The 449,923-nt window shown below is 66.9% G+C and carries 409 protein-coding genes, 7 tRNA genes, 1 pseudogene and 1 riboswitch (2 of these 418 cut by a window edge); of the genes and pseudogenes, 205 read left to right on the top strand and 212 right to left on the bottom strand.

The annotated features are described in order from the left end of the window. From AC3RCE_RS07430 to AC3RCE_RS07410, 5 genes are all read right to left on the bottom strand, one after another. Positions 1–869 carry the 5' portion of a vWA domain-containing protein gene (locus tag AC3RCE_RS07430; RefSeq protein WP_492254832.1) on the bottom strand. The gene continues 346 nt to the left of window position 1, outside the view, so 869 of the gene's 1,215 nt are visible here — the first part of the coding sequence; it begins with the start codon at positions 867–869; the stop codon falls past the left edge of the window. Between the two features lie 11 nt (positions 870–880). Beyond that, on the bottom strand, positions 881–1,819 hold the full coding sequence (locus AC3RCE_RS07425) for an AAA family ATPase (RefSeq protein WP_369641849.1): 939 nt from the start codon (positions 1,817–1,819) through the stop codon (positions 881–883). A gap of 111 nt (positions 1,820–1,930) precedes the next feature. Continuing rightward, positions 1,931–2,722 (bottom strand): FAD binding domain-containing protein, encoded by a 792-nt coding sequence (locus tag AC3RCE_RS07420; protein WP_218293801.1) that lies wholly within the window; start codon positions 2,720–2,722, stop codon positions 1,931–1,933. Between the two features lie 11 nt (positions 2,723–2,733). Then, the gene (locus AC3RCE_RS07415; RefSeq protein ID WP_492254831.1) at positions 2,734–5,121 is read right to left on the bottom strand and encodes a xanthine dehydrogenase family protein molybdopterin-binding subunit; all 2,388 of its coding nucleotides are present in this window, start codon (positions 5,119–5,121) and stop codon (positions 2,734–2,736) included. 14 nt (positions 5,122–5,135) lie between these two features. Beyond that, entirely contained in the window at positions 5,136–5,606 is a 471-nt protein-coding gene (locus AC3RCE_RS07410) for a (2Fe-2S)-binding protein (RefSeq protein WP_218293798.1), read from the bottom strand. Between the two features lie 205 nt (positions 5,607–5,811). Here AC3RCE_RS07410 and AC3RCE_RS07405 point away from each other — a divergent pair, with 205 nt between their 5' ends. Further along, positions 5,812–6,993, top strand: a complete 1,182-nt coding sequence (locus AC3RCE_RS07405; protein ID WP_492245769.1) for a helix-turn-helix domain-containing protein — start codon at positions 5,812–5,814, stop codon at positions 6,991–6,993. A gap of 170 nt (positions 6,994–7,163) precedes the next feature. Here the strand turns inward: AC3RCE_RS07405 and AC3RCE_RS07400 are convergent, their stop codons facing one another. After that, positions 7,164–7,979: a TOBE domain-containing protein gene (locus AC3RCE_RS07400; RefSeq protein WP_492254830.1), complete on the bottom strand. Its 816-nt coding sequence runs from the start codon at positions 7,977–7,979 to the stop codon at positions 7,164–7,166. Between the two features lie 309 nt (positions 7,980–8,288). Between AC3RCE_RS07400 and modA the strand changes: the two genes are divergently transcribed. From modA to AC3RCE_RS07360, 8 genes are all read left to right on the top strand, one after another. Then, entirely contained in the window at positions 8,289–8,996 is a 708-nt protein-coding gene (gene modA, locus AC3RCE_RS07395) for a molybdate ABC transporter substrate-binding protein (RefSeq protein ID WP_255594618.1), read from the top strand. Between the two features lie 75 nt (positions 8,997–9,071). Beyond that, entirely contained in the window at positions 9,072–9,755 is a 684-nt protein-coding gene (gene modB, locus AC3RCE_RS07390) for a molybdate ABC transporter permease subunit (protein WP_218293791.1), read from the top strand. Positions 9,756–9,766: 11 nt separating this feature from the next. Continuing rightward, complete coding sequence (gene modC, locus AC3RCE_RS07385; RefSeq protein ID WP_218341668.1) at positions 9,767–10,870, top strand: molybdenum ABC transporter ATP-binding protein; 1,104 nt, start codon at positions 9,767–9,769, stop codon at positions 10,868–10,870. A gap of 95 nt (positions 10,871–10,965) precedes the next feature. Continuing rightward, positions 10,966–12,672 carry an EAL domain-containing protein gene (locus AC3RCE_RS07380; protein ID WP_492254829.1) on the top strand — a complete coding sequence of 569 codons (1,707 nt, stop codon included), beginning with the start codon at positions 10,966–10,968 and terminating at the stop codon, positions 12,670–12,672. A gap of 169 nt (positions 12,673–12,841) precedes the next feature. After that, positions 12,842–13,978: a saccharopine dehydrogenase family protein gene (locus AC3RCE_RS07375; RefSeq protein ID WP_492254828.1), complete on the top strand. Its 1,137-nt coding sequence runs from the start codon at positions 12,842–12,844 to the stop codon at positions 13,976–13,978. Next, entirely contained in the window at positions 13,978–14,376 is a 399-nt protein-coding gene (locus AC3RCE_RS07370; RefSeq protein ID WP_218294431.1) for a DoxX-like family protein, read from the top strand. The genes AC3RCE_RS07375 and AC3RCE_RS07370 overlap by 1 nt, the downstream gene beginning before the upstream one ends. Further along, complete coding sequence (locus AC3RCE_RS07365; protein WP_492254827.1) at positions 14,373–14,849, top strand: DUF2269 family protein; 477 nt, start codon at positions 14,373–14,375, stop codon at positions 14,847–14,849. Before AC3RCE_RS07370 ends, AC3RCE_RS07365 begins: the two co-directional genes overlap by 4 nt. A 13-nt stretch (positions 14,850–14,862) precedes the next feature. Next, positions 14,863–16,560 (top strand): ABC1 kinase family protein, encoded by a 1,698-nt coding sequence (locus AC3RCE_RS07360; RefSeq protein ID WP_218293784.1) that lies wholly within the window; start codon positions 14,863–14,865, stop codon positions 16,558–16,560. Positions 16,561–16,675: 115 nt separating this feature from the next. Here the strand turns inward: AC3RCE_RS07360 and AC3RCE_RS07355 are convergent, their stop codons facing one another. The 4 genes from AC3RCE_RS07355 to AC3RCE_RS07340 are packed head-to-tail and all read right to left on the bottom strand — an operon-like array spanning position 16,676 to position 19,811. After that, on the bottom strand, positions 16,676–17,515 hold the full coding sequence (locus tag AC3RCE_RS07355; RefSeq protein WP_218293782.1) for a molybdate ABC transporter substrate-binding protein: 840 nt from the start codon (positions 17,513–17,515) through the stop codon (positions 16,676–16,678). A gap of 9 nt (positions 17,516–17,524) precedes the next feature. Further along, the gene (locus tag AC3RCE_RS07350) at positions 17,525–18,352 is read right to left on the bottom strand and encodes an ABC transporter substrate-binding protein (protein ID WP_492254826.1); all 828 of its coding nucleotides are present in this window, start codon (positions 18,350–18,352) and stop codon (positions 17,525–17,527) included. After that, entirely contained in the window at positions 18,349–19,077 is a 729-nt protein-coding gene (locus tag AC3RCE_RS07345; RefSeq protein WP_218341672.1) for an ABC transporter ATP-binding protein, read from the bottom strand. The genes AC3RCE_RS07350 and AC3RCE_RS07345 overlap by 4 nt, the downstream gene beginning before the upstream one ends. Beyond that, on the bottom strand, positions 19,074–19,811 hold the full coding sequence (locus AC3RCE_RS07340; protein WP_218293776.1) for an ABC transporter permease: 738 nt from the start codon (positions 19,809–19,811) through the stop codon (positions 19,074–19,076). The genes AC3RCE_RS07345 and AC3RCE_RS07340 overlap by 4 nt, the downstream gene beginning before the upstream one ends. A gap of 50 nt (positions 19,812–19,861) precedes the next feature. Between AC3RCE_RS07340 and AC3RCE_RS07335 the strand changes: the two genes are divergently transcribed. The 4 genes from AC3RCE_RS07335 (at position 19,862) to AC3RCE_RS07320 (ending at position 23,982) form a co-directional block, all read left to right on the top strand. Continuing rightward, positions 19,862–20,983: a substrate-binding domain-containing protein gene (locus AC3RCE_RS07335; RefSeq protein ID WP_218293774.1), complete on the top strand. Its 1,122-nt coding sequence runs from the start codon at positions 19,862–19,864 to the stop codon at positions 20,981–20,983. A gap of 318 nt (positions 20,984–21,301) precedes the next feature. Further along, positions 21,302–21,841, top strand: coding sequence for a TRAP transporter small permease subunit (locus AC3RCE_RS07330; protein ID WP_218293772.1), 540 nt, complete (start codon positions 21,302–21,304; stop codon positions 21,839–21,841). Positions 21,842–21,938: 97 nt separating this feature from the next. Further along, a complete protein-coding gene (locus AC3RCE_RS07325; protein WP_218293771.1) occupies positions 21,939–23,459 on the top strand; it encodes a TRAP transporter large permease in 1,521 nt (506 codons plus the stop codon). A 34-nt stretch (positions 23,460–23,493) separates the two neighbouring features. Continuing rightward, complete coding sequence (locus AC3RCE_RS07320) at positions 23,494–23,982, top strand: hypothetical protein (RefSeq protein WP_218293769.1); 489 nt, start codon at positions 23,494–23,496, stop codon at positions 23,980–23,982. A gap of 407 nt (positions 23,983–24,389) precedes the next feature. Here the strand turns inward: AC3RCE_RS07320 and AC3RCE_RS07315 are convergent, their stop codons facing one another. The 5 genes from AC3RCE_RS07315 to xseB form a co-directional block, all read right to left on the bottom strand. Next, on the bottom strand, positions 24,390–25,472 hold the full coding sequence (locus AC3RCE_RS07315) for a TRAP transporter substrate-binding protein (RefSeq protein WP_218293768.1): 1,083 nt from the start codon (positions 25,470–25,472) through the stop codon (positions 24,390–24,392). A 224-nt stretch (positions 25,473–25,696) separates the two neighbouring features. Continuing rightward, the gene (locus AC3RCE_RS07310; protein WP_218293766.1) at positions 25,697–26,779 is read right to left on the bottom strand and encodes a TRAP transporter substrate-binding protein; all 1,083 of its coding nucleotides are present in this window, start codon (positions 26,777–26,779) and stop codon (positions 25,697–25,699) included. Positions 26,780–27,062: 283 nt separating this feature from the next. Then, entirely contained in the window at positions 27,063–28,943 is a 1,881-nt protein-coding gene (gene dxs / locus AC3RCE_RS07305) for a 1-deoxy-D-xylulose-5-phosphate synthase (protein ID WP_492254825.1), read from the bottom strand. Positions 28,944–29,041: 98 nt separating this feature from the next. Further along, on the bottom strand, positions 29,042–29,980 hold the full coding sequence (locus AC3RCE_RS07300; protein WP_218294430.1) for a polyprenyl synthetase family protein: 939 nt from the start codon (positions 29,978–29,980) through the stop codon (positions 29,042–29,044). Beyond that, positions 29,977–30,219, bottom strand: a complete 243-nt coding sequence (gene xseB, locus AC3RCE_RS07295) for an exodeoxyribonuclease VII small subunit (RefSeq protein WP_218293763.1) — start codon at positions 30,217–30,219, stop codon at positions 29,977–29,979. Before xseB ends, AC3RCE_RS07300 begins: the two co-directional genes overlap by 4 nt. A 309-nt stretch (positions 30,220–30,528) precedes the next feature. Here xseB and AC3RCE_RS07290 point away from each other — a divergent pair, with 309 nt between their 5' ends. From AC3RCE_RS07290 to flhC, 5 genes are all read left to right on the top strand, one after another. Continuing rightward, a complete protein-coding gene (locus AC3RCE_RS07290; RefSeq protein ID WP_218293762.1) occupies positions 30,529–31,683 on the top strand; it encodes an aromatic ring-hydroxylating oxygenase subunit alpha in 1,155 nt (384 codons plus the stop codon). Between the two features lie 140 nt (positions 31,684–31,823). Then, a complete protein-coding gene (locus tag AC3RCE_RS07285) occupies positions 31,824–32,735 on the top strand; it encodes a DMT family transporter (protein ID WP_218293761.1) in 912 nt (303 codons plus the stop codon). A 77-nt stretch (positions 32,736–32,812) separates the two neighbouring features. Continuing rightward, complete coding sequence (locus tag AC3RCE_RS07280; RefSeq protein WP_492245777.1) at positions 32,813–33,712, top strand: sulfurtransferase; 900 nt, start codon at positions 32,813–32,815, stop codon at positions 33,710–33,712. Between the two features lie 319 nt (positions 33,713–34,031). Further along, the gene (gene flhD, locus AC3RCE_RS07275) at positions 34,032–34,358 is read left to right on the top strand and encodes a flagellar transcriptional regulator FlhD (protein ID WP_008902803.1); all 327 of its coding nucleotides are present in this window, start codon (positions 34,032–34,034) and stop codon (positions 34,356–34,358) included. A 57-nt stretch (positions 34,359–34,415) separates the two neighbouring features. Next, positions 34,416–34,973 carry a flagellar transcriptional regulator FlhC gene (gene flhC / locus AC3RCE_RS07270; RefSeq protein WP_218293757.1) on the top strand — a complete coding sequence of 186 codons (558 nt, stop codon included), beginning with the start codon at positions 34,416–34,418 and terminating at the stop codon, positions 34,971–34,973. 261 nt (positions 34,974–35,234) lie between these two features. On the opposite strand, the gene AC3RCE_RS07265 is transcribed toward flhC, so the two are convergent. After that, entirely contained in the window at positions 35,235–35,831 is a 597-nt protein-coding gene (locus AC3RCE_RS07265) for a FlgO family outer membrane protein (protein ID WP_304505111.1), read from the bottom strand. Then, a complete protein-coding gene (locus AC3RCE_RS07260) occupies positions 35,828–36,565 on the bottom strand; it encodes a hypothetical protein (RefSeq protein ID WP_228899943.1) in 738 nt (245 codons plus the stop codon). The genes AC3RCE_RS07265 and AC3RCE_RS07260 overlap by 4 nt, the downstream gene beginning before the upstream one ends. Before the next feature lie 142 nt (positions 36,566–36,707). Here AC3RCE_RS07260 and AC3RCE_RS07255 point away from each other — a divergent pair, with 142 nt between their 5' ends. Then, positions 36,708–37,943, top strand: a complete 1,236-nt coding sequence (locus AC3RCE_RS07255; protein ID WP_492254824.1) for a spherulation-specific family 4 protein — start codon at positions 36,708–36,710, stop codon at positions 37,941–37,943. A gap of 162 nt (positions 37,944–38,105) precedes the next feature. Then, positions 38,106–39,452: an AI-2E family transporter gene (locus AC3RCE_RS07250; protein ID WP_492254823.1), complete on the top strand. Its 1,347-nt coding sequence runs from the start codon at positions 38,106–38,108 to the stop codon at positions 39,450–39,452. Here the strand turns inward: AC3RCE_RS07250 and AC3RCE_RS07245 are convergent. Together AC3RCE_RS07245 and ppc are read right to left on the bottom strand one after the other, a co-directional pair. Next, positions 39,391–41,442: an EAL domain-containing protein gene (locus AC3RCE_RS07245; protein ID WP_492255363.1), complete on the bottom strand. Its 2,052-nt coding sequence runs from the start codon at positions 41,440–41,442 to the stop codon at positions 39,391–39,393. The genes AC3RCE_RS07250 and AC3RCE_RS07245 overlap by 62 nt on opposite strands. Positions 41,443–41,706: 264 nt before the next feature. Next, positions 41,707–44,496 (bottom strand): phosphoenolpyruvate carboxylase, encoded by a 2,790-nt coding sequence (gene ppc / locus AC3RCE_RS07240; protein WP_492254822.1) that lies wholly within the window; start codon positions 44,494–44,496, stop codon positions 41,707–41,709. Positions 44,497–44,634: 138 nt separating this feature from the next. Here ppc and hemC point away from each other — a divergent pair, with 138 nt between their 5' ends. The 7 genes from hemC to AC3RCE_RS07205 all read left to right on the top strand — a co-directional run bounded on the left by hemC (position 44,635) and on the right by AC3RCE_RS07205 (position 51,450). Beyond that, positions 44,635–45,579 (top strand): hydroxymethylbilane synthase, encoded by a 945-nt coding sequence (hemC, locus tag AC3RCE_RS07235; protein WP_218293751.1) that lies wholly within the window; start codon positions 44,635–44,637, stop codon positions 45,577–45,579. Positions 45,580–45,586: 7 nt separating this feature from the next. Then, positions 45,587–46,399 (top strand): uroporphyrinogen-III synthase, encoded by an 813-nt coding sequence (locus AC3RCE_RS07230; RefSeq protein ID WP_492254821.1) that lies wholly within the window; start codon positions 45,587–45,589, stop codon positions 46,397–46,399. 61 nt (positions 46,400–46,460) lie between these two features. Further along, the gene (locus AC3RCE_RS07225; RefSeq protein ID WP_492254820.1) at positions 46,461–47,531 is read left to right on the top strand and encodes a uroporphyrinogen-III C-methyltransferase; all 1,071 of its coding nucleotides are present in this window, start codon (positions 46,461–46,463) and stop codon (positions 47,529–47,531) included. 163 nt (positions 47,532–47,694) lie between these two features. Next, on the top strand, positions 47,695–48,972 hold the full coding sequence (locus tag AC3RCE_RS07220) for a heme biosynthesis HemY N-terminal domain-containing protein (protein WP_218293748.1): 1,278 nt from the start codon (positions 47,695–47,697) through the stop codon (positions 48,970–48,972). Between the two features lie 360 nt (positions 48,973–49,332). Next, positions 49,333–49,914, top strand: a complete 582-nt coding sequence (locus tag AC3RCE_RS07215) for a cytochrome b (RefSeq protein WP_369641832.1) — start codon at positions 49,333–49,335, stop codon at positions 49,912–49,914. Between the two features lie 167 nt (positions 49,915–50,081). Next, the gene (locus AC3RCE_RS07210; RefSeq protein ID WP_369641831.1) at positions 50,082–50,660 is read left to right on the top strand and encodes a YceI family protein; all 579 of its coding nucleotides are present in this window, start codon (positions 50,082–50,084) and stop codon (positions 50,658–50,660) included. 211 nt (positions 50,661–50,871) lie between these two features. After that, entirely contained in the window at positions 50,872–51,450 is a 579-nt protein-coding gene (locus AC3RCE_RS07205; protein ID WP_218293746.1) for a YceI family protein, read from the top strand. A gap of 134 nt (positions 51,451–51,584) precedes the next feature. On the opposite strand, the gene AC3RCE_RS07200 is transcribed toward AC3RCE_RS07205, so the two are convergent. Then, a complete protein-coding gene (locus AC3RCE_RS07200; protein ID WP_492254819.1) occupies positions 51,585–53,354 on the bottom strand; it encodes an ABC-F family ATP-binding cassette domain-containing protein in 1,770 nt (589 codons plus the stop codon). 212 nt (positions 53,355–53,566) lie between these two features. Here AC3RCE_RS07200 and AC3RCE_RS07195 point away from each other — a divergent pair, with 212 nt between their 5' ends. Then, positions 53,567–54,187, top strand: coding sequence for a VOC family protein (locus AC3RCE_RS07195; protein WP_218293743.1), 621 nt, complete (start codon positions 53,567–53,569; stop codon positions 54,185–54,187). Positions 54,188–54,260: 73 nt separating this feature from the next. Here AC3RCE_RS07195 and AC3RCE_RS07190 read toward each other — a convergent pair whose 3' ends face one another. Together AC3RCE_RS07190 and AC3RCE_RS07185 are read right to left on the bottom strand one after the other, a co-directional pair. After that, complete coding sequence (locus AC3RCE_RS07190; protein ID WP_369641829.1) at positions 54,261–55,589, bottom strand: IPTL-CTERM sorting domain-containing protein; 1,329 nt, start codon at positions 55,587–55,589, stop codon at positions 54,261–54,263. A 113-nt stretch (positions 55,590–55,702) separates the two neighbouring features. Next, positions 55,703–56,674 (bottom strand): helix-turn-helix transcriptional regulator, encoded by a 972-nt coding sequence (locus tag AC3RCE_RS07185; RefSeq protein ID WP_218293740.1) that lies wholly within the window; start codon positions 56,672–56,674, stop codon positions 55,703–55,705. Between the two features lie 192 nt (positions 56,675–56,866). Between AC3RCE_RS07185 and AC3RCE_RS07180 the strand changes: the two genes are divergently transcribed. Together AC3RCE_RS07180 and galU are read left to right on the top strand one after the other, a co-directional pair. Further along, positions 56,867–59,764, top strand: coding sequence for a valine--tRNA ligase (locus AC3RCE_RS07180; protein ID WP_492254818.1), 2,898 nt, complete (start codon positions 56,867–56,869; stop codon positions 59,762–59,764). Between the two features lie 89 nt (positions 59,765–59,853). Beyond that, positions 59,854–60,741: a UTP--glucose-1-phosphate uridylyltransferase GalU gene (galU, locus tag AC3RCE_RS07175; protein ID WP_218293738.1), complete on the top strand. Its 888-nt coding sequence runs from the start codon at positions 59,854–59,856 to the stop codon at positions 60,739–60,741. 259 nt (positions 60,742–61,000) lie between these two features. Here the strand turns inward: galU and AC3RCE_RS07170 are convergent, their stop codons facing one another. The 3 genes from AC3RCE_RS07170 to cysM all read right to left on the bottom strand — a co-directional run bounded on the left by AC3RCE_RS07170 (position 61,001) and on the right by cysM (position 62,807). After that, positions 61,001–61,228 (bottom strand): sulfurtransferase TusA family protein, encoded by a 228-nt coding sequence (locus tag AC3RCE_RS07170; protein ID WP_218293737.1) that lies wholly within the window; start codon positions 61,226–61,228, stop codon positions 61,001–61,003. A gap of 8 nt (positions 61,229–61,236) precedes the next feature. Beyond that, positions 61,237–61,803, bottom strand: a complete 567-nt coding sequence (locus AC3RCE_RS07165) for an NUDIX domain-containing protein (RefSeq protein ID WP_218293736.1) — start codon at positions 61,801–61,803, stop codon at positions 61,237–61,239. 101 nt (positions 61,804–61,904) lie between these two features. Next, positions 61,905–62,807 carry a cysteine synthase CysM gene (cysM, locus tag AC3RCE_RS07160; RefSeq protein ID WP_218293734.1) on the bottom strand — a complete coding sequence of 301 codons (903 nt, stop codon included), beginning with the start codon at positions 62,805–62,807 and terminating at the stop codon, positions 61,905–61,907. A 40-nt stretch (positions 62,808–62,847) separates the two neighbouring features. Here cysM and AC3RCE_RS07155 point away from each other — a divergent pair. From AC3RCE_RS07155 to AC3RCE_RS07110, 10 genes are all read left to right on the top strand, one after another. Continuing rightward, positions 62,848–62,932: transfer RNA gene (locus AC3RCE_RS07155), tRNA-Leu, on the top strand. Positions 62,933–63,110: 178 nt separating this feature from the next. Then, positions 63,111–64,328 carry a tyrosine-type recombinase/integrase gene (locus tag AC3RCE_RS07150; protein ID WP_492254817.1) on the top strand — a complete coding sequence of 406 codons (1,218 nt, stop codon included), beginning with the start codon at positions 63,111–63,113 and terminating at the stop codon, positions 64,326–64,328. Positions 64,329–64,465: 137 nt separating this feature from the next. Further along, complete coding sequence (locus tag AC3RCE_RS07145; RefSeq protein ID WP_492254816.1) at positions 64,466–65,269, top strand: hypothetical protein; 804 nt, start codon at positions 64,466–64,468, stop codon at positions 65,267–65,269. Positions 65,270–65,322: 53 nt separating this feature from the next. Continuing rightward, entirely contained in the window at positions 65,323–65,577 is a 255-nt protein-coding gene (locus AC3RCE_RS07140) for a helix-turn-helix transcriptional regulator (RefSeq protein WP_492254815.1), read from the top strand. Positions 65,578–65,676: 99 nt separating this feature from the next. Further along, the gene (locus AC3RCE_RS07135) at positions 65,677–66,108 is read left to right on the top strand and encodes an HD domain-containing protein (RefSeq protein WP_492254814.1); all 432 of its coding nucleotides are present in this window, start codon (positions 65,677–65,679) and stop codon (positions 66,106–66,108) included. Positions 66,109–66,146: 38 nt separating this feature from the next. After that, complete coding sequence (locus AC3RCE_RS07130) at positions 66,147–66,548, top strand: hypothetical protein (RefSeq protein WP_492254813.1); 402 nt, start codon at positions 66,147–66,149, stop codon at positions 66,546–66,548. A gap of 39 nt (positions 66,549–66,587) precedes the next feature. Next, a complete protein-coding gene (locus AC3RCE_RS07125) occupies positions 66,588–67,523 on the top strand; it encodes a WYL domain-containing protein (RefSeq protein ID WP_492254812.1) in 936 nt (311 codons plus the stop codon). Positions 67,524–67,576: 53 nt separating this feature from the next. Beyond that, positions 67,577–67,867: a hypothetical protein gene (locus AC3RCE_RS07120; protein ID WP_492254811.1), complete on the top strand. Its 291-nt coding sequence runs from the start codon at positions 67,577–67,579 to the stop codon at positions 67,865–67,867. A 7-nt stretch (positions 67,868–67,874) separates the two neighbouring features. After that, entirely contained in the window at positions 67,875–72,803 is a 4,929-nt protein-coding gene (locus tag AC3RCE_RS07115) for a DEAD/DEAH box helicase (RefSeq protein ID WP_492254810.1), read from the top strand. A gap of 115 nt (positions 72,804–72,918) precedes the next feature. Beyond that, positions 72,919–73,446 (top strand): hypothetical protein, encoded by a 528-nt coding sequence (locus AC3RCE_RS07110; protein WP_492254809.1) that lies wholly within the window; start codon positions 72,919–72,921, stop codon positions 73,444–73,446. A 1,008-nt stretch (positions 73,447–74,454) separates the two neighbouring features. Here the strand turns inward: AC3RCE_RS07110 and AC3RCE_RS07105 are convergent. Together AC3RCE_RS07105 and AC3RCE_RS07100 are read right to left on the bottom strand one after the other, a co-directional pair. Then, complete coding sequence (locus AC3RCE_RS07105; RefSeq protein ID WP_492254808.1) at positions 74,455–76,239, bottom strand: fibronectin type III domain-containing protein; 1,785 nt, start codon at positions 76,237–76,239, stop codon at positions 74,455–74,457. A gap of 498 nt (positions 76,240–76,737) precedes the next feature. After that, positions 76,738–78,093 (bottom strand): MATE family efflux transporter, encoded by a 1,356-nt coding sequence (locus AC3RCE_RS07100; RefSeq protein WP_492254807.1) that lies wholly within the window; start codon positions 78,091–78,093, stop codon positions 76,738–76,740. Positions 78,094–78,198: 105 nt separating this feature from the next. On the opposite strand from AC3RCE_RS07100, the gene AC3RCE_RS07095 reads away from it, so the two are divergent. Beyond that, positions 78,199–78,486, top strand: a complete 288-nt coding sequence (locus AC3RCE_RS07095) for a GNAT family N-acetyltransferase (RefSeq protein WP_492254806.1) — start codon at positions 78,199–78,201, stop codon at positions 78,484–78,486. Between the two features lie 24 nt (positions 78,487–78,510). Here AC3RCE_RS07095 and AC3RCE_RS07090 read toward each other — a convergent pair whose 3' ends face one another. Beyond that, on the bottom strand, positions 78,511–79,200 hold the full coding sequence (locus tag AC3RCE_RS07090) for a GntR family transcriptional regulator (protein ID WP_492254805.1): 690 nt from the start codon (positions 79,198–79,200) through the stop codon (positions 78,511–78,513). A gap of 193 nt (positions 79,201–79,393) precedes the next feature. Here AC3RCE_RS07090 and AC3RCE_RS07085 point away from each other — a divergent pair, with 193 nt between their 5' ends. From AC3RCE_RS07085 to AC3RCE_RS07075, 3 genes are all read left to right on the top strand, one after another. Beyond that, complete coding sequence (locus AC3RCE_RS07085; RefSeq protein WP_218293731.1) at positions 79,394–79,792, top strand: carboxymuconolactone decarboxylase family protein; 399 nt, start codon at positions 79,394–79,396, stop codon at positions 79,790–79,792. 14 nt (positions 79,793–79,806) lie between these two features. Then, positions 79,807–80,670, top strand: a complete 864-nt coding sequence (locus AC3RCE_RS07080; RefSeq protein WP_492254804.1) for an NAD(P)-dependent oxidoreductase — start codon at positions 79,807–79,809, stop codon at positions 80,668–80,670. Between the two features lie 115 nt (positions 80,671–80,785). After that, positions 80,786–81,754, top strand: coding sequence for a tripartite tricarboxylate transporter substrate-binding protein (locus AC3RCE_RS07075; protein ID WP_492254803.1), 969 nt, complete (start codon positions 80,786–80,788; stop codon positions 81,752–81,754). Between the two features lie 151 nt (positions 81,755–81,905). On the opposite strand, the gene AC3RCE_RS07070 is transcribed toward AC3RCE_RS07075, so the two are convergent. Further along, the gene (locus AC3RCE_RS07070; protein WP_218293727.1) at positions 81,906–82,127 is read right to left on the bottom strand and encodes a hypothetical protein; all 222 of its coding nucleotides are present in this window, start codon (positions 82,125–82,127) and stop codon (positions 81,906–81,908) included. Between the two features lie 174 nt (positions 82,128–82,301). Beyond that, positions 82,302–83,234 (bottom strand): LysR family transcriptional regulator, encoded by a 933-nt coding sequence (locus tag AC3RCE_RS07065; protein ID WP_492254802.1) that lies wholly within the window; start codon positions 83,232–83,234, stop codon positions 82,302–82,304. A gap of 181 nt (positions 83,235–83,415) precedes the next feature. Here AC3RCE_RS07065 and AC3RCE_RS07060 point away from each other — a divergent pair, with 181 nt between their 5' ends. Both AC3RCE_RS07060 and AC3RCE_RS07055 read left to right on the top strand, forming a co-directional pair. Next, entirely contained in the window at positions 83,416–84,621 is a 1,206-nt protein-coding gene (locus AC3RCE_RS07060) for an acyl-CoA dehydrogenase (protein WP_492254801.1), read from the top strand. A gap of 177 nt (positions 84,622–84,798) precedes the next feature. Next, complete coding sequence (locus tag AC3RCE_RS07055) at positions 84,799–86,067, top strand: CaiB/BaiF CoA transferase family protein (protein ID WP_218341694.1); 1,269 nt, start codon at positions 84,799–84,801, stop codon at positions 86,065–86,067. 77 nt (positions 86,068–86,144) lie between these two features. Here AC3RCE_RS07055 and AC3RCE_RS07050 read toward each other — a convergent pair whose 3' ends face one another. Beyond that, on the bottom strand, positions 86,145–87,812 hold the full coding sequence (locus AC3RCE_RS07050; RefSeq protein WP_492254800.1) for an ankyrin repeat domain-containing protein: 1,668 nt from the start codon (positions 87,810–87,812) through the stop codon (positions 86,145–86,147). 352 nt (positions 87,813–88,164) lie between these two features. Here AC3RCE_RS07050 and AC3RCE_RS07045 point away from each other — a divergent pair, with 352 nt between their 5' ends. Then, positions 88,165–89,742, top strand: a complete 1,578-nt coding sequence (locus AC3RCE_RS07045; RefSeq protein WP_218293721.1) for a methyl-accepting chemotaxis protein — start codon at positions 88,165–88,167, stop codon at positions 89,740–89,742. Positions 89,743–89,901: 159 nt separating this feature from the next. Here the strand turns inward: AC3RCE_RS07045 and AC3RCE_RS07040 are convergent, their stop codons facing one another. From AC3RCE_RS07040 to AC3RCE_RS07030, 3 genes are all read right to left on the bottom strand, one after another. After that, the gene (locus AC3RCE_RS07040) at positions 89,902–90,432 is read right to left on the bottom strand and encodes a 6,7-dimethyl-8-ribityllumazine synthase (protein ID WP_492254799.1); all 531 of its coding nucleotides are present in this window, start codon (positions 90,430–90,432) and stop codon (positions 89,902–89,904) included. A gap of 201 nt (positions 90,433–90,633) precedes the next feature. After that, positions 90,634–90,814: riboswitch (FMN riboswitch) on the bottom strand. Positions 90,815–90,901: 87 nt separating this feature from the next. Further along, positions 90,902–91,384, bottom strand: a complete 483-nt coding sequence (locus AC3RCE_RS07035) for a hypothetical protein (RefSeq protein ID WP_492254798.1) — start codon at positions 91,382–91,384, stop codon at positions 90,902–90,904. A 123-nt stretch (positions 91,385–91,507) separates the two neighbouring features. Then, positions 91,508–92,440 (bottom strand): LysR family transcriptional regulator, encoded by a 933-nt coding sequence (locus AC3RCE_RS07030; RefSeq protein ID WP_218294425.1) that lies wholly within the window; start codon positions 92,438–92,440, stop codon positions 91,508–91,510. Between the two features lie 214 nt (positions 92,441–92,654). On the opposite strand from AC3RCE_RS07030, the gene AC3RCE_RS07025 reads away from it, so the two are divergent. From AC3RCE_RS07025 to AC3RCE_RS06995, 7 genes are all read left to right on the top strand, one after another. Continuing rightward, positions 92,655–93,662: a TRAP transporter substrate-binding protein gene (locus AC3RCE_RS07025; RefSeq protein WP_218293717.1), complete on the top strand. Its 1,008-nt coding sequence runs from the start codon at positions 92,655–92,657 to the stop codon at positions 93,660–93,662. 148 nt (positions 93,663–93,810) lie between these two features. Continuing rightward, on the top strand, positions 93,811–95,592 hold the full coding sequence (locus AC3RCE_RS07020; RefSeq protein ID WP_492254797.1) for an IlvD/Edd family dehydratase: 1,782 nt from the start codon (positions 93,811–93,813) through the stop codon (positions 95,590–95,592). 57 nt (positions 95,593–95,649) lie between these two features. Further along, the gene (locus tag AC3RCE_RS07015; RefSeq protein ID WP_492254796.1) at positions 95,650–96,873 is read left to right on the top strand and encodes a fumarylacetoacetate hydrolase family protein; all 1,224 of its coding nucleotides are present in this window, start codon (positions 95,650–95,652) and stop codon (positions 96,871–96,873) included. Positions 96,874–96,922: 49 nt separating this feature from the next. After that, complete coding sequence (locus tag AC3RCE_RS07010) at positions 96,923–97,522, top strand: TRAP transporter small permease (protein WP_492254795.1); 600 nt, start codon at positions 96,923–96,925, stop codon at positions 97,520–97,522. A gap of 68 nt (positions 97,523–97,590) precedes the next feature. Continuing rightward, a complete protein-coding gene (locus AC3RCE_RS07005) occupies positions 97,591–98,871 on the top strand; it encodes a TRAP transporter large permease (protein WP_218293712.1) in 1,281 nt (426 codons plus the stop codon). Positions 98,872–98,926: 55 nt separating this feature from the next. Next, entirely contained in the window at positions 98,927–99,682 is a 756-nt protein-coding gene (locus AC3RCE_RS07000; protein ID WP_492254794.1) for an SDR family oxidoreductase, read from the top strand. A gap of 59 nt (positions 99,683–99,741) precedes the next feature. Continuing rightward, on the top strand, positions 99,742–100,605 hold the full coding sequence (locus tag AC3RCE_RS06995) for a fumarylacetoacetate hydrolase family protein (RefSeq protein ID WP_492254793.1): 864 nt from the start codon (positions 99,742–99,744) through the stop codon (positions 100,603–100,605). 159 nt (positions 100,606–100,764) lie between these two features. Here the strand turns inward: AC3RCE_RS06995 and AC3RCE_RS06990 are convergent, their stop codons facing one another. Together AC3RCE_RS06990 and AC3RCE_RS06985 are read right to left on the bottom strand one after the other, a co-directional pair. Continuing rightward, positions 100,765–101,304 carry an acyloxyacyl hydrolase gene (locus AC3RCE_RS06990; protein ID WP_218293709.1) on the bottom strand — a complete coding sequence of 180 codons (540 nt, stop codon included), beginning with the start codon at positions 101,302–101,304 and terminating at the stop codon, positions 100,765–100,767. A gap of 383 nt (positions 101,305–101,687) precedes the next feature. Beyond that, the gene (locus tag AC3RCE_RS06985) at positions 101,688–102,329 is read right to left on the bottom strand and encodes an NAD(P)-dependent oxidoreductase (RefSeq protein ID WP_218293707.1); all 642 of its coding nucleotides are present in this window, start codon (positions 102,327–102,329) and stop codon (positions 101,688–101,690) included. 120 nt (positions 102,330–102,449) lie between these two features. On the opposite strand from AC3RCE_RS06985, the gene AC3RCE_RS06980 reads away from it, so the two are divergent. The 7 genes from AC3RCE_RS06980 to AC3RCE_RS06950 all read left to right on the top strand — a co-directional run bounded on the left by AC3RCE_RS06980 (position 102,450) and on the right by AC3RCE_RS06950 (position 108,088). Beyond that, positions 102,450–103,352 (top strand): LysR family transcriptional regulator, encoded by a 903-nt coding sequence (locus AC3RCE_RS06980; protein ID WP_218293705.1) that lies wholly within the window; start codon positions 102,450–102,452, stop codon positions 103,350–103,352. Positions 103,353–103,653: 301 nt separating this feature from the next. Beyond that, on the top strand, positions 103,654–104,058 hold the full coding sequence (locus tag AC3RCE_RS06975) for a nuclear transport factor 2-like protein (RefSeq protein ID WP_369641813.1): 405 nt from the start codon (positions 103,654–103,656) through the stop codon (positions 104,056–104,058). Positions 104,059–104,084: 26 nt separating this feature from the next. Continuing rightward, on the top strand, positions 104,085–104,951 hold the full coding sequence (locus AC3RCE_RS06970; RefSeq protein ID WP_218293703.1) for a LysR family transcriptional regulator: 867 nt from the start codon (positions 104,085–104,087) through the stop codon (positions 104,949–104,951). A 73-nt stretch (positions 104,952–105,024) separates the two neighbouring features. Continuing rightward, on the top strand, positions 105,025–105,330 hold the full coding sequence (locus AC3RCE_RS06965) for an antibiotic biosynthesis monooxygenase family protein (RefSeq protein WP_369641812.1): 306 nt from the start codon (positions 105,025–105,027) through the stop codon (positions 105,328–105,330). 156 nt (positions 105,331–105,486) lie between these two features. After that, entirely contained in the window at positions 105,487–106,446 is a 960-nt protein-coding gene (locus AC3RCE_RS06960) for a chemotaxis protein (RefSeq protein ID WP_218293700.1), read from the top strand. A gap of 326 nt (positions 106,447–106,772) precedes the next feature. Then, positions 106,773–107,309 (top strand): hypothetical protein, encoded by a 537-nt coding sequence (locus tag AC3RCE_RS06955; protein ID WP_255594515.1) that lies wholly within the window; start codon positions 106,773–106,775, stop codon positions 107,307–107,309. A gap of 53 nt (positions 107,310–107,362) precedes the next feature. Further along, entirely contained in the window at positions 107,363–108,088 is a 726-nt protein-coding gene (locus AC3RCE_RS06950) for a DUF4124 domain-containing protein (protein WP_492245833.1), read from the top strand. Positions 108,089–108,128: 40 nt separating this feature from the next. Here the strand turns inward: AC3RCE_RS06950 and AC3RCE_RS06945 are convergent, their stop codons facing one another. Beyond that, positions 108,129–109,088 carry an SDR family oxidoreductase gene (locus AC3RCE_RS06945; protein WP_492254792.1) on the bottom strand — a complete coding sequence of 320 codons (960 nt, stop codon included), beginning with the start codon at positions 109,086–109,088 and terminating at the stop codon, positions 108,129–108,131. Positions 109,089–109,189: 101 nt separating this feature from the next. Between AC3RCE_RS06945 and AC3RCE_RS06940 the strand changes: the two genes are divergently transcribed. From AC3RCE_RS06940 to AC3RCE_RS06925, 4 genes are all read left to right on the top strand, one after another. Further along, the gene (locus AC3RCE_RS06940; RefSeq protein ID WP_218293698.1) at positions 109,190–110,254 is read left to right on the top strand and encodes a CDP-6-deoxy-delta-3,4-glucoseen reductase; all 1,065 of its coding nucleotides are present in this window, start codon (positions 109,190–109,192) and stop codon (positions 110,252–110,254) included. Between the two features lie 121 nt (positions 110,255–110,375). Beyond that, entirely contained in the window at positions 110,376–112,496 is a 2,121-nt protein-coding gene (locus tag AC3RCE_RS06935; RefSeq protein WP_492255362.1) for an ATP-binding protein, read from the top strand. Further along, a complete protein-coding gene (locus AC3RCE_RS06930) occupies positions 112,493–113,176 on the top strand; it encodes a response regulator transcription factor (protein ID WP_369641808.1) in 684 nt (227 codons plus the stop codon). The genes AC3RCE_RS06935 and AC3RCE_RS06930 overlap by 4 nt, the downstream gene beginning before the upstream one ends. A gap of 58 nt (positions 113,177–113,234) precedes the next feature. Beyond that, on the top strand, positions 113,235–114,212 hold the full coding sequence (locus AC3RCE_RS06925) for a Bug family tripartite tricarboxylate transporter substrate binding protein (RefSeq protein WP_369641807.1): 978 nt from the start codon (positions 113,235–113,237) through the stop codon (positions 114,210–114,212). 155 nt (positions 114,213–114,367) lie between these two features. Here the strand turns inward: AC3RCE_RS06925 and AC3RCE_RS06920 are convergent, their stop codons facing one another. Together AC3RCE_RS06920 and AC3RCE_RS06915 are read right to left on the bottom strand one after the other, a co-directional pair. Continuing rightward, positions 114,368–115,513, bottom strand: coding sequence for a hypothetical protein (locus AC3RCE_RS06920; protein WP_492245807.1), 1,146 nt, complete (start codon positions 115,511–115,513; stop codon positions 114,368–114,370). A 40-nt stretch (positions 115,514–115,553) separates the two neighbouring features. Then, positions 115,554–116,936: a hypothetical protein gene (locus AC3RCE_RS06915; protein WP_492245834.1), complete on the bottom strand. Its 1,383-nt coding sequence runs from the start codon at positions 116,934–116,936 to the stop codon at positions 115,554–115,556. A 314-nt stretch (positions 116,937–117,250) separates the two neighbouring features. Here AC3RCE_RS06915 and AC3RCE_RS06910 point away from each other — a divergent pair, with 314 nt between their 5' ends. Further along, on the top strand, positions 117,251–118,072 hold the full coding sequence (locus AC3RCE_RS06910) for an ankyrin repeat domain-containing protein (RefSeq protein ID WP_492245808.1): 822 nt from the start codon (positions 117,251–117,253) through the stop codon (positions 118,070–118,072). A gap of 130 nt (positions 118,073–118,202) precedes the next feature. On the opposite strand, the gene AC3RCE_RS06905 is transcribed toward AC3RCE_RS06910, so the two are convergent. Then, positions 118,203–119,204: a GlxA family transcriptional regulator gene (locus tag AC3RCE_RS06905; RefSeq protein WP_492254791.1), complete on the bottom strand. Its 1,002-nt coding sequence runs from the start codon at positions 119,202–119,204 to the stop codon at positions 118,203–118,205. Positions 119,205–119,326: 122 nt separating this feature from the next. Between AC3RCE_RS06905 and AC3RCE_RS06900 the strand changes: the two genes are divergently transcribed. Next, the gene (locus tag AC3RCE_RS06900; protein WP_492254790.1) at positions 119,327–119,965 is read left to right on the top strand and encodes a cysteine hydrolase family protein; all 639 of its coding nucleotides are present in this window, start codon (positions 119,327–119,329) and stop codon (positions 119,963–119,965) included. A 111-nt stretch (positions 119,966–120,076) separates the two neighbouring features. Here AC3RCE_RS06900 and folK read toward each other — a convergent pair whose 3' ends face one another. From folK to hda, 4 genes are all read right to left on the bottom strand, one after another. After that, on the bottom strand, positions 120,077–120,607 hold the full coding sequence (gene folK / locus AC3RCE_RS06895; protein ID WP_492254789.1) for a 2-amino-4-hydroxy-6-hydroxymethyldihydropteridine diphosphokinase: 531 nt from the start codon (positions 120,605–120,607) through the stop codon (positions 120,077–120,079). A 75-nt stretch (positions 120,608–120,682) separates the two neighbouring features. Then, positions 120,683–122,290 (bottom strand): polynucleotide adenylyltransferase PcnB, encoded by a 1,608-nt coding sequence (gene pcnB / locus AC3RCE_RS06890; RefSeq protein WP_218293692.1) that lies wholly within the window; start codon positions 122,288–122,290, stop codon positions 120,683–120,685. 42 nt (positions 122,291–122,332) lie between these two features. Continuing rightward, complete coding sequence (locus AC3RCE_RS06885; protein WP_492245812.1) at positions 122,333–123,043, bottom strand: histidinol-phosphatase; 711 nt, start codon at positions 123,041–123,043, stop codon at positions 122,333–122,335. Positions 123,044–123,080: 37 nt separating this feature from the next. Beyond that, a complete protein-coding gene (hda, locus tag AC3RCE_RS06880; RefSeq protein WP_218293690.1) occupies positions 123,081–123,779 on the bottom strand; it encodes a DnaA regulatory inactivator Hda in 699 nt (232 codons plus the stop codon). 269 nt (positions 123,780–124,048) lie between these two features. Between hda and AC3RCE_RS06875 the strand changes: the two genes are divergently transcribed. From AC3RCE_RS06875 to AC3RCE_RS06860, 4 genes are all read left to right on the top strand, one after another. Further along, complete coding sequence (locus AC3RCE_RS06875; RefSeq protein ID WP_492254788.1) at positions 124,049–125,269, top strand: MFS transporter; 1,221 nt, start codon at positions 124,049–124,051, stop codon at positions 125,267–125,269. 77 nt (positions 125,270–125,346) lie between these two features. After that, a complete protein-coding gene (purM, locus tag AC3RCE_RS06870; protein WP_218293688.1) occupies positions 125,347–126,390 on the top strand; it encodes a phosphoribosylformylglycinamidine cyclo-ligase in 1,044 nt (347 codons plus the stop codon). A 41-nt stretch (positions 126,391–126,431) separates the two neighbouring features. Then, complete coding sequence (locus AC3RCE_RS06865; RefSeq protein ID WP_255591842.1) at positions 126,432–127,538, top strand: AI-2E family transporter; 1,107 nt, start codon at positions 126,432–126,434, stop codon at positions 127,536–127,538. Positions 127,539–127,755: 217 nt separating this feature from the next. Beyond that, entirely contained in the window at positions 127,756–129,360 is a 1,605-nt protein-coding gene (locus tag AC3RCE_RS06860) for a methyl-accepting chemotaxis protein (RefSeq protein WP_492254787.1), read from the top strand. 129 nt (positions 129,361–129,489) lie between these two features. On the opposite strand, the gene AC3RCE_RS06855 is transcribed toward AC3RCE_RS06860, so the two are convergent. Continuing rightward, the gene (locus tag AC3RCE_RS06855; RefSeq protein ID WP_492254786.1) at positions 129,490–130,419 is read right to left on the bottom strand and encodes an extracellular catalytic domain type 1 short-chain-length polyhydroxyalkanoate depolymerase; all 930 of its coding nucleotides are present in this window, start codon (positions 130,417–130,419) and stop codon (positions 129,490–129,492) included. 633 nt (positions 130,420–131,052) lie between these two features. Here AC3RCE_RS06855 and AC3RCE_RS06850 point away from each other — a divergent pair. The 3 genes from AC3RCE_RS06850 (at position 131,053) to AC3RCE_RS06840 (ending at position 133,594) form a co-directional block, all read left to right on the top strand. After that, positions 131,053–131,853, top strand: a complete 801-nt coding sequence (locus AC3RCE_RS06850) for a carbon-nitrogen hydrolase family protein (RefSeq protein ID WP_492254785.1) — start codon at positions 131,053–131,055, stop codon at positions 131,851–131,853. Beyond that, a complete protein-coding gene (locus AC3RCE_RS06845; RefSeq protein ID WP_492254784.1) occupies positions 131,850–132,479 on the top strand; it encodes a DJ-1/PfpI family protein in 630 nt (209 codons plus the stop codon). Before AC3RCE_RS06850 ends, AC3RCE_RS06845 begins: the two co-directional genes overlap by 4 nt. Before the next feature lie 116 nt (positions 132,480–132,595). After that, complete coding sequence (locus AC3RCE_RS06840) at positions 132,596–133,594, top strand: GlxA family transcriptional regulator (protein WP_218293683.1); 999 nt, start codon at positions 132,596–132,598, stop codon at positions 133,592–133,594. A 253-nt stretch (positions 133,595–133,847) separates the two neighbouring features. Here the strand turns inward: AC3RCE_RS06840 and ppk2 are convergent, their stop codons facing one another. After that, positions 133,848–134,762 (bottom strand): polyphosphate kinase 2, encoded by a 915-nt coding sequence (ppk2, locus tag AC3RCE_RS06835; protein ID WP_218293682.1) that lies wholly within the window; start codon positions 134,760–134,762, stop codon positions 133,848–133,850. 169 nt (positions 134,763–134,931) lie between these two features. Here ppk2 and AC3RCE_RS06830 point away from each other — a divergent pair, with 169 nt between their 5' ends. Together AC3RCE_RS06830 and AC3RCE_RS06825 are read left to right on the top strand one after the other, a co-directional pair. After that, positions 134,932–135,981, top strand: coding sequence for a transporter (locus AC3RCE_RS06830; RefSeq protein WP_492254783.1), 1,050 nt, complete (start codon positions 134,932–134,934; stop codon positions 135,979–135,981). A 61-nt stretch (positions 135,982–136,042) separates the two neighbouring features. Then, positions 136,043–136,912, top strand: coding sequence for a plasmid replication/partition related protein (locus AC3RCE_RS06825; RefSeq protein WP_218341858.1), 870 nt, complete (start codon positions 136,043–136,045; stop codon positions 136,910–136,912). Here the strand turns inward: AC3RCE_RS06825 and AC3RCE_RS06820 are convergent. Both AC3RCE_RS06820 and murJ read right to left on the bottom strand, forming a co-directional pair. After that, positions 136,909–137,751, bottom strand: a complete 843-nt coding sequence (locus AC3RCE_RS06820) for a SirB1 family protein (protein WP_218293679.1) — start codon at positions 137,749–137,751, stop codon at positions 136,909–136,911. The two genes, AC3RCE_RS06825 and AC3RCE_RS06820, sit on opposite strands and share 4 nt — an antisense overlap. An 84-nt stretch (positions 137,752–137,835) precedes the next feature. Continuing rightward, complete coding sequence (murJ, locus tag AC3RCE_RS06815) at positions 137,836–139,401, bottom strand: murein biosynthesis integral membrane protein MurJ (RefSeq protein WP_492254782.1); 1,566 nt, start codon at positions 139,399–139,401, stop codon at positions 137,836–137,838. Positions 139,402–139,612: 211 nt separating this feature from the next. Here murJ and rpsT point away from each other — a divergent pair, with 211 nt between their 5' ends. Further along, positions 139,613–139,912: a 30S ribosomal protein S20 gene (gene rpsT / locus AC3RCE_RS06810; protein WP_218293677.1), complete on the top strand. Its 300-nt coding sequence runs from the start codon at positions 139,613–139,615 to the stop codon at positions 139,910–139,912. Between the two features lie 188 nt (positions 139,913–140,100). Further along, positions 140,101–141,294: an AAA family ATPase gene (locus tag AC3RCE_RS06805; RefSeq protein WP_218341860.1), complete on the top strand. Its 1,194-nt coding sequence runs from the start codon at positions 140,101–140,103 to the stop codon at positions 141,292–141,294. 102 nt (positions 141,295–141,396) lie between these two features. On the opposite strand, the gene AC3RCE_RS06800 is transcribed toward AC3RCE_RS06805, so the two are convergent. Continuing rightward, positions 141,397–141,729 (bottom strand): DUF3579 domain-containing protein, encoded by a 333-nt coding sequence (locus tag AC3RCE_RS06800; RefSeq protein ID WP_492254781.1) that lies wholly within the window; start codon positions 141,727–141,729, stop codon positions 141,397–141,399. A gap of 269 nt (positions 141,730–141,998) precedes the next feature. Here AC3RCE_RS06800 and AC3RCE_RS06795 point away from each other — a divergent pair, with 269 nt between their 5' ends. From AC3RCE_RS06795 to AC3RCE_RS06785, 3 genes are read left to right on the top strand one after another with little or no spacing between them, the layout of a single operon-like run. Then, the gene (locus AC3RCE_RS06795; RefSeq protein ID WP_218293674.1) at positions 141,999–143,195 is read left to right on the top strand and encodes an aspartate aminotransferase family protein; all 1,197 of its coding nucleotides are present in this window, start codon (positions 141,999–142,001) and stop codon (positions 143,193–143,195) included. Positions 143,196–143,218: 23 nt separating this feature from the next. Further along, positions 143,219–144,139 (top strand): ornithine carbamoyltransferase, encoded by a 921-nt coding sequence (gene argF, locus AC3RCE_RS06790; protein WP_492254780.1) that lies wholly within the window; start codon positions 143,219–143,221, stop codon positions 144,137–144,139. 14 nt (positions 144,140–144,153) lie between these two features. Beyond that, entirely contained in the window at positions 144,154–144,834 is a 681-nt protein-coding gene (locus AC3RCE_RS06785) for an HD domain-containing protein (protein ID WP_492254779.1), read from the top strand. A gap of 59 nt (positions 144,835–144,893) precedes the next feature. Here the strand turns inward: AC3RCE_RS06785 and AC3RCE_RS06780 are convergent, their stop codons facing one another. From AC3RCE_RS06780 to AC3RCE_RS06770, 3 genes are all read right to left on the bottom strand, one after another. Further along, entirely contained in the window at positions 144,894–145,250 is a 357-nt protein-coding gene (locus AC3RCE_RS06780) for a copper-binding protein (RefSeq protein WP_492254778.1), read from the bottom strand. 41 nt (positions 145,251–145,291) lie between these two features. After that, a complete protein-coding gene (locus tag AC3RCE_RS06775) occupies positions 145,292–147,508 on the bottom strand; it encodes a TonB-dependent receptor plug domain-containing protein (RefSeq protein ID WP_492254777.1) in 2,217 nt (738 codons plus the stop codon). Positions 147,509–147,643: 135 nt separating this feature from the next. Continuing rightward, positions 147,644–148,681, bottom strand: a complete 1,038-nt coding sequence (locus AC3RCE_RS06770; protein WP_492254776.1) for a GNAT family N-acetyltransferase — start codon at positions 148,679–148,681, stop codon at positions 147,644–147,646. Between the two features lie 141 nt (positions 148,682–148,822). On the opposite strand from AC3RCE_RS06770, the gene AC3RCE_RS06765 reads away from it, so the two are divergent. From AC3RCE_RS06765 to kynA, 5 genes are all read left to right on the top strand, one after another. Then, positions 148,823–149,479, top strand: coding sequence for a response regulator (locus AC3RCE_RS06765; protein WP_218293668.1), 657 nt, complete (start codon positions 148,823–148,825; stop codon positions 149,477–149,479). Next, positions 149,476–150,906, top strand: a complete 1,431-nt coding sequence (locus AC3RCE_RS06760; RefSeq protein ID WP_492245822.1) for a sensor histidine kinase — start codon at positions 149,476–149,478, stop codon at positions 150,904–150,906. The genes AC3RCE_RS06765 and AC3RCE_RS06760 overlap by 4 nt, the downstream gene beginning before the upstream one ends. Positions 150,907–151,164: 258 nt before the next feature. Then, complete coding sequence (kynB, locus tag AC3RCE_RS06755; RefSeq protein WP_492254775.1) at positions 151,165–151,824, top strand: arylformamidase; 660 nt, start codon at positions 151,165–151,167, stop codon at positions 151,822–151,824. 92 nt (positions 151,825–151,916) lie between these two features. After that, positions 151,917–153,227: a kynureninase gene (gene kynU / locus AC3RCE_RS06750; protein WP_492254774.1), complete on the top strand. Its 1,311-nt coding sequence runs from the start codon at positions 151,917–151,919 to the stop codon at positions 153,225–153,227. Between the two features lie 18 nt (positions 153,228–153,245). Next, entirely contained in the window at positions 153,246–154,139 is an 894-nt protein-coding gene (kynA, locus tag AC3RCE_RS06745) for a tryptophan 2,3-dioxygenase (protein ID WP_218341868.1), read from the top strand. Between the two features lie 193 nt (positions 154,140–154,332). On the opposite strand, the gene AC3RCE_RS06740 is transcribed toward kynA, so the two are convergent. Next, positions 154,333–156,360, bottom strand: coding sequence for a beta-propeller domain-containing protein (locus tag AC3RCE_RS06740; protein ID WP_492254773.1), 2,028 nt, complete (start codon positions 156,358–156,360; stop codon positions 154,333–154,335). A gap of 152 nt (positions 156,361–156,512) precedes the next feature. Here AC3RCE_RS06740 and AC3RCE_RS06735 point away from each other — a divergent pair, with 152 nt between their 5' ends. Together AC3RCE_RS06735 and AC3RCE_RS06730 are read left to right on the top strand one after the other, a co-directional pair. Next, entirely contained in the window at positions 156,513–157,388 is an 876-nt protein-coding gene (locus AC3RCE_RS06735) for a DUF6502 family protein (protein ID WP_492254772.1), read from the top strand. Further along, a complete protein-coding gene (locus tag AC3RCE_RS06730) occupies positions 157,372–157,875 on the top strand; it encodes a hypothetical protein (protein WP_369641783.1) in 504 nt (167 codons plus the stop codon). The genes AC3RCE_RS06735 and AC3RCE_RS06730 overlap by 17 nt, the downstream gene beginning before the upstream one ends. A 345-nt stretch (positions 157,876–158,220) precedes the next feature. On the opposite strand, the gene AC3RCE_RS06725 is transcribed toward AC3RCE_RS06730, so the two are convergent. Beyond that, the gene (locus AC3RCE_RS06725) at positions 158,221–158,586 is read right to left on the bottom strand and encodes an MliC family protein (protein ID WP_218293660.1); all 366 of its coding nucleotides are present in this window, start codon (positions 158,584–158,586) and stop codon (positions 158,221–158,223) included. Between the two features lie 647 nt (positions 158,587–159,233). Here AC3RCE_RS06725 and AC3RCE_RS06720 point away from each other — a divergent pair. After that, positions 159,234–160,427 (top strand): MFS transporter, encoded by a 1,194-nt coding sequence (locus AC3RCE_RS06720; protein WP_218294418.1) that lies wholly within the window; start codon positions 159,234–159,236, stop codon positions 160,425–160,427. Here the strand turns inward: AC3RCE_RS06720 and AC3RCE_RS06715 are convergent. Then, positions 160,393–160,884, bottom strand: coding sequence for a hypothetical protein (locus AC3RCE_RS06715; RefSeq protein ID WP_492254771.1), 492 nt, complete (start codon positions 160,882–160,884; stop codon positions 160,393–160,395). The genes AC3RCE_RS06720 and AC3RCE_RS06715 overlap by 35 nt on opposite strands. An 86-nt stretch (positions 160,885–160,970) precedes the next feature. On the opposite strand from AC3RCE_RS06715, the gene AC3RCE_RS06710 reads away from it, so the two are divergent. Together AC3RCE_RS06710 and AC3RCE_RS06705 are read left to right on the top strand one after the other, a co-directional pair. Beyond that, positions 160,971–161,831, top strand: coding sequence for an ornithine carbamoyltransferase (locus tag AC3RCE_RS06710; protein ID WP_492254770.1), 861 nt, complete (start codon positions 160,971–160,973; stop codon positions 161,829–161,831). After that, positions 161,818–162,180 carry a MerR family transcriptional regulator gene (locus tag AC3RCE_RS06705; protein ID WP_218341873.1) on the top strand — a complete coding sequence of 121 codons (363 nt, stop codon included), beginning with the start codon at positions 161,818–161,820 and terminating at the stop codon, positions 162,178–162,180. The genes AC3RCE_RS06710 and AC3RCE_RS06705 overlap by 14 nt, the downstream gene beginning before the upstream one ends. Before the next feature lie 158 nt (positions 162,181–162,338). Here the strand turns inward: AC3RCE_RS06705 and AC3RCE_RS06700 are convergent, their stop codons facing one another. From AC3RCE_RS06700 to AC3RCE_RS06665, 8 genes are all read right to left on the bottom strand, one after another. Continuing rightward, positions 162,339–163,967 carry a SpoVR family protein gene (locus AC3RCE_RS06700; protein WP_492254769.1) on the bottom strand — a complete coding sequence of 543 codons (1,629 nt, stop codon included), beginning with the start codon at positions 163,965–163,967 and terminating at the stop codon, positions 162,339–162,341. Further along, entirely contained in the window at positions 163,964–165,229 is a 1,266-nt protein-coding gene (locus tag AC3RCE_RS06695; RefSeq protein ID WP_492245830.1) for a YeaH/YhbH family protein, read from the bottom strand. The genes AC3RCE_RS06700 and AC3RCE_RS06695 overlap by 4 nt, the downstream gene beginning before the upstream one ends. Positions 165,230–165,285: 56 nt before the next feature. After that, the gene (locus tag AC3RCE_RS06690; protein WP_218341875.1) at positions 165,286–167,208 is read right to left on the bottom strand and encodes a PrkA family serine protein kinase; all 1,923 of its coding nucleotides are present in this window, start codon (positions 167,206–167,208) and stop codon (positions 165,286–165,288) included. Between the two features lie 236 nt (positions 167,209–167,444). Continuing rightward, complete coding sequence (locus tag AC3RCE_RS06685; protein ID WP_218293653.1) at positions 167,445–168,659, bottom strand: FAD-dependent monooxygenase; 1,215 nt, start codon at positions 168,657–168,659, stop codon at positions 167,445–167,447. 75 nt (positions 168,660–168,734) lie between these two features. Next, positions 168,735–171,251: a putative bifunctional diguanylate cyclase/phosphodiesterase gene (locus AC3RCE_RS06680; RefSeq protein ID WP_218293652.1), complete on the bottom strand. Its 2,517-nt coding sequence runs from the start codon at positions 171,249–171,251 to the stop codon at positions 168,735–168,737. Continuing rightward, positions 171,248–174,571, bottom strand: a complete 3,324-nt coding sequence (locus AC3RCE_RS06675) for a sensor domain-containing protein (protein WP_218293651.1) — start codon at positions 174,569–174,571, stop codon at positions 171,248–171,250. Before AC3RCE_RS06675 ends, AC3RCE_RS06680 begins: the two co-directional genes overlap by 4 nt. A gap of 162 nt (positions 174,572–174,733) precedes the next feature. Then, a complete protein-coding gene (locus tag AC3RCE_RS06670) occupies positions 174,734–177,661 on the bottom strand; it encodes an aconitate hydratase (protein WP_369641780.1) in 2,928 nt (975 codons plus the stop codon). A 218-nt stretch (positions 177,662–177,879) separates the two neighbouring features. Next, positions 177,880–178,410, bottom strand: coding sequence for a hypothetical protein (locus tag AC3RCE_RS06665; RefSeq protein WP_492254768.1), 531 nt, complete (start codon positions 178,408–178,410; stop codon positions 177,880–177,882). On the opposite strand from AC3RCE_RS06665, the gene AC3RCE_RS06660 reads away from it, so the two are divergent. Next, positions 178,409–179,290: a helix-turn-helix domain-containing protein gene (locus AC3RCE_RS06660; protein ID WP_492254767.1), complete on the top strand. Its 882-nt coding sequence runs from the start codon at positions 178,409–178,411 to the stop codon at positions 179,288–179,290. The two genes, AC3RCE_RS06665 and AC3RCE_RS06660, sit on opposite strands and share 2 nt — an antisense overlap. Positions 179,291–179,547: 257 nt before the next feature. Here AC3RCE_RS06660 and AC3RCE_RS06655 read toward each other — a convergent pair whose 3' ends face one another. Both AC3RCE_RS06655 and AC3RCE_RS06650 read right to left on the bottom strand, forming a co-directional pair. Beyond that, on the bottom strand, positions 179,548–179,856 hold the full coding sequence (locus AC3RCE_RS06655; RefSeq protein WP_218294417.1) for an H-NS histone family protein: 309 nt from the start codon (positions 179,854–179,856) through the stop codon (positions 179,548–179,550). Between the two features lie 157 nt (positions 179,857–180,013). Then, positions 180,014–181,321 (bottom strand): hemolysin family protein, encoded by a 1,308-nt coding sequence (locus AC3RCE_RS06650; protein WP_218293647.1) that lies wholly within the window; start codon positions 181,319–181,321, stop codon positions 180,014–180,016. Between the two features lie 24 nt (positions 181,322–181,345). Between AC3RCE_RS06650 and AC3RCE_RS06645 the strand changes: the two genes are divergently transcribed. Then, entirely contained in the window at positions 181,346–182,188 is an 843-nt protein-coding gene (locus tag AC3RCE_RS06645) for a symmetrical bis(5'-nucleosyl)-tetraphosphatase (RefSeq protein WP_369641778.1), read from the top strand. 8 nt (positions 182,189–182,196) lie between these two features. Here the strand turns inward: AC3RCE_RS06645 and AC3RCE_RS06640 are convergent, their stop codons facing one another. Further along, entirely contained in the window at positions 182,197–183,243 is a 1,047-nt protein-coding gene (locus AC3RCE_RS06640; RefSeq protein ID WP_492245839.1) for an FAD:protein FMN transferase, read from the bottom strand. A gap of 11 nt (positions 183,244–183,254) precedes the next feature. Continuing rightward, positions 183,255–183,671 carry a c-type cytochrome gene (locus tag AC3RCE_RS06635; protein WP_218293645.1) on the bottom strand — a complete coding sequence of 139 codons (417 nt, stop codon included), beginning with the start codon at positions 183,669–183,671 and terminating at the stop codon, positions 183,255–183,257. Between the two features lie 231 nt (positions 183,672–183,902). Between AC3RCE_RS06635 and AC3RCE_RS06630 the strand changes: the two genes are divergently transcribed. The 8 genes from AC3RCE_RS06630 to AC3RCE_RS06595 all read left to right on the top strand — a co-directional run bounded on the left by AC3RCE_RS06630 (position 183,903) and on the right by AC3RCE_RS06595 (position 193,344). Next, complete coding sequence (locus AC3RCE_RS06630; protein WP_218293644.1) at positions 183,903–184,259, top strand: hypothetical protein; 357 nt, start codon at positions 183,903–183,905, stop codon at positions 184,257–184,259. A 23-nt stretch (positions 184,260–184,282) separates the two neighbouring features. Continuing rightward, positions 184,283–186,208 carry a TAT-dependent nitrous-oxide reductase gene (gene nosZ / locus AC3RCE_RS06625; RefSeq protein WP_218341441.1) on the top strand — a complete coding sequence of 642 codons (1,926 nt, stop codon included), beginning with the start codon at positions 184,283–184,285 and terminating at the stop codon, positions 186,206–186,208. Between the two features lie 217 nt (positions 186,209–186,425). Continuing rightward, positions 186,426–189,047 carry a 4Fe-4S binding protein gene (locus tag AC3RCE_RS06620; protein WP_492254766.1) on the top strand — a complete coding sequence of 874 codons (2,622 nt, stop codon included), beginning with the start codon at positions 186,426–186,428 and terminating at the stop codon, positions 189,045–189,047. Beyond that, positions 189,047–190,333 carry a nitrous oxide reductase family maturation protein NosD gene (locus AC3RCE_RS06615; protein ID WP_492254765.1) on the top strand — a complete coding sequence of 429 codons (1,287 nt, stop codon included), beginning with the start codon at positions 189,047–189,049 and terminating at the stop codon, positions 190,331–190,333. Before AC3RCE_RS06620 ends, AC3RCE_RS06615 begins: the two co-directional genes overlap by 1 nt. Further along, the gene (locus tag AC3RCE_RS06610) at positions 190,308–191,252 is read left to right on the top strand and encodes an ABC transporter ATP-binding protein (protein ID WP_492254764.1); all 945 of its coding nucleotides are present in this window, start codon (positions 190,308–190,310) and stop codon (positions 191,250–191,252) included. Before AC3RCE_RS06615 ends, AC3RCE_RS06610 begins: the two co-directional genes overlap by 26 nt. A gap of 2 nt (positions 191,253–191,254) precedes the next feature. Then, on the top strand, positions 191,255–192,070 hold the full coding sequence (locus tag AC3RCE_RS06605; RefSeq protein WP_010461614.1) for an ABC transporter permease: 816 nt from the start codon (positions 191,255–191,257) through the stop codon (positions 192,068–192,070). Then, a complete protein-coding gene (locus tag AC3RCE_RS06600; RefSeq protein WP_492254763.1) occupies positions 192,067–192,648 on the top strand; it encodes a nitrous oxide reductase accessory protein NosL in 582 nt (193 codons plus the stop codon). The genes AC3RCE_RS06605 and AC3RCE_RS06600 overlap by 4 nt, the downstream gene beginning before the upstream one ends. Before the next feature lie 72 nt (positions 192,649–192,720). Continuing rightward, positions 192,721–193,344: a nitrous oxide reductase accessory protein NosL gene (locus tag AC3RCE_RS06595; protein ID WP_492255361.1), complete on the top strand. Its 624-nt coding sequence runs from the start codon at positions 192,721–192,723 to the stop codon at positions 193,342–193,344. A 76-nt stretch (positions 193,345–193,420) separates the two neighbouring features. Here the strand turns inward: AC3RCE_RS06595 and AC3RCE_RS06590 are convergent, their stop codons facing one another. From AC3RCE_RS06590 to ypfJ, 3 genes are all read right to left on the bottom strand, one after another. Further along, on the bottom strand, positions 193,421–194,929 hold the full coding sequence (locus tag AC3RCE_RS06590; RefSeq protein ID WP_218293638.1) for a DEAD/DEAH box helicase: 1,509 nt from the start codon (positions 194,927–194,929) through the stop codon (positions 193,421–193,423). Between the two features lie 161 nt (positions 194,930–195,090). Then, positions 195,091–197,286 (bottom strand): SulP family inorganic anion transporter, encoded by a 2,196-nt coding sequence (locus AC3RCE_RS06585; protein ID WP_255591720.1) that lies wholly within the window; start codon positions 197,284–197,286, stop codon positions 195,091–195,093. 72 nt (positions 197,287–197,358) lie between these two features. Then, positions 197,359–198,234: a KPN_02809 family neutral zinc metallopeptidase gene (ypfJ, locus tag AC3RCE_RS06580; RefSeq protein ID WP_218293637.1), complete on the bottom strand. Its 876-nt coding sequence runs from the start codon at positions 198,232–198,234 to the stop codon at positions 197,359–197,361. Positions 198,235–198,389: 155 nt separating this feature from the next. Here ypfJ and pcp point away from each other — a divergent pair, with 155 nt between their 5' ends. The 3 genes from pcp to AC3RCE_RS06565 all read left to right on the top strand — a co-directional run bounded on the left by pcp (position 198,390) and on the right by AC3RCE_RS06565 (position 201,791). Next, the gene (pcp, locus tag AC3RCE_RS06575; protein ID WP_218341447.1) at positions 198,390–199,067 is read left to right on the top strand and encodes a pyroglutamyl-peptidase I; all 678 of its coding nucleotides are present in this window, start codon (positions 198,390–198,392) and stop codon (positions 199,065–199,067) included. 70 nt (positions 199,068–199,137) lie between these two features. Further along, positions 199,138–200,103 carry a delta(1)-pyrroline-2-carboxylate reductase family protein gene (locus AC3RCE_RS06570; RefSeq protein WP_492254762.1) on the top strand — a complete coding sequence of 322 codons (966 nt, stop codon included), beginning with the start codon at positions 199,138–199,140 and terminating at the stop codon, positions 200,101–200,103. Next, positions 200,100–201,791, top strand: coding sequence for a sensor domain-containing diguanylate cyclase (locus tag AC3RCE_RS06565; RefSeq protein ID WP_492254761.1), 1,692 nt, complete (start codon positions 200,100–200,102; stop codon positions 201,789–201,791). The genes AC3RCE_RS06570 and AC3RCE_RS06565 overlap by 4 nt, the downstream gene beginning before the upstream one ends. A 62-nt stretch (positions 201,792–201,853) precedes the next feature. Here AC3RCE_RS06565 and AC3RCE_RS06560 read toward each other — a convergent pair whose 3' ends face one another. From AC3RCE_RS06560 to AC3RCE_RS06520, 9 genes are all read right to left on the bottom strand, one after another. After that, positions 201,854–202,213 (bottom strand): hypothetical protein, encoded by a 360-nt coding sequence (locus AC3RCE_RS06560; protein WP_218293631.1) that lies wholly within the window; start codon positions 202,211–202,213, stop codon positions 201,854–201,856. 145 nt (positions 202,214–202,358) lie between these two features. Next, positions 202,359–202,931, bottom strand: coding sequence for a dCTP deaminase (gene dcd / locus AC3RCE_RS06555; protein WP_056167817.1), 573 nt, complete (start codon positions 202,929–202,931; stop codon positions 202,359–202,361). An 80-nt stretch (positions 202,932–203,011) separates the two neighbouring features. Beyond that, complete coding sequence (gene guaD, locus AC3RCE_RS06550; RefSeq protein ID WP_492254760.1) at positions 203,012–204,310, bottom strand: guanine deaminase; 1,299 nt, start codon at positions 204,308–204,310, stop codon at positions 203,012–203,014. 83 nt (positions 204,311–204,393) lie between these two features. Beyond that, positions 204,394–205,524, bottom strand: a complete 1,131-nt coding sequence (locus AC3RCE_RS06545) for a BMP family ABC transporter substrate-binding protein (protein ID WP_492254759.1) — start codon at positions 205,522–205,524, stop codon at positions 204,394–204,396. Positions 205,525–205,639: 115 nt separating this feature from the next. Then, entirely contained in the window at positions 205,640–207,214 is a 1,575-nt protein-coding gene (locus AC3RCE_RS06540; RefSeq protein WP_218293628.1) for a methyl-accepting chemotaxis protein, read from the bottom strand. Between the two features lie 273 nt (positions 207,215–207,487). Then, the gene (locus AC3RCE_RS06535; protein WP_218341452.1) at positions 207,488–208,540 is read right to left on the bottom strand and encodes an adenosine deaminase; all 1,053 of its coding nucleotides are present in this window, start codon (positions 208,538–208,540) and stop codon (positions 207,488–207,490) included. Beyond that, the gene (locus AC3RCE_RS06530; protein ID WP_492254758.1) at positions 208,540–209,517 is read right to left on the bottom strand and encodes an aromatic ring-hydroxylating dioxygenase subunit alpha; all 978 of its coding nucleotides are present in this window, start codon (positions 209,515–209,517) and stop codon (positions 208,540–208,542) included. Before AC3RCE_RS06530 ends, AC3RCE_RS06535 begins: the two co-directional genes overlap by 1 nt. Before the next feature lie 169 nt (positions 209,518–209,686). After that, a complete protein-coding gene (locus AC3RCE_RS06525; RefSeq protein ID WP_218341454.1) occupies positions 209,687–210,040 on the bottom strand; it encodes a cupin domain-containing protein in 354 nt (117 codons plus the stop codon). Positions 210,041–210,087: 47 nt separating this feature from the next. Further along, positions 210,088–210,885 carry an IclR family transcriptional regulator gene (locus AC3RCE_RS06520; RefSeq protein ID WP_218341455.1) on the bottom strand — a complete coding sequence of 266 codons (798 nt, stop codon included), beginning with the start codon at positions 210,883–210,885 and terminating at the stop codon, positions 210,088–210,090. Between the two features lie 208 nt (positions 210,886–211,093). Here AC3RCE_RS06520 and AC3RCE_RS06515 point away from each other — a divergent pair, with 208 nt between their 5' ends. The 4 genes from AC3RCE_RS06515 to AC3RCE_RS06500 are packed head-to-tail and all read left to right on the top strand — an operon-like array spanning position 211,094 to position 214,618. After that, complete coding sequence (locus AC3RCE_RS06515) at positions 211,094–211,864, top strand: ABC transporter substrate-binding protein (RefSeq protein ID WP_218341456.1); 771 nt, start codon at positions 211,094–211,096, stop codon at positions 211,862–211,864. A gap of 41 nt (positions 211,865–211,905) precedes the next feature. Next, a complete protein-coding gene (gene ehuD / locus AC3RCE_RS06510) occupies positions 211,906–212,571 on the top strand; it encodes an ectoine/hydroxyectoine ABC transporter permease subunit EhuD (RefSeq protein ID WP_218341457.1) in 666 nt (221 codons plus the stop codon). After that, positions 212,568–213,314, top strand: coding sequence for an amino acid ABC transporter ATP-binding protein (locus AC3RCE_RS06505; RefSeq protein ID WP_218341458.1), 747 nt, complete (start codon positions 212,568–212,570; stop codon positions 213,312–213,314). Before ehuD ends, AC3RCE_RS06505 begins: the two co-directional genes overlap by 4 nt. Further along, entirely contained in the window at positions 213,311–214,618 is a 1,308-nt protein-coding gene (locus tag AC3RCE_RS06500; protein ID WP_218341459.1) for an NAD(P)/FAD-dependent oxidoreductase, read from the top strand. The genes AC3RCE_RS06505 and AC3RCE_RS06500 overlap by 4 nt, the downstream gene beginning before the upstream one ends. An 88-nt stretch (positions 214,619–214,706) precedes the next feature. On the opposite strand, the gene AC3RCE_RS06495 is transcribed toward AC3RCE_RS06500, so the two are convergent. From AC3RCE_RS06495 to AC3RCE_RS06475, 5 genes are all read right to left on the bottom strand, one after another. After that, on the bottom strand, positions 214,707–215,873 hold the full coding sequence (locus AC3RCE_RS06495; RefSeq protein ID WP_218293625.1) for a BMP family ABC transporter substrate-binding protein: 1,167 nt from the start codon (positions 215,871–215,873) through the stop codon (positions 214,707–214,709). 114 nt (positions 215,874–215,987) lie between these two features. After that, positions 215,988–216,908 (bottom strand): ABC transporter permease, encoded by a 921-nt coding sequence (locus tag AC3RCE_RS06490; RefSeq protein ID WP_218293624.1) that lies wholly within the window; start codon positions 216,906–216,908, stop codon positions 215,988–215,990. Further along, a complete protein-coding gene (locus AC3RCE_RS06485; RefSeq protein WP_492254757.1) occupies positions 216,908–217,981 on the bottom strand; it encodes an ABC transporter permease in 1,074 nt (357 codons plus the stop codon). Before AC3RCE_RS06485 ends, AC3RCE_RS06490 begins: the two co-directional genes overlap by 1 nt. Continuing rightward, positions 217,974–219,575 (bottom strand): ABC transporter ATP-binding protein, encoded by a 1,602-nt coding sequence (locus AC3RCE_RS06480; protein WP_369641747.1) that lies wholly within the window; start codon positions 219,573–219,575, stop codon positions 217,974–217,976. Before AC3RCE_RS06480 ends, AC3RCE_RS06485 begins: the two co-directional genes overlap by 8 nt. 80 nt (positions 219,576–219,655) lie before the next feature. Next, positions 219,656–220,588: a LysR family transcriptional regulator gene (locus AC3RCE_RS06475; protein ID WP_218293621.1), complete on the bottom strand. Its 933-nt coding sequence runs from the start codon at positions 220,586–220,588 to the stop codon at positions 219,656–219,658. A gap of 191 nt (positions 220,589–220,779) precedes the next feature. Between AC3RCE_RS06475 and AC3RCE_RS06470 the strand changes: the two genes are divergently transcribed. Together AC3RCE_RS06470 and xdhB are read left to right on the top strand one after the other, a co-directional pair. Next, the gene (locus AC3RCE_RS06470; RefSeq protein ID WP_492254756.1) at positions 220,780–222,405 is read left to right on the top strand and encodes a xanthine dehydrogenase small subunit; all 1,626 of its coding nucleotides are present in this window, start codon (positions 220,780–220,782) and stop codon (positions 222,403–222,405) included. Further along, positions 222,402–224,831: a xanthine dehydrogenase molybdopterin binding subunit gene (gene xdhB / locus AC3RCE_RS06465; RefSeq protein ID WP_218293619.1), complete on the top strand. Its 2,430-nt coding sequence runs from the start codon at positions 222,402–222,404 to the stop codon at positions 224,829–224,831. The genes AC3RCE_RS06470 and xdhB overlap by 4 nt, the downstream gene beginning before the upstream one ends. A gap of 111 nt (positions 224,832–224,942) precedes the next feature. Here xdhB and AC3RCE_RS06460 read toward each other — a convergent pair whose 3' ends face one another. Next, complete coding sequence (locus AC3RCE_RS06460) at positions 224,943–227,048, bottom strand: diguanylate cyclase domain-containing protein (RefSeq protein ID WP_492254755.1); 2,106 nt, start codon at positions 227,046–227,048, stop codon at positions 224,943–224,945. A 332-nt stretch (positions 227,049–227,380) separates the two neighbouring features. Continuing rightward, complete coding sequence (locus AC3RCE_RS06455) at positions 227,381–228,004, bottom strand: Crp/Fnr family transcriptional regulator (protein WP_218293617.1); 624 nt, start codon at positions 228,002–228,004, stop codon at positions 227,381–227,383. Between the two features lie 231 nt (positions 228,005–228,235). On the opposite strand from AC3RCE_RS06455, the gene AC3RCE_RS06450 reads away from it, so the two are divergent. Further along, positions 228,236–230,113 (top strand): EAL domain-containing protein, encoded by a 1,878-nt coding sequence (locus AC3RCE_RS06450; RefSeq protein ID WP_369641743.1) that lies wholly within the window; start codon positions 228,236–228,238, stop codon positions 230,111–230,113. 80 nt (positions 230,114–230,193) lie between these two features. Here AC3RCE_RS06450 and AC3RCE_RS06445 read toward each other — a convergent pair whose 3' ends face one another. Further along, positions 230,194–231,453: a urate hydroxylase PuuD gene (locus tag AC3RCE_RS06445; protein ID WP_492254754.1), complete on the bottom strand. Its 1,260-nt coding sequence runs from the start codon at positions 231,451–231,453 to the stop codon at positions 230,194–230,196. Between the two features lie 220 nt (positions 231,454–231,673). Beyond that, complete coding sequence (gene xdhC, locus AC3RCE_RS06440) at positions 231,674–232,507, bottom strand: xanthine dehydrogenase accessory protein XdhC (protein WP_492254753.1); 834 nt, start codon at positions 232,505–232,507, stop codon at positions 231,674–231,676. Positions 232,508–232,634: 127 nt separating this feature from the next. On the opposite strand from xdhC, the gene AC3RCE_RS06435 reads away from it, so the two are divergent. After that, on the top strand, positions 232,635–233,117 hold the full coding sequence (locus AC3RCE_RS06435) for a hypothetical protein (protein ID WP_218294410.1): 483 nt from the start codon (positions 232,635–232,637) through the stop codon (positions 233,115–233,117). A gap of 41 nt (positions 233,118–233,158) precedes the next feature. Here AC3RCE_RS06435 and uraH read toward each other — a convergent pair whose 3' ends face one another. After that, the gene (uraH, locus tag AC3RCE_RS06430) at positions 233,159–233,509 is read right to left on the bottom strand and encodes a hydroxyisourate hydrolase (protein WP_218293615.1); all 351 of its coding nucleotides are present in this window, start codon (positions 233,507–233,509) and stop codon (positions 233,159–233,161) included. A gap of 108 nt (positions 233,510–233,617) precedes the next feature. Between uraH and AC3RCE_RS06425 the strand changes: the two genes are divergently transcribed. Genes AC3RCE_RS06425 through AC3RCE_RS06410 form a run of 4 tightly spaced genes read left to right on the top strand, consistent with a single transcriptional unit; the run spans position 233,618 to position 238,323 of the window. Then, the gene (locus AC3RCE_RS06425; RefSeq protein ID WP_218341466.1) at positions 233,618–234,286 is read left to right on the top strand and encodes a GntR family transcriptional regulator; all 669 of its coding nucleotides are present in this window, start codon (positions 233,618–233,620) and stop codon (positions 234,284–234,286) included. Positions 234,287–234,326: 40 nt separating this feature from the next. After that, the gene (puuE, locus tag AC3RCE_RS06420; protein WP_492255360.1) at positions 234,327–235,310 is read left to right on the top strand and encodes an allantoinase PuuE; all 984 of its coding nucleotides are present in this window, start codon (positions 234,327–234,329) and stop codon (positions 235,308–235,310) included. A 2-nt stretch (positions 235,311–235,312) separates the two neighbouring features. Continuing rightward, entirely contained in the window at positions 235,313–237,091 is a 1,779-nt protein-coding gene (gene uraD, locus AC3RCE_RS06415; protein ID WP_492254752.1) for a 2-oxo-4-hydroxy-4-carboxy-5-ureidoimidazoline decarboxylase, read from the top strand. Continuing rightward, on the top strand, positions 237,088–238,323 hold the full coding sequence (locus AC3RCE_RS06410) for a M20 family metallopeptidase (RefSeq protein WP_492254751.1): 1,236 nt from the start codon (positions 237,088–237,090) through the stop codon (positions 238,321–238,323). The genes uraD and AC3RCE_RS06410 overlap by 4 nt, the downstream gene beginning before the upstream one ends. Before the next feature lie 13 nt (positions 238,324–238,336). Here AC3RCE_RS06410 and pdxR read toward each other — a convergent pair whose 3' ends face one another. After that, a complete protein-coding gene (pdxR, locus tag AC3RCE_RS06405) occupies positions 238,337–239,833 on the bottom strand; it encodes a MocR-like pyridoxine biosynthesis transcription factor PdxR (RefSeq protein WP_492254750.1) in 1,497 nt (498 codons plus the stop codon). A 141-nt stretch (positions 239,834–239,974) separates the two neighbouring features. Between pdxR and AC3RCE_RS06400 the strand changes: the two are divergent. Together AC3RCE_RS06400 and ggt are read left to right on the top strand one after the other, a co-directional pair. After that, a pseudogene (locus tag AC3RCE_RS06400) lies at positions 239,975–240,682 on the top strand (GNAT family N-acetyltransferase); the annotation flags it as partial. A gap of 237 nt (positions 240,683–240,919) precedes the next feature. Continuing rightward, positions 240,920–242,704: a gamma-glutamyltransferase gene (ggt, locus tag AC3RCE_RS06395; RefSeq protein ID WP_492254749.1), complete on the top strand. Its 1,785-nt coding sequence runs from the start codon at positions 240,920–240,922 to the stop codon at positions 242,702–242,704. A 109-nt stretch (positions 242,705–242,813) separates the two neighbouring features. Here the strand turns inward: ggt and glxR are convergent, their stop codons facing one another. The 3 genes from glxR to gcl form a co-directional block, all read right to left on the bottom strand. After that, on the bottom strand, positions 242,814–243,728 hold the full coding sequence (glxR, locus tag AC3RCE_RS06390; protein ID WP_492254748.1) for a 2-hydroxy-3-oxopropionate reductase: 915 nt from the start codon (positions 243,726–243,728) through the stop codon (positions 242,814–242,816). Between the two features lie 50 nt (positions 243,729–243,778). Further along, positions 243,779–244,558, bottom strand: coding sequence for a hydroxypyruvate isomerase (gene hyi / locus AC3RCE_RS06385; protein ID WP_492254747.1), 780 nt, complete (start codon positions 244,556–244,558; stop codon positions 243,779–243,781). Between the two features lie 161 nt (positions 244,559–244,719). Beyond that, the gene (gene gcl, locus AC3RCE_RS06380) at positions 244,720–246,510 is read right to left on the bottom strand and encodes a glyoxylate carboligase (protein WP_492254746.1); all 1,791 of its coding nucleotides are present in this window, start codon (positions 246,508–246,510) and stop codon (positions 244,720–244,722) included. A gap of 121 nt (positions 246,511–246,631) precedes the next feature. Here gcl and AC3RCE_RS06375 point away from each other — a divergent pair, with 121 nt between their 5' ends. Continuing rightward, positions 246,632–247,561 (top strand): LysR family transcriptional regulator, encoded by a 930-nt coding sequence (locus AC3RCE_RS06375; RefSeq protein ID WP_218293605.1) that lies wholly within the window; start codon positions 246,632–246,634, stop codon positions 247,559–247,561. Between the two features lie 72 nt (positions 247,562–247,633). Here the strand turns inward: AC3RCE_RS06375 and AC3RCE_RS06370 are convergent, their stop codons facing one another. Then, a complete protein-coding gene (locus AC3RCE_RS06370) occupies positions 247,634–248,974 on the bottom strand; it encodes a glycerate kinase type-2 family protein (RefSeq protein WP_218341476.1) in 1,341 nt (446 codons plus the stop codon). Between the two features lie 243 nt (positions 248,975–249,217). On the opposite strand from AC3RCE_RS06370, the gene AC3RCE_RS06365 reads away from it, so the two are divergent. The 10 genes from AC3RCE_RS06365 (at position 249,218) to AC3RCE_RS06320 (ending at position 261,690) form a co-directional block, all read left to right on the top strand. Then, positions 249,218–250,498 (top strand): C4-dicarboxylate transporter DctA, encoded by a 1,281-nt coding sequence (locus tag AC3RCE_RS06365; RefSeq protein WP_218293603.1) that lies wholly within the window; start codon positions 249,218–249,220, stop codon positions 250,496–250,498. A gap of 36 nt (positions 250,499–250,534) precedes the next feature. Then, positions 250,535–251,224, top strand: a complete 690-nt coding sequence (locus AC3RCE_RS06360) for a GntR family transcriptional regulator (RefSeq protein ID WP_492244209.1) — start codon at positions 250,535–250,537, stop codon at positions 251,222–251,224. Positions 251,225–251,434: 210 nt separating this feature from the next. Continuing rightward, positions 251,435–252,922, top strand: coding sequence for a nucleobase:cation symporter-2 family protein (locus AC3RCE_RS06355; RefSeq protein ID WP_218293601.1), 1,488 nt, complete (start codon positions 251,435–251,437; stop codon positions 252,920–252,922). A gap of 374 nt (positions 252,923–253,296) precedes the next feature. Beyond that, complete coding sequence (locus AC3RCE_RS06350) at positions 253,297–255,603, top strand: NADP-dependent malic enzyme (protein ID WP_218293600.1); 2,307 nt, start codon at positions 253,297–253,299, stop codon at positions 255,601–255,603. A gap of 350 nt (positions 255,604–255,953) precedes the next feature. Continuing rightward, on the top strand, positions 255,954–256,988 hold the full coding sequence (locus AC3RCE_RS06345) for an ABC transporter substrate-binding protein (protein WP_218293599.1): 1,035 nt from the start codon (positions 255,954–255,956) through the stop codon (positions 256,986–256,988). Between the two features lie 218 nt (positions 256,989–257,206). Beyond that, on the top strand, positions 257,207–258,031 hold the full coding sequence (locus AC3RCE_RS06340; protein ID WP_218293598.1) for an ABC transporter ATP-binding protein: 825 nt from the start codon (positions 257,207–257,209) through the stop codon (positions 258,029–258,031). Positions 258,032–258,051: 20 nt separating this feature from the next. Further along, a complete protein-coding gene (locus AC3RCE_RS06335; RefSeq protein WP_218293597.1) occupies positions 258,052–258,819 on the top strand; it encodes an ABC transporter permease in 768 nt (255 codons plus the stop codon). A gap of 113 nt (positions 258,820–258,932) precedes the next feature. After that, on the top strand, positions 258,933–259,982 hold the full coding sequence (locus AC3RCE_RS06330; protein ID WP_492254745.1) for a patatin-like phospholipase family protein: 1,050 nt from the start codon (positions 258,933–258,935) through the stop codon (positions 259,980–259,982). Positions 259,983–260,226: 244 nt separating this feature from the next. Continuing rightward, complete coding sequence (locus AC3RCE_RS06325; protein ID WP_492254744.1) at positions 260,227–260,763, top strand: nucleoside deaminase; 537 nt, start codon at positions 260,227–260,229, stop codon at positions 260,761–260,763. A gap of 96 nt (positions 260,764–260,859) precedes the next feature. Beyond that, positions 260,860–261,690, top strand: a complete 831-nt coding sequence (locus tag AC3RCE_RS06320; protein ID WP_492254743.1) for an urease accessory protein UreD — start codon at positions 260,860–260,862, stop codon at positions 261,688–261,690. 110 nt (positions 261,691–261,800) lie between these two features. Here the strand turns inward: AC3RCE_RS06320 and AC3RCE_RS06315 are convergent, their stop codons facing one another. The 3 genes from AC3RCE_RS06315 to AC3RCE_RS06305 all read right to left on the bottom strand — a co-directional run bounded on the left by AC3RCE_RS06315 (position 261,801) and on the right by AC3RCE_RS06305 (position 265,272). Beyond that, a complete protein-coding gene (locus AC3RCE_RS06315; RefSeq protein WP_492254742.1) occupies positions 261,801–262,499 on the bottom strand; it encodes an IPTL-CTERM sorting domain-containing protein in 699 nt (232 codons plus the stop codon). A gap of 182 nt (positions 262,500–262,681) precedes the next feature. Next, positions 262,682–263,908, bottom strand: a complete 1,227-nt coding sequence (gene alaC, locus AC3RCE_RS06310; protein WP_492254741.1) for an alanine transaminase — start codon at positions 263,906–263,908, stop codon at positions 262,682–262,684. Between the two features lie 134 nt (positions 263,909–264,042). Beyond that, complete coding sequence (locus AC3RCE_RS06305; protein ID WP_492254740.1) at positions 264,043–265,272, bottom strand: MFS transporter; 1,230 nt, start codon at positions 265,270–265,272, stop codon at positions 264,043–264,045. A 244-nt stretch (positions 265,273–265,516) separates the two neighbouring features. Here AC3RCE_RS06305 and AC3RCE_RS06300 point away from each other — a divergent pair, with 244 nt between their 5' ends. Continuing rightward, positions 265,517–266,245: a haloacid dehalogenase type II gene (locus tag AC3RCE_RS06300; protein WP_492254739.1), complete on the top strand. Its 729-nt coding sequence runs from the start codon at positions 265,517–265,519 to the stop codon at positions 266,243–266,245. A gap of 86 nt (positions 266,246–266,331) precedes the next feature. Here AC3RCE_RS06300 and AC3RCE_RS06295 read toward each other — a convergent pair whose 3' ends face one another. The 3 genes from AC3RCE_RS06295 to AC3RCE_RS06285 all read right to left on the bottom strand — a co-directional run bounded on the left by AC3RCE_RS06295 (position 266,332) and on the right by AC3RCE_RS06285 (position 269,617). After that, positions 266,332–267,417 (bottom strand): adenylate/guanylate cyclase domain-containing protein, encoded by a 1,086-nt coding sequence (locus AC3RCE_RS06295; RefSeq protein ID WP_218293589.1) that lies wholly within the window; start codon positions 267,415–267,417, stop codon positions 266,332–266,334. 291 nt (positions 267,418–267,708) lie between these two features. Continuing rightward, positions 267,709–268,497: a metallophosphoesterase family protein gene (locus tag AC3RCE_RS06290; protein WP_492254738.1), complete on the bottom strand. Its 789-nt coding sequence runs from the start codon at positions 268,495–268,497 to the stop codon at positions 267,709–267,711. 40 nt (positions 268,498–268,537) lie between these two features. Beyond that, positions 268,538–269,617: a diacylglycerol/lipid kinase family protein gene (locus tag AC3RCE_RS06285; protein WP_492254737.1), complete on the bottom strand. Its 1,080-nt coding sequence runs from the start codon at positions 269,615–269,617 to the stop codon at positions 268,538–268,540. A gap of 295 nt (positions 269,618–269,912) precedes the next feature. Here AC3RCE_RS06285 and AC3RCE_RS06280 point away from each other — a divergent pair, with 295 nt between their 5' ends. Next, positions 269,913–270,755, top strand: a complete 843-nt coding sequence (locus AC3RCE_RS06280; RefSeq protein ID WP_492254736.1) for a phosphatase PAP2 family protein — start codon at positions 269,913–269,915, stop codon at positions 270,753–270,755. A gap of 4 nt (positions 270,756–270,759) precedes the next feature. Here AC3RCE_RS06280 and urtE read toward each other — a convergent pair whose 3' ends face one another. The 5 genes from urtE to urtA all read right to left on the bottom strand — a co-directional run bounded on the left by urtE (position 270,760) and on the right by urtA (position 276,656). Next, positions 270,760–271,452: an urea ABC transporter ATP-binding subunit UrtE gene (gene urtE, locus AC3RCE_RS06275; protein WP_218341485.1), complete on the bottom strand. Its 693-nt coding sequence runs from the start codon at positions 271,450–271,452 to the stop codon at positions 270,760–270,762. Positions 271,453–271,620: 168 nt separating this feature from the next. Continuing rightward, entirely contained in the window at positions 271,621–272,496 is an 876-nt protein-coding gene (gene urtD, locus AC3RCE_RS06270) for an urea ABC transporter ATP-binding protein UrtD (RefSeq protein WP_369641723.1), read from the bottom strand. Beyond that, positions 272,493–273,632: an urea ABC transporter permease subunit UrtC gene (gene urtC / locus AC3RCE_RS06265; protein ID WP_492254735.1), complete on the bottom strand. Its 1,140-nt coding sequence runs from the start codon at positions 273,630–273,632 to the stop codon at positions 272,493–272,495. Before urtC ends, urtD begins: the two co-directional genes overlap by 4 nt. Before the next feature lie 17 nt (positions 273,633–273,649). Next, positions 273,650–275,230 (bottom strand): urea ABC transporter permease subunit UrtB, encoded by a 1,581-nt coding sequence (gene urtB / locus AC3RCE_RS06260; protein ID WP_492254734.1) that lies wholly within the window; start codon positions 275,228–275,230, stop codon positions 273,650–273,652. Positions 275,231–275,384: 154 nt separating this feature from the next. After that, positions 275,385–276,656, bottom strand: coding sequence for an urea ABC transporter substrate-binding protein (gene urtA / locus AC3RCE_RS06255; protein WP_218293581.1), 1,272 nt, complete (start codon positions 276,654–276,656; stop codon positions 275,385–275,387). A 391-nt stretch (positions 276,657–277,047) separates the two neighbouring features. Between urtA and AC3RCE_RS06250 the strand changes: the two genes are divergently transcribed. The 3 genes from AC3RCE_RS06250 to AC3RCE_RS06240 all read left to right on the top strand — a co-directional run bounded on the left by AC3RCE_RS06250 (position 277,048) and on the right by AC3RCE_RS06240 (position 281,336). Further along, the gene (locus AC3RCE_RS06250; RefSeq protein ID WP_492254733.1) at positions 277,048–279,318 is read left to right on the top strand and encodes a xanthine dehydrogenase family protein molybdopterin-binding subunit; all 2,271 of its coding nucleotides are present in this window, start codon (positions 277,048–277,050) and stop codon (positions 279,316–279,318) included. Positions 279,319–279,338: 20 nt separating this feature from the next. Then, complete coding sequence (locus tag AC3RCE_RS06245; RefSeq protein WP_492254732.1) at positions 279,339–279,800, top strand: (2Fe-2S)-binding protein; 462 nt, start codon at positions 279,339–279,341, stop codon at positions 279,798–279,800. 234 nt (positions 279,801–280,034) lie between these two features. Beyond that, positions 280,035–281,336: a UDP-N-acetylglucosamine 1-carboxyvinyltransferase gene (locus AC3RCE_RS06240; protein ID WP_218341491.1), complete on the top strand. Its 1,302-nt coding sequence runs from the start codon at positions 280,035–280,037 to the stop codon at positions 281,334–281,336. Between the two features lie 17 nt (positions 281,337–281,353). Here AC3RCE_RS06240 and AC3RCE_RS06235 read toward each other — a convergent pair whose 3' ends face one another. Both AC3RCE_RS06235 and AC3RCE_RS06230 read right to left on the bottom strand, forming a co-directional pair. Continuing rightward, positions 281,354–282,406 carry a GGDEF domain-containing protein gene (locus tag AC3RCE_RS06235; RefSeq protein ID WP_218293577.1) on the bottom strand — a complete coding sequence of 351 codons (1,053 nt, stop codon included), beginning with the start codon at positions 282,404–282,406 and terminating at the stop codon, positions 281,354–281,356. A gap of 80 nt (positions 282,407–282,486) precedes the next feature. Then, positions 282,487–283,668 (bottom strand): S-methyl thiohydantoin desulfurase domain-containing protein, encoded by a 1,182-nt coding sequence (locus AC3RCE_RS06230; protein ID WP_492254731.1) that lies wholly within the window; start codon positions 283,666–283,668, stop codon positions 282,487–282,489. 216 nt (positions 283,669–283,884) lie between these two features. Between AC3RCE_RS06230 and AC3RCE_RS06225 the strand changes: the two genes are divergently transcribed. Together AC3RCE_RS06225 and AC3RCE_RS06220 are read left to right on the top strand one after the other, a co-directional pair. Continuing rightward, the gene (locus tag AC3RCE_RS06225) at positions 283,885–284,571 is read left to right on the top strand and encodes a DUF3334 family protein (protein WP_218293575.1); all 687 of its coding nucleotides are present in this window, start codon (positions 283,885–283,887) and stop codon (positions 284,569–284,571) included. A gap of 266 nt (positions 284,572–284,837) precedes the next feature. Beyond that, positions 284,838–285,164, top strand: coding sequence for a plasmid stabilization protein (locus AC3RCE_RS06220; RefSeq protein ID WP_218293574.1), 327 nt, complete (start codon positions 284,838–284,840; stop codon positions 285,162–285,164). Between the two features lie 111 nt (positions 285,165–285,275). On the opposite strand, the gene AC3RCE_RS06215 is transcribed toward AC3RCE_RS06220, so the two are convergent. After that, a complete protein-coding gene (locus tag AC3RCE_RS06215) occupies positions 285,276–286,313 on the bottom strand; it encodes a response regulator (RefSeq protein ID WP_492254730.1) in 1,038 nt (345 codons plus the stop codon). Further along, the gene (locus AC3RCE_RS06210) at positions 286,310–289,954 is read right to left on the bottom strand and encodes a hybrid sensor histidine kinase/response regulator (RefSeq protein WP_492254729.1); all 3,645 of its coding nucleotides are present in this window, start codon (positions 289,952–289,954) and stop codon (positions 286,310–286,312) included. Before AC3RCE_RS06210 ends, AC3RCE_RS06215 begins: the two co-directional genes overlap by 4 nt. Positions 289,955–290,164: 210 nt before the next feature. On the opposite strand from AC3RCE_RS06210, the gene AC3RCE_RS06205 reads away from it, so the two are divergent. The 9 genes from AC3RCE_RS06205 to AC3RCE_RS06165 all read left to right on the top strand — a co-directional run bounded on the left by AC3RCE_RS06205 (position 290,165) and on the right by AC3RCE_RS06165 (position 296,020). After that, a complete protein-coding gene (locus AC3RCE_RS06205; RefSeq protein ID WP_055399013.1) occupies positions 290,165–290,467 on the top strand; it encodes an urease subunit gamma in 303 nt (100 codons plus the stop codon). A gap of 35 nt (positions 290,468–290,502) precedes the next feature. Then, on the top strand, positions 290,503–291,117 hold the full coding sequence (locus AC3RCE_RS06200) for a HupE/UreJ family protein (protein WP_218341494.1): 615 nt from the start codon (positions 290,503–290,505) through the stop codon (positions 291,115–291,117). Positions 291,118–291,143: 26 nt separating this feature from the next. Continuing rightward, positions 291,144–291,449, top strand: a complete 306-nt coding sequence (locus tag AC3RCE_RS06195; protein ID WP_218341495.1) for an urease subunit beta — start codon at positions 291,144–291,146, stop codon at positions 291,447–291,449. A gap of 91 nt (positions 291,450–291,540) precedes the next feature. Continuing rightward, on the top strand, positions 291,541–293,259 hold the full coding sequence (ureC, locus tag AC3RCE_RS06190) for an urease subunit alpha (RefSeq protein WP_492254728.1): 1,719 nt from the start codon (positions 291,541–291,543) through the stop codon (positions 293,257–293,259). Positions 293,260–293,270: 11 nt separating this feature from the next. Beyond that, complete coding sequence (locus AC3RCE_RS06185) at positions 293,271–293,759, top strand: GNAT family N-acetyltransferase (RefSeq protein ID WP_492254727.1); 489 nt, start codon at positions 293,271–293,273, stop codon at positions 293,757–293,759. 77 nt (positions 293,760–293,836) lie between these two features. After that, a complete protein-coding gene (ureE, locus tag AC3RCE_RS06180; protein WP_492254726.1) occupies positions 293,837–294,499 on the top strand; it encodes an urease accessory protein UreE in 663 nt (220 codons plus the stop codon). Between the two features lie 26 nt (positions 294,500–294,525). Beyond that, entirely contained in the window at positions 294,526–295,236 is a 711-nt protein-coding gene (locus tag AC3RCE_RS06175) for an urease accessory protein UreF (protein ID WP_492254725.1), read from the top strand. Next, positions 295,233–295,913 (top strand): urease accessory protein UreG, encoded by a 681-nt coding sequence (gene ureG, locus AC3RCE_RS06170; RefSeq protein ID WP_218293566.1) that lies wholly within the window; start codon positions 295,233–295,235, stop codon positions 295,911–295,913. The genes AC3RCE_RS06175 and ureG overlap by 4 nt, the downstream gene beginning before the upstream one ends. Before the next feature lie 19 nt (positions 295,914–295,932). Further along, positions 295,933–296,020, top strand: a tRNA-Ser gene (locus AC3RCE_RS06165). On the opposite strand, the gene AC3RCE_RS06160 is transcribed toward AC3RCE_RS06165, so the two are convergent. Then, positions 296,006–296,269, bottom strand: coding sequence for a hypothetical protein (locus AC3RCE_RS06160; protein ID WP_218293565.1), 264 nt, complete (start codon positions 296,267–296,269; stop codon positions 296,006–296,008). The two genes, AC3RCE_RS06165 and AC3RCE_RS06160, sit on opposite strands and share 15 nt — an antisense overlap. Before the next feature lie 201 nt (positions 296,270–296,470). After that, entirely contained in the window at positions 296,471–296,968 is a 498-nt protein-coding gene (locus AC3RCE_RS06155; protein ID WP_218293564.1) for a DUF2726 domain-containing protein, read from the bottom strand. Between the two features lie 305 nt (positions 296,969–297,273). On the opposite strand from AC3RCE_RS06155, the gene AC3RCE_RS06150 reads away from it, so the two are divergent. The 11 genes from AC3RCE_RS06150 to AC3RCE_RS06100 all read left to right on the top strand — a co-directional run bounded on the left by AC3RCE_RS06150 (position 297,274) and on the right by AC3RCE_RS06100 (position 304,149). After that, positions 297,274–298,497, top strand: coding sequence for a replication initiation factor domain-containing protein (locus AC3RCE_RS06150; RefSeq protein ID WP_218293563.1), 1,224 nt, complete (start codon positions 297,274–297,276; stop codon positions 298,495–298,497). Positions 298,498–298,528: 31 nt separating this feature from the next. After that, complete coding sequence (locus AC3RCE_RS06145) at positions 298,529–298,846, top strand: hypothetical protein (RefSeq protein WP_369641708.1); 318 nt, start codon at positions 298,529–298,531, stop codon at positions 298,844–298,846. A 2-nt stretch (positions 298,847–298,848) separates the two neighbouring features. Further along, positions 298,849–299,061, top strand: a complete 213-nt coding sequence (locus AC3RCE_RS06140; protein ID WP_218293561.1) for a hypothetical protein — start codon at positions 298,849–298,851, stop codon at positions 299,059–299,061. Further along, positions 299,054–299,245 (top strand): hypothetical protein, encoded by a 192-nt coding sequence (locus tag AC3RCE_RS06135; protein ID WP_218293560.1) that lies wholly within the window; start codon positions 299,054–299,056, stop codon positions 299,243–299,245. The genes AC3RCE_RS06140 and AC3RCE_RS06135 overlap by 8 nt, the downstream gene beginning before the upstream one ends. Next, positions 299,238–299,441: a hypothetical protein gene (locus AC3RCE_RS06130; protein ID WP_218293559.1), complete on the top strand. Its 204-nt coding sequence runs from the start codon at positions 299,238–299,240 to the stop codon at positions 299,439–299,441. Before AC3RCE_RS06135 ends, AC3RCE_RS06130 begins: the two co-directional genes overlap by 8 nt. 3 nt (positions 299,442–299,444) lie before the next feature. Then, entirely contained in the window at positions 299,445–299,660 is a 216-nt protein-coding gene (locus tag AC3RCE_RS06125; RefSeq protein WP_492254724.1) for a major capsid protein, read from the top strand. Positions 299,661–299,781: 121 nt separating this feature from the next. Continuing rightward, a complete protein-coding gene (locus tag AC3RCE_RS06120) occupies positions 299,782–301,479 on the top strand; it encodes a virulence factor TspB C-terminal domain-related protein (protein WP_492254723.1) in 1,698 nt (565 codons plus the stop codon). A 3-nt stretch (positions 301,480–301,482) separates the two neighbouring features. Continuing rightward, positions 301,483–301,785 carry a DUF2523 domain-containing protein gene (locus AC3RCE_RS06115; protein ID WP_218293556.1) on the top strand — a complete coding sequence of 101 codons (303 nt, stop codon included), beginning with the start codon at positions 301,483–301,485 and terminating at the stop codon, positions 301,783–301,785. A 3-nt stretch (positions 301,786–301,788) separates the two neighbouring features. Next, positions 301,789–302,970 carry a zonular occludens toxin domain-containing protein gene (locus AC3RCE_RS06110; protein ID WP_492254722.1) on the top strand — a complete coding sequence of 394 codons (1,182 nt, stop codon included), beginning with the start codon at positions 301,789–301,791 and terminating at the stop codon, positions 302,968–302,970. Between the two features lie 163 nt (positions 302,971–303,133). Continuing rightward, positions 303,134–303,574, top strand: a complete 441-nt coding sequence (locus tag AC3RCE_RS06105; RefSeq protein ID WP_492254721.1) for a hypothetical protein — start codon at positions 303,134–303,136, stop codon at positions 303,572–303,574. Next, positions 303,571–304,149 (top strand): recombinase family protein, encoded by a 579-nt coding sequence (locus tag AC3RCE_RS06100; protein ID WP_492254720.1) that lies wholly within the window; start codon positions 303,571–303,573, stop codon positions 304,147–304,149. Before AC3RCE_RS06105 ends, AC3RCE_RS06100 begins: the two co-directional genes overlap by 4 nt. A gap of 722 nt (positions 304,150–304,871) precedes the next feature. Here AC3RCE_RS06100 and AC3RCE_RS06095 read toward each other — a convergent pair. From AC3RCE_RS06095 to AC3RCE_RS06080, 4 genes are all read right to left on the bottom strand, one after another. After that, positions 304,872–305,138, bottom strand: coding sequence for a hypothetical protein (locus tag AC3RCE_RS06095; protein ID WP_147433721.1), 267 nt, complete (start codon positions 305,136–305,138; stop codon positions 304,872–304,874). A 363-nt stretch (positions 305,139–305,501) separates the two neighbouring features. Further along, complete coding sequence (locus AC3RCE_RS06090; protein WP_492254719.1) at positions 305,502–305,741, bottom strand: hypothetical protein; 240 nt, start codon at positions 305,739–305,741, stop codon at positions 305,502–305,504. A 37-nt stretch (positions 305,742–305,778) separates the two neighbouring features. After that, positions 305,779–306,051 (bottom strand): hypothetical protein, encoded by a 273-nt coding sequence (locus tag AC3RCE_RS06085; protein ID WP_218293549.1) that lies wholly within the window; start codon positions 306,049–306,051, stop codon positions 305,779–305,781. Between the two features lie 292 nt (positions 306,052–306,343). Next, positions 306,344–306,928: an IPTL-CTERM sorting domain-containing protein gene (locus tag AC3RCE_RS06080; RefSeq protein WP_492254718.1), complete on the bottom strand. Its 585-nt coding sequence runs from the start codon at positions 306,926–306,928 to the stop codon at positions 306,344–306,346. A 447-nt stretch (positions 306,929–307,375) separates the two neighbouring features. Here AC3RCE_RS06080 and AC3RCE_RS06075 point away from each other — a divergent pair, with 447 nt between their 5' ends. Then, on the top strand, positions 307,376–307,723 hold the full coding sequence (locus AC3RCE_RS06075; protein WP_492254717.1) for an I78 family peptidase inhibitor: 348 nt from the start codon (positions 307,376–307,378) through the stop codon (positions 307,721–307,723). Positions 307,724–307,766: 43 nt separating this feature from the next. On the opposite strand, the gene hemW is transcribed toward AC3RCE_RS06075, so the two are convergent. From hemW to AC3RCE_RS06050, 5 genes are all read right to left on the bottom strand, one after another. Continuing rightward, the gene (gene hemW / locus AC3RCE_RS06070) at positions 307,767–309,020 is read right to left on the bottom strand and encodes a radical SAM family heme chaperone HemW (protein WP_492254716.1); all 1,254 of its coding nucleotides are present in this window, start codon (positions 309,018–309,020) and stop codon (positions 307,767–307,769) included. A gap of 171 nt (positions 309,021–309,191) precedes the next feature. Then, positions 309,192–309,794: an RdgB/HAM1 family non-canonical purine NTP pyrophosphatase gene (gene rdgB / locus AC3RCE_RS06065; protein WP_218341514.1), complete on the bottom strand. Its 603-nt coding sequence runs from the start codon at positions 309,792–309,794 to the stop codon at positions 309,192–309,194. Between the two features lie 66 nt (positions 309,795–309,860). Beyond that, positions 309,861–310,595 carry a ribonuclease PH gene (gene rph, locus AC3RCE_RS06060; RefSeq protein ID WP_218293544.1) on the bottom strand — a complete coding sequence of 245 codons (735 nt, stop codon included), beginning with the start codon at positions 310,593–310,595 and terminating at the stop codon, positions 309,861–309,863. Between the two features lie 121 nt (positions 310,596–310,716). Continuing rightward, entirely contained in the window at positions 310,717–311,619 is a 903-nt protein-coding gene (locus tag AC3RCE_RS06055) for a PP2C family protein-serine/threonine phosphatase (protein WP_218293543.1), read from the bottom strand. An 82-nt stretch (positions 311,620–311,701) separates the two neighbouring features. Beyond that, entirely contained in the window at positions 311,702–312,718 is a 1,017-nt protein-coding gene (locus AC3RCE_RS06050; RefSeq protein WP_218293542.1) for a serine/threonine protein kinase, read from the bottom strand. A 90-nt stretch (positions 312,719–312,808) separates the two neighbouring features. On the opposite strand from AC3RCE_RS06050, the gene AC3RCE_RS06045 reads away from it, so the two are divergent. From AC3RCE_RS06045 to AC3RCE_RS06030, 4 genes are all read left to right on the top strand, one after another. Next, positions 312,809–313,711, top strand: a complete 903-nt coding sequence (locus AC3RCE_RS06045; protein ID WP_304505103.1) for a YicC/YloC family endoribonuclease — start codon at positions 312,809–312,811, stop codon at positions 313,709–313,711. A gap of 36 nt (positions 313,712–313,747) precedes the next feature. Continuing rightward, entirely contained in the window at positions 313,748–314,368 is a 621-nt protein-coding gene (gene gmk, locus AC3RCE_RS06040; RefSeq protein WP_218293540.1) for a guanylate kinase, read from the top strand. Between the two features lie 15 nt (positions 314,369–314,383). Beyond that, the gene (gene rpoZ, locus AC3RCE_RS06035) at positions 314,384–314,587 is read left to right on the top strand and encodes a DNA-directed RNA polymerase subunit omega (protein ID WP_005794722.1); all 204 of its coding nucleotides are present in this window, start codon (positions 314,384–314,386) and stop codon (positions 314,585–314,587) included. 96 nt (positions 314,588–314,683) lie between these two features. After that, complete coding sequence (locus AC3RCE_RS06030; RefSeq protein WP_218293539.1) at positions 314,684–316,963, top strand: RelA/SpoT family protein; 2,280 nt, start codon at positions 314,684–314,686, stop codon at positions 316,961–316,963. 67 nt (positions 316,964–317,030) lie between these two features. Here AC3RCE_RS06030 and greB read toward each other — a convergent pair whose 3' ends face one another. From greB to hrcA, 4 genes are all read right to left on the bottom strand, one after another. After that, a complete protein-coding gene (greB, locus tag AC3RCE_RS06025; RefSeq protein ID WP_218341516.1) occupies positions 317,031–317,588 on the bottom strand; it encodes a transcription elongation factor GreB in 558 nt (185 codons plus the stop codon). Positions 317,589–317,667: 79 nt separating this feature from the next. Beyond that, positions 317,668–317,744, bottom strand: a tRNA-Arg gene (locus AC3RCE_RS06020). Between the two features lie 206 nt (positions 317,745–317,950). After that, positions 317,951–318,027 (bottom strand) — tRNA-Ile (locus AC3RCE_RS06015). Positions 318,028–318,078: 51 nt separating this feature from the next. Further along, complete coding sequence (hrcA, locus tag AC3RCE_RS06010; protein ID WP_218341517.1) at positions 318,079–319,083, bottom strand: heat-inducible transcriptional repressor HrcA; 1,005 nt, start codon at positions 319,081–319,083, stop codon at positions 318,079–318,081. A 28-nt stretch (positions 319,084–319,111) separates the two neighbouring features. Between hrcA and AC3RCE_RS06005 the strand changes: the two genes are divergently transcribed. Genes AC3RCE_RS06005 through rapZ form a run of 3 tightly spaced genes read left to right on the top strand, consistent with a single transcriptional unit; the run spans position 319,112 to position 322,544 of the window. Beyond that, a complete protein-coding gene (locus tag AC3RCE_RS06005) occupies positions 319,112–320,008 on the top strand; it encodes an NAD kinase (protein WP_218293536.1) in 897 nt (298 codons plus the stop codon). Between the two features lie 2 nt (positions 320,009–320,010). Beyond that, the gene (gene recN, locus AC3RCE_RS06000; RefSeq protein WP_492254715.1) at positions 320,011–321,681 is read left to right on the top strand and encodes a DNA repair protein RecN; all 1,671 of its coding nucleotides are present in this window, start codon (positions 320,011–320,013) and stop codon (positions 321,679–321,681) included. Further along, positions 321,681–322,544: an RNase adapter RapZ gene (rapZ, locus tag AC3RCE_RS05995; RefSeq protein ID WP_492254714.1), complete on the top strand. Its 864-nt coding sequence runs from the start codon at positions 321,681–321,683 to the stop codon at positions 322,542–322,544. Before recN ends, rapZ begins: the two co-directional genes overlap by 1 nt. Before the next feature lie 30 nt (positions 322,545–322,574). On the opposite strand, the gene mutY is transcribed toward rapZ, so the two are convergent. From mutY to mutM, 3 genes are all read right to left on the bottom strand, one after another. Further along, complete coding sequence (gene mutY, locus AC3RCE_RS05990) at positions 322,575–323,645, bottom strand: A/G-specific adenine glycosylase (protein WP_369641685.1); 1,071 nt, start codon at positions 323,643–323,645, stop codon at positions 322,575–322,577. After that, positions 323,642–325,606, bottom strand: a complete 1,965-nt coding sequence (locus tag AC3RCE_RS05985; RefSeq protein ID WP_218293532.1) for a dynamin family protein — start codon at positions 325,604–325,606, stop codon at positions 323,642–323,644. The genes mutY and AC3RCE_RS05985 overlap by 4 nt, the downstream gene beginning before the upstream one ends. 107 nt (positions 325,607–325,713) lie before the next feature. Continuing rightward, positions 325,714–326,529 carry a bifunctional DNA-formamidopyrimidine glycosylase/DNA-(apurinic or apyrimidinic site) lyase gene (gene mutM, locus AC3RCE_RS05980; RefSeq protein WP_492254713.1) on the bottom strand — a complete coding sequence of 272 codons (816 nt, stop codon included), beginning with the start codon at positions 326,527–326,529 and terminating at the stop codon, positions 325,714–325,716. Positions 326,530–326,558: 29 nt separating this feature from the next. Between mutM and AC3RCE_RS05975 the strand changes: the two genes are divergently transcribed. The 7 genes from AC3RCE_RS05975 to pth all read left to right on the top strand — a co-directional run bounded on the left by AC3RCE_RS05975 (position 326,559) and on the right by pth (position 332,518). Beyond that, on the top strand, positions 326,559–328,337 hold the full coding sequence (locus AC3RCE_RS05975) for a tetratricopeptide repeat protein (protein WP_492254712.1): 1,779 nt from the start codon (positions 326,559–326,561) through the stop codon (positions 328,335–328,337). A gap of 119 nt (positions 328,338–328,456) precedes the next feature. Continuing rightward, on the top strand, positions 328,457–328,873 hold the full coding sequence (locus AC3RCE_RS05970; RefSeq protein ID WP_370628118.1) for a lipoprotein insertase outer membrane protein LolB: 417 nt from the start codon (positions 328,457–328,459) through the stop codon (positions 328,871–328,873). Between the two features lie 33 nt (positions 328,874–328,906). After that, on the top strand, positions 328,907–329,764 hold the full coding sequence (gene ispE, locus AC3RCE_RS05965) for a 4-(cytidine 5'-diphospho)-2-C-methyl-D-erythritol kinase (RefSeq protein ID WP_492254711.1): 858 nt from the start codon (positions 328,907–328,909) through the stop codon (positions 329,762–329,764). Positions 329,765–329,794: 30 nt separating this feature from the next. Then, positions 329,795–329,871, top strand: a tRNA-Gln gene (locus tag AC3RCE_RS05960). A gap of 47 nt (positions 329,872–329,918) precedes the next feature. Beyond that, positions 329,919–330,893, top strand: coding sequence for a ribose-phosphate pyrophosphokinase (locus AC3RCE_RS05955; RefSeq protein WP_218293527.1), 975 nt, complete (start codon positions 329,919–329,921; stop codon positions 330,891–330,893). Positions 330,894–331,055: 162 nt separating this feature from the next. After that, on the top strand, positions 331,056–331,691 hold the full coding sequence (locus AC3RCE_RS05950; protein ID WP_218293526.1) for a 50S ribosomal protein L25/general stress protein Ctc: 636 nt from the start codon (positions 331,056–331,058) through the stop codon (positions 331,689–331,691). A gap of 218 nt (positions 331,692–331,909) precedes the next feature. Then, the gene (gene pth, locus AC3RCE_RS05945) at positions 331,910–332,518 is read left to right on the top strand and encodes an aminoacyl-tRNA hydrolase (RefSeq protein ID WP_218293525.1); all 609 of its coding nucleotides are present in this window, start codon (positions 331,910–331,912) and stop codon (positions 332,516–332,518) included. Positions 332,519–332,625: 107 nt separating this feature from the next. Here the strand turns inward: pth and AC3RCE_RS05940 are convergent, their stop codons facing one another. Beyond that, complete coding sequence (locus AC3RCE_RS05940) at positions 332,626–332,883, bottom strand: YfhL family 4Fe-4S dicluster ferredoxin (protein WP_218341523.1); 258 nt, start codon at positions 332,881–332,883, stop codon at positions 332,626–332,628. Positions 332,884–333,092: 209 nt separating this feature from the next. Between AC3RCE_RS05940 and AC3RCE_RS05935 the strand changes: the two genes are divergently transcribed. The 8 genes from AC3RCE_RS05935 (at position 333,093) to AC3RCE_RS05900 (ending at position 342,259) form a co-directional block, all read left to right on the top strand. Then, positions 333,093–334,055 carry an ABC transporter permease gene (locus AC3RCE_RS05935; RefSeq protein WP_218293523.1) on the top strand — a complete coding sequence of 321 codons (963 nt, stop codon included), beginning with the start codon at positions 333,093–333,095 and terminating at the stop codon, positions 334,053–334,055. A gap of 5 nt (positions 334,056–334,060) precedes the next feature. Further along, complete coding sequence (locus AC3RCE_RS05930; RefSeq protein WP_218293522.1) at positions 334,061–334,939, top strand: ABC transporter permease; 879 nt, start codon at positions 334,061–334,063, stop codon at positions 334,937–334,939. Between the two features lie 30 nt (positions 334,940–334,969). Then, complete coding sequence (locus AC3RCE_RS05925) at positions 334,970–336,007, top strand: ABC transporter ATP-binding protein (RefSeq protein ID WP_218341524.1); 1,038 nt, start codon at positions 334,970–334,972, stop codon at positions 336,005–336,007. Beyond that, positions 336,004–336,879: an ATP-binding cassette domain-containing protein gene (locus AC3RCE_RS05920; RefSeq protein WP_218293520.1), complete on the top strand. Its 876-nt coding sequence runs from the start codon at positions 336,004–336,006 to the stop codon at positions 336,877–336,879. The genes AC3RCE_RS05925 and AC3RCE_RS05920 overlap by 4 nt, the downstream gene beginning before the upstream one ends. A gap of 103 nt (positions 336,880–336,982) precedes the next feature. Beyond that, positions 336,983–338,473, top strand: coding sequence for an ABC transporter substrate-binding protein (locus tag AC3RCE_RS05915; protein ID WP_492254710.1), 1,491 nt, complete (start codon positions 336,983–336,985; stop codon positions 338,471–338,473). A gap of 261 nt (positions 338,474–338,734) precedes the next feature. After that, positions 338,735–340,138 (top strand): amidase, encoded by a 1,404-nt coding sequence (locus tag AC3RCE_RS05910; RefSeq protein ID WP_492254709.1) that lies wholly within the window; start codon positions 338,735–338,737, stop codon positions 340,136–340,138. 132 nt (positions 340,139–340,270) lie between these two features. Continuing rightward, a complete protein-coding gene (locus AC3RCE_RS05905) occupies positions 340,271–340,879 on the top strand; it encodes a hypothetical protein (RefSeq protein WP_218293517.1) in 609 nt (202 codons plus the stop codon). 24 nt (positions 340,880–340,903) lie between these two features. Further along, complete coding sequence (locus AC3RCE_RS05900; protein WP_492254708.1) at positions 340,904–342,259, top strand: tetratricopeptide repeat protein; 1,356 nt, start codon at positions 340,904–340,906, stop codon at positions 342,257–342,259. A gap of 62 nt (positions 342,260–342,321) precedes the next feature. On the opposite strand, the gene AC3RCE_RS05895 is transcribed toward AC3RCE_RS05900, so the two are convergent. The 8 genes from AC3RCE_RS05895 to AC3RCE_RS05860 form a co-directional block, all read right to left on the bottom strand. Further along, positions 342,322–342,993: a histidine phosphatase family protein gene (locus tag AC3RCE_RS05895; protein ID WP_218341527.1), complete on the bottom strand. Its 672-nt coding sequence runs from the start codon at positions 342,991–342,993 to the stop codon at positions 342,322–342,324. 124 nt (positions 342,994–343,117) lie between these two features. Continuing rightward, on the bottom strand, positions 343,118–343,342 hold the full coding sequence (locus AC3RCE_RS05890; protein ID WP_218341528.1) for a hypothetical protein: 225 nt from the start codon (positions 343,340–343,342) through the stop codon (positions 343,118–343,120). 38 nt (positions 343,343–343,380) lie between these two features. Next, positions 343,381–344,268, bottom strand: coding sequence for a DUF429 domain-containing protein (locus AC3RCE_RS05885; RefSeq protein WP_218341529.1), 888 nt, complete (start codon positions 344,266–344,268; stop codon positions 343,381–343,383). Positions 344,269–344,274: 6 nt separating this feature from the next. After that, complete coding sequence (locus AC3RCE_RS05880) at positions 344,275–345,156, bottom strand: EamA family transporter (RefSeq protein WP_218293512.1); 882 nt, start codon at positions 345,154–345,156, stop codon at positions 344,275–344,277. 206 nt (positions 345,157–345,362) lie between these two features. Further along, positions 345,363–345,785 carry a BLUF domain-containing protein gene (locus tag AC3RCE_RS05875; protein WP_010461918.1) on the bottom strand — a complete coding sequence of 141 codons (423 nt, stop codon included), beginning with the start codon at positions 345,783–345,785 and terminating at the stop codon, positions 345,363–345,365. Between the two features lie 2 nt (positions 345,786–345,787). After that, positions 345,788–346,516, bottom strand: coding sequence for a GTP cyclohydrolase I (folE, locus tag AC3RCE_RS05870; RefSeq protein ID WP_218293511.1), 729 nt, complete (start codon positions 346,514–346,516; stop codon positions 345,788–345,790). Positions 346,517–346,722: 206 nt separating this feature from the next. Next, positions 346,723–347,961: a cardiolipin synthase ClsB gene (gene clsB, locus AC3RCE_RS05865; RefSeq protein WP_218293510.1), complete on the bottom strand. Its 1,239-nt coding sequence runs from the start codon at positions 347,959–347,961 to the stop codon at positions 346,723–346,725. A 73-nt stretch (positions 347,962–348,034) separates the two neighbouring features. Next, entirely contained in the window at positions 348,035–348,772 is a 738-nt protein-coding gene (locus AC3RCE_RS05860) for an endonuclease/exonuclease/phosphatase family protein (RefSeq protein WP_218293509.1), read from the bottom strand. A 119-nt stretch (positions 348,773–348,891) separates the two neighbouring features. On the opposite strand from AC3RCE_RS05860, the gene AC3RCE_RS05855 reads away from it, so the two are divergent. Beyond that, positions 348,892–350,637 carry a response regulator gene (locus tag AC3RCE_RS05855; RefSeq protein WP_492254707.1) on the top strand — a complete coding sequence of 582 codons (1,746 nt, stop codon included), beginning with the start codon at positions 348,892–348,894 and terminating at the stop codon, positions 350,635–350,637. A 72-nt stretch (positions 350,638–350,709) separates the two neighbouring features. On the opposite strand, the gene nudB is transcribed toward AC3RCE_RS05855, so the two are convergent. The 14 genes from nudB to serA form a co-directional block, all read right to left on the bottom strand. Further along, positions 350,710–351,180 (bottom strand): dihydroneopterin triphosphate diphosphatase, encoded by a 471-nt coding sequence (gene nudB, locus AC3RCE_RS05850; protein WP_218293507.1) that lies wholly within the window; start codon positions 351,178–351,180, stop codon positions 350,710–350,712. 10 nt (positions 351,181–351,190) lie between these two features. Then, entirely contained in the window at positions 351,191–352,009 is an 819-nt protein-coding gene (locus AC3RCE_RS05845; RefSeq protein ID WP_370627873.1) for a CsgG/HfaB family protein, read from the bottom strand. Positions 352,010–352,145: 136 nt separating this feature from the next. After that, on the bottom strand, positions 352,146–353,948 hold the full coding sequence (aspS, locus tag AC3RCE_RS05840; RefSeq protein ID WP_218341531.1) for an aspartate--tRNA ligase: 1,803 nt from the start codon (positions 353,946–353,948) through the stop codon (positions 352,146–352,148). A gap of 43 nt (positions 353,949–353,991) precedes the next feature. Next, complete coding sequence (locus tag AC3RCE_RS05835; RefSeq protein WP_218293504.1) at positions 353,992–354,612, bottom strand: DUF502 domain-containing protein; 621 nt, start codon at positions 354,610–354,612, stop codon at positions 353,992–353,994. An 8-nt stretch (positions 354,613–354,620) separates the two neighbouring features. Beyond that, entirely contained in the window at positions 354,621–354,965 is a 345-nt protein-coding gene (locus tag AC3RCE_RS05830; RefSeq protein ID WP_492254706.1) for an FmdB family zinc ribbon protein, read from the bottom strand. A gap of 63 nt (positions 354,966–355,028) precedes the next feature. Beyond that, a complete protein-coding gene (locus AC3RCE_RS05825) occupies positions 355,029–356,474 on the bottom strand; it encodes a high affinity choline transporter 1 (RefSeq protein WP_218341533.1) in 1,446 nt (481 codons plus the stop codon). 41 nt (positions 356,475–356,515) lie between these two features. Further along, the gene (gene ubiB / locus AC3RCE_RS05820) at positions 356,516–358,099 is read right to left on the bottom strand and encodes a ubiquinone biosynthesis regulatory protein kinase UbiB (protein ID WP_492254705.1); all 1,584 of its coding nucleotides are present in this window, start codon (positions 358,097–358,099) and stop codon (positions 356,516–356,518) included. Then, on the bottom strand, positions 358,096–358,698 hold the full coding sequence (locus AC3RCE_RS05815) for a hypothetical protein (protein ID WP_492254704.1): 603 nt from the start codon (positions 358,696–358,698) through the stop codon (positions 358,096–358,098). Before AC3RCE_RS05815 ends, ubiB begins: the two co-directional genes overlap by 4 nt. A 54-nt stretch (positions 358,699–358,752) precedes the next feature. Then, positions 358,753–359,778, bottom strand: coding sequence for a Tim44 domain-containing protein (locus AC3RCE_RS05810; RefSeq protein WP_218293499.1), 1,026 nt, complete (start codon positions 359,776–359,778; stop codon positions 358,753–358,755). A 40-nt stretch (positions 359,779–359,818) separates the two neighbouring features. Continuing rightward, entirely contained in the window at positions 359,819–360,550 is a 732-nt protein-coding gene (gene ubiE, locus AC3RCE_RS05805; protein ID WP_218293498.1) for a bifunctional demethylmenaquinone methyltransferase/2-methoxy-6-polyprenyl-1,4-benzoquinol methylase UbiE, read from the bottom strand. A 181-nt stretch (positions 360,551–360,731) separates the two neighbouring features. Next, positions 360,732–361,154: a gamma-butyrobetaine hydroxylase family protein gene (locus AC3RCE_RS05800; protein WP_218293497.1), complete on the bottom strand. Its 423-nt coding sequence runs from the start codon at positions 361,152–361,154 to the stop codon at positions 360,732–360,734. Between the two features lie 114 nt (positions 361,155–361,268). Then, positions 361,269–361,688, bottom strand: coding sequence for an HIT family protein (locus AC3RCE_RS05795; protein ID WP_369641674.1), 420 nt, complete (start codon positions 361,686–361,688; stop codon positions 361,269–361,271). An 11-nt stretch (positions 361,689–361,699) separates the two neighbouring features. Further along, on the bottom strand, positions 361,700–365,629 hold the full coding sequence (locus AC3RCE_RS05790; RefSeq protein ID WP_492254703.1) for a DUF3683 domain-containing protein: 3,930 nt from the start codon (positions 365,627–365,629) through the stop codon (positions 361,700–361,702). Between the two features lie 83 nt (positions 365,630–365,712). Next, the gene (gene serA, locus AC3RCE_RS05785) at positions 365,713–366,942 is read right to left on the bottom strand and encodes a phosphoglycerate dehydrogenase (RefSeq protein ID WP_218293494.1); all 1,230 of its coding nucleotides are present in this window, start codon (positions 366,940–366,942) and stop codon (positions 365,713–365,715) included. A gap of 301 nt (positions 366,943–367,243) precedes the next feature. Here serA and ugpB point away from each other — a divergent pair, with 301 nt between their 5' ends. The 5 genes from ugpB (at position 367,244) to ugpQ (ending at position 372,642) form a co-directional block, all read left to right on the top strand. Continuing rightward, entirely contained in the window at positions 367,244–368,563 is a 1,320-nt protein-coding gene (gene ugpB / locus AC3RCE_RS05780; protein WP_218340308.1) for a sn-glycerol-3-phosphate ABC transporter substrate-binding protein UgpB, read from the top strand. A gap of 205 nt (positions 368,564–368,768) precedes the next feature. Beyond that, positions 368,769–369,650, top strand: a complete 882-nt coding sequence (ugpA, locus tag AC3RCE_RS05775) for a sn-glycerol-3-phosphate ABC transporter permease UgpA (protein WP_218293492.1) — start codon at positions 368,769–368,771, stop codon at positions 369,648–369,650. Between the two features lie 149 nt (positions 369,651–369,799). Further along, entirely contained in the window at positions 369,800–370,651 is an 852-nt protein-coding gene (gene ugpE, locus AC3RCE_RS05770) for a sn-glycerol-3-phosphate ABC transporter permease UgpE (RefSeq protein ID WP_218293491.1), read from the top strand. 60 nt (positions 370,652–370,711) lie between these two features. Next, positions 370,712–371,716 carry a sn-glycerol-3-phosphate ABC transporter ATP-binding protein UgpC gene (gene ugpC, locus AC3RCE_RS05765; RefSeq protein ID WP_218293490.1) on the top strand — a complete coding sequence of 335 codons (1,005 nt, stop codon included), beginning with the start codon at positions 370,712–370,714 and terminating at the stop codon, positions 371,714–371,716. A 152-nt stretch (positions 371,717–371,868) separates the two neighbouring features. Next, complete coding sequence (gene ugpQ / locus AC3RCE_RS05760; protein ID WP_492254702.1) at positions 371,869–372,642, top strand: glycerophosphodiester phosphodiesterase; 774 nt, start codon at positions 371,869–371,871, stop codon at positions 372,640–372,642. A gap of 124 nt (positions 372,643–372,766) precedes the next feature. On the opposite strand, the gene AC3RCE_RS05755 is transcribed toward ugpQ, so the two are convergent. Together AC3RCE_RS05755 and AC3RCE_RS05750 are read right to left on the bottom strand one after the other, a co-directional pair. Continuing rightward, positions 372,767–373,738 (bottom strand): Bug family tripartite tricarboxylate transporter substrate binding protein, encoded by a 972-nt coding sequence (locus AC3RCE_RS05755; RefSeq protein ID WP_218293488.1) that lies wholly within the window; start codon positions 373,736–373,738, stop codon positions 372,767–372,769. A 111-nt stretch (positions 373,739–373,849) separates the two neighbouring features. Then, a complete protein-coding gene (locus tag AC3RCE_RS05750; protein WP_492254701.1) occupies positions 373,850–374,128 on the bottom strand; it encodes a hypothetical protein in 279 nt (92 codons plus the stop codon). A 72-nt stretch (positions 374,129–374,200) separates the two neighbouring features. Here AC3RCE_RS05750 and hemA point away from each other — a divergent pair, with 72 nt between their 5' ends. The 7 genes from hemA (at position 374,201) to paeA (ending at position 381,527) form a co-directional block, all read left to right on the top strand. Then, positions 374,201–375,517, top strand: a complete 1,317-nt coding sequence (gene hemA, locus AC3RCE_RS05745) for a glutamyl-tRNA reductase (RefSeq protein ID WP_218293486.1) — start codon at positions 374,201–374,203, stop codon at positions 375,515–375,517. 115 nt (positions 375,518–375,632) lie between these two features. Then, positions 375,633–376,721: a peptide chain release factor 1 gene (prfA, locus tag AC3RCE_RS05740; protein WP_492254700.1), complete on the top strand. Its 1,089-nt coding sequence runs from the start codon at positions 375,633–375,635 to the stop codon at positions 376,719–376,721. 74 nt (positions 376,722–376,795) lie between these two features. Further along, complete coding sequence (prmC, locus tag AC3RCE_RS05735; protein WP_492254699.1) at positions 376,796–377,638, top strand: peptide chain release factor N(5)-glutamine methyltransferase; 843 nt, start codon at positions 376,796–376,798, stop codon at positions 377,636–377,638. A gap of 53 nt (positions 377,639–377,691) precedes the next feature. Beyond that, on the top strand, positions 377,692–378,015 hold the full coding sequence (gene grxD / locus AC3RCE_RS05730; protein ID WP_218293483.1) for a Grx4 family monothiol glutaredoxin: 324 nt from the start codon (positions 377,692–377,694) through the stop codon (positions 378,013–378,015). Positions 378,016–378,175: 160 nt separating this feature from the next. Beyond that, a complete protein-coding gene (locus tag AC3RCE_RS05725; RefSeq protein ID WP_218293482.1) occupies positions 378,176–378,859 on the top strand; it encodes a hypothetical protein in 684 nt (227 codons plus the stop codon). A 151-nt stretch (positions 378,860–379,010) separates the two neighbouring features. Continuing rightward, entirely contained in the window at positions 379,011–380,018 is a 1,008-nt protein-coding gene (locus tag AC3RCE_RS05720; protein WP_218340314.1) for an AAA family ATPase, read from the top strand. A 159-nt stretch (positions 380,019–380,177) separates the two neighbouring features. Further along, positions 380,178–381,527, top strand: a complete 1,350-nt coding sequence (gene paeA, locus AC3RCE_RS05715; protein ID WP_492254698.1) for a polyamine export protein PaeA — start codon at positions 380,178–380,180, stop codon at positions 381,525–381,527. Positions 381,528–381,756: 229 nt separating this feature from the next. On the opposite strand, the gene AC3RCE_RS05710 is transcribed toward paeA, so the two are convergent. Then, positions 381,757–382,446 carry a lytic transglycosylase domain-containing protein gene (locus tag AC3RCE_RS05710; protein ID WP_492244174.1) on the bottom strand — a complete coding sequence of 230 codons (690 nt, stop codon included), beginning with the start codon at positions 382,444–382,446 and terminating at the stop codon, positions 381,757–381,759. Continuing rightward, a complete protein-coding gene (locus tag AC3RCE_RS05705) occupies positions 382,443–384,185 on the bottom strand; it encodes a proline--tRNA ligase (protein WP_492254697.1) in 1,743 nt (580 codons plus the stop codon). The genes AC3RCE_RS05710 and AC3RCE_RS05705 overlap by 4 nt, the downstream gene beginning before the upstream one ends. Positions 384,186–384,277: 92 nt before the next feature. On the opposite strand from AC3RCE_RS05705, the gene AC3RCE_RS05700 reads away from it, so the two are divergent. Further along, positions 384,278–384,946, top strand: coding sequence for an RNA pyrophosphohydrolase (locus tag AC3RCE_RS05700; RefSeq protein ID WP_218293477.1), 669 nt, complete (start codon positions 384,278–384,280; stop codon positions 384,944–384,946). A gap of 81 nt (positions 384,947–385,027) precedes the next feature. Here AC3RCE_RS05700 and proB read toward each other — a convergent pair whose 3' ends face one another. From proB to rplU, 4 genes are all read right to left on the bottom strand, one after another. Continuing rightward, entirely contained in the window at positions 385,028–386,170 is a 1,143-nt protein-coding gene (proB, locus tag AC3RCE_RS05695; RefSeq protein WP_218293476.1) for a glutamate 5-kinase, read from the bottom strand. A 92-nt stretch (positions 386,171–386,262) separates the two neighbouring features. After that, the gene (cgtA, locus tag AC3RCE_RS05690; protein ID WP_218293475.1) at positions 386,263–387,333 is read right to left on the bottom strand and encodes an Obg family GTPase CgtA; all 1,071 of its coding nucleotides are present in this window, start codon (positions 387,331–387,333) and stop codon (positions 386,263–386,265) included. 172 nt (positions 387,334–387,505) lie between these two features. Continuing rightward, entirely contained in the window at positions 387,506–387,763 is a 258-nt protein-coding gene (gene rpmA, locus AC3RCE_RS05685; protein WP_008905145.1) for a 50S ribosomal protein L27, read from the bottom strand. Between the two features lie 15 nt (positions 387,764–387,778). Next, positions 387,779–388,090 (bottom strand): 50S ribosomal protein L21, encoded by a 312-nt coding sequence (gene rplU, locus AC3RCE_RS05680; RefSeq protein ID WP_010462012.1) that lies wholly within the window; start codon positions 388,088–388,090, stop codon positions 387,779–387,781. A gap of 225 nt (positions 388,091–388,315) precedes the next feature. On the opposite strand from rplU, the gene AC3RCE_RS05675 reads away from it, so the two are divergent. The 8 genes from AC3RCE_RS05675 (at position 388,316) to AC3RCE_RS05640 (ending at position 395,081) form a co-directional block, all read left to right on the top strand. Then, positions 388,316–389,245 carry a polyprenyl synthetase family protein gene (locus AC3RCE_RS05675; RefSeq protein ID WP_218294407.1) on the top strand — a complete coding sequence of 310 codons (930 nt, stop codon included), beginning with the start codon at positions 388,316–388,318 and terminating at the stop codon, positions 389,243–389,245. A gap of 41 nt (positions 389,246–389,286) precedes the next feature. Further along, positions 389,287–389,363, top strand: a tRNA-Pro gene (locus AC3RCE_RS05670). Positions 389,364–389,491: 128 nt separating this feature from the next. After that, positions 389,492–391,231, top strand: a complete 1,740-nt coding sequence (gene pilB / locus AC3RCE_RS05665; RefSeq protein ID WP_218293474.1) for a type IV-A pilus assembly ATPase PilB — start codon at positions 389,492–389,494, stop codon at positions 391,229–391,231. An 18-nt stretch (positions 391,232–391,249) separates the two neighbouring features. Beyond that, a complete protein-coding gene (locus AC3RCE_RS05660; RefSeq protein ID WP_218293473.1) occupies positions 391,250–392,470 on the top strand; it encodes a type II secretion system F family protein in 1,221 nt (406 codons plus the stop codon). Then, positions 392,470–393,348 carry a prepilin peptidase gene (locus tag AC3RCE_RS05655; protein ID WP_218293472.1) on the top strand — a complete coding sequence of 293 codons (879 nt, stop codon included), beginning with the start codon at positions 392,470–392,472 and terminating at the stop codon, positions 393,346–393,348. Before AC3RCE_RS05660 ends, AC3RCE_RS05655 begins: the two co-directional genes overlap by 1 nt. A 3-nt stretch (positions 393,349–393,351) precedes the next feature. After that, complete coding sequence (gene coaE, locus AC3RCE_RS05650; protein ID WP_492254696.1) at positions 393,352–393,972, top strand: dephospho-CoA kinase; 621 nt, start codon at positions 393,352–393,354, stop codon at positions 393,970–393,972. 85 nt (positions 393,973–394,057) lie between these two features. Further along, on the top strand, positions 394,058–394,813 hold the full coding sequence (gene zapD, locus AC3RCE_RS05645; protein ID WP_218340321.1) for a cell division protein ZapD: 756 nt from the start codon (positions 394,058–394,060) through the stop codon (positions 394,811–394,813). Positions 394,814–394,853: 40 nt separating this feature from the next. After that, positions 394,854–395,081, top strand: a complete 228-nt coding sequence (locus AC3RCE_RS05640) for a DNA gyrase inhibitor YacG (protein WP_218293469.1) — start codon at positions 394,854–394,856, stop codon at positions 395,079–395,081. A 90-nt stretch (positions 395,082–395,171) separates the two neighbouring features. On the opposite strand, the gene AC3RCE_RS05635 is transcribed toward AC3RCE_RS05640, so the two are convergent. From AC3RCE_RS05635 to AC3RCE_RS05615, 5 genes are all read right to left on the bottom strand, one after another. Further along, positions 395,172–395,651 carry an NUDIX domain-containing protein gene (locus AC3RCE_RS05635; protein ID WP_492254695.1) on the bottom strand — a complete coding sequence of 160 codons (480 nt, stop codon included), beginning with the start codon at positions 395,649–395,651 and terminating at the stop codon, positions 395,172–395,174. After that, positions 395,629–396,501, bottom strand: a complete 873-nt coding sequence (locus tag AC3RCE_RS05630) for an ATP-binding protein (RefSeq protein WP_492244179.1) — start codon at positions 396,499–396,501, stop codon at positions 395,629–395,631. The genes AC3RCE_RS05635 and AC3RCE_RS05630 overlap by 23 nt, the downstream gene beginning before the upstream one ends. Before the next feature lie 55 nt (positions 396,502–396,556). Then, positions 396,557–397,786, bottom strand: a complete 1,230-nt coding sequence (gene argJ / locus AC3RCE_RS05625) for a bifunctional glutamate N-acetyltransferase/amino-acid acetyltransferase ArgJ (RefSeq protein WP_492254694.1) — start codon at positions 397,784–397,786, stop codon at positions 396,557–396,559. 145 nt (positions 397,787–397,931) lie between these two features. Further along, a complete protein-coding gene (gene secA / locus AC3RCE_RS05620) occupies positions 397,932–400,688 on the bottom strand; it encodes a preprotein translocase subunit SecA (protein WP_218340323.1) in 2,757 nt (918 codons plus the stop codon). Between the two features lie 137 nt (positions 400,689–400,825). After that, positions 400,826–401,809 carry a M23 family metallopeptidase gene (locus tag AC3RCE_RS05615; RefSeq protein WP_370627804.1) on the bottom strand — a complete coding sequence of 328 codons (984 nt, stop codon included), beginning with the start codon at positions 401,807–401,809 and terminating at the stop codon, positions 400,826–400,828. Positions 401,810–401,840: 31 nt separating this feature from the next. On the opposite strand from AC3RCE_RS05615, the gene AC3RCE_RS05610 reads away from it, so the two are divergent. Further along, positions 401,841–402,140, top strand: a complete 300-nt coding sequence (locus AC3RCE_RS05610) for a hypothetical protein (protein WP_492244181.1) — start codon at positions 401,841–401,843, stop codon at positions 402,138–402,140. A 45-nt stretch (positions 402,141–402,185) separates the two neighbouring features. Here the strand turns inward: AC3RCE_RS05610 and AC3RCE_RS05605 are convergent. The 6 genes from AC3RCE_RS05605 to petA form a co-directional block, all read right to left on the bottom strand. Further along, a tRNA-Thr gene (locus AC3RCE_RS05605) sits at positions 402,186–402,261 on the bottom strand. A gap of 52 nt (positions 402,262–402,313) precedes the next feature. Further along, on the bottom strand, positions 402,314–402,862 hold the full coding sequence (locus AC3RCE_RS05600; protein ID WP_218340325.1) for a ClpXP protease specificity-enhancing factor: 549 nt from the start codon (positions 402,860–402,862) through the stop codon (positions 402,314–402,316). A 51-nt stretch (positions 402,863–402,913) separates the two neighbouring features. Next, positions 402,914–403,525: a glutathione S-transferase N-terminal domain-containing protein gene (locus tag AC3RCE_RS05595; RefSeq protein ID WP_007854512.1), complete on the bottom strand. Its 612-nt coding sequence runs from the start codon at positions 403,523–403,525 to the stop codon at positions 402,914–402,916. Between the two features lie 111 nt (positions 403,526–403,636). Beyond that, a complete protein-coding gene (locus AC3RCE_RS05590) occupies positions 403,637–404,398 on the bottom strand; it encodes a cytochrome c1 (RefSeq protein WP_218293462.1) in 762 nt (253 codons plus the stop codon). A gap of 17 nt (positions 404,399–404,415) precedes the next feature. Further along, positions 404,416–405,828: a cytochrome b gene (locus AC3RCE_RS05585; RefSeq protein WP_218293461.1), complete on the bottom strand. Its 1,413-nt coding sequence runs from the start codon at positions 405,826–405,828 to the stop codon at positions 404,416–404,418. Positions 405,829–405,842: 14 nt separating this feature from the next. Beyond that, positions 405,843–406,442 carry a ubiquinol-cytochrome c reductase iron-sulfur subunit gene (gene petA / locus AC3RCE_RS05580; RefSeq protein ID WP_218293460.1) on the bottom strand — a complete coding sequence of 200 codons (600 nt, stop codon included), beginning with the start codon at positions 406,440–406,442 and terminating at the stop codon, positions 405,843–405,845. Positions 406,443–406,587: 145 nt separating this feature from the next. Here petA and mscL point away from each other — a divergent pair, with 145 nt between their 5' ends. Further along, positions 406,588–407,016: a large conductance mechanosensitive channel protein MscL gene (gene mscL, locus AC3RCE_RS05575; RefSeq protein ID WP_218293459.1), complete on the top strand. Its 429-nt coding sequence runs from the start codon at positions 406,588–406,590 to the stop codon at positions 407,014–407,016. A 183-nt stretch (positions 407,017–407,199) separates the two neighbouring features. Here the strand turns inward: mscL and pdxA are convergent, their stop codons facing one another. Continuing rightward, a complete protein-coding gene (pdxA, locus tag AC3RCE_RS05570; protein WP_492254693.1) occupies positions 407,200–408,228 on the bottom strand; it encodes a 4-hydroxythreonine-4-phosphate dehydrogenase PdxA in 1,029 nt (342 codons plus the stop codon). Between the two features lie 98 nt (positions 408,229–408,326). After that, positions 408,327–409,094 (bottom strand): Nif3-like dinuclear metal center hexameric protein, encoded by a 768-nt coding sequence (locus tag AC3RCE_RS05565; RefSeq protein WP_218293457.1) that lies wholly within the window; start codon positions 409,092–409,094, stop codon positions 408,327–408,329. A gap of 138 nt (positions 409,095–409,232) precedes the next feature. On the opposite strand from AC3RCE_RS05565, the gene AC3RCE_RS05560 reads away from it, so the two are divergent. After that, a complete protein-coding gene (locus tag AC3RCE_RS05560; RefSeq protein ID WP_218293456.1) occupies positions 409,233–410,375 on the top strand; it encodes a S1C family serine protease in 1,143 nt (380 codons plus the stop codon). A 276-nt stretch (positions 410,376–410,651) separates the two neighbouring features. Here the strand turns inward: AC3RCE_RS05560 and tatC are convergent, their stop codons facing one another. From tatC to AC3RCE_RS05480, 16 genes are all read right to left on the bottom strand, one after another. Further along, a complete protein-coding gene (gene tatC, locus AC3RCE_RS05555; RefSeq protein WP_218293455.1) occupies positions 410,652–411,449 on the bottom strand; it encodes a twin-arginine translocase subunit TatC in 798 nt (265 codons plus the stop codon). Positions 411,450–411,517: 68 nt separating this feature from the next. Further along, a complete protein-coding gene (tatB, locus tag AC3RCE_RS05550) occupies positions 411,518–411,982 on the bottom strand; it encodes a Sec-independent protein translocase protein TatB (protein ID WP_218293454.1) in 465 nt (154 codons plus the stop codon). A gap of 44 nt (positions 411,983–412,026) precedes the next feature. Beyond that, the gene (gene tatA, locus AC3RCE_RS05545; protein WP_218293453.1) at positions 412,027–412,263 is read right to left on the bottom strand and encodes a Sec-independent protein translocase subunit TatA; all 237 of its coding nucleotides are present in this window, start codon (positions 412,261–412,263) and stop codon (positions 412,027–412,029) included. Positions 412,264–412,369: 106 nt separating this feature from the next. Continuing rightward, positions 412,370–412,726, bottom strand: a complete 357-nt coding sequence (locus tag AC3RCE_RS05540; RefSeq protein WP_218293452.1) for a histidine triad nucleotide-binding protein — start codon at positions 412,724–412,726, stop codon at positions 412,370–412,372. A 162-nt stretch (positions 412,727–412,888) separates the two neighbouring features. Continuing rightward, positions 412,889–413,935: a patatin-like phospholipase family protein gene (locus AC3RCE_RS05535; RefSeq protein ID WP_492244184.1), complete on the bottom strand. Its 1,047-nt coding sequence runs from the start codon at positions 413,933–413,935 to the stop codon at positions 412,889–412,891. After that, entirely contained in the window at positions 413,928–414,314 is a 387-nt protein-coding gene (locus AC3RCE_RS05530) for a DUF4870 family protein (protein ID WP_218293450.1), read from the bottom strand. Before AC3RCE_RS05530 ends, AC3RCE_RS05535 begins: the two co-directional genes overlap by 8 nt. Then, complete coding sequence (locus tag AC3RCE_RS05525) at positions 414,311–414,685, bottom strand: phosphoribosyl-ATP diphosphatase (RefSeq protein ID WP_218293449.1); 375 nt, start codon at positions 414,683–414,685, stop codon at positions 414,311–414,313. The genes AC3RCE_RS05530 and AC3RCE_RS05525 overlap by 4 nt, the downstream gene beginning before the upstream one ends. 5 nt (positions 414,686–414,690) lie before the next feature. Then, positions 414,691–415,089 carry a phosphoribosyl-AMP cyclohydrolase gene (gene hisI / locus AC3RCE_RS05520; RefSeq protein ID WP_218294405.1) on the bottom strand — a complete coding sequence of 133 codons (399 nt, stop codon included), beginning with the start codon at positions 415,087–415,089 and terminating at the stop codon, positions 414,691–414,693. Positions 415,090–415,202: 113 nt separating this feature from the next. Then, positions 415,203–416,003 (bottom strand): imidazole glycerol phosphate synthase subunit HisF, encoded by an 801-nt coding sequence (gene hisF / locus AC3RCE_RS05515; protein ID WP_492244185.1) that lies wholly within the window; start codon positions 416,001–416,003, stop codon positions 415,203–415,205. A gap of 117 nt (positions 416,004–416,120) precedes the next feature. After that, on the bottom strand, positions 416,121–416,861 hold the full coding sequence (gene hisA / locus AC3RCE_RS05510) for a 1-(5-phosphoribosyl)-5-[(5-phosphoribosylamino)methylideneamino]imidazole-4-carboxamide isomerase (RefSeq protein WP_218340329.1): 741 nt from the start codon (positions 416,859–416,861) through the stop codon (positions 416,121–416,123). Positions 416,862–416,917: 56 nt separating this feature from the next. Beyond that, positions 416,918–417,595: an imidazole glycerol phosphate synthase subunit HisH gene (hisH, locus tag AC3RCE_RS05505; RefSeq protein ID WP_492254692.1), complete on the bottom strand. Its 678-nt coding sequence runs from the start codon at positions 417,593–417,595 to the stop codon at positions 416,918–416,920. Between the two features lie 52 nt (positions 417,596–417,647). Then, positions 417,648–418,283: an imidazoleglycerol-phosphate dehydratase HisB gene (gene hisB, locus AC3RCE_RS05500; protein WP_218293446.1), complete on the bottom strand. Its 636-nt coding sequence runs from the start codon at positions 418,281–418,283 to the stop codon at positions 417,648–417,650. Beyond that, entirely contained in the window at positions 418,280–419,401 is a 1,122-nt protein-coding gene (locus tag AC3RCE_RS05495; protein ID WP_492254691.1) for a pyridoxal phosphate-dependent aminotransferase, read from the bottom strand. The genes hisB and AC3RCE_RS05495 overlap by 4 nt, the downstream gene beginning before the upstream one ends. Then, complete coding sequence (locus AC3RCE_RS05490; RefSeq protein WP_218293444.1) at positions 419,398–419,850, bottom strand: PIN domain-containing protein; 453 nt, start codon at positions 419,848–419,850, stop codon at positions 419,398–419,400. Before AC3RCE_RS05490 ends, AC3RCE_RS05495 begins: the two co-directional genes overlap by 4 nt. Positions 419,851–419,864: 14 nt before the next feature. Continuing rightward, positions 419,865–420,089 carry a hypothetical protein gene (locus AC3RCE_RS05485; RefSeq protein ID WP_008905190.1) on the bottom strand — a complete coding sequence of 75 codons (225 nt, stop codon included), beginning with the start codon at positions 420,087–420,089 and terminating at the stop codon, positions 419,865–419,867. A 57-nt stretch (positions 420,090–420,146) separates the two neighbouring features. Beyond that, positions 420,147–421,601 carry an aminotransferase-like domain-containing protein gene (locus tag AC3RCE_RS05480; RefSeq protein WP_218293442.1) on the bottom strand — a complete coding sequence of 485 codons (1,455 nt, stop codon included), beginning with the start codon at positions 421,599–421,601 and terminating at the stop codon, positions 420,147–420,149. A gap of 151 nt (positions 421,602–421,752) precedes the next feature. Between AC3RCE_RS05480 and AC3RCE_RS05475 the strand changes: the two genes are divergently transcribed. Continuing rightward, entirely contained in the window at positions 421,753–422,166 is a 414-nt protein-coding gene (locus AC3RCE_RS05475) for a DUF2917 domain-containing protein (protein WP_218293441.1), read from the top strand. Here the strand turns inward: AC3RCE_RS05475 and hisD are convergent. The 25 genes from hisD to AC3RCE_RS05350 form a co-directional block, all read right to left on the bottom strand. Beyond that, the gene (gene hisD / locus AC3RCE_RS05470) at positions 422,153–423,535 is read right to left on the bottom strand and encodes a histidinol dehydrogenase (protein ID WP_492254690.1); all 1,383 of its coding nucleotides are present in this window, start codon (positions 423,533–423,535) and stop codon (positions 422,153–422,155) included. The two genes, AC3RCE_RS05475 and hisD, sit on opposite strands and share 14 nt — an antisense overlap. A 22-nt stretch (positions 423,536–423,557) precedes the next feature. Further along, the gene (hisG, locus tag AC3RCE_RS05465) at positions 423,558–424,217 is read right to left on the bottom strand and encodes an ATP phosphoribosyltransferase (RefSeq protein ID WP_492254689.1); all 660 of its coding nucleotides are present in this window, start codon (positions 424,215–424,217) and stop codon (positions 423,558–423,560) included. Next, positions 424,214–425,488, bottom strand: coding sequence for a UDP-N-acetylglucosamine 1-carboxyvinyltransferase (murA, locus tag AC3RCE_RS05460; protein WP_218293439.1), 1,275 nt, complete (start codon positions 425,486–425,488; stop codon positions 424,214–424,216). The genes hisG and murA overlap by 4 nt, the downstream gene beginning before the upstream one ends. Positions 425,489–425,574: 86 nt before the next feature. Then, the gene (locus tag AC3RCE_RS05455; RefSeq protein ID WP_218293438.1) at positions 425,575–425,817 is read right to left on the bottom strand and encodes a BolA family protein; all 243 of its coding nucleotides are present in this window, start codon (positions 425,815–425,817) and stop codon (positions 425,575–425,577) included. Between the two features lies 1 nt (position 425,818). Continuing rightward, positions 425,819–426,574: an ABC transporter permease gene (locus AC3RCE_RS05450; protein ID WP_218293437.1), complete on the bottom strand. Its 756-nt coding sequence runs from the start codon at positions 426,572–426,574 to the stop codon at positions 425,819–425,821. Next, on the bottom strand, positions 426,571–427,596 hold the full coding sequence (locus tag AC3RCE_RS05445; RefSeq protein WP_218293436.1) for an ABC transporter ATP-binding protein: 1,026 nt from the start codon (positions 427,594–427,596) through the stop codon (positions 426,571–426,573). Before AC3RCE_RS05445 ends, AC3RCE_RS05450 begins: the two co-directional genes overlap by 4 nt. 92 nt (positions 427,597–427,688) lie before the next feature. Further along, the gene (locus AC3RCE_RS05440) at positions 427,689–427,961 is read right to left on the bottom strand and encodes an STAS domain-containing protein (RefSeq protein WP_218293435.1); all 273 of its coding nucleotides are present in this window, start codon (positions 427,959–427,961) and stop codon (positions 427,689–427,691) included. A gap of 56 nt (positions 427,962–428,017) precedes the next feature. Further along, positions 428,018–428,668, bottom strand: coding sequence for an MlaC/ttg2D family ABC transporter substrate-binding protein (locus AC3RCE_RS05435; RefSeq protein WP_492254688.1), 651 nt, complete (start codon positions 428,666–428,668; stop codon positions 428,018–428,020). 161 nt (positions 428,669–428,829) lie between these two features. Next, a complete protein-coding gene (locus tag AC3RCE_RS05430; protein WP_370627806.1) occupies positions 428,830–429,600 on the bottom strand; it encodes an MlaA family lipoprotein in 771 nt (256 codons plus the stop codon). Between the two features lie 5 nt (positions 429,601–429,605). After that, positions 429,606–430,100, bottom strand: a complete 495-nt coding sequence (mlaD, locus tag AC3RCE_RS05425) for an outer membrane lipid asymmetry maintenance protein MlaD (protein ID WP_218293432.1) — start codon at positions 430,098–430,100, stop codon at positions 429,606–429,608. 39 nt (positions 430,101–430,139) lie between these two features. Continuing rightward, positions 430,140–430,922: a lipid asymmetry maintenance ABC transporter permease subunit MlaE gene (mlaE, locus tag AC3RCE_RS05420; protein WP_218340336.1), complete on the bottom strand. Its 783-nt coding sequence runs from the start codon at positions 430,920–430,922 to the stop codon at positions 430,140–430,142. Then, on the bottom strand, positions 430,919–431,737 hold the full coding sequence (locus tag AC3RCE_RS05415; RefSeq protein WP_492254687.1) for an ABC transporter ATP-binding protein: 819 nt from the start codon (positions 431,735–431,737) through the stop codon (positions 430,919–430,921). The genes mlaE and AC3RCE_RS05415 overlap by 4 nt, the downstream gene beginning before the upstream one ends. Before the next feature lie 343 nt (positions 431,738–432,080). Beyond that, positions 432,081–433,574: a glutamate synthase subunit beta gene (locus AC3RCE_RS05410; RefSeq protein WP_218293429.1), complete on the bottom strand. Its 1,494-nt coding sequence runs from the start codon at positions 433,572–433,574 to the stop codon at positions 432,081–432,083. Positions 433,575–433,622: 48 nt separating this feature from the next. After that, a complete protein-coding gene (locus tag AC3RCE_RS05405; RefSeq protein ID WP_492254686.1) occupies positions 433,623–438,353 on the bottom strand; it encodes a glutamate synthase-related protein in 4,731 nt (1,576 codons plus the stop codon). Between the two features lie 181 nt (positions 438,354–438,534). Next, complete coding sequence (locus tag AC3RCE_RS05400; protein ID WP_218340339.1) at positions 438,535–439,233, bottom strand: transposase; 699 nt, start codon at positions 439,231–439,233, stop codon at positions 438,535–438,537. 87 nt (positions 439,234–439,320) lie between these two features. Next, complete coding sequence (locus AC3RCE_RS05395; RefSeq protein ID WP_492255359.1) at positions 439,321–440,289, bottom strand: class I SAM-dependent methyltransferase; 969 nt, start codon at positions 440,287–440,289, stop codon at positions 439,321–439,323. Next, entirely contained in the window at positions 440,286–440,924 is a 639-nt protein-coding gene (locus AC3RCE_RS05390; RefSeq protein ID WP_492254685.1) for a DUF1415 domain-containing protein, read from the bottom strand. The genes AC3RCE_RS05395 and AC3RCE_RS05390 overlap by 4 nt, the downstream gene beginning before the upstream one ends. Before the next feature lie 116 nt (positions 440,925–441,040). Further along, positions 441,041–442,246: a deoxyguanosinetriphosphate triphosphohydrolase gene (locus AC3RCE_RS05385; RefSeq protein ID WP_492254684.1), complete on the bottom strand. Its 1,206-nt coding sequence runs from the start codon at positions 442,244–442,246 to the stop codon at positions 441,041–441,043. 54 nt (positions 442,247–442,300) lie between these two features. Beyond that, positions 442,301–443,404: a 3-dehydroquinate synthase gene (aroB, locus tag AC3RCE_RS05380; protein ID WP_218293424.1), complete on the bottom strand. Its 1,104-nt coding sequence runs from the start codon at positions 443,402–443,404 to the stop codon at positions 442,301–442,303. Between the two features lie 342 nt (positions 443,405–443,746). Then, positions 443,747–445,249, bottom strand: coding sequence for a putative Ig domain-containing protein (locus tag AC3RCE_RS05375; RefSeq protein ID WP_492254683.1), 1,503 nt, complete (start codon positions 445,247–445,249; stop codon positions 443,747–443,749). Between the two features lie 46 nt (positions 445,250–445,295). Then, positions 445,296–447,440, bottom strand: a complete 2,145-nt coding sequence (locus AC3RCE_RS05370) for a type IV pilus secretin PilQ (protein ID WP_492254682.1) — start codon at positions 447,438–447,440, stop codon at positions 445,296–445,298. Then, the gene (locus AC3RCE_RS05365) at positions 447,437–447,979 is read right to left on the bottom strand and encodes a pilus assembly protein PilP (protein ID WP_218293421.1); all 543 of its coding nucleotides are present in this window, start codon (positions 447,977–447,979) and stop codon (positions 447,437–447,439) included. The genes AC3RCE_RS05370 and AC3RCE_RS05365 overlap by 4 nt, the downstream gene beginning before the upstream one ends. Beyond that, a complete protein-coding gene (locus AC3RCE_RS05360; RefSeq protein ID WP_218293420.1) occupies positions 447,976–448,653 on the bottom strand; it encodes a type IV pilus inner membrane component PilO in 678 nt (225 codons plus the stop codon). Before AC3RCE_RS05360 ends, AC3RCE_RS05365 begins: the two co-directional genes overlap by 4 nt. Positions 448,654–448,655: 2 nt before the next feature. Continuing rightward, positions 448,656–449,264, bottom strand: a complete 609-nt coding sequence (locus tag AC3RCE_RS05355) for a PilN domain-containing protein (protein WP_492254681.1) — start codon at positions 449,262–449,264, stop codon at positions 448,656–448,658. Further along, positions 449,261–449,923 carry the 3' portion of a pilus assembly protein PilM gene (locus AC3RCE_RS05350; RefSeq protein WP_218340348.1) on the bottom strand. It continues 417 nt past the right edge of the window, so 663 of the gene's 1,080 nt are visible here — the last part of the coding sequence; the start codon falls outside the window, past its right edge — the gene reads right to left on this strand; the stop codon is at positions 449,261–449,263. The genes AC3RCE_RS05355 and AC3RCE_RS05350 overlap by 4 nt, the downstream gene beginning before the upstream one ends.

Genomic DNA, 449,923 nt, shown 5'->3' with positions numbered 1-449,923 from the left:
CTGGCCGCCTCCAGCATCGCATCGGTATCGGCCAGGCGGAACGCGGGCGTGAGGTCGGTGAGGCCGGTGCCGAACGCGAACACGTCGCGGCGCAGGCCCGCGCCTGCATGGCGGGGCGCGCTGGCGGCATGCAGAAAGGCAAGCAAGAGCCGCGCGTAGCGCTCCATGGAGCCGGACACATCGACCAGCACGCACAGCGGCAATGGCTGCCGGCGCCGCTGCAGCAAAGGCACGCGCAGCACCTCGCCGCCCGTGCGCGCGGCCTGCTGCATGGCGCCCGGCCAGCGGGGACGCCCGCCGCGCGTGCCCGGGCGGGTGCGGCGGGCCGCATAGCGCGGCAGGGGCAAGGGAATTTCACGCGCCAGCCGCTCCACCAGCCTGTATTCGCTGGCCGAAAGCTGGTTGAAGTCGGCGTGCCGCAGGCGCTGCAGGTCGCTGGCGGTCATGGCGGCGTCGAAGTCGATCTTGTCATCCTCGCGCGGCGCTGGCGCATCGCGCGCGGCGCGCACCGGGGCCAGCGCCTCGCTCACGCGCGGGCGGCGTTTGGCGGGCTCGGCCCTGGACTCGGCACTGGGCAGCATCTGGGCCAGCAGCTTCTGTGCGATGCCGGGGTTCTTGAAATAGGCGTCGAACAGCTCGCGGAACACCTGCCGGTCCTGCTCGCGGCTGATGAGCACGGACTCCAGCGCGGCGCCGAAGTCCTCCCGCCCCACGCCCACCAGCATCACGGCCTGTTGCGCCAGGGCCATGCGGGCCGCATCCACGGGCACGCCGGCACGGCGCAGCGTGCGGCCAAAACCCGTGAGGTTGTCGGCCAGCTTGCCGGTGCGGGCATCCCCCAGCTGCGAGATCGTCATGCCCTCAGCCATGGCGCGAGCCTTCACGCATCCGTCTCGGCGGGCTGCAGCAGCTGCGCCGCCATGTCGCGCGTGAGCGCCGCCACGTCCTCGCGCTGTTTGAAGAGGATGCCGGCGGTGTCGGACACCACCTCCGGGTCCACCACGATGGTGTCGAGCGCCACCAGCGCCTTGGCCCACTCCACGCTCTCCGCGATGCCCGGCGCGCGCTGAAAGGCGTTGGCGAACGGCTGGCTGCGCAGGCGGCCCACAAAATCCGCCACCTGGGTGGCCAAGGCCGCGCTGGCATCCGGCACCTGCGCACGCACGATGGCCAGCTCGCGTTCGCGCTCGGGGTAGTCCAGCCAGTGGTACAGGCAGCGGCGCTTGACGGCGTCGTGCAGGTCGCGCGTGCGGTTGCTGGTGAGGATGGTGACCGGTGTGGCCGTGGCGCGCACGGTGCCGATCTCGGGAATGCTCACCTGGTACTCGCCCAGGTATTCGAGCAAGAAGGCCTCGAAGGGCTCATCGGCACGGTCGACCTCGTCGATGAGCAGCACCGCACCGGGGGCTGGTGCCTGCAGCGCCTGCAACAGGGGGCGGCGGATGAGGTAGCGGTCCTGGTACACCTCGCGCTCCACCTGCGCCATGTCGGCACTGCCCTGGCCTTCCGCCGCACGCATGTGCAAGAGCTGGGCCGCATAGTTCCATTCGTACAGCGCCTCGCGCTGCTCCAGCCCGTCGTAGCACTGCAGGCGGATCAGGCTGCGCGAGAGCACCTTGGCAAGTGCCTGGGCCAGCGCCGTCTTGCCCACGCCGGGTTCCCCTTCCAGCAGCAGCGGGCGCTGCAGCTGGAGCGCCAGGAACACGGCCGTGGCCAGCCGCCGGTCGGCAAAGTACCCGACGCCCTGCAAGGCCAGCACCAGGGCATCGATGGAGGACAGCGCGGGCGCGGTCACGGGCGCAGCAGGGGAAACGTTCATCACTATATTTTTAATAGCTACCAGCGCTTGACAGACAAGCGCTGGAGGCCAATTTCATTCAAACACCCGCTCCTGGATGCCGGACAGCGGCAGCGGGCACTCTCCCGCCCGTCAGCCCAGCATCTGCGCCACCGCCCGCTGGGTCTGCACGCTGATGAGGTTGGCGCGGTAGGCCGCGCTCGCGTGGATGTCCGCGTTGAGATCGCCCGCGTCAATCCTGACCGCCGCCGCCGATGCGGGCGTGAAGCTCTGGTTCAGCGCGGCCTCGAGCCCCGCGTGCCGGAACACGCTGCTGGCCGCACCCGTCACCGCCACGCGCACGCCGCCATCGGTCTGCGCCACGAACACGCCCACCAGCGAGAAGCGCGATGCCGCCTGCTTGAACTTCAGGTACGCCGCGCGCTTGGGGATGGGGAAGCGGATGGCGGTGATGATCTCCCCCTCTTCCAGCGCCGTGGTGTACATGCCCACGAAGAAGTCGTCGGCCGCGATCTCGCGCTGGTTGGTGACGATGGTGGCGCCCAGGCCCAGCACGGCGCTGGGGTAGCAGGCCGCGGGGTCGTTGTTGGCCACCGACCCGCCCAGCGTTCCCCGCGCGCGCACCTGCCGGTCGCCGATGTGCGCGGCCAGGTCGGCCAGCGCGGGGATGGCGCTTTGGACCTCTGCACTGTTGGCCACGTCCATGTGGCGCGTCATGGCGCCGATCACCAGCGCGTTGCCCTCGCGGCGGATGCCCGCCAGCTCGGGAATACTGTTCAGGTCGACGATCTTCTCGGGATTGGCCAGGCGCAGCCGCATCGACGGCAGCAGGCTTTGCCCGCCCGCCAGCAGCTTGCCGCCCTGGGCGATGAGCTGCGCGGCGGCTGCGGTGGACGATGGGTTTTCAAAGGTGAAGGCGTACATGGTGTGTCTCCTCAGGCCTTGGCTTGTTGGATGGCTTCCCACACGCGGTGCGGCGAGGCGGGCATGTCGAACTCCTTCACGCCCAGCGGGTGCAGCGCGTCGAGCACGGCGTTGATCACCGCCGGTGGCGAGCCGATGGCCCCCGCCTCGCCGCAGCCCTTGGTGCCCAGCGGGTTGTGCGTGCAGGGCGTGCACACATGGCCGAGCTTGAACTCGGGGAAGTCATCAGCGCGCGGCATGGCGTAGTCCATGAAGCTGCCCGTCAGCAGCTGGCCCGTCTCGCGGTCGTACACGCAGTTTTCCATCAATGCCTGGCCGATGCCCTGCACCAGGCCGCCATGCACCTGGCCTTCCACGATCATCGGGTTGATGATGGTGCCGAAGTCGTCCACCGCGGTGAACCTGTCCACGCGCGTGCTGCCGGTGGCGGGGTCCACCTCCACCTCGCAGATGTAGGTGCCTGCGGGGAAGGTGAAGTTGGTCGGGTCGTAGAACGCCGTCTCGTTGAGCCCCGGCTCCAGCTTGTCGAGCGGGTAGTTGTGCGGCACATAGGCCGTGAGCGCCACCTGGCCGAACGGGATCTTCTTGTCCGTGCCGCGCACCGTGAACTCGCCGCCGCTGAAGTCGATGTCGGCGTCGCTGGCCTCCATCAGATGCGCGGCGATTTTCTTGGCCTTGGCCTCGATCTTGTCCAGCGCCTTCATGATGGCCGCGCCGCCCACGCTGATGGAGCGCGAGCCATAGGTGCCCATGCCGAAGGGCACGCGCCCCGTGTCGCCGTGCACGATGTCCACGTTCTCCACCGGAATGCCCAGGCGCGCGGCCACCACCTGCGCAAAGGTGGTCTCGTGCCCCTGGCCGTGGCTGTGCGAGCCGGTGAACACCGTCACGCTGCCCGTGGGGTGCACGCGCACCTCCCCGCATTCGAACAGGCCCGCGCGCGCACCCAGCGCCCCTGCGATGTTGGACGGCGCGATGCCGCAGGCCTCGATGTAGCTGCTGTAGCCGATGCCGCGCTTCAGGCCCTGGGCCTCGCTGGCCGCCTTGCGCGCCGCAAAGCCCGCCACGTCGGCCAGCTCTTGCGCCTGGTTCATGCAGGCGTGGTAGTCGCCCACGTCGTACTGCAGCGCCACCGGCGTCTGGTAGGGCCAGCTGGTGATGAAGTTGCGCTTGCGGATCTCGTCCTGCGACAGGTTCATCTCCCAGCCGCAGCGCGATACCAGGCGCTCGAGCAGGTAGGTGGCCTCGGGCCGGCCCGCGCCCCGGTAGGCATCGACCGGCGCGGTGTTGGTGAACCAGGCATCCACCTCCACATAGATCTGCGGCGTGGTGTACTGCCCCGCCAGCAGCGTGGCATAGAGGATGGTGGGCACGGCCGTGGCGAAGGTGGAGAGGTAGGCACCCAGGTTGGCGTCGGTGTGCACGCGCATGGCCAGGAACTTGCCATCCTTGTCCATCGCCATTTCGGCATGGCTCACATGGTCGCGGCCATGCGCGTCCGACAGGAAGGACTCGCTGCGGTCGGCCACCCACTTGATGTTGCGGTTGAGCTTCTTGGCCGCCCAGGTCAGGCACACGTCCTCGGCATACAAAAAGATTTTGGAGCCGAAGCCGCCCCCCACGTCGGGCGCGATCACGCGCACCTTGTGCTCGGGCAGGCCCATCACGAAGGCCGTCATGAGCAGGCGCTCGACGTGCGGGTTCTGGTTGCTCACGTACAGCGTGTATTCGTCGTTGGCCCGGCTGTACGAGCCGATGGCCGTGCGCGGCTCCATCGCGTTGGGGATGAGGCGGTTGTTGACCAGGTCGAGCTTCGTCACGTGCGCGGCACTGGCGAACACCGAGTCCACCGCGCCCTTGTCGCCGATGGCCCACTTGTAGCAGTGGTTGTCCTCGGCGATGTCATGCAGGCCCGCGCCCGCCACCGTGCCTGCGGCGGCATCTGCCACGCTGACCACGGCGGGCAGCACGTCGTAATCCACCTCCACCAGCTCGGCCGCGTCGCGCGCCTGCTGCTGCGTGAGGGCCACCACCATGGCCACGTGGTCGCCCACGTAGCGCACCTTGCCCTGCGCCAGGATGGGGTGCGGCGGCTCCTTCATGGGCTGGCCGTCGGTGCTGGTGATGAGCCAGCCGCAGGGCAGGCCGTTGATGTTGTCGGCCGCCACGTCGGCGCCCACGAACACGCCCAGCACGCCGGGCGCGGCCTTGGCGGCGTCCACGTTGATGCTGTTGATGCGCGCGTGCGCATGCGGCGAACGCACGAACACGGCATGGCTCTGCGCGGCCAGCACCACGTCGTCGGTGTACTGGCCGGCGCCGGTGAGGAAGCGGTAGTCTTCCTTGCGCTTGAGCGATTCGCCGATGTGCGGCAGCTTGGAAAAGTCGGATGCACCCATGGTCGTTCTCCTTTTTATGCCGATGCCATGGCTTTTTGGCCGACCTGCACCGCGCGCACGATGTTCTGGTAGCCGGTGCAGCGGCAGATGTTGCCTTCGAGCAGCTCGCGGATCTCGCCTTCGTTCGCCTGGGGATGGTGCTTGCACAGGTCCACCGCGCTCATCACCATGCCCGGCGTGCAGAAGCCGCACTGCAGGCCATGGCATTCCTTGAACGCCGCCTGCATGGGGTGCATGGTGCCGTCCGCGGCGGCCAGGCCTTCGATGGTCTGCACCTCGGCGCCCTGGGCCTGCACGGCCAGCATGGCGCAGGACTTCACGGCGCGGCCGTTCACGTGCACGGTGCACGCGCCGCACTGGCTGGTGTCGCAGCCCACGTGCGTGCCGGTGAGCAGCAGGTGCTCTCGCAGCGCATGGACAAGCAGGGTGTTGGGCGGGACGTCAACGCTGGCAGCGCGCCCGTTGACCGTGAACTGGACTTGCATCTGGCTGTCTCCTGGAAGAGTTTTGGCTGGATAGGCCGTTGAATCTTCTGCCTGCCCCCCGGCCCCACCCCTAGGGAGAACCCTAGATTCACGGGAGTGCGCGCGGGATATTCTCAAAATGAAACATGTTGCGCCGCACACCGGCGCATCATGCGCACGGCGTTCCGCGCGCCGCTCCGCCTTCCACGTCCCAGGGGTCTGTCCGATGCTTTCCGCTGCACCGCCGTTGCCGGCCGCCGACCGCCACGCGCTGATCGCGCAGGCCCGCCATGCGCTGCTGGCCGATGGCGCGGTCCCCGCGCGCGCCGATGTGGAGCCCTGGATCACGCGATCGTGGCAGCGCTGCCTGGCCCAGGGCCTGCGCCCCGCGCAGCACGTGGCGTTCGACATGGTCAGCGCCCCCGCGCTGCGCCGCAGCCGGGAACAGAACCACCCCCTGCTGCAGGCCGCGCGGCCGGTGCTCGCACAGCTCACCCGTGCCATCGCGGGCATGCGCTACTTCGCCATCCTGACCGATGCGCGCGGCATCGTGGTGGATGTGCAGGGCACCTTCGACCGCCGCGACCCGCGCGCCCGCGCCATCGGCCGCGTGGGCATCGACCTCTCGGAGGCCGCGGTGGGCACCACGGCCATCGGCGCCGCGCTGGCCGAGCTGCAGCCCGTCTGGCTGCACCGGGGCGAACACTTCTTTGACGACAACGCCAGCTACAGCTGCGCGGGCGCGCCGCTGTTCGATCCGCACGGCCACTGCATGGGCATGCTCGACCTGACCGGCGTGGACGTGCCCGAGCGCCCCGAGCTGCGGCACCTGGTGGCGCGCTCGGCCCGAGCCATGGAAGACGCGCTGCTGCTGCACATGCCCCATGCGCTGCTGCTGCGCCTGAACTGGCCCGGCTGCCCGCTGGGCGCCGAAGGCGACGGCCTGGTGGCGCTGGATGGCGATGGCTATGTGATCGGCAGCAACAGCGTGGCCCGCCAGCTGCTGCCCCAGCCCCTGCGCGCGCCCGGCAGCCCGTTGCACTGCGGTGACCTCATCGCGCTGCCCTGGACCCTGCTGTTCGACGCCGCCCGCCAGCGCGGCGCGGCCAGGCCGCTGGATCTGCCCCTGTGGTCCGGCCTGCGGCTGCAGGGGCTGGCGCACCACGGCACGCGCGCGGCGGGTGTCCACGGCCTCGCGGCCGCGCCCCCGGGCGCGCAGGCCACCTTGCCCGCCAATGGGCCGCGCCTTGCCGGCGCAGCGGCCCCCGCGCCGCTGCGCGAGGCGGAAACCGCCCTCATCCGCCAGGCGGTGCAGGATGCCCGCGGCAACGTGGCGGAGGCGGCCCGCGCCCTGGGCATCAGCCGCGCCACCGTGTACCGCAAGCTGGGGGCCCCGAGGGGGCACTGAGGGCGGGTCTTCGGGCCCGGCACGCAGGCAGTCAGGCCCGGCACAAGGACTGCGTTCATGCACGAAAATGCCGCACCGCGCTTGTCACACAAGCGGCTGCAGCTATTCAAACAATAGCAATCCCGCCAGCATGCCTGTCGGCGGCCCCCAGCGGCCGCCCTGCACCCGCCTCAGACCTCCGCCAGGGCCAGCACCACCGCGCTGTCATCGACGACCAGCACCACCTTGCTGCCGGCGCGCAGTCCGCTGCCCGCGGGGGCAAAACCCACCATCCGCACCCCCGCGGCCAGTTCGGCGGACACCTCGTCGCCCGACGCGCCGCGCACCACGCGCACCGCCCTGGCCGGCAGGCGGCAGCGGGCGGGTTCCTCCGTCCCCTGCGTGCCGGTCTCGGTGCGCGGGCCCGCCAGGCGTTCCACCCGCACCGCCGTGGCCTTGCACAGCGCCTGCACCGCCAGCCCGGGCTGCAGGCCCAGCAGTTCGGCGCTCTCGCGCGTGATCCGCGAGATGAGCACGGCCGCCGCCAGGGCGCCGCCCCCGCCCTCCCCGGTCTCCAGCGCCAGGTGCACCCGCACGATCTGCCCCTGCACCTCCAGCCGCCGCACCACGCACGGCCACTGGTTGCGCATGCTGGTGCGCACGGCCAGCCGCGCCAGCGCGGGCCCGGCATGGGGCGTGGCCTGCCAGCGCGACAGCACCGCGCCGCGCGCCTGGGCCATGGCATCGGCGGCGGCGAGCAACTGCTGCCCCGCCTCGGTCAGCCGCGCCCCGCCGCCCCCCGCCCCACCCACGGCCCGCGCCACCAGCGCGCTGCCCGCGAGGTTGGTCAGGGTGTCCACCGCCTGCCAGGCCGCCTTGTAGCTCACCCCCACCACCCGGGCCGCCTGCGAGATCGAGCCCGTGGCGCCGATCTGCCGCAGGATGTCGATGCGCTTGTCGGTGAGGGCGTGGGTCAGCGCGGAAGAAATGGAAAGGGAGGAAGGCATGGTGAAGATCGGATTGGTGGCCAGGGCCGGCATGGGATTCTGACCGGACGGCGCACCGCCCCCGCCCCGCCTTCGCGCCCCGGCGCAACGCGGCAGTGGCAACGGACCCGTCTGTTGACCTGGCGCAGGGATGTCCCTCGCCAGCGCATGTCCGGGGCGCGATTTTTTCTGCCGCCAGGCGCCGGGCCGCCGTGGCTTCATATACTCTCGCTATTCCATCAATGAATAGCGCACCTGCGCCATGCCGCCATGCCGTTCCGCTTCATTCCTGTGCCCCGCTCCCTTGCCGCCACCGCCATCTGCCTTGCGATGTTTCAGGCCGCCCATGCCGACAGCGTGTCGGTCGCCGTGGCCGCCAACTTCACCGCCCCCATGCAGAAGATCGCCGCGGCGTTTGAGGCCGACACCGGCCACAAGGCGGAGCTGTCCTTCGGCGCCACGGGCAAGTTCCATGCGCAGATCACCAACGGTGCGCCATTCCAGATCCTGCTGGCGGCCGATGACACCACCCCCGCCAGGCTGGAGAAGGAAGGCAAGGCCGTCGCCAACTCGCGCTTCACCTATGCCATCGGCACGCTGGTGCTGTGGAGCGCGCAGCCCGGCACCGTGGACGCGCAGGGCGCCGTGCTCAAGACCGGCGACTTCAAGCACCTGGCCATCGCCAACCCCAAGCTTGCCCCCTACGGCCTGGCCGCGATGCAGGTGATGGACAAGCTGGGCGTCACCGCGCGGCTGCAGCCGCGCTTCGTGCAGGGCGAGAACATTGCCCAGACCTACCAGTTCGTCTCCACGGGCAATGCGCAGCTGGGCTTCGTGGCGCTGTCGCAGGTGATGGCCGACGGCAAGATCACGGGCGGGTCCGCATGGCAGGTGCCGGCCGAACTGCACGAACCCATCCGCCAGGACGCGGCCCTGCTCAGCCCCGGCAAGGACAGCGCCGCCGCCGCGGCACTGCTCCAGTACCTGCGCGGCGACAAGGCGCGCGCCATCATCAGGTCCTACGGCTATAGTTTCTGAGCCAGCGGCCCGTACGCGCCGGCGCCGCGGCCCCGGCGATTTCCCTCCACCTCCCCATCCGCTTTTCAGCCACCCATGCCTTTTTCCAGCGCCGACCTTGCGGCCATCGGCCTCACGCTGCGCCTGGCGGGCACCACCATGGCACTGCTGCTGGTGCTGGGCACGCCGCTGGCCTGGTGGCTGGCGCACACGCCGTCGCGCTGGCGGGGCCCGGTGTCGGCCGTGGTGGCGCTGCCGCTGGTGCTGCCGCCCACGGTGATCGGCTTTTACCTGCTGGTCACGATGGGCCCCCACGGCCCGGTGGGCCAGTTCACGCAGTCGCTGGGGCTGGGCACGCTGCCCTTCACTTTCTGGGGGCTGGTGGCGGGCTCGCTCATCTACTCGCTGCCCTTCGCGGTGCAGCCGCTGCAGCACGCGTTCGAGGCCATCGGCCAGCGCCCGCTGGAAGCCGCCGCCACGCTTGGCGCCGGGCCCATGGACCGTTTTTTCACCGTGGCGCTGCCGCTCGCGCGCCCGGGCTTCGTGACCGCCGCCATCCTGAGCTTCGCCCACACGGTGGGCGAGTTTGGCGTGGTGCTGATGCTGGGCGGCAACATCCCCGGCGTGACGCGCGTGGTGTCCGTGCAAATTTACGACCATGTGGAGGCGCTGGAATACACGCAGGCCCACTGGCTGGCCGGCGGCATGGTGCTGTTCTCGTTCGTCGTGCTGCTGGGGCTGAACCTCACGCGGCACCGGCCGGCGTCCATGGTGCAATGAGGGCCGGCGCGATGGCACCCCAGGACGAAACGCTCCCCCCGCAGATCACCGCCCGGCTGAAGCTGGAGCGCCCCGGCTTCACGCTGGACGTGGACCTGCGCCTGCCGGGGCGTGGCGTGACGGCCCTGTTCGGGCCCTCGGGCTGCGGCAAGACCACCTGCCTGCGCGCCGTCGCGGGGCTGGCGCGGGCGCAGCCGGGCCGGGTGGAAGTCAACGGCGAGGTGTGGCAGGACGATGCGCTGCGGGTCTGGCGCGCCACGCACGAGCGCGCGCTGGGCTATGTATTCCAGGAAGCCAGCCTGTTCGACCACCTGAGCGTGCGCGGCAACATCGGCTATGGCCTGCGGCGTACGCCCGCCGCGCGCCGCAAGGTGGCGCTGGAGCAGGCCGTGGAGCTGCTGGGCATCGGCCCGCTGATGGACCGCAAGCCCCATGCGCTGTCGGGCGGCGAACGCCAGCGCGTGGCGATGGCCCGCGCCCTGGCCACCAGTCCGCGCCTGCTGCTGATGGATGAACCCCTGGCCGCGCTGGACGCACAGCGCAAGGCCGAGGTGCTGCCTTACCTGGAGCGCCTGCACCGCACGCTGGACATCCCGGTGCTCTACGTCAGCCACTCCATCGACGAGGTGGCCCGGCTGGCGGGCCACATGGTGCTGATGCAGGCGGGCCGGGTGCAGGCCCAGGGCAGCACGCACGAGCTCATCGTCAGGCTGGACCTGCCCCTGGCCCATGGCGATGCGGCGGCCACGGTGATCGACGGCGAGGTGCTCGGGCACGACCCGGACGACCATGTCACCACGGTGGCGTTCGCGGGGCGGCGGCTGCTGCTGGTGAGCCCGGTGGCGCGCGCGGCCGGGGAGCCCATCCGCCTGCGCGTGCAGGCACGCGACGTGAGCCTGGCGCTCACCGAACCGGCACACACGAGCATCCTCAACGTCCTGCCCGCCACCGTGGCCCAGGTCGCCGAGGACAGCCCCGGGCAGCTCATGGTGGCGCTGGATCTGGGGCCCACGCGGCTGCTGGCGCGCATCACCCAGCGCTCGGCCCAGGCACTGGCGCTGGCGCCCGGCAAGGCGGTCTTCGCGCAGGTCAAGGGCATCGCCATCGTCAACTGAGTGTCGGACAGCCGACACTGTCCAGGGATGTGCCGCGAGGCGCCGGACCGGCCGCCCAACGGTCGTATGATGCCCCTCCACAACGAGGGCGGGACATGGTGGTTTCAATCTGGCACAACGCAGCGCAGGCGTTCGCGGTGGGGTTTCCGCCGCTGCTCCAGTGCCTGCTGTTCTGGCTGTTCGCGTCGCTGGTGGTGCATGTCTGCCAGCGGCTGGTGGAGCACACGGCATTTTCGGTCGATCCGTCCAGCCGGCGCATCAGCGCGTCGCACGCTGCCCTGTGCATCGGCTGCATCGTCTGGGCGCTCGATGTGGTCGGCCTGTTCATGTATGCGGAACTGGCGCACCACGCCGCGGCGCTGGACCTGGTGCCCGCCCTGAGCGGGCTGATCATCATGGTGGTCAGCGCGCGCCTGACGATTCCCACGCTCAGCACCGGTGCCAGCAAGGCACGCATCGCGGTGGCGGGGCTGTGCCTGGCCGTCGGCATGCTGGTGGCGCATTTCACGATCACGCGGGACCAGGTGCAGGACTTCGCCTCGGTGAACTGGACGGCCATCGCGCTGGCCTTCGCCATCGCCATGGGCATCGCCACCGTCACGTCCATGCGCCACCGCTCGGCCAGGCTGAGCGTGCTCACCCCCCGCTACCGCCGCCAGTCGTGGGAGGAGAAGGTGCTGTGCGGGGCCGCGATCCTGCTGCTGCACTGGCTGCTGGTCAACACCTTTGCCCTGCACGCCCGCACGCCACGCGGCGAACCCGAGAGCCATGCGCTGCTCGGCATCGTGCTGGTGTTCGGCATCGCCCTGGCCATGGAACAGCTGAGCAACATGCGGTTTGACACCGGCCGCCAGCAGTTGCTGCGCAGGGGCCTGTCGATGATGCGGGTATCCAACATGGCCCAGAACCCCGAGCGCGACATGCAGCTGTCGCTCATCGCCGACCACCTGCCCAGCCTGCTGCGGCCGCAACGGCTGGCGCTGCACTTCCAGCCCATCCTGGACTTCCGGCAGCAGGGCGTGCAGTTCGAGGCGCTGCTGCGCATCACCGACAAGACCCTGGGGCCCATCAACCCCGAGATGTTCCTGCTGGTGTGCGAACTGCAGGGCCGGACGGTCGAAGTGGACCGCACCATCCTGGCCAACGCGCTCGACTGCGTGAAGTCCTGGCAGGCCCAGGGCCTGCACGACGTCACCATCAGCGTGAACGTGGCGCCCCTCACGCTGCTGGAAGACAGCTTCGTGCCCTGGCTGCGCGGCGAACTGGCCCAGCGCGCCCTGCCGCCCCGCGCGCTCAAGCTCGAGCTGACGGAGCACGCCATCATCGCGCTGGGCGCGCAGATGGTGGCCGCGATGCAGCGCCTGCGCACCCTGGGCGTGGCGGTGGTGATGGACGACTTTGGCACGGGATACTCGTCATTGGGCATGCTGGCCGACCTGCCGATCGCCGGCATCAAATGCGACCGCCTGTTCGTGCAGCAGCTGCCGCAGGACCGGCGCCGCCAGTCGCTGCTGCGGCACATCGGCACGCTGGCGCAGGAGTTTGGGCTGTCCGTGGTGGTGGAGGGCGTTGAAACGGCAGAGGAACTGCGCATCCTGCGGTCGGTGGGCCTGCACGGCATCCAGGGCTATGTGTACAGCCGCCCCATGCCCGCGGCGGACGTGCCCGCCTGGCACGAAACGCAGATGCAGCCCCGGCGTGCCGCGCTGCAGGAGCTGGTGCCCGCGAAGGGTACCGCGACGGCGGCGCGCGCGCCCACGGCCTCCGCGCGGGGCCCGGCGCCCTGGGTGCCCGGAACATGACCACCCCCAAGGCGCCCCCCCCGCACCCCCCGCACCCCACCGCAACCGCGCGGGAGCGCGCCAGCAGGGAATGCGAACGCACCGCGCGCCGCCGGAAACACCGCCAGCCACCCGGCCTGGCGCCTGCCCTTCTCCTTTCACCCCCTCTTCTCCTGGACATGCACCACCCGTGACGGCACTCACCACCCTGGTCCTCGGCGGCTACGGCAACTTCGGCGCGCGCATCTGCCGCGCGCTGGCCGGCGACCCCGCCACGGCGCGCCACGTGGCGCTGCTGGTGGCGGGCCGTGACGCGGCACGCGCCCAGGCGCTGGCCGGCACGCTCGGGCATGGAGCCCGGGGCGTGGCGCTGGACCACCAGGCACCCGGCCTGGCCGCCACGCTGCGCCAGTGGGGCGTGGGCCTGGTCATCCACACGGCCGGGCCGTTCCAGGCACAGGGCTACGGCGTGGCCCGGGCCGCCGCCGAGGCGGGAGCGCACTACGTCGACCTGGCCGACGGCCGCCGATTCGTGTGCGATTTCCCTGCCGCCATGCACGGCCCGTTCACCGCCGCGCAGCGCACGGCCGTCACGGGCGCCAGCACGGTGCCGGCGCTGTCCTCGGCCGTCATCGACCACCTGTGCGCGGGCTGGCAGCGCATCGACAGCATCGACATCTGCATCGCCCCCGCGCAGCGCGCGCCGCGCGGGCAGGCCACGCTGGCCGCGGTGCTGAGCTACTGCGGCCTGCCCATTCCCGTGTGGGAGGGCGGGCGCTGGCAGCCCCGGCGCGGCTGGGCGCAACCCAGCCGCGTCCAGTTCCACCGCCTGCGGCCGCGCCTGGGCGCGGTATGCGACATCCCGGACCTCGAGATTTTTCCCGCGCACTACCAGGCCACCGACCGCGTCACCTTCCGCGCCGCGCTGGAAGTCGGCCTGGCGCAGCGCACCTTCGCCGCCATCGCCGCGCTGCGCGGCTGGGGCATCCTGCCCCGCCCCGAGATGCTGGCGGGCCTGATGCACCACACCGGGGGCGTGCTCGATTTCCTGGGCACTCCGCTGGGGGGCATGGTGGTGCGCGCGGCGGGCACCGGTGCCCAGGGCCAGCCGTGCCGCCGGGCCTGGCACATCGCGGCAGACCACGACCACGGCCCCGAGATCCCCTGCATGGCCGCGATCCTGCTCGCCCGGCGGCTCGCCGCCGGGCATCCCCTGCCGACCGGCGCCCATACCAGTACCGGACTCCTCCCGCTGGAGGCCTTCGCCCCCGAATTCGCACGATGGGGCATGCAGACGGATGTGGTCGAGGAGCCCGCGCCACCATGATGGCGCCGCCGCAACACCGTCTGCTGCGCTACAGCCTGGTCGCGGTCTGGCTGGCCACCGCCTTCGCCAGCGTGTGGGAGCTCCACGGCCAGAGCCGCGAGCTGCTGGCGGGCCTGCCCAGGGCGTGGACCGACGGTGGTGCACCGTGGCTGCCCACCGCCCTCATCCTGGCCGGGGCCGCTGCCGACCTCGTGCTGGGGCTGTGGCTGGCGTTGCGCCCCGGGCGTTGCGCATATGCGGCCGCACTGCTCCTGATGGCCGCCATGACGCTGCTGGCCACGCTCATCCACCCCGCATGGTGGCTGCACCCCTTGGGGCCGCTCACCAAGAACCTGCCCATCGCCGCCATCCTGTGGGTGCTGCTGCAGGACACAACCACCTCGCCGCCCCCGCCATGAGCCTGTACCTCATCCTCAAGTGGATCCACATCGTCTCCAGCGTGCTGCTGGTGGGCACCGGGCTGGGCTCGGCGTTCTACCTCTTCTTCACCAACCGCAGCGGCAACGTGCAGGCGCAGGCCGTGGTCAGCCGCCTCGTGGTGCGCGCCGACTGGTGGTTCACCACCCCCACGGTCTTCATCCAGCCGGCCACGGGGCTGGCGATGGCCGCGATGGCGGGCCTGCCGTGGAGCACGCCGTGGCTGGCCGCATCGCTCGTGCTCTACGCGGTGGCCGGTGCGTGCTGGGTGCCGGTGGTGTGGCTGCAATTGCGCATGCGCGACATGGCGGCGGAGGCGGCGCGCAGCGGCAGCACCCCGCCCGCGCGGTACTGGCGCTATGCACGCCGGTGGGAGGCGCTGGGCTACCCCGCCTTCGCGGCCATGGCGGTGGTGTTCTACCTGATGGTGAACAAGCCTGCGCTGGCGTTCTGACTATCATCGCCCCATGCTCATAGAGACCCTGGACACGGCGCGCGACCTGGGGCGCCTGAAGGAAATTCTGGGTGTGATGGTGCGCCATGGCTTTGGCGACACCGTGCGCCGCCTCGGCCTGGCCGACAGGCTCGAACGCGCCGGCCAGGCCCTGCACTGGGCGCATGCCGCCGACCTGGCCCGCGTCGAGCCACCCGCCCAGGTGCGGCTGGCACTGGAAGAACTGGGGCCTGCGTTCGTGAAGTTCGGGCAGATCCTGGCGGGCCGCGCGGACCTCTTCGGCCCCGAGTGGATCGCCGAGTTTGAAAAGCTGCACAGCCAGGTGCCCGCCGTGCCCCTCGATGTGCTGCGCCCGCAACTGCGGGAAGACCTGGGGGCCGAGCCGGAAGAGGTGTTCGCCTGGTTCGACGCCACGCCGCTGGCCGCGGCCTCCATCGCGCAGGTGCACCGCGCGCGGCTGCGCGATGGCACCGAGGTGATCGTCAAGATCCGCCGCCCCGGCATTGCCGACACCATCCACGCCGACCTGCGCCTGCTGCTGCGCCTGGCCGCGCTGGCGGAGGCCGAACTGCCTGCGCTGAAGCCTTACCGGCCGCAGCAGCTGGTGCGCGAGTTCGCGCGCTCCCTGCGCCGCGAGCTGGACCTGGCCGGCGAATGCCGGCAGGCCGAGCGCATCGCGCTGAACCTGGCGCAGCTGCCCCACATCGTGATCCCGCGCGTGTACTGGGAGCACACCCGCGAGCGCCTGAATGTGCAGGACTTCATCGACGGAACGCCAGGCGGCGCGCTGGGGGCGCTGGTACCCGAAGCCGGATTCGACCGCTCGGTGCTCGCCCGGCGCGGCGCGCAGGCCGTGCTCAAGATGATCGTGGAGGATGGACTCTTCCATGCCGACCCGCATCCGGGCAACGTGTTCTACCTGCCGGGCAACCGCATTGCCTTCATCGACTTTGGCATGGTGGGCCGCCTGTCGCAGCGCCGGCGCGAAGAGCTGCTGCAGTTGCTGCTGGGCCTGGTGGAGCACCAGCCGCAGGCGGTGGCCGATGTGCTGCTGGACTGGACGGGCGACGAACACGGCGTCAACCTGGGCCAGCTGGAGACCGAGGTGGAGGCCTTCGTGGACCAGTACCACGGCGTGCCGCTGGCGCAGCTGAGCCTGGGCCAGATGCTGGCCGACGTGACCGCCATCCTGCGCGAACACCACCTGGGCCTGCCGGCGGACCTGGCGCTGCTGATCAAGGCCTTCATCTCCCTCGAAGGCATGGGCCGCAACCTGGACCCGGACTTCCACATGGCCACCGAGGCCCTGCCCCTGCTCCAGCAGGTGGCGCGCGACCGCTACCACCCCCGGGCGCTGGCGGGCCGCGCCTGGTGGACGCTGCGGCGCGCGCTATCGACCGTGGAGCAGTTGCCCGACGATGTCGCGCGGCTGCTGCGCAATGCGCGGCGCGGGCATTTTCAGGTGGGCATCGAGCTGGCCCACCTCAAGCGCGTGGGCGACCAGATCGACCGTTCGGCCAACCGGCTCGCGATGGCGCTGGTGATTGCCGCGCTGATCATCGGCTCGTCCATCGTGATGACCGTCAAGGGCGGACCCACGCTGTTCGGCCTGCCGGCTTTCGGGTTTCTCGGATTCTTCGGCGCGGTGGTCTGCGGCCTGTGGCTGGTGCGCGCCATCTGGCGCAGCAGCCACCACCGCGACGACGACTGAACACGGCGGCCCCCGGCGGCACCGGAAAAAAACACACGCCATGCCCACCCCACCAGGCGGGCGGGCATGGCGTGTGTACCCAGCAACCGCCGACCGACGCATTCGGATTCGGTTGTCAGGGCGGCCCGAACCCCAGCCGCCGCAGCACGGCCTGCGCCGCCGGTTGCCGCAGCGCGGTGGCAAACGCCTGCGCCGCAGCGGGGGCATCGGCGCGCACCGCCATGCCATAGGCGGCCCCCACCTGCAGCGCGGGGGGCAGTTGCACCACCCGCAAGCGCGGCACCTCGGCCTGCGCGGCCACCGCGTTCGTGCAATAGGTCAGAAACACATCGGCCTGGCGCTGGTCCATCACCCATGCGTAAGTGCCCCGGCCGGCGGGCGGCTTGGGCGAGTCCGCGCCCCCCGTGAGCTTCAGGGCCTTGGCATCCAGCTGGGCATAGGCGCCCGGCTGAATCTTGTCGGCCTGGCGGAACAGCGCCCAGGCGTAGTCGCCCGACGGGTCGGCCTTGGGCGTGGACGTGCCCACGCGCACGTCACTGCGCAGCAAGGTGGCCAGCAAGGTGCCGGGGGTGGCGCTGATCTGTTCGCTGGTCAGCGCACACAGCGCATTGCGCGTGAACACCACCGGCGCCCGCCAGCCGCCCCGGGCCGCTAGGCGCTCGGGATGGTCGGTGTCGGCCGAGGCAAAGACCTGGGCCGCCTCGCCCTTCTCGATGCGCTCGCGCAGCAGGCCCGAGGCCCCGAAGGTCAGCGCCACCTTCTGGCCGGTGCGGGCTTCATGGTCGCGCGCGATCTCGGTGAAGGCCTCGCGCAGGCTGCCGGCGGCATAGACCTGCACGGGTGCCTTTTCAGCGCCCAAGGCCTCGGCAGCCACCGTGGAACAGCCCGCCAGCGGCAGGGCCAGCACACAAACCACGGCCGCGGCCAAGGCCGCCGTCCTCACGCGGTGCTCCATGGCGCGTTCTCACGGGGCTGCGTTCGGGAAGAACAGCTGCTCGCCGCCAATCTTGTAGCTGGCGATGGCGGTTTGGCCCGCGGGCGACACCACCCAGTCCACGAACTTCTGCGCGTCCTGCGCCTTCACGTGCGGGTGTTTGGCGGGGTTCACCACCATCACGCCGTACTGGTTGAAGAGCTTGGTGTCGCCCTCGACCAGGATGGCCAGGTCGGCGCGGTTCTTGAAGTTGAGCCAGGTGCCCCGGTCGGCCAGCACGTAGGCGCCGCTCGATGCCGCGATGTTGAGCGCGGGCCCCATGCCGCAGCCGCATTCCTTGTAGCCGCTGCCCTTGGTGGCGTCGGCGCCCGCGAGCTTCCAGTAGCGCAGCTCGGCCGCGTGGGTGCCGCTCTTGTCGCCGCGCGAGATGAAGCCGCCGTTGGCCGCGGACAACTTCTGCAGGGCTTGCACGATGTCCTTGCCCTTGGTGCCCACCGGGTCGTTCCTGGGGCCGATCAGGATGAAGTCGTTGTACATCACGGGATAGCGCTTCACGCCCCAGCCATCGGCCACGAACTTTTCCTCGGCCGCCTGGTCGTGCACGAACAGCACGTCGGCATCGCCCCGGCGCGCCATGTCCAGCGCCTGCCCCGTGCCCAGCGCCACCACCTTGGTATCGAGCCCGGTGGCCTTCTTGAACTCGGGCAGCAGGTAGCCGAACAGGCCCGACTGCTCCGTGGAGGTGGTGGACGCCATGGTGATGCTCTGCGCAAACGCGGAACCAGACGCTACCAAAACAATAGCTACCAGCGCTTTGGGTACCAGCGCTGCAGCGCGAAAAGGCTTGAAACTCGTCATACCAGCTCTCCTTTGACAAACAGACGGGCGGCCTCCGGCAGGGGGCCGTTGAAGAAATCGTGCACCGGCAGGTCGGCCACCAGGCGGCCATGCTCCATGTAGATCACGCGGCTGGCCAGGCGCTTGACCTGGCCCAGGTTGTGGCTGCTGAACACCATGGTCACGGGGTGCGCCGGGCCTGCCGCGCTGTGGCTGGCGGCAAAGTCGGCCATCAGGGCCTCGACCTCGCGCTTGGCATGCGGGTCGAGGCTGGCGGTGGGTTCGTCCAGCAGCAGCACGTCGGGCCGCAGCGCCCAGGCGCGGGCCAGCGCCACGCGTTGCTGCTGCCCCCCCGACAGGGTGCGCGCGTTCTGCGCGGCGATGTCCCGCAGCCCCACGCGCTGCAGCGCCGTGAGCGCCGTGACTCGCGCATCGCGCCACCGCACGCCCCGCAGCCACAGGGCCAGCGCCACGTTGTTCCGTGCGCTGGTGCGCAGCATGTGCGGGCGCTGGAACAGCATGGCCTGGCGCAGCGCGGCATCGCACTGCAGGCCCCCCCCGCTGGCATCGGCCAGGCCGTTGAGCACGCGCAGCAGCGTGCTTTTGCCGCTGCCGTTGGCGCCCACCAGCGCCACGCGCTCGCCGGGGGTGATGCGCAGCGTGACACGGTCCAGCGCCTGCACGTGGCCGTAGCGCACGGTCACCTGGCGCAGGTCGACCCAGGGGTTTGCCAAGGGCCCACTCATGCCGCCACCCCCACGGGGGTGCTGGAGGCAGAGCCGTCCACCCGTTCGCGCCAGCGGCGCACCAGGGCGATCAGCACATTGAGCGCCAGCACCACGGCCAGCAGGATGATGCCCAGCGCCAGCGCCAGGGGCAGGTCGCCCTTGCTGGTCTCCAGGGCGATGGCGGTGGTCATCACGCGCGTGAAGCCGTCGATGTTGCCGCCCACGATCATCACCGCGCCCACCTCCGAGATCGCGCGGCCAAACGATGCCAGCAGCACCGTCAGCAGGGCGTAGCGCTCGTCCCACGCCAGCAGCAGGGCGCGCAGCAGCGGGCCCGCGCCCATGGAGCGCAGCTGTTCGCCATGCGCGCGCTCGGCATCCTCCACCACCTGGCGCGTGAGCGCCGTGACCACCGGCAACACCAGGATGGCCTGCGCCAGCACCATCGCCTTGAAGCTGAACAGCCAGCCCAGCGAGCCCAGCGGCCCGCTGCGCGAGAGCACCAGGTACACCACCAGCCCCACCACCACCGACGGCACCGCCAGCAAGGTGTTGAGCACCGCCAGCGCGGCGCCGCGCCCGGCGAAGCGGGCCACGCCAAGCCAGGCGCCCAGCACCAGGCCCACGCCGCAGGCAAGAAGGCATGCGGTGGCGCTGACCGACAGGGAGCGGCCCACGATGGTCCACAGGACGGGGTCGGACGAGAGAGTGAGTTGCAGCGCTGTGCTCGCGCTTTCCGAGAGTGTGGACATGGGTTCGGCTATCGTAGGCACCCAACCAATATCCAGCGATATGAACTCCCGTGCATAGGGTCCAACTTCACTACACACTCAGCCGCGATGCCGGCAACGCGCTGATCCGCAACCCGCTGCCCGAACTGCTGCAGGCGGTGGCGGAGCACGGGTCCATCTCCGGCGCGGCGCGGGGGCTGGGCCTGTCCTACCGCCACGTCTGGGGGGCCCTCAAGCGCTGGGAGGACCAGCTGGGCGGCGAACTCATCATCTGGGGCAAGGGCCAGTCGGCGCAGCTCAGCGAGTTCGGCGCCAAGCTGCTGTGGGCGGAGCGGCAGGCCCAGGCACGGCTCGCGCCGCAGATCGCCGCGCTGCACGCCGACCTGGAACGCGCATTCGCCGTGGCCTTCGACCCCCACGCCCATGTGCTCACCCTGTACGCCAGCCATGACGACGCGCTGGCCGCGCTGCGCGCCCATGCCGCGGCGCACGGCGGAACGGGCGCGCTGCATCTGGACATCCGCTTCACCGGCAGCGTGGATGCCATCCGCGCGTTGAACGAAGGGCGCTGCACGCTGGCGGGCTTTCACACCGTGGACAACGCCAAGGCGGACTCCCTGACGGCACGCACCTACCAGCCCCTGCTGCAGCCCGGGCTGCACAAGATCATCGGCTTTGCCCAGCGCACCCAGGGCCTCATCGTCGCACCCGGCAACCCGCTGGCGCTGCACGGCCTGGACGACATCGCCCGCACCGGGGCCCGCTTCGTGAACCGGCCGCTGGGCACCGGCACGCGCGTGCTGCTCGACGACCTGCTCGCGCAAGCCGGGATCGGGGCCACCTCCATCGCGGGCTATGCGCTCAACGAACCCTCTCACACGGCGGTGGCGCAGGCCGTGGCCGCGGGTGCCGCGGACGTGGGCATGGGCATCGAGCTGGCCGCGCGGGCGCGCGGACTGGGCTTCGTGCCGCTGGTGCACGAGCGCTACCACCTGGCATGCCTCAAGGCCAGCCTGGACCAGCCCGCCACGCAGGCGCTGCGCGCGCTGCTGCAGACCCCCGAATGGCTGGAGCGGCTGGGGGCCCTGCCGGGCTACACCCCCCTGCACTGCGGCGAAGTCCTGGCCATGAGCACCGTGCTGCCCTGGTGGCGCTTTGCCCGCCCCAAGCGCCGGGCACGCGCCACGGCCTGAGGGACGGAAGGGGCCCGGGAGTCCGCTGAAGCGGCTCCGAAGCCACAGGAGGCATGGGCAGCAGGCCGCCCGCCGGGAGACGGCGCGGTGGGCGGACACCGGAGAAAAAAGGCAGGAGAAAGAGGGGCAGACACCCGCCCCCCTGAGGAAAACCCCATGTCCGCGCGTCAGGCTTTCTTCAGCGGCGAAGGGGTAGGATGCGCGTTACTTTCGGACACCCGTTGGGATATTGCTGCGCGCCGTGCAGGCCGCGGACATGCCCCTGGGCCCAGCAGCGCATTGGGCCCGCCCCTTTTTTATACTCTCAGGAGACACCAAGTGTCAGCACTACTCAAATTAGCCTTGGGCATGGACTGGATTTCCGGCAAGCTCAGCAAGGTGGCCACGTGGACCGTCCTGGCCGCGGCGCTCATCTCAGCAGGCAACGCCTTCATCCGCTATGGCCTGGACCTCAGCTCCAACGCCTGGCTGGAGATCCAGTGGTACCTGTTCGCCGCCACCGTGATGCTGGGCGCCCCGTTCGTCCTCATGCTCAATGAGCACGTGCGCGTCGACATCATCTACGGCAAGCTGCGCGGCAACAAGCAGGTGTATGTCGACATCGCGGGCCTGGTGGTGTTTCTGCTGCCCGCCATGCTGCTGATCGCCTACCTGAGCTGGCCGCTGTTCACCCGTGCCTTCTTCTCGGGCGAAATGTCGGGCAATGCGGGGGGGCTGATCCGCTGGCCCGCCATCCTGCTCATGCCGATCGGTTTTTCACTGATGTTCCTGCAGGGCCTGGCCGAGATCATCAAGCGCGTGGCCTATCTGCGCGGCATCTACCAGATGAGCACCCACTACGAGAAACCGGTTCAGTAATCCGGCCCGCAAGCGCCGAACCATGAACCCGTGGTGCCGCTGAGCTGCGAAGCCCGCCGCGCCACGCTCTCAATTCCGGATTTTCAGGAACAACAAAATGCAAATGGAAAACTTTGCCCCGATCATGTTCGCGGGCTTGGTGGTGGTGATGCTGATCGGCTTCCCCGTCGCCTTCTCGCTGGCCGCGCTGGGACTGGCCTCGGGCTTCTTCGCCATCGAGATGGGCTGGTTCCCCGCCGTCTTCATGGCCAACCTGCCCATCAATATCTTCGGGATCCTGAGCAACGAGCTTTTGCTGGCCATTCCGTTCTTCACCTTCATGGGCGCCATCCTCGAGAAATGCGGCCTGGCCGAAGACATGCTCGACTCCATGGGCCAGCTCTTCGGCACCGTGCGCGGCGGCCTGGGCTACTCGGTGATCATCGTGGGCTTCATCCTGGGGGCCATCACCGGCACGGTGGCGGGCCAGGTGATCGCCATGGCGCTCATCTCGCTGCCCGTCATGATCCGCTATGGCTACAACATGCGCTACGCCACCGGCGTGCTGGCCGCCTCGGGCACCATCACGCAGCTGGTGCCGCCCTCGCTCGTGCTGATCGTGATGGCCGACCAGCTGGGACGCTCGGTGGGTGACATGTACCGCGGCGCCTGGGGTCCCTCCATCCTGCAGGTGCTGATCTTCGCGGGCTACACGTTCATGCTGGGCGTCTTCAAGCCCCACTACCTGCCGGGCATCCCGAAGGAAGCGCGCACCATGTCGGGCGCCAAGCTGTGGCTCAAGTGCCTGCGCGGCATCATCCCGTCGGCCCTGCTGATCTTCGCCGTGCTGGGCTCCATGGGCGGCCTGCCCGGCATCGACACCGCCATTGCGACGCCGACCGAGGCGGGCGCCATGGGCGTGGTGGGCGCCATGGTCCTGGCCGCGATCCACAAGCGCCTGACGCTGGCCCTGATGTGGGAAGCCATGCAGGGCACCATGCGCCTGACCGCCATGGTGGTGTTCATCCTGATCGGTGCACGCGTGTTCTCGATGGTGTTCCAGGGCGTGGACGGTGCCAAGTGGGTCGAACACATGCTCTCGGGCCTGCCCGGCGGCCAGATCGGCTTCCTGATCGCGGTGAACCTGTTCATCTTCTTCCTGGCGTTCTTCCTCGACTTCTTCGAGATCGCCTTCATCATCCTGCCCATGCTGGGCCCCGTGGCCGACAAGCTGGGCATCGACCTGATCTGGTTCGGCGTGCTGCTGTGCGTGAACATGCAGACGAGCTTCATGCACCCGCCCTTCGGTTTCGCGCTTTTCTACCTGCGGGGTATCGCCAACACGCTCTTCAAGGAAGGCCGCATTCCCAAGCCCGTGCTGTCCAGCGACATCTACATGGGCGCGATTCCCTGGGTGATCATGCAGCTGCTGCTGGTGACCATCGTGATCTTCGTGCCACAGACGGTGACCATGTTCCTGCCCAAACAGGAGATCATCGACACCGACAAGGTCCAGATCGAGGTGCCGACGGATGACCTGATGCGCTCGGAAGCCACGCCCGATGCGGGCGGAGAAACCGCCGGCGAGAACCCTTTCGGCAACGCCCCGGCTGAAGCAGCGTCGGAACCGGCAAAGTGATGCACAACAGGCCCATCCCCGCGCTCCCATTGCCATGCTGAACCTCACCCCGCTGCCCCTGCCCGAGCCCTTTCGATTTACACCCGAGGGCGGCACGGTCGTGGGCCCCGCGTTCTCGCGCTCGTTCCGGCTCATGGCCACCGTGATCGTGGGCGGTTGCGCCCTGTGGTTCGCCCAGCTGTGGACACGGGGAGCGCTGGGCAACTCGGTGGGCACGGGCACCGGATGGTTCATCGCGGGCCTGGCGCTGATGGCCTGGACCTGGTGGAGCATCATGGTGAGCACCACGCGCATGGACACGAAAGGCCTGCACCAGCGCTGGGTGTGGGACAAGGCCATGCCCTACGACGACCTGGCCTATGTGCGGCTGATCCGCGTGCGCGGGTTCAGCTGGCTCATCGCTCCCCGCCTGTACGTGCGCACGCTCGCCGGCAAGTTCACGGTGTTCTATGGCGCCACGCCCGCACTGATCGGCGAGTTCGAGCGCATGGGAAAAGAGCTCAGCGCCTTCCGGCAATTCTGAGCCGCCACGGCTTCGTGGAGAGGCGGGCACTCCGAGAGGGGTGCCCGCCTTTTTCATGTTCTCCACACAATGGCGGGCCCGACTCGCCAACGCGCAGCGGCGACTACTCTCCTGGCGGACGTTCCCGGGGCCCGCGTGCAACCTCCCGCGCCTTGCCCCCAGGTCTCTTGGACACTCCCCGCACGGCCACCGGGGGCGCTGCATGCCACACGCAGGGCAAGGTGAGCCAGGGGTTGGCCATGGGTGGAGCTGCGTGCCACGGGGATGAGGAGCCCGGCGGCGGCCCCGGCTCCCGCTGCGTGGGCCCATCCTCTGGCGAGCGGACCGAACAGCGAATAGAAAAACGACGCCCATGAAAAAACCGCGCCAGGGCGCGGTTTTCTTGTTGCACTGAGCGCGGTGGGGCGTCAGAGCTTGAGGGTCTGCATGTAGCTGTCGAAACGGCCTTCGGCCACGCGGAACCACGCCACCTGGTCGCGCTGGAAGTTGCGGAAGTCCGCATAGATCTTCTTCCACTCGGGGCTCTTGGCATCGTTCTCGGCGTACACCTCCTGAGAAGCCTTGAACGAAGCGTCCAGCACGTCCTTGGTGAAGGGCAGCAGCTTGATCTTCGCGCCGATCAGTTGCTTGAGGGCCACGGGGTTGCGGGCGTCGTACTTGGCCAGCATGTCCACGGCGGCGTGCGACGAAGCGGACTGGATGATGGCCTTGTTCTCGGCCGACAGGGCATCGAAGGCCTTCTGGTTGATGAAGAAGTCCACTTCAGGACCGCCTTCCCACCAGCCGGGGTAGTAGTAGTGAGGCGCCACCTTGTTGAAGCCCAGCTTCTGGTCGTCATAGGGGCCGACCCATTCCGCCGCATCGATGGTGCCTTTTTCCAGCGCCTGGTAGATTTCGCCGCCTGGCAGGCTTTGGGGAACAACACCCATCTTCTGCATCACTTCGCCGACGAGGCCGCCGCCCAGGCGCATCTTCAGGCCCTTGAGGTCAGCGACCGACTTGATTTCCTTGCGGTACCAGCCGCCCATCTGCGTGCCGGTGTTGCCGCCCGCGAAGCTCAGCATGCCGTAGCCTGCGTAGAACTCGTCCATCAGCTTGCGGCCGTTGCCGTGCATCATCCACGCGTTCATCTGGCGCGAGTTCATGCCGAACGGGATCGCGGAGCCCAGCGCGAACGCGGGGTTCTTGCCGTAGAAGTAGTACGGCACGGTGTGGCACATTTCCACGGAGCCCTGCTGCACGCCGTCAGCCACGCCCATGGCGGGCATCAGTTCGCCGCCAGCGTGCACCGAAATCTCGAACTTGCCGCCCGACATGGCCTTCACCGCATTGGCAAACACCTCGGCACCGCCGTAGATGGTGTCAAGGGGCTTGGGGAAGCTCGACGCAAGGCGCCAGCGCACGGCAGCCTGCGCGTGAACGGCAGGCGCAACACCCGCGGCCAGCACGCCCGCGATGCCCGCATGCTTGATGATTGAACGACGATCCATGTGGTTATCTCCGAAAACTCGATTGCACAACTTGGCGCAACGGGCGGTAACCCACGGGCCAAGAACCTTTTTACCGGAGTCGATTGTAGGAACATGCCCTGTGCCGGATTTGCGGGTTTTCCCGTGAAATCCCAGACACCCGATCAGGGCTTCAGGGTTCTGCAAGCATCGGCTGCGCCCCGCGCACGCAAGGCCGCAACGGGCCGCATCGCCCGCAAGCGGCGTCAGATCTTCTGCGCCGACATGAAGGTGTCGTAGCGCGCTTCGGCAAAGCGGAACCAGAGGATCTGGTCGCGCTGGAAGTTGCGCATGTCCCCGTAGATCTTCTTCCACTCGGGGCTTTTGGAATCGTTGTGCGCAAAGACCTCCATGGACGCCTTGAAGGCCGCATCCATGACACTTTGCGAGAACGGCAGCACCTTGGTCTTGGCGGCCACCAGCTGCTTGAGCGCGGTGGGGTTCAGCGCGTCGTACTTGGCCAGCATGTCCGCGTGCGCAATGGCGGCGGCTGCCTCCACGATGAGCTTGTTGTCGGCCGAGAGGCCGTCGAACGCCTTCTTGTGGATGAAGAAATCCACCTCGGGTCCGCCCTCCCACCAGCCGGGGTAATAGTAAAAGGGCGCCACCTTGTTGAACCCCAGCTTCTGGTCGTCATACGGCCCCACCCATTCGGCGGCGTCGATGGTGCCCTTTTGCAGGGCCTGGTAGATCTCGCCCCCCGGAATGCTCTGCGGAATGGCGCCCAGCCGGGACATCACTTCACCCACCAGACCGCCGCCCAGGCGCATCTTCATGCCCTTGAAGTCGCTCGGGCTCTTGATCTCGCGCAAGTACCACCCGCCCATCTGCGTGCCGGTGTTTCCCCCCGCGAAACTGACCATGCTGAAGCCGGCGTAGAACTCGTCCATGAGCTTGCGCCCATTGCCATGGAGCATCCAGGCGCTCATCTGGCGCGCGTTGAAGCCGAAGGGGATGGCCGAGCCCAGCGCGAAGGCGGGGCTCTTGCCGTAGAAGTAATACGGCACGGTATGGCACATCTCGACCGCGCCGCCCTGCACGGCGTCCACCACGCCAAATGCCGGCACGAGTTCGCCCCCCGCGTGCACGGAGATCTCGAAGCGGCCGTTCGTCATCACTTTCACGGCCTTGGCGAACACCTCCGCGCCGCCATAGATGGTGTCCAGCGACTTGGGGAAACTGGAGGCCAGGCGCCACCGGATGGATGCCTGCGCAAACACCGCGGGCGCCACGCCGGTGGCCAGGACCCCTGCGATACCTGCGTGTCTGACGAGAGAGCGGCGATCCATAGAACTTGTCTCCAAGAGGGGTGTTGGCAGGCGCGGGCGCATGGCGCCATTGCGGCGCTGGCGAGGGACGGGCACTGTTGCCTTTTGTCGCAATTGTAGGAGGAGGGTCCGCGGCTGGCCCTCTAGGTTTTCCCGGGCACGCAAGGCCATGCGCGGCACCGGCTGGCGGCCCCGCCGTCAGCGCCCCACCCTGTCCCGGAAAAAAGCAGAGGGCGCGGCCTGCGCATCCACCCACGGCATGCGGCCGTCGGCGAAGCCAGTCCGCGCAGCGCGGCCGTTCGCCCTAGCCCGGGAACCGCTTCTCTATCGCGTTGCGGATTCCCGCCGCGTCGAGCCCCTGCAATGCCAGGAGCCTGGCCGGATCGCCGTGCTCGATGAACACGTCCGGCAGGCCCAGCTGCAGCACCGGGCACACGATGCCCATGGCGTTGAGCGCTTCGGTCACGGCGCTGCCCGCGCCGCCCATGATCGCGCCTTCTTCCAGCGTGACCAGCGCATCGTGGCGCTCGGCCACTTCACGCAGCAGCGCCTCGTCGACGGGCTTGGCCCAGCGCATGTTGACCACCGTGGCGTCCAGCGCCTCGGCCGCTTCGAGCGCGGGGTACAGCAGCGTGCCAAACGACAGGATGGCGATGCGCGGGGCACCGGCACGGGTGCCCTGGCGCTCGCGGCGGATCTCGCCCTTGCCAAAGGGCAGGCTGTCCAGGCCCGCCAGCGGCGCCACGCCCGCGCCGCTGCCGCGCGGATAGCGCACGGCCACGGGGTGGTCCTGCTCGAAGGCGCTGCTCAGCAACTGGCGGCATTCGCGCTCGTCGGCCGGGCAGGCCATGCTCATGTTCGGGATGCAGCGCACAAACGGGATGTCATACGCCCCGGCATGCGTGGCGCCGTCCGCGCCCACCAGCCCGGCGCGGTCGAGCGCGAACACCACGGGCAGGTTCTGCAGCGCCACGTCGTGGATCAGCTGGTCGTAGCCGCGCTGCAGGAAGGTGGAGTAGATCGCCACCACGGGCTTGACGCCCTCGCAGGCCATGCCGGCGGCGAACGTCACGGCGTGCTGCTCGGCGATGCCCACGTCGTAGTAGCGGTCCGGAAAGCGCTTTTCAAACTCGACCATGCCCGAGCCTTCGCGCATGGCGGGCGTGATGCCCACCAGGCGCCCGTCGTGCGCGGCCATGTCGCACAGCCACTGGCCGAACACCTGGGTGAAGGTGGGCTTCGGCGCGGCGCTGCTCTTGACCAGGCCCACGGCCGGGTCGAACTTGCCGGGGCCGTGGTAGGCCACGGGGTCGGCCTCGGCCAGCTTGTAGCCCTGGCCCTTCTTGGTGACCACGTGCAGGAACTGCGGGCCCTTGAGGCTCTTGATGTTCTCGAGCGTGGGGATCAGCGAATCGAGGTCGTGGCCGTCGATGGGACCGATGTAGTTGAAGCCGAACTTCTCGAACAGCGTGGCGGGCACCACCATGCCCTTGGCCTGCTGCTCGAAGCGCTTGGCCAGCTCCAGCAAGGGCGGCACGGGGCGCAGCACGGTCTTGCCCACGTTCTTGGCGGCGGCGTAGAACTGGCCGCTCATGAGCTGGGCCAGGTAGCGGTTGAGCGCACCGACGGGCGGGCTGATGCTCATGTCGTTGTCGTTGAGCACGACAAGCAGGTTGGCGTCGGCCACGCCGCCGTTGTTGAGCGCCTCGAAGGCCATGCCGGCGCTCATCGCGCCGTCGCCGATGATGGCCACCGCATGCCGGTCTTCTCCCTTGCGCTTGGCGGCCAGCGCCATGCCCAGTGCCGCCGAGATGCTGGTGCTCGAGTGCGCGGTTCCGAAGGTGTCATACACGCTTTCCGCCCGCTGCGGAAACCCCGAGATACCGCCCAGCTGGCGCAGCGTATGCATGCGGTCGCGCCGGCCGGTCAGGATCTTGTGGGGGTAAGTCTGGTGGCCCACGTCCCACACGAGGCGGTCTTCGGGGGTGTTGAAGACGTGGTGCAGCGCCACGGTCAGCTCCACCGTGCCCAGGTTGGAGCTGAGGTGGCCGCCGGTCTGGGAGACGCTCTGCAGCACGAACTCGCGCAGTTCGGTGGCCAGCGCCTTGAGGTCTGCGCGCGAGAGCTTGCGCAGGTCTGCCGGGTCATTGATGTTCTGCAGCAGGGGAAAGGACGTCGTGGACATTTACTATTCTTTTTATAGCTTCCAGCGCTTTACCGATAAGCGCCAGTGGCCAGTTTGGTATGTTTATTCATCGCGACGCGGCACGGCCCGGGCCCTGCTCAGTGCGAGCGGCGCACCACCATGTCCGCCAGGGCCGCCAGTGCGCGGGTATCGGGCAGGCCGCTGCGGGCCAGCGCCGCATGCGCCTCGCCCAGGAGTTCGTCGGCATGGGCCCGCGCGGGCTCCAGCCCAAGCAGCGAGACATAGGTGGGCTTGTCGGCCGCCGCGTCCTTGCCCGCCGTCTTGCCCAGCGTGGCCGAATCGGCCACCACGTCCAGGATGTCGTCGACCACCTGGAAAGCAAGGCCCATGGCGGCGCCATAGTCGGACAGCGCCTGGTACGCCGCGCCCACCGCATGGCCGCACACCGCGCCCATGAGCACGCTGCCCTGCAGCAGCGCGCCCGTCTTGAGGCGGTGCATCTGCCGCAGCTGGTCCTGCGTGAGCGCAACCCCCACGCTGGCCAGGTCGATCGCCTGCCCACCCGCCATGCCGGCCGACCCCGCAGCGCAGGCCAGCAGCCGGCACAGCGCGGCCTGGGTGGCCGCGGGGATGAGGGTGTTGTCCGGCGTCAGCAATTCGAACGCAAAGGCCTGCAGGGCGTCGCCCGCCAGCAGCGCCTGGGCCTCGCCAAACTGCACGTGCACCGTGGGCTTGCCCCGGCGCAGCACGTCGTTGTCCATGCAGGGCATGTCATCGTGCACCAGCGAGTAGGCGTGGATCAGCTCCACCGCGCAGGCCGCGCGCAGCGCCGCGTCGTCGAACACCGCGGAGGCGGAGGCACCGCTGCACACCGCCTCATAGGCGGCCAGCACCAGCAGGGGCCGCAGGCGCTTGCCGCCGTCGAGCACGGCGTAGCGCATGGCATCGCCCAGCCCGGCGGGCGCGCCGTGGCCCACCCACTGCGAGAGGGCCTGCTCCACGCGTGCCAGGTGGTTCTGGCTCCAGAGATTCATGTCAAGGGGTCGGCTCGCACACGCCATCGGCACCGCGCTCATTCCTGGTTCCATGGTTGCAGCTGTCCTTCGTCCAGCACCTTGATCTGGTCCTGCACGGCATCGAGCCGCTGGCGGCAGAACGCCAGCAGCGCCGCACCGCGCTGGTAGCCGGCCAGCATCTGGTCCAGCGGCAGTTGGCCCGATTCAATGCGGGCCACGAGTTGCTCCAGCTCTTCCAGCGCCGCTTCGTAGCTAGCGGGTTCGGCGGGGGGCGCGGGAGTTGCGGGAGCCTTGGGCATGGAGGGGGCGACGGTGCGCGGGTGAAAAACCGGTCATTTTAGGCGCACCACCGCGGCGCGGCGCGGGACGCCCCCCGGCGCGCTCCGCCCCCGGCGCCAGAAGCCTGTGTCCGGCCCGCCACGGGGCCGCGGCGCGCCGTGAGCAGATGGCCGGAACAGGGGTTTCAATACACGTAAGTGGGATGCGGGAATAACCCCACCGCCTATAATCCCATTCCCGTCGAGCCGGCTCATCTCCTGAGCCGGTTTCTTTTTTCCAGATGCGCCCAGGCGCACCTCCCTGTGGGGAGTCTTTAGGTCAGGTCACCCATGTCTGATTTAAGTCTTCAACTGCAGCAGGCCGCAAGCCAACTACCAGTTTCAAGCTACTTTGACGATGCGCTGTTCCAGCGCGAGCTGGAGTCCATCTTCCAGCGCGGGCCCCGCTATGTGGGGCATCAACTGTCCGTGCCGAACGTCGGCGACTACTACGCACTGCCCCAGGAGGGCGAGGGCCGCGCCCTGGTGCGCAACGCCCAGGGCGGGGTCGAGCTCGTCTCCAACGTCTGCCGCCACCGCCAGGCCGTCATGCTCAAGGGCAAGGGCTCGCTGCACACCCAGCAAAAGGGCAGCGCGGGCGGCAACATCGTGTGCCCCCTGCACCGCTGGACCTACAGCCCCCAGGGCGAGCTGCTGGGCGCCCCGCACTTCGCGAACGACCCCTGCCTGAACCTGAACAACTACAAGCTGCGCGAGTGGAACGGCCTGCTGTTCGAGGACAACGGCTACGACGTGGCCGCCGACCTCGCCCAGATGGGCCCGCGCGCCGACCTGGACTTCGAGGGCTACGTGCTCGACCACGTGGAGCTGCACGAGTGCAACTACAACTGGAAGACCTTCATCGAGGTCTATCTGGAGGACTACCACGTGGGGCCCTTCCACCCGGGCCTGGGCAGCTTCGTGACCTGCGAGGACCTGCGCTGGGAGTTCGGCAAGAACTACTCGGTGCAGACCGTGGGCGTGGCCAACCGCCTGGGCAAGGCCGGCAGCCCCGTGTACGAGCGCTGGCATGAGGCCCTGCTCGCCTTCCGGGAGGGCAAGCCGCCCAAGCACGGAGCCATCTGGCTCACGCTGTACCCCCACATCATGGTGGAGTGGTACCCGCATGTGCTCACCGTGTCCACGCTGCACCCCGTCAGCCCCACCAAGACGCTGAACATGGTGGAGTTCTACTACCCCGAGGAGATCGCCGCCTTCGAGCGCGAATTCGTCGAGGCGCAGAAGGCCGCCTACATGGAGACCTGCATCGAGGACGACGAGATCGGCGAACGCATGGACGCCGGCCGCAAGGCCCTGCTGGCCCGTGGCGACAACGAAGTGGGCCCTTACCAAAGCCCCATGGAAGACGGCATGCAGCACTTCCACGAGTGGTACCGCGAGGCGATGGGCTCGGACACCATCGACCCGGCAACGCCAAAACGCTGAATACGGCGGCAAAACCCCGCCAATCCGCAGGCCCACCATGGTCTGCTCTCATTACAATAGCTGCCAGTGCTTAAAAAATAAGCGCTGGCAGCTATTTTCATTTCTGCGCCCCACGGCGCGCCTCGAGAGACCACAACCCGATGCAAGCCCTCTGGATGGTGTTGGCCGCGTTCCTGTTTGCCAGCATGGGCGTGTGCGTCAAGATCGCGTCGGACTTTTTCAACTCGGCCGAGCTGGTGTGCTACCGGGGCCTGATCGGCATGTTCATCCTGTGGCTGCTGGCGCGCTCGCAAAAGGTGACGCTGGCGACGCAATACCCCGGCATGCACGCCTGGCGCAGCCTGGTGGGCGTGACCTCGCTCGGAGCCTGGTTCTTCGCCATCGCCCACCTGCCCCTGGCCACGGCCATGACGCTCAACTACATGAGCAGCGTGTGGATCGCCGCCTTCCTGATCGGGGGCACGCTGCTGGCCTGGCGCCCCTCGCCAGCCACCCCGCGCCCGGCCCTGCAAGGCCCGCTGGTGCTGACCGTGCTGGTCGGTTTTGTGGGCGTGGTGCTGATGCTGCGCCCCAGCCTGGACCAGAACCAGGCCTTTGCCGGCCTGATCGGGCTGATGTCGGGCCTGACGGCTGCGTTTGCCTATATGCAGGTGGTGGCGCTGTCGCGCCTGGGCGAGCCCGAGTCGCGCACCGTCTTCTACTTCGCCGTCGGCTCGGCGGTGGCGGGCGGCGTGGCCATGCTGTTCACCGGCACCTCGGCCTGGCCGGGCTGGCAGGCGCTGTGGCTGCTGCCCATCGGCGTGCTGGCCGCGGGCGGCCAGCTGTGCATGACCAAGGCCTACGCCAGCGCCAAGACCCAGCGCGGCACGCTGGTGGTGGCCAATCTGCAGTATTCGGGGATCGTGTTCGCCGCCGTCTACAGCGTGCTGCTGTTTGGCGACAAGATTCCGCCCATCGGCTGGATCGGCATGGCCCTCATCGTGGGCAGCGGCATCGTGGCCACCATCCTGCGGGCCCGCGCCGCGCCCGGCGCGCCGGCCGAAGAACATTGATACGAAGTGGGCATGCCATCGGCTTTCCAACTGGACACAATGGAGCCCGTCTTTCCCTTCGCACCGGACCGCACCCCATGACCTACACGACCCTCATCTCCGCCCCCGAACTGCAAGCCCTGGCCGCCAGCGGCGCGCCGTTGATGGTGTTCGACTGCAGCTTCGACCTGATGCATCCCAGCGCGGGCGCCCAACAGTACGCGCAGGCCCACCTTCCCGGCGCCGTGTACGCCGACCTCAACAACGACCTGAGCGCCAGACACGGCGCGCCCGGCGCCGGCGGCACGCTCACCGCGCAGGAAGCCGACCTGCCCGCGTCCGGCGGCCGCCACCCGCTGCCCAGCCGCGAACGGTTTGCCATGTGGCTGTCCAGCGTGGGCTTCGCCAACAACATGCAGGCCGTCGTGTACGACCGCCAGGGTGCCAACTACTGCGGCCGGCTGTGGTGGATGCTCAAGTGGGCGGGCCACGATGCAGCGGCCGTCCTCGATGGCGGCCTGCAGGCCTGGCAGGCCGCGGGCGGCCCGGTGGCCAGCGGCGAGGAACCCGCGCGCTTTCAGTCCAACTTCCAGCTGGGCGAACCCCTGCGCCGGCTGGCCACTGCCGCTGACGTGCTGACCCGGCTGCGGCAGCCCGGCCAGACCGTGGTCGATGCGCGGGCGGGTGCCCGCTACCGTGGCGAGGTGGAGCCGCTGGACCCGGTGGCGGGCCACATTCCCGGCGCGCTCAATCGCCCGTTCACCGAGAACATCGCCGCCGATGGCCGCTTCAAGCCTGCTGACGTGCTGCGCTCTGAATTTGAAGCGCTGCTAGGCGGCCGTGACCCCGCCACCGTGGTGCACCAGTGCGGCAGCGGCGTGAGCGCCGTGCCCAATCTGCTGGGCATGGAGATAGCCGGCCTCGGCCCGACAGCATTGTTTGCTGGCAGCTGGAGCGAGTGGTGTTCAGACCCCACGCGCCCGGTCGAAAAAGGCTGATCCAGCGTCCAGCACGGCAGCGCAGGTTGTAAAAGTGCAAAAAAGATGGTTTTGAGGGTGCTATCAAAACCATGAACAGAAGTGGGCAGCCTGGGCCCACTGCCACAGCAACGACCACCGCCTGAAATGCCAGCCTGCACCTGATGTGCGTGTAGGGCAAATTCCTACACAGCCCACCGCAGAACCAGACACGCGGCACAGCCAAACCCCGACTTAATTTTTGATTGGGGCGGTTTCACAATCCATTTCAACGGATCGCGAAAACCTGCAAACAGCAGGCCACCACGCAAGACCCGGAACTGGAACAAAGGAAGCCGCCATGACCAACGAACAACTCCTCGCTGAAATCCGCGAAGCCAACCTCACTTACCTGATGCTGGCCCAGACCCTGATTCGCCAGGACAAGGCAGAGGCCGTGTTCCGCTTGGGCATGAACGAGGAGTCTGCCGATATTCTCGCATCGCTGTCGGCGGCGCAAGTGATGAAACTGGCCTCCAGAAACACGCTTCTTTGCAGCTTCCGCGTGGACGACAACCTGGTGTGGAGCCTGCTCACCAACCACTCGGCCAAGAAGGTGGGCAACGAGGCCACCAACACGCTGCACGCCAACATCCTGATGGCCAGCCGCGTGTCCGAAGTGCTCTGAGCCCACCGCCAGACCTTTGCACCGAACGCCCTCCATCTCTCTCGCCGAAAGCCCGCCATGTCCTCCACCACCGCCGCCAAAGCCCCAGCCAAGAGCGTTCTGAACGAATCCAAGCAGATCGAACGCGCCGCCATGCTGATCCAGATGGGCGCCCGCATGCAGGTGCTGGAGTCGGAAACCACGCTGTCGTACGAGCGCCTGATCCGCCTGTACAAGGAAATCGCGGGCAAGTCGCCATCGAAGGGCCAGCTGCCCTTCTCCACCGACTGGTTCCTTACCTGGCAGGAGAACATCCACAGCTCGCTGTTTTTGAACATCTACGAATACCTGTCCAAGGGCGTGGACCTGGATTCGGTGGAGCTGCTGACCAAGGCCTACCGCCTGTACAACGAACAGGTGGCCACGGCCGAGATCGAACCCCTGCTGTCGTTCACCCGCGCCTGGCGTCTGGTGAAGTTCGTGGATGCCGGCATGCTCACCCGCACCAAGTGCGCCCAGTGCAGCGGCCAGTTCGTGACCGAGCTGTACGAGAACCGCCATTTCACCTGTGGCCTGTGCAACCCACCCGCCCGCGCTGGCAAGAGCAAGACGGCCGGTGCACTGATGCTGCATTAAGTACATCCCCCCGAGCGGCTTTGCCGCTTCCCCCTTCTCTCGAACCGCTACGCGATTCGGGAAAGGGGACGATGCCCTCGCTGCGGGGCGGCCCTTGCCTGGCATCCCTGGCAAGGGAGAAGGCAGCGCCAGTTCGCAAGGCTCGCCCGGTCGGGTCGAGCGTTCAAGAATCCAAGTCAAACTGGCACTTTGCGCTTATAAAACAAGCGCAAGCAGCTATCAAATTAATATCAAATCCGGTTGAGGCCTGCGAGCGCCCTGCTACCTCCCGGCCAGCAGCGCCCGCACGTTTTCATCCATGGGCACCGCATAGTTGTGCGCCGCCACCACGGTGTTGCCCACGGGGTTCACCAGCTTGAGGCTGATGTACACCACCGACGTGGACACCGCGTACGTGCCCACCACCACCGCCTGCGCGTCCTGGGCCTGGCTCACCTCGCGTACCTCGCGCGACAGCAGCAGCTCGCCCTGGTCGCGCTGCAGCAGCAGGTTCTCGCGCAGTTTCACCTCGGTCACCTTCAGGCCCCGGTGCACCATGCGGCCCGCGATCTGCTCGGAGAAGATGCGGCCCAGCCGCGACGATTCGGTGAGCCGGTCCACACTGACCAGCGTGGCCACCAGCACGGGCTGGTTGGCGTCCAGCGGTGCGGTCTGCAGCAGCGCATCGGTGGCGCGTTCATTCAGCTCGATGAGGTTGCTGCGCGATACTCCGCCCGCCCGGTCGCCGTAGTAGTAGCTGTGCATGGGGTTGGTGGTCTCGCAGCCTTGCAGGCCCGCCAGCGCAAAAGCGGCGGCCGCCCACCAGCTGGCGGCGCGTGCGCCCCGGGGAGCTTGTTGCGACGTCCACAGCCCCTTCATGGCGCCACCACCCGCCAGGTCTTGACGGGCGTCATCGGTGCAGGCGCGGGCGGCCGCTCGGGCTGATACAGCACCGCGTCGGCCCCCTCGATGTAGTACAGATCGGCCGTGCCGGCCAGGTACCTGTCGCGCGATTTGAGCGTGGATGTGATCAGCACCTCCGTGCGCGTGGGGCCGCCCGCAGCGGCGCCCTGGGTGTAGAGCTGGGCCATGTCCAGCGCCACCCCCGCCCCCACGCCCAGGGCCGTGGCCACACCCGGCAACAGGGTGCGGTCGGAATAGTGCACCGCCCAGTCGCGCCACACGCCCACGCCAGTGCCGATGATGGTGCCGGCCATGGGCACGGGCAGGCCGCGCGGCGAGCCAGACCCGTGCTGCACCAGTTGCGTCTGCACCTCCAGCTCCACCGCCGTGGGCACCGTGGACACCGCCACGCCCCGGTTCAGCAGGTGCACCTTGAGCAACTTGAGAAAGCTCTGGTTGAAACTGGAGTTGTCCGCCACCGTGACGTACAGCGGGTATTCGCCCTCGGGCCAGGATGCGATCTTTTCGGCCACGCGCCCGGCCACATCGCCCGCCAGCACATCCCAGTGGTGCACGGCACGGGCTTTCTTCTGGCCGGTGGCGGGATAGTTGTCGGCACGCGGCACGTCCAGCGTGCCGCAGCCGACCAGCAGCGCTGCGCACAGCAAGGCTGCTGCGGCGGCCGGAATGCGGTGAAGGAAGGATGGCATGTGGGCCATGGTACTGGCGCCCGCCTGCTGCAATCGGCGCAACAAGGCCGTTTTTCCCGGTCAAAGCGGCCGTTTCAGCCCTTGGAGCCGCCCGCACGAACCTTCACAATCAACCCATTCATACCAACACTCCGTCACGACCATGCTCACCACAACCCGCACCCACCGCCTCGCGTCCTTGATGGCCCTCACTGCGGCTCTGGCGGGCTGCGGCGGCGCCACGGACAAGGACAACAACACGGCCGCCCCGCCGCCGCCCGCGAGCGCGCCCGTCACGCTGCATTTCGTGCAGCCCACCGAGAACGTGCTCGAACCCGGCGCATCCGAGCCGCTGGCGGCCGACGTTACCGTCAACGGCGGCGCAGCCCCCAACGGCACGGTGGTCACCTTTACCGTCAACCCCTCCGCAGCCGCCACCTTCTCCCCCGTGGCGCCCACCACCGTGGCCAGCGTGGCCAGCACCACGCTCACCGTGAGCAGCCTGCCGCCCAGCGCCACCTTCCAGGTCAGCGCCACGGCCACCAGCAGCGCCAACACGGCGGGCGACAGCCTCACGTACTACGTGCGCCCCACCCACAAAAACCTGCAGGTGCTGGTGCCCGCGTATTTCAGCGCCAGCGGCACCTCGTCGCCCTGGGCCACCCTCACCAGCGGCGCAGCCAGCTACCCGGACGTGCAGATCACCGCCGTGGCCAGCGCCAGCGACGGCGTGCTGACTGCGGACTCCGAGGTTGACGACGACCTGCTTACGGCCATCAAAGACTTCAAGGCCGTGGCGGGCACTACCAACAAAGTCGTCGCCTACGTGGCCACCTCGGGCAGCGGCGGGTCGCGCTCGGTGGCCGACGTGAAGGCCACCATCGACAACTACATCCGCCTCTACCCCGACCAGCTCGACGGCTTCTTCCTGGACGGCATGGCCACCGACAGCGCACGGCTGGCGTACTTTCAGGACGTCTACAACTACGCCAAGGCCCGGGCCTCGGGCATGAGCAAAGGCGCCACGCCGCCCAACGCGCCCACCGTGATCGGCAACCCAGGCACCTACCCCGTAGCGGCCTATGCGGGTGTGGCCGACACGTTGGTCACCTACGCAGGCAATGCCGCCGCCTACCAGGCCACAGACCCCCAGCCCGCCAGCACCTGGGTCTACGCCAAGGACAACACCGCCCAGGCCATGCTGGTTCACACCGCCAGCACCTGCACCGACATGCAGGCCGCCGTGAAGCACGCCCACCGGCCCCGCCTGAACACCGGCATGGTCTATGCCACCAATCTGGCCATCGGCGCCTCGTGGTCGTCACTGCCCACCTACTGGCAGCAACTGCTGGGCACGGTGGATGCACTCAACAAGAAGCGCCCGCTGCCGCTGTGCTGATGCCACCGGGCAGGGCGCCGAACCCTGCCACACAGGCACCGCTGGCGGGTCGCCGGGCAAACCACCCGCCAGAGCGTGCGAACCGCAGCATCCCGCCGCCGACACGCTGCATGTCAGCCCGACCTACAACCCAGCAGGCCCGAGTCCCATCACAATCCGCGCATGATGACCGAGCCCACCCCTGCATCCCCGCCCGCCCCCGCTGCCGAGCCGCCACAGCCAGACAACCCCGCCGCTGACGCAGCCCCGACCTTGCCCCCCCACGCGCCTGTGGCGGACGGCCCCGCACCAGCGGCCCAAGCGGCCGAAGCGGCCCCACCCGCCAAAGCCAGGTCAACCCAAGACAGCCCCCCACCGCCTGCGCAGCTGCCAAGCGGCGCGCCCGCAGCCACCGCACCCCTCACCGGCCCGCTCATGCTCCACATGCCCGTGGACGTGCGCAACCTCTCGCTCGCGCTGCTGGCCCTGTTTGCCGGCGTGGCGCTGCTGCACTGGGCCAGCGCCGTGTTCATCCCCATCATGCTCAGCCTGCTGCTCACCACGGCGCTGCGGCCCGCCGTCGAGCTCCTGCGGCGCTGCCACGTGCCGCGCTGGCTGGGCGCGGGCGTGCTGCTCATCGCCATCGTCTTCGGGCTGGCGAGCGCCGCCTGGTCGCTGAGCGACGGGGCCGCGCAGCTCGTCGACTCGCTGCCCGTGGCCGCCAAGAAGGTGCGCGACAGCATCAAGGCGCGCGCAGGCACCAGCAGCCCGCTCGACACCGTGCAGAAGGCCGCCACGCAGATCGAGCAGGCCGCCAACGAAAACAGCGCCGCCAGCCCCACCCGGCGGGGCGTGCAGCGCGTGGTGGTGGAGCGCCCTCCGTTCAACATCCGCGACTACCTGTGGAGCGGCACCATGGGGCTGATGTCGGCCCTGGGCCAGCTCACCGTGGTGGTCTTCCTCACCTTCTTCGCGCTGGCCTCCGGCAACCTGTTTCGCAACAAGCTGCTGCGCATCGCGGGCACCAGCCTGGAACGGCGCAAGGTCACCATCCACGTGCTGGAAGACATCACCAACCAGATCCAGCGCTACCTGCTGGTGCAGGTGCTCACCAGCGCCCTGGTGGGCGTGGCCACGGGCCTGGCCTACTGGGCCCTGGGCCTGGAGAACGCGGCCGTGTGGGGCGTGGTGGCCGGGGTGCTCAACCTCGCGCCCTACATCGGCTCGGCCCTGGTCACCGGCGCATCGGCCCTGGTGGCGTTCCTGCAGTTCGGCACCCTGGACATGGCGCTGGCCATCGGCGGCGCGTCGCTGGTCATCCATACCCTGGTGGGCAACCTGCTCACTCCCTGGCTCACCAGCCGCACCAGCAGCATGAGCCCCGTGGCCGTGTTCGTCAGCGTGCTGGCCTGGGGCTGGCTGTGGGGCCTGTGGGGCCTGCTGCTGGGCATCCCGGTGATGATGGCCGTCAAGGCGGTGTGCGACCGGGTGGAGGATCTGAAGGCGGTGGGGGAGTTGCTGGGGGACTGAGGTCCAGGCGCTGCTGCACGAACGCGGGAAGCTCGTCTGCAGGCACCGCCCGGCCGAAATACCAGCCCTGCACCTCCAGGTCCATGGTCCGGGGCAGCCGTTGCAGCTGCTCGGCGGTCTCGACCCCTTCCACCACGATTCCGCAGCCCAGCCCCTGGCAGAAGTTGAGCAGGCCTTCCAGCACCCGCCCTCCCTGCGCCTGCGCGCTGGCGAGCACGAAGCTGCGGTCGATCTTGATCGTATCGACCTCGAAGGCATGCAGGTAGCTCAGGGATGAGTAGCCGGTGCCAAAGTCGTCGATGGAGACCTTCGCGCCCACAGCGTGCACACGGGCGATGGCGTTGCGCATTCCGAAGACATCCGCGGCCAGGGCATCCTCGGTCAGCTCGATGCTGATGCAGCCGGCCGCTGGCGCGATCAGGTCCACCAGACGGATGCAGTGCTCCTGCGACATGAGCGTGGGGCCCGTGATGTTGATGGAAATGGGCAGCTCGAAGCCCGCGTTGCGCCAGCGCCGGTACTGCCGCAGCGCCGCAGCCGCCACCCACAGGTCCACATCCTTCATCAGGCCCGCCTCGGACAGCCAGGCCAGGAACGCCCCGGGGGGCTGGACGCGGCCCCGGGAATCGCGGGCCCGCAGCAAGGCCTCGCAGCCCGTGCACCGGCCGGTGCGCAGCGACACCTGGGGCTGGTACTCCAGGAAGAATTCGTAGTCCCCCATGCGGCGCACCTGGGCCAGCAGTTCCTCGCGGCGTGCCTGGCCTTGTTGTGCGACCACCACGGGATCGCGCGCATAGAGGCTTCCCTCCTCCTGCAGGCGGGTGAAGGTGGTGTCCAGCCCGGGCAGGTGCACGGTGGTTTCGTTGTGGCGCTCCAGCGAGCGCACCGCAGGCCCATACAGGCAGGCGCCGAGCAGCACCAGCGCCAGCTGCAGGGCCACCGCGCCCCAGTCGCCCTGGGTGCTGACATAGGCATTGAAGACGACCGGCGCATTGAGCGGCATGGGCATGCTGGCCACGGACACCCAGCCCGCCTGCACGGCCGCCAGCGCCAGACAGGCATTGAGGGCGGGCACGGCCAGGAACGGCAGCAGCATCCGCAGGTTCAGGATCAGCGGGATGCCGAAGAGCAGCAGCTCGTTCACGTTCAGCAGCGCCATCGGCAGACTCGCCAGCGCGAGCAGGCGCAGGCCGGGGCTGCGGGCGCGCCACAGCACGGCCAGCACCAGCGACAAGGTTCCGCCCGAGCCGCCGATGAAGGCAAATGCCCCCAGCAGGCCCGCGTTCAGGGGATGCTGCGGCACCTGATCGGCCAGCAGGGCGAGGGCGTTCCAGCCCACGGCCTGGTCCAGGGACTGGAACAGCGGCTGCAGCGCGTGGTAGCCATGGATGCCAAAAAACCACAGCAGCGAATTCAGGCCCGTGAGCAATACGGCGTTGAGATAGGACTGATCGGGGTTGGCCACATCGATGGGCAGGCGCCAGTGCACCAGCCCCTCCCACTGCTGCAGCAAGGCCAGAACGACCACCAGCAGCGCGGTGGTGGCGATGCCGGGAACCACCATGTTCATGGCGTCCTCCACGTTCTCGCTGACCTGGGCCATGCGCGCGACCCGCAGCCCGCGCACCCGCATCAGCCAGGCCATCAGCGGCACGGTGACAAGCGGGGCGGCAATCGCGATGAACAGCACCAGCGTGGCCGCCGCCCGCGGATGGCCGCGCAGCAGGTAGGCGGCGAGCGCGGCATGGACGAAACACAGAAAGGCCACGGGCAAGCGTGGCAACCGGTGGCGGATGGCCAGCATGTAGCCGATGGAGGCGGTGATCAGCAGCGGCAGGATGCGGCTGATCTCCCCGTGCAGGTCCGCCAGCAAGTCGGCCACGGAGGCCGGCAGGCCCAGCATGCGCGCCAGCACCGACAGCACCAGCAGGACGGCCGACACCATCAGGCACGGCAGGACCCAGAGCAGCCCTTCGCGAATGGCACGCATCGCGTCGGCCCTCGCCACGGCCTCCAGCCGCCGGGACAGTAACAGCCGCCAGAACGCAAGATCAATGCCCAAGCCATGCCTCCCACCCTGAAGCGACCGCGAGGATGCCGCCTGGAGCCTGCCCGGCAGCCCCCAGATTCCCCGCCCCCGTCCGAAGAGGCGGCCGGCGATCTGCCCGCGTGTCCTCTCCCCCCTGGGCCCATGCTATCGGGCCTGCCCGCATCTTGCAAAGGGCGCCACCGCCCCCCAGGGAAGCCGACGACCTCAGCCCGTGTTGCGCAGCCCCGCAGCGATCCCGTTGATCGAGATGTGAATCCCCGTCTGCACCCGCTCATCCCCCTGCCCCGCGCGCCAGCGGCGCACCAGTTCCACCTGCAGGTGGTGCAGCGGGTCGATGTACGGAAAGCGGTGCTTGATGGAGCGGGCCAGCGCCGCGTTGTGCGTGAGGCGCTGCTTGTCGCCCGTGATGCGCGTGAGCGCCTCGGCCGTGCGGTGCCATTCGGCCTCGATGCTGGTGAACACCTTCTTGCGCAGGCGCGCGTCGGTCACGAGTTCGCTGTAGCGCGAGGCCAGCGCCAGGTCGCTCTTGGCCAGCACCATGTCCATGTTGGACAGCAGCGTGCGGAAGAACGGCCACTGGCGGTACATCTTTTGCAGCAGGGCCAGCTGGGTCTTGGGGTCCTTGCCTTCCAGGTTCACGAACGCATCGACCGCCGAGCCAAAGCCGTACCAGCCGGGCAGCGTCAAACGGCACTGGCCCCAGCTGAAGCCCCAGGGGATGGCGCGCAGGTCTTCGATCTTCTGGCTGGCCTTGCGGCTGGCGGGGCGCGAGCCGATGTTCAGTTCGGCGATCTCGCGGATCGGCGTGGAGTTGAAGAAATATTCAGTGAAGCCCGGGGTGTCGTACACCAGCGCGCGGTAGCTGCCCATGCTGGCCAGCGAGAGCTGCGCGGCGGCGTCGAGGAACGCCTTGGTGGCGGGCTTGGTGGGCTGCAGCAGCGTGGCTTCGAGCGTGGCGGCCACCAGGGTTTCCAGGTTGCGTCGGCCGATCTCGGGGTTGGCATATTTGGAGGCGATGACTTCGCCCTGCTCGGTGAGGCGGATCTGGCCGCGCACGGTGCCGGGGGGTTGCGCCAGGATGGCCTGGTAGCTCGGGCCGCCGCCCCGGCCCACGGTGCCGCCCCGGCCGTGGAACATGCGCAGCTGGATGCCGTGGCTGGTGGCGAGTTCGTCGAAGAGTTCGACGAGGGCGATCTCGGCGCGGTACAGCTCCCAGTTGCTGGTGAAGATGCCGCCGTCCTTGTTGCTGTCGCTGTAGCCCAGCATGATGTCCTGCTCGCCGCCGCTGCGCTGCACCAGGGCGGCGACGCCAGGCAGTGCATAGAACTCGCGCATGATGGGCGCCGCGTTGCGCAGGTCTTCGATGGTTTCGAACAGCGGCACCACGATAAGGTGGTTTTTGGACTCGGTGTCCAAGGTCCCATTCATCAGGCCCACTTCCTTTTGCAGCAGCAGCACTTCGAGCAGGTCGCTCACGGTTTCGGTGTGGCTGATGATGTAGTGGCGGATGGCCTCGTGGCCGAAGCGCTCGCGCATCACGCGGGCGGTTTCGAAGATGGCCAGTTCGCCCTTGGCATGGGCAGAGTATTCGGCGCCCACCACGCGCAGCGGGCGCGCGTCGTTCAGCAGCTTGATGAGCAGCGCGCGCTTGGCGGCTTCCTGCAAGCCCGCATAGTGGGGCTCGATGCGCGCCTTGGCCAGCAGTTCGGCCACCACCTCCTCGTGCTTGTCGGAGCTTTGGCGCAGGTCCACCGTGGCCAGGTGGAAGCCGAACACCTGCACGGCGCGGATCAGGGGGTGCAGGCGTTCGCCCGCCAGGGCCTCGCCATGGTGCGATTGCAGCGAGGCTTCGATCACCCGCAGGTCGGCCAGGAACTCCTCGGCGCTGCCGTAGGGGTTCTGCGGCACCACCGCATGGCGCGCGGCTTCGCCGCCGGTCAGTTCCTTGAGCGAGGCCGCCAGGCGGGCGTAGATGCCCGTGAGTGCGCGGCGGTAGGGCTCGTCCTGGCGGTGTTCGTTGGTGTCGGGCGAGCGCAGGGCCAGGGCCTCCATCTCGGCGGACACCTGCACCAGGCGCGCCGACAGCGACAGCTCGCCGCCCAGGTAGTGCACCTCGGTCAGGTAGTGGCGCAGGGCCACCTCGGCCTGTCGGCCCAGTGCGTATTGCAGGGTCTGCGCGGTGACGTTGGGATTGCCGTCGCGGTCGCCGCCGATCCACTGGCCCATGCGCAGAAAGCTGTGCACGGGGTACTGGCCCAGCTCGTTCTCCAGGTCGGCGTAGATCTTGGGGATCTCGCGCAGGAAGGTGGCCTCGTAATAAGAGAGCGCGTTTTCGATCTCGTCGGCCACGGTGAGCTTGCTGTAGCGCAAGAGGCGCGTCTGCCACAGCTGGGCCACACGGGCGCGCAGCAGGGCTTCGTTGGCGGCCAGTTCGCGCGGGGTGAGCGCGTCCTTGGCGCTGTTGTACAGCTGGGCACGCACCTGGATGTCGTCGCGCACGGCCAGCAGCAGGGCAATGTCGCGCTCGGCATCCAGAATGCTCTTGCGCTGCACTTCGGTAGGGTGGGCCGTGAGCACCGGGGCCACGTAGCTGCCCGCCAGCGTCTGCGAAATCGTCTTGGGAGCGATACCCGCCCAGCGCAGGCGCGACAGGGCCACCTCGATGCTGCCCTCCTGCGTGTCCCCCGCGCGCTCGTGCACGGCGCGGCGGCGGATGTGGTGGCGGTCTTCGGCCAGGTTGGCCAGGTGGCTGAAGTAGGTGAAGGCGCGGATCACGCTCACCGTCTGGTCGCCCGAGAGCGACTTGAGCAGCTTCTTGAGCGCGCGGTCGGCCTCCTGATCGGCATCGCGGCGGAACGCCACCGACAGCTTGCGCACCTGCTCCACCAGCTCATACGCGGCCACGCCCTCCTGCTCCCGGATCACGTCGCCCAGAATGCGGCCGAGCAGGCGGATGTCGTCAATCAGGGGCTGGTCCTTGTCGGATCGTTTCATGCGGTGGTCTCCGGAATGGGATGGGGGGATCGCCGGCGCCGTCCGCCCGGCATGCCCCCGGGCCGCACCAGCCCCAGTGCGGGCGCATGCTAGCATCGCCCGCCCCTGAATGATTACAAACAGGTTACGAACTTGAGCATGCCCCAGACACCCCTCACCATCGTCATTGCCACGCGCGAAAGCCGTCTCGCCCTGTGGCAGGCCGAGCATGTACAGGCCCTTTTGCGCGCACGAGGCCACACGGTGGAGCTGCTGGGCATGACGACCAAGGGCGACCAGATCCTGGACCGGTCGCTGAGCAAGGTGGGCGGCAAGGGTCTGTTCGTGAAAGAGCTGGAGGTGGCGCTGGAAGAAGGCCGCGCGCACATCGCCGTGCACTCGCTCAAGGATGTGCCCATGGAGCTGCCCGAGGGTTTTGCCCTGGCCTGCGTGATGGAGCGCGAAGACCCGCGCGATGCGTTTGTCTCGCCCAACTACCCGAACATTGATGCCCTGCCCCAGGGCGCGGTGGTGGGCACCTCCAGCCTGCGCCGCCAGGTGCTGCTGCAGGCCCTGCGGCCCGACCTGAGGATCGAGCCGCTGCGCGGCAACCTGGACACGCGCCTGCGCAAGCTGGACGAAGGCCAGTACGACGCCATCGTGCTGGCGGCGGCGGGCCTGAAACGCCTGGGGCTCGCCTCCCGCATCCGCGCCACGTTCGAGCCCACGGCCATGCTGCCCGCGGCGGGCCAGGGCGCGCTGGGCATCGAGGTGCGCAGCGACCGGCAAGACCTGATCGACGCGCTGGCGCCACTCGCCCACCAGCCCACCTGGCTGACCGTGGCCGCCGAGCGCGCCGTGAGCCGCGCCATGGGCGGCAGCTGCTCGATGCCGCTGGCGGCGCACGGCACGCTGGCCGCCGGCGTGCTGCAGCTCGATGCCGCCTGGGGCGACCCGGACGGCCAAGCCCCGCTGGTGCGCGCGCAGGCCAGCGCCCCCGTCGGCACACTGGCGCAGGCCGAAGCGCTGGGCGACGCGATTGCCCAGCGCCTGCGCGCGGGCGGCGCACGGGGCGCGGACCCCGCCAGCCTTCCACAACCCTGAGGCGCCCATGCCCTCGCCCCGGGTGATCGTCACGCGGCCCGCCCGCGAGGCCGCGCACTGGGTGGAGATGCTGGGCGCGCACGGCATCGGCGCCGTGGCGCTGCCGCTCATCGCCATCGGCCCCTGCCGCGACCCCGCTGCGCAGCAGGCGCTCGCCCGGGCCAGGGCCCACCTTGCGCAGTACCGCGCCCTGATGTTTGTCAGTGGCAATGCCGTGGCCCATTTTTTTGGATCCAATAGGCCTCCAGCGCTGGATGGACAAGCGCTGACCGCTATCAAAACAAGAGCATGGTCACCCGGCCCCGGCACGGCGCGCGCGCTGGAGCAGGCCGGCGTGCCCTCGGCCTGCATCGACGGTCCGGCGCCCGATGCGCCGCAGTTCGACTCGGAAGCGCTGTGGCAGCAGGTGGCCGCGCAGGTACGGCCCGGCGACCGCGTGCTGATCGTGCGCGGAAGATCCGGCAGCGTGCCTGAGTCCGCCCAGGGCAGCGGCCGCGACTGGCTGGCCCGCCAGATCGAGGCAGCGGGCGGCACGGTGGAGTTTGTGGTGGCCTACCAACGCGGCGCGCCCCGCTTTTCAGCGCACGAGGTGGCGCTGGCGCAACAGGCGGCGCACGATGGTTCCCTCTGGCTGCTGAGCAGTTCCGAAGCCGTGGCCCACCTGGCCGAGGCCCTGCCCGGCCAGCCCTGGGGCGCCGCGCAGGCGCTGGCCACGCACCCGCGCATCGCCGAGGCGGCCCGTGCGGCGGGCTTTGGCGCCGTGCGGGAATGCCGTCCGGCCCTGGAAGACGTGGTGGCCTCGATAGAATCGGCGGCATGAGTTTCGTGCCCCCCAACGATCTGCCCCCTGCACCCGCCGCAGCCCCCGTGGCGGCGCGCCCGTGGGCGCACCCGCAGCGGGCCCCGCGCCTTCGCACGCCGCGCCGGCACCCGCTCCCGGCCGGGGCGGCCCCGTGACGCTGCTGCTGGGCACCGTGGCGGCGGCGGCACTGGTCAGCAGCGGCCTGCTGTGGCAAAAACTCAGCTCCATCCAGGAGCAGCTCGCCCGGCAGTCTGCGGACTCGGGCGCGCAGGCCATCGAGGCCCGCACCATGGCGCGCCAGGCCGAAGAGCTGGTGCGCGAGACGGCCGCCCGCCTGTCGGTGGCCGAGGCGCGGGTGAGCGAGGTGGCGCTGCAACGCAGCCAGCTCGAGGAACTCATGCAGAGCCTGTCGCGCTCGCGCGACGAGAACCTGGTGGTGGACATCGAATCCGCCATCCGCCTGGCCCAGCAGCAGGCACAGCTCACCGGCAGCCTGGAGCCCCTGGTGGCCGCGCTCAAAAGCGCCAACCTGCGCATCGAGCGCGCCGCCCAGCCCCGGCTGGCGCCCGTGCAGCGCGCCATCGGCCGCGACCTGGACCGCCTGACCCGCGCCACCGTCACCGACACCGCCGGCCTGCTGGCCCGCCTGGACGACCTGGTGCGCCAGGTGGACGAGCTGCCCGTGCTCAATGCGGTGGCCCAGGCCGCCGCCACGCGGCGCCTGTCGGCCGCGCCCCCGGCGCCGGGCGGCATGCCGGCCTCCACCGGCGGCATGGCCTGGTGGCAGGCCGCGCTGCAGCGCAGCTGGGAAGTGGTGCGCGACGAGGCCCGGGGGCTGGTGCGGGTGAGCCGCATCGACCAGCCCGAGGCGATCCTTCTGGCGCCCGAACAGACCTTCTTCCTGCGCGAGAACCTCAAGCTCAAGCTGCTCAACGCCCGCCTGGGCGTGCTCGCGCGCCAGTTCGACTCGGCCCGGGCCGACCTGGCCGCCGCCACCGTGGCGCTGAACAAGTACTTCGACCCGGCCTCGCGGCGCACGCAGAACGCGGCCAGCACGCTGCAGACGGCCCAGGCCAGCATGAAGGCGGCCGAGCAGCCGCGCCTGGACGAAACCCTGTCCGCGCTGGCCACTGCCGCAGCGGGAAGGTAAATGAATCACCCCCTGAGTCGCTTCGCGCCTTCCCCCTCTCCTGCGGGAGGGGGACGCCACCGGTGGCCTGGCACAGCCAGTTCCACGGTGGCGCTCGCCTGGACCGCGCCCGTGCCACGGGCTGCGGGCGCCGCCTTGCGCGGTGGAATAACGGACTGACGACATGCGCGCAGCACTTTGGCTTTTGGCATTGTTTGGCGTGGCCGTGGCCGCCGCGCTGTTCGCGGGCAACAACCAGGGCACCGTCACCCTGTACTGGCCGCCCTACCGCATCGACCTGTCGCTGAACATGGTGGTGCTGTTGCTGGTAGGCGGTTTCGTCACCGTGTACGCGGCGCTGCGCGCGCTGGCCGCCCTGCTGGAACTGCCCCACCAGGCCCGCCGCTGGCGCGTGCAGCAAAAGGAGCGCGCCATGCACGCGGCCTTGCTCGATGCGCTGACCCACATGCTCGGCGGGCGCTTCATCCGCTCGCGCAAGGCGGCGGTGGCCGCGCTGTCGCAGGAACATGCGCTGGGCGCCGCCGGCGAGGCCGTGCCCCACGGCCGCCAGCTGCGCGCCCTGGCCCACATGATCGCGGCCGAGGCCTCGCACGCATTGCAGGACAGCGCCACGCGCGAGAGCCACCTGCAGGACGCGCTTCAGGAAGCCCCCGCGCGCGGCACCGTGAGCGAGCAGGAAATGCGCGAAGGCACGCAGATGCGCGCGGCCCGCTGGTCGCTGGACGACCGCGATGCGGGCGCGGCGCTCGACCGCCTGGCCGCCCTGCCCCAGGGCGCGGCGCGGCGCACGCTGTCGCTGCGCATCAAGCTCAAGGCGACCCGGCTGGCACGGCAGACGCAGGAGGCGCTCGATACCGCGCGCCTGCTGGGCAAGCACCGCGCGTTCTCGCCCGCCGCGGCCCAGAGCATCGTGCGCGGCCTGGCCACCGAGCTCATCAACAGCGCGCACGACACCGCGCAGCTGCAGCAGATCTGGATGTCGCTGGAGTCCTCCGAGCGCAACATGCCCGAACTCGCCATCCATGCCGCCCAGCGGCTGGCCGCCCTGGGCGGCGATGCCACCCAGGTGCGCGCCTGGCTGCTTCCGGTGTGGGAACGCATGGTGGACCTGCCCGACGCACTGGCCGAGCACCATGCGCTGAAGCTGGTACGCGCGCTCGAAGCCGGGCTGGACGCACTGGACGCGCCCTGGCTGGCCCGCATCGAATCCGCGCACCAGGCCAACCCGCGCGATGCGCGCCTGCAGTACCTGGCGGGCATGGCCTGCCTCAAGCGCCAGCTGTGGGGCAAGTCCCAGCAGCTGCTCACCCAGGCGGCGCAGCAGCTCGCCGACACCAGCCTGCGGGCGAGCGCCTGGCGCCATCTGGCGGAACTGGCCGAAAAGCGCGGGGACGAGGCCGCTGCCGCCGAGGCCTGGAAGAAGGCCGCGCTCGGCCAGTAAGCACCCCGGCCTCTCCCTTTTCTCAAGGCAGGCCGCCGCACCGCGCCGTGCGCGCTTGCGGTAACCGCCACCACGCGCCCCGCCGCGGTTTCAGTCCCTCGGCATGCACCCTGATGGGGCATTCCCCATGCCCAGCGCCTCCCCCGTCCCCGGGCCATGCACAAGCCGCACAGCATTGGGGAACTTTGAGCGCTCAGGCCCTCTCAATTCATTTTTTTTGAATTGAAGCATCAATCTGCCTGAAACCGAATGCGGTGACGGCTTTCTACACTGCCCCATTGCTTGACGAATGTCAGCCTTGGCCGAGAGGCGCTGGCCCGGCGCCTCCACCTGACCACCCGCTTTGCTTTTTGCTCCCAGATGACTGCCCCTGCCACCACCGCCTTCCCGGCCGCCGCAACGCCCCGCCGCTACACGCGCACCGCCATGCTTTTGCACTGGGTGCTGGGCCTGGCGCTGATCGGCCTGTTTGGCGTGGGCATCTACATGACGGGCCTGCCGTTCTCGCCGCAGCGGCTCAAGCTCTACAACTGGCACAAGTGGGCGGGTGTCACCCTCCTCGTGCTGTCGGTGCTGCGCCTGCTGTGGCGCGCCACGCACCGCCCCCCCGCACTGCCGCCAGCGATCGAGCAGGCCATGCCCGGCTGGCAGAAGCTGGCGCACCACGCCACGCACGGGCTGCTCTATGCGCTGTTCTTCGCCGTGCCGCTGATCGGCTGGGCCTACAGCTCGGCCGCCGGTTTCCCCATCGTGTTCTTGGGCCTGTGGCAGCTGCCCGACTTCGTGCCCGTGAGCAAGGAGCTGGCCGAGGCCATCAAGCCCTGGCACCAGTACACCGCATTTGCAATGGCGGGCCTCGTGGTGCTGCACATCGCGGGCGCGCTCAAGCACCAGATCGTGGACCGCGACGGCCTGCTCGCCCGCATGCTGCCTGGTGGATGAGGCGGGCCCCGAGCCGCTTCGCGCCGTCTCCCTGTTCGGCGGGAGGGGACCGCACCCGCAGGCCCGGCAGAGCCGGCTCCACGGGCGCACTGGCGGATGCGCGCCCCTGTCTTACACCAGCCGACCGCCCCACCTTCTCTTTTCTGTCTTTTGAACGGAGTTTTCGAATGAATCTGTCTTCTTCCACCCTGTCCCACATCGTGCTGGGCGCCGCCCTGGCCGTGGGCGCCCAGGCCGCCCTGGCCCAGCAACAACTGGTGCCCGCCCAAAGCGAAGTGCAGTTCACCGCCCGCCAGATGGGCGTGCCGCTGGACGGCCACTTCAAGAAGTTCAGCGCCCAGGTGGCGTTCGACCCGGCCAAGCCGGCCACCAGCAAGATCGCGTTCACGGTCGATACCGGCAGCGCCACGCTCGGATCGCGCGAGACCGATGCCGAGCTGCCCAAGCCCACGTGGTTCAACGTGGGGAAGTTCCCGCAGGCGCAGTTCGAATCCACCGCCATCAAGGCGCTGGGTGGCGGCAAGTTCGAGGTGGCGGGCAAGCTCACCATCAAGGGCACGGCGCAGAACGTGGTGGTGCCCGTCACGCTGACCCAAAGCGGGGCCAGCACCACCGCCACAGGCACGCTGCCCATCAAGCGCCTGGCGTTCAAGATCGGTGAGAACGAGTGGGCCGACACCTCGATGGTGGCCGACGACGTGACCGTGAAATTCAAGCTCGCGCTCACCGGCGTGGGCAAGATTTGAATGAAGCTCCCCCGGAGTCGCTTCGCGCCTTCCCCTCTCTCGCATTGCTACGCAACGCGGGAGGGGGACGCTGCCAGCGCGGCGGGGCGGCCCTTGTGCGGGAGCGCTGGCTTGAACGTGCCCGATCCCCGCGTCGCACGGCATTGAATCGCTGATTTTTTTCCTTTTTTCCTTCCTTTTCTTTCCACCACTGCTCCAGGAGTATTTACCCATGCGCAAGTCCCTGTTCTCCCTGCTCGCCGTGGCCGCTGCCACCGCAATGACCGCCGGCGCCGCGCAGGCCGCCAACTACGCCATCGACCCCACGCACACCTTCGTGACGTTCGAGATCGGCCACTTCGGCACGACCACGAACCGCGCCCGCTTCGACAAGAAGCAAGGCACCGTGGAGTTCGACCGCGCGGCCAAGTCCGGCAAGGTGGACATCACCATCGACACCACCTCGGTGAACTCGGGCACGCCCCCGTTCGACAAGCACCTGCAAAGCGCCGACCTGTTCGATGCCGCCAAGCACCCCACCATCAAGTTCGTGTCCGACAAGTTCAGCTTCAACGGCGACAAGGTCAGCGAAGTGGCCGGCCAGCTCACGCTGCTGGGCAAGACCGCGCCCGTCACGCTCAAGGCCACGCAGTTCAACTGCTATGACAGCCCCATGCTCAAGCGCGAAGTGTGCGGTGGCGACTTCGAGGCCACGATCGACCGCACCCAGTGGGGCATGAACTACGGCGTGGAGTGGGGCTTCCCCAAGAACGTGCGCCTGGTGGTGCAGATCGAAGCCGTGAAGCAGTAATCACGGTCGTCACTGCCCGCAGGGCGCCGCTGGCGCCTTGCCCGAAAGCCACCCGCAGCCTCAGCGCAGCGGGTGGCTTTTTTCTTCATTGCGCACACCCCATCCAGCGGGGTGCAAGCTGCCCGAGGGTGTATTCAGGCGGCGTCCAGCGAGGCGTCCAGGTCCCAGCCCTGCGGCCGCCAGGCCCACACCACGTCCGGCCGCAGCGCGCGCAGGAAGGCGGTGTCGTGCGACACCACGGCCAACGCGCCCGTGAAGGCCCCCAGCGCGGCCTGCAAGGCGTCCACGGCATCCACATCCAGGTGGTTCGTGGGCTCGTCGAGCAGCAGCATCTGCGCGGGCTCGCACGACCACAGGGCGCAGGCCAGCGCGGCCTTGATGCGCTCGCCGCCACTGAGCACACCGGCCGGGCGATGCACCTTGTCCGCATCCAGCCCGAGTTGTGCCAGGTGCGTGCGCAGCGCGGCTTCGGGCAGCGGCGAGCCCAGTGCCCGCAGCCGATCCAGCACGCTGCATTGCGGGGGCAGCGCGGCGGTGTTGTGCTGATCCAGCCAGGCGGCCCGCACGCCGCGCCGCACACCGCCTTCAGGCACGCCATCCGGCGCCGCGACCAGCCGCAGCAGGCTGCTCTTGCCACACCCATTGGGCCCGGTGATCGCTATGCGCACGGGGCCACTCCACACGCCGTTCAGCGCAGGCAAGCCCGGTGGGGCATGCGGCACCTGCACCTGCTCGAACGCCAGCACCTGCCTGCCCGCCGGCACGGCGCTTTGCGGCAGCACCAGCGCCGCGGCTGCCTGCGCGGGCACGCGCAGGGCAGCCTCGCGCACGGCCTCGTTCAGCCGCTGGCGCTCTTGCTGCTGCCGCTCGTGCTCGCGGCCGGCGTGGGCCTGTGCGCTGTTCTTCCGGCGGTCGAGCAGGATGGACGCCTGGTTGGTGGTGCGCCCCTCCGCGCGCCCGCGTGCCGCGCGGCGCTGCTGGGCGTCATGCTCGCGCTGCAGCGCCCGCAGGCCCTGCTCGCGCTCGGTGCGCGCGTGGTCCAGCGCGGCCTGGGCGGCGGCGGCCTCGGCCTGGCGCTGGGCCTGGTACAGCCCCCAGTGGCCGCCATAGCGCTGCAGCCCGGCGGGCGACAGCTCCACGATGCTGCCCACCGCGCCCAGCAATTCGCGGTCGTGGCTGGCCACCAGCACGCCGCCCCGCCACTGCGCCAGCGATTCCATCAGCCATCGCCGGCCCGCGCGGTCAAGGTGGTTGGTGGGCTCATCGAGCACCAGCAGCTCGGCATCGGACAGGAAAGCCCCCGCCAGCGCCACGCGCATGCGCTCGCCCCCGCTGAGCCGCTGCGCGGCGTGTGCCGGCGGCAGGTGGCCCAGCCCCAGGGCGTGCAGCGCCTGCCGCCAGCGCGCGGGCAGGTCCCACCGCCCATCGGCCACGAGCAGGTCATCGGGCGTGCCTTCGCCCGCCTCCAGCCGCGCCAGGGCGCCCAGCGCCGGCCCCAGCCCTGCGACGTCAGCCACCGTGGCACCGGGCGCAGCAGCCACCTCCTGCGCCACCACATGCAGCGAAGGATCGCCCAGCACGGCGCCGCTGGCGGGCTGCAGCGCGCGCGCCGCGAGCCGCAGGAAGACGCTCTTGCCGCAACCGTTGGCACCCACGATGCCCGTCACGCCCGGGCCCAGGGACACCGTCAGCGGACGGCCCCACAGGGCCTGGCCGCCAGGCGGGCTCCAGCCAACCCCGGCGAACTGCAGCACGGCCTGGCCCGCGCCGGGCGCCGCATTGCCCTGCCTGGCAGGGGCCTGCGATGAAGGAGCAGAAGAAGATGATGATGGGAAATCAGCAGCCGAGGCTGCGGCAGCGCTGCGGCTGCCATGGGCGGATTCGCCCCCTGAAGGTGTCGCCATGCAAAAGCACTCCAAACAAGACATGCAACCACCTGGCCCGCAAAGGGCGGCAGGGGAACGGCTTGAAGAGGCTCAAAGGCGCATGGGAGTAATACCTCGGCACGAATGGGTGTGACTGCGGAATGTACCGCAAATCACCCACATAAAAATTAACTTAACGTAAATCAATTACGAATAGTAGAATTGCAGCCATCCATTTGAGGAGACACCGCATGAATGCCGCCCCGACGCCCGATCTGGCCACCCTGCCCGCGCCTGCCGCCATCCAGCAGCTGCACCACTACGCCTACAAGGCCCGCGACGCGGAAGAGACGCGCCACTTCTACGAAGACATCCTGGGCCTGCCGCTCTACCACATCATCCAGAGCGACTACGTGCCCAGCACGGGCGAGTACTGCCCTTACACACACTTCTTCTTCCGCCTGCGGGACGGCTCGTTCATCGCCTTCTTCGACCTGGGCGACGACGTGAAGGCCGAGCCCTCGCCCAACACGCCGCTGTGGGTCAACCACATCGCCTTCCGCGTGAACACGGTCGAGGAACTGGAGAACACCAAGAAGCGCCTGGAAGCCCATGGCATCGAGGTGCTGGGCGTGACCGACCACCACATCTTCCACAGCATCTATTTCTTCGATCCCAACGGCATCCGCCTGGAGCTGTCGGCCCAGCTGGCCAACGAGGAGCAGATGGCCAAGGACAGCACCGTGGCCCATGCGCGGCTCAACGAGTGGACGGCCCGCAAGGAGCAGTGGCGCAAGGAGCGCGCCGAGGGCAAGGTGGCCGCTCCGCTCAAGCCCGAGAACAATGACCGGCCGGAGTTCGTGCCCCACTGAGTGGCATGGCGCAGTTTTTTTGGGCCGAATTGGCCTTCATGGCTTACCCATAAAGCGCCAAATGCCATAAAAATTATAGCAAACCAACCTTGCGGCGGCGCAGCGCCCCCAGCCCCGCCAGCAGCGTGGAAAGCAAGGCCAGGCCGCCACAGTCCAGCGCAGGCACTGCAATCGCGCCATTGCCGGGCGGCGCGGCCACCGGGGCTTCGAAGGCGCCGATGTCGCAGGCCAGGCCGATGGGGCGTGCCACGCCACGCTGGTCCACCACTTCACAGCCGCTGCCCGCATCAATGGCGGGGCTGCCCGGCTGCAAGGCCATGGTCTGGCTGAAATAGCCCGCGCCGTTGTTGGCCAACGGGGCCAGGAGCGGGTCGGCCTGTGGCATCGATGCGCCACACGATTGTGCCGCCGTACCTCCAAACTGCAGATTGTTGCCCCCGTCGAACAACACGGCCCCTCCCTGGGTATTGCAGTTGATGCCACCCAAGGTGGCGCTGATGAGCGTGTTCCTCGCCGTGACCTGCGTGCCAGCGGCCCAGACAGAAATCGCCACGGTTCCGCTGTTGTTGGCGAAGGTGCTGTTGGCAATGCTGCCGCCCGCCACGCCGGTGATGCTGAGAGCGCTACCGGAGCCGTCTCCCAGGGAGTTGTCCACAAAGGTCGTGTTGGTGATGGACAAGGTGCTCGACGTGATCGGGTCGACATTCACCGCCCCGCCGGAGGACCCCGAAGCCGTGGACGAGTTGTTCTGGAACAGGCTTTGTGTGATGGTGAGGGCCGCGCCATGGTGGTCGATCGCGCCGCCGCCATTGGCGCTGATGTTGTTCTGCGCCACGAACTCATTCAGCGCCAGCGTGTCGTACTCACTATTGGCGTAGATGGCGCCGCCCCCATAGTCGGCCCTGTTGCCGATGGCGCGTACCCTTTGCAGGGTGACCTGGGAGCCCAGATTGCCCCCGGTAAACAGGGCGCCGCCGTCACCGCCCGCCAGCGTCCGGTTGTTGCGCAAGGTGACGTTGCTGAGCGATAGCGTCACGTTGTTGGCATAGATGGCGCCGCCGTGGTCCGCCTGGCCATTGACGAGCGTGAGCCCGGCCAGCGCATAGGTACCGGAGTTCATGTAGAAGTGACGCGCCACGAGGTTGGCATCCAGGGTAACGAGCCCGCCGCCGTCGAGGGTGGTTCCCGACGCCGGGGCTTTCATGCCCGTCAGCGTGATGGTGTGCGGGACTGCGCCACAGTTGAAGGTGATCTGGTTGCTACCCACCAGTGCCGCGTCCAGCGCAGCTTCGGTGCAACTGGCGGGCGTACCGGTGCCCACGACAACGGGGGCGGCATGGGCGGATGCGGTGCAGGCAAGGGCCGCAAGCAGTGCGTGCTGGGAGAAATAGTGAAGGCGCATGGGCGTGTTCGTAACATTCGGAAAACTGCGGCGATTCTTGGGAAACCGCCGCGCCCCGTCCGTGCCCAAAATGACAATCGCTGTGCCCAAAGTGACATGGGCACCAGGAGCCTTCAGCTGCCGCGCGCCTCGCTGGGCGACATGCCGAACTGCCGCCGGAAAGCGCGGCTGAAGGCCGATACGTCGTCGAACCCGCTGTCCAGCGCGATCTCCAGCACACGGCGGTGGCGCTGCGCGGGATCGGCCAGCATGGCGCGGGCGCGCATCAGCCGCTGCTCGCGCACAAAGTCGGAAAAGTACATGCCCTCCCGCGCGAACAGGCGCTGCACCTGGCGCGGGGTGAGGTGGTGCAGCCGTGCGATCTGCGCCAGGCTCAGGTCGGCCCGATCGATGCGGGCCAGGATGTCGCGGCGGATCAGCGCCAGGCGGGGCACGTCCACGGCATCCTGCGCAGGGGCCTGCGCCGTCGGTGCCAGCACACGCGCCACCAGCTCCTGCAGATGCGACAGGGCCGACTGCAGCAGCGGCGCGGAAAGCTCGGGGCTGCGGGCCAGCAGTTGCGCATAGCCGATCGCCAAGGCGGGCTCTGGCATGTCGGGCGACAGCATGCGCATCGGCGCCTCCTCCAGCCCCGCGACTCGCCGCGCCATGGCGGCATGCGGCACCTGGATGCAGGCGCTGGCCCCGCCCCGGAGATTGATGAACTCGTGCGCGCGGGCCTTGGAGACGATGGCGTAGCGGCCGCCGGACAGGTGGTGGCTTTCGCGCGGCGTGTGAAAAACGCCGCCGCCCCAGGCCACGGCCAGGTACAGGGCGTCGTCCCCGTCGCGAAGCATCTCGGGCGAGCGCCACATGCGGCTGGGTGTGCACTGGGTATGGACGTAGATGGAGTCGCCGCCCAGGGGCAGCATGGTGCTGGCGAAGTCCAGCCCGTCCTGGGTTGCGCCCGCGCCTTCGTAGGGCCGCAGCTCCACGCGCATCAATTCGCGTCCGTAGAACTCACGCAGCGCAGCGGTCTTGTCGCGGCCGGTGTAATCACGCGAGGTCAGGTGCAGGAGCTGGGGGGCTGCAGGCGTTGGGGACATGGCGGCTCAGGATATGGGCCGCCGCAGTGTAGCGGCCCCGCGCGATGCCTGCGCAGTTTCTTGATAAAAATCGGCTTCAGCGCCCACCAGCAGATCGCAGGTAGCTATCAATATGGTAGCTCCCCGGCAACGATAAAATGCATCCATCCTTTCCCCACGGCATCCCCAGGGATGCCGTTTTCATTGGCCACCATGAGCACCACCCCCACACAACCCGGCCTCGACAGCCTGTCCAAGTCTTTTGAACCCGCCGCCCTGGAAGCCCACTGGGGGCCCGAATGGGAACGCCGCGGCTATGGCGTCGCGGGATTCAGAGGCACGGGCGCGGCGCAAGCCGGCGAGCCGGCCTTCTCCATCCAGCTGCCTCCCCCCAACGTGACGGGCACGCTGCACATGGGCCATGCGTTCAACCAGACCATCATGGACAGCCTCACGCGCTACCACCGCATGCGTGGCTTCAACACGGTGTGGGTGCCGGGCACCGACCACGCGGGCATCGCCACGCAGATCGTGGTCGAGCGCCAGCTGCAGGAGCAGGGCATCAGCCGCTACGACATGGGCCCCACCCCGCCCGAGGCGCGCAAGAACTTTGTGAGCAAGGTGTGGGAGTGGAAGGAAAAGAGCGGCAACACCATCACCACGCAGATGCGCCGCATGGGCGACAGCGTGGACTGGAGCCGCGAGTACTTCACCATGGACGACAAGCTGTCCACCGTGGTCACCGACACCTTCGTGAAGCTGTACGAGCAGGGCCTGATCTACCGCGGCAAGCGCCTGGTGAACTGGGACCCGAAGCTGCAGTCCGCCGTGTCCGACCTGGAAGTGGAGAGCGAGGAAAAAGACGGCTCGCTGTGGCACATCGCCTACCCGCTGGCCGATGGTTCGGGCAGCCTCACGGTGGCCACCACCCGGCCCGAAACCATGCTGGGCGACGTGGCCCTGATGGTGCACCCTGAAGACGCACGCTACACGCACCTGATCGGCAAGATGGTCAACCTGCCGCTGTGCGACCGCCAGATCCCGGTGATTGCCGACGACTACGTGGACAAGGAGTTCGGCACGGGCGTGGTGAAGGTCACCCCCGCGCACGACCAGAACGACTACGCCGTGGGCCAGCGCCACAAGCTGCCCATGATCGTGGTGCTGACGCTGCAGGCCACCATCAACGACAACGCACCCGCCAAGTACCGGGGCATGGACCGCTTCGTGGCCCGCAAGGCCGTGGTGGCCGACCTGGAAGCCACGGGCGCGCTGGTCGAGGTGAAGAAACACAAGCTCATGGTGCCCATCTGCACCCGCACCGGCCAGGTGATCGAACCCATGCTGACCGACCAGTGGTTCGTGGCCATGAGCAAGGTGAGCGACCAGGACCCGACGGGCAAGAGCATTGCGCAAAAGGCCATCGACGCCGTGGCCACGGGCGAGGTGACGTTCGTGCCCGAGAACTGGGTGAACACCTACAACCAGTGGATGAACAACATCCAGGACTGGTGCATCAGCCGCCAGCTGTGGTGGGGCCACCAGATCCCGGCCTGGTACGACGAAGACGGCAACGTGATCGTGGCCCGCAGCGAAGCCGAGGCGCAGGCCAAGGCCCCCGGCAAGCTGCTGCGCCGCGACGAGGACGTGCTCGACACCTGGTACTCGTCCGCGCTCGTGCCCTTCAGCACCATGGGCTGGCCTGAACAGGGCGACAGCCCCACCGACGACTTCAACCTGTACCTGCCCAGCACCGTGCTGGTGACGGGCTACGACATCATCTTCTTCTGGGTCGCCCGGATGATCATGATGACCACGCACTTCACCGGCCGCGTGCCGTTCAGGCACGTGTACATCCACGGCCTGGTGCGCGACGCGCAGGGCAAGAAGATGTCCAAGTCCGAAGGCAACGTGCTCGATCCGGTGGACCTGATCGACGGCATCGCGCTGGAGCCGCTGCTCGACAAGCGCACCACCGGCCTGCGCAAGCCCGAGACCGCGCCCACGGTGCGCAAGAACACGCAAAAGGAATTCCCCGAAGGCATCCCCGCCTACGGTGCCGACGCGCTGCGCTTCACTTTCGCGGCGCTGGCCAGCCTGGGGCGCAGCATCAACTTCGACAGCAAGCGCTGCGAGGGCTACCGCAACTTCTGCAACAAGCTCTGGAACGCCAGCCGCTTCGTGCTGATGAACTGCGAGGGCCAGGACTGCGGCCTGAAAGAGCACACCAAGGAAGAATGCCAGCCCGGCGGCCCCGCCCACGGCTACATGGCCTTCAGCCAGGCCGACCGCTGGATAGCGTCGCTGCTGCAAAAGACCGAGGCGGAAGTCGCCAAGGGATTTGCCGAGTACCGGCTGGACAACGTGGCCAACACGATCTATGACTTCGTCTGGAACGAGTTCTGCGACTGGTACCTGGAGATCGCCAAGGTGCAGATCCAGACCGGCACCGAGGCCGAGCAGCGCGCCACGCGCCGCACCCTGATCCGCACGCTGGAAGCCATCCTGCGCCTGGCCCACCCCATCATCCCGTTCATCACCGAAGCCCTGTGGCAAACCGTGGCGCCCGTGGCGGGGCTCCAAGGCGAATCGGTCAGCATCGCCCGCTACCCCGAGGCGCAGCCGAGCAAGATCGACGAGGCCGCCATTGCGCACATGGAGCATGTCAAGGGCCTGGTGGATGCCTGCCGCACGCTGCGCGGCGAGATGAACGTCTCGCCCTCGACCCGCCTGCCGCTGTACACCGTGGGCGACACGGACTTCATGCGCGGCGTGGCGCCGGTGCTGCAGGCCCTGGCCAAGCTCAGCGAGGTCAAGGTATTCGACGACGAGGCCGCCTGGGCCGCCGCCGCGCAGGCCGCGCCCGTGGCCATGGTGGGCGAGGCGCGCATGTGCCTGCACATGGAAATCGACGTGGCCGCCGAGAAGACCCGCCTGTCCAAGGAAATCAGCCGTATCGAGGGTGAGATCACCAAGGCCAACGGCAAGCTGTCCAACGAAGCCTTCGTGGCCAAGGCGCCACCCGCCGTGATCGACCAGGAGAAAAAACGGGTGGCGGACTTCGGCACCACGCTGGGCAGATTGCGCGATCAACTGACACGCCTGGGCTGAAAACAGCCGCCATACTGCGTGGCGCAACGGGCCCCGCCCTGGCGGCGGGGCTCCATCCGACCCGATTACCTATCCCCAAAAGGAATTCCATGACTGTTGCCACCACCGTCCGCAAAGCCGTATTCCCCGTCGCGGGCCTGGGCACCCGGTTCCTGCCCGCCACCAAGGCCAGCCCCAAGGAAATGCTGCCCGTGGTGGACAAGCCGCTCATCCAGTACGCCGTCGAAGAGGCCTACGCCGCCGGCATCCGCCACATGATCTTCGTGACCGGCCGCAGCAAGCGCGCCATCGAAGACCACTTCGACACCGCCTACGAGCTGGAGGCCGAGCTGGAAGCCGCCGGCAAGAAGGAACTGCTGGCGCTGGTGCGTTCCATCCAGCCCGACGACATGGACTGCGCGTTTGTGCGCCAGCCCCGCTCGCTGGGCCTGGGCCATGCCGTGCTGTGCGCCGAGCCATTGGTGGGCAAGGAGCCGTTTGCCGTGCTGCTGGCCGACGACCTGATGGTGGGCCCCCAGGGCGGCCCACCCGTGCTGGCCCAGATGGCCACCGCCTTCCGCCAACAGGGCCGCTCGGTCATCGCCGTGCAGGAAGTACCGGAAGACCAGGTGCACAAATACGGCATCGTGGCCGGCGAGCCCGCAGGCGGTCCGCTGATCCGCATCGACCGCATCGTCGAGAAGCCCAAGGCCGACGTGGCACCCTCCCGCATGGGCGTGGCCGGCCGCTACATCCTCACCCCCGGCGTGTTCGACGAGATCCGCAACCAGCCGCGCGGCGTGGGTGGCGAGATCCAGCTCACCGACGGCATCGCGCGCCTGATGCAGAGCGAGGCCGTGTACGCCTTCCAGTACCAGGGCAAGCGTTATGACTGCGGCAGCAAGGAAGGCTTTCTGGAAGCCACAGTGGAACTGGCGCTGCAGCACCCTCAAGTGGGCGCGTCGTTCCGGGAATACCTGAAGGGCCTGAGCCTGTAGGCAGCGCCTGCACCGCGATCTGCGCGGCTGCATGACCAGAAAAAAAATCCTCCGGCAGCCCACCAGGGCTGTGGAGGATTTTTTGCCTTGAGGCACTGCTGTGGCCTGCGCCAGGCGCCAGCAGAAACCAGGCGAATTCCAGCGCCGCGTCGCCTGCCGAGCCCGTGGGCCCGGTTTGCCCAGGCTGCGCACGCGCCCCTCGCACAGTGGCGGCAGAGGGCAAGGCGCACCACCTCGTCAGGGTTTCGCTTCTATTTAACTACCTTCTGCGCAGGACGTGGATGTACTCCTCGCCCATCGTCTGCTGCTCCACCAGCTCGTTGCCCGTCTGTTTGGCAAAGGCCTGAAAGTCGCGCAGCGAGCCGCCATCGGTGGACACCACCTTGAGCAGCTGGCCACTGGCCATGTCCGCCAGTGCCTTCTTGGCCTTGAGGATGGGCAGGGGGCAGTTCAAGCCCCGGGTATCGATTTCTTTGTGGATGTCCATGGTCTTCATCAATCCTTTGGCGGCAGGTTGAGCCCCCGGCGGCGCTCTTCGTTTTCCTCTGCCGTGAAAAACACCGGTTCATGCCCTCGCGTGCGCAGCCAGTCCGCCAGCGCATAGCCCGTGCCGGCGGGCCAGCACCTGAGTTCGTGCAGGTCGTAGAACCGGTGGTCCACCAGCTCGGGTGACAGCCGCACCTCACCCTCGGCCACCACATGGTAGGCAATGATGATCTGGTTCATGCGCAGAAACTCGTAGGCCCCCACCAGCGTGGTGGAGCGCACGTCGAGGTTGGTTTCCTCCTTGACCTCGCGCGCGATGCCTTCCTGCGGCGACTCCCCGGCCTCCATGAAGCCCGTGATCAGCGCAAACATCTTCGCGGGCCAGGCCGCGTTGCGGGCCAGCAGCACCTTGCCATTCACCTCCACGATCGCGGCCAGCACGGGCGTGGGATTGTTCCAGTGCGTCCAGCCGCAGGCGGGGCAGCGCAGGCGCTCCTTGTCGCCACCGTCCTCGGCCAGCGTGATCGGCTGCAGCGCGGTGCCGCAGTGGGTGCAGTAGCGGGTTTCGTAGTGCATATGCTCTTATTTTGATAGCTATCGGCGCTTTCCTATCCAGCGCAGACGGCCCATTTTCATTGCAAGGAAGGTGAAGGGGTCGCCTTCGCTGCCTTTCGTCCTCAGGCGGGGAACACCCCCGTCGACAGGTAGCGGTCGCCCCGGTCGCACACCACGAAGACGATGGTGGCATGGCTGTCGCGCGCCGCGATCTGCTGCGCCACCCAGCAGGCCCCCGCCGCCGAGATGCCCGCGAAGATGCCCTCTTCTCGCGCCAGACGGCGGCACATGTCCTCGGCATTGTCCTGGCTCACATACACCAGCTCATCCACCGTGCTCGCGTCATAGATCTTGGGCAGGTACTCCTGCGGCCACTTGCGGATGCCGGGAATGCGCGAGCCTTCCTCGGGCTGCGCGCCGATGATCTGGATGGCCGGGTTCTTCTCCTTGAGGAAGCGCGACACCCCGGTGATGGTGCCCGTGGTGCCCATGGCGCTCACGAAGTGCGTGATGCGCCCGCCGGTCTGCTCCCAGATCTCGGGGCCCGTGGTTTCGTAGTGGATGCGCGGGTTGTCCTGGTTGGCGAACTGGTCCAGCACCTTGCCCTCGCCGCGCTTTTGCATGGCCTCGGCGAGGTCGCGCGCATGCTCCATTCCACCGCTCTTGGGCGTGAGCACAAGCTCCGCGCCAAAGGCCTTCATGGTCTGCGCGCGCTCGATGGAGAGGTCTTCCGGCATCACCAGCACCATGCGGTAGCCCTTGATGGCGGCCGCCATCGCCAGGGCGATGCCGGTGTTGCCCGACGTGGCCTCGATCAGCGTGTCCCCAGGCCGGATGTCGCCCCGCTCCTCCGCGCGCCGGATCATCGACAGGGCGGGCCTGTCCTTCACCGACCCCGCGGGGTTGTTGCCCTCCAGCTTGCCCAGCACCACATTGCCCCGCGCCGCGTTGTCCTGGGCCCCAATGCGCTGCAGCGCCACCAGCGGCGTGTTGCCCACCGCGTCTTCAATCGTCGGATATTTCATGCGCCCTACTGTGCCATAATTTGCGGCTTCACGAATTCCAGCCCGGGTGGTGAAATTGGTAGACGCAGGGGACTCAAAATCCCCCGCCGCAAGGCGTGCCGGTTCGATTCCGGCCCCGGGCACCATCTGATCGTCTCAGACCCGATCAGGACCCCTCAAAACCCGCATGTCTCCTAGGCATGCGGGTTTTTTCATTGTCTCGCCCCATCTCAATCGGTAGCATGACATACCGTCATAAAGACGGTACTTTCGACGGTATCAGCCAGATACCGCCAGTGGAGATACCGTCACAAAGGGGATGAGATGGCACTTAACGATACCGCTGTCAAAAACGCCAAGCCCGGGGACAAGCCCAGCGGTTACAAGATGGCCGACAGCGATGGCATGTACCTTTTGGTGAAGGGACAGGCCAAATACTGGCGCATGGACTACCGCTTCGCCGGTAAGCGCAAGACGCTGGCGCTGGGCGTCTACCCTGAAGTTTCCCTCGCGAAAGCCCGCCAGCGGCGCGACAAAGCCAAGGAACAACTGGCCGACGACATCGACCCCAGCGGCGCGAAACGACAAGAAAAGCAAGCCAAGGCCGATGCGGTAGCACACAGTTTCGAACTGGTGGCACGTGAATGGCTCGGTAAAACCGCTGCGGAACGATCAGCCAACACACAGAAGAAGATCACTTCATGGCTGGAGAAGGACGTCATCCCCTACATCGGCAAGATGCCAATTTCGGCAATCGGTCCAAGGGATGTCCTCGCCGCCCTGCGAAAGATGGAAGCACGGGGCGCTCTTGATAGTGTTCAGCGGGTCAAACAAGTCACTGGGCAAGTCTTCCGGTATGCCGTCGCCATCGGCGCAGCCGAACGGGATGTCACGCAAGACCTGAAAGGTTCTCTTGCAAAAGCAACTCCCGGGCATTTCGCCGCCATCACCGACCCCAAAAAACTCGGTGAACTACTACGCGCGATCCACGGCTACAGCGGTCATCCCTACACCGTTGCGGCCCTGAAGCTGTCACCACTGGTGTTCGTTCGCCCCGGCGAACTGAGAACTATGGAATGGCGTGAAATCGATTTCGATACTGCTGAGTGGCGCATCCCCGGCAGCAAGATGAAGATGAAGACCGATCACATAGTTCCGTTGTCCACTCAGGCGCTGACCATCCTCAAAGACATGCAACCGGCTACAGGTCACGGGACATACGTTTTCCCCAGCATTCGAACTGGTGAACGTCCTATGAGCGATAACACCATCAATGCCGCCTTGCGCGGAATGGGATACCCGAAGGAAGTTCACAGCGCCCACGGCTTCCGGGCAACCGCCAGAACCATCATGGATGAGGTGTTGGAAGAACGGGTTGACCTGATAGAACACCAACTGGCCCACGCGGTGAGAGACGTGAACGGACGTGCCTACAACCGCACAGCGCACCTGCCCGCCAGACGGGCAATGATGCAGCGATGGGCCGACTATCTGGACAAGTTGCGTACCGGGGCGACAGTGATTCAGTTGAAAACCGCGTAACAGTCGTCCACGCAGAACCCCGACAGACGCCCCTAATGAAGCCAGCGGACAACACTTCATTCCCCTCCACTGGGGCAATCTACTTGCGAGCCATACAGGTTCTGAATCCCCGTAGTCGGCATCAATGGCGTTCTGACATGACGGCATTGCGCACGGCCATGGATCAACTGATCGAAGGCGAATACGCCAGAGAACTAGAACAGTTCAGCGATGAATTCGCTCAGCGGCTGGTGGAAGAAGGTGGATGGGAGCTTCAGTTTGTTCCCAGCTACATGCGCGATGAAGACGGGACGGTCCACATCACACACGAAGATGTCAAAGCCCTGCTGGAAAACTGGCCCGATCCAACCCGACTCCCCGATGGTTTTCCGGATCAGAAAATCAGCGACATCGAAGCCCTTGAAGAAGTCGTCCGCCTGCGACGCAAGAGTGACCAGACAGACTTTCCATCTGAGGCCCAAGCCTACGCATTGATGGCCCTAGAGAAGATTTTCACGATTGATGCCTTGGTGTCGAAGTACCCTCCGCGAGAGCTGCCTGCAGATACTCTTTTGCGCGCCACCGCTGCGGCCATCGAATCCATGGAAATGGTCTGCGCGGCAGAACGAAGACTTGTTCAGGAAAAGCTGCCTGCGGGCACCGCCGATCATGTGCGTAAGCTTGAATCCGAAGCGCAGGACGTTGCCAGACGCTCCATGGCGGAATCCGGCGCGAGAAGTCGATGGGCCAATAGTCCGAAGACAGCCGCCAAACAGCAGGTCAAAGAATGCTGGGAAATGTGGCACCGCGACCCAGGGCGCTACAGAAGCATGAAGGAATTCGCTTTCGACATGCTTTCCAAGTACCAAGCACTAGAAAACCCTGAAACCATTCAGCGATGGTGTCGCACTTGGCAAGCAGAGGTTGCCAGCAGCGTCACTACCATGCCAGCACGATCATGAAATGGACAACATGAGGTCCTGAGAAATCAGGATAGTCATGCTGCAATCACTCCATGCCGCCAATCACTGGGAGAAGCGGAAAACAACATGGAGTACACATGGTTCAACTTAATTCATCCATCCGGCCCAAGGCCGCAGCAGAGTATCTGGGTATCAGTCCCGCCACGTTGTGGCGCTGGGCCAAAGAGAGAAGCGACTTTCCCAAGGCCCGAAAACTAAGTTCGCGTTGTACCGTGTTCGACGCAACTGAACTGCAGAACTGGCGTGACGCAGCACCGCCCGTTCATCGTCCGGAGAACTTGCACTAGCGGCCGACCCCAAAAATAAGATCAAAATGATTCGATTATTCAGATCATTTTGATCTTATCCACATAAAATGGCGTTGCTTATTCGCCCTTGGAACCTCCATGCCGACCATAGAACGCGCCATTGAGATTGCTGCAACCGCCCACACTGGACAACGCGACAAGGCTGGACAGCCCTACATATTGCACCCGCTTCGGGTCATGTTTCGCGTCGATGGCGAACATGAACAGATGGCAGCGGTTCTGCATGATGTCGTCGAAGACACTTCCATAACCATCGACGATCTTGCACGAGAGGGATTTCCACCTGAAGTCCTGCGAGCCGTCGCAGCGTTAACCAAGCTTCCTGGCGAAACACGGCTTGAAGCGGCAGCTCGGGCCGCCGCTGACCCCGTCGCCAGGAAGGTGAAGCTGGCGGACAACGCAGAAAACATGGACCTGTCGCGCATTCCAAATCCAACGGACAAGGACTATGCGCGATGCCGTGAATACGCTGAAGTGCGCGAATTGTTGCTGGCATGGAAAACAACATAGGGCACTCTGAACGCACAAGGCAACCCAATAGGATCACCATGACTGAACCGCATCGCACCACCATTGACTCTCTACTTCCTTCCAGGCCGGAGAAGACGCCCGGAAATACCCCGAAAGTACAGTTTTCCGTCCATAGGACGGGAGGGAAACTCTATTTCCTGAATCAGACAGCGCTGGTGTTGGACAAGGTCACCAACAGTTCTGTGGGGCTTGTCAGGACCGACGACGAAGGCGGAGGTGCTGCGACCTCGGAATTTACGATCTCTTATGACTTGGTGCAGCCCGGCGAGGCTGTCCTGCTAGACGAGTTTGACGACTACTTTGACGCTGACTCGGTCATCGGAACATTCATTGATGTGCAAGTAGATGGCGAAAGTGAATCATTCAGCGTCTTTGGCAAGGGTGGTTCCAGCTCGAAAGCTCTGAAGAAATTCTCTTAATGGGCAACCAAACGCATTGCAGGACTCTTTTCTAGATTAATGAAACAAGACAGCACCATCGCCACGTTGTCGGCGGGCCAGCGCCTGCGTCTGGCCTTCATCGAGTTTCGGGTCTGGTTTTACGGAGGAGTGGCCCGCAAGCACGTGTTGGAACGCTTTGAAGTAGCGACTGCCGCAGGTACCCGCGACTTGATGCTGTACAAGCACCTTGCGCCCCACAACGTCAGCTACGAACAAAAGCAGTATCGGTATCTGCCGACTTTCCAGCCTTTGTTCCAACACGATCCGGACAAGGTTCTCGCAGCGCTGACGACGGGGACAACTGCCGCAGACACCGGCACCAGCGGCGAAACCATTTCCCATGCAACGCCCAAGCGTCTGAACCAACCAGACCTGAACACCCTTGCCACCGTCACGCGAGCTATTCATAAGGGACAGGCGCTTGGACTCACCTACCTGTCCATGAAAAAAGGCCCCAGTCCTCGGGTCATCGTGCCCCACTCGCTTGTGGATTCAGGGCTTCGCTGGCACGTCCGGGCGTTTGATCGGACCAAAGGACATTTCCGCGATCTGGTGCTGACGCGCATGGAAGATGTGCGCGCTCTGGTGGACTGCCCTACCCCATCACCGCAGGAACTGATCAGCGCCGACACGCAATGGAATCGCATGTTCACGCTGACCTTGATACCCCATCCATCGCGCCCGCATCCGGAGGTGATTGCAAAAGACTTTGGAATGCATGATGGAAGATTGAGGGTATCGTTACGCGGCGCGGTGGCTGGTTACGTGATGCGCCAGTGGCAAGTCGATTGCAGCCCAGACGCCAGCATGCGAGGGTCTGAAATTAGGCTGCGTCTGCTGGACCCGACAGAACTAAGCGACGCAGGTAGCTCTGCACTCGCCCCCGGTTTCGAATTTCCCAGCGAGGAAGGTGCCGAACCCGACGTTCGCAAGACAGTTGCTGCACGTCCCTAGCAAGACGATTCGGGTTGCTTTGCGCTGTAGCGTCCACCGTAAGAAAAAACCAAATGACAACAGCCAAGCAAACCTTGAACACAAACATCCACGCGGAGGAAATTTCGTCTGTCCTCTGCGAACTTGATCCCATGCGAACAGGCTGCAAAGGTGACGATGCCATGCAGGATGAATACGAATTTCAAGCCCAAGAAATCGCATCAATGATCGGCGCGGGCGCTCCCATTCGCGAAGCTGTTATTCAAGTGTTCGACAAATGGTTCTGGGAGGATTGCCTGATTTCTGGCACCAGCACCAGTCGCCTTGACGCCATCGTAGAAAAAATCTCAAAAATCACTTGCTGACCCAACAATGACTGACGCCAACAACAAGTCGCCTCTGATCGCCATTCTTGATGCCTACCGAAATGCATCGGTCACCGAACGCGAGAAAGGAACGTACTTTGAAGAACTGACCATCTGCTACCTGCGCAACGAAGCCACGTACAAAGACCTGTACAGCGATGTTTGGACGTATGCGCAATGGGCCGAACTTCAGGGAATTCCCAAGAATGACGCGGGAATCGACTTGGTCGCGAAGACCGCTGACACAGGTGAATTTCATGCCATCCAATGCAAGCTGTACGCGCCCACATACCGCCTACAGAAAAGCGATATCGACAGTTTTTTCACTGCATCCGGCAAGAAGATTTTCTCCCGTCGCGTCATTGTCAGCACGACAAACATCTGGAGCGACAACGCAGAAAACGCGTTGATTGACCAGCAGCCCCCAGTCACCAAGATTGATCTGCATGACTTGGAAAACAGTCAGATTGACTGGGCCAAATACCAACCCAATCAGGCACCGGTACTCAAGCCAAAGAAGTCGCTTCGCCCGCACCAACAAAGCGCCCTTAACGCGACGCTGGCAGGTTTTGAACGCGAAAGCCGTGGCAAGCTGATCATGGCCTGCGGAACGGGCAAAACCTTCACCAGCTTGAAGATTGCTGAAGCCTACGCAGGCGCAGGTAAACACGTGTTGTTCCTGGTGCCCAGCCTCTCCCTTCTGTCGCAAACCCTGACCGAATGGACGCAGGAAAGCACAACCCCGCTACATAGCTTCGCCGTCTGTTCCGACAGTGATGTCGGCAAGCACCGCAAGAAAGACGACGACGTCGTACAGACGTTCACGCACGAACTGCGTTACCCCGCAACGACTGACCCGGCGCGGCTGGCGCTGGAAATGGGCAAGCGTCACGATGACGCGCACATGAGTGTGGTGTTCAGCACCTACCATTCCATCGAAACCATCAGCAAGGCGCAGAAAGAAAACGGTCTTCCCGCTTTCGATCTGATCATCTGCGACGAAGCACACCGGACCACAGGCGCCACCTTTGACGATGACGACGAAAGCAATTTCGTCAAGGTACATGACGCTGGCTTTATTCAGGCGAGCAGACGCCTGTACATGACGGCGACGCCGCGCATTTATGGCAACAACGCAAAGGCCAGCGCAGAAAAAGACAACGTCGTCTTGTGTTCCATGGACGATGAAAACCTGTACGGCCCCGAGCTGTATGTCATCACCTTTTCCGAAGCCGTGCGCTTGGGGCTGTTGTGTGACTACAAGGTCATTGTTCTGTCCGTCGAAGAAAGCCACGTCAATCGCCGTATTCAAGAGCTGTTACGCAGTGCAGACAACGACCTGCGCGTAGACGATGCGGCCAAGATCATCGGATGCTGGAAAGCACTCGCCAAACAGGAACTGACTCCGGATTTGATTGGCGATACCAATCCGATGAAGCGCGCTGTGGCGTTTTGCCAAGTCATTGAAACCAACAAGGGCGCAAAGGTCCACAAAGTCAGTTCCAAGAACATCGCCAACATGTTTCAGGCGGTGGTTCAGGCATACCAAGACAGTGAAAATTTGGATGACGAGGAGTTGCAGGCGAGCCCCGCCTACAGCCTCCAATGCGAGGCAGAACACGTGGATGGCGGAATGAACGCCAGCGCGAAAGAAAGCAAGCTTTCATGGCTCAAGGACGAGCCGCCAGAGAACACCTGTCGAATCCTCAGCAACGTGCGCTGCCTGAGTGAAGGTGTAGATGTTCCGGCCTTGGATGCCGTCCTGTTCCTGACGCCTCGCAATTCACAGGTGGATGTGGTGCAATCCGTAGGCCGGGTCATGCGCAACGCGCCCGGTAAGAAGCGCGGTTACGTGGTGCTGCCCGTAGTCATCCCTGCCGGTGTTGAGCCCCACGAAGCCCTGAACGACAACAAGACCTACAAGGTGGTCTGGGAAGTCTTGCAAGCCCTGCGTTCACACGACGACAAGTTCGACGCCATGGTCAACAAGCTGGAACTGGTCGGCAACGACCGATCCAAGATCGAAATCATCGCCGTCAGCGACAAAATCCAGCAAAAGTCGAAGCGCAAGAAAGACGAAAACGGCGTCAAGAACAAGACCGCTGGTCGTGGTGGCAGCACCATAGGCCGGAAGGAAGCCAGGGGCCCCAGCCAAGAGGATATGCAAAGCGAACTTCAGTTCGAAGTGGGCGAAATCGAGAAGGCCATCTATGCCAAATTGGTTCAGAAGGTCGGCAATCGCCACCACTGGGAAGATTGGGCCAATGACATCGCCAAGATCGCTCACACGCATATCGATAACATCCAAGCCATCTTGGACAACCCGGCAAACATTGAAGAGCGGAGAGCGTTCAACGCCTTCGCAAATGAACTGCGTGACGACCTGAACAACAGTATCAGCGACGGTGAAATTGTCGAGATGCTGGCCCAGCACATGATCACTAAGCCGGTGTTCGACGCGCTGTTCAGCGACTACAGCTTCGCACAACACAACCCCATGTCCAAGGCCATGCAGGGTGTTCTGGACGCCCTGCATCAACACAATCTGGACAAGGAAGCCAGCACTCTGCAGAAGTTCTACGACAGTGTGAAGATGCGTGCAGAGGGTATCGACAACGCTACCGGAAAACAAAAAATTGTCGTGGAGCTGTACGACAAATTCTTCCGGAATGCTTTCCCCAAGATGACCGAGCGTCTAGGGATCGTCTACACGCCTATTGAAGTCGTGGACTTCATCCTGCATAGCGTCAACGATCTGCTTAAAAAGGAATTCAATCAGACTCTAGGAAGTAAGGGCGTACACATCATCGACCCGTTCACCGGCACCGGTACGTTTATTACTCGCTTACTTCAATCTGGGCTGATCAGTCCGGATGAACTCCCCCACAAGTACAAGCAGGAGCTACATGCCAATGAAATCGTCTTGCTGGCGTACTACATCGCAGCCATCAATATCGAAGCGACGTATCACAGCCTGATTGGAGGTAAGTACGTTCCGTTTGAAGGTATCTGCCTGACTGATACCTTCCAGATGTACGAAAAGGATGACTTGGTCGATGCGCTGATGGTGGATAACAGCGCACGCCGCAAGCGGCAAAAGAAATTGGATATTCGGGTTATTGTTGGAAATCCACCGTATTCCATCGGGCAGGGCAATCAGAACGACAATAACCAAAATGTTAGCTATCCCGAACTTGATCGGCAGATTGAAAAAACTTACGCGGCACGCTCCAATGCCGCCCTTTCTAGAGGGCTTTATGACAGCTACATTCGCGCTATTCGCTGGGCATCCGACCGCATCGGCAATGCGGGTGTGATTGGCTTTGTAACAAACGCAGGATTTCTGGAGGCCACCTCCGCTGATGGCTTGCGGAAGTGCTTAGCAGACGAATTTTCTAGCATTTATGTTTTTCATCTACGTGGCAACGCACGTACAAGCGGTGAAACACGTCGAAAAGAAAAAGACAACGTATTTGGAATGGGGAGCCGCGCACCAATTGCCATTTCTATTTTGGTTAAAAACCCGAATTCTGCAAAGCATGGGAGCATCCACTTTAACGACATCGGTGACTATCTGAGTCGTGAAGAAAAACTCGAAAAAATTGAAAACTACGTAAGCGTATCTGGCATTACGGACTGGCATACCATCACACCTGACAATCATGGCGACTGGTTGAAGCAGCGTGATGATAGCTTTGGAGATTTTTTGGCTTTTGGAGATAAAAAAGGCGACTCCCCAACGCTCTTTGAAAATTATTCTCAAGGCGTTGTGACAAATCGCGATGCCTGGGCCTACAACGCGAGCAAGATCAGTCTTAAATCCAACATGAGCCGCATGATAAACTTCTACAACACAGAAGTTCAGCGATTTAACAATACCTATCCGGCACTGGAAAAGAAATCCCGAGAGGCTGTTGTAGATAGTTTTATCAACACCAATCCAGAGAATATTAGTTGGACACGGGCTTTGAAACAAGAGTTAGTTAAAAATCGAACTTTCGATTATGAAGACACAGCTCTGACCCCATCACTCTATCGCCCATTTACAAAGCAATGGCTTTATTTCAATCGTACCTTTAACGAGATGGTGCTTCAAATGCCACGCATCTTTCCCGATGCGAAGTCCAAAAATCTCGCAATTATGGCGAAGGGCAATTGGCGTGGCGAGGGCCATTTTGTGGTGATGATCGATAATATTTCATGCCTGCAACCTGATGGCGGTGCGCAATGCTTTCCTCTCTATCTCTACGATGAAGATATTAAGATCGAAGGCAGCACTGGCGACATGTTTACTGAGCAGGCCGCAACTTCGCGCAAACGCCGAGATGCCATTACCGATATAGGTTTATCGTATTTCCAACAGGCTTATTCTGGACAGACTATCAGCAAAGAAGATGTCTTTTATTACGCTTACGGGCTTCTACATTCAGCCGAATACCGCGAACGCTATGCAGACAATTTAAGCAAGGAATTACCACGTATTCCTCGCGTAAAAGCCGCAGACGACTTTTGGGCATTCAGCAAGGCTGGCCGTGACTTGGCGCATTGGCACTTGAACTACGAAACGGTGGAGCCTTACCCGTTGACGATTGACGCCAAGGGTGTGCAATCCGATGCAGACTATTGCGTAGAAAAAATGAAGTTCGCCAAGAAGGGGGACACGTCCACCGTCATCTACAACGGCAAGATCACGCTGCGCGATATTCCCGCCGAAGCATGGGACTACGTGGTGAACGGTAAGGCGGCGCTGGACTGGGTTATGGAACGCCAGTCGGTCAGAACTGACAAGGCCAGCGGCATCGTGAACGATGCGAACGACTGGGCAGTTGAAACCATGGGTAACCCGAAATACCCGCTGGAACTCTTCCAACGGGTCGTAACCGTCAGTCTGGAAACCCAGAAGATTGTGGCGGCGCTGCCCAAGCTGGATATTTGATTTCCCGTGTGGGTGTCTGCAGGCCAGTCAGGGGGCATCCCTGTTTCGCCTGCCTCTCATTGCGCCTGATGTTTCCGCCCCTTAGTACATCAGAAATTTACTTCTGGAGAAACTAATGCGACGTGACATCAAGGCTGGATATGTGGAGTGGATGGCGAAAGAGATTGACGGCAAAAAAGTCATTGCCTTCACATTGAAGTTCCGTCAGTGGCTAGATGGCGGGCATCTGACCCAACCGATTGCCGTTGCAACGGTTCGCCGGTTTTACAACGGCCTATGCAGGGAGGCATACGGTCCTCTGGCAACACGCCGCAAGAACCCAGCCAAACTCCAATTCATGGTTGCCTACGAAGGTGAGGTCAGTCGCGAAGACCATACCAAGGCGCGATTTCATGCGCATGGCGTGATAGAGGTTCCAAAAGGTTTGACTCGCAGCACATACGAAAACATCTGTGAAACAGCTTGGACAAGCCTCAAATGGGCGGACCCCAAAGCCCATGATTTCAAGCAGTACAGGGACGAAGGCTGGCTGAAATACATGCTGAAAAATCGCACGAAAGCCGACGTAGATGAGTCTATTGACTACGCTCTATTCAATCCCTACAGCTACCGCCATGAACTTGAAATCGCGCGCGCCGCGTGAAATTTCGGAATTCCTAAGTATGGCTAGAGACGCTTCCAGCGCCTTGACTGGACTTTGCGATGATGCAGCCGTATTGACGTATCAGCAGCGAAACCCTTGCACCGATGAGACTATCTGAGAGCAGTTACGACGACTGCTAATAGATAACTATGGTCTTCTGAAATTTGAATCCATGATTTCAGTTGGCCCAGATCGATGAAAGAGATGGTCAGACCGCCCAGATCAAAGAGGTCCACCGAGGAATGCGAAGGAATGACCTACGGGAACATTCCAACGTGATGCCGATGGCGAGAGTCCCGAAACCCCGAATTCATCGCATCCGAAAAGTACGATCACAAGGACACCGAATTTCAATTTTTCAGTGATGTCCCCGTATCAACGGGTACAGTCCTGAAACCTCCAGCCTTAGACCGTCTGAGTGCCGCCACAAGCCAGAGACTTTTGAAAATGACGGCACTTTTGTCGGTACATTTCAAAACAAAAACCGTCAAACCCAATATCCATGAGGCTTACAGGACACTTTTCGATTCCGGCCCCGGCACCATCGACTAGTCCGGAAGAGTCCAAACTCTTCCGGACTTTTTTATTTTTCCTTTGAAATCAGCATCTTGGCTGTCCGTCCCCGTCCAGACCAGTCCACCCCCATCCGAGAAAATTGGGGGCACATTGGGGGGCACATTTTAAAAAAATGGGGGCACCGATGCACCTCAGGGCCACTGCCCTGGCGGAGTTCGAAAAGCGCTCACGCAGGCCGTGGCGCTGAGGGGGCACGGGCCGGAACCCTCGGGCAGTGGCGGGCACGCAAAGGATGGACGGGCCCGCGACGCAGGAAGTTCATCTGAAAGCGTCTCAAGGCCATTGGCGCTGGAGCTGGGGTGCAGTTGCGGCGAGTGGAGGCGGCTGCGACGACCTGAGCGTCACGTGAACAGGGGCCAGGCACAGGTCTGGCGCCAAAAAGCAAAAAAGCCCCGGCAGTGATGTCGGGGCTTTTCTTTTTGCGCCATCAGATCATCGTCCAGCGCTTCGCCAACCCCTTCGGCTCAGGCCCGCCAATGCTGCGGCCATCAGCGCCGTCAACGCCACACCAAACGGGGACAGTCCCGGAACTGGTGTAGGGCCGGGGCCCGCCATAGCCGTGGGCGTCACCGCAGCCGAGGTCAACGACACGGGACCCAGGCCATTTGGGTGCTGCGCTCGCACCGTGAATGTGTAGGGAGTGCCATTCACCAATCCAGTGACAGTACAGCTCGTCGCGGGTGCTGCCACGGAGCAACCCGGTCCGGCGTTCGATGTCACGGTGTAGCTGTCTGGCGGGTTGCCTCCGGTGTCCACAGGAGGCGCCCAGCTCACAGTGACCTGCGCGTTGCCGGGGACACCGGCTGGCGTTCCCACAGGGTCTGTGAAACGAACCAATCGCCCCTCGGACGGAACACCGTCAACGATAAGCCGCGCCATGTAGAGCCCGGCGGGTAAGGTGCCCAGCGGGGGCGAGGTGAAACTGGTAGCGGTATGGCTGGCGGGAGCCCATAAGCTGATCGCGCCGTTCTCCGCGCGTTGCAGCTGAAGCTGAGGCGTACTGGTACCTGTGCCGCCCGTAAAACCCGTTCCGTTGAGAATCAACGCCGCGCCTGCACGCTGAAGCAGCGGCAATGCATTCGTCACCGCAGCAGGCCCAGGCGGCACGGCTGGGACATAACGGTCCACCGCGCTATAGAAAGTGAGGCTAGGATTGCTCGAGAACCCGCCCGTCAACAGTACATCGCCATTGGGCAACAGATTGGCCGTCCCGTTCTCCCGCGCTGTTCCCATGGAACCTGCTGGCGACCAGTTTCCCGTTGCTGGGTCATACAACTCCGCTATGGGCTGCGTATTTCTTGCGATATCCGAGCCCCCCGCCATCAGCACCAAGCCAGAGGAAAGTACTGTCGCATGGGCCAGCGGCGAGCCCATTGCACCGTTGCGGGGAAAGTTCAGGGCCCCGGTGGCGGTCCACGTATTGGCCACAGGATCGTAGATTTCTGCATGCGTTGTAACGCCGCCGGCTGTAAAGCCACCTGCGAGCAATACTCTGCCGTCCGCTAGCAGCGTCAGGCTCGCATAGTGACGCGGCACGAGGGGCGCCGCCGCCAATGACCATGTGCCTGCAACAGGGTCGTAGAGTTCCGCGACGGGGACTTCGCCCCCTGCGTTGAACCCTGAAGCCACCAGAACACGGCCATCCCGCAGCAACACGGCGCCATGGGCTCGATGAACCACCGACATGCTCCCAGTCGCCGTCCAGGTGCGCGTTTCGGGGTCATACAGTTCGGCCGTATTGAGATTGCTTCCTCCTGCCACCAGAACTTTGCCATTGGCGAGCAACGTCATCGACGGCAGCGAGCGAGATGCGGACTGTGTGCCAGCCGGGAGCCAGGTGTTGGCCACAGGGTCGTACAGCCGGGCATTCAGGCTGCCATCAGAGCGCACAAGCACATGGCCCGTGCCCAGCGTGACGGCTTCGGTCACATTGCCGGCAATCCCAGTGCCGCCTATTGATGACCAGGAGCCGCCCGAATATCGCTCACCGGTGGCGACGAATCCCAGGCGGTTAACGCCGTTGAAAACAGCCACGGAGCCGTCATCCAGCAGCGCCCCCGCGTGTTGCGCCCGGGGATCCGCCATGGGAGCGTCGACATTCCAGCCGACCGCGGCAAGTGCATGAAACTGCCACAGCAGGGTCACCAGACCAAGGGTTGCCGGGCGTGCCAATTGCCGAATGGGGGTTGCTTGGGCAGTGCGTCGAATCAACTTCATAGGTCCTTCTGTCGGGCTTGTGAAACAAAGGTGCATGGCGGTCCCACCGGCGCTCAAAAATCACGATCGCCCTCGGGCAGCCGCGGAAGACTACACGGTTTTTTCGCGGGGGGTTAGTCGCCTTCTGGGGCCACATACACGCCAGACAAAGAGCGCGGCCACCACTCAGAGAGCTGACATAAGGTAGCGAATCGGCCAAAAAATGTCTACTTTCAGCCGGGTTCGGCCGCATTGTCGCTACAGGAACGCAACGTACCGGCCACGTGTTGTGCGCTGGGGCGCCCCCGCAAAAAGCCTTCAGATCCCATCCTCTCCCAGCAGCGTCAATCCACCCGCCAAGCTTTGGCAGGCCTCGCGGCCATGGGCCTGGCCCCAGGGACTACAGCTGAAAGCCCGCGTCCCCCAGGCCCGGGCGTTCCATCAAGAAAAGCAGGTAGAGGATGCGTGATGGATCACAGAGGGCCCCAGCGCAGGCCCTGCACCACCCCATGCCCCCAGCTACACCAGCCGCCTGATCGGCCGCTTCTTCCAGATGGCGTGGAAATAGATGGCCTGCAGTGCCAGCGCACACAGGTACGTGAGCGGGTAGCTGGCCCAGATGCCTTGCAGGCCCAGCAGGTGCTGCAGCGCGTAGGCCAGCGGCACAAGCAGCAAGGTGAGGCAGGACAGGGAAATCACCGTGGGCACGCGCACGGTTCCTGCCGAGCGCATGACGCCGGTGAACACGCTGGCCAGCCCAAACGCGAGGCTGCCCCACACCGTGACGCGCAGAACGGTGGCGGCCAGGTCCACCACGGCGGGATCGCGGGTAAACAGGCTGGCGACTTGCGGTGACACCACCGCCACCAGCAGGGCCAGGCTGCCGGTCAGCGCCAGATTCATCCACAGGCCGACCCGCGTGACATGCGCAACATCCTCCGGCTTGCCGGCACCAATGGCTTGCGCGGCGAACACGGAGGCCACGACGGCGATGGACATGGCGGGCAGCTGCACAAAGGCCATGGCCTGATTGACGGTGCCCCACGCCGCCGTGGCCTGCCAGCCGTAGCCATTGACCAAGCGCAGCAGCAGCACGTCGGCGAGTGAGCTGGTGACGAAGAACAGACCGGTGGGCACGCCCAGCCTCGCCACGGTGGCAAGCAAGGGGGTGTTCCAGCGCAGGTGGGGCCTGAGGTGCGAGAAGGCCAGCACATGGCCCCTGGCATGCAGGTGCCACGCGAGCCATGCCAGGGCCACGGCATTGCCGATGAGGCTGGCCCAACCCGCACTGGCGGTGCCCAGCGGGGGAAGGCCCAGCCATCCCAGCATGAAAGCAGGAGTGAGCAGCATCCACAGGCCCGAGGCCAGAGTGAGCGCGCGCAGCGGCGTTGCCGTGTCGCCCAGGCCGCGCAGGAGGGCGGCACTGAGCTGGTGCAGGAACAGCACGGGCATGGCCAGGAACAGCACGCGCGCGTAGGCGATGGCCTGCGGCAGCACCTCGCCACTGACACCCAGCACACGCAGCAGGCTGCCGATGGCTGTGGCGCCCACGGCCGCTACCACGCAGCCGAGCAGGAACCCACCGAGCAGCACGGCCCCAGCCACGCGGCGCACCTTGTCCGCGTCGCGTGCACCCCAGGCCTGGCCCACCAGCACCGAGGCTCCGGCACCGAGCCCGATCACGAAGGCAATGCAGCACATGAACAACGGGAAGAAGCTGACCGCTGCGGCCAGCGCCTGCGCGCCCAGCAGTTGGCCCAGGCAGATGGTGACGACCGTGCCGCTCAGCGCCTGAAGCAGGTTCGTGGCCACGAGCGGACCGAGAAACCGCAGAAACCTTCGGGGCAGCGGCGTGGTCGGGTCGTTCGTGTCCATGGTGAACACATCGTATGCGACCCGCGTGCGCCGGGACATGGCCTGGCGCGGGGAAGCGACACCCGCAATGGAGCCCCCGCACGACGGCGGGCGGCGGCCTGGTGAATGCGCCGCGCTGTCATACCCAACCTCACGCGCGCCTGCCGTCCATATGGCGTCATTGAGAACGTCGTCACCGACCTTGCGCACCGTGGTCAAGGCTGGGGTCGGGCTGTCCTTTCACATGCTCTGAGCAAAGCTTGGCGTCGGAACTGCTACAAGGTGATGTTGCCGACAGGTCGAAAAGACGAAGCAACTTTGCGGTTTTACGAGCACGTGGGTTTTGATCGCCAGGGCAAGCAAGCACTGGTGGCAAAGCCTCCAGCCTGGCCTGTGTCGCCGCCTGAACGCTGATCACCCTGCAAGGCCCGCACGCAGTCAGGCCTGCAGTTTCGCCCCCGCCGGCTGCATGCTCTGCAGCACGTTGGCGGCCGCCTTGCGCACATGCTCCTCGCACAGGCGCGCCGCCGTCTCCCCGTCGCCCTGCTCAATGGCAGCCACGATGGCGTCGAGCTCCACCAGCGTGTGCGGAAACCGCCCAGGCTGGGCCATGGAGATGCGGCGCAGCACCGTCACGCGGTTGTTGAGCTGCTGCAGCAATTGCCCGGCCACCAGGTTGCCGCAGCCCGCGATGAGGATCTCGTAGAACTGGTTCTTGACGTTGAGCATCAAGGCGCGGTCCTGCGTGATCTCGGGCTGTGACAGCTCGGTGAGCTTGGCGCGCAGCGCCCGCACCTGGTCCTTGCAGGCATTGAGCGCAAAGCCCCGGCCCGCCAGGCTTTCGAGGTGCGCGCGCACTTCGTAGATGTCGCGCACCTCCTTGGGTGAAATGGTGGTGACCTCGGGGCCCCGGTGCGGAATGATGGTGATCAGCCCCTCGGCCTGCAGGTGCTGCAGCGACTCGCGCACGCAGGATCGGCTCACGTCCAGGCTTTCGCAGAGCTCGCGCTCCGACAACTTTTGTCCCGGCGTGAAGTGGCCGTCGAGGATGGCCTGGCGCAGCGTCTGGGTAGCACGCTGGCGCAGGGAGGTCTCTTCGCGGGGGACTCGCAGCAGCATCTGGTTCATGGCGCCATCCTAATGTGGTTCATACACGCTGATTGTCATACAAACATATGAATCACTCGTCAATCCACATTTTCCATATGTATGATTGTCTGACAATCCTAATAAAGTTCATCCACTGCAACGCCGCGTTGCCGGCCTTCTCTCCCCCCCTCTCTATCTATCTATTGATCCCTTGCCACCCCAGGAGCCTTCCATGACCCGCCCCTACGCCCCCAAGAACCCCGCCCTCTTCGACCAGGGCCTGTCCACCCGCCGCGAGGTGCTGGGCGCAGAGTACGTCGATGCCTCGATCAAGAACGCGACCGACTTCAACATCGACATGCAGGAACTCGTCACCCAGTACTGCTGGGGCGATGTGTGGAACCGCCCGGGCCTCGACCGCAAGACCCGCTCTTTCCTCAACCTGGCGATGATCACGGCGCTCAACCGCCCGCACGAGCTCAAGCTGCACGTGCGCGGCGCCATCCACAACGGCCTGACCAAGGACGAGGTGAAGGAAGTCTTCCTGCAGACGGCCATCTACTGCGGCGTGCCGGCGGCTATCGACTCGTTCCGCGTGGCCTCGGAAGTGTTCAAAGAGATGGACCTCTGAGCAGGGGCGCGACGATGAGCCGCATCGCATTCATCGGCCTGGGCATGATGGGCCAGCCCATGGCCCACCTGCTGCACGCCGCAGGCCACCCGCTCGTGGTGAAGGACGCCCATCCTGAAGCCGAGGCGCAGTTCGCCGCGTCGCATGCCGGTGCCGTGGTGGCCACCGACAATGCCGCGTACGCAGGGTGCGACGTGGTCATCACCATGCTGCCCAATTCCGACGTCGTGGACGCGGTGGTGGCCGACCTGGCACCCCACCTGCGGGCCGGGGCCTGCGTCGTCGAGATGAGCTCCGCCGACCCGATCCGCACGCGGGCCCTCGCAGCCTCGCTGCGCGGCACGGGGATCGCGCTGATCGACGCACCCGTCTCCGGCGGCGTGAAGAAGGCCGTCAATGGCACGCTGGCCATCATGGTGGGCGGCGACCCCGAAGATTTCGCCCGACAACGGCCGGTGCTCGAAGTGATGGGCAAGGCCATCAGCTACGTGGGCCCCGTGGGCGCGGGCCACGCGCTCAAGGCGCTGAACAACTACGTGTCCGCCGCCGCGCTGATCGCCACGGCCGAGGCCATCCACGTGGGCGCGGCCTTCGGCATCGATGCGGCCACCATCGTGGATGTGATCAACGCATCGACCGGCAAGAACAACACGACCGAAAACAAGGCCCACCAGTTCATGCTGAACCAGGCTTTCAACTCGGGCTTCTCGCTGGCGCTGCAGGCCAAGGACGTGGGCATCGCGGCCGGACTGGGCCGCTCCCTGCAGGTGCCGATGGACCTGGCCCAGAAGGTGTACGCCATGACGGCCGATGCCAGCGCCGCGCTGGGCCCCAGGGCCGACCACACCGAGCTGTACCGGTTCGTCGGCAAGCCCTGACCGTCCCCCCGGGCACCCGGCAGGGCGCCCGCCGCAAGCCAGCAAACAAACAAGCAAGTGCCACCGCCTGGCAGGCCGGGCCTTGGCTGCTCTCACCCTTTCCGGAGACAAGACAATGCGCAACCAGACAAAGACCCTGCTCGCGGCCGCGCTGGCCCTGGCCTCGACGGCGGTGGCCGCCTTTCCCACCAAGCCCGTGACCATCGTGGTGCCCTATGCGGCCGGGGGCTCCACCGACGTGCTGGCCCGCGTGCTGGCCGAGGCCATGGCGCGCGACCTGGGCCAGCCGGTGATCGTGGACAGCGCGGGCGGAGCCGGCGGCACCATCGGCACCGCCAAGGTGGTGCGCGCGCCCAATGACGGGCACACCGTCCTGCTGCACAACATGGGCATCGCCACGGCCCCGGCGCTGTACAGCAAGCTGGCCTTCGACGTGAACAAGGACCTGGAGCCCATCGCCCTGGCCGGCGAGGTGCCCATGATCCTGGTGCGCTACAAGAATTTCGCGCCCGCGACCGTGACCGAGCTGATCCAGCACATGAAGGCCAGGCCGGGCGAGGTGAAGTTCTCGCACGCGGGCGTCGGCGCCACATCGCACCTGTGCGCGATGCTGTTCAACCAGACGGCCGGCACCACCGTGACGATGGTGCCCTACCGCGGCACCGGCCCGGCGCTGCAGGACCTGGTGGCGGGCAACGTGGACCTGATCTGCGACCAGCCCGTGGCCACCGGGCCGCACCTGCAGTCCGGCGCCCTCAAGGCCTACGCCATGGCGACCAGGGAGCGCATCCCGACGATGCCGGAGGTGCCGACCTTTGCCGAGTCCGGGCTGCCGGGCTTCGAGCTGGCCGTATGGCACGGCGTGTACGCGCCCAAGGGCACACCACCCGCCGTCGTCGAACGCCTGAACAAGGCGGTGCGCGGGGCCCTGGCCGATGCCGGCCTGGTCAAGCGCTTCACCGACATGGGGGTCATCATCCCGCAGGGCGACCGGCTCAAGCCCGAGGCGCTGCGCCAGCAGACCGCTGCCGAGATCAGGCGCTGGGATCCCGTCATCAAGGCGGCCGGCGCCAAGGCGGAGTAAGCGCGCAGCCGCCAAAGCCCCCGCGCAGGGCGGCCGCACGGGCCCATGAGGACGGTTGCGCTGGCGAACGCGGCCCCGCGCCACGCCTTGGCCGGGCCCGGCCACCACCGGCAGGCCCAGGCCGCCGGGAAAGCGACCCGGGAAAATCGGCTCAGTTGTTCTGCCTGCGCACCAGGTGGCGGCCGGTGTCGGTGATGGTCAGCTGGCCCGACGCATTCTTGGTGATGAAGCCGTGTTCGTACAACCGTCCGGACATATGCTCCTTCAGCGCTGAAACCACGCTGATGTTCTCCATCTCCAGGTGCTTCAGCGTGGCGAGTTCGTCCACCGTGGGCTCGAAATGGGGGGCATGGTAGGTTGCGTTCAATGACATAACGGCTCCTTGATGAAATAGTAAAGGTATGAGGTGCCTGGTACGGCCCACCGGGCCGCCCGCTGGGTGTGACCCTTGCACACCACATACGTTCCGTCCATCTTCTTCCCGCCGCCTGCAGCGAGTGCCACCAGCGTAGCCCTGTCCGCCGCGGGGCGCAAGCCGGCAAGCGCCCTACTCTGCCGCAGCCCGCGCGGCGTCTTGAAGCCACTTAGAGAACACCGCCAGCACGGGCGGCTGCGCCTGCGCGGGGCTGACGAGGTAATAGCCCCGCTCCCCCCGCAGGGGCCGCGCGCAGGCCACCACCAGTTCGCCGCTGGCCAGCTCGGCCTCGATCAGCAAGGGCGGAATCAACGCCACGCCCAGCCCATGCGTGGCCGCCACGGCGAGCATGGAGAACAGTTCGTAGCGCGGCCCGTCCAGCGCATGGGGTGCGTCCACCCCCATGGCGTCGAACCACTGGCGCCAGCCGTAGGGGCGCGTGCTCTGCTGCAGCAGGGGCAGCCGGGCCAGCGCATCGGCGGCCACGGGCTGGTGGGCGCGCCCGCGCGCGCGCGGCGCGGCGGATTCGAGCAGGCGCGGGCAACACACGGGCAGCACATCCTCGTGCATCAGCAATTGCGCCTGCACACCGGGCCAGTTGGCCACCTGCTCCGGGGTGCCGGCGTACAGGGCCGCGTCAAAGGTGGTGTCGGCGAACAGAAAAGGGCGCGTCTGCGTCTCGATGTGCACCACGATGTCGGGGTGCAGCTGGGCCAGCTGCGGCAGGCGCGGAATGAGCCAGCGCGTGGCGAACGTGGGCACCGCCGCCAGCGACAGCGTGCCGCCCTCGCCCTGGTGGGCCATCACGTCGAGCGTGTCGCGCTCCAGGCCCTGCAGCCAGCGCGCCACCTGGCGGCCGTAGTGCGCGCCGGCGGGCGTGAGCACCACACCGTGGCGCGTGCGGCGAAACAGCTGCACGCCCAGAAACTCCTCCAGCGCCTGGATCTGGCGCGAGACGGCGCTTTGCGTGAGCGAGAGTTCCTGCGCGGCGCGGGTGTAGCTCTCGTGCCGGGCGGCGACTTCAAAACAGGCCAGTGCCTGGGTCGATGGGATATTGCGGCGCATGATGAAAATGAACTTTTAAGGGTCCGGCTAAGCATCTGATCTCTAACTCAAAGTATTTCATACATTCCAGTTATGCATATCTGGATGAAAAGAACTCGCTTGCGGCGCGCTGGCGCGAGGCCTACGATCTGCCCCAGAACACCTTTGTTGCCACTCTTTTTTTCCACCTGGAGACACGCACATGGCCCACGCCGCCTTTCAATGGGATGACCCTTTCCTCCTGAGCCAGCAACTGACCGACGACGAGCGCGCCATCCGCGACGCGGCCGCCGCCTACTGCCAGGACAAGCTGGCCCCGCGCGTGCTGGATGCCTTCCGCCACGAGAAGATGGACGTGAGCATCTTTCGCGAGATGGGCGAAGTGGGCCTCCTGGGCCCCACCATCCCCGAGCAGTACGGCGGCCCCGGCCTGTCGTACGTGGCCTATGGCCTGATCGCCCGCGAGGTGGAGCGCGTGGATTCGGGCTACCGCTCGATGGCCAGCGTGCAGTCGTCGCTGGTGATGGTGCCCATCCATGAGTTCGGCACCGAAGCGCAAAAGCAGAAGTACCTGCCCAAGCTCGCCAGCGGCGAGTGGATCGGCTGCTTCGGCCTGACCGAGCCCGACCATGGCTCCGACCCCGGCAGCATGGCCACGCGCGCCTACAAGGTCGATGGCGGCTACAAGCTCAAGGGCAGCAAGATGTGGATCACCAACAGCCCCGTGGCCGACGTGTTCGTGGTCTGGGCCAAGGAAGTCATCAAAGGCGGCGATGGCAAGGATGTTGTGGGCCCCATCCGCGGCTTCGTGCTGGAAAAGGGCATGAAGGGCCTCACGGCCCCCGCCATCCACGGCAAGGTGGGCCTGCGCGCCTCCATCACCGGCGAGATCGTGATGGACGACGTGTTCGTGCCGGAAGAGAACGCGTTTCCTGAAGTGCAGGGCCTGAAGGGCCCCTTCACCTGCCTGAACAGCGCGCGCTACGGCATCGCCTGGGGCGCGCTGGGCGCGGCCGAGTTCTGCTGGCACACCGCCCGCCAGTACACACTGGACCGCAAGCAGTTCGGCCGCCCCCTGGCCGCCAACCAGCTCATCCAGAAGAAGCTGGCCGACATGCAGACCGAGATCGCCATCGGCCTGCAGGCCTGCCTGCAGTTCGGTCGCATGAAGGACGCGGGCACCGCCAGCGTGGAAGGCACGTCCATCATCAAGCGCAACAGCTGCGGCAAGGCCCTGGACATTGCCCGCCTGGCGCGCGACATGATGGGCGGCAACGGCATCAGCGACGAGTTCGGCGTGGCCCGCCACCTGGTGAACCTGGAAGTGGTGAACACGTATGAAGGCACGCACGACGTGCACGCGCTGATCCTGGGCCGTGCGCAGACCGGCATCGCGGCGTTCAGCTGACACCCCCCTGAGGCGCCGCGCGCCTTCCCCCTTTTCTCGGCTTCGCGGGGAAGGGGGACGACGCCGGTGGCCTGGAGACACGCCCGCCGCGCCTCCCACGCCCATTCAATACGATTTTGGCCTCTAGCGCTTACTGAACAAGCGCAAGCAGCTATTCAAGTTATAGCAATCACTACCATGACCACATCCAACGCAGGCGCCCTCGCAGGCATCAAGGTGCTCGACCTCTCCCGCGTGCTCGCGGGCCCCTGGTGCACGCAGGTGCTGGCCGACCTGGGGGCGGACGTGGTGAAGGTGGAGCGCCCCGGCGTGGGCGACGACACGCGCCAGTGGGGCCCACCCTTCCTGAAGGACGCCGAGGGCAACGACACGAACCAGGCCAGCTACTACACCGCCTGCAACCGCAACAAGCGCTCGGTGACCATCGACATGGCCTCGCCCGAGGGCCAGGCGCTCATCAAGCAAATGGCACAAGAGGCGGACATCGTGGTGGAGAACTTCAAGGTCGGCGGCCTGAAGCAATACGGCCTGGACCACGAGAGCCTGCGCGCGCTGAACCCGCGCCTCATCTACTGCTCCGTTACCGGCTTCGGCCAAGACGGGCCCTACGCCGAGCGCGCGGGCTACGACCTGATGGTGCAGGCCATGACGGGCCTGATGAGCATCACCGGCCAGGCCGACAGCCAGCCCGGCGGCGGCCCGATGCGCGTGGGCGTGGCGGTGATCGACCTGTTCACCGGCCTGTACGCCAGCAACGCCATCCTGGCCGCGCTGCATGTGCGCGACAACGCGGCCACTGGCACGGGCCAGGGCCAGCACATCGACATGGCCCTGCTCGACGTGGGCATGGCCGTGCTGGCCAACCAGGCCTCGGGCTTCCTCGCCACCGGCAAGGCGCCCGGCCGCATGGGCAACAGCCACCCCAGCCTCGCGCCCTACCAGGACTTCCCCACGCAGGACGGCAACATGCTGCTGGCCATCGGCAACGACGGGCAGTTCCAGCGCTTTTGCGCCGCCGCCAACCAGCCCCAGTGGGCGACCGACCCGCGCTACGCCACCAACACCCTGCGCGTGCAGCACCGCACCGACCTGATCCCTGCGATGGAGGCCGTGACGCGCACGCGCACCACGGCCGACTGGATCACGCTGCTGGAAGACAAGGCCGTGCCCTGCGGCCCCATCAACACCATCGCCCAGGCCTTTGACGACGCGCAGGTGCAGGCCCGGGGCCTGGCCGTGACGCTGCCGCGCTGGAAGGACGGCGAGGCCGCCACCGACAACGTGCGGCAGATCACCGGCGTGGCCAGCCCGCTGCGCCTGTCGGCCACGCCGCCCGTGCTGCGCAACGCGCCGCCGGCACTGGGCCAGCACACGGACGAGGTGCTCGCCGAAATGGGGCTGGACGCGGCGCGCATCGCGGCGCTGCGGGCCTCGGGCGTGGTGTAGCCCCTCACTGATTTACCCGCTCTTGCGCAACGCCCCGCGGCATCCCGCCGCGGGGCGTTGGTCTTTTCGCGGCCACGCTACTTCGGTGCTTGCGGCAGCGGTGCGGCGGCGCCCAGCAGGCAGTCCGCGACCTCGTCAGAAAACCGCATGGGGCGGCCGTCCAGCCACACGGCCTCGGAGCCCTGGGGGTCCGGCGCGGCGGGTGGCAATCCATGGTCCAGCAGCGCCTGCGCGCAGCCCGCCCAGTCGCCATCGGGCTCGGGCGTGTTGATGGAGCCCCACGACAACGCGCCGCAGGCGTTGTCCTCAAAGCCATGCCGGGCCTGCCAGCGCGCGCCGTGCTCCAGCAGGAAGCGGGTGAGCGCCGCGTCGCCCCGAAAGATGGCCAGGTGCAGCGCCGTACCGTCCCAGTCGCCCCCTGTGGTGTCGATGGGCCAGCCCAGGCGCACCATGAGCCGCACGGCATGGCCGCAGTCCGCCTGGGCGGCCAGCTCGGGCAGCAGGCGCTGCTGGGGCAGCGACAGCGCGTCCAACAACCCGGGCCGCGCGGCCAGCAGCGTGCGTGCTTGCGCCTCGTCGGCCTGGGCACACGCGGCCACGAAGCGCTCGTCGACAGGCACGTCGCCCTCGCCCACCGCCGCGCGCAGAAAGGCCGCCACCCCGGGCAGTCCGTAGCGCAGCGCCTGGATGTGCGCGGGCGTGCCATCGGCGGCACAGGCAGCCGGGTCGGCGCCCGCCGCCACCAGGGCCTGCACATGGGCCAGCGACCGCCGCCGCCGGATGGCCCAGAGCAGCGGCGCCGCACCGCCCGGCGCCGCGCCATCGGCAGGCTGCTCGTTCGCGTCCGCACCATGCGCCAGCAGCAGTTGCAGCGCGGGCAGGTCGTCCATGTCGAGCACGCGGCACAGCGCGTTCGTGCCCGGCACCCGCGCGCCCGCCTCCAGCAGCAGCCGCGTGCAGTCCAGGCTTCCGAGCGCGTGGTACAGCGATTCGCCATCGTTGGGGTCCGCGCCCGCGTCCAGCAGCAGGCGCGCCATGCCCGCGTGCTGGTTCTGCCCGGCCGCGCCATACAGCGCAGACAGCGGGTGCGATGCATCAGGCTCGGCCAGCGAGGCGGGCGGCCAGCGGTTGGCCACGCACTGGTTCGCATCGGCCCCGGCCTCCAGCAGCAGCGCCACGCAGGCCTGCAGGCGGTCGGCAAAGGCCGGCAGCCGCGCCAGGCTCGAATGCGCCACGGCCACCAGCGGCGGCAGCTGCAAGGGCCCGCCAGGGCGGTGCACCCAGCCCGGGTCTTGCGCGATGGCCTCGCGCAGCCGGGCCTCATCCCCCACGGCGCAGGCCAGCCACGGGTCTTCGTCCCGGGGGATGGCGCCATCGGCCCACAGGCGCTCGGCCAGCCCCGGCCGGGCGCTGTGGTTGCCGCCCGCGATGTCGCCCGCATAGACCAGGCGCAGCCATTGCAGGGTGGCGCGCACCGGGTCGTCCACCAGCGCGCGCCGCGCCAGCACAAAGCCCTGGAAGTCGGCCCAGGACGCAAAGCCATGCTCGCGCGCCAGGCAGGACTGCGCGTCGTGCAGCCGAAGGCCCTGGGCGGCGATGGCGGCATCGCCCTGGCCCGCAGCCGCCGGCAGCGCGGCGCGAAAGCGCGCCAGCGCCTCGGGCTCGCCGCTGCGGCAGCCGGCGAGCAGGTCCTTGGCTTGTTTCTTGAGATGGCCCAGGTCGGGCCGTGGGGGAATGCGTTTCACGAGAACCTCCGTGCATGGATCGCCGACGGCCCGCAAATCCGGCAGCACAAAGGATGAAAAGTCAGCTCTGCAAGGAGCACGAACGTGCTCCTGGAGTCGGCAAGTGGGTTCAACCCTTCCCGCGGGCCCGGGCGCGGCTTGCACCGCGGGGAGGCATCTTACCGCCGTGCGGCGCACCCCTTGCGGCATGGCGCGAATTCCGTGTACAAAAAATTACATCCGTCGCCATAATGGCAGCGGGAGTCTCCCCGCCGCCACGCCCGATGACAGGCCCGCAGAGACTTTGCAGCTTTCATTTTCGCGCCATGGGTGCATGCCGTGGCGCCGTTCCGTGGAACCTCAGGAGTCCGCCATGAAGCTCAGCCTCAAACTCCCCCTGGCCTTTACCGTGGCGTTGCTGCTGCTGTTCGCGGCGGCGCTGTTCGGCATCAGCCGCCTGAACCAGGCCCTGGGCACCTACCAGACCACCGTGGCGCAAAGCTTCGAGCACGAGCGATTGGCCTCCTCCATGCTCAATGACTTCAAGGTGCAGGTGCAGGAGTGGAAGAACGTACTGCTGCGCGGCAAGGACCCGGCCCAGCTCACGCGCTACTGGGCAGCGTTTGAAAAGCAGGAGCAGGCCATCGGCGTGCAGGCGAAGAAACTGCTGGCTGGCCTGCCGCCGGGCGAGGGCCGCGACCGCGTGGCGCAGTTCGCCCAGGCGCACGAACGCATGGGCGCCGCCTACCGCAAGGGCTTCGAGGCCTTCAAGGCGTCCGGGCACGATGCCGAGGCGGGCGACAAGGCGGTGCAGGGCATGGACCGCGAGCCCTCGCAGCTGATCGACCAGGCGGGCGAACTGATCGCCCGGGCCAGCAGCGAAGTGGCCGAACACGCCGCCGCCACCGCGCAGCGCGCCACCACCATCAGCCTGGCCGTGATGCTGGTGGTGTGCGCGCTCGGCATCGCCGGCGCCATCGCCTTCAGCCGCACCGTGGTGAACCCGCTGGACAACGCGGTGCGGGTGTCGCAGGCCGTGGCCAGCGGCGACCTGACCGTGGCGCAGCCCGTGCGCGGCAAGGACGAGATCGCGCTGCTGCTCAATGCGCTGCACGGCATGCAGCTGAGCCTGTCGAGCGTGGTGAGCCACGTGCGCCACAACGCCGACAACGTGGCCGCCGCGAGCACCGAGATCGCGCTGGGCAACAACGACCTCTCGGCGCGCACCGAGCAGCAGGCCAGCGCACTGGAGGAAACCTCGGCGTCGATGGAAGAGCTCAGCTCCACCGTGCAGGCCAATGCCGACAACGCGCGCCAGGCCAACCAGCTGGCCGTCAATGCGTCCACCGTGGCCGTGCAGGGCGGCGACGTGGTGGCCGAGGTGGTGACCACCATGAAGGGCATCAACGACAGCAGCAAGAAGATCGCCGACATCATCAGCGTGATCGACGGCATTGCCTTCCAGACCAACATCCTGGCGCTGAACGCTGCGGTCGAAGCCGCCCGCGCGGGCGAGCAGGGCCGGGGCTTCGCGGTGGTGGCCAGCGAGGTGCGCAGCCTGGCCGGGCGCAGCGCCGAGGCCGCCAAGGAGATCAGGAGCCTGATCCACGCGAGCGTGGAGCGGGTCGAACAGGGCACGGCCCTGGTCGACAGGGCCGGCGCCACGATGACGGAAGTGGTGGCCTCGATCCGCCGCGTGACCGACATCGTGGGCGAGATCAGCGCCGCCAGCAGCGAGCAGAGCGCGGGCGTGGCCCAGGTGGGCGAGGCCGTGATGCAGATGGACCAGGCCACGCAGCAGAACGCGGCGCTGGTGGAGCAAAGCGCGGCGGCGGCCGACAGCCTGAAGGTACAGGCGCAGCAGCTGGTGGACGCGGTCTCGGTGTTCCGCCTGTCGCCCGGCGAACACCCGGCGGCGGGGGCGCGCGTGCCCCGGCTGGCGGCGGCCTGACAGGACGGGCGGTCCGGGCGGCGAAGAAAATTGAATCAAAACGACCTCTAACGCCCAACCATCCAGCGCAAACAGCTATGTTTTTAATAGCACCATGAGCCTGTTCCTGTGCCATGGCGCGCGGCCCCGCCAGCGCGCCAGGCCACCCTCTGCGGCCGGTCAGTCGCCGTGCGCCGCTTCCAGCGCCTTGAACTGCGCCATGGCGCGCAGGCACGCGTCGGCCACCTCCGTGCCCTTCTTCACGAAATGCTCGCGGAAGAACTTCAGATGGTCTTCATGCTCGTGGAAGTCGCGCGGCGTGAGCACGGCGGACATCACGGGCACCTCGGTGTCCAGCTGCACGCGCATCAGGCCGTCGATGACGGCGGTGGTCACGAACTCGTGGCGGTAGATGCCGCCGTTGACCACCAGCGCACAGGCCACGATGGCGTCGTAGCGGCCGCTTTGCGCCAGGCGCTTGGCCAGCAGCGGGATCTCGAAGGCGCCAGGCACCTCGAACTGCTCGATCTGGCTCGCAGCCAGGCCGTTGCGGGCGAACTCCGCCACGGCGGCGTCGCGGGCCTGGTGGACGATGTCCCGGTGCCAGCCGGCGCAGATGACCGCAACGCGTTCGCTGCGGCGCGCGGAGTCTGCACGGCCTTGTTCGGCATTGGCAGCGGCGGCATGGTGGGAATGGAAGGACTGATTCATGGATTTTCTCGTAGCAAAGAAAAGGATTACCAGAATCAGGGCGCGCGCGAACAGGGCACACCACAACGGCAAGCAGGCACCCGCGCGCCGGGCCCGGGCAGCCGCACGGCGGCGCGCACGGCAAACCGCGCCCGCCCGCCCGCACCAGCGAACACCCGTACCACTGCACACGGGCACCCATCCCGATGGGCGGCCATGGCTTCGCGATCTCTTTCATCCGGACTGTGACCGTCGGCTCTGGCATCGCACCAGATCTGCTGACCCCGGGCCGCCGCCATGCCTGGCGCGGCCCGGGCGCTCGCGGGCTGCTGCGGTGCGGCTGTAGCAACAGCCACCCGCAGATACCGCCGGTGGGGAATTCCGCCCCGCCCTGAGAACGCTGCCGGCCCCCACAAGCTGTGGAGGCCAGCGGCGCGATTCTAGGGGTTACCCGCGGGGCGGGCCGTCGCCCAGGCGATTGCCTGCACCGTCAGCGGGGCCGTTCGAACCCGGCTTCGGCCCAGGCGGTGGCACTGGCGGGCGTGAGCTTGAACGTGGGCGGCACGGGCACGCGCGCCAGTTCCTCGCCCAGTTCATCCTGGGCGCTCAGGGTGGCCGTGGCGCCCTCTTCGTCGGGCACGATGGCCAGTTGCACGCGCAGGCGCTGGCCATTGACCGTGACCGCGACGTTCTTGTGGAGCTGTGCATGCAACTGCTGCTCGTGGCGGCGCAGCACCTCGCTGGCGGTCTTGACCAGGGTGTGGAAGGCCGAGACATCGAGCGGCTTGGGGTTCTTCTTGTCGCGTCCCATGGTCCAGGGCCCCACCAGCGCGGGCTCGGCCTCGCCCCGCAGCGTCATGGACACGGCCCAGCCGTCGTCGTCTTCGTTCTTGATGACCTGCGCGGTCCATTGGCCGTCGCTCCAACGGCGAGGCTCCTGGATGGTGTCGGGCGTGTCGGGGGTGTCTTGCATGGGGAAAAGGGTCGCAGAAGATTCAGGGAAAGGGCGCAGAGCATAACGGCCCCGGCACGGAGGCGGGAGCATGCATTTTCAATAACCGCTGGTTATTGATGGCGACCGGCGCCAGCCCCCCCGTCACGGCGCATCGGTCACCGGGTTCGCCACCTCGCGCAGCACGTCGGTGAAGGCCTGCATGGCGGGCGTGGGCGGCTCCCCCAGCCGGGTGATGAGGCCGTAGTCGGGCATGCGGTCCGGCAAGTCCACGGGGATGCGGGCCAGCAGGCCCTTGGCGATGTAGCGCTCCACCAGCGCCTGGGGCTGCAGCGACAGCATGTCGGTGGCCTGCATCATCTCCAGCGCGAACAGGAACGACGGGGTCTCCACCACGCCCGAGCCGAGTGCCAGGCCGCTCCGCCCGAAGATGTCGTCCGACACCTTGCGCACCGCGGTGGACGCGGGGTACAGGATCCACGGCCAGTGCGACAGCTCGGCCATGTCCAGGTCGCGCGCGCCGCGCAGGGGGTGGTGCAGGCCGCCCACCACCAGCAGCGGCTCGCTGGACAGGCGTTCGTAGTGGAATTGCGTGCGGTGCGCGTCGTCGGTGAAGCGGCCGATCATCAGGTCGATCTTGCGCTCGGCCAGCCACACGATCAGCTGGTCGCTGCTTTGCTCCAGCACCTTGAGCACCAGCAGCGGGCGCAGGCGCTGGATCTCGGCCACCGACGCCGTCAGCACGTGCGCGGCCGATCCCGTGATGGCGCCGATCGCCAGGTGGCCGTGGCCGCCCTCCTTGAGCGCATTGAACTCATCGACGAACTTGCGGTGGCCGGCGAGCGCGCTGGCGGCGTAGCGCAGCGTGAACAGGCCCAGTTCGTTGGGCCGCATGCCGCGCGACAGGCGCTCGAAGAGCCGCGCCTCCAGGATGTCCTCGATGTCCATCAGGATCTTGGTGGCCGCCGGCTGCGTGATGTGCATCTGCTCGGCCGTCAGGCGCAGGTTGCGCGTCTGGCCCAGGATGTCCAGGAACTGCAGGTGCCGAAAGCGCAGCCGCGCGCAGGCCTGCGCCATCGACAAGGGTTTACCCGACACAGGGGTGGAGGTCACGGCAACTCATCAGCATTTGGAATGGATGCTAGCAAAAAAGTGAGTGGACCCCGCGCCCTGCGAAACCTAATCTCTCGCCTGCGTCGGGAGGGTCCAGCAGAGACCCGATGGCGCCGGTGGACCGTTTTTTGGCCGTGCCCCACCGTGCCCCAGCCATTCCATATCCGGAGACAACACCATGCAATTCAAAGCCCTGGCCCTGGCGGCCACGATCCTGGCCGCCGTGGCCGCACCTGTGTCGGCGCAGATCAAGGACCACGTGTTCAAGGTCGGCATCGGCCTGAACGACGACCACCCCCAGGCGCAGGCCGTCAAGCACTTTGCCGAGCAGCTCTCTGCCAAAAGCGGCGGCAAGCTGGTGGCCAAGCTGTACGCCAGCGGCTCCCTGGGCAACGACGTGAGCATGACCTCGGCACTGCGCGGCGGCACGCTGGAGATGACGGTGCCCGACAGCTCCACGCTGATGGCGCTGATCAAGCCCTTCGGCGTGCTGAACCTGCCGCTCACTTTCAACAACGAGCAGGAGGCCGACGCGGTGCTCGACGGCCCGTTCGGCCAGAAGCTGCTGGCCAAGCTGCCCGAAAAGGGCCTGGTGGGCCTGGGCTTCTGGGAGAACGGCTTTCGCCACGTGACCAACTCGCGCCGCGCCATCACCAAGGCGGAAGACCTGGCGGGCCTGAAGCTGCGCGTGATCCAGAGCCCCCTGTTCCTGGATACATTCAACGCCCTGGGTGCCAACGCCACGCCCATGCCCTTCACCGAGCTGTACTCGGCCATGGAACAGGCCGCGGTGGACGGGCAGGAGAACCCGCCCGCCACCATCCTGTCGAGCAAGTTCTATGAAGTGCAAAAGCACCTGGTGCTGTCGCGCCACATGTACAGCGCCTGGGTGCTGCTCATGTCCAAGAAGACCTGGGACGGCCTGTCGGCGCAGGAGCAGAAGATCGTGCAGGACGCCGCGCGCGAAGCCACCCTGTTCGAGCGCAAGACCATCCGCGCGTTCAGCGACAAGGCGCTGGGCGAGCTCAAGAAAGTGGGCATGCAGGTGACCGAACTGGCCCCGGCCGAGCAGGCCAAGATGCGCACCAAGCTGCAGCCGGTGCTGGCCAAGTACGCCAAGGAATTCGGCGAGGAAACCACCGGCGAGATGAACGCCGAACTTGCCAAGGTGCGGGGCGGCAAGTAACTTTTCTGCTCCGCCACAACCGTTCACCGAGCGCGGCCGAAGCGCCGCGCGAGGCTTCGACGGGCTCAGCCCGAACGGTTTGTGGTTCGAGTCAAACATGCCAACCCCTGTTGCAGCGCCCTTCCCGCCTGCTGACACATCGCGATCCATGACCAAAACACCCCGCCGCCCCTTCCGCTCCCGCGAGTGGTTTGCCGACCCCGCACGCTCGGACATGACCGCGCTCTACCTCGAACGCTTCATGAACTACGGGCTCACGCCCGAGGAGCTGCGCTCGGGCCGCCCCATCATCGGCATCGCGCAGACCGGCAGCGACCTGTCCCCCTGCAACCGCATCCATGTGGACCTGGCGCGGCGCGTGCGCGAGGGCATCCGCGACGCCGGGGGCATCCCGATGGAGTTTCCGGTGCACCCCATCTTCGAGAACTGCCGCCGCCCCACCGCCGCGCTGGACCGCAACCTGGCGTACCTGGGGCTGGTGGAGATCCTGTACGGCTACCCCATCGACGCGGTGGTGCTGACCACCGGCTGCGACAAGACGACCCCGGCCGGCATCATGGCGGCGTCCACGGTGGACATCCCGGCCATCGTGCTCTCGGGCGGCCCCATGCTGGACGGCTGGCACGATGGAGAACTGGTGGGCTCGGGCACCGTGATCTGGCGCAGCCGCCGCCAGCTGGCCGCGGGCGACATCGACGAGGAAGAATTCCTGCAGCGCGCCTGCAGCAGCGCGCCGTCGGCCGGCCACTGCAACACCATGGGCACCGCATCGACCATGAACGCGGTGGCCGAGGCGCTGGGCCTCTCGCTGCCGGGCTGCGCCGCCATTCCGGCGCCCTACCGCGAACGCGGGCAGATGGCGTACGAGACCGGGCGGCGCATCGTGGAGATGGCGTACGAGGACCTGCGCCCCTCGCGCATCCTCACCCGCGAGAGTTTTCTCAACGCGCTGGCCGTGGTCAGCGTGGCCGGGGGCAGCAGCAACGCGCAGGTGCACATCATGGCCATGGCGCGCCACGCGGGCGTGGACCTGCGCCCCGAGGACTGGACGCAGCATGCCTACGACCTCCCCCTGCTGCTGAACATGCAGCCCGCCGGCAAATACCTGGGCGAGCGGTTCTTCCGCGCCGGGGGCGTGCCCGCGCTGATGTGGGAGCTGCAGCAGGCGGGCCGCCTGCATGCCGATGCCTTGAGCGTCACCGGCAAGGCCCTGGCCGACAACCTGCAGGGCCGCGAGACGCGCGACCGCGAGGTGATCTTCCCCTTCGACGCACCGCTGATGGAGAAAGCCGGCTTCCTGGTGCTGCATGGCAACCTGTTCGACTTCGGCATCCTGAAGACATCGGTGATCTCCGAGTCCTTCCGCCAGCGCTACCTGAGCCAACCGGGCGCGGAAGGCATCTTCGAAGCGCGCGCCGTGGTGTTCGAAGGCGCGGACGACTACCACGCGCGCATCAACGACCCGTCGCTCGGCATCGACGAAGGCTGCATCCTGGTGATGCGCGGCGCGGGCCCCATCGGCTGGCCCGGCTCGGCCGAGGTGATCAACATGCAGCCGCCCGACGCGCTGATCCGCCGTGGCATCAACACCCTGCCCACGCTGGGCGACGGGCGCCAGTCGGGCACGGCCGACAGCCCGTCGATTTTGAATGTCTCCCCCGAAAGCGCGGTGGGCGGGGGCCTGTCCTGGCTGCACAGCGGCGACATGGTCCGCATCGACCTGAACGCCGGCCGGTGCGACGCGCTGGTGGCCCCCGAGGAGATCGAGCGCCGCCGCCGCGAACTGCCGGCGCCGCCCATCCCCAGGAGCCAGTCGCCCTGGGAAGCGCTGTACCGAGAGAAGACCGGCCAGCTGGTGGATGGCGCGACGCTCGACTTTGCGCTGGACTACCGGCGGATTTCCGAACACACGCCGCGCCACAACCATTGAGACGCTGCGCCTGGGCGGGCGCGGCACCGATTCAGAACCCTTTTCCAAGGAACTCCCATGAGTGAAACGACAGCGGCCACAGCGGCCGGTGGGGCGGCGCGCGCCCACATTCTTCCCGACGACGGCCTGGCCGGCACCCTGGTCGGCCGCGCCTGGGTGCACGGCGCCGTGCCCGGCCCGGCGGTGGTAGCCCTGCGCACCGGTGGCGTGTTCGACCTGAGCCGGCACTACCCCACCATGAGCACGCTGCTGGACACGCCCGCGCCCGCCGAGGCAGTGCGAGCCGCCGAGGGCCAGTACCTGTGCAGCGTGGACGAACTGCTGGCCAACAGCCAAACCGGCCAGCATGGCGTGCGCGACACGTCCCGCCCCTGGCTGCTGGCCCCCTGCGACCTGCAGGTGGTCAAGGCGGCTGGCGTGACCTTCGCGGCCAGCCTGATCGAGCGCGTGATCGAAGAGCAGGCGCGCGGCGACGCGGCCCGGGCCCAGGGCCTGCGCAGCCAGGTGGTGGGGCTCATCGGCGAGAGCCTGGCCGACATCCGTCCCGGTTCCGAGCAGGCGATGGCCTTGAAGGCACTGCTGCAGGACAAGGGCCTGTGGTCGCAGTACCTTGAAGTGGGTATCGGCCCCGACGCCGAGGTCTTCACCAAGGCGCCGGTGCTCGCATCGGTGGGCACGGGCGAGGAGATCGGCATCCGCGCCGATTCGGCCTGGAACAACCCCGAGCCCGAGGTGGTGCTGGCCGTCAACAGCCGCGGCGCCATCGTGGGCGCCACGCTGGGCAACGACGTGAACCTGCGCGACATCGAGGGCCGCAGCGCGCTGCTGCTGGGCAAGGCCAAGGACAACAACGCCTCGTGCGCCATCGGCCCGTTCATCCGGCTGTTCGACGCCGGCTTCGGGCTGGACCAGGTGCGCAACGAGACCGTGCACCTGCGCGTGGCGGGCACCGACGGCTTCACGCTGCGTGGCATCAACACCATGGCCAGCATCAGCCGCGACCCGGCCGACCTGGTGGCCCAGACCCTGGCCGCGCACCAGTACCCGGACGGCTTCATGCTCTTTTTGGGCACGCTGTTCGCGCCCATCGAAGACCGCGACCAGCCCGGCGGCGGCTTCACCCACAAGCTGGGCGACGTGGTCACCATCCAGAGCGCCTGGCTGGGCGCGCTGCACAACACCGTGGCGCACAGCGAGAGCGCGCCGCCCTGGCGCTTCGGCCTGCGGGCCTTCATCGCCAACCTGGCCGCGCGCGGGCTGCTGCAGGGCGCAGCGCTCTGAACGCCTCAAAAAAAAACAGACCGGCCACGCCATCCACGGAGACCTCAGCATGCTCAATACCTTCATCGACCGCTACGTCCGGGCCATCAACCTCCTCATCGCACTGGCGCTGGCCGCCATGGTGGTGCTGGTGTTCGGCAACGTGGTGCTGCGCTACGTCTTCAACTCCGGCATCGCCGTCAGCGAGGAGCTGTCGCGCTGGCTCTTCGTGTGGATCACCTTCCTGGGCGCGGTGGCGGCCATCAAGGAGAACGCGCACCTGGGCACCGACATGCTGGTGTCGCGCCTGTCGGTGCGGGGCAAGAAAGCCTGCATGGCGCTGGGCCACGTGCTGATGCTCTACATCACCTGGCTGTTCTTCGACGGCAGCTGGCAGCAGATGAAGATCAACTGGGATGTGGAGGCCCCGGTCACGGGCGCATCGATGGCCATCTTCTATGCCTCGGGCGTGGTGTTCTCGGTGTGCGCCGGCTTCCTGCTGACGCTGCAACTGCTGCGCGTGCTGACCGGCAAGGCGAGCGAGGACGAACTGGTGATGGTCAAGGAGTCCGAAGAACAGGCGGAACTGGAAGCGCTGCAGGCCGAGCTGGCGCGCGAAGACGCGGCCGCGCGGGCGCTGGGCCAGACGCCGAAGCAACGCGGCCAATAAGCACGCACGCACGCACGCATGCATGCATGCATTCACAGATGGCACATCAAAAATAACGGAGACAACACATGACCGTGCTGATTTTTCTGGGGGCCCTCATCGGCACCATGGCCCTGGGCATCCCCATCGCCTATGCGCTGCTGGCCGCCGGCGTCGCGCTGATGTGGCAGCTCGATCTGTTCGACGCGCAGATCCTGGCGCAGAACTTCATCAATGGCGCCGACAGCTTTCCGCTGCTGGCCGTGCCCTTCTTCATGCTGGCCGGCGAGATCATGAACGTGGGCGGGCTGTCGCAGCGCATCGTCAACTTCGCGCTGGCACTGGTGGGGCATGTGAAGGGGGGCCTGGGCTACGTGGTGATCCTGGCCGCCTGCCTGCTGTCGTCGCTGTCGGGCTCGGCCGTGGCCGATGCGGCGGCGCTCACGGCGCTGCTGCTGCCGATGATGGTCAAGGCCGGGCACAAGAAGGAGGTGTCGGGCGGGCTGATCGCGGCCTCGGGCGTCATCGGGCCCATCATTCCGCCGAGCATCGGTTTCGTGATCTTCGGCGTGGCGGCCAACGTGTCGATCAGCAAGCTGTTCATCGCGGGCATCGTGCCGGGCATCATGATCGGCGTGGGCCTGGCGGTGACCTGGTGGTGGGTGGGCCGCAAGGAGGTGCTGGCCATGCCGGAGAAGAAGACTGCAGCCGAAGTCTGGCGCACCGCGCGGGAGTCGGTGTGGGCGCTCACCCTGCCGGTGTTCATCCTGGTGGGCCTGCGCATGGGCGTGTTCACACCGACCGAGGCCGCGGTGGTCGCGGCGGTGTATTCGCTGTTCGTGGCCAGCGTGATCTACCGCGAGCTGCCACTGCGCGCGCTGCTGCCCATCTTCACCACCGCGGCCAAGACCACGGCAGTGGTGATGTTCCTCGTGGCGGCGGCCATGGTGTCGTCGTGGCTCATCACCGTGGCCAACCTGCCCGCGCAGATGGTGGAGCTGTTGAAGCCCTTCATGGGCAACCAGACGCTGCTGCTGATCGCGATCATGGTGCTGGTGATGCTGGTGGGCACGGCGATGGACATGACGCCCACCATCCTGATCCTGACCCCCGTGCTGATGCCCGTGATCAAGGCCGCAGGCATCGACCCGGTGTACTTCGGCGTGCTGTTCATCATCAACAACTCCATCGGCCTGGTCACGCCGCCGGTGGGCACGATCCTGAACGTGGTGGCCGGTGTGGGGCGCATGAAGATGGACGAGGTGACGCGCGGCGTGCTGCCTTTCATGGCGGCCGAGTTCGCGGTGATGTTCATCATGGTGATCTTTCCGCAGACGGTGCTGGCGCCGCTGCGCTGGTTCACGGGCTGACGGCGCCCACCCCTGCCCCACAGCACTCCCACCCACTCTTCACGCCCCGCATTCCATGACACTCCGACTTGCAGGCAAGACCGCCTTTCTCACCGCCGCCGGCCAGGGCATCGGCCGCGCCACCGCCATTGCCTTCGCGGCCCAGGGCGCGCGGGTGATCGCCACCGACATCAATGCCGCCGCGCTGGCCACCCTGCAGCGCGACACTGGCTGCGAGACCCGCGTGCTGGACGTGACCCAGGCCCAGGCCGTGCGCGACGCAGCCGCCGCCGTGGGTCCGGTGGATGTGCTGTTCAACGGCGCGGGCTTTGTGCACGCGGGCAGTGTGCTCGACTGCACGGACGACGAGTGGGACTTCGCGTTCGATCTGAACGTGCGCGCGCAGTTTCGAACCATCCGGGCGTTCCTGCCCGGCATGCTGGCGCGCGGCGCCGGGTCCATCATCAACGTCGCCTCGGTGGCGGGCAGTATCAAAGGGGCGCCCCGGCGGTTCGTCTACGGCACCACCAAGGCGGCGGTCGTGGGCCTGACCAAGTCGGTGGCCGCCGACTTCGTGGCCCAGGGCATCCGCTGCAATGCCATCTGCCCCGGCACCGTGATGTCGCCGTCGCTGCAGGACCGCATCACCGCGCAGGCCGCGGCCACGGGCCAGAGCCTGGCCGCCGTGGAGGCTGGCTTTGTCGAGCGCCAACCCATGGGCCGCCTGGGCCGGGCCGAGGAGATCGCCGCGCTGGCGGTGTACCTGGCGAGCGACGAGTCATCGTTCACCACGGGCACCGCCCAGGTCATCGACGGCGGCTGGTCCAACTGATTTCATCTACGCTCTGCGTTTCGCGCCACCCACCATCCAACCCCTCACCACTACGAACCATGAAGCTGCTTCGCCACGGCCCCAAGGGCCAGGAAAAACCTGCACTCCTGCACACCGACGGCACGGTGCGCGACCTGAGCGGCGTGCTGCCCGACATCAGCCCCGCCAACCTGTCACCCTCTGGCCTGGCCGCGCTGGCCGCCATCGATGCCGCCACCCTGCCCGTCGTGCCCCAGGGCCGCCTGGCGGTGCCGTGGACGGGCATGCGCAAGTTCATCGCCATCGGCCTGAACTACGCCGACCACGCGGCCGAAGCCGGCATGGCCATCCCCCAGGAGCCCATCATCTTCACCAAGACCGTCGATTGCGCCGTGGGCTGCAACCACCCCGTGGTGCTGCCGCAGGGCTCGGTCAAATCCGACTGGGAGGTGGAGCTGGGCGTGGTGATCGGCACCCGCGCGCGCTATGTGAGCGAGGCGGATGCACTGCAGCATGTGGCCGGCTACTGCACCATCAACGACATCTCCGAGCGCGAATACCAGCTCGAGCGCGGCGGCACCTGGGACAAGGGCAAGGGCTGCGACACCTTCGGCCCCATCGGCCCCTGGCTGGTGAGCGCCGACGAGGTCGGCGACCCGCAGAATCTGTCGATGTGGCTGGACGTGAACAGCGAGCGCCAGCAGACTGGCAGCACCCGCACGATGATCTTCACCGTGGCGCAGCTGGTGAGCTACCTGAGCCGCTTCATGACGCTGGAGCCCGGCGACCTGATCACCACCGGCACCCCGCCCGGCGTGGGCATGGGCAAGAAGCCCCAGGCGCAGTTCCTCAAGCCCGGCGACGTGATGCGCCTGGGCATCGAGAAGCTGGGCGAGCAGGAGCAGACCGTGTTTGCGTGGGACCCGAAGCTGATCGACGGCTGACGGGACGCGCCCCGGCGCGGAGCACGCACGGCTGCCGACAGGGGCCCACGCGCCACCGCCCCGGGGCCTTGAGACGAAAACAGCCTCCTGTGCCCGCCACCCAAGCCCTGGCAGCTATGAATTGAGGAGCATCGACACCGCCTGCACCAGGGCACCGGCTCAAAATGCCAGTCCATAGCGCACCTGGACAAAATCTTCTCCGGGATTGGGCTTGCGGATGCCACCGTTGGAGACATGGCGCACCATCAACATCAGCTCATGCTGGCGGCGCGCGCCAAAGTTGAAGCCGATCCCCTGATGGTCGGTGAAATTGAAGCGTGTGCTGAAGGCCTTGTGCCGCATCGCGTAGTGCCCGTCCAGCACCGAAACGCCGATGCCGCCTTCCATGAACCACGCCGAACGCCCGCCATCGAAGCGCAGCCGCAGCGTGGGCACCAGGGCCAGCTGCGTCCAGTGCCTGCGATCGGACGCCGCCGAGCCCGCAGGGACGCGCCAGTGGGCGATGTGGGCGTCCCAGTGCCCCGTCAATTCGCCGCCCAGGAAGGAACGGCGCCATTCCCATGGCAGCTGCACCCCCACCGACACCAGGCCCACATCGCTCGCGGCGCGTGCGCCGTCGATGAACATGCGCCGGGGTTCGGGGGCGGTCTGCAGCGCCGCATCCTGGGCACCCGCCGCCGTGGCGAGTGCCCCCAACACTCCCAGCAGCGCCAGGGTACGCGGCCAGGAAACGGGAGAGGGAGGACGTTGCGCCCCGCCGCATGCTGCGGGGGCGGGGACGGGTGGCAAGGCGGTAGAGATCGAATGCACGAAGGTACTCCGACAGGCAGCAGTGGGGCGGGACAACACGCCCTGCTCTGGCGCCGCACCCGGGTGGGCGGCAAGGGCAGCAGCGTGGCCGGCCGGCCTGCCTGCGCTTGCAGGCGTCGCCGGCACCACCAATCTACACATCAATCCCGCCGCCTGCAGGTGCTGCGGCCCCATGCGCCTGTAGGCGAACCGGCTGAGATGCCGTCGGCCGGGATGCAGCCCCCGCCCGCACCCCCGGTGGCCCGCCGCCGCGCCGGCCGGGATGCCCAGGCTCAGTGCGCCACCGTGAACCGCTGCTGCAGGTGCCGCGGCGTTTCCAGCTCATCGGCAATGGCCACGGCCAGATCGGCCACGCTGATGCCGCCGGGCTGGTCGCCGTTCATCAGCGGGGCTTCGGTGCCCAGGCGGTACTGGCCCGTGCGTTCGCCGGGAGCCAGCAGGATGGGGGGCGAGAGAAAGGTCCAGTCCAGGGTGCTTTCGGTGCGGATCCAGTGGAGTGCCTCGCGCGCGGCCAGGGCCCCCTGCTTCCATTCCGCCGGGAACTGGGGCGTGTCCACCAGTTGCACGCCGGGCGCCACGAACAGGCTGCCGGCGCCGCCCACCACGAGCAGGCGCCGCACACCCGCCTGCTTGGTGCCGTCGATGATGGCGCGGGTGCCCTTGAGGAACTGGTCGTGGATGTCCGGCACGGTCCAGCCGGGGTTGTAGGCGCTCACCACCGCATCGTGGCCGGCGGCGGCCTTGGCGACCTGGGCGGCATCCTGCGCGTCGGCGGCGACGACGGTCAAGCCTTCACGCGCGGCCAGCTTGCCGGGGTTGCGGGCCAGCACGGTCACGCGGTGGCCGCGCTGCAGCAGTTCATCGAGCACGGCCGAGCCGACGAAGCCGGTGGCACCAATCAGGGCGATGTTCATGGGGAGTTCCTCGGTTCAAAGTTGCGATAGGGTGAGAATATGGGCTTGTCAAAGACCGCACTAGAGGGCTAAAAATGCCTTCACTTTGAAGACCAGCTTCACGATCAAGCAAATTCACCGATGGAAGACCTCAAACGCATGGCCGTGTTCGCCGCCGTGGTGCAGCACGGTTCGATGAGCGGCGCGGCCCGCGCCCTGGGCATGAGCACCTCGGCCGTGAGCCAGCAGGTGCGCAGGCTGGAGAGCGACGGCGGCGTGACGCTGCTGCACCGCTCCACCCGCAAGCTGGCCCTCACCGAGGCGGGCCAGCGCTACCACGCGCGCTGCGCCGCCATGTGGGCCGCGGCCGAGCAGGCACGTGCCGAGCTGGCGGCGTCGCGCGATGCGCCCAGCGGCGAGCTGCGCCTTTCGGCCACCGTGGGCTTTGCCCGGCACATCGCGCCCGCGCTGGGTGAGCTGCTGGCCGCCCACCCTGCCTTGCGCCTGAGGCTGCTGGTGGACGATTCGCCCATCGACCTGATCAACGCCCGCATCGACCTGGCGGTGCGCTACGGGCGGCTGGCCGACTCCAGCTGGGCTGCCCGGCGCCTGGGCGGGATGCGGTGGTACCTGTGCGCCTCGCCCGGGTGGGTGGCCAACCATGGCGTGCCGCAGGACCCCGACGCCCTGCTGTCGCACAGCTGGCTGGGCTTTGCGCGCGAGAGCGGCGGCCTGCTGATCGATCTGCGCAGCCCCACGGGCGAACCGCGCGCGCTGCGGGTGGAGCCGCGCATCGCCAGCAACAACCAGTTGTCGATCCAGCAGATGTGCGAGGCCGGCCTGGGCCTTGCGCTCGTGGGCAGCATGGACGCACACGAGGCCTTGCAGACCGGGCAGCTGGTGCGGCTGCTGCCCGACTGGTCCTTCGGCACGCTCGACATCTGGGCCGTCACGCCCCAGCGCGACGCACAGCCCGCCAAGGTGCGCCAGGCCATCGCGGCGCTGCACGGCTATCTGAGCCAGGTGCCGGGCGTCACGGATTGAGGGGCGGCTCTCGGGGCCGCCTTCGGACCCGTTCCCTGTCCTGCGGCGTGGGAGGAGGGAAAAGAAAAAAGAAAAAGAAGACGCGGCGACCTGGCCGCGCTGGTTTCACCGACCCTGGCCGGCGCGCAGCACGGTGGCGGATGGCAGTGGCGTGAACGCAGCGCCCGGCATCCTTCCATCCATCATTTTTTTATCGCATCACCCCACAAATTCCATCGTTGTGCATGCCGCGCGGGCTGCCTACAGTCGCCTTCCGGTACCTGCTTCCACGACCTTTCTTCAACCCGACCGGAGAACGCACATGACGACCAACCCCACCACCCACTTCCCCATCGACCGCGTACTGGCCGCGTTTGAAAAGGGTGACGTGCCCACATTGCTGGACAGCATCTCCGACGACGTGGATTTCCGCATCGACCACTACCGCGACGAGGCGGACACCAGCTGGCAGGTCGCCCGCCACAAGGCCGACGTGCTGGCCGTGGTGCAGCGCCTGGGCACCGAGGTCTTTCCGCAGGGCACGAAGATCGTGCACACCCACAGCCAGCCCCTGGGCGACGACTGGGTGATCACGAAATTCCACCAGCGCTTCTTTTATGCGGTACAACAGCGCGAAGTGGAATCGCTGACCTGGATCGTGAGCCACTCGCGCAACGGCCAGCTCGACTACTTCCGCGAAACCGTCACCACCATCACCCCGACCTGACCGCGGCCCTCCGTGGCCCCCGCACCATGCTGTTTGACCTGCGCGCCCTGGGCTACTTCGTGGCGGCCTACGAAGAACGCTCCGTGACCACGGCCGCGCGCCGCTGCTTCGTGGCGCAGCCCTCGATCAGCATGGCCATCAAGGGGCTGGAGGATGCGCTCGACACCGTGCTCTTCGAGCGCAGCCGCCAGGGCCTGGCGCCCACGCCCGCCGCCCACCGCCTGTACCCGCGCGCCTGCAGCCTGCTGGCGCAGTCGAGCGCCATGGTGCGCGACTTCCGCGATGCGCCGCGCGAAACGCTGGGCGTGTTCCTGCAGGACGACCTGATGGTGGGCCCGGCCGCGCCGCTGTTCGCGCAGATTGGCGAGCTCATGCCCAACGCCCTGGTGCGGCTCACGGCCAGCGCGCAGGAGGCGCGCCTGCGTCTGGTGGCCGAGCATTGCAAGCCGTCTGGCGACACCTTCATGTCCTTGTGGCGCGAGCCCTATGTGATGCTCCTGCCCGAACAGCACCCGCTGCGTTTCAAGAAGAAATTCGGCCTGGCCGACCTGCAGGGCGTTCCGCTCATCGAATGGCCGTACTGCCCCTTGCACCAGTCGTTCATCCGCCTGCTGGCCGAGCGCGGGATCGCGCTGGAGGTGCAGGCCAGCGCCGCGCGCGAAGAGCTGTTGCTGCACATGGTGGACAGCGGCCTGGGCGTGGCCGTGGTGCCGCAGTCCTACGCGGCCCACGCACGCCATTCGGTCGTGCGGCCCCTGGACGGTCCGCTGGCTTTCTCGCGCCATCTGGGCCTGGCCTGCGACGCATCGGACGCGCCCCTGCTCGCGCTGCTGGGCCGCCTCGCCTCCAGCCTCAAGACGCCACCGGACCTTTCCCGCAGCAGCGCGGCCTGAGGTGGGGCCCGCCGCTGGCACGGCAGGCAAGGTGCGGTACAAAGGGGGTTGCCCCCAGCCCACACCTGCCGCCATGGTCCTTGAAATCGCCCACCTCACCGTCCGCGCCGGCCAGAATGCCGCGTTCGAGCAAGCCTTTGCCCAGGCGCAGCGGATCATCGCCTCGATGCCCGGCTACCTGTCGCACGAACTGGCCCATTGCGTGGAACGCCCGCAGGACTACGCATTGCTGGTGCGCTGGGCCACGCTCGAGGACCACGAAATCGGCTTTCGCCAGTCGGCGCCCTACCAGGAATGGAAACGGCTGCTGCACCATTTCTACGACCCGTTCCCCACGGTGGTGCATTTCACCCCGGTGGCGCTGCCGCCCTCGGCATGACCCGCGCCGCCAGCGCGCGTGACGGCGCTGCGACGCCTGGATGCTGCAGCGCACTATTCGGGTATTGCCTGAACATTTAGCGCACTGCACATGCCGTTCTGATCCTAGAATTTGTAAACGCGCGTTTCTTCTTCTTTTCTGCGCGAAGGACCCATCATGAAAGCAGTGCAGCAGGACATCGACGAGCGGACCAACCTCACCAGCACCAACAAGTTCGAACTGCTGCTGTTTCGTCTGGGCACCGACAGTGCCCTGGGCAAATCCGAACTGTTCGGCATCAACGTGTTCAAGATCCGCGAGATCGTGGCCATGCCCAGCATCACGCCGATCGCGGGCACCACGCCGCATTCGCTGGGGGTCGTGAACCTGCGCGGCCAGGTGATTCCGGTGCTGGACCTGCCTTCCATCGTGGGCTGCAAGCCCCAGACGGGACTGAACATCATGCTGGTGACCGAATACGCGCGCACCACGCAGGCTTTTGCGGTGGAGTCGGTGGAAGACATCGTGCGGCTGGACTGGAAGCAGGTGCTTTCCGCCGAAACCAGCGGCGCCGCCGGCAAGCTGGTGACCAGCATTGCCCGCCTGGATGGCAACACCGACGAATCCCGCCTGGCCCAGGTGCTGGACGTGGAAGCCATCCTCCAGATGGTGTCGCCTTCGGACGGCCACGAGGTCACCGAAGAGAAGGTCGGCGCCAAGCTCAAGCTCAAGCCCGGCACCATCATCCTGGCGGCCGACGATTCGTTCGTGGCGCGCTCGCTCATCGAGCAGGAACTCAAGGTGCTGCATGCGCCCTATGAAATGGTGAAATCCGGCAAGGAAGCCTGGGACCGGCTCAACGCCATCGCCAGGAGCGCCGAAGCCGAGGGCAAGAGCGTGCTGGACCGCGTGGCCATGGTGCTGACCGACCTCGAAATGCCGGAAATGGACGGTTTCACCCTCACGCGCAACATCAAGCAGGATGCGCGCTTCCACGGGCTGCCGGTGGTCATCCACTCCTCGCTGTCCGGCTCGGCCAACGAAGACCACGTGCGCAGCGTCGGCGCCGACGGCTATGTCGCCAAGTTCGTGGCGGAAGATCTGGCGGAAACCATCCGCCGGGTGCTGCCCAAATAAACGGGAAGCAGGCCAGCTTCCCGCGCGCCCTTCGCCACGGCGTACACGCCGCGCATAAAAAGGGCGGCTCGCGCATTGCCAGCCACGCGCTTTCGCTATCAATTTTGATTTCAAAAGCCGGTGCGCCAAGGCACCAGCCCGGTACGGCATGGGATTTCGTCCTACCCGTTGCATCGGCATGCAGGTCAACCAAATGGGCCCCCCGGGCGCTACAGTGGGAGGCATTGAAAACGCCACTCCGAAACTTGTAACACCCCGCCGGGGTGCTTTTCGGGGGCTTTACGTACAGCGCGGAACACCCACGCCCTGTAGGGGGTCTGAACAGCATGACATACACACTCGCCCGCATCATTTCTGCCACGGTCCTGGGCGCCGTGGTGACGGGTTGCGCCACCGTGCCGGGCGACCCCTATTACGAACCCACGCCGTACAGGGTCTACGAGCAGCCGGGGTACATCTACAACACCCCGTCGGTGTACTCCAGCCCGCCCCCCGTCTACCCTGCGTATTCGGCCCCGCCCTCCGTCATCTACTACGGCGGACGTGATCGCGACGACCGCTGGGAACGCGACCGCAACCGCAACGACTGGCGCGAGCGCGAGCGTGACAGAGAACGGGCCGAGCGTGACCGCGTAGCCCGGGAGCGTGAACGCGACCGCCGCGACCAGCAGGCGCGCGAGGCCGATCGCCGCAACCGGGACCGGGAGCAGGCCTTGCGAGACCAGGCGGAACGCGACCGCCGCGCCGCGGAAGACCGCCGCAACCGTGAAGCCCGCCCTGGCCGCATGGCGCCAGACAGCTACACGCCGCATCCGCTCGACTGGCGTTCACGCCAGCAGTCGAACAGCCCCGAAAAACCCTGAATGCGGCGCCGTCCCGCGCCGTCGTTCCCCCTGCCTGGCAGCCGACCGTGACGATCCGCCCCTGCCTCTTCATTCTCTGCCTGGGTGCCGCCGTGCTTGCCACGGGCGCCAGCGCCCAGGTGGTTCGCTGCACCGATGCCCGCACGGGACAGGTGACCTATACCGACGGCGCATGCACCGGTGGCGCCACCGCGCGCGAGGTCGAAGCGCGGAAAACCCCCGAGGAGATCCAGCAGGAACGGGAGCTGGCAGCGCAAGCACTGGAGCGCAAGCAACAGCGGCTGCAGGCAGAGGCCACCGCGGCGGAAACCGATGCCCGCCGCAACGCCGAACGCGACCGTGCCCGCGCCGCACAGGCCGCGGCGGCCACGCCCCAGCCCCAGGACTACGCCCGATCCCCCGAATGCGCGCGCTCGCGGCGCAACCTGGATATGGTGGCTGCGGGCCTGGCCCGCTCGACCTATGAACAGGAGTTGCGCCTGGAGGCCGCGCAGCGGCAAGTGGACCTGGATTGCCTGGGTCCACAAGGGTATGCGGAAGTCGAAAAAGCGCGTGCCCACCAGCCCCGGGTGGTGGTCGTGCCGCCATCGCGGCATCGCCCCCTTTTTCCTGACCCCTTCCCGCAGACAGGCACACCGCAACCTCCAACTCGCCTGACGCAATGCGGTGACTTTCGCTGCACCGACAACCAGGGCAATACCTATCCCCGCGCCGGTCCCGGGCGGTTCCCCGGTCCCGGCGGTGTGTGCCGCTCCAACGGAGGCCAGGCGCCCTGCTGAACCCGGCGGACGGGCAAAGGCCCCGGCGAACGCGCTCGCCCTAAGGCGACGGGCGCGCCGCCCGCAACCCCTCGGCCACGGTCGGGTAGCGCAGCTTCACACCCAGCTCCCGCAGCATGCGCTGGTTGTCCAGCCGCCGCGATTCGCTCATGAAGCTCAGCAGCATCAGCGACAGCTGCTCCTGCGCGGCACTGCGGCGCACGCGCGGGGGACGCGGCAGGCCGTACAGGTCGGCCGCCAGGTCGAAGTAGTCGCCCATCCTCAGTTCCGTGGCATCGCTCACGTTGTAGACGCGTTGCGGCCGCGCACGCCACAGCGCGGCCAGGCAGATGCGCGCCAGGTCGTCGGCGTGGATGTGGTTGGTGAACACATCGTCCTCGCGCTCCAGCACCGGCGTGCCTCGGCGCAGGCGCGCTTCGGGCGTGCCACCGTCCCGGTCGGGGGCGTAGATGCCCGGAATGCGAAGCACGGTGGCCCGCACCCCCCCGCGGCCCAGGTGCCGCACCGCCCGCTCGGCATTCACGCGCCGCTGCGCGCGCGGCGTGGCGGGGGCCACGGGCCGTGTCTCGGACACCATCGCCCCCTGGCAGTCGCCATACACGCCGCTCGTGGAGGCGTAGACGAGGGAGGCGGGCAGGCTGCGCAGGCGCAGCGCGCGCGCCAGGGCCACCGTGCGCGGATCGCGCCACCAGCCATCCCCTCCGGCGCCTTCGCCGGGTGGCGGGGCCAGGTGCAGCACGCGCGTGGCCAGGCCCGACAGGCGGCGCAGCGTGGCCACATCGTCCAGGTTTCCGCACAGGGGGCGGATGCCCAGGGCGCGCAGCGCCGGCTTGCGCTCGGGGCTGGAGGTGAGCGCCAGCACCTGGACGCGCCCGGCGCCCGGGCCGCCCTGGAGCTGGCGCGCCACGCGCTGGCCCACGTCACCACACCCCACGATCAGCAGGCGTTCGCGGCGAAAGCGCGCCGGCAGGGCGCCAAGGGGGTTTTGGTTTGAAGGCAAAATCGGGTCCGTTTGTAAAGAACCAGCCGGCATCTCCTGGCAGGGGCCCACGGCGGCACCAACCGGTTCTTGAAGATCTACGTCCCGAGGATACCCACAAGATGACCAGCGCCGAGGCTGTGAGCACCGCAGCATTCCAGATCACCGTGCAGCCCAGCGGCCGCGCTTTCCAGGCCAACGCTGGCGAGGCCATCCTGGCCGCCGCCATCCGCAGCGGCGTCGGCCTGCCCTATGGCTGCAAGGACGGCGCCTGCGGTTCGTGCAAGTGCAGGAAGCTCAGCGGCACCGTGCACCATGGCGAGCACCAGTCCAAGGCGCTCACGGCCGACGAAGAGGCCGCCGGCCTCGTGCTGACCTGCTGCGCCCAGCCCCTGACGGACGTGGTGCTCGAATCGCGCCAGGTCACCGATGAAAGCGCCTACCCCGTCAAGAAGATGCCCGTGCGGGTGGCCACCCTCGAAAAGAAATCGCACGACGTGATGCGGGTGCGACTGCAGCTGCCGGCGGCGGACACCTTCCGGTACCACGCGGGCCAGTACATCGAATTCATCCTGCGCGACGGAGCACGCCGGGCGTATTCGATGGCCAATGCACCTCACACGCAGGCCGACGCACCCGGCGTGGAGCTGCACATCCGCCACATGGCGGGCGGCAAGTTCACCGACCACGTGTTCGGCGCGATGAAGGAAAAGGAGATCCTGCGCGTGGAAGGCCCGTTCGGCAGTTTCTTCCTGCGCGAGGACTCGGACAAGCCCATCGTGCTGCTGGCCTCGGGCACGGGCTTTGCCCCCATCAAGGCGCTCATCGAGCACATGCAGTTCAAGGCCATCACGCGCCCCACGGTGCTCTACTGGGGCGGCCGCCGCCCCGGCGACCTGTACATGCACGACTGGGTGCTGGCCCGGGCGGCCGACATGCCCCACCTGACCTACGTGCCCGTCGTCTCCGACGCCTTGCCGGAGGACGGCTGGACCGGTCGCACCGGGTTTGTGCACCAGGCCGTGATGGACGACCACGCCGATCTGTCGGGCCACCAGGTGTACGCCTGCGGCGCCCCCATCGTGGTCGATTCCGCCCGCGTGGCCTACAGCGCGCAGCGGGGCCTGCCAGCGGAAGAGTTCTATGCGGACTCCTTCACCTCCGAGGCGGACAAGCACGGCGGATGAGCGGGAGGGTGTGGGTTTGCCGCCCGCGCCACCACCGGCCACAGCCACACCCGTGACAGCACCGTTGCCTCCCCCCAGGCCCCTGGGACGCCTGCGCGATGGGCTGCGCGGAGCCGGCCCCATGGCCGCCGTGTTCGGCCTGGCCGTGCTGCTGATCCTGGGCGCCGGCGAATGGGCCACCCGCAACGAGCTGGAAACCCAATGGGACAACCTGCGCCGCTCCAGCGAGGTCCAGGCCCTGGCCCTGCGCGGCGTGGCCACGCGCTACAGCTACCTGCCCTTCACGGCGGCGCAGCAACCCCTGGTCGCGGACCTGCTGCGCCATCCCGCATCGGAGAGCGTGCGGGAGGCGGCCAACGCGTACCTCCAGGCCGTCAATGCGCACGCCGGCTCCGACACGCTGTACCTCATGGACGACAAGGGCCTCACGCTGGCCTCCAGCAACTGGGACACGCCCAGCAGCTTCGTCGACCAGAACTACAGCAACCGTCCCTACTTCCGCGACGCACTGCACGGGCAGGCGGGGCGCTTCTACGGCGTGGGCAAGACCACGGGCGAGCCCGGGCTGTTCGCCTCGGCCCCCGTGCAGCGCGATGGCAAGGTGATCGGCGTGGTGGCCGTGAAGGTGCGCATGCAGCCCATCGTGGACACCTGGGCGCAACTGCTCGACCCGGTGTTCGTCACGGATGAGCGCGGCATTCTGTTTCTGGGCTCCGTGTCGTCCTGGCTCTACAAGACCAGCAAGCCCCTGCCCGCCGAGGCCGTGCGGCAGGTGCAACACGATGAGCAGTACGGCGCGCAATGGCAGCCCGCGCCGGTGCCCTGGAAGCTCCTGCAGCGCCCGGACCAGCCGGGTGCCGAGCTTCGGCTGCCCGGCAGCGGCAAGCACTATCTCGCCTTCGCGGAACACCTGCCCGACCTGGGCTGGACCCTCACCCTCACGGCCGACAGCAAGGTGGTGGCCCTGGCGCGCCAGCAGGCCTGGGCGCTGGCCAGCCTCGCGTCGGGCCTGCTGGTGCTGGGCGCGCTCTACTGGCAGCTGCGCGAGCGGCGCCTGCAGGAGAACCGCCAGGCCCGCATCGAACTCGAACAGCGCGTGCACGAGCGCACCCACGCGCTGCAGCAGGCGCAGGCCTTTCGCCAGTCCATGGAAGACTCCCTGCTCGTCGGCATGCGTGCGCGCGACCTGCAGGGCCGCATCGTGTACGTGAACGCCGCCATGTGCGACATGGTGGGCTACGCCGCCTCCGAACTCATCGGCTGCTTGCCCCCCTACCCCTACTGGCATCCCGACGACCTCGACCGCCACTGGAACGACAGCGACACCTCGCTGGCGGGCAAGGCCACGCCCCAGGGCAACGAGAACCGGCTGCGGCACCGCAACGGCTCGGACGTCTACACCATGTTCTACACGGCGCGGCTCATCGACGGTGATGGCCGGCACATCGGCTGGATGAGCTCGGTGGTGGACATCACTGCCCAGAAGCGCGCCGAGGAACAGCAGCAGCAGCGCGAGGCGCAACTGCAGCGCGTGCAGCGCGTGATCACCGTGGGCGAGATGGCCTCCACCCTCGCGCACGAGCTCAACCAGCCGCTGGCGGCCCTGGTCAACTACGCGGCCGCGGCGCGCGCGCTCGCCGCGCAGGGCCGGACCGAACTGCTCAACGAAAGCCTCGCCGCGCTGTCCACTCAGGCGCTGCGCGCGGCCGACATCGTGGGGCGCATCCGCCGCTGGGTGCGCCAGCATCCCGAGGCCCGCGAACCCTGCGACCTCAATGCCGCCGTGGACCAGTCCCTGGGCCTGCTGCTGCGCGCCGAGGCACGGCGGCATGGGGTGGCGGTGCGCCTGGACCTCGCGCCCGAACCGCTGCGGGTGCGCGCCGACCGCGTGCTCCTGGAGCAGGTGGTCCTGAACCTTGGCCTCAACGCGCTGCAGGCCATGCAGGTGCACGCCACGCCCCCGATGGACCACGAACTGCTGCTGCGCACCCGGGCAGATGCCGGGCACGCCTGCCTCGAAGTGCAGGACCGGGGCCCGGGTCTGCCCCCCGAGATCGCCGAGCGCCTGTTCGAGCCGTTCTTCACCACGCGCTCCGACGGCCTGGGGCTGGGCCTGAACATCTGCCGCTCCATCGTCGAGAGCATGGGCGGCGAACTGCTGGCGCGCAACCGCGAGGGCGGCGGCGCGGTCTTCGAAATCCGGCTTCCCCTGCACGCAACGCCGCCCGTGGCCTCCCCATGACCGATCACCCCACCGCCCCCGGCCCCACCCTTGCCCCGCTGCGCGTCTACATCGTGGACGACGACGAAGGCGTGCGCCATTCCCTCGCCGCGCTGCTGCTGGCCGGCGGCCACGCGGCCCAGTCGTTCGCAAGCGGGCCGGATTTCCTGGCCGGCGCCGACCTGGCCCGGCCCGGCTGCGTGCTGCTCGACCTGCGCATGGACGGCATGAGCGGCCTGCAGGTCTTCGAGGCCATGCGCCAGCGGGGCACGGTGCTCAAGACCGTGTTCCTCTCCGCCCACGGCGAGTTGGCCTCGGCCGTGGCGGCCGTCAAGCAAGGCGCGGTGGACTGGCTGGAAAAACCCTGCGACGAGGCCACCCTGCTGGCCGCCGTGCACCGCGCGGCCACCCTGTCGCACGGCGTGGCCGCGCGCGCGCAGCGGCACGCCCTGCTGCGGGAGCGCTGGAACGCGCTGAGCCCGCGCCAGCAGGAGGTGGCGCGCCTGCTGGCCACCGGCATCAGCAGCAAGGAAGCGGCCCGTGCGCTGGCCCAGCGCGACCCCGGGCGCCCCATCGACCCGCGCACCGTGGACACGCACCGCTCGGCCATCTTCCTGAAACTGGACATCCGCTCGTCGCACGAGCTGGGCATGCTGGTGGAGGACCTGGGCCTCTCGGAAAACCCCTCCCGCACGCCCTGAACACCCCGCTTCAAGGTTTTCGTAAGCCTTCTTACGATTTTTTTGCACAATGGCACCCATGAACCGCAGAAACATCCTCCTCGCCAGCGCCGCTATCGCAGCGGCTTTCTCCTCCCACACCGCGCTCGCGCAGGACTCGGGCCAGCCTATCCGGCTGATCGTGCCGTATGCGGCCGGCGGCCCCATCGACGTGACCGCCCGGGCCCTGGCCGAGCGCGTGCGCGACTCGCTGGGCACGGTGATCATCGACAACAAGGGCGGCGCGGGCGGCAACATCGGTGCCGACGCCATCGCCAAGGCGGCGCCCGACGGCCTGACCATCGGCATCTCCGCCACCGCCACGCACGCGGTCAACCCGTGGCTCTATTCCAAGATGCCCTACGACGCCGCCAAGGACTTCGCGGGCATCACGCAGATGGTGCGCGTGCCCAACGTACTGGTCATCAACGCGGCCAAGGCCGAGCAGCTCAAGATCCACACCGTGGCCGATTTGATCGCCTACGCCAAGGCCAACCCCGCCAAGCTGAACTACGGCAGCGGCGGCAACGGCAGCGCGGGCCACCTGGCGGGCGAAATGTTCAAGCAGCGCGCCGGCATCTTCGCGCTGCACATTCCCTACCGGGGCGCCAACCCTGCGCAGCTGGCGCTGCTGGCGGGCGAGGTGGACTTCAACATCGACAACCTGGCGGCCGCCGCGCCCAACATCCGCGCGGGCAAGCTCAAGGCGCTGGCCGTGACCTCGCTGGACGCATCGGCCTCGCTGCCGGGCGTGCCGCCCCTGTCTGCTACTTTCAAGGGCTTTTCCATCGACACCTGGTGGGGCCTCGTAGCGCCCGCGGCCACGCCCAAGCCCATCATCGACAAGCTGAACAAGGCTTTCGTGGCGGCCCTGAACGCGCCGGAGACCAAGACCCGCTTCGGCGCCCTGCTCGCCGAACCCGTGGCCACCACGCCCGCGCAGTTCGACAGCTTCATGGCCGCCGAGCGCGCCAAGTACCAGCAGGTGGTGAAGGCCTCGGGCGCGAAGGTGGATTGAGAACTTCGAGCTCCATCGGCCTCTGGCGCTTTTCCAGAAAGCGCTTTTTGCTACCTTTTATATAGCAATCGTCAGGCGGGCACGAACCGCCTGCACCGGCTGCCCGGTATCCATGTGCGTTCGGCGCGCGCTGGCTTTGCGCCCGTGGCAGCAGGCTATTCTGGGGCAACCAGCCAAGCGCCGTCTTGGCCGGGCGTTGTCCACAACGTACGGCGGCAATACCTGCGCAGCAGGTCGATCACCGTGTCGACCTGATCGAGGGGCAGTTGCAAGTGCAAGGCGCCGCCTCCAGGTCCCTGGGTGAGCAAATTCAGGGTGTACGCGCCGTTGTATTCGTAGTAGTGCACTTGCGCGACTTCCGACCCGCAGTCCAGCAGCGGCGCATGGCACATGGCGATGCCGTACAAGTTGCCTGCTTCGGAAAAGCGCATGGATGCCAGGTCCGCCTCCAGCGCATCGACGATGCGCATGTATTCGGGGAGATAGCTGTGCCAGAGCCGCTGACTCCACTTCTCGCGGATCTCGGCATAGCCCAGGGTGGCTTTGGCCTCGCCGCCGTACTCGCCTCGGAGGTCCACCCCCCGCAGGCGCTGCGCCAGTTCCAGGGGCGATTCGCCATGGCGACTGGGCAGTGCGGGAGCTTCGAGCAGCTCATAGGCACTCAGGCATCTGTCCGTGTCCGCCTCGGACTTGAGCAGCGCGGTCAGCAGGCTGTCGCCGTCGCGGGTATAGCCCGCCTTCAACTGCCAAGGCAGGCCCTCCCCTGCTTTGATCAGGTCGCTCTGGGATGCGCCCTCCACCACGAACTGCACCAGCGCCTCGACGCTATCAAAGGTGCGCGTCTTCTTCTGAATCTGCGCAACCACCTTGTGCGGTAAATAGACCTCGGTGGCCAGATCGCTGCCCACGCTGAGGTAACTGCCGCTGAGGTGCTTCTTGCAGAACTTGCGCAGTTGCTCGTAAAAGTCGTCGGCCACCCAGCGGCCTTCCTGCGTGAACTTGAAGCGGATGGCCTGCCCTGCATGCAGGAACTCCAGCACCACCTTGCCGCCGACGCTCCCTTCGGCTCGCGCGCTTTCGGGGGCGAACTCTCCCTGGGTGGCCTGTGCGAATTCCTGGAGCACCCCCACGTAGTCGGCCGCCTCGGCGATGCACTTCGGGTCCAGCTCGCAGATCCGCTCGGGAACCATGTGGTGGAAGATCTGGCCCAGGTGGGAGCCGTCCCAGTCCTTGGGCAGGGGCTGGAAGGCGATGCCTGCTTTTTTGAGGATGGCGGCAATGATTTGGGACGTTTTGGTCATCAAAATCAGTCTCTCTGCTTACTCTGGAAAGCGCTTTGGGCTACGTTTTGTATAGCGTTTCGTCAATGGCCCAGGTGATTGCCAGCGGCGCCAGCCGTGCCCTGCTGCCTTCCGGCGAGAGGTCGCCGATGTCGCGGTAATAGGCCAGATAGGCCGGCAGGAAGGCCTGCTCGAACGCAGTGGGCGCGCTGGCAGTGGCGATGTCGATGGTGAAGCACCCGTCGAACTTGCGGTCCGGCACGTCATCGCCCTGTTGGTACGCGCCTTTGCAGGTGTCGCCCAACAACCGGCCAAGCTCCAGCGCGGCACAGCGGATCGCACGGTTGGGGCAAGCATCCTGGATGCGCAGGCGGTAACCGTGTTTGCCCTTGACGGTGGAGCGCGTCTGGCTGACTTCGACGACCGGGCTCGCATCCGTCTGGAGCAAAGCGGGGCTCAGCACATCGCCGGGCTGCCACAGCACCACCGCGTTGTCCGCCAGCAGCGTCTTGCGCTTGAGCTGCAGATAGTTCTGCCCGGCCAGGAAACCGCCTTGAAAAGCGATGATCCAGGTGTCGGACCAATGCAGCTCCTGCGCTGCGGCGTTGACACCTTCGAGCGGCAGGGCGATCAGGCTCTGGCGCTCCCGGTCATGGTCGATCGCCGCATAGACGCGTTGCGTGTCGTGCCACAGCAGCAGCTTGGCCTGCTCCACGTCCAGGGGATCGGCAAAGCGGTGCAGCGTCTGCGGCGGCTGGTCCTGGCCTTGCGGCGCCAGCCGGTGCATGCCCTCGGCATCCACCCACAGGTTGCTGCCATCCGGCAATGCGCAGACCCCCAGGATCGCGCCTGCCACGGGCAGGACGCTGCAGGCTTGCAAGCTGTGCAGGTCGAAGAGCTGGTACGTGGAGGGGGCGTTGCCCGTGCGCAGAAAAGCCCGTGCGTCCGTGAAGTGCGCCAGCTCCTGGCGCCCCGCCCCGCGGCTTTGCAAGGTGTAGCGGGTGAGGAACTCGCCATCCGGGCGATAGATCTCCGTGTATTCGCTTTGGGGATAGGTATAGGTGTCGGTCAGCACGATGGCGGCACGGCCGAAATGCTTGGGGCCCAACCGTTTGGGTAGCGAAGCCAGGCGATCGCCGCTCCAATCGTGGACGATGAAGATGCGCTCGTTGCCCGGGGATGCCACGCCATACGCGTCCGAGCCGCCCAGCAGCACGTCGTGGAGGTGCCATTCCTTGTCGCCGTGCCGCACGATGGTCGGCGGGCCGTCGGCGTAGTGCACGCGGGCCGTGACGCCCGGCGCGCTGAAGCGCAGGAAGGTTGGCTCCGGGGGCACCAGCCGTGCGTGGCCGTTGCAGATCAGCGCCGCCGATTCTTCGGTGCCGATGAGCATCGCATCGCCGCGCTGCTCGAAAGTGAAGTTGCCGACGATGTTGATCAACATGGTTTTCCGTGCCGGGCACGCCCACCAAAGCAATCTTCTCCCTCCAAGCAGCTCCGCAGGGGCTTTCGCGTCAGGGTTCGCGTCAAGATTCGCGTCAAGAAAAACTCCTCCTCGTGCCGTCCTGGCTGCAAGGGACACTTTTGCAGTCGGCTCATGCCCCAGGAAATATACGGAGAAATGCGCCCGTTCCAGGCTTTTCGCGGTGGACAAGTTGTCAGCCGCCAAACTGCCTTGCGCTTGCAAAATGGCGGCTCTTGCAACGCCGCGACCCTGGCCCTTCCATGAACCTGTTGGAAGGGGCCACACACATCACCATGAATAGAAACGAACGACTGGCCCTGCTCACCTCCCAACGCGCGCTGCAGGCCGCAGTGCTGGCCCAGGACCACGGCGCCGCACGCACCTGGCTGGTAGACGGTGGCGACGCCAGGGCCCTGTGGCAGGGCGAAAACTTCGACGACACCTACCCCATGGTCCTGGCCATCGAAGGCAATGACGTGGACATGGTGCACCTGCTGGCCAAGGGCGGCATGCCGCTGTACCACAACGCCCTCGTGGCGCAGAAGACCTACGGAGCGGTCGAACCACTGACATTGGCCGCCCTGTGGCGGCCCGGGTGCCATGCGGCGGTGATGGCCGCGCTGGACCTGGGTGCAGCCTGCCACTCCGCCACGCGGGACCACATGCCGGTGCTGCGCCTCACCGATCTGCATGACCGCGAACTGGATGCGCGCTCCGACGCCCTGTTCCAGCGCATCCTGGACGCGGGCGTGCTCGACGTGGACGCACCTTGGGACGACAGCTCCCGGGTGCTGCACCGCATCTGCCAGGGCAACAACCGCTATGTGCCCGAGCTGATCCGCCTGTCGCGCGACGTGCATGCCCCCGAAGCCGGCGACCCGCTCCGCACGCCGCTGTGGATGGCCGTCGTCTCCTGCAGCGACCTTGCCGTGGGTGCACTGCTGGCCTGCGGCGCCGACCCGTCCACACCGGCCTCGCACGGCCAGTCCCTCCTGGACCTGGCACGGAACGCACAGAAGATGAAGAAGCACAAGAACCTGCGCGGCCAGGTCGACCGCATCGTCACCATGCTGGAGACGGGGCGTGCCTGGCCGCAGGCCGCGTGTTCCGCATGAGCGGTGGCGGGGTCGCCCACCCCCTTGCAACGAATGCGGGGCGCCGAGGGCCGCGCCTTCTCAGCAAGAACCTGCAACTGAGCGATCTTTTGAACCCGGCCCGACTCCATCCCGTCGATAGCATCCGCCGCTAGCCAGTGCTGCGGAACTGCTGCCTGTACGCCGACGGCGCAATGCCCAGCGTGGCGGCGAAGTGCTGCCGCAGCGATACGGCCGAGCCGAAGCCGGCCTCGATGGCCACGGCCTCGACGGACAGGTCTCCACCCTCCAGCAGCTGCTGCGCGAGCGCGACGCGCTGGTTCTGCAGCCACTGGCCCACCGTCGTGCCGGTGACCTGGCGAAAGCGGCGCGTGAAGGTACGCGGGCTCATCACCGCGCGCTCGGCCAGGGCCTCCAGGGTGTGGGTTTCGTGCAGGTGCTCGCCCAGCCACTGCAGCAGCGGCGCCAGCCGGTCGCCCCGCACCGACGGCGCCACGGGCTGCTGGATGTACTGCGCCTGGCCGCCCTGGCGGTGGGGCGCCACCACCATGCGGCGCGCGGCACGGTTGGCGGCCTCGGCGCCGTGCTGCTGGCGCAGCAGGTGCAGGCAGCAGTCGATGCCCGCCGCCGTGCCGGCCGAGGTGAGCACCAGCCCGTCCTCCACGTACAGCACCTCGGGCTTGAGCTGCACGCGCGGATAGCGCTGGGCGAACTGGGCCGCCAGCGCCCAGTGCGTGGTGGCGGTGCGGCCATCCAGCAGCCCCGCCTCGGCCAGCACAAAAGCGCCCAGGCACAGGCCCACGATGCGCGCACCCCGGCGGTGCGCGGCCCGCAGCGCGGCCAGCAATGCCGGGGGCACGGGCGCCAGATCGTCGCGCCAGGAAGGCACGACGATGGTCTGTGCACGCCGCAGCACCTTGAGGCCATGGCCCACCTCGATGCCGAACCCGGCGGAGGTGCGCAGCGGGCCCGGCGCCATGCCACACACCACCAATTTGTAGCGGTTGATGCCCTCGGCCGTGCGGTCCTCGCCAAACACGAGGCAGGGCACCGAGAGGTGGAAGGGGCTGATACCGTCGAAGGCCACCACCGCCACGGTGTCCGGGGCAGAGGAGGAAACCAGGCGGATGGAGGATTGGGCAGGATGGGGCACGATGGCCCGATTCTATCGATGAGTGTCAATCAAGCCACTTTCAAGGACGGGCGGCCACGCGAACAATCACTCCATTCCTTCCCCGCAACCTACTTCTTTCACCCCATCAAAGGACTGTGACCATGACCTCCTCTTCCACCACCGCTCCGCGCCGCGCCCTGATCGTCATCGACGTGCAGAACGAGTATTTCGCGGGCGGCAACCTGCCCATCGAGTACCCGCCCGTGGCCGACACGCTGCCCAACATCGCCCGCGCGATGGATGCCGCCCACGCGGCCGGTGTGCCGGTGGTCGTGGTACAGCACACCGCCCCGTCCGGTGCGCCCGTGTTCGACAAGGCCACCGAGCGCTGGCAGCTGCACCCCGAAGTGGCGCGCCGCCCTGCCGACCACCACATCGAAAAAGGCATGGCGAGCGCCTTCACGAACACCGGCCTGGCCGAGTGGCTGGCCGGGCGTGGCATCGACACCCTGACCGTGGTGGGCTACATGACGCACAACTGCGATGCCAGCACCATCTACGAGGCCTCGCACCGGGGGCTGGCCGTGGAGTTCCTGAGCGACGCGAGCGGCGCCCTGCCCTATGCCAATGCGGCGGGCAGCGCCAGCGCCGAGGAAATCCACCGTGTGTTCAGCGTGGTGTTCCACAGCAACTTTGCCGCCGCCGCTTCGACCCGCGACTGGGTGGCGGCCGTGCAGGCGGGCCAGGCCTTGCCCAAGGACAACGTGTTTGCCTCGAACCAGCGCGCCAGGCAAGGGTGAGCCCCTGAGGCGCCCCTGCGCCTGCCCACGCGTGCGCTTCACATCCGGGACGTGGCGGCGCGGGGCCCGTGCCACGCCAGCTACCGCTTTGCGGAAAGCGGAGCGGAAAGGCTACACGGCCTCGCACCATGCGGCTGGCAGCCGCTCGATGTGCTGGTCCTGCACCGCCGCCAGCCATGCGGGGTGGACCTGCTCTGGCGCTATCTCGGCCAGGGGCAGCAGCACGAAGGCCCGCTCACGCAGGCGCGGGTGGGGCACGGTGAGTGCGGGGGTGTCGAGCACCTGCCCGCCAAAGAGCAGGATGTCCAGGTCCAGCGTGCGGGGCGCGTTGCGGTAGGGGCGCTCGCGGCCGGCTGCGGCCTCGATGGCCTGAAGCGCGGCCAGCAAGCCGTGGGGTGTCAGCGCGGTCTGCACGGCCACCACGGCGTTGTGATAGTCCGGGCCGGCGGCATCCACGGGTGCGCTGCGGTACAGCGCCGACCACCGCAGGACCCGGGTGGCCGGCAAGGCGGCAATGGCCTGCACGGCGGCGCGCAGCGCGGCGGGGGCGTCGCCCAGGTTCGCGCCCAGGCCGATGTAGGCCGTGCTGCCGGTACTTGCCGGGGGTGACTGGCGAGCGGCCGTGGGCTGGATCGGTGTCATCGGTTCTTCCGGTGGCCCTTCATGGGCACCAGGGCCTGCGCGGTGCCGGGGCGCACGGCATCGGACCGCAGCGGGTCAGGCATCCACCGCGAAACCGGACCCGCCGGGGCCCGCCCCACCGTCGCCCCCGCCGGGCTTGCGGCGGCGGCGGCGGCGCTTCTTGGGAGCGCCGCCCTCGGAAGGAAAGTCGGCCGCGCCCTGGGCGGCATCCCCATCCCCCTCCGCGTCCGCTCCCCCCGCAGCCCTTGGCCCGGCGGCAGGGGCCTGGCGCGGCACACGCTTGACCACCGGCTGGGCTTTCTGGCGGGCTTTCTGCTCTTCCTTGGCCTGGTCCATCAGGTCGTCACGGCGTTCGTCGTCGGCCGCCTGGAAGTCCTGCCACCATTCGGCCAGCGCCTCCTCCACCTCGCCCACATCGGCGCGCAGGCGCATGAAGTCGAACCCGGCGCGAAAGCGCGGCTGCATCACCATGCCGAACGGGGTGTTGCCCACGCGCTTTTCAAAGCGCGGCTGCATGACCCAGATCTCGCGCATGTCGGCCGCCAGCTTGCCGCGGCCCGACACGTCGCCGATGCGCTTGTCGAACACCTCGTCGATGGCCTCCTGCAGCGCGGGCAGCGGATGCTGGCGCTGGTTCAGGCGCTCCTGCCAGCCATTGCGCACGTCTTCCCACAGCACGCAGGCCAGCAGGAAGCTCGGGGCCACGGGCTTGCCTTCGTTCACGCGGCGGTCGGTGTCCACCAGGGCAGCCTTCACAAACGGCGTGTCGGCGCGCTCCACGGCCACGTCCAGCAGCGGGTAGATGCCCTTGGCCATGCCCAGCTTGCGCAGCTGTTCGATGGTGGCAATGGCGTGCCCCGTCTGCAGCAGCTTGAGCATTTCGTCGAACATGCGGCTTTGCGGCACCTCGGCCAGCAGGGCCTGCGACTGCACCAGCGGCGCGGCCGACTTGGCGTCGATGCTGAACCCCAGGGGGCTGAGCTTGGCCGCGAAGCGCACGGCGCGGATGATGCGCACCGGGTCTTCGCGGTAGCGCGTGGCCGGATCGCCGATCATGCGCAGCGTCTTCTTCTTGGCGTCCTGCAGGCCCTTGTGGTAGTCCACCACGATCTGGCTCACCGGGTCGTAGTACATGGCGTTCACGGTGAAGTCGCGGCGCGTGGCGTCTTCGTCCTGCGGGCCCCAGACGTTGTCGCGCAGCACGCGGCCGCTGGCGTCCACGGCATGCTGCATGCCCGACAGCTGGGCCTTGCTGGTCTTTTCGTTGCCCGCCACCTGGCCGGCGGCGGCGTTGTCGAGGTAGGCGCGGAAGGTGGACACCTCGATCACCTCGTGCTCGCGGCCCCGTCCGTGCACCACGTGCACGATGCGAAAGCGCTTGCCGATGATGAAGGCGCGGCGGAACAGCCCCTTGACCTGCTCGGGCGTGGCGTTGGTGGCCACGTCGAAGTCCTTGGGGCGCAGGCCCAGCAGCAGGTCGCGCACGGCGCCGCCCACGATGTAGGCCTCGAAGCCCGCCTGCTTGAGCGTGGCCACCACCTCGGCGGCCCGGCGGTCCACCAGCTCGGGGTTGATGCCGTGCACCGAGGCGGGCACCTCTTCGCGCTTGCCGAAATGCGGCTTGCCGCCCGAGGTGCCGGGCGTCGATTTGCCCAGCAATTTGTCGATGAACTTCTTGATCATGGGTAGGGAGTAATCAGGGGGGTCTGGCGCGGGGCGCAGGTGTCAGGCGGCATCCTGGCCGGCTGGGGCCGTGAACAGATCCAGTATGCGCCAGCCGCGCTCCTGGGCCAGGGCCCGCAGGCGCGGGTCGGGATTGGTGGCCACCGGGTGGTTCACCTTCTCCAGCAGGGGCACGTCGTTCATGGAATCGCTGTAGAACGTGCTGTCGACATCGCCCCAGCCGAGTTGCCGCTCGGCCAGCCATTGTTCCATGCGCCGCACCTTGCCTTCGCGCATGGTGGGAATGCCGTCGATCTCGCCGGTGTACCAGCCGCTGGCGTCGCGCGCCAGCTGCACGGCCAGCAGTTGCTGCACCCCCAGCGCCTGGGCGATGGGGGTGGTCACAAACTCATTGGTGGCGGTGACGATCAGCACCTCGTCGCCCGCCGCCTGGTGCTGGCGGATGAGGCTGATCGCCTGGGGCTGGATGGCCGGGCCGATCACGTCCCGCATGAACTGCAGGTGCGCGGCCGCCGCCGCCTCGGGGCCGCGCAGGCGCACGGCCTCGGTCGCGAAGCGCACGTAGTCGTGCACGTCGAGCGTGCCCGCCTGGTAGTGGGCATAGAACTCGTCGTTGCGGCGCGCGAACTCCACGGGGTCGTTCCAGCCGATGCGGATGGTGAACTCGCCCCACTCGTAGTCGGAGTCGAGCGGCAGCAGCGTGTGGTCCAGGTCAAACAGCGCAAGCCGCAGGCGGCGGGGTTCAGAAGTCATTCAGTTTCACAGACAAAAAGGGGCGCATGGGTCGGCATCATTCCGATTCCAGCATCGTCTTGAGCAAGGGAATCGTGATGGCGCGCTGGGTGCGCAAGGCAAACGCGTCGAGCTGGTCCAACAGCTGCATGAGGCTGCCCAGGTCGCGCGAGAACCGGTTGAGCATGTAGTCCATCACCTCGTCACCCAGGAACACGCCGCGCGCGTCGGCTTCCTGGCGCAGCACGGAGCGGCGCTCGGCTTCGCCCAGCAGCTGCAGCTGGAACACATGGCCCCAGCCCAGGCGGCTGCGCAGGTCGTCGCGCAGGGGCAGGTCGGCCGGCGGCAGGTCGCCCGCGGCCAGCACCCAGCGCTGGCTGCCGCTGGCCGGGCTGATGGCATTCACGAACCAGTTGAAGGCCGTGGCCTGCTGGGCGGTGCTGTACAGGTGCACGTCGTCCATGACGATGGCGGCCCAGCGCTCATCGAAATCCGGCGGCTCGGCCACCGACGGGTCGAGCCAGCCCACGCTGGCACCCTGCTCGCGCAGGGCGTGGCGCACGGCCGTGAGCAGGTGCGTCTTGCCGCTGCCGGGCTCGCCCCAGAGGTAGGTGGGCACCGGCGAGCGGGTGGCCTGGCTGCTGCCCTCGCCCACCGCCAGGCGCAGGTGCTGCAGGGCCGCCTCGTTGGGGCCCGCGAAAAAACGGGCCAGGGTGGGGCCGGTGGCCAGGCCGATGTCCAGCGCCAGCTGCTTCATGCGCGGCACCCGGGCAGCATGGCCAGGCCCGTGGCATTCAGTGCGGGAGCGGCAGACAAGGAAGGGATCAGCAGCAGCATCACGGATGAAGTTGGAAGCGCCCGGCCGTAGGTGACTGCGGCGGGTGCGGCGAAAGTGGTGGCCGACGGCCCGTTGCCAGGGCAGGAACTCCTTGCGAAGAGGCCCGGCAACGACAATGGAGCCGATTTTAGTCTGCCGCCGGCCCCCTTCGGCCGCCGGCTTCCCCACGCTCTGCCTCGTCAGCACCCATGGCCCTTCCACCCTCCCCCTCCAAGCGCCTGCCGGCCAGCATCTGGGCCCTGGGCCTGGTGAGCCTGCTCATGGACATTTCGTCCGAAATGATCCACAGCCTGCTGCCCGTCTTCATGGTCGCGGCGCTGGGGGTCAGCATGCTCACCGTGGGCCTCATCGAGGGCGCGGCCGAGGCCACGGCCCTCATCCTGAAGGTGTTCTCGGGCGTCCTGAGCGACTGGTGGGGCCGGCGCAAGCCGCTGGCCATCCTGGGCTACGGGCTCGGCGCCCTGTCCAAGCCGCTGTTCGCGCTGGCCACCACCGTCGGCCTGGTGGTGGCGGCGCGGCTGCTGGACCGCGTGGGCAAGGGCATCCGGGGCGCGCCCCGCGATGCGCTGGTGGCCGACCTGGCCCCGCCCGGCATGCGCGGCGCGGCCTTCGGACTGCGGCAGTCGCTCGACACCGTGGGCGCCTTTCTGGGCCCGCTGCTCGCCATGGGGCTGATGCTGCTCTGGGCCAACGATTTCCGTGCGGTCTTCTGGGTGGCGGGGCTCCCGGCCGCGCTGTGCGTGGTGCTGCTCGTCGTGGGCGTGCGCGAGCCGGAGCGCCCCGCCGGCGCCGCCCGCGCCAACCCCATCCGCCGCGAGAGCCTGCGGCGGCTGGGCCCCGCCTACTGGGGGGTGGTGGCCCTGGGCGCGGTGTTCACCCTGGCCCGCTTCAGCGAAGCCTTCCTGGTGCTGCGCATGCAGCAAGGCGGCCTGCCCCTCGCCTTGACGCCCCTGGTGCTGGTGCTGATGAACGTGGTCTTCGCGCTGGGCGCGTACCCGCTCGGCAAGCTCTCCGACACGGCCCGGCACACCACGCTGCTCGCCGGGGGGCTGGTGGTGCTGATCGCCGCCGATGCGCTGCTGGCCTTCACCGGGCAGGGCATCGCCGCCTGGCTGGGCATCGCCCTGTGGGGGCTGCACATGGCCATGACGCAGGGCCTGCTGGCCACGATGGTGGCCGATACCGCCCCCGCCGACCTGCGCGGCACGGCCTTCGGCATGTTCAACCTGGTCAGCGGCCTGGCCCTGCTGGTGGCCAGCGCGCTGGCCGGCCTGCTGTGGGACCAGTGGGGCGCAAGTGCAACCTTCGGCGCCGGAATGTGCTTTGCCGCCCTGGCGCTGGCGGGCGTCTTGCTGCAGGCCGCGGCGGCCCGCCGCGCCACCCCAAAGCCCCCGCCGGCACAGGGCTGAGGGGGCACGGCGGGGCATGCCCCTTAAAATCCCCGGATTCCAGCCCGCCGCGCGGGCCTATCTGCACCACACCACCCATGAGCTCTTCTGCCCCCTCCACCCCCATTTCGTACAAAGACGCCGGCGTTGACATCGACGCGGGCGACGCCCTGGTAGAGCGCATCAAGCCGCTGGCCAAGAAGACCATGCGCGAAGGCGTGCTGGCGGGCATCGGCGGCTTTGGCGCCCTGTTCGAGGTGCCCAAGCGCTACAAGGAGCCCGTGCTGGTCTCCGGCACGGACGGCGTGGGCACCAAGCTCAAGCTGGCGTTCGAGTGGAACATGCACGACACCGTGGGCATCGATCTGGTGGCCATGAGCGTGAACGACGTGCTGGTGCAGGGCGCCGAGCCCCTGTTCTTCCTCGACTACTTCGCCTGCGGCAAGCTCGACGTGGACACGGCCGCGGCCGTGGTCGGCGGCATCGCCCGGGGCTGCGAGCTTTCGGGCTGCGCCCTGATCGGCGGGGAAACGGCCGAAATGCCGGGCATGTACCCCGCCGGCGAATACGACCTGGCCGGTTTCGCGGTCGGTGCGGTCGAAAAGTCGAAGATCCTGACCGGCAGGGACGTGGCCCCCGGCGACGTGGTGCTGGGCCTGGCCTCGGCGGGCGTGCATTCCAACGGCTTCTCGCTGGTGCGCAAGTGCATCGACCGCGCAGGGGCCACCGCCCCCGCCACGCTGGACGGCAAGCCCTTCAAGCAGGCCATCATGGAACCCACGCGCCTGTACGTGAAGAACGTGCTGGCCGCGCTGGCCGCCCACCCCATCAAGGCCCTGGCCCACATCACCGGCGGCGGGCTGCTGGAGAACATCCCGCGCGTGCTGCCCGACGGCACGGCCGCCCATCTCACCAAGGGCAGCTGGCCCCAGACCGAGCTGTTCGCCTGGCTGCAGAAGACCGCCGGCATCGACGACATCGAGATGAACCGCACCTTCAACAACGGCATCGGCATGGTCGTGGTGGTGGACGCCGCCAACGCCGCCGCCACGGCCGCCACGCTGGCCGCCGCGGGCGAGAAGGTGTACACCATCGGTGCGATCGCGCCGCGCGGCGATGGCGCCGCCGTGGTCGTGGCCTGACCGATCGACTTTCGCCCCACCACCCCAGCCCGCTTCCGCGCATGGCGCAGCGTCCCCCTTCGGCCCCCCTCTCCTCTGCGCCGCCAGAACCCACGCCCGCCACGCTGCCACCGCGCACCCTGACCCGGGGCATCGTGGTGGCCAGCTACCTGCTGGTGGCGGCCGTGCTGCTGCTGGTGATGTGGCGCGGCCTGCTCCCGGGCCTGCTGTGCGTGTGCCTGGGCTTCCTGCTCACCCGCGCCCTCACGCGCTGGTTCGCCCACGGCCTGGGCCGGGCGCAGCGCCAGGCCACGCCCTCCGCCGGCAGCGTGCGGGCGGCCCAGGTCGTGGCCGCCGGCCTGGTCATGCTGCTGCCACTGGCCCTGCTGGCGGCGGGACTCACCCATTCGCGGGGCTACCTGGTCGATGCGCCCCAGCAGTACCGCGAGCTGCTGGACTACATGGCGCGCACCGTGCTGGAACTGCGCCTGAAGCTGCCCGCCGACGTCGCGGCCCACCTGCCGGAAGGCGCGGCGGAAATCCAGCGCATCATCGCCGGCTACCTGGGCGCCAAGGCGGGCGCGCTGGCCATGGCGGGGCGTGCCTGGCTGGCCGGCCTGCTGTTTGCCTATGTGGGCCTGCTGATCGGCGCGCTGGCCGCCGTGCGCCCGCCTGCCCTGGCGCGGGGGCCGCTGGCCCAGCAGCTGAAGCTGCGCATCACGCTGTTCGGCGAGGCGTTCCGCCAGATCGTGGCGGCGCAGTTCTGGATCGCGGCATTCAACACGCTGCTCACGGCGCTGTTCCTGCTGTTCGTGCTGCCGCTGTGGGGCCTGGCGCTGCCCTACACGACCGTGCTCATCACCTTCACCTTCGTGGCCGGGCTCGTGCCCATCGTGGGCAACCTGGTGTGCAACGTGGTGATCACCATCGTGGGCCTGTCGGTATCGCCGCTGGCCGCTGCCGCCTGCCTGGGCTTTCTGATCCTCATCCACAAGGCCGAATACGTCATCAACGCCAAGGTGGTGGGCCGCCGCACGCAGATGGGGGTGTGGGAGCTGCTCAGCGTGATGTTCGTGGCCGAGGCCGTCTTCGGCCCCGCGGGGCTGGTCGCGGCGCCGCTGTTCTACGCCTACCTCAAGAAGGAACTGGTGGCGGCGCGGCTCGTGTAGACGCCGCGCCCCCCGCGCCGGGGGTGCCGGGGCCGGACAACGCCGGCGCCATATCCCGCCCCGGGCCCCGCCTGGGCCGCCTTCTTTTGCCGGCCGTGCCCTGCTCATGCGGGTTTTCGCCAAGGCTTGCGCAAAGGCTGCGGCAGTACCCTGCCTGACAGTGCCGTGCAGCCCGCAGGACCACCGCGTCCAGACCTTCCCGTTGTAAAGGCTTCCCATGACCATCGCAAGAAAACTGGCCCTTCTGGTGCTGAGCGCGATCCTCGGCATCGTGGTGATGACAGCATGGTTCCTGGTGTCGGAGCGCCAGCTGATCCTGGAAGAACGCCAGACCGGCGTGCGCCAGGTCGTGGAGGCGGCACACGGCATCGCCACGCATTTCCACGACCTGAGCACCAAGGGCGGTATGCCCGATGACGAGGCCCGCAAGCGCGCGGCGGCGGCCATCCAGGCGCTACGCTACAGCGGCAACGAGTATGTCTGGATCAACGACATGCACCCGCGCATGGTGATGCACCCCATCCGCCCCGAGCTGAACGGCCAGGACCTCACCGCCAACAAGGACCCCAACGGCAAACAGCTGTTCGTCGAGTTCGTGCGCACCGTGCAGGCCGGCGGCGCGGGCTTCGTGCCCTACCTGTGGCCCAAGGCCGGCAGCGACACGCCGGTGGAGAAGACCTCGTACGTGAAGGGATTCGCGCCCTGGGGCTGGGTCATCGGCTCGGGGGTGTACATCGACACGGTCAATTCCGCCATCTGGCAGCGCGCGCTGGGCTTTGGTGCCGTGGCGCTGCTGCTGGGCGCGGCGCTGCTGGTGGTGGGCACGCTGATCTCGCGCAACCTGCTGCGCCAGCTGGGCGGCGAGCCCGGCTACGCGCGCACCATCGCCCGCAGCATTTCCGAGGGCAACCTGTCGGTGTCGGTGGAGACCCGGGAGGGCGATCGCTCCAGCCTGCTGCTGGACATGCAGGGCATGCAGGGCAGCCTGCACCGCATCGTGCAGCGCGTGCGCGACGGCACCGAGCACATCGCGAGCGCCTCGCAGCAGATCGCGTCCGGCAACCAGGACCTCTCCGCGCGCACCGAATCGCAGGCCAGCGCGCTCGAGCAGACGGCGGCGTCGATGGAGGAGATGACCTCCAACGTCAAGCAGAACGCCGACAACGCCCACCAGGCCAGCGTGCTGGCGCAGTCCGCCTCCGACGTGGCGCGCAAGGGCGGCGCGGTGGTGGAGAAGGTGGTGCAGACCATGGGGTCCATCGACGCCTCGTCGCGCAAGGTGTCCGACATCACCGGCGTGATCGAAGGCATCGCGTTCCAGACCAACATCCTGGCCCTCAATGCCGCCGTGGAAGCGGCGCGCGCCGGGGAACAGGGCCGGGGCTTCGCGGTGGTGGCCACCGAGGTGCGCAGCCTGGCGCAGCGCTCGTCCGAAGCCGCCAAGGAAATCAAGGCCCTGATCGGGAACTCCGCCGAGCAGGTGAAAGCCGGCGCCCAGCTCGCCCAGGAGGCCGGTGCCACCATGCAGGACGTGGTGGACAGCGTGCTGCGCGTGTCGGCCGTGATCGAGGAGATCAGCCAGGCCAGCCGCGAGCAGACCGACGGCATCGAGCAGATCAACGAGGCCATCGCGCAGATGGACCAGGGCACGCAGCAGAACGCGGCGCTGGTCGAGCAGGCCACCGCCGCCGCCGCCGCGCTGCAGCAGCAGGCGCACGAGCTCAAGCAGGTGGTCGCGGCCTTTCACCTGAACGGCGCGCATGGCGCCGGCCACGCGGCGCCCTCCCTGCCCGAGGCCGCGGCGCCGCGCCAGCTGCGCTGACGGCGGGGCTTCGCACCGCGCGCGCGTCCTTCTCGCGCACCGCCCGGCCATGGCACGCCGCGCGGCTCTTTTGCTACTTGATCAATAGCATTCAGCGCTTATCCAGCAAGCGCCTGGACGCCATTTCATTCAAAACCGCCTGCGATCGAACTGCCGCGCCACGAAGGCCCAGACCAGGGCCGAGGCATCAGGCCCCGCCGGATCGCTGTACGGCTGGTGGGCCGCGCCGCCGCTCCACGCATGGGCCAGGCCCACCACCTCGCGCAGCGCCACCACCGTGCGGCCCCGGGCCTTGTATTCCGTGACCTGCATGGCGTGCCGCTGGCCACGCTGCAGGGTGCGCACCGCTCCGGCGCGCGCGCCCAGCGCCTGGGCCCACAGCAACGCCGTGGCCGCGGCGTTGCGCACCGACACCACGCCGTCCGCGTCCCCATGCAGCACCAGCAGCGGAGGCAGCACGGGCTGCAGCGCGGGGATGGGCGCCGCACCACCAGCCACGATGGCCGGCGCCTTGGCCACGCGCCGCTGCAGGGGCTCGGGCAGCTGCGCCTCGCGCCGCCCGTGCATCGCCGCGATGGCGGTGGCCGCGGACTCGGCCGTGCCCGGCGCCACGCCCGAGTGCATGGCCACGGCGCAGAACCGGTGGGGATACAGCGCGGCCATCAGCACCGCCATGCTCGCGCCGGCCGAGAGGCCCGCCACCGCCACGCGGGCAAGGTCCACGGGCTGGCGGCGCGCGACCTTGTCCACGGCGGCCAGCAGCGTGGCGGCTTCGGCCTGTGCCTTGCCGCTGCGGCGCTCGAACCAGTTCCAGCAACCGTGCGCGTTGGCCACGCGCTCCTGCTCGGGGTACAGCACCAGAAACCGCTCGCGCGCGGCCAGCCGGTTCATGCGCGATGCGATGGCCAGATCGCGCCCCGTCTGGCCGCAGCCGTGCAGCATGACCAGCAGCGGAAAACGCTCACCCGGCCTGGGCGCCAGCCCCGGCGGGATGTAGAGGTGGTAGCGCCGCGCCCCCGCGGGCCCCGGCGCCACCCCCGCCAGCCATTCGCCCCGCACGGCGGCGCTGCGCGGCGCGCGCGCCGGGTGCCGCCGCTCCAGCCCGCGCGGCGACTGGCGCCGCCAGCGGCACCGCCGCCTTGCGCCGCACCGGGCGCGCGGGCCGTGTCGCGCGCACCAGGGCCTTCAGGTTGCGCTGGTACGCCCGCGTCAGCGCTGACAGGGAGAACAGGCGGGAGCGTGGGGCCATGGTGTGCTGGTGTGGGGGAATAGAAAAAAATGAAGGACGGCAAACAAACGGCGGTGGGGCGTGGCCAGTGCAGGCGGTGGGACGCCCCACGGAACAAGGGAAAACCCTAATCACCATAACAGCATCTGGCCTCCCGCGCACGAAACTCTCAATTTGATAGCTGGAACCCCTTGTCCATCCAGCGTGGTGGGCCATTTCCTCGGACTTTCCAGAGCCCTTGGGCACCTTGCCGGCATCCACGCGGCAGGTGTCGCCCGATATATGGCGCAAATTGATCGAAACCTGTCCCATCGAGTTCGGACACATCCAGTACCCGCAGGCACTATGAGCGCTGCAAGATACCCGCTGCAGAAGCAGGCCTCTTGAGATTTGTCCGATAGTGATCGGCACCGCACCCTTGTCCGCCCGCTTCCACCCTGCCCATGCCACGAGGATCCACCGCCATGCGCGCCACCGTCTGTGAACTTCCCTGCCAACCCGCGCTGCTGGAGGCCGCCTGGGCCGCCCTGTGCGCGCACACCCGCGCCGAGCGGTCCGGGCTGGTGCTGCTGCCCGAGTTCGCGTTTGTCGAACCCCTGTGGGAGACCCTGCCCCCCGAACCCGCCCGCTGGGATGCCGCCGTGGCGCTGAGCGACGCCTGGCAAGCCCGCCTGCACGCGCTGGACACCGACTGGGTGGTGGGCGCCCGCCCGGTCACGGTGGGCGGACAGCGCTTCAACGAGGGCTTTGCCTGGTCGCGCCAGGGCGGCTACCTGCCGCTGCGGCGCAAGTTCCACCTGCCCGACGAACCCGGCGGCTGGGAGGCGCACTGGTTCGAGCGCGGCGACGCCGCCTTCCCCCGCCTGCAGGCCGGTGCGCTCGGCTTCGGGCTCAATATCTGCTCCGAACTCTGGGCGCTGGACACCTACGGCGCCTATGCCGCGCTCGGCGGCGTGCAGGCCATCCTGTCGCCGCGTGCCACGGCGGCGGCCACCACCGCCAAATGGCTGGCGGTGGGCACCGTGGCCGCCGTGCGCACGGGGGCCTACAGCCTGTCGTCCAACCGCGTGGATGCCGCCGCCGGCACCTATGGCGGCGCGGGCTGGGCCATCAGCCCCGACGGCGCCATGCTTGCGCGCACCACGCCCGCACAGCCCTTTTGCACCGTGGACCTGGACTTGCAGGCGGTCGCCGCCGCGCAGGACACCTACCCGCGCTACGTCTTTTCCACCCCCACGCCACCCCAGCCCGCCACCGCACCATGACCGAAGCCACCCTTGCCCCCCATCCGCTGAAGATCGCCATCCTCGTCTTCGACGACGTGGAGGCCCTCGACCTCGCGGGCCCCTACGAGGTGTTCACCACCGCCACCCGCATGCAGCAGTGCCTGCGGCCCGGCGCACCCGCGCCCTTTGCCGTGCAGTGCGTGGCGCGCGGCATGCAGCCGGTGCAGGCGCGCGCCGGCCTGCGGGTGCTGCCCGATGCCGACTTCGCCACCGCCGTGGCGCCGGACGTGCTCATCGTGCCCGGGGGCGTGGTCGATGCAGCCGCCGCCTGCGCCCAGACGCGCGCCTGGGTGGCCCGGGCCGCGCGCGGCGCGCGGGTCACGGCCTCGGTATGCACCGGCGCGTTCATCCTGGCGGCGGCCGGCGTGGTCACCGAAGGGCCCGTCACCACGCACTGGGAGGACATCGCGGACCTGCGCGCGCAGTTTCCCGCGCTCAACGTGCAGGAGAATGTGCGCTGGGTGGACCGGGGCGCGTTCGTCACGTCTGCGGGCATCAGCGCGGGCATCGACATGAGCCTGCATCTGGTCACGCGCCTGGCGGGCTCGGCGCTCTCCCAGCGCACCGCCCGCCAGATGGACACGCCCTGGAATCCCGCGCCCTGAAGGCCGCCCGTGCCGCCCCTCCCCCTCTCCCGCCGGGGCCTGGCAAGGCCGGCTCCGGGGGCAGGGGCCCCGGCCGTGCCGGTTCTCAAGGCCGCGGACAAAGCAAGGAAACACTGATGCAGGACATGCCACCCGCCCCCATCCACGTCTATTTCGCGCTGCTGCCCGGCAGCCTGGTGCTGGACTGGGCAGGCCCCGCGGAGGCGCTGCGCATCGCCAACCAGACGCTGCGCGCACGGGGCCTGCCCGAGCGCTTCGTGCAGCACTTCGTGAGCCCCACGCCCGAGTCCATGACCTCCGTGGGCGTCGCGCTCACGGGCCTGGCGCCGTTGCCCGAGGTGCTGCCCAGCCCCGCCTGGGTGGTGCTGGTGGGCCTGCCGGGCCGGCGCATCGACGTGGGCCACGGCGAGGCCCAGGCGCTGCTGCACTGGCTGCGCGGCCTGCGCCCGGTGGCCGGGCAGCTCGAGCTGGTCACCGTGTGCGCCGGGGCGGTGCTCGCCGCGCATGCCGGCCTGCTCACCGGCCGGCGCGCCACCACGCACCACCTGCACCTCGACGAACTGGCCGAGGTGGACCCGCGCTGCGACGTGGCCGCCAACCGCGTGTTCGTGACCGACGGGCCCATCTACACCAGCGCGGGCGTCACCACCGGCATCGACCTGCTGCTGCACCGCATCTCGGACCTGTGCGGCCCCACCGTGGCCGTGCAGGTGGCGCAGGCGATGGTGATCGGGCTTCGCCGGGGCCCGGACGACCCGCAGTTCTCGCCCTTCCTGCACCACCGCAACCACCTGCACGCCGCGCTGCACCGCGTGCAGGACGCCGTGGGCCAGCAACCCCAGGCCGACTGGAGCGTGCCCGCCATGGCGGAGGTGGCGCACACCTCGCCCCGGCACCTCACAAGGCTGTTCCTGGAGCATGCGGGCATCGCGCCGCTGGCGTACCTGCGCCGCATCCGACTGGCCACGGCCGAAGCGGCCCTGCAGTCCGGGCGCAACGTCACCCAGGCCGCGCAGATGGCGGGCTTCAGCTCCGACACGCAGCTGCGCCGCGCCTGGCACCAGTTCGGCCGGGGCGGCACGCCGTCCCAGGGCACGGCGCGGCGGCCCCACTGAGAAGGAACACCCAGGAGACCACTGTGCGGCGTGGCGTGGCCAATCCACAAGGGCCCTGCCCCGGCCACACGGACACCGCCGTGCCAGAGTCCCCTCGCGAAGGCGCTGCAGGAGCGGGATGTGGTCCCGACGGTCCAGAGGCTCAGGGGTGCGGCGCCGCAGTCCTGTACTTGAGGCTTTTCTGGCCTCCAGCGCTTGATGGGAAAGCGCTGAAAGCTATATAAATAATAGCAATCATCTTGCCCCGAGGGCTTCAGTACGCCTCGGGCACGTACATCGACGCGGGCACCGGCTGGCGCAGGTACTCGGGGTTGCGCACGCGGTCGGGCAGCACCACCGCCGGATGCGGCACCTCCTGGTAGGGCAGCTGCGACAGCAGGTGGGCGATGCAGTTCAGGCGCGCCTTTTTCTTGTCCACCGCCTGCACCACCCACCAGGGCGCCTCGGCGATGTGGGTGCGTTCCAGCATGGTTTCCTTGGCCTTGGTATAGGCCTCCCAGCGCACGCGGCTTTCCAGGTCCATGGGGCTGAGCTTCCACTGCTTGAGCGGGTCGTGGATGCGCCCGAGGAAGCGCAGGTGCTGCTCCTCGTCGGTGATCGAGAACCAGTACTTGACGAGCGTGATGCCCGAGCGCACCAGCATCTTCTCGAACTCGGGCACCGTGCGGAAGAATTCCTCGTATTCGTCGTCGGTGCAAAAGCCCATGACCCGCTCGACACCCGCGCGGTTGTACCAGCTGCGGTCGAACAGCACCATTTCGCCGGCGGCGGGCAGGTGCGCCACATAGCGCTGGAAGTACCACTGCGTGCGCTCGCGGTCGTTGGGCGCGGGCAGCGCGGCCACGCGGGCCACGCGCGGGTTCAGGCGCTGGGTGATGCGCTTGATCACGCCGCCCTTGCCCGCCGCGTCGCGCCCCTCGAACAGGATCACCACCTTCTGGCGGCTGTGCTGCACCCAGTCCTGCAGCTTGACGAGCTCGCCCTGCAGGCGGAACAGCTCCTTGAAGTAAAGCTGGCGCGCCAGCTTGTCCGTGGGCTGGGGCGCGCCGAGATCGTCCACGTTGCGGTCCTCGATCTCCAGCTCCAGCTCTTCGTCGTAGCTGTCGATCAGGTCGTTGGCGATGCGCTGCATCAAGTCCTGGGTGTCAAGGGTGTTCTGGTGAAACATGGGCAACCGATCCGTGCAGGCAAATAGACAGAGAGATGCGCCATCGTGGCGCCGGCAGGTGACAGTGTTGTGACATCGGCGTGATCTGTCACGGCGCTGTCACGCCCGCGCGCCAACATGCGGCGGTGCCAGCCTGTCTCCCTCCTTTCCGCCGCGCGCCCTCTTTGCCGTGAATGCCCACCGGAACTACGGCGGCGATGCCGCCGGGCTGATCTGCGGCTATCTGCTGGATGCCGACGCACCCCCGCGCGAAGTCGATTCGGCGCAGGCCGCGCAGTGGCTGAGCGCGCTGCGGCATCCGCCAGCCACGGGCACCGCAGCGCCGCAAGCGGAGCACGCCACCACCTTCCTGTGGCTGCATTTCAACCTGAGCCACGCGCAGGCCGTGCGCTGGATGGAGCGGCACGCCGGCCTGCCCGAGGCCTTCTTCGATGCGCTCAAGGACCGCTCGGTATCGACGCGCATCGAGCGCGACGACGACACGCTGATCGCCGTCCTCAACGACGCGCACTTCGACTTCGCGTTCGAGCCCTCGGACATCGCCACGCTCTGGACCAGCGTGGCGCCGCGCCTGATGGTGACCGGGCGCACGCGGCCGCTGCGCTCGGTGGATGCGCTGCGCACGGCGGTGCGCAGCGGGCAGGCGCCGCGATCCAGCGTGGCCCTGCTGGCCGAACTGATGCGCACCCAGGCCTCGGGCCTGGTGGACATCGTGCGCGGCGTGACCCAGCGCATCGACGACGTGGAGGACGAGCTGCTGGCCGGCCGCCTGGACCACAAGCGCGCGCGGCTCGGGGTGCTGCGGCGCCTGCTCGTGCGCCTGCAGCGGCTGCTGGCCCCCGAGCCCGCCGCGCTGTTTCGCCTGCTGCAGCACCCGCCCGCATGGATGGGCGCGGACGATGCCCAGGAGCTGCGCGACTCCACGGAGGAATTCTCGGTGGTGCTGCGCGACATGCAGGGCCTGCAGGAGCGCATCAAGCTGCTGCAGGAAGAGATCGCCGCCAACGTGCAGGAAGCCAACAGCCGCAGCCTCTTCGTGCTGACGGTGGTGACCGTGCTGGCCCTGCCCATCAACATCCTGGCGGGGCTGTTCGGCATGAACGTGGGCGGCGTGCCGCTGGCGGACAACGGGCACGGTTTCTGGATCATCGTGGCCGTGGTGGCCGCCTTCACGGCGGTGGCGGGCTGGCTGGCGCTGCGGGACACCCGCGATCGGTAGGTGCGGGCCCGGGCATGTCTACAATCGCGCCCCTTGCCCTGCTCCCGGACCGCTTTCCACCATGAACATCGTCGTCAACGAAGAACTCAAAGCCTATATCGAACCCCTGACCCCCGACGAGCACGAGGCCCTGGAGCGCAGCATCCTGGCCGAGGGCTGCCGCGACGCGCTGGTGCTGTGGGGCGACGTGCTGGTGGACGGCCACAACCGCTACGGCATCTGCCAGAAGCACGGCCTGCCCTTCCAGACGGTGCAGAACCCGCGTTTCCAGTCGATGGAGGACGTGCACCTGTGGATGATCGACCAGCACCTGGGGCGCCGCAGCGTGTCGGACTTCCAGCGCGGTGTGCTGGCCCTGCGCAAGCGCGAGATCATGGCCGAGCGCAAGGCACGCGCCCCGGAGCCTTCGGAGTCACCCGACACCCTGGCCGCGGACGCCCCGGCGGCGCCCGAGGCCACTGCCGCCCTGCCCGCCCCCGATCCGCTGGCCAGCCGCGAGGCCATCGCCCGGGCCGCGCGGCTGAGCAGCAGCCAGGTGGTGATGATCGAGAAGATCCAGAAGCAGGCCGCCCCCGAGCTGGTGGCCGCCGTGAAGTCCGGCACCATTTCCATCAACGCCGCCGCCGCCGTGTCCACGCTGCCCGCCGAGGAGCAGGTGGCGGCCGTCGCCGCGGGCAAGGATGAGCTCAAGCAGGCCGCCAAGCGCGTGCGCGAACTCAACAAGCGCAAGCCGCGCGACGAAGCGCGTTCAGAGGAAGAAGAAAAGGAAGAAAAGGCCGCGCCACAGCCGGGCACGGGCGCCGAGGGAAGTGCCGACGAGCTGCAGGCCCTGCGCCACCGCGTGGCGGAACTCACCGCCGAGAACACCGAGCTGCGCCGGCAGCTGGCACAGCTACGGGCCGACCAGCCCGCGCACAGCGCGCCGTTCTAGCCGCGCAGTGCGTTGAGGCGGTCGGCAATCAGGTCGATGTCCAGACCGTCTTCGGCATGGGCCAGATAGGCCTGCAGGTCGGCCACGGCCTCGGCGGTATTGCCCCGCTCGGCATGGGCCAGCCCCCGGTCGCGCCGCTCGCCCCAGGCCTCGGGCAGCAGCACGATGAGCCGGTCGAGCACGGTGATCAGGCGCTGCCAGTCCTGCTGCGTGCGGTGCACCTCTTTCAGGTTGCGCAGCATGCGCGCGATGATGTCGCGCGGCGTGGCCGCCTGGAGGTAGAGGCCCAGCGGCACATCGTAGTCGTCCACCAGGCCGTTGCGGCGCTTGTAGGGTTCCAGCCGCTCGGCCAGCTCTTCGCGGCTGAGGGATTGGCCCGAGATCGGGTCGAGCACCACCTGCCCCTTGGGCAGCAGCACCTTGACCATGAAATGCCCGGGGAACGCGATGCCCCGCGCATGCAGGCCCAGGCCCTGGGCCAGCTCCATCCACAGCACGGCCAGCGAAATCGGGATGCCCCGGCGCGTGCGCAGCACGGCGTTGAGGTAGCTGTTCTCGGGGTCGTAGTAGTTGTTGACGTTGCCGCCAAAACCCAGGTCGGCGAAGAAGAACTGGTTGAGGGTGCGCAGGCGCTGCAGCGCGGGCGCATCGGCGGGCAGGCGGCGCTTGATGCGGGCGAGCAGCTGGTCCATGTCGCCCAGCAACTGCTGCACATCCAGTTCCGGGTACTCGTCGTGGGCCAGGCTGGCCGCGGCCTCCAGCAGCGGAAAGTGGTCGTCGCTCTGCACCAGCGATGCAAAGTACTCCAGCGAGGTGGGCACGGAATAGCTCAGGGACATATGGCAGGGTTGTAAGTGCCGCGCCGGCCTGCGTCAAGCGACAGAAGGCACCGCTTGGCAGCACATTTGCGGCCTTTGCCGCCGTCAGCGCCGCAGCAGCTGGCGCAGCTTGAGGCCGGCCGCCCACAGCGCGCCGAAGTACAGCACGGCCGCCGCAGCCATGAGCCCGGCCAGCAGCCCTATGCGCCGAAGGGTTTGCCCCTTCATCGTCACCCAGTCGAAGTGCTGCGCGCCCCACGCCAGCAGCAGGGCCAGCAAGGCGCTCGCGGCGATCACCTGCAGGGCGAACTTGCCCCAGCCAGGCAAGGGCCGGTAGCTGCCGCGCCGCAGCAGGCCGATCAGCAGCCAGGCGGCATTGACGAGGGCCCCGATGCCGATGGTCAGCGTCAGGGCGGCGTGCTGCAGGTAGCGCACCAGCACCAGGTTCATCAGCTGCGTCAGCACCAGCACCGCCACCGCAATGAGCATGGGGGTGCGCATGTCGTGCTTGGCATAGAAACCGGGCGCCAGCACCTTGATGGCCACAATGCCCACTAGGCCCACGCCATAACCCGTGAGTGCCAGGGTGGTTTGGCGCACGTCCTGGTCACCAAAGGCCCCATAGTGGTACAGCACCGCCACCAGCGGCTCTGAAAAGACCAGCAAGGCCACCATGCAGGGCACCGACAGCAACACCACCAGGCGCAGCCCCCAGTCAAGCATGGCCGAGTACCTTTCGTCGTCCTGCTTGGCGCGGGCGCTGGCCAGCTGCGGCATCAGCACCACCCCCAGCGCTACGCCCAGCAGCGCGGTCGGCAGCTCCATCAGCCGGTCGGCGTAGGTGATCCAGCTCACGCTGCCGGTGGCCAGGTGCGAAGCGATCTGCGTGTTGATGAGCAGCGAGACCTGCGCCACGCTCACCCCCAGCAGCGCGGGCAGCATCAGGCGGATCACCTTGCGCGTGGTGGGGTCCGACCAGGCGGCCCGGATCGCCGCCCAGCGCACCCCGATGCGCGGCAGCAGCCCCAGGCGCGCCAGCGCGGGCACCTGGATGGCCAGCTGCAGCAGCCCCCCCACCATGACCCCGGCGGCCTGCGCGTAGATGGGCTCGATGCCATGGCGGGCGAACCAGGGCGCCCCCAGGACGATCGAGAGAATGAGCGCGATGTTGAGCAGCACCGGCGACGCCGCGGGCACCGCGAACTTCTTCCAGGTATTGAGAATGCCCCCCGCCAGGGCCACCAGCGACATGAAGCCGATGTAGGGGAACATCCAGCGCGTCATGGTGACGGCGGCGTCAAAACCCTGGGGCGACTGCTGGAGCCCGCTGGCCATGCCCCACACCATCCAGGGGGCGCCCAGCACACCGGCAATACACAGCAGCACCAGCGTCCATGCAAGCAAGGTGCCCACATGGTTGATCAGCGCCCGGGCCCCTTCGTCGCCCTCCTGGGCACGGGTGGCGGACAGCACCGGCACGAACGCCTGGCTGAAGGCCCCTTCGCCGAGGACCCGGCGAAACAGGTTGGGAATGCGGAACGCCACATTGAAGGCGTCCGTCATGGCGCTGACCCCGAAGACCGAGGCCATGAGCAGCTCCCGCACCAGCCCGGTGATGCGGGAGACGAGGGTCAGGAGGGAGACGGTGGAGGCGGCTTTGAACAGTGACACCGCAAGAAGTGTAGCCCCCCTGTGCCGCTGCGCGCCGTCCCCCAGGAGCGTCTCCCAGGGAGGCCGCACCCGGTGGCCTGGCAGAGCCGGTTCCACGGGTGCGCAGGCGATGGCAACGCGCCGGCAGCAGCCGCCGTGACCACGGTAAGTGGCTCTGGGCTATAATCGCGGGCTTTGCTGGCATCATCCTCAGACTCAAGGAATCAAAACCATGGCATCCGCTAAACCCAAGAAGAAGAACCCGCGCCTGGCGTCGGGCCGCAAGCGCGTCCGTCAGGACGTCAAGATCAACGCTGCGAACACCTCGCTGCGCTCCAAATACCGTACCGCTGTCAAGAACGTCGAAAAGGCTGTTCTGGCTGGCGACAAGACCAAGGCGACCGAACTGTTCGCCAAGATGCAGGCCGTGGTCGACACCGTGGCTGACAAGGGCATCTTCCACAAGAACAAGGCTGCTCGCGACAAGAGCCGTCTGTCCGCCAAGGTGAAAGCCCTGGCCCTGGCCGCCTGACCCACTTCAGGCAAACAGCCCGAACGGCATCCGCCGTTCGCCGTTTGTAACGGGTGCGCTGCCAGCAAAACGAACAAACCGCCTTCGGGCGGTTTTTTCGTTTCTGGATGCAAATGGCGCGCCCCGTCTCTTTACGATAAATTATTGAAGAACCATAATTATTGGAATTTCATAAAAACCAATAAACCATGACCTTCCGGCGAACCGCCCTCGCGCAGGAGATGGCCACGCAGTTGCTGCGGCCCTCGTTTCTCGACACGTCGCTGCGCTCGGGCCTGTTCCTGGCGGGGCAGCGGCGCGTGGGCAAGACCACCTTCCTGGCCACCGACCTGATCCCCGCGCTGGAGGCCCTGGGCGCCATCGTGGTCTATGTGGACCTGTGGAGCCAGCCCCAGGCCAACCCGGCCGACCTGGTGCACGAGGCGATCCGCAAGGCCTTGAAGGAGCTCCAGACGCCGGGCTCGGCCATCCTCAGGCGGCTCAAGGATGTCTCCAGCGTCGATGCCGGCGCGGCGGGGTTCAAGTTCGGGTTCAAGCTCTCCGATGTGGGCAAGGAAAAAGGTGTGAGCCTGGCCCAGGCGTTCAAGGAACTGATCGACCAGGCCCGCACGGACGTGGTGCTCATCATCGACGAGGTCCAGCACGCCCTGGGCAGCGCCGACGGCGACAACATGCTGCACGCGCTCAAAGCCGCGCGCGACGCCATCAACACCCGCCCCGGCACGCCCGGCTATTTCCTGTTCCTGGGCACCGGCTCCCACCGCGCGCGGGTGCAGGAGCTCACGCTCAAGGGCAACCAGGCGTTCAACGGCGCGGTGACCAACGAGTTTCCGGTGCTGGGCCGGGACTTCATCGACTACGTGCTGGAGCAGGTCCGCCCCCAGCTCGGGCCCATGCTCCCGGCCCCGGACGTCGCGGAGGCGGCCTTCAAAAGCATGGGGAGCCGGCCCGAGGAGCTGATGAAGGCCCTGAACATCCTGCGCAGCCTGCCGCCGGACGCGCGGCCCGACGAACATCTGCCGACCATCGCCCAATCGCTGGGCGCGGCCGCGGCCGACGTCGAACTGCAGAAGGTGGAAGCCATGGGCCCTCTGGCCGAAGCCGTGTTCTCGCGCATCTGCAGCATCGGTGGCGACGTCAAGGGCGTGTTCACCGCCGACGCCCTCAAGGCCTACGCAGCGCAGATTGGCCGCGAGGCCACGGCCCAGGAGGTGCAGGGCGTGATCGGGATGATGACCTCGGCCAACCTGCTCATGCGCGTCCGGCACGGGCACTACGGGGTGACGGACCCGTTCGTGGAGAAGGCCTGGATGGCCAGGCTGCGGTCGGACCAGCTCCTGCGCGCCAGCCCCGCACCGGATCCTGACCACGGTGCAGCGTGATCGCAAAACACTGAACGGCGGTGGGACCGGGGCCCCGGAAGTGGCCGGCCACGCCACGAAAGACGCTCCGCACCCGCCCGCGCCGGCGCACCGGGGGAAAGGTCAAGGCCTGGCGGAAGGCGCCGGGAGCGGGTCTGGCAACAGGCAGGCTTCGGCCACCTGCAGATTGTTGTCCCGTGCGAAGTTGATGACGAAGTCCCAGGCCATGGGTTCGTGGTCGCGCAGGTCGCGGTGCACCACCACGCACTTCACCCCGTTGAGCGTGGTCGGAATGCACCAGGGCGAGTAACTCAGATGGCTGCCGGGCCGCGCTCCGCCCGGGCGAAAACTGCTCATCACCCCGGCCAGCCGCTCGGCCCAATCACTGGGGCGAAAGGTCTTCCCGTCATGGGTAATGCCCTGGATGAAGACTTCTTTGGAGGTGGGGGAAACCATCGGGATTGGAGTGGTAGTGGGGCGCGGCCAAGGCAGGATCACTGCATGCTGCACCGCAACGCGCATTCTAACTCTTATATAAGAGCTGGGACCCTAATCCACATGCTGGACTCCGGATCAGGCCCCGAAACAGCGTGGGCCGCGCCGCATTGCAGTAATGCGCAATCGTCAACAGCCGTTCATCGTGCTCCCCCTAGAATCGTGCTTCGCTTTCTCGGGCTTCGATCCCTCAAGGGCAGCCCATCACCGTACCGTCAGGAGATTTCTGCATGACCGCCACCACCCCGGCAGCTTCGCCCCACGTGATGAACACCTATGGCCGCGTACCCATCGCGCTGGCCCGTGGCCAGGGCAGCCGAGTCTGGGACGTGAACGGCAAGGAATACCTGGACGGCCTGGGCGGCATCGCCGTGAACACCCTGGGCCACAACCACGCCAAGCTCGTGCCCGCGCTGCAGGACCAGATCACCAAGCTGATCCACACCTCCAACTACTACCACGTGCCGCTGCAGGAACAGCTCGCGGCCAAGCTGGTGGAGCTGTCGGGCATGCAGAACGTGTTCTTCTGCAACTCGGGCCTGGAAGCCAATGAGGCGGCCCTGAAGATCGCCCGCAAGTTCGGCGTGGACAAGGGCATCGCCAAGCCCGAGATCGTGGTGTACGAGAAGGCCTTCCACGGCCGCTCCATCGCCACCATGTCGGCCACGGGCAACCCCAAGATCTACAGCGGCTTCGGCCCGCTGGTGGAAGGCTTCATCCGCGTGCCGCTGAACGACATCGAAGCCATCAGGAAGGCCACCGAAGGCAACCCCAACGTGGTGGCCGTGTTCTTCGAGACCATCCAGGGCGAAGGCGGCATCAACCCGATGCGCATCGAATACCTGCAGCAGCTGCGCAAGCTGTGCGACGAGCGTGGCTGGCTCATGATGATCGACGAAGTGCAGTGCGGCATGGGCCGCACCGGCAAGTGGTTCGCCCACCAATGGGCGGGCATCGTGCCCGACGTGATGCCCCTGGCCAAGGGCCTGGGCTCGGGCGTGCCGATCGGCGCGGTGGTGGCCGGCCCCAAGGCCGCCAACGTGCTGCAGCCCGGCAACCACGGCACCACCTTCGGCGGCAACCCGCTGGCGATGCGCGCCGGGGTCGAGACCATCCGCATCATGGAAGAGGACGGCCTGCTGCACAACGCCGTCACCGTGGGCGACCACCTGCGCGCGGCGCTGCAGCGCGAGCTGGGCAGCCTGCCCGGCGTGAAGGAGATTCGCGGCCAGGGCCTGATGCTGGGCATCGAGCTTGCCAAGCCCTGCGGCGCGCTGATTGGCCGCGCGGCCGAGGCGGGCCTGCTGCTGTCGGTCACGGCCGACAGCGTGATCCGCCTGGTGCCGCCGCTGATCCTCACCACCGCCGAGGCCGACGAGATCGTCGCCAAGCTGACCCCGCTGGTCAAGGCCATCCTGGCCGAATAGGCCCGCCGCGATACATTGCATCCATGAAACATTACCTGCAGTTCAACGACCTCACCGCCGACGAATACGCCTACCTGTTCGAGCGCGCCGCGCTCATCAAGAAGAAATTCAAGGCCTACGAAAAGCACCACCCGCTGGTGGACCGCACGCTGGCCATGATCTTCGAGAAGGCCAGCACGCGCACGCGCGTGAGTTTTGAAGCCGGCATGTACCAGTTGGGCGGCTCCGTGGTGCACCTGACCACGGGCGACAGCCAGCTGGGCCGCGCCGAGCCCATCGAGGACAGCGCCAAGGTCATCAGCCGCATGGTCGACCTAGTGATGATCCGCACCTACGAGCAGGCCAAGATCGAGCGCTTTGCCGCCAATTCGCGCGTGCCGGTCATCAACGGCCTGACCAACGAATACCACCCCTGCCAGATCCTGGCCGACATCTTCACCTTCATCGAGCACCGCGGCGCCATCAAGGGCAAGACCGTGGCCTGGGTGGGTGATGGCAACAACATGGCCAACACCTGGCTGCAGGCGGCGTCGCTGCTGGGCTTCAAGGTGCACGTGAGCACGCCGCGCGGCTACGAAGTGGATGAGAAACTGGCCGCTGGCGCAGGCGGAATCAGCGCTGGCAGCTATCAATTCTTTAGCAACCCGCTGGAAGCCTGCCAAGGCGCCGACCTGGTGACCACCGACGTGTGGACCAGCATGGGCTACGAGGCCGAGAACGAAGAGCGCAAGAAAGCCTTCGCCGACTGGTGCGTGGACGCCGAAATGATGGCCGCCGCCAAGCCGGACGCCCTGTTCATGCACTGCCTGCCCGCCCACCGGGGCGAAGAAGTCGAAGCGGACGTGATCGACGGGCCGCAGTCCGTGGTGTGGGACGAGGCAGAAAACAGGATGCACGTGCAAAAGGCACTCATGGAGTACCTTTTGCTCGGCCGCGTGGCCTGATCCACTTCTCCACCATGCCCTGGCGCCGCCAGCCCGTCCATGGCGCCGAACTGCAGGCGCACTGGAACGCGCTGGGCCAGTCGCTGGGTCGCGACACCCCCGCCTGGCGCGCCAAGGGCCGGCGCCTCATCCTGGGCTGGGCCCACTGGCCCCGCGCGTACCACGACACCACCCATCTGTGGGCCTGCCTGCGGCACCTGCAAACGGTGCAGGATCAGCAGCCCGGTGCCCTGCAAGACCCCCATGCCACCGCCCTCGCCCTGTGGTTCCATGACGCGATCTATTGGCCGTGGAGCAAGCACAACGAGGAGCGCAGTGCCGACGAGGCCATGCGCTTCCTGCGCAGCCAGAACCTGCCCGAGCCCATGGTCCTGCGCGTGCACCAGCACATCCTCGACACCCGCCACAACCCCGGCGCGCTGGCCGGTGATGCGCAATGGGTTGTCGACATCGACCTGGCCATCCTCGGCCAGAGCGATGCGGTGTACCGCCAGTTCGAGCGCAACGTGCGGCGTGAGTACTTCTTCGTGCGCTGGCCTCGGTATGCAGCGGGGCGCAGCGCGGTGCTGCAGGGGTTTCTGGAGCGGCCGCGCATTTACGGCACCGAATGGTTCCAGACACGCTATGAGGTGCAGGCCCGCAGCAACCTGGCCCATGCGCTGCACGCCTTGAAGGACGGCCGTCTGTACGTCTGAGGGGTGCAGCGACGGCACAGACCTCGCACCCGCCACCCCCCACATTCACGCTCCGCGCGTTAGTCGCAGGGCTGAAAGCGCTTGCACTCCGGGGTCAACTGGATTGAGGTCAGGGTGTTCTCGCCGTCCATGTGGCGCGCCGTGAACTTGACCCATGAGCCCTCCGGGATGCCCGTCAGCAGCGCCCGATCGTTCACCTTGAACCTCTGCGTCGTGAAAGGGAGCTTCGAGCTTGGCAGCAGCTTCAGGCGCACATACAGCCGATTCCCATCCTCTTTCTGGACCGAAACCAGGCGTGCCCGGGTGAACACCGGTTCAGCGGGAGCGCTTGTTCCGGATGCTGTTGCAGGTGCCATCGGGGTTGCGCCCGCCGGCAAAACCAAAGAGGCCAGCGAGGACCATGCGATGAAGACCACGCACCGAGCCCGTGAGCCCCAGCCCAGGCGTCCTGCCGCCTTCAAAACTGCGTCCCCACCGTGAGGTACGCGCGCGGCGTCCACTGCATGCTGCTGGTGCTCACGACCGGTACCACGCCCGACGCGTCGACGCGATCCCTGCGGAAATGGGCATCACCCACGTTGTAGACCCCCAATCGCCAGTAACCCAGCCCGCGTACCAGCTGACCCACATACAGATCCAGCATGGCGCTTGCGCGATTCTTCCCGGTCAACGTCCCGTTGATGTCCTGGTCGGCCGGCCCCGTCATCGACAGCGTGGCTCCGCCATACCAGCCGCCATTGCGCGGCATGGGTTTTGCCGCTGTCAGCGTGGCCACATAGCGTGCCTGCCCCGGAATGCGCCGTCCTTCGTTGGGCCCGCTGGTCATGCGTGACTGCAGCGCACTGGCATTGGCCGACAGCGTCCATTCGCTCCCCAGGCCCACCCAGCCCAACCCCGTGCGGGCATCGGCCTCCAGGCCCCACACGATGGCGTCTCCCACATTCCCACGTTGCTCCACCCAGCGTGCGCCGATCAACTGCAGTGTGGGAGCAAGAACGTCGCTCATCCGGCGCACGAACAGGTTCACGCCCGCGTGGCCAGTGGCAAGACGCCGCTCAAAACCGGTGTCCAGTGTCCAGGCCACCTGGGGACGCAAGTTCGGATTGCCAATGGTGTCAGGATTGTTCAGGCTGTTGCTGCCCTGACTGGGGATGGCGCGGTCCACCAGATCCCACACGCGCGGCAACTGGGTGACGCGCGCGAGATTCACGCGCCACTGCAGGTCCTCGGACAAGGGCGTGCGTGTATGCAGTGATGGCTGCAGAATGCTCCACTGCTTGCTGCCCGTCACTGCAGAGCTTCCACCGCTCAGCTCCACGCGCTCGCCGCGCAGGCCCAGCGTGAGCGTGGTGGTCGCGGGCAGCTCCCATTCGTTCTGCCCCCAGACCACCCACCGGCGAATGCCGGCATCCAGACCCGAGTTCACCGGCAGGTCGCCACTCGCCGTCGTGTTGACAAAAAGTTTGCGGTCTTCCAGCTGCGCCCCGGCGCTCCACAGCAGTGCGTCGGCCGTACCCGTGAGCTTGGTGCTGAGGTTCCAGACGTCTTCACGCCGGTCGTCCACAAAGCTATAGCTGTCCGTGACTGCAGCACCGCCAACGCCGATGTTGCGCAGCAAGTCGCCCCTGCGGTCCACGGTGTCGCTGGCACGGCTCGCTGACAACGTCGTTTCGAGCTTGCTGGCCGCAAAGCGGTGCGTCCAGTCGGCTGCGGCCTGCAGATAGCGCCGGTCGTAGTTGTGCGCTTCATGCGAACGCGCCGCATACGTACCATCGCCGCTGCCCACGCTGTCCGCGGTACCGCCAAAATCGGCCTTGCTGAGCGTGGCACGCAGCGTCAGCTGATCCGCAGCACCGATCTTTCCGCTGACACGCGGCACCAGTGCGTAGTCGGTGCGCTTGTAGCGGGCACTGGTATCGGACTGTGCGACCTCCGCACCGCCGACCTGCGTGCTGCGGTGGGTGTCCGAGCCCAGCAACAAACCCGTCGCAGAGGCCGCGACGAAATAGGACCACGGCTCCCTGTTCTCCGCCTCGAGCACCTCCTCGGCGCCATCGGAGCCTTGGGCGCCCTTGGCAGGCTTCACAGCGCCGCCCAAAGGCCCCGTGCGCGAAAAGAATGCCTGGCCCGCATTGCGTCCCCACACGTGGTTGTCGGTGAGGCGCAGCACCGTCTCGCGCTTCACAGTGGCCTGTCGCAACACGATGTTGAGCGTGCCGCCCGTGGCGCCCGAAAACTCTGCGCTGGGCGCGCGCACCACCTCAATGCGTTCGATCAGTTCGGGCGGCAGCTGGTCAATGGGCAGCTGCGTGCGCTTGCCACCCACGCGCTGGCCGTCGATCAGCAACTGCGTGGCGCCGCGCTCCATGCCGCGCATGCGGATCTCGACGCTGCCATCGGCAGATGGCACTACCTGCACACCCGGCAACTGGCGCAGCACGTCGGCCACCGAGAACGCACCCATTTGCTCAATGTCGGCGCGGTCCACCACGACCAGCGAACCGGCGGCAAAAAAACGCTGCTCCAGCGAGCGGCGCGCGGTCACCGTGACGCCATCGAGCTGCGGCGTTGATGCCCCGGCCCCCGTTCCATCGGGCGACCCTTGGGCCCATGCGGCGCCACCTGCCAGGCACGCCGCCCAGACAACGACGCGGTGGGTATGTTTTTTTCTCATAGACATCCTCTCTGCCAAGGATTGTCCGGGGACAAGGCTTAAGCGCAGCCTAAGACCAGCACGTTCTGCCCCATGGCGTCGCGGAACTGCTGTATCCCTGCGACAGGCAAATTGCGGCGCCAGCGCACGTTGCGCCTATACCTCGGGTACCACTAGCGGTTTTCGGTAGATCGTGTGGCGCTTGACCGTGTGGAACCCGCAGTCCTCATACACCCGGTTGGCGCCCGTCAGGTTTTCGCCGTCCACCACCAACGCCGACTCCGACATGCCCTCCTGCGCCAGCAGGCGCAGGCTGCGGGCAATCAGCGCTCTGGCAAGGCCACGGCCACGCCAGCGGCGACCCACACTGATGAACTCGGTGTAGCCCCGTCGCCTGGACAGATGGCGGTTTTCGTCCTCGTTGATGTACGTGCGGACCTGGCCTGTGACCTCATCGCCGTCCCATGCCACCTGCCAGCGTGCGGGCCGGAAAACTCTGCTGCCCAGCCACGCGTCGTAGTCCTGAGGCGTGGGCGGCGCCGTCCCCCAATGGTCCTCAAACGCGGTGTGGTGCGCATCCCAGATGGTGAGGTAGTGCTCGGGCAACACGGGCCGCAGTTCCAGCCCTTCGGGCATGGGAAAGTCGGGCACAGCATGCAGCTGCGTCTGCAGCATTTCGAAGAAATACCGCATAGGCGCATAGCCGCTGGCCTGCAGCAGCCTGGCGCGCGCATCTTCACCTTGTTGCACATACGCATGGTGCACATGCGGGCCGCCCGGCTGCTGCGCTGCCACGGTGTGGTGCCGCTGCTCGATCCAGCCCTGCAGCAGACGGCCAATGCCGCGTCCGCGCCAACGCCCTGGCACAAAGCCAATTTGCGAGTGAAGCGTCAACCCGTCGGCCTGCGTGAACCGCCAGCAACGGCCATAGCCCACCAGTTCACCGTCCAGCTCGGCCATCACCGCGTCCTGATACGGATCGCACTGGGTGAACGCGGCGTAATCGCGCGCCAGATCTTCGGGTGCACGCCGTGCGAGCACCCCGTCGGCATCAAAGCTGGCGTTGGCTACCTCGGCCATGCCCGGGAAGTCCGATGGGCCGCGAAGGGGCCGCAGCACCAGCCGTGAAGGTGCCGATAGCCCCATCATCGATTTGTCCTCACCCACAAGGGCATCCTCCCCAGCTTCTTTCATTCATTCTTCTCTCTCAAACGTCGGTGAGCAAGCCATGTTGCGCTGCGCGCGCTGCCATTGTGCAAACCGCTGCCTTAACGTCAGCCAAAGGCGGACCTTCTGGCTCCGCCCAGCAGGCACGGCACCCGCCACAATCTCGCCATGCACATCCTGCTCATCGAAGACGACCTCGACCTGGGCCGCGCGCTGCAGTCCGCGCTCAAGGTCGAGGGCCTGACCAGCGAATGGCTGCGCCGCGCCGTGGATGCGCCGGCCACGGTGGACGCAAACACCATCGACTGCGTGCTGCTGGACCTGACCCTGCCCGACGGCAGCGGGTTCGACCTGCTCGCCCGCTGGCGCGCGCAGGGCCAGCAGGTGCCCATCATCGTGATCACCGCGCGCTCGGCGGTCGAGGACCGGCTGGCGGGGCTGGACGGCGGCGCGGACGACTTCGTGATCAAGCCCTTCGCCACGGCCGAGCTGATGTCGCGCATCCGTGCGGTGCTGCGCCGCAGCGCGCGGCAGGCCAGCGAGCGCTGGGTGCTGGGCGAGCTGGTGGTCGAGCCCCGGCGCCATCAGGCGCGGCGCGGCGGCGAGCCGCTGGATCTGTCGCCGCGCGAGTTCCAGCTGCTGCTGGAGCTGGCGCGCGAGCCCGGCGCCGTGGTGCCCAAGGGCGTGCTCGCCCAGCGGCTGGACCCGCTGGGCGAGCCGGTGGATTTCGGCGCCATCGAAGTGCACGTGTCCAACCTGCGCCGCAAGATCGGGCCGGAGCTGATCCGCACCGTGCGCGGGGTGGGCTATCTGCTGCAGGCATGACCCGCCCCATCTCCCTTCCCCGCAAGCTGCACACCGCCTGGACCAGGCTGGCGGAGCCCACGCTGGTGCGCCGCAGCGTGATCTCGGTCATGGTGGCCTTCGTCCTGGTGTGGGTTGTCCTGCTCGGCTACAACTACGTCAACTACAAGCAGGCCATCACCTATGACCCGGGCCTGCAGAAGTATGGCGACGCGGTGCTGGACTCGCTGGCTCACCTCACGGATCGTTCGCAAGCCTCCGCCGCTCTGGCCTCGACCGACCACTGGACCAACATCCGCCGCCGCCAGATCGGCCTGCTGCCCGGCACATTGCTGCATGAACTGAAAGACGCCGCCACCGGCCAGCCGGTATTCGCATCGCCCGGACTGCAACCACTGACGCCGCCGCCCGCCACGCCAGAAGCGGTGGGCGTGATCACGGAGGCCCGTCTGGGCGGCACCGTCTACCGCATCTACACGGGCCACAACGCGCGCTGGGCCTTGCGGGTGATCGAGCCCAAACGCACGGACTCCAACTTCCTGCAGTACAACGGTCGTGCGCTGGTGCCCTACCTGCTGCTGGCCTCGCCCTTCGTGCTGCTGCCCGTCTGGCTGTCGGTGCGCAATGGCCTGCGCCCCCTGCAGCAACTCGCCCGGCGCATCGCACAGCGCAACACCGACGACCTGAAGCCCGTGGGCTTCAACGCGCGGCACCGCGAGCTCAAGCCGCTGGAACAGTCGCTGGACCACCTCTTCGCCCAGCTGCGCCAGAAGGTCGAGCGCGAGCGGGCCTTCGTGCAGGATGCCGCGCACGAGATCCGCACGCCGCTGGCCGTGATCACGGCGCAGGCCCATGTGATGGCGCGCTCGCAGAGCGAGGACGAACGCACGCAGGCCCAGGCGCACCTGGAGCAGGCCATTGCCCGCACCTCGCACCTGGCGCAGCAGCTGCTGGACCTGGCCGCGCTCGACGAGGCGCAGCGCCCCGCACCGCGCGACCTGGACGTGGCGCAGTGGCTGCGCGCCGCGCTCGCACAGGCCGCGCCGCAGGCGATGGCGCGGCAGATCGAGCTGTCGCTGGACGCGCCCGACAGCCTGCCCGCGCGGCTCGACCTGCCCGCCTTCGAATCCATCGCGCACAACCTCATCGACAACGCCGTGCGCTATGCCGAGTCGGGCGGCAGCGTGTCGCTCACCCTGCGCGAGGAAGCCGGCGAACTCCACCTGGCGGTGCAGGACGACGGGCCGGGCATTCCCGCCGCCGAGCGCAGCCGGGTGTTCGAGCGTTTCTACCGGGGCCTGGGGCATGCCGCCAACGGCTCGGGGCTGGGCCTGGCCATCGTGCGGCAGGCCGTGCTGCGCATGGGTGGGCAGGTGCGGCTGGGGGACGGCCTGAATGGCCGGGGCGTGGGCTTTTTCGTCGGCATTCCCCTCCCGCGCGCTGCCTGACAGGCCCTTCCTGGGCCGCCCCGCCAGGCGCATCCGGCCGCCTGCGGCATCTGCGCAGGGCGCCCGTCCCCCTGCCGGGGGGTTCCAGGCCAGAGACCGCGCCAGCCACCGGGCGCGCACGCGGCACGGGCTGCCGCCGCTGGGGGCAGGGCCGATCTTCCAGGCCTGCCACGCAGATCGTTTAGGCTTCAACAAAATGCGAAAGGTGTTGGAAATAACCGACACCATGGTTTTTGCGGGACATGCAAACTTTGTCCCATGCCAACCAGCCCCTCTTCTTCCACGGCCCGCAGGCTCTGGGACATTTCGCCGCCCGTGCATGCGGGCAGCCCCGTGTTTCCCGGCGACACGGCCTACAGCCAGCAGTGGTGCGCCACGATCGGGCCCGGCTGCCCGGTGAACGTGAGCGCCATCACGCTGTCGCCCCACGTGGGAGCGCATGCCGATGCGCCCCTGCACTACGACGAGCATGGCGCCAGCATCGGCGACGTGCCGCTCGACGCCTTCCTGGGCCCCTGCCGCGTGATCCACGCCATCGCGCGCGGGCCGCTCATCACCTGGGACCACATCGCGCACGCGGTGGACGCCACCCTGCCCCAGCGCGTGCTGGTGCGCACCTACGAACACATGCCGGTGGACCGCTGGGATGGCGCGCTGGCGGCCTACGCCCCCGGCACCATCGAGCGGCTGGCCGACCTGGGCGTGCTGCTGGTGGGCATCGACACCGCCAGCATCGACCCGGCGGACAGCAAGACGCTCGACAGCCACCAGGTCATTCGCCACCGCGGCCTGCGCGTGCTCGAAAACCTGGTGCTCGACGAGGTGCCCGAGGGCGACTACGAGCTCATCGCCCTGCCGCTCAGGCTCGCCACCGCCGACGCATCGCCGGTGCGCGCCGTGCTGCGGCGGCTGGCCTGAACCATCGCATTTTCAAGCCTTTTTGGCCACCACCGCTTGATGGGCAAGCGCCAATAGCTATCAAAACAGAAGCAAACCATCCACCTGCCACCATGACCCTCACCGCACAAGACTGCCGCGCACTCGATGCGCAAGACCCCCTCGCCCCGCTGCGCGGGCACTTCACCCTGCCCCCGGGCGTGGTCTACCTGGACGGCAACTCGCTGGGCGTGGCCCCCAAGGCCGCGGCCGCCCGCGTGGCCGATGTGGTGACGCGCGAGTGGGGAACGGACCTCATCAAATCCTGGAACACCGCCAGCTGGTTCGACCTGCCTCAGCGCCTGGGCAACCAGCTGGCCCCGCTGATCGGCGCGGGCCCGAACGAAGTGGTGTGCACCGACAGCACCTCGATCAACCTGTACAAGGTGCTGAGCGCGGCGCTGAACATCGCCCGCGAGGACGGCCCGGCGCGCAAGCGCGTCGTGAGCGAGCGCAGCAACTTCCCCACCGACCTGTACATCGCCGAGGGCCTGTGCAAGGAGCGCGGTCTGGAGCTGGTGCTGGTGGAGCCCGAGGAGATCGCCGCCGCGCTGGCCCCCGACGTGGCCGTGCTGATGCTCACCCACGTGAACTACCGCACCGGCGCCATGCACGACATGGCCGCCATCACGGCCGCAGCGCATGCCCAGGGCATCCTGTGCGTGTGGGACCTGGCGCACAGCGCGGGCGCGGTGCCGGTCGACCTGCATGGCGCGGGCGCCGACTTCTCCATCGGCTGCGGCTACAAGTACCTGAATGGCGGCCCCGGCGCACCGGCGTTTGTGTGGGTGCACCCGCGCCACGCCAATCGCTTCTGGCAACCGCTGTCGGGCTGGTGGGGCCACGCGGCTCCGTTTGCCTTCACGCCCGACTACCAGCCTGCGGCCGGCATCACGCGCTACCTGTGCGGCACGCAGCCCATCATCAGCCTGTCGGCGCTGCAGTGCGGGCTGGACGTGTTCACGGCCGCGCAGGCGCTGGGCGGCATGGCCGCGCTGCGCACCAAGTCGCTGGCACTCACCGACCTGTTCATACAGCTCGTGGAAGAACGCTGCGCGGGCCACGGCCTGGGCCTGGCCACGCCGCGCGACCATGCCCGGCGCGGCTCGCAGGTGTGCCTGACGCGCGACGAGGGCGCGGGCGTCAACGGCCAGGGCAGCGGCGCCTATGCCATCGTGCAGGCGCTGATCGCGCGCGGCGTGATCGGCGACTTCCGCAAGGGGGACGGCGGCCAGGGCCCGCACAAGGACATCCTGCGCTTTGGCTTCACGCCGCTGTACCTGGGCTTTGAAGACGTGTGGAATGCCGTGGAGCACCTGCGCCAGGTGCTGGAGAGCGGCGACTGGCAAAAGCCCGAGTTCAACCAGACGCACGCCGTGACCTGACCGGGAAGGAGATTGACCATGTGCCCCTTCTCGCAAACCCCGTCGCAAGGCGCTGCCGGCGCAGCGTCCGCCACGCCCCTGCCCGAGTCCATCGTGCACGAGGAACGCGCCCAGCTCGACTTCAGCCAGTCGATGAGCTACGGCGACTACCTGCAGCTCGACGCCATCCTCACCGCGCAAAAGCCGCTCTCGCCCGCGCACGACGAGATGCTGTTCATCGTGCAGCACCAGACCAGCGAGCTGTGGATGAAGCTCATGCTGCACGAGCTGCGCGCGGCCATAACGCACATCGCCAACGACGAGTTGCAGATGGCCTTCAAGATGCTGGCGCGCGTCTCCAAGATCATGGAGCAGCTGGTGCACGCCTGGGACGTGCTGGCCACCATGACGCCGCCCGAATACACCGCCATGCGCCCGTACCTGGGCCAGTCCAGCGGCTTTCAGAGCTACCAGTACCGCAGCATCGAGTTCGCCCTGGGCAACAAGAACCGCGCCATGCTCAAGCCCCACGAGCACCGTGCCGACCTGCTGGCCCAGGTGCAGGCCGCGTACGAGGCGCCCTCGCTGTACGACGAAGCCCTGCGCCTGCTGGCGCGCCGCGGCATCCCCGTGCCCGCCAGCCACCTGGAGCGCGACTGGACCCAGCCCTACGCGGAAAGCGACGGCGTGGAGCAGGCCTGGCTGGTGGTGTACCGCAACCCCAAGGAGCACTGGGACCTGTACCAGCTGGGCGAGGAACTCACCGACCTGGAAGACGCATTCCGCCTGTGGCGCTTCCGGCACGTGACCACCGTGGAGCGCGTGATCGGCTTCAAGCGCGGCACGGGCGGCACCGGCGGCGTGAGCTACCTGCGCAAGATGCTGGACGTGGTGCTGTTCCCCGAGATCTGGAAGCTGCGCACGGACCTCTGAGCAGCGGGGCACGGGCCTGCCAGCACGCAAAAAAGAAGCCTGCCGCCCCCTGGCGGACAGGCCTTCGAGATGCCGGCAGCGCTTTCCACACAAGCGCTGGCAGCTATTATTTTTGTAGTTTTTTCTCCCTTGAGCACGCGTCCCCGTCCAGCCCGCCACTGGCCGCGCCGGGACGTTCATCCTGGCGCCGCCTTCAGTCCCCCACCTTGGTGAACACCTGCCCGCCCGAGAGCTGGTAGGCGGCGTTGTCCACCTGCAGGCTGCGCTCGCTGGTGATGTCGAAACGCTGGTGGAGCTCGGGCGTGTCGCCGTTCAGGATAGGCGTGGAGACGGCCATGGAGCGCAGCGCCAGCGTGCCGGCGCTGGTGTTCACTTCCAGCCGTGCGGCCCCCTGGTAGCCCCGCAGCGCAGGCGACGTGCCGGCGGCCGTCGGGGCCTGGTAGACCCGGGCGGGAAACGCCAGGCGCACCCGGGTGTCCAGGGCCTGCACGTCGAGCACGGGGCGCGTGCTGTCGAGCGTGGTGATGCTGCCACGGCCACCCAGCTTCCCGGCCGCCAGCCGCCGGCCCTGCGCCGGGTTGCGCACGTCAAACAGCGCAAGCTGGATGCCCTCGGCCGTGCCGCCGAGCGTGCTGTCCTTGCCCACGCCCAGCAGCAGCCCGCCGGGCAGCGGGACCAGGTGGTCCGCATGGCCGCCAGCCGCCAGCTCGCCCGCCACCGTGGGGTTCGCCGGGCTGGCCAGGTCGAGCACCCACACGGGCTCGGCCGCGGCGAAGGTGGTGGCATAGGCCCGTGGGCCCGCGAAGAACACGGTGTCCACCTGCTGGTCGCCGCGTGCCGTGCGCGGCTTGAGGGCCAGCTTGGCCTGCACGCTCAGGCGGCTGTCGCTGCCGCTGTCGCGCAGCACCGTCAGCAGCGCGGGCGAGGCCTGCTGCGCCTGGATGGTCACCGGCGGCATGCCGCTTTGGCCCGCCGCGCCCGTGAAGGTCAGCACGCGCAGGTCGTTCTGGTGCTCGTTCAGGCGCGACGGCATGCGGCGCAGGTCCCAGCCCAGGTGGCCGTCCACGCTGCCCGATGCGTCGTAGTCCACCTGCGCGCCCCGGAAGGTGAACTTGTGGATGTCGGTGCGACTGCCCGCCGGGAACACGGTGTTGATCACGTCGCCGCCATAGCGGTACTGGCGCGAGCTGGCCACGTACACGCTGCGCGCGCCCAGGTGCACCGCCTCGCTGCCCCCCGCGAAGCACCGGCTCGTGCGCGCCAGGTTCGATGACGCCAGGTCGATGGCCGTGATGGAAGTGAGCTGCAGCGACAGCGAGGCATTGCCCGTCTGCACCAGGCAGTCGGCTTCGTTCACCAGCGGCTGGGGCTGGCCGCCGTCCACGCGCAGGGTCGGAATCAGCGCGGCGGTGTTCAGGTCCTTGAGCGCGGCCTCCACGGCCGATGCCGAAGCCCCGGCAGGCACGTTGAAGCGCAGAAGGTCGGGCGACCAGGTGGTGACCAGGTACAGCGTGTTGCCAATCAGGCGGCTGCCCACCAGCAGCCCGTCGATGCGCATCTGCTTGAGCTGCATCGGGGCCGCGTCCTTGCCGACCGAGAACAGGTCCAGCGACAGCATGCGGCTGTATTCGGGCATCACGGTGATGCCCGCGTCCGCCGCCACGATGGGCTGCCGGTCGGCATACGGGTCCTGCTGGGACAACACGGCGGCACGCGTGCCGCCGCCCGCCACGTACAGGCCATGGGGGATGAACTTCGCGTCCAGCGTGACGCGGCCCACGTTGCTCAGGCTGCCATCGGCCGCGCGGGCCAGGGCCGAGAAACGCGGAGGTTCGCGGCCCGCGTCCGTGGCGTAGGCCCGGTGCAGGCCGTAGAGCATGCCGCCCTCGGCCTTGATGAGGCCGTCTTCCTCCACCGCAGGCCCGGCCAGCGGCACGCCCGTGTTGGCGACCACGCTGCCCGCGGCGCTCAGCGCTCCCACGGTGGGCACGGTGATGGCCGTGCCGCTGTAGCCCAGCGCGGCCCGCTGGGAGATCTTGGCCTTGAAGTACGCCACCAGATCGCCAGAGCGCGTGACCTGCAGCCGCGCCTCGTTGGGCGTGAGCGGCCCGCCGCCATCCCCGCTGCCCCCGCCGCACCCGGACACGAATGCGGCCGTTGCCACGGCCAGCCAGGCGGGCGGCACGCCCGCGACCTTCTTCATCAACCCTCGGTATGCCATTCGATTTTTCTCCCTGTGGATGGATCTGGGCCCCGGGCGCCTTCGCCACCGGCCTCGACTTGTATAAGTGGGATAATATCCCACAAAATTTCCACCGGTCAACCGTATGACAATGGCCCCCCGCCCCTGACACGCCCCGCGCCCACACCCGCATGCCTTCCCGCTCCGCCATCGTCCTGGCTTCCGCCCTGCATGTGCTGCGCCCTCTGGCGCGGTTGCTGCTGCGCAATGGCGTGGCCTACCCGGCCTTCGCGGCGGCCATGAAGAAGGTGTTCCTGGAGGCCGCCCAGGACGAACTGCAGGGCACGGGCAAGAAGGCCACCGACAGCGCCCTGAGCCTGATGTCCGGCGTGCACCGGCGCGACGTGCGCAACCTGGGCCGCCTGGCCGAGCCCGCCGCCGAGGACGGGCCCGCCGAGACCCCCCTCAGCATGGCCAGCCAGGTCGCGGCGCGCTGGCTGAGCCAGGCCGATTGCCTGGACGACGAAGGCCAGCCCCGCGCGCTGCCCCGCAGCAGCAGCAGCAGCAGCAGCAGCAGCAGCAGCAGCAGCAGCAGCAGCAATGGCGATGCGCCCCACTTCGATGCGCTGGTGGCCGGCATCAGCAGCGACGTGCGGCCCCGTGCCGTGCTCGACGAGCTGGTGCGGCTGGGCATGGCCGAGGAAAGCGGGGATGGGCAGGTCCGGCTGCTGGCGGCAGGCTTCGTGCCGCGCCAGGGCTTCGCGGAAATGGCGCGGCTGATGCAGGACAACCTGCACGACCACCTGGCCGCCGCCAGCCTGAACCTGCAGGGCGGGCACAACTACCTGGAGCAGGCCGTCTTCGTGGACCAGCTCAGCGAGGAGTCCGCCCAGCGCCTGCATGCGGTGGCGGCCAGGGCATGGCGCCAGGCGTTCAAGACGGTGATGACCGAGGCCCAGGCCCGCTACGACCACGACCAGCACAACACCCCGCCCGGCGAGCGCAACCGGCGCGCCCGCTTTGGCAGCTACTTCTATGCCGCAGACAAAGATGAACGTCCTTCCTGAACGCCTGGCCCGCGGGGCCAGACTGCTCACACTGGCCACCTTGCTGGCCCTGGCCGCCTGCGGCCCCGGCACGGGCGGAACCGGCACGGGGCCCATCAGCGGGGTGCTCAACTTCTCGGGCTCGGGTTTCTCGGCGGGCGTGCCCTGTCCCACCTGCGGCCAGGTCAATCTGCGGCTGGAGGATGAGCTGGTCGAGCTGACCGTCACCTGCCGGCGCTTCATCCACACCGGCCCCTGGGAGATCGACGCCCAGGGCCTGGCCGTGCTGGAAGGCACCCTGGAGACCACGGGTTTCGACAATGGCCTGGCGCTGACGGGCACCGTGCCCGCGGTCCTGCGGCTGCAGTTCAGCGAAACGCGGGCTGACAACAGCCGGGAGGTGGCCGCCACGGTGCGCGACGCCCATGGCAACCACCTGGTGGAGCCGCTGACGCTGGAGCAGCGCCCGGCCGCCGCCTCACCCGAGGCGTGCACCGCCGGCAGCTAGGGGCCGGGCGGGCGGCGGGGGGCGGTGCGGATGGCGGCACAGGCCGGGCGAACGGCCGGCGCAGCCCGCCTTCCGTCATCACATCCGCCCGCACGCACGCGCGCCGGATAGTTGGACTTCGGCCGCAGCCACGCGAAGTACGGGGTTCAAGGGAAGGGGATTGCCCGGGCCGCACGGAGCCTGGCGCGCGGGGCACCTGCCCGCGGCGTCGCACAGGCCCTGGGCACGAACATGGAGCGGGCGCCACGCAGCACACCGCAGGGATGGCCGGCGTGCGCCATGCCATCGGCCCCGCGGCCCCGCCTGAAGGAGAAGGCGAGGAAAAAAGCGGGGCGGAAAGGAAGGCTACCGGGCGCTGCCGGCCACCATCATGGGGCGGCTGCTGCGGCACCAGATCGGTGCCAGGTGGCCGATCTGGATGGTCAGCTCGTTGCCCTTGCCCAGCACGGTCGTCGGGCCATTGCTGTAGGCGTACCCCGTCTCGGCCACCTGCTTGGGCAGATCGACCGTCCAGCCACTGCGCAGCAGCACACCCATGCCCTGTTCGGGATAGAACTGCATCTCCACCTTTTCGCCGTTGCCGCACGCGAACTGCATGCTGCTGCGGTCCACCGGCTCACTGAAAGCCTGCAGGGCGGGCGGCTGGCTGGCACAGCCCGTCAGCATCAGGGTCGCCAGCGCGCCTGAACTCAGCAAAACCATCTTCTTCATCGGTCACTCCTGACGTCGCGGTGCACATTGCAGCCCACCCGACAACTTCCAACGTCCAACGGCTCGAGGCCCCCTGGCCCCATAAGCACGAACCTTGCCACTACCACCCACTGCCTGCGCCATCCTGCTTGCGAGAGACCGAAACCAGCGACTTCAGAACCATGACCCACACCGGCGCAAGGCATGCCCACAAGAGTGCCTCAGGCCCCCTGGCCCGTCATTGGGGTGATCCCCACATCGAGAGCCTCCTCTAAAGTCTGTCCCGCCCCTGTGGCGCCCTCGTGACGGACCCCAAAGCCCCTTCGCGGGGTGCCATTGAAGCCATGCAGCGGCGCAATGCGCTGCGCTGCGCCCGATTGAGAGCACATTTCGCCAAAGATGCGGGGTGGCCGACACGCCGCGCCGGCCGCCGGCAGGGGATCGGGACATACCCTAGGCGCCCCTTCGCGCGGCGCCCTCGCAGCCGCCCGGCTTGTCCGCCAGCGACAGCCAGGGCGCCGCCGTGCAGTTACCCTCGGTGGGCAGCGCGCCCTTTGCCTGGTTGAACCGCAGTCCGGGGCGCCGCGCACTACAGGAGATCCATCACCGTGCAGGCGCCCCCTTCCCCCACGCCCTCCCCGCTTCTGGCGCCCCGCGCTGCCTGGGCCATGCTGCTCGCGCTGGTCTCCGGCTTCGCGCTGAGCCAGGCGTTTCGCACCATCACCGCCATCATGGCCACCGGGCTGCGCGCGGAGTTCGGCCTCTCGGCCGAGGCACTGGGGGTCTTCGCGGGGGCGTTTGCCTTCGCCTTCGGCACCATGCAGCTCTTCATGGGCATCGGCATCGACCTGTACGGCGTGCGGCGCACGCTGCTGGTGGCGTTTCCGCTCGCCATCGCGGGCTCGCTGCTCTCGGCGCTGGCCCCGAGCTACGGCGGCGTGTTGCTGGGCCAGGTGCTCATCGGCGTGGGCTGCGCGCCCGCGTTTCTGGTCTGCACGGTGTTCATCGCGCGCTACTTCCCCGCCAGCCGCTTCGCGATGGTGTCGGGCGTGGCCATGGGCGTGGGCGGGCTGGGCATGCTGTTCACGGGCACGCCGCTGGCCTGGCTGGTGCAGCAGTCGTCCTGGCGCATGGGCTTCGCCGTGCTGGCGGGCCTGGCCGCGCTGGCCTGGCTGCTGATCTTCTGGAGAGTGCATGAACCCACCCACCCCGTTCACGCCGCGCAGGCCCCGCAGCCGCGCGAGTCGGTGGGTGATGCGGTGCGCGGCTTCGGCGCCCTGTTCCTGCTGCCGCACACGGCCGGGATCATGCTGCTGGCGCTGATGACGTATGCGTCGTTCCTCACGCTGCGCGGGCTGTGGCTGGGGCCGCTGTTGATCGAGCGGCACGGCTATTCGCTGGTGGCCAGCGGCAACGTGGCCATGCTGTCGTCGCTGGTGTCGCTGTTCACCCCGGCCTATTTCGGCCGGCTGGACCCGGGCCCCGCGCGGCGCAGGCGCTGGCTGGCGGGCTTTACCGTGCTGCTCGCCGGGCTGTTCGCCGCCATCGGCTTCCTGCACGCCGAGTGGCTGGACGTGGGCGGCTCCATCGCCGTGGGCCTGCTGTCGGGCTACATGGTGCTGCAGTACGCAGACGTGCGCTCGTCCTACCCGGCGGCCATGACGGGGCGTGCCATGGCGGTGTTCACCATGGCGCTGTTCCTGGGCGTGGCGCTGATGCAGTGGGTGACGGGCCTGGCCGCCTCGCAGGCGGCCGCGCGGGGCGCGGACCCGTACGTGGCCGTGATGCTCACCATCGCCGGCATGCTGGCCGCGGGCGTGCTCGCCTTCAGGTTGCTGCCCGCACCGGCCCCCGCGCATTGACGCGGCCGCGGCCGGGCGGGCAGGCCGCCAGGCCCGCGCCCGCCACGCGCCACCACTGCAGCACGCCGAACAGCAGCTCGAACGCGGTGAAGCCCAGCACGATGGCGCTGGCCCCATGGGCCACGGCATAGATCTGCCATGCCGCGAACAGGAAACGGGCCACGCCATCGAGCCGCCCCAGCAGCAGCGAAGGCGCCGCGATGCGCGCAGCCGACCACACGACCACCACCGACCCCAGGAGGTTGGCCAGCAGCATGTGGGTGGTATCAAGCGGGTGCAGCGTGCCTGGCAAGGCCAGCGCCTGGGCGACAAGCCCCAGCTGCGCGTAGAGCCAGGCAAAGGTCCAGGGCAGCGCGAACGGCCAGGTCACGAGCAGGTCGTACCAGCCGCTGGCACGCACGACGCGCAGGTAGCGGGATTCGGAAAAGGCTGGGAACGTGGCAGCGAAAGTGGCCATGGCGGTGCGGTCATCGAAGTGAAAGAGGCCCCGAGCTTCAGGCCTGAAGTACGCTTCAGGGTCAAGCACTTTTTTGGGGCATCCGCATGGACCTTCTTCAGCTGGCCGACCTGCAGCCTGCCGACATACGCCAGATCTGGGCGCTCGCGGGCGGCGCGCCGGGCCCCGCGTTGGCGGGCACCGTGGCGTGGTCGTTCGAGGGCAACGGCATCCGCACGCGCACCACGTTCATCCAGGCGTTCCGGCAGCTGGGCCTGGCGTTCACCGAGCTTCCCCATCTGCTCAAGACCGGGGAGCGGCCCGAGGACCTGGCCGGCTACCTGGACCCGTTCTACGCGCTGTACGTGGTGCGCGAGTCCGACCACCCCCGGCTCTCGGCCTTCGCGGCGGCGTCGCGCCGGCCCGTGATCAATGCGATGTCGGCCCAGGGCCACCCCTGCGAGGTGCTGACCGACGCGTACTACGTCGACAGCCGGATCAAGCCGCTGCGGGAAGCACGCGTGTGCCTGTGGGGGCCCAGCACCAACGTGTTCCGCTCATGGCACGAACTGGCACGGGTGATGGGGTTCGGGCTGGTGCAGGTGTGCGACCGGCGCTTTCACGAGGCGCTGCCGAACGTGCAATTCGTGGAGCCGTCCGCGCTGCCGGACGCGGTGGATGTGGTGGTCACCGACAGCTGGCCCGCCAGCGCCGAGGCCGGCGCCACCACGCAGGCCGACCTGGCGCCGTTGACCGAAGAGCATCTGGCCGCGATGGGCCACCCCGCCCTGCTGCCCACGCCGCCTTTCACCCTGGGCCGCGAGCTGGCGGTGGACCCGCTGGCCTACCCCGGCTTCGTGGGCTACGCACAAAAGGAACTGCTGCTGCCGGTACAGGCTGCCATCCTGCGCTGGGTGCTGGCATCGGAAAAAAAGGCCGGCACCGGGGACGCCCATGCGGATCGGTGAGCTCGCCGCCGCCTCGGGACTGAGCCGCGAGGCGCTGCGCTTTTATGAGCAGCAAGGGCTGATCCGCTCGCGCAGGCTGGCCAACGGCTACCGCGACTACCCACCCGAAGCGGTGATGCTGGTGCAGTACATCCGCATGGCGCAGCAGCTGGGCTTCACGCTGGCGGAGATTGGCGACCGGCTGCCCGGCATCTGGGACACGCCCGACCCCGCGCCCGCGCTGGCGCAGGTGCTGGCCACCAAACTGCAGGAGATCGACACGCGCATCGCCGCGCTGCAGGCGTTGCGCCAGACGCTGGCCGAACGCGTGGCCACCGACTGCCCGCTGCGCGCGGCGCAGGCTGGCTGAGGCCCGCTCCGCTTCAGAACTTTCAGCAAAAAAAGGCTCTTGCGCTTGTCCATAAAGCGCTGCAAGCTATTGATTTGATAGCATCAAGGCAGTGATTGCAGTGGCGCCACCGGCACGGCAGGGCCGTTCCAGCCACCGCAGCGGCGGCTGGAACGCGCTCACGCGATGGACCCAGGCACCGTGTGCAGCAGCACCGGGTGGTTGCCGTAGGCGTCCACGCTCTCGATCTGCACGCCAAAACCCCACAGGCGCGCCACGTGCCTGAGCACCTCCTGCGTGTCGTCGCCCAGCGGGCGGCCCTGGTACTGGGTATGGCGCAGGGTCAGGCTGCGGTCACCGCGCAGGTTCACGTTCCACACCTGGATGTTAGGCTCGCGCGTGCCCAGGTCGTATTGCTGCGAGAGCATCTGGCGCAGGCCGCGGTAGCCGTTCTCGTCATGGATCTCGCTGACCACCAGCTCGCGCTCGTTGGCATCGTCGTGCAGGGCGAACAGCCGCATCTCGCGCATCAGGTGCGGGCTCAGGTACTGGCCGATGAAGCTCTCGTCCTTGAAGTTGCGCATGGCATGGTCGAGCGTGGGCAGCCACGGGGAGCCCGCGACGTCGGGAAACCAGCGCCGGTCTTCGGCCGTGGGGTTCTGGCAGATGCGCTGGATGTCGCGGTACATGGAAAAACCCAGCGCGTAGGGGTTGATGCCGCTGTAGGCGCGGTGCCCCACGGGGGGCTGGAAGATCACGTTGGTGTGCGAGCCCAGCCATTCGATCATCACCCCGTCGCTCAGGTAGCCCTCGTCGTACAAAGTGGTGAGCAGGGTGTAGTGCCAGAAAGTGGCCCAGCCCTCGTTCATGACCTGGCTCTGCCGCTGGGGGTAGAAATACTGCGCGATCTTGCGCACGATGCGCACGATCTCGCGCTGCCAGGGCTCCAGCAGCGGCGCGTTCTTCTCGATGAAGTACAGGATGTTCTCCTGCGGCTCCTTCGGAAAGCGGTTGTGCTCCTGCGCCGCGCCGTCCTTGCCGGGCCGGGTGGGCAGGGTGCGCCACAGCTCGTTGACCTGCTGCTGCGCGTAGGCCTCGCGCTGCTCGCGCTCCAGGCGCTCGCGTGCCAGGTTCTTCTTGGAGGGACGGCGGTAGCGGTCCACGCCAAAGTTGGCCAGCGCGTGGCACGAATCCAGAAGCCGCTCCACCTCGTCGAAGCCGTAGCGCTCCTCGCACTGGGCCACGTAGTCCTTGGCATACACCAGGTAGTCGATGATGGAGGAGGCGTCCGTCCACATGCGAAACAGGTAGTTGCCCTTGAAGAAGCTGTTGTGCCCGTAGGCCGCATGTGCGATCACCAGCGCCTGCATGGCGGTGGTGTTCTCCTCCATCAGGTAGCTGATGCAGGGGTTGGCGTTGATGACGATCTCGTAGGCCAGCCCCATGTGGCCGCGCCGGTAGCGCCGTTCGGTGGCCAGGAACTCCTTGCCGTAGCTCCAGTGGCGGTAGTTCACCGGCATGCCCACGCTGGAGTAGGCGTCCATCATCTGCTCGGCGGTGATGACCTCCAGCTGGTTGGGATAGGTGTCCAGGCCGAAGCGCTCGGCGGTGGCGGCGATCGCGCCGTGGTAGCGCTCGATCAGCTCGAACGTCCAGTCGCCCGGGTCGGGCAGCGGCTGGGCGGGCCGCGCCCCGGCGGGCAGGAGCTGCTCGGGCACGGTGCGGTGGCGGCGCTCGCCGACGAGGGCGGTCTTCCAGGGGTTGTCGCGGATGCGGCGCTCCAGCACCGGGTATTGGGTCATGTTCATACCTGCACCCCCTCGCTCTTGAAGAGGTCGCGGAACACGGGATAGATGTCGCCCGGCTCGGAGACCTTGCGCATGGCGAAATGGGGATGGAGCGCCAGCAGCTGGCTGTATTCGTCCCACAGGTTCTGCTCTTCCTGGGCCACCTGCACATAGGCAAAGTAGCGCACCAGCGGGAGGATCCGCTCCACCAGCAGGCTGCGGCAATTGCCGCTGTCGTTGGTGAAGTTGTCGCCATCGCTGACCTGGGCGGCGTAGATGTTCCAGTCCCCAGCGGGGTAGCGCGCGCGGATGATCTGGTCGAGCAGCACCAGCGCGCTGCTGACCACCGTGCCACCACTCTCGGTGGAGTGGAAGAACTGCTCCTCGCTCACCTCGGTGGCCTGGGTGTGGTGGCGGATGAAGACGATGTCGATCGTCTCGTAGTGCCGCGTGAGGAACAGGTACAGCAGGATGAAGAAGCGCTTGGCCAGGTCCTTGCGGGCCTCGTCCATGGAGCCCGAGACGTCCATCAGGCAGAACATCACCGCCTGGCTGTTGGGCACCGGCACCTGCACTCTGGCCCGAAAACGCAGGTCGATGGGGTCGAGGTACGGAATCCGGTCGATGCGCTGCCGGAGCGTGTCGATGCGGCGCTGCAGCTCGGCCACCGCCTCGCTGGTGCCGTCATCCTGCGCCAGCAGCGCGTCGAGCTGCGCCTGCAGCGCCACAAGCTCGCGGTGTGGCGCCTTGCCCAGCGCGATGCGCCGCCCCAGCGCCCCGCGCATGGTGCGCAGCACCGCCAGGTTGTTGGGAATGCCGTCCTGGCTGTAGCCAGCGCGGCGCGACTTCCATTTCGGGTTCTCGCCGATGTGCGTGCGCAGCAGGCGCGGCAGCGCGAGGTCTTCGAAGAAGAGCTGCATGAACTCTTCCTTGGTCAGCGTGAAGGTGAAGTCGTCCTCTCCCTCCCCGCTGTCGCTGGCCTGCGAGCCGCTGCCGGTGCCCCCCTTGGGCCGCGCGATGCGGTCGCCGCGCACATGCTCCGCATTGCCGGGGTGCACCACGTCGTGGATGCCACCCTGGCCATGGTGGAACACGGGCTCGCCAATGTCCTTGCGCGGGATGGTGACGCTCTCGGCCTGCTCGATGTCGCGGATGCTGCGCCTGGACACAGCGCGGCGCACGCTGTCCGCGATCTGCTCCTTGAAGCGGCGGACAAAGCGCTCGCGGTTCCCGACCGATTTGTTCTTGCCTGCGAGCCTGCGGTCGATGATTTGCAATGCCATCTGCTTAGCTCCCATGCATGGACAGGCGCCCCGGCGGGACGCGCTGGCAACCCCGATCAACTGCTTTTTCGAACGCGCAGGTACCACTCGCACAACAAACGCACCTGCTTGGGGGTGTAGCCCTTGTCCACCATGCGGGTGACAAAATCCTCGTGCTTGCGCGCCTCCTCGGCACTGGCCTTCGCGTTGAAGCTGATGACGGGCAGCAGCTCCTCGGTGTTGGAGAACATCTTCTTCTCGATCACCAGGCGCAGTTTCTCGTAGCTGGTCCAGCTCGGGTTGTTGCCCTGGTTGTTGGCGCGCGCGCGCAGCACGAAGTTGACGATCTCGTTGCGGAAATCCTTGGGGTTGGCAATACCCGCGGGCTTCTCGATCTTCTCGAGTTCGGCGTTGAGCGCACTGCGGTCGAACACCTCGCCGGTGTCGGTGTCGCGGTACTCGTTGTCCTGGATCCAGTAGTCAGCGTAGGTGACGTAGCGGTCGAAGATGTTCTGCCCGTACTCGCTGTAGCTCTCCAGGTAGGCCGTCTGGATCTCCTTGCCGATGAACTCGGCATAGCGCGGTGACAGGAACTCCTTGATGTAGCTGGTGTACTTGGTTTCCAGCTCGGAGGGGAACTGCTCGCGCTCGATCTGCTGCTCCAGCACATACATGAGGTGCACCGGGTTGGCCGCCAGCTCGGCGCTGTCGAAGTTGAACACCTTGGACAGGATCTTGAACGCGAAGCGCGTGGAGATGCCGGTCATGCCCTCGTCCACGCCGGCGTAGTCGCGGTACTCCTGGTAGCTCTTGGCTCGCGGGTCGGTGTCCTTCAGGCTCTCGCCGTCATACACCTGCATCTTGCTGAAGATGCTGGAGTTCTCGGGCTCCTTCAGGCGCGTCAAGATGGCGAACTGCGACATCATCTTGAGCGTGCCCGGCGCGCACACGGCGTTGCCCAGCGACGATTCGCGGATCAGCTTCTCGTAGATCCGTATCTCCTCGCTCACGCGCAGGCAGTACGGCACCTTGACGATGTAGATGCGGTCCAGGAAGGCCTCGTTGTTCTTGTTGTTGCGAAAGGCCTTCCACTCGCTCTCGTTGCTGTGGGCCAGCACCACGCCGTCGAACGGGATCGCGCCGAAGCCCTCGGTGCCCTTGTAGTTGCCCTCCTGCGTGGCGGTGAGCAGCGGGTGCAGCACCTTGATGGGCGCCTTGAACATCTCCACGAATTCCAGCAGCCCCTGGTTGGCCAGGCACAGGCCGCCGCTGTAGCTGTAGGCGTCGGTGTCGTCCTGGGCAAAGGTCTCGAGCTTGCGGATGTCCACCTTGCCCACCAGGCTGGAGATGTCCTGGTTGTTCTCGTCGCCCGGCTCGGTCTTGGCAATGCCCACCTGCTTCAAGATGCTGGGGTAGCGCTTGACCACGCGGAACTGGCGGATGTCGCCGCCGAACTCGTCGAGCCGCTTGACCGCCCAGGGCGACAGCACGCGCTGCAGGTAGCGCCGGTGAATGCCGAACTGTTCCTCCAGCACCGGGCCGTCCTCCATCGCGTCGAACAGCCCGAGCGGCGACTCGTTCACCGGCGAGCCCTTGATCGCATAGAACGGCACCTTCTGCATCAGGTACTTGAGCCGCTCGGCGATGGAACTCTTGCCCCCGCCCACCGGCCCCAGCAGGTAGAGGATCTGCTTGCGCTCCTCCAGCCCCTGCGCGGCATGGCGAAAGAAGCTCACCACCTGCTCGATGGCATCCTCCATGCCGTAGAACTCGGCGAACGTGGGGTAGCGCTTGATCACCTTGTTGGCGAAGATGCGCGACAGGCGCGGGTCGTTGCGCGTGTCCACCATCTCGGGATCGCCGATGGCGGCCAGCATGCGCTGGGCCGCCGTGGCATAGGCCATGGGATCGCGCTTGCACTCGGCGAGGTACTCGTCGATCGACATTTCCTCTTCGCGGCTGCGGGCGTAGCGCGCGGCGAAACTGCTGATGGCATCCATACGACCTCCTGTGGCGGCACCCCTGGCGGGCCCGGGAAGTGCCACGGTGTTGCAGTGGGAATCGCTACTGGCTCATCTCTTTGTAGCACCATGGTCCGCCCTTGAACAGGGTGTTTGTGTGCGCATGCGGTGCTTTTTACATCCATGGCCCCCCATGGATAGAGCAGGCATGCCGCGCAAAGTTCATTGGTGCGAGGGCCCCGCCATCCAGCGCGGCCAGCTATCGCGCAAGGGCATCACAGCGAACTGGCAATGGAGCCATCGCCCCGGTACAGCCAGGGCACGTCCAGCAGCCGTTCGCCCAGCAGGCGCAATGAGAGATCCCGCCCCCAGCGCACGGGGCCCATGGCGTGGAAGATGCGCCCGTTGCGCGTGGAGCGGGCCTGCACGCGCGCATTGCGCTGCCAGCGGTTGAGGGCATACCGGGTCAGGCGCAGCGGCACCTCCAGGTCGTGCATGGCCAGCGCGCGCTGCAGCTCCGCCGCGTCCTCGATGGCCATGCCCGCGCCCTGGGCCAGGTAAGGGCGCATGGGGTGGGCGGCATCGCCCAGCAGGGCGACCAGGCCCTGCGCCATGTCGCCCGCGCCACGCACAGGCGGCCGGTCGCACAGCGGCCACAGGCGCCAGCCGCCCGCGCCGCCCTGGTCGCTCACGCTGCGCACCACGTCCTGCAGCGCGGTGCAGGTGCCCTGCAGGGCGTGTTCCAGCCCCGTGGCGTTGGCGGCATGGTCCCAGTTCTCCAGGTCTTGCGGCGCGGGGCCCTGCACGATGACGACGATGTTCTGCAGTTCGCCCCGGCGCACGGGGTACTGCACCGCATGCAGGCGCGGGCCCAGCCAGGCCGTGACCTGCGCGGTGCGCAGCGCGCCGGGCAGCGCGTGCTGCGGCACCAGGGCGCGGTAGGCCAGGTGCCCCGTCACGCGCGGCGCCACCGCGCCCAGCAGCTGCGTGCGGGTGCGGCTCCACAGCCCGTCGGCGCCGATGAGCGCATCGCCTTCCACCTCCTTGCCCCGGCTCGTGCGCACGGTGACGACGCCATCGCCATCGGCAAAGCCCTCGATCGCGTGCGCGAGGTGCAGCTGCGTGTCGGTGTATTTGGTCAGCGCCGCCAGCAGCAGGCCATGCAGGTCGGCGCGGTGGATGGTGGCGTAGGCGGCGCCGTAGCGCTGCACCGCTGTCGGGCCCAGCGGCAGCACGGCCAGTTCGCGGCCGCTGACGGCATTGCGCACCTGCAGCCGGCTCGGAAACGCCGCCACGGCCTGCAGCGGCTGCTGCAGGCCCCAGGCCTGCAGGCGGCGCACCACGTTGGGCCCGATCTGCACCCCCGCGCCCACCTCGCTGAAGGCTGCGGCGCGCTCGTACAGCCGCACGTCCCAGCCCGCCCGCGATGCGCCCAGCGCCGCTGCCAGCCCCCCAATGCCGCCACCGGCGACCAGTACCTGCTTCTTCATGCACCGATTGTGCCGTGCGGACGCCCGCCGCGGCTTGTCATGGCGCAGGGCCCGCGCGAGGAAGGCAGCGCGCCGTCACAGCGCGGGCCGCAGGGCGCGCTCCAGCACCTCCGCCGGCATGGGGCGGCCAAACAGATAGCCCTGGAAAGCCTGGCAGCCGTGGCGCTGCAGGAACTCCAGCTGCCCCGTGGTCTCCACGCCTTCGGCCACCACGGCCAGGTCCAGGCTGTGCGCCAGGGCCAGGATGGTGCGCACGATGGCCGCGTCGTTGGGGTCGGTCTGCAGGTCGCGCACGAAGCCCTGGTCGATCTTGAGCTGGTCCAGCGGCAGGCGCTTGAGGTAGCTCAGCGACGAGTAGCCCGTGCCGAAGTCATCGAGCGAGAACCCCACGCCGTAGCGCCGCAGGTATTCCATGCGCGAGATCACGTCCTCCACATCCGCCAGCAGCAGGCTTTCGGTCAGTTCCAGCTTCAGGCGCTCGGGGTTGGCGCCGCTCTTGTGCAGGATGCCCAGCATCTGCTCGACGAAATCGGGCTGGCGGAACTGCCGCACGCTCACGTTCACCGACAGAAAGAACTGGCGCGTGAGCGAGCTGCGCGACCAGGCCACGAGCTGCGCGCAGGCGGCTTCGAGCACCCAGTGCCCGAGCGGCAGGATCAGCCCCGTCTGTTCGGCCAGCGGAATGAACTCGGCCGGTGATACGAGACCGCGCCGCGGGTGCTTCCAGCGCACCAGGGCCTCCGCGCCCTGCAGGCGGCCCTTGCCGTCCACCACGGGCTGGAAATACAGCACCAGTTCTTTTTCCTGCAGGCCCCGGCGCAGGTCGGCTTCCAGCGCCGAGCGGTTGCTGACGGCGGCCTGCATGTCGGGGTCGAAGAAGCGCTGAGTGTTGCGCCCCGCGGCCTTGGCCTGGTACATGGCCAGGTCGGCGTGCTTGAGCAGTTCGTCCACGCTGCAGGTCTGCTGGCCAAACAGCGCGATGCCGATGCTGGGCGTGCTGTGGTGGCTGGTCTCGCCCAGCGCGTAGGGCTTGCCCAGCGTGGTGGCGATGTGGCTGGCCACCAGGGCGGCCTCGGCGCTGGCATGGGGGCCGTCGGCGCTCAGGCCCTCCACCAGCACCACGAACTCATCGCCGCCGAAGCGCGACACGGTGTCGGCCTCGCGCACGCAGCCCTTCAGGCGCTGGGCCACCTGCAGCAGCAGCTGGTCGCCCGTGTCATGGCCCAGGGTGTCGTTGAGGTCCTTGAAGTTGTCCAGGTCGATGAACAGCAGCGCGCCCTGCGCACCCGACCGGGCGACCACCGCCATCGCGCGCTGCAGGCGGTCCACCAGCATGCGGCGGTTGGGCAGGCCGGTGAGCATGTCGTAGAACGCCAGGCGCTCGATCTGGCTTTCGACCTCCTTGCGCTCGGTGATGTCGCGGCCCACGCCCCGGTAGCCCCACAGCGCGCCCTGGGCATCGAACACGGGCACCCCGCTGACCGAGATCCAGTGCATGCTGCCATCGGGCCGGTGGCGCTGCAGCTCCAGGTCGCGAAACGGCTGCCGGGCCTGCAGCACCGCGCGGTGCGCCGCCCAGTCGGCCTCGGTCATGTTGAGCGCGCCGATCTCCCAGCGGGTGCGGCCCATCACGTTGGACAGGGGGATGCCATTGACGCTCAGATCGCCCGCCAGCTGCACGAAGCGGCCTTCGGCGTCGTGCTCCCAGTACCAGTCGGACGACAGGTCGCTCAGCGAGCGAAAGCGTGCCTCGCTCTCGCGCAGCTCGTTCTCCACGCGCACGTAGTCGCTCACATCGGCGAAGGTGCGCACCAGGCCGCCGTCGGGCAGCTCGGTGGTGCGCACCTCGAAGGTACGGCCATCGCGCGTGGTGCGCCAGTAGACCGACGGGGCGGCGGCGACCGCGCCCCCCGCCACGTAGGCATGCCCGCGCCGGTCCACGAGGCGATGGCCTTCGCCAAAGTCGCCCCGCTCGGCCTGGATGCGGGTCAGGTCGGCCAGGGTGGGCCGCGTGGCCATCAGGGATTCGGGCAGGTCCAGCAGCTCGAGCACGCGCTGGTTGTAGACGGTGATGCTCCCATCCGGCGCGGTCTTGAAGATGCCCTGGCTCATGCTGGCAAGCGTGACCTGCAGCGTGGCGCGCTGCTCCTGCAGCAGGGTCAGCGCATCCTGCCAGATGCGGGCGTCCACCATGCGCACGGGCTGGCTCTGCCCCTGGGTCCTGTGCAGCAGCGCGGCCAGCCGGTGCAGCAGCTCGCCCAGGTGGGCCACGCCATCGGCGTCACGCACCATGTAGTCGCCCAGTCCGCAGCGGAACGCGCGCGCGGCCAGGGCCTCCTGGTGGGCGTCGATGCACATGAGCACGGGGCGCCCGGCGCACAGCTCCAGCACGCCGGGCAGATCCTGCACCGAGGGCTTGAGGCACAGCACCACGGCATCCCAGGCCTGCGAGGCCAGCGGCGCCCGCGCGGTGTCCGGCGTGGGGCTGTTGACCACGCGCCAGCCCGGGTGGTGCGCGGCGATCAGGCGCCGCGCCACCGCGGCATGCTGCGTGTCGCTGTCCACCCAGAGGATGCCTGGCCCGGCGGTCATGGCTTGCGCCCCTCGGCCACGGCCACCACGGGCTGCGCGAACAGGCCCAGCTGGTGCTCGCGCACAAATACGTCGATGGGCACCGGCCGCCCGAAAAGAAACCCCTGGAACCCCTCGCAGCCATGCAGCCGCAGGAACGACAGCTGCCCCGTCGTCTCCACCCCCTCGGCCACCACCTGCAGGTCCAGGCTCTTGGCCAGCGCCAGGATCGTGCGCACGATCGCCGCGTCGTTGGGGTCCGCCAGCACGTCCCGCACGAAGCTCTGGTCTATCTTCACCTGATCCAGCGGCAGTCTCTTGAGGTACGACAGGGACGAGTACCCTGTCCCGAAGTCGTCCAGCGCAAATCCCACCCCTTCGCTCTTGAGCTGCACCATCCGCGCGATGGTGTCCTCGATGTCTCCCAGCAGCAGGCTTTCTGTCAGCTCCAGCTTGAGCCTGCGCGGGTCCGCCTGGTGGCTGTGCAGGGTCTGCAGCACTTCGGCCACGAAGCCGGCCTGGCGAAACTGCCGCGCGCTCACGTTCACGGAGATGGACAGGTGCGCCGTGTCCGGGTGCTCTGCCCAGCGCTGCAGTTGCCGGCACGCGGTCTGCAGCACGTATTGCCCCAGCGGCAGGATCAGGCCTGTCTGCTCTGCCAGGGGGATGAAGTCGCCGGGGCTGATCATCCCGCGCTGGGGGTGGCGCCAGCGCACCAGGGCCTCGGCGCCCATGAGCTGGGACTGGTGGTCCACGACGGGCTGGTAGTGCACCAGCAGTTCTCCCCGCGCCAGCCCCTGGCGCAGGTCGGCCTCCAGGTTGGAGCGCGCGTTGACGGCCGCCTGCATGTCCGGGTCGAAGAAGCGCTGGGTGTTGCGCCCCGCCGCCTTGGCCTGGTACATGGCCAGGTCGGCGCGTTTGAGCAGTTCGTCCACGCTCAGGCGTTCGTCCCCAAAGAGGGTGATGCCGATGCTGGGGGTGCTGTAGTGCTGGGCGCCGTCCAGTTCGAAGGGCTGGTTCAGGCTGGCCAGGAGTTTCTCGGCCACGGTTTCCGCCTGCGCGGCCGCCTGCGGCAGCTGGGGCGCCAGGGCTTCGAGCATGACGACGAATTCGTCGCCGCCAAAGCGCGCGACGGTGTCGGCCTCGCGCACGCTGCCCACCAGGCGCGTGGCCACCTGCGCCAGGAGCTGGTCGCCCATGTCGTGGCCCAGGGTGTCGTTGAGGTCCTTGAAGTTGTCCAGGTCGATGAACAGCAGCGCGCCCAGGTTCCTGGTGCGCTGGCACGCGGCGATGGAGCGCTGCAGGCGATCGAGCAGCAGCCGCCGGTTGGGCAGGCCCGTCAGCGCGTCGAAGAACGCCAGGCGCTCGATCTCCTGCTCCGCTCGCTTGCGGTCCGTGATGTCGCGGCACACGCCCAGCACGCCGGTCACGCGGCCGTGCAGGTCGCGGATGGGGGTCTTGATGGTCTCGAACTGGCCCTGGTAGCCATCCTCGGCGAAAGTGAGCGTTTCCTCGTACACCAGCGGCTGCCAGGCCTGCATGGCGCGCAGGTCGTAGTTGCGGAACCGCTCGGCCTCGGGCTGCGCCACCAGATCGAAATCGCTGCAACCCACGATCTGGCGCTCCGGCCGCCCGGCAAAGCGCTCGAACACGGGGTTGACCGACAGGTAGACACCCTGCGCGTCCTTGAGGAACACCATGTCCGGCATGGCGTTGACCACGCGCGCAAGGTGTGCCTTCTGGTGCGCAAGCTCTTCCTCGATGCGCTTGAGCTCGGTGAGGTCGTAGGCGAACAGCACCACGGCGGGCACGCCCTGGTCCGTCACGCTTTCGGGGGCGATGGTGGTGTGGTGGCACTGGGTGCCGCCGGGTCCGTCGATGCGGTTCTCGAACACCGCCGCCTCGCCCGCGAACGCCTTGTCGAAATGAGGCTGCATGCGCTGCATCACTTCGGGCTCCAGCACATCGCTCAGCAATTGCCCCTGCAGCTGCGCGGGCTCGCGGTGCAGCCAGCGGGCCTGCTGTTCGTTGACGTAGAGCACACGCAGGTCGCGGTCCAGCCGTGCCACCCCGCCAGGCACTTGCCGCAGCATGTTGGCCATCAGGGCCTCGTGCGCGTGGGAGGCTTCCTCGGCCAGGTGGTGCGCGGTGATATCGGTCTGCACACCGTCCCACATCACCCGGCCATCGTCGAGCCGGCGCGGCGAGGCGCTCAGGTGCATCCAGCGCAGCTGGCCGTCCGGGCGGCGCATCCGGAAGACCTCTTCCACCGCCGCCATGTTCACGAAGGAGTTCTCCTGGGCCCGCAGCAGGCGCGCGCGGTCTTCCTCGAGGATCTGCCCGTACAGGACGCTGGGGTTGCGCACCACGTCCTCGACGCTGACCCCGTTGAGGCGGGCAATGGCCTCGCCCATGTGCACGAAGTGCGTGCGCCCGTCGTGCTCGCGCACCACCTGGTACAGCACGCTGTGGGGCAGGTTGCGCCCAAGCAGCGACAGGCGGCCCTGGCTTTCGCGCAGCAGCCGCTCGGCCTCCTGCACACGCGCAAACGGCTGGCGGATGCCCGCGTTGAACACCGCCTGGTACAGGAGCGCATAGGCCACGATGCGCCAGCCGTGGGCGAGCGGGCCGCCCACGGGAGAATGGCCGCCCAGCAGGCCCACCGAAAGTTCACCGCAGGCGAAGGCCGCCGCCGCCCAAGCGAAAACGCGCTCGCGCGCCTGCCCCCGGCGCACCGCATCGCGGTGCAGCAGCAGGGCCACCGCCGCCAGCACCAGCACGAGCCCGAACGCCAGGTACTGCCGCAAGGCTCCGCCCGCGGCCTGCGCAAACGATGCGGGCAGCGGCCCCAGCGCCGTTCCCAGCAGCAGCAGCGCCATGCCGGCGGAGGCGGCCAGCCACGCCTTGGCAGGGCCCGCGGCGGTGAGGTGCACCGCCGTGAGCAGCAGGGTAAGCGTCTCCGCCACCCGGGCCCAGCTGCTGAGCCACAGCGAGATGCCGGCCGTGCCCGTGGGCATGTGGACCGAGGTCGAATGCGCCAGCACGCCGTGGAGAAAATTGCATGCCGCCGCCACGCCGAAACCCGCCACCAGCACGTTGGCACGGGTTTGCTCGGGGGCTTCGAGGGTGTGCAGCGATACCGACACCACCAGCAGCCCGAGCAGCACGGCCACCAGTTCCATGAAAGGCTCCAGGCCGTGCTGGGAACCCGCGCCATCGCCCATCATCTGCGCCAGCGGCACCATCACGGCCGCCAGCGCGGCCACCACCAGCACCACCGTGACGGCTGGTGTGTCCGTCAGCAGCGCGCGATAGGGCCTGAAGCGGGTGGAAGGGGGCATACGGGCGTGAGGCAGTGCGGGACTCTATTTCGACACAACGTCACAAGTGTATCGGCGAGTAAGCAGGCATTCACATTCTTTACGGTCTCCCTGGCACACGGCTGACTGGGCGCGCGGCCCCCGGGGCGCGGCGCCGCAGCGCCGGCCACCCCCGCATCATCTTCAGCCGGCCAGCAGCTGGCGCAGCACAAAGGGCAGGATGCCCCCCGCCTGGTAGTAGTCCACCTCGATCGGCGTGTCGATGCGCAGCGTGACCGTGACCTCCTGGCGCGAGCCGTCCGCGCGGCGGATGACGAGCTGCGCATCGCTTTGCGGGGTGAGCGCGGGGTCCGGCACCACATCGATCACCTCGCTGCCGGTGAGCCCCAGCGTCTCCCACGACTCGCCCGCCCGGAACTGCAGGGGCAGCACGCCCATGCCCACTAGGTTGGAGCGGTGGATGCGCTCGAAGCTGCGCGCCACCACGGCCTTGATGCCCAGCAGCTGCGTGCCCTTGGCCGCCCAGTCGCGGCTGGAGCCCGTGCCGTATTCCTCGCCGGCGAAGATGACCGTGGGGGTGCGCTGGGCGATGTACTGCATGGCGGCGTCGAAGATGAACATCTTCTCGCCTTGCAGCGCGCCCTCGTTCTGGAACACCGTGACGCCGCCCTCCTCGCGGGAGCCGTCGGCCGTGGGGGCAATCATGAGGTTCTTGATGCGCACGTTGGCGAAGGTGCCGCGCATCATCACGTCATGGTTGCCGCGCCGCGCGCCATAGCTGTTGAAGTCCTGCTTCATCACGCCGTGCTGCAGCAGCCACTGGCCCGCGGGCGAGCTTTCCTTGATGGAACCGGCGGGCGAGATGTGGTCGGTGGTGATGGAGTCGCCGAACAGCGCCATGATGCGCGCACCCAGCACGGACGGAAGCTTTGCGTCATTTTGGCCGCCAGCGCTTGATGCATCTGCGCTGGCAGCTCCTTTTTCGAGAGCAAACTGGGCAAAAAACGGCGGCTCGGCGATGTAGGTGCTGGCGGGCCAGGTGTAGGCATTGCCGCCCACGCCCTTGATCTTTTCCCAGAGCTTGCCGGGGTCGGAGCCCACCTTGGCGTAGTTCTCGCGGAAGGCCTTGCCGTTCATCGCGAACTTCATCAGCTGGTGGATCTCGTCGCTGGTCGGCCAGATGTCGCCCAGGTAGACGTCGCGCCCGCCCTTGCCCTTGCCGACGGGCTCGGTCATCAGGTCCTTGAGCACGGTGCCCGCGATGGCGTAGGCCACCACCAGCGGCGGGCTGGCCAGGAAGTTGGCCTTGAGGTTGGGGTGGATGCGCGCCTCGAAGTTGCGGTTGCCCGAGAGCACGGCCGCGCACACGAGGTCGTTGCTGGTGATGGCCTCATTCAGCTCGGGCGTGAGGTCGCCCGCATTGCCGATGCAGGTCGTGCAGCCGTAGCCGGCGAGCGCGAAGCCCAGCTTTTCCAGGTAGGGCAGCAGGCCGGTCTGCGTGAGGTATTCAGTGACGATGCGCGAGCCGGGCGCCAGCGATGTCTTGATGTGCGGCTTGACCTTGAGCCCCGCCTCCACCGCCTTCTTGGCCAGCAGGCCCGCGGCCAGCAGCACGCTGGGGTTGCTGGTGTTGGTGCAGCTGGTGATGGCGGCGATCAGCACGTCGCCGTTGCCCAGGGTCACGTCGCCAGCGCGGCTGGCCTGCTGGGCGGGCACCTCGGCGTGCGCGGCGGCCAGGGTGGGCTTGTTGTGCTCCATCTCCACCACGAAGCGCGGCGCGCCGGAAGGCAGGGGCTTCTCGGCGGGTGCGCTCACCTCGGCCGGCGCATCGGACGGGCGCACATGGTGGCGGGTGTGCAGCAGCTCGGCCGGGCGGTTGAAGCCGTTTTGCGCGATGGGCTTGCTGAACAGGTCGGCGAACTGGCTGCAGACCTTGCCCAGCTCGATGCGGTCCTGGGGGCGCTTGGGGCCCGCCAGGCTGGGCGTGACGTCGCCCAGGTTCAGCCGCACGACCTGCGAGTAGTCGATCTCGCCCGCCAGCGGCACGCCGAACAGGCCCTGGGCCTTGAAGTACGCCTCGAAGGCCTCGATCTCGCCCTTGGTGCGGCCCGTGCCCTGGAAGTAGTCGATGGTCTTTTCATCCACCGGGAAGAAGCCCATGGTGGCGCCGTACTCGGGCGCCATGTTCCCGATGGTGGCGCGGTCGGGCAGCGACAGCGTGCGCGTGCCCTCGCCAAAGAACTCCACGAACTTGCCCACCACCTTGTGCTGGCGCAGGATCTCGGTCACCGTGAGCACGAGGTCGGTGGCCGTCACGCCCTCGCGCAGCTGGCCCGTGAGCTCGAAGCCCACCACGTCGGGCGTGAGGAAATACACCGGCTGGCCCAGCATGGCGGCCTCGGCCTCGATGCCGCCCACGCCCCAGCCCACCACGCCGATGCCGTTGATCATGGTGGTATGGCTGTCGGTGCCCACCAGGGTGTCGGGGTAGTAGACGCCGTCCTTGCGCTTGTGCACGCCGCGCGCCAGGTATTCGAGGTTCACCTGGTGCACGATGCCAAAGCCCGGAGGCACCACGCCGAAGGTGTCGAACGCCTGCATGCCCCATTTCATGAACTCGTAGCGCTCGCGGTTGCGCTGGAACTCGAGCTTCATGTTCAGGTCGAGCGAATTCTTCTTGCCGTAGTGGTCGATCATGATCGAGTGGTCCACCACCAGGTCCACGGGCACCAGCGGCTCGATCTTCTTGGGGTTCTTGCCCAGCTTCACGGCCACGCTGCGCATGGCGGCCAGGTCGGCCAGCAGCGGCACGCCGGTGAAGTCCTGCAGCACCACGCGCGAGACCACAAAGGGAATCTCGTCCTTGCGGTCTGCCTTGGGCACCCAGTGGGCCAACTCCTTGACATGCTCGGCGGTCACCTTGCGGCCATCGCAGTTGCGCAGCACCGATTCGAGCACGATGCGAATCGACACGGGCAGGCGGTGGATCTGGGGAAACTGCCGGGCCAGCGCGGGCAGGGAGTAGAACTGGCCCTCCTTGCCGGACGCTGTCCTGAAACTCTTGAGGGTGTTGGCAAACGCGTGACGGGCGGGCTTGGGCGATGAGGCCATGGCGAACTCCTGTGAAAGGCAACAAGGCCTATTCTGGCAGTCCTGCGTGACGGTGCAATCGTGGGGCTATGCGGGCCGCCGGGCTCCGGTGCCGGTGCGGCGCAGGCCGGGGCTCCGGCCCACGCCGCCGCCGCATGGCAAATGAATCAAGAATGCCCCTGGAGCTTGCGTGACAAGCGCCAGGGGCTATTAATTCAAGAGCAAAAGATGAATACCCGTCAAGCGGTGGCCCATGCGGGCAGGCGGCGCACGCCCATCCACTGCAGTTCGGCCAGCAGGGCGACGGACACCACGTGCACCAGCAGATAGGCCTGGCCCAGCAGGGTGGGCGCGGCCGCGGAGCCCAGCAGCAGCGCCAGGCTGGCCAGCGCCCAGGCGAAGTTGCCAACGATCAGCACCCACAGCCAGCCACGGGGCATGGGCTCGGACCGCGCGATGGCGGTGGCCAGGGCGGCGTAGCCCAGCAGCAGCACGCCCGAGGCCTGCAGCAGCCCCGGCGCGAGGCCCAGCCACCCGGCCAGCGGCGCCGTCAGCAGCAGGTGCATGGCACCGAGCAGCACACCGGTGGAGGCATCGAACCAGACCACGGCGCGCAGGAATCGGGGGGAAGACATCAGGTTGAACATGGAAGACTCCTTGGTGGGTAAAAAAATGAAGAACAGGCCTGCATCGTTCCCGTCCCGGTGCACCGCGTCGATGACCTGGGAGGTAATGGCCTGCACGCTCTTTCCCCCTAGGATGTGGCCCATGACCTCCACATCCCCCCCTTCGCACCGCCCTGTGCGCCCCAGCCTGCCGCACCGCGCGCCGCCGCCGGGGCCCGCATCGTTTGGCGACCATCTGCGCACCTGGCGCCAGCAGCGGCACCTGAGCCAGCTGGAACTGGCCGACGAGGCCGACATCTCCACGCGGCATGTGAGCTTCATGGAAACCGGACGCACCAACCCGAGCCGCGACATGGTGCTGCGCCTGTGCGAACGGCTGGCCATCCCGCTGCGCGAGCGCAATGCCCTGCTCGTGGCGGCCGGCTACGCGCCGATGTACCGTGAGCGCGCACTGGACGACCCCGCCCTCGCGGCGGCGCGCCAGGCCGTCGAGCTGGTGCTCAAGGGGCACGAACCCTGCCCCGCCATCGCGCTCGACCGCTGCTGGAACGTGGTGGCGGCGAACCAGGCCGCCCAGGCCCTGCTGGCCTCGCACGTGAGCCCGGAACTGCTCGCGCCCCCGATCAACGTGTTTCGCCTGAGCCTGCATCCCCAGGGCCTGGCCCCCCGCATCGCCAATCTGCCGCAATGGCGGGCCCACCTGTTTGAACGCCTGCGCCAGCAAATACAGGCCACCGCCGACCCGGCGCTGATCGCCCTGCAGGCCGAGTTACAGGAATATCCCGCGCCGCAGGCACCGGGCGCGCCGGTTCTGGCGGGTGAAATGCTGGGCGTGGTAATGCCGTTCTGCTTTGAAAGCGTGCACGGAATGCTCTCGCTCATCAGCACGACCACGATATTTGGCACCCCGGTGGACGTGACCCTGCAGGAACTGGCCGTGGAATCATTCTTTCCGGCCGACGATTTCACGGCGGAGGTTTTGCGCAAGGTGGCCTCGCAACCACATCCGCAGGAACCCGCGTGATACCAATGGGCTCGAAGGGCCTTCAGCGGCCGCGAGCCCATAAAAAATCCCTGCCCCGCCGCCGCTGCCCCAAGAGGCCCCGGGGTACCCGGGCTCATTCGCTGAATGCACGAAGTAAATGGCGCATAAAAAAGCCCGCGGGTGCGGGCTTTATTTTCTGTGCGATGGCTGTGCAGCCATGCCGTACCGGGCCTTCAGGCGAATCAGGCCATCCGATATGCCTGAAGAATTCCTGGCGGCAGCGGTTTGCCGCCTTTTTAAATGGCAAACTTCTCGCGGCTCTCGTTTTGAATCCACTTGGGCGCCTTGCCACGGCCCGTCCAGGTTTCGCCCGTGGCGGGATTGCGGTACTTGGGAGCCACCTTGGTGCCAGCGGTGGAGCTGCGCCCCGTGGCCTTGCCAGCGGCCTTGCCCGCGGGAAACACGTCCTGGGCGGTCAAGCCATATTCGGCCACCAGGGAACGAACCTGGGACACCGCGTCCGACAATTCACGCCGGCGGGCCTCGCTGATTTGTTGCTCAAGGGCTTCGCGCTGCTTCAACAGTTCTTTATAGCTGGTGGTCATGGTGTCAGGGTTCAGGGTGGAGGAAAGTGTGACGGATGAATTATATGAATAATCTGCCGCCTTTGCCATCCGCCTCTTCAAATTCATGGAATTTCCATATTACCCGCCATGCCCATAATGAATGGCACCCGGCGGCGGGGTATTGGTGCCGGGCCTTTCAGAGACTGGAGGCGGCCGGTGGCTCCGGCTGCGCCAATACCTTGTCGATGCGCTTGCCGTCGAGCTCGAGCACTTCAAATATCCATCCGGCGCAGCCGATTCTCTCGCCAATGGCAGGCAAATGTCCGGTTTCCGCCATCAAAAGGCCGGCCAAAGTGTTATAGCGCCCCCGCCCTTCACCGGGTAAATCCCGAATATCCAGCCGCGCCTTGAGCTCGGCCACCGGCACCAGGCCGTCGAGCAGCCAGGTGCCATCGCCCCGCGCGGTGGCCCATGCGTCCGTGGCCGCGCCCGGCTGCAATTCGCCGGTAATGGCTTCGAGTAAATCGCGCGGGGTCATGATGCCCTGCACCACGCCATATTCATCGACCACAAACACCATGCGCCCCGAGCGCGCGCGAAACTGCTCCAGCAGCTCCATGCCGCTCAGCGTTTCCGGAAGGAAAGCCGCGGGCTGCGCATGGCGCTCGAGCAGCCCCTGCGCCTGCGGGCCGAGTTCGAGAAGGCGCGCCACGCTCAGGAGCCCCACCACCTCATCCAGCGAGCCCCGGCACACCGGATACCAGGAATGCGCTCCCTGCTCCCCGCCGCTGCCGGCCATGCGCAACCCCTCGGCCACCGTCAGTCCGGCATCCAGCCAGGCCACGTCGCTGCGGGGCACCATGAGCGAGGTGAGCGGCCGGTCATCGAGCCGGAACACGTTGCGCACCATCTGGTGCTCATGGTGCTCGATCACCCCGGCATCGCGGCCCTCTTCCAGGCTGGCCACGATCTCCTCCTCGGTGACGGCGCGCCCCGCCGCGTTGTCCACGCGCATCAGCGCCAGCACGCCCTGCGTCGAGAGCGAGAGCAGCCGCACGAATGGCTTGGCCACCTTCGCCACCCAGGCCATGGGGCGCGCGACCACCCGGGACACAGTTTCCGGATAAAGCTGGCCGATGCGCTTGGGCACCAGCTCGCCAAACACGATGGTGATGAAGGTGATGACCGTCACCACCAGCGCGGTGGCCGCGATGCCGGCGGGGCGGGCGGGCATTCCGGCCTCCTGCAGCCAGATACCCAGGCCGTCGCTGAAGGCCGCCTCGCCAATGATGCCGTTGAGCATGCCGATGGACGTGATGCCCACCTGGACGGACGAGAGGAACTGCGTGGGGTTGTCCAGCAGCGCCAGGGCCGCCTGCGCGCCCTTGTCACCGGCCTCGGCCATGGTGGCCAGGCGCGACTTGCGGCTGGACGCCAGGGCGAGTTCAGACATCGCGAACACGCCATTGAGCAAGGTCAGCAGCGCGATCAGCAGAAAATCCATGCTTCACCGGATAAGAAACACACCATGGCACTTTACTGTATCGGGGACATTCAGGGCTGCGACAGCGCCCTCGGGCACCTGCTCGACGTGATCGGCTTTTCGCCCAGCCGCGACACCGTCTACCTGCTGGGCGACCTCGTCAACCGGGGGCCGGACTCCGCCGCGGTCCTGCGCCGCTGCATGGCCCAGGGCGACGCCCTGCGCTGCCTGCTGGGCAACCACGACCTGCACCTGCTGGCCGCCGCACACGGCGCGCGCAAGCCCTCGCGGCGCGACACGCTGGGCACCGTGCTGGACGCCCCCGACCGCGCTGCGTTGCTTGACTGGGTGCGCCAGCAGCCACTGGCCCGTGCCCACACGCATGCCGGGCAGGCGCTGCTGATGGTGCATGCGGGCGTGCTGCCCGCCTGGTCTGCCGCAGATACCCTGGGATACGCGGATGAAGTGCACGCGGTATTGCGCGGCCCCGATCTGCCCGGTTTTTTGCACGCGATGTACGGCAACACCCCCGACCAGTGGCGGGACGACCTGACAGGCGCTGACCGCCTGCGCGTGATCGTGAACGCGCTCACCCGGCTGCGCTTTTGCTCGGCCGACGGCGTGATGGATTTCGAAAGCACCGAAAGCGCGGATGCCGCACCGCCCGGCCTGATGCCCTGGTTCGACGTGCCGGGCCGGCGCACTGCGGGCACGCTGGTGGCCTTCGGCCACTGGTCCACGCTGGGCTGGCTCCACCGCAACGATCTGCTGGGGCTGGACACGGGCTGCGTGTGGGGCGGCTGCCTGAGCGCCGTGCGCTTTGGCGCGACGCTGGCGGAGCGCGAACTGCTGCAGGTGCACTGCGAGCAGGCCCAGGCCCCGGGCTGAATGCACCCTCAGGACGGCACGGGCTCCAGCAGGGCCGACATGGCCGCCGACTGCCAGACCCCGCCGTCCTGCCCGGCGATCAGCACGGCCAGCCCCGGCATGCGCTGCGCCAGTGCCCTGCCCGCCTGCGGGCCCCGCACCATCAGCGCGGCGCCCAGGCCGTTGACGGCCGCCACATCCCGCGCCACCAGGCTCACGCCATGCACGCCCGATGACGGGCGGCCGGTGCGCGGATTGAGCACATGGTGCTGGCGCCGGCCTTCGTGGAAGAAGAAACGTTCATAGTCGCCCGACGAGGCCACCACACCGGTGCCCGCCACGGCCACCACGCCCAGCAGATGCTCCGGGGAACGCGGGTCGCGCAGCCCCACGCGCCAGGGCCGGCCCTGCCACAACCCCTGGGTCAGCACATCGCCGCCGCCGTTGATCATGGCGTTCTCGACCCCCTCGGAGCGCAGCATGTTCATGCCGGCTTCCAGGATCGGGAGCTTGGCGATGCCGCCCAGGTCCAGCGCCATGCCCTGACGGGCCAGGAAGGCCGTGCCTGCGGCCCCATCCAGCACCAGGCCGCGCGCATCCACCAGCGGCAGCTGCCGCGCGATCTCGCTGGCGCCGGGCACCACCTTGTCGCCGGGACCAAAGTTCCAGGATTTGAAAGCCCCCACGGTCACATCAAAGGCCCCACGGCTCATCGCCGACACGCGCTGCGCGCCCTGCAGCACCGCCATGACTTCGGGTGGCACCGCCACGGGCATGATGCCCGCCGCGAGGTTGATGCGGCTGACCACGCTGCGGGGCTGGTAGCGGCTCATGAGCGCCTCCAGCCTCTGCATCTCCGCATAGGCCCGGTCCATGGCCTGGCGCAGCAGCGCGCGGTCAACGCCCTCCACCGCCATGTCCACCTGCGTGCCCATCAGGGGCCGCGAGCTGCGTTCAGACAACCCCCGTCCACCTGCGGCCGCTCCCGCACTCCAGACCGCGCCGCCCAGCAAGGGCAGCGCCATCACCAGGCGGCGGCGCGACAGGCCGTGGGGACGCACAGATGCTTGCTGCATGGCGCCTCCGGTCAGAGCGACTTGTCGGCCATGAAGTCCACGGCGGCCTTGACCTCGGCATCGGTCAGGTTGGCGGAGCCCCCCTTGGCGGGCATCATGCCCTTGGCCCCGGTAAAGCCCTCGATCGCATGCTTGTACAGCGTGTCCTTGCCCTGGGCGATGCGCGGACCCCAGTCGGCCTTGTCGCCCGGCTTGGGGGCACCGGCCACGCCAGCGGCATGGCACATGGCGCAGGTCTTGCCAAACACGCTCTTGCCCAGTTCGTTCTCTGCGGCGGCCGGGGCGGCAGGGGCCGCCGCGGGCGCGGGGGCCGGTGCCGCCGTGGCAGCGGGGGCCGCGGCCGGGGCGGGCTCCGGCTTCTTGTCGCCACAGCCGGCCAGCAGCGCAGCCAGGATCGCCACGGCGACCATCACGGTTTTCTTTTGCATCGCATACATCCTGTTCTTCGTCATTGAAACAACCAGTCCAAAGAGCCCGTGGCCCCGCGCGAAACGCGTCCACGGTGCAACCTGAAAGCAGCCCTGCGGGCCATGCCCGGGCCCTCTTCAGGCTGGCGTATTGACTGTAGGTGCAAGAGGCAGTTTTGGGCAGGTGCGGGCCCCGCCGAAGCATGATCCAGATCAAATTGATTCATATTATGTGAATCTATTATCCAGGCCATGCAAGATCACCACGCCCTCCGATCACTGCGCCTGTGGGTGCTGGCGTGGTTCGTCATGGCGCTCGGTGCCGCGGTGGCCTCGCCCATGCTGCAGCCACAGGCCGTCGAACTCATCTGCGCGGGCAGTGGCGGCGCCCAGCTTTTCCTGCGGACCGCCGACGGGCTGGTCTCCACCGACTCCGCCGGCATGCAATGCCCGCTGTGCCTGGCCGCCGACGCGCCGCCCGTGGCACCCGCCGCCGCACAGGCCTTCACGGCCCCGCCCGATGGCACGCCCCGCGCGCCCCTGCGCCGCTGCATGGCCGCCAGCGCACGGACCCACCCGCCCGCCCGGGCGCCCCCCTTTTTCAACTGAGCCATCCCAAAAGAGGAAAAACCATGAACGAGAGAAAAGACAGTCCGCAACCCGCCGCCGGCATGGGCCGACGCAGCTTCATCAACACGGCGGCCCTGGTCGGATTGACCGCCGGCGTCGCCGCCTGCACCGAAAAGCCCAATGCGGCCACCCCCGCGGCACCCGCTCCGGCCGCGTCCGCGGCAGGCCATGCCGGCACCGGCGCGAACCCGCACCTCAAGCCCGGCGAGCTGGACACGTACTACGGCCTGTGGAGCGGTGGCCACACCGGCGACATGCGCGTGCTGGGCCTGCCCTCGGGCCGCGAGATCACACGCATCCCCTGTTTCGTGCCCGACGCGCTCGTGGGCTGGGGCGTGACCAACGAGAGCAAGAAGATCATGGGCACCAAGCCCGATGGCAGCCTGAAGTACACGGTGGCCGACACCCACCACACGCACGCCTCGTACAAGGACGGCAACTACGACGGCCGCTACGCCTGGATCAACGACAAGATCAACAGCCGCATCGCGCGCATCCGCCTTGACTATTTCATCTGCGACAAGATCACCGAGCTGCCCAACGTGCAGGGCTTCCACGGCATCTTCCCGGACAAGGCCGACCCGGTGGACCCGGCCATCAACTACACCACGCGCGTGTTCTGCGGCGGTGAATTCGCCATTCCCATGCCCAACACCGGCACGGAAGATTCGAGCAAGTACCGCTCCATGTTCAGCTGCGTCGATGCAGAAACGATGGAAGTGCGCTGGCAAGTGCTGATCGACGGCAACTGCGACCTGGTCGCCACGTCGTACGACGGCAAGCTCGCGGCCACCAACCAGTACAACGTGGAGATGGGCGCGAAGTACGAGGACATGATGGCCGCCGAACGCGACGCCTGCCTGTTCTTCAACGTGGGCCGCATCGAGGCCGCCGTGAAGGCTGGCAAGTTCAAGACCATCGGCACCAGCAAGGTGCCCGTGGTGGACGGCACCCACGAGGCGAACAAGGACCCCAAGACGGCGCTCACCGCGTACGTGTCGGTGCCCAAGAACCCGCACGGCGTGAACGCCAGCCCCGATGGCAAGTACTTCATCTGCGCCGGCAAGCTCTCGCCCACCGGCACCGTGATCGAGCTGGCCAAGGTGCTGGACTACTTCGACGGCAAGCTCGAAAAGCTGGACTCCGCCATCGTGGCCGAGGTGGAGCTGGGCCTGGGTCCGCTGCACACCGCCTTCGACGGCCGTGGCAATGCCTACACCACGCTCTTCCTGGACAGCCAGGTCGTAAAGTGGAACGTGGAGGCCGCCATCAAGTTCCACGCGGGCGACAAGACCGCCAAGTACGTGGTGGACCGCCTCGATGTGCAATACCAGCCGGGCCACTTGAACGCCTCGCAGTCCGAGACCAAGGCCGCCGACGGCAAGTTCCTGGCCGTGGGCTGCAAGTTCTCCAAGGACCGCTTCCTGCCCGTGGGCCCGCTGCACCCCGAGAACGAGCAGCTCATCGACATCTCGGGCGAGAAAATGGTGCTGATGGCCGACCACCCCGTGCGCGGCGAGCCGCATGACTTCATCATCTTCAAGCGCGACCTGGTACGCCCCAAGCAGGTCTACACGCTCGACGAGTTCCCGCTGGCCGTCAAGGACCCCAAGGAGTCCGGCGTGTTCCGCAACGGCAAGAAGGTCACCGTGAAGATGACTTCGCAAGCCCCGGCCTTCAGCCTGCGCGAGTTCAAGCTCAAGAAGGGTGACGAGGTCACGCTGATCCTGACCAACCTGGACAAGATCGAAGACCTGACGCACGGCTTCGCGATCCCGAACTACAACGTGAACTTCATCGTGAATCCGCTGGAGACCGCGTCCGTGTCCTTCGTGGCCGACAAGCCCGGTGTGTTCTGGTGCTACTGCACGCACTTCTGCCATGCACTCCACCTGGAGATGCGCACGCGGATGATTGTGGAAGCTTGATTCGGAGCATCCCCCTGAGGCGCTGCGCGCCTTCCCCCTTCTCTCTGCGCGCTTCGCGCTCCGGGAAGGGGGACGATGCACTCGCTGCGGGGCGGCCCTTGCTCTGCATCCCTGGTCTGGGGGCGCGCCAGTTGCGTCGATGGCGCCCCATTTTTATGCCAAATGTTGCTCTATCGCTTTATCAATAAGCGCTAGCAGCTATCAAAAAGATAGTCCCATGATTTCCCTTCGTCGGCAGTTCGCCACGCTTCTTCTGGTCTTGTTGGCAGCACTTTGGCTGGCGCCGCGCGCGCATGCTGCGGCAGGCGCCTACGAGGCCGAGCTGCCTGCGGAACTCGCTACCGCGCGCGACATGTGCGCGCTGGTGCCGTGCAAGGACGTGTTTCCCGGCGCCAGTCATTTTTCTGAACGCAAGGGCCAGCCGCCCTATGTGGAGGCCTACGACAACAACAGTGCCCAGAAAAAGCTGCTGGGCTATGTGATGCTGTCCACCGACATCACGGACACCCCCGCCTACTCGGGCAAGCCCGTGGTCACGCTGATCGGCATGGACAAGGAGGGCCGCTTCGTGGGCGTGAAGGTGCTCAAGCATTCCGAGCCCATCCTGCTGCTGGGCATTCCGGAATCCGCGCTGCTCAAGTTCAACGCCCAGTACCTGGGCAAGTCGGTGGCCGACAAGATCGAGGTGGGCCAGTCGCGCCCCGATGAAAACGTGCTGGGCCTCGACGCCATCTCCGGCGCCACCGTCACCGTGATCGCACAGAACCAGGTCATGATGGCCTCGGGCTCGGCCGTGGCGCGGCAGGTGGGCATCCTCGCGCCCACGGTGCGCGAGCCGGCCCGCTATGCGGAAACCGGCAAGCGCCTGAGCTGGGCCGAGCTGGTGCAGCAACGCACCGTACAGCGCCTGCGGGTGGCGCCCGAACAGGTGGGGCTGGACAAGGGCCCCGACCCGTTCATCGAGCTGTGGTTTGGCGACCTGAACCACCCCGACCTGGGCAGGAGCCTGCTGGGCGAGAACGGCTGGAACAACCTGCGCCTGCAGCTCAAGGAGGGCGAACACGCCTTCTTCATCATCCGCACCGGCGGCAAGGAATCGTTCAAGGGCTCGGGCTTCGTGCGCGGCGGCATCTACGACCGCGTGCAGGTGCGCCAGGGGGCGGATTCGTTCACCTTCCGCGATCTGGATGCGCTCAACCTGTACGGCATCGAGGCCGCAGGCGCGCCCAGCTACAACGAGTCGGTCATCTTCATCATCCGCTCACCCGCGTTCTCGGCCGCCTATCCGTGGAAGCTGAGCTTTCTGGGCAACCGCGTGGACCGTGCCACGGGCGCGCGCAGCTTCACCAGCTTCGACACGCCCTACTGGCTGCCCGCCGCCACGCTGCAAGGCGGGCGCCCCACCCTCGACGAGCCCGACGCCCCCTGGGTGCGCGTGTGGAAGTCGCGCGCGGTCGAGATCGCGCTGTTCGCCGTGCTGCTGGTCGCCGTCACCGTGGTGTATGCCCTGCGCGAGAAGCTCACGCGCCTGTCCACCCACAAGAACAAGTGGCCCGTCAACGCCTTCAAGTACAGCTTCTGGGCCCTCAGCATTGGCTGGATCGGCTTTGGCGCCATGGCGCAGCCCTCCATCACGCAGGTGCTGACCTGGTTCCATTCGCTGCTGTTCCAGTGGACCTGGTCGCTGTTCCTGTCCGACCCGTTCATCTTCCTGTTCTGGATCTTCATCATCGTCACGGTGTTCCTGTTCGGGCGCGGGTTGTTCTGCGGCTGGATGTGCCCGTTTGGCTCGCTGCAGGAGGGCATCTACAAGATCGCGCGCGCGGTGGGCCTCAAGCGCTTTCAGACCCAGCTGCCGCAAAAGTGGCACGACCGGCTCAAGTGGATCAAGTACGCGGTGTTCTTCGGGTTGCTAGTGGTTTCGATGTTCTCGATGGGACTGGCCGAAAAGCTGGCCGAGGTGGAGCCGTTCAAGACCACCTTCCTCGTCGGTGTGCTGAACCGCGCCTGGCCCTACAGCCTGTTTGTGGCGGCCATCCTGGGCGTTTCGATCTTCATCGAGCGGCCCTACTGCAAATACATCTGCCCACTGGGCGCCTCGCTGGCCATGCCCAGCACGTTCCGCTGGTTTGGCCTCAAGCGCAAGCAGGACTGCAACAGCTGCAAGGCCTGCGCCGTGGGCTGCGGCGCCCAGGCCATCGACGCCGATGGCCGCATCGACCACCGCGAATGCCTGCACTGCCTCGACTGCATGATTCTCTACACCGACACCAAGGGCTGCCCGCCCCTGGCCAAGGAGCGCAAACGCCGCGAAAAGGACGGCCTGGAAATCACGCCCATCGGCAAGAACGGCTATTTCATCCCGATCCACCCCGCCACGGTGCAGGACCAGATCTCGGCCAAGGCCGCCAAGGGGCCCGACCCGCGCATGCCCACAACGCCTGCACACCCCGCCCACAAGGCTGGAAGCCAAGGCCTGCGCTGGATCTGGCTGGAGCTGGTGGACCACCTGTGGCCCTGGAGCCGCGAAGGCTGGGCATCAGGCCGTGGCCTGCAGATCGCGGGCTTCTCGCTGGCCGTGGCCGCCAGCGTGGCCTGGGTGATGACCGCCCTGGGCACGTTGTCGTCGGGCGCCATCATCGGCTGGTGGTTTGGCTGGAGCGTGTACGAGGTGCTGATCCGCCTGTCGGGCAAGCGCTATGTGAAGGACGGCCCCTGGTGGCAGGGCCAGTACCGCCGGGCGGGCGTGATGGACATGCTGAGCTATGTGGGCTTCAAGAACCTGCTGATCGGCGCAGCACTCTTCCTGGCCATCAAGGCCGTGGTGGGATTGGCGTGATGAAGCCCTCCCTTGCCGCAACCGCATTCACCGCATGCGTGGCGCTGGCTGCGTGTCTGCTGGCCCTGCCCGCCCACGCTGCCACCGTGTTGGTGCGCCCCGGCCAGGACCTGCAGGCCGCCATCATGGCTGCGGCGCCAGGCGACACGGTGGAGGTGCAGCGGGGCTTCTACCACGTGAACCTGCGCATCGACAAGGCCCTGACCCTGCGCGGCATCGACCGCCCCACGCTCACCGGCGGGCAGGCGGGCGACACCATCCGCGTCACCGCACCTGACGTGGTGATCGAAGGCCTGATCGTGCGCGACTCGGGCACCAGCCTCAAGGACCAGAACGCGGGCATCTACATCTACCCCGGTGCACACCGCGCCGTGGTGCGCCACAACGACCTCACCTACAACCTGTTCGGCCTGTGGATCGAGAAGGCCAACGATGTACAGGTGCTGCACAACACCATCACCGGCCTGCGCGATGTGAACTCGTCGCAGCGCGGCAACGGCGTACAGCTGTACAACACCACGGGCGCACGCATCGAGGGCAATCACATCAGCTTTGTGCGCGACGCGCTGTATGTGGACGTGTCGCACCACGCGGTGTTTCGCGGCAACCGGCTGCACCACAGCCGCTACGGCACGCACTACATGAACTCCTACTACAACCTGTGGGAGGACAACGATACCTACCTCAACCGTGGCGGCCTGGCGCTGATGGAGGTGCGCGACCAGGTGGTGCGCAACAACCGCGCCTGGGGCAACAGCGACCACGGCATCATGCTGCGCACCCTGCAGGACTCGGTGATCGAGAACAACGTGGTGGCCGAAAACGCCCGAGGCTTCTTCATCTACGACGTGGAGTACATCACCCTGCGCGGCAACCTGGTGACCCGCAACACGGTGGGCGTGCACCTGTCGGCCGGCTCCAAAAACAACAAGGTCGAAGGCAACGACTTCATCGGCAACCGCGAGCAGGTGCGCTATGTGGGCGCCCGCGACGAGCGCTGGGGCACCGAGGGCGGCAACCACTGGAGCAACTACCTGGGCTGGGACCGCGACGGCAACGGCGTGGGCGACGTGCCCTACGAGGCCAACGACATGGTGGACCGCCTGACCTGGCGCCACCCCGCCATCAAGCTGCTGCTGGCCAGCCCTGCCGTGCAGGCGCTGCGCCTGGTGGGCCAGCAGTTTCCGGTGCTGCGCGTGCCCACCGTGGTGGACCCAAAACCCCGCATGCAACCGAACCAACCCCAACGGAATTTTCAGCGTGACACGCAACCCTCCCCCCATTGACCTGAGCGAGCCCCCCGCCATCGAGGTGCGGGGCGCGCACAAGCATTACGGCGCACTGCACGCCGTGGACGGCATCGACCTGCGCATCGCGCGCGGCGAGATCTTTGGCCTCATCGGCCACAACGGCGCGGGCAAGAGCACGCTGTTCAAGATGATCCTGGGCCTCACGCCCGCCACCTCGGGCGAGATCCGGGTGGGCGGCGCCACGGTGCAGGGCCGCGACTTTCGCGCCGCCCGCCGCCACCTGGGCTACCTGCCCGAGAACGTGGTGCTCTACGACAACCTGAACGGGCTGGAAACGCTGCGTTTCTTCGCCCGCCTCAAGGGTGCGCCCCTCACGCAATGCCCCGCGCTGCTGGAACGCGTGGGCCTGGCCCACGCGGGCAACCGCGCCGTGCGCGAATACTCCAAGGGCATGCGCCAGCGCCTGGGGTTTGCACAGGCCCTGCTGGGCGAGCCCCGGGTGCTGCTGCTCGACGAGCCCACCAACGGCCTGGACCCGCAGGCCATCCGCGACTTCTACGCCACGCTGCGCGGGCTGCAGGCGGGTGGCGTGACCATCGTCATCACCTCGCACATCCTGGCCGAACTGCAGGAGCGCGTGGACCGCCTGGCCATCCTGGCCTCCGGCAAGCTGCAGGCCCTGGGCAGCGTGCAGGCGCTGCGCGAGCAGGCGCACATGCCGCTGACCATCCACCTCACGCTGGCCGCGGCCGACCGGCCTGCCGCGCTGGGACTGCTCGCTGCCGTGCCCGGCGTCACCGGGACGGAAACGCCGGAAGGCCTGCACGTGGACTGCCCGCGCGGCAGCAAGATGGCCGTGCTGGGTGCGCTGGCCCCGCTGGGCGCCGCGCTGCAGGACCTGCAGATCCAGGAGCCCTCGCTGGAGGATGTGTACTTCGACCTGCGCAAGGGCTAGCCATGGAATTCCAACAAATCTTCACCATCGCGGGCAAAGAGTTCCGCGACCGCATGCGCAACCGCTGGGTGCTGGCCGTGGCACTGGTGTTCACCGTGTTCTCGCTGGCCATCGCCTACTTTGGCGGCGCGCAGCAGGGCACGGTGGGCTTTCGTTCCATCGAATTCACCATCGCCAGCCTGGTCAGCCTGGTCATCTACCTCATCCCGCTGATCGCGCTGCTGCTGGGCTTCGACGCCATCGTGGGCGAGCGCGAGCGCGGCTCGCTCGACCTGCTGCTGTCATTGCCCATCACGCGGCTGGAGCTGCTGCTGGGCAAGTACCTGGGGCTGGCGGCGGCGCTCACGCTCTCGACGCTGGCGGGGTTCGGTCTGGTGGCGGTGCTGCTGGTGCGGCAGTTCAGCGGGGCTGCGCTGTTCCACTACGGCGGCTTCATGATCAGCTCGGTGCTGCTGGGGCTGGCGTTCCTGAGCATGGCGGTGCTGCTCTCGGTGCTCACGCACGAGCGCACACGCGCCTCGGGCCTGGCGATTGCCGCCTGGTTCTTTTTTGTGCTGGTGTTCGACCTGCTGCTGCTGGGCGCCCTGGTGGCCACGGGCGGCAGCGTCGGCGGCGAGGCCATGGCCTACCTGCTGCTGCTCAACCCGGCCGACGTTTTCCGCATCCTCAACGTGTTCTCGCTCGACGACGTGCGCACCCTGTACGGCCTGACCAGCATCGTGCCCCCCGCCCTGGCCAAGCCATGGCTGATGGGCGCGGTGATGGCGGGCTGGATCGTGGTGCCGCTGGGCCTGGCGAGCTGGAGATTCAAGCCATGACGAAAAAAACCCACAACCAATATCAATGCGCCTGCGCCACGCGGCGCCAACTGCTGGGCTGGGCGGCCCTCGCATCGCTGGGCACGCTCACCGGCCTCGCGGGCCTGACCGGCTGCAGCCAGGCGGACAACAGCGCGCAGTCCCTGCAGCCCGTGGAGATCGACCGCACCACCAGCTGCGAACTCGACGGCATGCTGCTCGCCGACTACCCTGGCCCCAAGGCGCAGGTGCGTTTCGCGGGGCAGGACAGGCCCTCGTTCTTTTGCGACACGGTGGAGCTTTTCAGCACCCTGCTGGCCGGCGAGCAGGTGCGCGCCGTGCAGGCCGTGTATGTGCAGGACATGGGCCAGGCCGACTGGAATGCCCCGCAGGGCCACTGGATCGACGGCAAGACCGCCCTCTACGTGGTGGGCGGCAAGCGCCACGGCTCCATGGGCCCCACCATCGGCAGCTTCGCGCAAGAGGCCGACGCGAAGAAGTTCGCCGCCGAATACGGCGGCAAGGTGCTGCGCTTTGCCGAGATCACGCCCGCCATGGTGGACCTGAGCGGCGGGGCACTGCACGACACGCGGATGTAGGCGATGCAGCCCCCCATGCCCCCACGGCCGGCCCCCTCGGCCCGCGCCCCGTCCCGCGCGCCCACGCGGCGCATGGCGCTGGCGGCGGTGCTGCTGGGCACCGCCAGCCTGGGGGCCTGGCAATGGCCCCCGAGGTGGCGCCGCGCCCCGGCGGCAGCCGCCGATGCCGCGATGGTGGGCGACGATGTGTGCGTGGTGGCCCCGACGACGCCGTACGACCCCGCGCTGGGCCAGCCGCCGCAGGCCGCTCGCGAAGTGCCCCCCGAGGCACGCTGCCCCGTGTGCGGCATGTTCCCGGCCCGCGCGCGCGACTGGGCGGCGCAGGTCATTTTTGCGGACGGGGACGCCCAGTTCCTGGATTCGCCCCTGAGCCTGATGATGTACCTGGGCAACGTGGGCCACTATGCGCGTGGGCGCACGGCGCAGGCCATCGTGGCCCGCTACGTCACCGATGCGGACACCGGCGCGTGGCTGGATGCCCGGCAGGCGCTGTATGTCCATGGATCTTCCGCGCGAGGGCCCATGCGCGCGGGCAACCTGCCGGCCTTTGCCGACGCTGCCGCGGCGCAGCACTTTGCGCAGCGGCGTGGTGGGCGGGTCTTGGGGTTCAGCGCCATCGACGCGGCGCTGCTGCGGTCATTGGCCCCGGGCAGGCGGCAGGACCACGCCGTCCATGCAGGCCCACCGCAGCCGTAGCCACGATCTCAATGCACTATCAAAAATAGAGCATCCAGCGCTTGCTCATCAAGCGCCAGCGGCCAATTTCACCCAATTATTGTGCCGACGTCTCGGTCTGCGGCTGAACTGCCTTGAACAGCGCGGCCACCTTGCGCTTGGGCTTGATGTTGGCCGACACGCTGCTGCGCGGCGCCGACTTGGCGGCTTCCCAGGCAGGGGCCGCATCGGCGGCGGTGCTGGCCTCGTACGGTTTCTCGAAGAAGGGATCGCGCGAAGCGACCGCAGGACGGAAGCCCCGGTGCTGCTCGCGTGTCTCGCGGGATTCGCGGCCGCCACGGTGGTCGCGCTCACGTTCACGCTCGCGGCGGGGGCCCGCCGAGATCGCATCGCGCCCGTCGCCCGTCTCGCCCGCTTCGCGCCAGGCGCGGCGGCCGTCGTTGATGCGGCCACGCGGCTGGTCTTCCTCGTATTCGATGGCTTCGAGTTCGATCTTTTTCTTGATCAGCTTCTCGATGTCGGCCACCAGGCGGGCATCGCTGCCCGACACCAGCGTGACCGCCAGGCCCGAGGCGCCCGCACGGCCCGTGCGGCCAATGCGGTGCACGTAGTCTTCGGCGTTGAACGGCACGTCGAAGTTGAACACCGCCGGCACGTCCTTGATGTCGAGGCCGCGGGCGGCCACGTCGGTGCACACCAGCAGGTCCACTTCACCCTTCTTGAACGCTTCCAGGGCCTTCAGGCGCTCGTCCTGGCTCTTGTCGCCGTGCAGCGCGGCCGTCTTGAGGCCTTCGCGCTCCAGGCTGCGCGCCAGGCGGGCACAGCCGAGCTTGCTGTTCACGAAGATGAAGGCCTGCTTCAAGCCCCGGGTCTTGAGGACCTGGTGGATGGCGCGGCGCTTGTCGTCGTCGTTGGCGCTGTAGAAGCGCTGCTCCACCGTGGAGGCCGTCTCATTCGGGCGGGCCACCTCGATGGTGACGGGGTTCTGCAGGTAGCTGCCGGCCAGGCGCTTGATCTCGGGCGAGAACGTGGCGCTGAACAAGAGCGTGGTGCGCTGCTTGGGCAGGTAGGACAGGATGCGCTGCAGGTCGGGCAGGAAACCGATGTCCAGCATGCGGTCGGCCTCGTCGAGCACCACGTACTCGACCTGGTTGAGCACCGCGTTCTTGGCCTCGATGTGGTCGAGCAGTCGGCCCGGCGTGGCCACCAGCACTTCGACGCCCTTCTTGAGCTCGATGGTCTGCGGCTTCATGTCCATGCCGCCGAACACCACGGTGCTGCGCAGCTTGGTGTACTTGGCGTACAGCGCGATCTGCTGGGCGACCTGGTCGGCCAGCTCCCGCGTGGGCAGCAGCACCAGCGCACGCACGGGGTGGCGGGCGGGAGAGGTGGAACTGCTCTCGTGCTTGAGCAGGCGTTGCAGCAGGGGCAGCGAGAACGCCGCCGTCTTGCCGGTGCCGGTCTGGGCCGCGCCCATCACGTCCTGGCCGGTGAGCACCACCGGAATGGCCTGCGCCTGGATAGGCGTCATGGACTCGTAGCCCATTTCGGCCACGGCGCGCGCCAGCGGCTCGGCCAGCGATAGATTGGAAAAGGAACTTGTCATTTAGCCCTCTATTGTCGCACCGGTGGCCCAAAATGCCATTTTTAGCGTTTTGGCGGCACGTCGGCAGCCGTGGTGCAGGGCACGCACGACGGCCATTCACTATGTTTTTGATAGCTGCCAGCGCATAAGGGACAAGCGCTGCATGCCATCTGGACGGAAAACTACTCCAGCACCGCCCGCAGCTGGCGGGTGGTGGCCGCCAGGCGCCTCGCCCCGATCTGGGCGAGGTTATTCATCACCGTGAGCGCCGCCTCCGGGTACTGGCGGGCCCACGCGTCGAAATGCGCGCGGGACAGGCGCACCAGGTGTGCGCTGCCCCGCTCGGCCCCGGCGCTGGCGCTGCGGGCCGCCCCATTGAGGAACGCCATCTCGCCAAATGCCATGCCCGGACCGACGGTGGCCAGGCGCAGCCCCTTTTCCGGGGGCCACTGCGTGACCAGGGTGATGTGGCCCGACTGCACCACGAGCAGGTCGTGGTCGGTGTCGCCCGCATTGAAGACCACGCCGCGTGCCGGCACCGTCTCGCGCTCGAGCAAGGCCAGCAGGGCGTCGCTCGCCGCGCGCGGCACGCCTTCCCCGATCTCGCCCAGCAGGTCCCGGGCGGGATGGGCCGGGCGCTGCTCGATGGGCCGCTGCGACAGGATGCCGGCCTCCGCCCATTCCAGGGCCCGGTCCACATCGGAAAAGGAGCGCACATGGTCCCTGGCCTGTTCGGCGGCCAGGGGGTCCAGCGCCGCCACGGCCGCCGCGATGCCCTGGTGGCCCAGGTCGCGCACCAGGGCGCGCAGCTGCGCGAGCGCGGTGCTGTCCCACGCGGGCACGCGCCCCGCATCGAGAATCACCCACCGGTGGCGCGGCTGCAGCAGCAAACGCACCTGCTCGGCCAGGTGGGCGGCCACGCCAAACGACATCACTCCCTGCAGCTCAAAGACGGCGATCTGGTTCATGCGCGGAACGAGCCAGGTGTCGGACCCGGCCCGGCGCAGGCGGCGCGAGCGCAGTTCGCCATCGAGCCGCACATGCCGCAGCACCTTGGCGGCCGAGTCGTGCAGCAGCACGAACGTGGCCACGACCAGGCCCGCCACCAGCGCGCCCACGCCGCCCATGACGGCGAACACCAGCGCCACCAGCCAGCTCTGCGCCCAGGTCACGCGCGAGCTGCGCGCATAGCGCAGCGACCACATGAGGCCAGGCACCTGCAGCAGCCCCGCCAGCACCAGGCCTCCCGCCAGGCAGGCCATGGGCACCCAGTGCAGCCACCATGCGCCCGTGGCGGCCACGCCCAGCATGATCGCCGCATGCCACCGCGGCGCGTCGCGCGAGGCCCCGGCCTGCGCCAGCACGATGCGCGAACGCGATGCGCTGGTCGATGCGGGGATCATTCCGGCCAGGCCGCACAGCGCTCCGAGCAGGCTCTCGCGGCGCAGGGCCAGGTTGGCATTGCCGCGCAGCCCGTGCTCCAGTTCCAGCTCCTGGTTGAACACCAGGATCTCCAGGCTGTTGACCAGGGCCATCAGCAAGGCCAGCACGACCAGCGCCGAGCCCTCCTGCTGGGCCAGCGCCATCCAGGGGATGCCCGTCCAGTCGGGCCACAGCGGCCCGGCGAAGCTGCTGGGCTGCACGGCGGGTGCGAACACGGCCCCCAGGCCGCCGCCCCACAGCCCGGCCAGCGCCACCCCCAGCGTGACCAGGACCACCGCGGACAGCAGGCCCGGCGAACGGGGCCAGCGGTGGCGCAGCGCCCAGGCGATGGCCACCACGGCCGCGGCCGCCAGCGCATGCCAGCCGGTGCGCGCGTCCCACAGCGCGTCGGGCCCCGCGCCAAACCCATTGCGCACCTGGCCCACCACCATGGACAAGCCCACCCCCGCGGCGAAGCCGTGGGTCACCGAGATCGGCAGGAACCGCGCCACGGAAGCGAGCCGCAATACACCCAGCAGCCACTGGAACACGAAGGCCAGCCCCACCGTCGCCCCGCTCACGGCCAGCACCTGGCGCGCGCTCAGGCCCAGCGCGGGGGCCGCGCCGTGGGCGGTGGCCAGCACCGCCGCGAACAGCAGCGCGACCACGGTGGTGGGCGCATACACCACGCCGGCGCGCGGCGCGGCCAGCGTGAGCAGCAGCCCCGGCAGCGCGGCGGACCACAGCGCCAGTGCCGCCAGCGGGTAGTCGCCCGCCAGCGGTGCGAACGCCAGCAGGCCCAGCCCCACCGCATGGGGCACCGTGACCGCCGCGGCCGACCATGCCGCCGCGACCCCCGAGGAGGGCGGCTGCGGCAGGGGCCCGGCCACCCCGCTGCTGGCGCCGCCGGAGGGACCGTGGGTCGAAGCCGTCGAAGACAAGGCGGTGGCGGACATGGCAACCGTGTTTTTTCTCAGGGCTTGCGGGCCGCCGGACACCGGGTGCAACCCGCCGCGGCGGCCAGCGCGCTACAGGCTGCGGGCCGAGAAGGTGTCGCAGGCCTTGACGCTGCCGTTTTGGAGCCCGTTGTTGAACCAGCGCTGGCGCTGGGCGCTGGTGCCATGGGTAAAGCTCTCGGGGACCACCGCGCCGCCGCTCGAGCGCTGCAGCGCATCGTCGCCAATCTTGGCGGCCGCGTTCATGGCCTCCTCCACATCGCCCTGCTCCAGGATCTGGCGCGCGTTCTGCGCATGGTGGGCCCACACGCCCGCGAAGCAGTCGGCCTGCAGTTCCAGGCGCACCGACAGCGCGTTGTATTCCGTCTTGCTCACGCGCCCGCGCATCTGGTCCACCTTGCCGCTGATGCCCAGCTGGTTCTGCACGTGGTGGCCCACCTCATGCGCGATCACGTAGGCCTGCGCGAAATCGCCCGGGGCGCCCAGGCGGCTCTTGAGGGTCTCGTAGAAACCGAGATCGATGTAGACCTTCTGGTCGGCCGGGCAATAGAACGGCCCCATGGCCGCCTGGCCCGTGCCGCAGGCCGTGGGCGTGGCTCCGCGAAACAGCACCAGGCGCGGTTCCTGGTAGCTGCCGCCGCCCTGGCGGAACACGGCCTTCCACACGTCCTCGGTATCGGCCAGCACGGTCGAGACAAAACGGGCCATGGTGTCATCCGCCGGCGGGCGCTGGGCGGGCCCCTGCGACTGCACCTGCGCGGGGGGGCCGCCACCGCTGAGCAGCCCCAGGATGGTCAGCGGGTTGATGCCCAGCACCCAGCCGCCCACGAGGGCGATGACGATGGTGCCGATGCCGATGCTGCGTCCGCCAAAAACCGGCGATCCGCCGCCGCCTTCGCCGCGGCGGTCCTCCACGTTGTCCGATTCGCGATTGCCTTCCCATTTCATACCGTATCTCCAGCGCCCTCGCCCTGCGGAAGGCATTGCCGCCATATTACGCGCCCGGCAGGAACTCCAAGGGCAGATTACGATGGCCTGCCTGTCCGCGCCCCGCGGGCATGCTCCACCATCGACCTGGCCCACAACCCGCCCGCACTCCCTCCATGCTCCACGACGCATCGCACTACGCCCCCCTCGCGGGTGGGGTGATCCTGCTCACCGGGTTCGACCCTTTCGGGGGCGACGCCCTGAACCCCAGCTGGCTCATCGCCGAGGCCCTGCACGGGCAGCACATCGCCGGCCACCGCGTGGTGGCCGCGCAACTGCCGACCGTGTTCGGGGAATCGCTGCAGCAGTTGCGGGCCTTGGCCGAGGCCCACCGGCCCGCGCTGATCGTCTGCCTGGGCCAGGCGGGCGGGCGCGGCGCGCTGTCGCTGGAACGGGTGGGCATCAACATCAACGATGCCCGCATTCCCGACAACGCCGGCCGCCAGCCCGTCGACACGCCCGTGGTGCCCGGCGGCCCCGCCGCCTACTTCGCGAGCCTGCCCGTCAAGGCCATGCTGCGCGCCGTGCAACGCGCGGGGGTGCCCTGCGAGGTGTCGCAGACGGCGGGCACCTTTGTCTGCAACCATGTGCTGTACGGGCTGATGCACATGCTGCAGGCGCAGGACGCGGACCTTCCGGGCACCCGCGGCGGCTTCGTGCACGTGCCCTGGCTGCCAGGCCAGGGCACGCCCCACCTGGCGCTGCGGGAGATGGTGCGCGGCATCCATGCCGCCCTGTGGGCCGCCATGCTGGTCCGCCACGACATCGCGCTGGGCGCCGGCGCCACGCACTGACTGAATGCCGGTCTCCGCACCACGGGCTTGCCCGCTTCCCCGGCACCATGGCCCTGTATAAAGTCTCGCGATGCCTTCCCACCTTCTTTCCGGATCCCCCCGCGCGCTGGACGCCGCGGCCACCGCGGCATGCCTTCCCTGGGATGCGCTCGCCGACGAGATCGCGGCCCTGCTGCGGGACGGTTCGGTGGCGGTTCCTGCGCGCACGGTGGTGGCGCTGGCCGGGGGCGCCAACCTGTTCGTCATGCCCGCGGCCGACAGCCGCGTGGCCATGGCCAAGCTCATCACACTGACACCAGGCAACGCGGGAACCCACCGCCCCGCGATCCAGGGGGATGTGGTGGTGTTTGATGTCGCGACCGGCGAGCGCCGCCTGGTCCTCGACGGCCCCACGATCACCGCGCGGCGCACCGCGGCGGTGTCGCTGCTGGCCGCACGGCACCTCGCGCGCGCGCCCGAGGGGCCACTGCTCATCGTGGGTGCCGGCGTGCAGGGCCTGGCCCACCTGGAGGCGTTTGTTCTGGGCATGGCGGTGCGCGAGGTGTGGGTGGCCTCGCGCAGCGCGGCCAGCGCCGAGGCGCTGGTCCGGCGCGCCCATGCGCTGGGCGCCCGGGCGCGCGTGGTGGCGAACGCGGACGACGCGGTGCCGCACTGCCCGCTGATCGCCACCTGCACGCCCGCGCACGCCGTCGTGCTGGCCGCGCCGCCACGACCCGATGCCTTCGTGGCGGCGGTGGGCGCCTACACCCCCGCGATGGCCGAGCTGGCGCCGGCCCTGTGCCGCCACGTGGCGCTGCGGGGACACATCGTGCTGGACAGCGACGATGCGCGCCACGAGGCCGGCGATCTGCTGCAGGCAGGAATGGATGTGAGCGTGCTGCCTACCTTGCGGGACGTGCTGCACGGCCGGCCCATCCCCCCGGAAGGCCCCGTGCTGTTCAAGAGCTGCGGCTGGGCAGGCTGGGACCTGGCGGCGGCACGCCTCGCGGTGCACCCGCCGGTGTCGACAGGGCACGCCCCGCGGGCCACGCCATGACCCCCCTCCGCTTCTCGGACCACAGCCTGCGCGCCCAGATCGCGCTGGTGTTCGGCGCGCTGGTGGTGGGCCTGGCGGTGCTGCTGTCCCTCGCCTTCGGAGAGCTGCTCAAGCGGCGCATCGAGCGCGATGCCGGCACCGCCCTGCAGGTGATCGCCGAGAACGCCGGCAAGCTGCTGGCCAACGGCTTGCTGGAACGCAGCCGGGAAGCCGAGGTGCTGGCCGCCGCCGAAGTGGTCTGGGTCAAGGGGCTGGACACCCCCGAAGGCCACCACATGCTGGCCCGCAGCCAGGCCACCCAGCCCCACAGCGTGTGGATCGGCGTGGCCGACGCCCAGGGGGTGGTGCGCACGGCCACGGGCGGCCTGCTCGTGGGCCAGAGCGTGGCGCAGCGGCCCTGGTTCCAGGAAGGTCTGCAGAAACTGCACGTGGGGGACGTGCACGCTGCCAAGCTGCTGGAAAAGCTGCTGCCCCCCAACCCCTCGGGCGAACCCTACCGGCTCGTCGACTTCGCGGCCCCCATCCGCATCGGCCCCACCACCGTGGGCGTGGTGGGCATCCATGGCAGCTGGGAATGGACCCGCGAGGTCATGGTCAGCCTCACGCCCGCGCACACCGAAGACAGCGCGGTGGAACTCTTTGTCTTTGACCGCGAGGGCCAGCTCATCTATGCCCCCGGCGGCCAGACCCAGGCCCTGCGGGAGGCCGGGCAGCACCTGCCGGCCGGGGCCGCGGCGCCCGGAGACCGGGCCGCCAGCCCGGCGGCCGTGGTGCCGTGGAGGGACGGCCGCAGCTACCTCACGGCGATGGTGCCGCTGCGGGCGCGCAGCAGCGCCAGCGACCTCGGATGGCGGGTCGTCGCCCGCGAGCCCGTGGAGCTGGCCTTCGCCGAGGCGAGCCGCACCGTGCGCATGGCCCTGGCCATCGGGCTGGCTGCCGCGCTTCTGGCCTCGGTGCTGGCCTGGCTGGCGGCACGCCGGCTGAGCGACGATCTGTACGCGCTGGCCGATGCCGCCAGCGCCGTGGAAGCCGAAAAGGCCGGGGCCCGCATTCCGCAGGCGCACAGCAGCCGCGAGGTGCGCCAGCTGTCAAGTGCCCTCGGGCGCATGACGCACCGGCTTCTGGCATCCCGCGAGGCCATGGAAGAGAAGGTGCGCGTGCGCACGCTGGAGCTGGAGGCGGCCAACCGCGCGCTGGACCTGCAGGCCCGCACCGATGCGCTGACCGGCCTGCTCAACCGCCGGGGCTTCGAAACGCAGATGGCGTTTGCGCTGGCGCTGGCCCGGCGCAGCGGCCGCCCCTTGAGCCTGATCACGATCGACGTGGACCATTTCAAGCGCGTGAACGACACCTACGGCCACGAGGCGGGCGACGAAGTCCTGCGCCGGCTGGCACGCACGCTGGAGGTGCGGCTGCGCAACTCGGACGTGGTGGCGCGGTTGGGCGGGGAAGAGTTCGTGGCGCTGCTGCCCGATACCGACCTGGCGAGCGCCCAGGCCATTGCCCAGTCCCTGGTCGCGGCCATGGCAGGGCAGCAGGACCCGGTGGTCGGGCTCATCACCGTGAGCGCCGGGGTGGCCAGCATGCGCAGCCTGCAGGACAACGGCACGGACCTCCTGCGCCGGGGCGACGCCGCGCTCTACGAAGCCAAGGGACAGGGACGCAACCGGGTCTGCGTGGAGGCCTGAGAAACGGAGGGTGAGTGGGTGGGTAGATGGAGGTGCCGCGCTGGCGCGTGGCCCGGTGCCACCTAGGCCCCGTCGATGTCCGCCACGACGGCGCAGCCTTGCGGGGCGGTCGCGTCGAAATAGGCCTGGAGCCGCTCGGCCAATGCATTCAGGCCGCCGTCGTTCGCGGCGCGCGCCATGGCAAGCTGTTCCAGCGCGTAGGGCCGGTGTCCCAGCATCATCGCGGTGTTCACGCAATGGCCCGCCGCCGCCATCTTGAGGACGAAGGCATTGAGCGATTCGCACGGCCAATAATGCGCCTGCGGCCCGCCGTGCGGCTGCGAGGGCGCGAAACCGAGGTCGCCCGCGCCACAGGCGGCGTGCAGGGAAAGGCCCGTACCCCGGGCCTTGGCGGGTGTGAACGGCGCAGCAAAGGTCAGCATGGGAGGACTCCTTCTTGCCCACCGCGACATCGGCGTGGCATGACACGATGCTAAGAACCTTACCTGCGCTTGCACTTCAGCCAACGGGCTGACGCGCTGTAGGACGCGGCCCCTGGCGGCCCGCCGGCCGCGCGGGCGGCCGATGTCAGGCCTTGGGCAGGGTCACGCCCACCTGGCCCTGGTACTTGCCCCCGCGGTCGCGGTAGCTCACCTCGCACACGTCGTCCTTGTCGCTCTCGAAGAACAGCACCTGCGCGCAGCCCTCGCCCGCGTAGATGCGCGCGGGCAGCGGCGTGGTGTTGGAGAACTCCAGCGTCACGTAGCCTTCCCACTCGGGCTCGAACGGGGTCACGTTGACGATGATGCCGCAGCGCGCATAGGTGCTCTTGCCCAGGCAGATGGTGAGCACGTTGCGCGGGATGCGGAAGTACTCCATCGTGCGGGCCAGCGCGAAGCTGTTGGGCGGGATGATGCAGCTGTCGCCATGGAAGTCCACGAAGCTCTTCTCGTCGAAGTTCTTCGGGTCCACCACGGTGCTGTGGATGTTGGTGAACACCTTGAATTCGGGCGCGCAGCGGATGTCGTAGCCATAGCTGCTGGTGCCGTAGCTGATGATCTTGCGGCCCTCGGCCTCGCGCACCTGGCCGGGCTCGAAAGGCTCGATCATGCCGTGCTCGGCCGCCATGCGGCGGATCCATTTGTCGCTCTTGATGCTCATAGCAGAACTCCCTGCGCTGTGGCCCGCACAGTGGTGGACTGCCGGGCGCTATTAAATACGTAGCTGGTAGCGCATGAATATCAAGCGCTAGAGCCGTATTTTGCTTGAGAAATCACTGTTTCCTGCACCACCCGGTCGTCGCCGAGCACGATCAGCGCAAACAAAAGCTCATCCAGGTTGCGCGCCTGGCGGGTCTTGCGCGCCAAAAGGGGGGTGGCCTCAGGGTTCAGCACCACAAAATCGGCCTCGCAGCCCGGCTGCAGATTGCCCACCACGCCCGCCAGGCCCAGCGCCTTCGCGGCCCCCGCCGTGTGCCGCCACCACAGCTGCCGGGGCGACAAACTCAGGCCCTGCTTGCTCTGCCCTTCACGGCCCACATAGTAGGCCGCCAGCATGGTGTGGAACGGGCTGAAGCTGGTGCCCCCGCCCACATCGCTGGCCAGGCCGTAGCCAAAGCCCACGCGGTCCGCGCCCGCGTAGTCGAAGAAGCCGCTGCCCAGAAAGAGGTTGCTGGTGGGGCTGACGGCCGCCACGGTGCCGGTGTCGCGCATCAGCGCCCGGTCGTCGTCGTCGAAGTGGATGCAATGGGCGTACACCGCGCGCTCGCGCATCAGGCCAAAGCCGTCATACACCGCCAGGTAGCTGCGCGCATCCGGAAACAGCTCGCGCGCCCAGCGGATCTCGTCGCGGTTCTCGGCCACGTGCGACTGGATCCATACATCCGGATAGCGCGCGGCCAGCTCGCCCGCGCCGCGCAGCTGTTCATGCGTGCTGGTGGGCGCAAACCGCGGCGTGATCGCGTAGCCCAGGCGGTCCACGCCGTGCCAGCGCTGGATCAGGGCCTCGGTGTCGAGCAGGCTCTGCTCTGTCTCGTCGCGCACGCCGTCGGGCGAGTGGCGGTCCTGCAGCACCTTGCCGGTGATCAGGCGCATCTGCCGGCGCTGCGCCTCCCCAAACAGCGCATCCACGGATGCGGGGTGCGAGGTGGCGAACGCCAGCGCCGTGGTCACGCCGTTGCGCAGCAGGTCGTCGACGAAGAAGCCCGCCACCTCGGCGCCGTAGGCCGGATCGACAAAACGAGACTCGTGCGGAAAGGTGTAGTTCTCCAGCCAGGGCAGCAGGCCCTCGGCGGGGGAACCAATCACATCGGTCTGCGGAAAGTGGATGTGCATGTCCACGAAGCCCGGCGCCAGAATGCGCCCCGGCAGGTGGACGACAGGCTCGCCGGCGTACCGGTGCGACAAGGCCTGCCACCCGCCCGCCGCCAGCACCCGCTGGCGGCCGCCGGCGTCGGGGCCCACGGCCAGCAGGCCGTCTTCATCGTAGAGGGCCGTGCCGTCATCGGCAAAGCGCAGGAGGGCGGATCGGTAGACAGGCATGGCGCAAGCTTAGCGGCAGGGACGGCGGCTTGCATATGGCGCGCCCCATAGTGGCTATAGCACGCGCCGGCGAGACGGCAGGATCACCGCGCCAGTTTGCCCTGCACCCCTTCCACCAGCCAGTTCATCTGCAGGATCTGCGCATCGGAGAGTGCCTGGCCCGCAGCGATCACTTCGTGCCCTTCGTTGTCCCGCACCGGGGCCTTGCCCGCGCGAAACGGCTGCAGCCTGCCCGCCCCAATGGCCTTCTGCGCGGCCAGCACCTCCTGCTGCACGGCCGCCGGCACCCGGGAGCCAAAGTCGCCCACGCGGATCATGCCCTCGCGCACCCCGCCCCAGAGGGCGGCGCTTTTCCAGGTGCCGTTCTGCACGGCGCGCACGCGTTCGGTGTAGTAGGGGCCCCACTGGTGGGTCACGGCCACGATCTGGGCATCGGGCCCGGTGCGGCGCATGTCCGAGTGGTAGGCCACGGCCATCTTGCCGCGCTCCTGCGCGGCGGCCATCACGGCCGTGGAGCCGGTGTGAAAGGCGATCACATCCACGTCCTGGTTGAAGAGCACCATGGCCGCATCGCGCTCCCTGGGCGGGTCGAACCACACGTTGATCCACACCACCTTCACGGTGGCCTGGGGGTTCACCGAACGCATGCCCAGCGTGAACGCGTTGATGCCCTGCAGCACCTCGGGGATCGGGAATCCCGCCACGTAGCCCGCCACGCCGGTCTTGCTCATGCGGCCCGCCGCGATGCCCGCCAGGTAGCGCCCTTCGTAGTAGCGCGCATTGGCCACGGCCACGTTGGCGGCCGTCTTGTAGCCGGTGATGGATTCGAACTTCACGTTCGGGTAGTCCTGCGCGACCTTGAGCGTGGGCTCCATGTAGCCGAAGCTGGGCGTGAAGATGATCTGGTGGCCCGTGGCGGCCAGGTCGCGGATCACGCGCTCGGCATCGGCCCCCTCGGCCACGTTCTCGACGAAGGTCGTCCTGACCTGGCTGCCCAGCGCGGCCTCCACCGCCTTGCGCCCTTCTTCGTGCTGGCGCGTCCAGCCCGCCTCGGTGATGGGCGAGACGTAGACGAAACCAGCCTTGACGGGTTCGGCGGGCGCCGCCCTGGGAGCGGCCGCGCCAGTCTGGGAAAAAACGGGGGAGATGAAAACGGCGCCCGCGAGCGCACTCACACAAGCCGCACGCAGTGCGGTGGCGAGGTTTTTGTACATGGTGTTCCTCTACATGGTCCCGATGACAGAAAAAGCAAAAGGCTGCCGGGACAGCAGCCTTTGCAAGGGCGGTATTGTAGCCAGCGGGGGGCGTCCGCACTGGCGCAGCGCTTCCTCAGCGCAGCCGCGGCGTGTTCGACGGCGCGCCGAGGCGGAACGCGCCCACCACGTCCGCCAGGCGTGCGGCCTGGTCCTTGAGGCTCTCGGCGGCGGCGGTGGACTCCTCCACCAGGGCGGCGTTCTGCTGCGTCATCTGGTCCAGCTGGTTCACCGCCACGTTCACCTGGCTGATGCCCTGGCTCTGCTCCGACGCGGCGGCGCTGATCTCGCCGATGATGTCGGTCACGCGGCGCACGGAGCTCACGATCTCGTCCATGGTGCTGCCCGCGTTCTGCACGAGCGCGGCGCCCGATTCCACCTTCTCGACCGACTGGCCGATCAGGGTCTTGATTTCCTTGGCCGCTTCGGCGCTGCGCTGCGCCAGGCTGCGCACTTCGCTGGCCACCACGGCAAAGCCGCGGCCCTGTTCGCCCGCACGGGCGGCTTCCACCGCCGCGTTCAGCGCCAGGATGTTGGTCTGGAAGGCGATGCCGTCGATCGTGCCGATGATGTCGCTGATCTTCTTGCTGCTGGCGTTGATCGCGTCCATGGTGCTCACCACCTGGGCCACGACCTCGCCGCCGCGCTGCGCCACCTGGGCGGCCGATGCGGCCATCTGGTTGGCCTGCACGGCGGAGTCGGCGCTCTGGCGCACGGTGCTGGTGAGCTCTTCCATGGAGCTCGCCGTTTCCTCGAGGTTGGCGGCCGTCTGCTCGGTGCGCGCGCTCAGGTCCTGGTTGCCGATGGCGATCTGCGTGCTGGCGGTGGAGATGCTGTCCACCACGCCGCGCACCTGCTGCAGCGAGCCGTGCAGCGCACTGCGCATGAGGTCCAGCGCCCGCAGCAGGCGGCCGGTTTCGTCGTTGGCGTAGCTGGCCTGCGGCGCACCGGTCAGGTCCATGTCGGCGATCGATTCGGCAATGGCCTCGGCGTGGCGCAAAGGACGCGTGATGCTGGTGGCCAGCAGCCAGGCCAGCAGCCCCCCGAGCACCAGCGAGATGGCCGTGCACAGCTGCAGCAGCAAGGTGGTCTGCGCGCGCAGCTCTTCGCTGCGCTTGCCGGCGGCGTCCAGCTGGGCGCGCTGGGCATCCACCATTTCCTGCACGCCGGCCAGGTAGCTGCGCGAGGTGGGCTCGAAGCGCTCGGTGAACACCTTGTTCGCGTTCTCGGCGTCACCCGCCTGCTTGAACTTGCTCACCTCTTCCCGCGCGGCCAGATAGCTCTTGCGCAGTTCGCCCACCTTGGTGAACAGCTGCTTTTCCTCGGGCGTGTCCATTTTCGACTCGATGAATTTCTGCAGTTCATTGGTGTCGCGGATGGAAGCCGCCGTGGCGGGCGCGAAGTACGGGATCAGACTGGCATCGCTGCTCTTGGCGATGGCCGCGGCACGCTGCACCCCGGACGTGGTGTGGCGCAGCCAGTCCGAGCCCGCCCGTTCGGTCTTGACGTTGTCGTTGACCATGGTGTCGATCTCGGCGCCAAGCTGGCCCAGCCGGACCACCGCCACGATGCTGCTCGCCAGGAACAGCGCGAGGATCACACCGAGCACCAGGGTAAGGCGCTTGCCGATGGACAACTGATTGAGAAACATGGAAAACACTCCGGTAGGAAACAGCGCAGACGCCTGCACAAATAATTAGGGCCCCGCAGGGCCGTTTCAGGGCACGCGGGCATCCGGTGGATACCAACAAATGCTTACAGAAAACCATGATTCTAGGGTTTACCCGGATTTCACCTGCAACGTGTGCGACGGTCCGGCGCACGCGGCACCCCCGCGCAGCGAAATCCCCTCAAAAACGGCGGCTCCCGCGAAGGGCCGGCATGGCCAGCCTCCACCTGCCGCTCGGGGAGCGTGCACCTGCGTTCAGTAGTCGTGCTCCACGCACCGCTCGAAGGCTTCCTTGAGCTTGTGTTCCCACACGCGCTTGTCGGCGTTGCCGGCAAAACTCGCTTCGAAGCTGTTGAACGCGAGCTGGTAGGCATGGCGGGCGGTCAGGCCCGCGGCCGCGAACACCTGCGTGAAGTTCTCATTGATGTAGCCGCCAAAGTAAGCCGGGTCGTCCGAATTGACCGTGGCCGCAAGGCCGGCGTCCAGCAGCTGGCCCAGGTTGTGGTCGGCGAGGTTGGGGAACACGCACAGCTTCTGGTTGGACAGCGGGCACACCGTGAGGGCGATGCGGTCCTGCGCCAGGCGCCGCATCAGCGCGGCATCGTGCACGGCCTGCACGCCGTGGTCGATGCGCTCGACCTTGAGCACATCCAGCGCGCTCCAGATGTAGGCGGGAGGCCCCTCCTCGCCCGCATGCGCCACCAGGTGCAGGCCCAGTTCACGGCAGCGTGCGAACACGCGCGCGAACTTCTCGGGCGGGTGGCCCACCTCGCTGGAATCCAGCCCCACGCCCACGATCTTGTCGATGAGCGGCATGGCCTGTTCCAGCGTTTCAAACGCGGACTCCTCGCTCAGGTGGCGCAGGAAACACAGGATCAGGGTCGCGCTGATGCCCAGTTCGGTGCGCGCGTCCTGGCAGGCGCGGTGCAGGCCGTTGATGACCGTCTCCATGGCCACGCCGCGCGCGGTGTGGGTCTGGGGATCGAAGAAGATCTCGGCGTGCAGCACGTTGTCGCGCGCCGCGCGCCCCAGGTAGGCGCGCGCCATGTCGTAGAAGTCCTGCTCGTGCAGCAGCACGCTGGCGCCCGCGTAGTAGATGTCCAGAAAGCTCTGCAGGTTGGTGAACGCGTAGGCGCTGCGCAGCGCGTCCACGCTGTCATAGGGCAATGCCAGCTCGTTGCGCTGCGCCAGCGCGAAGATGAGTTCGGGCTCCAGCGAACCCTCGATGTGGATGTGCAGCTCGGCCTTGGGCATGGCGCGCAGCAGTTCGGGCAGGCGTTCGGTGGAGATGGGAGGCACTTTAAACATCAGCAGACTCCAAAGGTGATGCCGCTGTGGCGCAGAAAGCGGCGGTAGAAGGATGATGCCTTGTCGGCGGCGGTATGCAACTCCGCCCGCAGGTCCAGCGGCAGGCACCGGGGCACCTGCGACTCCAGCACGGGCTGGTCCTGCATGAAGATGGTGTGCTGGAACGCCTGCAGCTTTTCCGCCGGCGACTCGAAATCCGCCACCGCCAGGCGGAACCAGACGCGGCTGCGCACGGGCGTCACGGGGCAGATGAACAGCGCGATCGCCTCGCGCCAATCCCGTACCGCGGTGGTGCCGGCCTCGGGCACCTTGGTCAGCACCGCGGCATAGGGGGCCGTGACTTCATAGGTGTACTCCACCTGGGCCGGGGCGGTCGAATGCAGGTTGGACTGGGGCTGCCAGGCCTTGCAGCCCGTGGCGCGCAGGCCCGTGGGCAGGGACTCCACGCGGTAGTCGTCGATGGCCGTGGCCTCGCGCGTGCCCAGCCAGCCTTCGTGCACGAAGCCGAAGTGCGACATGTCCAGGAAGTTCTCGATGATGCGCGGCGCGCTCGCCGCCACGTCATAGGGGCCGCAGTTGAGCTTGCGCAGGCGCGCATCGTCCTCGGCGGCAAAGGGGGGCGGCGCGGCATCGCCGGCCTCGAGCCGCACCCACACCAGGCCGTGGGCTTCGTGCACGGCATGGCGGTGGGCGCAGTGCGTGGCGGGCGGGGTGAAATGCGGCAGCGCGGGCACGTGCACACACTGGCCGTTCGCGGCGAACTGCCAGCCGTGGTAGGGACATTCAAGCCGGCCCTCGTGCACGCGGCCGAGCGACAGGCGCGCACCCCGGTGCGGGCACTGGTCCGCGAAGGCCTGCGCATGGCCCTCGCCATCGCGCCAGAGCACGATGTCGCGCTCCAGCAGGCGCGCGGCCAGCGGGGCCTGCACGACATCCTCCGAGGGCGCGACAGGATGCCAGAGAGTGGCTTCGATCATGGTGGGCAGGGAATCTCGTGGTGCGTATGGTGATGATCGCGCCCCGATCGCGCGGGGGCTGCGGGCGAGCATATCCGCAAGCGCCGTTCCACGCCTCCCCCGCCGCCCTGGAGGCCCGCTCCCCTTCGTTTCGGGGCGACGAAGGCGAGAGTGTGAGAGCGCCCCTTGGTCAGACCATCACATAGAGCTTGCGCACCGTCTCGCGGATCTCCCACACACCGCGCGTGTCGGGCGGGAAGAAAAGCGTGTCACCCGCACGAAACTCCAACGGTGCCGCGCCCTCCGCCTCAGGCGTGAAACGGCCCGCGCCCGCAAGGATGTGCATGACCTCGCCCGACGCCACTTGGCGCCGGAAGCGCCCCGGAGAGCACTCCCACAGCCCCGTGTCGCAGTCGGGCCGACCCGGCATGCGCACGTCCAGCCCCCGGATGGTGCAGGCCGGCGTGCTCAGGGGCACCGCAACGGGGCCCTGCTCCTGCAAATCCTGCGTGGTGGCGCTCTGCGCAATGGCCTGGATGCCCATGGGGCGACTCCTTGAAAGGGGAATGAATGGAGAAACGAAGAACGCCGTCAGCCCAGGGCGCGCACCGAGTTGCTCAGCGAGCGCGCGCAGGCCAGCAGCGACGGCCCCAGGCGGCTCTCGGCCTCCTCGGGCGTCCAGCGGCTCGTGGGAGCCACGATGTGCACGGCCGCCACGGGGCGGCCATGGCTGCCGATCACGGGGGCGCCCAGCGTCATGTCGCCCAGGAACAGCTCCTCGCGGTTGATGGCATAGCCGCGCTGGCGCGCCTGGTCCAGTTCGGCCAGCAGCGCGACCTCGTCCGTGATGGTGTGGCGGGTGTGGGCCGCGCGCTCGCTCGCGCGCAGCAGCGCCAGCGCCTCCTCGTTGGGCAGCGCGCTGAGCCAGGCACGCCCGGAGGCCGTGCAGTACATGGGGATGCGGCTGCCGATGGGCATGTGCACCGGCACGAACTGCGCGCTGATGAAGCGCGCCACGTACACCATCTCCAACCCGTCGGCTTCGGTAAGGCAAGTGGTCTCGGTCGTCACGTTGGTGAGTTCCGAGAGGTAGGGGTTGGCCAGGTCGATCAGCGGGTTGGCCGCGAGGTAGTTGTAGCCGATGCGCATCACGCGCGGCGTGAGCTGGTAGCGGCGCGTCTGCGGGTGCTTGCGCACGAAGCCCAGTTGCTCGAGCGTGAAGACCATGCGCTGCGCCGAGCTCTTGCTGATGCCCGCCGCCGCCGCCACGTCGGCCAGCGTCATGCTGCGCCGCTGCGCGCTGAAGGCGCAGAGCACGGCCAGCCCCTTCTCCAGCGACTGGTTGAACAGAGGGTTCGCGTCTTCGTCGGGCGGCTGCGGCGTATTCATGCAACGGAGTATAGCTCTCTCACCAGAAAATATCGCATATCGATTCATATAAATCTTTTAGTGGTTTGCACCTATTTATCTAAGATTTATTAAAATCGATAATTGGCACCGTTCTTGCAATGTTGCAGGCGTGGGGCGGATGCCGGTTCGGTGTCCGCGACTGCCCACGACGGTCCTCATCCCTCTCGTTCGCCACAGGAGTCACACCATGCACCGCTTCGTCCGCCACTTCCACCGCATTGCACTAGGCCTGTGCGCCGCAGGCGCCGTCACGCTGGCCGCCGCGCAGGGCAGCGCGCCCGCCACCTACAACGTGGGTGCCACGGCCACGGGCATTCCGTTCACCTTCCTCGACGTGAAGACCAACAGCATCCAGGGCATGATGGTGGACACCGTGCAGGCCGTGGCCAAGGCGGGCGGCTTCCAGGTCAACGTGCAGCAGACCGTGTTCTCGGCGCTGATCCCCTCGCTCACCGCCAACAAGATCGACATCGTCTCGGCGGCCATGCTCAAGACCCCCGCGCGCCAGCAGGTGGTGGATTTCAGCGACCCCGTCTACTCCTACGGCGAGGGCCTGATCGTGAAGGCCGACGACGCCAAGGCCTACGCCTCGCTCGACGACCTCAAGGGCGAGATCGTCGGCGCCCAGGTGGGCACGGTGTTCATCGACATGCTGCAGAAGAAGGGCATCTTCAAGGAGGTGCGCAGCTACGACTCGGTGGCCGACATGACGCGCGACCTCGCGCTCGGCCGCATCAAGGCGGGCCTGGGCGATCAGCCCATCATCGCCTACCAGATCCGCCAGAACACCTTCCAGGGCGTGAAGCTGGCCGAAGGCTACAAGTCCACCAATGTGGGTGATGTGTGCCTCGTGGTGCGCAAAGGCGACACGGCCACGCTCGAACGCCTGAACAAGGCCATCGCCGCGGTCAAGGCCGACGGCACTTTGGCCAACATCGTCAAGAAATGGGGCATCTGAGCCCCGCCCGCGCCGTCTTCGCCTGAATCCAGTAGTACGCCATGCAAGCCTTCCTGCAGCATGCGCGCGAGTTCCTGCCCATCCTGCTGCAGGGGGCGGTGGTCACGGTGCAGGTCACCGTGCTGTCGTTCCTGCTGTCCAGCGTGATCGGGCTGGTGCTCGCGCTCGGCAAGCTCTCGCCCGTGCGCGCCGTCTCGGTATGCGCCTCCACCGTGATCAACGTGATCCGCGGGCTGCCCATCATCGTGCAGCTCTTCTACATCTACTTCGTGCTGCCCGACATCGGCATCCAGCTCTCCGCCTTCCAGGCTGGCGTGATCGGCCTGGGCATCGCCTACTCGGCCTACCAGGCCGAGAACTTTCGCGCCGGCATCGAGGCCGTGGACCCCGGCCAGCGCGAGGCAGCGCTGGCCATGGGCATGCGGCCCGCGCTGCTGATGCGCCGAGTGGTCCTGCCCCAGGCCTTCCGCATCGCGCTGCCGCCCTATGGCAACACGCTGGTGATGATGCTCAAGGACTCGTCGCTGGTCTCCACCATCACCGTGGCCGAGATGACGCGCGCGGGCCAGCTCATCGCCTCGTCCACCTTCCAGAACATGACCGTGTACACGCTCGTCGCCCTGCTCTACCTGGCCATGAGTCTGCCGCTGGTCTGGGGCCTGCGGCGGCTGGAGCGCCGCTTCGGCGCGGGGAGGAAAGCGCCATGATCGAGATCGACCGCCTGGAGAAGGCCTACGGCGAGCACCGCGTGCTGCAGGGCGTGAGCCTGCGCGTGGAGCGCGGCGAAGTCGTGTGCCTGATCGGCCCCTCGGGCTCGGGCAAGTCCACGGTGCTGCGCTGCATCAACGGCCTGGAGTCGTACCAGGGCGGCGAGGTGCGCGCCTTCGGCGAGCGCGTGGACAACCGCGCGGCCTCCATTCATGCGCTGCGCAGCCGCATGGGCATGGTGTTCCAGCGCTTCAACCTGTTCCCGCACCGCACGGTGATCGAGAACGTGATGGAAGGCCCCGTGCACGTGAAGGGCGAATCGCCCGCGAAAGCCCGAGCCGAAGCGCTGGAGCTGCTGCGCAAGGTAGGCCTGGCCGACAAGGCCCAGGCCTGGCCCGCGCAGCTCTCGGGCGGCCAGCAGCAGCGCGTGGCCATTGCGCGCGCGCTGGCCATGAAGCCCGAGGCCATGCTGTTCGACGAACCCACCTCGGCGCTCGACCCCGAGCTCGTGGGCGACGTGCTGGGCGTGATGCGCCAGCTCGCCGACGAGGGCATGACGATGATCGTGGTGACGCACGAGATGGGCTTCGCGCGCGAGGTGGCCGACCGCGTGTGCTTCCTGCACAGCGGCAGCATCGTCGAGGAAGGTCCTGCCGCGCAGGTGCTCGGCGCGCCGCGCCATGCGCGCACGCAGGACTTCCTGCGCCGCGTGCTGCGCGCGCCGGATGGAGGCGCGGCATGAGCGCCCGCGCCATCGCATCGCACCCCGACGCCCCCTCGCTGTGGGCCGCCACGGCGCCCGCGGCCCCCGCCACGCCCGCGCTCGACGCCTCGCTCTCCACCGACGTGCTCGTGGTCGGTGCGGGCTACACGGGCTTGTCCGCCGCGCTGCACCTGGCCGAGCGCGGCGCGCGCGTGTGCGTGCTCGACGCGCACGAGCCCGGCTGGGGCGCCTCGGGCCGCAACGGCGGGCAGGTCAACCCCACGCTCAAGCACGACCCTGACGACCTCGTGCGCCTGTACGGCGCCGAGCGCGCCGAGCCGCTGATCGATGCCGTTTCTTGCTCGGCCGACCTCGTGTACGACCTCATCGCGCGCCATGCCATCGACTGCGCCCCGGTGCGCGCGGGCTGGCTGCAGGTGGGCTACACCCAGCAGGCCGTGGATGGCATGCACGCGCGCGCCCGGCAGTGGGAGCGGCGCGGCGTGCGCGTGGACATGCTCGACCGCGCCGCCACGGCCGCGCGCATCGGCACGCCGGCCTTCGCGGGCGGCTGGCTCGACGGGCGCGCGGGTGGCATCCAGCCGCTGGCCTACGTGCGCGGCCTCGTGCGCGCGGCCCAGGACCTGGGCGTGAAGGTGCACGGCGGCTCGCCCGTGGTGGCGCTGGAGCGCCAGGGCGCGCACTGGATCGCCACCACGGCCACACCAACCGGGAGCCACCGCGTGCAGGCGCAGCAGGTGGTGCTGGGCACCAACGGCTATACCGACGGCCTGTGGCCAGGGCTGGCGCGCACGGTGCTCGCGGCCAACAGCTTCATCGTGGCCACGCGGCCGCTGGGCCCGGCGGGCGCCAGCATCCTGCCCGGCGGCGAGACGGGATCGACCTCGCAGCGGCTGCTGCTGTACTTCCGCAAGGACGCGCAGGGCCGACTGCTGATGGGCGGGCGTGGCCATTTCGCCGACCCGCAGGGGTCGCAGGACTTCGCACACCTCGAGCGCGCGCTGGCGCTGATGTTTCCGCAACTCGGTCCCGTGCAGTACGAGTACCGCTGGGCCGGGCGCATCGCCGTCACGCGCGACTTCATGCCGCACCTGCACCAGCCCGCGCCGGGCATCACCATGGCGCTGGGCTACAACGGGCGCGGCATCGCCATGGCCACCAGCCTGGGCCAGCACGTGGCGGCCCTGGTGGCGGGCGGCGGCGCGGCGGCCTGCCCATTCCCGGTCACGCCCCTTCAGCCCCTTCCGCTGCACGGGTTGCAGCGCTTCTACATCGCGGCCGGCGTGGCCTGGTACAGCCTGCTGGACCGCGTGGGGAGGTAAACGGCCCGCCCAGCAAAAAGGCCGCCCGGGGGCGGCCTTTTTCAGGGGAGCGCTCCCGGCGCCAGCGCCGGGAAGCCCGTGCGGCTTCTTACTTCTTGTCGCCGCCGGGGATCTTGCCTTCCACGCCCTTGACATAGAAGTTGACACCGCCGAGGAACTTGTCGTCGGCCACCGCATCCTTGGCGAGCACTTCCTTGCCGTCCTGGCCCACGATCGGGCCCTTCCAGATCTGGAACGAACCATCGGCCAGGCCCTTCTTCACGGCTTCGACCTTGGCCTTGGTGTCGGCAGGCACGTCTTCGGCGATGGAGACGATGTCGATCGCGCCTTCCTTCACGCCCCACCAGCTCTGGCCCGTGGCCCACTGGCCTTCCAGCGCGTCCTTGGTGGCCTTGATGTAGTACGGGCCCCAGTTGATCACGGCCGATGCCAGGTGGGCCTTGGGGCCGTAGGCGGTCATGTCGGAATCCCAGCCGAAGGCGCGCTTGCCCTTTTCTTGCGCCGTCTTGAGCACGGCGGGCGAATCGGTGTTCTGGAACAGCACGTCGGCGCCGCCGTTGATGAGCGACGTGGCGGCTTCGGTTTCCTTGGGCGGGCTGAACCATTCATTCACCCAGACCACCTTGGTCTTGATCTTGGGGTTGACCGACTGCGCACCCAGCGTGAAACTGTTGATGTTGCGGATCACTTCAGGAATCGGCACCGAGCCCACCACGCCCAGCGTGTTGGTCTTGGTCATGGCGCCGGCGATCACGCCCGCCATGTACGCGCCTTCGTAGGTGCGGCTGTCGTAGGTGCGCATGTTCTCGGCCGTCTTGTAGCCGGTGGCATGCTCGAACTTGATGCCCTTGTTGTCCTCGGCCACCTTGAGCATCGACTCCATGTAGCCGAAGGTGGTGCCAAAGATCAGCTTGTTGCCCTGGCCGGCCAGGTCGCGCAGCACGCGTTCGGCGTCGGCCGACTCGGGCACGCTTTCCACGAAGCTCGTGACCACCTTGTCGCCGAATTCCTTCTCGATGGCCTTGCGGCCGTTGTCGTGCGCGAACGACCAGCCGCCGTCACCCACCGGGCCGACATAGGCGAACGCGATCTTCAGAGGCTCGGGCTTGGGTGCCGGCGCTTCTGCCGCAGGGGCCGGTGCGGGCGCGGGGGCCGGTGCCGGTTCTTCCTTCTTGCCACAGCCCACGAGCGCGGCGGCGGCAACGGCGGAGAGCGCTGCCACCTTGAGCATGGAGCGTTTCTGCAGATCAGTCATGTCGGTTTCCTTGTTGAATGAAGAGTGAGACTTGCAAAGGTTTGGGACGAAAGCAGCAATTATGGGGCGATCTACCGTGGGGTAACCAGTTTTTGACGCACCGGCCCGCCCATTTCAGGAGCCCGGATAGAACGGCTTGCCCAGCGACGCCGGCATGTTGATGCGGATCCACGCCGGATTGCGCGAAATCAGCGCCAGCACGACGATGGTGGCCACATACGGCAGCATGCTCAGCAACTGGCTGGCCACCTGCACCCCCGTGGCCTGCAGGTGGAACTGCAACATGGTCACGCCGCCGAACAAATAGGCACCAAGCAACACCCGTGCCGGGCGCCATGTCGCGAACGTGGTGAGGGCCAGGGCGATCCAGCCCCGGCCGGCGACCATGCCCTCCACCCACAGGGGTGTATACACCGTCGAGATGTAAGCGCCCGCCAGCCCGCACAGCGCCCCGCCCGCCACCACCGCCGCGAGGCGAATGCGCCGCACCGGATAGCCCAGCGCGTGGGCCGACTCGGGCGACTCGCCGACCGAGCGCAGCACGAGCCCGGCGCGCGAGCGGTACAGGAACCAGATCAGCCCCGCGACCAGCAGCATGGTGAGGTACACCAGCGGATGCTGCTGGAACAGCGCGGGCCCGAGCAGCGGCACGTCGCCCAGCACCGGAACCGCGTACTTGGGCAGCTCGGGCAGCTTGGCCTGCACGTAGCTGATGCCGGCGAACGCCGAGAACCCCACGCCGAACAGGCTGAGCGCCAGCCCGGTGGCGTACTGGTTGGTGTTGAGCCAGATCACCAGCACGCCGAAGATGGCGGCCAGCACGGCGCCGGCGGCCATGCCCGCCGCAAACCCGAGCCAGGTGTTGCCCGTGTGCACCACGGTGGCGAAGCCCGCGATGGCGGCGCACAGCATCATGCCTTCCGCCCCAAGATTGACGATGCCGGCCTTTTCGTTGATGAGCAGGCCCAGGGCCGCAATGGCCAGAACGGTGCCCGCGCTGAGCGTGGCGCCGATGAGCAGTGCATAGGACTCCATCAGACACCTCCTTTCCTGGTGCCGACCCAGCGCACGCGGTAGGCAATCAACGTGTCGCACGCCAGCAGCGTGAACAGCAGCAGGCCCTGGAACACGCCCGTGAGCGATTTGGGCAGCCCCATGCGCGACTGCGCCAGCTCGCCACCGATATAGAACATGCTCATGAGGATGGCCGAGAGGATCATGCCCACGGGGTGCAGGCGCCCCACGAAGGCGACGATGATGGCCGCGAAGCCGTAGCCCGCCGGCACGTAGGGCGTGAGCTGGCCAATCGGCCCCGCCACTTCCAGCGCTCCCGCCAGGCCTGCCGCGCCGCCCGAGATCAGCAACGCCGTCCACAGCGCCTTGCGCGAGGAGAACCCGGCGTACCGCGCCGCCGCCGGGGCCAGTCCGCCGACCTGCTGCGCGAAACCGGCCCGCGTGCGGAACAGGAACACCCACAGCGCCGCCGCCCCGGCCAGCGCCAGCAAGAGGCCGATGGACACCCGCGAACCCTGCATCAGGCGCGGGATCTGCGTCACTTTATCGAAGGTCTTGGTCTGCGGAAAGTTGTAGCCCATGGGGTCCTTCCACGGGCCGTAGACCAGATAGCCCAGCACCAGCGTGGCCACATAGACCAGCATCAGGCTGACCAGGATTTCATTGGCGTTGAACTTGTCTCGCAGCAGCGCCGTGAGCCCCGCCCAGGCCATGCCACCCAGCACCCCGGCGAGCAGGATGGCGGGCACGATCCACGGGCCGGTGGTCTTGTCGGCCAGCAGCGCCACGCCGCCCGCCACCACGGCGCCGATGACGAACTGGCCTTCGGCGCCGATGTTCCACACGTTGGAGCGGAAACACACGGCCAGGCCGAGCGCGATGAGCAGCAGCGGCGTGGCCTTGACCATGAGTTCGCCGATGGCGTACTGCGACTTGACGGGTTCCCAGAAGAACACCTGCAGCCCGCGCACGGGGTCCTTGCCCAGCGCCACGAACAGCGCGACGCCGATCAGCACCGTGATGGCCAGCGCCAGCAGCGGCGAGCCATAGGTCCAGAGCTTCGACGCCTGGGGACGCGGTTCCAGCTTAAGCATGCTGCACCTCCCCGGCCCGCGCCTGCTGCTGGTGCTGCTGCGCCAGGTGCGCCTGCACGTCGGCATGCCACAGGCCGCTCATCCATTCGCCGATGAGGCCCACCGTGGCCTCGGCACGCGGCACCGAAGGCGACAGGTGCCCCTTGGCCACCACGTGCAGCCGGTCGCAGATTTCAAACAATTCGTCCAGCTCCTCGCTCACCACCAGCACGGCGCAGCCCGCATCGCGCAGCGCCAGGATGGAGCCCCGGATCTGCGCGGCCGCGCCCACGTCCACGCCCCAGGTGGGCTGCGAGACGATGAGCAGCTTGGGGTTGGCGTCAATCTCGCGCCCCACGATGAACTTCTGCAGGTTGCCCCCCGACAGCGACCTGGCCGCTGCGTTGGGTCCACCCGCCTTCACATTGAAGCGCCGGATGATGTCCTCGGCATGTTTTTGCAGCGCGCCCACCTTGATCCAGCCACTGCCGCCGACCGAATTGGTGCGGGTGAGCAGCAGGTTGTGCGCCAGCCCCATGGTGGGCACGGCGCCCCGGCCCAGGCGCTCCTCGGGCACGAAGTGCAAGCCCAGCGCGCGGCGCTGGCCGGGGCCCATGCGACCCGCGTTCTGGCCGGAGACCTGGATGCAGGCCGCGTCAGCCCGCTGGTCTTCGCCCGACAGCGCGTAGAGCAGTTCCTTTTGCCCGTTGCCCGACACACCGGCAATGCCCACCACCTCGCCCGCCTTCACCTCGAACTGCAGGTCGATCAAATCCACCCCGAACTGGTCGGCACGCGGCAGCGACAGGCCCTGCACACGCAGCACCGTGGCGCCGGTCTGCAGCGCGCGGTGTTCCAGCGCGGGCGGCTCGGCGCCGATCATGAGGCGCGACAGGGACGCGTTCGATTCTTCCGCCGGATTGCACACGCCCGTGACCTTGCCGCCGCGCAGCACGGTGCACGCGGTGCACAGCGCGCGGATCTCGTGCAGCTTGTGGCTGATGTAGAGGATGCTGCAGCCCTCGCTGGCCAGCTTGCGCAGCACCACAAAAAGCTTTTCGACCGCCTGGGGCGTGAGCACCGAGGTGGGCTCGTCCAGGATCAGCACCTTGGGGTTGGTGAGCAGCGCGCGGATGATTTCCACGCGCTGCATCTCGCCCACGCTGAGCGTGTGCACGGGGCGCAGCGGGTCGATGTCCAGGCCATATTCGGCCGCCTTGGCGGTGATGCGCTGCGTCACCTCGGCCAGCTGCAGGCTCTTGTCCAGGCCCAGCCACACGTTCTCGGCCACCGTGAGGGTGTCGAACAGGCTGAAGTGCTGGAACACCATGGCGATGCCCAGCGCCCGCGCCTCTTGCGGGTTGCGCACCTGCACGGCCTGGCCGTTGAAGAACACGCTGCCTTCGTCGGGCTTGACCGATCCGTAGATGATCTTCATCAGCGTGGACTTGCCCGCGCCGTTTTCGCCCAGCACCGCATGGATCTCGCCGGGCAGCACCGTGAGCGACACGCCGCTGTTGGCCACCACGGCCGGATAGCGCTTGGTGATGCCCATGAGCTGCAGCCGGGGCGGCGGCGGCGCGCCCGGGGCGGGAGGAGTAGGAGGTGAACTCATGCGGTGGATTGTCTCTCAGTTTTACAACTTGTTATAAGAATGGAAACACCTTCTTGCGCTTGTTCAGCATGCCCAAGCAGCTATTCTTTTCGTAGCGAAGAGGCCACGGTTTTCACACATTCGCGCAACCACGCGGCAGCGGCGGAGTGGTGCGTGCGCGCATGCCACAGCTGGTAGTACATGAGGCGCGGAAAAGGCACCGGGCACGGCAGGATGGCCAGCGGCAGCTGCTCCACATAACGCTCGCAATACTGGCGGCCCGTGGTCAGCACCAGCAGGCTCGAGGCCACGATGCTGGGGATGAGGCTGAAATGCGCGCAGCGCGCCGTGATGTGGCGCTGCATGCCCAGGTTGTCCAGGTGGGCGTCGATCACGCCGCGCGCGCCGGGGTGGGTGGGCGTGGGCGCGATGTGTTCGGCCGCCAACCAGCTTTCCACGTCCCAGCCGCGCCGCACGGCGGGGTGGTCCTTGCCCACCAGGCAGACGACCTCGTCGCCGAACAGGCGGCCCATGTGCAGGTCGTCCGGCGGCTGCGGCCAGTTGCCGATCACCACGTCCACCTCGCCCTGCGCCAGGTGCGCATGGTAGTGCGCGTCGGCCGAGAGGGGCAGGATCTCGATGGGACACAGCGGGGCCTCCACCTTGATGCGGGACACCAGCTGGGGCAGGAAGAGCGGATCGAGGTAGTCGCTGGCGGCCACGCGGAAGGTGCGGGTGGCGGTGCGCGGATCAAACCCGCGCGCATCCGAGAACAGCGCCTCGGCCGAGCGCAGGATGGCGCCCGCGGGCTCCACCATGCGCAGCGCGGCGTCGGTGGGCATCATGCTGGCGCCCGAGCGCACCAGCAGCGGGTCGCCCGCCAGGTCGCGCAGGCGCTTGAGCGCGGCCGACACCGCCGGCTGGTGCATGCCCAGGCGGACGGCGGCCCTCGATACGCTGCGTTCTGTGAGCACGGTGTGCAAGACCCTTATGAGATGGAGGTCTATCTTGTCGAAAAGGGCGTGGTCTCTCATAGCAGTGCGTGCATTGATGTCATAAGCTTGTACTTATGCTGGCGGCCATTGGGCGCCCTACCCTCTGATGAACACGACTTGCGCAAAACAGGGCTCAGGCAAACCGCATCGCTCCAAGGCAATGCGGACGTCGCATCCCGATGTGCGCAGGTCCTCATGAATTGACAGCAATCGAAGAAGCGGCATCCGTCATGACCACCCAACCCTTGCAATTCCTGCGCCGCGGCCAGCCCGTGGCGCTGGGCAATGTACCACCCGATCGCACGCTGCTGGAGGTGCTGCGCGAAGACCTGGGCAACACCGGCACCAAGGAGGGCTGCGGCGAAGGCGACTGCGGCGCCTGCACCGTGGTGCTGGGCGAGGCACGGGACGGCAAGGTGCACTACAGCGCGGTGAACAGCTGCATCCGGCTGGCGCATTCGGTCCACGGCATGGCGCTGTGGACGGTGGAGGACCTGGCGGAAGACCCGTTGATCCAGCCCGTGGGCGATGCCGCCCCGGCTCCTCGTCCACCCATCACACTGCATCCCGCACAAGAGGCGATGGTTCAGTGCCACGGTTCTCAATGCGGGTTTTGCACCCCCGGTTTTGTGATGAGTCTCTTTGGGATGTACCAGAAACACATCGCCCCCACGCTCCCCACTGCGTGTGGTTCGCGGCCCCCATCCGGGGAAGGGCCCCCGGATTCCCGCGCGCCCGGGGCCCTCGCGCCTAGGGGCGGCCCGTCGGCGCTCGACCACGTCCGCCACGGCCAGCCCATCACCCGCGAACTGGCGCAGGAAGAACTCTCCGGCAACCTGTGCCGCTGCACGGGCTACCGCCCCATCCTGGACGCCGCGCAGCACATGGCCGCCCTGCCCGCCATGGCGGTGAATGAACCTGTTTTGCTACAAAAATTAGAGCAACTTGCGCTTACCCATCCAGCGCCAGAGGCCAATTCTTCTTATATTTCACCCACCACACTGCCTGATCTGCTGGCCGCGCGGGCGGCACACCCCGCAGCACAGGTGGTGGCAGGCTGCACCGACGTGGGCCTGTGGGTGACCAAGCAGCACAAGCAATACGAAAGCATCCTGGACGTGACCCGCGTGGCCGAGCTGCGGCAGGTTCAGCAGGACGCGCACCACATCACGCTCGGGGCCGCCGTCACCCTGACCGACGCGTTTGCCGCACTGACCGCGCAGTGGCCGCAGCTGCACACCTTTGCCACGCGCTTCGCGGGCCTGCCCGTGCGCAATTCGGGCACGCTGGGGGGCAACGTGGCCAACGGCTCGCCCATTGGCGACTCCATGCCGCTCCTGATCGCGCTGCGCGCCCAGGTGGTGCTGGCCAGCGTGCGGGGAGAACGCACCCTGGCGCTGGAAGACCTGTACACCGGCTACCGGCAGAACGTGATGGCGCCCGACGAGCTGCTGGTGCGCATCGTGGTGCCCAGGCCGGGGGTCACGGAAGTGCTCAGGGCCTACAAGATTTCCAAGCGGTTTGACGATGACATTTCCGCCGTGTGCCTGGTCATCAACCTGGACATCGAAGCCGACGTGGTGCGCCGCGCCAGCATCGGCGCGGGCGGCGTGGCCGCCACCCCGGCCCGCGCGCGCCAGACCGAGGCGGCGCTGGCCGGCCAGCCGTGGAACGCCGACACCATCGCCCGCGCCGCGCAAGCGCTGCAGGGCGAGTTCAATCCCATCTCGGACATGCGCGCCAGCGGTGCCTACCGCCGCACGGTGCTGGCCAGCCTGCTGCAGCGCTTCTGGCTGGAGAGCCAGGGCGAAGAGGCCGTGAGCGTGGAGAACTTCCGCCTGGAGGAAGCCGTATGAACCAGCGCGAAACCTTGCCCGGCGGCCTGCCCGTGAGCCGCGATGCTGTGGACGACCCCGTGGTCGCCAGCGCCGACGCCCACGCCGCCGAACCCCTGGCCCCGCCGCAGGCCAGCACGCCCGCCAGCACCCGCGCCATGGGCCAGTCGCACATCCACGAAAGCGCGCGCGCCCAGGTGGCGGGCGCGGCCCACTACATCGACGACCTGCCCGAGGTGAAGGGCACGCTCTATGCGGCGCCCATCCTCTCCACCGTGGCGCACGGCACCTTGAACAGCGTGGATGCCAGCGCCGCCCTGGCCCTGCCCGGCGTGCGCGGCGTGGTGCTGTCGTCCGACGTGCCCGGCGACAAGTTGCTGGCCGCCTTCGCGCACGACGAGCCCGTGTTTGCCATCGACACCGTGCAGCACGTCGGCCAGGTGATCGGCCTGGTGGTGGCCGACTCGGTGATGCAGGCGCGCCGCGCCGTGCGCGCCGTGAAGCTGGACATCACGCCGCTGCCCGCCATCCTCACCGTGAAGGAAGCGCTGCGGGCCGAAAGCTATGTGCTGCCGCCCGTGTTCGTGCGCCGGGGCGATGCGCAGGCCGGCCTCGCGCGGTCGGCGCACCGGCTGCAGGGCGCCTTCGAGGTGGGCGGGCAGGAACACTTCTACCTCGAAGGCCAGATTGCCTACGCGCTGCCGCTGGAGCAAAGGCAGTGGTGGATCTATTCCAGCACCCAGCACCCGGGCGAAGTGCAGCACTGGGTGGCCCACGCCCTGGGGCTGGACAACCACGCGGTGCGCGTGGAGTGCCGGCGCATGGGCGGCGGCTTCGGCGGCAAGGAGACCCAGGCAGGCCACCTGGCCGTGTGGGCGGCGGTGGCGGCCAGCAAGTTCGGGCGCCCCGTCAAGCTGCGGCTCGACCGCGATGAAGACTTCATGGTCACCGGCAAGCGCCACCCGTTCGCGTACCAGTACGACGTGGGCTTTGACGGCGCGGGCCGCATCACCGGCCTCGCGCTGCACATGGCGGCCAACTGCGGTTTCAGCGCCGACCTGTCGGGGCCGGTGGCGGACCGCGCCGTGTTCCACAGCGACAACGCCTATTTCCTGAGCGACGTGGAGATCGCCTCCTACCGCTGCAAGACCAACACCCAGAGCCACACCGCGTTCCGCGGCTTTGGCGGGCCGCAGGGCGTGATCGTGATCGAGGCCATCCTGGGCGACATCGCGCGCGCCCTGGGCCGGGATGCCCAGGACGTGCGCCTGGCCAACCTGTACGGCAAGGACGCCGGGGAGGGTCGCAACGTCACCCACTACCAGATGACCGTGGAGGACAACATCCTGCACGAACTGATGCCGCAGCTGGAGCGCGACGCCGGCTACCGCGAGCGGCAGCACGCCATCGCGGCCTGGAACGCCACCAGCCCCGTGCTCAAGCGGGGCCTGGCGATCACGCCGGTCAAGTTCGGCATCAGCTTCACGGCCACGCTGTTCAACCAGGCCGGCGCGCTGGTGCATGTGTACACCGACGGCAGCGTGCAGGTGAACCACGGCGGCACCGAGATGGGCCAGGGCCTGCACACCAAGGTGGCGCAGATCGTGGCGGACGAACTGGGCGTGCCGCTGTCCCGGGTGCTCGTCACCGCCAGCGACACCAGCAAGGTGCCCAACGCCAGCGCCACGGCAGCGTCCAGCGGCACCGACCTGAACGGCCGCGCGGCGCAGTTCGCGGCGCGCAACGTGCGCGACAACCTCGCCTCCTTCGTGTGCGGGCTCGACAGCTGCGGCGCCGGCGCCATCCGCTTCGAGGGCGGGCAGGTGATCTCGCCCAAGAAGGTACGCCTGTTCGACGACGTGGTGAAGGAGGCGTACGCCAACCGCATCCAGCTGTGGAGCGACGGCTTCTACCGCACGCCCAAGATCCACTACGACAAGGCCACGCTCACGGGCCGGCCGTTCTACTACTTTGCCTACGGGGCCGCGTGCTCCGAGGTGGTCATCGACACGCTCACCGGCGAAAGCCGCGTGCTCAAGGTGGACATCCTGCACGACGTGGGCCACAGCATCAACCCGGCCATCGACATCGGCCAGATCGAGGGCGGCTTCGTGCAGGGCATGGGCTGGCTCACCACCGAGCAGCTGGTGTGGAACGACAAGGGCACCCTGGCCACGCACGCACCGAGCACCTACAAGATCCCGGCGACGGGGGACATCCCCGCGCACTTCCGCGTGAACCTGTGGCCCGAGGCGAACCGCGAGGACAACGTGGGCGGCAGCAAGGCGGTGGGCGAGCCGCCGTTCATGCTGGCGATCAGCGTGTACGAGGCGCTGCGCAATGCGGTGGCGGCGGGGCGTGGGGATGAAGCCACGGGGCCCGTGGTGCTGACGGCACCGGCGACCGCGGAGAATGTGCTGCGGGCGTTGGGACGCCTGACGGACTGAGTGAGCCCCCGGGCACTGGCCGGCCCAGGCCGGCAGACGCCGCGGAACGGGCTTTGCCAGGCCGCTGGCGGTGTCCCCAGGGGGAAGACGCCAGGCGGCTCAGGGGGCTTTTCATGCAGGCCCCAGCGCCATCCTCCCCGATGCGGTCGCCTGGTTCGCGTGCCGTGTCTCCACCCGGTTGCGCCCCGCCCGCTTGGCGTCATAGCAGGCCATGTCCGCCGCATACAGCACCGAGGGCACGTCCTGCAGGCTGGCATCGAGCACCACGAGGCCGATGCTCACCCCCAGCGTGAAGCTGCGCCCCTGGTACGAAGGCTCCCAGTCCTGCACGGAGGCACGCAGCTGCTCGGCCACGGCCTGGCCGCGCGCCAGCGCGCAGCCGGGCAGCACCACCGCGAACTCGTCGCCGCCCAGCCGCGCGGCCCAGCCGACCTGGCGCACCTGGGATTCGAGCAGGCGGGCCACATGGCGCAGCACATCGTCGCCCGCATCGTGGCCGGCGATGTCATTCACCACGGTGAAGTGGTCCAGGTCCAGGAACAGCACCACGCCGTCCCCGGCGGTGTCGCCGCCGTCCCCCTCCGGCGCGCGCGGCCGCGCCGAGCGCTCGGCCAGCAGCAGGCCCAGGCGCTCGTCGAACGCGCTGCGGTTGTAGAGCTGGGTGAGCGCATCGTGCGTGCGCTCCCAGGCATGCTGCATCTGCGCCTCGCGCGCGGCGGTGATGTCCTCCAGGATCCAGACCGTGCCGCCACCCATCTCGTCGGGCCGCACGCCGCGGCCCTGCACACGGGCCCATACGGGCGAGCCGTCCTTGCGCATGAAGCAGACATCGCCGTCGAAGACACCGTGCGCGGCAAACTCGGCCTGCACCCGTTCGCCGATGCGCACATAGTCGGAATCATTGGCGTACAGGGTGCGGGCGGGTCGGCCCTGCAGCTCCCCTTCTGCGTAGCCCAGCATCACGCAGGCCTGGCGGCCCACCACCTCCAGGATGCCGTGGCGCGAGATGACGATGCCCACGGATGCGCTGTCCAGAACGGCCTGGAATTGCCCGTCCAGCGTGGCCTTGTGCTGCTGCTGCAGGCTGCCCTGCTGCACCATGCCCTGGAACACGCGCACGAGTTCGCCCACCTCGCCGTCCGCGCGCGGCCAGGCAATGTCCTGCACGACCCCGGCCCGCGCGCCCCGGCGCAGCATCTGGCGCGCGCTGTGCGTGAGCTGCGCCAGGGGCTGGGCCATCCAGGCCATGAGCACGGCCACGAGCAGCATGCACAGCGCCATGCTGGCGGCGGCCAGCCACCAGGCCTCGCGCTGCGCGCCCTCCAGCGGCGCCAGCAGCGCCTGCGAGGGGCTGACGCGCGCCACGATCCACTGCGGCAGCGGCATGCCCGCCATGCTGACGATGTGCTGGGCCTCCAGGTGGGTCGTGCCCCGCCCCACCACCGGCTGGGACTGGTCGAGCCAGCGGGCGTACACGGGGGCGAGGCCCGCCTCGTCGCGCACCTTGCCTAGGATGCGGGCGGGGTCCGAGTGCGACAGGATGGTGCCGTCGCGCGTGAAGACGATGAGCCGCGAGTCATCGCGCGCGGGCAGCGCCATGGACGGCGGCAGCAGCCCCTGGGACTGCAGCCGCAGCGCACCCGCCACCACGCCCAGCACGGCGCCATCCTCGCGGTGCAGCGGCATGGTGAACATCACACGCGCATCGCCGGTGCGGCCCGCGATGAGCTCCGACACCAGCGGCTTGCCATCGATGAGCGTGCGGCGCAGGGCGTCGCGCTCGGCCGGGTCCAGGTCGGCCGCCTTTTCCAGGCGCCCCGCCCGCAGGTTCAGCCGCAGTTCGCCGTTGTCGCGGGCCACCTGCATGGCATCGAAGAACTGCACGGCCGGCAGGCCCTGCTGCAGCAGCCATTCGAGGGTGGACGGGGATTCCAGCATGCCCGGCGTGATGCCGGCGGCCACGGTGCGCAGCACCTTCTGGCTTTGTTCGATCTTGCTGGCCAGCAGGCGGGCCACGACCTCGACCTCGTCGGTCTGCTGGCTCACCACGCGCCGCACGGCCTCCTGCCCGGACGCCCGCGTGACGAGCCATGCCGACACCGTGCCCGACAGGGCCACCGCCAGCACCGCCGCCAGCATGAGCCGAAGCACCAGGGTCCCAGGCACAAACCAGCCCGGCGCGTCGTGCGGCGGCGCGGGGTGGGCGGGAGGCTTCATGGACACTCCGCTCTGGGAGCACCCCGGCAAGCACGGGAAGTGGCGTTGGGCATCGGAACGGGTCAAACCGGACAGGTCCCAACAAATATACGCAGCCCCTGCAGCCCGGGGCTTGGGTAGAACCCTCAGTGAAACCCAAGGACAAACCCTGAGCCACACTGCGGTCAAAGGACCATCCGCACCGGCGGCCCTTCCGCCGCGCGCCAGCCTCTGAAACTGGCGCGGACGGGGCGAGTGCCCCCGTGGAACTGGCTTTGCCAGGCCACCGGGTGCGCCCTCCTCCCGCGCAGCGAGAGCAGGGTCAAGGCGCGCAGCGACTCAGGGCGTGTTTTCTAGCAACCCGCCATGGACTGCAGCGCGCGGGGGTGGGGAAGGTTCAGCACGTTGCCGGTGCCGTGGATCAGGCCCAGCTCGCGCAGGTGGCGCAGCACGCGCGAGAAGGTCTCGGGCGCAATGCCCAGCTGCGCGGCGATCAGGCGCTTGCGCTGGTGCAGCGTGACCTGCATCGCCCCGCTGTGGTCCTGCTCGGCATGCTTGAGCAGCCATTGCGCGCAGCGCGATTCGGCATCCTGCGCCAGGCGGCTCACGGCCAGCTCGGACTGCTGCCGGTAACCCTGCGCCATGTCCAGCAGCAGGCCGCGCGCGCCCGCGGGCATTTCGGCCAGGCTGCGATGAAATTCATCGATGGGCAGGCGGCGCACCTGCAGGCGCGTGTCGGCCACCATGTCCACCGGCAACGGCAGGCCCATCAGCGCCGACGCGGCGTCCAGCCAGAACGGCCCGTCCACGGCTCCCAGCTGGTGGCGCAGGTAGCCATCGTCCAGCACGCCGCGCAGCACGCGGCCGCTTTCCAGGTGCAGCACGGACGTCAGCACCTCGTTGCGCCTGCGCAGCACTTCACCGGCGGCAATGACCTCGGTTTCGGCGGGCAGGGAGAAATAGATAGAGGGCAGCATGGGACGGACTGTGCCGTGCCGGCGCCCGCCGGGCATTGAGCAAGATCAAACCGGAACCTCGCCGCCGGCCCCGCCGCGCAGGGGCCTTGCGCCAGCACACGGGCGGCGGCGCACTACCCGGCCCCGGGGGCGCGGCGCCGGCGGCCGGCAGAAACGTGACAGCTTGTAACCACATTGTCACAGCCCGCCGCTATCGTGGGCACCTTGCCCAGAGACCACCCATCCCACGCAATGCAGAACACTCCCTGGAGCCGGCTGGAGGCGATGCTGGCGCTGCTGTCGCCGGCCGCGCGCCATGGCACGGGCCCTCTGGCGGGGCTCATGCGCGAGGGGGGCCTGCACTGCGTTTTCCAGCCGCTGGCCGACCTGCGCGAAGGCAGCATCTATGCCCATGAGGCCCTGATCCGGGGACCTCGCGGCACGCCCTGGCACACCCCCGACGCATTGCTGGAGATGGCCCGACGCGAGCGCATCCTGCAGGACTTCGAGCTGCTGTGCGTGTTCACCGCCCTCCAGCAATGGGGTGCGCAGGAGGCCCCCGGCCGCCTGTTCGTGAACATCAGCGCCGACGCGCTGGTGCACGGCGTGGCACTGGTCGGCGCCCAGAAACTGGGCGAGACGGTGCGCAGCTTCGGCGCGAGCGCGCGCATGCTGGTGCTGGAGATCACCGAGCATGAGCGCGTGTCCGACATGCCCCTGCTGCGCCAGGCCATCAAGGCCGTGCACGCCTGCGGCGCGCGCATGGCGCTGGACGACTTCGGCGACGGCCGCTCCAGCCTGCGGCTGTGGTCCGAGGTGAAGCCCGACTTCGTGAAGATCGACAAGTATTTCATCCGCGAGATCAGCGACCACCCCGAGAACCTGCAGATGCTGCAGGCCATCAAGGGCATCGCCGATGTATTCGGCACCACGCTGATCGCCGAGGGCATCGAGACACGCGACGACCTGCGCGCGCTGCGCGACCTGGACATCCCCTACGGCCAGGGCTGGCTGCTGGGCCGCCCGGCCCGTACACCCCGCGAGACGGTGGACGGCCCCGCGCTGGAAGTGATGCAGGACCGCCGCGTGGCCGTGCTGCCCCACTTGGGGCAGACGGCGCGCCCGGGCATCCTGCGCAGCGTGCTGGTGGTGCAGGCACCCACCGCCGCGCCCGCCACCAGCAATGACGCGGTGGCGGCGATGTTCCACGAACGCACCGACCTGCATGCGCTGGCCGTGGTGGACGGCACGCGCCCCGTGGCGCTCATCAACCGCCAGCAGTTCATGAACCACTACGCCACGCTGTACTTCCGCGAAGTGCATGGCCGCAAGCCGTGCCTGGCCTTCGCCAACCAGGCCCCGCGCGTGGTGGAACTGGACTGCGACGTGGACCAGCTCGTGGGCATCCTCACCTCGCAGGACCAGCGCTACCTGAGCGACGGCTACATCGTGACCGACAACGGCCGCTACCTGGGCCTGGGCACGGGCGACCAGCTGGTGCGCGCCGTGACCGAGACGCGCATCGAGGCGGCGCGGCACGCCAACCCGCTGACCTTCCTGCCCGGCAACATCCCCATCAGCCTGCACATGCAGCGCCTGCTGGACCACCACACCGAGTTCGTGGCCTGCTATGCGGACCTGAACAACTTCAAGCCCTTCAACGACCACTACGGCTACTGGCGCGGCGACCAGATGATCCGCCTGGTGGCGCGCCTGGCCACGGCGCACTGCGACGCGCGGCGCGACTTCGTGGGCCATGTGGGCGGGGACGACTTCATGCTCGTGTTCCAGAGCAGCAACTGGCTGCAGCGCTGCAAGAACATCGTGGACGAATTCGCGCGCGAGGCGCTCACGCTGTTCGACGACGCTGCGCGGCAGGCCGGCGGCATCGACGCCGAGGACCGCCACGGCGTGCAGCGGTTCTTTCCGTGCACCACGCTGGCCATCGGCGCGGTGCGCATCACGCCCGGGCGCTTCCGCCATGCCGAGGAAGTGGCCAATCTGGCCGCGGTGGCCAAGCACGAGGCCAAGCAGGCGGCCACGGGGGTGGTGCTGCATGGCGGCTTTACCGAATCGAGCCTGGGCGCACTGGCCGCCACCCGCGCGCTGCAAGACGCGCTGGCGGCGTAGGGCGCCCAAAAATCACGCGCCCCGGCGGGTGCCTCCATGGAACGGGTCCGGCCGGACCCCGGGGTGAAGCGCGCAGGGGCTCAGGGAGTGCCCACCGCCGCTCCAGCCTCGAACCAGCGCTTGACCAGCGCCCGCTCGGCATCGGTCATGCCCGTGGCGTTGTTCATCGGCATGAGCTTTTGCACCACCACCTGCTGGTAGACGGCCTGCGCATGCTGCTTGACGCTGTCGGGCGCATCCAGCCGCAGGTTCTTCATCTGCACCTGCTCGCCATGGCACATGTAGCAGCGCTGGGCCAGCACGGGCTGCAGGGATGCATAGTCATTTTGACCTCCAGCGCTTTGCCCACCTGCGCCAGCAGCTCCTGAAACAGGAGCAGATCCCGCCATCGGCGTGGCAGGGGCCGCCACCGGCGCGGGGCGCATCCAGGCGATCACGCCCACGATGACCACCACCCCCACCAGCGCATACGGCAGCGGGTTGCCGTTGCGGCCCAGCTTGTGGCCGTGGCGCATCACGAAGAACTGGCGGATGGCGGCGCCCGCGAACATCATGAGGATGAGCACCAGCCAGTTCTGCGGGTGGCTCCAGGTGAAGCTGTAGTGGTTGCTCAGCATGGCGAACAGCACGGGCAGCGTGAAGTACGTGTTGTGCACGCTGCGCTGCTTGCCGCGCTTGCCGTGGATGGGGTCCACGGGCTCGCCGGCCTTGATCTGCGCGATCACCGTGCGCTGGCCGGGGATGATCCAGAAGAACACGTTGGCGCTCATGGCCGTGGCGATCATCGCGCCCACCAGCAGGAAGGCCGCGCGGCCCGCGAACCAGTGGCAGGCCAGCCAGGAGGCGATGCACACCAGCACGAGCACCAGCGCCCCCACGATGGCGTCGCCGTTCTTCTTTTGCCCGAAGATGCGGCAGATCGCGTCGTACAGCAGCCAGAACACCACGAAGAACGCCAGCGCCACCACGATGGCCGTGGCGGGGGCCCAGTCCATGCGCGACTTGTCGATGAGGTAGGTGCTGGCGCTGTAGAGATACGACACCGTGAACAGCGCGAACCCGCTGATCCAGGTGCTGTAGCTCTCCCAGAAGAACCAGTGCAGGTGGCCGGGCAGCTTCGGGGGCGACACGGCGAACTTGACCGGGTGGTAGAAGCCGCCGCCGTGCACGGCCCAGAGCTCGCCGCTCACGCCCTGCTTCTTCAGGTCCTCGTCCTCGGGCGGCGTGAGGCTGCTGTCCAGGAAGACAAAATAGAACGAGGAGCCGATCCAGGCGATGGCGGTGATGACGTGGACCCAGCGCAGCAGCAGGTTGGCCCAGTCGAGAAAGTAGCTTTCCATGGAAGTCTCTCAACTTTGGCGGCGCGAAGGCGCCGCCTTTGTGCAACCTGCTCACCACTGCGGGCGCTCTGAGCAGAAGAAGGGGGTCGCGCACCTTGGCAGAGATTCTGCCGGGGCACCGCTGCGACCCATGAAATACCGAATCAGGACAGTGAAAAGTGTATGCAGAAATTGTTCTCGATTCCAGCCCCCTCGAAGGCACGCGGGAGCGGAGTTACCCTCAGAACCCGTTCGCGCCCCCACCGCTCAGGGTCTGCAGGAGCTGCGCGGCCACGGCCACGGCGATGACCTCCGGCTCCTTGCCGTCGATGCCCCGGATGCCGATGGGGCAGGTGACCTGCGCCAGTTCCTCCTGCGCGAACCCGCGCCCATGCAGGCGGTTTGCGAACGTCGCCCACTTGGTCTTGCTGCCGATGAGCCCGATGAACGGCAGGTCGCGCCGCTCGCGCTGGCGGCGCAGGCAGGCGGCCACCACGTCCAGGTCCTCGGCATGGCTGAAGCTCATGATCAGCACGCGGGTGCCAGAGGCCAGGTCCGGCACCGCCAGCTGCACCGGGTCGGAGTGTTCGCAGGCCACGCCGTCCGGCGCCGGCTGCGGAAAGATCCCGTCGCGGCTGTCGATCCAGGTCAGCGCGAACGGCAGCGGCGCCAGCACCCGGGCCAGCGCGTGGCCCACATGCCCGCCGCCGAACAGCGCCACCGGATGCCGGCGCGGCGACAGGCGCGCGCGCAGGCGGTCGGCCAGGGCCTGGTCGGCGGGTGCGGACAGCGTCTCGAATTCGAGGTGCACCACGCCCCCGCAGCACTGCCCCAGCGCCGGGCCCAGCGCATAGCGCATGCGGGCCGGGCCGGGCACGCCCCCCAGGCGCCGGCGGGCCTCGGCAATGGCCTGGTGCTCCAGGTGGCCGCCGCCGATGGTGCCCACTATCCGCTCGGCGAACACGGCCATCCAGGCCCCGGCTTCACGCGGCACCGAGCCTTCGGTAGACTCCACCCTTACCAGACAGGCGGGCGCGGCCGCAAGGCCGTCCAGCAGTAAAAGCACATCAGTCAATCCAGATCCTTCGCGCCATCGGGGTCCCAGGGTCCCCGTTCCGTTCCAGCCCACACCAGCCATCATGCCGTCCCCAGCCCCCGAGCGCACCCCCAGTACCCGCAGCCACTGGCTGCTCGCCGGGCTCATGGCCGCCATCGCAGCGCTGGTGGCGGCATGCAAGTCGGCGCCCGAACCTGCGCCGCCCGCGCAGGACAGCCGTGCGCCCAGCACCGACGCCTCCAGCGGCGTCAAGGGCCCCGTGCCCGCAAGCGCCGGTTCGGCCCGCGCCTCGGCGGCGACCACCCCCCGGGCGTACCGGCAGGACGCCGCCACCCACCTCTACGGCCTGAACGCGCAGCGCGTGTTCAAGGGCAAGCTGCCCCCCATGCTGTATGCGATCGGCGTGCTGGAGGTGGATATCGACCGCGCTGGCAAGGTGACGCGCCTGCGGTGGATGCGCGCCCCGCGCCACGCCCCCGAGGTGGTCGCGGAAATCGAGCGCACCGTGCGCGCAGCGGCGCCCTTCCCGGTGCCCGCGCGCCTGGGCAAGGTCACCTACACCGACACCTGGCTGTGGGACAAGAGCGGGCATTTCCAGCTCGATACCTTGACCGAAGGGCAGCTGTAGGCACATCCCCGTGCGCGCGGGCCCTGGCTGGGCCCCGCCCCTCACGACCCGCGATAGGTCGAATAGCTCCACGGGCTCACCAGCAGCGGCACGTGGTAGTGCTGGTCGGCGTGCGCGATGCCGAAATCCAGGCTCACCAGGTTCAGGAAGTTGGGTTCGGGCAGCTGCACGCCGCGCGCCTTGAAGTAGCCCGCCACATTGAAGCTGAGCCGGTAGGTGCCGGCGCGCAGGGTCGCATTGTCGAACAGCGGCGCATCGGTGCGGCCGTCATGGTTCAACACCAGGCGCTTGATGAGGGTGGCGTTGTCGCCGTCGGTGGAATACAGGGCGATCTCCATGCCGGCCGCGGGGCAGCCATTCATGGTGTCCAGAACGTGGGTGCTCAATCCCATAGGGAATCTCCTGAAGTGGGGACCACGGCCGATCGGCGAGGATTGCCAGATCGCAGCGTGTAGACCAAAAGTGTATACACTTTTCGCCATCCAACGTATCATGCAACCATGGAATCTTCATCCACCAGTGCCATTGTCGACGCGTTGACCCGCGCCATCGTCGAGCACCGCCTGCAGCCGGGCACCAAGCTGGCCGAGCAGAAACTGGCCGACCATTTCGGCGTGTCGCGCACGCTGGTGCGCCAGGCGCTGTTCCAGCTCGCGCAGAACCGCCTCGTCACGCTGGAGCCCGCGCGCGGCGCGTTCGTGTCCACCCCCTCGGTCGAAGAGGCCCGCCAGGTGTTCGCCGTGCGCCGCATGCTCGAGACCGAGATGACGCGCGCCTTCGTGCAGAGCGTGACGCCCGCCAAGATCAAGGCGCTGCGCGCCCACGTCGCCAGCGAGAAGGCCGCCATGGGCACGGCCGATGCGAGCAGCCGCACCGAGCTGCTGGGCGACTTCCATGTGCGCATGGCCGAGCTCATGGGCAACGAGGTGCTGGCGCAGATGCTGGGCGACCTGATCTCTCGCTGTGCCCTCATCACGCTGATGTACCAGTCGGCCAGCGCCGCCGAACACTCCCACGAGGAGCATGGCGACATCGTGGCCGCGCTCGCCGCGCGCGACGAGGCCCTGGCCGTCTCCCTCATGCAGGCCCACCTGGAGCACGTGGAAGCCAGCCTGACCTTCGACCGCAAGCGCCCGGCCAGCGACCTGGCCGCCGCGCTCAGCACGTGACATCCCAGCGCGTGACAGACCCCTTGAATCCTTCATGCCCATGATCTACGACTCCACCCAGCCCTACCCCCGCGACCTCATCGGCTACGGCAAGACCCCGCCCCATGCGCAATGGCCGGGCGGTGCGCGCATCGCCGTGCAGTTCGTGCTCAACTACGAAGAAGGCGGCGAGAACGCCGTGCTGCACGGCGACGCGGGCAGCGAGCAGTTCCTGTCCGAAATGTTCAACCCCGCGAGCTACCCCGAGCGGCACATGAGCATGGAAGGCATCTACGAATACGGTTCGCGCGCCGGCGTGTGGCGCATCCTGCGCGAGTTCGAAAAGCGCAAGCTGCCGCTCACCGTGTTCGGCGTGTCGAGCGCACTGCAGCGCCACCCCGAGCTGACCCAGGCGTTCGTGCAGCTGGGCCACGAGATCGCCTGCCACGGCCTCAAGTGGATCCACTACCAGCATGTGCCCGAAGAGGTCGAGCGCGCCCACATGGTCGAGGCCATGGAGATCATTGAGCGCATGACGGGCCCCCGAGGAAGCTCGGAAGGCCATGTGCATGGCCTGGGCTGGTACACCGGCCGCGACAGTCCCAATACCCGCCGCCTCGTGGCCGACTTCGGCGGCTTCGAATACGACAGCGACTACTACGGCGACGACCTGCCGTTCTGGATGGACGTGAAAAAGAGCGATGGCATCACCGCGCCCCAGCTCATCGTGCCCTACACGCTCGACTGCAACGACATGCGCTTCGCGCTGCCGCAGGGCTACTCGCACGCCGACCCGTTCTTCCAGTACATGAAGGACACGTTCGACGCGCTGTACGCCGAAGGCGACCCGGCCGGCGACAACGCGCCCAAGATGATGAGCATCGGCATGCACTGCCGCCTGCTGGGCCGGCCCGGCCGCATCACCGCGCTGCAGCGTTTCCTGGACCACATCGAGCGGCACGGCGACGTGTGGGTGTGCCGCCGTATCGACATCGCGCGCCACTGGAAGCAGGCGCACCCCTACCCTTCACAGAAAGCAGGCTGACCATGGCCCTGACACTGGAACAACTCAACGCCGCCAGCAGCGCCGAGGCCCTGCAGCTGCTCGATGGCCTGTACGAGCACTCGCCCTGGATCGCCGAGCAGGCGCTGGCGCAGCGGCCCTTCCGCTCGCAGGCCCACCTGCAGCACGCGCTGGCCCAGGTGGTGCGCACGGCGGGCCAGGACGCGCAGCTGGCACTGATCCGCGCCCACCCGGAACTGGCGGGCAAAGCGATGGTGGCCAAGAACCTCACGGCCGAGTCCACCAACGAGCAGAGCAAGGCGGGCCTCACCCAGTGCACACCCGAGGAGTTCGCGCGCATCCAGGCGCTCAACGCCGCCTACAACGAGCGCTTCGGCTTCCCGTTCATCCTGGCGGTGCGCGGGCCGCGCGGCACGGGCCTGCCCAAGCAGGAGATCATCGACACCTTTGCGCGGCGCCTGGACAACCATCCCGAGTTCGAACTGGCCGAGGCCCTGCGCAACATCCACCGCATCGCCGAGATCCGCCTGAACGACAAGTTCGCCGCCGAGCCCGTGCTGGGCAACGACGTGTGGGACTGGCAGGAAAAGCTGGCCGAACACTCCGACCCCGGCTTCGCTGAAAAGGGCCAGCTCACCGTCACGTATCTGACCGACGCGCACCGCGCCTGCGCCCAGCGCATCAGCCACTGGATGCGCGACTGCGGCTTCGACGAGGTGGAGATTGACGCCGTGGGCAACGTGGTGGGGCGCTACCACCCGGCCACGGAAGGGGCCCGCTACCTCATCACCGGGTCGCACTACGACACCGTGCGCAATGGCGGCAAGTACGACGGCCGCCTGGGCATCTTCGTGCCCATGGCCTGCGTGCGCGAGCTGCACCGCGCCGGCAAACGCCTGCCCTTCGGCATCGAGGTGGTGGGCTTTGCCGAAGAAGAAGGCCAGCGCTACAAGGCCACGTTCCTGGGCTCGGGCGCGCTCATCGGAGACTTCAACCCCGCCTGGCTCGACCAGAAGGATGTGGACGGCGTGACCATGCGCGCGGCCATGCAGCACGCGGGTTTGTGCATCGATGACATCCCCAAGCTCCAGCGCGACCCCGCGCAGTACCTGGGCTTCATCGAGGTGCACATCGAACAAGGCCCCGTGCTCAACGAGCTGGACCTGCCCCTGGGCGTGGTCACTTCCATCAACGGCAGCGTGCGTTTTCTGTGCGAGATGATCGGCACCGCCAGCCACGCCGGCACCACCCCCATGGACCGCCGCCGCGACGCAGCCGTGGCCGTGGCGGAACTGGCGCTGTACCTGGAGCAGCGCGCCGCGCAGGACGGCGACTCGGTCGGCACCATCGGCCAGTTGCAGGTGCCCGCGGGCTCCATCAACGTGGTGCCGGGCCGCTGCCAATTCAGCCTGGACCTGCGCGCGCCCACCGACGCCCAGCGCGACGCGCTGGTGAGCGACGTGAAGGAGCAGCTTGCAAAGATTGCGACCCGGCGCGGCCTGCGCTACACGCTGGAGGAATCCATGCGCGCTACCGCAGCCCCCAGCGCGCCCGCATGGCAGCACCAGTGGGAACGCGCCGTCGATGCCCTGGGTGTGCCCGTGTTCCGCATGCCCAGCGGCGCCGGCCACGACGCGATGAAACTCCATGAAATCATGCCCCAGGCCATGCTCTTCGTGCGCGGCCTGAACTCCGGCATCAGCCACAACCCGCTCGAATCCACCACCAACAACGACATGCAGCTGGCCGTGGACGCCTTCACCCAGGTCCTGCGCCAACTTGCAGAGGAACAACAACCATGACAACCCCCAACAACTACGCCGCTCTCGACGCCTGGATCGACCAGCACTTCGACGAGGAAGTGCGCTTTCTGCAGGCCCTGGTGCGCGTGCCCACCGACACCCCGCCCGGCAACAACGCCCCCCACGCCGAACGCACGGCCGAGCTGCTGACCGAGTTCGGCTACACCGCTGAAAAACACGCAGTACCGGCCGCAGACGTGTTGGCCTACGGCATGGAGTCCATCACCAACCTCATCGTGCGCAGGCCCTACGGAAGCGGCGGCACCACCATCGCCCTGAACGCACACGGCGATGTGGTGCCCCCCGGCGAAGGCTGGACGCACGACCCTTACGGTGCGGAGATCGTCGATGGCGCCATGTACGGCCGCGCCACCGCCGTGAGCAAGAGCGACTTCGCCAGCTTCACCTTCGCGGTGCGCGCGCTGGAAGCCGCCGCCAAGCCCTCGCGGGGCGCGGTGGAACTGCACTTCACTTACGACGAGGAATTCGGTGGCGAACTCGGCCCCGGCTGGCTGCTGCAAAAGGGGCTCACCAAGCCCGACCTGATGATCGCCGCCGGCTTCAGCTACGAAGTGGTCACCGCCCACAACGGCTGCCTGCAGATGGAAGTGACCGTGCACGGCAAGATGGCCCACGCGGCCGTGCCCCACACCGGCGTGGACGCGCTGCAGGGTGCGGTGCACATCCTGAACGCACTGTATGCGCAGAACGACGAGTACAAGAAGGTCACGTCCAAGGTGGCGGGCATCAAGCACCCGTACCTGAACGTGGGCCGCATCGAGGGCGGCACCAACACCAACGTCGTGCCCGGCAAGGTGATGTTCAAGCTCGACCGCCGCATGATCCCCGAAGAGAACCCGGTGGAGGTCGAAGCCGCCATCCGCCGCGTGATCGAGCAGGCCGCGGGCGAGCGCGCGGGCATCAGCGTGGACATCAAGCGCCTGCTGCTGGCCAACGCCATGACCCCGCTGGCCGGCAACCAGCCGCTGGTGGACGCCATCCAGAAGCATGCGCAGGCCGTGATCGGCGAGCCCGTGCCCGCGGTGGGCACGCCGCTGTACACCGATGTGCGCCTGTATGTGGAGCGCGGCATCCCGGGCGTGATCTACGGCTCCGGCCCGCGCACCGTGCTCGAATCGCACGCAAAGCGCGCCGACGAGCGCCTGCAGCTCGAAGACCTGCGCCGCGCCACCAAGGTGATTGCGCGCTCGCTGAGCGACCTGCTGGCCTGATCCGATCTCGCTCTCAGGCGCTGCGCCGTGCCCGCCGCGCCTGGGCCAGCCGCGAAAGCCGCTGCACCAGGGCCGGGTACTGCGATTCGGACGTATTGCCGTAGCCCAGCACCAGGCCGTTGTCCTCGGGCCGAGCGCGCAGGGCAAACCGCGACAGTGGTGCCGGCGCCATGTCGTAGGCGCGGGCCGCCTCGGCAATCGCCTGGTCGGGGTATTCGGGCGGCAGGCGCACCGTGAGGTGCATGCCGCTGTCGCCCCCCAGCACCGCATGGGGCACGGCCAGGTGCTGCGCCAGCGCATCGCGCAGCAGCGCCTGCCGGCCCCGGTACAGGCGCCGCATGCGCCCCAGGTGCCGGCTGAACTGCCCGCTGTCGATGAACTCCGCCAGCGCCAGCTGCTCATGGCGATGCCCGCCGCGCAGGGTCTCCTTGAGCAGCGGCGCGGCCGCTGCGGCCAGAGCCTGCGGCAGCACCACAAAGCCCAGCCGCAAGGAAGGGAACAGCGTCTTGCTGAATGTGCCCACGTACATCACCGGCGCCTGTGGCACCAGGCCCTGCATGGCACCAATGAGTTCGCCCGCGTGGCGGAACTCGCTGTCGTAGTCGTCCTCGATGATCCAGGCGCCACAGTCCTGCGCCTGCCGGATCAGCGCGAGCCGGCGGGCCACGGGCAGCACCCCGCCCGTGGGGTACTGGTGCGACGGCGTGGTGTAGATGAGCCGGGGCGGCGCCGCCGACCATGCATCGGCAGGCACCACCAGGCCCGCGCCATCGACCCGCAGGGCTTCGACCTTCAGGTCTCCGCACTGGAAGGCGGTCTGCGCCCCCCGGTAGCCCGGGTCCTCCACCCAGGCGGTGTCGCCCGGGTTGGTGACCAGCCGCACGCACAGGTTCAGCGCCTCCTGCGCGCCTTCGGTGATGACCACCTGCCCCGTCTCGCAGCGCACGCCGCGTGCCACCGCCAGGTGCCGCATGATGGCGCCCTGCAAGGCGGGCTCGCCCGCCGGATTGCCATAGCCCAGGGCCGACACGCCAGATGCCTTGAAGGCGCGGTCAAAACAGCTCTTCCATGCGCTCAGGGGGAACCGCGCCAGCGCCGGCACGCCCGGCCTGAAAGCCAGGGTCTCGGCCGCATCGGCAAAGCGGCTGACCACCCGCGTGCCGCGCTCGGACAGGCGGGGCGGCGCTGCGCGTGCGGGGTCCGCATGGCCCCGGGCCCGGCTGCGGTCCAGCGCGGACACCTTGGTGCCCCGGCGGCTCAGCGCGATGTAGCCCTCGGCCCCCAGCTGCTCATAGACCGCTGTCACGCTATTGCGCGAAACGCCCAGGTCCACCGCCAGATCCCGCGACCCCGGCAGGCGGCAGCCCGAAGGGAAGCGCCCATCCAGGATGGCATCGCGGATGCGGGTCAGGAGCTGGCGCTGCAGCGAGTCGCCCTGCCGGTCGCGCACCAGCGGGGCCTCCAGCAGGACATGGCGGACGGGGTCGATGGCGGGGAGGCGTTGGGTCATGGTGGCCGGTGAAAAACCACCAGTTCACAGCCTCGGTGGCACCATCAGATTGTGCACGAGTGGATCTTTTGAATGGTCCACAAGAATCCTAGAGTCACCGGTTCAGCCTCTCTTTTTTTGACCCTTCGACCGCGCAATTCCATGTCCACCTCCATGAATGATCTCGCCCAGCCCATTGGTACCCCCGTGCCCGGCTGGACACCCCGCCCCCAGCCCGGCGCCGTCACCCTGGTGGGCCGCCACTGCCAGCTGGAGCCGCTGCAGGCCGACCGCCACGCGGCCGACCTGGATGCGGCCTACCGGCTCGCGCCGGACCCACGCGCCTGGACCTACATGTTCACCGGCCCGTTCGACACCCCCGAGGACTACGGCCGCTACGCACACACCGCCGCGCTCAGCACCGACCCGCGCCACTTCGCGGTGGTGGACAAGGCCACGGGCAAGGCCGTGGGCACCCTGGCGCTGATGCGCATCGATCCCACCCATGGCGCCATCGAGGTCGGCAACGTGATGTTTTCGCCCCTGCTCCAGCAGACACCCGCCTCCACGGAGGCGCAGTTCCTGCTCATGGCCTACGTGTTCGACACGCTGGGGTATCGCCGCTACGAGTGGAAGTGCGACAGCCTCAATGCCCCTTCGCGGCGCACCGCCGCGCGCCTGGGATTCCAGTTCGAGGGCATCTTCCGCCAGGCCGTGGTCTACAAGGGCCGCAACCGCGACACCGCCTGGTTTTCCATCATCGACACCGAATGGCCTGGTTTGCGGCAGGCGTTCGAGGCCTGGCTGTCGGAAGACAACCAGGATGCGCAGGGGCGCCAGCGGCGCTCGCTGACCCAGGTGCGCGAATCACTGGGCCCAGGGGCTTCGCAACCACCGCGCTGAGGCATCGAGGAGCGCGGCCCCGTGCCGCATTCTTCTGCACAGAAAGCGGGAATGACGGGCATACACAGGCTGCATACTCAATCGGCATAACCCGCCGCCCGCACGCAGCGCGGGCCCACCCTACACTTGCCGCGGGCGCCCTTCACAGGGTCCACCCGCCCTCCCCTTCCTACAGAGCAAAAAACCATCTCAGGAGCATCACCCATGAACATCCGACACACGCTGCTCGCCTCCAGCCTGGCGCTGGCGCTGGCCAGCCTCACGGCCTGCGGCAGCACACCCACCACGGCAGCAGCGCCCGCACCCGCCGTACAGCAGACCGCATCGGCCCAGGCCGCCAGCGCCGCGTACGACTTCGACATGGACGTGTTCCACCCCGTGGTGGCACGCAACGGCATGGTCGCCACCGAGCAGGAGCTGGCCTCGCAGATCGGCCTCGACATCCTGAAAGCCGGTGGCAACGCGGTGGACGCCGCCGTCGGCATCGGCTTTGCGCTGGCCGTGGCCCTGCCCAATGCGGGCAACCTGGGCGGCGGCGGGTTCATGGTGGTGCACGACGCCAAGACCGGCAAGAGCGTGGCTCTGGACTTCCGCGAAGTGGCGCCCATCAAGGCCACGCGCGACATGTATCTGGATGCCAAGGGCAACGTGGTGGACGGCAAGTCGCTGTACACGCACTACGCCGTGGGCGTGCCCGGCACCGTGGCCGGCATGGAGCACGCGCTCAAGACCTGGGGCACCCTGCCCCTGTCGCGTGTGATCGCACCCGCCATCGAGTTGGCCGACAAGGGCTTCCCGGTGAGCGAAACGCTGGCCAAGATCCTGCAGCAGGAAAAGAAGAACATGGGCAAATGGCCCGCCACCCAGGCCATCTTCTGGAAGAACGGCGAACCGCTGAAGGTGGGCGACCCGCTGGTGCAGAAAGACCTGGCCCAGTCCATGCGCCTGATCGGCCAGCAGGGCGCCAAGGCGTTCTACGAAGGCGAGATCGCCCAGAAGATCGCGGCCGAGATGGCCCCGCACGCAGGCGCCATCAGCCTGCAGGACCTGCGCGAATACAAGGTGGCCGAGCGCGTGCCCACGCGCGGCACCTACCGGGGCTACGAAATCGTGACCATGCCGCCACCCTCCTCCGGCGGCCCGCACCTGGTGCAGATCCTGAACATGCTGGAGCCCCTGCCCCTGGCCCAGTGGGGCCCCAACAGCGCGCAGACCATCCACTACATGGCCGAGAGCATGAAGCTCGCCTACGCCGACCGCGCCGAGTACCTTGGCGACCCGGATTTCGTGAAGATTCCCCTGAAGGGCCTGACCTCCAAGCGCTACGCCGAATCCCTGGCCAAGGGCATCGACGCCAACACCGCACGCAGCGGCAAGAGCATCAAGCCCGGCCAGCCCCAGCCGTATGAGAGCGACCAGACCACCCACTACTCGGTGGTGGACAAGGCCGGCAACGCCGTGGCCGTGACGTACACGCTGAACACCAACTTCGGCAGCGGCATCGTCGCCAAGGGCACGGGCATCCTGCTCAACAACGAGATGGACGACTTCTCGGCCAAGCCCGGCGTGGCCAATGCCTACGGCCTCGTCGGCGGCGACGCCAACGCGGTGGCCGCCAAGAAGCGCCCCCTGTCGTCGATGACACCCACCCTGGTGCTGAAGGACGGCAAGCCCACGCTGGTGACCGGCAGCCCTGGCGGCGCGCGCATCATCACCACGGTGCTGCAGACGGTGGTGAACACCATCGACTTCGGCATGAACCCCGCCGAAGCCGCTGCCGCCCCCCGCGTGCACCACCAGTGGACACCCGACGAGCTGCGCGTGGAAAAGGGCCTCTCGCCCGACACCATCGCGCTCCTCAAGCAGCGCGGCCACAACATCGCAGTCAAGCCGTCGATGGGCCGCACGCAGACCATCCAGATCCGTGGCGGCGCGCTGTACGGATACTCGGACCCGCGCAACCCGGATGGGAAGACGCTGGGGTATTGATTGCTCCTGAATCAATAGCTAACCGCGCTTGATGGACAAGCGCTGGCAGCCATTTTTTCAAAGATCCCGCTCGCCGAAAGGCCAGCGGGATTTTTCATGGCGGCCCGCATCAGGCCGGCACTGCCTGCCCGATCTCGAAGTTCGCCATCTTCTCCAGCGCCCGCACCATCGCCGAGTGGTCCCACCCCTGGCCGCCATGCGCCACGCAGGCATTGAACAGCTCCTGCGCCATGGCCGTATTGGGCAGCGGCACGCCCAGCGCCCGCGCGCTCGACAGCGCAAGGTTCAAGTCCTTCTGGTGCAACCCGATGCGAAAACCGGGGTCGAAGGTGCGCCGGATCATGCGCTCGGCATGTACCTCCAGGATCTTGGACGAGGCGAAGCCGCCCAGCAGCGCCTGGCGCACGCGGGCTGGGTCGGCGCCCGCGCGGGCGGCGAAGAGCAGCGCTTCGGCCACGGCCTCGATGTTCAGGGCGACGATGATCTGGTTGGCCACCTTGGCGGTCTGTCCGTCGCCGTTGCCGCCCACCAGGGTGATGTTCTTGCCCAGGCGCTCGAACAGCGGCCGGACGCGCTCGAACACCGCTTCGGGGCCGCCGACCATGATGGACAGCGTGGCGTTCTTCGCGCCCAGCTCGCCGCCGGAGACGGGCGCATCCAGGTACTGCGCGCCCACGGCCTCGGTGCGCGCCGCGAAGTCCTTGGTGGCCACGGGCGAGATGGAGCTCATGTCCACCACCACCTTGGCCGTGCTGCCTTTCAGACCCTGGGCCACGCCGTCGGCGCCGAACAGCACCTTCTCCACATCGGGCGTGTCGGGCAGCATCAGAAAGATGATGTCGGCCCGCTCGGCCACGCCGCGCGCCGTGGTGCACTGCGTGGCGCTGCTCTGTGCGATCTGCGGCGCCACGCGGCCGCGCGTGTGCACGTACAGCTGGTGGCCGGCGGCGATGAGGTGGCCGCACATGGGCGCACCCATGATGCCCAGGCCGATGAAGCCGAGTTTGAGGGGGGTGTCGGTCATGTTCTTTTTCTCCTTGTGTTGTGGTGATTCGTCCATCCGCGGGTTGTGACTCATGCGGTGAGCGCCGTGCGCCAACCCAGGCCGACTTCGGTGGTGCGCGTGGGCTTGTATTCACAACCGACCCAGCCGTCATAGCCCAGCCGGTCCAGGTGTGCGAACAGGTAGCGGTAGTTGATCTCGCCCGTGCCCGGCTCGTTGCGGCCGGGGTTGTCCGCCAACTGCACGTGGCCGATGCGCGGCAGGTGCTTTTGCAGCGTGGCGGCGATTTCGCCTTCGGTGCGCTGCGCGTGGTAGATGTCGTACTGCACGAAGGCGTTGCTGGCGTCCACTTCGCCCAAGATGTCCAGTGCCTGGTCCGTGCGGGTCAGGTAGAAACCCGGGATGTCGAACGGGTTGATGGGCTCGATCAGCAGACGCAGGCCAGCGGCCTTCAGCTCGGTGGCCGCAAAGCGCAGGTTCTCGACCAGGGTGCGGCGCAGCACGTCGGCCGCCACACCGGCAGGCGCCTTGCCCGCCAGGCAGTTGAGCTGGTGCACACCCAGGGCCTTGGCGTAGGTGACGGCCTGGGCCACACCCGCTCGGAACTCGGCGATGCGATCGGGGTGGCAGGCGATGCCGCGCTCTCCTGCGGCCCAGTCGCCGGCGGGCAGGTTGTGCAGCACGATCTGCAGCCGGTGTGTGTCGATGCGCGCGCGGATGTCCTCCGCCGCAAACTCGTAGGGAAAGAGGAACTCCACGGCCTCAAAGCCCGTGCGCGCAGCGCGCTCGAAGCGATCGAGAAAAGGCACCTCGGTGAACAGCATGCTGAGGTTGGCAGCAAAACGGGGCATGAAAAAGTCTCCGGTATCGGTGAAAAGAGAATGGAGGCTGGGGCGGGCTCCTGGCCAGCAACCTTTCGGGCCAAGCCTGTCGGAGCCAGGGCGCAGGGGCGGCCTTCGACAGACTCCGGGCGGACGGTTGGCGGGATAGATCTGCCCCGACGGGCGCTGCATCAATCCAGCATGGCCAGCGCACTGGGCGCGTCGGCCGGTTGCGTCGCCAGTTCCTCGAACTCGACGATGTTGTCGATCTCGGTGCCCATGGCGATGTTGGTCACGCGCTCCAGGATCACCTCGATGACCACGGGCGTTGCGTGCTCGGCCATCCAGGCCTCGGCCTGGGCGAGGGCGGGCGCGAACTCCTCGGGGCGGTGCACGCGGATGGCCTTGCAGCCCAGGCCCTCGACCACCTTCACGTGGTCCACGCCGTAGCCGCGCGCCACCTCGCCCTCGGGCATGTTCACGTTGTCGAACGCGAGCTGCACGCAGTAGTCGATGCTGAAGGTTCGCTGCGCCTGGCGGATCAGGCCCAGGTAGCTGTTGTTGACCAGCACGTGGAGGTAGGGCAGCTTGAACTGCGCGCCCACGGCCAGCTCCTCGATCATGAACTGGAAGTCGTAGTCGCCCGACAGCGCCACGATCTTGCGCGCCGGGTCGGCCACGCGCACGCCCAGGGCGGCGGGCACCGTCCAGCCCAGCGGCCCAGCCTGGCCGCAGTTGATCCAGTGGCGCGGCTGGTACACGTGCAGGAACTGCGCGCCCGCGATCTGCGACAGGCCGATGGTGGAGACGTAGCACACGTCCTTGCCCAGCGCGCGGTTCATGCACTGGTACACGCGCTGCGGCTTCATGGGCACGCTGTCGAAGTGGGTCTTGCGCAGGTAGTCCACGCTGTGCTTGCGGCCCAGGCATTCGGCGGCCCAGCCGCTGCGGTCCTTCAGGCGCCCCGCGGCCTGCCATTCGCGCGCCACGTCCACGAAGAGCCTGAGCGCGGCGCCCGCGTCCGAGACGATGCCGAAGTCCGGCGCGAACACGCGGCCGATCTGCGTGGGCTCGATGTCCACGTGCACGAACTTGCGGCCCCGGGTGTAGACATCGACCGAGCCCGTGTGCCGGTTGGCCCAGCGGTTGCCGACGCCCAGCACGAAGTCGCTGGCCAGCATCGTGGCGTTGCCGTAGCGCTGGCTGGTCTGCAGGCCGCACATGCCGGCCATGAGCGGGTGGTCGTCGGGGATGCTGCCCCAGCCCATGAGCGTGGGGATCACCGGCACGCCCAGCACCTCGGCAAACTCCACCAGCAGGCCGGATGCATCGGCGTTGATGATGCCGCCGCCCGCGACGATCAGCGGGCGCTCGGCGTCGTTCAGCATGGCCAGCGCCTTCTCGATCTGGGCACGCGTGGCGGCGGGCTTGTAGGGCACCAGGGGTTCGTAGGTGTCGGGGTCGAACTCGATCTCGGCCAGTTGCACGTCGATGGGCAGGTCGATAAGCACCGGCCCGGGCCGGCCGGAGCGCATGAGGTGGAACGCCTGCTGGAACGCCTGCGGCACCTGCGCGGGCTCCAGCACCGTGGTGGCCCACTTGGTCACGCTCTTGGCGATGGTGGCGATGTCCACGGCCTGGAAGTCTTCCTTGTGCAGGCGGGCGCGTGGCGCCTGGCCGGTGATGCACAGGATGGGGATGGAATCCGCGCTGGCCGAGTACAGGCCGGTGACCATGTCGGTGCCGGCCGGGCCGCTGGTGCCGATGCACACGCCGATGTTGCCGGCCACGGCGCGGGTGTAGCCCTCGGCCATGTGGCTGGCGCCCTCGACATGGCGCGCCAGGATGTGGCCGATGCCGCCATGCGCCTTCAGCGCCGCGTACAGCGGGTTGATGGCGGCGCCGGGCACGCCGAACGCGACGCTCACGCCTTCCTTCTCGAGCACCTTCACGGCCGCTTCGATTGCCTTCATTCTTGCCATTGCTTGACCTCCTTGTGGATGGTCAAACTTTAGGCAAGCCCCTCGGTGGGCGGAAGGTGGCGATGGACCATAAAATTTATTCCAGCCAGGAATAAATCTGGACAGCAACAGGAGACAGACCATGGACCGCCTCGATGCCATGCAGATGTTCGTGCGCGTGGTGGAGACCGGCAGCTTCACCAAGGTGGCGCGGGAGTTCGCCACCACGCAGCCCACGGTGACCAAGCAGGTCGCCGCCATGGAGGCGCACCTGAAGGTGCGGCTGCTCAACCGCAACACGCGCGGCGTGAGCCTGACCGAGCCCGGCGCGCTGTACTACGAAAAGTGCAAGGCCATCGTGACCGATGTGGCCGAGGCCGAGAGCGTGGTGCGCGTGCGCCAGACACAGGTGCACGGCCAGCTGCGCGTGGGCAGCTCGGTCGCGTTCGGGCGGCGCGTGGTGGTGCCGCTGGCGCTGGAGTTCATGGCGCAGAACCCGCAGGTGCAGCTGGACCTGAGCTTCGAGGACCGTTATACCGACCTGGTGGCCCAGGGCATCGACGTGGCGATCCGCCTGGGCAAGCTCGCCGACTCGGCCCTGGGTGCGCGCACGCTGGGCATGAACCCCTGGGTGCTGGTGGCCTCGCCCACCTACCTGCGCCGCCACGGCACGCCGCGCCGGCCGTCGGACCTGAAGGACCACGCCACGCTGATCTACAGCAGCGTGCAGGGCAACGACCTGTGGCGGCTGCGCAATGCGAGCGGCGAGGCGGTGTCGGTGCCCGTCACGGGGCGGCTGCGCTCCAACAACCTCTCGGCCCTGCTGGCGGCGGCGCGCGCGCACATGGGCATCGCGGCGCTGCCGCACTACGTGGCGGTCGAATCGCTGGCCGCCGGGCGCGTGGTGGAGGTGCTCAAGACCTGCCGCCTGCCCGAGCAGGAGATCCATGCGGTGTACCCGTCGCCGCGCCTGGTGCCGCAGAAGGTGCAGGCCTTCGTCGCGTTTTTGCAGGGGCGCTTCGGCAAGGACTGGGTGGCGTCCTTGCCGCGCGAAGGCTTGTCAAAAAAGTGAGCTGCCCGCGCTTGCCAGTCAACGGTTTCAGGCATTTATTGCTTGAAACCCTGGCAAGACAAGCGCGAGCCGCTACAAAATCAGGATCGCCCGGAAGTCGTTGACATTGGTGTGCGTGGGCCCCGTGATGACGAGGTCGCCCAGCGCCTCGAAGTAGCCATAGGCGTCGTTGCGGTCCAGGTGGTCCGTGACGGAGAGGCCCTGCGCGGCAGCGCGCGCCAGGGTGTCGGGCGCGACGCGGGCACCGGCGTTGTCTTCCACGCCGTCGATGCCGTCCGTGTCCGCCGCCAGCGCCCACACGCCCGCCTGCCCTTGCAGCGCCTGCGCCAGCCCCATGCAGAACTCGCCCGCCCGGCCGCCCCGGCCCCTGGGGGCGCCAGGTGGCCGCTGCCGCACGGTGACGGTGGTCTCGCCGCCCGAGAGGATCACGCAGGGCCGCGCGAACGGCTGGCCGTGGCGCGCCACGGCACGGGCCAGCGCGGCGTGCACCTTGCCCACCTCGCGCGATTCGCCCTCGATCTCGTCCGAGAGGATGTAGGCCGGCACGCCCGCCGCGCGCGCGGCCTCGGCCGCGGCCTCCAGCGACTGCTGCGGCGTGGCCGTCATGTGCACGGCGTGGCCTGCGAACACGGCGTCGCCGGGCTTGGGGGTTTCCAGATCACCCGCCTCCAGCGCGGCACGCACGCTGTCGGGGATGTCGATGCGATAACGCGCCAGGATGGCCAGCGCGTCCGCGCAGGTCGTGGCGTCGGGCACGGTGGGGCCGCTGGCGATGACCGAGGGGTCGTCCCCCGGCACGTCGCTGATGGTGAGCGTGACCACGCGCGCTGGCGCGCAGGCCGCCGCCAGCCGCCCGCCCTTGATGCGCGAGAGGTGCTTGCGCACGCAGTTCATCTCGTCGATGGCGGCGCCGCTCTCCAGCAGCGCCTTGTTGATGCGCTGCTTGTCCTCGAGCGTCAGGCCCTCGGCCGGCAGCGTGAGCAGGGCCGAGCCGCCGCCCGAGATCAGGCACAGCACGAGGTCGTTCCCGGTCAGCCCCCGGGTGCATTCGAGCATGCGCTGCGCGGCGGCCAGGCCCGCCGCGTCGGGCACGGGGTGGGCGGCCTCCACCACTTCGATGCGCTGCGCCAGCCCCTCGGGGCGCGGCGGCGTGTGGTGGTAGCGCGTGACCACGAGGCCCGACAGCGGCGCGTCGGCGGGCCACAGCGCCTCCACGGCCTGCGCCATGGCGCCACCGGCCTTGCCCGCGCCCAGCACCAGGGTGCGGCCGCCGCTCTCGCGGCTGGGCGGCGCGGGCAGGAAAGCTGCGGTGTTGTGCAGCGGCAGCGCGCGGCGCACGGCCACGCGGTACAGGTATTCGAGGAAGTCTCCGCCCTGGCGGACGGGATCGGGCACGGGGTCGTTGCGGGTCATGGGTGGTCTCCGCGGGCGATTGTGGCGCACCACGCCCGGCGATACCCCGCGCGCAAGTCAAAAGAACTTCAACCGCCCACGCCGGCGGCAGGGCTCCACGCACCCGTGCGGGCGCACTGAGGCCCCTTCCCGGGCAGGCCCCAGCCCGGGATAACCCCATGTTCCGGGCGGCCGCACTTGTCTACAGTTCTTGTATGCAAGATTGATCGCCATGCAAGTTCCTTCCTTTTCAAAGGGTTTCCCATGCTCCGCTTCCTCAACTCCCTGTTTGGCCGGGTGATCCTGGCCCTGATTGCCGGCGTGGCCGTCGGGCTGTTCTGGCCCGATACCGCCGTGCAGCTCAAGCCCCTGGGCGACGGCTTCATCAAGCTCATCAAGATGCTGATTCCGCTCATCGTCTTTTGCGTGGTGGTGCACGGCATCGCCGGCACAGGCGACCTCAGGCGCGTGGGCCGCGTGGGCGTCAAGTCGCTGATCTACTTCGAGGTCGTCACGTCCATCGCGCTGGTGCTCGGCCTGGCGCTCGCGTTCTGGTTCGAACCCGGCGTGGGCATGAACATCGACCCCAAGGCGCTCGACCCCAAGGCCATGGGCGCCTATGCGGAAAACGCGAGCAAGCTCACCGGCGGCGGCTTCAGCGACTTCTTGCTCAAGCTCATCCCCACCACGGCCGTGAGCGCCTTCGCCAATGGCGACGTGCTGCAGGTGCTGCTGTTCTCCATCGTCTTCGGCTGCGCGCTGGCGCTGATGGGCGAGCGTGGCGCGCGGGTCACCACCCTCATCGAAGACCTGTCGCACGTGCTCTTCAAGACCATGGGCCTGATCATCAAGCTGGCGCCGCTGGGCGTGCTGGGCGCCATCGCCTTCACGGTGGGCAAGTACGGCATCGGCTCGCTCAAGCAGCTGGGCATGCTGGTGGTGCTGTTCTATGCGGCGGTGTTCCTGTTCGTGGTGGTGGTGCTGGGCCTCATCATGCGTTTCTCGGGCTTCAGCCTGTTCAAGCTGCTGCGCTACCTGCGCGAGGAGCTGGCCGTGGTGTTCGCCACCACCTCGTCCGACAGCGTGCTGCCGCAGATCATGGCAAAGCTCAAGCACCTGGGCATCCGCGATTCGACCGTGGGCCTGGTCATCCCCACGGGCTATTCGTTCAACCTGGACGCTTTCTCGATCTACATCACGCTGGCCGCCGTGTTCATCGCCCAGGCCACGAACACGCCGATCTCGATGGCCGACCTGCTCACCATCCTGGCGATCTCGCTGGTCACGTCCAAGGGCGCGCACGGCGTGCCGGGCTCGGCCATCGTGGTGCTGGCCGCCACGCTGCAGGCGATTCCCGCCATCCCGGCCATCGGCCTCGTGCTGGTGCTGTCGGTGGACTGGTTCATGGGCATCGCCCGCGCCCTGGGCAACCTGATCGGCAACTGCGTGGCCACCGTGGCCGTGGCGGCCTGGGAAGGCGACATCGACCGCGAACGGGCCCACGCCGTGCTGGACGGCCGCGAGCCGCCGCTGCCGCGCGCCTGACAGGGCCCCGCCCCCCCACCACGCGACAATCCGGCCATGAGCATCAACCAGACCCAGATCACCCAGCAGGTGGTGGAATCCATCCTCGCCCAGAAGCTCGCCCCGGGCGAGCGCCTGGGCGAGCAGGAACTGGCCGATCTCTTCGGCGTGAGCCGCACCCTGGTGCGCGAAGCCCTCATGCAGCTGCAGGCGCGCGGCTTCGTCGAGGTGCGCCCGCGCCGGGGCTGGTATGTGGTGGAGCCCTCGGTGGAGGACGCGCGCGATGCCTTCTCGGCACGGCGCATCATCGAGTCGGGCATCCTGGCGGACGCGGGCCGGCCGCTGCAGGCCGTGACGCGCCGCCTGCGCGCCCACATCGCGCAGGAACAGCAGGCCATCGAGGGCGCCGACGCCGCGACGCGCGCCTTCCTGCTGGCGGACTTCCATGTCTGCCTGGCCGAGGCGATGGGCCACCGCAGCCTCAGCGACATCCTGCGCGACCTCACGGCGCGCACCACGCTGGCGGCGTCGCTCTACCAGTCGCGGCACGAGGCGAGCCAGTCCTGCGCCGAACACGCGGCCATCGTGCAGGCGCTGGAGGCCGGCGACACCGCCCTGGCGCGCGAACGCATGCTCACGCACATCGGCCATGTGGAAGGCGCGCTGAACCCCACCGAGCCCCTGGTGCGGGACCGCCTGCGCGACTCGCTCACACCGCTGGGCAAGCGCGCGCCGGCCGGTCCCTAGCGGCCGGGCCGCCCCCCTCCCTTGCGGCGGCCCCGGCCGACCGCTCCTTTTTTTCGTGCGGCGCGCGAGGCCCTGGCACGCCCTAGGGTTTACCTTGATCAACGGCCGGGCTAATGTGTATACGATTTTTGTATGGACAACTGTGCACCATCTGATGCGCCGTCTCCACCCCTGAATCCCCACACCCCCGTCAACCCAAAGGAACCTCCCATGCACCCGCCCGTACATCCCGTGGACGAACATTTGCCGGTGGGCCGGCTCACGGCCCTGGGCCTGCAACACGTGCTGGTGATGTATGCCGGCGCCGTGGCCGTGCCCCTCATCGTGGGCCGGGCCCTCAACCTCACTCCCGACCAGGTGGCCAAGCTCATCTCGGCGGACCTGTTCGTCTGCGGGCTCGTCACCCTGATCCAGGCCCTGGGCGCGTCGCGCTGGTTCGGCATCCAGCTGCCGGTGATGATGGGCGTGACCTTCGCCTCCGTCGCGCCCATGGTGTCGATGGCGCAGAGCACGGGCGGCACGGCCGGCGCCGGGCTGATCTTCGGATCGGTGATCGGCGCGGGGGTCATCTCGATCCTGATCGCGCCCCTGGTCAGCCGCATGCTGCGGTTCTTCCCCCCCGTGGTCACCGGCACCATCATTGCCACCATCGGCATCAGCCTCATGCGCGTGGGGATCAACTGGATCTTTGGCAACCCGGTGGGCCCCACGGCCCCCAGCATGGTGAACCCCGAGCACCTCAAGTGGCTCACCGAGATGCAGTCCGCGGCGGGCGCTCCGGGCTCGTCGCTGCCCCCCGTCCCCAAGGGATTCGCCGTGGTGCCCACGGTGCCCAACCCGCGCTACGCGGACCTCACGGGCGTCGGCATTTCGGCCCTGGTGCTGGTCTCCATCCTGCTGATCGCCAAGTTCGCCAAGGGGTTCATCGCCAACATCTCGGTGCTGCTGGGCATCGTCATCGGCGCCGTGGTGGCCGTGGCCATGGGGCTGATGTCGTTCGAGAAGGTGGCCAAGGCCCAGTGGTTCGACCTGGTCCTGCCCTTCGAGATCGCCAGCCCCGTGTTCGACCCCATCCTGATCCTGACGATGACCCTCGTGATGATCGTCGTGATGATCGAATCCACGGGCATGTTCCTGGCGCTGGGCGAGATGACCGACCGCAAGATCGACCAGAACGCGCTCACGCGCGGACTGCGCACCGACGGCCTGGGCACGCTGCTGGGCGGGATCTTCAACACCTTTCCGTACACCAGCTTCTCGCAGAACGTGGGGCTCGTGGCGGTCACGGGCGTCAAGAGCCGCTTTGTCTGCGTGGCGGGCGGCGTGATCCTCATCGTGCTGGGCGTGCTGCCCAAGATGGCGGCGCTGGTGGAGTCCCTGCCCACCATGGTGCTGGGGGGGGCGGGCCTGGTGATGTTCGGCATGGTGGCCGCCACGGGCATCCGCATCCTGGGCGGCGTGGACTTCAAGAACAACCGCTTCAACGCCATGATCGTGGCGGTGTCGATCGGCGTGGGCATGATCCCGCTGATCGCTCCCAACTTCCGCCAGTGGATGCCACACGCCATCCACCCCCTCATCGAATCCGGCATCCTGCTGGCCTCGATCACGGCCGTGGCGCTGAATGTGTTCTTCAATGGCGCCAGCCGCGACACCTCGGCCGCCGTGAATGCGGCCCGCCAGGCCGACGCACATTGATGGAGGGGCCCGCGGCCGCGCGCCACCCCGGCGCCGGGGCGGGCCGGCGGCATCGGGCAGCCGGCCCCGCCGCAGCAAAACACCTGTGACCAAGGCAGATGGAATGGGCGGCCGAACGCGCAACGCAGAGTGCCTCCGCAACGGCGTGCGCGGGGGCGACGTGGAAGCCCGCAGCCCGCGCAAGCCCCACCCACGCCCGGCCCGCGCTGCCCCTGCCGCTGCGCGGGCCCTCCACGGGCCCCGCGCGCGCCCGGGCGGCCGGTATCCCGCGAGGGGCGGATTCCATGCAATGAAGGCATTAACCCCCATTCCGGCGCCTCCTGCCATGGGGTAAGCTCATTTGGCATTTTGCTGAGCATCTCCAGGATTTCCGTATGACCCAGACACTTTCCGCCGCCGAAGAGGCCCTGCGCGACGCCGCGCGCGAGTACCACCGCAACCCCAGCCGGGGCAAGATTTCGGTCACTCCCACCAAGCCCCTGTCCAACCAGCGCGACCTGTCGCTGGCGTACTCGCCCGGCGTGGCCTACCCCTGCCTGGACATCCAGGCCGACCCGTCCAAGGCGTTCGACTACACCTCGCGCGGCAACCTCGTGGGCGTGATCACCAACGGCACCGCCGTGCTGGGCCTGGGCGACATCGGCCCGCTGGCCGGCAAGCCGGTGATGGAGGGCAAGGGCTGCCTGTTCAAGAAGTTCGCGGGCGTCGACGTGTTCGACATCGAACTGGCCGAGCGCGACCCGGACAAGCTGGTGGAGATCATCGCCGCGCTGGAACCCACGCTGGGCGGCATCAACCTCGAGGACATCAAGGCTCCCGAGTGCTTCTACATCGAAAAGCAGCTGTCCGACCGGCTGAACATTCCCGTCTTCCACGACGACCAGCACGGCACGGCCATCATCTCCAGCGCCGCGCTGCTCAACGGCCTGGAGCTGGTGGGCAAGGACATCGGCGCGGTGAAGATCGCCGTCTCGGGCGCGGGCGCGGCCGCGATTGCCTGCGTGGGCGTGATGGTGGGCCTGGGCGTGAAGGTGGAAAACATCTTCATGTGCGACTCCAAGGGCGTGATCTATGAAGGCCGCCCCGGCGGCTACGACGAATCCAAGGCGCGCTACGCCCAGAAGACCGACGCGCGCACGCTGGCCGACGCCGTCCACGGCGCGGATGTCTTCCTGGGCTGCTCGGCCCCAGGCGTGCTCACGGCCGAGATGGTCAAGACGATGGCCGACAGACCCATCATCCTGGCCCTGGCCAACCCCGAGCCCGAGATCCGCCCCGAACTCGCCAAGGCCATCCGCCCCGACTGCATCATCGCCACGGGCCGCTCGGACTATCCCAACCAGGTCAACAACGTCCTGTGCTTCCCCTACATCTTCCGGGGCGCGCTCGACTGCGGCGCCACGAAGATCACCGAGGCGATGAAGCTTGCCTGCGTGCGCCAGATCGCCGACCTGGCCAAGGCCGACATCAGCGAAGAGGTGGCCAGCGCCTATGCGGGCAAGGAGCTCACCTTCGGCCCGGACTACCTGATCCCCACGCCGTTCGACTCGCGCCTGATCCTCAAGATCGCGCCCGCCGTGGCGAAGGCCGCGGCCGAATCGGGCGTGGCCACGCGCCCCATCACCGACATGGAGGCCTACAAGGAGGCCCTGTCGCGCTTCGTCTACCAGACCGGCATGCTGATGCGCCCCGTGATCAACGCGGCCAAGGCCCTGCCGGACGCGCAAAAGCGCGTGGCCTATGCCGACGGCGAGGACGAGCGCGCGCTGCGTGCCGCGCAGATGGCCATCGACGACAAGATCGCCGTGCCCATCCTGATCGGCCGCCCCGCCGTCATCGCCGCCCGCATCGAGAAGGCCGGCCTGCGCATGCGCCTGGGACAGGACGTGGAAGTGTGCAACCCCGAGGACGACCCCCGGTTTCGCCAGTACTGGGAGCACTACCACCAGCTCATGAAGCGCAACGGCGCCACGCCCGAGGTGGCCAAGGCCGCCGTGCGCCGCTCCAACACCATCATCGCCTCGCTGATGGTCGCCCTGGGCGATGCCGACGCCATGATCTGCGGCCTGGTGGGCACCTATGAAACGCACCTGGAACGCATCCACAGCATCCTGGGCCGCGAGGAGGGCGTGAACGACTACGCCGCGCTCAACGCGCTGATGACCAACCGGGGCACGCTCTTCATCGCCGACACCTATGTGAACGAGAACCCCACGGCCCAGCAGCTGGCGGACATCGCCTGGATGTCGGTGCAGGAGGTGCAACGCTTTGGCCTGCCGGCCAAGGTCGCCTTCCTGTCGCACTCCAGCTATGGCTCGTCCAAGCGCGCCTCGGCCCGCAAGATGCGCGAGGCGCGCGACCTGTTCGTGGCCGCCCACCCCGGGATCGAATGCGACGGCGAACTGCATGGCGATGCCGCGCTGGAGCCCAACATCCGCAACGCCTACATGGCGGACTCCACGCTCACCGATTCGGCCAACCTGCTGATCTGCCCCAACCTGGACGCGGCCAACATCCTCTACAACGTGCTCAAGACCACGACCAGCGGCGGCGTGACCGTGGGCCCCATCCTCATGGGCGGTGCGGCCACGGCCTACATCCTCACCCCCGCCGCCACCGTGCGCCGCGTGTTCAACATGACGGCGCTGGCCGTGGCCAGCGCGGCGGCACGCCCCAAGTAAGGGCACCGCGCCGCGGGTGCAATGCCCGCGGCGCCTGCCAGCCCCCCGGCATGCACCGTGGCGGGGCCTTCAGCGCCGGAGCGGCCGGCGGGTGTGCCTGCGGCGCACCATTTCGGGAAACCCTGCATGCGCGCCTGCACCGCTTCGGTGAACAATGGTCCGCTGCCTGACATTACAACCACCAAAGCGGGCATCGTTTTTGCTGACCCTGACGGCATGGGCCCCGCGCGCCCGGCCCCACCGGTCGGTCGCCGTGTTGCCCTTCCCTCTCGCCTGCCCTTCTTGTTCTTCTTTCTTCGTCCTTGTTCTTCGCTCGCCGCGTCCCTTGCCGTCTTCTGACAGGAGCCCCCATGAAAAAACGCTCGTTCTTGCAAACCACCGTGCTGATGATGGCCGCCACCGGCCTGTTCTCGCTGGCCCAGGCGCAAACGCCCACGCCGATCAAGTTCCAGCTCGACTGGCGCTTTGAAGGCCCCGCCGCGCTCTTCCTGCAGCCCGTGGCCAAGGGCTACTTCAAGGCGGCGGGCCTGGATGTGACGGTGGATGCCGGCAACGGCTCGGGCGGCGCCGTGCAGCGCGTGGCCTCGGGCACCTACGACATGGGCTTTGCCGACCTGGCCGCCGTGATGGAGTTCCACGCCAACAATCCCGACGCGCAGAACAAGCCCGTGGCGGTGATGATGGTCTACAACAACACGCCCGCCTCCGTGATGGCGCTCAAGAAGAGCGGCATCGCCAAGCCGGCCGACCTGGCGGGCAAGAAGCTGGGCGCACCCGTGTTCGACGCGGGCCGCCGCGCGTTCCCCATCTTCCAGAAGGCCAACGCCATCGGCAGCGTGCAATGGACCGCCATGGACCCACCCCTGCGCGAGACCATGCTGGTGCGCGGCGACGTGGACGCGATCACCGGCTTCACCTTCACCTCGCTCCTGAACCTGGAGGCGCGTGGCGCCAAGGCGGCCGACGTGGTGGTGCTGCCCTATGCCGACTTCGGTGTGAAGCTCTACGGCAACGTGATCATCGCGTCGCCGAAGCTCATCAAGGAGAACCCCGCGGCCATCAAGGCCTTCCTCTCGGCCTTCGCCAAGGGCGCCAAGGAAGTGATCGCCAACCCCGGGGCGGCCATCGAGCACGTGAAGGCGCGCGACGGCATCGTGAACGTGCCGCTGGAAACGCGCCGCCTGCAACTGGCCATCGACACCGTGATCAACAGCCCCGACGCGCGCGCCGAGGGCTTTGGCCAGGCCAAGCCCGGCCGCCTGTCGCTGATGGCCTCGCAGGTGTCGGATGCGTTCAACACCAAGACGCGCGTGAACGCCGACGATGTGTGGAACGCCAGCTTCCTGCCCGGCGCGGCCGAGCTGAACATCCTGCCCAAGAAGTGAAACACACCCTGAGTCGCTTCGCGCCTTTCCCCTCTCTCACATGGCTTCGCAATCCCGGAGGGGGCCGCCCCCCATGCGGCGGGGCGGTCCTTGCACGGGGGCGCTGGCTTGAGCCTCGCCAGTTTCGTGCGGGGTGGGTGGCGCTCGGCGCTGTTGAAAACTGAAATGCATGGGCCGCTCGCCCGGCCCGGTGCGCAACCTTTATTTACGGACACCTGATGCAGGCTGCCGATTCCTATTTCGTGGATTTTCGTGACGTCTGGCTCGCCTACAACGACGAGCTGCGCGCGCAGAACCATTTCGCCGTCGAGGCCATCGACCTGCAGGTGCGGCGCGGCGAGTTCATCGCCATCGTCGGTCCTTCGGGCTGCGGCAAGTCCACCTTCATGAAGCTGGCCACGGGCCTGAAGATGCCGTCGATGGGCAAGATCCTCATCGACGGCCAGCCCGTGACCGGCCCGCTCAAGATCTCGGGCATGGCCTTCCAGGCCCCTTCGCTGCTGCCCTGGCGCACCACGGTGGACAACGTGCTGCTGCCGCTGGAGATCGTGGAGCCGTACCGCAGCAGCTTCAAGCAAAAGCGCAAGGAGTACGAGGAGCGCGCGCGCCGCCTGCTGCAGAAGGTGGGCCTGGCCGGCTACGAGGACAAGTTCCCCTGGCAGCTGTCTGGCGGCATGCAGCAGCGCGCCAGCATCTGCCGCGCGCTCATCCACGAGCCCAAGATGCTGCTGCTCGACGAGCCCTTCGGCGCGCTCGACGCGTTCACGCGCGAGGAGCTCTGGTGCATCCTGCGCGACCTGTGGACCGAACAGCGGTTCAACGTGATCCTGGTCACCCACGACCTGCGCGAGTCGGTCTTCCTGGCCGACACGGTGTACGTGATGAGCAAGAGCCCGGGCCGCTTCGTCGTCAGGAAGGAGATCGAGCTGCCGCGCCCGCGCGAGCTGGAGATCACCTACACCAAGGAATTCACCGACATCGTGCACGAGCTGCGCGGCCACATCGGCGCCCTGCGCAAGGCCGGCGCGCCCCTCCAGCAATAGATTGATCCGAGCCTGTTTCCATGCACAAGAAAACCGTAGAACGCTGGTCTCCCTGGATCCTGCTGGTCGCGATCATCCTGCTCTGGCAGATCATCTGCTCGGCCTTCAACGTGTCCGAGTTCATCTTCCCCAGCCCCTGGGCCATCGCCACCCAGTTGGTCGAGTTCGGCGGCGTCATCGCGGGCCACGCATGGCGCACCTTCTGGGTGACCATGGCCGGCTTTGGCATCGCCATCGTGGTGGGGGTGCTGCTGGGCTTCGTGATCGGCAGTTCGCGCATCGCCTACGCGGCGGTCTATCCACTGATGACCGCCTTCAACGCGCTGCCCAAGGCGGCGTTCGTGCCCATCCTGGTGGTGTGGTTCGGCATCGGCGTGGGGCCGGCCATCCTCACGGCGTTCCTCATCAGCTTCTTCCCGATCATGGTGAACATCGCCACCGGCCTGGCCACGCTGGAGCCCGAACTCGAAGACGTGCTGCGCGTGCTGGGCGCCAGGCGCTGGGACGTGCTCACCAAGGTCGGCCTGCCGCGCTCCATGCCCTACTTCTTCGGCTCTCTCAAGGTGGCGATCACGCTGGCCTTCGTGGGCACCACGGTGAGCGAGATGACCGCCGCCAACGAAGGCATCGGCTACCTGCTGATCAGCGCGGGCTCCTCCATGCAGATGGGCCTGGCGTTCGCCGGCCTGATGGTGGTGGGCGCGATGGCGATGGTGATGTACGAACTGTTCAGCTGGGTTGAAAAGCGCACCACCGGCTGGGCCCACCGGGGCTCGCAGGGAGAGTGAAGGCCCGGCCGCGCCGGTAGCGGCGTGCAAGGCCCCGGCGTCACGGGCAGCGCCTCTCTTCTTTACAGCCTGCCGCTATACTCGCCGCCCCGTCGACAACAGGATTCCTTGGCATGCGGTTGGAAGTCTTTTTGCGCCCCCTGGCGCTTGTGGGTTGCCTGGGCCTCGCGGCGTGCGGCGGCACGCCCCCGCAACAGCCCGCCACGCCCGCGCAGGGCGCGGCCGCCACCGGCACCCCATCCCCAGGCGCGCCCATCAAGGTAGGCATCGCCCTGGGCGGGGGCGCCGCCAAGGGCTTCGCGCACATCGGCGTGATCAAGATGCTGGAAGCCAATGGCTTCGCCCCCGCCGTCGTCTCCGGCACCAGCGCGGGCAGCGTGGTGGGCGCGCTGTACGCCAGCGGCATGAATGCGTTCGAGATGCAGGAAAAAGCCGTGGCGCTCGACGAAGCCAAGATCCGCGACCTGCAGCTGTCGTCCGGCGGGCTGGTGCTGGGCCAGAAGCTCGAGGACTACGTCAACGAGCAGGTGCGCCGCAAGCCCCTGGAGCAAATGGCCAAGCCTTTCGTGGTGGTGGCCACCCGGCTCGAGGACGGCGAGCGCACCGTGTTTTCGCGCGGCAACACGGGCCAGGCCGTGCGCGCCTCGAGCAGCGTGCCGGGCGTGTTCCAGCCGGTCACCATCGGCAAGTACCACTTCGTGGACGGCGGCATCGTGAGCCCCGTGCCGGTGGATGCGGCGCGCCAGCTGGGCGCGGACATCGTGGTCGCCGTGGACATCTCCAACAAGGCCCGGGGCCAGTCGCCAGGCAACATGCTGGGCGCGCTGAACCAGTCGATCGCCATCATGGGCCAGAAGCTGGGCCAGGCCGAACTGGCACGCGCCGACGTCATCATCAGCCCCAAGGTGCTGGACATCGGCCCGGCGGATTTCAGCCAGCGCGCCGGCGCGATCCTGGAAGGCGAGAAGGCCGCCCTGGCCGCCATGCCGCAGATCCGCGAACGCATCGCGCAGCTGCAGGCCGAGCGCGCCCGCGCGGCGCAGCAAGCCCTGCAAAAGGTCCTGGAGGCCGAGTACAAGGCCTGCCTGGACAACCGCTCGCGTCTGCAAAGGCTGGCGGGCATGGCGGGGCTGGACGACCCCTGCCCCGCGCCCGGCAGGTAGCCCGCCGGCCCGGCAGGCCCCCGAAGGCGCGGCCCCGCTGCGCGACATGCGCGCCCGGGGCGGTATCGCCCACGTCACGGGACGGCTCCTTGCTGCGGCGTGCCCACCACACCCCCACCGCGCCACCGGGGACCGCCCCGCGCCTCGGGCAGCACGGCGAAAGCCATGCACACATGTCACACAATGTTCTTGGCATGCCCCATGCATGCCGCTGGGCGCAACACACCATGCCCGGAGACAGCCCATGCCTGCCCTCATGTCCGCAGCGCCCCCCCAGCCCGGCGAAGCAGCCGCCCTTGCCGCCAACGACGGCGTGTACCTGCGCCAGGCCATCGCGTGGTCGTGCCGTGCCCGCGCGCGCGGCAACCCGCCGTTTGGCGCGGTGGTGATCGGCGCGCAGGGCGAGCTGCTGTCCGAGGCGTACTGCAACACCGCCGAAACGGGCGACTGCACCGGCCATGCCGAAACCAATGCCGTGCGCCAGATCAGCGCGCGCGTGGACCGCGACACGCTGGCGGGTGCCACGCTCTACACCTCGGCAGAGCCGTGCGTGATGTGCGCGGGCGCCATCTTCTGGTCGGGCATCGGCCGCGTGGTGTTCGGCATCGACGCGGCGCGCCTGCACGCCCTGCAGGTGCCCCGCTCCCGGCAGGCCTATGCGGCAGCAGCAGCCCTCTCGGGGCGCGACGTGCTGGCGGCGTCGCCCCGTTTCATCGAATGCATCGGCCCCGCCCTCGTGGCCGAAGCCAGCGCGCCACACGTGGGGTTCTGGTCGTCCTGAGCGAGAAGGCTTCGCCAGGGCCCGGCGCCTGGGCCGCCACCGCTTGCCCACGGGGCATAATCAGCTACTTATTTAATAGCAAAAGACACCCGCACCATGCCCTGGCACGCGCGCCTGCAGCTGAACTACTCGGTAGAAAACACCCGCACCGTGGCGCGCCATGAGCACAGCGGACCGCTGCGCATCCTGCAGAGCCTGTACCCCGAAGGCGACGCGATTTGCCACAACGTGCTGGTGCATCCGCCCGGCGGACTGGTGGGCGGCGACACGCTGGACATCACCGCCACCGTGGGCCCGGGCGCGCACGGCCTCGTCACCACACCGGGCGCCACGCGCTTTTACCGATCCACCGGCCCGCTGGCGCTGCAGCGCAGCCACCTCACCCTGGCCGAGGGTGCGCGGCTCGAATGGCTGCCGCTGGAGGCGCTGTGCTACAGCGCCTGCAATGCCGAGAACCACCTCACGCTGAACCTCGCCCCCGGCGCCGAATGCATGGGCTGGGACGTGACGGCCCTGGGCCTGCCCCACGCCAACCAGCCGTTCGACACCGGCCGCTTCGCACAGCACCTCGAAGTGCCCGGCCTGTGGCTGGAGCGCGGCGTGATCGACGCGGCCGACCAGCGCCTGCTGAACAGTCCCCTGGGCCTGGCGGGGCACCGCTGCCTGGCCAGCCTGTTCTTTGCCGCCGGCACCCCGCTGGACCGCCCCCGCCGCGACGCCGCCCTGGACGCCGCGCGCGCCGTGGTGGACGGCCATGCACTCCAGGCCAGCGCCGGCGCCACCAGCCCCAATGCGCAGATGGTCGTGCTGCGCGTGCTGGCGCCACAGGTGGAGCCCGCGATGCAGTTGCTCAAGGCCGTGCGCATGGCCTGGCGGGAGGTGCTGTGGGAATTGGAGGGCGAAGCGCCCCGCATCTGGGCCATGTAGGGCCATGTAGGGCCTGCAGGCCTGCTGGCCCGGCCTGGCCAGGGCGGCACACACGGCAGGGCCGAAACCCGGCCGCAGTGCTGCGCCCGGCGGGGCCAGGCCGCGTTCCGTCAGGAGGGCATGGAGCCTGCGCTGGCCCGGGAACGATGGCGCAGTGCCACCAAGGCGGCAATCGCCATGAACACGGCCATCAGGGCCAGGCTCCATTCGGCCAGGGTGGGAACAGCGGTGACGGCAGAGGGCGCCACGGCCCAGGCCCGGGCGGAACCAAATGCCAGCGACCGGCTGGTGTCGGCACCCAGGACGAGAACGCATGAATCCGGCACACCCGCGGGCGAGGCGCCGACGGTGAGGCACTGCGCGTTGTGGTCGACTTCCCCTGTTGCCAGGAACAAGACCCAGGAATGCCGGTCACCCGGCACATGGGGAGAGGTTCCGGTCAGCCAGCGCTGGATCCGGATGTTCGTGGTGGTGATGGCGCCGGAGGCGTTGGTGGATACGTTGAAAAAGAAGATGCGGACGGCCGGGTCTGCACTGGAATAGGTATTGATGCCATCCGAGAAGCTGAAGGCCGTGACCAGGGGCGCCACGTTCGCGGCAGAGAGATTGGCCGCCAGCGGGGCGGAGGTTGTGAACGAGCCTGATGCGCCCATGCTTGTATTGAAGTTCTGGCAGGGACCCGTCACACACAGGGTGAAATTGATGAACAGGTTGTAGTTGCCGGTCGCGGTGGCCACGTAGGTCGTGGGCTGCGCATGGGCCACGGCTGCGGCGCACAGCATCACCAGCGCCGCGAGCCAATTCTTCATACATTCCTTCATGGACCCCCCTCCGCGTTTTGTGAAACAACAGGAGAGGGATCGTATAGGCATTCGCCCGCAATACCTATACGCCGATGGGCCCCCATGAACCCGCCCGATCAGCGGCGGCCCGTCCCGCCGGGGCCCGCTTCGAAAGCAGCCGCCATCCCGGCGGGCGTTTTCGGCAGGCCTCAGGCCGCCGCAGCCGCAGGCACCTTCAGCAAACCATCGGCCTTGAACATCGCGCGGATGCCGCGCACCGCCTGGCGGATGCGGGCCTCGTTCTCGATGAGGGCGAAGCGCACGTACTCGTCGCCCTGGTCGCCGAAGCCGATGCCGGGCGAGACGCAGACCTTGGCCTTGTCGAGCAGCTGGCGCGCGAATTCGAGGGAGCCCAGCGCGCGGTAGGGCTCGGGAATGCGGGCCCAGATGTACATGCTGGCCTTGGGGCAGTCCACGGCCCAGCCCGACTCCGTGAGGCCCTTGTAGAGCACGTCGCGGCGGCGCTGGTACTGGGCGGCGATGTCTTTCACGCACTGCTGGTCGCCCTCCAGCGCGGCGATGGCGGCCACCTGCAGGGGGGTGAAGGTGCCGTAGTCGTGGTAGCTCTTGATGCGCGCGAGCGCGGCCACGAGGTCGGGGTTGCCGACCATGAAGCCCACGCGCCAGCCGGCCATGTTGTAGCTCTTGGAGAGGGTGAAGAACTCCACGGCCACGTCCTTGGCGCCGGGCACTTCCATGATGCTGGGGGCGCGGTAGCCGTCGTACACGATGTCGGCATAGGCCAGGTCGTGCACCACCAGGATGTCGTGCTTCTTGGCCAGGGCGATCACGCGCTCGAAGAACGACAGCTCCACGCACTGCGCCGTGGGGTTGCTGGGAAAGCCGAAGATCATCATCTTGGGCTTGGGGTAGCTGCCACGGATGGCTTTCTCCAGCTCGGCGAAGAAGTCCACGTTGGGCGCCACGGGCACGCTGCGGATGTCGGCCCCGGCGATCACCGCGCCGTAGATGTGGATGGGATAGCTCGGGTCGGGCACGAGCACGGTGTCGCCCCGGTCCAGCGTGGCCAGCATCAGGTGGGCCAGCCCTTCCTTGGAGCCGATGGTGACGATGGCTTCCGTGTCGGGGTTGATGTCCACCGCGTAGCGGTCCTTGTACCAGTGGCTGATGGCGCGGCGCAGGCGGGGGATGCCCTTGCTCGCGGAGTAGCCGTGGGTGTCGGGCCGCTGGGCCACCTCGGTGAGCTTGGCCACGATGTGCGGCGGGGTCGCGCCATCGGGGTTGCCCATGCTCATGTCGATGATGTCCTCGCCACGGCGGCGCGCTGCGAGCTTGAGCTCGGCCGTGATGTTGAAGACGTAGGGGGGAAGGCGATCGATGCGCGCAAAGCGGCGCTTGCCCTGAGAAGCAGACATGCTGGTGAACTTTCACGTAAGCGCCCGGAACCGTCCGAGCGACGTGGCCAACAATGGGGTTGGCCCGGGTTCACTGTAACGCAGAACGCGGTGGCCGGTCTGCAGAGGGCGGCGCTGTAGCGCCGCCGCTACGCTCAGGCCTTGAGGCCCGCCGTGGCGCGCTGCGTGTTCCGCTCGCTGCCCATCGACCACGCGAACATGCCCACGCCGCCGATGCCCAGCAGAACGCCCACCCAGCCAGTGGATGTCCAGCCCATGCCGGCGGAAATCGCCACGCCGCCGAGCCAGGCACCGAGCGCGTTGGCGGCGTTGAAGGCCGAGTGGTTGAGCGCGGCGGCCAGGGTCTGCGCGTCGCCCGCCACGTCCATCAGGCGGATCTGCAGCGCGGGGCCGATGGCGACCAGCGTGCCCAGGAAGAAGGTGGCCAGCGCGGCGGTGACGGGGTGGTGCGCGGCGGGCACGAACAGCGCCAGCACCGCGATGGACCACAGCAGCACCTTGCCGATGGCGGGCATGAGGGCCTTGTCGGCCATGCGCGAGCCCACGATGTTGCCCGCCACCATGCCTAGGCCGAAGAGCGAGAGCACGAAAGGCATGAGCGCGGGCGGCATGCCGGCCACCTCCAGCAGCGTGGGCTTGATGTAGCTGAACACCGCGAACATGCCGCCAAAACCGATGGCGCCGATGCCCAGGGTGAACCACACCTGCTTGCGCGCCAGCGCGCCCAGTTCGCGCAGGGGGCTGGCGCCGTGCGATGCGGGCATGTCGGGCACCCACAGGCGCACCATGGCGACGGCGGCCACGGCGATGAGCCCGACGAAGACGAACGCCGCGCGCCAGCCGAAGTATTCGCCCAGGGCCGCCGCGATGGGCACGCCCACCAGGGTGGCCGTGGTCAGCCCCAGCATGACCCAGCCCACGGCGCGCGCGCGGCGCCCCGGTGGCGCCAGGGCCGCGGCCACGAGGGCGGCCACGCCGAAGTAGGTGCCGTGCGGCAAGCCGGTGAACAACCGCATGGCGCTGAGCGACAGGTAGCCCGGCGCCAGCGCCGATGCGAAGTTGCCCAGCGCATACACCACCATCAGCGCCATGAGCAGCGCGCGCCGCCCCCAGTGGGCGCACAGCACGGCCAGCACCGGTGCACCGACCACCACGCCCAGCGCATAGGCGCTGATGACGTGGCCGGCCTGCGGAATGCTGACGCCGATGTCGCGCGCCACCTCGGGCAGCAGGCCCATGATGACGAATTCGCCCGTGCCGATGGAAAAGCCGCCGACCCCCAGGGCCAGCACGGCGCGCACCAGGGTGCGGTCGTCGGTCGGGGCGTGGGCGAGGGACGACGTGGGAGTCAGGGGCGCGGTCATGGCAGCAGGAACAACAGCAACAAAGGGGCGCTGCACCGGCAGGCGGCGGGCGGCGCAGGCGATGGACGGGGGCGGAGAAGAAACGCAGTTACGGGGGTAAACCCGATTTTTGTAACCATAGCACGCTCCGCGCCGCCCTGCAGGGGCGAGGGCATGTGCAACCCCGGCGCACCGGCCCAGCACGCAAGGCTGCTACGCTGGCGCCCCGACCCCGCCCTTCCTTCCTCCCCACCCAGGACCGCGAATGACGACGACCCAGAGCACGGCAGACCCCATCGCCAGCAGCGTGAAGGTGCTGGCCTTCGACATCTTCGGCACCGTGGTGGACTGGCACGGCAGCATCGTGCGCGAGATGCAGGCGATGTACCCGGCCATCGACGGCGACGCGTTCGCCATCGCCTGGCGCAGCGGCTACCAGCCGGCCATGGCGCGGGTGATGCGCGGCGAGCAGGGCTGGACGCGCATCGACGCGCTGCACCGGGGCATCCTCGACGGCATCCTGCCGCGCTTCGGCCTCGCCCACCTGGCCGAGGCCGAGCGCCAGCACCTGAACCATGTGTGGCAGCGGCTGGACCCGTGGCCCGACAGCGTGGCTGGCCTCACGCGGCTCAAAACCCGCTTCATCCTCACGACGCTGTCCAACGGCAACATCAGCCTGCTCACGCACATGGCCAAGCGCGCGGGGCTGCCGTGGGATTGCGTGCTGAGCGCGGAAGTGTTCAAGGCCTACAAGCCCAGCCCCGACGCCTACCTGGGCGTGGCGCGCGTGTTCGACCTGCGGCCCGGACAGGTGGCGTTGGTGGCCACCCACCACGACGACCTGGCGGCCGCACGCGCCTGCGGCCTGCGCACCGCCTACATCGAGCGCCCGCACGAACTCGGCAAGGCCCGGCCCAAGGACGGGTCGCCCCAGCCCGGCAACGATCTGCATGCCACCGACCTGAACGACCTGGCGCGGATGCTGGGCTGCTGAGAGCGGCGCGTGCCACCCCGCAGGCGCCGCCCCCGCGCCGGTTCCAGCGAGGCCGCCCGCGGAATCCTTGCCGACCCAGGCCGCGGCTACCGCGCCGCCACCAGCAGCTGCACGAACATCTGCACCTTGGCGTTGCACTCGGGGCTGATCGAGGTGAACTCCAGCCCGGCCAGCCACTGCTCGCGCTCGGGCTTGAGCGTGACCACGCGCGCATACACGTCGGTGGCGTGGTAGTCCACGAGCGTGAGGTCGAACTCCACCTTCACCTCGCTGTGCAGCGCCACCGGCTCCGCCACCTCGATCAGCAGGCCGTGGTAGCCGATGTCGCGGATGGCGGCGTGCACGATGTGCGGCACGATGATCTTGTCCTGCATGCGCTGGCACAGGCAGGGCAGGCGCGTGTCCACGCGGTGGCTGCGGCGGAACTCCTGGCGCGGCACCTTGAGCTTGTGCGAGGGGATCGCCACCAGCTCGCGCAGGCTCACCGGCTGCACGCGGCCCTTCACGTACACCTGCATGGGCGCGGTGGCCGACACCAGGCCCCAGCAGCGCTGGTAGGTGGCCTCGCTGATCAGCACCTGCCCGCGCAGGCTGAAGGCCTCGATGCGCGAGGCAAGGTTCACCTCTTCGCCGATGACCGTGTATTCGGAATACAGCTCCGACCCGAAGCGCCCCGCCATCACGTTGCCGGTGTTCACGCCAATGCCCAGAAACACCTGCGGCAGGCGTTCGCGCAGGTGCTCCAGATTCAGGTCACGCATGGCGATCTGCATCTCCACCGCGCACAACAGCGCGCGGTCCACGTCGTCGTCGCGCCCCATGGGCGCGCCGAACAGCACCATGATCGAGTCGCCCATGAACTTGTCGATGCTGCCCTGGTGCTTGAACACCACCTCGCTCAGCCGCGCCAGACAGCGGTTGAGCGCCGCGATGACCACCGCCGCCGGCTGCGATCCCGACAGCGCGGTGAAGCCGCGCAGGTCCGCCAGCAGGATGGTGACCTCGCGCGGTGCCACGGCCAGGCCTTCGGCGGCGGCGCCATCGGGGCATTCGCTGCCGCGCAGGATCGCCGCCATCTCGGCCTGCGCCCCTTCGCCCAGCGGCGCACCGGTCTCCCGCTCGATCAGCGCCTGCAGCCGGCGCACCGCATCGTGGTTGAATTCTTTGTGCATGAGTGACGAGAGGCTGCAAAAACGGCGGCACGGCCCGGCCCCGCATCCGCCGCACGGCCCGCCCGCCAGGCCACCAGAATAGGTGGCGCCCTCCGGCCGGTCAACCGGTGAAAACACCCCGTTGCCCGCCCACACCGCCGCCTGCACCCGCGTGCGGGGGCATGCGCGCCTACTGCTGCGCGCGGCGGCCACTTCAGATGTTTCGAGCCTCTGGCGCTTTCCCTTCAAGCGCCAGTAGCTATCAAAAATATAGCAACAGTTTTCCTGGCCACGGAGCCGGGACCGTCCGCCCTAGCCCACGGTCTGCCGCAGCACGCGCTGGAATTCACCCGACGCCGCGTCGTAGTCCCAGCGGGCGGCATAGCGCGCCCAGCCGCCCTCCGCCGCGCCGGATGCCTCGACCGTCAGCACCACCAGGCTGTTGGGGCTGCCGTGGCGCAGGCGGTACGACACGGCGGTGCCCGCGTGGCTGGCCCACAGCCCGGGCAGGGGGTTAAGCAGCGCAGGCTGGTGGGCGTGGCCCGACAGCAGCATCTGCGCACCGGCGGAGCGCCAGCACTGCAGGGCCTCGTCGGCCCGGTGAGGGCGGTGCGCGCGGTCGGCCGGATCGCGCGCCACCAGGGGGTGGTGGCTGGCCACGATGCGCCAGGTATCGAGGGGGGCGCGGGCCAGGAGGTCGGCCACATGGTGGATCTGGGCAGACGACAGGCTGCCGCGTTCATGCCGCCAGGCACGCGTGGTGTTGACGCCCACCACATAGAACGCGCCCGCCTGCCGCACGGGTTCGTGGTCCACCCCGAACTGGCTCGCGAAACGCTCGTACGACCGCCCCCAGCGCATCCACCAGGCAAACAGCGGCAGGTCATGGTTGCCTGCGAGCACCAGGGTGGAGCGGGCGTGCAGGCCCTGCACAAAACGCCCGGCCTGCTCGAACTGGCTGGCGGTGGCACGCTGCGTGAGGTCGCCCGACACCACCACCATCGACACCCCCAGCCGCTGCGCCAGCCGCTGGGCTGCGGCGCACACATCGGGATCGTGCGCCCCGAAATGCAGATCCGACAGGTGCATCAGGACGTCCATGGGCACTCTCCGAACGGGGCTGGGCGGCCAGGCTGCTGCGTCATGCCGGCAGCATCCCTTCCACCGGAGGGGCGGCCGACGCCCCTTCGTGCTGCACGGGCATGGCAGCCGGCGGCGCGGGCGCGGAGGCATCGTCACGGATCAGCGTGGACGAGGCCACCAGCCACAGCGGCCGCGCGCTGATCCGGAAATGCAGGGGCGGCGCCATCCACGCGCGCTCGCCGTCGAAAGCCACCTTGACCTGCGGCGGGCGCCAGCTGGCCGGGGCCACCGTCAGCTCCGTGCACGCCACGCTGGTCACCGCGCCGTCCCTGTCGAGCTGGCCGGTGGCCGCGTTCCACACCGTGCGCGCCACGGCCCAGCGGCCCTGGGGCTGCAGCAGCACGACGGCCATCTTGCCGCCATCGGCCACCATCTGCGCCTGGGGCAGGCCCATGCGGTCGAGCTGCAGCGGGTTGTTGCCCACGAACAGCGTGGTGACCAGGTGCTCCTCCTGCCGGTCCCGTGCGCCCTCGTGGGTCTTCATCACCACACGCCAGCGGCGGCCGGCCGCGGGCCGGAACATGCTCCACACCGCCGACGCCACGGCCACCAGGCGCGAGCGGCCAAAGCGCCGCGACGCCTTCTCGCGCTCGGCCAGCAGCTTGGGGTACAGGCCGACACTGGCGTTGACCACGAACAGCTGGCGGTTCACATAGCCCACCTGCACGGGGCGCATGTCGCCCGCATGCAGGGCCTGCAGCAGATCCTGCACGGCCACCTCGGGGTCCAGCGCCAGGCCGTGTTCGCGGCTGAAATAGTTGAAGGTGCCCATCGGCACCACCCCCATGGGCACACCCAGGCGCAGGACCGCGGCGGCCACCGCGTTGATGGTGCCGTCGCCGCCCGCGGCCACCACCAGGCCACCGTCGGCGCGCGCGGCATGCGCCGCCTCGCCCGCCAGCGCCACGATGTCGCCGCGCTGGTCCGGCACGTGCCACACCAGGTTGTGCGCCTGCAGGGCCGAGACGCCCTCGAGCTTGGCGCGCAGCAGGTCCAGGTCGGCGCCGGGGCGCCGGGGCACCACCAGGTGGATGGGGCCGTGGGGCCGGGCAGGAACGGGACGCTCTGAAGGTGTCATGAAGAGAAAGGTCTGCAACAGGTGCGGCACCGGACCCGGGCGCCAGGCCGGCACCGTGCTGGCTGCGCGCCGGGGATTACGGTGCGGTCGTCCGATGATGGCGGGCGGGCAGCGCATGCGCAGCCGGTAGCCACGCCTTTGCCCTGTCAGCGCCCGCCGACAGGGCCGGGGCAGCGCCACGGCGCCACGGCGCCACGACGATTCACCCATGCCCGGCAGGGCCGCTGGGAACTCCGGTACAAACGCGGGCTCCCTCCTAGCCTGGCGAAGAAGAAGCTGACGCCGCCCGCAACCCATGACCCTCCCCGCATCCGACATTGGCGCCCTGCTGGCGCAGCACCCCATGGCCTGGTGGTGGGCGGGCACGCTCGCCTTCGCGCTGCTGGGGCTGGGCGGCCTGGCGGGCCTGCGCGGCCTGCGCCGCGCGGCCCCGCCGCTGCGCCGGCTCCTGCCGGCACGGGCGCGCTGGGTGATGATCGCGGCCATGGGCGCGTCGGCCTGCACCCTGGTGCTGGCGGGCGCCGCGATGGCGGAGCTGGCCGACAGCGGGCGCGCCGCCGATGGCCGCTGGGGCGTGCTGGACGACGCCCTTGCCGACGGCCTGCGCGCGCAGGCGGACACCGCCGTGCTGCGCTGGTTCGCCGCGCTCACCCACCTGGGGGACTCGGGGGTGCTGGCCGGGCTGACGCTGGTGGTGGCCCTGGCGCTGTGGCTGCGCCGGCACCGGCTGCTGGCCACGGGCTGGTTCGTCGCCATGGCGGGAAACGGCGCCCTGACCAAAGTCCTCAAGGAGGTGTTCGAGCGTGTCCGGCCCGAGCACGTGCACGGCGTGGCCCAGGCCCAGGGCTACAGCTTTCCCAGCGGCCACAGCAGCGCGTCGATGGTGGCGTACGCGATGCTGGCCTACCTGGCCACGCGGCTGCTGCCCCGCCCCTGGCACGCACCCGCGGCGCTCCTGGCCGGTGCGTTCATCTTCACCACCGGCTGGAGCCGCGTGGTGCTGCATGTGCACTACGCCAGCGATGTGCTCGCGGGCTGGCTGCTGGGCGGCACCTGGATGGTGTGCACGGTGCTGATCATGGAGAGTGTGTCGCGCTGGCGCGGCCCCGCCCCCGGCGCTACGGCGCAACGGCCATGAGCCATCAGATCGCGACGAGGTTGCGGATGCCCTTGGCCTCCATCTCGCTGCCAGGGCCGCGCGCGATGACCTCACCACGCTCCATCACCAGGTAGTCGTCGGCCAGCTCCTGCGCGAAGTCGTAGTACTGCTCGCACAGCAGGATGGCCATCTCGCCCTTGTCGGCCAGCATGCGGATCACGCGGCCGATGTCCTTGATGATGCTGGGCTGGATGCCCTCGGTGGGCTCGTCCAGGATCAAGAGGCGCGGCCCCGGCGCCAGCGCCCGGGCGATGGCCAGCTGCTGCTGCTGCCCGCCCGAAAGGTCGCCGCCCCGGCGGCCGAGCATCTGCTTGAGCACGGGGAACAGCTCGTACAGGTGTGGCGGCACGGGGGTGGCGCCGCTCTTGTAGGCCAGGCCCATGCGCAGGTTTTCTTCCACCGTGAGGCGGCCGAAAATCTCGCGCCCCTGGGGGACAAAGCCGATGCCTGCGCGGGCACGGTCGTACGGCGTGGCCTTGTCGATGGGCTTGCCGTCGAACGTGATGCCCCCGCTCCTGATGGGAACCAGGCCCATGAGGCTTTTGAGCAGCGTGGTCTTGCCGACGCCGTTGCGGCCGAGCAGCACGGTGACCTTGCCGGCCTGCGCCGTGAGGCTCACATCACGCAGGATGTGGGAGCCGCCGTAGTACTGGTTGATGTTCTGGACGGTGAGCATGGTACTTGGAGTGTTTTGGGCCTCTGGCGCTTGTTCATCAAGCGCCAGCAGCTATGAATTTGGAAGCATTCGGTGCGCCTGTGCCGAGTCCGGATTCCGAGAGTCGCCCCGGCCCCAGCCTTCGCAACAGCCCACCGCCCGCCAGGAAAAGAGAACAGGCAACCTCCATCACCGCCCCAGATAGACCTCGATCACCCGCTCATCCGCCTGCACCTGGTCCAGCGTGCCCTGCGCCAGCACCGCCCCGTCGCACAACACGGTCACGATCTCCGAAATGGTGCGGATGAACCCCATGTCATGCTCCACCACCATCAGCGAGTGCTTGCCCTTGAGCGTGAGGAACAGCTCCGCCGTGCGCGCCGTCTCCTCGTCCGTCATGCCCGCCACGGGCTCGTCGAGCAACAGCAGCTTGGGGTCCTGCATCAGCAGCATCCCGATCTCCAGCCACTGCTTTTGCCCATGGCTCAGGTTCCCTGCCATGCGCGCCACGCTGTCGGCCAGGTGGATGGTGTGCAGGATCTCCGCCAGCCGGTCCGACTGCGCGGAATCCAGCCGGAAGAACATGCTCGACGTCACGCCCTTGTGCGTCTTCAAGGCCAGCTCCAGGTTCTCGAACACGCTGAGCTGCTCGAACACCGTGGGTTTCTGGAACTTGCGGCCAATCCCCAGGCTCGCGATCTCCGGCTCGTTGTGGCGCAAGAGGTCGATGGTGGAACCAAAGTACACCGTGCCGCTGTCGGGCCGAGTCTTGCCGGTGATGATGTCCATCATCGTCGTCTTGCCCGCACCGTTGGGCCCGATGATGCAGCGCAGCTCGCCGGGCGCGATATCGAGGCTCAGGTTGTTGATGGCCTTGAAGCCGTCGAAGCTCACGTTCACGTCTTCGAGGTACAGGATGCGGCCGTGGGTGATGTCCACCTCACCGGGCGTGGCAATGCGCGAGAAACCTGCAGCACGACCGCCGGATTCGGTCTGGCCCAGGGCGGCGGGCGCCAGCCTGGCCTCTATGCGCCTTGCGCCTTCGTCCATCAGATCGGGGGTCATGGCGCGGCTCCTTCGGTCTTCTTGTTTTTCTTCAGCTTCTTCACCAGGCCCACCACGCCATCGGGCAGGAACAGCGTCACGGCGATGAACAGCGCACCGAGGAAATACAGCCAGAACTCCGGCGCCGTCACGGTGAGCCAGCTCTTGGCACCATTGACGATGAAGGCGCCCACGATGGGTCCGATCAGCGTGGCACGGCCGCCCACCGCGGCCCACACCGCGATCTCGATGGAGTTGGCGGCGCTCATCTCGCCGGGGTTGATGATGCCGACCTGGGGCACGTACAGCGCGCCCGCCACGCCGCACATCATGGCGCTGATGGTCCAGATGGTGAGCTTGTAGGGCAGCGGCGAGTAGCCCGAGAACATGACGCGCGTCTCGGCATCGCGCACCGCCTGCAGCACCCTGCCGAACTTGCTGCGCACCAGCCAGCGCGCCAGCAGGAAGAACACCAAGAGCGTGACGCCCGTCATCACGAACAGCAGCATGCGCATGTTCTGCGTGGCGATGGGCTGGCCCAGGATGCGCTTGAAATCCGTGAAGCCGTTGTTGCCGCCAAAGCCCGTCTCGTTGCGGAAGAACAGCAGCATGGCCGCATACGTCATGGCCTGCGTGATGATCGAGAAATACACGCCCTTGATGCGCGAGCGGAACGCGAAGTAGCCGAACACGAAGGCGATGGCACCGGGCACCGCGACGACAAGGATCAGCGTGGCAACGAAGCTGTCCGACAGCATCCAGTGCCAGGGCAGCTCCTTCCAGTCGAGGAACACCATGAAGTCGGGCAGGTCGCTTTGGTAGTTGCCGTCGCGGCCGATCTGGCGCATGAGGTACATGCCCATCACGTAGCCGCCGAGCGCGAAGAACAGGCCATGGCCCAGGCTCAGGATGCCGGTGTAGCCCCAGATCAGGTCCATGGCCAGCGCGCAGATGGCGTAGCACATGATCTTGCCGAGCAGGGCCACGGCGTAGTCGGACAGGTGCAGCGCACTGCCGGCCGGCACCCACAGGTTGAGCACGGGTGCCACGGCGCACACCACGATGAGCGCCACGATGAAGGCCGACCAGCCGCCGCGCGTGAGCAGCGGCGCGGGTGCGGGGAGTTGGATGGAGGAGGAAGGCGTAGTCGTCGTCATGTTCTGTCTCGATCCGCTCAGTCGGCGGTACGCCCTTTGACCGCGAAGATGCCCTGCGGCCGCTTCTGGATGAAGATGATGATGAACACCAGCACGGCGATCTTGGCCAGCACGGCGCCCGTCCAGCCTTCGAGGAACTTGTTGAGCACGCCCAGGCCCAGCGCGGCGTACACGGTGCCGGCCAGCTGGCCCACGCCGCCGAGCACCACCACCATGAACGAATCGACGATGTAGCCCTGGCCCAGGTCCGGGCCCACATTGCCCACCTGGCTGAGGGCACAGCCTGCCAGGCCCGCAATGCCGGAGCCCAGCGCGAAGGCGTAGGTATCGACACGCGCCGTGTTCACACCCATGCACGAGGCGATAGGGCGGTTCTGCGTGACGCCGCGCACGAACAAACCCAGGCGCGTCTTGCTGATGAGAAAGGCCACGCCGCCCAACACCGCCAGCGCAAACGCCACGATGATCACGCGGTTCCAGGGCAGTTGCAGGTTCTCCATGAGCTGCACGCCGCCGCTCATCCACGAGGGGTTTTCCACACCCACGTTCTGCGCGCCGAACACGGTGCGCACCAGCTGCTGCAGCATCAGGCTGATGCCCCAGGTGGCCAGCAAGGTCTCCAGCGGGCGGCCGTACAGGAAGCGGATCACGCCGCGCTCGAGCACCGCGCCCATGAGCGCCGAGGCCATGAAGGCGGCGGGCACGGCGGCCACCAGGTACCAGTCGAACGCGCCCGGAAAGTAGCGCTGGAACACGCCCTGCATGACGTAGGTGGCGTAGGCGCCGATCATCATCAGCTCGCCATGGGCCATGTTGATCACGCCCATGAGGCCGTAGGTGATGGCCAGGCCCAGCGCCACCAGCAGCAGGATGGAGCCCAGGCTGATGCCCGTGAACATCGCCGCCAGACGCTCGCCCCATTTCAGGCTGTCTTCCACCGTCTTGAGTGCCGCCTGCAGGGCGGCCTTGACCTTGGGATCTTGTTCGTTGCGCAGCTGCTCCAGCAGCACCGTGCGCGTGGCGGGGTTGCCACTGGCGGCCAGGTGCTGGGCGGCTTCCAGGCGATTGGCGGCGTCGCTGCTGCTTAGCAGGATGCGCGCGCGGATGCTGGCCAGGCGTGCCTTGAGAGCTGCGTCCTGCTCGGCGGCCAGGGCCTTCTCAACCAGCGGCAGACGGGCCTCGTCGGTCTCTTCGCGCAGCGCTTCGATGGCCTTGCGGCGCTGGGCCACATCCGTGGACATGAGCTGCAGCGAGGCGAGTGCCGTGTCGAACTCGCCGCGCATGCGGTTGTTGTTGACGATGTCTTCGGCGTCGTCAGGCACCGGCACCTCGGCGCCGGTCACGGGGTCCAGCCCCTTGTCGCCCTTGATCACGATGGCCTTGTCGCCCGCGATCTTCACGGCGTCGTCACCCATCGCGCGGATAAACGCCAAAGTGGCCTCGTCGGGCGTGGCGATGGCTTTCTGCAGCGCGGCGATCCGGTCGTCGGTATCACCCGCCGCCATGGCCCGCGCCGCCTCGGCCGTGAGCGCGTGCGCCTGCACCGTTGTGCACAACAGCAGGCAGGCGATCAAGCGAGAAAAGAATGAAGAAAGCATGGAAGGGCCAGTGGCGTCGAACAAGATGGGCCTGTGCAGCGCGCAGGGCCCAGACCAGGGCTGCCGCGCAAGGGCCGCCCCGCCGCGCTGGCGGCGTCCCCCTCCCACGCGCAGCGTGAGAGAGGGGGAAGCGGCGTAGCCGCTCAGGGGGAGATCACAGCTTCGACTTGCCGTCCGGCTCGTCCTTCTTCTTGTCGTTGCCTTCGATGTACGGGCTCCATGGCTTGGCCTTCACGGGGCCCGGCGTCTTCCACACCACGTTGAACTGGCCGTCGGCCTTGATCTCGCCGATGAACACGCTCTTGTGCAGGTGATGGTTCTTCTCGTCCATCTTGCTGACGATGCCCGACGGTGCCTTGAAGGTCTGGCCGGCCATGGCGGCGATCACCTTGTCCACATCCGTGCTCTTGGCCTTCTCGACAGCCTGCTTCCACATGTTGATGCCGATGTAGGTGGCTTCCATCGGGTCGTTGGTGAGCGGCTTGTCCTTGTGGCCGGCAATGCCCTTGGCCTTGGCGTAGTCGCTCCACTTCTTGATGAACTCGGTGTTGGCCGGGCTTTTGATGGACTGGAAGTAGTTCCAGGCGGCCAGGTGGCCCACCAGCGGCTTGGTGTCCACGCCGCGCAGTTCTTCCTCGCCCACGCTGAATGCGACGACCGGCACGTCCTTGGCCTTCAGGCCCGCGTTGCCCAGTTCCTTGTAGAAGGGCACGTTGGAGTCGCCGTTGATGGTGGACACCACGGCCGTCTTGCCGCCCTGGCTGAACTTCTTGATGTCGGCGACGATGGTCTGGTAGTCAGAGTGACCAAACGGCGTGTACTTCTCGTCGATGTCGCTGTCCTTCACGCCCTTGGACTTGAGGTAGGCGCGCAGGATCTTGTTGGTGGTGCGGGGGTAGACGTAGTCGGTGCCCAGCAGCACCCAGCGCTTGGCGCTGCCGCCGTCCTTGCTCATCAGGTAGTCCACCGCGGGGATGGCCTGCTGGTTGGGCGCGGCGCCGGTGTAGAACACGTTCTTGGACAGCTCTTCACCTTCGTACTGCACGGGGTAGAACAGCAGGCCGTTCATTTCTTCCACGACCGGCAACACCGACTTGCGCGACACCGAGGTCCAGCAGCCGAAGATGACCGAGACCTTGTCCTGGCCCAGCAGCTGCTTGGTCTTTTCGGCGAACAGGGGCCAGTTGGAGGCGGGGTCCACCACCACGGGCTCGAGCTTCTTGCCCAGCACGCCGCCCTTGGCGTTGATCTCGTCGATGGCCATCAGCACGGTGTCTTTCAACACGGTCTCGGAAATGGCCATGGTGCCCGACAGGCTGTGCAGGATGCCGACCTTGATGGTGTCCTGTGCGTGGGCTGGCAGCGCAGACAGGCCAGCGAGCGCAGCGACGGCCGCAAGGGCCTTGAGGGAATAACGACGTTGCATGTGTGCTTCTCCGGTGGTGGTTTCAATCAGTGAATCAATCAAACCGCTTCGCCCGGCGGGCTCCGTGGTGGAGCCGTGGCGGATCGGGCGATGGAATGGATTCTGGAGAGCGAGGCCGGCTTGGGAAATACGCCGGGTGGCGTACACGGTGGCCCGGCCGCAGGCCGCCAGGGTCTGCTCACCCAGCTTGTGTCGGGTAGGCGAAACGCTATTCATTTAATAGCTTTTAGCGCTTGATGGATAAGCGCTGGAGGCCAAAAACACTCAAAATCCAAGTCCCCGAAGGGCGGGGGAATCTCGGTCGCAGGTTTACGATATTTGAACCATCACCCCATGCGCCGGGCTCGCATGCCCCCATCCAGCCAACCTACGCCACGAAGGAAACAACCCCATGGTGAAACGACGCACAGTGCTCCTCGGTGGCGCCGCGACAGCGGGCGCGCTGGTCATTGGCTGGGGCGTGATGCCGCCGCGCCAGCGCCTGCACCCGGCCGACCCGGTGCCCAGCGCCAGCGGGCAGGCGGCGCTGAACGGCTGGCTCAAGGTGGGCGCCGACAACACCGTGACGGTGATGATGGCCAAATCCGAAATGGGCCAGGGTGCGCACACGGGCCTGGCCGCCATCCTGGCGGAAGAGCTGGATGCCGACTGGGCGCAGGTGCGGCTGGAGATGGCGCCTATCGACGACATCTACAACAACCTGGCCACCGTGGTGGACGGCCTGCCCTTCCACCCCGACAACGACGGCTCGATGAAGGCCGTGGCGGGCTGGCTCACGGCCAAGACCATGCGCGAGGTGGGCGTGATGATGACGGGCGGATCGAGCAGCATCAAGGACCTATGGCTGCCCATGCGCGAGGCCGGCGCCCACGCGCGCGCCCTGCTGATCCGCGCCGCCGCCGCGCAATGGAACGTGCAGGCGGCGGAGTGCACGGCCAACGCGGGCGTGGTGGAACATGTGGCCGGCCAGCGCGCCACGTTTGGCGAACTGGCCGCCCTGGCCGCGCAGCAGCCCATGCGGGGCAAGGTCACGCTGAAGGAACCCGCGCAGTTCAAGCTCATCGGCAAGCCGCTCACGCGCATCGAGGCGCCTTCCAAGCTGGATGGCTCGGCCGTGTACGGCATCGACGCCCACCCGCCCGGCCTGCTGCATGCCAGCGTGGTGATGTGCCCCACGCGCGGCGGCAAGGTGGCGCGCTTTGATGCAGCCGCCGCCCGGAAGCTGCCGGGCGTGAAACACGTGCTGGCCGTGGCGCCCCTGCACGGCGGCACCGGCGCCGTGGCCGTGATCGCCGACACGCCCTGGCGCGCCAGGAAGGCCGCCGCCGCTGTCACCGTGGAATGGGACCACGGCCCCGCCGCCACGCTGTCGAGCGACGCCGTGATGGCGCGCATGGCGCAGGCGCTGGACCAGGCCAAGGGCTTTGGCTACCACAGCACGGGCGACGTGGATGCGGCCCTGCAGGGCGCGGCCAGCACCATCACCGCGGACTACCGCGCGCCCTACCTGGCCCACGCGGCGCTGGAGCCCATCAACTGCACGGTGCAATTCAAGGACGGGGCCGCCACCGTGTGGACATCCACCCAGGTGCCGGGCCTGGCCCGCAGGGCAGCCGCCAAGGCGCTGGGCATCGACGAAGAGAAAGTGACCGTGCACCAGCTGTTGCTGGGGGGCGGCTTTGGGCGGCGGCTGGAGGTGGACTACGTGGGCCAGGCCGCCGCCATCGCCCAGGCCGCCGGGGGCGCGCCGGTGCAGACGCTGTGGTCGCGCGAGCAGGACACGCAGCACGACTTCTACCGCCCCGCCTGCATGGCCCGCTTCAAGGCGGGGTTTGATGCGCAAGGACACCTGGTGGCGTGGCACAACATCTCCGTGGGCCAGGCCATCGTGCCGCAGGTGCTGGTGCGCACCTTTGGCCTGGCGGGCGCGGGCCCCGACAAGACCACGTCCGAAGGTGCCTTCGACCAGCCCTACGAATGGCCCCATGCGCGCATCGCGCATGAGGTGGTCGACGTGCCCCTGCCCGTGGGCTTCTGGCGCTCGGTGGGGCATTCGCACCAGGCGTTCTTCAAGGAGAGTTTTGTGGACGAGGCCGCCGCAGCGGCCAGGCAGGACCCGGTGGCCTTCCGCGCCGCGCTGCTGCAAAAACACCCGCGCCACCTGAAGGTGCTGCACAAGGCGGCCGAGCTGGCGGACTGGGGCAAGCCAATGGCACCGGGCGCGGCAGGTGAGAAACGTGCGCGCGGTGTGGCGCTGCACCAGTCGTTCGGCTCCATCGTGGCCCAGGTGGCCGAGGTGTCGGTGGGCGCCGACAAGGCCATCCGCGTGCACCGCGTGGTGTGCGTGATCGACTGCGGCGCGGCCATCAATCCCAACCTGATCGCGCAGCAGATGGAAAGCGCCGTGGTGTTCGGCCTCACGGCGGCGCTGCACGGCGAGGTCACGGTCAAGGACGGGCAGGTGCAGCAGGGCAACTTCCATGACTACCCGCTGCTGCGCATGGCCGACTGCCCGCGCGTGGAGACCCACATCATCGACAGCGCCGAGCCGCCCGAAGGCGTGGGCGAACCCGGCGTGCCGCCGATCGCGCCCGCTGTGGCGAATGCGCTGTTTGCCCTGACCGGGCAGCGCCTGCGCGCCCTGCCCCTGAAACTGGCCTGACCGGCTTGAAGGAACCCTCCATGCCCACCACCCTGCGCATCAACGGCAAAGCCATCTCCGTCCACGCCGAACCCGACACCCCCCTGCTGTGGGTGCTGCGCGGCGAGCTGCATCTGAACGGCACCAAGTTCGGCTGCGGCATGGCGCTGTGCGGCGCCTGCACCGTGCACCTGAACGGCGAGCCCGTGCGCGCCTGCATCACGCCCCTGTCGGCCGTGGGCGACGCCGACATCACCACCATCGAAGGCCTGCACGGCCCCGAGGCCACCGCCCTGCGCACCGCATGGACGGTGCTGGATGTGGCGCAGTGCGGCTACTGCCAGAGCGGGCAGCTCATGTCGGCCTGCGCGCTCCTGAAGAAGACGCCACGGCCCAGCGATGCGGACATCGACGCGGCGATGTCGGGCAACGCGTGCCGCTGCGGCACCTACCAGAGGATTCGCGCGGCGATCCACCAGGCGGCGGCCACGGAAAAGGCGTGACGCCCGCCCCGTGCCCCGGGGGATGGCGGCAAGCTCCGGGGACCAGACGCCAGGCGGGCGCCAGGATGCCACCCCTCTGGAATGGCCTCCGCGCACGCCTGCCAAGCGCGGAATGCTATTGATTGCATAGCATCCAGCCCCTCCCCCACCACGGGAAACCAGACCCAGTTAGAGTATCGACCTCGCGCAGCCCCCCCGGCCTGCCCGGCCCCTTCTTCAGCCCCTGCCCCACCCATGTCCAACCTCGTCGTCCACGGCGGCACCCCGCTCCGGGGCCGCATCACGCCTTCCGCCAACAAGAACGCGGTGCTCCCCGTGCTGTGCGCCACGCTGCTCACCAACGAGCCGCTCAAGCTCCTGGGCGTGCCCGACATCACCGATGTGCGCAAGATCCTGGAGATCTTCCGCACCCTGGGCAGCGATGTCCGCATGGACCACGCCACCGGCACGCTCGACCTGCACCACCACGCCACGGTGTTCGATGCCGCGCAGCACCGGCTGCCCGAGGAGATGCGCTCGTCCATCATGCTGGTGCCCCCGCTGCTCGCGCGCTTTGGCGTGGCGCGGCTGGAGGACAACGTCAAGGGCTGCACGCTGGGCGTGCGCGAGATCGACCCGCACGTGGAGGTGTTCCGCCGCTTCGGGGGCGCCGTCGAGCGGGCCGAGGGCTCGCTGCTGATCCGCAGCGCGGGCCGGCTGCAGGCCAACCACCACTGGCTGGACTACGCATCGGTGACCACCACCGAGAACTTCGTGCTGTGCGCCGCCACGGCCGAGGGCACCTCGGTGCTGACCAACGCGGCGTCGGAGCCGCACGTGCAGGAGTTCTGCCGCTTCATGGCCATGATCGGCGTGCGCATCGAGGGCATGGGCACCTCGCGCATCACCGTGCACGGCGGCACGGCCCTGCGCGGCGGGGAGTTCCGTTTCGACGAGGATTTCCACGAGATCACGACCTTCCTCGCCCTGGGCGCGATCACCGGCGGGGACGTGGTGGTGAAGAACAGCGCGCCCGGGAACTTTCCGCTCATCGACCGCACCTTCGCCAAGTTCGGCGTCACCGTCACGCACGAGGACGGCTGGTCGCGCGCGGCGTGCGACGGGCCGCTCAAGGTGCAGACGCCCTTCACGAGCAATGTGCTGACCAAGGTGGAGGCCGCGCCCTGGCCGTACTTTCCGGTGGACCTGCTGCCCATCTTCATTGCCCTGGGCGTGCGCGCCGAGGGCAACGCGCTGTTCTGGAACAAGGTGTACGACGGGGCCCTGGGCTGGGCGGGCGAGCTGTCGAAGTTCGGCGCGCACGTGTTCCAGTCCGACCCGCACCGCCTGGTCACCTTCGGGGGCAACCCCCTGAGCCCGGCCGTGGTCGAGAGCCCCTACATCATCCGCGTGGCGATCGCGCTGTTCATGGTGGCGGCGAGCACGCCCGGGCGCTCCGAGATCCGCAACGCCACGCCCATCCGCCGCGCCCACCCGCGCTTCGTGGAGAACCTGCGCAGCCTGGGCGTGCAGGTGGAGTGGACCAGCGAGGAGTGAGCGGCGGCCCGCGGGCCTCAGGCTGCGACCACGCCGCCCGGTGCCTCGCCCGGGTTGGGCAGCACATGCACCCGGGCGTGCGCGGGGTGCGCATCCGCGCAGTGCACGGTGTTGCGCCCCGACTCCTTGGCGCGGTACAGCGCCTTGTCGGCGCGGTTGACCAGCTCCTCGAAATCCAGCCCCGAGCCCTGGTGCAGCGTGGCCACGCCAATGCTCACGGTGACCGAGATGCTGGCGCCTTCGTCGTTCACGGGCACGCTCATCGCCGACACGTCGTGGCGCAGCGATTCGGCCATGCGCTGGGCGCTGGCCCCATCGGTCTCGGGCAGCACGATGACGAATTCCTCGCCCCCGAAACGCGCCACGATGTCCACGCCACTGCGCTTGCGCGACGCACAGGCCTGGGCCACGGCGCAGATCACGCGGTCACCCGCCAGGTGCCCCCACACGTCGTTGACGGGCTTGAACAGGTCGATGTCCACCACCAGCAGCGACAGCGGGTGGCCAAACCGTTGGGTCCGCTGGCATTCGTTGGCGCCCAGTTCCATCAGCGTGCGGCGGTTGGACAGCCCCGTGAGCGCATCGTTGGCCGCCAGCAGCTCCAGCGCGGCATTGAGCTGCTGCAGCAGGCGGTTCTGCTCCACGAGCTGGCGGTTGATCTGGGCGATCTCGTCTTCCTTGCGCTTGCGGTCGTCGATGTTGAAGGTGACCCCGATGAGCCGCTTGCCCGGCGTGTCGCTGTGGCCGTCCATGATGCGGCCATAGTTCGCGTACCAGACCCAGTCGCCGCCCTTGGCGCGCAGGCGGAATTCGCAGCGGTACTGCGGCGTGACGCCGCAGAGGTGGTCGGCCACGGCTTGCCGGACACTGTCCACGTCCTCCGGATGGAACAGGCCGTAGATGTCCTGCACGCCCGAGACGATCTCCTCCTCGGTGAAGCCCAGTTCGAGGAAGGTCTTGGTCGCCTTGCGGGTGACATTGCCGGTCACCAGGTCGTTCTCCCACAGGTCCAGCCCGGCGGCCTCCAGCGCCAGCTCCAGCCGCTCCCGGTTCAGATCTGCTTCACCCATGGCGGCTTGCCTTCATCGCGCTGTCCGTGTCCCGGCCGGTTGCTGGCTGGTGGGCTGGTTGTCTGTCTGTCTGCGCATGGTCAGGCCGGGGGCATGGCGCCCGCGTAGCCGATGTTGCGCAGCAGCGACGCAAACGAGGCCACCACGCCCGGCGTGCCGTACAGCTGCGGGGCTGTCTGCACCGCGATCACGCTCACCATCCGGCCCGTGCTCTGGCCGGTGGCGGCATCGAAGTACAGCGCCAGATCGTCGCTGGCATTGGAGAACCCGCGCCCGGTGCTTTCGGAGTAGTAGCAGATCGAGTCCGGGGCAATGATGTCGGGCACCGCGCTCGACGACGAGTACATGATGAGGTTCTCGTTGAGGTTGTAGAGGTGTTGCGTCTGCGTGCTCTGGCGCGGATCCTGCGTGTTGTCCAGGCGGATGATGCCCGAATCCAGCGATGCGCTGGACGTGGACTGCGAGACCGAGGTGATGAAGAAGTTGGTCGCCACGGCGGCGGCGGGCCGGCCCGTGATGAGGGCGATGGCATCGGCCACCGCGCCCGTGGCCTGCGGCGTGCCGCTGTCCCGCAGGAACTGCCCCAGCGCGCGCGCCTGCTCCAGCGTGCCCGCGATGTAGCTGCCCGACAGCGCAAAGCCGTTGCCCGCGTTGGACGGCCACATCGCGATGCCGGAATACCCGCCAAAGCCGCCCACCACGCCGCCGGCCAGCGTTTCCACCCGCGCGGCCGTGCTCGCGCCCAGCACGGCGGATTCGATGTCGGCGGGGCTGGCCGCGTCGCTGGCCAGCGCCGCGGGGCACGGAGCCAGCGGCGGATTGCCGGTGAACGTGGTCTGCGGCAGCTCGGGCACCGCGCGCCCGGCTCCGTCGCCGTTGACCACCCAGACCGCCCCCCCGCCCATGGCCGCGCCGATCAGCGGCACCAGCGAGTTGATGGGCCCGATCTCCACCGGGATGTAGGCCCCCGGCGACGCCCCGGTGGCGTCCGCCAGCACCTGCACCGTGTTGCGGATGGAGTTCTGGATGGCGGCCAGCGTCAGGCTGTCGGCCGCGTCGGGCGAGCCCATGATGGCCAGCACGCAGGCGTTGGTCGCCCCGTCATAGTCCTGCACCTGGACGGTGCCCGTGAAGCCCTGGCGGGCCAGCTCCTCCAGGATGGAGCACGCGTCGTGGTAACTGCCACCGCCGCCGCTGGCCAGCACCGCCGCGCCGTCCGCCACCGACTGGAACTCGTTCAGCCCGTAGGAATAAACACCCATCTCTCGCCCCTCTCATGGATGGCTGGCACGATACGCCAGCCCGGTCGGTTGTCAACCCGCGCCATCCCGCGCGGAACAAAGGCCAAAGCGTGGTAGGCAGCGGGCCGCGCCGCGGCCCATGGCGCGGAAAGCACTCTGGTTTCGCGCGGCGGCTTCGCCTATGCTCTGCCCAGCGCACCGCGCCAGAAATTCGACTGTCCGCCATCCACACACACCATGAGCCACCCTGAAAAAAACTCCGTCTACGGCACCGAAGACCTGCTGATCAGCCTGTGCAACTCCGTCACCCGGGTGCTGAACGTGGCCACCCACAGCCAGATCCACTACTCCGGCATGGTGCAGCGCATCAGCAAGACCTGCCTGAAGCCGGACATCGGCTGCTTCGTGCTGTTCGATGGCGGCTTCTCGGGCCTGGTGATCATCAACTTCTCGGCCACGGCGGCCATGGAGCTGTACGCCAACTACCTGCTGAACATGGGCATGTCCAAGGACGACCTGGTCACCTCCTACACCTCGGACGAGGTCAGCAACGTGATGGGCGAGCTCATGAACCAGGTGGTGGGCGACTTCACCGGCAAGGTGCGGCGCGAGCTGCAGACCCACATCACCCAGAACCAGCCCAAGATGCTGGTGCTGAACAAGCAGGTGATGCTGAGCGTGGACGCCAACCTGGACAAGCCCGAGGCGCGGCGCGTGACCTTCTACACCAGCAACAACAACATCTTCTACCTGGAACTGGCGATCGACCGCACCGAATTCATCAAGCTCTACGACTTCGAGGCGCAGGAGGCCCCGGACCCGGATGCGCTGATGGCCCAGTCGCAGGCCGCGCCCCCCGTGCCCGCGCCTCCCCCCGCCGGGCAGGACGACACGGACGCGCTGCTCAAGTCGCTGGGGATGTAGCGCGGCCCCTGCGGCCGCCCCGTGGCCCGCAGGCCATTCGCTATCAAAAATGCAGCTCCCGGCGCTTGCCGATCCAGCGCCACGGCCATTTTTCATACCGCCACCATGGGGCATGGCGGCCCCGGCCGTTGTCAGCGAGGAGGTCCGCTGTCCTACAGCTGCATGCCGGGCCTGCTGACGCACGCGGGCCGCGCGCCGGATAGATTGGGCTCAGATGCGGGGCCAGCCTGGCTGCCCCGCCCGCCAACCCATCGAAGGAGCCCGCCATGCCCCAAGCCCAGTGGAGCGCCAAGCGCGAACGCCAGTACGAACACATCAAGACCAGCCTGAAACAGCGCGGCAAGAGCACGGACACGGCCGAAGAGATTGCGGCGCGCACCGTGAACAAGGAACGCGCCCAGCACGGCGAAAGCAAGACCGCCAACCCCAAGACCTTGCGCGACACCCCGGCCCCGGTGCGCGGCGGCCAGCGGTCCCACCAGGGCGCGCAGGGCCGAACGCGCGACCAGCTGTACGAAGAGGCCCGGCGCAAGGGGATCGAGGGCCGCTCCAGGATGAACAAGCAGGAGCTGGAACGCGCGGTGGGCCGCTGAGCGGCACCCGGCCGGCCTTGCGCACCGCAGGCCCAGGCCTCACCAAAGCTATTAAATTGATAGCTTTCCGCGCTTATTCCACAAGCGCCAGGAGCCTAAAATACTGAAGAATCAGCCCTCGAACTGCGGGTGCAGCTGCCGGATGCGGTTCATCGCCATGGCGGCCGCCGCCGTGCGCGTTTCCACCCCCAGCTTGGCGAACACGCGTTCGAGGTGCTTCTTCACCGTGGCGGGGCTGGCGCCCAGGATGTCGCCGATGTCGCGGTTGATCTTGCCCTTGACCACCCAGTACAGCACCTCCGCCTCGCGCGCGGTGAGCTTGAAGGACAGGCTCATGGATTCGATGATCTTGGCGTCCGACACCTCGCGCATGACGATCAGCCAGTCGCCCCCGCCTTCGCTGTCGCCCGCCTGCTGGTGCAGGCGGAAGGTCAGGCGGCGCGCGCCCTGCTCGATGGCCAGGCGCGGCGGCTCGGCCAGCGCATGGGCCAGCAGCTCCGCCGCGTTTTCGGCGAGCACATGGCGGCGCAGCCAGGCCTGCACGATCCCGGGCGCCCAGGGGCTGGCTTCGCCAAAGTAGCCCTGCAGCAGTTCGCGAGCGAGCGGGGTCTGCCACACGATGCGGCCGTCCACCGCGCGCACCGTGATGCTGGCATAGCCGAAGGCATCGAGCGCATTGCGCGCCTCGCGGGCCTGGCTCGCGTCCTGGCGCGCCCTGCGCGCCGCGCCCAGGTGCACGCCCATGCGGGCCATCGCCTCGCGCGGCTTGATGGGCTTGGTCAAGTAGTCCACGCCGCCCGCCTCCAGCGCGGCCACCAGGTGCTCGGTCTCGGTGAGGCCCGTCATGAAGATGATGGGGATGTGCGCGGTGGCGGGCGACGCCTTCAGGCGCCGCGCCACCTCGAAGCCGTCCATGCCGGGCATCATGGCGTCGAGCAGCACGATGTCGGGCAATGCCTGCGCGGCGCGCTGCAACGCGGCCTCGCCGTGCGTGGCCACGAGCACCGTGTAGCCCGATTCATCGAGCGCGTCGTGCAGCACGGCCAGGTTGTCGGGCACGTCGTCCACGATCAGGACCACGTCGCTGTCGCCGCGATCTAGGGCCACGGCATGCACCGGCAGGGAGGGTGGGGTCGCGGTGGTCGTCACGGTGGCGCCTGCTCCAGGATGTGGCCCATGGCATCGAACTGGAACTGCCTGGCCAGCTGCCGCATGGTGCCGACAAAAGCGCCGTGCGCGGGCTGGCCGCGTTCGATGTCGTCCAGGGTGTTGAGGATGCCCCGGTAGTAGCCCAGCGCGACCACCTGGGCCAAGGCCGCCAGGGCGGTGGCATCGGGGTACGTGAGGGGCGCATCCGCTGCCGCGGGCAAGGCGGGGGCGGCGTCGGCCTCGCCGTGCTGCCACTGCAGGCCCAGGCGGCGCTCCAGCCAGTCCAGCAGCTCGGTGTGGCGCACGGGCTTGACGATGAAGTCCTCGGGGCGGATGTCCACGTCGTTGTCCAGCGCCTTGTCGAACGCATTGGCCGACACAATGGCGCAGTGGACGTTCGCGAGGTGCATCTGCCGCACGCGCCGCAGGGTCTCCCACCCGTCGATGCCCGGCATGGCCAGGTCCATGAAGATCGCGTGCGGCCGGTAGCCCGTGGCCAGCAGGTCCAGCGCGTCGTGCCCGCTGGCGGCCTGGCGCAGCTCGAAGCCCAGGGGTTCGAGCAGTTGCACCAGCAGCTCGCGGTCGGGCTCTTCGTTGTCCACCACCAGGATGCGGCGGCGGTCCCCCGCGTAACCCCTGCGCGCACGCTGGGTGCGAGTGGCCAATGCGGCGGGCGCTGGCGCGGTCTTGCCCAGCGCGTCCCCATGCACCTCGGGCAGGAACAGCTTGACGTGGAACACCGAGCCTACGCCGGGGGTGCTGCTCACCGTCAGCTCGCCGCCCATGAGCGCGGTGAGCATCTTGGCAATGGTCAGGCCCAGGCCCGCGCCCGGCGCGGCCGCGGTGTTGCCACCGCCCGAGCCGCCCCGCGCAAAGGGCTCGAAGATGCGCTCGATCTCCTCGGCCGCGAGGCCCGGCCCCGTGTCCTGCACCTCGATGCGCGCCATCTCGCGCGCATAGCGCACGCGCAGCGTGACGGTGCCGTGCGCCGTGAACTTGACCGCGTTGCCCAGCAGGTTGATGAGGATCTGGCGCAGGCGCTTTTCGTCGGCACGAACCACCTCGGGAATCACGCCCAGCACATCGAACTGGAAGGCCAGGCCCTTGGCAGCGGCCTGCAGCTCGAACAGGCTGGCCATTTCGTGCAGGCCATCGGCAAAGCGCATGGGCGTGACATCCAGCGTGAGCTTGCCGGATTCGATGCGCGCGATGTCGAGCGTGCCCTCGATGAGCGAGAGCAGGTGTTCGCCCCCCCGCCGGATCACGTGCACCGCCTGCTTGCGGTGCGGGGGCACGCCCGCGTCCTCGCCCATGAGCTGCGCGTAGCCCAGGATGGAGTTGAGCGGCGTGCGGATCTCGTGGCTGATGGCGCTGATGTAGCGGCTCTTGGCCTGGTTGGCCTGGTCGGCCGCGCGCTGGGCCGCCTCGGCCACCTGGCGCGCCTGCTCGGCCACGCTGCGCGCGGTCTGCAGGGCCTCGTCGGTCTGGCGGTGCAGCTCGATCTCGCGCACCAAGAGGCCCGTCTGGCGGTTGGATTCCTCCTGCGCCACCTGGCGGCTCTTGTGCGCCAGCACCAGCCACCAGGCCACGATGCCCGAGATGACGAGAAGCGCCAGGTAGGCCTTGAGCAGGCCGGAGCGCAACGCGACCTCCGGGGCGGCCAGGACTTCCGTGTCGGTCATCGCATTGGCGATGGTGTTGAGCTCCTGGTGGTACAGCAGCCCCATGACGGAGGCCAGCAGCGGCGCGATCACCAGCATCAGCAGCAGGAAGTGGCCCAGGCCCGTGTCCAGGTAGCGCCACATGGCGCGCGGCAGCACCCAGCGCAGGGCGGCAGACCATTGCACCGCCATGCTGGCGTCGGGCTTGCACAGGTCGCCGCAGCGCGCGTCCAGCGTGCAGCACAGCGAGCAGATCGCGCCCCGGTAGGCGGGGCACTGGGCCATGTCGGGCGCTTCGTATTCGCGCTCGCAGATCACGCAGCGCTGCACGGTGTAGCGCACGTAGCTGCCCAGGGCCGCATCCATTCCGCCGCCGGCCTTGCGGCCCACCGGGCCGTGCAGGGGTACCGCCACCACGTCGGCCAGCGCAGCGGGCTCGGACTGGCGCGCGATGTAATAGCGCCCCCCGGTGGCCCAGGCAATGAGCGGTGCCGTGACAAACGCGACAGCCATCGCGATCACGGCCGAGAACGCCTGCGGCAGCGGGCCGAACAACCCCAGGTGCGCGCTGATGGACAGGATGGACGCGAGCGCCATCGAACCCACGCCCACCGGGTTGATGTCGTACAGGTGCGCGCGCTTGAACTCGATGCCCCGGGGCGACAGCCCCAGCGGCTTGTTGATGACGAGATCGGCCACCACGGACATGATCCAGGCGATGGCGATGTTGGAGTACAGCCCCAGCACCTCGCCCATGGCGCGGAACACGTTCATCTCCATCAGCATGAAGGCGATCAGCGTGTTGAACACCACCCACACCACGCGCCCCGGGTGGCTGTGCGTGAGGCGCGAGAAGAAGTTGGACCACGCCAGCGAGCCCGCGTAGGCATTGGTCACATTGATCTTGAGCTGCGAGACCACCACGAACAACGCCGTGGCCGCCACCGCCCAGCCGTAGTGGGGGAACACATATTCGTACGCGGCCAGGTACATCTGGTTCGGGTCCACCGCCCGGTCGGCCGGCACCATGTGGGTGAGCGCCAGGTAGGCGAGCAGCGCACCGCCCAGCATCTTGAGCACCCCCAGCACCACCCAGCCCGGTCCGCCCACCAGCACGCCCAGCCACCAGCGCCCGCGCGTGGCGGGCGTGCTGGCGGGCATGAAGCGCAGGTAGTCGGCCTGCTCCCCCATCTGGGTGATGAGCGCAATGCCCACCGTGAGCGCCGCACCAAACAAGGGCAACTGGAACGTGGCACCGCGCATCGATTCACCACCGTAGTGCACAACCCCGGAAAATGCACCAGGATCGCGCACCAGCACATAGGTAAACGGCACCACCAGCATCACCAGCCACAGCGGCTGCGTCCACACCTGCAGGCGGCTGATGGCTGACACACCGTGGGTGACCAGCGGAATCACCACAATGGCGCAGATGAGGTAGCCCCAGGTGGGCGGGATGTCGAGTGCCAGCTCCAGCGCATAGGCCATGACGGCGGCTTCGAGCGCGAAGAAGATGAAGGTGAAGCTGGCGTAGATCAGCGAGGTGAGCGTGGAGCCGATGTAGCCAAAGCCCGCGCCGCGCGTGAGCAGGTCCATGTCCACCCCATAGCGCGCCGCATACACGCTGATGGGCAGCCCCGCCAGGAAGATGATGAGCCCCGTGGCCACGATGGCCCAGAAGGCGTTGATGAAGCCGTACTGCACCAGCAGCGTCGCGCCCACGGCCTCCAGGATCAGGAACGACGCCGCACCGAAAGCCGTGTTGGCCACGCGCCATTCGGACCACTTGCGAAAGCGCTGGGGCGTGTAGCGCAGCGCGTAGTCCTCCATGGTCTCGGTGGCCACCCAGCTGTTGTAGTCGCGCCGGACCTTGACGACCTGCTGCGGGGCCTGCTGGGGCTCGTGTGCAGCCATGCCGGGCTCTGTCGGCTGCAGCGGGGTGGCGTCAGCAGGGGCGATGGAGGCGGTGTGGGAAGGCATGGGCAATGGCGGCGGTCACCCCTTCAGGTGCAGTTTCCATGCCACTGCACCTGGGGACGTGCGCCAGATGACGTATGGCGGGCACGGGGCTTGCTGCCTATGATGGAACAGCTCTCGCCAGATCACCCCCGTGCGCCATAGCACGCCCCTCGTGGTCACCCCGCATCGGCTGACGCGCGAGCCAACAACACCAGCATTGAGTACAACGACATGGAACTGACGCCTCGCGAAAAAGACAAGCTGCTGATCTTTACCGCCGCCCTGCTGGCCGAGCGCCGCAAGGCCCGGGGCCTCAAGCTCAACTACCCCGAGGCCATGGCCCTGATCAGCGCCGCCGTGATGGAAGGTGCCCGCGACGGCAAGACCGTGGCGCAGCTGATGAGCGAGGGCCGCACGGTGCTGACCCGCGCGGACGTGATGGACGGCATCGCCGAGATGATTCCGGACATCCAGGTCGAGGCCACCTTCCCCGACGGCACCAAGCTCGTCACCGTGCACCAGCCGATCGTCTGACCCCTTTTCTCCCTCTTTCTCTCTGTGGAGCCCCCATGCGCATCGCACTCTCACACCGCCACACAGCCGCTCTTCTCTTCATGGCTGCCAGTGCCATCAGTACCAGTGCCGTCGCCCATACCGGCGCTGAAACCCACATCCACAGCAGTTTTCTGAGCGGCTTTGCCCACCCATTTTTTGGCCTGGACCACCTGGCCGCCATGGTGGCCGTGGGCCTGTGGAGCGCCCTGGCCGCGCGCGGCGCCGGCCGCGAACTGCTGTGGGGCCCCGTGGGCTTTGCCGCCATGCTGCTGGCGGGCGCCGTGCTGGGCCTGCAGGGTGTGGCACTGCCCGCGGTGGAACCGATGATTGCGGCCTCGCTGCTGGCCACCGGCCTGCTCGTCGTGTCGCGCCTGCGCGTTCCCGGCCTGGTGGCCGCGCTGGGCGTGGGGGTGTTTGCCGTGTTCCATGGCGTGGCCCACGGCCACGAGCTGGCGGGCAGCGACAGCGCCTGGCAAACCCTGGCGGGCATGCTGGCCGCCACCGTGCTGCTGCATGGCGCGGGCCTGGCGGCGGGCTGGGCGCTGCGCCACCGCCACGTGTGGCTGGCGCGCGCTGCGGGTGCGGGCGTGGCAGTGTTCGGTGGTGCGCTGCTGGCGCAGATGGCCTGAGCCAATCCGCCCCACAGGAGCATCCCATGATCCCAGGCGAACTCTTCACCGAACCCGGCGAACACCCGCTCAACACGGGCCGCCGCACCCTCACGCTGGTGGTGCGCAACACCGGCGACCGCCCCATCCAGGTGGGCTCGCACTACCACTTTGCCGAGACCAACAACGCACTGGGCTTTGACCGCGCCGCCGCACGCGGCATGCGGCTGAACATCGCATCGGGCACGGCCGTGCGCTTCGAGCCCGGCCAGGAGCGCACCGTGGAACTGGTGGACTACGCGGGCCAGCGCCGGGTGTATGGCTTTCAAGGCCTGACGCACGGCGCCCTGTAGAAATATCAAGCCAAAACGGCCTCCAGGGCTTGTTGAATAAGCGCTGGCAGCTATCAAAAATATAGTCATCAGTTCTCGCGGAGCACACCCCATGGCAACCATTGGACGACGCGCCTACGCCGAAATGTTCGGCCCCACCGTGGGCGACCGCGTGCGCCTGGCCGATACCGAACTCATCCTCGAAGTCGAGGCCGACCACACGCTGCGCGCCGGCAGCTATGGCGAAGAAGTGAAGTTCGGCGGCGGCAAGACCATCCGCGACGGCATGGCGCAAAGCCAGCGCAGCAATGCACAAGGCGCGGTGGACACGGTGCTGACCAACGCCCTGGTGGTGGATCACACCGGCATCTTCAAGGCCGATATCGGACTCAGGGCAGGCCGCATTGCCGCCATCGGCAAGGCGGGCAACCCCGACACCCAGCCGGGCGTGGACATCATCATCGGCCCCGGCACCGAGGTCATCAGCTGCGAGGGCAACATCGTCACCGCGGGCGGCATCGACAGCCACATCCACTTCATCTGCCCGCAGCAGATCGAGGAAGCCCTGGCCAGCGGCGTGACCACCATGCTGGGCGGCGGCACCGGCCCCGCCACGGGCACGCTGGCCACCACCTGCACGTCGGGCCCCTTCAACCTGGAGCGCATGCTGCAGGCGGCAGACGCCTTCCCCATGAACCTGGGCTTTCTGGGCAAGGGCAACGCCAGCCTGCCCGATGCGCTGCATGAGCAGATCAACGCGGGCGCCATCGGCCTCAAGCTGCACGAGGACTGGGGCACCACCCCCTCGGCCATCAGCAACTGCCTGGACGTGGCCGAAGCCACCGACACGCAGGTGGCCATCCACTCTGACACGCTCAACGAATCGGGCTTTGTGGAGGACACCATCGCCGCCGTGGGCGGGCGCGGCATCTGCGCCTTCCACACCGAAGGTGCGGGTGGCGGCCACGCGCCGGACATCCTGCGCGTGGTGGGCGAGGAGAACTTCCTGCCCAGCTCCACCAACCCCACCATGCCCTACACGCACAACACGCTCGATGAACATGTGGACATGCTCATGGTGTGCCACCACCTCGATGCCAGCATTGCCGAGGACCTGGCCTTTGCCGAAAGCCGCATCCGCAAGGAGACCATCGCCGCCGAGGACATCCTGCACGACCTGGGCGCCATCAGCATGATGTCCAGCGACAGCCAGGCCATGGGCCGCGTGGGCGAAGTCATCCTGCGCACCTGGCAGACCGCGCACAAGATGAAGGTGCAGCGCGGCAGCCTGGCCGGCGACACCGCCCGGAGCGACAACACGCGCATCAAGCGCTACGTGGCCAAGTACACCATCAACCCGGCCATCGCCCACGGCATCAGCCACGAGGTGGGCTCGCTGGAGGTGGGCAAGTGGGCCGACATCGTGATCTGGAAACCCGCGTTCTTCGGCGTGAAGCCCGCGCTCATCCTGAAGGGCGGGCTGATCGCCATGGCCGCGATGGGCGATCCGAACGCCTCCATCCCCACGCCCCAGCCCGTGCACTACCGGCCCATGTTCGGCGCGTTCGGCGGGGCCATTGCCAAGACGTCGCTCACCTTCGTGTCGCAGGCGGGTCTGGCCGCCGGCATTGGCGAACGCTTCGGCCTGCGCAAGACGCTGTCCGCCGTGCACAACATCCGCGGCATCCGCAAGCGCGACATGGTGCACAACAGCTACGCCCCGAAGATGGAAGTGGACGCACAAACCTACACCGTGCGCGCCGACGGCCAACTGCTCACCTGCGAGCCCGCCACGGTGCTGCCCATGGCGCAGCGGTACTTCCTGTTCTGAGGTCGCGCTCCGTGAATGCTGTGCTGCAAGACCTGCACATCCGCCTGGACGATCTGAGCGATCCACGCATCGAAGCCTTCATGCAGGAACACCTGCAGGACATGTACGCGGTGTCGCCGCCGGAAAGCGTGCATGCCCTGGAGATGGACCAGCTGCGCCAGCCCGAGATCGCCTTCTGGTCCGCCTGGCTGCCTGACGCGGAGGGCGACGTGCTGGTGGGCACCGGCGCGCTCAAGCAGCTCGACGCCACCCACGCCGAACTCAAGTCCATGCGCACCAGCGCCCGCCACCGGGGCCAGGGCATCGCCCGCCAGTTGCTGAACCACCTGCTCCACGAGGCCCGCTCGCGCGGCTTTGCCCGCATGAGCCTGGAGACGGGCCCGCAGCCCTTCTTCGAGCCCGCGCGCCAGCTGTATTTCCAGAACGGCTTTTCCGAGTGCGGCCCCTTTGCCGACTACGGCCCCGACCCTTACAGCTTCTTCATGACCCGTCGGCTGTAAACCGGGGGCGCCCAACAGGGTTGCGCCCCTGGCCGACAATGCGCGGTCTACCCGCTGGAACAAAGAAAAGAAACGCCATGATCCAAGCCTCCAAGCTCATCCCCCAAGGCAAAGGCCTTGCTCCCGTTCTGGCCAAGCGCGCCACCACCATCGAACTGGACTGGGACGTGCGCCAGAAAAGCCGTTTCGCGGCCACCGACTCCGCCGGGCGCGAGCTGGGCATCTTCCTGCCGCGCGGCACGCTGGTGCGCGGTGGCGATGTGCTCGTGGCCGAAGACGGCTCCATGGTCCGCGTGATCGCGGCGCCGCAGCCCGTGCTGGTCATCACACACTGCGCCAACCATGGCAGCCCGTTCGACCTGACCCGCGCCGCCTACCACCTGGGCAACCGCCATGTGCCCATCGAGCTGCAGCCCGATCACCTCAAGATCGAACCTGACCACGTGCTGGCCGACATGCTGCGCGCCATGCACTTGATCGTCAAAGCGCAGGACCTGCCGTTTGAACCCGAGGGCGGCGCCTATGCCGCAGGGCACGGCGGCCATGACCATGACCACGGGCACGATCATGGGCATTCCCACGATGCCGGCCAGGGTCACGGCCATGCGCACGGACACGAACAAGGCGCCGCCCCGGCCCGCGCCCGCCCCGTGGCCATCCCGGTCGTCGCCCAGGGCCATGTGCACGGCCCCGGCTGCAACCACGGCCATGACCATGAAAGCCACGGACACAGCCACTGACGGGCTGAGTACATCCCTTCCCCGCCATGCGCCTCGAACGCCCCGCCTCCCTGCCGGCAGCCAGCCTGCTGCAGCTCATCTGGCTCGCCTCGCCCGCGCTGCCCGTGGGCGGTTTCTCGTATTCCGAGGGGCTGGAAAGCGCGATTGAAAACGCAGGCATCGCCAGCGAAGCCGCCGTGGCCGACTGGCTGCTGGACCAGTTGCACATCACCCAGGCACGCGGCGACATGGCCCTGATCGCCAAGGCCGTGGGCGCCTGGCGCCGCGCCGACTGGGCGCATGTGCGTGAACTCAACGACTGGGTGCTGCACACCCGTGAAACCAGCGAACTGAGGCTGCAGACCGAGCAGATGGGCCGGTCGATGGCCGACTGGCTGCGCAACCAGCACCAGGACGATGAAGAGACCCTGCCCAGAATCCGCCACCTGGCCGCACTGCCCCCGACCTACCCCGTGGCATTCGCGCTGGCCGCCTCCACCACCCAGGCGCCCGTGCGCGACGTGCTGCTGGCCTACGCCTTTGGCTGGGCCGAAAACATGGTCCAGGCCGCACTCAAGTCCATGCAACTGGGTCAAAGCGCCGGCCAGCGCATCCTGGCGCGCCTGGCCGATGCCATCCCCCCCGCCGCCGACCACGCCATCGGCCTGATGGACAGCAAGCGCCAGGCCTTTTCTCCCATGCTGGCCATCCTGAGTTCCCAGCACGAAACCCAATACTCCCGCCTCTTCCGATCATGACCACCAGCACCCTGCACCACATCCCGAACCGTACCAAGCAACTGCCCCCCCTGCGCGTGGGCATCGGCGGCCCGGTAGGCTCCGGCAAGACCACGCTGCTGGAAATGCTGTGCAAGGCCATGCGCGACGACTACGACCTCATCGCCATCACCAACGACATCTACACCAAGGAAGACCAGCGCCTGCTGACCGTGAGCGGCGCGCTGCCCCCCGAGCGCATCCTGGGCGTGGAGACCGGAGGCTGCCCCCACACCGCCATCCGCGAAGACTGCTCCATCAACCTCGAAGCCATCGACCGCATGCTGGGCGAGTTCCCCAATGCCGACATCGTGTTCGTGGAAAGCGGCGGCGACAACCTCGCCGCCACCTTCAGCCCCGAGCTGAGCGACCTCACCATCTACGTCATCGACGTCGCCGCCGGCGAAAAAATCCCCCGCAAGGGCGGCCCCGGCATCACCAAGAGCGACCTGTTCATCATCAACAAGACCGACCTGGCCCCCCACGTGGGCGCCAACCTGGACGTCATGCACGCCGACACCACCCGCATGCGCACCAACGCCCAGGGCCTCAAGCCCTTCGTGATGACCAACCTCAAGACATTGGCAGGCGTGGCCGATGTGGTGAAGTTCATCGAGACGCGCGGCATGCTGCAAAAACCCGCGCCCGCCGTGGGCTAGAATTCGCGCCTTCCCTCCCGGAGACTTGGGTGAGCGGTTTAAACCAGCAGTCTTGAAAACTGCCGACGGGCAACCGTCCGTGAGTTCGAATCTCACAGTCTCCGCCATGCCTTGACGCGGCTTTTCAGCCGTGCAAGTAGCTCGCTGTCCTTCTCAGCCTCGAGAGCCGCGATAGCAATCCAGTGCTCTGGATTTTCTCCTAATTCGATAGCAACATTGCCAGCCATGACAGGGCTTAACCGGCCTTTGCTTCTCGCAACATAGAACGCTTCAGGCGTCACATTGAATTGTCGCGCCCATTGCGCAGGGTGCTGCTTTTCGAGGGCTTTTGCCCACAAATCCATAGTCGTGTTCATGCTAAGTACCCGTTTGGAATAACAGGGTTTTAGCATTTTTCGTTGCCCGCGTTCATAACAGGTAGTTAGCCTAACGCCCTGTTATCCAACAGGAGCCGCCTTGTACACGACCGTTTGCACATCCCCTGCCAATCAACGCCGAGGCATCAGCTTGGCGGCTCCTGTCTCAGCATGGCAGGGGGTGTGCACCCTGCTGCGCTGCTATCGCTCGGCGCGCATGTCCATCAATTCGGCGGGCATGGTCGGAACCGCTGGTGATTCGAAGTCGTCTCTGACGCGGTCAATGTCCGGCACTCGCGGATATCGCAGCACCCGATACCCCGCATTCACTAGCAGCACATCGCGGGCTCCGTCTTCCTTCTCCCGCCCTCGATGGCTGCTGTCGTCCAGCTCCACCACAGCCAAAACGCGGAATGCCTTGTCGCAAACCACGAAGTCCGCAACCTTGCGATCGAACGTGTTGCGCGCCGCATATGACCGTGCTGTCAGTAGCGCACTGAAGCTCACTTGCGCCAGCACGACAAGCTCAGGTAAAGCCTGCACAAGCCGGTTGTACATGGCTTGCTCACGTTCGGTCATCAGTGCTTTTTGTTTGGGCTTTTCGCCTTTGCCTCCGCGCTTCTTGTTCGCCCCTGTCATCACTGCCACGACGACCAGCAGCAGGGCCAGCACTGCCAGCAAAACGAATAAATTTTTCATTGGTACTCCCTCCGTTGCAGGAGGAAGTTTCGCATGACCGATAGGCCCATCTTCAACCGTCAATCCGGCGCAGGCATGGTGCCCATGTTCATTGGTCGCGCCCCTCACCAATGGCAGCACGTCCTCGCCTTCCTCGATGCACTACCCAAGCAAGACGACGCGGCCGCGACCGGCAAGCGAAGCGCGGGCGCGGCCGCGTCGGCTGTTGTTGCTGATTCTTCTGCTATCAATTTTGGGGGGTGCGTAGCGTCAGCAACAGCTGTCCCCGATGGTAATCACGGGGACAACTTCGAAGGGGGCAGAGCGTGACCATCGCCACCCCCCTCGTCCTCGATGGGAACGAAGTCCTGCTTCGTTTGCACGAAGAGCGCACCGTGACGGGTTCGCCAGTCCATATCGACTGGCTGCGCTTCACGTTGAATCTCCGGTTCGCTCCCATCCCCACGGTGGACACCCTGTTTCCCCCACGTGACGACACCGCCGATTGGGAAAAATCCGCCCACACCATCAGCGAAGAAGACCGCCGACGCCACGACTTGGCCCGCATCCTTCGTGGCCTGGATGATCCCGACTTCGCAGCCACCACCCAGGCCCTGGAGCTTGCAGAGAACGTGTGCGAACTGCTGGGCGATGGCTTCACCGTGGACCCTGAGCTGAAGAAGGGCCACGACTTCTACCGCTACCGCTGGTCGATCATGCGCGCTGGTTCCGAATGCGGCTGGGTCGGATGCCTGTCCAGCGGCGACAGCCCGCGGCAGTCCGCCCAGGCCAAAACCCTGCACTGCAACCTCTACGGCGCGGCCTGCACTTTCGCCCGCCCTGGCTGGCACTACCAGATGGCCGACTATCTGGAAGAGCACCGCGCAGTGGTCACGCGCTGCGATCTGGCGCTTGATTTCTTCGAGGGCATCTCAGGCGGCATGGACCGCATCGGCGCCGACTATGACGCGGGTTTGATGGATCACCTCGGCCACCGGCCTAAACACAGCTGCGTGGGTGCATGGCGCGCTGGTGGCGTCGGCCGCTCCTTCTACTTCGGCAGCAAGGCCGCAGGCAAGCAGACCAACGTCTATGACAAGGGTGTGCAGCTGTACGGCGAGCAGGATGCCACCGGCTGGCAACGCATCGAAGTGCGCTACGGCAACCAAAAGCGCTTGCTCCCTGTCGATCTGCTGCGCAGGCCCGCCAACTTCTTTGCAGGCACCAGCGAATGGCACGCGCTGCTGCTGGCCGAGCACGGCGAAGTGGCCCAGGCAGAACCCATCAAAACAGAGCCGCGCCTACCGCTCGAAACGCTGATGGCCGAGTGCACGCGCAACGCACGTTGGTTCTTCTCCACCGCTGGCAAATCCGCCGCCCTGGCCTTCCTCTACATGGACCGAGAAACCCTGGCGGGCTTTATCGAGAACTGTGCCGAGCTTCCTGGCCGCCTGTCGAAGTTCAAGCGTCAGGAGGTCGAGCGCGTCTATCAAGCGATGTTCAAAAAAGTCTCTGGCACCAGCGTTGGCCCCGCTGCGTTCGCTGCATAACCCAGGCCAAAAAAAGGAAACCCAAATGCGTATGCAAAGCCAAGCCGTGTTGCACGGTATCAAGTCCAGCAAGGGCGACTACGAAGGCCGCGCTTTCGACTCCACCACGTTCCACCTCTCGGTGGACATGGGTCAAAGTTCCAGCGGCGAGAGCATCGGCGTGGTCACCCGCCCGTTCAAGTTCGGCGACTCGTCGGAGTTCCAGAAGTGGGCCCACCTCAAGGCCAAATGGCCCATCACCGGCGTGATGTGCGATTGCGAATTCGACGTTGTGGCCGGTGCTGACAACTCCACCAAGCTCACGCTCCTGGGCATCCGCCCCGCAGCCACGGCCAAAGCCGCAGCCTGACCATGCGCCTCGTCATCCAGTCGCGCACCACGGGCTGCTTTCTCGCGCCCAACGTTGAGGACGGACAGCCCGAATGGGTCATGTTGCTGTCCGAGGCTGCAACGCTGGATGACGTCGAGACCTGCGTCCAGCTGATCGAAGACCACGCCGAGCCGTTTCACCGGCCCGCTGTCGTGGACCTTGACGACCTCTATGGAAAGTCCCTTCATGCCTGAAATCGACCTCCCTCACGTGGCCCGGCAACTCGCCATCCTGGGCATCTGCAGTGGCTTCGTTGGCGCTGCCCTGTGGACCCTCGTTACCGGCTCCCTCGGTGTCCTGGCCGCACGCCTGCACGCCCGCGCCATGCGCCGTCAACGCATCGCCCAGGCACGTGCCCGCGCTTCCGGTCATGCCTGAACAAACCATTCAATGCGCCTCGGCCTGCACGGTCACCGTGGTGCACGAAATCACGCTTCCCGTGCTCGACCTGAGCCCGGCTGAAGCGGCACAAATCAGCAGCGCCATCCTGCTGGTGTGGTCTGTGGGGTGGGCCTTCCGTGCCCTCATCCAGACCATTCGATCCGATGGAAATTCATCAACCCAAGAGGACTGAAAAATGAACCGCTTCAATGCACAAACCCGCCGCTTCGCCACTGCCGCCGCAGTCGGTGCCCTGGCCCTCGCCAACAACGCGCACGCCGCCATCGATGTGACCGCCGTGGTCACTGAAATCGGTGCCGCTGTCACTCCCATCGGCCTGATCGGCGCTGCCGTGCTGCTGGTTGTGGTGGCCGTGGCTTCGTTCAAGTGGGTGCGTCGCGCTATCTCCTAAGCGTCCCTCGCATGTGCTCCCTGACCGGCCGGCAGGGGCCTTGCAAAAGTCCACGCGGTGGGCTTCTTCAAGGTGCAAAGCAAATGGGCCTCTTCGTCATCGTCGCAATCCTGGGGGCCGCATGGCTGATCTTTACCGCTTGATCTCTAGCGTGCTCGCCCTGGCGGTCTTGTTGATTGCTGCTGCAGTCTCGCCGCCGGTTGGGGCTGCTTTCAGTCCCACGCCCGGCCATAGCTACAGCGCATCTAACGGCCAGAATGGGTTTCCGACCGCGCTTGCTGCATGTCAGTCGCTAGGCGGTACATCTGTTGGCTCTTTCAGCAATGATCAGGCGTACTGCTATCAGTCCGGCACCACGGGATTTAAGGGCCTTGTGAGTCGGTATGCGGCATCTACCTGCCCCTCTGGCAGCACGCTGGGGGGAGGGCAATGCACGTGCAACGCTGGGTTTGACGAGTTCCAGAATCAATGCCTGCCCGCTTGCGCGGCGGGTTGGACCCGTGGCACCGATGGCGCGTGCAAGCGCGACAACCCGTGCGGGGAAGGTATGCATGAGGAAGGCGGCGCCTGCGTCCCCGACAACTGCAAACCCGATGAGGTCCGCGTCAACGGCGTGTGCGTCAAAGAGCCTCCCTGCGAGCCTGGATACACCCGCATCAACGGCAAGTGCGTGAAAGACAAATGCCCGAAGGCTGGCACCAGCGCCGGGGATGGCTGGGAGATGTCCTCTGCGGCCACGGAGTACACATGTGAAGACCAGGGCGTGAGCTATGACGGCCCGGTCCAGTACTGCATGATCAAGCTGGTGAACAACATGGACGTCAGCTACAACGGCAAGACGTTTTACTATGGGCGCGGCACATACACGGGCGGTCAGTGCCAGGGTGGCACGGGTGGCGGCGATGGTCCCGGCACTGGCCCCGGTGAAGGACCTGGCGAGGGTCCGGGCGAAGGTCCCGGCACGGGTCCTGGTACTGATCCTGGCACCAACCCTGGTGGCGGTCCCAAGCCACCGGACCCTAACAATCCGCCCCCTCCGCCGCCGCCTCCGGTCCCCCCGGACAGCAATGGCAATTGCCCGCCTGGAACCCAGCGCTACAGCAACGGTAACTGCTATGCGCCCACCCCGCCGCCGCAGCCTCCAAACAGCAACGGCACGTGTCCCCCTGGAACCTCCAAGGTAGGCACCAGCTGCGTTTCTCCCTCGCCGCCCGGCAAGCCCATACCGGAAAAGCCAAACGAGAACGGCGACTGTGGCCCGGGCTTCCACCGTGAGGGGAACTGGTGCGTGATCAATCCCAAACCGCCCGAAGGCGGCACCTGCCCCGTGGGTACGCACTTGGTGAATGAAGTGTGCGTTTGGAATGCCGGTGTACCGCCCGATGGGGGCGGCAATGGCAATGGCAACGGGGATGGCGACGGCGACGGAGAGAGCGGATTTGCTGGCTCGTGTGTCGCGGGGTTCTCATGCGAGGGCGATGCCATCCAGTGCGCGATTGCGAAAGAACAGCACATCAGGGCCTGCAAGCTGTTTGACGACAAAAGCGCGGAGTCTGAGCTCTACGGCAAGGAAAAGGGCAAGGAGGGTGAGCAGACAAAAGACCTTCCCGGCAACAAGTCCGAGACCATGACGGGCCGCATCAACATGAGCGATGCATTGGGTGGTGGTGGTCAGTGCATTCAGGACCTGAGCGTCGTTGTGATGGGCCAGTCTATGACCCTGCCTTTCAGCAAGATCTGTCCAAGCATCGCGGTCATTGGAAACATCATGGTCGCGGTGTCGCTGCTGCTGGCCGCTCGTATTCTTGTGAGGGGGTAAGCCATGCCTGTATTCATCGCTGCCATCGGCGGCATGCTCTTGAATCTCGTCGGCTCGCTGGTCGGCCGTGTGTTGATCGCCTTGGGCATGTGCGTCATCACCTATACCGGCGTGAATGCCGCGCTGGATGAGCTCAAGAATCAAGCCATTCAGCAGTTCTCATCCCTGCCCCCTGAGGTGTTCTCGATGCTTGCGGCCATGAAGGTGGGGGTGGCAATCAGCATCGTGACCAGCGCCATGGCGGCACGCATGCTGCTCGATGGCCTCACGTCCGATACGTTCAAGCGCTGGGCGCTCAAGGTATAGCCCATGCTGCACATCATCAGCGGCGCCAACGGCGCAGGAAAGACCCTGAACACCCTCAAGTGGGTGCGTGAACGCCAGCTCAAGGAAAACCGCCCCGTGTGTCACAACGGGCGCTTTGAACCCGTCGAAGGCGGGGAGCTTGCGGGCTGGAAAAAGATTGATTTCAAGGATTGGCAGGCAGAACCGGATGGCACGATCTTTCTGATCGATGAGGCACACAATGATCTGCCAAACCGCCCGGCAGGGGCCGCAGTGCCGGACCCCATCAAGATGCTGGCAGAGCACCGCAGGCGCGGCTTTGATTTCTATCTGGTCACCCAGCATCCCCAGAACCTCGACAGCTTCGTGCGTAGGCTCGTCGGCCCGCCTGGATGGCACCGGCATCTGAAGCGCTCCTTCGGTGTCGATATGGTCAGCGTGCTGGAGTGGTCCGCCGTCAATCCAAACTGCGAGAAGGACGGCAGTGGCAAAACCGGCACGGTGACCATGCAAGCCTTTCCGAAGGAGGTCTACGGCTGGTACAAAAGCGCCAGCCTGCACACCGGCAAAAAGAAGCTGCCCGGGAAGCTCTGGGTGTTCCTGGCCTGCGTGCTGCTCATCCCGCTGCTGATCTGGTTTGCATCGTCCAAGCTGCTGGCAAAGACCGAGGCGAAGGTGCTAGCGAAAACCGCCAGCGAGGCCCAGGCGCAGGCCAATGCGATGCCGCAGCAGGTAGCGGCAAAGCTCACGCCCGACCAGTACATCCAAGAGCGCTCACCGCGCCTCAAAGACTTCCCGCACACGGCCCCGGCCTATGACGAGGTGACAAAGCCCACCGTGGCCCCATACCCTGCGGCGTGCATCACGATGGGTAAAACCTGCAAGTGCTACACACAGCAGGCCACGCTCCTGCAGGTGAGCGGCCCCGTGTGCCTGCAGATCGTGGCGCAGGGCTTCTTTGTGGACTGGCAGCAGCAGAACCAGCAACAGGGCCAGCACGCCATTCAGGGCCCGCAGATGCAGCCTATGCAGGCCCGGGGGCGCCCCTCAGAGCCACCACCGCAGCAGGTGCGCACGGTGCCCATGCCCAAGCCCGAACCGCAGCCGTCAGGCCAGATCACCCAGGCCGACATCCCCCAGGCGCTGGGCATCAGAAACCCTGCGTTCAACGTCCACCCGCACAACAGCGGCAGTCAAGGCGGCTGACGGCGCGCCACATCGTTCTGAGAGACAAACCGGGGCCCCGGGAACGGAGGCCCTGTGCCGCAGTGGTGGGGTCGGGGTATGGGGTGAAAAACCCCATGTCAGCCGGTTATGCAGCCCGTGCCCTATCTAGACCAGCGATACACTGTTTTACAGGAGGGACAACATGCACAGGCGCTCGTACCAGACAGAGGACGAAGGGTCGTTTCTGCTGGACATCATCAAGATTGCAATCGGTGTATTCATCGGCGGGCTTGCAGCCGCCTTCACGTACGAAGCCATCCTTGCATACCGGGCTGAAATGGCGATACGTAAGGTGCAAGAGGAAGTCAAAGCCCAAACGGACCGCATCGAAAAGCAAGACGCCCGTCGTCGCCAAGCCGAGGCCGAAGCTCTCGATGCAGCGCAGCTTGAGGCGGATCAACTCCGATCTGCCAAGGCCCTCGCGCAGCGGCTGGAAACCGAGCGCCAGCAGCGCAAAGATGCTGCCTGGGCCAAGTTCTACCAGCCTTCTCCCAACTGCAAGATCGACCCCGGCACCACCCCGTGCGCCAACGAACACATGGTTGCTCGAAAGCGCTTTGAAGGCCAGTACGTAGACCGTTGACCTCCTACGGCTACGCGCGCGTTTCCACCACCGAGCAGAACACCGCCGTACAGCTCGCGGCCTTCAAGCGCGCAGGAATCAAACACGTTGTGCAGGAAAAGCGCAGCGGCGTCGCGCAACGCCCTGAGCTGCAAAGCCTCCTTGCTCGCCTGCGTCCCGGTGATGTTCTTGTCGTTTACAAGCTCGACCGCCTGTCTCGCAGCCTGCGTGATCTTCTCCGGCTGCTGGAGTCCCTGGAGCAAGCTGGCGTCACGTTCCGCAGCCTCACGGAATCCATCGATACCAGCAGCCCAGCGGGCCGCATGTTCTGCCACATGCTGGGCGCCTTCGCGGAGTTCGAACGGGCCATGATTCGTGAGCGCTGCGCCGCTGGATTTGAGGCCGCCAAAGCAAGGGGGCAGACATTTGGAAGAGCCCGCTCTATGCCCAAAAAGACCGAAGCCAAACTGGTCCGCATGTACCTCTCAGGCAACTACACAATGCAGGCCCTAGCGGATCACTTTGGCGTGCACACTTCCAGTGTCAAACGTGCAATTTACAGAATCACGAAACCTGAGCACAGCAGCTTAAGATAGCGACGTGCGTATCTCATTGCACAGACAGGAAACGGCCAGAAGCGGTCGTAGCCCTATTGCTGACTCAGGCTGTCAGCGTGTGAATCAAGTGGCAGGGCTCCATTAAAAGACTAGCGCCTCACCCGAAAGACACTCCAAACAGTTTTCGGATAGTCGAAACGGTGACGGCAGTAACCCGATAGGTCGCATCGGCAGCCACGTGAACCACTCGGCCGCTGCTGTAGACGATGCCAACTTCATTCCAATAAATGCACTCAAGGTGAGTCGGGCTGGTCCGCTGGCAATTTTGATGAGAAGACCCCTCAGCGGCAAGGTGGCGGATGTCCTTGCCTGCAAATGCGATGTTGGCGAGTGATTGATTCTCAGAGGCGGATACTGGTCGGCCGCCGGGAGATACATAGATCGACATCTGACCTGCCATGGAGCCTGGGTCGGGCTCACATCCGCACGCAACGGGTGAGGTGAATAGCAAAGGCACGAGTAGGAGCGGCAGCAAAAGCGCCGCGTATCGCATGTGCATGATTCGTCTTTCGCAATCAGGGACCGCTGCCAATGTACCGGCAAAGCAAGATAGTCCGCGAAGTCCAGAAAACTTGCTCAAGAAACACACAACATCTATTCCTCGCTCTGACCAGCGCTGAGTACCGTTGACGCCTCTGAGCCATCATTACCACTGTCGCCTTAGGGCCCAAAGCAGACAGGGATGCTCATCTGTTTCTCGCTCAAAGTTGGCGAAGAATCCTCCGAAGCTCAGATAGTGAATTGCTGCAAGGTAGCATTCCGAGCTCCTCCGCTTCTTGTGGCGAAACATCTTCTGCGATAACCAAAATAGACAACGCATGAAGCCTGTCCTGCAAGTCTTTGGGGACGCCTTCAAGCGCCGAAAGATGTAGCTCAAGACTTGCGGCAATTGCGCTCGCGGGAGCTAAGCCAGTAGCGTACTTGTCCGCAATTTCCAGCACTCGCTCGGCTATTGAGGTATTCGACATATCGTGAATTTCCGCTCCTGGCTGATAGCGGAAAGTCTATCAGCGGTGCTATTTGCGACACACGATCCGCATGGTCGCGGCATACGCAACCAGAAGAGTCCCCTCAGGCAAGCGCACAAACACGCACCGCTCTAGAAATCCCTAAAAGTGGTTGGTTCGAAAACCACAGTCTCCGCCAGAACGCAAGAATGGCACCCCCGCAGTGGGGACCTCTTTGTCTTCGCGTGGCCGATCACAACGAAGGGCATCCGACAGGCCTTTCATTTCCGCACAAGCCGAACTCGCTACGGCTGGCCATGGCAAGCACCGTGGTGGCGCACCTTCGGTCATCCTGAACGGTATCCATCAACGACCCGGCATCCATCACCCCCCGGAAACCGGCGGGGCGAAGCCCAGCACGCCGTCCACCAGCAGCATCAAGAGTGCTGCGCGCAAGTCGTCGCTGGTGTCCGTGACCCCCGTGACGAGGCCGCGCTGCACCCAGATGGCGCGCCCATTGAAGTTCGCGTCGCCCGTGGTGGATTGCAGGTGGCGCGCCAGGATCTCAACCCGTGCATAGTCGCTGTCCGAAATCGAATTCGCAACCGTGATGATGCTGCTCATGGAGTCCTTGGCGAAGCCGGTCAGTGCGCCTCAAGGTTCAATCATTCATCGCGTGCCTGGCACCCTGCGCGCTGCGCGGCGCATTCACAAAGCCACCTTTCAGCGCGTCTTCCACCACGAGCCGGAGGAGGTTCTCGCGCAAGCTGTCGACAGTGTCGGTGACCACGAACTCCTCGACCGGGCCCCGGGTGACCGCGATGGCAACGCCGTCGAAGTTGGCGTCGGTCTGCTGAAGGCAACGCATTACGTCCAGCACACGTTCAAAAGCCTCTTGCGGCACCTTCTGTGCAATGGTGATGTGGATGTTCATGTCTGACCTTGGTTGCAGGGTTGCTGAGCTTGCAGCGAAGAGACCCAGCCCCAGCGGTCATCGATGCCGCCTCCAGCTTGCGCCACCGCGCGGCATCCGTCTATGGGCGCGGTCCTACATCCTCGCCTTTATCTTTGCGATGGATGGATGAATGGACTGGCCGCGCGCAATGGCCGAGGTGCTTGTGCGAACCGCGATGTCCTTGACGCCATCATCCCTGCACCTTCGCACCACGCAGCAGGGCGCAAAAAAAGCCCAACGGAGTGGGCTCTGCGCTGTGCAACAGCCTGGCTCAGCGTTGCCGGCGCCGCAGCCCCACGAGGGCACCGGCGGCCAGCAGGCCAGACATGAGGAGCATGGCCCATTCACTGAGCGTGGGAATGCTGGCTGTCGAAGCCACCACAATGGTGAAGGAATCTGCGGTGGGCCCAGCCCCCCAGGTCCAGGTATAGGAGCCCGGGGTGAGGCCGAGGGCCGCCATCGTGGTTCCCGCCCAGGTCGTTGTGGAGGGCGCCAGGGGGGCGCCGGAAACATAGCCGACGGGCACTCCAATCCACGCGCCCGACGTGATGCCCGCCGCGTCGCCGGAGGTACTGGAGGACAGGATGCCTGCGCCAGCCCCATAGTCCGCAGGCCCCAGCGTGGTGATCGCATAGATGCTCGACGGCGGCGTTCCGACCAGAGCCATTCCAAGATTGGGGATGATCACCGCCGGTGAAATGGTGTTCCCGGCAAAAGTCGCACCCGAGGTGTTGATGCTGCCGCTTCCCGTGGCGACGACATCTGGACCGCTCTGGACAAAATTCAGCGTGTACGCAGCGTGTGAATGGCCGCAAGCAAACACCAGCGCCATGGCCGCGCATTGGACGATTTTCATTGATTCCCCCTGTGAGCGGACGTTTGTAACACGCCGTGAGAAGTCGGCCAACTTCTGGCTGCGCACGTGGCCGCACGGCAGGCGGCGGGCAGGGGTGAAGCCCCGCGGCCGCTGACTCGAAACCAAGCCCTCGCGGCTGCTGTCCGGACCGGCTCCGTTGGTTCGCAGGCCCTCAGCGCCCCCGGCCAGCACGCAAAAAAAAGCCCGCAGTGCGCGGGCTGAACACTTGCTTGTGCAAGCGGGAGGGATGTCGAGAGGGTATCGACGCACGCATCCTAAAACGCCCGTCTTGTGCCAGCTGTAGGACAACATCGCGTGCGGTCCGCGCCGCCGCGGGCAGGGGCTACCGGGCCGATGCAAACCCGCAGGCCGGGTTGTTACGCGCGGACACGCCGCCCGGCGGAGGGTTCTAGTATGGTGAGCGGATTCGATACCCGAAGGATCCACATGTTGAAAGCTTCTCTTGCCCTTGTGGGCGGCGTGACCTTGGCCGCCGCCATGACGGGCTGCTCCGGTTATGGCCAGACACCCGCCCCGTCCTCCTCCAGCGGGCCCGGCAGCGCCACGCCTCCACCGGCGGCGCCTCCAGCAGCGGTGTGCAACGCCCAGCCCGCGCAGTTCGCGGTGGGGCAGAACAGCACCTCCTCGGTCATGGAGTCCGCACGCGCCCGATCGGGCGCGCAACTGGCCCGCATCCTGCGGCCGGGGCAGATGATCACCAAGGAGTTTGATGCGCAGCGCCTGAACCTGGAGGTGGATGCCAACGGGCGCATCATCGCCGTGCGCTGCGGCTGATCCGGCCCGCGACACCGGGCACGCGGCGGGCGCCCGCGATCCTTCAGTCGGCCAGAAAGAGTTCCTGCAGGTCGCTCAGGAAATCGAAGCCCCGCTCCGTCGGGCGCACGCGGGCCATGTCGCGTTCGATCAAGCCCTTGCGCTCGGCCGCCTCCAGGCCTTTGGCGATGGCGGTGACGGGCAGGCCGGTGCGGGCCATGAAGTCCTGCAGCGCAAAGCCCTCGCGCAGCCGCAAGGCATTGAGCATGAATTCGAACGGCAGGTCGGCGCGGCGCACCTCGTCATCCTGGGCCAGGGCGCGGCCGGCCAGGGCGTTGTCCATATAGCGGCCCGGATCGCGAAAGCGCACCTGGCGCACCACGCGGTGCGCAAAGCTCAGCTTGCTGTGCGCGCCCGCGCCAATGCCCAGATAGTCGCCGAACTGCCAGTAGTTGGTGTTGTGAAAACACTGGTGCCCCGACCGGGCGTAGGCCGAGATTTCATAGCGCCCCAGGCCCGCCTGCCCGGTCATCTCCGTGATGCGGTCCAGCATCGCATAGGCCTGGTCATCCTCGGGCACGGCCGGCGGAAACTTCGCGAAGTAGGTGTTGGGCTCGATGGTCAGGTGGTAGATGGAGATGTGCGGCGGTTTCAGGGCCAGCGCCGTCTGCATGTCCTGCTCCAGCTCTTGCAGCGTTTGCCCCGGCAGCGCGTACATGATGTCGAGGTTGAACGTGTCGAAGGCCTGGGCAGCCTCCTCCACCGCCGCCAGGGCCTGGGCGCGGTCATGCACCCGGCCCAGGGCCTGGAGGTGCCGGTCGTTGAAACTCTGCACCCCCACCGACAGGCGCGTGACGCCCGCTGCACGGAACGCTCGGAAGCGGTCTTTTTCGAAGGTGCCGGGGTTGGCCTCCAGGGTGATCTCGCAATCGGCCTCCAGCCGCAGGCGGGCGCGGATGTCGCCGATGAGCCGGTCAATGGCTGCGGGCGAGAACAGGCTGGGCGTGCCCCCGCCGATGAAGATGCTGTGCACCGTGCGGCCCCAGATCAGCGGCAGCGCCGCCTCCAGGTCGGCCATCAACGCGTCGATGTAGCGTTGCTCGGGCAAACCGCCCTCTCCCGGATCACCGGCGGCCTCGCGGTACTCATGCGAGTTGAAGTCGCAGTACGGGCATTTCTTCAGGCACCAGGGCAGGTGCACATACAAGGACAGTGGAGGCAGGCTGGGCAATTGCAGCAGGCCGGGCCGCATGTAGTGCTGGATGTCGCGCACCACGGCGGGCGCATCAGCAGCAGCAGGAATGATGGGAATAGCCATTGCAAGCCTCAAAGGTTCATAGCGCTCGCGCCGCGGTACCCGCCTGCAGCGGGAGCTGTCGCGCGCACGACCGCCGCGCAAGGGCCGCCCAGGCGGCGCAGCTGCGTTTCACTTGCGTGCGCTGGCGGTGTCCCCCTCTGGGGGAAGGCGCGAAGCGACTCAGGGGGAACTTCATGCCAGCCAGCGCTCGCGCATCAGCGCCAGCATCTGCGCGGCAGAACGGCCACGGTGGCTGTGGGCGTTCTTCACCTCCACGGGCAGCTCGGCGAAGGTCTTGCCGAATTCAGGGATGAACATCACGGGGTCGAAGCCAAAACCGTTGCTGCCCCGGGGGGCCGTGGTGATCTCGCCCACCACGCGGCCCACCGCAATCAGCGGCTCCGGGTCCTGCGGGCTGCGCACGGCGACCAGGGTGCTGACCATTGCCGCGCGGCGGTTGGCCACGCCCTGCAGTTGCTCCAGCAGGGCCCGCACATTGTTGTCGTCACTCTTCTCGTAGCCGAACTGGGTGCAGTAGTAGGCGGTATCGACGCCCGGCAGGCCGCCAAAGGCGTCCACGCACATGCCTGCGTCGTCCGCCAATGCAGGCAGGCCCGTGTGTGCCGAGGCGAAGCGGGCCTTGGCCAGGGCGTTCTCGACAAAGGTGCGAAAGGGCTCTTCGGCCTCGCCCACGCCGAGGTCGGCCTGGCGCACCAGTTCCACGCCCAGCGGCTCGAACATGGCCTGCAGCTCCGCCAGCTTGCCGCGGTTGTTGGATGCGAGAACAATTTTCATAGGTCAAAATGGCCTCTGGCGCTTATCCATCAAGCGCTAGCAGCTATCAATAAATGAGTATTCCTGTCATGGGGTTTCCAGAAGCGACCGCTGCTGCAGCTGCACCAGCTCTGCAATGCCCTTTTCCGCCAACGCCAGCAGCTGGTCCATCTCCGCGCGGGTAAAGGCCGCGCCCTCGGCCGTGCCCTGCACTTCCACGAAATGGCCAGCGCCGGTCATCACGATGTTCATGTCGGTGTCGCAGTCCACGTCTTCGACGTACTCCAGGTCGAGCAGCGGCGTGCCCTGAACCATGCCCACCGAAATGGCGGCCACGGGCTGCACCAGCGGCGACTGGGCGATCTTGCCGCTGGCAAGCAGCTGGTTGACCGCGTCCTGCGCCGCCACCCAGGCGCCGGTGATGGCCGCGGTGCGCGTGCCGCCGTCGGCCTGGATCACGTCGCAGTCGAGCTGGAGAGTGCGCTCTCCCAGCAGCTTCAGGTCGAACACGGCGCGCAGCGAGCGGCCGATGAGACGCTGGATCTCCTGCGTGCGGCCATTTTGCTTGCCCCGCGCGGCCTCGCGGTCGTTGCGGGTGTGGGTGGCGCGCGGCAGCATGCCGTACTCGGCCGTCACCCAGCCCTCTCCGCTGCCCCGCTTGTGGGGCGGCACCCGCTCCTCCACCGACGCGGTGCACAGCACCTTGGTGTTGCCAAATTCGATGAGCACCGAGCCCTCGGCATGCATGGTGTAGTGGCGGGTGATACGCACGGTGCGCAACTGGTCGGCGGCGCGGCCGCCGGTACGGACAAAGGGTGTCATGGTGTGGGTGGCTCGTAAAAAAACACAAGGCGGATGAGTGAAGGACCTGCGTGCAGGGACACACTCCCGCGCCCCAAAAACTCAGGCCGCCAGATCCATCGGCGCCTGGCCGGCCGGGAACTCACGCCTTGCGGGCGGCAGAGCGGCGTATGGCTTCGTTGATTTCGGCGATGGACCGCTCAATGGCCGCGTCGTCCAGGTCATCCACCAGCCCGTCGAGCGGGCCCGCCTGGATGGTGGACGCAAACACGTCGTCGCTGATGCTGTCTGTCGAGACGCCCTGGGTGGACTCGAACGCGTCGGGGGTTTCCCATTCCATCGCCACCACCGTGACGTTGTCGCTGCTGTCGCCCGCCTTGCGCAGGGCATCCTCCACCAGTTCGGGCACCGCGTGCGACACCGCATTGCGGGCGAGCTGCTTGGCGATTTCCTCGTCGCTGAGCGTGCCCCACAGGCCGTCCGAGCACAGCAGGATGCGGTCGCCCTGCTCCAGATACACCGGGCCCGTGATGTCGTAGATGGGTTTGGTCGGCGAGCCCAGGCAGGTGAACAGCACATTGCGGTTGATGCGCTCGAGCCCCGGCGGGGGCGAATTGCGCAGCTCCATGTACGAATGGTCGCGCGTGCGGGTGAGCAGGTCGCCGTCGCGCACCATGTACAGGCGCGAATCGCCGCAGTGGATCCAGGTGGCCGTGCCAGCCTGCAGCACGGCCGCCACCAGCGTGGTGCGGGGCGTGTCGAGCATGCCCTTGTCGGTGGCATAGCGCAGGATCTGGTGGTGCGCGGCCAGCAGTGCGCCCGAAAGAAATTCCTGCACGTCCTTGAGCTGGGGCTTGGCCTGGCGCTGGAACAGCGCCGAGATGGTCTGCAGCGCGATCTGCGCGGCCACTTCACCTTCGGGGTGGCCGCCCATGCCGTCGGCCAGCACGAACAGGCCCGATTCGCGCGTGTAGCAATAGCCCATGCGGTCTTCGTTCTTCTCGCGGCCGCCACGGCGGCTGATCTGGAAAACCGAGAACTTCATAGTGACCCACGCAAACAAGGATGCACCACGGCATCGTTAATGAACAGGCGCCCCGCCCCAACCCGCTTCGCGTGGGTCGTTTTCATTTGGGTTTGGCTCCGATACCGGTGGCTTCACCCACCTTTTGCACGTTCTTCTTGGTGTCGGACACCAGGGTGTCCAGTTGCAGGCGCATCTTCTCGGCCACCGTGAGCTTGGTGTAGCGGCGCTCGCCCTCGCGGCTGAGCTCTTTTTGCAGCGCGAACACCGACTGCGGGCGCGACAGCGGGTCCAGCGCCATGCACCACTCCACCACCTCGATGAGGTTGTCGGAGTACACGCCGCGCAGCTTGGTCAGCGCCAGCGACAGGCGGTCTTTTTCGATGCGCTGGGGCGCCTCGTTGGGAGGAAAGCCCTGCATGCAGGCGTAGATGCAGGCACCGATGGCATAGATGTCGGTCCACGGGCCCATGGACGAGTCGCGCCGGTACATCTCGGGCGCGGCAAAGCCGGGCGTGTACATGGGGCGGATGAAGTTGCCCTCCTTGGACAGCACCTCGCGCGCGGCGCCGAAGTCGATCATCACGGCCTTGTTGTCGTCGGTGATGAAGATGTTGGCCGGCTTGATGTCGAGGTGCAGCATCTTGTGCTGGTGCACGATGCGCAGGCCGCGCAGCACCTCGTCGAACAGCGAGCGGATGGTCGACTCGCGGAACACCTTCTGCGTCTTGAGGTCACGCGCGGTGATGATGAAGTCCTGCAGGGTCGCGCCCTCCAGGTAGTTCATCACCATGTAGACGGTTTCGTTCTCGCGAAAGAAATTGAGCACGCTCACCACGGAGGCGTGCGAGATCTGGGCCAGCGAGCGCCCTTCTTCAAAAAAGCTCTTGAGCCCCAGGCGGTAGAGCGAGAGTTTCTCGGACGGCACCTTGGGCAGCAATTCGCCAGGCGCGCGCGTCGCCAGGGACGACGGAAGGTATTCCTTGATGGCGACCTGCTGTCCTTCGCTGTCCGTGGCGAGGTAGACCACGCCAAAGCCCCCGGAGGACACCCTGCGAACCACGCGGTATCCACCAATGGCGGTGTCGGGCGGCAAGGGAGCCGGCTTGATTTTTGACATATTTTGCGAAGATGACTCGGGGGTAGAGCGGAACCCGGATAATCGCCGGATCGCAAGCAACCATCAAAAAGTCCAATGCCAGTTTACAGCATGACCGGATACGCCAGCGCACAGCACGGCGCGTCCGCCACTGGCGCAGAAACCGAGGCCCGCGCGTCCCAATCGCGCAGGCTGGGGCTGGAAATCCGGTCGGTCAACAGCCGCTTCCTGGACCTGTCGTTCCGCCTGCCCGATGAACTGCGCGCCATGGAGCCCGCGCTGCGCAGCCTGCTGACCGCCCGGCTCAAGCGGGGCAAGGTCGAGGTCCGGGCCGCCCTGGAGAACGAGGAAAGCAACACCCTGCAGGATCCGCCCGCGCGGCTGCTGCAGCGGCTCAACTCGCTGCAGGACTCCGTCAAGGCATGGCTGCCCACCGCCGCCCCCCTCACGGTGGCCGATGCCCTGCGCCTGTGCGCCAACGCCCCGTCGGGCTCCGAGGACTGGAGCGAAGCCGTGCCCGCCCTCGCGGAAGAAGCGCTGACCGCGCTCATGGCCGCCCGCGAGCGGGAGGGCAAGCGCCTGGCCACCATGCTTCTGGACAGGGTCAAGCAGCTGCGCGCCCTGGCGGAACAGGCCGTCCCCATGGTGCCCCTGTTGGTCGAGCAGCAGCGGCTGCGCTTCATGGAGCGCTGGAAGGAGGCCATGGCCCTGACCGATGGCGCCACCCTGCCCGAGGCCGCCCGCGACCGCGCCCTGACAGAAGCCACCGCCTTTGCCATCCGTATCGACGTGGCCGAGGAAATCACCCGGCTGGACTCCCACCTGGACGAAATCGAACGCCTGCTCAAGAAGGGCGGCGAAGTGGGCAAGCGGCTGGACTTCCTGATCCAGGAACTGCACCGCGAGGCCAATACGCTGGGCTCCAAGTCTGCCGCGCTTGACCTCACACGCATCAGCGTGGACATGAAAGTGCTGATCGAGCAGATGCGCGAGCAAGTGCAAAATATCGAGTAATACTCATTTTTTGATAGCGCGCAGCGCACATCAACTATGGACTACCCCGGAAATCTCATCGTAGTTGCAGCCCCCAGCGGGGCTGGCAAATCCAGCCTCGTCAAGGCCCTGCTGGAGCTGGACTCCCACGTCCACCTGTCCATCTCCCACACCACCCGCGCGCCACGCGGCCAGGAAAAACATGGCCGCGACTATTACTTTGCCTCGCAGTCCGAATTCGACGCCATGGTGGAGGGCAATGCCTTCGTGGAGTGGGCGCATGTGCACGGCAACCGCTACGGCACCTCCAAGAAAGCCATCGAGGAGCGGATTGCCCAGGGCTCGGACGTGATCCTGGAGATCGATTTCCAGGGCGCCCTGCAGATCAAGCAGGCATTTGCCAACGCCATCCTGGTGTTCATCCTGCCTCCCAGCTGGGAAGAACTGCGCTCGCGCCTGGAACGGCGGGGCGAAGACTCTCCCGATGTCATCGAAGTCCGCCTCAAGAACGCGGCCATCGAGATGGCGCAAGTCAGCAAATTCGACTTCGTTATAATCAATGAGTTGTTTGAGCGCGCGCTTTTCGACCTGAAAGCCGTAGTTCACGCCCAGCGACTCAAGTACGCCGCCCAGCGCCGCGCCCGTGCTGACACCTTCCAGTCGCTCAATATCACCTGAATCCGGAGTAAACCGATGGCACGCATCACCGTAGAAGACTGTCTGGAAAAGATCCCCAACCGCTTCCAGCTCGTGTTGGCCGCCACGTACCGTGCCCGCATGCTGAGCCAAGGCCACGCCCCCCGCATCGAAAGCCGCAACAAGCCCGCCGTGACTGCCTTGCGCGAAATCGCCGAAGGCAAGGTTGGCCTGGAAATGCTCAAGAAGGTTCCTGGTTGAGCATTTTCCCGGGCGAAGTCCCTAAAGAGCACCGCGGCAGCGGTGCTTTTTTTTGCCCAGAAGTCGTCTGATGCGCTCCCGCGCTACATTTAAGGCATGAACGCGGTGCTCAACTCACCTTCTGCAACGCAGCCCCGGTTTGGCGAATCGCCAACGGCGGGCACCCTTTCGGCAGCCGCAGCGGCCGCCAATGCCGCTGCGGCCAGCTTTGCCGCGCTGACGGACAGCCTGGACTACCTGGACGCCGGCAGCATCGAGCAGGTGCGCCAGGCCTACCGGTTCGCGGACGAGGCCCATCTGGGCCAGTTGCGCAACAGCGGCGAGCCCTACATCACCCACCCCATCGCCGTGGCGGCCCAGTGCGCCACCTGGAAGCTCGATGCACAGGCGCTGATGGCGGCCCTGCTCCACGATGCCATGGAAGATTGCGGCGTCACCAAGGCCGACCTGATCGACCGCTTTGGGGCCCCCGTGGCCGAGCTGGTGGACGGCCTGACCAAGCTCGACAAGCTGCAGTTCAACACCCGCGAGGAAAACCAGGCGGAGTCCTTCCGCAAGATGCTGCTGGCGATGGCGCGCGACGTGCGGGTCATCCTGATCAAGCTGGCGGACCGCACCCACAACATGCGCACGCTGTCCGACATGCCGCGCAGCAAATGGGGCCGCATCTCATCCGAAACGCTGGAGATCTACGCCCCCATCGCCCACCGCCTGGGGCTCAACCAGACCTACCGTGAATTGCAGGACCTGGCATTCCGGCATCTGCATCCGTGGCGGTATGCCACGCTGTCCAAGGCCGTCAACAAATCGCGCAACCGCCGGCGCGACCTGGTGCAGAAGGTGCAGGCCGAGGTGGATACCGCCTTCTCGAAAATCGGCATGAAGGTTCGCCTGGCCGGCCGGGAAAAGACCTTGTACGCCATCTACCAGAAGATGGACCTCAAGCACCTGAGCTTTGCCCAGGTCACGGACATCTACGGCTTCCGGGTGATCGTGCCCACGGTAACGGACTGCTACACCGCATTGGGCGTGCTGCACCAGATGTACAAGCCCGTGCCCGGCAAGTTCAAGGACCACATTGCGATCGCCAAGCTCAACGGCTACCAGTCGCTGCACACCACCCTTGTCGGCCCTTCGGGCGTGAACATCGAGTTCCAGATGCGCACGGACGAAATGCACGTGATCGCCGAGGCCGGCGTGGCGGCGCATTGGCTGTACAAGGCACAGGATGGCGACGGCACGTCTGCCGAACGCCTGGGCACCAAATGGCTGCAATCGCTGCTCGACATCCAGAACGAAACCCGCGATGCCGCCGAGTTCTGGGACCACGTGAAGGTGGACCTGTTCCCCGACGCCGTGTACGTGTTCACCCCCAAGAGCCAGATCATGGCCCTGCCCCGCGGCGCGACGGTGGTGGACTTTGCCTACGCCATCCACAGCAACGTGGGCGACCGCACCACCGCCGCCAAGATCAACAACGAGCAGGTGCCGCTGCGCACCGAGCTCAAGAACGGCGACGTGGTGGAAATCATCACCGCGCCCGTCTCCACCCCCAATCCGGCCTGGCTGGGCTTTGTGCGCACCGGCCGGGCGCGCTCCAAGATCCGGCACTATCTGAAAACCCTGGCGCAGACCGAATCGGAAGGGCTGGGGGAAAAGCTGCTGACTCAGGCCATCCGCGCCGAAGGCCTTGAACAACTGCCACCGCTGGACGCGGAAACCCAGCCGATGTGGGAGAAGCTGCTGCGCTTCACCGGCAACCGCACCCGCAGCGAACTGATGACGGACCTGGGCCTTGGCAAGCGCATTGCCAGCATCGTCGCAAAACGGCTCATGGTGCTGATGTCCGAGCATGGCCACCGCCCCGACGCGCTGCTCATGACCCGCGAGCGCTATACCTCGCATGAAACGCTGTCCCAGGGGGCCGTCACGCTCGACGGCAGCGAAAACGCGTCGGTGCAATACGCCACCTGCTGCAGGCCCGTGCCCGGCGACAGCATCGTCGGCTATCTCGGCCGGGGCGAAGGGCTGGTCGTCCACAACGTGCACTGCACGGTGGCCAAGCGCCTGCAGCACAAGGACAGCGAACGCTTCATCGCGGTGGATTGGTCCGACGAGCCCACCCGCATGTTTGAAACAGGGGTCGTGGTCACCGTCACCAACGGCAAGGGTGTCCTGGCCCGCGTGGCCGCGGAACTGGCAAATTCAGAAGCGGATATCACCCATGTCGACATGGATGACGAGGCCGCGCTCGACACCACCGACCTGCGGTTTATCGTTGCCGTGCGCGACCAGGCACACCTGGAACTGGCGCTGAAAAACCTGCGCCGCACCCAGGCAGTCATTCGCGCCGCCAGGATCACGCCACAGGCGTAGGAAATCCAGCTGGCCTGGAGGCCCCACCAGCCACTCGGCTTCGGCTGAGTTGCTGCGCGGTTGGCTGCTACCCGGCTCGCGGCGGGTATCTCACCTCCACCACCTCCAGATTGCGGACACCGCCCGGCGTGGGCAGTTGCACCTCGTCACCGACACGGGCCTTGAGCAATGCGCGGGCGACCGGAGAAATCCAGCTCACCTGCGACTCGTGGCTGTCCGCCTCATCGATGCCCATGATGGTGATGGTGCGCTCCACGGCCTCATCATCCACATAGGTCACCGTGGCCCCGAAAAACACCTGGTCACTTCCAGCGTGAAGGCTGGGGTCCACCACTTCAGCAATTTCCAGCCGCTGGGTCAGGAACCGGATGCGCCGGTCGATTTCGCGCAGACGCTTCTTGCCATACAGGTAGTCGCCGTTTTCGGAGCGATCGCCGTTGCTGGCGGCCCAATGCACGACGTCCACGATCTTGGGACGCTCGTTGTCGATCAGGTCAAGCAGCTCATCCCGCAGGCGGGCATAGCCAGCGGGAGTGATGTAGTTCTTGCCACCCGCAGGCAGCGGAGGCAGCGCCAATTCATCTTCGTCGCCACCGTCGGTTTCTTTGGTAAAAGCCTTGCTCATAGCCACATCTCCCGATCAGCGCAAAGCGCTCTGGACAAATGAAAAAGCCTGCAATCTTTCGATTGCAGGCTTTAAACATTGGTGCGGCTGGCAGGAATCGAACCCACGACCCCTTGGTTCGTAGCCAAGTACTCTATCCAGCTGAGCTACAGCCGCTAAGCTTTGAATTATAGCATGATTTCTTGGCGACCCTTGAAATCAGATTTTTCTGCTTGTTCCTGCCTTGAAGGCAAGCTCAATCAGACACTCAACTCAACGCAAGCCAGGATTGTAATGCACTCCAGAGACTCCAAAGAGAAAAGGACTGCACTGCGACAAGAAAAATGGCTGCAATCGCGATGATCGCCCGTGCGAACGACGGGTGGTAGGGCGTGTTGGACTTGAACCAACGACCAAAGGATTATGAGTCCTCTGCTCTAACCAACTGAGCTAACGCCCCAAGCCATGCTCCAGCGCCATACAACGGGGCAAGCGCCGTATTGTAGGGGCTTTACTTGCGATGGCTGAGTGCGTTGGACACGAGCTTGGACGTGATGTCCACGATCTGGATCATCCGGTCATAGGGCATGCGCGTAGGGCCGATCACACCCAGCGTGCCCACGACCTTGCCGTCCACTTCGTACGGCGAACTGACAATGGACAGCTCTTCAAAGGGCACCACATGGCTTTCGCCGCCGATGTAGATGCGCACACCTTCCGCCTGGCTGGAGATATCCAGCAACCGCAGTATCTGGGTCTTTTGCTCGAACAGATCGAAGGCCCGCCGCAGGTTTCCCATGTCGCTGGAAAAATCGCTGACAGCCAGCAGGTTGCGCTCGCCCGAAATAACAACCTCGTCCTGCGCCTCCGACAGGGCCTCGGAACCCACGTTGACGGCCGCCTGCATGAGGGAGGCGATCTCGCCGCGCAGCACATCCACTTCGGACTTCAGGCGCTCGCGCACCTGCTCCATCGCGAGCCCCGCGTAGTGCGCGTTGAGGAAGTTGGAGGCTTCAATGAGCTGCGATTGCGAGTAGTCCGCCTCGGTGAAGATGACGCGGTTCTGAACGTCCCCCTCGGGAGAAACGATGATGACCAGAAACCGACGCTCGGAAAGCCGCAGGAATTCGATGTGGCGAAATACCGAAGTGCGCCGTGGCGCCATGACCACCCCGACGAACTGCGAGAGGTTTGACAACAACTGCGCCGCGTTCGCAATCACCTTCTGGGGCTGCTCCGGCGCAAGCTGTGGAGGTGTCAGCGGATCCCTTTGCACCGTCAGCATGGTGTCTACAAAGAGCCGGTAGCCACGTGCCGTGGGAATGCGCCCTGCCGAAGTGTGGGGGCTTGCAATCAGTCCCAGTTCCTCCAGATCCGCCATGACATTGCGGATGGTGGCTGGCGAGAGATCGAGCCCGGACGCGCGCGACAAGGTCCTCGATCCAACGGGCTGGCCATCGGCGATATAGCGCTCGACCAGCGCTTTGAGCAACAACTTGGCACGGTCATCGAGCATGGAATGATTTTAATGATGTAATTTCGCGATGACGTCCAATTTCCGCCATGTTGCGCTCATCGGCAAGTACCAGGCTTCATCGGCAGGCTCCATGGGCGACAGCTCTCGCCAAGCCTTGGAAGACATCGCCCATTTTCTGGAGCGCCAAGGCTGTGAAGTGATGCTGGAGGCTGAAACCGCCAGCAACACCGGGCTGACACACTACCCAGCCTTGAATGTAGACCAGATAGGCAGCCAGTGCGACCTGGGCCTCGTGGTCGGAGGCGATGGCACCATGCTCGGCATAGGTCGCAGGCTCGCCCGGTTTGGCACCCCCCTGATCGGCATCAACCAGGGACGCCTGGGCTTCATCACGGACATTCCGTTTGACACGTACCAAGCCACCCTGCTGCCCATGCTGCAGGGCGAGTACGAGGAAGACCTGCGGCCGCTCATGCACGCCACGGTGGTGCGGGATGAGCGGATTGTCTTTGAGGCCCTCGCGATGAACGATGTGGTGGTGAACCGGGGCGCTACGTCGGGCATGGTGGAGCTGCGTGTCGAGGTGGGCGGCCGCCTGGTGGCGAACCAGCGCGCAGACGGCCTCATCATTGCTTCGCCGACGGGGTCCACGGCCTACTCGCTTTCCGCCGGCGGGCCGATGCTGCACCCCTCCATTCCAGGATGGGTGCTCGTGCCCATTGCCCCCCACACGCTGTCCAACCGCCCCATCGTCCTGTCGGATGCCACCGAAGTGGCGGTCGAGGTGGTCAGCGGAAGGGATGTCAGCGCCAATTTCGACATGCAGTCCCTGGCCTCTCTGCTGCACGGGGACCGCATCCTGGTCAAACGGTCGGAGCACTGCGTGCGGTTCCTTCACCCCCTGGGCTGGAACTACTTTGCCACGCTGCGCAAGAAACTACGTTGGAACGAAGGAGGTTCCTGACCATGGCGCTCAGGCGGATCACCCTGCGTGATTTTGTGATCGTTCAGGCGCTGGAGCTTGAACTGGGCTCCGGCTTCACCGTGCTGACCGGAGAAACCGGCGCCGGCAAGTCGATCCTGATTGATGCCCTGCAATTGGTGCTGGGCTCCCGTTCGGATGCGGGCGTGGTTCGCGAGGGCGCAAGCAAGGCCGACCTGTGTGCGGAATTCGACTGCCCGGCCCATGTTCACCCCTGGCTGGAGGAAGCGGGCTTCGACATCGATGACCTGCTGCTCTTGCGCCGCACCGTGGACGCGCAGGGTAAAAGCCGGGCATGGATCAATGGAACGCCCGCCACTGCGGCGCAACTGCGGACGCTGGGCGACAGCCTCCTGGACATTCATGGCCAGCATGCGTGGCAGAGCCTTACGCGGCCCGACTCCGTGCGCGGGCTGCTCGACGCATTTGCAGGAGTGCGCACCGCAGAGACCACTGCACGCTGGGCCCAATGGCGTGCGGACCAGAAGGCCCTGCAACAGGCGCGCCAGGCGCAGGCCACGCTGCAGCAGGAACGTGAGCGCCTGCAGTGGCAGATCAGCGAGGTGGACAAGCTGGCCCCCGCCAATGGCGAATGGGAAGAGCTCGACGCCCAGCACAAGCGCCTCTCGCACGCGCAGGCCCTGCTGGAAGGCGCGGAGGGCGCGATCCAGACCCTGCAGGACGACGAGGCCGGGGCGCTCGCCGGGCTCGCGCGCGCGCACGCCCTCCTGCAAAGCCAGGAACATATTGAGCCCGAGTTCGCCAATCTTGCGGACATCCTCTCCTCCAGCCTCGCGCAGGCGAGCGATGTCGTGCACTCGCTGCAGCTGTACCTGAGGCATGCGGAGATCGACCCACAGCGCCTGGCAGAACTCGACGCGCGCATATCGCTCTGGATGACTCTGGCGCGCAGGTACAAGCGCACTCCCGCAGAGCTGCCTGCCCTGCTCGGAGGCTGGAAGGAAGACATGCGCCGCCTGGATGCGGCCACCGATCTGGAGCAGCTGCAGGCCGCGGAAGCCTCCAGCGCCAAGGCCTACCAGGCATCGGCGCGGTCTCTGTCACTGGGCCGCGCAAAGGCAGCTCCCCGGCTGTCCCAGGCCATCACGCTGGCCATGCAGGGCCTTGGCATGGAAGGAGGGAAATTCGAGGTGTCCGTCACCAAAGCGCAGGAGCCTTCAGCCCATGGCATCGACGACGTCGTCTTCCTCGTGGCCGGCCATCCCGGCATGACCCCCAAACCCATCGGCAAAGTGGCGTCGGGGGGCGAGCTGTCGCGCATCTCCCTTGCCATCTCGGTGACGACCAGCGAATTGGGCATGGCGCCCACGCTCATCTTTGACGAAGTGGACTCCGGTGTCGGCGGTGCGGTGGCCGAAACCGTGGGACGCCTCATGCAGCAACTGGGCAGCAACCGGCAGGTGCTCGCAGTCACCCATCTGCCCCAGGTGGCAGCCTGCGCCCACCATCACCTGAAGGTTTCCAAGCGCAAGAGCCCACAAGGCACCACCAGCACCGTCCTGGCGGTTCAGGAGGAGCAACGTGTCGCGGAGATCGCCCGCATGCTGGGAGGAGAACGCTCCACGGGCACGACACTCGCCCACGCACGGGAAATGCTGGATATCGCTGCCGCAACTTCGGAAGGAAACGGCTGATGGCGCTCGAAATCGTCCTCATCACCGGCATGTCGGGCTCCGGAAAATCCGTGGCGCTGCATGCCCTGGAAGACGCTGGGTACTACTGCGTGGACAACCTGCCGCCCGAACTGTTGCCGGCCTTCGTGGCACTGGAGCACCGCCACCACGGGAACCGCGTTGCCATCGCAATGGACGTCCGCAGCGCCACATCCTTGCACCAGGTGCCGCAGGAGCTCCATAGGCTCAGGAGCCAGGGTGTGCTGGTGCAATCCATTTTTCTGGATGCAACGATCGACACCCTGGTGCGGCGCTTTTCGGAAACACGGCGACGCCACCCACTGTCGCACGACGACCTCCAGCAGGGGCGCAAGGCGCTGGTGCAGATCATCGAACTGGAGCGCGAGCTGCTGGCCGAGCTACGAGAGCAGTCGCATGTGATCGACACGAGCACGATACGGGCCTCGCAACTGCAAAGCTACGTCAAGAGCTTGATCGTCACGACCCGGGGGCAGATGACCCTGGTGTTTCAATCCTTTGCGTTCAAGCGCGGCATACCGATGGACGCGGACTACGTCTTTGATGTTCGGATGCTGCCCAATCCGCACTATGAGCCCTCATTGCGTGATCTGACCGGGCTGGACGAGCCTGTTGCCCACTTCCTGCGCCAGCAGCCCGACGTCTCTTTGATGCAGGCGCACATCGAGCAGTTCCTTGCGCACTGGCTGGAAATGCTTGACCGCAACCACCGCAGCTACGTCACCGTGGCCATAGGCTGCACCGGTGGCCAGCACCGCTCGGTCTATCTGGTGGAGCGCCTCGCCGAGGTTCTGAACAGCCGCTGGACCGCACTGAAGAGGCACCGGGAACTGGATGGGCGGTAAGGCGCGGTAACGCGCACACCCCCACCCCCATCACCAAAGCTGCGCCTGCGTCGAATCAAGCAGCTTGCGGATAGGCGCCGGCAGGCCGATGGAGTGCCATTCGTCGGCACCAAACCACCCGCCGTCTTCCGTGGGACGCTCTGCAATGTCCCCCGCGACCAGAACGGGATGAAGATGCAGATCCCTGTGCGTCAGCACGTGAAGAAACGGCTGCAGCTCATTGCAGGAAATGCGGGACGCATCGCCCAAAGACGCGACACAGCCCATGAGAGAGGCACCGTCGGCAAATACCGGAACGCAGTGCATTCCCGCCCAGATGCCAGCCGCCGGACGACGCTGCAACCAAACCCGGCCCCCGGGATTTCGAAGCACGAGCAGTTGCCAGGATTCTGAACGGCGCACCAGCCTGCGCGTCTTGACGGGATAACGCTCCGCGTCGCCGGCCCTGGACGCTGCGCAGCCGCTTGCCAGGGGGCACTGCCCGCAGCGCGGCATTTTTGGAGTACAGACCGAGGCGCCCAGATCCATGAGCCCCTGCGTGTAGCGGGGCATGGCAGCATGCAGGTTTTTCCTGGGGAGCAGTGCCTGCGCCTCCTCCCACAACAGACGTTCATTTCCTGCCGACGCCAGGTCCTTGTCGAACCCCAGCAGGCGCGTGAGCACCCTGCGGACATTGGCATCCAGAATGGGGACTCGCTCAGAAAAACAGAAGGCTGCGATCGCTCCCGCCGTAGACCGGCCAATCCCCGGCAAAGTCGCCAGCACCGCGGCAGTGTCGGGAAATACACCCCCATGTTCGGCGACCACCTGCTGGGCGCAGCGATGCAGGTTGCGGGCACGGGTGTAGTAGCCCAGCCCGCTCCACAGCCCCATCACTTCGTCCTGCCCGGCCTGCGCCAGCGCCCTCACATCGGGGAAACGCGCAAGAAAACGCGCGTAGTAGTCGAGAACCGTGGCAACCTGGGTTTGCTGCAGCATGATTTCCGACAGCCAGACCCTATACGGATCACGTGTTTGCTGCCAGGGCAGATGGTTGCGCCCGTGCGTCGACTGCCATGCGACCACGCGCTCCGCCACGCTCCCGTGCTCCGTGGCGCTCATGCCGAGACAGGATGGCTGCTGTCGGTGGTCGCGGATTCCAGTCCCGGCAGGGCAATGAGCTTCGCGGTCAGTTCCTGCAGCCTGTGCTCCAGCTGAACCAGCTCGTCCTCGCTCGACTCTATTTCCGCGATCCGCTCCACCAAGCCACTGGCCGCATGCTGTATGCGATCGACGGCTTCGATGCGGCGCGCAAAACTGCGGCGACGTTCACGCAATTGGGCATCCAGCTGGGCGGTGGCGGATTTGCTCCACAGTTCCAGATCGTTCGCTGCGGACTCGTACACGGTGCGCAGCCGCATGGCCAAGGCCCGCACCAGGCGTTCCGCGAACTCGGGCTGTGCCAGCTTCAGCGCATTGCCCATGCCGAGGTACTGCAGATGGCTTTGTTCGATCTGGTTCAGATCGTGCGTGAAATGCTCCAGCTGAGGGGCTGAAGGCACCTGAAGGGAGAACCCGAACTCGGCATTGAGTTGCCTGAACGTTCCACCCAGCATGGCCTGGATCTCGGTGCCCGATGCCTGTGCCTTGTCCAGCGTGCCGCGCAGTTTGTCGAAGGTCTGGACATAAATTTTCTTGACCCCCAGCTTGAGCCCCTTCTGTTGCAGCGTCTGCGCCAGTTCAGAGAGTTCCGCCTTGAGCGCCTTGGCGCCCAGTTGCTGGAACACGTCACGGAGAAGCTTGAGGTGAACAGCGCGCACCGCCTGTATCTTGGTCGTGCTCAGGTCGAATTCGCGCTGCTCCTGCTCGACGCGGTGGCGCATCGATTCGATCACCGATGCGTTCTTGCCACGGAGGCTGCGCAACTCGGCCATCTGGTCGTCGAGATCGCGGCGCCGGATATTGATGACGCGGGAGGTTTCAGTGCGCAGGCTGGCGACGCCATTGGCCACCGCCGCCCGCAGAATCGACTGACGCCGGCCCATGATGCCCTTGGCCAGAGCCTCTTCCAACACCGGCAGTCCGCTGGTTTCCAGCAGCAGATCGTCGGCGGTGATCTTGGCGACCAGGCCTTTCTGCGCGGACACCGGGACCACCCTCTCCAGGGGAACCCCCAGCATTTCCGCGGAAGTGCTGCACTGGCGCTCCATCTGCGCCTGCACCTGTTCGGCCGAGTTGAGCGTGTCCCACAGCGTATCGATCTTGTTCAACACCACCAGCCGGGCATCCATGCTGTCCGCTGAAATGGCCAGATGCTCGCGCCAGATGGACAGGTCGGAACGGGTCACGCCGGTGTCGGCACTCAGGATGAAAACGACCGCATGTGCCTGCGGGATGAGATTGACCGTGAGTTCGGGCTCCGCGCCCACGGCGTTCAGCCCTGGGGTATCGAGGATCACCAGCCCCTGCTTGAGCAAGGGGTGCGGAATATTGATGATGGCGTGGCGCCACATGGGCACTTCCACGAGCCCCTGGGCGTCGGGCACGGGGTTCTCATCGGTCAGGTCATCGTGCCAGAAGCCCAGTGCGCGCGCGTTGTCCAGGCTGACCTTGCGCACTTCGGCGACTTTCTCGAGCGCCTTGGCAATCTGGTCTGCGTTGCCGACGTCCAGAGGAATCTCCTGCCAGCGATCCGTTTTGACCCTCCACTCGGCCAGGCTCTGCATCTGCAGGCGGGTTTCAATCGGCAGCAACCGAAGGCTGGGCGCCACGCTGGCGTCGTAGCCGAGTTCCGTGGGGCACATGGTGGTGCGCCCCGCACTCGCAGGCATGATGCGGCGTCCATAGTCGGCAAAGAAGATTGCGTTGATCAACTCGGATTTGCCGCGCGAGAACTCGGCAACGAACGCCACCATGACCTTGTCGCTGCGAACCTGCTCCTCCAGACGGTGCAGCCGTTCCTGCACGGCAGCGTCCATGAGCTCGTGCGAAGACATCCACTCGGCCAGCCGCTTGAGTTGCTGGGCGAACTCACGCCGCCAGACGCCGTGCTGGTCGAACTGCTCGTTGAATGAAGGTCCCACTGTGCTCCCAGAGATCTATGTATGGCCTACAAGGCAGGCATATACACAAAATATAGCATCGACGGCCCACGGGCTGTCATTTGGACCGAGCCGCGCCCCCGCTCGCCTCAGGGCCGCTGGCATGCCGGGCAAAAATAGCTGCTCCGCTGTCCTTGGCGCAGAACGCGTATCGGAGTGGCACACACGTGGCACGGCGCTCCATCGCGCCCATAGACATTTGCCTGGGTCTGAAAGTGCCCCGCGGTGCCATCCGCATTGGAAAAGTCGCGCAATGTACTGCCCCCCAGCTCCACCGCCCGCGCAAGCACCACGCGAATGGCTTCATGCAGTTTCCGCACCCGTGCGGGCCCAATGCGCGAAGCACTCGTGGTCGGCCGGATGCCGGCCAGGAAAAGCACTTCCGAGGCATAGATGTTGCCAACCCCCACCACAAGCCGGCCGGCCAGGAGCAACTGCTTGATGGGCATCTGGCTCTTTTTCAGCCCCGACTGGAAGGCCGCGAGAGAAAACGCATCGGACAGAGGCTCCATGCCCAATCCCCCGAGCAACTTGGCAGCGACCGGATCCTCCTCCCCCGTGGCGTAAACCACCGCACCGAACCGGCGGGGGTCATGCAGCCGCAGCGTTCCCTGGCTGGTCACCATGTCGAAGTGATCATGGACGCCCGCCGCAGGCAACCCTCGGGTGAACCGAAGGCTTCCGGACATCCCGAGGTGCAGGAGCAGGACCCCGCTGCTGGTATCGGCCAGCAGGTACTTGCCGCGACGGCGCAGGTCCACCACGTGCTGGCCTATCAGGGTCTGAGGGGGGCAACCCAGGGGCCAGCGCAGGGGTTTTCCCAGTGTGACGGCCTCGATGCGGGCGCCAGTGATGGCATCGGCCAAACTGCGGCGCGTCACTTCCACCTCGGGCAACTCAGGCATACGAAGACCCCGGCAATGGGTTAACAGGCATGGATTATTATGACCCGATGGTGCCATTTCACAGTTTTCGGATCGCCGCATTGACTACCGTTATCGCGGTAGCTGCCCACTCAGCATGGGCGCAACAGCCGGGGGGCGACGCCCCTCCCGCCACCGGCGAAGCCCCCGTGGCATCCAATCCGGCGCTGGATGCGGAATTGTTTTACGAGATTTTTCTGGGCGAGATCAGTGCGCGGACCGGTGACCCGGGTGCCGGCTACGCGTTCATGCTCGAGGCGGCACGCCGCAGCGCGGATGGACAGCTTTACCAGAGGGCAGCGGACATCGCACTGCAGTCGCGCTCGGGCGAGTACGCGCTGGCAGCCGCCAAGGCGTGGAAGGAAGCACTGCCGCAGTCACGGGAAGCCAACCGCTATGTACTCCAGATTCTGGTTGCGCTGAACCGGATTGGCGAAACCCCCGATCTGCTGCGCCAGGAGCTTGCCCAGTCCCCGCCCCGCGCCAAGGCGTCCACGCTTTCCGCACTGCCCCAGATGTACGGACGCGCGAGTGACAAGGCACTGGCGGCCAAGGTGGTGGAAGCGGCCCTTGTCGACGAACTCGCGCACCCCGCCACCGGACCGGTGGCCTGGGTGTCCCTGGGGCGCCTGCGCATGGCGGCTGGCGACAAGCCGGGAGCGCTGGACGCTGCGCGCAGGGCACAGGCCCTGGACAACGCCAACGAGGCTGCCGCCGTGCTGGCGCTCGAGCTGATGGAAGAGAACACCCCCGAGGCCGAACCCTTGGTGACACAGGCACTCGCCAAGCAGCCGGTCCCCGAGCTCAGGATGGCGTATGCCCGGGTGCTTCTGGGCTTGCAGCGCTATCCGGACGCCAGCCATCAGCTGGAATTTGTCACCAGGGACAAGCCGGAACTGGTGGAAGCATGGCTGGTGCTCGCCACCTTGCAATTCCAGGACAACCGCCTGCCCGCGTCGGAGAGTTCGCTGCAGCGCTTCATGGAACTTGTGTCGGCCTCTCCGGATGCGGACGTACGCCAGAAGGGGTTGACGCAAGCCTACTTGCTGTACGCGCAAATCGCAGAGAAGAAGCAGGATTTCGCGGCCGCCGAGGCATGGCTGGGACGCATCGACAACGTCGATGAAGTCTTCAGCGCGCAAAGCCGCCGCGCATCCCTGCTGGCGCGCCAAGGCAAGGTGGCCCAGGCGCGCGCGCTGCTGCGCAACCTGCCCGGTACGTCGGCCGAAGACAAGCGGATGAAGCTGCTGGCCGAAGTGCAATTGCTGCGCGACCTGCGACTGTACCGGGAGGCCTACGCGGTCCAGAGCGATCTCGTGGTGCTGGCGCCCGATGACGCGGAGCTGGTCTACGACCAGGCCATGCTGGCGGAGAAAGCGGGCCAACCCGAGACGATGGAACGGCTGCTGAGACAGGTCATCGCGCAAAAGCCCCAATACCATCATGCGTACAACGCGCTCGGCTACTCCCTGGCGGAGCGAGGCTTGCGCCTGGACGAAGCCAAGCAGCTGATTCTCAAGGCCATGGAGTTCGCTCCGTCGGACCCCTTCATCACGGACAGCCTGGGCTGGGTGGAATTCCGGATGGGGAACAAGGCGGAAGCGCGGCGGCACCTGGAAACCGCGTACAAGGCGCGTCCGGACGTGGAAATCGCCGCGCACCTTGGCGAGGTGCTCTGGAGTCTGGGAGACAGGGAAGCGGCCGTCAGGGTCTGGAAGGAAGGCCAGCGCGCGAGCCCCGACAACGAGACCCTCAAGGAAACACTGGCGCGCCTCGGAGTCAGCCTTTGATGCGGGGCTGGCAAACGACACCGCTGCACCCCATGGTCGGCCTTGCAGGTCTGCGGCGTTTCGCCGTGTTGCTCGCATGGCTTGCCTGCGCGTTGTGGCTGGCCGGTTGTGCGCAGCCGATGCAAAAAACCGCTCCTGAAGAAGACGCATGGAGCGGTCGCCTGGCCCTGCAAGTCGATGGGCAGGCATCGCAGTCGTTTTCCGCCATGTTCGAGCTGCGCGGCAATGCCCAGAGCGGGGGGCTTGCATTGATAAGCCCCCTGGGCAGCCGCATCGCGCAGCTGGACTGGAAGGATGGGCACGCGCAGCTCGTCAGCGCGCAGGAGACCCGCACCTCCGATTCGCTGGATGCACTGCTGCAGGATGTGACCGGCACGCGCATCCCCGTCGCGGCCCTGTTTGGCTGGCTCAAGGGCGTGCAAGCCACGGTGCCAGGCTGGAGAGCGGACCTCTCCGCCCTGGAGCAGGGGCGGCTGGTCGCGCACCGGGACGACCCCGTGCCACAGGCCACCTTGCGCATCGCCCTGACCCGCTAGCCCGCATCCCCTCCTCGCGCACCGTTTGTTGCCATGCAAGCCCTGTATGACGTGCCGGCCCCGGCCAAGCTCAACCTTTTTCTGCACGTCACAGGCCGACGCCCGGACGGCTACCACCTGCTGCAGTCGGTCTTCATGCTGGTCGACTGGTGCGACACGCTCCATTTCGAGCGCTGCGCGTCAGGCGAGATCACGCGTGAAGACATCGGCCCCGCATTGCCGGAGATAGACCTCACCATCAAGGCGGCCCGTGCCCTGCAGCAGGCCACGGGCTGCCGCCAGGGCGCGCGCATCGGCGTCTTGAAGAGCGTGCCTTCGCAAGCGGGCATGGGCGGCGGCTCGTCGGATGCCGCAACCACCTTGCTGGCTCTCAATCGGCTGTGGGGCCTGGACCTGCCGCGCACGGCACTCGAAAAGATCGGATTGACGCTGGGCGCCGACATTCCATTTTTTTTACGCGGCCACAACGCCTGGGTCGAAGGAATTGGTGAGACAATCACGCCGCTTGAGAAAGCACACCAACTGCCGCCAGCGCGCTTTGCCATCGTGAAGCCCGCAGCAGGCTTGGAGACAAAATCAATTTTTTCGTCACCAAGTTTGAAACGCGATTCAGATAGTGCTACAATCTTAGGCTTTGCTGCAGCACACTTTGACTTCGGTCGAAACGACTTGCAGCCCGTTGCCCAGGCGCTCTGTCCCGAAGTCACCGAAGCCATTGAATGGCTCAGGTCGCGAGGGTTGCAAGGCCGGATGACAGGCTCAGGCAGTGCGGTGTTTGCACAAATGTCACACGCAGTTGATTTGGACCGCGCCCCCGAGGGCTGGCAGATCAAGGCATGTGAAAATCTGATGATCCATCCTCTGGCAGGCTGGGCATCAGACGAGAATTAAGGTTCGCTGCCTTCGGCAGTTGACCTGTGTAGGGGAGTCGCCAAGCTGGTTAAGGCACCGGATTTTGATTCCGGCATGCGAAGGTTCGAATCCTTCTTCCCCTGCCAAATTTCTTTTCGCGTACGGGCTTTTTTTTCAGACTGCTGGGACGCTCATGCAAGCCAACCACCCCGACTTCATGGTTTTCACCGGCAATGCCAATCCTGGCATGGCAGCTGAAATCGCCCAACACCTCGGCACCACCCTCGGTGCAGCCGACGTGGGTCGCTTCTCCGACGGCGAAGTCACCGTAGAAATCAAACAGAACGTGCGTGCACGGGATGTTTTCGTGGTGCAGTCCACCTGCGCGCCGACCAACGAAAACCTGATGGAACTGCTGATCATGGTCGATGCGCTCAAGCGCGCGTCGGCAGAGCGGATCAGCGCCGTGATCCCCTACTTCGGCTATGCCCGCCAGGATCGCCGCCCGCGTTCCACGCGCGTGCCGATCACCGCCAAGGTGGTGGCCAACATGCTGCAGGCCGTGGGCGTTGCCCGGGTTCTGACCATGGACCTGCATGCCGACCAGATCCAGGGTTTCTTCGATATCCCCGTGGACAACATCTACGCATCGCCCGTGCTGCTGGGTGACCTGCGCCAGAAGAACTACGAAGACCTGATCGTGGTTTCGCCCGACGTGGGTGGCGTCGTGCGGGCGCGTGCGCTCGCCAAGCAGCTCAACTGCGACCTGGCCATCATCGACAAGCGCCGCCCCAAGGCCAACGTGTCGGAAGTCATGCACGTGATCGGCGAGATCGAAGGCCGCAACTGCGTGATCATGGACGACATGATCGATACCGCCGGCACGCTCGTGAAGGCGGCCGAAGTGCTCAAGGAGCGTGGCGCCAAGAAGGTGTACGCCTACTGCACGCACCCCATTTTTTCGGGTCCTGCCATCGAACGCATCGCCAAGGGTTCCGCCCTCGACGAAGTGGTGGTGACCAACACCATTCCCTTGAGCGACAACGCCCGGGGATGCACCAAGATTCGCCAGCTCTCCGTGGCACCGCTGATCGCAGAGACGATACAGCGCATTGCCAAGGGTGAGTCGGTGATGAGTCTGTTCTCGGACCAGGACAACCTGTTCTGACGCGCTTCCCACGGGAGCGTTGCGGACCGGATTGCGTGCAGGCCTCCTTCGGGAGGCTTGCCTGTTCGAGGGCATTGCATGGGCCTGCCGCCAGGAATGGCACCGCAGGCTTTTTTCAACAGGACAAGACTGGTCGCGGTCTGTCCTTTTCAGGAGCTAGTTATGAACTTCGTCGCTTTTGAGCGCGCCAAGCAAGGTACGGGTGCGAGCCGCCGTCTGCGCAATTCGGGCAAGACGCCTGGCATCGTCTACGGTGGCACCACCGAACCCCAACTCATCGAGGTGGACCACAACGCACTGTGGCACGCCCTCAAGAAGGAAGCTTTCCACTCCAGCGTGCTGGACATGGAAGTGGCCGGCACGACCTCCAAGGTCCTGCTGCGCGACGTGCAATACCACCCCTACAAGCAGCTCGTCCTGCACATCGACTTCCAGCGCGTGGACGAAAAGACCAAGCTGCACATGAAGGTGCCACTGCACTACAGCGGCGCTGAAGAGTCCAACGCCGTCAAGGTCGACAAGTGCATGGTCAACCCGATCGTGAACGAACTGGACGTGACCTGCATGCCTTCGGACCTGCCAGAGTTCATCGCTGTGGACCTGTCCAAGCTGGAAAAGGGCGCATCCCTGCACCTGAAGGACATCAAGCTGCCCAAGGGCGTGGTGGCCAAGGTCCGTGGTGGCCAGAACAACAACCCCGTTCTGGTGTCCGTGGTGCCTCCGGTCGTGGTCGTCGAGACCCCTGCCGAAGCAGCCCCCGCGGCCGACGCCAAGGGCAAGGGCAAGGGCAAGAAGTAATCAGCCGTCCTTCACGGACGACCCTTTGCTTCTTCCCCACGGCCAGCGCGCTCCGGCGACGCTGGCCACCGAAACGGCCCACCCTGCGTGGGCCGTTTTCATTGGAAGACGCGGCCCGGCGGGCCCCGTCCCGCTGCCGGGCAAACCCCTCTTCCCCGGCGGAGCCGCTCCGCACCCCTTGCAGTTCGCACCACCGCCGCACACGGATAATCCCGCCCATGATCAAGCTGTTTGTAGGCCTTGGAAACCCCGGGCCAGACTACGAGGCCACCCGCCACAACGCCGGTTTCTGGTGGATCGATGCCCTGGCGCGGGAGCTCAAGGCCACGCTGGTGCCCGAGCGCAGCTACCACGGGCTGGTCGCGCGCACCACGGTGCATGGACAGAGCGTGTGGCTGCTGGAGCCTCAGACCTTCATGAACCTCTCGGGCAAGTCCGTCGCTTCGCTGGCGCGCTTCTTCAAGATCCAGCCCGAAGAAATCCTGGTGGTGCATGACGAACTGGACATTCCGCCCGGGCAGGTCAAGCTCAAGCGCGGCGGAAGCCATGCCGGGCACAACGGGCTGCGCGACATCCACGGCCAGCTGGGCTCGCCCGACTACTGGCGCCTGCGCGTGGGCATCGGCCATCCGGGCGTGAAAAGTGAAGTCGCCAACTGGGTGCTCAAGAAACCCTCGCCCGACCAGCGCACGCTGATCGAGGACAGCATCGCCCATTCCCTGAAGGCCTACCCGGCCATGCTGGCGGGGGAGATGGACAAGGCCACCTTGCTCATCCACACCACCAAGCCGCCACGCCCCAAGCCACCCCGTCCCGCGGAAGACTGACCCCCCCGGCGGCGTGGCCCTGCCCACAGGGCATGGCAGCCATTGCTATTTATTTCATAGCATCCTGCGCTTGATACACAAGCGCTTACCGCCTCCAAGGCTTGAAATCAGGCCGACGGCGCAGCCTGCAGCCGCTGGAATTTCTGCCACAGGGTTTCCCGGTTCTCCACGTGCTGCGGGTTCACGGGGATGCACGCGACGGGGCAGACCTGCACACACTGGGGCTCATCGAAGTGCCCCACGCATTCAGTGCATTTGCTCGGGTCGATCTCGTAGATCTCCTGCCCCAGGTAGATCGCCTGGTTGGGGCATTCGGGCTCGCAGACATCGCAGTTGATGCACTCGTCGGTGATCATCAGCGCCATGCGGCCTCCCTGGGCATGGAGCCGGAAGCAGGGGCCAGAAGGTACGCAGCGCAGTTCATGCTCCGTATTATCCCGCGATGGTGGCATGTGCCTTGCATGCGACACTGCAACCCACCACCGCCGACGGGGATGTTTTTACCGTTATGCTGTGTATACACATTAATTTGACGCACTCGCGCCTTCCTCCTTTTTCCTGACGCCACCCTCCCATGGGCCTGTTTTTCCTCAAGCGATTCATCACCCTCCTGGCCACGCTGATCGGTGCTTCGGTCGTGGTGTTCCTGGTGCTAGAGATCCTGCCGGGCAACGCCGCCCAGATCCTGATGGGCCCCGACGCCTCTCCCGATGCCGTGGCCGCGCTGGCGGCCAAGCTGGGGCTGGATCAGCCCGCCGGCCTGCGCTACTGGAACTGGGTCAGCGGCCTGGTGGTGGGCAACATGGGCGACAGCTATGCCTACAGCTCCCCGGTTCTTGATCTGGTGCTGGAGCGCCTGGCCCTGACCGTGCCGCTGGCCCTCATGGCCATGGTCATCACCACGGTGCTGGCGCTCGCGGCGGGGGTCTACGCCGCCGCGCGCCATAACAAGCTCGGCGACGTGGGCGTGATGGGGCTGGCGCAGATCGGCATCGCCATTCCCAACTTCTGGTTCGCCATCCTGCTGATCCTGCTGTTCTCCGTGAAGCTGCAATGGTTTTCCGCCGGCGGCTTCCCCGGCTGGACGGAGGACGCCGGCGGCGGCCCGCTGGAAGCTCTCAAGGCGCTGCTGCTGCCGGCCATCGCGCTGGCCGTGGTGCAGGCGGCCATCCTCGCGCGCATCACGCGCTCGGCCGTGCTGGAGGTGCTGCGCGAGGACTTCGTGCGCACCGCGCGCGCCAAGGGCCTGTCGCAGCGCGCCGCGCTCTGGGGCCACGTGCTGCGCAACGCCATGATCCCCGTGGTCACCGTCATGGGCCTGCAGTTCGCCAACCTGCTGGCCGGCACCATCGTGGTGGAGAACGTGTTCTACCTGCCAGGCCTGGGGCGCCTGATCTTCCAGTCGATTTCCAACCGCGACCTGATCGTGGTGCGCAACTGCGTGATGCTGCTCGCGGCCATGGTGGTGATCGTGAACTTCGTGGTGGACATCCTCTACGCCGTGATCGACCCCCGCGTGAAGGCTTCCGACATCTGATTCCCATGAGCGCCGCCGTGTCCACCCCCTCCTCTTCCACGCCCTCCGCCCCCGGCTGGCTGCACCGCGCCCTGCGCCACCGCAGTTTTGTCATTGGTGCTGTGTTGTCAGCGCTGCTGATCCTTGCTGCGCTGCTCTCCTTCGTCTGGACGCCCTGGTCGCCCTACGAGATGGACTTGGCCAACAAGCTGGCGAGTCCATCCGGCACCCACTGGCTGGGCACCGATGCCTTCGGGCGCGATGTCGCGTCGCTGCTGCTGGTGGGCGCGCGCAACTCCATCCTGGTGGGCGTGATCGCCGTGGGCATCGGCCTGACCATCGGCACGGCCCTGGGCCTGCTGGCCGCCGCCAAGCGCGGCTGGGTGGAAGAACTGATCATGCGGCTGGCGGACTTCACGTTCGCGTTCCCCGCCATCCTCTCGGCCATCATGATGACGGCGGTGTTCGGGGCGGGCATCGTCAATTCCATCATCGCCATCGGCATCTTCAACATCCCCACCTTCGCGCGCGTCACGCGCGCCTCGGCCAACGCCGTGTGGTCGCGCGAGTACATCATGGCCTCGCGCGCCTGCGGCAAGGGCGGCTGGCGCATCACCCTCGAGCATGTGCTGCCCAACATCCTGTCGGTGCTCATCGTGCAGGCCACCATCCAGTTCGCCATCGCCATCCTGGCGGAAGCCGCCCTCTCCTACCTGGGCCTGGGCACGCAGCCACCCCAGCCTTCGTGGGGCCGCATGCTCAGCGAGGCACAGACCCTGATGTTCCAGGCGCCGCTGCTGGCCGTGTGGCCCGGCGTTGCCATCGCGCTGGCCGTGCTGGGCCTGAACCTGCTGGGCGACGGCCTGCGCGACCTGCTGGACCCCCGCCTTTCACGCAAGCGCTGATCCCGCCAAGCAGACCACCAGAATCCCACGATGTCTCTGTTAGAAGTCTCCAACCTCCGCATCCGCCTGCAGACCCACCGAGGCCCCGCCGACGCCGTGCGCGGCGTAAGCTTTTCGCTGGCGCGCGGAGAAACCCTGGGCCTGATCGGCGAGTCGGGCTGCGGCAAGTCCATCACCGCCATGTCGCTCATGGGCCTGCTGCCCGACAGCGCGCAGGTCACGGGCAGCATCCGCTTTGATGGCCAGGAGCTGGTGGGCCGCACCGATGCGCAGATGTGCAAGATGCGCGGCAACCGCATCGGCATGGTGTTCCAGGAGCCCATGACAGCCCTGAACCCCGTGCACACCATTGGCCGCCAGGTGGCCGAGCCCTTGCGTCTGCACCGTGGCATGAGCGCTTCGGCCGCGCGCGCGGAGGCCCTGGCGCTGCTCGACCGCGTGGGCATCCCCCACGCCGCGCAGCGCTTCGATGCCTACCCCCACCAGTTCTCGGGCGGCCAGCGCCAGCGCATCACCATTGCGATGGCCTTGGCCTGCGGGCCCGACCTGCTGATCGCCGACGAGCCCACCACCGCGCTGGACGTGACCATCCAGCAACAGATCCTGGACCTCATCAGCGACCTCGTGGCCGAGCGCAACATGGCGCTGATCCTCATCTCGCACGACCTCGGCGTGATCTCGCAGAACGTGGACCGAATGATGGTGATGTATGGCGGCAGCGTGGTCGAGAGCGGCTCCACCGCTTCGGTCTTCTCCGCCATGGCCCACCCCTACACACGCGGACTGTTCGCGGCACGGCCCCATCTGGGCGCCGTGCATGCACCTGGCCAGCGCCCGCGCCTGTCCACCATCCCCGGCACCGTGCCGGAACTCGTGGACCTGCCGGCCGGCTGCCCTTTCGCCGGGCGCTGCAGCTACACCGTGGATGCCTGCCACCACGATCGGCCCGAAGCCACGCTGGTGGCCACCGATGCCGATGGCGACCACGAGGTGCGCTGCCTGCGCCGCGAAGCCATCGCCGAGGCCCAGAGTGCCCAGGCGGTGAACATTGTCGAGGTGACCGCATGACCCCCCTGGCGTCCCTTTCCAACGCCCCCCTGCTGCAGGTGAAAGACCTGGTGCGTGAATACACGCTGCCGCGGGAACATCTGTTCCAGCCCCCGGGCAAGGTGCATGCACTCAACGGCGTGAGCTTTTCGGTGGCTGCAGGCCGCAGCCTGGGCATCGTCGGCGAATCGGGCTCGGGCAAATCCACCCTGGCCCGCCTGGTGATGGCGCTGGACACGCCGACCTCCGGGACCGTCGAGCTGCAGGGCCGCAACCTGCACCAGTTGCCCGCAGAGCAGCTGCGCCATGCGCGACGCGACTTCCAGATGGTCTTCCAGGACCCCTACGGCTCGCTCGATCCGCGCCAGACGGTGGAGCGCATCGTGACCGAGCCCCTGCAGGCCCAGGGTGAAACCAGCCGCGCCGCCCAGCGCGAGCAGGCCGGCCAGGTGCTGGCCCAGGTGGGCCTGCGCACCAACGACCTCTCCAAGTACCCGCACGAATTCTCGGGCGGGCAGCGCCAGCGCATCGCCATCGCGCGCGCGCTCATCACGCGCCCGCGCCTCATCGTCGCCGACGAGCCCGTGAGCGCGCTCGACGTGTCCGTGCAGGCCCAGGTGCTGAACCTCATGCAGGACCTGCAGCAGGAGTTCGGCATCACGTACATGCTCATCAGCCACGACCTGGCGGTGGTCAACCATCTGTGCGATGAAGTCGTGGTGCTGTACCAGGGCCGCATCGTCGAACGCGGCTCGCCGGCTGAACTGTTCCGCAACGCGCAGCACCCCTACACCCAGTCGCTGGTGGGCGCCGTGCCGCAGGTGCAGCCCGGCCGGGCGCGCGCACGCCGCGCCGCGGCGGCCGCTGCCACGGCCACCGCAAAAACCGCATAACCAAATGCGCACGCGATGGTGTAAAAAGCTTTTGTGCTCCCCGGTAACAAATTGAAATGACACCGGGGCTTTCGTCTGGTTTTTTTGTCTGGAGAGTCCGAACATGCTGAACCGCCGTACCGTCCTAGCCACTGGCGCCATCGCCGCCGTGCCCCTGTCCACCTCGCTCGGCGCCCTGGCGCAGGGCCGCAAAGACGCCGTGGTGCTGGCCATGACGCTCGAACCCCCGGGCCTGGACCCCACGGCCGGCGCCGCCTCGGCCATTGCCGAGATCGTGCAGTACAACATCTTCGAGACGCTCACCAAGATCAACGCCGATGGCAGCGTGTCGCCGCTGCTGGCCGAGAGCTGGGAGGTCTCACCCGACCTCAAGACCTACACCTTCAAGCTGCGCCGTGGCGTGAAGTTCCAGAATGGTGAGCCCTTCAATGCCGCCGCCGTGAAGTTCTCCTACGACCGCGCTGGCGGCGAAAAGAGCACCAACAAGGACAAGCGCACCTTTGCGGGCCTGACCACCCAGGTGGTGGACGACTACACCGTCGTGCTGCTCAACAAGGACATCGACCCCGACCTGCTGTTCGTGCTGGGCCAGGCCACCTCCATCATCGTGGAGCCCAAGAGCGCCGACACCAACGCGAACAAGCCCGTGGGCACCGGCCCCTACCAGCTGCAGGCCTGGAACAAGGGCTCCTCCGTGGTGCTGACGGCCTGGGAGGGCTTTCGCGATGCCAAGGCGCTCAAGATCAAGCGCGCCACGTTCCGCTTCATCTCCGACCCCGCCGCCCAGGTGGCCGCCCTGCTGGCCGGCGACGTGGATGCGTTCCCGCGCGTCACGCCCCGCAGCGTGCCGCAGTTCAAGGGCAACCCCAAGTTCCAGGTGGTGGTGAGCGGCTCGCGCGCCAAGACCATCCTGGCGATCAACAACGGCAAGAAGCCGCTGGACGACGTGCGCGTGCGCCGCGCCATCGCCGCCGCCGTGGACCGCAAGGCCGTGATCGAAGGTGCGGGCGACGGCTATGGCGCGCCCATCGGCAGCCACTACGTGCCCGGCGCGTTCGGCTACGTGGACACCACGGGCGTGAACCCCTACGACCCCGAGAAGGCCAAGAAGCTGCTGGCCGAGGCCGGCATCAAGACACCGCTGGAGCTGACCCTGACGCTGCCGCCCACGCCCTACGCCCGCCAGGGCGGCGAGGTGGTCGCCGCCCAGCTGGCCAAGGTCGGCATCATCGCCAAGATCCAGAACGTGGAATGGGCGCAGTGGCTGTCCGGCACCTACGGCAGCAAGAACTACGACCTGACCATCATCTCGCACGTGGAACCGTTCGACCTGGGCAACTTCGCCAAGCCCGACTACTACTGGGCCTACAACTCGCCCAAGTTCAACGAGCTGTTCAACCAGATCAAGAACGCCCCGCGCCCCGCTGACCGCGCACGCCTGCTGGGCGACGCGCAGCGCCTGCTGGCCAACGATGCGGTGCACGCGTTCCTGTACTCCAACCAGTGGATCACGGTGGCCAACAAGAACCTCAAGGGCCTGTGGAAAGACATGCCCGTGTTCGTGAACGACATCTCCACGCTGTCCTGGAGTTGATGAGACACCCCCCTGAGGCCCTGCGGGCCTTCCCCCCGCTCTCACATCGCTGCGCGATGTGGGCAGGGGGACGCAGCCCTCGCTGCGGGGCGGCCCTTGCTCGGCTGCCCGCGCCTGGGCCGTGCCCTTTTCAGAGGCTGTGGGTGGCGCGCCGAGCAATGAATAGCTGAAACGCTCGGGAGCAGATAGCTCCTGAAACAATAGCTGCTAGCGCTTTATCCATAAGCGTTATCAGCCTTTTTTATCAAAAATCTCTCTACCATGACCGCCCTGCACGACCTGCCCGCCCACGACCTCCTGGCCGCCTACCGCGCGCGCCGCCTCTCGCCCGTCGAGGTCACGCAGGCCGTGCTGGCCCACATCGGGCGCTGGGAGCCCCACATAAAGGCGACCTACCTGCTGCGGCCCGAGGCCGCCCTGGCGCAGGCCCGCGAATCGGAAGCGCGCTGGCTGCGTGGCGAGCCCAAGGGCGCGCTCGACGGCGTGCCCAGCACCATCAAGGAAAACATCTCGACGCAAGGCGACCCGACCCCCCTGGGCACCGCCGCTGTCGAACTCGTGCCCGCCGCCGCCGATGCGCCGCCCGCCGCCCGCATGCGCGAGGCCGGTGCCGTCATCGTGGCCAAGACCACCATGCCCGACTACGGCATGCTGTCCTCGGGCCTGTCGACCTTCCACCCACTGTCGCGCAACCCCTGGGACGTGAGCAAGGGCCCGGGCGGCTCCAGCGCCGGTGGCGGTGCTGCCGCTGCGGCGGGCTACGGGCCGCTGCACATCGGCACCGACATCGGCGGCTCGCTGCGCCTGCCCGCCAGCTGGTGCGGCATCTTCAGCCTGAAGCCCAGCCTGGGCCGCATCCCGATCGACCCGCCCTACACCGGCCGTGCCGCCGGCCCCATGACCCGCACGGTGGCCGACGCCGCGCTGATGATGCAGGTACTCAGCCAGCCGGACGCGCGCGACAGCATGAGCCTGCCAGCGCAGGACATCGCCTGGAGCCAGTTCAACAAGGGCGTGGAGCGCCTGCGCGGCCTGCGCATCGGCCTGCTGCTGGACGCGGGCTGCGGCCTGCCGGTGGAACCCGAAGTGAAGGCCGCCGTGGAACGCGCAGCCCGCCTGATGGAGGCCGCTGGCGCCACCATCGTGCCCATGCTGCCCTTCATGACCCAGGCCATGCTCGACGGCATGGACCACTTCTGGCGCATGCGCTCCCACATCGACCTGAAGGCCCTGCCCGCGCAGCAGCGCGACAAGGTGCTGCCCTATATCCGCACCTGGGCCGACAGCGCCGCCAGCATGAGCGGCACCGAGGTCTTCAACGCCAGCCACCAGTTCCACCTCACGCGCGTGAATACGGTCAAGGCCTGCAGCGCGTTCGACTACGTGATCTCGCCCGTGGCGCCGATGCCCGCCTTCCAGGCCGAACTGCCCTCGCCCACCAACGACCCGCTGCGCCCGCTCGAGCACATCGGCTTCACCGTGCCGTTCAACATGTCCGAACAGCCGGCGGCCTCGGTCAACTGCGGCTACACCGCCAGCGGCCTGCCCATCGGCCTGCAGATCGCCGGCGCGCGCTTCGACGACCTGGGCGTGCTGCAGGTGGCCCATGCGTTCGAGCTGATCCGTGAGCCGCAAAAGGCCTGGCCGCTGCCGCCTGCGGCTTAACCCCGAGGGCCCGGCGGGGTGGATGTTGGTAACCTAGGGGTTGGCAACACGCACGCCCCGCGTGCGGCGCCCCCTCCGGGCTGGCCTGCGCCCCGGGCCACCACGACACGCACCACTTCAACGAATCACCGCATGGACATCCTCATCCTGGCGATCCTCATCGCCACCGGCACCTTCATGCTCAACGCCAAGGAGCAGCGCAAGCGCATCGTGCTGCTGGGCAACCATCTGGCCCACTACCAGATCGAAAAGCTGATGGAAGCGCTCACCGACGGCTACCTGCGGGCCCTGGGTGAAAGCACCGACGAGCGCCGCAGCCAGATCTGGAGCCTGCTGAGCACCACCGAACAGCAGCTGAGCGAGCAGTTCAGCCGCTTCGCCGCGGACTTCGCCAAGGTGAGCGACGCCGACGCGCGGGTCAGCCGCCTCGCGATGGCCATCCCCTTCGCCGAGAAGATCCTGCCGGCGTTCACCTTCGACATGCGGCGGGCCCTGGCGATCCATGCACGCGGCATCACCCACGTGGTGCAGAACACCAGCCACCTGTCGCCCAAGGACCGGGCCTACATGATGACGGCGGAGCTGTTCCTGATGCAGCACACCTGCCACTGGTTCTGCAAGTCCAAGACCGTTGCCACGGCCCGCATGCTGGCGCGCCACCAGACGCCGCATGAGCAGCTGGTGGCCTCCGTATCGGCCGAGACACGCAAGGCCTATCTGACGCTGATCAAGGGCGGCTGAGCCCTGCCGCCCAACAATGCCCCCATGCCATCCACCGCCACGCACGCACTGACCGACAGCCTGGGCAACACCGCCACCCTGCGCGAGCCAGGCAGCGCGGCGGCGTTGAATGACTTCGTGGAAGGCTTCATCGCCTGCGAGGCCCGCGCGGTGAACGTGCTGCAGGCCGCCGGCGACCCCAGCGCCATCGTGCAGGCCTGCTGCGCGGCACTGCACATGTTCGCCGAATCGGCGCAGGCGCCGGGCAACGCACGCCCCTTCATCGACCGGGCGCTCGCCCATGCCCCTGCGGCGAGCGAGCGCGAACAGCGCTTCGTGGCCGCCGTCGCCGCCTGGGTTCATGGCGACCTGCCGCGCGCCATCGCGCTGCACGAGGAGCAGGCCCGCCTGTTCCCGCGCGACCTGGCCTCCCTCAAGCTCGGCCAATACCACTTGTTCAACCGCGGCGACTCACCCGGCATGCTGCGCCTGGCGCTGCAGGCCCTGCCCGCGGCCGCCGACGTGCCCTACCTGCACGGCATGCTGGCCTTTGGCTGGGAGCAGTGCCACCGGCTCACCGAAGCGGAAGCCGCCGCGCGCCATGCGGTGCGCCTGTGCCGCAAGGAACCCTGGGCCCACCATGCCCTTGCACACGTGATGCTGACACAGGGGCGCATCGGCGAAGGCGCGGACTTCATGGCCGGCGTGAGCGACACCTGGACGGGGCTCAACTCCTTCATGGTCACGCACAACTGGTGGCACCAGGCACTCTTCCTGCTGGAGCAGGACCGGCACGCCGAGGTGCTGGCGCTGTACGACAGCCAGGTGTGGGGCGTGGTCAAGGAATACACGCAGGACCAGATCAACGCCGTCTCGCTGCTGGCGCGGCTGGAACTGGCGGGCGTGGATGTGGGCCACCGCTGGGCCGACGTGGCCGGCCACCTGGCACTGCGCCTGGCCGACCATGTACTGCCGTTCCTGGACCTGCAGTATCTCTACGGCCTGGCCCGCGCGGGCCGCACGGAGGCGGCACGCACGCTGCTGCACAACATCGAGGCCCACGCCGCCACGCGCACCGAGGCACATGAACGCACCGTGTGGAAGCAGGTGTGCGAGCCCGCCGCGCGCGGCCTGCTGGCGCATGCGCAAGGCGACTGGGCCACGGCGGCGGAGCAGCTGGGCCTGGCATTGCCACGGCTGCTGGAGATCGGCGGCAGCCACGCGCAGCGGGATTTGTTCCACCAGATCTGGCTGGATGCGCTGCAGCGCAACGGGCAGTGGGCGGCGGTGCAGAACCTGCTGCAGCCGATGGCCAATGCGCAGCCGGAGTCGGTGCGGCTCGCACGGCAGGTGGAGGTGGTCAATGGCGCCCTGGGGCTGCTGCTGCCGCACCAGGGATAGCGGAGCCCGGCGATAGAAGCAGGCGCGGGCGCGGCCCGCCCTCCCCTGTGCCTGCCGCCAGGCTATCTCACCAGCAGCTTCGTCTGGTCATACACCGGCTGCGCCGGCAGGTCCGCCAGGTGCCGCACGTCGGCCCAGTCCAGCACCTCCACCACATCGCCATCCACCCGCACACGGTTCAGGCCGGCGTTGGGGATGTCGCTCTGGCGCGGGCCGTCCAGGCCCGTGCCGCGGGCGGTGCGCCAGATCATGTCGAGCACGCCGCCGTGGGTCACAACCATGACTTTGCGGCCCTGGTACTGCTGCGCGATGCGGCGCACGGCGTCCATCACGCGGGTGTGGAACTGGCGCGTGGTCTCGCCGCCGGGCATGCCGTAGTCGGCTTCGAAGCGCAGCCACTGGGTCCAGGCATCGGCGTGTTCGATCTTGATGTCGTCCACGCGCTTGCCGTCCACCACGCCGAAGCTCTGCTCGCGCAGGCTGCTGTCGGTGAGGGTGTCGATGCGCAGTTCCGGGAACAGCACCTGCAGGCTGGGCGTGGCGGTCTGCTGCGTGCGGATGAGGTCGCTGCAGACCAGGTGGTCCACCACGATCTGTTCCGCGGCCAGGCGTTCGGCGAGGCGGCGGGCCTGTTCGTGGCCGGTGGCGTTGAGGGGGACATCCACGTGGCCCTGGAAGCGCAGTTCGCGGTTCCAGTCGGTCTCGCCGTGGCGGATCAGAATCAATTCAGTCATGCATGCCATTATCGAATGCATGCACATGATTGCAAGCACTTTTGACTGCTAGCGCTTATGCAACAAGCGCTGATAGCTATGTTTTTTATAACAGCAGCCTGTCCACCACCCACCGTGCGGCACGTCACCGCATGGGCACGATGAGCACTTTGCGGCGCGGCTGGCAGCCAGGGCCTTCGTAGGCGGCGCTGTCGCGCTGCCAGCCATGGCCCGGCGAGGCTTGCGCGCAGACGCGTGCGCCATCCACCATGCTGCGCCAGTAGTACCAGGGCGCGGGGGCGGCCTGTGCGGGCGGCATCAGCGGTGCCAGCAGGGCGAGGGCAAGCAGGGAGCGGGCGACAACCGGCATGGGGGTGGTGAAGATATCAGGCGTGGGTTCCGCCCATGCTACGCACCGTGCGCCGGACCGATGCCCGGAAAAGCGGCAATATCGGCGGCATCGGCGGTCACGATCCAGCCTTCGAGCGGGTCCAGCCCGGGCGGCAGGCCGTAGAGCGCGTCGCCCTCTGCATGGCGCTGCTGGGCCCAGGCGGCCTGCAGCAGGCACAGCACGGCGTCCAGGCTGTCGCCGCTCGCGTCGTCCACCAGCACATCGCGCTGCGCGTGGCTGAGCTTCAGGCGCAGGCCCAGCCGGGTCTGGCCCATCTCCAGCGCATTCACGAGGTCCTTGCGGGCAATGAGCCGGTCGGGCGTGTGCTTGGCGCGGTCGTCGCTCTTGTAGCTGCGCCGCTGCAGCACTTCGCGCGCCAGCAGCCCCGGGTAGGCTTCCAGCGCCACGCGGCGCGGGTCTCCGCCGTGCAGGCCCGGCAGGTGGACACCGGCGTCCAGCAGCAGCGGCAGCCCCGCGTGCAGCATGTAGGCCACGGGCGGGTTCACCCATTTCATCGACGGGCTGGAGCCCGCGGGCCCGTCGGTGGCGCGGTGCGCGAACTTGCCGCCCACGGGGCGTGCGTCGCAGAACGCGGCGAACTGGTCGCGGATCTGCGCGCGGCTGAGGCCGCGGTAGTGCTGCATGCAGGCGCGCCACTGCACCGGCCAGCCCAGCGCCCGCACCAGCTCGCGCGGCAGGCCGAAGGGCAGGTCGAAGCCGCCCACCCAATCGCCCGGCCGGGCGAGCCAATCGCCCAGCGCGGCCAGCGTGTCAAAGCGCTCCAGCGCGGCCAGCTGTACCCGCGCGCCCTGGCGCTGGCCCAGCGCCAGCACGACGGGCTTGCGCCGCGTGGGGCTGCTGGAGAAATCGCAGCCCAGCAGCAGGGGACGGATGGGCTCCGCCATGACGGCCTACCCCAGCGCCAGGGCGGTGACACCCGCGGCAATGCACAGCGCGCCAAAAATGCGCGCCACGCGGTCGCCCTCGCCCAGCAGGTGGCCGCCGATGAGCGCCGCGAACAGCATGGACACCTCGCGCGCGGGCGCCACGTGGGACATGGGCGCCTCGCGCATCGCGTACAGCACCAGCACGTAGGCCACGGGGCTCACCGCCGCCACCAGCAGCGCGAAGCGCCACTGCGCCAGCCACAGCGCACGGGCCGTGGGCAGGTCGCGCAGCACCACGGGCGCGAGCAAGCCCACGCGCACGAAGTTGCCCATGTAGTCCACGAGGATGGGGGACATCAGCAGGATCTTGACCGCATAGCCATCCACCACGGTGTAGCTGGCGATGAAGGCGCCCGTGAGCAGGCCGTAGAGCATGCCCTTGTGCACGCGCGCCCGGGCGGCAGGGTCGTGCGCGGCGCGCAGCAGGCCCGGGCCGCCCGCGATCAGGAACACCCCGCCCACCACGCCGGCGATGCCGGCCACGCCCAGCGCCGAGATGCGCTCGCCCAGGACCGTCACCGCCACCAGAGACGACAGCAGCGGCCCGGAACCGCGCGCCAGCGGGTAAACGACGGTGAGATCGGCCTTGCTGTAGCCGCGCAGCAGGATGACGAAGTAGCCCACGTGCAGCAGCCCGCTGGCCGCGACGAAGGCCCACTCCGTGGCCCCCCACAGCGGCACGGCATCGCGCCCCAGGTACCAGCCCAACGGCGCCCAGATGACCATCATGATCACCGAGGTGAAGAACGCGAACCGCGAATCGCCCCCGGCCTTCTTGGCCACGATGTTCCAGCACGCGTGGATGAGGCCGGCAAGGATGATGAGGGCGAAGGCGGTAAGGGTCACGGATGAGAAGAAGAGCGGCCTGAATGCAAAAAGCCGCAGAACCGGGTGGGCTGCGGCCGAAACAACGAGGCCAGAGCATCAGCGAAAAGTGGGGTGACTTGCGTAGCGAGCGGTCTCAGCCTGGGTGGAGGAACGCAGCCCCACTCCCGTGCGGCGAGTACCGCAGGCCCGGGGTGTGGCCGCGCAGCAGCAAAACACCCCGCCTTTCAGGCTCTGCCGATGATGGAGGCCGTGGCCATCAGTTCTTCGAGCAGCGCGAACGACACCTTGCCCGACACGGCATAGGGGTCCAGCTCGGGCTTCTCCGAGTACTTGAGCAGGATGGAGTGGTTGATCTTGGACAGGTTCACCTGCCCCATGGTCCAGCCACCGAAGCGGCGTTCGGCGATTTCTTCGTAGTGCAGCAGCTCCACGTTCTTGTGGCGCGGGTCTTTCTGGATGTGGCCGTACAGGTCGCTCACCGCGGAGCGCCCGCCTTCGATGGCCTGAAGGAACACGCCGCCGCCGTAGCACAGCACCCCGGTGATGCCGCAGCCCGGGTTGTGCTGGCGCGACTGCGTCAGGATGGCTTCGATGGCGGCGGGCGAAGTGTCCACCGCGCGGCTGGCATAGAGCAGGCGTACGAGCATGGTCAGTTCCTTCCAGGGATGAGGGACAGAAATTCGCGGCGCAGCGCCGAATCTTTGAGGAACACGCCACGCATCACGGAGTTGATCATCTTGCTGTCCATCTCGCGCACGCCGCGCCAGGACATGCAGAAGTGGCTGGCCTCCATCACGATGGCCAGGCCGTCGGGCTGGGTCTTTTCCATGATGAGGTCGGCCAGCTGCACCACGGCCTCTTCCTGGATCTGCGGGCGGCCCATGACCCAGTCCACCAGACGCGCGTACTTGGACAGGCCGATCACGTTGGTGTGTTCGTTGGGCATCACGCCGATCCAGATCTTGCCGATCACCGGGCAGAAATGGTGGCTGCAGGCGCTGCGCACGGTGATGGGGCCCACGATCATGAGCTCGTTCAGGTGCTCGGCGTTCGGGAATTCCGTGATGGCCGGCTGCGCCACGTAGCGGCCCTTGAACACCTCGTTGAGGTACATCTTGGCCACGCGGCGCGCGGTGTTGTTGGTGTTGTGGTCGCCTTCGGTGTTGATCACCATGCTGTCGAGCACGCCCTGCATCTTGACCTCGACCTCGTCGAGCAGCTTCTCCAGCTCGCCGGGCTCGATGAACTCGGCGATGTTGTCATTGGCATGAAAACGCTTGCGGGCAGCGGCAAGGCGCTCTCGGATCTTGACGGAGACAGGCGTGCCTTCATCATCCGGCGGGGTGGACGTCATATCGGCGGCGGGTTGGCTGGACATGGTCAGAATCGTAACAGCGATTGACACACCGCAGATTTCAAAGGTTTTGGGCCTCCACCGCTTGATGGTAAAGCGCCAGCAGCTATGCTATTCATAGCAATACTTGTCAAGGGCGCCGCCCCACGCCAGTGCCACCGTGGAAGCGGCTTTGCCGGGCCACGGGGTGGCGTCCCCCGGGGGAAAGCGGCGCAGCCGCTCAGGGCGGTTCAATAGCTTTTTCCGGTGATCCACAGCGCCAGCCGCATGAGGCCGAAGGCAATGCGGTCCAGCACGCGCTGGCGCAGCGGGCGGCCCGCGTAGCGCGCCGGGTCCATGCGCCGGCCGGCATGCTGCATCGCATGCACCAGGCGCTGGCGCAGGTCGGTGGCAAAGGCGGCGTCCTCCACCACCACATTGGCCTCGCGCGCCAGCAGCAGGCTCAAGGGGTCGAGGTTGGACGAGCCCACCGTGGCCCAGGGCCTGTCGCCCATCGCGTCGATCACGGCCACCTTGGCGTGCAGGAAGCTGGGCGCGTATTCGTGGATCTCCACCCCCGCCTCCAGCAGCGCGCCATACACGGGCCGTGCCGCGTGGTACTGCATGAAGTACTCGTAGCGCCCTTGCAGCAGCAGGCGCACCCGCACGCCCCGGCGCGCCGCCATCACCAGCGCGCGGCGCAGCTTGCCGCCGGGCATGAAATAGGCGTTGGCGATGATGACTTCGTGCCGCGCGGCGCCGATGGCGCGGCGGTAGGCCTTTTCGATGCGGCTGCGGTTGCGCACGTTGTCGCGCAGCACCAGCGCGGCGCGCATGGGCGGGCCGGCCTCGGCGGCCTGCAGCGCATGCTTGGCCGCGCTGGCGGCGCGCAAGGCCTGCAGGGCCTCGGGCAGGCGGCGCTGGCGCGCGTCGCGCACCGCCTGCATGCGCCACCACAGCTGGTCCATGGTCTCGCTGGCCGATGCCACCAGGCTGCCCGTGGCCTGCACCGCGAAGTCAAAGCGCGGCGCCTCCAGCGCGCCGTGGTTGGGGTCGTGGAAGTCGTCCAGCACGTTGATGCCGCCGCAAAACAGCATGCAGCCGTCCACCACGCACAGCTTGCGGTGCAGCCGCCGCCACCGGTGTGGCAGCAGCAGGCCCAGGGGGCCGAGCGGCGAATACACGCGGTACTGCACGCCGGCCGCCTGCAGGCGCTGCGCCCAGCCGTGGGGCAAGGCGCCCGTGCCCACGCCATCCACCACCAGCTGCGTGCGCACGCCGCGCTGCGCCGCGCGCATCAGGGCCTCAGCCACGGCGGCGCCCGCGCCGGTGAAGTCGAAGATGTAGGTCTCGAACTGGATGTCCGACAGGGCGGCGTCCATGGCCTGGATCAGCGCGGGAAAAAGCTCCTCGGCCCCTTGCAGCAGGCGCACCTGGTGGTCGTCGGAAAATCCTGCCCCATGGGCCCGCGCGAAAGGCTTTCTTCTCATTTCGGAAGCCCGTCGCCCGGCGGGGGCGTCGCCCCTTCCAGGGAGGAAGGCGCCGCGAACGGCACAACGGGGGTCATAGCCTGAACTCGGCGATCAGCGGGAGGTGGTCGGACATGCGCCACCAGATGCGGCCGCGCGGCACATGCAGCGACAGCGGCGTGAGGCCGCGCACGTACACATGGTCCAGCTGCGCCAGCGGCAGCCGCGCCGGGTAGGTGAAGGTGCGCGGCGCGTCGAACTCGTGCAGCGCAAAGCCGGCCAGCATGCGCTTGACCTGCTGGCCCCAGTCATTGAAGTCCCCGGCCACCACGACGGGCGCGCCGGACGGCACCTCGCGCTCGATGAAGCGCTGCAGGCGTTCGATCTGGCGGATGCGGCTGCCGGGAATGAGCCCCAGATGCACCACGATCACGTGGATGCGCCGCCCGTGGGCATCCACCTCGACATGCAAGAGCCCGCGCTGCTCGAAGCGGTGGTCCGAGATGTCTTCGTGCTGGTGCCCGATCACGGGCCAGCGCGACAGCAGGGCGTTGCCATGTTCTCCGTGTTTGGTGGTGGCGTTGGTGCGGTACACGGCCTCGTAGCCCTCGGGCGCGAGGAACTCGGCCTGGGGCAGTTCGGGCCAGCGCTGAAAATAGGTCGCCTCGCGCCGGTGGAGCTTGCGCACCTCCTGCAGGCAGACGATGTCGGCGTCGAGCTGCTCCACCGCCAGGCCCAGGTTGTGGATCTCCAGCCGGCGCGCGGGCCCGATGCCCTGCACGCCCTTGTGAATGTTGTAGGTGGCCACCCGCAGAATATCGTCGTGTTCCATGTCCTGATTGTGTCGCAAGCCGCGCTGGCTGCGGGTTTGCCCGACGCTGAAAGCCGCGGCGGCGGCTTACACTTGGTTGCACTCCACTCCCCCGCCATGGCGGGCCGGCACACACCCTGATGGCTACCGAGAACGACCCATCCGCCGCGCCTGCGGTGCTGGCGCTGATCGTCGACAGCAATGCCACTTCCCGCAGCATCCTCGTGGGCCAGTTGCGCGAGTACGGCGTGACCCGCATCGTGCAGTGCACCCGGGTGCAGGATGCGCGCAGCCGGCTGGAGCACACGGTGTTCGACTACGTGCTGTGCGAGCAGTATTTCGGCGAATCGGGCTATTCGGGCCAGACCCTGCTGGACGACCTGCGGCGCGCGCAGCTGTTGCCCTTCTCCACCGTGTTCTTCATGGTCACGTCCGAGGCCTCGTACGCCGCCGTGGCCGAGGCCGCCGAGTCCGCGCTCGACGGCTATCTGCTCAAGCCCTTCACGCCCAGCGCGCTCTTCGAGCGCCTGAGCCTGGCGCGCCTGCGCAAGATCCATCTGCGCCCGATCTTCGACGCCATCGAGGCCGAGGATTTCGAGCGAGCCGCGCAGCTGTGCGTGGAGCGCTTCGAATCGCGCCAGCCCTACTGGCTGTATGCCGCGCGCATCGGCTCCGAACTGCTGCTGCGCCTGTCCCGCCACGACGAGGCCCGCACGCTGTTCGAGGCCGTGATCGCCGCCCGCGCCCTGCCCTGGGCCAAGCTCGGGGTGGCACGCGCGCAGATCGAATCCGGGCAGGCGGCGCGGGCCATCACCACGCTGCAGGAGCTGATCGGCGAGGACGCCTCCTTCGCCGACGCCTACGACGTGCTGGGCCGCGCGCAGGTGGAACTGGGCAACTTCTCGCAGGCCATCGAGACCTACCGCACGGCCAGCGGCCTCACGCCGGATTCGGTGGTGCGGCTGCAGAAGCTGGGGATGATGTCGTACTACATGGGCGACCGCGAAACCGCCACCAAGGTGCTGGCACGGGCGGCCGTGCTGGGCATCGACTCCAAGCTGTTCGACTTCCAGTCGCTGGTGCTGCTCACGTTCTCGTACTTCGCCGACAACGACCGCAAGGGCATCGAGCGCTGCATGGCCGACTTTGGCCGCATCCTGGAGCGGCACGAGTCCAGCGCCCGCATCCGGCGTTTCGCGGCGGTGGCGCGCACGCTGCAGCTCATCCAGCAGCGCCAGTTCTCGCAGGCCGTGGAATCCGTGCGCGGCATGGCCGGCGAGATCACCTCCAGCGGCTTCGACTTCGAGGCCGCGTGCAACCTGGGCAGCCTGCTGGCCGTGCTCGCGGTCACCTCGATCGACCTGTCCGAGGGCGAGGGCTGGGTGCGCGCGCTGGGCATGCGCTACGCCAACACACGGGGCCTGACCGAGCTGCTGGCCAACGCCTGCGGCCTGCACGCACCTTACGGGGAGATGGTGCGCGACTGCCTCGTGCAGATCAACAAGACCGCCGAGGCCGCCATGGCACAAAGCCTGGCCGGCGACCCGGCGGGCGCCGTGAACCACCTGCTGCTGCAGGCCGGGCACACGCTCAACTCCAAGCTGGTGGACATGTCCCAGCAGGTGCTGCTGCGCCACCGCGCGCGCATGGCCTCGCCCGAAACTCTGCAGGACGCCATCGACGCGCTGCGCACGCGTGTGGGCACCGCGCCCACGCGGGCGATCCTGGGGCAGGACAGCGAACGCCGGCCCGGCGGCGTGGTGCTGCGCGTGCGCGGCGGCGGCGATGAGCCCACCCGCATCCCGTCGCCGCCCCAGGACAGCCTGGCCCCCGACCCCGCCGAGCCTCCCGACCCCGCAGCCGCGCTGCGCCTGCGGCCGGTCTGAAAACCCGGGGACGCGCCGCTGGACGGACGCCCCTCCGGTGCCATCGGCGACGCGCCTGGCGCCCCCCCAGCCTCAGGCCTGCCCGGCGAACCGGGGCAACAGCAGGCAGGCTTCGGCGTTCGACGCGGAAAAACAGGCGTCCGCGGCGGCCTGCCAGGGTAGCCACCGGAACGCATCGTGCTCGCGCGGGCTGAGCACGACCGGGGTGCCTGAAGGCACGCGCAGCCCGAACACACGCTCCCGGTTGCGCACCACGCCGGGCGCGTAGCGGTACAGCCACTGCGGCCAGATGTCGTAGACGTTCTCCAGCGCCCAATCGGTCAGCACGCAGCCGGGTGACCGCGCATCGATGCCGGTTTCCTCCGCCACCTCGCGGCGGGCCGTCTCCTCAAAAGGCTCCTCCAGGCGGTCCTTGCTGCCGGTGACGGACTGCCAGTGCCCCTCGCCGCCCACGCGGCGAATCAGCAGCACCTCCAGCGCCGGGGTGTGGATCACCACCAGCACCGACTCCGGGAGCTTGCAGGGCCGCTGCGCTGCCACCATGGCGCCCTCCTCACCCGCCCCTGGAGCGCGTGGCGGCGGCGGTGGTGGGCACGGGCGGGGGCAATTCCTTGGCCTGCAGCGCACGCACCTGCACCACCAGCTGGTTGTGCGCATCCAGGAACGCCGCGGCGATGACCTTGCCCTCGTTGGTATTGCTCCAGCCCGCCCCCGCCGCGCCACCGAGCTTGCCGAACACGAGCCCGCCCACCCCCAGGTCGGTGGTGCGTGCCGCCCCGGTGGCCGCGGCCACCTGCTCGGTGGTTTCGTTGTCGGACAGCAGCAGGGCCGTCTGCGCCTCCTTGAACTTGACCTGCTCCACCAGACCGGCCAGGCCGGCAATGTCGCGCAGCACCGGAATCATCGCGATCACCCCGGCCAGGCCGCGCCCCGCATCCTGCTCGCTGAAGGTCAGGCTGGGGGTGAGCGTGTACTGCGCCTCATAGCCCTTGCCCTTGGCCACGGTGGAGTTGTTCTTGCGCAGGATGCCGGAGTCCTTCAGGTCCTGCTCCTGGATGGTGCCGCGCAGGCCGGCCGAGCGGTCCACCACCCGAAAGCAGCCGCTTTGCTGCGCCAGCAGCTTGACCAGGGGCACGGGGGATGCCGGCAGGTGGTAGCCCGAACCCACGGTGTAGCCGTTGGGGTTCTCGGCCAGCGCCAGCGTGGCCACGGGTGCTTCGCAGCGGACCAGCTCGCGGGCGGCGTTCTGCGCGCCCTGGGGCCCGGCCGAACCGGTGACCACCGAGCCGCCCTGGCCCAGTTCGGTCTTCTTTTCGCCGCAGCCCGCCAGGGCCAGCAGCAACACCCCTGCCAGCAGGGCCGGGATCGTCATGGAACGCATGGAAGGCTTCCTTTCAACGCTGGGGAACCAGCCAAGAAAAAAGCGGCATGGGGCCGAGGCCCCTGCCGCTTTGTGGTGCGATGCCGCCGGAGTGCATCTGCGGGATCGATCTGGCGGATGCCCCGGATCAGGCCGCCTTGATGGCGTCGGGGTTGCGCAGGCGGATGTGCAGCTCGCGCAACTGCTTTTCGTCCACCGGCGAAGGCGCCTGCGTCAGCAGGTCCTGCGCACGCTGGGTCTTGGGGAAGGCGATCACGTCGCGGATCGACTCGGCACCGGTCATCAGCGTGATCAGGCGGTCCAGGCCGAAGGCGAGGCCACCATGCGGAGGCGCGCCGTACTGCAGCGCGTCCAGCAGGTAGCCGAACTTGGCCTGTGCGTCTTCGGGCGTGATCTTGAGGGCATCGAACACCTTCTTTTGCACATCGGCGCGGTGGATACGCACCGAGCCGCCACCCAGCTCCCAGCCGTTGAGCACCATGTCGTAGGCCTTGGCGATGCACTTGCCAGGGTCCGTGTCCATCAGGTCCTCATGGCCATCCTTGGGCGACGTGAAGGGGTGGTGCACGGCGGCCCAGCGGTCGTTCTCTTCGTCATGCTCGAACATCGGAAAGTCCACCACCCACAGCGGTGCCCAACGGCTTTCGAACAGGCCGTTCTTCTTGCCAAAGTCGCTGTGGCCGACCTTCAGGCGCAGTGCGCCGATGGAGTCGTTGACGATCTTTTCCTTGTCGGCACCGAAGAACAGCAGGTCGCCATCCTGGGCGCCGGTGCGCTTCAAGATCTCGGCGATGGCTGCGTCGTGCAGGTTCTTGACGATGGGGGACTGCAAACCTTCGCGGCCGTTGGCCACCTCGTTGACCTTGATCCAGGCCAGGCCCTTGGCGCCGTAGATCTTCACGAACTCGGTGTACGCGTCGATCTCGCCGCGCGAGATCTGCGCGCCGCCCGGCACGCGCAGGGCCACCACGCGGCCACCCTTGGTGGTGGCGGGCGCGGAGAACACCTTGAAGTCCACGTCCTTCATCACTTCGGTCAGCTCGGTGAATTCGAGCTTCACGCGCAGGTCGGGCTTGTCGGAGCCGAAGCGGAAAGCCGCCTCCTGGTAGGTCATGATGGGGAACTCGCCCAGGTCCACGCCCAGCTGGGTCTGGAACACCTCGGCGATCATGCGCTGGAAGATCGCGCGGATCTCTTCCTCGCCCAGGAACGAGGTCTCGCAGTCGATCTGCGTGAACTCGGGCTGGCGGTCGGCGCGCAGGTCTTCGTCGCGGAAGCACTTGGTGATCTGGTAGTAGCGGTCATAGCCGGCCACCATCAGCATCTGCTTGTACAGCTGGGGCGACTGGGGCAGCGCGAAGAACTGGCCATCGTGCACGCGGCTCGGGACCAGGTAATCGCGCGCGCCTTCGGGCGTGCTCTTGCCCAGCATGGGCGTCTCGATGTCGATGAAGCCTTCCTTGTCCAGGAAGTTGCGCACCTGGATGGCCGTCTTGTAGCGCAGCATCATGTTGCGCTGCATGTGCGGGCGGCGCAGGTCCATCACGCGGTGCGTGAGGCGGGTGGTCTCGGACAGGTTCTCGTCGTCCATCTGGAACGGAGGCGTGACCGAGGGGTTGAGCACGTTCAGCTCGTGGCACAGCACTTCGATCTGGCCGCTCTTGAGCTTGTCGTTGGTGGTGCCGTCGGGACGGGGGCGCACCAGCCCCTTGACCTGCACGCAGAACTCGTTGCGCACATCTTCGGCGGTCTTGAACATCTCGGCGCGGTCGGGGTCGCACACCACCTGCACGTAGCCTTCGCGGTCGCGCAGGTCGATGAAGATCACGCCGCCATGGTCGCGGCGACGGTTCACCCAGCCCGACAGGGTGACGGTTTGGCCCATCAGGGCTTCGGTCACAAGACCGCAATAGTGGGAACGCATGGCCATGGCAGAAACTTCCGGCGCCCAGGGGGCGCGTTAAGGGGATTACTTACTTGGATGAAACGAGCGTCGGGTCCGCCGGAGCGACCACGCCCATCGAAACAATGTATTTGAGGGCGGCGTCCACGCTCATGTCGAGCTCGACGCAGTCGCTCTTGCGCAGCATCACGAAATACCCGCCCGTGGGATTGGGCGTGGTGGGCACGTACACGCTCACGAATTCGTCGCGCAGGTAGGCCGCCACCTCGCCGTTGGGCGCCCCGGTGACGAAGGCCACGGTCCAGACGCCCTCGCGCGGCCACTGCACCAGCACGGCCTTGCGAAACGCGTTGCCGCTTTCGGAGAACAGCGTGTCCGACACCTGCTTGACGCTGGAGTAGATGGAGCGCACGACCGGGATGCGGTGCACCAGGGCATCGCCCCACTGCACGAGCTTGCGGCCCGCGAAGTTGCTGGCGATGGCGCCCACCACCAGCAGGATGAGCAGCGTGAGGACCACGCCGAAGCCGGGAATGTGGATTCCCAGCAGCTTGTCGGGGTGCCATGCGCCCGGCAGGATCTGCAGGGTCTGGTCGAGCGTGCTCACGATCCAGTTGAGCACCCACGCCGTGATGACCCCTGGCACGATCACCAGAAGGCCGGTCAACAGCCATTTGCGCAAGGCAGCCATGAAGGTACTCAGTTCGACGAAGGGGTTGTGGAGTTTGAACCGCCGCCAGCGCTTGGTGCAGCTGCGCTGGATGCTTCTTTTTTAGGAGCATCTCCGGTGCTGGCGGGAGCGGGCGCGTCGGACTTCGACTCCGGCTTGGCCTCGGTGGCGGGGGCGGAATTCCCGCCGTTGCCGCCGCGGAAATCCGTCACATACCAGCCGGAGCCCTTGAGCTGGAAACCCGCCGCGGTCACCTGCTTGGAAAAGGCCTGCGCGCCGCAGGCGGGGCAGACCGTCAGGGGCGCGTCGGAGATTTTTTGCAGCACATCCTTGGCATGGCCGCAGGAGCCGCATTTGTAGGCGTAGATAGGCATGTCAGAGTGTTGAGGGAAAGTGCAAAACCCTCAATTATAGGCGGCATGCCCCCGGCCACCGTGTCACTCCGTGCCGACGAGCCTGTGGTGCGCCGCATGGCTGTTGCGGATGGCCTGCGGGCCCAGCGAGCCGATCAGCATGCCCGCCAGCGCGGCCAGCAGCCCTGCCAGCTGGGCAGGGAAGACCGCGCCCGCGGGCGTGGCCAGGAACAGCAGCCAGGTCAGCAAGCCCAGCACGATCGCGAAGATGGCGCCCTGCGTCGTGGCGCGCTTCCAGTACAGGCCAAACACCAGGGGCACGAAGGCCCCCACCAGCGGCACCTGATAGGCGCCGGACACCAGCTCATAGATCGACGTGCCCTGCATGTAGATGGCATACGCCAGCACGAGCGCACTGAACACCAGCGTGGTGACGCGCATGGTGCGCAGGTGCTGCCTGTCCGAGCTGTGCGGGCGGAACTGGCGCCAGATGTTCTCGGTGAACGTGACGCTGGGCGCCAGCAGCGTGGCCGACGCGGTGGATTTGAGGGCCGACAGCAGCGCGCCGAAGAACAGCACCTGCATCACGAAGGGCATCTTGGACAGCACCAGCGTGGGCAGCACCTTCTGCGGGTCGTCCTTGAGCAGCTCGGCCGTCTCGGCGGGCATGATGATCAGCGCGCTGGCCACGAGGAACATGGGCACGAAGGCGAACAGGATGTAGCAGATGCCCCCGATCACCGGGCCGCGCGTGGCGGCCTGGATGTTGTTGGCCGACATCACGCGCTGGAACACGTCCTGCTGCGGAATCGAGCCGAACATCATGGTGACGCCCGCCGCGATGAAGAACACCACGTCATGGAACTTGGGCTCGGGCAGGAAGCGGAACAGCTCGCGGCTGGAGGCGAACTCGATGACCTTGCCGGCACCGCCCGCCATGTTGCCCGCGAACACCGCGATCACGGCCAGCCCCACCACCAGGATGATCATCTGGATGAAGTCGGTCACCGCCACCGACCACATGCCGCCAAACAGCGTGTAGGCCAGGATGGAGACCACGCCGATGGTCATGCCCACGGGGATGCTGATGGCGCCGGCCGACAGCAGGTTGAACACCAGCCCCAGCGCCGTGACCTGGGCAGACACCCAGCCCAGGTAGCTGAGCATGATGATGAGGGAGCAGACGATCTCCACCGTGCGGCCATAGCGCTCGCGGTAGTAGTCGCTGATGGTGAGCAGCGTCATGCGGTAGAGCTTGCCCGCGAAGAACAGGCCCACCAGGATCAGGCAGAAGCCGGCGCCGAAGGGGTCTTCGACCACGTTGCCCAGCCCGCCCTCGATGAATTTGGCCGGGATGCCCAGCACCGTTTCCGAGCCGAACCACGTTGCAAACGTGGTGGTGATGATCATGTACAGCGGCAGATGGCGCCCTGCAATGGCGAAATCCGCGGCATTCTTGACTCGCCGGGCTGCCAGCAGGCCGATGGCGATGGTGATCAACAGATAGACAATGACCAGGGTCAACAGCACGGCATGCTCCTCGATGTCGCGAAGGGGTGGGGAAGGGAAACCTAGAAAATCCGGAAACGCAGAAGCACTTGCAACTGCTGTACCAGCATCAGCGACAGCAGGCCCAGCACGAAGCCCGCGCCCACGTAGATGATGCCCTGCAGCAGGCGGTTGGTGCGCTTTTGCGCGGCCAGCAGTTCCAGCAGCTCGCGCCGATGGTCCTGCGGCTTGTGGCGCAGGTAGTCGTACAGCAGCCGGGGCAGCTCGGGAATCAGCTTGGCGTAGTGCGGCGCCTCGGCGCGCAGCTCGCGCAGCACGCGCTGCGGTCCCATCTGCTCGAGCATCCACTTCTCCAGGAAGGGCTTGGCCGTGCTCCACAGGTCCAGCTCAGGGTCGAGCTCGCGGCCCAGGCCTTCGATGTTGAGCAGTGTCTTTTGCAGGAGCACGAGCTGGGGCTGGATTTCCACATGGAACCGGCGCGAGGTCTGGAAGAGCCGCATCAGCACCATGCCCAGCGAGATTTCCTTGAGCGGCCGGTCGAAGTACGGCTCGCACACCGCGCGGATCGCCGATTCCAGATCGTTGACCCGCGTTTCGGGCGGCACCCAGCCGCTTTCGATGTGCAGTTCGGCCACGCGCTTGTAGTCGCGGCGAAAGAACGCCACGAAGTTCTGCGCGAGGTACTCCTTGTCCGATTCGGTGAGGGTGCCCACGATGCCGAAGTCGAGCGAGATGTAGCGCCCGAAGGTCGCCGGGTCCAGGCTCACCTGGATGTTGCCCGGGTGCATGTCGGCGTGGAAGAAGCCGTCGCGGAACACCTGGGTGAAGAAGATCGTGACGCCGTCGCGCGCCAGCTTGGGGATGTCCACCCCGGCATCGCGCAGGCGCTCCGTCTGGCTGATGGGCACGCCGTTCATGCGCTGCATCACCATGACCTCGGGGTGGCAGAAGTCCCAGAACATCTCGGGGATCAGCACCAGGTCCAGCCCCTGCATGTTGCGGCGCAGCTGCGCGGCGTTGGCGGCCTCGCGCACCAGGTCCAGCTCATCGTGCAGGTAGTTGTCGAACTCGGCCACCACCTCGCGGGGCTTCAGGCGCTTGCCATCCGCCGACAGGTTCTCCACCCAGCCGGCCATCATGCGCATGAGGCCCAGGTCTTTCTCGATCACCGGCAGCATGCCGGGGCGAAGCACCTTGACCGCCACCTCGCGCTCGATGCCGTGGCGGTCGCGCAGCGTGGCGAAGTGCACCTGCGCGATCGAGGCGCTGGCCACCGGCACGCGATCGAAGGACGTGAAGACCTCATCCACGGGCCTGCGGAACGCCCGCTCGATGGTGGCGATCGCCACCTCGGGATGGAACGGGGGCACGCGGTCCTGCAGCCGGGCGAGCTCGTCGGCCACGTCGGGCGGCAGCAGGTCGCGCCGGGTCGAAAGCACCTGGCCGAACTTGACGAAGATGGGCCCCAGCCGCTCCAGCGCCAGGCGAAGCCGCTGGCCCCGGGGGGCGTCCAGGTTGCGCCCGAACGACAGGATGCGCGACACCGGCCGCAGCCAGGGCTTCTGGAAGCTGTCGAGCACCAGGCCGTCCAGGCCGTACCGGAACCCCACCCAGAGGATGGCGGCGCCCCGCAGGAATTGCTTCATGCGCCGGCCCGGTCGGAGCCGCTGGCCGGCGCTGCCGGCATGGGGGGCACGGGCACGGCCGCAAAGGACGACGGCGCCACGCGCGCGCCCACGAACTGGCGCAGCGCCTGCGCGGCGCGGCGCGCAACCTGCGCCACCGTGTGCGCCGGGGCATCGCCGATCACGCGTGCGAGGTCTTCCTCGACATCCCAGCGCACATGGTCGACCAGCCAGTTGATCTCGGCGGCCAGCTGCACATCGCCTTCGATGCGGATGGAGGGCTTGTCCCCCCGCAGGGCCGCCTGGGCGAGCGTGAGCGGCGAGCTCTCGGTCACTTCAAGGCGCAGGTCGGGCGCCGCGGTCTCGGGCGCCAGGTTGAACAGGCCTGCGGGCGTGATGACAAGCGCCATCGAATAGGCGCGCCACTGCACGCGGGCGATGCGCCCCTTCTGGCGCACCAGACGGTCGGTGGCCTCCTTTTCCCGCATCAGGACATGGTTGAGGAACAGCACCATGCGCTGCTGCATCTCGTGCACCAGCCACTGCGGAGGTTGGGGGCCGGCGGCCACACGCTCGAAGAGGCCGTCCAGAAACGAAAAAGGGGACTGTGGTGTTGCCATAGTCCCCGATTATTCCCTGAACTGGGATAGCCCCAAATGGGGGTATCTCCTTTATTACTGCAGGGCCTGCACCCCTGCCACCAGCCAGCCGCTGCTGCCCGCCTTGGGCTTGGTCATGTTCCAGACCTCGCGGAACGGGCTCGGGCCCGCGGAGGGTTCCTCGCGGATCATGCCGGAGAACTCGACGCTGGCCATGTAGCCGTCGCCCAGGTCCTCGATGCCCAGCAACTGGGCCTCGATCATGACCACGTCCGTGTGGTTGGGCTGCACGCCGCGGTGCGCTTCGCGCTCGGTCAGCTGGGTGCGGATCTCGTCCAGCATGCTGTCCGTCATCATGGAACGCAGCGTGGTGATGTCCGAGCGGTCCCAGGCGGCCTGCAGCGTGACGAAGTTGCGCTTGGCGGCGGACAGGAACCCTTCGGTGTCGAAATCGGCCGGAACGCCCCAGTTCTGCGAGCCCGACAGACCCGAACCGATGACCACACCCGTGCCGGCCCCGCCCTGCGCTGCGCGCGAGGCATCGAACGCCATGCTGCTGCGCTCCCAGGGGCGCGCCGAGGCGTCGTTGCCCACGTTGTTGGGGCTGTACTGCGGAGGCACCTGCGCAGCCGCCGGCGAGGCGGCCCCTGCCCCCTGGAAGGCGAACGGCGCGCCTCCAGCGGCACCACCGCCCTGGCTGGCGCCACTGCGCGCGCGCATCACCATCTTGAAGATGGCGAACGCGGCCAGCGCCAGCAGCGCGATCATCAAAATATTGCCGAACCCTGCGCCCAGGCCCAGCGAACTGGCCAGCCAGGCCAGGCCCAGGCCCGCGGCCAGGCCACCCAGCATCGCGCCCCAGGGCTTCTTCGCAGCCGCGGCGGCAGGTGCCGCGCCCGCCGTGGCCGGCTTGGCGCCTGCCGCATTGGTCGCGTTCTGTGCCGGAGCCCCCGGCGTTGCGGGCGGCGTTGCCGACTCGCGCTGCGTCACATTGCTCGACTGCTTGCCCACCGATTTGCCACCAGCCAGTCGCCGGGCGTCGGCATCGGCGTGTGCAAACGCCAGCATCGCGACCAACACCACAGACCACAGTTTCATCATGACTTCTCCGTCTCCGTTAATGACCGAGCGAAACGCTCACTCAGCACTTGATTCCAACATGCAGGGCCACGATTCCCCCCGTCATGTTGTGATAGTCCACATGCCCAAAGCCATTTTTCTGCATGAGGCTTTTGAGTTCTTCCTGTCCCGGGTGCATGCGGATGGACTCCGCCAGGTAGCGGTAGCTGGCATCGTCGCCCGCCACCAGCTTGCCCAGCTGGGGCAGCACCTTGAACGAATACCAGTCATACACTTTTTCCAGCGGCTTGGCCACCTTCGAGAATTCGAGCACCAGCAGCTTGCCGCCGGGCTTGAGCACGCGGCACATCTCGGCGATGGCCTGGTCCTTGTGCGTCATGTTGCGCAGGCCGAAGGCCACGCTCACCACGTCGAAATGCGCATCCGGGAACGGCAGCTTTTCGGCATCGCAGACCAGCGTGGGCAGCACCACGCCCGCATCGATGAGACGGTCGCGGCCCACGCGCAGCATGGCTTCGTTGATGTCGGTATGCACCACGCGCCCCGTGGCGCCCACCTTCTTCGAAAATGCCAGCGCGAGATCGCCCGTGCCGCCCGCGATGTCCAGCACCTGGCTGCCCTCGCCGAGGTTGGCCACCATCACGGTGTAGGCCTTCCAGGCGCGGTGCAGGCCGGCCGACATGAGGTCGTTCATCACATCGTATTTGGAGGCGACCGAATCGAACACGCCACGCACGCGGCGCGCCTTTTCCTGCTCGTCGACCGACTGAAAACCAAAATGTGTGGTGCTCATAAGAATCATGCTAGGCGCGCAAGCGCCAGAGGTACAGCGACAACCCCGCACTGAAATGGGGCTTGTGTCGCAATTAGGACAACGCCATCAAAGAGAAAACAGCCGCTACCGCTTGCCTATATTGCGCTGGAAGCTCTTCTTTCAATAGCACATTGGTTAACAAGGGCTTAGGGGCTGCCCTTCAGTGACCGCCACAGGCATGCCCGCCTGCACCACCCTTGGGCGCCATCGGCGCGTCGCGGTCCACGCCCGCCGCGGCCAGGCGCTCGGTGTACTGCGTCCACAGCGCGTCCTGCTTCTGGCCCAGTTCGTAGAGGTAGTCCCAGGTGAAGATGCCGCTGTCGTGGCCGTCCGAGAACGTGGGCTTGACCGCGTAGTTGCCCACGGGCTCCAGGTTGACCAGCGTGACCTCCCGCTTGCCCGTCTGCAGCACTTCCTGGCCCGGGCCATGACCCTGCACTTCGGCCGACGGTGAATACACCCGCATCAGCTCAAACGGAATGCGGAACGTGGCGTCATCGGAGAACCCCACTTCGAGCACCCGTGATGCTTCGTGCACCGTGATTGCCTGCGGCGTGGGCGCGCCCGCTTTCAAACCTGCCATGGATTCACCTGTGAGAAAACTGTTGTCAGAAAAGGCGGTTGTGATTGTCCCACCCGCCGCAGACCCCACCGCCCAGAGGGCCGGCAGACGCACCGACTCCTGACAGAGCGCCAGTCACGCAGTAGCCAGGGTCGCCAGTTGCTGGCGCAAGGCGCTTTCCAGCGCTGGCAGCAGCGCCTGCACGGAAGCCTCTTGCGCCACAGGGCTGGGGCGCTGCGCAGCCGCCCACACGGGTGAGGGAAAGTGACTGTCCCAGTCAAACCGCGCAATCACATGCCAGTGCAGGTGCGGCACCATGTTGCCCAGCGCCGCGATGTTGACCTTGGTGGGCGACAGGTGCTGGCGCAGGGCCTGCTCCACCACCGTCACGGCCTCCATGCAGTGGGCACGTTCGGCAGCAGCCAGGTCAGAGAACTCGGCTACATGCGCATTCCAGACCACGCGGTAGAAGGCAGGAAACCCCGCCTCCTGCGCACGGATGACACGCAGGCGCTCACCGCGCCAGACCAGTGCGCCACCGTCTTCAGCGCACAACGGGCAGGCCGTCACACCAGCACCCGCTCGATGCCGCCGTTGTTGGCGCGCTGCACATAGTCCGGCATCCAGTTCTCGCCCAGGATCTCGCGCGCCATCTCGACCACGATGTAGTCGGCTTCGAGCAGGCCGTTGTTCAGGTCGCCTTCGTAGCGGTTCAGGCCCTGCAGGCAGCTGGGGCAGCTGGTGAGGATCTTCACGTTGTCCTGCGCGCCGACGGCGCCGCTGGCACGCAACTGGGCCTCGCCCTTCTTGATTTCTTCTTCCTTGCGGAAGCGCACCTGCGTGGACACATCCGGGCGCGTCACGCCCAGCGTGCCGGACTCTCCGCAGCAGCGTTCGCTCTTCAGGACCTGCTCGCCCACCAGCGCCTTCACGGTCTTCATCGAGTCCTGCAGCTTCATCGGGTTGTGGCAAGGCTCGTGGTACAGGTACGCCCCCTTGCCCTGCAGGCTGACACCCTTCTCCAGCAGGTACTCGTGGATGTCGATGATCCGGCTGCCCGGGAAGATCTTGTCGAATTCGTAGCCCTGCAGCTGGTCGTAGCAGGTGCCACAGCTCACCACCACGGTCTTGATGTCAAGGTAGTTGAGCGTGTTGGCCACGCGGTGGAAGAGCACCCGGTTGTCGGTGATCATCTTCTCGGCCTTGTCGAACTGGCCCGAGCCGCGCTGGGGGTAGCCGCAGCACAGGTAGCCCGGGGGCAGCACGGTTTGCACCCCGGTGTGCCACAGCATGGCCTGCGTGGCCAGGCCGACCTGGCTGAACAGGCGCTCCGAGCCACACCCCGGGAAATAGAACACCGCTTCCGTCTCGGCCGTGGTGGTGGCCGGGTTGCGGATGATGGGCACGTAGTCCTTGTCCTCGATATCGAGCAGTGCGCGCGCCGTCTTCTTGGGCAATCCCCCCGGCAGCTTCTTGTTGATGAAATGGATCACCTGCTCCTTGATCGGAGCCGTGCCCACCGTCGCGGGCGGCTTGGCCGTCTGCTTGCGGCCCACCTTGCGCAGCAGGTCCACGGCCAGGCGCTGGGCCTTGAAGCCCACGTCCACCATGGCCGAACGCATGAACTTGATGGTGTCCGGATTCGTGGCGTTGAGCATGGTCATCGCCAGCGCGTTGCCAGGCCGGAAGGTTTTCTTGCCCATCTTGCGCAGCAGGTTGCGCATGTTCATGGTGACGTCGCCGAAGTCGATCTTCACCGGGCAGGGGCTCTCGCATTTGTGGCACACCGTGCAGTGGTCCGCCACGTCCTCGAACTCCTGCCAGTGCTTGATGCTCACGCCGCGGCGGGTCTGCTCTTCGTACAAAAACGCCTCGACCAGCAGCGAGGTGGCCAGGATCTTGTTGCGCGGGCTGTAGAGCAGGTTGGCGCGCGGCACGTGCGTGGAGCACACGGGCTTGCACTTGCCGCAGCGCAGGCAGTCCTTGACCGAATCGGCGATCGCGCCGATGTCGCTCTGCTGCATGATCAGCGACTCGTGCCCCATGAGGCCGAAGCTGGGCGTGTAGGCATTGGTCAGGTCGGCATGCAAGGCGGCGGGCCTGGAAGCCGGCTTGGAAGCCAGATGGGCCTCCAGCGCTTTCCCATCCAGCGCAGGCAGCTCCTGATTTCGGAGCAATTTTCCTTTGTTGAAGCGCCCTTCGGGGTCCACCCGCTGCTTGTACTGCGCGAACGGCAGCAGCTCGGCGTCGGTCAGGAACTCCAGCTTGGTGATGCCGATGCCGTGCTCGCCCGAGATCACGCCGTCCAGGCTGCGCGCCAGCACCATGATGCGCTCGACCGCCTCGTGCGCGGTCTGCAGCATTTCATAGTCGTCGCTGTTGACTGGCAGGTTGGTGTGCACGTTGCCGTCGCCAGCGTGCATGTGCAGCGCCACCCACACGCGGCCCTTGAGCACGCGCTTGTGGATGGCCGTGGCTTCGTCCAGGATGGGCTGGAACGCCGCGCCCGCGAAGATGCCCGATAGGGGGGCGCGCAGCTGGGTCTTCCAACTCGCGCGCAGGGTGTGGTCCTGCAGCTGCGGGAACAGGGGTTCGACATCCTGCAGCCAGCCGGCCCACAGCGCGCGCACCTCGGCCACCAGCGCCAGGGCTTGCGCCACGCGGTCCTCCAGCAGTTCGGCCGAGGGGATTTCGCTCGCGTCGTCGTGCTTGCCCAGCGGCAGGTTGCCGCGCTCGAAGAACTCGGTGAGCGCGTCGCACAGCTTGATCTTGTTGCGCAGGGACAGCTCGATGTTGATGCGCTCGATGCCGTCGGTGTACTCGGCCATGCGCGGCAGCGGGATCACCACGTCTTCGTTGATCTTGAAGGCGTTGGTGTGGCGGCTGATGGCGGCCGTGCGCTTGCGGTCCAGCCAGAATTTCTTGCGCGCCTCGGGGCTGATGGCGATGAAGCCTTCGCCGCTGCGCGAGTTGGCGATGCGCACGACCTCGCTGGTGATGCGCGCCACGTCGTCGGCGTTGTCGCCCGCGATGTCGCCGAACAGCACCATCTTGGGCAGGCCGCCCCCGTGCTTCTTGCTCTTGGTGGCGTAGCCCACCGCTTTCAGGTAGCGGTCGTCCAGGTGCTCCAGGCCGGCCAGCAGCACGCCCGAGCGCTTTTGCTCGGCGAACATGAAGTCCTTGATCTCCACGATGCTGGGCACGGCGTCCTTGGCGTTGCCAAAGAACTCCAGGCACACGGTGCGCGTGTGCTCGGGCATGCGGTGCACCACCCAGCGCGCGCTGGTGATCAGGCCGTCACAGCCTTCCTTCTGGATGCCGGGCAGGCCCGAGAGGAACTTGTCCGTCACGTCCTTGCCCAGGCCTTCCTTGCGGAAGGTGCGGCCCGGGATGGCCAGGCGCTCGGTGCGCACGGGCGTCTTGCCGTCGGCCTCGAAGTACTGCAGCTCGAAGGTGGCCGTCTCCACGTCATGGATCTTGCCCATGTTGTGGTCCAGGCGGGTCACTTCGAGCCACTGGGCGTCGGGCGTGACCATGCGCCAGCTGGCCAGGTTGTCCAGCGCCGTGCCCCACAGCACGGCCTTCTTGCCGCCCGCGTTCATGGCGATGTTGCCGCCGATGCAGCTGGCTTCGGCGCTGGTCGGGTCCACGGCAAACACAAAACCCGCACGCTCGGCCGCATCGGCCACGCGCTGGGTGACCACGCCGGCCTCTGTCCACACCGTGCCCACTTCGCGGTCCATGCCCGGCAGGCGGCGCATTTCCACCTCGGTCATGGCTTCGAGCTTTTCGGTGTTGATGACCACGCTTTTCCACGTCAGCGGGATGGCGCCGCCGGTGTAGCCGGTGCCGCCTCCGCGGGGAATGATGGTCAGGCCCAGTTCGATGCAGCCCTTGACCAGGCCTGCCATCTCGGTTTCCGTGTCCGGCGTGAGCACCACGAACGGGTACTCGACGCGCCAGTCGGTCGCGTCGGTCACGTGGCTCACGCGCGAGAGGCCGTCGAACTTGATGTTGTCCTTGGCCGTCAGGCGGCCCAGGGTCTTCTGGATCTGGCGGCGCAGCTGCGCGGCCTGCTCGAAGGTGGCGTTGAATTCGGCCACGGCGCGGCGCGCCGCCACCACCAGTTCGCCGACCAGGCGGTCGCGCCCGGCGTCGTCGTCGGGGGTGCGGCGCTTGTCGATCTCGGCCAGGCGGTGCTGCAGGGCATCGACCAGCAGCTTGCGGCGGTTGGGGTTGTCCAGCAGGTCGTCCTGCAGGTAGGGGTTGCGCTGCACGACCCAGATATCGCCCAGCACCTCATACAGCATGCGGGCGGAGCGCCCGGTGCGGCGCTCCTTGCGCAATTGGTCCAGCACGTCCCAGGCCGGGGACCCCAGCAGGCGGATCACGATCTCCCGGTCGGAGAACGAGGTGTAGTTATAGGGAATCTCGCGCAGACGCACGGGCTCGGCAGCCTGCATCTGCAAGGCAGCCAACGCAATCGGAACATTCATGGGGGTCTACCTGGGGTGGGGGCGTGATTTTATGCCACCGTGCCTTCCCTTGCCGGCGCCCGCCCCGCCCAGGCCCCCCCCGTTCAGAACAGCACCCGGCTGCGCAGCGTGCCGCCGACCTTCGCCAGCTTGTCCAGCGCCAGATCGGACGAGGCCGCGTCGATGTCGATGACCACGTAGCCGATCTTCTCGTTGGTCTGCAGGTACTGGGCCGAGATGTTGATCTGGTTGTCCGAGAAGATGCGGTTGATCTCCGACAGCACGCCCGGCACGTTGCGGTGGATGTGCAGCAGGCGATGCTTGCCAGGGTGCGCGGGCAGCGCGACCTCGGGGAAATTGACCGACGAGGTGCTGGTGCCGTTGTCGCTGTACTTCACGAGCTTTTCCGCCACTTCAAGGCCGATGTTGGCCTGCGCCTCCATGGTGGAGCCGCCGACATGGGGCGTGAGGATCACGTTGTCCAGCCCGCGCAGGGGCGACTGGAACTCGTCCTTGTTGGTGCGCGGCTCCACCGGGAACACATCGATGGCGGCGCCCAGCAGTTTCTTGGCCTTGAGGGCCCCGGCCAGGGCCTCGATATCCACCACCGTGCCGCGCGCGGCGTTGATGAGGATGCCCCCGGGCTTCATGGCGGCGATCTCGGCCGCGCCGATCATTCCCTCGGTGGACGGCAGCTCGGGCACGTGCAGGCTCACGATGTCGCTCTGGCCCAGCAGGTCGTGCAGATGCTGCACCTGGCGCGCGTTGCCCAGGGGCAGCTTGCTCACCACGTCGAAGAAGGCCACCTGCATGCCCATGGCCTCGGCCAGCACCGACAGCTGCGTGCCGATGGAGCCGTAGCCCACGATGCCCAGCGTCTTGCCCCGGATCTCATAGGCGTTGTCGGCCGACTTGAGCCAGCCCCCACGGTGGGCCACCGCGTTTTTCTCCGGAATGCCGCGCAGCAGCAGGATGGCCTCGGCCAGCACCAGCTCGGCCACCGAACGGGTGTTGGAATACGGGGCATTGAAAACGGCAATGCCGCGCTCGCGCGCCGCGTTCAGGTCCACCTGGTTGGTGCCGATGCAAAAACAGCCCACGGCCACCAGCTTGTGCGCCTGCGCAAACACCTCCTCGGTGAGCTGCGTGCGCGAACGGATGCCCACGAAGTGCACGTCGGCAATCTTGCGCTTGAGTTCGTCGTCGGGCAGCGCGCCGGACACCGTCTCGATCTGGGTGTAGCCGGCACCGCGGATCACATCCACCGCGGAAGGGTGGATGCCCTCGAGCAACAGGAATTTGATCTTGTTCTTGTCCAGCGAATTGATGGCCATGGCAATAAGGAAGAAGGAGGAGAGGGGGAAAAGAAACCGGCGCGCGACGACGCGAACGAACCGGCGCGGCAGAGGCCTGCGCGCGACCGACAGCATGGTGCATTGCACAAAACCTTGCAAGCCTCGGCAAATGCGCCACACCTTGTCACAAAAGAGTCACAATCGCTTCCCTCATGGGGACCCCAAGGGGTTTCCCCGGTTGTTGCAAGCGACAGGCTCATGCGACAACGACATATCAATGTCACATCGGCTGCATAGCATCCGGCCCTTGTGCTTTTTGTCATCCTCGGAGGAAATATTCATGCAAACGAAGCATCTGGCGGTCTGCGCTGCCATCGCCATGTCGGCGTGCCTGCCTGCACAAGCCCAGGCTCAGGCGCCGGTCGAGATTCAGTGGTGGCATTCGATGAGCGCAGCGCTCGGCGATTGGGTCAACGACCTGGCAAAACAGTACAACGCGAGCCAGACCAAGTACAAGGTCGTGCCCACCTACAAGGGCACGTATGACGAATCGATGACGGGTGCCATCGCCGCGTTCCGTGCGGGCAATGCACCCCACATCCTCCAGGTGTTCGAAGTAGGCACCGCCACCATGATGGCCAGCAAGGGTGCCATCGTGCCCGCGGCCAAGGTGCTCAATGACGGCGGCTTCAAGTTCGACCCCACCCAGTACGTGTCGGCCGTGGCCGGCTACTACACCGCGCCCAACGGCCAGATGCTGAGCTACCCGCTCAACAGCTCCACCACCATCTTCTATTACAACAAGGACGCCTTCAAGAAGGCGGGCCTGGACCCCAACACCCCGCCCAAGACATGGCCCGAGGTGTTCGCCGCCGCGTCCAAGCTCAAGGCCAGCGGCCACAGCTGCCCGTTCACCACGAGCTGGATCAGCTGGACGCAGCTGGAGAGCTTCTCGCTGTGGCACAACACGCTGTTCGCGTCCAAGAACAACGGCTTTGACGGCAACGACGCCCAGCTGCAGATCAACACGCCGCTGCACGTGCGCCACTTCGAGAACCTGGCCAAGGCCTCCAAGGACGGCAGCTTCGTCTACAAGGGCCGCGGCAATGTGCCGGACGCGTCCTTCCCCTCGGGCGAGTGCGCCATGATCACGGGCTCGTCGGGCCTGTACGCCCGCGTGGCCAAGGAAGCCAAGTTCGCCTATGGCATCTCGGCCCTGCCCTACTACGCCGACGTGAAGGGCGCGCCCCAGAACACCGCCATCGGCGGCGCCAGCCTCTGGGTGATGGCCGGCAAGAAGTCCGAAGAGTACAAGGGCGTGGCCGACTTCCTGAACTTCCTGAACGACACCAAGGTGCAGGCGGCCAGCCACCAGCGCACGGGCTACCTGCCCGTGACCACGGCCGCCTACAAGCTCACCGAAGCCTCGGGCTTCTATGAAAAGAACCCCGGCACCGACGTCGCCGTCACGCAGATGATCCGCAAGGCCACCGACAAGTCGCGCGGCATCCGCCTGGGCAACTTCGTGCAGATCCGTTCCATCATCGACGAGGAAACCGAACAGATCTGGTCGGGCAAGAAGACCCCCAAGGAGGCGCTGGACACGGCCGTGACCCGCGGCAACGAACAGCTGGCCCGGTTCGCGCGCGCCAACAAGTAAGTTCTGACGAGCGCCTATGGATGCGACCGGGCCCTTGCGGCCTGGGGACATCGAAAGCCCGCCGCCCCTGTAAACCCCTGCGGTTCACTGGGCGGCGGGTTGTCTTTTTTTGCCGCCGGACTGCCCCGGGGCAAAAAGCGGCCCCCCGGAGGGGCAGCGCCCCTGCGCAACAGCCAGCACGGGGGCATTTTTTGAGAGTCTGGACATGGAAAAACGCGTTCTCTTTCGCTCTGCGTGGCTGCCGTGGGTGCTTCTGGCACCCCAGTTGGCCATCATCAGCGTCTTCTTCTTCTGGCCCGCAGGCCAGGCCCTAGTGCAGTCGTTCCAGATGCAGGATTCCTTCGGCTTCTCGAGGGAATGGGTCGGTTTCGACAACTTCCGGGATCTGTTCCAGGACCCGGGCTATCTGGCGTCGTTCAAGACCACCGCCTTCTTCTCGATCCTGGTGGCGGTCAGCGGCATCAGCCTGTCGCTGATCCTGGCGATCTTCGCCGACCGCATCATCAAGGGCGCGATGGTCTACAAGACCGCGCTGCTGCTGCCCTATGCCGTGGCACCCGCCGTGGCGGGCGTGCTGTGGATGTTCATGTTCTCGCCGTCGCTCGGGGTGGTGGCCTACATGCTGCGCCAGTCGGGCTTCGACTGGAACCACATGCTCAACTCCGACCACGCCATGGCGCTGATCGTGATCGCCGCGGTGTGGAAGCAGATCTCCTACAACTTCCTGTTCTTCCTGGCGGGCCTGCAGTCCATCCCCAAGTCGCTCATCGAAGCCGCAGCCATTGATGGCGCGGGCCCCTGGCGCAGGTTCTGGAGCATCCAGTTTCCGCTGCTCTCGCCCACCACGTTCTTCCTGCTCGTGATCAACGTGGTGTATGCCTTCTTCGACACCTTCGCCATCGTGGACGCCACCACGCAGGGCGGCCCGGGCCGCGATACCGCCATCCTGGTCTACAAGGTGTACCACGATGGGTTCAAGGCCATGGACATGGGCGGATCGGCCGCGCAGTCGGTGGTGCTGATGGTGATCGTGGTGGTGCTCACCGTGATCCAGTTCCGCTACGTCGAGAAGAAAGTGCAGTACTAGATGACTCCCCCCCGAAGCGCCTGTGGCGCCTCCCCCTCGAGGGGGCTCCTCCAGCGGCCCGGCAAAGCCGGTTCCGCGGTGGCACGCGCATTGGCACTCCTTAATTCACGCATGTCTTCTTCATCGCCCCTCTCTCCTGGAGCCCTCGCATGGTAGAGCGCAGTCCTTATCTCACCGCGTTCTCGCACCTCATCATGGTGCTGGGCGTGATCATCGTCGGCTTTCCGCTGTACCTGGCCTTCGTGGCCTCGACCCACACCGCGCAGGACATCGTGCAGGTGCCCATGCCCATGGTGCCCGGCGGCAACTTCTGGCAGACCTACCACGACGCCCTGTTCGGCGGCGGCACGGGCGCGGGCTCCACCGCGCCGGTGGCGCGCATGATGTGGGTGAGCTTCGTCACCGCCATCGTCATCACGCTGGGCAAGATCGCCATCTCGCTGCTGTCGGCGTTCGCCATCGTGTACTTCCGCTTCCCCTTCAAGGGCATCTGCTTCTGGCTGATCTTCATCACGCTGATGCTGCCGGTGGAAGTGCGCATCGGCCCCACCTACCAGGTGGTGTCGGACCTGGGCATGCTCAACACGTATGCGGGCCTCACGGTGCCGCTGATCGCGTCGGCCACCGCCACGTTCCTGTTCCGGCAGTTCTTCCTCACGGTGCCCGACGAACTGGTGGAGGCCGCCCGCGTGGACGGCGCGGGCCCCATGCGCTTCTTCAAGGACATCCTGGTGCCGCTGTCGCGCACGTCGATCGCCGCGCTGTTCGTGATCCAGTTCATCTACGGCTGGAACCAGTACCTGTGGCCGCTGCTGGTGACCACCTCGGAAGACATGTACCCCGTGGTGATCGGCATCAAGCGCATGCTGGCCGGCGGCGACGCGGGCAACGAATGGAACATCGTGATGGCCACGGCCCTCCTGGCCATGCTGCCTCCGGCCTTCGTGGTGGTGGTCATGCAGCGCTGGTTCGTCAAGGGCCTGGTGGACACCGAGAAATAAGACAAAACCCCTGCCAGCGCTTATCCATTCAGCACTTGTAGCTATCAAATTCATTGCATCATGGCATCCATCTCCCTTCGCAACATCATCAAGCGCTACGGCCATGGCCCCAAGGCCAACCAGGTGATCCACGGCGTGAACGCCGAGGTCCAGGACGGCGAGTTCATCGTCATCGTGGGCCCCTCGGGCTGCGGCAAGTCCACCCTGCTGCGCATGGTCGCGGGCCTGGAGGAAATCTCCGGCGGCGAGCTTCGCATCGGCGACCGCGTGGTGAACAACCTGGAACCCGCCCAGCGTGACATCGCGATGGTGTTCCAGAACTACGCGCTGTACCCGCACATGACGAACTTCGACAACATGGCCTATGGCCTGAAGATCGCCAAGGTGCCCAAGGAGGAAATCAGGGCGCGCGTGGACAAGGCCGCCAAGATCCTCGAACTGGGCCATCTGCTCGAACGCAAGCCGCGCGAGCTGTCGGGCGGCCAGCGCCAGCGGGTGGCCATGGGCCGTGCCATCGTGCGCCAGCCCCAGGTGTTCCTGTTCGACGAGCCGCTATCCAACCTGGACGCCAAGCTGCGCGCCCAGACCCGCCTCGAGATCCAGAAGCTGCACCGCGAACTGGGCATCACCAGCCTGTTCGTGACGCATGACCAGGTCGAGGCCATGACGCTGGCGCAGCGCATGATCGTGATGAACGCCGGCAACATGGAGCAGTTCGGCACGCCCGAAGAGGTCTACCACACGCCCGCCACCACCTTCGTGGCCAGCTTCATCGGCTCGCCGCCCATGAACCTGCTCAAGAACGCCCCCAGCGCCGCGCCCGGCACCATCCTGGGCATCCGCCCCGAGCACCTGGACGTGCGCAGCGAAGGTTGGGAAGTCAAGGTCGAGACGGTGGAGCTGCTGGGCGCCGAGCGCCTCATCTACGGCCGCATCCATGGCGAACAGATCATTGTGCGCGTGGAAGAAGGCACCCATGCGCCCGCGCCTGACTCGGTGATCCACGTGGTGCCGCGCCCAGACCGCCTGCATGCGTTCGACGCCACCACCGGAAAAAGAAAGTGACCCACCCCTGAGCGGCTTCGCCGCCTTCCCCTTCTCCCGGCTGCGCCGGAAAGGGGGACGACGCCGTCGCTGCGGGGCGGCCCTTGCTCGGCGTCCGCGCGCGGTGCCGTGCCAGTGGCCACCGCGGCGTGGCACGCAAACCACGAGGCAAGATGACCATGTCTACTCCCTGGCCCTACCCCCGCTGGATCGCCCACCGTGGCGCCGGCAAGCTGGCCCCTGAAAACACCCTGGCCGCGTTCCGGCTGGGCGCCCGGCATGGCTACCGCATGTTCGAGTGCGACGCCAAGCTGAGTGCCGACGGCGTGCCGTTCCTGATGCACGACGCCACGCTGGACCGCACCACCAACGCGGCGCAGGCGCTGGGCACCACCGACAGCCGCACCGGGGGCGATCACCCCTGGAGCGCATTGGCCCAGCTGGACGCGGGCAGCTGGCATTCGCGCACCCACGCGGGCGAGCCGTTGCCCACCCTGGAGAACACGGCGCGCTATTGCATCGCCAACGGCTTCTTCCTGAACATCGAGATCAAGCCAACGCCCGGGGTCGAGGAAAAAACGGGCCGGGTGGTAGGGGAACATGCGGCGCGTCTGTGGCAGGGCCAGGCCGTGCAGCCCCTGTTCTCATCCTTCCAGCCCGACGCGCTGGCGGGCGCCCGGGCCACGGCCCCCCACATCCCGCGCGCGCTGCTGCTGGACACGTTGCGCGACGGCTGGCTGGACCTGGCCCGCCAGCTGGACTGCGTGGCCATCGTGTGCAACCACGCACTGTGGGATGCGGCGCTGGTCGCGCAGGTCCACGGCGCGGGCCTGCGTGCGCTGAGCTACACGGTGAACGACGACTGGGCCGCGCAGCGGCTCCTCCACCTGGAAACCGACGGCATCATCACCGACCGCGTGGACTTTTTTTCGCCCGCCACGCCCTAGGGCCTGCCATCGCCCCAACCCCGCCCCAACCCCGCCCCAAGGCCCGCGCCACCGTGGAACCGGCTTTGCCGGGCCACCGGTGGCGTCCCCCTTCCAGGGGGAAGGCGCGCAGCGCCTCAGGGGATCAGTCCAATTTAGCGCCCGACTTCTTCACCGCGTCGGCCCAGCGCGGCATCTCTGCAGCCAGGAATTTCGCGAAGTCGTCCGACCCCAGGAAGGCCGGGTCCGCCCCCTGAGTCACCATGCGGTTGCGCACCTCGGGCATCTGCAGCACCTGGCCGAAGGCATCGCTGAGCTTGTTGACAACATCCTTGGGTGTCCCGGCCGGAGCCAGGAAGCCGTAGAAGCCCACCACCTCGAAACCCTTGATGCCGCTCTCGATCACCGTGGGCACGTCAGGCAGCGCGGGGTTGCGCTCCTTGCTGGTCACGGCCAGGGCGCGCACCTTGCCCTGCTTGTGGTAGCTGGCGGCCTGCGGAATGCTTTCGGCCATGAACTGCACCTGGCCGCCCATGAGGTCGGTGAACGCGGGTGCGCTGCCCCGGTAGGGGATGTGCACCATGAACAGGCCGGTGGCCGTCTTGAACATCTCGGGCACCAGGTGGCTGATGCCGCCATTGCCCGCCGAGCCGAAGTTGACCTGGCCCGGCCGCGACTTGGCGTAGGCCATGAACTCCTGCAGGTTTTTGGCGGGCACGCCAGGGTTCACCAAAAGGGCCAACGGCTGCATGGCGGTGCGCGCGATGGGCACAAAATCCTTGAGCGTGGAATACGGCAGGCGGCTGTAGAGCCCGGGGTTGATCACCATCACGCCCGTGTTGGCCAGCATGATGGTGTGGCCGTCGGGCGGCGCTTTCATCACGTCTTGCGCGCCCACGGTGCCACCCGCACCGGCCTTGTAGTCCACCACCACGGGCTGGCCCAGCACGGCCTGCAGCTTGTCGGTGAGCAAGCGTGCATGCTGGTCCAGCGGACCGCCGGCCGGAAAGCCGATGACGATGCGCACGGGCTTGGAAGGAAAGGCCTGCTGGGCCTGCGCGGCCACCGACAGGGCGAGCCCCGCGGCCAGTACGGGCCAGGAATGCTTGAGCGTCATCGTGTTCTATCTCCAGGTTTTTGTGTTGTTGAGGATCGGGGAGTGTGCACCCGCCCCGCCCGGCGGCGGGTGCGGGGCATGGCACGGCATTGCGCGCGGGTGTGCGGCCGGTCAGGCCTTCCAGCCGCGCACCAGCACCCACTGGCAGGTGGCGCAGGCCACCACCAGCGCGGCATAGGTCAGCATACGGCCGTCGCGCCCCCACACCACCAGTCCGGCGGCCAGGGTTGCCGCGCCCACGGTGAAGACGATCGCAAGGCGAAACCCGCCAGACAGCGGCAGGGGTGTTCTGGAGCCGATGAAGCGCCCCGACAAGGCAAGCAGCAGGGCCGCGGCCGCGGCGGGTGCCACGAAGTTGAGCAGGTGATTGAAAACGTCCAGAGGACCCATGGAATTGACCCACATCAAGGCTTGAACAGGCAAGGCCGCCTGTTCGGGCCAACAATTTTATAATCGGGAACTATGGCAGTCTGGGCCCTCGGCATCAACCACACCACCGCGCCGCTCGATCTGCGCGGCCGGTTCGCGTTCGCGCTCGACCAGATCGCCCCCACATTGCACGGTTTGCGCCAGTCGCTGGGCACCTCCAGCCGCCACCCCGGGGTGGAAACGGCCATCATCTCCACCTGCAACCGCACCGAAATCTACTGCGCGGGCGAGCAGCCCGCCATGGACCACACGCTGGGCTGGCTGGCCCAGAGCGGCGGCGTGAGCCCCGCGCTGCTGCGCTCGCACTCCTACACGCTCGAGGACAGCCTGGTCGCGCGCCACGCCTTCCGCGTGGCCAGCGGGCTCGACTCGATGGTGCTGGGCGAGGCCCAGATCCTGGGCCAGATGAAGGATGCCGTGCGCGCCGCCGAGACCGCTGGCGCCCTGGGCACCACGCTCAACCAGCTCTTCCAGCGCAGCTTCGCCGTGGCCAAGGAGGTGCGCACCAGCACCGAGATCGGCGCGCACAGCATCAGCATGGCCGCCGCCGCCGTGCGCCTGGCCAGCCAGCTGTTCGAAGACCTCGGCAAGATCCGCGTGCTGTTCGTCGGCGCGGGCGAGATGATCGAGCTGTGCGCCACGCACTTCGCGGCCAAGAACCCCAAGCAGATCGCGATTGCCAACCGCACGCTGGAGCGCGGCGAAAAGCTCGCCACCCGTTTTGGCGGCGAGGTGATGCGCCTGGCCGACCTGCCCGAGCGCCTGCACGAGTTCGACGCCGTCATCAGCTGCACCGCCAGCAGCCTGCCCATCATCGGCCTGGGCGCCGTGGAGCGCGCGCTGAAAAAGCGCCGCCACCGCCCCATCTTCATGGTCGACCTGGCCGTGCCACGCGACATCGAACCCGAGGTCAAGGCCCTGGGCGACGTGTACCTGTACACCGTGGACGACCTGGCCACCGTGGTGCAGACGGCCCAGGCCAACCGCCAGGCCGCCGTGGCGCAGGCCGAGGCCATCATCGACGCGGGCGTGCAGAGCTTCATGCACTGGATGGAGCTGCGCAGCCCGGCCGGCGAGACCGGCGGCGTGGTGCCGCTGATCCAGCAGCTCAACGCCCAGACCGACGAGTGGCGCGCCCTGGAGATCGCGCGCGCCAAGAAGCTGCTGGCCAAGGGCGAGGATGTGGACGCCGTGCTCGAAGCCCTCTCGCGTGGCCTCACACAGAAAATGCTGCACGGCACCCTGGCCGAGCTGCGCGCGGGCGACGCCGAGATGCGCGCCCAGACGGCCCAGACCGTCTCGCGCCTGTTCCTGCGCTCGCAAAGCAAGACCCCCCACAACGGCCTGTAGCGGCGCCCGCCCGCACCCCAGCCCGTTCCGATTTCAAGCCAGATCGGCCCTCAGCGCTTGATACACAAGCGCTAACAGCTACAAAATCCGTAGCAACCCATTTCTCCAGGATTCCATGAAACCCTTTCTCCGAAGCCAGCTGGAGCGCTACGCGCAGCGCCTGGGCGAACTCGACTTCCTGCTCTCGCGCGAGGACATCATGAGCGACATGGCGCAGTACCGCACCATCTCGCGCGAGCATGCCGAGGTCACGCAGGTGGCGGGCCGCTACGCCCGCTACCAGCAGCGCGAGGCCGACCTGGCCGGCGCGCGCGAGATGCTGGCCGACCCCGACATGGCCGAGATGGCGCAGGAAGAAATCACCAGTGCCGAAGCCGAACTGCTGCAGCTGGAAGACGAATTGCAGCGCCTGCTGTTGCCGAAGGACCCTGACGACGCGCGCAATGCGTTCGTCGAAATCCGCGCCGGCACGGGCGGCGACGAATCGGCCCTGTTCGCGGGCGACCTCACGCGCATGTACACCCGCTACGCCGACCGCGTGGGCTGGAAGGTGGAGATCGTGAGCGAGAACGCGGCCGAGCTGGGGGGCTACAAGGAAATCGTGCTGCGCATCGAAGGCGAGAACGTCTACGGCGCGCTCAAGTTCGAGTCCGGCGGCCACCGCGTGCAGCGCGTGCCCGCCACCGAAACACAGGGCCGCATCCACACCAGCGCCTGCACCGTGGCCGTGATGCCCGAGCCCGACGAGCACGAGGCCATCAAGCTCAACGCGGCCGACCTGCGCATCGACACCTTCCGCGCATCCGGCGCGGGCGGCCAGCACATCAACAAGACCGACTCCGCCGTGCGCGTGGTGCACTTGCCCACCGGCATCGTGGCCGAATGCCAAGACGGCCGCAGCCAGCACGCCAACAAGGCCAAGGCCCTGCAGGTGCTACAGGCGCGCATTCAAGAAAAAGAACGCAGCGAGCGTGCCGCCAAGGAGGCCGCGCTGCGCAAGGGCCTGATCGGCAGCGGCGACCGCAGCGACCGCATCCGCACCTACAACTTTCCGCAGGGGCGCCTGACGGACCACCGCATCAACCTCACGCTGTACAAGCTGCTGTACGTGATGGAAGGCGACCTGGCCGACGTGCTGCAGGCCCTGGCCCACGCGCGCGAGGCCGAGCAGCTGGAAGAGCTGGAGATGGGCACCACGGGCTGATCTCCATTCCAGGATTTGAACCAAACTGGCCTCTGGCGCTTGATGGACATGCGCCAGTAGCTATCAAAATAGTAGTGAACAACACCTCCCCCACCCTTGCCCAGGCTTTGGCCCAGGCCCGCACCCTGGGCCTGGAACGCATCGATGCGCAACTGCTGCTGCTGCACGCCCTGGCCCGGCCCGACGCCGGCCGCGCCTGGCTGCTGGCGCACGACACGGACGCGCTGGACGAGGCCGTGCACGCCTGGTTCATCGCCCTGTGCCAGCGCCGCGTGGCGGGCGAGCCCGTGGCCTACCTCACCGGCCGCAAGGAGTTCTACGGCCTGCCCCTGGAGGTGGATGCGCGCGTGCTGGACCCGCGCCCCGACACCGAAACGCTGGTGGACTGGGCGCTGGAGGTGATGGCCCCGTTGCCCGCCCCCCGCGTCGTGGACCTGGGCACCGGCAGCGGCGCCATCGCGCTGGCGCTGCAGCACCAGCGCCCCACCGCCCAGGTGCTGGCGGTGGACGCGAGCGCCGATGCGCTGGCCGTGGCGCAGGCCAACGCCCGGCGCCTGGACCTGGCCGTGCAGTTCCAGCCAGCGAACTGGCTGGCAGGCGTGCCGGGCCTGTTCGATGCCATCGTCTCCAACCCTCCCTACATCGCCAGCGCCGACCCGCACCTGGCCGCGCTCAGGCACGAGCCCCTGCAGGCATTGGCCAGCGGCGCCGACGGGCTCGACGACATCCGCGCCATCGTGGCCCAGGCCCCCGCGCACCTGCGGCCCGGCGGCTGGCTGCTGCTGGAGCACGGGCACGACCAGGCCCCCGCCGTGCGGGCCCTGCTCGCCGCCACCGGTTTCATCCAGGTGCAAAGCCGCAACGATCTGGCCGGCATCGCGCGCTGCTCGGGCGGACAGTGGCCGACAGTGAAATAATCCCCCCATCGCGGGCCGGTGAGGCTCGCCCGCCTCTTTCAAGGAGTATCCCCATGAGCGACACCCAGCAACGCATCGACGCCCTCGTCAAATCCAGCGACATCCTGCTGTTCATGAAGGGCAGCGCCAGCTTCCCCATGTGCGGCTTCTCGGGCCGCGCCATCCAGATCCTGAAGGCCTGCGGCGTGGACCCCAAAGCCGTGGTCACCGTCAACGTGCTCGAGGACGACGAAATCCGCCAGGGCATCAAGGACTACAGCAACTGGCCCACGATTCCCCAGCTGTACGTGAAGGGCGAGTTCATCGGCGGCTCGGACATCATGATGGAGATGTACGAGTCGGGCGAACTCAAGCAGGTGCTGGGCACCGAAGGCTGAGCCCATATCGGTTCGCACCCACACAGCCGCCTGCGGGCGGCTTTTTGCTTTCGCTCCAGGGCGATATGGAAATGGGGAAACTACCCCATGGAGGGGCAACCGAGAATGTTTGACTTCATGGTAAAACCGCCGTCTGCTCAGGCTCTCCCCCAAGACACCCATGAATCCCAAAAGCACTTTTGGCAGACGTGTATCGCGCGTTGTCGCGGCCTTTTTTCTTACGGCCCTTCTCGCGGCATGCGGTGGTTCAGACGACCCGAGTCCACCCGTTGCGTCCGAGCCACCGCCCGGCAATCCAGTCCCGACCGACCCGCCAACTGTGCCCTCCGGGCTCGCGAAATATGTGGGCACCTGGGAAGCCTGCTCATCTGCATTCCTCAAAACGACTTACTCCATCACTCTGAACGAGAATGGCAGCTTGGGCCTGGTGGCAAAAGGCACCTATTACACCGGCCCAGGTTGTACGGGGGACGCCAGAGCTGAACTAACACAAACGCCCCGCGTTCTTTCACACGCTGGGCAAACCACGCGTACTGCACGCACGTGGAATTCTGCGCACTATCCTGAAATCAACATCACCGCCGAGTTCGACGATTTTGTTTCTACTGGCACGGTTGGCTGGACACTCGTTGGTCCCGAGGTCCATGAGTTCATCCAGTTTGGCGTCTACTCTTGCTTGCCGGTTCCCATCGGAGGTCGGCAGTGTTACCTGCGCCCAAGCTCCCACATTCAGGAGATCAATGTGGCGATGCACCGGGTTGGCGCAACCATGTATTTCTTCAATCGGCCATCCGAATTGGGCGCCAGCATGTCGGAGGGCATCCCCTTCCAGAAGGTGCAATAGCCAACTGGTTGGGCCCGTAGAGCTTCGAGAGGCTTTGTAACACTTCGAGAGATTCAATGGACTTTCGTCCGATCCATTGAACCCCTATCATCCGGCCGGCACGTTGTGTGCTTGAATGGTTGCGTGACCTCACACCACGAAGGAGCATGCAATGACCAGCCATAGCCTTGTTCCCCAGCCACCCGCCCTGCGCCTGCCGGTGGCCCAGATGCGCAACGTGTTCCACCCCGGCGATGTCGAGCGCAAGCTCGCACGGCTGCAGGAGTCCGGCAACCAGCGCGAATACGAAACCCTGCGCACCGTCTACGAACGCATGCTGGAGCGTGGCCCGGAGCGCTTTCAGGTCAAGCCCTCGGGCATCCCCGACATGGCCAGCCTGTACGGGCAGTTGCCCAACTTCACCGAGGTGCTGGACGACGTGAAGCGCCACGTGGCATTGGCGCAGGACAGCAGCGACGGCCTGGAGGTCACGCCCATGCTGCTGCTGGGCCCGCCCGGCATCGGCAAGACCCACTTCGCGCGCCATCTGGCCGAGTTGCTGGGCACCGGCATGAACCTGCTGCCCATGAGCTCCATGACCGCGGGCTGGCTGCTGTCGGGCTCATCGGCGCAATGGAAGGGAGCGCGCCCGGGCAAGGTGTTCGAGGCCCTGGTGGAGGGCGAATACGCCAATCCCGTCATCGTCGTCGACGAAATCGACAAGGCCAGCACCGATGCGCAGTACGACCCCATGGGCGCGCTGTACAGCCTGCTGGAGCACGACACGGCGCAGAGCTTCACCGACGAGTTCGCCGAGATCCCCATCGACGCGAGCCAGGTCATCTGGATCACCACGGCCAATGATGAACGGGGCATTCCCGACCCCATCCTCAACCGCATGAATGTGTACCAGGTGCAGCCGCCCAACCAGGAACAGGCCCGCGCCATCGCCCTGAACCTCTACCACGGCATCCGCGCGGGGCACGACTGGGGTCGGCGCCTCGACCCCGACCCCACGCCGGACGTGCTGGACCAGCTGGCCCAGATGCCGCCGCGCGAGATGCGCCGCGCGCTCATGACCGGCTTCGGCAACGCGCGGCTCGCGCAGCGCAGCACCGTGGAGGTGTCGGACCTGCCGCGCGCCGCCAGCGCCAAGGGGCGCATGGGTTTCATGCAGTAGCCAGGCAACGCTGGCTGGAGGCGGCCCAGGCGCCAGCGCTGCCGGGCCTCCTCCAGCCCCGGCAGCGTGGGCGCGCACTGGGACGGCAGGCAGGCTGGCCGCTACACTTGTCCAAGGGGCTTGCCCAGCGCCCTGCCCGCCTTCGCCGTAGCCCGTCCCATGACCCTGTCCCAAAGCCTTTTCATCATCGGCCTGCTCATCGCGGCCAGCGCCTTTTTTTCGATGGCCGAGATTTCGCTCGCGGCGGCGCGCCGCCTGCGTTTGCGCCAGATGGCCGATGAGGGGGACGCGCGCGCTGACCGGGTGCTGCGCATGCAGGAGCAGCCCGGCGACTACTTCACGGTGGTGCAGGTGGGCCAGAACGCCGTGGCCATCCTCGGCGGTATCGTGGGCGAGGGAGCGCTGAGCCCCCATTTCAGCGCATTGTTCGGACTGTGGTTTTCGGAGCCGACCGCGCAGACCGCCGGCTTCCTCGCGTCGTTCCTGGTCATCACCTCGCTGTTCATCCTGTTTGCCGACCTGTTTCCCAAGCGCCTGGGCATGGCCGAGCCGGAGCGCCTGGTGGTGCGGCTGGCACAGCCCATGGCCTGGTGCATGACGCTGCTGCGCCCCGTGGTGTGGTTCTACAGCCGGGGGGCCGATGCGCTGTTCCGGGTGCTGGGCATGTCGTCCCTGCGCGATGACCGCATCACCTCGGACGACATCCTGGCGATGATGGAGGCGGGCGCGCGCGCCGGGGTGCTGGCGGCCCGCGAGCAGCAGGTCATCACCAACGTGTTCGAGCTGGATACGCGCACGGTGTCCAGCGCCATGTCGCCCCGCGACCGGATCGCCTTCTTCCTGCGCGACGAGCCCGACTCCGTCATCCGCCTGCGCATCGCGGCCGAGCCGTTTTCGACCTACCCCGTCTGCGAGCGCGACATCGACCACGTGGTGGGTTACGTGGACGCGAAGGATCTCTTCCAGCGCGTGCTGAACAACCAGCCCATCTCGCTGGCGGACGACAGCCTGGTGCGCAAGGTGCTGATCGTGCCCGACCGGCTCACCCTCTCGGAGGTGCTGGAGCAGTTCCGCCAGGTGCACGAGGACTTTGCCGTCATCGTCAACGAGTACAGCCTGGTGGTGGGCGTGGTGACCCTGAACGACGTGATGAGCACGGTGATGGGCGACCTGGTGGGCCCGGCGGACGAAGAGCAGATCGTGCGGCGCGACGAGAATTCATGGCTCATCGACGGTGTCACGCCGATCGAAGACGTGCTGCATGCGCTGTCGCTCGACGAATTGCCCCACGCGGAAGAATACGAGACGCTGGCCGGCTTCCTGATGGTGATGCTGCGCCGCGTACCGCGCCGCACGGACAGCGTGAGCTGGGGCGGCTACAAGTTCGAGGTGCTGGACGTGGACAGCTACCGCATCGACCAGGTGATGGTGTCCCGCCTGGGTGCGCCCCAGGCGGAAAGCCCTGCCGCGCCCCCTCCGGCGGACAGCACCGCGGCGCCTGTGAAGTAGGGATGCCTTCGCGGTCATGCCCGTCGGGCCCGGTGCGGCACGGCGCCTGCCACAGCGGCCTGCCAAAGCATGGATCAAATCGGGCTCCAACGCCCTCAGCATAAGCGCCAGCAGCTATAGGAATAGGAGCACCCGTATCCGCATCGATGGCCGCTGCGCGGATTCCACGGGTCTGTCCTCCGGCGCCGGGCTGCGTTGGCACCAAGGCCGGGCGCCGCAGGGGACCGCTTCAGGCTGCGGGCAGCTGAGGCTTCTCGCCAAACAGCCAGTTGCGCTGGGCGCCAAACACCGCATCCGGGTAGGGCGAGCGCCCACGGCTGCCGTTGTAGCGGCCCAGCGCCATGAACAGGTCACCCCGTTCCCGGTCGACGTAGTGGCGAAGGATCACGCAGCCAAAGCGCAGATTGGTCTGCAGATGGAACAGCTTGCCCGCATCGCCGTCGCCGATCACGCGCGTCCAGAACGGCATGACCTGCATGTAGCCGCGAGCGCCCACGCTGGAGACGGCAAACTTGCGGAAGGCGCTTTCGACCTGGATCAGCCCCAGGACCAGGGAGACATCGAGCCCGGCGCGCTTGGATTCGTACCAGGCGGTCTGCAGGAAGTCGCGCCGGATCTCCCACTCGGGTTTGCGGCGGCGCAGCCGGTCACTCATGGTGCCCAGCCAGCGCAGGTAGTGGATGCGGGCCTCGGTGGTGAAGAACTCGGGTTCGGGCGGGGCCTGGTTGGCAATGGCCGAGCTCAGCGCCGTGCGCACGGAGTCCATCAGGGGCTCTTCGAGCTGGCCGCCCGCATGCGCCGCTGCAGGGGCCGCCAGCCACGCCGCGGGGGCGGACAGGGCGGCCAGGCATGCACGGCGGGACAGGCCGCCGCCCTCGGGCGTCCCCCCTACCGCCAAAGCCAGCCGCGCCTCGCTCATACCGCCATGCGGCCCTTCACGTGGGCCAGGATGTCTGCCGTGGGCACCTTGGTGGCCGCCGTGTCACGGCGATGCTGGTATTCGACCACGCCCTCCTTGAGGCTCTTGTCGCCGATGGTCACGCGGTGCGGCACGCCGATCAGCTCCCAATCGGCGAACATGGCGCCAGGGCGCTCGCCACGGTCGTCCAGGATCACGTCCACGCCCGCGGCCAGCAGGTCCGCATACAGCGATTCGGCCGTGGCCTTGACGGCCTCGCTGCGGTCCATGCCGACGGGGCACACGACCACGGTGAACGGAGCGATGGCGTCGGGCCAGATGATGCCGCGCTCGTCATGGTTCTGCTCGATGGCGGCGGCGGGCAGGCGCGTGACGCCGATGCCATAGCAGCCCATCTCGAAGAAGGCAGGCTTGCCGTCGTCACCCAGGAAGGTGGCGTTCATGTCCTTGCTGTACTTGGTGCCCAGATAGAACACGTGGCCCACCTCGATGCCGCGTTCGATGGCCAGTTCGCCCTTGTCGTCGGGCGAGCGGTCGCCCGCCACCACGTTGCGCAGGTCGGCCACGGCATCGGGCTCGGGCAGGTCGCGGCCCCAGTTGACGCCGGTGATGTGGAAATCGGGCTCGTTGGCGCCGCAGATCCAGTCGGCCATGACGGCCACCTCGCGGTCCACCACGATCTTGAGAGGCTTCTTCAGGCCGATGGGGCCCAGGTAGCCGGGCTTGCAGCCAAAGTGGTCCTCGATTTCGGAGAGCGTGGCAAAGCGGAAACCCGCCATGCCCGGCACCTTGGCCACCTTGATCTCGTTCATGTCGTGATCGCCGCGCAGCAGCAGCAGCCAGACCTGGGTCTTGACGATCTCGCCCGCCTCATTGGTTTCGTCCGTGGCCAGGACCAGCGACTTCACGGTGGTCGCCAGTGGCACGCCAAGCAGCTCTGCCACGTCGGCGCAGGTGCTCTTGCCCGGCGTGGCCGTCTTGGTCAGCGCCCCCGTGGCAGCGCCGCGTGGACCGGCGGGGGCTAGGGCTTCGGCCTTTTCCATGTTGGCGGCGTAGTCGCTCGCCGGGCAGTAGACGATGGCGTCCTCGCCGGTGGCGGCGATCACCTGGAACTCTTCGGAAAGGTCGCCACCGATGGCGCCGCTGTCGGCCGCCACGGCGCGGTAGGTCAGGCCAAAGCGGTCAAAAATGCGGCGATAGGCCTGTGCCATGACCTGGTAGCTGGCCTTGGCCGCCGCCTGGTCGCGGTCGAAGCTGTAGGCGTCCTTCATGATGAACTCGCGGCCACGCATCAGGCCAAAGCGTGGGCGGCGCTCATCGCGGAACTTGGTCTGGATCTGGTAGAAGTTCTTGGGCAGCTGCTTGTAGCTCTTGAGCTCCTGGCGCGCGATGTCAGTGATCACTTCCTCGCTGGTGGGCTGCACCACGAAATCGCGGCCATGGCGGTCCTGGATGCGCAGCAACTCGGGGCCCATCTTGTCGAAACGGCCCGTTTCCTGCCACAGCTCGGCCGGCTGCACCACGGGCATGGTCAGCTCCACGGCCCCCGCGCGGTTCATCTCCTCGCGCACGATGGCCTCGACCTTGCGGATCACCCGCAGCCCCATGGGCATGTAGTTGTAGATGCCAGCGCCCAGCTTCTTGATCAGCCCCGCCCGCGTCATGAGTTTGTGGCTGACCACTTCGGCATCCGCCGGAGCTTCCTTGAGGGTGGAAATAAAGAATTGGGAGGCTTTCATCGGAATCGATTTCGGGCAGAACGGGGCAGCCCACTTGCTGCACGCTAGGCGCCGTGCATAATGGACATAGTTTAAAAATTTGGGGTTTGATTATGCTTGACCGGGACGGCTTTCGGCCGAACGTCGGCATCATCCTGCTCAACCAGAAAAACCAGGTGTTCTGGGGCAAGCGCATACGCACCCACAGCTGGCAGTTCCCGCAAGGCGGCATTGACCGGGGTGAAACCCCCGAACAGGCCATGTTCCGTGAACTGCATGAAGAAGTGGGATTATTGCCCAACCACGTGCGCGTGGTGGCCCGCACCCGGGACTGGTTGCGCTATGAGGTGCCTGACCGGTACATCCGCCGCGATGCACGCGGACACTACAAAGGCCAGAAACAAATCTGGTATCTGCTTCAACTGGTGGGCCACGACTGGGACCTGAACCTCCGTGCCACCAACCACCCGGAATTCGACGCCTGGCGCTGGAACGACTACTGGGTTCCTCTGGACGTGGTGGTCGAATTCAAGCGAGGCGTCTATGAGATGGCCCTCACGGAACTGGCGCGCTACCTGCCCCGCCACGAGCAGCGCAACCGCTACCTGCGCAGCGGCATGCGCACGCGCGAAGGGGAGCACGCGGGCACGATGTTCCGAACCGGGTCCATGCTGATCAATCCGGGAATGGAGCTCCCTCCGGGCGCCAGCTTCGATCCCGACCCGCAGAACAGTGTGCCGGGGGAGCTGGACGGCCTGCCCACGGTCACCACGCCGCGCTAGCCCTTCAGTGGCCAGCCGCCATGAAAAACGCCTGCACAGAGCAGGCGTTTGACCGTGTGCGAGTGGCCTGGGACTTGGCCATCAGCTGGTGGCAGCCAGCACCAGATTGTCGCGGTGCACCATCTCCGGCTCCGCAACATACCCCAGCAGCCTTTCGAACTCCGTCGAGGGCTTGCGGCACAGCATCCGCGCCTCGGCCGCCGCATAGTTGGCCAGGCCGCGGGCAATTTCAGCGCCGGAGGCGTCGCGCACGGCAATCACGTCACCACGGGAGAAGTCGCCCTCCACCGCCGTCATCCCGATGGGAAGCAGGCTCTTGCCTTCATCCCGCACCTTGGCGGCCGCCCCGGCGTCCACCACCACCGAACCCCGCAGCTGCAGGTGGTCGGCCATCCACTGCTTGCGGGCCTGCTTCTTCTGCGTCTGGGCCACGAGCAAGGTGCCCAGCGCCTCGCCCCGCACGAGGCGGACCAGTACGTCGGATTCACGCCCCCAGGCAATCACGGTGGACGCCCCCGAGCCGGCAGCCCGTTTGGCCGCCAGGATCTTGGTGATCATGCCGCCCTTGCCGATGCTGGAACCCGCGCCGCCGGCCATGGCCTCCAGCGCCGGGTCGCCCGCCTTGGCTTCGTGGACAAACTGCGCCGATGCATCACGGCGCGGATCGGCCGTGTACAGCCCCTTCTGGTCGGTCAGGATGATCAGCGCATCGGCCTCCACCAGATTGGCCACCAGGGCACCTAGCGTGTCGTTGTCGCCGAACTTGATCTCGTCGTTCACGACGGTGTCGTTCTCATTGATCACCGGCACCACGCCAAGGCGCAGCAGCGTGAGCAAGGTCGAGCGCGCGTTCAGGTAGCGCTCGCGGTCAGCCAGGTCCGCATGGGTGAGCAACACCTGCGCGCTGCCCATGCCCTGCTCGCGCAGCTTGGTTTCGTACATCTGCGCCAGTCCCATCTGTCCGACGGCGGCAGCGGCCTGCAACTCGTGGACTTCGTGCGGCCGCGTGGTCCAGCCCAGGCGCTTCATGCCTTCGGCAATGGCACCACTGGACACCATCACGACCTCGCGGGGTACGCCGCCGTCGCCACGCACCAGGGCCGCCAGCTGGCGGCTCCATTCACCAATGGCGGTTTCGTCGAGGCCACGCCCCTCATTGGTCACAAGACTGGAACCCACCTTGACCACGATGCGGCGGGCATCACGCAATACGCTGGAAACCATTTTTTTAGTGTTTTTGGCCACTAGCGCCTGTCCATCAAGCGCCGATAGCTATTAAAAATATAGCACTCAAACCAGAAAGGCTTTGCGGCGGATCAGGCCGGAGCATCTCCGGCAAAGCGGGGATCCACCTCCACCGGCTCGTTCTCCACCCGCTGCTCGGACTGCACGTGGCGGAAGATGGCATGGATCAGCGGCTCGCAGCCTTCGCGCGTGAGGGCAGAAATCTCGAAGACGGGCCCTTTCCACTTGAAGCGCTTGACGAAGTCCTTCACCCGCGTTTCCCTCTCTTCGGTGGGCACCATGTCCAGCTTGTTCAACACCAGCCAGCGCGGCTTGTTGTACAGCTGCTGGTCGTATTTCTTGAGCTCGTTCACGATGGCCTTGGCCTGGGCCACCGGATCCACCGCATCATCGAAGGGCGCCAGATCGACAATGTGCAGCAGCAGGCGGGTGCGCTGCAGGTGGCGCAGGAACTGGTGCCCGAGGCCTGCACCTTCCGAAGCGCCTTCGATCAGCCCGGGAATATCGGCCACCACAAAACTCTGCTCAGGGCCCACGCGCACGACGCCCAGGTTGGGGTGCAGCGTGGTGAACGGGTAGTCCGCGATCTTGGGGCGGGCGTTGGACACCGCCGTGATGAAGGTCGATTTGCCCGCATTGGGCATGCCCAGCAGGCCCACGTCGGCCAGCACCTTCAGTTCCAGTTTCAGGTTCTTCTTCTCGCCGGGCCAGCCCGGCGTCTTCTGGCGGGGCGCGCGGTTGATGGCGCTCTTGAAGCGCATGTTGCCAAAACCACCATCCCCGCCCTTGGCGATGGTGATGACCTCGCCCGGGTTGAGCAGCTCGTACAGCACTTCGCCTGTTTCAGCGTCGGTGATGATGGTGCCCACGGGCATCTTGAGGGTGATGTCGGTGCCAGCGGCACCGAACATGTCCGATCCCATGCCATGCTCCCCGCGCTTGGCCTCGTGGCGCCGCGAGTAGCGAAAATCCACCAGGGTGTTCAGATTCGGATCCGCCACCGCGAACACATGCCCGCCGCGCCCACCGTCGCCCCCGTTGGGACCGCCGAACTCCTTGTACTTTTCATGCCGGAAAGACACGCAGCCATTGCCACCATCGCCTGCGGCAATGTCAATAAAGGCTTCATCGACGAACTTCATGGGATATCCAGTTTACAAAAGGGCGCGGCACCGACGGCAGGTTACCCGGCAGGTCGGAGCAGCGGAACGCCTCGGAGGCGCTGTCTGCGAATGGCTTGAACGCGCCATCGTACAGACCAAACAACAAAGCCCCGGCAAAGCGGGGCTTCGATGGCTACCGGAGGAATGAACCTCAGGCAGGAGTCACATTGACCGTGGACTTGGACAACGCACCCTTGGTGCCGAACGACACGTGGCCGTCCACCAGGGCGAACAAGGTGTGATCCTTGCCCACGCCGACATTGTTGCCGGGGTGGAAACGCGTGCCGCGTTGGCGCACGATGATCGAGCCAGCGCTGATCAGTTCACCACCGAACGCCTTGACACCCAGCATCTTTGGCTTGGAGTCGCGCCCGTTTCGCGTAGAGCCGCCGCCTTTTTTCTGTGCCATGACTAGCTCCTTCGATTAAGCAGCAATCGCACCGATTTGCAGCTCAGTGAACTGCTGGCGATGGCCTTGGCGTTTTTGATAGTGCTTGCGACGGCGCATCTTGAAGATGTGCACCTTGTCGTGCTTGCCGTGGGCCACGACAGTGGCTTTCACGGTTGCGCCGGACACCAGGGGCGTACCGATCTTGAGTTCAGCGCCGTTGCCGACTGCCAAAACCTGATCGATCACAATTTCCTGGCCTACGTCCGCAGCAATCTGTTCTACTTTAATTTTTTCGCCGGAAGCAACGCGATACTGCTTGCCGCCGGTTTTTATGACCGCGTACATGTTGACCTCTTGATATGAGTTCTGCAGACGAATTTCCGCAGAGCCCAAGAGTATAGCGCATCGATCCGAGCAGCGCCAGCCCCCGCATGCCGGCCGAGCGGCGGCCTCGCGCAACGCGCCGGGGCGCCTTCAGGGCTTCCTATAATCCGGTCTCTTTCTGCGACCACCATCTTGACTGACCACACCGCCCCCGCCGCATCGCCCCTCCTGCTCGTTGCACAAGACATGCACGAGGTCGACAAGGTCATCGGTCAGCGCCTGACTTCCAGCGTTCCCCTGGTCGCGCAGATATCCCAATACATCATTGCCGCCGGCGGCAAGCGCCTGCGGCCCGCGCTTTTGCTCATGGTGTGCGGAGCCCTGGACTACCGAGGCGCGCAGCGCCACAGTCTCGCGGCCGTCGTGGAGCTGATCCACACCGCCACCCTGCTGCACGACGATGTCGTGGATGCCTCCACCCTGCGCCGCGGCCGCCCCACTGCCAACGAAACTTTCGGCAATCCTGCCAGCGTGCTCGTCGGCGATTTCCTGCACACCCGCTCCTTCCAGATGATGGTCGAGGCGGGCAGCATGCGCATCATGGAAATACTCTCGGAAGCCACCAATGTGATCGCCGAGGGGGAAGTGCTGCAGCTCATGAACATGCACGATGCATCGCTGGACGAAGCGGGCTACCTGCGTGTCATCCGGTCCAAGACCGCCAAGCTGTTTGAAGCCAGCGCCCGCCTCGGCGCGGTGCTGGCGGGCAGTCCGCCCGATGTCGAAGAGGCCTGCGCAACCTACGGGCAGGCACTGGGAACCGCCTTCCAGATCATTGACGACGTTCTCGACTACGACGGCGACGCAGTGGAAATGGGTAAAAATCTGGGAGACGATCTTCGGGAAGGCAAGTCCACCCTGCCCCTGATCGCCGCCATGGAACGCGGAACGCAGAGCCAGGCGCAGACCGTGCGCCACGCCATTGAACAGGGCTCCACCGACCAATTGGCCGAGATCGTGCAGATTGTCCGCGACACCGGCGCACTGGACATCACCCGGGCGGCGGCCTTCGGCGAGGCCCGCCGCGCCATGGCCGCGGCCGAGCAATTACCCGCCAATGCCTATTCAGCAGGTTTGCTAGAATTGGCCGCACAATTGCTTGCACGACGCAACTGAGATGCCCCATTGCATCCACTTTCGAGTGCAATCGCACACAACGGGGTGTAGCTTAGCCTGGTAGAGCGCTACGTTCGGGACGTAGAGGCCGGAGGTTCGAATCCTCTCACCCCGACCACAAGACCGCATTTTCAACAAAAGCGCCGGTTCTGTGGTGCTGTTGCCAATATCGATGGCTGTACAGCTTGTGGCTGATCGGTGATGATAGGATGGATTCTTTTCCACACCTAACACATTACCGGTTACATGGCCGCTGTTGATACTGCCCCCAAAGAAGCCTCTGCAGTGGCCCTTCCCGGATTGGGCAGGGCGTTGATGTCCGCCGGCAAGTTGACCCAAAAGTCGGCAGAGGACATTTACAAAAAATCACAAATCAGCCGCACCAGTTTTATTGCGGAATTGACGGGATCTGGTGCCGTGTCGGCTGCCGATTTGGCGCACACCGTTTCAGCCGTGTTTGGTGCGCCCTTGCTGGATCTGGAAGCGATTGATCCGCTTCGACTGCCCAAAGAGCTTCTCGACCCCAAAATATGCCAGGCGTACCGGGTCGTTGTCCTCAGCAAACGCAATAATCGCCTTATCGTCGCGACCGCCGATCCCACCGACCAGGAAGCTGCCGAGAAAATCAAATTCACGACCCAGATGGGGGTGGATTGGATTATCGCTGAATATGACAAGCTCAGCCGACTGGTAGAATCCACCACAAAATCAACCAGTGAGTCGATGGACACCCTGGTGAGCGGTGGAGGCGACTTTGATTTCGACGATGTAGCCGTAGAAGAAGCACCCGACAACAACGACGCCGGTGCCGGCGATGTGGAAGATGCGCCCATCGTCAAGTTCCTGCACAAGATGCTGCTCGACGCATTCAATATGCGGGCCTCGGACCTGCATTTTGAACCCTACGAACACCAGTACCGGGTGAGATTCCGGATCGATGGAGAACTCCGGGAAATCGCGTCCCCGCCCATCGCGATCAAGGACAAGCTCGCATCCCGCATCAAGGTGATCTCCCGCCTGGATATTTCAGAAAAGAGAGTCCCGCAAGACGGACGCATGAAATTGAAAGTGGGCCCGGACAGGGTGATCGACTTCCGTGTGAGCACCCTCCCCACCCTGTTTGGGGAAAAAATCGTTATTCGTATCCTGGACCCGAGCAGCGCCAAGCTTGGGATTGATGCGCTGGGCTACGAACCCCAGGAAAAAGAGCGGCTGCTGGAGGCCATAGGGCGCCCCTATGGAATGATTCTGGTCACGGGCCCGACGGGTTCCGGCAAGACCGTGTCGCTATATACCTGCCTGAACCTGCTAAACAAGCCGGGCGTGAACATTGCCACCGCGGAAGACCCGTCGGAAATCAACCTGCCCGGGGTCAATCAGGTCAACGTCAATGAAAAAGCGGGGTTGACTTTTGCCGTGGCCCTGAAATCCTTTCTGCGGCAGGATCCCGACATCATCATGGTCGGTGAAATTCGCGATCTGGAGACCGCAGATATTTCCATCAAGGCAGCGCAGACGGGTCACTTGGTTTTGTCGACCCTGCACACCAACGATGCCCCCACGACCCTGACTCGGATGCGCAATATGGGGATTGCCCCATTCAATATCGCGTCCAGCGTGATTCTTATTACCGCGCAACGCCTTGCGCGCAGGCTGTGCCCCGTGTGCAAGGTGCCGGCCGATATACCGCACGAATCCCTTCTCGAAGCGGGTTACAAGGATGAGGACATCGACGGAAGCTGGGTAACCTACCGTCCTGTAGGCTGCTCGGCCTGCAACAACGGCTACAAGGGCCGGGTCGGCATATATCAGGTGATGCCAATCTCGGAAGACATCCAGCGCATCATATTGCGAGACGGAAGCGCGCTTGAGATCGCCGAGCAGGCACGAGCGGAAGGTGTTCGCTCACTGCGCGAATCCGGCCTGCACAAAGCAAGATTAGGTTTCACTTCGCTGGAAGAAGTGCTTGCCGTCACCAACGAATAACGAGTTAGAGGGACCAGCATGGCAACTGCTGCATCATCACGGGATATCAAGGAATTTGTTTTCGAGTGGGAAGGCAAGGACCGGCATGGGAAAATCGTGCGCGGCGAGGTGCGCGCTTCCGGGGAAAACCAAGTGCAAGCCACCCTGCGCCGCCAGGGTGTTTTCCCGACAAAGATCAAGAAAAGGCGCATGCGGTCGGGCAAGAAGATTAAGCCCAAGGACATTGCTCTGTTCACTCGGCAGCTTGCAACCATGATGAAAGCTGGGGTACCCCTCCTCCAATCATTTGACATTGTGGGGCGAGGCAATACAAATGCAAGCGTTACCAAACTGCTCAATGACATCCGCTCTGACGTGGAAACAGGCACGTCGCTGAATGCTGCATTCCGCAAGCATCCGATGTATTTTGACAGCTTGTATTGCAATTTGGTGGAAGCGGGCGAGGCCGCGGGTATTCTGGAAGCACTGCTTGATCGACTGGCCACCTACATGGAAAAAACGGAGGCCATAAAATCAAAAATCAAATCAGCACTAATGTATCCAATATCAGTTATTATTGTTGCATTCGTTGTTGTTACTGTGATTATGATATTTGTAATTCCTGCATTCAAAGAAGTTTTTACTTCTTTTGGAGCAGATTTGCCTGCACCCACCTTGTTTGTAATGGCAATAAGTGAGATTTTTGTGAAATGGTGGTGGCTTATTTTTGGCGCAATAGGCGGTGGTTTTTTCTTCTTCATGCAAGCATGGAAAAGAAATGAAAAAATGCAGATGCTCATGGATCGAATACTGTTGAAGATTCCAATCTTCGGTGCGCTGGTGGAGAAGTCCTGTGTGGCGCGATGGACCCGAACGCTATCCACCATGTTCGCGGCTGGCGTGCCTCTGGTCGAAGCGCTCGACTCGGTGGGCGGCGCCTCGGGCAATTCCGTATATTCGATGGCCACCGAAAGAATCCAGCAGGAAGTCTCCACCGGCACGAGCCTTACCGCAGCCATGGGCAATGCCAATATTTTCCCGTCCATGGTGCTTCAGATGTGTGCCATTGGCGAGGAATCGGGCTCCATCGACCACATGCTGGGCAAGGCTGCCGATTTTTACGAAGCAGAAGTGGATGAAATGGTGGCAGGCCTGTCGAGCCTCATGGAACCCATCATCATTGTCTTCCTGGGAACGTTGATTGGCGGGATCGTGGTCTCGATGTACCTCCCCATCTTCAAGCTTGGCCAAGTCGTGTGATGGAGATGGAGATTTGGTGGAATGCGAGTTGGGGTGCGGTATTGGGGCTTCTGATCGGCAGTTTTCTCAACGTGGTCATTTACCGGCTGCCCAAGATGATGGAGCGCCGGTGGACTGAAGAGGTGCAGGCGATGCAGGCGCCGGCCGCACAAGCTGATACCAGCCCGGCGCATCCCGAGCCAGAGCGGTTCAATCTCATGGTCCCCCGCTCTCGCTGCCCGTCCTGCGGGCACTTGGTGCAGTGGTACGAGAACATTCCTGTCGTCAGCTATCTCTTTCTGCGGGGCCGCTGCTCGGCCTGCAAGGCGCGGATCTCGCTCCGATATCCTCTGATCGAGATGGCGACCGGTGCCCTGTTCTTCTTTTGCATCCAGCGCTGGGGTGTCACGGCCACGGGGATTGCATGGTGTGGTTTCTCGGCGGCCCTGGTGGCACTGGCATTCATCGACTGGGACACCACCCTCCTGCCCGACGACATCACCCTGCCGCTGCTGTGGGCCGGCCTTTTGTCGTCTGCCCTGCAGTGGATCGCAGTACCGCTGCACGCCTCGGTGTTCGGCGCCGTGGCGGGCTATCTTTCGCTTTGGCTGGTCTACTGGGGGTTCAAGCTCGCCACCGGCAAGGAAGGCATGGGGTATGGGGATTTTAAGCTGTTTGCCGCGCTGGGAGCCTGGTTCGGCTGGCAGGCCCTCGTACCCATCATTCTGATGTCCTCGGTGATCGGCGCCGTCATCGGCATCGCGATGAAAATCTTCAGCAGCCTGCGTGAAGGCGGCTACATCCCCTTCGGCCCCTTTCTTGTGGGGGCGGGATTCACGGCGATGGTGTTCGGGCCCCAAGCCATTCTGGACACGGTGCTGAAACTCCTGGGCCTTTGAACGATGAATCCACGCAAGCATCCCTTGCGTCTGGGCCTGACCGGTGGCATTGGCAGCGGCAAGAGCACGGTGGGCCATGTGCTGGCCTCCCTGGGCGCCAGCCTGATCGACGCGGACCAGATCGCCCGTGAGGTCACAGGCCCGCACGGAGCGGCCATGGAGGCCATCCGCGCGACTTTCGGCAGCGACTTCGTGGATGCCACCGGGGCGCTGGACCGGGGCCGCATGCGTGCACTGGCCTTCAGCCGGCCGGAGGCACGGGCCCAGCTCGAAGGGATCGTGCACCCGCTCGTCACCCTTCACGGCAATTTGAAGGCCGAGCAGGCGGCGCACGAGGGCCATGCGCTGATCGTGTTCGATATTCCGCTGCTGGCGGAATCCGGTCGTTGGGCCCGCAGGCTGGACGCGGTGCTGGTGGTCGATTGCTCTGCTGAAACGCAGATCGAACGCGTCATGCAGCGCAACGGCCTGACACGGGAGGTGGTGCTGGGCATCATTGCGTCGCAAGCCAGCCGCCCGGCCCGGCGGGCCGTCGCAGATGCCGTGATTGCCAACGACAGGGATTGCACGCTGGAGAACCTGCACGCGCAAACCCGGCAGGCAGCGGCGCTGTTCGGGCTATGATGCGAACGAAACCGTTTGTGCTTTCACTCCATGCCGTGCGCCACCGGCGTCAGAATACCCCCTGAGCCCCCAGGAACCCGCCAGCGTGATCCTTTACGAATATCCCTTTAACGAGCGTCTCAGAACCTATCTGCGGCTTGAGCAGTTGTTTCGCCGGTTGGGGGAATTGATACCCCGCTCCCACGCGCTCGATCATCACTTCGCGCTGGTCACGATCTTCGAGATCATGGACGTCGCAGCGCGGGCCGACCTGAAGTCGGACGTGCTCAAGGACATCGAGAAGCACAAGCACCAGCTCGACAGCTACCGGGGCAATCCCTCGATCTCCGAAGCGGCGCTGGATGCGATCATCGCCCAGCTGGACCGTTGTTTCACCGCGCTCAATACCCAGTCCGGCAAGTCGGGCCACTCGCTCACGGAAAACGACTGGCTGATGAGCATCCGCAGCCGAGTCGGCATTCCAGGGGGTACATGCGGCTTTGACCTGCCCGCCTACTACGCATGGCAGCACCATGCGCCCGCCGTGCGGCAGCAGGCGCTCGAGGAATGGGCGTCCACACTGGCCCCCCTCGCTGAATCCATCTACGTGCTGCTCAAGCTGCTGCGCGATTCCGGCGTGCCCCAGAAGGTGGCTGCCGAGCGCGGCCAGTTCCAGCAGAATCTGCCGCAGGGCCGCACGTTCCAGTTGCTGCGCCTGCGCATCGATCCCGCCCTGGACCTGATTCCCGAAATCAGCGGCAACCGCCTCATCGTCTCGGTGCGGCTCATGCGGCTGGAGGGCGATGGACGCCTGCACGCCTGCAGCGAGGACGCTGCGTTTGAACTGACCCTGTGCGCCTGAGGCTCGGCGCTGGGTCGTGATTTGAGGACGACGACGAGACATGGCCGCTCCCGCCCCCCGCCCCGATGCGGCAACCGCCGCCCGCACCGTGACCTGCCCCACCTGCGGTGGAGACAGCGTCTACAGCCCTGCCAATGCCTACCGCCCGTTCTGCAGCGAGCGCTGCAAGCAGGTTGACCTCGGTGCCTGGGCAAGCGAGGATTTCCGGATGCCCGCAGAGGCCCCGCCCACCGATGCACAGTACGGCGATCCACGCCTGCAACACTGACCCCGGCTGGCAGGCCAGCCCGCATCTTCAGGGAAATCGCCGCCCAGCGCCCGATCTGCAAGCGCAAATAGCTATTAATTCAATAGCAGTCTACGGAGGTGGCGGCGAAAACTCCGCGCCCCGCTCCTGCGCAAGCCACTGCAGAACCGGGTAGGCACCGGGCAAGACAGGCGATACCGTCAGCGGAATCTGCTGCCATTGCATGGCCTGCCCTTCGCGCATCTCGAACTGTCCCGACCATTCCCACACCTTGCACCAGTGCAGGCGCACCAGGGCATGCGGGTAGTCGTGCTCGGTGACTTTCCATACGCTGGCCGCCCCAATGGTCACGCCCAGCTCCTCGATCAATTCGCGGCGCAGTGCCTGCTCCACGGTTTCGCCCGCCTCCAGCTTGCCGCCCGGAAACTCCCAGTACCCGGCATAGGGCTTGCCCGGCGGGCGGGTGGACAACAGCATGGCGCCATCGGCGCGCAGCAGGATGCCCACCGCGACCTCCGTGTGCTTTCGGCTGGCTTGCGGGGCGGGAACCAGGGGCGTGGTTGCGGAATCAGCCACTGTGCCGTCCCGCATAGTCGCGCGCGAACTGGTAGGCCACGCGGCCGCTGCGCGAGCCGCGCTCCAGCGCCCAGACGAGTGCCTCGGGCCGCGCGGCCGTGATCGCGGCCCCGGACACCCCCAGGGAGGACAGCCATTGGGCCACGATGGTCAGGTACTCCTCCTGGCTGAAGGGGTAGAAGCTCACCCACAGGCCGAACCGCTCCGACAGCGAAATCTTCTCTTCCACCACTTCGCCGGGGTGCACTTCGCCATCCTCGGTGTGGGTGTAGGTGAGGTTTTCCGCCATGTACTCAGGCAGCAGGTGGCGCCGGTTGCTCGTCGCGTAGATCAGCACATTCGGCGTGGCCGCCGCCACCGAACCGTCGAGGATCGACTTCAGGGCCTTGTAGCCCGGCTCGCCCTCCTCAAAGCTCAGGTCGTCGCAGAACACGACGAATTTCTCTGGCCGGTCGGACACCACGTCCACGATGTCGGGCAGGTCGACAAGGTCGGCCTTGTCCACTTCGATCAGGCGCAGGCCCCGCCCCGCATAGGCATTGAGGCAGGCCTTGATGAGCGAGGACTTGCCGGTGCCGCGGGCTCCGGTCAGCAGCACGTTGTTGGCGGGCTTGCCCTGCACGAACTGCTCCGTGTTGCGCGCGATCTTCTCCTTCTGCCCGTCGATTTCCTTGAGGTCCGACAGCTGCATGCCGGCGACATGGCGCACGGGTTCCAGGGTGCCGTGGCCACTGCTGCGCTTGCGGTAGCGCCAGGCGATCGAGCCCGACCAGTCGGGCGCGCCCAGCGGCTGGGGCAGCACGGATTCAATGCGGGCGATCAGTTGCTCGGCCCGCTCGATCAGGTGTTCAAATTTTTCGTTCATTTTCGCCTTCAGCGCTTGTGAATAAAGCGCTAGCAGCTATCAAATCAGGAGTTACTCACGAACGGTAGTCCGCATTGATGGTCACGTACTCGTGGCTGAAATCACAGGTCCAGACCGTGTCGGACACGCTGCCCCGGCCCAGCAGGACACGCACGGTGATCTCGCTTTGCTTCATCACGCGCTGCCCATCCTCCTCGCGGTAGGCCGGATTGCGGCCGCCCTTGACCGCCACATGCACATCGTCCAGGTACAGGTCGATGCCGGTCTGGTCCAGATCATCAATGCCGGCATACCCCACGGCCGCGAGGATACGGCCCAGGTTCGGGTCGCTGGCATAGAACGCTGTCTTGACCAGGGGCGAGTGGGCGATGGTGTACGCCACCTTGCGGCATTCGTCACCCGTCTTGCCACCTTCTACCCGGACGGTGATGAACTTGGTGGCTCCCTCGCCGTCGCGCACGATGGCCTGGGCGAGCTTTTGCGACACCGCCAGCATGGCTGCCTTCAGGGCCTGGCCCTCGGCGCTGGCCAGGGAAGCGATGGGCGCATGCGCGGCCTTGTTGGTGGCCACCACCACGAACGAGTCGTTGGTCGATGTGTCGCCGTCGATCGTGACCCGGTTGAAAGAGCCGTCGGCCAGTTCGCGGGCCAGCTGCTGCATCACGGCCGGGGCCACACAGGCGTCCGTGGCCATGAAGCCGAGCATGGTGGCCATATTGGGCCGGATCATGCCGGCGCCCTTGCTGATGCCGGTGATGGACACCGTGGCGCCGCCGATCTGCACCTGCGCGGAGAACGCCTTGGGCAGCGTGTCGGTGGTCATGATGCCTTCCGCCGCACGGGCCCAATGGCCGGGCTGCGCGTCGGCAATCGCGGCGGGCAGGCCGGCCTCGATGCGGTCGCTGGGCAGGGGTTCCATGATCACGCCGGTGGAGAACGGCAGGATCTGCTCGGGCGCCACGCCGAGCTGGCGCGCGAGCGCGCCGCAGGTGGCCCGAGCACGCGCCAGGCCATCGGCTCCCGTGCCCGCATTGGCATTCCCGGTGTTGACCACCATCGCACGGATCGCCTGGCCGGCGGCAAGGTGGTCGCGGCTGATCTGCACCGGTGCGGCGCAAAAACGGTTCTGCGTGAACACGCCCGCCACGCTGGCGCCCTCGTCCAGCAGGAACACGGTGAGGTCCTTGCGATGGGCCTTGCGGACACCGGCTTCGGCAACACCAATGCGGACGCCGGCGATCGGGTGCAGATCGGCGGCCACGGGGGCGACAAGATTGACAGGCATGGGAGACAGGGCCTTTCTGATAAAAACTGCGGCCGATTATCCGGAAAACCGTGGCCTGCCAATGAAAACACGGGCCGAAGCCCGTGTCATGTAAATCCACAGGCCTGGTTTCAACGCCTGCACGCGGGGGCGGTGCCCCGGGGCCTCAGGCCAGCTTGCCGTGGCACTGCTTGTACTTCTTGCCGCTGCCACAAGGGCAGGGGTCGTTGCGGCCCACGCGCATGCCTTCGGGCAGGTTCAGGCCGTCGCCGGGCTGCGCGCCCGCGGTGGTCTCCACCTCCCCCGTTTCGGTGGGGGCGGTATAGGTCACGTTGGCAATGCTCTCGCCGCGGCTTTCCATGTCCTGCGCAGCCTGGTCGAGCTGGGCCTGCGACTGCACCTGCACGGTCATGAGGATCTTGGTGACCTCGTTCTTGACCTGGTCGATCAGCTGGCGGAACAGCTCGAACGCCTCCCGCTTGTACTCCTGCTTGGGCTGCTTTTGCGCGTACCCGCGCAGGTGGATGCCCTGGCGCAGGTAGTCCAGCGCGCTCAGATGGTCGCGCCAGTTGGAGTCAAAGCTCTGCAGCAGCACCATGCGCTCGAACTGGGTGAAGTTCTCGCGCCCGACCTGCTCCACCTTGCCGTCAAAGGAGGCATGGGCGGCCGCCAGAACCTTGTCCAGGATCTCGTCGTCGGTGATGGCGCTGGCACCCTGCACCTGCTGCTGCAGGGCAATGGACACCTGCCATTCGTCCACCAGCGCCTTCTCCAGCGCCGCGAGGTCCCATTGTTCTTCCACCGACTCGGCCGGCACGTACTGGCGCACCAGGTCGGTCATGCAGTCTTCGCGCATCGCGGCGATCACGTCCGACAGGTCGGATGCGTCCAGGATGTCGTTGCGCTGCTGGTAGATCACCTTGCGCTGGTCATTGGCCACGTCGTCGTATTCCAGCAATTGCTTGCGGATGTCGAAGTTGCGGGCCTCGACCTTACGCTGGGCCGATTCGATGCTGCGCGTCACGATGCCTGCCTCGATGGCCTCGCCATCGGGCATCTTCAGGCGGTCCATGATCGCCTTGACGCGGTCGCCCGCGAAGATGCGCATCAGCGAATCGTCCAGGCTCAGGTAAAAGCGCGAGGAACCGGGGTCGCCCTGGCGGCCCGAGCGGCCACGCAGCTGGTTGTCGATGCGGCGTGATTCGTGGCGCTCGGTGGCGATGATGCGCAGGCCGCCCAGTGCCTTGACCTTCTCGTGGTCGATCTTCCACTGCTCGCGCAAGGCGCTGACCTTGGCGGCGCGGTCGGCTTCGGACAGGCTTTCATCGGCTTCGATGGCCGCCACATCCTTTTCGATGTTGCCGCCCAGCACGATGTCGGTACCACGGCCCGCCATGTTGGTGGCGATGGTGATCATGCCCTCGCGGCCGGCCTGGGCCACGATGTCCGCCTCTCGGGCGTGCTGCTTGGCGTTGAGCACCTGGTGCGGCAGGCCTTCCTTGTTCAGGAGCTGGTCGATGATCTCGGAGTTCTCGATCGACGTGGTGCCCACCAGCACCGGCTGGCCGCGCTCATGGCATTCGCGGATGTCCTTGATGGCCGCTTCGTACTTCTCGCGCGTGGTCTTGTACACGCGGTCGAGCTGGTCGTCCCGGCGGCTCGGGCGGTTCGGCGGGATCACGGTCGTTTCCAGGCCGTAGATCTCCTGGAACTCGTAGGCCTCGGTGTCGGCCGTGCCGGTCATGCCCGCGAGCTTGTTGTACAGGCGGAAGTAGTTCTGGAACGTGATGGAGGCCAGCGTCTGGTTCTCGGCCTGGATGTTCACGCCTTCCTTGGCCTCGACGGCCTGGTGCAGGCCTTCGCTCCAGCGGCGGCCCGACATCAGGCGGCCGGTGAACTCATCCACGATCACGATCTCGCCGTTCTGCACCACGTAGTGCTGGTCGCGGTGGTACAGGTGGTTGGCCCGGAGCGCCGCATACAGGTGGTGCATCAGCGTGATGTTGGCCGGGTCGTACACCGAGGCGCCCTCGGCGATCAGGCCGTGGCTGGCCAGGATGCGCTCGGCGCTCTCGTGACCCTGCTCGGTCAGGAACACCTGGTGGGTCTTTTCGTCCAGCGTGAAGTCGCCCGGCTTGGTCACGCCCTCGCCCGTGCGCGGATCGGCTTCGCCTTCCTGGCGCACCAGCAGCGGCACCACCTTGTTCATGGCGATATACATGGCCGTGTGGTCTTCGGCCTGGCCACTGATGATCAGGGGCGTGCGCGCCTCGTCGATCAGGATCGAGTCCACCTCGTCGACGATGGCGAAGTTCAGGCCCTGCTGCACGCGGTCCTGTGCTTCATAGACCATGTTGTCGCGCAGGTAGTCAAAGCCGTATTCGTTGTTCGTGCCGTAGGTGATGTCGGCGCGGTAGGCTTCCTGCTTTTGCTCGCGCGGCATGTTGGGCAGGTTGATGCCCACCGTGAGGCCCAGGAAGTTGTACAGCCGGCCCATCCATTGCGCGTCGCGGTTGGCCAGGTAGTCGTTCACGGTCACCACATGCACGCCCTTGCCCGACAAGGCATTGAGGTACACCGGCAAGGTCGCGGTGAGGGTCTTGCCCTCACCCGTGCGCATTTCGGAAATCTTGCCAAAGTGCAGCGCCATGCCGCCCAGCAATTGCACATCGAAGTGGCGCATCTTCATGATGCGCTTGGAGCCCTCGCGGACCACCGCGAAAGCCTCCGGGAGGATATCGTCCAGCGACTCGCCCTTGGCTACACGGTCCTTGAACTCCTGCGTCTTGGCGCGAAGCTGCTCGTCCGACAGCTTTTCGTAGTCGGGCTCCATCGCATTGATGCGGGTCACCGTCTTGCGGTACTGCTTGAGGAGCCGGTCATTGCGGCTGCCGAATAGTTTGGTGAGGAAGTTGGTGGCCATGCGAACAGGACCGCTTGCCCGCTGCAATCAGCGCGCCAAGCGACCGAAATCCCTAAGATGAATTGAGTTCAGGTGGGTCCATCGCCATGGATTGCAAGCTCCTTGCAATCCCGGGCCTGAACACCGGACCCGCGATTTTACCTGCCCGCTGCGGGCACGGCCGGCTGGCCGGGCGATGCGCGGGGCTGGACCGCCGCAACCTGCGCCGCGGGGCCCGCGCCGCCCGCGCTCAGAAACTTCTGCGGGTCCTGGAAAACACCCTGCACCAGCACCTCGAAATGCAGATGGGGGCCCGTGGAACGCCCCGTGGTCCCCACCTCCGCGATCTTCTGGCCACGGCGCACGATGTCCCCCTGCTTGACCAGGGTGCGCGATGCGTGGGCGTAGCGCGTGACCAGCTGGTTGCCGTGGTCCACCTCGATCATGTTGCCGTAGGCGGGGTGGTATTCCTGCGTCACCACCACGCCACCGGCAGCGGCCAGGATGGGCGTACCCGTATCGGCCTGGAAGTCGAGCCCCGTGTGCAGCGCCGACTGGCCCGTGATCGGGTCCACCCGCCAGCCAAAGGACGAGCCGGGCACGCGGCCGGTCACCGGCGCATGAGTGGGAATCATCTTCTTTCGGATGTGCTGGTCGAATAGGCGCGATTCGAGCACCGTCATCAGGTCCACCCGCTGGTTGGTCAGGCGCTCCAGCTCATCGAGCGTGGACTGCAGCTCCTCCATCGACAGATTGCGCGCGCTCACGAGCACGCCCCCCCGGGCATCCGATTTCTGGATATCGGAGGGCGCCATGCCCGCCAGGCCCAGGACGCGGTCGCCCAGCGATTCCAGCTGCACCATGCGGGCCTGCATCTCGCCGACGCGGCGGGCCATCGCATCCAGGTTGGCGCGCATGAACCGGTCCCGCTCGGCAAACTCGTCCTTCACGACCAGCCGGACCAGCGAACCCACGATCGGCCAGCCTTCGCGCGCGCCCTTGAGGAAAACCCAGTGGTAGAGCGTCGCAGCCACCAGCATGAGGCACAGCGACACCGCCAGCCCGGCCAGCAGCAGGCGCGTGCCCGACAGGTGAATGGCCCGGCTGCGCGCCAGCCTGGCGTCCGTGATAATCAGATGCACTACGAATTCTCCACGCCCGAAGACGCACACCATGAACCGCCGCCACTACGCCATCAGCCTGCAGCAGGCCAGCGAGGACTCTCCCACGCTGGCCAAGCTCACAGCGCTGACACGCGATTCCAGTGATCGGCTCAAGGCCATTGAAATGCTGATTCCTGCGGCGCTGCGTCCCACGGTCCAGGCGGGGCCCATCGATGGGGACTCCTGGTGCCTGCTCGTCAAGAGCAATGCCGCAGCGGCAAAAATACGCCAACTGCTGCCTGCTCTGCAGGCGCATTTGCGCAGCCGGGGGTGGGAGGTTAACGCGATTCGCCTGAAAGTTCAAACCTGACGGCCTGCGCCAGGATCGGGGAATGCGTGGGAGACACCAGGGACATGGTGCCGGTTGTCGGAATCGAACTGACGACCTACCGCTTACAAGGCGGGTGCTCTACCAACTGAGCTAAACCGGCGAAGGCTGCATTTTATAGTGGAAAAAGCAGCCTCAAAAAAATGCTGGGGCCGTTATTTGACCCGCTTGAGAGAAGGCCGGGCACCACCCGCTGCCGGGGGAGGCCGCGGCGCGTCGCCGCCGTCGCCGTCCTTCTTGCCATCGTCGGAGGGCACCAGTTGGACCACGCGGTCCTCGGGAGCAGGCACAGCCCCGGCCGCCACCACATCCTGCGCCGATGGCAATGCCTCCGGCAGCGCTGGCGCCGCCGGGCCCGCACCGCTGCTGCCAGCGAGCACATCCACCGGGGGAGGAAACGCCATGCCCTGGCCGTTTTCACGGGCATAGATGGCGATGACCCGGCCCACGGGCACCAGGATCTCGCGCGGCTTGCCGCCGAAGCGGGCCTTGAACTCGATGAAATCGTTGCCCAGCTGCAAGGCGCTCGTCGCGTCAAAGCTGATGTTCAGGACGATCTCGCCATCCTTCACGTACTCGCGCGGCACTTGCACGGAATCGTCCACGCGCACGGCCACATAGGGCGTGAGCCCGTTGTCGGTGCACCACTCGTACAGGGCACGAATGAGGTACGGGCGCGTGGAGGTGGATTCCTGTGCGGTCATGAAGATGGGTGGCTGCTGCGGTAGATGAAGAGAAATTGGGCAGGCCGCAGATTACTTGCGCATGACCTTTTCGGACGGCGTCAGCGCTTCGATGTAGGCAGGGCGCGAGAAGATGCGCTCGGCGTACTTGAGCAGCGGCGCCGCGTTCTTGGACAGGTCGATGCCGTAGTAGTCCAGGCGCCACAGCAACGGGGCAATCGCCACGTCCAGCATGGAGAAGTTGTCGCCCAGCATGTACTTGTTCTTGAGGAACACGGGGGCCAGCTGCGTGAGACGGTCGCGGATGTGGGCGCGCGCCTTTTCCAGCGCCTTTTCGTTGCCCTTGGTGGCGCGCGACTCCAGGATGTTCACGTGCACGAACAGTTCCTTCTCGAAGTTGAGCAGGAACAGGCGCACGCGGGCGCGGTCGACCGGGTCGCCGGGCATCAGCTGGGGGTGCGGGAAGCGCTCGTCGATGTACTCATTGATGATGTTCGACTCGTACAGGATCAGGTCGCGCTCGACCAGGATGGGCACCTGGCCGTACGGGTTCATCACGCTGATGTCTTCGGGCTTGTTGTACAGGTCCACATCGCGGATTTCAAAGTCCATGCCTTTTTCGAACAGGACGAAGCGGCAGCGGTGGGAGAAGGGACAGGTCGTACCCGAATAAAGCACCATCATGGTGGGAGGCTCCTAAAAATCAAAAGAGTGGGACGCCAAAAGCGCCCACTCTGCAAACAATCCGGCGGCACCCCGAAGGGCGCCTTCTCATGGATCTACGGCTCGTGCTGCTTACTTCACATCCTTCCAGAAGGCTGCGTTCAGCCTCCAGGCGATGATGGTGAAGAAACCGAGGAAGATCAGCACCCACACCCCCACGCGCACGCGGGTGTTCTGGGCGGGCTCACCCATCCACTGCAGGTAGTTCACGAGGTCGCCCACGGTCTGGTCGAACTGCAGCGGGGTCATCGTGCCTGGCTTGACCTGCTCCCAGCCCTTGAACACCTGGGTCTTGTGGCCATGGCTCTCGTGCTCTTCGAACACGGGGCGGCGGTCGCCCTGCATTTCCCACAGCACATGGGGCATGCCCACGCTCGGGAAAGCCAGGTTGTTCCAGCCGGTGGCCTTGGTGTCGTCGCGGTAGAACGTGCGCAGGAAGGTGTAGAGGTAGTCGGCACCCGTGCCGCCGTGGCCGGCGCGCGAACGCGCGATCACGGTCAGGTCCGGCGGGTTGGCGCCGAACCATTCCTTGGCCTGCTTGGGATCGATGGACGCCTTCATGGTCTCGCCGACCTTGTCGGTCGTGAACAGCAGGTTGTCCTTGATCTGCTGCTCGGTCAGGCCGATGTCGCGCAGGCGGTTGAAGCGCATGAAGGCAGCCGAATGGCAGCTCAGGCAGTAGTTGACGAATACCTTGGCGCCGTTTTGCAGGGAGGCCAGGTCGTTGGTCTTGTTGGGCGCCTTGTCCCAGGCGATGGTGTCACCACCCGAGGCGTGGGCGGCACCGGCCGCCAAGCCCACCGCGGCGATCAGCGTGAGGATGAGTTTCTTCATTGTTGTTGTCTCCAGGCTCAGTGCGCCACAAAGGTCACGCGGTCGGGCACTGCCTTGGCCTCGCCAATGCGGCTCCACCAGGGCATCAGCAGGAAGAAGCCGAAGTAGAACAGCGTGCCCACTTGCGATACGCGTTCGCCGATGGGAGACGGGGGCTGCACGCCCAGGTAGCCCAGGATCAGGAAGATGATCACGAAGACGCCATACAGGTACTTGTGCCAGTCCGGACGGTAGCGGATCGACTTGACCGGGCTGTGGTCCAGCCAGGGCAGGAAGAACAGGATGACCACGGCACCGCCCATCACCACCACGCCCCAGAACTTGGCGTCGATGGACAGCATCATCGCGATCACGACCACAGCCGCACCCGCGATGCCCACCTTGATGAAGCTGGGCAGCTTCGCCTTGAGCACGCCAAAGCCCGCACCGGCCACCACGCACAGGACCAGCACGTACATCATTTCGGTGGTGATGGCACGCAGCATCGAATAGAACGGCGTGAAGTACCAGACCGGCGCGATGTGCGCGGGCGTCTTGAGCGGATCCGCGGGGATGAAGTTGTTGTACTCGAGGAAGTAGCCGCCGAACTCGGGCGCGAAGAACACCACCGCCGTGAAGGCCATCAGGAACATGGACAAGGCAAAGATGTCATGCACCGTGTAGTAGGGATGGAAAGGCACGCCGTCGAGCGGCTTGCCATTGGCATCCTTGGGCGCCTTGGGGCCCTTGATTTCCACGCCGTCGGGATTGTTGGAACCCACATCGTGCAGCGCCAGCAAGTGCGCCACCACCAGGCCGAGCAGCACCAGCGGCACGGCGATCACGTGGAAGCTGAAGAAGCGGTTCAGCGTGGCGTCGCCCACCACGTAGTCGCCACGAATCAGCAGCGCGAGGTCAGGACCGATGAAAGGGATGGCCGCGAACAGGTTCACGATCACCTGGGCGCCCCAGTACGACATCTGGCCCCAGGGCAGCAGGTAGCCCATGAAGGCTTCCGCCATCAGGCACAGGAAGATGGCGCAGCCGAAGATCCAGACCAGCTCGCGCGGCTTGCGGTAGCTGCCGTAGATGAGGCCACGGAACATGTGCAGGTACACCACCACGAAGAACGCCGACGCGCCCGTGGAGTGCATGTAGCGGATCAGCCAGCCCCAGGGCACGTCGCGCATGATGTACTCGACCGACGCGAACGCCAGGCTGGCATCGGGCTTGTAGTGCATGACCAGGAAGATGCCGGTCACGATCTGGATCACCAGCACGACCAGCGCCAGCGAGCCGAAGATGTACCAGAAGTTGAAGTTCTTCGGAGCGTAGTACTCCGACATGTGCACCTTGTAGGCGTCGAAAGCGGTCGGGAAGCGGTTCTCGAACCAGTTCGTGACCTTGGCGCCCGCCGAGGCGTTGGGAGAGATTTCCTTGAATTCAGCCATGTCGTCGTGCTCCTTCAAGCCTTCTTGTCTTCACCGATCAGCAGGCGCGTCTCGGTAAGGTACATGTGGGGGGGCACTTCGAGGTTGTCGGGTGCGGGCTTGTTCTTGAAGACGCGGCCGGCCATGTCGAACGTGGAGCCGTGGCAGGGGCACAGGAAACCGCCCTTCCAGTCGTCGGGCAGCGACGGCTGGGCGCCGGGCTGGAACTTGTCGGAGGGCGAGCAGCCCAGGTGCGAGCAGATGCCCACGCCCACGAAGATTTCCGGCTTGATGGAGCGGGCTTCGTTGCGCGCGTACTCGGGCGTGAGTTCGGAAGGCTTGCGTTCAGACTTGGGATCCGCGAGCTGGCCATCGAGCTTGGGCAGCTCGGCGAGCTGCTCGGGCGTACGCTTGATGATCCAGACGGGCTTGCCGCGCCACTCCACAGTGACTTTTTCTCCGGGCTTGAGGGCGGAAATATCCACCTCGACGGCAGCACCGGCGGCTTTGGCGCGCTCGGAGGGCTGAAAAGTACTCACGAAAGGTACGGCGGTTGCCACGCCGCCCACCGCACCAGCACAGCCGGACGCGATCAGCCACGTCCGTTTGCTGGAGTCGATTGGAGTGTCACTCATGGGGATCCTCGATGAACATCGCTAGATTGGGGTCAACCGCGAATTGTAGCGGAGTGAAAATGGTTATTTCAAAGTGAGGGACTGTCTTGACAGGCCACCGCTCCGGGCAATACTCCGGGATCGCCATTCACACAAGGAGCACAACATGGGGATGATGCAGGAGTTCAGGGAGTTCGCGGTCAAGGGCAATGTGATTGACCTCGCCGTGGGCGTCATCATTGGGGGGGCCTTCGGCAAGATCGTGGACTCGGTCGTGTCGGACCTGATCATGCCGGTGGTCGGGCTGGTGTTCGGCAAGCTCGATTTTTCCAACCTGTTCGTGGTGCTGGGCACAGTGCCGCCGGGCACCGCCATGACGCTGGACGCCCTCAAGAAGGCAGGCGTGCCGGTGTTTGCCTACGGCAACTTCCTGACCGTTGCCGTCAATTTCATCATTCTGGCGTTCATCATCTTCATGATGATCAAGCAGATCAACCGCCTCAAGCGCGAAGCCCCCGCTGCCCCCGAAGCCCCGGCCGCGCCACCGGAAGACATCGTGCTGCTGCGCGAGATCCGGGACAGCCTGAAGAGATAGCCCCCTGAGGCGCTGCGCGCCTCCCCACGGGGGACGCGCCCGGTGGCCTGGCAAAGCCGGCTCCACGGGTGCGCTGCCGTGAGGTGCACCGGTTTCGCGGGTGGCGCTGGTTTGGTGCCACTCTCTCGATTGCTATATAAACAGTAGCATTCAGCGCTTTACCATCAAGCGCCAGCGTGCAATTCACTCACACAGCGCCCGCGCCATGCGCACCGCCTCGATGAGGCTCGCGGCGTCGGCCACGCCCTGCCCCGCGATGTCGAACGCCGTGCCATGGTCGGGGCTGGTACGCACCAGCGGCAGGCCCAGGGTCACGTTCACGCCCTTGTCCACGCCCAGGTACTTCACCGGGATGAGGCCCTGGTCGTGGTACATCGCGACAACCACGTCGAACTCGCCAGCGCGCGCGGGTGTGCTGCGCGCACGCATGAACACCGTGTCCGGCGCGAACGGGCCGTGCACGTCCAGGCCCTGCGCCCACGCCGCGGTAATGGCCGGTGCAATCACCTCCACTTCCTCGCGCCCGAACAGCCCGCCCTCGCCCGCGTGGGGATTGAGCCCCGCCACCGCCATGCGCGGCGCGCGGCCCAGGCTGCGCGCCAATGCGGCGTGCGTGATCTGCAGGGTCTGCAGCACATTGCCTGGCGTGACCGCGTCGATGGCGTCGCGCAGCGACACGTGGATGCTGACCAGCACCGTGCGCAGCTCGTCGCTGGCGAGCATCATGCGCACGGGCATCTGCGCCAGTGCCACGCCCTGGTGCGCAGCGGCCTCGGCCTGCAGCAGCTCGGTATGGCCCGGGAAAGCGACGCCGGCGGCCGACAGCGCCTCCTTGTGCAGCGGCGCCGTCACCAGGCCCGCCACCTCGCCCCGGAGCGCTGCCCGCGCGGCCCAGACCACGCTGTCGGCCGCCGCCCGCCCCGCCTCGGCGCTGATCCGCCCCCAGGGCTGCGGTCCCGGGATGCCGGGCAGGGCCAGCACCGGAATGCAGCGGGGAGGCATCGCCAGGGCCTGCGCCGCCGCCGCGATCTGCGCCACCGGCACGGCCGGAACGCCGGGGCGCACGATGGCCTGCGCCGCACGGCGCAGCGTGGCGACGTCGCCCACCACGAAACAGCCCTGCAGGTCCTGGGGCGCATCGCGGAAGGCCTTGGCGACGATCTCGGGGCCGATGCCTGCGGGATCGCCTTGGGTGATGGCCAGTGGTGTCATGGGGATGGAATGGAAATGGAATCAGCGTCCAGCGCCGGAGGGAAAAGCGCCAAATGCTATTGATTAAATAGCAATATCACCAAAAGGCTTCGCGGCCCTCAGGCCGGGTTGGGGATTTCGATGAACACATGCTCCAGGCCCAGTTGCCCGGACACGTGCGCGGCGACGGCCGGCGCTCCGTAGCGCTCGGTGGCGTGGTGCCCCGCCGCGATGAAACACACGCCCATCTCGCGTGCCAGATGGGCCTGGGGCTCCGAAATCTCCCCGGTGATGAAGGCATCCGCCCCCGCGGCAATCGCTGATTCGAAGTAGCCCTGGGCGCCGCCCGTGCACCAGGCCACGCGGCCCAGAGGCTGCTGCCGCTGCGCGCCCGCCGCCTCGGGCTGCACGAGGGTCACGGCCCGTCCCAGTGCCCGGGCCACGTGGTCGGCCAGCGCCTGGCCGTCGGCGAAGGCCGCCGGCGCGGAGAATCCCAGGTCCTGCTCCCCGAACCGCGCATCGGCGGCAAGGCCCAGCACGCGCCCCAGCTGGGCGTTGTTGCCCAGTTCCGCGTGCGCATCCAGCGGCAGGTGGTACGCGAACAGGTTGATGTCGTGCGCCAGCAGCAGCTGCAGCCGCTGCTTCATCCAGCCCGTCACCCGGCCGTCCTGGCCACGCCAGAACAGGCCATGGTGCACGAAGATGGCATCGGCCCGCTCGCGGATGGCCGCCTCGATCAGGGCGCGGCTGGCCGTCACGCCACTCACGATGCGGCGGACTTCGGCCTTGCCCTCGACCTGCAGGCCGTTGGGACCGTAGTCCTTGAAACGCTCGGGCTGCAGCAGGCTGTCGAAGGCCTGCAGAAGGTGGGTGCGTGAAATGCTCATGCGGCTATTGTCGCGCGCGCCGGCGGTCCCAGTTGGGGGACAATGTGCCCGCAGAGGCGGCCAGGGCCTGCCGTGCAGGCCGAAAGCCCCAGCCCCACACCCCCTTCCGCCCCTTCCTCATCGGTACAGAAGAATTTCATGAAGCGCATCTGGTTGCTGTTTTCCCAGGCCGTGACGGTGTTCGTTGCCGCCTATTTCGTCGTCGCCACGCTGCAGCCGAGCTGGCTGGGCCGGGGCGCCACCACGCGCTCGGGCGCGGGCATCGCGCTGCTGGAGGCTCCCGCGACCACCGCCAGCCCGCAGCCAGCGGCGGGAAGCTTCAGCGCTGCCGCGCGCCAGGCCGCGCCCGCGGTGGTCAGCATCAATACCAGCAAGGCCGTGCGCCATCCGCGCAGCAACGACCCCTGGTTCCAGTTCTTCTTTGGCGACCAGGGCGCGCAGGCGCAGGCCGGGCTGGGCAGCGGCGTGATCGTGAGCCCCGACGGCTACATCCTGACCAACAACCACGTGGTGGAGGGCGCCGACGAGATCGAGGTGACGCTGACCGACAGCCGCCGCGCCCGCGCCCGCGTGATCGGCACCGACCCCGACACCGACCTGGCCATCCTCAAGATCGAACTCGACAAGCTGCCCGTCATCGTGCTGGGCAACTCGGACGTGCTCGCCGTGGGCGACCAGGTGCTGGCCATCGGCAACCCGTTCGGCGTGGGCCAGACGGTGACCAGCGGCATCGTGAGCGCGCTGGGCCGCACGCAGCTGGGCATCAACACCTTCGAGAACTTCATCCAGACCGACGCGGCCATCAACCCCGGCAACTCGGGCGGCGCGCTGGTGGACGTGAACGGCAACCTCATGGGCATCAACACCGCGATCTACTCGCGCTCGGGCGGCAGCATGGGCATCGGCTTTGCGATCCCCGTGTCCACCGCGCGGCTGGTGCTGGACGGCATCGTGAAGGACGGCCAGGTCACGCGCGGCTGGATCGGCGTGGAGCCCAACGAGCTCTCCCCCGAGCTGGCCGAGACCTTCGGCGTGAAGGCCACCGAAGGCGTGATCATCACCGGCGTGCTGCAGGACGGCCCTGCGGCCCAGGCCGGCATGCGGCCCGGCGACGTGATCGTGCGCGTGGATGGAAAAAACGTGGGCAATGTGTCCGAACTGCTGACCGCCGTGGCGGGGCTCAAGCCCGGAACCGTGGCCCCGTTCAACGTGCAGCGCGGCGACAAGCTGGTGGAGCTGAGCATCAACCCTGGCGTGCGCCCAAAGCCGAGAAAGAGGTAACAAGCCCCGCGCCGCCGCGCGGCGCCCTCAACGGGGACGCCGCGGACGGCCCGGCGAAACCCGCGTTCCATGGCCCCGGGCTGGCTGCGCGCCAGTTCCCACCGATGGCCACGCAGCTGCGGCCGCGCTGCGGCGCACTATCAAAAAAATAGCTGCCAACGCTTGACGGACAAGCGCTGGCAGCTATTTTTATCTGGATATTCCTTGCGGAGCAGGAGACCCGGGGCTCCCGGTGCAACCCCGCCTTCCAGCGCGCCACGGCGGCGCGCCGATCGATCAGGACGACGCGGAGGCGGATTCCTCGGTGTCCTCAGGCGCCTTGGTGTGCTTGATGAAGATCTGCGCGGCCCAGATGCCCACTTCGTACAGCAGGCACATGGGCACGGCCAGCGACAGCTGCGAGACCACGTCCGGCGGCGTGACGACGGCGGCGATCACGAACGCCAGCACGATGAAGTAGCCGCGGAACTCGCGCAGCTTCTGCACGCTCACGATGCCCATGCGGGCCAGCACCACCACGGCGATGGGCACCTCGAACGCCAGGCCGAACGCGAGGAACATCGACAGCACGAAGCTCAGGTAGGCCTCGATGTCTGGCGCGGCCGTGATGCTCTTGGGCGCGAAGCTCTGGATGAACGCAAACACCTGCCCGAACACGAGGTAGTAGCAGAACGCCACCCCGATGAAGAACAGCAGCGTGCTGGAGACCACCAGCGGCAGCACCAGCTTCTTCTCGTGCGAGTACAGGCCCGGCGCCACGAAGGCCCACACCTGCCACAGCACGAAGGGCAATGCCAGCAGGAAGGCCGACATCAGCAAAATCTTGAGCGGCACCATGAACGGCGAGATCACCGAGGTGGCGATCAGCGTGGCGCCCTTGGGCAGGTGGGCCACCAGCGGCGCCGCCAGGAAGTCGTACAGCGCGCCAGGGCCGGGAAAGAAGAACAGGATCGCCGCCGCGATGGCGATGGCAATGAGCGCCTTGACCAGCCGGTCGCGCAGCTCCATCAGGTGCTGCACGAAGGGCTGCTCGGTACCGGCCAGCTCGTCTTCTTTGGAGGGGGTTTCGGACATATTGGGTTTTCAGGGGCGTGGAGGCCGCCCATGCAGCGCGCACGGCACGCCGCGCCGCATCGTCGTCATCAATGGAATTTCTGGGGGCGGTAGCGCGCGACGCGCGCCGCGCCGGACTGCGCCTTCGTGCGCACGCCACTGCGGGACTTGTACCACTGGGGCACCGCGCCCCGCTTGAGGCGCCAGTTCTTGCCAGGGTGCTTGTAGGCCGGCACCACGGGCGCCTGCGGCTCGTGCAGGTCGGCGTTGCTGGTCTCCGTGGCCGAGGCCCAGTCCTTCTCGAACTCGCTGGCGCTGGTCTGGATGGAGTTGTGCACGTCGCGTGCGGCGGTCTCCACCGTGTCCTTCATTTTCTTGAGCTCATCGAGCTCCATGGACCGGTTCACCTCGGCCTTGACGTCGGACACGTAGCGCTGGGCCTTGCCCAGCAGCGTACCCACCGTGCGGGCCACGCGCGGGAGCTTCTCCGGCCCGATGACGATGAGTGCCACCGCGCCGATCAGCGCCATCTTGGACAGGCCAATATCAATCATGGGTCAGGCGAAAAGGCATGCGGGGGCCGGTGCGGACGGCGCGCTCAGCTCTTTTGCTTGGCTTCGACATCGATGGTGGTCTTGTCGGCCGCCGGGTTGTTGGCAACCTGGCCTGCGGGAGGGGTGGCGGGGGCATCGGCCGAACCGTCCTTCATGCCGTCCTTGAAGCCCTTGACGGCGCCCCCGAGGTCGGAGCCCATGTTCTTGAGCTTCTTGGTGCCGAACACCATGACGACGATCAGCAGCACGATCAGCCAGTGCCAGATGGAAAAAGAGCCCATGGAATATCTCCTAACGAATTGCAGTCATTTTAGACGGGGGCCGCGACCGAAGTCCGACGCCCTTGCCCGCCAGCGGGAAACTATCGGCACGCGCCGTCAGCCTGGTTCAGCCTTTGAGCCACGGGCGGGGGCCGCCCATCACGTGAACATGCAGGTGGTGGATTTCCTGCCCGCCTTCAAGCCCCGTGTTTACCACGACGCGAAAGCCACCCTCGGGGTACGGGTTGCAGCCCTGCTCCAGGGCCAGCCGGGGCGCCAGCGCCATCATGCGCCCCAGAACTCCCGCATCGTCTGCGGTGACCTGCGCCATCGAAGGGACATGCCGCTTGGGCACCATCAGAAAGTGCACCGGCGCCCAGGGGTGGATGTCGTGGAAGGCGAAGATCTCCTCGTCCTCATAGACCTTCTTCGAAGGAATCTGGCCCGCGATGATCTTGCAGAAAAGGCAGTTCGGATCGTGCATGAGAAAAATGTCGGTACGAAGTTAACAGTTCACCGGGCGCTGCTCAACCCCAAGCCATTGCCACCGGCGCGTCCCAGGCCAGCGCCACCGTGGAACTGGCTCCGCCAGGCCACGGGTGGCGTCCCCCCGAGGGGGAAGGCGCCACAGGCGACACAGGAGGCTTCACGCATTGTCAGCGATCTTGATGGTCGGGCGCACGCCCACATCCTTGCGGTGCGCATGCAGCCATTCCTGTCCGGCCGTGCGGCCCAGGGCGAACAGCTTGCGCACGAAGGCCAGGTCCGCGCGCATCTTGCTGTCGGCGCCGAACGGGGCCAGCACCGAGCCGCCGTCGATGCGGTGCATGCGCACGCTCTTGTAGCGGCGCGGGTCGAGCTTGCCCTCGGCGAGCAGGCGGCGCACGAACTCGATGGCGCGCATCTCGGCCAGCAGGCTGGCGTTGAAGGTGACCTCGTTCATGCGTTCCATGATCTCGGCGCCGGAATGCGGCAGCTCCAGGTGCTCGATGGGGTTGATCTGCACGAGCAGGATGTCCGAGGCCTCGGTCTGATAGATCAGCGGGTGCAGCGCGGGGTTGCCCGAGTAGCCGCCATCCCAGTAGTGCTGGCCGTCGATCTCCACGGCCTTGAACATCAGCGGCAGGCAGGCCGAGGCCATCACGGCATCGGCGCTGAGCCTGGAGCCCGAGAAGATCTCGCCCCGCCCCGTGCGCACGTTGGTGGCGCAGACGAACACCTTGGGCCCGCCCGCCGCGCTGCTGGCGCGCCGCGCGGTGCACAGCAGGTCGAAATCCACCTCGCGCTCCAGCAGGCGGCGCAGCGGGTTGATGTCCAGCGGGTTGGTCTGGTAGGGCGACAGCCACTGCCGCATCAGCCCCATCATGGGGTTGGCGGCCGACAGCGGCGAACCCCACATCAGGCTGCCCAGCGTGCCCACGCCTTCCCACAGGCGGGTGAGCGTCTCGCGCGCCTGCTGGCAGCCCGCCAGGTGGGCTTCGTGCGGGTCCTTGTGTTCGTGTGCGGCCTTGGCAAAGCCGTGTGCCAGGGCCACGGCGTTCATGGCTCCAGCGCTGGTGCCACTCACGCCCTCGAAGTGCCACTGCCCGTCCTCGAGCAGCGCATCCAGCACGCCCCAGGTCAGCGCGCCGTGCGAGCCGCCGCCCTGCAGGGCCAGGTTCAGGCGGGGGAGCGGCGCGCCAGGCTCAGGCATCCACGGCCTGGTTCTTGCTCATGGCCAGCATGCCGCGCACGATGCGGTACAGGAACCACAGCGAAATGACGCCCCAGGCGATCCAGCCCGGCGCGATCAGCAGCAGCCACAGCGGCGACGTGACCGCGTACAGCACGCCGGCCCACAGCACGGACCGGATGCGCCAGGAAAAATGGTTGGCCTGCCAGGTGCCTTCGGCATCTCCGCGCTTGACCAGATCCAGCACCAGCGCAATCAAGAGCAGCACAAGGCTGCCCTGCGCCCCCGGAAGGACGGCGCCCACCGCCACGATCAGGTGCAGCACATAGCTGACCCAGCCGATGTTCTTGAGGCCCTGCGCCTTCTGGCTGGTGGTCTGCACGTCGACGATATCGTTCATGGGGAACCCTCCTGGGTGGCGCGCGCAACGGCCTTGCGCAAGGCTTTTTCCTCGATGCCGCTGGTGCCCTCGCGGCGCTCCAGCTCGGCCAGCACGTCGGCGGGCGTGAGGCCATAGTGGGCCAGCGCCACCAGGGAGTGGAACCACAGGTCCGCCACCTCGTAGACGAGCTTGGACTTGTCGGCGCCGTGGTCCACGTCCTTGGCGGCCATGACGACCTCGGTGGCTTCCTCGCCGATCTTCTTCAGGAACGCGTCCGGCCCCTTGTGCAGCAGGCGCGAGACGTAGCTCTTCTCGGGATCGCCGCCGTTGGCCGGCTTGCGGCTTTCAATCACATCGGCCAGGCGTGCGAGGGAATCGTTGGAACTCATGGCTCTTACTTGTAGATGGATTCAGGGTCTTTCAAGACCGGATCGACCGCCTGCCAGGCGCCATCCTTGAGCACGCTGAAAAAGCAGCTGTGGCGGCCCGTGTGGCAGGCGATGCCGGGCTCGTGGCCCAGCTGGGTCACCTTGAGCAGCACCACGTCGTTGTCGCAGTCCAGGCGGATTTCATGCACCGTCTGCACGTGGCCGGACTCCTCGCCCTTGAACCACAGCTTGCCGCGCGAGCGGCTGAAATACACGGCGCGGCCGAGCTCCGCGGTTTTCTCCAGCGCCTCGCGGTTCATCCACGCAAACATCAGCACGTCGCCCGTGCCCTGCTCCTGCGCGATCACGGGCACCAGGCCCTGCGCATCCCATTTCACTTCGTTGAGCCAGTTCATGGGCGGGATTGTCGGCGATTTGGATCGCCGGGAACGTGCGTGCCCCCGGATTTACTCAGTCTTTTGAGCATCTGGCGCTTTTCCATCAAGCGCCGACAGCTATTTTTTTAATAGCAATTGCTTCACAGCCGCACGGGAATGCCGCGTTCGGCCATGCGCGCCTTGGCCTGGCCCACGGTGTATTCGCCGTAATGGAAGATGCTGGCTGCCAGCACCGCGTCGGCTCCACCGGTCTGGATGCCGTCTGCCAGGTGGTCGAGGTTGCCCACGCCGCCCGAGGCGATCACGGGCACGCCCACGGCGTCGCTCACGGCACGCGTGAGGGCGAGGTCGAAGCCGGACTTGGTGCCATCGCGGTCCATGCTGGTGAGCAGGATCTCGCCGGCGCCCCGGCGCGCCATCTCGGCGGCCCAGGCCACGGCATCCAGGCCCGTGTTCTTGCGCCCGCCGTGGCTGTACACGTCCCAGCCCTCTCCCACGGCCCGGCCGTTGGCGCCGGTGCGCTGGGCGTCTTCTGGCGAGCGGCGCTTGGCATCGATGGCCACCACGATGCACTGCGCGCCGTACTTGGCCGAGACGGCGTCGATCACCTCGGGGTTGGCGATGGCGGCCGAGTTGAAGCTGGTCTTGTCGGCGCCCGCGTTGAGCAGGCGGCGCACGTCCTCGACCGTGCGCACGCCGCCGCCCACGGTGAGCGGGATGAACACCTGGCTGGCCACGGCCTCGATGATGGGCAGGATCAGGTCGCGGCCATCGCTGGTGGCGGTGATGTCCAGGAAGGTGAGTTCGTCGGCGCCCTGCGCGTTGTAGCGCGCGGCGATCTCGACGGGGTCGCCCGCATCGCGCAGTTCGACGAAGTTGACGCCCTTGACCACGCGGCCTCCGGTGACGTCGAGGCAGGGGATGATGCGTTTGGCAAGCATGTCAGTCAGCGATTCGTGGATGGGGCGTTGCCGAGGCCAGCGGACGCCGTGGAACTGGCTTCGCCAGGCCACTGGCGTCGTCCCCCTTGGGGGAAGCGGCGCAGCCGCTCAGGGGGGTTATCCATTCAACTCGTCGGCGCGCGCCTGCGCTGCCGCGAAATCAAGGTCGCCGCTGTAGATGGCGCGGCCGCAGATCACGCCTTCGACACCCTCTTCCTCGACGGCGCACAGCTGTTCGATGTCGGCCATGTTGGACAGGCCGCCCGAGGCGATCACCGGGATGGAGAGCGACTGCGCGAGCTTCACCGTCGCGTCGATGTTGATGCCCGAGAGCATGCCGTCGCGGCCGATGTCGGTGTAGATGATGGACTCGACGCCCCAGTCCTCGAACTTCCTGGCCAGGTCCACGACCTCGTGGCCCGTGAGCTTGCTCCAGCCGTCGGTGGCGACCTTGCCGTCCTTGGCATCCAGGCCCACGATGATGTGGCCGCCAAAGGCGCTGCACGCGTCCTTCAGGAAGCCGGGGTTCTTGACCGCCGCCGTGCCGATGATCACGTAGCGCAGGCCGCCGTCGATGTATTTCTCGATGGTGTCCAGGTCACGGATGCCGCCGCCGAGCTGCACCGGGATGTCGTCGCCCACCTCCTGGAGGATGGACTTGATGGCGGTGTAGTTCTTGGGCACGCCCGCGAAGGCGCCGTTCAGGTCCACCAGGTGCAGGCGGCGCGCACCGGCATCCACCCACTTGCGCGCCATGGCGGCAGGGTCTTCTCCGAAGGTGGTGGATTGGTCCATATCGCCTTGCTTGAGGCGTACGCAGTGGCCGTCCTTGAGGTCGATGGCGGGGATGAGCAGCATGGTGGTGAAGTTCGGGAGGAAAAGGGCGAGGCAGGGCTCGGCCCGAACGGGTTGGATTAGGGATTCCAGTGCAGAAAATTGCGGTACAGGGCCAGGCCGTGCTCCGCGCTCTTTTCAGGGTGAAATTGCGTGGCGAAAATATTATCGCGCGCAACGGCGGCGGCGAACACACCGCCGTAGTCCGCCTGCCCCGCGCAGTGGGCCGCGTCTCGCGGCACCGCATAGAAACTGTGCACGAAGTAGAAGTAGCTGTGGTCGGGCACGCCGGCCCACACCGGGTGCACCTTGCCCCCGTGCGGAACCTGGCGCACCTGGTTCCAGCCCATCTGGGGCACCTTGTAGCGGCTGCCGTCGGGCTGGGTGCGGCCCGCCAGGTCGAACTTGCGCACATCGCCGTGGATCAGCGACAGGCCGGGCGTTCCTCCATGGGGGCCCTCGGCACTGTGGTCCAGCAGCATCTGCATGCCCACGCACACGCCGAACATCGGCTTGGCGGCGGCCGCTTCGAGCACGGATTCCTGCAGGCCGGATTCGCGCAGCTCGCGCATGCAGTCGGGCATGGCGCCCTGCCCCGGCAGCACGATGCGCTGCGCCGCGCGCACGTCCTCGGGACGCTGCGTGACGACCACGGTCCAGCCGGTGCCCTCTGCGGCGGCCTGCACGGCCTGCGACACCGAGCGCAGGTTGCCCATGCCGTAGTCCACGACCGCAACGGTTTTTGCTTCCATATTCATAGCTATTGGCGCTTATTCATCAAGCGTTAGCGCTTGATCTGGCTCAAAAATTTCACAAGGAGCCCTTGGTGGACGGAATGACGCCCACCGAGCGCGGATCGCGCTCCAGCGCCGCGCGCAGCGTGCGCCCGAAGGCCTTGAAGATGGTCTCGCACTGGTGGTGGGCGTTGATGCCCTTGAGATTGTCGATGTGCAGCGTGACGCCCGCGTGGTTCACGAAGCCCTGGAAGAACTCGTACACCAGCTGCGTATCGAGCTGGCCGATGCTGCCGGCCGTGAACTTCACGTCGATGTGCAGCCCCGGGCGGCCCGAGAAATCCACCACCACGCGCGACAGCGCTTCGTCCAGCGGCACGTAGGCGTGGCCGTAGCGGCGGATGCCCTTCTTGTCGCCCACGGCGCGCGCAAAGGCCTGGCCCAGCGTGATGCCCACGTCTTCCACCGTGTGGTGGCCGTCGATGTGCAGGTCGCCTTCGCAGTCGATGTCGAGGTCGATCAGGCCGTGGCGGGCGATCTGGTCGAGCATGTGGTCGAAGAAGCCGATGCCGGTGGAAAGCTTGGCCTGGCCCGTGCCATCGAGGTTGATGCGCACACGGATGCGCGTCTCGGCGGTGTTGCGGCTGACCTCGGCGATGCGGTCGGCCAGGGGATCGGGTGTTGCGGAAGTGACGAGTGCGGAGGAAGTCATAGGGAGGCTTGCAGGGCGGCCAGCATCTGCGCGTTGTCGGAGGCGGCGCCCACCGTGAGGCGCAGGCAGTTGGCCAGCAATGGGTGCATTGTAGAAACGTTCTTGACCAGGACCTTGCGGTTTTTCATGCCCTCGTACGCCCGGGCGGAATCCGCCACGCGGATCAGGATCATGTTGGCCTCGCTGTCCCAGCATTTTTCGATGCCGGGCATCTGCCGCAGGGCCGCCAGGAGCTTCGTGCGCTCGGAGCGGATCTCGGCGGCCTGCCCGGCGAACACGTCGGCGTGCTCCAGCGCGAACAGCGCGGCCTCGCAGTTGAGCACGCTCACGTTGTAGGGCGGGCGCACCTTGTCGATCTCGCTCACGAACGCGGCGGGGCCGATGAGGTAGCCCAGGCGCACGCCCGCCAGGCCGAACTTGCTGAGCGTGCGCATCAGCAGCACGTGGGCGTTGCGGGCGGGCTCGGCCCGCATGCGGTCGATGAAGGTGCGGCTGGCAAAGGGCTGGTAGGCCTCGTCCATGACCACGATGCCGCCCTGCGCGCCCGCGGCGTCGACGATGCGCTGCACCGCGCCCTCGTCCCACAGCGTGGCCGTGGGGTTGTTCGGGTAGGCGATGTAGGTGATGGCGGGGTTGTGCTGCGCGATGGCGGCCAGCATGGCGGGCTCATCCAGCTCGAAATCGGGCGTGAGCGGCACACACACAAAATCCAGGCCCTGCAGTTGCGCGGACAGCGGGTACATCACGAAGCCCGGCATGGGCGCCAGCATGGTGGCGCGCTGGCCCGTGCCGGGTTGCGCGCAGGCCAGGGCCAGCAGGGTGATGAGCTCGTCCGAGCCGTTGCCCAGCACGATGCCGTAGCCCTCGGGCAGGCCGGCGTATTGGGCCAGCGCGGCCTTCAGGTCCAGCAGGCGGTCGCCTGGGTAGCGGTTGAGCGCGACCGCGCCCAGGCGCTGGCCCAGCGCGGCCTGCAGGTGCGCGGGCAGGCGGAACGGGTTCTCCATCGCGTCCATCTTGAGCATGCCGGCGGAAGGCTGCACGCCGTAGGCGTGCATGGCGCGCACGTCGGGGCGGATGCGGGCCAGGGCCTGGAGGGGAGACGACGCGGGAGTAGTCATTCGGTGGTGTCCAGTTCGTTGGGGGTGATGAGAAACGGGTTGATGGGGCGCACGGCGTCCAGGGGCTCGCCGTGCGGCAGGGCTTCGGTCAACAGGTAGCGGCAGCCCTGCTGGTGGGCGGACGAGAGGATGAGCGCATCCCAGTAGCCCAGGCGGTAGCGGTCCTGCAGGTCCCAGGCGCCGTCCACGGTGTAGGAGTCCAGGTGCGGCGGCAGCCACACGCGCAGGCGGCGCACCTGGGCGCGCACCTGCTGCAGCACCTGCGGGCCGTCAAAGCGCTGGATCGCCTGGTTGTACAGCTCGTTGAGCACCTGCGAGCTGATGCGGCCGCTGCGCGTCTGCCAGCAAAAGCTGATCCATTCGCGGGCCCGCGCCTGGCGCTCGGCGTCGCGGTCGTCCACGCTGGCCAGCAGGATTTCGGTATCGACAAAGATGGGGACGGTGCTCATGGGTATTGCACCGCTCAGCGCAGAAACAGGGTCTCGCGGGGCACGTACGGTCCGCTGGACGCGCCCCAGGATTCGAACCCCAGCGCCTCGCGCATGGCCTGGGCGTAAGCGTCTTCCTGGCGCATCTTTTCGGCCAGCCATTCCCCCAGCAGGCGCGAGACGCTGCTGCCGCGCCTGGCGGCTTCCACGCGCACCCATTCGGCGACGGTGTCGTCCATGGTCACGGTGATGTTTTTCATGGCTGAAATATTACACGAACTTCGTGCGCCACGAACTTCGTGTTGTTTTTTGGGCGGTTACGCGGCCTTGAGCTGTGTCCCTGCCCGCAGCATCTGGCACGCCATGTCGCCCACGGTGCGCAGGGCCGCCAGATGGGCAGGCGACCAGTCACCGCCCACGCCAATGCGCAGGCAGTTGCGAAACCGCCCGCTGGCGCTGAACACCGTGCCGGGCGCGATCAGGATCTGCTGCGCCAGGCAGGCCTCGTGCAGCTGCACCGAATCGAGCGCGCGCGGCAGCTCCAGCCACAGCAGCAGCCCGCCGGGCGGGTCGCTCACCCGGGTGCCCTGCGGAAAGTGCGCGGCGATGATGCGGCGCACCTCGTCCATGCGCGCGGCCACGGCCGCGCGCAGCTGGCGCATCGCGGCGGCATGGCCGGCCTGGGTGATGAGGTCGGCCAGCGCCAGCTCCAGCACGGCCGACTGCCCGCCCGCCTGCAGGTCCTTGATGGCGCGCAGCTTGTCGGCCCAGCGCCCGGCCTCCAGCCAGCCCAGGCGCAGGCCCGGCGCCAGCGTCTTGGAAAACGAATCGCACAGCATCACGTGGCCCGTGGTGTCGTACGACTTGACGGTGCGGCGCATCTCGTCCACCTCCACGAGGTCGTTGTAGATCGCGTCCTCGATCACCGCCATGCCATGGCGCGCCGCCATCTGCGCCAGGCGCTTGCGTTCGGCCTGCGGCATGCAGCTGCCCAGCGGGTTGCTGAGCGTGGGGACGATCATCACGGCCTTGACCGGCTGGGTTTCCAGCGCCAGCTGCAGCGCATCCAGCGACAGGCCGTTGCGCGGGTGGGTGGGAATCTCCAGCGCCTTGAGGTGCAGGCCCTGCAGCACCTCCAGAAAGGAGAAATGCGTGGGCGACTCCAGCGCCACCACGTCGCCCGGCTGGGTGACGGCGCGCAGGCACAGCGCAATGGAGTCCATGCAGCCGCCGGTGACCACAATGTTCTCGGGGTCGAGGCTGCAGCCCAGGCCCACGGCGTAGCGCGCGATGGCGCGGCGGGCGTCTTCGTGGCCCGAGGAGCTGGGGTAGGTGCACAACAGGTTGCGGTGGCGCTGCGCGGCGCGCACCACGGCGCGGCGCACGCGGTCGGGGTTGAACAGCTCGGGGCCGGGCGTGCCGCTGCTGTACGAGATCATGTCCACCGGCTGGTTGCGGCCCAGGATGCGCTGGCCCAGCCAGTCCACCGACACCTCGCGCGGACGGCGCAGGGGGCGCGGCGTGCTGGGCTCGGGCAGGCTCACCGGTCGCGCCGCGACGAAGAAGCCCGAGCGCGGGCGCGCGGTGATCAGGCGCGCATCCTCCAGCCAGTGGTAGGCCTGCACCACCGTGGTCTGCGCCACGGCATGCTGGCGCGCCAGCTCGCGCACCGACGGCAGCTTTTCGCCGCGCGCCAGGGTGCCATTGCGGATCAGCTGCGCGAGCTGCTCGGCGATCTGCAGGTACAGCGGGGGTGCGTCATCGGTGGCCATGCTGCATTCTGTACTGGCACCCTGGCCGGAAGACAGTACAGAGGCGGGCCAGTACAACCAGTACAGATGGGCTGGTACATGGTTCTGTACTGGCCCAGATGGTCCATGCCTGTGGCTGGCGGCGCACGGCGGGTGGCCGCACAGTGAAGGCATGAACTCGCTGCACACCCCCACCCTCCCGTCGCCCGCTCTGCCGACCCAGCCAGCGGTCCCGCTCACCCTGCAATGGAAGCGCCAGCCGCTGCCGCCGCTGCAGGCCGTCCAGGTGCTGGACTTCCGTGCGGGCGACATGGCCCTGCTCGAAGTGGAACAAGGCCGCGTGTGGGTGACCTGCGACGGCCTGCTGGAAGACTATTTCCTGGAGGCCGGCCAGCGCCTGTCGTTCACCGGGCCCGTGCGGCTGCGCGTGAGCGCCGAAGGCCACCGGCCCGCCCGCCTGAACTGGGCGAAGCACCGGTCCGTGGCAGGGGCCGCCTGCCCGCCCGCCCCCGCTGCAGCCTCTCAGCCCAAGGCGACGGCACCCGCGCCAGGCACCCTGCCACGGGGTGCGATCAGCGCGGCTTGAGGGACGTCGTCAGCCGCATCTCTGCGGCTTGCGCGTGGGCCTGCAGGCCCTCGCCGTAGGCCAGCTCGGCGGCGATGGTGCCCAGCACCTGGGCACCGGCCTCGCTCACCTCGATGAGGCTGCTGCGCTTCTGGAAGTCGTACACGCCCAGGGGCGACGAGAAGCGTGCGGTGCCGCTGGTGGGCAGCACGTGGTTGGGGCCCGCGCAGTAGTCGCCCAGGCTCTCGGAGGTATACGCCCCCAGGAAGATCGCCCCGGCGTGGCGCAGCAGCGGCTCCCAGCGGTGCGGGTCGGTGCTGCTCACCTCCAGGTGTTCCGGTGCGATGCGGTTGCTGATGGCGCAGGCTTCTTCCATGTCCTTGGTGAGGATCAGCGCGCCCCGGCCGGTGAGGCTCTTGGCGATGATCTCGGCGCGCGGCATGGTGGGCAGAAGGCGGTCGATCTCGCGCTGCACGGCGTCGAGGTAGGCGGCGTCGGGGCACAGCAGGATGCTCTGGGCCAGCTCGTCGTGTTCGGCCTGGCTGAAGAGGTCCATCGCCACCCAGTCGGGCGGCGTGCTGCCGTCGGCCAGCACCAGGATTTCGCTGGGGCCCGCGATCATGTCGATGCCCACGGTGCCGAACACGCGCTTCTTGGCGCTGGCCACGTAGGCGTTGCCAGGGCCGGTGATCTTGTCCACCTTGGGCACGGTTTCGGTGCCGTACGCCAGCGCGGCCACGGCCTGCGCGCCGCCGATGGTGAAGGCGCGCGTGACGCCCGCCACGTAGGCGGCGGCCAGCACCAGTTCGTTGCGCTCGCCCTTCGTCGAAGTGCCCTCGCCCGTTCCACCGGTGGCCACGCTGCCGCGCACCGGTGTGGGCACGACCATGATGATTTCCTGCACCCCCGCCACGTGGGCCGGGATGGCGTTCATCAGCAGGCTGGACGGGTACGCGGCCTTGCCGCCGGGCACGTAGATGCCCACGCGGTCCAGCGGCGTGACCTTCTGGCCCAGCAGCGTGCCGTCCTCGTCGCGGTAGCTCCAGCTCTCGCCCGAGGCTTTTTTCTGCGCCTCGTGGTAGCTTCGCACACGTTTGGCGGCAGCCTGCAGCGCGTCGCGCTGGGCCTCTGGAATGGCGTCGAACGCGGCCTTGAAGTCGGCCTGGGTCAGCTCCAGCGCCGCCATATCGGGGGCCGAGAGGCCATCGAAACGGGCGGTGTACTCCAGCACCGCGGCGTCACCGCGCTTTTGCACGTCGGCCAGGATGTCGGCCACGCGCTGCTCGATGGCCGCGTCGGTGTCGGCCGACCAGTGCAGGCGGGCTGCGAAATCAGCCTCGAAAGTGGCCGCAGCGGTGGACAGACGGGCGGGAGCAGCTACCAGAGTCATAGTGTCAGTCAGTGGGTGGGGGTCAATTCTTTTCCGCAGGAATGGCCGCGGCGAACGCATCGATGATGCGGCGCAGCGGCGCCTGCTTGAGCTTGAGCGCGGCCTGGTTGACCACGAGGTGCGAGCTGATGTCCATGATGCGCTCGACCTCCACCAAGTGGTTGGCCTTGAGCGTGTTGCCGGTGGAGACCAGGTCCACGATGGCATCGGCCAGCCCGGTGAGCGGTGCGAGTTCCATGCTGCCGTAGAGCTTGATCATGTCCACGTGCACGCCCTTGGTCGCGAAGAAGTCGCGCGCGATGCTGGTGTACTTGGTGGCGACCTTCAGGCGCGAACCCTGCTTGACGGCACGGGCGTAGTCGAAATCGTTGCGCACGGCCACGCTCACGCGGCACTTGGCGATCTGCAGGTCCAGCGGCTGGTACAGGCCCTGGCCGCCGTGTTCGATGAGCGTGTCCTTGCCGGTCACGCCGATGTCGGCGCCGCCGTACTGCACATAGGTAGGCACGTCGGTCGCGCGCACCAGCACCACGCGCACGTTGGGCTGGTTGGTGGGCAGGATCAGCTTGCGCGACTTTTCGGGGTCTTCCAGCACCTCGATGCCGGCGGCGGCGAGCAAAGGCAGGGTTTCGTCGAAGATGCGGCCTTTGGAAAGCGCCAGGGTAATCATGCTGCTGCTCATGCTGTGATCCGTTCAATGTCCGCGCCGATGCCGCGCAATTTCGCTTCCATGCAGTCGTAGCCGCGGTCCAGATGGTAGATGCGGTCCACCATGGTTTCGCCGTCGGCCACCAGGCCCGCGATGACCAGGCTGGCCGAGGCGCGCAGGTCGGTGGCCATCACGGTGGCGCCCGACAGGCGGGGCACGCCCTCGATGATGGCGACCTTGCCGTCGGTCTGGATCTTGGCACCCAGGCGCACCAGCTCGTCGACGTGCATGAAGCGGTTTTCAAAAATCGTCTCGGTCACCGTGGCCGTGCCCTGCGCGATGCAGTCGAGCGCCATGAACTGCGCCTGCATGTCGGTGGGAAAGCCGGGGTACTCGGTGGTGCGAAAGCCCTGCGCCTTGAGCGTGGCGCCGCCCGCGCTCTGCACGCGGATGCCGCCGTCGACGGCCTGCACCTGCACACCGGCCTCGCGCAGCTTCTCGATCACGGCGTCCAGGTGGTCGGCGCGGCCATGGCGCAGCACCACGTCGCCGCCCGTGGCGGCCACGGCGCACAGGAAGGTGCCGGCCTCGATGCGGTCGGCCACCACGCGGTGGGTGCAGCCGTGCAGCTTCTCGACGCCCTGGATGCGGATGCGGCTGGTGCCGTGGCCTTCGATCTTCGCGCCCATGGCGATCAGCATCTCGGCCAGGTCGGAGATCTCGGGCTCCTGCGCGGCGTTCTCCAGCACGGTCTCGCCCTCGGCCAGCGCGGCGGCCATGAGGAAGTTCTCGGTGCCCGTCACCGTGACCATGTCGGTGGTGATGCGCGCGCCCTTCAGTCGCGTCCAGCCTGCGGGCAGCTTGGCGATCATGTAGCCGTGCTCGACCACGATGTCGGCGCCCATGGCGGCCAGGCCCTTGATGTGCTGGTCCACCGGGCGCGAGCCGATGGCGCAGCCGCCAGGCAGCGACACCGTGGCCTCGCCGAAGCGCGCCAGCAGCGGGCCCAGGGCGAGCACCGAGGCGCGCATGGTCTTGACCAGCTCGTACGGCGCCTCGGGCGTGTTCAGGCCGCTGGCATCGATGCGCACCGTGCCATCGTCGGCACGCGCGGCCGCCACGCCCATGTTGCGGATCAGTGTGAGCATGGTGCTCACGTCCTGCAGCTGCGGCACGTTCAGCAGCGTGACTGGCTCGGCCGTGAGCAGCGCGGCGCACAACTCCGGCAGGGCGGCGTTCTTGGCGCCGGATACCAGCACCTCGCCATGCAGGCGGCGGCCGCCGCGGATCAGGAGTTTGTCCATCTCGAAACCAGAAATATGAATAAAAAGTGCCGCCAGCGCTTTTCCATCAAGCGCAGGCAGCTATTAAAAGAGGAGCATTCCAGCAATCACCGGGGCTGCGCGGCCCATTCAGCGGGCGTGAAGGTCTTCATCGACAGCGCATGCACCTCGTCGGTGTGCATTTTGGCGCCCAGCGTGGCGTACACGCGCTGGTGCCGCTGGATGGCGCGCCGGCCCTCGAACTCGGCCGAGACGATGGTGGCGTACCAGTGGCGGCCGTCACCCTCGAGCGCGATGTGCTCGCAGGCCAGGCCAGCGGCGATGATGTCTTTGAGTTGGTCTGCGGTCATGTCAATTCCGAATTTTGTAGCCGGTGCGCAGCAGGTGGACCGCCAGGGCGCTCACGGCCAGCCAGGCCACGCCCACGATGGAGAGACTGAGCCACGGCGAGGTATCGCTCTGGCCAAAGAAGCCGTAGCGGAAACCGTCGATCATGTAGAAGAACGGGTTGAGGTGGCTCACGGTCTGCCAGAAGGGCGGCAGCGACTGGATGGAATAGAACACGCCCGAGAGGAACGTCATCGGCACCACCACGAAGTTCTGGAACGCCGCGAGCTGGTCGAACTTGTCGGCCCACAGCCCGGCAATCAGCCCCAGCGTGGCCAGCAAGGCCGCCCCCAGGAAGGCGAACGCAAGAATCCACAGCGGCGCGGCGAACTCGGGCCGGGCGAACGCCAGCGTGACGATGAACACCCCCAGCCCCACCACCAGCCCGCGCACGATGGACGAGCCCACATAGGCCAGGAACCAGGCCCAGTGCGACAGCGGCGTGAGCAGCACGAACACCAGGCTGCCCATGATCTTGCTCTGGATCAGGCTCGACGAGCTGTTGGCGAAGGCGTTCTGCAGCACGCTCATCATCACGAGGCCCGGCACCAGGAAGGCGGTGTAGCTGATGCGGTCGTAGACCTTCACATGGTCTTCGAGCACGTGGCCGAAGATCAGCAGGTACAGCACGGCCGTGAGCACGGGCGCGGCCACGGTCTGGAAGCTCACCTTCCAGAAGCGCAGCACCTCCTTGTAGAACAGGGTCTGCCAGCCGGTCATCGTTGTGCTCCCACGCTCGGCACTGCGGTCTCCGCGCCGCCCCCCAAGGGGACTGCGCCCTGCCTGGGGCGGCCCGGCGCTGCGGCGGCCTCCACCCCCGCCAGAGGAATATTGGATGCCGAGGTGCCCGACATCACCTGCAGGAAAACGTCTTCCAGGTCGGGCCGGCGGATCTCCATGTCATGCACGTCCACGCCCGCCACCCGCAGCGCGGCCAGATGGCTTTCGATCTCGGCCGCGTCGTGCGCGGGCAACTGCACGATGCGGCCCGTGACGCGGGCGAGCGCGTTGAGCGAAGGCGGCAGGACCGCATCGGTCTTGAACTGCAGGATGCTGCCGGAGGCCGCCTGCAGCAGCTCGCTCGTGCGGTTCAGGGCCACGATGCGGCCCGACTTGAGCATGGCGATGCGGCCACACAGGGCCTCGGCTTCTTCCAGATAGTGCGTGGTCAGCAGCACGGTGTGGCCTTCCTTGTTCAGGCGCGCCACGAAATGCCAGAGCGTCTGGCGCAACTCCACGTCCACGCCCGCAGTGGGCTCGTCGAGCACGATGATGGGTGGCTTGTGCACCAGCGCCTGCGCCACGAGCACGCGGCGCTTCATGCCGCCCGACAGCTGGCGCATGTTGGCCGTGGCCTTGTCGGCCAGGCCCAGGTTTTCCAGCAGTTCGTCGATCCAGGCTTCGTTGTTCTTCACGCCGAAGTAGCCGGACTGGATGCGCAGCGACTCGCGCACGTTGAAGAAAGGGTCGAACACCAGCTCCTGCGGCACAACGCCCAGCTTGCGGCGCGCCTGGGCAAAGTCGGCCTGCACGTCGCTGCCCTGCACCAGCACACGGCCGCTGCTGGCACGGGCCAGGCCCGCGAGAATGCTGATGAGGGTGGTCTTGCCGGCACCGTTGGGGCCCAGGAGCCCGAAGAACTCGCCCTCCTCGATGTCCAGGCTGACCTGGTTCAGTGCCTGGAAAGGGCCTTTGGGCGTGGCAAAGGTCTTGGAGATGGCTTGGAATGAGACTGCGGGCATGAAGCCCCTGATTTTACGGCCTTGCACCAAAGAACGCCGACCGGGGTCTGGCACGGCCCCTGGGCCGTCGCCGGCCCGGCCTGCCGCCGCTGTCAGGACGCTGGCGCGAGCAGCGTGCCCACGCCATACAGCCCCGCCAGGCTGCGCAGGGCGGCGGGCAGGCCTTGGACGGCAAAGGTCTTGCCATCGTCGATCGCTTCGCGCCGGCATTCGAGCAGCACCGCCAGCGCCGACGTGTCAAACACCGCCAGCGCATGGGCATCCACCATGACGCAGGGCTCGCGGTGCGCCTTCAGGCCCTGCAGCAGCATGTGCAGGCACACCGTGGCCTGGCGGTGGGTCAGTTCGGCGGGCAATACCAGCATGTCAGTGCCCCGTGGTGCCGCGCGCCGGCCGCGGCGCATGAAACCGGTGTGCCATTTCAGCCCTTGGCGCCGGCATTGCTCTTGTTGCGGGCCACCAGTGTCTCGATCAGGCCGTCGATGCCCTTGGTGTTGATCTCCTGCGCGAACTGGCCGCGGTAGGTTTCCACCAGCCACACGCCCAGCACGTTCAGGTTGTAGATTTTCCATCCCGCACCGTCGCCGGGGGTTTTTTCCAGCCGGTAGTCCAGCTGGATCGGATCGCCACGGCCGACGATTTCGGTGCGCACCAGCACGTCCTTGTCCTCCGGGGCGGCCCGCAGGGGCTTGACCTGGATGGTCTGGTCGTTCACCTGCGCCAGCGCCCCCGCGTAGGTGCGCACCAGCAGGACCTTGAACTCGTCCTGCAGGCGCTTTTGCTGCTCGGGGGTGGCCTGGCGCCAGCCGGGGCCCACCGCCGCGGCGGTCATGCGGCGGAAGTTCACGTTGGGCATCACGGTCTTGTCCACCAGCGCGATGATCTTTGCCAGGTCGCCGCTCTGGATGGCCTTGTCCGCCTTCACGGTGCTGAGCACATCGGCCGACAGGCGCTTGATCAGCGCATCGGGAGCTTCATCCGCGGCCAGGGCGGCCAGGGGCGCGGCGCCCAGCGCGGCCACGGCCGTCAGGCACAGGGCCATGTGGCCCAGGGTACGTCGGTTCATCGTCATGATGTCTTCTACTTTCTCGGGAGCTGCGGGTGCCGGTGGCACCCGGCGTTCATTCATTGTGGGCGGCCAGCGCAGGCCCCGTGCGTCGCGCGGGTTGCGGATTGCAAGCAAGTGCAACACGCCTGCCCCGGGCATGGCCCGCCACGGATTGCACCACCGCCTCAGCGCGGAGGCTCTTCGGGCAGCACGCCATCATTGGCGTTGCGCTCGTCCTTGTCATCGCCATTTTGCGCCGTGCCCGCCTGCTGCTGGCTGCGCACCTGCAGGAACACGTCGCGGGTGAAGCTGTACTTGTCCAGGGCGGCGCTGTCGAGCACGGACCCCGCGCGCAGCAGGTTGGCGCGCACATCCACGGCACGCAGTGCATACAGCGCATTGCGGGCCGATACCGGGTCCACATAGCTCACCGCATTGCCCTTCCAGTCGACGGGCAGGGCCAGCGTGTCGCGCACGGTGGAGGGGCCCAGGATCGGCAGCACCAGGTACGGGCCCGTGCCCATGCCCCAGTACCCCAGCGTGAGGCCGAAATCCTGCTTGTAGCGGTCGATGCCCAGTTCGCTGGCGATATCGAGCACGCCGCCCAGGCCCATGAAGGTGTTCACGTTGACGCGCATGAAGGTGGACGCGGCGGCTTCCGCCCGCAATTGCAGCACGTTGTTCACGAACGACCACACATCTCCCACGTTGGCGAAGAAGTTGCTGACGCCCGTGCGCACCGGTGCGGGCGTGGCTTCCTTGTAGGCAATCGCCACCGGCTTGAGCACCATCGCATCGACCTGCTCGTTGAAGTTGGTCATGCTGCGGTTGTAGGACTCCAGCGGGTCGCGCGGGTCCGGGTTGGCCACCGTGGCGCAGCCCGTGAGCAGTGCCGCTCCCAGCAGAAAGGCCAGCCACGCGGCGGCGCGGGCGGCGGGTTGGGAAAGCTTGGTCATCGTCGTCATTTCTTGTCACCTGCCCCTGCGGGCTTGCTGTTGCTGCCGTCTTCGGCCTTGTTGTAGAGGAATTGTCCGATCAGGTTCTCGAGGACCACGGCCGACTGCGTGGCGGTGACCATGTCGCCCGCCACCAGGTTCTTCTCGTCGGCACCGGCCTCGATGCCGATGTACTGTTCACCCAGCAGGCCGCTGGTGAGGATCTTGAGGGAGCTGTCCTTGGGGAAAGCGTAGCGGTTTTCCATCGCCAGCGTCACCCGCGCCTGGTAGGTCTTGTCGTCGAACGTGATGGACTCCACACGGCCCACCACCACGCCGGCACCGCGCACCGCGGCCTGGGGCTTGAGGCCGCCAATGTTGTCAAAGCGCGCGGTGATGCGGTAGCCGGGCTGGAAGTTCAGGCTCAGCAGGTTGGCCGACTGCAGCGCCAGGAAGACCAGCGCCACCGTGCCGAGCATGACGAACAGCCCTACCCAGAGATCGTTTTTGGATGGTTGCATTGTTTGATTTCTCCACTCCGGCGGCTTTTCGGGCCCGCCTCAGATACTGAACATCAGGGCCGTGAGCACGAAGTCCAGCGCCAGCACGGCCAGGGACGCCATGACCACCGTGCGGGTAGTGGCGCGCGCCACGCCTTCGGGCGTGGGCTTGGCGGCATACCCCTGCAGCAGCGCCACGAACGTGACGGTGAAGCCGAAGACCACGCTCTTGATCACGCCGTTGCCCAGATCGCGCCAGACGTCCACGCCGCCCTGCATCTGGCTCCAGAACGCCCCGTGGTCGACGCCGATCATGAGCACGCCCACGATCCACCCGCCAGCCACCCCCACGGCGCTGAACACCGCCGCCAGCAGGGGCATGGTGATCACACCGGCCCAGAACCGCGGCGCGAGGATGCGGCGCACCGGGTCCACGGCCATCATCTCCATGGCGGAAAGCTGCTCACCCGCGCGCATGAGGCCGATCTCGGCCGTGAGCGAGGTGCCCGCGCGGCCGGCGAACAGCAGGGCCGTCACCACGGGCCCGAGCTCACGCACCAGCGACAGCGCCACCAGCATCCCCAGGGCTTCGGAAGCCCCGTACCGCTGCAGCGTGTAGTAGCCCTGCAGGCCCAGGACAAAACCCACGAACAGGCCCGACACCGCGATGATGGCCAGCGAGTAGTTGCCCAGAAAATGGATCTGGTCGCGCACCAGCGATGGCCGCATGAAGGCCGCGCCCACCAGCTGCAGGAGCCGCGCGAACAGGCGGGCGGCCATGCCGATATCAGACAGTTTCTGGCGCACGGCGAAGCCCACGTCGGACGGCTTGTACCAGCTCATAGCACCCGCCCCCCGAACGGACCGAAGTCCTGCTCCACGGTCGGGCCCGCGTAGTGAAACGGCACGGGCCCGGTCGGCAGCGCGTTCACGAACTGGTGGACCAGCGGGTCGGCGCTCGCCCGCACCTCGTCGGGCGTGCCCTGCGCGGCCACCACGCCCGCGCCCAGAATGATCACATGGTCCGCAAGCCGGAAGGTCTCTTCCAGGTCGTGCGAGACCACGATGCTCGTGAGGCCCAGGGCATCGTTGAGCTGACGGATCAGCTGCGCCGCCGTCCCCAGGGAAATGGGGTCCAGCCCCGCAAACGGCTCGTCATACATCACCAGTTCGGGGTCCAGCGCAATGGCACGCGCCAGCGCCACGCGCCGCGCCATGCCCCCGGAAATCTGGCTGGGCATCAGGTCGCGCGCGCCGCGCAGGCCCACGGCATGGAGCTTCATCAGCACCACGTCCCGGATCAGCGCCTCGGACAGGTCGGTGTGCTCGCGCAGCGGGAACGCCACGTTCTCGAACACGCTCAGATCCGTGAACAGCGCCCCGAACTGGAACAGCATGCCCATGCGGCGGCGCGCTGCATAGAGCTGGTGGGTGTCCATGCGCCCCACGTCGTCGCCATTCAGGAGCACCTGGCCAGCCTGCGCGCACTGCTGGCCGCCGATCAGGCGCAGCACCGTGGTCTTGCCCCCTCCGGAGGCACCCATCAGCGCCGTCACCTTGCCCCTGGGCACCGCCAATGTCACGTCGCGCAGGATGACGCGGTCACCGTAGGAGAACGTGACATTGCGCAATTCGGCAAGGCAGGAAGACTCAGGCATGCAATGGAAGGGGTTCGGAAATCCGGAGAACGGGCGGCCGCGACGCATGGGAACATGCTGCGCTCACACAGCGGCGATGGTAGCCGAAGAAACATACATTCATGTATGTTTGCGTTTCAACGCCGCCGCCGGCGGGGCCACGGGAGCTATCCCGCGTGCGGCAACCCCCGATTGACAGGCACCGATTGACAGGCACCGATTGTGCCAATAAAGGCCGCCATCCGCTGCGCTCTGCTCCAAGGCCCTGACCGACGGGCGTCCTGGCCGCGCCGGTGGCGCTGCCGCTCCCTCGGGCGAAAAAAAACGGCGCCCCAGGGCGCCGTTGTTGCAGTGCGACACTGCCTCAGCGCGGCAGGTCGGAATATCCCATCAGGAACTCATCCACGGCACGGGCGGCCTGGCGGCCTTCACGAATGGCCCACACCACCAGCGACTGGCCCCGGCGGATGTCGCCGGCGGCAAACACCTTGGGCGCGTTGGTCGCGTAGCCGCCATCGAAGTCCGTGGTGGCGCGGGCGTTGCCGCGGGCATCCTTGTCCACGCCAAACGCCTCCAGCACGGCAGCCACGGGGCTCACGAAGCCCATGGCCAGCAGCACGAGGTCCGCCTTGAGGATCTGCTCGGAGCCGGCCACCTCGACCATCTTGCCGTCCTTCCACTCGACGCGCACGGTCTTGAGGCCGGTGACTTTGCCGGACTTTCCGTCTTTCCCGTCGCCGATGAACTCCTTGGTGGAGATCGCGAACTCGCGCTCGCAGCCCTCTTCATGGCTGGAGCTGGTGCGCAGCTTGATCGGCCAGTAGGGCCAGGTCATGGGGCGGTTTTCTTCTTCGGGGGGCTGGGGCATCAGCTCGAACTGCGTGACGCTCGCCGCACCGTGGCGGTTGCTCGTGCCCACGCAGTCGCTGCCGGTGTCGCCGCCGCCGATCACGATGACGTGCTTGCCGTCGGCGCGCAGCTGTCCCTTGAGCTTGTCGCCCGCGTTGACCTTGTTCTGCTGGGGCAGGAATTCCATGGCGAAGTGGATGCCGTCGAGGTCGCGGCCCGGCACGGGCAGGTCGCGCGACTGCTCGGCGCCGCCGGTCAGCAGCACGGCGTCGAACTCCTTGTGGAGCTGCTCGGGCGTGACGGTTTCCTTGGCCCAGTTGGTGACCTTGGAGCCCTTGCCCAGGCCGTCCTTGGGCGCGCCCACGAACACGCTGGTGCGAATGACCACGCCTTCGGCTTCGAGCTGCTTGACGCGGCGGTCGATGTGCGACTTCTCCATCTTGAAGTCCGGGATGCCGTAGCGCAGCAGGCCGCCCACGCGGTCATTCTTCTCGAACAGCGTGACGCTGTGTCCAGCGCGCGCCAGTTGCTGCGCGGCCGCCATGCCGGCTGGGCCCGAGCCCACCACGGCCACCTTCTTGCCGGTCTGGTGCTTGGCAGGACGCGCCTGCACCCAGCCTTCGTCCCAGGCCCGGTCGATGATGGCGTGCTCGATGGACTTGATGCCCACGGCGTCGTCGTTCACGTTGAGCACGCAGGCCGCCTCGCAAGGCGCCGGGCAGATGCGACCGGTGAACTCGGGGAAGTTGTTGGTGCTGTGCAGCACCTCGATCGCGCTCTTCCAGTCCTGGTGGTACACCAGGTCGTTGAAGTCCGGAATGATGTTGTTGACCGGGCAGCCGTTGTTGCAGAACGGCGTGCCGCAGTCCATGCAGCGCGCGCCCTGCACCTTGGCCTGGCTCTCGTCGAGGCCGATGACGAATTCCTTGTAGTGCTTCAAGCGCTCGGGCACGGGCTTGTAGCCCTCTTCGATGCGCTCGTATTCCATGAAGCCGGTAGTTTTTCCCATGACGATGTCCTTGTCTATGAATGCTGTGCTGGTCTCTGCGGCATCGCCTTACTTGGCGGGGACCGCTTCTTTTTTGGTAGCAGCTACCGCTGGCGTAGCGGACTCCTCCAGCACTTTTCGTTCATAAATTTCAGCCAACGCACGCTTGTACTCGGTCGGGAAGACCTTGACGAACTTGCTGCGCGATGCCGCCCAGTTGTCCAGGAGCTCGCGCGCACGCTTGCTGCCCGTCCAGCGGTTGTGGTCCTCCAGCAGCTTCTTGAGCTGCGCCTCGTCGGTCTGGCCGTTGTGCCAGATGGCGCGGGGCACGCTGGCCTTCTGCTCTTCAGCCGGAAGGATGCGCTCCAGGCTGACCATGGCCATGTTGCAGCGCGTGTCGAACTGGCCGTCCTCGTCATAGACATATGCCACACCGCCGCTCATGCCCGCGGCGAAGTTGCGGCCCGTCTTGCCCAGCACCACCACCGTGCCGCCGGTCATGTACTCGCAACCGTGGTCGCCCGTGCCTTCGACCACCGCCGTGGCACCCGACAGGCGCACCGCGAAGCGCTCGCCCGCCACACCGCTGAAGAAGGCTTCACCCGTGGTGGCACCGTACATCACGGTGTTCCCCACGATGGTGTTGCGCACCGCGTCGCCGCGGAAGTCGATGCTGGGGCGCACGATCACGCGGCCGCCCGACAGGCCCTTGCCCGTGTAGTCGTTGGCGTCGCCGATCAGGTACAGCGTGATGCCGCGCGTGAGGAACGCACCGAACGACTGCCCGCCCGTGCCTTCGAGCTGGATGCGGATGGTGTCGTCCGGCAGGCCCTCGGGGTGCACGCGCGTCACGGCACCGGAGAGCATGGCGCCCACGGAGCGGTTCACGTTGCGCGCCACCTCGATGAATTGCACGCGCTCGCCCTTTTCAATCGCGGGCTTGCTGCGCTCGATGAGCTTGCGGTCCAGTGTGTGCTCGATGTTGTGGTCCTGCACGTCCACGTGGAAGCGCGGCACATCGGCGGGCACGTTGGGCTGGGCGAACAGGCGGCTGAAGTCCAGGCCACGTGCCTTCCAGTGTTCCAGTCCCTGGCGCATGTCGAGCAGATCGGTGCGGCCGATCAGGTCGTCGAACTTGCGAATGCCCAGCTGGGCCATGATCTGGCGCACTTCTTCGGCGATGAAGAAGAAGTAGTTGACCACGTGCTCGGGCTTGCCCGAGAACTTGGCGCGCAGCGCGGGGTCCTGCGTGGCCACACCCACCGGGCAGGTGTTCAGGTGGCACTTGCGCATCATGATGCAGCCCTCGACCACCAGGGGTGCCGTGGCGAAACCGAACTCGTCGGCACCGAGCAGCGCGCCGATGGCGACGTCGCGGCCAGTCTTCATCTGGCCGTCGGCCTGCACGCGCACGCGGCCGCGCAGGCGGTTAAGCACCAGGGTCTGCTGGGTTTCGGCCAGGCCGATTTCCCAGGGGCCGCCAGCATGCTTGATGGACGACCAGGGCGATGCGCCCGTGCCGCCGTCATGGCCGGCGATCACGAGGTGGTCACTCTTGCACTTGGTCACACCCGCGGCGATGGTGCCCACGCCGACTTCGGACACCAGCTTGGTGCTGATGCTGGCGTGCGGCGCCACGTTCTTCAGGTCGTGGATGAGCTGGGCCAGATCTTCGATGGAGTAGATGTCATGGTGCGGCGGGGGCGAGATCAGGCCCACGCCGGGCACGCTGTGGCGCAGCTTGCCGATGTAGTTGGAGACCTTGCCGCCCGGCAGCTGGCCGCCTTCGCCGGGCTTGGCGCCCTGGGCCATCTTGATCTGGATCTGGTCGGCCGACGACAGGTATTCGGCCGTGACCCCGAAGCGGCCCGAAGCCACCTGCTTGATGCGGCTGCGCAGGGAGTCGCCATCCTGCAAGGGCAGGTCGACTTCGACGTTCTCGGCGCCGATCACGCTCTTGAGCGTATCGCCCTGCTTGATCGGGATGCCCTTGAGTTCGTTGCGGTAGCGCGCGGCGTCCTCGCCGCCCTCGCCGGTGTTGCTCTTGCCGCCGATGCGGTTCATGGCCACGGCCAGCGTGGCATGCGCCTCGGTGGAGATGGAGCCCAGGGACATGGCGCCCGTGGCGAAGCGCTTGACGATCTCCTTGGCGGGCTCGACCTCGTCCACGGGGATGGCCTTGGCAGGGTCGATCTTGAACTCGAACAGGCCGCGCAGCGTCATGTGGCGCTTGCTCTGGTCGTTGATGATCTGGGCGTATTCCTTGTACGTGTTCCAGTTGTTGGCGCGCGTGCTGTGCTGCAGCTTGGCGATCGCATCGGGGCTCCACATGTGCTCTTCGCCACGGGCGCGCCAGGCATATTCGCCACCGGCGTCCAGCATGGTCTCGAGCACCGGGTCGTCACCGAAGGCGGCCTTGTGCATGCGGATGGCTTCCTCGGCGATCTCGAAGACGCCGATGCCTTCCACGCGGCTGGCGGTGCCGGTGAAGTACTTGCCCACGGTTTCCGTGTTCAGGCCGATGGCCTCGAACAGCTGGGCACCGCAGTAGCTCATGTACGTGCTCACGCCCATCTTGGACATGATCTTGGACAGGCCCTTGCCGATGGCCTTGACGTAGTTGTAGATGGCCTTGTCGGCCGACAGGTCGCCCGCGAGGTCCTTGTGCATGTCGGCCAGGGTTTCCATGGCCAGGTAGGGGTGCACGGCCTCGGCGCCGTAGCCGCCCAGCACGGCGAAGTGGTGCACTTCGCGCGCGGTGCCGGTCTCGACCACCAGGCCGGCCGTGGTGCGCAGGCCTGCGCCCACCAGATGCTGGTGGATGGCCGACAGGGCCAGCAGCGCGGGGATGGCCACCTGGGTGGCGCTCACGGCACGGTCGCTGACGATCAGGATGTTGGCGCCGCCCTTGATGGCGTCCACGGCCTGCGCGCACAGCGAGGCGAGCTTGGCTTCCACGCCTTCACGGCCCCAGTCCAGGGGGTAGGTGATGTCGATGGTCGCGCTCTTGAACTTGCCTTGCGTGTATTTTTCGATGTCGCGCAGCTTGGCCATGTCGGCAAAGTCGAGCACGGGCTGGCTCACCTCGAGCCGCATCGGTGGGTTGACCTGGTTGATGTCCAGCAGGTTGGGCTTGGGGCCGATGAAGCTGTTGAGCGACATCACGATGGCTTCGCGGATCGGGTCGATGGGCGGGTTGGTCACCTGCGCGAACAGCTGCTTGAAGTAGTTGTACAGCGGCTTGTTCTTGCCCGAGAGCACGGCCAGCGGGCTGTCGTTGCCCATGGAGCCGATGCCTTCTTCGCCGTTCCTGGCCATAGGCGCCATCAGGAACTTGATGTCTTCCTGGGTGTAACCGAAGGCCTGCTGACGGTCGAGCAGCGGCAAGGGTGCGGCCTCAGGGGTGGACGCGGTGTCGGTGCCCACGCTGTCGAGCTTGATGCGCAGGTTCTCGATCCACTGCTTGTAGGGCTTGGTGTTGACGATGTTGGCTTTCAGTTCGTCGTCGTCGATCATGCGACCCTGTTCCAGGTCGATCAGGAACATCTTGCCGGGCTGAAGGCGCCACTTGCGCACGATCTTGTTCTCGGGGATGGGCAGCACGCCGGATTCCGAGCCCATGATGACCAGGTCGTCATCGGTGATGCAGTAGCGCGAGGGGCGCAGGCCGTTGCGGTCCAGCGTGGCGCCGATCTGACGGCCGTCGGTGAACACGATGGACGCCGGGCCGTCCCAGGGCTCGAGCATGGCGGCGTGGTATTCATAGAAGGCGCGGCGGCGCTCGTCCATGGTGGTGTGCTGCTCCCAGGGCTCTGGGATCATCATCATCACGGCCTGGCTGATGGGATAGCCGGCCATGGTCAGCAGCTCCAGGCAGTTGTCGAACGTGGCGGTGTCGGACTGGTCAGCGAAGCTGATGGGATAGAGCTTTTGCAGGTCGGCCGCGAGCACGGGCGAGGCCATCACGCCTTCGCGCGCCTTCATCCAGTTGTAGTTGCCCTTGACGGTGTTGATTTCACCGTTGTGCGCCACGTAGCGGTACGGGTGGGCCAGGGGCCACTCGGGGAATGTGTTGGTGGAAAAACGCTGGTGCACCAGGCCCACGGCCGAGATGCAGCGCTCGTCCTGCAGATCCAGGTAGTAGGTGCCCACCTGGTCGGCCAGCAGCAGGCCCTTGTAGACCACGGTGCGGCTGGACATGCTCGGCACGTAGTACTCTTTGCTGTGCTTGAGCTTCAGCGCCTGGATGTTGGCGCTGGCGGTCTTGCGGATCACGTACAGCTTGCGCTCCAGCGCGTCCTGCACGATCACATCGTTGCCACGGCCGATGAACACCTGGCGCAGGATGGGCTCCTTCTTGCGCACGGTGGGCGACATGGGCATGTCGCGGTTCACCGGCACATCGCGCCAGCCGAGCAGCACCTGGCCTTCGGCCCTGATGGCGCGCTCCATCTCCTGCTCGCAAGCCAGGCGCGAGGCATGCTCCTTGGGCAGGAAGATCATGCCCACGCCGTATTCACCGGCGGCGGGCAGCGTGACGCCCAGCTTCGCCATTTCTTCGCGGTACAGCGCGTCGGGAATCTGGATCAGGATGCCGGCACCGTCACCCATAAGCTTGTCGGCACCCACCGCCCCGCGGTGGTCGATGTTCTCCAGGATCTTCAGGGCCTGCGTCACGATGTCGTGGCGCTTTTCACCCTTGATGTGGGCCACGAAGCCGAGCCCGCAGGCGTCGTGTTCGTTACCCGATGAATACAAACCGTGTTGTTGCAGATGCTGGATCTCGGCAGCCGTGGTCATGGCGCACTCCTCATATTTTTCGCAGGGAGTGGAAGATTAGTGCATTGCAACATCTTTTGGCAAGCACATTAATTAGGGTCAGATTCTTAATCAATAGCTACAGATCAGCTCATCATTTTTATTGGGGACACATAATTTTTGGTAGCCATAGACCCGATGCGGCCTTATGCATGGCCACGAATCATTCAGATTTTTTGTGAAGCGCCGGCCGTCCCGCCTGTCCCCGGGTCACCCGACGCGGAGTGTGTTTTTGCAACTCTTGCACAAAGCCGGGGTCGCCCAGCGCCCAGCCGCTGAGCACGGATGACGTCAGCGCGGCCTGCTCTTGCGATCCGATGCCCGCCTGAACCAGTGCGGCGTACGCCGCCTCGCGCGCAAACGGCGTGTTGCCCAGCGCCCAGTACAGGGCATGGGGCGTGAGCAGGCGGTCGTGGCGCAGGCCCAGCCAATGGGCGTGGCTGGACCACACGTAGTCGCAGGCCTGCACCACCTGCCCCGTGCGCACGGGGTTCAGATCGAGGTAGACCATGCACGGAAGCAGGTACCGCTCAGGCTGCAGCACCGTGGAGCGGTAGCGCCCCTCCCACAACGTACCGGTGCGGGCATGGCGACGGTTGAAATACTGCACATAGCGCCGCCCCACCGCCTGCATCATCTGCGGCAAGCCATCGACGGTGGTGGGAGTTGCCAGCAGATGGAAGTGGTTGTCCATCAGCACATAGGCATGCACAGCCACCCCGTATTTCTGAGCGTTGTCCGCCAGCAGCAATAGCATGCTCTCGAAGTCTTCGTGGTCGATGAAGATGCTTTGGCGGTTGTTTCCACGCTGGATGACGTGGTGCAGATGACCGGGCAAGGTCAGGCGTGGCAGGCGGGCCATGGATGTCGATGGGAGCAAGGATGGGGGGCGATCATAAATCCGTCCCCGATTATCCCGTCCAGGCGGAGCCCTGCGTGCGGTGCGAGGCTAGTGTGGCACTGCATCCGCAGCCACTGGCGTATCGCCAGCCTGCGGCTTCAATCCAAAACGCGCCCCCAGCGTCCTGTCGAGCCCGAACTCTTCCAGAATGGCGCGCAGCCGATCCGAGGCGCTGCGCTTTTTCTGGCCTGTGTACCGGGCAATGATGAGCTCGTTCTTCATGCTGTGCTCCCAGCCCACCAACTCCGTCACCGTGACCTGGTAGCCACTGGCCTCCAGGTACAGGCAGCGCAGCACATTGGTGACCTGGCTTCCCAGCTCGCGGGTGTGCAGCGGATGGCGCCAGAGCTCGGCCAGTGGCGTGCGCGCCAGCTGCAGGGCCTTGCCCCGGCGCAGGCAGGCGGCCATTTCGGCCTGGCAGCAAGGCACCAGCACCATGGCCCGGGCGTTTTTCTGCAGGCCGAAGGCGATGGCATCGTCGGTGGCCGTGTCACAGGCATGCAGGGCGGTGACCACGTCGATGTGGGCTGGCAATTCATCTGCGCCAGTGGATTCCGCCACGGACACATTCAGGAACGACATGCGCTGAAAGCCCAGCTTGTGCGCCAGCACACGCGACTTTTCCACGAGCTCGGCGCGCGTCTCCACGCCGTAGATATGGCCACGCCCGAGCGCCTTGAAATACAGGTCATACAGGATGAAGCCCAGGTACGACTTGCCCGCGCCATGGTCTGCGAGCGTGGGCCCCTGGCTGGTGGTGGACAGCTCTGCGAGCAGTGGTTCGATGAAGTTGAACAGGTGGTACACCTGCTTGAGCTTGCGCCGCGAGTCCTGATTGAGGCGCCCATCGCGCGTGAGGATGTGCAGTTCCTTGAGCAATTCCACGGATTGGCCTGGCCGCAGCTCGGACAGTTCCCCGGTCGGGGCAGCCTTGGCCTTAGCGTCAGCACCACTACCCGAGGAGTTCGGCGCCTGGGAATGGGTGCGGGCAGCTTTCTCTTTCGCGGCTTTCGTCATTGCCATGGTCCTCGCTCCGTGTCTTTTACCGCTGGCGGCGCCGGCAGGGAGGCCCCAGGCCCTACGCTCAGAGCGGCCCAACCCGACATGCCTAGTTCTTGCAAAACCTCGATGTTCCGCTCGAAGATCGTTTCCGCCTCGGGGAACACCTCGACAGCGCGGTCGATGCTCTCTTCGCGCAGCAGGTGCAACGTGGGATAGGGTGAGCGGTTGGTGCAGTTGGTCACATCGTCCTCCCGCGTACCCGCAAACTGGAACTGCGGGTGAAAGCTGGCGATCTGCAGCGTGCCTTCCATGCCCACTTCTTCCAGCACGGCCTCCGCCTCTTCCAGGAAGTCGTTGAAATCCAGGAAATCATGGAGGCAATGGGGAAGGATCAGCAGCGTGGTGTCTCGCACCTCGGAAGGAATAGCCGCCAGGGCGGCAAGTTCACTGCGCAGTACCTCCAGAATCGTTGCCAGATCCCCAGTCAGCGCTACCGCGTAGTGAATCTGCCCCTTCACGTGAACGCCCTTTGCAAAGGGGCACAGGTTGAGGCCGATCACCGCCCGCTCGAGCCACTGGACCGTGTCGCGAATGAACAATGCGGCAGGCTCCTCGGAGCCCACCGTAGCCGTGGAAGGGAATGAAGTCATGGGGAGGCGCGCGAAGCGCAATGAAGTGCCTGCGGATTTTACCGGGCGCCATTGCCTCCGGCGACAGCCTCCGCCTGCAACGACACGCCCCACATGCGCACAGCCGCGCGCAGCCCTCAGTCGAGAAGTCGCCGCCCAGTAAGGCGCTCATGTTCGCGCGCCGCAAATCGGTCGGTCATGCCCGCAATGAAATCCGCCACCGCCCGTGCCCTCAACGGGCCCTGGTCTGCCGAGGCCTGCTCCGCGAAAGCTGCCTTCATCTCTTGCGGCGACACCGTGTAAGCCGCGAACAAGTCGCGAACCACTTCCTGCGCGCGGCCCGTGGTCTCCATCACACGCGGATGGCGGTACAGATTCTTGAAAAGAAACCGCTTGAGAACCTGGGAGCGCTCCCGCATGCCATCACTGAACATCACCAGCGCGGGGGCTTGGCGAACTCCATCGACGCTGGCCGGGCCATGCCGTGCAAGCGCCGTCCGCGTGGTGTCGATCACGTCATAGACCTGCGCGCTGAGCATGCGCCGTATGGCCTCGTACAGCAGGCGCCGCTGGCGTGGCAGCTGGGCAAGGTCCGGATGCTCCGACTCGGCAGCAGCCCGGTACTCGTCGAACAATGGCACATCCTGCAACTGGTCCAGCGTGATCAGCCCCGAGCGCACACCGTCGTCGATATCGTGCGCGTTGTAGGCGATCTCGTCTGCCAGATTGCACAGCTGTGCCTCCAGGCTCGGCTGTTCGTGGCGCAAGAACCTCGCACCGACGCCATCGGGTTCTTCGTCTTCCAGCTGCCGGGCGTGCTGCCGGGAACAATGCTTGAGAATCCCTTCCCGCGTTTCGAACGTGAGATTCAGCCCGTCATACTGTGGATAGCGCTCCTCCAGCTTGTCCACCACGCGCAAGCTCTGCAGGTTGTGCTCGAAGCCCCCGTGCTCGGCCATGCAGCCATGCAGCGCGTCCTGGCCAGCATGCCCGAAGGGCGTGTGGCCCAGATCGTGCGCCAACGAAATGGCCTCCACCAGATCTTCATTGATGCGCAGGGACCGTGCGATGGAACGCCCCAACTGGGCGACCTCCAGGGAGTGGGTCAACCGGGTGCGAAACAGATCTCCTTCGTGATTCAGAAACACCTGCGTCTTATAGACCAGCCGCCGAAACGCTGTGGAGTGAACAATTCGATCCCGATCCCTCTGGTACTCCGTCCGCGTAGGCGCAGCTGCCTCAGGATAGCGCCGCCCACGGCTCACTGCGGGGTCGCAGGCATAGGGGCGGAGATCCGAGTTGCGCCCCCAATTGGGGGCCAGCGCTCCGTCTTTATCGAGCATTTCTAGCTACAAAAAAATAGCAGCAATCGGCATTGCAATTGCATCGCGTTTGTATCACTTGCAGCAGGCATCGATCACGTCACGCACCAGACGGTCGGGCGCGGAACGCAGGGCAGCTCGGCCGGGACCATCGATGACGACAAAACGAATTTCGCCTGCTTCCGATTTCTTGTCCACGCGCATCAGCTCCAGGTAGCGTCCCGCGTTGTCGTTTGAATCAAGCACTGGTCCTTGGGTGGGCAGCCCAGCGCGGGCGATCAGCACCGTGAGTCGCTGCACAAAGGCCGCATCCACAAGACCCAGGCGATGCGACAGCTCAGCTGCCATCACCATACCGGCTCCCACACCTTCACCATGCAACCAAGCGCCATATCCCATTCCGGCTTCGATCGCATGTCCAAAGGTGTGGCCAAAATTCAGAATGGCACGCAAGCCCGATTCACGTTCGTCCTGCCCCACCACCCATGCCTTTATCTCACAACTGCGACGCACGGCGTGGACCAGCGCAGCGCGGTCGCGCGCCAGCAGGGCATCGATATGGGCTTCAAGCCATTCCATGAAAGCCATGTCCGCGATCGGTCCATACTTGATTACTTCCGCCAGACCCGCGCTGAGTTCGCGCGGAGGCAGCGTGTCGAGCACATCCAGATCGCACACCACCAGCTGAGGCTGATAAAACGCGCCGATCATGTTCTTGCCTTGCGGATGGTTGATCGCCGTTTTGCCCCCCACGGATGAATCCACCTGCGCCAGTAACGTGGTCGGCACCTGCACGAATGGCACACCACGCATGTAGCTCGCAGCGGCGAAGCCGGTCATATCACCCACTACACCACCACCGAGCGCAAACAGGACCGTCTTGCGGTCGCAGCCGCGCTCCAGCAGCACATCAAAAATCTTCTGCAGGGTCTGCCAGTCCTTGTGTGCTTCGCCATCCGGCAACCGTACCTCATGAACCTGCGGGTAGCGCTCCGACAGCGCGGCCCTCAGTGCCGCCATGTAGAGCGGGGCGACCGTTGTATTGCTCACAATCAATGCGGCACCGGCGCGCGGCAGGCCATCATAAGTGGTGGCACTACTCAATAGGCCACCGCCAATCGCAATGCGATAGCTGCGGTCACCTAAGTCAATAGCGACTTCTTGGGCAGTAAGGGACATAAAAAAAGGTATTTTTACGACGACGCGATGCTTCGTCGCCAAAGCTATTGTGCATGCTGGAGATGCCGGGGACAAATCAATCCCGGCAAGAGCGTCCACATACGCCCTGTGGCGAGAAAGATTCGCCCCGACGGGTGTGTGTGTGCACCAACCATGCTAAGCAAGACCTCCACCTCGCCTGACAAAAACCAATCTGGAGAAGATGCTAGTCAGGAGCCAGAATCACCCGGTCGCTCAAACTCGAGACGAAAAAATCCCCGGACATGCCGGGGATAAAGTCATAGAAATTCTGATTAATTACCTGCCACCCTCCATCTCTCTCAGGGGTGGCGGGCTAGCTACTCAGGGGCACGTGTAATCTTCCGGCACACCACCAGGAGGTATTGGTCCGGTCACAACGTCAATATTGAACGTGCGAGTCACCGACGTCGCCCCCTTCGTCGCCGTGACCAAGAATCGTTGGCTACCGCAATTAGTCACCTTCGGTACGCCATTCAAAACGCCAGCCGTAGGCGATGTTCCTGCAGTCAACCACGCTGGCAAACCGCCAAAGGACCACGTCACACCCGTTGTCGACGAGACGAACGAATAAGTGAAGTTTTTCCCGACAGGCGCAGATCCCAGCGAGCAAACTGCCGTAGAGTTGCAATCGCCGATGGCAAAATCTTCTGGCAGGCCGCCGACCACCTTGAATGTAATCGTGGCAGTTGCAGATATCTTGTTCTTATCAGTGGCAGTGACCGTAACACGGTACTCACGCTCTGCCGCATCCTGGCTTACCGTACCGCTCAGAATACCCGTACTCGCATCCACGGTGAGCCCTGTAGGCAGGCCAGTAGCCGCCCAGGTGAAGGGTGGCAAACCGTTCTTCGCCTCCAAGTATGCCGTGAATGGGATACCCTTAGTAATGGTTCCTAGATCCTTATTATCGATCGTAGGCGCAACTGTACGTGCCGCCATCACTTGAATCGGGAGAATGCCAACCATCGGATCCGAGATGCCGTTGCTTACATTGTTGTCAGCACGATCAGCAGTCATTTCCAGGAAGATCGTGCCGGTTTCCGTACCGCTCAGCAGCGAAAAGAGTGCAACCCCGCCAATCGAAGGCAACTGAAGCACACTGCCACTCTGGCTCCCCGCAACCAAACGGGCGCCTACGGCTGCGTCGGTTCCCGAGAGAATACGAACCTGTACATTCGAACCCGACGTGCTGCCAGTTGGCTGATTCGCATCATCCATGACAAACGCCTGAATGGCCATTTGATTCAGAATACCGTTCGCATTGAACTTGGTTCCCAGAATATCATTGACTTGGGCTGCCAGACGGACGCTGGCAGGCTTGCCCGTTGCACCTCCAACGGAAATCTCCACGCTGGCTGATCTTTGTTGCTTATCAAGAGGGTCTTGAACCGTACACGTAATGCGGGCATTTCCCGCCTGGTCCCCTGCATGGAAATGAAAAGAATTGCCACCAGCGTTTGAGCCTAGCGTAATATTTCGATATGCGCTAGGAACTTTAACCGTCCCACCATTGCCATCATCAACTTCTGTTTCGTGCTCCGATTTACCATCCAGATAATACAGCGCACCGGAATCCAAACCTCCCGCGACATTACATGCAAAAATATCCTCGCCACCAGGTATTGGCAAATTTCCTTTTCGGGCTTCAACGTAAAGAGTTGTTGTGTAGGGTCGGTAAGCACCAAGACCGGGCAGCGCGTCGGCGATATTGATCGGCAACTGTGCCTTGTCCGCACGTAAAGTAATGGTGTAGTGCTCCTGGGTTTCACCCGGGCTTCCACCACCTCCACCACACGCCGACAGCGCAATGGTTGTTGCGATCATGAGAGTTTTGAATCTTTTCTGCATTTTCTTTCCCTATAAATTTGCATCAACGAACCGCAGTACGTTCAGTAATTACCTTGGGCGTAATAAATATGAGCATTTCCTGCTTATTTGCCTGCTTGGTTTTTGTTTTAAATAAATTTCCGACACCTGGGATGTCTCCCAAAAACGGAACTTTGGCCTCTGCATCATCTTCAAAAAGTTCAAAAATCCCGCCAATCACAACCGTTCCGCCATTTTCAACCAATACCTGGGTTTTAATATGTTTGGTATTAATTGCCCGTACATTCTGAAGAATTTCCCCTGGACTGTCTTTGTTAACATCCAGATCAAGAATGATATTTCCTTCAGGGGTTATCTGAGGCAGGACCTCCAACTTCAACACAGCCTTTTTAAAGGCTATGACGGTTCCGCCATTAGGAGCAGTCACTGGATAAGGAAATTCCGTACCCTGCTCTATCGATGCCTTGGTCTGATCTGCAGTCACAACCCGGGGACTGGAGACAATCTTGCCTTTCCCATCAGCTTCCATCGCCGATATTTCAAGGTTCAAGAATCGATTGGCCGCGGAATTGAAAATAGATATTGCAAAACTAGCTGGATCGAATCCACCTTGCGCCTGTGCAGGTAGATTAACAAAGTTACCCAAGGTATTTGCAGTCCCGCCCGCACCAGAGGATGCGACAGCGTTGCTGTAGCTAGTGCCGAAAGCAACACTATTACCACCGCCAAGGTTGTACCCGCCTGTCCCGCCACGATTAGCGCGCAGATCTGTCCCACCCAAGCGAACACCCAGCGAACGCCCAAAAGTATCGGAAGCCTCGACAATTCTTGCCTCAATCATCACTTGCCGAACAGCGACATCCAGAGTCAACAGCAACTGGCGAACTTCCTCTAACTTGCTCGCAGTATCAGTCACAAACAGTTGATTGGTTCTGGGTTCGGCAATTGCACTCCCTCTCTCAGAAAGGAATCTATTTGATGTCCCTCCGGATCCCCCACCGCTACTTGACGCAGTCAATTGGGTGACCATGTCCACCGCCTTGGCATAGTTCATTTGAAATGCCTGAGTCCTTAGCGGTTCCAGCTTTTGAATCGCCAGCGCGGATTCATAGTCCTTTTTTGTCCGATCATCAATTTCATCTTTGGGGGCAATCCACAAAACCGTTCCTGATTTACGCATGCCAAGGCCCTTGGCATCCATGATGATTTGGAGTGCTTGATCCCAGGGCACATCTTTGAGGCGGAGAGTTAGTGAGCCCGAGACGGTGTCCGAGGTAACAATATTGAAATTTGTAAAATCAGCTATCACTTGCAAAAGTGAGCGAACTTCAATGTTCTGGAAGTTAAGCGACAACTTCTCTCCATTGAACCCAGGACCTTGAGTAAGCTTGTTCAGATCCACTTTCTTTTGGCGAATCTCAATTACAAACTGGCTATCACTTTGATATGCACTGTGCTCCCAATCGCCAACGGGATCGATCGTCATCCGCACTCTTTCACCTTGCTGCATGGTCGTAATGGCTTGCACAGGCGTACCAAAATCACCTACATCCAAGCGACGGCGCAGACCTTCCGGCAAAGAAGACTTCAGAAAATCGACGACCAAGCCCTTGCCCTGTTGGCGTATGTCAACCCCAACCTGACTGGATGGAAGCGTCACGATGACCCGTCCGGAGCCATCGCTTCCCCGCCTGAAATCCACGTCTTTTAATGTTTGAATATCATTATTTGCAGGATCCGAAAACGTTAGCGCCTGAGAAGGCTGGGATGCGGAATACGCTGAAGGAGCTGTTGCCAAAGAAATCAACAACGAGTTTCCTTGGATTTCAGCTTGATAGGATGTCGATTGCTTCAAATTAAGAACAACCCGAGACCGATCGCCAGCTTGAACCACATTGACAGATTTTACATTCCCCTGACCGACTTCGATATTGTTTTTTCCGATTGCATTCGATGCACCAGGAAAATCCAAGGCAATGCGCGGAGGCGTTTGAATCGCAAAGCCTGTTGGAATTTCCTTAAGAGGTTCCGCAAAATCAATACGTATGACGTCCACACCGTTTTGCACGCTCCCCGTCACAGAACGGATAACAGTATCTGCAAGAACCTCAAGAGGAGCCAGAATTGCGATTGAGAACCCAATCGCAATTCGGCAGATTTTTACTATGTAAGCTTTCGAGTATTTCATTTTTTGCCCTCTTGCAGATCCAGCGAAACTGCGCGCTCGACCCAGTCACCTGTAGCGTCCTGCACGATCTCTCGCAGTTGAATTGAATTTTCGGTTATTTTTGTTATTTTCCCGTAATTTTGCCCGATATAATTTCCAACTCGTACCTGATAAAGTAATTTGTCAACCTTTAAAAGTGCGGTGGGCATTCCTTTTTTATCCAGGCTACCGACCATGGCCATGACATCCAACGGATAAGCCTCGAGCGGCTCTTTTCGTCTAGCCATCTCTGGCGCGATGAGAGCGGCGTTTGAAGTAGATTGCGTAGACTCCCGGCGTAGCGCCTGCGTCAATTTCACCGCGTTAAAAGGCTCCACGCCCGAATCCATCGAATAGGCCTGAGGAATGAATTGCTTCGGTTCGGTCAACGGAGTAATGCGAGGCTTGGTTGTCGCGCGCAATTCAGACATCCATTGGCGCAACTCTTCGTCGCCCGATGATCCACAGCCGCTCAATAATAAAGAGACGAAAACCAACCCAGTCAGTTTATAAGACGTCATTTTTTATTAGCCTTTATCGCCTGCTTCTGAGCCTGAATTTCTTCGGGATCAAGATACCTGAAAGTACGCGCCGTCGCTTCCATTGTCAGGACTCCGTTTGCATCCTTTGCAACGGGATTTATTGATATATTATTAAGAGTGACAATTCGAGAAAGATGAGCGATATCTGATGCGAACGCCCCCATATCATGGTACTTCCCCGTGACACGCACCTGGATTGGTAACTCGGCATAATACTCCCTTGCGACCACTTGCCCCGGTCGAAACAGGTCGAACTGCAAGCTCCGACCGAGCCCCGCCTGATTGATATCGGACAAGAGCGCCGCCATCTCAGCCTTGCTAGGCAGCTGTTTTTCAAGCTGAATCACGTATTGCTGTACCTGCTCTCTCTGTCGCTTCAACGCCTCCAAGCTCACCGCCTTAATCAATTTAGATTGATAGTCCTGACGAAGAGCTTGCTCCTTCGCCACTTCAGCAGTGAGCTCCACCTCATACTCATTGATTTTTACGAACCATAAGATAGTTGCTACAGCAGCTGCAATAAAGAAGCAAAGCAATACCTTAGGGACTACCGGCCACAACGAAGGATCTTTAGGGTCCAGGTTTCGAAATTGCCTAGAAAGACCGTCCTGCAAAGCAACGAAATCAATATTTGCCTTTGATTTTTTTGCCATATTTATTTCCCAATCGCGGCGCTGGCAGCGTCTTTTGCTTTTTGTGCTTCCCCGGTGCGCATCAGCCGGAAGCGCAGATTGAAGGATGAGACCCGACGCTGATCCTTGGAGGAAAGCGCAACGTTACTTGCCACAATCTCCACCAATTCCGGCTTCGATAACCACGGGGTGTTATCCGTGAGATTGCGGAGCATCTCAGAAACACGTTCATTGGATTGAGCGACGCCTTGCATGGCAATGACCTGCTCAGTTTGCTTGATGCTGGTCACATACGCCCCCTCCGGTATCTGACGCACAAGCTCATTGAGCAAATGAACGGGCAGATTGCGGTCAGATTGGAGATCTTCTACAGCTTTTTGCCTTGCTCGCAGAGCAGCAATCTCATCTTCAATCGTCGCGATTTCCTTGATCTGCCCTTCAAGAACTTTAATTTCGCTCTGCAAGAATGTATTTCGCTCCTGCTGGGCTGTGATCATCATCTGAAACCACCAGTAAATCGCACCCGCAATAGCCAAACCAATGAGAAATGATGCAAACATCGTGGCCTGAAAGGCCTCTTTTCGACGTTTGCGCGCAGCTTCCCGGTGAGGAAGTAAGTTGATCAATATCACTGCAGGAACCTCCGCATGGCCAGACCGCATGAGGTCAGATACGACGGTGCTTCACGCACCATTTTTTTCAAACGAACGGAACTTCCAATTTCCATGCCGTCAAATGGATTGACGGCGCTGCACGCGAATCCGGTCTGCTGGGTCACTGCTTCTGTAAGGCCTGGCAATGGAGCAGATCCTCCGGCCAACATGATGTGATCAACGCGGTTGTGGGGTGTACTCGTGAAGAAGAACTGCAATGCCCGGCCAATTTCTTGTGCCATGCTGTCTACAAAAGGTCGAAGGACGGCAGATTGATAATCTTCAGGAAGGTCACCATTTCGCTTCTTGCTTTCGGCCTCTTCGATGGAGAACCCGTACTGGCGAACAATCAGTTGTGTAAGTTGCGCCCCACCAAATGCTTGGTCGCGGTCGTAAAGAACTTCCTCGTTGCGAATGACCTGCATGCTCGTGGTCAGGGCACCCACTTCAAAAAGTGCGACCATGGCATCCACCCCCTTCTTCGGCAACGCCTCAATCAGGCGGCCTGCAGCCAGACGGGACGCGTGGGATTCAATGTCCACCACCACCGGCTTGAGCCCGGCTGCCTCCGCCAAACCTTGCCGGTCCTGTACCTTCTCGCGGCGCGACGCGGCAATGAGGACGTCCACATCGCCAGG

Source organism: Acidovorax sp. GW823-FHT05D11, assembly GCF_058795695.1.
The sequence above is the reverse complement of the archived record's forward strand: the minus strand, read 5'-3'. Positions and strand labels throughout refer to the sequence as shown.

What these genes read in the sequence shown, in the direction of transcription:
- AC3RCE_RS06480 (WP_369641747.1), bottom strand. Translation starts at nt 219,575, where the DNA reads ATGAGTTCACCTCCTACTCCTCCCGCCCCGGGCGCGCCGCCGCCGCCC.
- mlaD (WP_218293432.1), bottom strand. Translation starts at nt 430,100, where the DNA reads ATGCAACCATCCAAAAACGATCTCTGGGTAGGGCTGTTCGTCATGCTC.
- AC3RCE_RS06340 (WP_218293598.1), top strand. Translation starts at nt 257,207, where the DNA reads ATGCAGGCTGCCGATTCCTATTTCGTGGATTTTCGTGACGTCTGGCTC.
- urtC (WP_492254735.1), bottom strand. Translation starts at nt 273,632, where the DNA reads ATGACGACGACTACGCCTTCCTCCTCCATCCAACTCCCCGCACCCGCG.
- AC3RCE_RS06650 (WP_218293647.1), bottom strand. Translation starts at nt 181,321, where the DNA reads ATGGATTTTCTGCTGATCGCGCTGCTGACCTTGCTCAATGGCGTGTTC.
- ispE (WP_492254711.1), top strand. Translation starts at nt 328,907, where the DNA reads ATGCAAGCCCTGTATGACGTGCCGGCCCCGGCCAAGCTCAACCTTTTT.
- AC3RCE_RS06175 (WP_492254725.1), top strand. Translation starts at nt 294,526, where the DNA reads ATGCGCCTCGAACGCCCCGCCTCCCTGCCGGCAGCCAGCCTGCTGCAG.
- pth (WP_218293525.1), top strand. Translation starts at nt 331,910, where the DNA reads ATGATCAAGCTGTTTGTAGGCCTTGGAAACCCCGGGCCAGACTACGAG.
- hemW (WP_492254716.1), bottom strand. Translation starts at nt 309,020, where the DNA reads ATGGCTATTCCCATCATTCCTGCTGCTGCTGATGCGCCCGCCGTGGTG.
- AC3RCE_RS07130 (WP_492254813.1), top strand. Translation starts at nt 66,147, where the DNA reads ATGACTGAACCGCATCGCACCACCATTGACTCTCTACTTCCTTCCAGG.
- AC3RCE_RS06365 (WP_218293603.1), top strand. Translation starts at nt 249,218, where the DNA reads ATGCTCCGCTTCCTCAACTCCCTGTTTGGCCGGGTGATCCTGGCCCTG.
- AC3RCE_RS06220 (WP_218293574.1), top strand. Translation starts at nt 284,838, where the DNA reads ATGCCCCAAGCCCAGTGGAGCGCCAAGCGCGAACGCCAGTACGAACAC.
- AC3RCE_RS06505 (WP_218341458.1), top strand. Translation starts at nt 212,568, where the DNA reads ATGATCGAGATCGACCGCCTGGAGAAGGCCTACGGCGAGCACCGCGTG.
- AC3RCE_RS05485 (WP_008905190.1), bottom strand. Translation starts at nt 420,089, where the DNA reads ATGAAAAACATCACCGTGACCATGGACGACACCGTCGCCGAATGGGTG.
- AC3RCE_RS06960 (WP_218293700.1), top strand. Translation starts at nt 105,487, where the DNA reads ATGAAAGCAGTGCAGCAGGACATCGACGAGCGGACCAACCTCACCAGC.
- AC3RCE_RS06210 (WP_492254729.1), bottom strand. Translation starts at nt 289,954, where the DNA reads ATGCCTTCCCACACCGCCTCCATCGCCCCTGCTGACGCCACCCCGCTG.
- nudB (WP_218293507.1), bottom strand. Translation starts at nt 351,180, where the DNA reads ATGGTGGCAGCGCAGCGGCCCTGCAAGCTCCCGGAGTCGGTGCTGGTG.
- AC3RCE_RS06110 (WP_492254722.1), top strand. Translation starts at nt 301,789, where the DNA reads ATGCTGCACATCATCAGCGGCGCCAACGGCGCAGGAAAGACCCTGAAC.
- ubiE (WP_218293498.1), bottom strand. Translation starts at nt 360,550, where the DNA reads ATGAGCACCACACATTTTGGTTTTCAGTCGGTCGACGAGCAGGAAAAG.
- AC3RCE_RS07195 (WP_218293743.1), top strand. Translation starts at nt 53,567, where the DNA reads ATGAATGCCGCCCCGACGCCCGATCTGGCCACCCTGCCCGCGCCTGCC.
- AC3RCE_RS06295 (WP_218293589.1), bottom strand. Translation starts at nt 267,417, where the DNA reads ATGCACAAAGAATTCAACCACGATGCGGTGCGCCGGCTGCAGGCGCTG.
- AC3RCE_RS06515 (WP_218341456.1), top strand. Translation starts at nt 211,094, where the DNA reads ATGCACCGCTTCGTCCGCCACTTCCACCGCATTGCACTAGGCCTGTGC.
- AC3RCE_RS06235 (WP_218293577.1), bottom strand. Translation starts at nt 282,406, where the DNA reads ATGGGTGAAGCAGATCTGAACCGGGAGCGGCTGGAGCTGGCGCTGGAG.
- AC3RCE_RS07320 (WP_218293769.1), top strand. Translation starts at nt 23,494, where the DNA reads ATGCTGAACCTCACCCCGCTGCCCCTGCCCGAGCCCTTTCGATTTACA.
- AC3RCE_RS06700 (WP_492254769.1), bottom strand. Translation starts at nt 163,967, where the DNA reads ATGAACATGACCCAATACCCGGTGCTGGAGCGCCGCATCCGCGACAAC.
- AC3RCE_RS06250 (WP_492254733.1), top strand. Translation starts at nt 277,048, where the DNA reads ATGGTGAAACGACGCACAGTGCTCCTCGGTGGCGCCGCGACAGCGGGC.
- AC3RCE_RS07065 (WP_492254802.1), bottom strand. Translation starts at nt 83,234, where the DNA reads ATGCGCCGCAATATCCCATCGACCCAGGCACTGGCCTGTTTTGAAGTC.
- AC3RCE_RS05590 (WP_218293462.1), bottom strand. Translation starts at nt 404,398, where the DNA reads ATGAAGAAACTCATCCTCACGCTGATCGCCGCGGTGGGCTTGGCGGCC.
- AC3RCE_RS06600 (WP_492254763.1), top strand. Translation starts at nt 192,067, where the DNA reads ATGACGAAAAAAACCCACAACCAATATCAATGCGCCTGCGCCACGCGG.
- AC3RCE_RS05630 (WP_492244179.1), bottom strand. Translation starts at nt 396,501, where the DNA reads ATGAACGAAAAATTTGAACACCTGATCGAGCGGGCCGAGCAACTGATC.
- pdxA (WP_492254693.1), bottom strand. Translation starts at nt 408,228, where the DNA reads ATGACACCACTGGCCATCACCCAAGGCGATCCCGCAGGCATCGGCCCC.
- AC3RCE_RS05755 (WP_218293488.1), bottom strand. Translation starts at nt 373,738, where the DNA reads ATGACGCTCAAGCATTCCTGGCCCGTACTGGCCGCGGGGCTCGCCCTG.
- AC3RCE_RS06695 (WP_492245830.1), bottom strand. Translation starts at nt 165,229, where the DNA reads ATGGCATTGCAAATCATCGACCGCAGGCTCGCAGGCAAGAACAAATCG.
- ureE (WP_492254726.1), top strand. Translation starts at nt 293,837, where the DNA reads ATGATCCAAGCCTCCAAGCTCATCCCCCAAGGCAAAGGCCTTGCTCCC.
- folK (WP_492254789.1), bottom strand. Translation starts at nt 120,607, where the DNA reads ATGACACCGATCCAGCCCACGGCCGCTCGCCAGTCACCCCCGGCAAGT.
- AC3RCE_RS06865 (WP_255591842.1), top strand. Translation starts at nt 126,432, where the DNA reads ATGGCGCAGCGTCCCCCTTCGGCCCCCCTCTCCTCTGCGCCGCCAGAA.
- AC3RCE_RS05920 (WP_218293520.1), top strand. Translation starts at nt 336,004, where the DNA reads ATGACCCCCCTGGCGTCCCTTTCCAACGCCCCCCTGCTGCAGGTGAAA.
- glxR (WP_492254748.1), bottom strand. Translation starts at nt 243,728, where the DNA reads ATGACCGACACCCCCCTCAAACTCGGCTTCATCGGCCTGGGCATCATG.
- AC3RCE_RS06460 (WP_492254755.1), bottom strand. Translation starts at nt 227,048, where the DNA reads ATGAAGCCTCCCGCCCACCCCGCGCCGCCGCACGACGCGCCGGGCTGG.
- AC3RCE_RS07360 (WP_218293784.1), top strand. Translation starts at nt 14,863, where the DNA reads ATGCTCATAGAGACCCTGGACACGGCGCGCGACCTGGGGCGCCTGAAG.
- AC3RCE_RS06900 (WP_492254790.1), top strand. Translation starts at nt 119,327, where the DNA reads ATGACCTCCTCTTCCACCACCGCTCCGCGCCGCGCCCTGATCGTCATC.
- hemC (WP_218293751.1), top strand. Translation starts at nt 44,635, where the DNA reads ATGCCCCAGACACCCCTCACCATCGTCATTGCCACGCGCGAAAGCCGT.
- uraH (WP_218293615.1), bottom strand. Translation starts at nt 233,509, where the DNA reads ATGGGATTGAGCACCCACGTTCTGGACACCATGAATGGCTGCCCCGCG.
- AC3RCE_RS05900 (WP_492254708.1), top strand. Translation starts at nt 340,904, where the DNA reads ATGCCATCCACCGCCACGCACGCACTGACCGACAGCCTGGGCAACACC.
- AC3RCE_RS07365 (WP_492254827.1), top strand. Translation starts at nt 14,373, where the DNA reads ATGAGCCTGTACCTCATCCTCAAGTGGATCCACATCGTCTCCAGCGTG.
- AC3RCE_RS06670 (WP_369641780.1), bottom strand. Translation starts at nt 177,661, where the DNA reads ATGGCCTCATCGCCCAAGCCCGCCCGTCACGCGTTTGCCAACACCCTC.
- AC3RCE_RS05710 (WP_492244174.1), bottom strand. Translation starts at nt 382,446, where the DNA reads ATGAGCGAGGCGCGGCTGGCTTTGGCGGTAGGGGGGACGCCCGAGGGC.
- AC3RCE_RS06715 (WP_492254771.1), bottom strand. Translation starts at nt 160,884, where the DNA reads ATGGCCACTTTCGCTGCCACGTTCCCAGCCTTTTCCGAATCCCGCTAC.
- AC3RCE_RS07100 (WP_492254807.1), bottom strand. Translation starts at nt 78,093, where the DNA reads ATGGACACGAACGACCCGACCACGCCGCTGCCCCGAAGGTTTCTGCGG.
- mutY (WP_369641685.1), bottom strand. Translation starts at nt 323,645, where the DNA reads ATGAGCGCCACGGAGCACGGGAGCGTGGCGGAGCGCGTGGTCGCATGG.
- rdgB (WP_218341514.1), bottom strand. Translation starts at nt 309,794, where the DNA reads ATGAAAATTGTTCTCGCATCCAACAACCGCGGCAAGCTGGCGGAGCTG.
- AC3RCE_RS07405 (WP_492245769.1), top strand. Translation starts at nt 5,812, where the DNA reads ATGCTTTCCGCTGCACCGCCGTTGCCGGCCGCCGACCGCCACGCGCTG.
- alaC (WP_492254741.1), bottom strand. Translation starts at nt 263,908, where the DNA reads ATGTCTGCTTCTCAGGGCAAGCGCCGCTTTGCGCGCATCGATCGCCTT.
- AC3RCE_RS06495 (WP_218293625.1), bottom strand. Translation starts at nt 215,873, where the DNA reads ATGACTGATCTGCAGAAACGCTCCATGCTCAAGGTGGCAGCGCTCTCC.
- ypfJ (WP_218293637.1), bottom strand. Translation starts at nt 198,234, where the DNA reads ATGAAATGGGAAGGCAATCGCGAATCGGACAACGTGGAGGACCGCCGC.
- AC3RCE_RS05585 (WP_218293461.1), bottom strand. Translation starts at nt 405,828, where the DNA reads ATGGCTGAATTCAAGGAAATCTCTCCCAACGCCTCGGCGGGCGCCAAG.
- coaE (WP_492254696.1), top strand. Translation starts at nt 393,352, where the DNA reads ATGAATCCACGCAAGCATCCCTTGCGTCTGGGCCTGACCGGTGGCATT.
- AC3RCE_RS07200 (WP_492254819.1), bottom strand. Translation starts at nt 53,354, where the DNA reads ATGGCGACACCTTCAGGGGGCGAATCCGCCCATGGCAGCCGCAGCGCT.
- AC3RCE_RS06320 (WP_492254743.1), top strand. Translation starts at nt 260,860, where the DNA reads ATGCCCTGGCACGCGCGCCTGCAGCTGAACTACTCGGTAGAAAACACC.
- AC3RCE_RS07255 (WP_492254824.1), top strand. Translation starts at nt 36,708, where the DNA reads ATGCTCACCACAACCCGCACCCACCGCCTCGCGTCCTTGATGGCCCTC.
- AC3RCE_RS05415 (WP_492254687.1), bottom strand. Translation starts at nt 431,737, where the DNA reads ATGCCTGAGTCTTCCTGCCTTGCCGAATTGCGCAATGTCACGTTCTCC.
- AC3RCE_RS05930 (WP_218293522.1), top strand. Translation starts at nt 334,061, where the DNA reads ATGAGCGCCGCCGTGTCCACCCCCTCCTCTTCCACGCCCTCCGCCCCC.
- AC3RCE_RS07325 (WP_218293771.1), top strand. Translation starts at nt 21,939, where the DNA reads ATGCAAATGGAAAACTTTGCCCCGATCATGTTCGCGGGCTTGGTGGTG.
- AC3RCE_RS05910 (WP_492254709.1), top strand. Translation starts at nt 338,735, where the DNA reads ATGACCGCCCTGCACGACCTGCCCGCCCACGACCTCCTGGCCGCCTAC.
- AC3RCE_RS07145 (WP_492254816.1), top strand. Translation starts at nt 64,466, where the DNA reads ATGACGGCATTGCGCACGGCCATGGATCAACTGATCGAAGGCGAATAC.
- AC3RCE_RS06360 (WP_492244209.1), top strand. Translation starts at nt 250,535, where the DNA reads ATGAGCATCAACCAGACCCAGATCACCCAGCAGGTGGTGGAATCCATC.
- hemA (WP_218293486.1), top strand. Translation starts at nt 374,201, where the DNA reads ATGGCAGTCTGGGCCCTCGGCATCAACCACACCACCGCGCCGCTCGAT.
- AC3RCE_RS07285 (WP_218293761.1), top strand. Translation starts at nt 31,824, where the DNA reads ATGCAAGCCCTCTGGATGGTGTTGGCCGCGTTCCTGTTTGCCAGCATG.
- AC3RCE_RS06660 (WP_492254767.1), top strand. Translation starts at nt 178,409, where the DNA reads ATGACCTCCACATCCCCCCCTTCGCACCGCCCTGTGCGCCCCAGCCTG.
- AC3RCE_RS06975 (WP_369641813.1), top strand. Translation starts at nt 103,654, where the DNA reads ATGACGACCAACCCCACCACCCACTTCCCCATCGACCGCGTACTGGCC.
- AC3RCE_RS06545 (WP_492254759.1), bottom strand. Translation starts at nt 205,524, where the DNA reads ATGTACAAAAACCTCGCCACCGCACTGCGTGCGGCTTGTGTGAGTGCG.
- urtA (WP_218293581.1), bottom strand. Translation starts at nt 276,656, where the DNA reads ATGCAACGTCGTTATTCCCTCAAGGCCCTTGCGGCCGTCGCTGCGCTC.
- paeA (WP_492254698.1), top strand. Translation starts at nt 380,178, where the DNA reads ATGACCCTGTCCCAAAGCCTTTTCATCATCGGCCTGCTCATCGCGGCC.
- AC3RCE_RS06410 (WP_492254751.1), top strand. Translation starts at nt 237,088, where the DNA reads ATGACAACCCCCAACAACTACGCCGCTCTCGACGCCTGGATCGACCAG.
- ehuD (WP_218341457.1), top strand. Translation starts at nt 211,906, where the DNA reads ATGCAAGCCTTCCTGCAGCATGCGCGCGAGTTCCTGCCCATCCTGCTG.
- AC3RCE_RS05955 (WP_218293527.1), top strand. Translation starts at nt 329,919, where the DNA reads ATGCAAGCCAACCACCCCGACTTCATGGTTTTCACCGGCAATGCCAAT.
- urtB (WP_492254734.1), bottom strand. Translation starts at nt 275,230, where the DNA reads ATGCTTTCTTCATTCTTTTCTCGCTTGATCGCCTGCCTGCTGTTGTGC.
- AC3RCE_RS06080 (WP_492254718.1), bottom strand. Translation starts at nt 306,928, where the DNA reads ATGAAAATCGTCCAATGCGCGGCCATGGCGCTGGTGTTTGCTTGCGGC.
- petA (WP_218293460.1), bottom strand. Translation starts at nt 406,442, where the DNA reads ATGAGTGACACTCCAATCGACTCCAGCAAACGGACGTGGCTGATCGCG.
- AC3RCE_RS05595 (WP_007854512.1), bottom strand. Translation starts at nt 403,525, where the DNA reads ATGATGGTGCTTTATTCGGGTACGACCTGTCCCTTCTCCCACCGCTGC.
- AC3RCE_RS05725 (WP_218293482.1), top strand. Translation starts at nt 378,176, where the DNA reads ATGAATCCCAAAAGCACTTTTGGCAGACGTGTATCGCGCGTTGTCGCG.
- AC3RCE_RS07010 (WP_492254795.1), top strand. Translation starts at nt 96,923, where the DNA reads ATGCTCAATACCTTCATCGACCGCTACGTCCGGGCCATCAACCTCCTC.
- AC3RCE_RS06595 (WP_492255361.1), top strand. Translation starts at nt 192,721, where the DNA reads ATGGCGCTGGCGGCGGTGCTGCTGGGCACCGCCAGCCTGGGGGCCTGG.
- AC3RCE_RS07120 (WP_492254811.1), top strand. Translation starts at nt 67,577, where the DNA reads ATGACAACAGCCAAGCAAACCTTGAACACAAACATCCACGCGGAGGAA.
- AC3RCE_RS06760 (WP_492245822.1), top strand. Translation starts at nt 149,476, where the DNA reads ATGACCCGCCCCATCTCCCTTCCCCGCAAGCTGCACACCGCCTGGACC.
- AC3RCE_RS06675 (WP_218293651.1), bottom strand. Translation starts at nt 174,571, where the DNA reads ATGCCCCCTTCCACCCGCTTCAGGCCCTATCGCGCGCTGCTGACGGAC.
- hrcA (WP_218341517.1), bottom strand. Translation starts at nt 319,083, where the DNA reads ATGCTCGATGACCGTGCCAAGTTGTTGCTCAAAGCGCTGGTCGAGCGC.
- AC3RCE_RS06800 (WP_492254781.1), bottom strand. Translation starts at nt 141,729, where the DNA reads ATGGTTTCCCCCACCTCCAAAGAAGTCTTCATCCAGGGCATTACCCAT.
- hyi (WP_492254747.1), bottom strand. Translation starts at nt 244,558, where the DNA reads ATGCCCCGTTTTGCTGCCAACCTCAGCATGCTGTTCACCGAGGTGCCT.
- gmk (WP_218293540.1), top strand. Translation starts at nt 313,748, where the DNA reads ATGGACTACCCCGGAAATCTCATCGTAGTTGCAGCCCCCAGCGGGGCT.
- AC3RCE_RS05525 (WP_218293449.1), bottom strand. Translation starts at nt 414,685, where the DNA reads ATGAGTTCCAACGATTCCCTCGCACGCCTGGCCGATGTGATTGAAAGC.
- AC3RCE_RS07380 (WP_492254829.1), top strand. Translation starts at nt 10,966, where the DNA reads ATGGTGGTTTCAATCTGGCACAACGCAGCGCAGGCGTTCGCGGTGGGG.
- AC3RCE_RS06290 (WP_492254738.1), bottom strand. Translation starts at nt 268,497, where the DNA reads ATGGACGTCCTGATGCACCTGTCGGATCTGCATTTCGGGGCGCACGAT.
- AC3RCE_RS07220 (WP_218293748.1), top strand. Translation starts at nt 47,695, where the DNA reads ATGCGCGCAGCACTTTGGCTTTTGGCATTGTTTGGCGTGGCCGTGGCC.
- hisD (WP_492254690.1), bottom strand. Translation starts at nt 423,535, where the DNA reads ATGACTCTGGTAGCTGCTCCCGCCCGTCTGTCCACCGCTGCGGCCACT.
- AC3RCE_RS06725 (WP_218293660.1), bottom strand. Translation starts at nt 158,586, where the DNA reads ATGAAGAAGATGGTTTTGCTGAGTTCAGGCGCGCTGGCGACCCTGATG.
- ppc (WP_492254822.1), bottom strand. Translation starts at nt 44,496, where the DNA reads ATGAAACGATCCGACAAGGACCAGCCCCTGATTGACGACATCCGCCTG.
- AC3RCE_RS05565 (WP_218293457.1), bottom strand. Translation starts at nt 409,094, where the DNA reads ATGAGCATTTCACGCACCCACCTTCTGCAGGCCTTCGACAGCCTGCTG.
- ugpC (WP_218293490.1), top strand. Translation starts at nt 370,712, where the DNA reads ATGGCATCCATCTCCCTTCGCAACATCATCAAGCGCTACGGCCATGGC.
- hisA (WP_218340329.1), bottom strand. Translation starts at nt 416,861, where the DNA reads ATGCTGCTCATCCCCGCCATCGACCTCAAGGACGGCCACTGCGTACGC.
- AC3RCE_RS05600 (WP_218340325.1), bottom strand. Translation starts at nt 402,862, where the DNA reads ATGACCGCACAGGAATCCACCTCCACGCGCCCGTACCTCATTCGTGCC.
- flhC (WP_218293757.1), top strand. Translation starts at nt 34,416, where the DNA reads ATGTCCTCCACCACCGCCGCCAAAGCCCCAGCCAAGAGCGTTCTGAAC.
- modB (WP_218293791.1), top strand. Translation starts at nt 9,072, where the DNA reads ATGCCTTTTTCCAGCGCCGACCTTGCGGCCATCGGCCTCACGCTGCGC.
- AC3RCE_RS07210 (WP_369641831.1), top strand. Translation starts at nt 50,082, where the DNA reads ATGAATCTGTCTTCTTCCACCCTGTCCCACATCGTGCTGGGCGCCGCC.
- AC3RCE_RS05655 (WP_218293472.1), top strand. Translation starts at nt 392,470, where the DNA reads ATGGAGATGGAGATTTGGTGGAATGCGAGTTGGGGTGCGGTATTGGGG.
- AC3RCE_RS06155 (WP_218293564.1), bottom strand. Translation starts at nt 296,968, where the DNA reads ATGAAAAATTTATTCGTTTTGCTGGCAGTGCTGGCCCTGCTGCTGGTC.
- AC3RCE_RS05830 (WP_492254706.1), bottom strand. Translation starts at nt 354,965, where the DNA reads ATGCCTATCTACGCCTACAAATGCGGCTCCTGCGGCCATGCCAAGGAT.
- AC3RCE_RS06635 (WP_218293645.1), bottom strand. Translation starts at nt 183,671, where the DNA reads ATGCAAAAGAAAACCGTGATGGTCGCCGTGGCGATCCTGGCTGCGCTG.
- hisG (WP_492254689.1), bottom strand. Translation starts at nt 424,217, where the DNA reads ATGAGCAGCAGCATGATTACCCTGGCGCTTTCCAAAGGCCGCATCTTC.
- AC3RCE_RS06330 (WP_492254745.1), top strand. Translation starts at nt 258,933, where the DNA reads ATGCGGTTGGAAGTCTTTTTGCGCCCCCTGGCGCTTGTGGGTTGCCTG.
- ugpQ (WP_492254702.1), top strand. Translation starts at nt 371,869, where the DNA reads ATGACCATGTCTACTCCCTGGCCCTACCCCCGCTGGATCGCCCACCGT.
- grxD (WP_218293483.1), top strand. Translation starts at nt 377,692, where the DNA reads ATGAGCGACACCCAGCAACGCATCGACGCCCTCGTCAAATCCAGCGAC.
- AC3RCE_RS07340 (WP_218293776.1), bottom strand. Translation starts at nt 19,811, where the DNA reads ATGTCCACACTCTCGGAAAGCGCGAGCACAGCGCTGCAACTCACTCTC.
- AC3RCE_RS07030 (WP_218294425.1), bottom strand. Translation starts at nt 92,440, where the DNA reads ATGGCGCAGGCCTGCGCGCGGCTGCGCTTTCGGCACCTGCAGTTCCTG.
- AC3RCE_RS06765 (WP_218293668.1), top strand. Translation starts at nt 148,823, where the DNA reads ATGCACATCCTGCTCATCGAAGACGACCTCGACCTGGGCCGCGCGCTG.
- ugpE (WP_218293491.1), top strand. Translation starts at nt 369,800, where the DNA reads ATGGTAGAGCGCAGTCCTTATCTCACCGCGTTCTCGCACCTCATCATG.
- AC3RCE_RS07000 (WP_492254794.1), top strand. Translation starts at nt 98,927, where the DNA reads ATGACACTCCGACTTGCAGGCAAGACCGCCTTTCTCACCGCCGCCGGC.
- AC3RCE_RS06425 (WP_218341466.1), top strand. Translation starts at nt 233,618, where the DNA reads ATGGAATCTTCATCCACCAGTGCCATTGTCGACGCGTTGACCCGCGCC.
- AC3RCE_RS06925 (WP_369641807.1), top strand. Translation starts at nt 113,235, where the DNA reads ATGAACCGCAGAAACATCCTCCTCGCCAGCGCCGCTATCGCAGCGGCT.
- AC3RCE_RS06045 (WP_304505103.1), top strand. Translation starts at nt 312,809, where the DNA reads ATGACCGGATACGCCAGCGCACAGCACGGCGCGTCCGCCACTGGCGCA.
- puuE (WP_492255360.1), top strand. Translation starts at nt 234,327, where the DNA reads ATGATCTACGACTCCACCCAGCCCTACCCCCGCGACCTCATCGGCTAC.
- serA (WP_218293494.1), bottom strand. Translation starts at nt 366,942, where the DNA reads ATGGCCATCAATTCGCTGGACAAGAACAAGATCAAATTCCTGTTGCTC.
- AC3RCE_RS06640 (WP_492245839.1), bottom strand. Translation starts at nt 183,243, where the DNA reads ATGCAGCAAGCATCTGTGCGTCCCCACGGCCTGTCGCGCCGCCGCCTG.
- AC3RCE_RS05835 (WP_218293504.1), bottom strand. Translation starts at nt 354,612, where the DNA reads ATGGCTGCCTTGCGCAAATGGCTGTTGACCGGCCTTCTGGTGATCGTG.
- AC3RCE_RS06490 (WP_218293624.1), bottom strand. Translation starts at nt 216,908, where the DNA reads ATGGAGTCCTATGCACTGCTCATCGGCGCCACGCTCAGCGCGGGCACC.
- AC3RCE_RS07090 (WP_492254805.1), bottom strand. Translation starts at nt 79,200, where the DNA reads ATGAACCAGATGCTGCTGCGAGTCCCCCGCGAAGAGACCTCCCTGCGC.
- AC3RCE_RS06680 (WP_218293652.1), bottom strand. Translation starts at nt 171,251, where the DNA reads ATGACCGCCGGGCCAGGCATCCTCTGGGTGGACAGCGACACGCAGCAT.
- AC3RCE_RS05480 (WP_218293442.1), bottom strand. Translation starts at nt 421,601, where the DNA reads ATGGCCACCGATGACGCACCCCCGCTGTACCTGCAGATCGCCGAGCAG.
- AC3RCE_RS07060 (WP_492254801.1), top strand. Translation starts at nt 83,416, where the DNA reads ATGGCCCACGCCGCCTTTCAATGGGATGACCCTTTCCTCCTGAGCCAG.
- AC3RCE_RS07215 (WP_369641832.1), top strand. Translation starts at nt 49,333, where the DNA reads ATGACTGCCCCTGCCACCACCGCCTTCCCGGCCGCCGCAACGCCCCGC.
- dcd (WP_056167817.1), bottom strand. Translation starts at nt 202,931, where the DNA reads ATGAGCATCAAGAGCGACAAATGGATCCGCCGCATGGCGGCCGAGCAC.
- AC3RCE_RS05390 (WP_492254685.1), bottom strand. Translation starts at nt 440,924, where the DNA reads ATGACTTCATTCCCTTCCACGGCTACGGTGGGCTCCGAGGAGCCTGCC.
- hisB (WP_218293446.1), bottom strand. Translation starts at nt 418,283, where the DNA reads ATGACTTCCTCCGCACTCGTCACTTCCGCAACACCCGATCCCCTGGCC.
- AC3RCE_RS05860 (WP_218293509.1), bottom strand. Translation starts at nt 348,772, where the DNA reads ATGGAACACGACGATATTCTGCGGGTGGCCACCTACAACATTCACAAG.
- AC3RCE_RS07310 (WP_218293766.1), bottom strand. Translation starts at nt 26,779, where the DNA reads ATGGATCGCCGCTCTCTCGTCAGACACGCAGGTATCGCAGGGGTCCTG.
- mlaE (WP_218340336.1), bottom strand. Translation starts at nt 430,922, where the DNA reads ATGAGCTGGTACAAGCCGTCCGACGTGGGCTTCGCCGTGCGCCAGAAA.
- AC3RCE_RS06055 (WP_218293543.1), bottom strand. Translation starts at nt 311,619, where the DNA reads ATGAAGTTCTCGGTTTTCCAGATCAGCCGCCGTGGCGGCCGCGAGAAG.
- AC3RCE_RS07425 (WP_369641849.1), bottom strand. Translation starts at nt 1,819, where the DNA reads ATGAACGTTTCCCCTGCTGCGCCCGTGACCGCGCCCGCGCTGTCCTCC.
- tatB (WP_218293454.1), bottom strand. Translation starts at nt 411,982, where the DNA reads ATGATTGATATTGGCCTGTCCAAGATGGCGCTGATCGGCGCGGTGGCA.
- guaD (WP_492254760.1), bottom strand. Translation starts at nt 204,310, where the DNA reads ATGCCTGTCTACCGATCCGCCCTCCTGCGCTTTGCCGATGACGGCACG.
- AC3RCE_RS06730 (WP_369641783.1), top strand. Translation starts at nt 157,372, where the DNA reads ATGAACGTCCTTCCTGAACGCCTGGCCCGCGGGGCCAGACTGCTCACA.
- AC3RCE_RS07110 (WP_492254809.1), top strand. Translation starts at nt 72,919, where the DNA reads ATGCGACGTGACATCAAGGCTGGATATGTGGAGTGGATGGCGAAAGAG.
- AC3RCE_RS05385 (WP_492254684.1), bottom strand. Translation starts at nt 442,246, where the DNA reads ATGCTCGATAAAGACGGAGCGCTGGCCCCCAATTGGGGGCGCAACTCG.
- AC3RCE_RS07070 (WP_218293727.1), bottom strand. Translation starts at nt 82,127, where the DNA reads ATGTCATTGAACGCAACCTACCATGCCCCCCATTTCGAGCCCACGGTG.
- nosZ (WP_218341441.1), top strand. Translation starts at nt 184,283, where the DNA reads ATGAACGAGAGAAAAGACAGTCCGCAACCCGCCGCCGGCATGGGCCGA.
- AC3RCE_RS05450 (WP_218293437.1), bottom strand. Translation starts at nt 426,574, where the DNA reads ATGACCGGCTGGCAGACCCTGTTCTACAAGGAGGTGCTGCGCTTCTGG.
- clsB (WP_218293510.1), bottom strand. Translation starts at nt 347,961, where the DNA reads ATGAGAAGAAAGCCTTTCGCGCGGGCCCATGGGGCAGGATTTTCCGAC.
- AC3RCE_RS06705 (WP_218341873.1), top strand. Translation starts at nt 161,818, where the DNA reads ATGCGGATCGGTGAGCTCGCCGCCGCCTCGGGACTGAGCCGCGAGGCG.
- AC3RCE_RS07095 (WP_492254806.1), top strand. Translation starts at nt 78,199, where the DNA reads ATGCGCCGCGCTGTCATACCCAACCTCACGCGCGCCTGCCGTCCATAT.
- argF (WP_492254780.1), top strand. Translation starts at nt 143,219, where the DNA reads ATGAAACATTACCTGCAGTTCAACGACCTCACCGCCGACGAATACGCC.
- gcl (WP_492254746.1), bottom strand. Translation starts at nt 246,510, where the DNA reads ATGGCAAGAATGAAGGCAATCGAAGCGGCCGTGAAGGTGCTCGAGAAG.
- tatC (WP_218293455.1), bottom strand. Translation starts at nt 411,449, where the DNA reads ATGTCCGAAACCCCCTCCAAAGAAGACGAGCTGGCCGGTACCGAGCAG.
- AC3RCE_RS06630 (WP_218293644.1), top strand. Translation starts at nt 183,903, where the DNA reads ATGCAAGATCACCACGCCCTCCGATCACTGCGCCTGTGGGTGCTGGCG.
- AC3RCE_RS07170 (WP_218293737.1), bottom strand. Translation starts at nt 61,228, where the DNA reads ATGGACATCCACAAAGAAATCGATACCCGGGGCTTGAACTGCCCCCTG.
- AC3RCE_RS06285 (WP_492254737.1), bottom strand. Translation starts at nt 269,617, where the DNA reads ATGACACCTTCAGAGCGTCCCGTTCCTGCCCGGCCCCACGGCCCCATC.
- AC3RCE_RS06305 (WP_492254740.1), bottom strand. Translation starts at nt 265,272, where the DNA reads ATGACCGCGCCCCTGACTCCCACGTCGTCCCTCGCCCACGCCCCGACC.
- AC3RCE_RS06995 (WP_492254793.1), top strand. Translation starts at nt 99,742, where the DNA reads ATGAAGCTGCTTCGCCACGGCCCCAAGGGCCAGGAAAAACCTGCACTC.
- AC3RCE_RS06805 (WP_218341860.1), top strand. Translation starts at nt 140,101, where the DNA reads ATGACCTTCCGGCGAACCGCCCTCGCGCAGGAGATGGCCACGCAGTTG.
- AC3RCE_RS06620 (WP_492254766.1), top strand. Translation starts at nt 186,426, where the DNA reads ATGATTTCCCTTCGTCGGCAGTTCGCCACGCTTCTTCTGGTCTTGTTG.
- AC3RCE_RS07035 (WP_492254798.1), bottom strand. Translation starts at nt 91,384, where the DNA reads ATGCAAGACACCCCCGACACGCCCGACACCATCCAGGAGCCTCGCCGT.
- AC3RCE_RS06955 (WP_255594515.1), top strand. Translation starts at nt 106,773, where the DNA reads ATGACATACACACTCGCCCGCATCATTTCTGCCACGGTCCTGGGCGCC.
- AC3RCE_RS06325 (WP_492254744.1), top strand. Translation starts at nt 260,227, where the DNA reads ATGCCTGCCCTCATGTCCGCAGCGCCCCCCCAGCCCGGCGAAGCAGCC.
- AC3RCE_RS07350 (WP_492254826.1), bottom strand. Translation starts at nt 18,352, where the DNA reads ATGACGAGTTTCAAGCCTTTTCGCGCTGCAGCGCTGGTACCCAAAGCG.
- AC3RCE_RS07250 (WP_492254823.1), top strand. Translation starts at nt 38,106, where the DNA reads ATGATGACCGAGCCCACCCCTGCATCCCCGCCCGCCCCCGCTGCCGAG.
- AC3RCE_RS07150 (WP_492254817.1), top strand. Translation starts at nt 63,111, where the DNA reads ATGGCACTTAACGATACCGCTGTCAAAAACGCCAAGCCCGGGGACAAG.
- AC3RCE_RS05895 (WP_218341527.1), bottom strand. Translation starts at nt 342,993, where the DNA reads ATGACTGAATTGATTCTGATCCGCCACGGCGAGACCGACTGGAACCGC.
- AC3RCE_RS07075 (WP_492254803.1), top strand. Translation starts at nt 80,786, where the DNA reads ATGCGCAACCAGACAAAGACCCTGCTCGCGGCCGCGCTGGCCCTGGCC.
- AC3RCE_RS05970 (WP_370628118.1), top strand. Translation starts at nt 328,457, where the DNA reads ATGCAAAAAACCGCTCCTGAAGAAGACGCATGGAGCGGTCGCCTGGCC.
- AC3RCE_RS05705 (WP_492254697.1), bottom strand. Translation starts at nt 384,185, where the DNA reads ATGAAAGCCTCCCAATTCTTTATTTCCACCCTCAAGGAAGCTCCGGCG.
- AC3RCE_RS06770 (WP_492254776.1), bottom strand. Translation starts at nt 148,681, where the DNA reads ATGAAAGAAGCTGGGGAGGATGCCCTTGTGGGTGAGGACAAATCGATG.
- AC3RCE_RS07420 (WP_218293801.1), bottom strand. Translation starts at nt 2,722, where the DNA reads ATGTACGCCTTCACCTTTGAAAACCCATCGTCCACCGCAGCCGCCGCG.
- AC3RCE_RS06450 (WP_369641743.1), top strand. Translation starts at nt 228,236, where the DNA reads ATGCAGAACACTCCCTGGAGCCGGCTGGAGGCGATGCTGGCGCTGCTG.
- AC3RCE_RS06050 (WP_218293542.1), bottom strand. Translation starts at nt 312,718, where the DNA reads ATGTCAAAAATCAAGCCGGCTCCCTTGCCGCCCGACACCGCCATTGGT.
- urtD (WP_369641723.1), bottom strand. Translation starts at nt 272,496, where the DNA reads ATGACCCCCGATCTGATGGACGAAGGCGCAAGGCGCATAGAGGCCAGG.
- AC3RCE_RS06720 (WP_218294418.1), top strand. Translation starts at nt 159,234, where the DNA reads ATGCTGCTCGCGCTGGTCTCCGGCTTCGCGCTGAGCCAGGCGTTTCGC.
- hda (WP_218293690.1), bottom strand. Translation starts at nt 123,779, where the DNA reads ATGAAGCAGCTGGCGCTGGACATCGGCCTGGCCACCGGCCCCACCCTG.
- flhD (WP_008902803.1), top strand. Translation starts at nt 34,032, where the DNA reads ATGACCAACGAACAACTCCTCGCTGAAATCCGCGAAGCCAACCTCACT.
- secA (WP_218340323.1), bottom strand. Translation starts at nt 400,688, where the DNA reads ATGGCCACCAACTTCCTCACCAAACTATTCGGCAGCCGCAATGACCGG.
- AC3RCE_RS06615 (WP_492254765.1), top strand. Translation starts at nt 189,047, where the DNA reads ATGAAGCCCTCCCTTGCCGCAACCGCATTCACCGCATGCGTGGCGCTG.
- AC3RCE_RS06825 (WP_218341858.1), top strand. Translation starts at nt 136,043, where the DNA reads ATGAACATCGTCGTCAACGAAGAACTCAAAGCCTATATCGAACCCCTG.
- murA (WP_218293439.1), bottom strand. Translation starts at nt 425,488, where the DNA reads ATGGACAAACTCCTGATCCGCGGCGGCCGCCGCCTGCATGGCGAGGTG.
- AC3RCE_RS05535 (WP_492244184.1), bottom strand. Translation starts at nt 413,935, where the DNA reads ATGCCTGAGCCTGGCGCGCCGCTCCCCCGCCTGAACCTGGCCCTGCAG.
- AC3RCE_RS06860 (WP_492254787.1), top strand. Translation starts at nt 127,756, where the DNA reads ATGACCATCGCAAGAAAACTGGCCCTTCTGGTGCTGAGCGCGATCCTC.
- AC3RCE_RS07300 (WP_218294430.1), bottom strand. Translation starts at nt 29,980, where the DNA reads ATGAGCGCGGTGCCGATGGCGTGTGCGAGCCGACCCCTTGACATGAAT.
- AC3RCE_RS07345 (WP_218341672.1), bottom strand. Translation starts at nt 19,077, where the DNA reads ATGAGTGGGCCCTTGGCAAACCCCTGGGTCGACCTGCGCCAGGTGACC.
- AC3RCE_RS06565 (WP_492254761.1), top strand. Translation starts at nt 200,100, where the DNA reads ATGACCCCCCTCCGCTTCTCGGACCACAGCCTGCGCGCCCAGATCGCG.
- ugpB (WP_218340308.1), top strand. Translation starts at nt 367,244, where the DNA reads ATGCAAACGAAGCATCTGGCGGTCTGCGCTGCCATCGCCATGTCGGCG.
- AC3RCE_RS06145 (WP_369641708.1), top strand. Translation starts at nt 298,529, where the DNA reads ATGCAAAGCCAAGCCGTGTTGCACGGTATCAAGTCCAGCAAGGGCGAC.
- AC3RCE_RS06485 (WP_492254757.1), bottom strand. Translation starts at nt 217,981, where the DNA reads ATGCTTAAGCTGGAACCGCGTCCCCAGGCGTCGAAGCTCTGGACCTAT.
- AC3RCE_RS06875 (WP_492254788.1), top strand. Translation starts at nt 124,049, where the DNA reads ATGGCCCTTCCACCCTCCCCCTCCAAGCGCCTGCCGGCCAGCATCTGG.
- AC3RCE_RS06525 (WP_218341454.1), bottom strand. Translation starts at nt 210,040, where the DNA reads ATGGGCATCCAGGCCATTGCGCAGAGCGCCACCACGCAGGATTTGCAG.
- AC3RCE_RS05935 (WP_218293523.1), top strand. Translation starts at nt 333,093, where the DNA reads ATGGGCCTGTTTTTCCTCAAGCGATTCATCACCCTCCTGGCCACGCTG.
- kynA (WP_218341868.1), top strand. Translation starts at nt 153,246, where the DNA reads ATGTGCCCCTTCTCGCAAACCCCGTCGCAAGGCGCTGCCGGCGCAGCG.
- folE (WP_218293511.1), bottom strand. Translation starts at nt 346,516, where the DNA reads ATGTCCAGCCAACCCGCCGCCGATATGACGTCCACCCCGCCGGATGAT.
- AC3RCE_RS05915 (WP_492254710.1), top strand. Translation starts at nt 336,983, where the DNA reads ATGCTGAACCGCCGTACCGTCCTAGCCACTGGCGCCATCGCCGCCGTG.
- AC3RCE_RS06345 (WP_218293599.1), top strand. Translation starts at nt 255,954, where the DNA reads ATGAAAAAACGCTCGTTCTTGCAAACCACCGTGCTGATGATGGCCGCC.
- rpmA (WP_008905145.1), bottom strand. Translation starts at nt 387,763, where the DNA reads ATGGCACAGAAAAAAGGCGGCGGCTCTACGCGAAACGGGCGCGACTCC.
- AC3RCE_RS07105 (WP_492254808.1), bottom strand. Translation starts at nt 76,239, where the DNA reads ATGAAGTTGATTCGACGCACTGCCCAAGCAACCCCCATTCGGCAATTG.
- AC3RCE_RS05495 (WP_492254691.1), bottom strand. Translation starts at nt 419,401, where the DNA reads ATGACTACTCCCGCGTCGTCTCCCCTCCAGGCCCTGGCCCGCATCCGC.
- AC3RCE_RS06585 (WP_255591720.1), bottom strand. Translation starts at nt 197,286, where the DNA reads ATGTCCGCCACCGCCTTGTCTTCGACGGCTTCGACCCACGGTCCCTCC.
- AC3RCE_RS05490 (WP_218293444.1), bottom strand. Translation starts at nt 419,850, where the DNA reads ATGAGCACCGTCCCCATCTTTGTCGATACCGAAATCCTGCTGGCCAGC.
- AC3RCE_RS07180 (WP_492254818.1), top strand. Translation starts at nt 56,867, where the DNA reads ATGAGCACCACCCCCACACAACCCGGCCTCGACAGCCTGTCCAAGTCT.
- AC3RCE_RS06735 (WP_492254772.1), top strand. Translation starts at nt 156,513, where the DNA reads ATGCCTTCCCGCTCCGCCATCGTCCTGGCTTCCGCCCTGCATGTGCTG.
- galU (WP_218293738.1), top strand. Translation starts at nt 59,854, where the DNA reads ATGACTGTTGCCACCACCGTCCGCAAAGCCGTATTCCCCGTCGCGGGC.
- AC3RCE_RS05905 (WP_218293517.1), top strand. Translation starts at nt 340,271, where the DNA reads ATGGACATCCTCATCCTGGCGATCCTCATCGCCACCGGCACCTTCATG.
- AC3RCE_RS05885 (WP_218341529.1), bottom strand. Translation starts at nt 344,268, where the DNA reads ATGGCGGAGCCCATCCGTCCCCTGCTGCTGGGCTGCGATTTCTCCAGC.
- AC3RCE_RS07245 (WP_492255363.1), bottom strand. Translation starts at nt 41,442, where the DNA reads ATGCGTGCCATTCGCGAAGGGCTGCTCTGGGTCCTGCCGTGCCTGATG.
- AC3RCE_RS06085 (WP_218293549.1), bottom strand. Translation starts at nt 306,051, where the DNA reads ATGAACATCCACATCACCATTGCACAGAAGGTGCCGCAAGAGGCTTTT.
- ggt (WP_492254749.1), top strand. Translation starts at nt 240,920, where the DNA reads ATGAACATCCGACACACGCTGCTCGCCTCCAGCCTGGCGCTGGCGCTG.
- AC3RCE_RS06500 (WP_218341459.1), top strand. Translation starts at nt 213,311, where the DNA reads ATGAGCGCCCGCGCCATCGCATCGCACCCCGACGCCCCCTCGCTGTGG.
- AC3RCE_RS07260 (WP_228899943.1), bottom strand. Translation starts at nt 36,565, where the DNA reads ATGCCATCCTTCCTTCACCGCATTCCGGCCGCCGCAGCAGCCTTGCTG.
- AC3RCE_RS06645 (WP_369641778.1), top strand. Translation starts at nt 181,346, where the DNA reads ATGGCACTTTACTGTATCGGGGACATTCAGGGCTGCGACAGCGCCCTC.
- AC3RCE_RS06560 (WP_218293631.1), bottom strand. Translation starts at nt 202,213, where the DNA reads ATGCTGACCTTTGCTGCGCCGTTCACACCCGCCAAGGCCCGGGGTACG.
- AC3RCE_RS06690 (WP_218341875.1), bottom strand. Translation starts at nt 167,208, where the DNA reads ATGGATGCCATCAGCAGTTTCGCCGCGCGCTACGCCCGCAGCCGCGAA.
- AC3RCE_RS05560 (WP_218293456.1), top strand. Translation starts at nt 409,233, where the DNA reads ATGAAGCGCATCTGGTTGCTGTTTTCCCAGGCCGTGACGGTGTTCGTT.
- rpsT (WP_218293677.1), top strand. Translation starts at nt 139,613, where the DNA reads ATGGCATCCGCTAAACCCAAGAAGAAGAACCCGCGCCTGGCGTCGGGC.
- AC3RCE_RS06130 (WP_218293559.1), top strand. Translation starts at nt 299,238, where the DNA reads ATGCCTGAACAAACCATTCAATGCGCCTCGGCCTGCACGGTCACCGTG.
- ureG (WP_218293566.1), top strand. Translation starts at nt 295,233, where the DNA reads ATGACCACCAGCACCCTGCACCACATCCCGAACCGTACCAAGCAACTG.
- modC (WP_218341668.1), top strand. Translation starts at nt 9,767, where the DNA reads ATGGCACCCCAGGACGAAACGCTCCCCCCGCAGATCACCGCCCGGCTG.
- AC3RCE_RS05400 (WP_218340339.1), bottom strand. Translation starts at nt 439,233, where the DNA reads ATGGCCCGCCTGCCACGCCTGACCTTGCCCGGTCATCTGCACCACGTC.
- AC3RCE_RS05700 (WP_218293477.1), top strand. Translation starts at nt 384,278, where the DNA reads ATGCTTGACCGGGACGGCTTTCGGCCGAACGTCGGCATCATCCTGCTC.
- AC3RCE_RS07190 (WP_369641829.1), bottom strand. Translation starts at nt 55,589, where the DNA reads ATGCGCCTTCACTATTTCTCCCAGCACGCACTGCTTGCGGCCCTTGCC.
- AC3RCE_RS07115 (WP_492254810.1), top strand. Translation starts at nt 67,875, where the DNA reads ATGACTGACGCCAACAACAAGTCGCCTCTGATCGCCATTCTTGATGCC.
- xseB (WP_218293763.1), bottom strand. Translation starts at nt 30,219, where the DNA reads ATGCCCAAGGCTCCCGCAACTCCCGCGCCCCCCGCCGAACCCGCTAGC.
- AC3RCE_RS05950 (WP_218293526.1), top strand. Translation starts at nt 331,056, where the DNA reads ATGAACTTCGTCGCTTTTGAGCGCGCCAAGCAAGGTACGGGTGCGAGC.
- ureC (WP_492254728.1), top strand. Translation starts at nt 291,541, where the DNA reads ATGGCAACCATTGGACGACGCGCCTACGCCGAAATGTTCGGCCCCACC.
- AC3RCE_RS06200 (WP_218341494.1), top strand. Translation starts at nt 290,503, where the DNA reads ATGCGCATCGCACTCTCACACCGCCACACAGCCGCTCTTCTCTTCATG.
- AC3RCE_RS07290 (WP_218293762.1), top strand. Translation starts at nt 30,529, where the DNA reads ATGTCTGATTTAAGTCTTCAACTGCAGCAGGCCGCAAGCCAACTACCA.
- AC3RCE_RS05720 (WP_218340314.1), top strand. Translation starts at nt 379,011, where the DNA reads ATGACCAGCCATAGCCTTGTTCCCCAGCCACCCGCCCTGCGCCTGCCG.
- hisF (WP_492244185.1), bottom strand. Translation starts at nt 416,003, where the DNA reads ATGCTTGCCAAACGCATCATCCCCTGCCTCGACGTCACCGGAGGCCGC.
- AC3RCE_RS05440 (WP_218293435.1), bottom strand. Translation starts at nt 427,961, where the DNA reads ATGCTGGTATTGCCCGCCGAACTGACCCACCGCCAGGCCACGGTGTGC.
- AC3RCE_RS06445 (WP_492254754.1), bottom strand. Translation starts at nt 231,453, where the DNA reads ATGGAAAGCTACTTTCTCGACTGGGCCAACCTGCTGCTGCGCTGGGTC.
- AC3RCE_RS06785 (WP_492254779.1), top strand. Translation starts at nt 144,154, where the DNA reads ATGCCCTGGCGCCGCCAGCCCGTCCATGGCGCCGAACTGCAGGCGCAC.
- AC3RCE_RS05635 (WP_492254695.1), bottom strand. Translation starts at nt 395,651, where the DNA reads ATGCGGGACGGCACAGTGGCTGATTCCGCAACCACGCCCCTGGTTCCC.
- AC3RCE_RS06850 (WP_492254785.1), top strand. Translation starts at nt 131,053, where the DNA reads ATGCGCGCCACCGTCTGTGAACTTCCCTGCCAACCCGCGCTGCTGGAG.
- AC3RCE_RS06005 (WP_218293536.1), top strand. Translation starts at nt 319,112, where the DNA reads ATGACGTCCAATTTCCGCCATGTTGCGCTCATCGGCAAGTACCAGGCT.
- AC3RCE_RS06920 (WP_492245807.1), bottom strand. Translation starts at nt 115,513, where the DNA reads ATGACCAAAACGTCCCAAATCATTGCCGCCATCCTCAAAAAAGCAGGC.
- AC3RCE_RS07265 (WP_304505111.1), bottom strand. Translation starts at nt 35,831, where the DNA reads ATGAAGGGGCTGTGGACGTCGCAACAAGCTCCCCGGGGCGCACGCGCC.
- AC3RCE_RS06935 (WP_492255362.1), top strand. Translation starts at nt 110,376, where the DNA reads ATGGCCGCCGTGTTCGGCCTGGCCGTGCTGCTGATCCTGGGCGCCGGC.
- AC3RCE_RS06335 (WP_218293597.1), top strand. Translation starts at nt 258,052, where the DNA reads ATGCACAAGAAAACCGTAGAACGCTGGTCTCCCTGGATCCTGCTGGTC.
- AC3RCE_RS06530 (WP_492254758.1), bottom strand. Translation starts at nt 209,517, where the DNA reads ATGATCGAAGCCACTCTCTGGCATCCTGTCGCGCCCTCGGAGGATGTC.
- rph (WP_218293544.1), bottom strand. Translation starts at nt 310,595, where the DNA reads ATGACACCCTTTGTCCGTACCGGCGGCCGCGCCGCCGACCAGTTGCGC.
- pdxR (WP_492254750.1), bottom strand. Translation starts at nt 239,833, where the DNA reads ATGACCCAACGCCTCCCCGCCATCGACCCCGTCCGCCATGTCCTGCTG.
- AC3RCE_RS07400 (WP_492254830.1), bottom strand. Translation starts at nt 7,979, where the DNA reads ATGCCTTCCTCCCTTTCCATTTCTTCCGCGCTGACCCACGCCCTCACC.
- xdhB (WP_218293619.1), top strand. Translation starts at nt 222,402, where the DNA reads ATGAACCAGCGCGAAACCTTGCCCGGCGGCCTGCCCGTGAGCCGCGAT.
- ubiB (WP_492254705.1), bottom strand. Translation starts at nt 358,099, where the DNA reads ATGAAGCAATTCCTGCGGGGCGCCGCCATCCTCTGGGTGGGGTTCCGG.
- AC3RCE_RS06845 (WP_492254784.1), top strand. Translation starts at nt 131,850, where the DNA reads ATGACCGAAGCCACCCTTGCCCCCCATCCGCTGAAGATCGCCATCCTC.
- AC3RCE_RS05875 (WP_010461918.1), bottom strand. Translation starts at nt 345,785, where the DNA reads ATGCTCGTACGCCTGCTCTATGCCAGCCGCGCGGTGGACACTTCGCCC.
- AC3RCE_RS05660 (WP_218293473.1), top strand. Translation starts at nt 391,250, where the DNA reads ATGGCAACTGCTGCATCATCACGGGATATCAAGGAATTTGTTTTCGAG.
- AC3RCE_RS07085 (WP_218293731.1), top strand. Translation starts at nt 79,394, where the DNA reads ATGACCCGCCCCTACGCCCCCAAGAACCCCGCCCTCTTCGACCAGGGC.
- AC3RCE_RS06540 (WP_218293628.1), bottom strand. Translation starts at nt 207,214, where the DNA reads ATGTTTCTCAATCAGTTGTCCATCGGCAAGCGCCTTACCCTGGTGCTC.
- AC3RCE_RS05445 (WP_218293436.1), bottom strand. Translation starts at nt 427,596, where the DNA reads ATGCCCGCAGTCTCATTCCAAGCCATCTCCAAGACCTTTGCCACGCCC.
- modA (WP_255594618.1), top strand. Translation starts at nt 8,289, where the DNA reads ATGTTTCAGGCCGCCCATGCCGACAGCGTGTCGGTCGCCGTGGCCGCC.
- AC3RCE_RS06965 (WP_369641812.1), top strand. Translation starts at nt 105,025, where the DNA reads ATGGTCCTTGAAATCGCCCACCTCACCGTCCGCGCCGGCCAGAATGCC.
- AC3RCE_RS06375 (WP_218293605.1), top strand. Translation starts at nt 246,632, where the DNA reads ATGGACCGCCTCGATGCCATGCAGATGTTCGTGCGCGTGGTGGAGACC.
- AC3RCE_RS07045 (WP_218293721.1), top strand. Translation starts at nt 88,165, where the DNA reads ATGAAGCTCAGCCTCAAACTCCCCCTGGCCTTTACCGTGGCGTTGCTG.
- AC3RCE_RS06370 (WP_218341476.1), bottom strand. Translation starts at nt 248,974, where the DNA reads ATGACCCGCAACGACCCCGTGCCCGATCCCGTCCGCCAGGGCGGAGAC.
- AC3RCE_RS05360 (WP_218293420.1), bottom strand. Translation starts at nt 448,653, where the DNA reads ATGGCAAAAAAATCAAAGGCAAATATTGATTTCGTTGCTTTGCAGGAC.
- AC3RCE_RS07125 (WP_492254812.1), top strand. Translation starts at nt 66,588, where the DNA reads ATGAAACAAGACAGCACCATCGCCACGTTGTCGGCGGGCCAGCGCCTG.
- AC3RCE_RS05750 (WP_492254701.1), bottom strand. Translation starts at nt 374,128, where the DNA reads ATGGGTCCTCTGGACGTTTTCAATCACCTGCTCAACTTCGTGGCACCC.
- greB (WP_218341516.1), bottom strand. Translation starts at nt 317,588, where the DNA reads ATGAGCAAGGCTTTTACCAAAGAAACCGACGGTGGCGACGAAGATGAA.
- AC3RCE_RS06205 (WP_055399013.1), top strand. Translation starts at nt 290,165, where the DNA reads ATGGAACTGACGCCTCGCGAAAAAGACAAGCTGCTGATCTTTACCGCC.
- AC3RCE_RS05430 (WP_370627806.1), bottom strand. Translation starts at nt 429,600, where the DNA reads ATGACCAAGCTTTCCCAACCCGCCGCCCGCGCCGCCGCGTGGCTGGCC.
- hisH (WP_492254692.1), bottom strand. Translation starts at nt 417,595, where the DNA reads ATGAATATGGAAGCAAAAACCGTTGCGGTCGTGGACTACGGCATGGGC.
- AC3RCE_RS06075 (WP_492254717.1), top strand. Translation starts at nt 307,376, where the DNA reads ATGTTGAAAGCTTCTCTTGCCCTTGTGGGCGGCGTGACCTTGGCCGCC.
- AC3RCE_RS07080 (WP_492254804.1), top strand. Translation starts at nt 79,807, where the DNA reads ATGAGCCGCATCGCATTCATCGGCCTGGGCATGATGGGCCAGCCCATG.
- AC3RCE_RS05410 (WP_218293429.1), bottom strand. Translation starts at nt 433,574, where the DNA reads ATGGGAAAAACTACCGGCTTCATGGAATACGAGCGCATCGAAGAGGGC.
- AC3RCE_RS05890 (WP_218341528.1), bottom strand. Translation starts at nt 343,342, where the DNA reads ATGCCGGTTGTCGCCCGCTCCCTGCTTGCCCTCGCCCTGCTGGCACCG.
- AC3RCE_RS05365 (WP_218293421.1), bottom strand. Translation starts at nt 447,979, where the DNA reads ATGACGTCTTATAAACTGACTGGGTTGGTTTTCGTCTCTTTATTATTG.
- ppk2 (WP_218293682.1), bottom strand. Translation starts at nt 134,762, where the DNA reads ATGTTTCACCAGAACACCCTTGACACCCAGGACTTGATGCAGCGCATC.
- AC3RCE_RS07370 (WP_218294431.1), top strand. Translation starts at nt 13,978, where the DNA reads ATGGCGCCGCCGCAACACCGTCTGCTGCGCTACAGCCTGGTCGCGGTC.
- AC3RCE_RS05375 (WP_492254683.1), bottom strand. Translation starts at nt 445,249, where the DNA reads ATGATCGCAACAACCATTGCGCTGTCGGCGTGTGGTGGAGGTGGTGGA.
- mutM (WP_492254713.1), bottom strand. Translation starts at nt 326,529, where the DNA reads ATGCCTGAGTTGCCCGAGGTGGAAGTGACGCGCCGCAGTTTGGCCGAT.
- proB (WP_218293476.1), bottom strand. Translation starts at nt 386,170, where the DNA reads ATGGTTTCCAGCGTATTGCGTGATGCCCGCCGCATCGTGGTCAAGGTG.
- rapZ (WP_492254714.1), top strand. Translation starts at nt 321,681, where the DNA reads ATGGCGCTCGAAATCGTCCTCATCACCGGCATGTCGGGCTCCGGAAAA.
- AC3RCE_RS07135 (WP_492254814.1), top strand. Translation starts at nt 65,677, where the DNA reads ATGCCGACCATAGAACGCGCCATTGAGATTGCTGCAACCGCCCACACT.
- AC3RCE_RS05810 (WP_218293499.1), bottom strand. Translation starts at nt 359,778, where the DNA reads ATGATGAAACTGTGGTCTGTGGTGTTGGTCGCGATGCTGGCGTTTGCA.
- AC3RCE_RS06030 (WP_218293539.1), top strand. Translation starts at nt 314,684, where the DNA reads ATGAACGCGGTGCTCAACTCACCTTCTGCAACGCAGCCCCGGTTTGGC.
- AC3RCE_RS06280 (WP_492254736.1), top strand. Translation starts at nt 269,913, where the DNA reads ATGACCCTCCCCGCATCCGACATTGGCGCCCTGCTGGCGCAGCACCCC.
- AC3RCE_RS06350 (WP_218293600.1), top strand. Translation starts at nt 253,297, where the DNA reads ATGACCCAGACACTTTCCGCCGCCGAAGAGGCCCTGCGCGACGCCGCG.
- AC3RCE_RS05610 (WP_492244181.1), top strand. Translation starts at nt 401,841, where the DNA reads ATGAACCGCCGCCACTACGCCATCAGCCTGCAGCAGGCCAGCGAGGAC.
- AC3RCE_RS05405 (WP_492254686.1), bottom strand. Translation starts at nt 438,353, where the DNA reads ATGACCACGGCTGCCGAGATCCAGCATCTGCAACAACACGGTTTGTAT.
- AC3RCE_RS06655 (WP_218294417.1), bottom strand. Translation starts at nt 179,856, where the DNA reads ATGACCACCAGCTATAAAGAACTGTTGAAGCAGCGCGAAGCCCTTGAG.
- AC3RCE_RS06125 (WP_492254724.1), top strand. Translation starts at nt 299,445, where the DNA reads ATGAACCGCTTCAATGCACAAACCCGCCGCTTCGCCACTGCCGCCGCA.
- AC3RCE_RS06665 (WP_492254768.1), bottom strand. Translation starts at nt 178,410, where the DNA reads ATGGGCCACATCCTAGGGGGAAAGAGCGTGCAGGCCATTACCTCCCAG.
- AC3RCE_RS06520 (WP_218341455.1), bottom strand. Translation starts at nt 210,885, where the DNA reads ATGAATACGCCGCAGCCGCCCGACGAAGACGCGAACCCTCTGTTCAAC.
- AC3RCE_RS06435 (WP_218294410.1), top strand. Translation starts at nt 232,635, where the DNA reads ATGGCCGCCATCGCAGCGCTGGTGGCGGCATGCAAGTCGGCGCCCGAA.
- AC3RCE_RS06470 (WP_492254756.1), top strand. Translation starts at nt 220,780, where the DNA reads ATGACCACCCAACCCTTGCAATTCCTGCGCCGCGGCCAGCCCGTGGCG.
- AC3RCE_RS07205 (WP_218293746.1), top strand. Translation starts at nt 50,872, where the DNA reads ATGCGCAAGTCCCTGTTCTCCCTGCTCGCCGTGGCCGCTGCCACCGCA.
- AC3RCE_RS05435 (WP_492254688.1), bottom strand. Translation starts at nt 428,668, where the DNA reads ATGACGATGAACCGACGTACCCTGGGCCACATGGCCCTGTGCCTGACG.
- AC3RCE_RS07315 (WP_218293768.1), bottom strand. Translation starts at nt 25,472, where the DNA reads ATGGATCGTCGTTCAATCATCAAGCATGCGGGCATCGCGGGCGTGCTG.
- AC3RCE_RS06940 (WP_218293698.1), top strand. Translation starts at nt 109,190, where the DNA reads ATGACCAGCGCCGAGGCTGTGAGCACCGCAGCATTCCAGATCACCGTG.
- AC3RCE_RS07230 (WP_492254821.1), top strand. Translation starts at nt 45,587, where the DNA reads ATGCCCTCGCCCCGGGTGATCGTCACGCGGCCCGCCCGCGAGGCCGCG.
- aspS (WP_218341531.1), bottom strand. Translation starts at nt 353,948, where the DNA reads ATGGCCATGCGTTCCCACTATTGCGGTCTTGTGACCGAAGCCCTGATG.
- AC3RCE_RS05475 (WP_218293441.1), top strand. Translation starts at nt 421,753, where the DNA reads ATGAACTCGCTGCACACCCCCACCCTCCCGTCGCCCGCTCTGCCGACC.
- AC3RCE_RS05815 (WP_492254704.1), bottom strand. Translation starts at nt 358,698, where the DNA reads ATGGCAACACCACAGTCCCCTTTTTCGTTTCTGGACGGCCTCTTCGAG.
- AC3RCE_RS07165 (WP_218293736.1), bottom strand. Translation starts at nt 61,803, where the DNA reads ATGCACTACGAAACCCGCTACTGCACCCACTGCGGCACCGCGCTGCAG.
- AC3RCE_RS07410 (WP_218293798.1), bottom strand. Translation starts at nt 5,606, where the DNA reads ATGCAAGTCCAGTTCACGGTCAACGGGCGCGCTGCCAGCGTTGACGTC.
- AC3RCE_RS06710 (WP_492254770.1), top strand. Translation starts at nt 160,971, where the DNA reads ATGGACCTTCTTCAGCTGGCCGACCTGCAGCCTGCCGACATACGCCAG.
- pcnB (WP_218293692.1), bottom strand. Translation starts at nt 122,290, where the DNA reads ATGATCAAGAAGTTCATCGACAAATTGCTGGGCAAATCGACGCCCGGC.
- AC3RCE_RS05855 (WP_492254707.1), top strand. Translation starts at nt 348,892, where the DNA reads ATGGCTACCGAGAACGACCCATCCGCCGCGCCTGCGGTGCTGGCGCTG.
- AC3RCE_RS06355 (WP_218293601.1), top strand. Translation starts at nt 251,435, where the DNA reads ATGCACCCGCCCGTACATCCCGTGGACGAACATTTGCCGGTGGGCCGG.
- ugpA (WP_218293492.1), top strand. Translation starts at nt 368,769, where the DNA reads ATGGAAAAACGCGTTCTCTTTCGCTCTGCGTGGCTGCCGTGGGTGCTT.
- kynB (WP_492254775.1), top strand. Translation starts at nt 151,165, where the DNA reads ATGCCAACCAGCCCCTCTTCTTCCACGGCCCGCAGGCTCTGGGACATT.
- rplU (WP_010462012.1), bottom strand. Translation starts at nt 388,090, where the DNA reads ATGTACGCGGTCATAAAAACCGGCGGCAAGCAGTATCGCGTTGCTTCC.
- mscL (WP_218293459.1), top strand. Translation starts at nt 406,588, where the DNA reads ATGGGGATGATGCAGGAGTTCAGGGAGTTCGCGGTCAAGGGCAATGTG.
- AC3RCE_RS07015 (WP_492254796.1), top strand. Translation starts at nt 95,650, where the DNA reads ATGAGTGAAACGACAGCGGCCACAGCGGCCGGTGGGGCGGCGCGCGCC.
- AC3RCE_RS05925 (WP_218341524.1), top strand. Translation starts at nt 334,970, where the DNA reads ATGTCTCTGTTAGAAGTCTCCAACCTCCGCATCCGCCTGCAGACCCAC.
- AC3RCE_RS06300 (WP_492254739.1), top strand. Translation starts at nt 265,517, where the DNA reads ATGACGACGACCCAGAGCACGGCAGACCCCATCGCCAGCAGCGTGAAG.
- AC3RCE_RS06195 (WP_218341495.1), top strand. Translation starts at nt 291,144, where the DNA reads ATGATCCCAGGCGAACTCTTCACCGAACCCGGCGAACACCCGCTCAAC.
- AC3RCE_RS07185 (WP_218293740.1), bottom strand. Translation starts at nt 56,674, where the DNA reads ATGTCCCCAACGCCTGCAGCCCCCCAGCTCCTGCACCTGACCTCGCGT.
- AC3RCE_RS05975 (WP_492254712.1), top strand. Translation starts at nt 326,559, where the DNA reads ATGGATTATTATGACCCGATGGTGCCATTTCACAGTTTTCGGATCGCC.
- AC3RCE_RS05675 (WP_218294407.1), top strand. Translation starts at nt 388,316, where the DNA reads ATGCACGAGGTCGACAAGGTCATCGGTCAGCGCCTGACTTCCAGCGTT.
- AC3RCE_RS07355 (WP_218293782.1), bottom strand. Translation starts at nt 17,515, where the DNA reads ATGGAGCACCGCGTGAGGACGGCGGCCTTGGCCGCGGCCGTGGTTTGT.
- rpoZ (WP_005794722.1), top strand. Translation starts at nt 314,384, where the DNA reads ATGGCACGCATCACCGTAGAAGACTGTCTGGAAAAGATCCCCAACCGC.
- AC3RCE_RS06535 (WP_218341452.1), bottom strand. Translation starts at nt 208,540, where the DNA reads ATGTTTAAAGTGCCTCCCATCTCCACCGAACGCCTGCCCGAACTGCTG.
- AC3RCE_RS05845 (WP_370627873.1), bottom strand. Translation starts at nt 352,009, where the DNA reads ATGACGATCCCGGCCCTGCTGGCAGGGGTGTTGCTGCTGGCCCTGGCG.
- AC3RCE_RS07280 (WP_492245777.1), top strand. Translation starts at nt 32,813, where the DNA reads ATGACCTACACGACCCTCATCTCCGCCCCCGAACTGCAAGCCCTGGCC.
- AC3RCE_RS05540 (WP_218293452.1), bottom strand. Translation starts at nt 412,726, where the DNA reads ATGCACGATCCGAACTGCCTTTTCTGCAAGATCATCGCGGGCCAGATT.
- AC3RCE_RS07005 (WP_218293712.1), top strand. Translation starts at nt 97,591, where the DNA reads ATGACCGTGCTGATTTTTCTGGGGGCCCTCATCGGCACCATGGCCCTG.
- AC3RCE_RS06980 (WP_218293705.1), top strand. Translation starts at nt 102,450, where the DNA reads ATGGAAGACCTCAAACGCATGGCCGTGTTCGCCGCCGTGGTGCAGCAC.
- AC3RCE_RS07140 (WP_492254815.1), top strand. Translation starts at nt 65,323, where the DNA reads ATGCCGCCAATCACTGGGAGAAGCGGAAAACAACATGGAGTACACATG.
- AC3RCE_RS06590 (WP_218293638.1), bottom strand. Translation starts at nt 194,929, where the DNA reads ATGACAAGTTCCTTTTCCAATCTATCGCTGGCCGAGCCGCTGGCGCGC.
- AC3RCE_RS06930 (WP_369641808.1), top strand. Translation starts at nt 112,493, where the DNA reads ATGACCGATCACCCCACCGCCCCCGGCCCCACCCTTGCCCCGCTGCGC.
- AC3RCE_RS06455 (WP_218293617.1), bottom strand. Translation starts at nt 228,004, where the DNA reads ATGCTGCCCTCTATCTATTTCTCCCTGCCCGCCGAAACCGAGGTCATT.
- AC3RCE_RS06915 (WP_492245834.1), bottom strand. Translation starts at nt 116,936, where the DNA reads ATGTTGATCAACATCGTCGGCAACTTCACTTTCGAGCAGCGCGGCGAT.
- urtE (WP_218341485.1), bottom strand. Translation starts at nt 271,452, where the DNA reads ATGCTCACCGTCCAGAACATCAACCAGTACTACGGCGGCTCCCACATC.
- AC3RCE_RS06820 (WP_218293679.1), bottom strand. Translation starts at nt 137,751, where the DNA reads ATGTCCCTGAGCTATTCCGTGCCCACCTCGCTGGAGTACTTTGCATCG.
- AC3RCE_RS05790 (WP_492254703.1), bottom strand. Translation starts at nt 365,629, where the DNA reads ATGAATGTTCCGATTGCGTTGGCTGCCTTGCAGATGCAGGCTGCCGAG.
- AC3RCE_RS06740 (WP_492254773.1), bottom strand. Translation starts at nt 156,360, where the DNA reads ATGGCATACCGAGGGTTGATGAAGAAGGTCGCGGGCGTGCCGCCCGCC.
- AC3RCE_RS05370 (WP_492254682.1), bottom strand. Translation starts at nt 447,440, where the DNA reads ATGAAATACTCGAAAGCTTACATAGTAAAAATCTGCCGAATTGCGATT.
- tatA (WP_218293453.1), bottom strand. Translation starts at nt 412,263, where the DNA reads ATGGGCTCTTTTTCCATCTGGCACTGGCTGATCGTGCTGCTGATCGTC.
- AC3RCE_RS06160 (WP_218293565.1), bottom strand. Translation starts at nt 296,269, where the DNA reads ATGAACACGACTATGGATTTGTGGGCAAAAGCCCTCGAAAAGCAGCAC.
- recN (WP_492254715.1), top strand. Translation starts at nt 320,011, where the DNA reads ATGGCGCTCAGGCGGATCACCCTGCGTGATTTTGTGATCGTTCAGGCG.
- AC3RCE_RS06315 (WP_492254742.1), bottom strand. Translation starts at nt 262,499, where the DNA reads ATGAAGAATTGGCTCGCGGCGCTGGTGATGCTGTGCGCCGCAGCCGTG.
- cysM (WP_218293734.1), bottom strand. Translation starts at nt 62,807, where the DNA reads ATGAAATATCCGACGATTGAAGACGCGGTGGGCAACACGCCGCTGGTG.
- AC3RCE_RS06605 (WP_010461614.1), top strand. Translation starts at nt 191,255, where the DNA reads ATGGAATTCCAACAAATCTTCACCATCGCGGGCAAAGAGTTCCGCGAC.
- purM (WP_218293688.1), top strand. Translation starts at nt 125,347, where the DNA reads ATGAGCTCTTCTGCCCCCTCCACCCCCATTTCGTACAAAGACGCCGGC.
- AC3RCE_RS06095 (WP_147433721.1), bottom strand. Translation starts at nt 305,138, where the DNA reads ATGTCGAATACCTCAATAGCCGAGCGAGTGCTGGAAATTGCGGACAAG.
- AC3RCE_RS05940 (WP_218341523.1), bottom strand. Translation starts at nt 332,883, where the DNA reads ATGGCGCTGATGATCACCGACGAGTGCATCAACTGCGATGTCTGCGAG.
- AC3RCE_RS06570 (WP_492254762.1), top strand. Translation starts at nt 199,138, where the DNA reads ATGCCTTCCCACCTTCTTTCCGGATCCCCCCGCGCGCTGGACGCCGCG.
- AC3RCE_RS05530 (WP_218293450.1), bottom strand. Translation starts at nt 414,314, where the DNA reads ATGAACGATATCGTCGACGTGCAGACCACCAGCCAGAAGGCGCAGGGC.
- AC3RCE_RS06985 (WP_218293707.1), bottom strand. Translation starts at nt 102,329, where the DNA reads ATGAACATCGCCCTGATTGGTGCCACCGGCTTCGTCGGCTCGGCCGTG.
- AC3RCE_RS06230 (WP_492254731.1), bottom strand. Translation starts at nt 283,668, where the DNA reads ATGGGTGTTTATTCCTACGGGCTGAACGAGTTCCAGTCGGTGGCGGAC.
- uraD (WP_492254752.1), top strand. Translation starts at nt 235,313, where the DNA reads ATGGCCCTGACACTGGAACAACTCAACGCCGCCAGCAGCGCCGAGGCC.
- AC3RCE_RS06135 (WP_218293560.1), top strand. Translation starts at nt 299,054, where the DNA reads ATGCCTGAAATCGACCTCCCTCACGTGGCCCGGCAACTCGCCATCCTG.
- AC3RCE_RS06685 (WP_218293653.1), bottom strand. Translation starts at nt 168,659, where the DNA reads ATGAAGAAGCAGGTACTGGTCGCCGGTGGCGGCATTGGGGGGCTGGCA.
- pcp (WP_218341447.1), top strand. Translation starts at nt 198,390, where the DNA reads ATGCTCCACGACGCATCGCACTACGCCCCCCTCGCGGGTGGGGTGATC.
- AC3RCE_RS06840 (WP_218293683.1), top strand. Translation starts at nt 132,596, where the DNA reads ATGCAGGACATGCCACCCGCCCCCATCCACGTCTATTTCGCGCTGCTG.
- AC3RCE_RS07040 (WP_492254799.1), bottom strand. Translation starts at nt 90,432, where the DNA reads ATGAATCAGTCCTTCCATTCCCACCATGCCGCCGCTGCCAATGCCGAA.
- AC3RCE_RS05640 (WP_218293469.1), top strand. Translation starts at nt 394,854, where the DNA reads ATGGCCGCTCCCGCCCCCCGCCCCGATGCGGCAACCGCCGCCCGCACC.
- AC3RCE_RS05395 (WP_492255359.1), bottom strand. Translation starts at nt 440,289, where the DNA reads ATGACGAAAGCCGCGAAAGAGAAAGCTGCCCGCACCCATTCCCAGGCG.
- AC3RCE_RS06240 (WP_218341491.1), top strand. Translation starts at nt 280,035, where the DNA reads ATGTCCAACCTCGTCGTCCACGGCGGCACCCCGCTCCGGGGCCGCATC.
- AC3RCE_RS05455 (WP_218293438.1), bottom strand. Translation starts at nt 425,817, where the DNA reads ATGACCGCAGACCAACTCAAAGACATCATCGCCGCTGGCCTGGCCTGC.
- AC3RCE_RS05800 (WP_218293497.1), bottom strand. Translation starts at nt 361,154, where the DNA reads ATGGCAGGTTTGAAAGCGGGCGCGCCCACGCCGCAGGCAATCACGGTG.
- AC3RCE_RS06475 (WP_218293621.1), bottom strand. Translation starts at nt 220,588, where the DNA reads ATGAGAGACCACGCCCTTTTCGACAAGATAGACCTCCATCTCATAAGG.
- AC3RCE_RS06090 (WP_492254719.1), bottom strand. Translation starts at nt 305,741, where the DNA reads ATGAGCAGCATCATCACGGTTGCGAATTCGATTTCGGACAGCGACTAT.
- AC3RCE_RS06225 (WP_218293575.1), top strand. Translation starts at nt 283,885, where the DNA reads ATGAGCCACCCTGAAAAAAACTCCGTCTACGGCACCGAAGACCTGCTG.
- AC3RCE_RS06775 (WP_492254777.1), bottom strand. Translation starts at nt 147,508, where the DNA reads ATGAGAAAAAAACATACCCACCGCGTCGTTGTCTGGGCGGCGTGCCTG.
- AC3RCE_RS06120 (WP_492254723.1), top strand. Translation starts at nt 299,782, where the DNA reads ATGGCTGATCTTTACCGCTTGATCTCTAGCGTGCTCGCCCTGGCGGTC.
- AC3RCE_RS07020 (WP_492254797.1), top strand. Translation starts at nt 93,811, where the DNA reads ATGACCAAAACACCCCGCCGCCCCTTCCGCTCCCGCGAGTGGTTTGCC.
- AC3RCE_RS07055 (WP_218341694.1), top strand. Translation starts at nt 84,799, where the DNA reads ATGACCACATCCAACGCAGGCGCCCTCGCAGGCATCAAGGTGCTCGAC.
- dxs (WP_492254825.1), bottom strand. Translation starts at nt 28,943, where the DNA reads ATGTCCACGACGTCCTTTCCCCTGCTGCAGAACATCAATGACCCGGCA.
- aroB (WP_218293424.1), bottom strand. Translation starts at nt 443,404, where the DNA reads ATGTCCCTTACTGCCCAAGAAGTCGCTATTGACTTAGGTGACCGCAGC.
- cgtA (WP_218293475.1), bottom strand. Translation starts at nt 387,333, where the DNA reads ATGAAGTTCGTCGATGAAGCCTTTATTGACATTGCCGCAGGCGATGGT.
- AC3RCE_RS07415 (WP_492254831.1), bottom strand. Translation starts at nt 5,121, where the DNA reads ATGGGTGCATCCGACTTTTCCAAGCTGCCGCACATCGGCGAATCGCTC.
- pilB (WP_218293474.1), top strand. Translation starts at nt 389,492, where the DNA reads ATGGCCGCTGTTGATACTGCCCCCAAAGAAGCCTCTGCAGTGGCCCTT.
- AC3RCE_RS06795 (WP_218293674.1), top strand. Translation starts at nt 141,999, where the DNA reads ATGACCGCCACCACCCCGGCAGCTTCGCCCCACGTGATGAACACCTAT.
- AC3RCE_RS06970 (WP_218293703.1), top strand. Translation starts at nt 104,085, where the DNA reads ATGCTGTTTGACCTGCGCGCCCTGGGCTACTTCGTGGCGGCCTACGAA.
- AC3RCE_RS06140 (WP_218293561.1), top strand. Translation starts at nt 298,849, where the DNA reads ATGCGCCTCGTCATCCAGTCGCGCACCACGGGCTGCTTTCTCGCGCCC.
- kynU (WP_492254774.1), top strand. Translation starts at nt 151,917, where the DNA reads ATGACCCTCACCGCACAAGACTGCCGCGCACTCGATGCGCAAGACCCC.
- AC3RCE_RS06105 (WP_492254721.1), top strand. Translation starts at nt 303,134, where the DNA reads ATGCACAGGCGCTCGTACCAGACAGAGGACGAAGGGTCGTTTCTGCTG.
- prfA (WP_492254700.1), top strand. Translation starts at nt 375,633, where the DNA reads ATGAAACCCTTTCTCCGAAGCCAGCTGGAGCGCTACGCGCAGCGCCTG.
- AC3RCE_RS06910 (WP_492245808.1), top strand. Translation starts at nt 117,251, where the DNA reads ATGAATAGAAACGAACGACTGGCCCTGCTCACCTCCCAACGCGCGCTG.
- AC3RCE_RS06885 (WP_492245812.1), bottom strand. Translation starts at nt 123,043, where the DNA reads ATGACTTCTGAACCCCGCCGCCTGCGGCTTGCGCTGTTTGACCTGGAC.
- argJ (WP_492254694.1), bottom strand. Translation starts at nt 397,786, where the DNA reads ATGCCTGTCAATCTTGTCGCCCCCGTGGCCGCCGATCTGCACCCGATC.
- AC3RCE_RS06115 (WP_218293556.1), top strand. Translation starts at nt 301,483, where the DNA reads ATGCCTGTATTCATCGCTGCCATCGGCGGCATGCTCTTGAATCTCGTC.
- AC3RCE_RS07025 (WP_218293717.1), top strand. Translation starts at nt 92,655, where the DNA reads ATGCAATTCAAAGCCCTGGCCCTGGCGGCCACGATCCTGGCCGCCGTG.
- AC3RCE_RS06245 (WP_492254732.1), top strand. Translation starts at nt 279,339, where the DNA reads ATGCCCACCACCCTGCGCATCAACGGCAAAGCCATCTCCGTCCACGCC.